Source organism: Peristeroidobacter agariperforans (assembly GCF_004138335.1).
Lineage (GTDB): Bacteria > Pseudomonadota > Gammaproteobacteria > Steroidobacterales > Steroidobacteraceae > Steroidobacter > Steroidobacter agariperforans.
This window is the reverse complement of the sequence record NZ_RYFW01000002.1, coordinates 1320933-1782305: the sequence shown is the minus strand read 5'-3', so window position 1 is coordinate 1782305 and position 461373 is coordinate 1320933. Positions and strand designations below refer to the sequence as shown.

Sequence of the window (461373 nt, the reverse complement as noted above, 5' to 3'; positions counted from 1 at the left end):
GGACCGTGCCACTGGCGAGCCCATCCTGCCGATCGAAGAAAGGCCGGTTCCACAGTCCGACTCTCAGAAGACATCGCCCACTCAACCATTTCCGGTTGGTGGTGAGAGCATCCTAATGAGTTGTGATGACTGGAAGAAGGAGCCTATTCCAAGAGGCTTCTCGCTGGGTTGCATGTTTACTCCGCCGTCGTCCCCTCCGCCGTCCCCGGATCCGCAAAATGTTCTCGTCCCCTTTCCCACTGCCAAGGGCAGTCTCATGGCTTTCAGCCCCATGACCGGCTATTTCTACGCACAGGCGGTCTCTGCATTACATTGGCCGCGCAGATCGCAAGACCCCTACTTCCTGAACTGGGTAGGAGTCGTGCCAGGCCTGCGTTCTTTTGCTGAGCTAGCGGCTATCGACAGCCGAACCGGCAAGATCGCCTGGCACAAACGCACGCCAAACCTCTCCCCTGGTACCGGCCCACTAACTACGGCTGGTAACTTGTTGTTTCATAGTGCCGGAGATGGCCATCTCAACGCGTACGATGCAAAGACGGGCGAGTTGCTATGGCAGTTTCACCTGGAAACGGTGGCTGGCCCCGCTGCTACGTATGAAATAGACGGTGAACAGCACGTTGCAGCCGCGGCGGGATCGGCCGTGTGGGCATTCCGGCTCGGCGGCACCATGCGACCAACTCCGCCCGCGACGGTCGTAGCCACGCGGGATGACTTTCCTGGCCCATTGGTGGACACCGAAGAAATAGAAACAACGACTTTGCATCGCTCGCTCATCGAGCCCGGCGCGCGCTACTTCATCGATGAATTTACCTTCAATCCCAGCCGGGCTCGGGTGAAAACCGGCGCTGCCGTGCTGTTCGTCAACAACGGCACCATGCGTCACGAGATAGTTGCTGTTGATGGCTCGTGGAGCACTGGCCCCCTTCATCCTGCACAAGAGTCCTGGCTAAGGCTCGACAGGCCGGGATCTCACACATACTTCTGCAAAGATCATCCATGGAGCTACGGCCAAATCGTCATCGATGCCACCAAAACGACCGACACGACTTCTTCCTCTCGAATAACTAGCCCGTCAGCAGTGATTCCCGGTACAGAAGGTCAACGAATGCGCGGCCGCGAACATTTCAACAGGCATTGCAGCGCCTGCCATGGAGAAGACCTAAACGGTCGTGCCTCTGCGCCAGCGCTAGCCGGCTCGGCCTTCAGGCTTAGATGGGCCTCCGCAAGCGTACGCGACCTATATGACAACGTCCGCACCACCATGCCACAAGCCAATCCGGGAAGTCTCAAGAGGCAGGCATACCTGGATATAGTCGCGTACTTGTTGGACGTAAACAATGCCGCCGTGCCGGAAGATGCACTTCGAGACGATCCAGGCGTACTCAGCAGCATGAAGATTCAGCGCGCTCAATGATGCAGCTCGAACCCGAAGGCTCAAACACGTTGCTGGGCGCTTCACTTCAAGTGTCATCGTTACCTCATGGCCGCTGGCGAACGATATCCCGTTCCAGGGTTCGAATCCCTGTCTCCGCTAAAACATAAAATCCTTGCGGCGCTTTTCGTTTTTCGCATCCGTCCCGAAATTCATTGCGCCTTTTGATTTGTAGAGCCTTTGCGTTCTTCGGATGTCCGCGATAGCCCGTCCAGTACGTCGCGCACTTTTGCTGCGAGATCCGCAAAACTGAAGGGCTTTGTAATCAGCTGGACACCCTTGTCCAGACGACCGTGATGAAAGATGGCATTGCGCGCGTAGCCTGTCGTAAACAGAACTTTGATCGTCGGGCGGAGCGCTTGCACCTGCGCCGCCAATTGCGCACCCGTCAGACCTCCAGGCAACACCACGTCGGTAAATAGTAAGTCGATGGACCCGGCGTTCTCCAACAGCCGCAAAGCCGACGGGCCATCTGCTGCTTCCAGAACTCGATAGCCGAGGTCACGCAGCGCATCGACCGAGTAGGCTCTCACGGCCGCTTCATCCTCGACGACGAGCACGGTTTCCTGCGATGAGCCTTCTGGAATTGGCATCGCCGGCGCGGGCTCGCTCTCTGCGCCCGCAGCTTCGAATCGGGGCAGATAGATCTTCACGGTGGTCCCCTGCCCGATTTCGGAATAGATCTTGACGTGTCCGCCTGACTGCTTCACGAAGCCGTAGACCTGACTCAATCCGAGTCCCGTGCCCTGCCCGACGGGTTTCGTCGTAAAGAACGGCTCGAAGGCTCGCTCGAGGACTTCGGAGTCCATGCCCATGCCCGTATCGGACACGCAGATCAGCACGTATTGGCCCGGAGTGACTTCGGCGTGCGAAATCGCGTACCCCTCATCGATGTACGCGTTCACAGTTTCGATGGTGAGCCGGCCGCCGTCCGGCATGGCATCTCGTGCGTTGACTGCGAGATTCAAAATCGCGGATTCGAGCGCGTTCGGATCGACTTCGATCTTCCAAAGTCCCGCGCCGCGGACCGTTTCGACAGCAACCATCTCGCCCAGCGAGCGATTCAGCAGGTCCGCCATGCCGCCTACCAGCGAGTTCACATCCACGGGTTTCGGGTCGAGCGGCTGGCGACGCGAGAAGGCAAGCAGCCGCTGAGTGAGCGACGCCGCTTGGTGCGCACCGTTTAGCGCCTGCTCGACGGAACGCTGCAGGCGACCTGCGCCTGCAGGCACGAGGCGACGTATAACGTCCAGGTTGCCAACGATCACCTGCAAGATATTGTTGAAGTCATGGGCGACCCCGCCTGTGAGCTGTCCAACAGCCTCCATCTTCTGCGCTTGTCGGGCCATCTCTTCCGTAGCTCGCAATTGCTCCGTGCGCTCGGCGATTTCCAGCTCGAGGTTCGCATTCAGATCGCGCAGCGCCTCCTCAGCCCGCGTCCGTTCGGCGATCTCTGCTTGAGCGGCATGCGCCAAAGAAACATTGTCGATGGCCACTGCGGCTTCGGCAGCGAGGCCGGCCAGTCCACGCTCGGATCGTTCCGTAAAGACGCCAACGGCAGCGTGTCCGAAGAACAGTCCGCCGAGCACCCTGCCATCGCGGCCGATGACGGGAACAGCCAGGTAGCTACGCACCGGCAAGTGTCCTTCAGGCATCCCCTTGCCAGGTGCATTTTTGCCGTAACGCGGATCCTGCGTAATATCCGCGGAGCGGACGATGCCTTCACCATTGAAGGTAGGCGCAAAAACAGGTGTATTTCGCGGCATGGGAAACCGGGCAAACGCCTCCGCAGGCGCCCCGGAAAGGGTATAGAGCATGTAGCTCTCGCCACGGTCATTGAGCACGTTATAGAAGAACGCGCCAAACTGAGCGCCGCTGAGTTCGACTCCCGCATCGGTCACCAGTTGCACGAGACGGTGCAGATCGGTTTCGCGGCCGAGCGAAACGCCGGCCCGATTCAGTATCTCGAGCGCACGACGATCTTCGCGAACCTGCTCCTCTGCCGCACGCTGCTGCGTACGGTCGCGCAGGATTTTGACAAATCCGACGATCGAGCTGCGCTCTCGTATTGGCCTGAGCTCACCCGCTGCCCAAAACTGACTGCCATCCTTGCGGACGCGCCAACTCTCTTCTCCTCCGCCGCAGCCCTGTTCGGTGGCATCCGCAATTTCGCGTTTGAGTTGGGACGCACCCGAGGGAAAGATGCGTTCGAGCGTCTGACCCAGCATCTCCGGCTGCGTCCAGCCAAGAATACGAGTCGCGCCCGCATTCCAGCTGGTGACCCGCCCGTCGCGGTCGATGCTGATGATCGCCGTATCAAGAGCGCTATCGACGATCTGTCGCCACTGCGATGCTGAAATGGCATTGCCATTGGCGTTGTCGTCGTGAATATCTTGCATGGTTTCCAGTTACCGTAGCCGCCACGGTGGCCCTTCAGGCCCACAGGTTACGTGACGAGATTCGGGACGACCAGCCACGCTGGCCTTGCGGGCGTGTTCATGCGTGCGTGCCACAGCCAGCTGCGCGCGATTGTGGATTTCTCCCCCTCGCTAGTCTTCTAATACTAGGGGGGGACCATGCATGGCGTATAACAAGCGAGCCGGCCGCGAGCTCACCGCGGTGTCCGCGGCATTCTTAGAGAACACATTGAATTTGAAGCGATTCCTGACTCGCTATGTGTCCAGCCAGCGAGACATCGAAGATGTGGCTGATCGAACCAAATGTCGCTGCTCTCGCGGCAGTACGCCGGACCAGGGAGCAATTGGCACAGATGAAGCGAGCGCGGCACACAGACGATTTGCCGGACCGAAGCGACGCGGCCACGCCTCTGATTGCGTTTCGCCGCGCGCTATTCCGATCGACCAACAACAAGTTTCTAGAGGCCCTGGGTTACACCATCACGTAGCTCAGTTCTCGGCGGGCGACCAAAGTGGCCCGGTGATCCAATCGTTCAACAGCGTGATGATCCCCCGGGTCGGATCGTCCGCCGGGCCACTGGGCATATTCACGAACACAACATAAGCGACCTGATCGTCAGGGAAGATTCTCAAGTTGGCCGTGAAGCCCTGCGTCGTGCCGCCATTGGCGCTCCACACGGTGTGACCGTTGCGGTTGCCCAAGAGCAACCCCATGCCACTGGCGACCGGCAGCGGTTCTCCATTGTCGAATTTCGCCGGTGCGATCATAGCCCTCAGCCCGGAGCGGGACAGAAGGCGACCGTTCACGAGCGCGTCCGACCAACGCAGCATGTCCCCGACAGTTGAGCGGATCCCGCCCGCGCCGCCAGATACGCGGAGGTAGGAAGGTTCTGGATTGATGAAGGCAGCAGTATTTCCCGGCGTTGAGCGGGCATACCCGGAGACGCGGTGAGGCACGACCTCCGTTGCATCGTCAAGCGCGCTCGAGCACATGTCGGCGCGGTCGAAGCTATTTTGTTTCATGAACTCAGCCAGCGGGATGCCCGAGACCTGCTCGATGATGGCGCCGAGCAGCCAGTAGCCAGAGTTGGAGTAACGAGTAGCGGTGCCTGGTTGGAAGTCATAGAGATTCGGCTGATCTCGGATGTATGTAACGACATCCGCAGTGGTCTTCATGGCGATGGCTTCCGCGGGCGGCGGCCCTTCTCCGGGTTGCATGATCGAATGGATGCCCGAGGTGTGATACAGCAGGTGCCGAAGCGTGACTTCGTCGCCGCGCGGGAAATCCGGGAAATACCTGGACAGCCTGTCATCGAACTGCAGCTTGCCCTGCTCGACGAGTTGTACGATCGACGCCGCGGTGAGTGGCTTCGTCACCGAGCCGATCTGGAACACCGACTCTGCCGTAGTGGGCGTCGCGGTCTCGAGATTGATTTGACCGAAGCCCTTGGCATAGATGATCTGCCCGCGACTCATGACGCCAACGGCGATGCCGGGCGTGAGGCGCGCATCGACCATGCGTCGAGCCTCCGATTCCAGCTGCTGGCGCTCTCGAGCGTTCAGTTTGAATTCATGAGCCGAGGCGTCCGTCGCCAACGCCAGCGCGAGACAAGTCGCGCCAATCCTCAGTGCACAGCTCTTCATCCAGCACCCTCCTGTGAAAACATTTGCAGGATGCCGTAGACCGATAAACGGTCGCACCGAGAGGATTAAGAATTGAGTCCGGGGTGCACAGTGCCCGTCCCGAATACATGCTCTCGTTCGCTGTCACAAACCCCGCCCCGTCAGAAGTTTCCGCCTCTACTGTAAGAGCAACGATGTTGCAAATCGAGTTTCCATGTCTGATATGGAATCGAAATATTGACCTGTGCGAGATTCGGCTTAGCATCTGAATTGCCGCCGCGACGCGCGCCCTTCGAGAGAAGCGAACCCAGTTCAGAACCCAAGGGTTCTTTCCTGAGCTGGTTTGGAGACAAGGGCGAACATGCGACACATCGTGGAACTCGTGAAGGAAATGCTGTTGAGGGCACCGCTGGCACGTGTCCTTATGTTTGTTGCGTGCACACCTGTGTTGAGTGGCATCGCGCTTGGGCGCGCCGACCTCCTTGCTTTGCTCGGCGTTAGCGCTGGCTTGGTGTGCATCGGCATGCTCAGCGACTGGTTGGAAAAGTACCTCACGCCCATCACCGAAAAGCGCCGCGCGGACCGAGCCACGGCGCTCCGCGTTCGGGTCGGCAATCGCTCCAAGCAACGCCCGCCGCGAAAGGGACTTAGGCAAGGTCGCCGCTAATCTCCGTGCGGGCTGTTTTAATTTGTCGTGCCCAACGCATTTCGCGAGGATGGTCAGCTCTTCTCAATGAGCGTCAACACCCTCATCGATGAGGTGCCTCATCGCTCGACTCGCGCCATCCGCGTCGGGCCTCGCGATTGCCTCATATACTGCCGCGTGATCGGCGATGGAAGCAGTTCGGCCTGCAATTCGGTTGGTGAAACGGATCGATGTTCGTAACGCTGTTGTAACTCGCGCCCATGTCGATCGCATATCGATCAGCCATCTCGGCGTTGCCCGGCACCTGATTGAACGCAGCGGTGACCTTGTGCATCGCCGGCCATAGAAAGTTGGCGCGAAGACGCAGCAGCAGCTCGAAGAGCTTCGCATACGTCTGCGGACCGATGTCGCCAGTTGGATCGTTCTTTGCCGCCCACGGGCGCAGCGACCAGTCCTCGTCGTTGATGAAGATGCCGCGATAGCGCACCGACGGCGAGCCCTGCACGATCGTCTCGGCACCAAGACTCAGCTGCGAACGCCGCGTGGGCGCAGCATCGGCCCACCAAACCCAAGCAGACACGCCGATCCGTTCCGACAGCCGAAAGATTCCATACGCCCTCCCACGACGATCCGCGCCGGCCACTACGAGCGCACGAGCAATGCCGCGCGACGGATTCTTGACGAGTGCAATCGTATACGCCTCGGCCTGCCCGGCGATCTTATCGACGATGATGCGCTGGTCGGCGATCAGTCGATCGATCAATGGCGAGCTGCCGATCGTGCCCGCGAGGATGGCAAGCCGACCTTCCGGTGCTGCCTGCGAAACCTTGGGTCGCACACCCGAGACGCGCTCGACGTCGCCAGCAAAGGCATGCGCGGCGATCTCCACCACCGCAGCGTCACCCGCGCTCGTGAAGATCGTCGGCGCGACACCGTTGGCGACAAGCTCGAAAGTTGCAGCAGACACCGGAACGGAAATGGCAAATGCGACGCACAGCGCAGCCAGAATGCGGACGAGTGCCATCCTGCTTCCTTCTCAGAGAATGTTTCTTGTGAGCGCGAGCGCTACTTCAGATACGGCCCGTTCTTGTTCCAACCGATCTCGGTGGCGGCGAGCGTCCAGGTCACACCGTCGTTACTGACCGCAACGCCAACCTGCTGCGGCTCGTTGTTGTAGCCGCCGGCATAGAACATATAGAGCTTGCCGTCGCGGCGAATGCGTTTCGCCGGCGCGCGCACTCAGCGACGCATCATGTCCTTCAACGACAGGCCCATTACGTTGTCGCGATAATCGTCACGTAACCAGAACGCCTTGAAGCCATTGCGAGCGCCGTTGAACTCACCATAGTTGTCGCCGTTCACGTCGCCCGGCTTCTCGTCATCGCCATAGGTGTACACAGGCCGATCGCGATACGCCCACACCGCCATCGAGCCAGCTTGACCCGCTCTGGCGCGGTTGCCCGTGTTCGGATCGATATCGATGACGGTCCACAAGGCGCTGTCCGCCCTCGCCCCCGGCCGAGCTTTCACGTACGGGAACGTCTGCTGACACACCTGCGGATCGAAGTTTCCGCAGATCGCAAGCCGGTACTGCTGAGGCGAATCCAGGTGGTCGCACGACTGCTGGTCGAGCGCATCGTCATTGCAGTGATAGAGATAAATCGTCTTGCCGCTGGCATCCGCGAGCACCTGGCCGATGCGCGAGTCCTGAATGGTGAATTCGGACGGCGGCAAATAGGCTCGTTGTGTGAAGACGTTGTGCCATCCCGGAAGGTCGCTGCCGGTCATGCTGCGGGTTCGTTTCTCGTGTCGATAGGTGTACAGCGGCTTGCCACGAAAAGCCCACTGCCGTGCGCCGGGAGCTCGCTCGACGACGCGCCATTCGCCATGAGATTTGGCGACCTGCGGGGCCGCGACGGGCGCCCAGTCTTTGAGGCACTCGCTATCGCAATTGGATTTGTTCGGAGCGTCGGCGTCGGAGCTGTAGACCGAGTATCCCTTGCTCGTGATCAGCAGGTGACCGGTCCGAAACGGCGCGACATCCAGCTCGGGCGGCACATCGGGCGGCGGGCCGACCGGGAAGCGCGCCGCGCCTTGTTCGCCCACGATAATGGCGCTGGTGCCGCCGAACACGTCGCCCGGCTTGCGATCGCGATCCGAGCTGTAGACCGGCAAACCGTCGTACGCCCATTGTGCGCGGCCATCCTTGCGCTTGATGACGGTCCAGTTGCCGATGGGCTTGGCGTCCGCGGGAGCCAGCTTCGGTTTCCATAACTGTTCGCAGCTACGACGCTTGTCGAGATCCGGCAGTAGGAAGCCCGGTGGGTAGGGGCTCATGAGGCCCGACGTTTCGTTATAAATAGTGTCCCCACAAGTAGAGACTCCGCTGTTGCGGCGATCGCCGAGGTTGCCATTGCGCAACTGCTGCTGCGGCCAGACATAGAGCGTCATGCCCTTTTCATCCGCAAAGACGGGCCCTTCCAGTTCGGTCGGCATTACCTTGATATCGGGGGGCAGTTGCACCGAGACGAACGGTTCACGTTGTTGATTCTCTCGTGATTGCCAGAACGGCTCGGTCGGCAGCGCTGCCCGGCTCAGCTCGACCACCACCAGCAAGACGGCTCCAACCGCCGCCTTCGCGTGCACGCTGCGCTCTGACTTGTGTTGACTGGGCATGTGGGTTTTTTAATCTGCCAACGATGGCTCAGTTGACCATACGACTCGCCGTTCAATGCAAGTTTGATCCAATTTGATAAGTCGATGCACGTCCGCCTGATCGCGTGAATAAATTTCGCACCTGTCGCAACCTGTTGCAGGCCGTGCGTAGCGTATCGGCTCAGCTCACCGGCTCCGCGACCACGATGTAATCGTGCCCGTGACGGATTCCGCCCTCGCGGCTGATGAACGCCATCGCGCGATCTCGCAGGGCGGCCACATGCGACTCGAAGGCAACGGCAAGCGTGCGATCGTTCAGCCGGCGTAGCGCCTGATCGCACATGTGGAGCTGCGTCTGGACGAAGCGCTCGCCATAGCGGATCGGAATCTTCTGCGCATCGATCACCCGGAACTTCGCCAGCGCCAGATGGCGCAGCACCCAGTGCAGCGGATATTCCCGGTACGGTCGATCGCCACTCAGTAACAGGCAGGCATCGCGCAGCCGACCGATCTCATTGACCAACCGACCGTCGGGGTCGGCAGGCGCCAGCGGAACATAGGGCTCCAGCCCGATGACATAGAGCCGCTGCCCGACATGAGGTCGCAGGCGCGCGAACAACTGATCCTGCCAGTAAGGCGAGAAGCCATCGACCGCACCGAGCAAATAGTCGGCGAGCACAACGTCGAACACCTCATTCGCGAGCAACTCCGGCTCGAGCCAGTTGCCGACGATCAAGCGATCCTCGCGGCGGATTCGATCGCCGATCTCCTTGCGAACGACATCGCGCATGCGAGGCGAGCCGGTGACGGCGGTCCAACGCCGAGTCGCAAGCGACAACAACCAACGCATCGATGCCGGCCCGGTGCCTGCGTCGAGCAACGAGCCCCACGGCAAAGTGCCGTGGAGCTCGCTGACTCGCTGATAGAGCGAGAGGTTCACGACTAGAACGAAACGCGGAGTCCAGCCGTTACCCCGCGACCAGGCAGAGGCACGACGCGCGCCAGGTACGACGCATGATTCCACACCACTTCGTCGAGCAAGTTCGTACCGCGAACGTACATCACCGGGCCGTTCTCGCCGAGAACATCGAAGCTCAATGTCAGGTTCAGCATGTCATAGCCGGGGGTGACTGCTTCGAGGTCCGCGATATCGTCCTGCTCGTTCACCCGGTAATACTCGAGCTCGCCGGCAATCGCCAGCAGCTTCGCATTCAGGCGAGTGCCATAACGGGCTGCTGGAATGCGCGGCAAATTACCGCCGTCCTTCAACTCGGCACGGACATAGTCGCCGAACACCGTTGCGGAGAGGCTCTCGCTGACGCGATACGTGGCCTCGGCCTCCAGGCCGGTGAACTCGGCGTCGTCCTGGGTGTATTTGATAAGACGGAAATCCTCGAACTGATCGAGCGTGCGCGCATAGATGTAGTCGTCGATGTCGTTGCGGAAGACGCCGACCGCGAACGTCATGTCGCCGACGTTTTTCTTCAGCGTCAGCTCGATGTTGTTCGAGGTTTCGGTCTGCAGCTCGGCATTGTTCTCGGCCCCGCCGCAGGTGAGTGGATGTGGCACGAGTCCGCACTCATAGGTATTGGTCGCGAGGTGGATGCCTCGCGCATACAGCTCCTGTGCGTGCGGCAAGCGCTCCGAGCGGGTCAGCGCAAGCGTAAAAGAGTAATCGGGCACGAATTCCCAGATCGCCGCGGCAGACAGCGAAGTCGCCGAGTCATCGAACTCCGGCCGTCCGCGCGTATCGTTGATCGGCGAATGTTTCTGCCATTCCTGTCGGCCCCCCAGTTCCAGGTGCCAACGTTCGCTCAGCTCCACGTGCTCCACGGCAAACAGGCCGATCGACCGGCTCTGCACTTCTGGCATGAATGCTTCGGCGCCAAGTGCACTGAAATCCGTATCGGTGTACTGCACACCGACAACGCCGCGCACGGCGCCGATTTCTCGATGTTGAAGCTCGACGCGCGCTTCGTAGCCTTCGTTGAGGAAGGTCGTGGCGATCTCTCGCTGTTCCAGCTCGTAGTGGCGATAGTCGGTGTGGCTGGCTCGCAGCCGGATGCGTTCGATGCCCGCAAACGGCTCGGTGAGCTCGCCGCGCAGGTCGACTCGTTTACTGAGCAGCGAAATTTCCGGAACAGCTTCGTGCTCGTGCTCATGATCGTGGTCGTGATCATCTTCACCGCCCGCGTCGTGGCTACCACAATGCAACGCGCTGCCATGCGGATGACAGCCCTCGTACTCGTGACTGTGGCCCGGAATGCCATAGCCGTCGTCGCGATAGGAGTAAGCGAGCCCGATGAAGCCGCGATCGCCGACCCACGACATGCCTAGGCTGGCGTTCTCCGATTCCGAGAATGTTCCGTGCACTCGGGACTCGTCCAGTCCTCGCGCACGATAGTCATCGGCTTCGCGCATCATGGCTTCTGCGTGCAGGACGAGATGGTCAGTGGCCTGTGCGGTGATTTCGAAGGCGCCGGCTTTCTCTTTCGCGACACTCGATCCGCGCAGGCCCAAGGAGCCGTCCAACCGGTCGTCGGGCAGCGAGTCAGGAATCTTCTTGTCGAGCACGTTGACCACGCCGCCGATCGCGCCGCTGCCGTACAACAACGTCGCCGGGCCTCGCAGCACTTCGATGCGCTCGATCAACAACGGCTCCGCGGTAACGGCATGATCGGGCGAGATGTCAGATGCGTCGAGGAGAACCGCGCTATCGGAGAGAACTGCAACACGCGGCGCCGTTTGACCGCGGATCACAGGACGACTCGCGCCGCCACCAAACGTATCCGAATTCACACCGGGCAGAGAATTCAACGTGTCGCCGAGCGTCGACTGCGAGCGCTCGAACAGCGACTGCCCTTGCAGAATGCCGTAAGACGCGGCGAGATCGGTTGGGTCTTCGTCCACGGCGCTGGCGGACACCCGCACGGTTTCCAGGACGCGGTTTTGCGTCGAATCCTGCGCTTGCGCCGCCAACGTCGCTGTGGCCAGAGAGCTCGCCAGGATCAGCCGGATGCTGACGGCGAGAGTTTTTTCGATTTGCATGAGGGTCTCCGAAATACGAACCAGAAAGTCTCGGGGACCGGGCAGCAACGAGCCTCGCTGCACGCAACGAACGGGCTCGTCGAGATGTATGGATCTACCCGGCCGGCGCGCGAATCACGCGCAGGTGAGCCGACGCAAGCGCATGGCCCTCGCGTCGACGTACAAGGACGGACTGACGGGTGTTAGGCCGGAGGGCCCTGGCTGAAATAAAAGGCGGGAACGTCGCGGACGACCCATTCCGAATCGCGTTCGACCGCCGCTTCAATCGCGAGCGGAACGAGCTTGGAAACGGTGCTCTGCGCGATCGGAGGCGCGCCGACCGGCAGCGACAAGCAGAAGCTGCACGCCGATGACGGACCGTGCGATGGCAGTTCATCGGCGCTGTGGATGTGCGTAGCGAACGCGAACAACCACAAACACACCGCCAACCCGAGCAACACAACGCGGGGGCGTTGTGTTGCAGGCGTTCCACGCAATCGTGAAATCAGGGCGGAGTTCATGGCGCGAGTGTCGCAGCGGCGCGAACGACTTTCAAGGAGTTCCTCGCGGCGCGCGCACTTCCGTTGCGCTTGCCCGGGAACCTGCAGGCGAGACAATCCGTTTAATTTTGTTACAGCGTTGGTGAGCGAGCTGGGCGTTTACTGGATATGGGAAAGAGAATAGATGAACCGCTGTCCCCTGCCTCTGGGCCAGCACCGGCTGAGGGCGCCGCCCTGGACGACAGTGCCCGGCAGTTCGCCCGGCTGATCGATGGCATTCGCGACTGCGCCATCTACATGATCGATCGCTCTGGCAACGTCGTCTCCTGGAACCCCGGCGCCCAGCGCATCAAGGGGTACACGGCCGAGGAGATCATGGGCCGCAATTTCAGCGAGTTCTATACGCCCGAAGACCGGCACGAGGGGGTTCCGAAACGCGCCCTCAGCACCGCCGAGCGCACCGGCAAATTCGAGGGCGAAGGCTGGCGCGTGAGAAAGGACGGCACCAAATTCTGGGCGAGCGTGTTGATCGACGCCCTGCGCTCTCCCGAGGGGGATCTGATCGGATTTGCCAAAATCACTCGCGACATGACCGAACGTCGCTTGATGCAGGAACAGTTGCACCAGTCGCAAAAGATGGAAGCGATCGGGCAACTGACCGGCGGCGTCGCGCACGATTTCAACAACCTGCTCACGGTGATACTGGGTAATCTGGACAGCCTGTCCCAGGAGCTGCCGTCGGAACAGGTGCTCTGGCGCCGCCGAGTCGATCACTCGTTACGTGCGGCGGAGCGCGCTGCCGGCCTCACTCAGCAGTTGCTCGCGTTTGCACGCCGCCAGCCGCTGCGACCCAAAGCAGTCGAGATCAATGTTTTGCTGGCTCGCTGGACAGAGATGGTCCGCCGTACGTTGCCGGAGAATATCAACGTCCGCCGCATCGAGGATGAGTTCGCGGGCGTCGCCGAGGTCGATGCGAATCAGCTCGAGAATGCACTGCTCAATCTGATCGTCAATGCACGGGATGCCATGCCGGGCGGCGGTACGCTGACTATCGAAACGGCGACCGCCAGACTCACCGAGCACGACGCGCGGCTGATACCGGATCTGACCCCGGGCAACTACGTCCTGATCTGCGTCACCGATACCGGCACTGGCATGACGCAGGAGGTGCTCGAGCGCGTCTTCGACCCATTCTTCACGACCAAGCCCATGGGACAAGGGACCGGTTTGGGATTGAGCCAGGTGTTCGGCTTCGTCAAACAGTCGGGGGGCCACATAAAGATCTATAGCCGCGCCGGGCACGGCACCACGGTGAAGATCTACCTGCCACAGATCGTCGCCGCGCAAGACCAGGGCGCGGAAACAACGAGTGGAGCGGCAACGTGCGCCCGTCGAGAGACCATTCTGGTGGTCGAGGACAACGATGCCGTGAGGAGCTTTACGACCGACACGTTACGTGACTTCGGCTTCAACGTGATCGAGGCGGTCGACGCTTCCGAGGCCTTGAAGATCCTGGATCGCAATCGCCGGGTGGAGCTGTTGTTTACCGATATCGGTTTGCCTGGCTTGAACGGTCGAGAGCTGGCGGCAACCGTGCAGCGCCGATACCCCAAGGTACGGCTTCTGTTCACCAGCGGTTACGCGCAAATGCCCTCGCCCACGACCTCGAGTTCGTTGATGGAGATCCCGCTGCTGTCGAAACCGTTCACTCGCGCGCAGTTATATGAGCGGATCGTTCAAGTGCTGGAAAAATGAGGCTGCTGCGTTGGCTACGCCAATTGGTCCGACGGTGATGTGATGAGCAGGCACATACAGCCCGTCTGACTCCAGACGCGCTGGTCCGACGTGCCGCGCTCGGCGCGGCTGTAGTCGCCGGGAGAGAGCTTCCTGTCGTCGATCCACAGCTCCCCTTCCAACAGGTACAACTCCTCGACCGAGCTGTGCTGATGCGGAGGATAAGAAGCGTCGGGCTCGAGTCGCACCAGCATCGTGACCCGATCCTCTTCAGGGTCGCTGGACAACAGCTTGCACGCGATGCCGGGTGCGACATTCCTCCACTCTGGATCTGGCCAGGCCGCTTGTGCGGCAGGCACGGGCGCAGTCGAGAGCACATTGCCCGGATGATCTTGTTTACCAATGCGCGCCAGCAGTCGATCCCACAGCGCCACCGGGGTCGGCAAGCTTTGAGTGCGCCAGGCTCTCAACGCGTCCGTCACCGGCGCGATCGCCTCGAATTCGCGCTGACACTCGGCGCATCCAGGCAAATGCAGCTGCATTGCGCGAGCTTCACCACGATCCAATGTCGAGAGTGCATACGGCGCTACGAGTTCGGCGCGTGCGCAACGGACCTTTTCGTCGAACGAGCTCATGCCTGGTCACCTCGCGCTCGCAGCGACTGCTGCAGCTTCGAGAGTCCCGAGCGGATCTGCTTCTTGACGCTGCCGACACTCTGTCCAGACTGCAGGGCCACCTGCTCGTAGGAGAGCCCGTTCAATAGAGCAGCCTCGATGGCCGCGCGTTCCGATTCATTGAGGCGCGTCAACGCCATGGCCACCAGGTCCGAAGCATCGAGCGACGGTTCGTGCGACGCGGCCAAGTCGGATTCGACGCCGCCTTGAATCGACGGGGCGTCGGTAGGCCGGGCGAGAGCCCGAGCGCGGGCCTGCCTCATGATCCATCCGAGCACCGGCCCCTCGGCGCCATCAAACACTGGAGCTTCGCACCAAACGTTCTGAAATACTTCGAGAATCACTTCCTCGCTGGTACGCCGGTCGCCCGTCAGCCGCATGAGGAACGTAAACATCACCGCATACGACTTATCGAGCAACGTGCGCAGCGCCCCCTCATTACCTGCCGCGATCGCGCGCACGAGCCCGAACCATTCCTTCTCGGAGACACAGGCGATCGCCGGGTCGGCATAAAGCAACTCACCGAGGGTCAGCGTACTGGCTCTCATATTCTGATTGACTGCGACTGCGCTCACCGCGCGATCGTGCCGGCAAATCTGGCACGGTGCAAGAGCTGGGCCCGGAGCCTCCGGCTCCCATGGAATGCGCGTCCGGCGCTCAGCGCGGATCTTCGACTCCATATCCGGCAGCCCGCAAGCTGGCTACCACGCCCTTGCCTCGCGAGACGATGTGGATCGGCAGCACCACCAGCGTCGTTTCATTGCGATTCAACGCTCGTTCGAGCGCGCTGAGCAGTTTGTTTTCAGCTTCCAGCTGTAGTTGGGTCGCCTGCTCCTGACCGAGGAACGGCCAGCTGTAGGCCAGCGACTGAGCATACGATGCATCGGCTTCGATCAATGTCTCCAGCACTGCCATGTCGCCTGTCGCCCAGGCATTCGCGCGCGCACGCGCCTGAGTCATGTCGGTTTCGAGCCGATCCATCGTTTCGACCAGATATTTGATGCTGTTCTCGCGCGAGCGCCGCGAGCTGTTCTTGTCCGGCGTCACCGGCCCCATCTCATATTGCAGGGCCCGAATCGCAACGGCGTGCGCGCCCGCGACTTCATAAATCCGGCGCCACACGTCGTCGGCGTAGCTGAGGCCGATACGCTCGAACGCTCGTGACCTCAACAGCAAAGCCGCCGCGGTGGGCAACAGCTTCTCCGTTTCCGGATCATCGCCGATGTATTTGTCTCGCAGCGACCGCCACCGCGCATGCACTTTGCGCGGCAGAACGTCTTTCAGCTTGCCTCGCTGCGACTGATAAGGCTTCGCGCCCTTCACTCGCAAGGACGCTGAATACGGGCCGAGCACTTCGTCCGACGCCGCGATCACCGCTTCCACCTGCTTCGAACGCCACACCATGCCCCGAGGCGTCGGCACATATGTTCCTAGAATCCATAACGTATGCGAGCCCTTCGAAACTTTCCAAAGCCCCGGCCCGGGCTGCTCGCCCAGCACCAGCACTTCTTCCGGCACGCCCACGGGCGTGCTCGAGTCGTCCGTGCCAGATGCATGTGCATCGAACAGCGCCGCCTGCAGCAGCCAGGCGAGCACGATCGAATAAACGCTCACGGTCCTTCTCTTGATGCGCATTCAGAAACCATCCAACCGTCCTTGCGTGGATGATAGACGACCTGTGATTCGCGCCACACTTCCGCGGCTTGACCTCTAACTCCACATATGTAGACTTATCGCCATGCCACGCACCCGCCGCGCCTCCGGTCAAACGCTCGATCTTTTGCGCTGTCTCCTCGAAGAGCCGCGCACCTGGCGGCACGGCTATGAGCTTTCAAAGGCGACGGAGCTCATGTCCGGCACGCTCTACCCCATCTTGATGCGACTCTCCGAGCGAGGCTTGCTCGAACATAAATGGGTTCCGCCGGAAGACGGTGGGCGACTGCCGCGTCACATCTATCGTTTGACCGCCAAAGGCCTCGCGCACGCCAAGGAACAAATCGAGCTGTGCGAATCGACCAGGGTCGCCTTGGGACGCCCGCGCCACGCATGAACGATCTCGTTTCATTGTCCATGCGTTTAGCAGCCGCATTGCTCGGCAAGCACGGCAACGAGTGGCTGCAAGCCATGCAAGCGGAACTGGATCATGTGCCCGCCGACGAACGGCTGATGTGGTCGCTGGGTTGTTTGTTAGCTGCGCTGAAAAGGAGATTTCAGGTCATGCGTATCGGCAATTTTCAGATCCCCCGCGGGTTGCTGCTCCTGGAACTGCTGGTTTGTTTCGCGCCTATCACGCTGGGTTGGTGGGACGCGGTGTTTGGCCCCTCGGGTGTATTGGGATTGAATCAAAGCGTCATACAGCAACATTTCTCGGCGACGCCGCTTGCTCGCACCGTGCTCGGCATGATGATCGGCGCCGCCGTCATCGGGTTGGTCGGGCCGATCGGATTGTTTCTAGCGTCACGCGCGGCTGTCACAGGCGCGGGCCTGCGAAGCCGCGCGCTGGGCATCGCGATGATTGCGGGCGTGATGCTGTACATCGGGGCATCCATCCTCCTGCGAATGTTCTCTGGCCCCGGCGCTTACGCCGCGACGTTGAGCTTCATCGTGCTCATCGGCGCGTTGCCGGCACTCGGCACCGCCCATCTCATGTACCTCTCGCGGCCCGAACCGCAGCCGGCCTAGCTCGCCGGCAAGCGAGCAATCAGCGGTCGCAGCTCCGCCGGCGGCTTCTGCTCGATGCGGCGATACTCGCTGCCATCCTGCGTGCGCTGAACCAGACGCCAGCCGATCAGCGCACGTCGCAACAGCGCGTGATCGCCGAACACGTGCCAGCCCTTGATCAGCTCGCTGATCTGTTTCTCGGTAAAGGTCTTGCGGCTCGCAAGCCGCGACCACAGCACCCACAAACAAAGATCCTGAAGCGCGGACGCCGTCGGCCAACGCACAAGCCGGCCGTGCTCATCGAACAGCCGCGCAGCTCTTTCCACCAGCGAATAATCGACCGGCGCCGCCGCCGCAGCTGGCAGGTGCAGGCGTTGCTGGGCCTCCATCACACCCTTGCAATGCTGATAGTTCCTGAAGCCGGCCGAACGGCACAGCAGGTTGAGCATTTCAACATGACTGGGCGGCTCGGGGAGCTTGCCGAGCTGTTCACGGACGGATTTAGCGAACCCCGACAGGTCGGGGATCTGTAAGGCCAAGGCGACTCTGGACATGACTCATCCTTTTCGCGCCGTTCTCTAACGTCGATGGTCGCCGGCTTTCGACAACGGCACGGGATAAGTGCGTGTCTATTGGAAATTGGGCAGGTTTAGCTCCCCTGGATGGGGCGGCGACGCCTCGGTGAACTGCAGACCGTGCCGCCATGATAGCGGCATCGCCGCGCGAAGGCGACAGTCAGTTGTTGGTCGTACCGTCGCTGTTCATGCGATCGTGATCCTGGATCGGGCCGCGCATTCTCGACAGATAGTCGGCCACCGCGGTCGCCTCGTCGGTATCCAGGCTGTCGAGATACCGCACCAGATCGGCATCGACGTTCAGCCGATGCCATGAAGCGATCGTGCGCATCTGGCGCACCAGGTAGGAGTAGTGCTGGTCGCGCACCGACGGAATGAAACCGTCATCGTCGCCACGACCATCGTCCTGGTGACACGAGGCGCATTGCTCCTGAAAGATGGCCTCGCCCAGCTCCAGGTCCCGACCGTCACCGGTCTGAGGAAAGCTGGCGCGCGGCAGGGAGTTTAGAAATCCCGCTAGATCTGCCCACGCCTGCTCATTCCCGAGCTCTGGTTTGGCTACAACGGAGTGCATCTCCCGACTTGCACGCTCCAATTCGCTGAAATCCGTGAGTTGCTTGACCAGATACGCACGGCGCTGGCCCGCCAGCGCTGGTATCACCCGGCTGGCGCTGCCGAGCGCTCGCGGTCCGTGACACTCGGCGCAGTGTTTCGCATACAACGTCGCGCCGCGCTCCGTGTTCTGATCGAGCTGCAAGGCATTGCGAACCTTCTCATCGACGCTCTCCGGCGACGCGACGGCCGTGCCGCCGGCCAGCACAGCTATCAAGGCCGAAGCGACCACAAGTCGTAGAACGGGCATGCGGGAGTGGGTGGCCACGGAAGCTGCGCTCCTTCAATCGTTGCAGCCGTAGGACCAGTACAGTGTCAAGCGCTCGCGCCTCACCCACCATGCGCGAAACGCCGTAACCGTTACGTGATCCCACCGAGTGACCCGGCTCGGCGGTAAAGTAACTTGTGGTCGCGTCCCAAGCGGGGTGTAAATGAATGACACCACTGACGCCGGCCCACGCGCCCTCGACTCGTTGAGCAGCGCCGAGGCGGCACGACGGTTGAGTGCGGACGGTCCGAATGAGTTGCCCGGCCAAGGTCCGCGCAGCCTGGGCGGCATCGTGCGCGAGGTGCTCACCGAGCCGATGTTTCTGCTGCTGATCGCAGCCGCCTCGGTCTACATCGTGCTGGGCGATGTTCGCGAGGCCATCATTCTTGCGGCATCGATCGTCGTGGTCGTCGGCATCACCGTCCTGCAGGAGCGCCGCACCGAGCGCGCCCTATCCAAACTTCGCGATCTATCGAGTCCCCGCGCGCTGGTCATTCGAGATGGCGTCGAGCAACGCATCGCCGGCCGCGACGTCGTCGCCGGGGATCTCGTGTTGTTGCGTGAAGGCGATCGCGTCCCCGCCGACGGTGTGATTCTCGAAGCCACTGCGCTCAGCGTCGACGAATCCATCCTCACGGGCGAATCGCTGCCGGTCGAGAAAACCACATCTGACACCGTCGATCATGGCCACGTGTACTCCGGCAGTCTGGTCGTTCAGGGCTTTGGCACGGCTCGCGTCACGGCGACCGGCGCTCGCTCCGAGATAGGAAAGATCGGTGGCGTACTGAAGACCTTGCAGCCCGAGACGACCGCGCTGTTTGGCGAAGTGCATCGACTCGTGCGATGGATCGCCACTGCGGCGCTGATGCTGTGTGCTGCGATCGCAGTGATCTACGCCCTCACCCGCAGCGACTGGCTGGGCGGAGTGCTCGCGGGCATCACCGTCGCGATGAGCGTGCTGCCCGAAGAGTTTCCGCTCGTGCTCACCGTGTTCCTGGCGATGGGCGCCTGGCGCATCTCACGGGTCGGGGTGCTGACCCGCCGCATGCCGGCGCTCGAATCCATCGGTGCGGCCACGATTCTCGCCGTCGACAAGACCGGCACCCTCACCGAAAACCGGATGCAAGTGATGGCGATCGAAACCCCCACCGATCGCGCTGAGTTGTCGGCTGGCGCCGCTCTCACAGACGCCGCGCAGCAGGTGCTGGGAATCGCCCTCGCCGCCAGCGAGCGCTCGCCTTTCGATCCGATGGAACGAGCCATTCACACGGCCGCGCAAGCCTTCGCATCGACGGCGGTGGAACAACTCCGCGCCATGGAACTGATCCGCGAGTACGATCTCACTCCCGAGTTGCTCGCGGTCACTCACGTCTGGTGCGCCCCAGGCGCTGATCAAGCGTTCATCGCCGTCAAGGGCGCGCCGGAAACGGTGATGGAGCTGTGTCGTCTGGAATCTTCTCAGCGCTCCGAGCTCATGAAGCGCGTCAATGCCAATGCACAACGAGGGCTGCGCATCCTCGGCGTTGCCCAAGGAACAACTTCCAACGACTCATTCCCCGAGACGCCGAGAAGCTTCGAGCTGCACTTCCTGGGTTTCGTTTGCCTCGCCGATCCTCTGCGCACGGATGTGCCGTCCGCGCTTGCCGAGTGCAAGCAAGCGGGCATCCGCGTCGTAATGATTACGGGCGATCATCCGGGCACGGCGGTCGCGATCGCCACCCAGGCAGGCTTCGATGTCGACGCCGGTGTGCTGACGGGCGCCGAAGTCGCCGCCATGGACGATGAAACGTTGCGCGAGCGCGCTCGCAAAGTGAACATTTATGCGCGCTCCAAGCCCGAGCACAAACTCCGACTGGTGCAGGCCTTCAAAGCCGACCGCAACGAAGTGGTGATGACCGGCGACGGTGTGAACGATGCGCCGGCACTGAAGGCCGCCCACGTCGGCGTCGCGATGGGCGGTCGCGGCACGGATGTAGCCCGTGAGGCGGCCTCGCTCGTGCTGGTCAATGACGATTTCAAATCGCTGGTCGCCGCCGTGCGCCTGGGCCGCCGCATCTATACGAACATCCGCCATGCGATGAGTTACATCGTCTCGGTGCACATTCCCATTGCGGGTATGGGCCTGCTGCCGGTGCTGTTCGGCTGGCCGCTGTTGTTATTTCCGGTGCACGTGCTGTTCCTGGAGTTCGTCATCGATCCGGCCTGCGCCTTCGTATTCGAAGCCGACCCGGAAGCCGACGATGTCATGCGGCGTCCACCCCGCCCGCGCGACGAGCCGCTGTTTTCCTACGACATGCTGAAGCGAAGCATCGGCCTGGGCGCGTGCGTGATGGTCTGGGCCGTTAGCGTGTACGGCATCGCCCTGCAGTGGCTCGATGACCCGAGCGCGCGGGCCCTCGCGTTCGTCAGCCTGGTGTTTGCCAATGTGGCGCTGATTTTTGTGAGCCGCTCCCGCAGCGGCGACGTGCGTACGATTGCAAGACGCCACAACAACCTGTTCTGGGTCATGGCGGCAGTCGCATGCGTCGCGCTCGCGCTCGTCGTCTACATGCCGGGGGCCGCGGCGGTCTTTCGATTCACGCCGCCGGAGTGGGAATGGATCGTGACGGTGGCCATCGCCACCGTCGTGTTGGTGCTTGCGGCAGGTCGGTGGCTACGCTTCAGCCCGAAGCGTACGAGACGACCGGCTGGTGCTGAGTGAGATCGAGGAACGCCGCGTGCCCGGGGTGCCGGGAGCGCGCCTGTCGCGGCGGGAAGCGAGTCAACGCCTCCGTCACGCGACGGGGCGTGCCGAGGTCGCTCCAGCCACAGGGCGGCACGGTGAGCACTCGTAGCAATTCTGGCGCACGCTGCAGAATTTCACGCGAGAAATCCAGGCTCGGAGCGCGATCGTACAAGTCGGCGAGGTGAGCCTGCTGCGACCGGGACTTCGGCGCGCTGACGATTTCCCACATTTCCGCCACTAGCTCGGGACAACGCTGCTCGAATGCACGCAGCAGGGTCCGGCCCTGGGCCGCGAAGATAAATGAGTTCCAGACTCCGCCGCGAGCGATCAGCGCATGCGCCATGGCGGCAGTGGGTTTCTCTACGAACTCGCTGACCGACCGCAATTCGCTCACGTCGCCGCAGTCCGAGACGATGTAGCCGAGCTCTGGATCGGCTTCCTCGGGCGAGATGCCCAGCATCACGATCTGCTCGGGCTGATACTGGACCTGATCCATCGCGCTTCGCAGGCTCAGGCCAAGCAGCGGCTCATCACGCACGAAGTGGTCCGAGGGCAGCACCAGCAAGCTCGCATCCGGATCGCGGTAAAGAATCTGCAGTAAGGGCAACAGGATTCCGATCGCTGTGCCTCGGTTGTGCGGCTGACGAATCACGTTCGCACTGGGGATGCGCAGATCCATGGCTTGCCACCACAACCGGTGATGCTCCGTCACCACGGCGCAGGTGTGGGCCGGCGTGGTCACGCTTTGCGCCCGGCGCAGGGCATCGTGCAACAACGACGCTTCACCGCCGAACGAACAGAACTGTTTCGGTATCGCTATGCCGGACGCCGTCGTCGTGAGCGACTGCAACCGGCTGCCCTCTCCACCCGCAAGGATCAGGGCCCAACGATGGCCCGTCTCCAATGAGATTTTCGTACGCTGCTGTTCGCGAGGCATGACCCGATTTCCTCCGACCGCTGTATTGTGCTGGACGGCTAGCCTCTCATTCTCATATTACGGAAACAGCTGTGACTCACACCGCACATCTACGTAGTTAGACGGAGACAGCGGAGGTCAAAGTCATTCTGATGATTGCTCATCGATTCGCCCGGAGATTGGCGATCGTGTTTACACCGCGGCGAACAACATTTGTTAGATCGAATCGAAACGGCGGGCGCCGCACCGATGCGTTGGTAGAGTCAGTCCAAGCTGGCGGATGCCTTTCAGAACTGGCAGAGCCATGCGACGACTGATACCGCCCGGACGAAGTGAGCGATAACACATGCCGCTGCACGAGGAGTTGCAGGTCGCGTGGGGAGAATGCTCACGGAGCCACCTGTCCTCCTCAACCCAGCAGCGCGATGTTTACGGGCGCACCGGTCTTCGCGATGACTTCGTCCGCGCTCACGCCGGGTGCGAGCTCGATGAGCGTCAATGCGCCGCTGCCCTTCTTGTCGCAGCGAAGGACCCCGAGGTCGGAGATGATCAGATCGACGCAACGTACGCCGGTCAACGGCAGCGTACAGCGTTCGAGAATCTTGGGCTGGCCGGACTTCGACGTGTGCTCCATCAATACGACGATGCATCTGACGTTGGCCGCAAGGTCCATCGCCCCGCCCATGCCCTTGACCATCTTGCCCGGGATGGTCCAGTTCGCCAGGTCGCCGTTCGAAGCCACTTCCATGGCGCCGAGCACCGCCAGATCGATGTGACCGCCGCGGATCATCGCGAAACTTTCGGCGCTGGAGAAAAAGCTCGACGTGGGCAACTGCGTGATGGTTTGTTTGCCCGCGTTGACCAGGTCGGGGTCTTCGTCACCCTCGAACGGAAAAGGCCCCATGCCGAGCATGCCGTTCTCGCTCTGGAGCGTCACATCCACCCCGTCTGGAATGTAGTTCGCAACCAGCGTAGGGATTCCGATGCCCAGGTTCACATAGAAACCATCGCGCAACTCCGCCGCCGCGCGTTGCGCCATCTGTTCGCGCGACCAGCTCATGTGCTCACTCCTTCTGCACGCGGCCGAGTCGTTCGTTTCTCGATGCGTTTCTCATAGTTGACGCCTTGATAGATGCGATCGACGTAGATGCCCGGCGTGTGTATGGCATCGGCATCGATCTCACCCGGCTGCACCAGGTGTTCGACCTCGGCGACGGTAACGGCCGCGGCAGTCGCCATCACGGCGTTGAAGTTCCGAGCGGTCTTGCGAAACACCAGATTCCCGGCAGTGTCGCCCTGCCACGCTTTTACGATCGCGAGATCGGCACGCAGCCCCCGCTCCATCACATACATCTCGCCATCGAACTCCTGCACAGGCTTACCTTCGGCGACGACCGTGCCGACCCCGGTGCGCGTGAAGAACGCCGCGATGCCGGCGCCGCCAGCGCGAATGCGTTCGGCGAGCGTGCCTTGAGGATTCAGTTCCAGCTGCAGCTTGCCTGTGAGATACAGCTGCTCGAACAGCCGGTTCTCGCCCACGTACGAGCTGATCATCTTCGCGATCTGACCGTTGTTCAGCAGCGTCCACAGCCCGAAGCCGTCAGCGCCGCAGTTGTTCGAGATCACTGTGAGATTCTTCACTGGCGCTCGCGCCAGCGCCGCGATGGAATTCTCTGGATTACCGGACAACCCGAAGCCGCCGGACATGATGCTCATGCCATCGAACAACACTCCATCGAGTGCCGCGGTGGCGTCTGAATAGACCTTTCTGCTCATACGGAAGTACTACGCACGAGCACACGTTGCGTAGACAAAATTGGCTCTACGTCCCAGTGTGAATGTCGAAGCTATCCCCGCGATAACGCTGCCGCGAGCGGCGCAAGAGCCTTCAGCTCAAGCTGCAACGGCGCGACGCGCTTTCAGCAAACGATCCTGGCACAGCTCCTGAGCCCCGCTCATGTCGCGTTCCACGGTCTTGGTGCTGATGCCGAGCTGACGTGCTATGGCGCGATAGCTCATTTCCTCGTCCACATGCAGCGAGAACACCTGGCGGTATCGCTGGGGCAACGATGAGAGCGCACTGGAGATCACTTCCAGCGCGATACAACGGTCGACGAGCTCCTCGGGCTGCTGCTCGTCGCCGACCAGATCCAGCGAGTCATGCGGCAAATGCATTCCGTGGCACCGAGTGCGGCGACGGCGCAGTTCATCGCGTGCCAGGTTGGTCGCGATCTTGAACAGGAACGCGCGCACTTCGCGCTCGCCACGCCACAAATCACGAACACGCATCAGGCGCACACATGTTTCCTGCACGACGTCCTCCGCATCCTCGGCGCAGTTGAGAATGCGATTCACATATTTGAGGAGCGCTCCACGGTGCATGTCGACCAGCTGCACCAGCCGCAGCGACTGGGTTCGCTCCTCGACCGCCACGCGCACCGGCTCGAAGAATGAGTTGTTCACCTGGCAATCCCCCGTGCGGCCGTGCTCATTTTGTTGTTCTAGTTTATGATGCAATTGACCTCTGATTATTCGCGTTCCACGAATACAGCCTTGGCGCCGGAGACGGGCAATGGATAAGTTCGAATGTATTCAGGCGTTCGTGCGCGTGGCCGAAACCCACAGTTTCGTGGAGGCTGCGCGACAGTTGAATGTGACGCCCTCGGTTATCACCAGCCGCGTGAAGAAGCTGGAGTCCTACATCCAGTCCCCGCTGTTTCATCGCTCGACCCGGGCGGTCACGCTCTCCGAGGCCGGCGCGAACTTCTTCGAGGAATGCGCCGACCTGGTCTCGCACGTCGATTCCGCGTTGGAACGAATGCGCGTCATGAAGACCACGCCGACCGGCGTATTGCGGCTGCAGGTGCTGCCCGGCTTTGCGCTCGGACACCTGGGCTCGGCGCTCAAGGACTTCAGCAGCAAATATCCACAGATCGAGCTCGACATCACGGTGAGCGACGTGCCGGTCAATCCGGTCGACAAGGGCTATGACGTGGCCCTGCAAGTCTTCAAGCCCGCCGCCGAGACGCTGATCGAACGATCGTTGTTTCCTGTGCAGCGCGTGTTCTGTGCTTCGCCGGTGTATTTGCAGCGAGCGGGCGTGCCATTGGCGCCGCCCGACCTGCTGCGCTTCCGGCTCGGCTTGTATTCGGCCTATCCGACGCGGGACCGCTGGACGTTCAAGGGTCCGGAGCAAGTGTCATTGGTCCTGCCCGCGGCGATTCGGACCAACTCCGTGCACATGCTCCGTGACTTCGCATTGAGCGGCGGCGGCATCACTTGCCTGCCGACGCTCGTGTGCGGCGAAGATCTTCTGCGAGGCAACCTGGTGCGAGTGCTGGACGAATATCACATCCCGCCGCTCGATCTGCTTGCCATCTACCCGGCCACCCACCGCCGGGCGCTGAAGGTTCGCCTGTTCGTCGAATTCATCACCGAACGTTTCTCGGGCGAGCCCGTGTGGGACAAGGCGCTGCGGGATCAGGCCCGCGCCGCTGCAAAGCCGTCAAAGCGTGCCGGTGCCGGCGAACGCAATAAAGCGACCCGCCGTGATCACGCCGACCCACAGAAGTAACGACGCCATCGAAATCTTCTTCGCCAGCGGCGAGGCATCCTCGCCCGCACCCCACTCCTCCACCTTCGGCAGCACGCTGATCCAGAACCAGATCGCATTCAAGCCCGCGAGGATGATCAGCAGCATCTTGAAGCGAAACGCGGGCACGACCCAGTAAGACATCGGATCGGAGGCGATGAAGCCGATGCCGGTGATCACATTCAACGCAAAGCCGCCGAACGCCAGCGGCAGCAGCCGATGCAGCGGACCGATGGGCAGCCCCTTCGCGAGGCCCAGCACGCGCAGGTCGATCAAGGCGATCGAGCCGAACAGCAGCGCCATCCCGACGAAGTGCAAGCCTTCGAAGGTCGGGAACAACCAAGGCACGTCGCGCATGACCTGCCCATACCACGACGCTTCCAACCAACGCAGCAAGTCGACGATCATGGTGCCGGCCTCTTATTCGTATGCCATGTAGCGACCGAAGCCGATCGCCGAGATCCACATCAATATTGAAACGGCCGCGAGCGCCTTGGCCTTCACCGGGACCTTGCCCTGCTCTGCATCGAGCCTCGGCGCGTCGTTCAACACCGAGCTCTTGATGATGACGGCGAGCACGATGCCGATGACGATGCTCGCGAACTTGAAGCGAAAGGCGGTGCTATTGAAGAACTTCACGCCATCGGCGACGAACAGCGCCACCCCCGAACCGAGATTGATCGCGAACGCGCCCCAGATCAGCGCCATCAGGCGGTTGAACGGCATGAACGGCAGCATGCGAGGCACGCCGAGCACGCGCAGGTCGATGATGATCAGCAATCCCACCAGTAATGCGAGACCGAGGGAATGCAAGGTCAGCAGAATGGGATAGCCCCACACCGACACCAGCACCCATTGCGAGAACTCGGAGTTCTGTAATGTTTCGAGCAAGCTGATCATTGGGCTCCTGACGCAGCGGTGGGTTTCGTCTTTCGATACGCTGCTATCAACGGGGCGATGTGGTCATTGCGGACAAAAAATAGTTTGGTGTCGATCGTTTGGAAGAGCGCGGTTGATGCGTCGGTGGCTCGGGATCGCGCGCTAAGAGTGCGGTTGATGCGTCGGTGGCTCGGCAGCGCCCCCTCTTCTCCGACTCTTAAGGCGCCGCGGGCTGCGGCAAATATTTCTTATGACACCCCTCGCACGCCTCGTAGATCGTGTTCCCCGCCTCCGACACGCCATCAATGTCTTTGGCCTGCGCAGCCTCATACGCCTGACCCGCCGTATCAATCAGCATCTGTGAGAAACGCAACCACTCACCCTGATCAACAGCGCGACCTGGAATGAGCAACAGATTCCCCGACTCGGCGAGCGTCAGAGCCGCCCGTTCCACACTCACCCACTGCTCATCGGTCGTCGGCGGCTCGGCGGCAGCGTTGAACACCGTCTCCGACGCCGGAATGGTGATGGCGAGCATGATCTGACGACTAGGCCCAACCACCTTGAACGAATGCGAAGACGCGGGCGCCGCCGGCGCCGGCTCAGACTTCGCCGGTGCGGGTTCGGAACAGCCAGCCGCGAGCGCGCCAACAGCCAACACCAGTACCACCGCCCATTGCCATCGCCTGAGCATCGCAACTCACCTCACGTCGCAGGAGTGTTTTCCGGCGTGACCTTGCGCTCGACATCGTGATACAGGATCTGACCCGACTCGGTCTTCGCATATTTCAACGAGGCGCCCCTGCTGCCATCGAGCTTGGGATTGCCGACCACGGTGATCTTGTCGCCTGGTTTGAACGTCGTGCGGGTCCAGCCCTGGCGCGCGCCGATGTTCGGGCCGGAGCTTTCGAAGTCCCATGTGCCCCCGAGTTTCGGATTCGTCTTGCTTTCCGGTACCTGGACGATGATGTGTACGTGAGGCTGGCGCCAGCTGTACTCGACCACCGTGCCCTCCCAGGTCCACACCTGCTTCTGATCGAACATCGCAAACGAATGATGAGCCAGCGTCGCCGATGCGGCGAGCAGTGCGCCCATGCCCAGGAACAGTCGAAGTTTCATGAATGACACTCCAATACAGATTCTCATGCCGTCAACGTCCAGCCCAAGGGGCGTAGATGCTCCAGGCTGCGTCCGGCCTCGCGCGTAAGGTCCACGCCGGGGCCGCCTTCGCACTCCACGTTGAAGATGGGTCGGTCGATGCGCGCAGCGGCGCGGTAGATGCCGACAAAATCGATCTGACCGTCGCCCACGGTCGCCGCCTTGCCCGCCCTGGTCCAATCCTTCAAGTGAAAGCTCACGATGCGAGCGGCATGCTTCTCGATCAATGCCACCGGATCCGCGCCACCGGCGGCGACCCACGCAACGTCCAGCTCGTATCGAATCGTCGAGTCGGTGTTGGCGAGCATGAACTCGAAGACGTTCTGCCCTTCCAGCGACCGATAGTCGGGGCCGTGACCGTGATACGACAGCCCGATGCCCGCCTTGCGCGCAATCTCGTTGGCCGCATTGAGTGCGTCACACATGCGGCGAACGTTGTCCAACGACAGCATGTTCGTTGGACCCGAAGCCGCGACGACAGCCCATTCGCAACCGAGATCCCGAGCCAGCGGCACGTTGACCCGCGTGAGTTGAACGATACCTCTGGGCGTATAGACGGCGTCCTGCGCTTCGCTGATCGGACCTCCTGGCACGCGAAACGCGCGCACCTGGTCGTTGCCGATGTGCAGCGTCCGCAGCGCTAAGCCCAACTCCGCCGCACGCTTTCGGATCAGCTCGGGCGAGTGTCCCATCAAGCCGGCGAACTGAATCGCCTCGTAGCCCAGCCCGCGCGCAATGCCCATCGCTTCGGAAAACTTCTCCCAGCCCTGTGTCGCCAGCGAGTTGAACGTGAAGAACTGAATGCCGAGCTCATAGCGACGCGTATCGGACTTCGTGACGCTCGAATACGTCAACATCGCGGCGCCCAGGCCGCCGATCGCCGTCGCGGCCGCGCTCGCTCCGCCGACTGCGGCAGCGCCGGCGCAGCGTAGAAAGTCGCGTCGCTGCATATTCATTCTTTGCTCTGGATCTGCGGCGGCTCTTCCGCCGTCTTCGCCCGCTCCGGATCGCTGGAATCGCAGAAGTATTCCAACGCATACGTCTCCGGCGCCGCCTTGTAGTACGTGAACGAGTACGTGTGCGGCTTCACGAAGATCTTTGGATCTGTCCAGGTGAACGTGACTTTCAGGCGCTCGCCGCCATCGATGAGCTCGTAGCGCTCGAGGAGATGCGAGCTTTCACCACGCACGCCGCCCCCCGGGACCATCGGGTTGCCGCGATCGTTGAAGCCGACGGTGTCCACGACCAGCACGTCGCCCTCCCAACGCCCGATGGAATGACCGTTGGTCGTCGGATCGAAAGCATCCCTATCGGGATGCGGACGGCCATCGAGATAGATGTGACGCGCCGAGGACTGCACTTCCGCAGTGATCGCCAGCTCCTTTTTGGACTGAATCAGATCCAACGGCGCGGAGTCGCCCATGATGAACGGCGTGCCGAGCGGATGACACCAGCGCGACGCATACGTCATGATCATGCCGTCCTCGACCTTGGGACGGTTTGCCTCAGCCAGGCGCTTGCCTTCGGCCGTCACCTCGGCCGGAGTCACCTTCTTGCTGTCATGCTTCAGTTCCCAGAAGCCCGACAAGTCCGGCGTCGCGGCGCCAGCAATGCCGACCGTGCCCAGCGCGATCAATCCCAACGCGAGGGAGCAGGACATGGCTTTGTTTCTGATCGTCATGATGTCCTCGATTACTGCGGCAACCGGCCAGAGAGCTTGATATCGCGCGACGACGAACCGACCACGACGCCCCGCGCACCTTCGGCCCTGCGCCAGCCGCGATCCGCCTCCGACCAGTACGATTGCTGTCGTGGCGTCACGTGCACGGTCACCGATTTCTGTTCCGCGGGAGCCAGTGCGACTCGCTCGAATCCAACCAGGGTCTTCGGCGCCATCGGCAGCGGTGCCTTTGCGGGACGCTCGAGATAGACCTGCGGCACATCGGCGCCGGCGACCTGACCCGTGTTTCGAACAGTGAAGCTCACATCGAAGCCGTCACCGCGCGGCGTGACATTCAAGTTCGAGTAGACAAACGTGGTGTACGAAAGACCGAAGCCGAAAGGGTGCAACGGCGCGATCTTGTGCTCATCGAAATGACGGTAGCCCGTAAAGACGCCTTCCGAGTACACCACCTGCTTGTTCACGCCGGTGTAGCGCTCCGGATGTTTCGGATCGAACGCTGCGACATCGGAGTACTTCTTGGGAAAGCTCATCGCGAGCTTGCCGCCGGGATTGCTCTTCCCCAACAGCACATCCGCCGTTGCCCAACCCCCTTCCTGACCCGGATACCACATGTACAGAATGCCCTTGACCCGATCGCGCCAGGGCATGTCGTGCGGACTGCCGCTGTTGAACACGACGATGGTTCGCGGATTCACGCGCGCGACAGCGGTGATCAGCTCGTCCTGATCGTTGGGCAATTGCAGCGCCTGATCCGGATCGTCGAACTCACCGCTGCGTGCCCACGCGAATATCACCGCACTGCGTGCTTCCTTCGCAGCCGCCACCGCCGCAGCAATGTTCTGTTTGCGCATGGCAGGCGTAACCCAAGCCAACCGCACCTGCAGCTTCGACTCGGGCTCGGCCTGGCCCTCGACCTCGATGGCATACGACTTACCCGCGACGAGATCGACGCTGTACTGCGCGTTGTCCAAACCATCTTTGGTCGGCACGACGCTCGAATACTTGCGAGGGACGCCATGCCCAAAACGCACCGCCGCCGAGAACGCGCGAGGCTGGCCATCGACCTTGAGCACACCCGTGCCGCCCCAGCTGTGAACTTGCAGTGCGTACGTGCCGCTCTCGTTGACCTTGAGCGTGCCGCGCCAGGAATAGCCGCGCCCTACCGGCAAAGCTTTATCGCCAGTGAAGTTCACACTCGCATCCACGCCCATTGGCGTCGAGTCCGACGCCCGACGCAACAGCCCAGAACCTTGTCCGCCCTCCGGCGTCAGGAACTCGGCCGGAATCGCCGTGCCCGTCAGTTCATCGCCAACGACGTGCTTCAGCGGCGTGTTCGAGCCCAGCGAGCGCTCCAGAGCTTCGCGAGGCGAAATGAAGCGCGACTCGAACCCGGAAATACCCGGGCCGATGGCCAGCTGCTCCGCCGTCGGACCGATCAGCAGCAATTCACCCGCCGCCTCTGCGCTAAACGGCAGAATGTTTCCCCGATTCTTCAGCAGCACAGCACCCTCGCCCGCCAGTTTGCGAGCAAAGGCCGCGTGGCCTTCAACATCGATCTCGGTCGGACCCGGCACGCGCGTGCCGTTCAGGAAGCCAAACCTCTCCATCTGTGTGAGCACACGCGCGACCGCACGATCCAACGCCTCGGTGCCGACTTGTTTGCTCTCCATCGCTGCCTTCAATCGCGGGCCCCACTTCGCGCCTTCGCGGCCGGTCGGATACTGCGGACCCACGCCGGGCATCTCCATGTCCAGACCGGCGATGATCGACGGCGTGCTCCGGTTGGCGTGCCAGTCGGAGACGACGAAGCCATCCCACTTCAACTCGTCGCGCAACAAGCCGATGAGATTTCCCTGGTTCTCGGCGTTCCAGGAACCATTCGTCTTGTTGTACGAGGCCATGACCGAGGCCACGCCCGCCTGCAGCGACGCCTCGAAGCCCGGCAGGTAGATTTCGTGCAGCGTGCGCTGATCGACGATGAAGTCGAACCCGTCGGCGCCATTGATGCCGCCGCCCTGATTGAGCGATTGATTGTTGGCGAGGAAATGTTTGGCGTTCGCCATCGTGCCGGTGGATTGAATGCCGCCGATCTCCGCCGCTGCGAGCTGGCCGATGACGAAGGGGTCCTCGCCAAAACTCGTGACATTGCGCCCCCAATTCGGCAGACGCGACAGATTGACCATCGGTCCGAGCAGCACATCGTTGCGAGTGGCGCGCGACTCGCGCCCGAGGATCTCACCGTACTGTTTCGCGTAGTCTCGACTGAAGGTTGCCGCGAGCGTGATGGGCTGAGGCAGCGCCGTCGTTTCATATCTCACATAGACGTTCGCTGGACCATCCGCCATCCGTAGCGGCGGAATGCCCAGACGCGGCACGCCGGCAATATAACCCGCGCCGCCGTTGTATGCGGGATCGCGAGACCCCTGCACCATCGTCAACTTCTCGTCGAGTGTCATCTGGGAGACGAGCGTTTGCACAGCCGGTGAGAAACCGCCCGTTGCATCGGGCGTGCTCGCCTGCGCCGTCGCCGCCACTGACAGCGTTGCCAAAACAAGTCGCAGCACGTCCGATCGCATCGACACTCCAACCGTGACCGAGCAAGAAAGAGCGAGTCAGGCCGGGCACTCGCGTACCCGGCGCCAACCCGCAGGGGGACCAATTACTCGAAGCGGAAGCCGAACGTCAGGCCCCACTCGCGCGGCCGACCGAGCGTGCCGTTGTCCATCTGATCCGTCGGAATGTAGAAACCGTTGATGCGGTAGTACTCATTCGTCAGGTTCGAGCCGAACAACGATACGTCCCACTTGCCATTCGGCGAGGCATACATGATGCGAGCGCTGAGCAGTCCGTAGTCCGGGATCACCGACTTCTGGATGTCGGCTGCCGTGTCCACTTCATCCTGCCAGCCGTAGTCGGCGCGGAAGGTCAGACCGCCCGATGCGAGATCCAGATCGTATTGACCGCCGATGCTGTACGACTTCTCCGGCGCATACGGGAAGCGCGCGCCGAGCGGAATCGCAGTCGATGTACCGAGGTCGGTGTATTCCGAGTCGATCCAGCCCGCGCCGTAGTTGATCGAGAAGTTGTCGCTGACCAGGAAGACGCCTTCGATTTCCACGCCCTTCACTTCCGCCTCGCCGGCGTTGGTGGTGGTCGGGAAGCGTGGAATGATCTCTTCGCTGACCTGGATGTCCTGATACTGGCCGTAGAACACCGACGCATTGAAGCGCAGCCGGCGCTCGAACAGATCCGAACGCAGACCGACCTCATAGTTCTTCAACGTTTCCGGATCGAAGCCGATCGCCAGGCCGTTGACGTTGTTGACGCCGCCTTGGTTGAAGCCTTCCGAGTACGTCAGATAGGTCATGATGTCGTCGGTCCATTGGTACTGGAACGACAGACGCGGCGCGATGTTGGTCCACTTATCGCCGAGCTCCGTGCCTGCACGTGCCGGACCGCCATTGGTTTCAACACTCAGCACCGGCGAGCAACAGGCGACGGGCACCGGCGTGCGGGGCGTGTACTGCGCGTTGGTGACTTCGTCCTCGTTGTAGCGTGCACCGGCCGTGATCGAGAACTTGTCGGTCACGTCGTAGGTCCACTCGGCGAACACCGCCCAACCTTCGGTCTTGGTGTAAGACAGCTGGTCGATCACCGGCGCGAAGAAGAAGCCGCCGACGTACGCGGAGGCCAGCGCATTGCGAGCCGGATTCACTTCGCGCTTCAGATCGTTGGCGAGCCAATTGATGCGACGACCGTAGGTTTCGTTGCTGTAGTAGTACAGGCCATTGGTGCCGTGGAAACGCTCACCGCTGAACAGGAACTGCAACTCGGCGCTGGTCTCCTCGGGCTCGCTGTAGTTCGCACCGTCGAAGATGTGATATGGCGTACCGTCGAAGTCCGCGTAGGCAGTCGTTCGGATCTCACGGCGGCTGCCGATGCCCTTCAACGCCCAGGTATCGTTCAGCTCGTAGTTGATCTCCGTGGAGAACGACTTGACCTTGGTGTAGAGGTCGGGCCCGTTGTAGTCGCTCGCCGTCTTGCGCTCCTCGCGGGCGCCATAGACGTACTCCTGATCGATCGGCAAACCCGCCGCTTCATAGATGCAGGGGAAGTTCGGCGCGCCACCCGGGAAGTTCGCCGGCGGATTCGGATCGCCAGGGCACACCGGGTTCAACGCCCACACCGTCGACGGATTGCCGTTGGTGCGCATATCGTCGTAGCCCGCGGCGAAGCGCCAGTTGAACGAATCCGACGGCTGCCACAACAAATCCAATCGGCCCGTCGTATCGTTCTGGCTGCCGAAGCGCTTGTCGATGGTCGTGCTCGGCACGAAACCGTCGCGCGAGAGTTTCGCGGCGGTGATCTTCGTAAGGAAGGTCTCGCTCAACGGCAGATCGACGTTGGCGGAGACATCGAAGCGATCGTACGAGCCGATCGTCGACTTCACACGCGCACCGAAGGTGTCCTGCGGCCGCTTGGTGATGTATTGAATCGCGCCGCCGATGACGTTCTTGCCGAACAGCGTGCCTTGCGGACCGCGCAGCACTTCGACGCGATCCACTTCCACGATGTTCATCAGTGTGCCGGCGCTGCTGTTCGACGCGATGCCGTCGACATAGATGCCGACGTTCGGCAAGCCACGCATGCGGAAGCTGCCGCCCTGCCGACCGAAGAAGTTGGTGCTGGCGATCACGACGTTGGGCACCATGCGATTCAGGCCTTCGGTCGAGTCGATGCCGCGCATCTCCAGATCTTCCGTGCCCATCGCGGTGATGGCGATCGGCACTTCCTGCAAGCTCTCTTCACGGCGACGCGCCATCACCATGACTTCCTCGAGACTGCCGCCGGATTCGGCCGTGTCGGTGACTGGAGCGGCCGTATCCTGCGGCGCTGCAGCCAAGCCCGACGATGCGGTCAGCAGCGCCAGACCACACAGGCTCAGCGATTTTCTTGGCATGCGAAGCATTGCGTTTCCCCCATGATCGACAGATGTTATCGGAGCTACTAGAAACAAACGTATGGTTCGCTCCGGCACCGACATTCTGGTCGGCGCTGTTTCAAGCTTCGGCCAACGCCGCCTCGATCTTGCGAGGTGCGGTCTCGCGTAGAAACAAACTGACCACGACGCCGGCGCACAGGCCGATCAACGCCATCGTGAGCACGTGCTGGATGCCATAGGTCTGCGCGACGTTGCCGGCGATCGCGGGCGCGATGCCGCCGCCGAATATTTCACCGGTACCGATGATGATGCCGGCCGTGGACGAGATCAGGCCGCGCGGCGCCGCTTCGGCCGCGATCGGCCCGGTGATCAATCCCAGCAATCCGAAACAGAAGAAGCAGCAAACGAACAGCAGCGCAAACAACAGCGCCGGATTCGGGCCGACTTGCATGAAGGCATACAGGAATGCAGCTCCCAGGACGAAGCCCGCGACCGCAACCAGCTTTCTTCCCAGCAGATCCGACGCACCGGGCAACACGACCTGACCGAGGAAACCGCCGAAGCCGATGGCCGAAGTCACAAAGCCCATCTGCACCGTCGTAAGCTTCAGGTAGTCGACCAGATAGTTCGGCACCATGGCGCTCAACACGAAGATGCCGCTCATTGCGCACATCAGCGCGATCATGCCGAGCTTCACGTTCGGGTGTTTCAGCAGATCGCCGAGCGGCGCGCGCTCTGCTTTGGCATTCGCACCAACCGTTGCCGGCTCGCGAATCGTGCGCCACATCAACAGGCCAAGAATCAAACCCGGAATCGCAACCAGCACGAACACCCAGCGCCAATTCACGACCTGCAGCAGCTGCGTGGCGATGATGGGTCCGAGCGCCAGACCCAGCAGCGGAAACGCGCTCTGCTGTACACCGAGATTGAAGCCACGACGCGTCGGCAACGAAGCGTCGGCGGTCGCGGCGAAGCTGGTGGGACAGAACGATCCTTCCGTGATGCCCATCAGCGCGCGAATGAAGATCAAGCTGGTCAGGCCCTGCGCGAAGCCGCTCATGCCGGACAGCAACGAGAAGCCGATGATCGCCGGCACCAGGATCTTGCGCCGACCGAGCCGGTCGGAGAGCCCGCCGGCCACGATTGCAAACACGCCCCACGCGAGGCCCAGCGCGCCGATCAGGTTGCCGAGCGCCTGATAGTCCAGGCCGAGGTCCTGCATCATCGATGGAAACAATGGCGCGATGATCCACCGGTCCAGTCCCACCAGGCCGAACGCCAGCGTCAGCAGCGTGACAGCCTTCCATTCATACGACGTATCCCACTGCCCTTGCGAATTGGTCATCGCGCATCCCCCGAAAGCTGTTGGTATGGAGGCGGCATGACCTGCGCCGCCCTTGTGTCATTGGTTGCCGGCGCCCATCTGCGATGAGCGTTATTCGAACGTGCCGCCCCACTTCCAACCGTCGGCGGGCCGCTCGATCTGGTTCAGACGGATCTTGTGATCGGTTTCCTGCCGGCCAGGTGCGCCGGTGATGATCACGACATCGCCCGGCTTCAGCGACTCGCGCGTGGCCTGGCCATCTTTGGCCAGCGCACCGGCCGCGGCCCATTCGACGGCGTAGCGCACGTCCTTGCCGTCCGGCCCGGGCGCCAGGACGATGATCATCGAGTGCGGATTGCGGAACATGAACTGCACCACCTTGCCCTTGATGGTGACGGACTTGTCGATGTAGTACGTCGCCGGGAAGGAGTGATGCGCCAGCGAAGGCACGGCGGCCGAGAGCAAGGCGGCGGCGACACAGCCGCTCACAATGCGAGACAACGAAACCATGGTGTTTCCTCTTCGAAGCGATCTGCTTCCCGTTAAACGAAACACCTTGAGGGCTGTCGACAATTCTTGTCCGGTGGCGAGCCGCTGCAACGTATTAACTCCAGGCAATCACGCCCCTACCCGGAGATCCCGATGAAATATTTGTTCGCAGGCGCGGCGGGCCTGCTGCTGGCCGCCAGCGTCGGCCTGGCCGGCAGCGCCAACGACCTGCCCGCCAACAAGGCGCTGGTGGAACAGTTCTTCCGTGCCGTCGAGTCGCGCGACAAGCAGACCGTGACCAAGATCGTGCGCGAGGACTACATCCAGCACATGCCGAATATTCCGTCCGGGCGGGCGGCGATTCTCAGTTACATCGACATGATGACGCCCAAGGGCAAGGGGGTGATGCCGAAGTTCGCGCGGGTCGTCGCCGAGGGCGATCTGGTCGTCGTGCACTTCCGTCGGGAGGACCCCAACGGCCCGGTGGCGACCATGGAAATCTTCCGCATCCAGGACGGCCAGATCGCCGAGCACTGGGCGGTGACGGAATCGATTCCGCCGGGAGAGAAATCTCGCAACAAGAACGGAATGATCTGAGGCTGCATCACGGGGCAGCGTTGGCTGCCCCGTGACCTGCCGATCAATAGCGATTGCTGACGATGGGACAACCCGGGAAGTAGTTGCCCTTCGCAAGCTCGGCCGCGCAACGCTCGCGGGCCCGCTGCACACCGCCCTTCACCATCTCGATCACCTCCGCAGGCTTCATGATGCCCATGTGAACGGTCGAGAGTACGTCCACATCGAGCTTGTAGTGCTCGACGTTGTCCATGTAGTTGTCGCCCCAGAACTGATAATCCTTGGCGGCCGTAGCCATATCGCCTTCAACGAACACCTTGGAAGCCGGCACATACGCAAACACCGCGTCGGCCATGTGCGTGTTCGCTCGCGCCCAGTACAAATCGACGGTGGCCTTCGAATCCGACATGCGCAGGTGATCGTCGAAGCCGCGGAACTTGAAGGGCTTGCGGTTCTTTTCCAGCGCGTCCGGATAATCCGGCGCACGTCGTTCAGCCATCTCACGGAAGATGCCTTCGTTGCCAAAGCGGGAAACGACAGTGAGGCCCTCAGCCACGCCGACGCGAAATCCCGCCGTGTGATCGAAGTGGTGATGCGAAGGAATATATTCGGTGAGCGGCTTGCCTGGCACCAGCGTACGCGCCTTGTCGATCGCCGCCTTGGCCGCGGCATGACTGCCGCCGAGCTCGTAGATCGCCAGGTGATCGGCGAACTCGAACACGGTATTGCCGTACGGGGTCAGACGCCACACGCCCGGCGCGACCTGCGTTGCTTCGGATGTGACAGCGGGATCGGCATCCGAGCCGGAGCGCACCGACTCGGGCGCGGCGAGATCGGCGATCTGAGTGTCGACGACATAGTCATCGACATACATCTTGAAATAATCGACGTTGCGCCAGTCGATGCGAGTGACGTAACCCAGCGGCATCTTCAGACCGCCATACGGCGCGTAGCCGCTGAAGTGCGTCGTCAGCGTCACCTGGCCCAGGTTGCTGTGCGGGTTCTTCCAGCGCACCCAGGTCGGCAGCTTGGAACGACCGTCGATGGCGAAACTCAGCTTGTCTCCCTGCTTCAGGGTGAGATCGAGCACCGTGAGATCGCCTTCCTTACGGGGCGCGCCGAGTTGGTTGGCCGGGTCCAGGGCCGCACGCACCAACGCCACGGGATTGTTCAACATCCACATGCGGCGCATGTGCACGCCATCGACGTGTAACGGGCTTTCGATCCACTGGCGCGAGCGGACGAACTGGCCATCGCGCCCGGTCTCATAACCGATGTCGCCGTCGAGCACCAGGTTCGCCTGTGCAAACGCATGGCCGAAGATCGCCGCGAATGGGAACAGGAAATTGCGCCGTTCCAGCTGCTGAAAGCGGCCGTGCTCCAGGTCGTAGACGCGCTTGAGATCGTTCGCTGCCTGATACTTCTGCGGCGCCTCGGGCGAGCCGCTGATGTTGCCGCCGCCAAACATGTAGGCGTACTGGCCATAGCCGGACAGCGTAATGTTTTTGACGGAGCGCACTCTTTCGAGTCCGCCCAGCGCTTCGGCTGCGGCCGTCACGATGGCCTTGTCGTCACTCGACGCCTGCGCCTGCATCGCCCCGAGTGTCAGCGCGCCCGAGAGCAGCGTCGCGAGCACATGAACCAATCGACTTTTCATTGTTCCCCCGAATGTCATGCGTCCAATGTCATGCTGGTTTCGTAGTCGACCACGCGGCGCTCGACGCGCAGCGGCCCGATCAAACGTTTGAGCTGCTCGTGCAGCGGATGGGTTTCGTACGCCTGCAGCGCCGCCCAGCTGTCGAACTCGCAGTACAGAACCAGGTCGGCCGAGTCGGAGACCTGCGACTGATCGCGCCCCAGCTCGACCCGCTGCAGGCCGTGAATACCGTTGCGCATGGCTTCGATGGCCCGCGCGATCGACGCTAATTGCTCGGCGCGCTCGCCATTCTCGGCGGCTCGCAAGCGCCACATCACCAGGTGCTTTACCATCGCGGAACTCTGTTCGTACTTTGTCTTCATAGGCTCGACCCGCGAACCGTCCGCTGTCGGCTGTTGCCGCCATCCTTCAGTCGTGCAACGAGCTGCCTCACCATGGCTTCGCCGAGTTCTTGGGGCTCGGTAACAGTAAACGCATTGGCATAGTAGGAGCCGACATCGTGGCCGATGCCGATCGCCAGCAGCTCGAAGGCGCTGTCGGCTTCGAGCGCTTCGATGACCGAGCGCAGGTGCCGGTCCAGGTAACCGAAATCGTTTGCTGACAGCGTTGCACCGTCGAGCGGCGCGCCGTCGGAAATGACCATCAGGATTTTTCTGCGCTCGGGCCGGCGACGCAGCCGCTGGTAGGCCCAGAGCAGCGCCTCCCCGTCGACGTTCTCCTTGAGCAAGGATTCATCGAGCATCGCGATGAGGTTGCGGCGAGCGTGCCGCCACGGAACGTCGGCGGACTTATAGATGATGTGATTCAGGTCGGTGAGACGGCCCGGGTTCGGTGGCCGGCGCTCTGCGATCCAGCGTTCGCGGCTGCGCCCGCCACGCCAGCGTTGGGTCGTGAAGCCGAGAATTTCTGTCGTGACTCCGCAGCGCTCGAGCACGGCGCCCAGCTGCTCGGCGCAGACAGATGCGATCACGATGGGCGCGCCTCGCATCGAGCCGGAGTTGTCGATCAGGAGGGTGACGGCGGTTTCGGGCCAGTCGGTGTCGGTTTCCTGCTTGAACAACAACGGCAGTGAAGGATCGCAGACGACGCGGGCGAGACGGCCGGAGTCGAGCAGCCCCTCTTCACAATCGAAGGTCCAGGCTCGACGCTGGCGTGAGAGGAGATAACGCTGCAGGCGATGTGCCCAGCGGCTGACGTGTCTGCGCGATGTCGTCGATATGTCATCGAACTGGCGCAACAGGTCTCGTCGCATCGCGTCGTCGATCAAGGAGGATGCGTCGACGACGGCGTCGAACTGTTGGGTGAAGGCGCGATAGCCGGGCTCGCCTGCTTGACGAGGCGTTCGTCTTGGCACGACGCGGCCGCGAGGTTCATTGCTGATTCGACGCAGGATGTCTACCTGTGCGCGCTCCGCTTGCACCTCAGTGAAATTCCGCTGCTGCGTTTCTACAGCACCATCAGGCCGGTCGCTCGGCTCCTCCGGCTCTTCGGTGTCGTTTCGCTCGCCGCGCGCGATCGCGGCTGCAAGCCTGGCGGCTTCTGTGCCGAACGCCCGTTGATCGAAGATCAGTGGTGCCAGCCCGATCATGGCATCGTCGAGCTTCGCTCGACGCTCGACATCCACCGGACAAGCACCATGGAACGCACGCAGGTTGACGCGAGCACCTGGAAAGAGTCTTACACCGAGCGCCTCGACTCGACATTGCTCGAGCGCATCAAACAATGGCGCCGCCGCGCCGGCAGGACGCAACTCGGCGTGCAGTGCCGGATCGTTGAATCTCAATCTCAACGCGTGCGCATCCACTCGACCTCGCCAGATGGCGAGCGCATCGGAGTCGCCCGGCAGTTGTCGTATCGCTTCGATGAGCGCAGCCGCTCCCGGCGGATCGGCGACATGACTGATCGCCTTCAGTGTCGTCAACGACGCATGCTTCAGCCGCCCCAGCCGTACTTCAGTGCCGGGAGCGCCAGGCATCAGGCACCCCCAAAGCAGCGCTGATGCAGTTCCATGACCGCCGCCCGCTCGGACTCGTCGCACTTGTTCAAAAAGCTGAGCTCGAACGCGCGCCTCAGATCACCGAAGATCACCGCATTCTCCGCCCACGAGATGACCGCCCGCGGCGACATCACCGTCGAAATATCTCCGGCCACGAATGCCTGTCGGATCAATCCAGCGAGCATCACCATGAACTCGATCGCCTCCGGCCATCGATCCGCAAACGCCGGCACCCGAGCGCGCACGATGGCCATTTCCACCACCGGCTTCAGATAGTTCAGCACCGCAACGATATGCCACCGATCCAGGTGCCCCTGGTTGATGAGCTGCGTGCCGTGATACAGCCCGCTCGCATCCCCCAACCCGATCGTGTTCGACGTTGCGAACAGCCTGAAGCACGCATGCGGCGCAATAACCCGGTTCTGATCGAGCAACGTCAGCGAGCCCTCCGCTTCGAGCACCCGCTGCAAAACAAACATCACATCCGGCCGCCCTGCGTCGTACTCATCGAAAATCAACGCAACGTTCCGGCGCAACGCCCAAGGCAGGATGCCTTCCTGAAACTCCGTCACCTGCCGGTGCTCGCGAATGACAATGGCGTCTCGGCCGATCAAATCGATCCGGCTGACATGCCCATCGAGATTGATTCGAACGCACGGCCAATTGAGCCGCGCCGCCACCTGCTCGATATGCGTCGACTTGCCCGTGCCGTGATATCCCTGCACCAGGACGCGCCGGTTGTGAGCAAAGCCGGCAAGAATGGCGAGCGTCGTTTCAGGATCGAAGCGATAGGAAGCATCCACCGGCGGCACATGATCGTTGCGCCGACTGAAGGCCGGCACGACGCCCTCGCGATCGATGCCAAAGGCCATTCGCAACGACACGGTCGTGTCCGGCAGCGCGAACAGTTCGGCATCGTCGCTCATCGATCACCCGCCACGCCGATCCGCACGACACCGTCGACGACGGTCACAGGCACCGCCTCGAGGCTGCGATCTTTCGCCGGCCCATCGACGCACAGGCCATCGTGAAATCGAAACAACGCGCAGTGATACGCGCACATGAGATGCCGATCCGCCGTCACGAGGAACTCGCCCGGACGAGAGTTCAACGGCAGCGAGAAATGCGGACAAACATTCACGTAGGCCCACGCCTCGTCGCCGCTGCGCAGGACAATCAGTCGCAGCGCCTGCCCGTCAACACCGAAGCCGACTTCGACGCACCCGCCATCCGGCACCGCATCGAGCGAACACACTTCGGTGTCCGCTGCCGGGGCGTACGGATGCGATTTCCAACTCACGCTCAGCGCGGGTAATGAGGAGGAATCTGTGCGTCCACGTTGACCCACACCGACTTTGCTTCGGTGTAGTCGTGCATGGCTTCGAAGCCCATCTCGCGTCCGTAGCCGGAGCTGCCGACGCCGCCGAACGGCGAGCCGGGGTTGACGCGCTTGTAACTATTGATCCACACCATGCCCGCCCGCATCGTGCCCGCCATGCGATGCGCACGCTGCAGGTTCGTCGTCCACAAGCCGCCGCCGAGGCCATACTCGGTCGAGTTGGCAATCGCGACGGCTTCGGCCTCGTCTTTGAACGTAGTGACCGAAACGAACGGCCCGAACACCTCTTCCTGGCATACGCGATCCTTCGGCTGCGCTTTGACGATCGTGGGCTCGACGAAGAAGCCTTTCGACAATGCTGCCGCTTCCGGCTTGCGTCCGCCGGTAATGACTTCAGCGCCCTGCTGTTTCGCCACCTCGCAGTAGGTGAGCACGCTCTGCTGTTGTTTCTGCGACGTGAGCGGCCCCATCTCGGTCGTCGGATCCAATGGATCGCCCAACTTGATGGACCTGGCCAGCTTGAGGAAACCTTCGAGGAACGGCGCCGCGATGTCTTCTTGCAGCAGCAATCGCGAGCCCGCGATACACGCCTGCCCTTGATTGTGGAAGATCGCGAAGGCGCTGCCATTGATAGCCGCCGGCAGATTTGCATCGGCGAACACGATGTTCGCGCCCTTGCCGCCCAATTCCAGCTGCACGCGCTTCAGATTGCCCGCCGACGCCTGCACGATGCGCCGACCGACGGCCGTCGAGCCGGTGAACGCGATCTTCTGCACGCCGGGGTGCTCGGCCAGATGCTGACCGGCCGTGTGACCGAAGCCAGGGATGATGTTGACCACGCCGGGCGGGAAACCGACTTCCGCCATCAGCTGCGCAATCTTCAATGTCGACAGCGGCGTGATCTCCGCCGGCTTCAACACGACCGTATTGCCGGCCGCGAGCGCCGGACCCATCTTCCAGCTGGTGAACATCAACGGGAAATTCCAGGGAACGATCTGCCCGACGACTCCGACCGGCTCCCGCTGCACGTAATTCAGGAAACCTGCTTCGACCGGCACCACGCTGCCCTGGTGCTTATCGGCCATGCCGGCGAAGTAACGAAACGTCACCGCCGTGCGAGGTACGTCGAGACCCTTGGTGTCGCGAATCGGATGGCCGGTGTCGATCGATTCGAGCTCCGCGAGCTCCTCCGCGTGCGCTTCGATCGCATCGGCCAGTTTGCCTAGCAAACGACCGCGTTGCATGGCCGGCATCGCGCGCCAGGCTGGAAACGCCTTGGTTGCCGCTGCCACCGCCCTATCGACGTCAGCGGCCTTGGCCTCCGCGACGCTGGCGATCACCGAGCCGTCGAATGGATTGATGACGTCCAGCGTCGCGCCGTCGAGCGCGTCGACGAATTCGCCGCCGATGTACAGTTTGGTCTGCAGTGTCATGGTCAACTCGCGGGCAATAGTGCCCCGTTGCCGTTGCCACCATCGGCAACGGTGTGTTGTGCTTCGATTGGGAAAACAACCGGAGTCGGAGGTCTAGAATTCCACCGGATACGGCTTCAGCTTGCCGCTCTCGTACAGCTGCGGCAGCTCGGGCGTGGCGTTCTCCCACACCAGCAGCATGGAGCGCTTCTTGGAGAAGCCTTGATGGCGAATGTCCGCCGGCATGGCCGCGACGTCGCCGGCCTTCATGATCACCTTGGCGCGCGGCGCACCGGTGTTCTTGTCCTCGATCTGCCATTCCAGCTCATCGCTCAGCTGGATGAACCATTCGACGCGATCGTTGCCGTGCTTGATCGGCAGGATGTATTCCTCGGTCGTCGGGCAGCACAGGCTGCGCTCGAGCACGGAGGACACCGAGGGATTCCACGTCACGTCCGAGCGCGACAGATAAGCGAACAGGCTGAACGCGTGCAGCTCGTCCTCGAAGCCGGGCTCGGCATGAATCTCCGGTTCGTCTTGAGAAACATCGGCGAATGCGCGATTTACCGGATAACCGTTCGCATCGGTGCGCAGCTCCGCATCGCCCGGCAATCCCGGCATGCGCTTGCACGCCTGACGCTCACGCTCGATGGCGCCGCGATTGTTGCCACGTTTCTTGCCCAGCCAGCTCTTGCTCGTCTCATCCGGCGCGGCGAATGGATCGAAGCCCTCGTTGGTCCAGTCATCCAGCATGGCCTTGAAGGTCGCCATGATCTGGCGCGAATCGAACGTCTCCGTGTGATCGAGGCCGCGCTCTTTGTACGCCGGGTTGTAAGTGCCGGCGTAGAACTCCACTTTGCCGTAGAGATTGCGCGTGCCGATCATCGCGTCGAAATTCACCCAGCCGTAGAAGAAGCCCCAGGCGACATCACGCATGACGGCTCGCAGGAACGCATCAGCCGACATCTTGTGGGAGAGCTGCTGGCCGTTCGCCTCCCAGCCGACGCGCACGAAATATTCGTCGCGGCTGAACGAGAAGCTGCCGAGCTGGAAACTGCGATAGCCGGTTTCGTTGCTCGCGGGTGACGCCACCACGTCCAATGCACTCATTGTTCTCGCCCTCAGGTGTAACAAATCTCTCGCCACTTCTGCTTCGACAGCTCGCCTTCGATGGTCTGCAACAGAATCACGCCCGGGCGCGCCGCCTTGAAGCGGTAAGCCGCGCCCTGCGGCAGCAACACCTGGTGGCCACGCTTGCACTTGACGTGTCCCATCCTTCGTCCGACCGGAGCGCCGGACAGCTGGACCGTGCCCCTCTTCGATGCCGGCGCCGCTGGAGCCTCGAGCTTCACCAGTTCCACCTCCACCTCGCCGTCCATCACGATCGCGAACTCGTCGTGCGAGGCCGCAAACCAGGGCGACGTGCCTTCGGCCCGCAGCGTCTCGAGCACGTAGCCCAGGTTGATCGCCACCACCACCTTCTCATACGCAGCGGAGCGCGAAGCAACGTCAAAGACATTCGAGAACGCGTAGTTCTTCGGGCTGTCGTTGATGATCTCGAGCTCGCCCTTGGCATAGTCCTGCAGCGAGCCGAACACGGTTTGAAATCCGGCCGTTTGAAATTCCGCAGTCATCGTCTGGCATCCCCTGTTTGGTTGCTCTCCGGCGCGGCCTGCAGCAGCAGCGTGTCGCCCTGATCGATCAGCTTCAGGCCCAGCGACTCCTGCAGGAGGAAGCGCAACGAGCTCATATCGCCGATCTGCAACACCCCGCTCACGGGACGGCTGCCGACGCTCGCCGAGCTCACCTGCACCTTCCGAGGCGAGTAGCGGTTGAACTCGGCGATGGCATCGGCCAACGGCACCTGGTCGAACACCAGCTTGCCTTCGCGCCAAGCGGTGATGCGCCTCACGTCGGCCGCTTGCACCGCGCCGATCCCGCCGCCGCCCCCATAGCTCACCGCCATGTTGGCGGTCAGGTGCGGCACGCCGGCCACGGAATCGGACTCTTTGGGCAGCACCACGACCGCGCCTTCGAGCACCGACACCGTCACACCATCCCGTTTCATCTCGACACCGAACTCGGTCCCCACGGCGCGCACCAATCCACCCGCCGCTATCACTTCAAACGGACGCGAGGTGTCATGTGCGACAGAAAAGAATGCTTCGCCCCGCTGCATCTCGATCCGACGCGATTCGTCGGAGAGCTTCACTGTCAGCACGGTGTCGGTGTTCAACGTGACCGTCGAGTGATCGGCCAGCACCACGCGCCGCTGCTCGCCGACCTGCGTTTGATAAATCTGCGTCTCGACGTGGTGCGTGAAGAAATACGCGCCGGTCGCGACCATCAGGAGCACCGTCGCCGCGGCGCTCAACCAGATCGAGCGCTTTTCCCGGAAACGACGTGAGCGTTCTTGAGCGGCCGCCTCTCGGGCGGCAATCGCCGCAACGAAATCAATATCCGCCTGCAGCTCGGCCTCGGTGGCCAGGCCACGCCCCATCGCCGTCACCAGCTCGCACCGCATGTAACACTCGCGATGCTCGGCGGCCTGGTCGAGCCAGGCATCGAATTCAGCTTCGGTCTCGCGGCTGACCGGATGATCGTGCAGCCGGACGAACCAACGGGCCGCAGCGGCTTCCACCGCGCGGATGTCTGTTGAGCTACTGCTCTTGAGGTCTCGGTCGCTCATCGCTCCGCCGTCCTCAATCGGCTCTGACACAATTCCAAGACCATGGCGATATCGCGCTCCACTGTTTTTGTGCTGACCCCCAGATGACGACTGATCGTCCGATAACTCATATTTTGTGTGACGTGCAGCAGGAACACTTGCCGGTGCCGCGGCGGTAGATCCAGCAGCACCTGCTTCACGACCAGCATGCCGTGATCCCAATCGATGATCTCGTCGGGCGATTCCTGCTCGCCGACCAGATCCACCAGCTCGTAGGGAATGTGCGCCGCGTACGAGCGCGACTTGCGCTGGCGAAAGCGGTCTCGCGCCAGGTTGGTGGCAATCTTGAACAGAAACCTGCGCACCTGATCGTCGAGGTGATCCAGATGCTCGACTCGCAACAGCCGGACGTAGGTTTCCTGCAGCACCTCCTCCGCGTCATCGCTGTTGGACAACAGCCGCGTGAGGTATTGAAGCAAGGCCGTGCGGTGATGGCTGAAAAGCCGTTCAACCAGCGCGGCCCGCTCGGCATCCATCATCGCCGCCGCCTCGGCATCGGCCCCGGGTCCCGCGATGGGCGCCCCGCTCGGCTCGTTCGCCTGGGGCTTGATGGCGCGCACCAGCTGCAGCTTGACCTTGGCAAAACTCATTGGACGGTACGGTTACAACCTTGACTCGACCCGCTATTTCGACGCGGACACAGGTACATACGTAGCAGGCGGTCAGGTGCAGACATTTTTCCGGATCTATGCCTCGCGCAGGCCGGCATCGGCCGACAGGCGTACCAGATCGATGCTTGCCAGGCAGTCCGCGCGGCTCCGGTAACCCCGCCCTGAGTTAGCGATCTTGCGCCGCTGGGCATCCAGCAGGAACCAGCGCCAGCGCTGACCGCCATCCTCGTACACGAAGTAAGTCGGTTGGCCGGTCGGGCCGCCGGCCGGCATCGGTTCGAAGACGTCCTGATCGTGCGACATGCGGCTACCCGGCCAGCACGAAATCATGTGCGAGCAGCCAGTCCACCGCCAGCGAACGGTCGGTGTTGCGCTGGTAGTCGATGAGCAGCGAATTCTTGACTCCGAACACCGCGTCCGAATCGATGTACTCGTCGCCGCGAGTGAACAGCTGCGTCGTGACCGATCGATAGCCTGCAGCGCTGACGATGAAATGAATGTGCGCCGGACGCATCGGATGCCGCCCCGCCTTGCCCAACAGCTGACCGACGGGCCCATCCACCGGCACCGGATAAGCAATCGGCTTGATCGTCCGGAACGCAAAAGCGCCGTCAGCGGCCGTTCGCAGCTTGCCGCGGAAGTTCATCTCCGGCTGGCTCTGGTCTTGAACTGCGTACAGCTGATTGGGTGAGGTGTGCCAGATGTCCAGCTCGGCGCCCGCGATGGGCTTGCCGTCGGTATCGAGCACCCGGCCGCGAATCAAAACCGTCTCACCCTCGCCCGCCAGCGCAATGCTGCCGCCGTTTTCGATGTATGGCGAATGTGGCGCATAGAACGGACCGGTCACAGCGGATTCGGTCGCGCCTGCTGAGGAGGCGTTGTTGAGGTTGTCGACGGCCGAGCTCAACCCGAGCGCATCCGACAACAGAATGAACTCCTGACGCGGGCCGATGCACGATTGACCGGTGCGCGTCAGAAAATCGATCGCCGTCCACCACTCCTCCGGACGCACCTCGACCTCGTTCGCGAAGCCGTGCAGGTGACGCAACAGACTCTCGATCACTGTGTTCCAGCGTTCGTTGTCCGTCCGGCTGTAGGCGGCGATGACCTGCTCTAGCAGCAGCTGATTCGAATTGAGTTGAGTCATGGGCTGGGCACGACTCCGTGGTAAGCGTCCTCGAGCAACTGCCGGATGGCATCGCGCGTTACCGGACGCGGGTTGAAATAAGGCGTGCGCGTCGCGATCTCGGCGGCACGATCCAGATCGTCAGGACTCAGTCCCAACTCACGCAGCGAACGCGGCGCGCCCACTGCGGCACCCAACGCATGAAGAGTGCTGGCAATCGCCTCCGTGCCCAATGCGACCGTCAAGCGATGACGGGCATCCGTCGCGGCCGGCATATTGAAAGCGGTTGCATAAGGAAGCACGACGGCGTGCGTCTCGGCGTGAGGCGTGTTGAACGTTCCGCCCAGCGTGTGACACAGCTTGTGATGCAGCGACATGCCCGTCGAGCCGAGCAGAATGCCCGCAAGGCAAGCCCCATAGAGCATCTCTTCCTGCGCATCCAGATCGCCTGGGTTCGCGCAGACGCTGGGCAAGGCCCGCGCGATGGCGCGAACGCCTTCCTGCGCGAGCGTCGACATCATTGGATTGGCGTTCTGCGCGTACAAGCCTTCGACGAGATGGGCCAGCGCATTCATTCCGCTCGGCCCGGCAATCTTCGCCGGCAAGGTCGCGGTCAACTCGGCGTCATAGACGACGGAGCGCGGTAGAACTCTTTCATCCTTGCCCGTGCGCTTCACGCCGTCCATCGTGATGCCCCACACAGCTGTCATCTCCGAACCGGAATACGTGGTCGGCACGGCGATGATGGGCAAACCCGTTTCCAGTGCAATGGCTTTCGCCAAGCCGATCGCCGATCCGCCGCCGATCGCGATACAACCGTCCGCTTCGACGCTGCGTGCGTGAGCAACGCCGGCGGCGGCCACGGCGGCGGGCACGTGCTGAACGACCTTGTCGTAGATGCCAACGCAGCGATCACCCAGCGTTGCGGCAACCTGCGCGGCGGTCTCTGCATGACTGGGGCTGACGATGATGAGTTGTCGCCGGCGATCGAGCACGGTGACCTCTTCGCCGAGGCGAGCTCGACTGCCCCTGCCCGAGACCACCCTCAGGCGCGCGATTTCAAATACAAAGGGTGGCACTCGACCCTCCAGCTGACGCTCCACCGAAGCTAATACTTTGCAGGGGGGCGAGCGTCGACAATTCAGTTGGTGGCATAACGCACCGAGAGCCCCCACTCGCGCGGCCGTCCTGGCGTGCCGGTGTCGATTTGATCGGCGGGCAGGAAGAAGCCGTTGATGCGATAGAACTCGTTGAACAGATTGCTGCCGAACAGCGACACTTCCCAGCGATTGCGCGCATCCCGATAGGACAGTCGAGCATTGCCGACGCCGTAGGCGCGCTGCTGGGAGCGCGTGTTGATATCCGACTGAGTGAACACGCGATCCTGCCAGCCGTAGTCGAAGCGCGCGCTCAATGCATTGCCGGCCGGTAAGCTCCAGTCATACTGTGCGCCGATCGAATACGCGAACTCGGGCGAGTATGCGAACTCGGACCCGAGCTCCAGATTCTTGGCACGGCCCACTTCGGTAAATTCGGTGTGCAACCAACTCGCGCCATACTGCAACGTGAGCTGCTTGGTGACATTCCACGCTCCTTCCAGCTCCAGACCTCGGATGCGACCTTCGCCGGCATTGGTGGTGACCGGAAATCCCGGCGCCTCCTGCAGTTCCTCCGTGATCTGCACGTCATCGTATTCGCCATCGAACAATGTGGCGTTGAGTCGCAGGCGACGATCGAGCAGATCGGCGCGAACGCCGATCTCGTTGGAGATCAACGTTTCCGGTCCGAAGGGCAGGAAACCGCCATTCGGCAGAAACGGCACGTTGCCGCCGCTGAAGCCGCCTGCGCTGAAACCGGACGAGCGAGTGAAGTACGTCATCACATCCGGCGACCACCGGTACTGAATCGAGATACGCGGCGACACTTCGTCAAAGGTCGCGCTTCCGGAATTGTTCTCGAGCTTCGGACCGTCCGGACTCACCGAGCGCGTCGGCATGCAACACTGCTCCGCCAACGGATGACGCGGGCGATAATAGTTCTGCGTGATGTCGTCCTGCGTGTAGCGAGCACCCACGCTGACGGACAGTTTGCCCGTGAGCCTCGCGGTCCATTCGGCGAACACGGCCCAGCCTTCGCTGCGCGCCTCCGTCAATGAATCGATGATCATCGGATCGTACGCCGCGTACTGGCCGCCCAGCGCCTGACGCGCACTGAGATAGGGATCGAAGCGCAGCTCGTTCGCGACCCAGTTCTGCCGGCTCGACCAGTTTCGGTCCGTGTAGTAGTAGATGCCGCTCGTGCCGGTGAGCCGCTCGCCGTTGTAGAGCAGCTGCAATTCTTCGCTCAGCTCCTGGCGGTCCGCAGCCGAGAAGGCTTGATACAAGTGATACGGCGTGCCATCGAAGTCATGGCCCACGTAGAGATCGGTCTCGCGATAGCCGCTGATCGACTTCGCGTGCAGCCGCTCGCTCACGTCCCAGTTCAATTCGAGCGTGGCGCCGCTGGACACGAAACTATTCTGACGAATGGGCCGATTGGCCGCAGACTTCCATTGTTCGGACGCGCCATAGGTCCAGTCAGGATCGATGGGCATGCCGACGGCCTCGTAGATGCACGCACTGTTCGGCACCGATCCAACGAAGTTGCTTGGCACTTGATCATCCGGGCACACCGGGTTGAGCTGCCAGGTGACGCCGGGCGTACCGTTGCTCTTCTGAACTGCGTACTCGCCGATCAGCAAGGCGTCGAAACGTTCGTTCGGCCGCCACAGCAAATCCGCGCGCAGCAATCGATCCCGCTGGTCGCCGAAAGAGAAGTCGCCATCGATGCTGTCGACGTAGCCGTCACGATTCAGCGTGGCCGCGGTGAACTTGCTGAGCAGCGTCTCGCTGAGCGGCAGGTCCATGTCGATGAGCAGATCCGTTCGATTCGCCGAGCCCGTCGTCGCCTTGATTCTCAGTCCCTGCTCTTCGCGCGGCTTGCGGGTGACGTATTGAATGGCGCCGCCGATGGCGTTCTTGCCGAACGTCGTTCCTTGCGGACCGCGCAGCACTTCGAGGCGCTCGATCTCCACCACATTCATCAGCAATCCGGCGGAGCCGCTGCGAACGACGCCGTCCACATACACGGCGACTCCCGGCACACCGCGTACTCGAAATGCCCCGTTGGCTCGACCGAAGAAGTTGCCGCCATTCACCGCGACGCCAGGGGCGCGAGCGTTCAGGTCTTCGGTGTTCTGGATGCCGCGTGCTTCGATCTCATCGGCATCGATGGATGTGACCGCCAACGGCACCTGCTGCAGACTCTCCTCACGCCGGCGAGCCGTAACGATTACTTCCGCAATCGAGACGCTGCGCCAGATGTCATCGACGGCGGCATTGTCAGCCGTTGCGGATACCAGCGTCGGCGGCTGCTCTGCTTTCACCGCTCGGGTGCGCCGGCGAATCGCGACGCTGCCATGACCGTCGACGACGAATTCCAGATCGGTCTGATCGAGCAGTTGGGCAAGCCCTTCTTCGACGGTGTAGTAGCCGCGCAGGCCGCGTCGCAGATCGGCGCCAATCACGTCCGACGGATACAACAAGTGGTGTTTGGCCTGGCGCGAGAATTCGCGCAAGGCGTCGTCGAGACTTTGCGATGGAATATCGAAACGCAGCTTGCCGGCGCTGTCAGAAAGCCCAACAGGACTCACAGCCAGCAACATCACGGCTGCCAGCGCGCGCACGCTCCCTGCGCCGCCGGCCGTCCCGTGACGTGACCGATCGCCTCGACGCAACGTATCCCCCGACGTTAGGGCCGGCGTCTGCGTTGCTTATGCAAAGTCGCGTGCAATCGTCAGCGGCGGCTCGAACCACAACATACACTCATTAATCGAGCAACAGAACCCTCCAAGCCATGCTTGTTGATGGACGCTCAAGTCTCGCCGCAGGCGGTCGGCCGCCACTTCGAGCCGTCCGGCTCCTTGCGGAACTGCGTGCTCCAGATCAGCGGTTCGCGCAGGTACTGTGGGTCGTCGATCTGTGTCGTGACCACGATCCACGGCGTGCCGTTGAGCTCGAAGCGATCGAAGAACTCGGTCATCACCGCCTGCTCGCTATACGGCATGCCGTTCTTCTGCAGGTAGCCGGGCTTCATTTGCTTCGTAATCACGCGCAGCGCAGGTCGGCCCGTCTTCGCGGGCGCTGCGAACTGTCGAAGGTGCACCGTCTCGTTCCAGCTGCCGACGGACTGGCCCTGCCACGTCAACTCCGCGCCGGGGGCGGCCGGCTTGAACGGAATCGTCCGCGTCTGCGTGCCCGCCGAGAAATCGATCTGCAGCGTATCGTCGTTCTGCCAAGTGATGTGCAAGCGGCCTGGCGAACGGATGTTGGCAGCAGCGCCATGCGGCCGACATTCCTGCCCGGCTGCTTTGTCGGCCGCGAGATCGAAGGAAGCCGCAGCCTTACGAGCCGCATCGTTGACCGGCAAACTGCCGATGAAGTTCTTCGGCGGCATGGTCATGCGCTCCAGCCAATCCTCGGTCACCACGGAAACCCAGTAACCGGTGAGATCGAACGGCGCCGCCTCGCGTGCTGACCTGGGCGGCGCCGGCTGACCCGGAGCACCTGCCGGAGCGGACCCGCGATTTCGATTCTGCGCAAACGCATCGCCCCCCGGCATCGCCAGCGCCAGCGACAGCACGCTCATGACCATCCAACCAGTGCCGCGAATCGGCATCGAGCTCATAGCAATCTCCGTAGTCATGTCAGGGCGACGCCGTCGCGTGGTCGGGGCTGGACTTGTCCACCGTCGCACTCAGCTCGCGATACGCGGCTTCGACGAACTGATTAGTGGTCCAACCGCGCGGCGCAGTGCCATAGATGCCGTCGTAATCGAGCGTGGGCCGCGCGGCCTTCACCTGATCGAGCGTCATGCCGCGTTTGACGAGATCGGCGATGCGGTCGCGGATGATCGTGAGCATGTCGCGATAGATGACCACGCTGTACTCATCAGCGATCGGTCCGTAGGCGGGCACGACCAGCGTGCCGCCTTGCGCATTCATCACAGGCACGGCGAGATCGATGATGCGATTCAACGCGTCGATCGTCCCTTGCAGGCTCCCGCCCCGCTGCTCCGGCTCGATGACGGGATAGCTGTCGGGCGTGAAGATCTCGCCCGCAACGATCACATCGGAACCGCGGAAGAACACGACGCTGTCGCCGTCAGTCGCTGCCGCGGGGTGATGAATCAAAATGACCGGCTCGCCGTTCATGTGCAGGTCCATGGTGCCGGTGTAATAAACATCGGTCGGCCAAGCTGCTTCAGGTCGGGTCGCGGTGCCGATGACACCGCTCATGCGATTGAGCACGCCTTCGTGTCCCTTGATGGATGCGACATTGATCTCGCCGCGATCGCCGATGAACTTGCCGACCTTCGTGACCGGCAGATTGCCGCCGGTGTGATCCGGCAGAGCGCTCGTGTTCAAGATGATCCGGATCGGCTTCGGCGTCACCTCACGAATCGCCTCGACCAGCTTCGCGCTGGTCGCGGGCGTTTGCGTATCGACGACGACTACGCCGTCGGGCCCGATCTGAAACACCGAGTGCGCGCCGCCACCCGCTGCACCGATCAGATACACGTTGCCTTTCACGTGCATCACGTCGAGCTCGCCGGCGAACTCCGCGGGCTGAGCAGTCTTCGCGTTCTTCGCCGTGCGCGCCTTCTGCGCGTGTGCCGGCGATCCAAGCAAGCCAACCGACAACATCGCCGTCGCGGCCAGGCGGCACAGTCCGACCGCCGATGCGGGCTTAGTGTTACAACTCACAATGCGCTCCGTGATCTAGTCGCGGTCAGAAGGGGTTCGGCGGCTCGCCCCACTGGGGCAGCTGCGCCGGCAACAGTTTCTTCAGCTCCAGCTGATATTCCGGGTACAGCTGATTCGCGCCGCCGTTGGTGACCTGCGTCGGGAAGCCGGTCTTGTCGCTGAACTCCTTGAGCATGGGGTTCATGCCGGGCGGCAGCCAGTGCGCAACGAAGCCCTGCGGACGTTCCACCTCCACACGCGCGTCACATGTGTATGGATTGATCCACAAGCCCGGCGCGAGCACCCAGTTCCAACTGCGCACGTAAGGCTCGGTGAGATACACAGGATCTTCGACGGCGCTGACCCACGTCAGCACGTTGTCGTGACGAATCAGAAACTCGGTGAGCTTTCCGTTCGCGCTGCGTGGAATACCGTTGCGGCGAATCCAGCCTTCCTTCAAGTGCGTCGTCTTCACGATGAGCGTATCGCCATCCCACACACCGGTGGAGAAACCCTCCCAGGTGTGCGGCGCGTTCGGCGAGGGATGCGCACGGCCATCGAGCCAGATCGTGCGCACCGGGTTCATCCATCCGAGCATGATGTGATAAGCGACGACCTTGAATGAATTCGGATCGGTCGTGGTCCAGATGCGGATGTGAGCCGGGCCGTGCGGACCGTAGTCCGCCGGATGGGGCGCGCATTGATGCTCGGGCACCGACCATTTGTTCGCATCCCAGGTCTGGGCGCGCAACAACGCCGCGTCGTTGATTGGCAAGCCGGTGAAGTCGCCGATATCGGGGCCGCCGCCGCGGTCGAGCCGGTCCTCGTGCATCTTCTGACCCCAGGCTCCGGTGAGGTCGAGCTCCGCCGACGCCGGCCCGGCGATCAACGCCAGCGCCAGCAGTCCCCCCGCGATTCTTCTCTGCATAGGATGAGCATCCCAGTGTCGTCGTGTCTTGCGGTTGAAACGCAGGGCACGGCGCACTGTCGACATTTAATGTCTGTGCCGGACTCGCGGAACGTTAGATGCGTAGGAGAACGACAAACTCGCCCGCATGAATGAGTCCGAAGACATCCAGCAGCTGGCCGAGCGCTTTCGCGCCAGCGGCCTTCTTGGCAAGCCCGGCACGCTCAGCCGGCTGTTCGATTACTTACTGGAGCGTTCCATCGCCGGCGCGCCGCCCAAAGAAATCGAGATCGCCATCGATGTGTTCGGCAAGGACGAATCGTTCGCCGTCGCCCAGGATTCGACCGTGCGTGTGTATGTCCACAAGCTACGGCGCAAGCTCGAGGAGTTTCATACGCTGGGCGGACGCGACGATGCGGCGCACCTGGTGCTGCCCAAAGGTGAATATCGAATCGGCATTGAAGGTAACGATGCGCCGGCCGCCGAGATCACGACGCAATCACCTCCTCCCCACGTTGAGCAGCGCAGCCGGTTGAACCTGCGCAACGCGCTGGCCGCCGCGGCGGGCTGCTTCTTGCTGTTGTGTGCCGGCCTGCTCGGCTTCAACTTGCACTCGGGCGACCCTGCCAGCGAGCTGGACACCGTTCGTCACAATCCAGTGTGGGCCAGAGTGCTGGATGACGATCGGCCCGTCGTGATAGTGGTCGGCGACTACTACATCTTCGGCGAGACCGATCCCCGGTCCGGCGCCGTGAAGCGCATGGTGCGGGAGTTCTCGATCAACTCGGCCCGCGAGCTGGAAGAACAACTGCAATCCGATCCGCAGCTGAGCAGCCGCTACGAAGATCTGGACCTCGCTTATCTGCCCACCTCGACGGCATTCGCAATGCGCGACGTGCTCACGACGCTCGCCGCTCCCGGGCAGCCGCAACAGCGTGTGCAGATCGTGCTCGCGTCCAGCCTCACGACCGACATGCTGCGGACGTCCCACGTCATCTATATCGGTTACATCAGCGGCATGCGTCAGCTGCAGGAGCTGGCGTTTCAGCACTCCCGTCTGAGCGTGGGCTCCTCCTTCGACGAGCTCGTCGACAAACGCACCGGCGAGCGCTACGTGAGCCAGGCCGGACAGTTGCCCGAAGCGGGCACGATGTATCGTGACTATGGCTTCTTCTCCAGCTTTCCCGGCCCGACTGGCAATCGTTTCGTAGTCATCGCCGGAACGCGAGATGTCGCCGTGATGGAAACGGCGCAAGCACTGACGCGCGCGTGGCCGCTCGCCGAGCTCGCCCGCTCGACGCAGAGCGACTCCTTCGAAGCGCTGTATGAAGTCGCCGGACTGAACCGCTCCAATCTGAGCGGCCGGCTGCTGTTCAGCGCCGCGCTCGGCGGCACCCAGAACAGCCCCTCGAACGATCCGGCTGCGGGCGACAACAACTTCTTCCTGGCGGATCTCAACGATTCGCACGGTCGCTGAGGAAACGCTCTTGTCGTCATTGACGGATTTCTGCGCCTGGCTCGCCGACACACCGCTCAGCCATTTGTTTCAGGAAGTGCTGTGGATCGTGCCCGCCGCGCAGAGCATTCACATCCTGGCGATTGCCGTCGCCATGTCGGCGCTGCTCATGATCCACCTGCGATCCGTCGGCGTGCTGGCTCGCGATCAGACTCGTGTCGAAATAGCCGATCGGTTTATGCCAGCACTGTGGCTCGCCCTGCCCGTGCTGCTCGCCACCGGCGCCGTGCTCATCATCGCTGAGCCAGCGCGCTCGCTGCGTAATCCGGCGTTCTATTGGAAGATGGGGCTGCTGCTCACTGGCATCGTCATCACATTCGCTTACGCCCGTCCGCTTCGACGCGATCCGTCGTGGTGGGACGACATCGCTCGACGTCGCCAGCTCTCCACGAGCATCGCCGTCGCTTCACTCATCATCTGGGTCGCCATCGTGTTCTGCGGTCGATGGATCGCGTACGTCGAGCCCTTCTGACCGGAGCGCACTCATGCTCGAAGACACGCTCATGATGATCGAAAACACGCGGCTCGCGACGGCGATCCGCGAGGAAGGGCTGCTGTTTCCCTGGATCGAATCGATTCACGTGCTGGCGCTGGTGCTGGTCGTTGGCTTCATCCTGATCGTCGATCTGCGATTGGTCGGCCTCGCCTCGAAGAAGCGCGGCGTGGCCGAACTTGCCAGCAATGCCCTGCCGATGACCTGGGGCGCGTTCATCGTGGCGCTGTTATCAGGCGCGCTGCTGTTCATCTCGAACGCGATCTCTTACTGGGACAATGTGTTCTTCCAGATCAAGCTGGTGCTGATCCTGCTCGCCGGCGTGAACATGTTCGCATTCCACCATCTCGTCGCCCATGACCTGGCCGAATGGCGAACGCCTGACACCACACCCGCACTCGCCAAGGCCGCCGGCGGCGTGTCGATGCTGTTGTGGATCGGCGTCGTGATCTGCGGCCGCTGGATCGGCTTCGTCTAGCCCGTCAGCCTCTATAATTCTTCCCTCCGGGCCTTCATAAGTAGAAGCGTTACCCGGCATACGCGATTTTTATCCCGTGAAACAACGAGTTGATGGCGGAGTTTCATCTGCCAAATTGTTGACAATTTCATCAGCACTTCCTAGTCTGCCAGGCACACCACAAACAGCCCGGCTCGAGCCGGGCATGACTCGGACGGCAAGGGGGGATCCATGCGACGACGTCCAGCTTTATTCGGCGCCTGTGCACTGGTGGCGGTAACGACCGCAGCGGCTCAGGAGGCGGACACCGAACAGGTCGTGGAGCAAGTGGTCGTGACGGGCACGAGTATTCGCGGCGTGGCGAGTGCCGGCGCACCGGTGATCGCGATGGACCGCGAAGAGCTCGTGGCCACAGGCCTTGCGACCAGCAGCGATCTCGCCCGCGCCCTGCCCCAGGTGCTGAATCTCGGCGCCGACGAAAGCCGACTCGGTGGCGCGCAAGACGGCGCTGCCAACGCCACGCGCGTCTCGGGCATCAATCTTCGCGGCATCGGCAACGAAGCGACGTTGCTCCTCATCAATGGCCGGCGTCTCGCGCCTGCCGGCGTCATCAAGTCGCTCTACGATCCCAACGTCATCGCATCGGCCGCGATCGAGCGCCTGGAAGTCGTGGTCGACGGCGCATCCGCCATTTATGGCTCGGACGCCGTCGCCGGCGTCGTCAACATCATCACGCGCAATGACTTCGAAGGCGCCGAAACGGTGGCCCGCTACGGCGTCGCCGATGGCACCAGCCAGAAGATCATCAGCCAGAACTTCGGCTTCACCTGGGACACGGGCAGCGTGTTCGCGGCATACGAGCACAACGAGCGTGACAGCCTTTCCGGCGCCGACCGCGACTTCGCCACGAACGATCGTCGCGCACGCGGCGGCTCGGATGCACGGCCAGGGCTCGCGTCACCGGGCAACATCGTGGCGGGCACGACGCGTTATCCCCTGCCTGCCGGCCGCGGCACGGGTCTCAGCCCTGCGCAGCTGACCGCAGGAGCCCCCAATCGATTCGACGAGGGCTCCTTCGCCGACCTGCTGCCGAATCAGGAACGCGACAGCTTCTTCGTGGATGCGCGTCAGGAATTCGGCAGGTTGGATATCTGGTATCAAGGCTGGCTCTCCGAGCGCGAATTCGATGAACGTGTCGCGCCGGCATCGGGACAGCTGCGCGTTCCGAACACGAATGCATTTTTCGTCGCTCCGGCCGCGCTCGGCTCGCCGGCGTTCGTCAACGTCGAATATCGCTTTCTCGCCGAGGACTCGGATCCTCGCTTGTCCGGTTACGAGAACGCTCAACAGAACGCAATCGGTGCGGGCTACGATCTGGGCGGCGACTGGCGCATCGAAGGCTACGCCAATCTGAGCAAGAACCGCGGCTTCCAGCGTCGCGGCGCGATCACCAACGGCGCCGCGTTGACCGCGGCGTTGGCGAGCAACAACCCGGCAACCGCGTTCAATCCCTTCGGTGACGGCTCGTTCAACGTCACCAACAATCCGGCCCTGGTCGATCTGATCATTGCCAATCGCGACACTCACGCGACCAGCGAAGCACGCGACCTGGCGTTGAAGGCCGATGGCCCGTTGTTCTCGCTGCCGGGCGGCGATGTGCGAGTGGCCGTGGGCCTGGAGCGGCACGACAACGAGTTCAGTCAGCGGCTGGACGCCAACAACGTGCTGGCCTCCGGCGCAGTCACGACCAAGAACATCCTGAATCGTCGTCACAACGCCTCGTTCTTCGGCGAAGTGTTCGTGCCCGTCGTGAGCGAGGAGCAGTCGATTCCGGGCATTCACAGCTTGAGCGTGTCGGTCGCGGGGCGCCGCGAGGAATATTCCGACTTCGGCTCGACGACGGATCCGAAGGTCGGCGTGGTCTGGCGGCCCATTTCGTCGCTGACGGCACGCGCCACTTACGGCACGAGCTTCCGCGCACCGTCGCTCGTCGACACCAGCGAGCAGATCCACAACATCTTCATTCAGAACCTGACCGATCCCGCCGGCGTCGGCGGTGTCACTCGCGGCATCTATCACAATGGCGGTCGCGCTTCGCTGCAGCCCGAAGAAGCGACGACATGGTCGGTCGGCCTGGACTGGGCGCCCATGGGCGCATTGCAGGGCCTGACAGCGTCACTCACCTACTACGATGTCGACTATACCGACCGCATCGACGTGGTGCTGAACACGGCGCTCACGAATGCCTCGGTTTACGGTCCCTATGTCATTCGTCGCCCGCCCGCGAGCGATGCAACGGCGACCGCGGCCTTCAATGCGCTGGTACAGTCCTTCCTGAGCAATCCGGACCTGCAGAGCCCGGCCGAACCTGTTACGAACATCAACGCCATCATCGACGGTCGGCGTGCGAATCTCGGCAGCATGAAGCAGCAAGGCATCGATCTGAACCTCGGCTACGGCTTCGACACATCGTTCGGCGATTGGCGCGTGGGCTTCGATGCTGCGAAAATTCTCGACCTGACTCGCTCCATCGCCCCTGGCCTGCCTTACGTCGATGTGCTCGACACGTACAGCAATCCCGTCGACCTGCGAGCGCGTGCATCGGTGGGCTGGCGATTGAATGGCTGGTCGGCGAACGCGTATCTCAACTACGTCGACAGCTATCGCAACACGGCGATCAATCCCAATGTCGAGGTGGACAGCTACAAGACGGTCGATGCCTCCATCGTCTATGACTTCGGCGAGGAGCGTGGCGCGCTCAGCGGCGTGAGCTTGTCGGTCAACGGCCAGAACCTGCTCGATGAGGATCCGCCGGTGGTGCTGAACGGCCTGGTGTCCTGGGACAACCAGAACGTCTCGCCGCTCGGACGGTTTGTTTCCTTCGTGCTCACGAAGCGCTGGTGATCATGCGAGCGACCCAGTCAACGTTTCGAGTCACCTGGGCGGCAGGCGTATTGCTGCTGCCCTTTCATCTGGTTCACGCGAGCGAGCCAAAGGAGTCGCGGCCGGGTGTTTATCGCGGCTACTCGGAAGCGCGCTTCAGCGAGTGGCAAAAGACGTCTCAGTACGTCGCGATGTCGGATGGCGTGAAGCTCGCTGTCGACATCTATCGTCCGGCCGTGAATGGCCGCGCGGTCGATGAGAAGTTACCGGTCGTCTGGATTCACACGCCGTATCGACGCGCCTACACCGACCCCAAAGGAAATCTCGTCAATCCCCTCGAACGGCTGAACTTGATGCCGTTGCTCAACCACGGCTATGTGCTCGCAGCTGTGGATACCCGCGGACGCGGCGCGTCCTTCGGCGCCCGTCGCGGATTCCAGGATCGCACCGAAGCTCGCGATGCTTATGAGATGACCGAATGGTTCGCCTCCCAGCCGTGGAGCACGGGCGCGATCGGCGTCGCGGGATGTTCCTATCTGGGCGGCACCACCTGGCACGCTGCCACGATGATGGCCCCGCACCTGAAAGCCATCGCACCGGGCTGCACCGATTTCGACAAGTATGGATTCGTCAGCCGGGGCGGCATCACGGCGCAATTCAACACTCGCCCCGAAAATCCGGGCCAGGACTTCGGACAAGGCGTGGCGCCGGTGCAATCCGATGCCGACGGCAAGCAAGCGCAAGCCGCAATCGCCGAACACGCGAAAGGCACGCCGATGGCGGAGCTGTGGGCGGGCATGCGCTATCGCGACGATGTTTCGCCGCTGCTCAAGGTGCCGTTCTGGCGCGAATCCAGCGTTGCCACCTATGCCAAAGAAATCGAGCGCTCCGGCGTCGGTATTTTCATCTGGGGCAATTGGCTGGATGAAGGCAGCTTCGAGGCGACGCTGGCCTATAACAACCTCGACAACCCGCGCAAACTGTGGATGGGCGAATGGGGTCACTGCGAGGTCGGCGACTTTCCCATGGCGACCGAATTCCTGCGCTTCTTCGATCATTTCCTGAAGAAGGTCGACAACGGCTGGCAACGCGAGGCGCCCATCTACTACCGCACCGTCAACGCACCCGCCGGCAACGAATGGAGCAGCACGGATAAGTGGCCACTGGCGAACGCGCGTAACCAAACATTGCACATCGGCGGCACGGCATCCCCCGGCGTGCCCGGCCAACTGACCAACAAGGCCGACAACACGGCGACCGCCGACAAGTTCGTCGTCAACTACGATCCCAAGTGCAGCGGGAAAGTCGATCTCTACTTCCTGATGTGGCCCTGTGGCGTCGACCAGCACGGCTTGGGCTACACGACTCCGCCACTTACGGCCGATGCGCACATCGCCGGCCATCCCGTCGTCGACCTGTGGATCTCATCCACCACCCATGACGCGGACGTTTTCGTCTATCTGGAAGATGTGGCGCCAGACGGTACGGTGTCCATCGTGACGCATGGACGCCTGCGAGCCTCACACCGTGGCGAGCAGCCCGCGCCCTATCGAAACTATATGGGCCTGCCCTATCACCGTGGCGAACGAGCCGATGCCCAGCCGCTGGTACCTGGCAAGCCCGCGCGATTGCGACTGGATTTGTTGCCGACCTCCACGATCGTCAAAGCTGGCCATCGTGTGCGCCTGATCGTTGCGGGTGCGGATCCGCGTCAGCGCTCGCGCAATGTGCAATTCGATCCGGCGCCGACTCTCACTATCCACCACGATCGCGAGCATGCGTCACAGCTGACGCTCCCCGTCGTTGGCGCATTCACCGCCGAGGTGCGGGGCGAGTGAGGCTACTTGAGGTCCAGGTCCATCGCGGACAGCGTTTCCAGACCCTCGGCAATATGCTCGCGCATCAGCCGCTCGGCATCCTTGGCGCGGCCATGGGCAATGGCGTCGGTGATCTTGCGATGACCGGCGTTGGCGCTGTCGATGCGGCGAGCGCTGTAGAAAGTCGTGATCAACAGCCGATAGATGGGAATGCGCAGCCGCTCCAGAAACATGCGGATGAACTCGTTGCCCGAGCCTTCGATGATCAGCTGGTGCCACTCGTCGTTGAGGCGCGCGAAGCGCTCGTGATCGATGGTGTGCTCGATGTCGTTGAGCTCGGACTGGACCTTCTGCAACTTCCGCTTCAGCTCCGGTTTGTCCGCAGCCGCAAAGTCCGCTGCCGCCATGCCCTCGAGCGCCATGCGCGCCCGATACATCTGACGCAGGTCGTCGTGCGTGAAGCGCTTCACTGACGCGCCCCGGAATTCTTCGATGGTCACCAGCCCTTCGCTCGACAACCGCTGCAACGCTTCTCGGACGCGAGTCCGCGTCGCAGTCGGTTGCTCGCGCATGATGTCCGCTTCGACCAGGCGCTGGCCCGGCACGAAGGTGCCTCGGCGAATCCGTTCGCGAATCCACTCCACGATGTCACCCACGCTCAGCGGCTCGGTCCGTGCAGCGGTGCGTGCTTTGGTTACAGTGCGATGGTCAGTCTTGGCTGGCATGCGAGCTCATGGCCGCGAAGGCGGCCCTGGCGACAATATGATCGATGTTTTGGTCAACAATCAACCGGGACTGATCGCGTCATGGAGCTGATCTTCACGGGCGATCTGATCCTCGACGAGCCGCAGCCCGAACACTGGCTGGGAGCCATTGCGCCAGCGCTTCGCAGCGCAGATCTGACGATCGGTCACCTGGAGGTCCCACATACAACTCACATCGCGGGCAGTCCCGACGATGTGCCCGCACCGGGCGCCGATCCTTCTCATCTGCCGGCGCTGGCGGGTGCCGGAGTCGGGATCGTGACTCTGGCCGGTAATCACATCGCAGACCTGGGTGAAATCGGCATCGCTGACACGATTCGCGGTCTCGCTCACGCGGGCATTGCATACACCGGCGCTGGAGCGAACCTCAGTGAGGCGCGCAAGCCAGCAATCGTTGATCGCTGCGGCAAACGCATTGCCGTACTGAGTTACAACTGTGTCGGCCCGCAGAGCGCGTGGGCCGGACCATCGCATGCCGGCTGCTCATACATTCGGGTCGAGCCCGCCGACGGCGGTCCAATTCGCCCGGCAGCTGCGCTCGAGCGTATCGATCCCGCATCGTTAGCCGCCCTCGCCGCAGACATCAAGGCCGCCAAGGCGCTGGCAGATTTCGTCGTCGTCGCCTTTCACAAAGGCATTGTGCACACACGCGCCAGGCTGGCCCCCTACGAACGTCCCCTCGCCCACGCGGCCGTCGACGCAGGTTGCGATGTGGTCATCGGTCATCACGCTCACATCGTCCGAGGGATCGAATTTCATCGCGGCGTGCCCATCTTCCACGGCCTCGGCAACGGCTGCGTCGTGACTCGAGCACTGAGCCCCGATCAAACTTCGCCCGAGCGTGCTGCCTGGGCTCGCAAACGCAAGGAACTGTTTGGCTTCGAACCCGATCCGGCGTATGTGCTCGCGCCGTTTCATCCGGAAGCAGTGAATGCTCTGTTGGGTCGGATGCACATCGATGCAGCTGGCAAGATCCGCGTCGGGTTCATTCCCGTGCACGTCGATCCTCCGGGCCGTCCGCGCCTTGCGCCGGACGCCGCTCAGCGCATCGCCGATTACATACGGACCATCGGCATCGAAGCTGGTCTGCCGCCGCTGACAATGCAAATCACAAGTGAGGGCGTGTGGCTGAATTGATAGAACGTGACAGCAGCGGCCAGACACGCGGACCATTGTTCTACATCGGCGCCGGCGGCCTGGTGCTCGCGATGGCGGTCGAAGCGCTTGCGGTACTCGGCCGTCACGCCGGCATTCCCTTACTCGGCGCGCTGGAAATCATCCAGGCGTGCATTCTGCTGATGGCTTCGGCGGCGATGCTGTCCGCCACGCTGAACAAAGGACATGCGACTGTCACGTTGCTCACAGCGCGCGTCGGCGATCGCACACGCAGCTATTTGCACGCCTTCGCCCATCTGTTGTCGGCGTTGTTCTTCGTCGGGCTGGCGTCGGGCGCGCTGTGGCTCGCGGCCGAATCGTGGAACGACTTCGAGCAGAGCGAACTGCTGCACATTCCCTTTCGCCCGCTTCGCATCGTATCGCTGGTGGCGGCTCTGGCCATTGCGCTGGTGTTCCTGCGTGACATGTGGCGCTCACTCCGGGGGCGTGCATGAACGGCGTCCTTGGCGTCATTGCCCTGCTCGTCCTGCTGACGTTGGGCGTGCCTATCGGCGTCTCGATGGGCGTGGTCGGCATGGTCGGTCTGATGCTGTTGCTGGGCCCTGAGCCTGCCATCATCAAGTCGGGCGTCGTGTTGTTCGAAACCATCACCCGCTATGAATTGGGAGTGTTGCCGCTGTTCCTGTTCATGGCGCACCTTTGCTTTGCCGCGGGCGCCAGTCGTGACTTCTTCGAAGCGGCCGCACGAATGGTCGGACACCGTCGCGGAGGCCTCGCCATTGCTTCGGTCGCGGGCTGCGCCGGCTTCGGTGCAATCAGCGGTTCGAGCCTCGCAACCGCAGCCACCATTGGACTGATCGGTCTGCCGGAAATGCGCAAACGCGGCTACTCCGATGCGCTCGCGACCGGCTCGATCGCCGCGGGCGGTACGCTGGGCTCGATCATTCCTCCGTCGGGCGCCTTGATCGTGTTCGGCATTCTTGCCGAGCAGTCGATCGGCAAGCTGTTCACGGCCGCCATCATTCCCGGCCTGTCGCAGGCGCTGTTTTACATCATTACGATCGTATTGCTGTGTCGGTGGCGTCCGTCGATCGGGCCTGCCACCGCCCGCGCTCCGTGGTCCGAGCGGCGTGCAGCGCTGTTACGCATCCTCGATCTCGGCGCGTTGATTCTGGTTGTGCTCGGCGGCATCGCCTTTGGCTGGTTCACGCCGACCGAAGCGGCTTCGGTTGGCGCGACGGGTGCGTTGGCTCTTTGCGCTTGGCGTCGCAGGTTGAATCGCGATTCGTTGCGAGAGGCGCTGGCACAGACGCTGCGCACGACGGGCATGATCTACGTCGTCATCATCGGCGCGCTGATTTTCGCGGTGTTCATGAGCTACACCGGCCTCGCCGAGCAGGTCGCCGATTTCATGGAAGGACTGCCGGGCGGCACGCTGATGGCCATCATCATCATGACCATCCTGCTGTTGCTGCTCGGCTCGGTGCTCGACGGTCTCGCGCTGATGCTGCTGACGACGCCGATCCTGCTGCCCATCGTGACCGACCTGGGCCTGTCACCCATCTGGTTTGGCATCTACCTGGTGCGCACGATGGAGATCGGTTTCGTCCATCCGCCCATCGGCATCAACCTGTATGTGATTCAAGGCATCGCCAAGGATGTGCCGCTGATCCGCATTTTCAAGGGCGTCGTGCCGTTTCTGGCGGCCGACTTGTTACACCTGTCGCTATTGATCGCCCTGCCGGGAATGGCGTTGGCGCTGCCGGGGTGGTTGAACCAATGAGCTTGCTGTCTTTGTTGAATCGCACTTTGGACGATCCGTTGCAAGCGGCACGGTCGCGACGCGCGATCGGTTACTTGGGTTGGGATGTTCCGGTCGAGCTGATTCTCGCTGCCGGCGCGGCGCCCGTGCAGTTGAGTGCGCTTCCGCATTCGGGCGATACGACGCTCGCTGATCGATTTCTCGAGAGCAGCTTTTCCGCGCAGAGCCGAGTCGTGGCAGATCGGTGGCTTGCGGGAGATCTCGATTGTCTGGACGCCGTGATCTTCTCCCGCAGCGATGATAATGCGCAGAGGTTGTACTACTACCTCTGCGAGTTGCAGCGCATGGGTGAGTGCAAGGGGCCACGGCCTGTGCTGTACGATCTGGCCCGAATACACCGTGGATCGAGTGTGGCGCACACGATTGAGTCGACGCAGGCGCTGGCGTCTGCTGTTGGTGTGGACGAGTCGCGGCTGGCTGCGGGGATCGAGCGCGTTGTTGCTCGACAGGCGCTACAGAATGAGCTTGCGAGGCTTCGAATCGCAGACGAGGTGCCGCTGGGATCTGTGGGGTATCGGATCGTGCGCGGTGGGCGTACAGACTGGTCGGATGAGTTTGACCGCTCGATGCGGGAGTGGCTCGCCAGTCCTGCGACTGTCGAACCGCGCAAGCGAATGTTGCTGGTGGGCAGCGTGCCGTTCGACGATCACGTTCATGCGGCGATTGAAGTGGATGGAACCGTCGTCGTGGGCGAGATCAATGAAGCCTGCTCGGCAGCGTCCATTCCGGCGGCGGTCACGCGGGCCTATCAAAGCAATGATGACGCCGGCAGCTTGGACTCTGGTATCGGCTCGCCCTCGCCCGTGGAACTCATTGCCCGGCGCTGCTACGAGCAAACAAGAGCGATCAGTACGCTGCTGCAATCCCCGGTCGACATCGTCAAGGCCGCGCGAGCCTTGCGAGCTGATGGCGTCGTCGTTTGGATGCTTGCGACCGACACTGGCCTGGCCTGGGAGGCGCCTCGAATTGAACGCTCGCTGCACGAAGCGTCGCTACCGACGCTGATGCTGACCTCGCAGCCTCAGACGCTCACCGCTGAAGCGCTCACTCAGATCGCCCAGTTCCGCCGCGCGCTGGAGGCTCGATGAGACCGCTGAATGGCATGTCAGTGCTCGCGCTCGGCGGCGCCGCAGACGGCGCACTCGCTCGATTGCTCACTAGCTTTGGCGCGCAGGTCACGCCCGTTCAGCTCCCCCTGGCGAACGAGCTGCCGCGCGCCGATTTTCTTATCGAGGACATGGGCCTGGCCGCGTTGCGACGCGCCGGACTAACGCGCGAGCAGATCGAGCAAATCAACCCCCGCTTGATCCACGTTTCCGTCACCACCTTCGGCAGCGAAGGCCCACGCGCCGAATGGCGCGGCGGTGAATTGATTGCATCCGCCATGGGCGGCACCCTCCGAGTGACAGGCGACGTCGATCGCTCGCCCGTGAAAGAAGCTTTGGATGCCTGTTGGTTCCACGCAGACATGGTCGGCGCAGCCGGCGCAATGGCGGCGCTCGTGGAGCTGGCAAACACAGGGCGTGGCCAACACGTTGACGTATCTGTGCAGGAAGTGGCCTTCTCTCGCAACGTCAATGGCGTCCTCGTCTGGCAATTCGATCGTCGCAAGTTACATCGGGTCGGCGGCGCGCTGAACTACGGTCGCGCGACCGTCCGCTGCATCTGGCCACTCGCCGATGGTTTCTGCTTCCATACCTTGATGACGGGCCGCTTCGGCGCGCCCGCCAATCAAGCACTCAGCGATTGGATCGATGAAGCCGGCTTGCCGAACCCGCTCCGAGGCGTCGACTGGACGCGCTACAACCGCTCCACGCTTGATCCGCAAACGCGGCGCGAATGGGAACGAGCCATCGAAGCCTTCTTCTCCACACGCTCACGACACGAGATCTCGACGGATGGCCGTCGCCGCGGCATCAATGCAACCGTCGTCGCAGAGCCCAGTGACGTGCTAGCCGATCCGCACTTGGAAGCCCGCAACTTCTGGGCCAGCGACGCAAATGGCAAGCGCAAGCCCGCGCGCTTCGTTGCCATGAAGGAAGGCTCACAGCTCGCGCCGCCCGCTCGAAGCAACACTCGCGTCAGCGAACGGCTCGGTCCGCTGAAAGGCCTGCGAGTGCTGGATTTCTCCTGGGCCCTGGTCGGTTCGATCACGACCAAGGTCCTCGGCGATCTTGGCTGCGACATCATCAAAGTCGAAACACGTGGCCGGCCTTGCCTGTCTCGCATCGACGTGCAAGTGAACGCATCGCGTGCCGACAGCTTCGATGACAAGCCTTGGTTCGCTCACCTGAACACCTCCAAGCGCAGCCTCGCACTCGACCTCAAGCTGCCACAGAGTCGCGACGTGCTCGACCCATTGCTCGACTGGGCCGACATCGTGGTCGAAAACTTCTCGCCCGGCACGATGGCGAAGCTCGGCCTCGACTATGCATCGCTCCAGAAACGAAACCCCGGTGTAATCATGGTTTCCGGCAGCGTGTTCGGACAAACCGGCCCGCTCGCCGAATCGTGGGGCGTGGATGGCACCGGCGCGGCCCTCTCGGGCCGCACGTTCCTGACGGGCTGGCCCGATAGAAATCCGGTGATTCCAGGCGCCGTCCCCTATGGCGACGTCATTGTTCCTTACGTGATGGCAGCCGCGACGGCTGCCGCTGTCGATCATCGCCGTCGCACGGGCAAGGGCTGTCACATCGACGCCGCGATGTACGAAATCTGCGTCCAGCAGATGCACGATGCCATCACCGCCGCCGAACACGGCAAACGACCGACGCGCAACGGCAACGACGATCCAAAGGTATTCCATCAAGGCGTCTACGCCACCACCGGCGACGACCAATGGATTGCGATCACGGTCCCATCGCAATCGGATTGGGACCGACTCTGCGCAATAGCGAAGCTCAGCGCAACGCCGCGTGACGCCGAGCCCGCTCTGAAGGCATGGTGCCTCGAGCGTGAAGCGCACGCCCTGATGGAACAGCTGCAAACTGCCGGCATCGCCGCGGGCGTCGTGCAGGACATCGAAGATCTCATCGAGCACGATCCGCAGATCGCGACCCGACACGCCCTGATGAATCTGGAGCATCCGCTGCTGGGAGCTTTCGGTCACGTGCGAACGCCCATCACCTTCTCGGCAGCGGTCACTTCCCCCTATCGCGCACCGTCGATCGGCGAGCACAGCATCGCCATCGCCAGCGACCTGTGCGGACTGAGCGCGTCCCGCATCGAAGAGCTGGAGCGGCTCGGAGTATTTCGATGAGCACCATTACCCACAGCAGCGGCCAACGCAGTCGCAAAGACCTGGAATGCACCGCCGCCGCGACCGCGTATCAACGCGAGTTCGTCACAGAGCTGAAGAAGCGCGTCATCGACGCGGGCGAGCCGTTCGCCATCGCGCAGGCCGACACGCCGCACGAAATCTTCCATGTGATGGATATTCCACTGGTCACCAATCAATGGTGGTCGGCGTATATCTCCGCCAAGCAACTGTCGAACCACTACGATCAGGTGCTCGGCAAGCTAGGCTATCCTGCGAATCGGTGCCGCTACTGTTCCCTGGGGCTCGCCTGCACCCTCGATAACAATCCTCGCGTCGCGCCCTGGGGCGGGTTGCCGAAGCCGACGGTGCTCGTGGCTCGTCTCACCTGCGAGTGCATCGAGCACGTCTTCAGCCAGTGGGCGACGGCGCTCGGCAGCGAGTTCTTCCCGTTGGAAGCGCCGGGCTGGCAGCACAAAGATCCGCAGTGGTTCCGCAACTCCAATGAGCGCTGGGATGAAGTGTTCGAACAGCGCCGCATCGAACTGCTGGTTCGCGAGATGCGCGAGCTGATTTCCTTGCTCGAAGCGCGCACCGGCCGCAAGTTCGATGAGGACAAGTTCCTGCAGCTCATGCTCGCAATCAACGAGCAGGAAGGCTACATCGCCGAAGCCGCCGAAATGATCGGCGCCGCACGCCCCTGCCCGGTCTCGATCGCAGAGCAGATGCCGAACACGATGATTCCGCAGTGGCATCGCGGCTCGCCGTGGGCGGTGGCGCACGCACGCCGCTTCCGCGACGAAGTGAAACAACGCATTGCCGATGGCGTCGGAGTCGGCAATCGTGAGCGCCTACGATTGATGTGGATCGGCGCGGGACTGTGGCACGACCCTGGCTTCTACAGCGCACTCGAAGATCGATACGGCGCCGTGTTCGTGTGGTCGATGTACATGCCCTTTGCCGGGCCGCAGTACATTCGCGAGCTGCGTGACCGGCCGATGCACGCACTCGCAAGCCGCATCTGCTCGATGAATGAAGTGCTGCACCTCCCGCCGTGGATGAATGAATGGATGGTGAGTGAAGCGCAGCGCTGTGACATCGACGCGGCCGTGATGCTCGTGCCGCCGGACAATCGCCTGTCGCAGTCGGGCACGAAGATCACCGAGCATGCGCTGGCCCGCGCCGGCATCCCGACATTGGCGTTGTCGGCCGACATGGTCAGCGCCAAGGATTGGAGCCACGAGCGCATGGTGGAGCACGTCGCCGGCTTCCTACGGCAGGAAGGGCTTCTATGAGGGTGCTGCTAGCCCTTCTTATTATTATATGTATGGCCGGCTGCACCCAGCCGACGCCTGGCGTGACGGTATTGACCTATGCCAGCCCATTCAGCCCGGGGCACCCCTTCAGTCGCGCCGATATCGCCTGGATGAAATGGGTCGAACAGCAATCCGCCGGCGGTATCGAGATTCAGCCGTACTGGTCGGGGTCGCTGCTCTCCTCCGAGCATTCCATGCACGAGCTGCGGCATGGCGTTGCGGACATCGGTTTGATCACACCGATCTACGCGCGGGGCGGCGCTCATCTCATTCGAGCTCAGGCAGGGTTCTACGGCGGACTCAGCACCTTCGAGCAACAAACCGCACTCTGGCGCTGCATGGCCGCTGCCGATCCTCAGTTCGGACGCGAGTTGCACGGCTTGAAAGTTCTGGCGGTCCAGGGCGGCAATCTTCCAGGCATCGTCACGCGGGATCGAGCCATACGCACGCTCGATGACCTGCGTGGGCTGCGACTGCGCGCGCCGTCGGAGTTACTGGCGGTGCTCAAAGACCTGGGCGCCGATCCCATCGACATGCCCATGGGCGAAGTGTATTCGGCGCTCGCCAAGGGCGTGCTCGATGGCGTGGTCGCGCCGCCGGACACGCTCAAGTCGCTGCATTTCGCCGAGGTCGCGAAGTACTTCAACACGATCAGGATTCCTCGCGGCGCTTACGCGGCTCGCGCGATCGGTGAGCGTCGCTGGCGCAGCCTGACGGCCGGGCAACGTGCCCTGCTCGAACGCAGCACCGAAGTCTGGGAAAAAGCGCTGGCGGCGGAGCTGCTGGTCGCGAACGACGTTGGACTCACCGCGGGCCGCGAGCATCACGTCGAATTTCACGACATGCCGGCGGATGAGCAGGCGAGGTTCGACTCGATTTACGAACGCGACGGCGAAGCGCGAGCGCGCGCCCTCGCCCGCTTTGGCATCGATGGCCTACCCACTTACAGGCTGGCGCGCTCGGTCGCCGCGCAAGTCACGGACGACAACGGCATCCGCTGCAGCAGAGATCAAACATGAGCTTACCGCTAGAAGGAATTCGCGTCGCAGACTTCAGCCATGTGATGGCGGGACCCTTCGCCACTCATCTGCTACGAATGCTCGGCGCGGAAGTCATCAAGATCGAAGCCCCCGGCCGCGGCGACGCTATGCGTAACTACGGGCCCGATCGACGCTACGACGGCATGGCCCCTGCCTTCATCGGTGTGAATGCGGGCAAGAAGTCCCTGGTCCTGGATCTCAAGCAACCGTTGGCGCAGGAAGCGGCCCGCCGCTTGATCGCAACGTCGGACGTGCTGATCGAAAACTTTCGACCCGGCGTGATGGCGAAGTTCGGCTTGGACTACGCATCGGTGCGCTCGTTGCGCCCCGAGCTGATCTATTGCTCCATTTCCGGCTATGGACAAAACGGCCCCCGTCGCGACTGGCCGGCGATCGATAACATCGTCCAAGCCACGACAGGAATGATGACACTGGGCGGCGCCGCCGGTGACGCCCCCGCGAAAGTCGGTTTTCCCGTGGTCGACACGCTCACCGGACAGACGGCAGCCTTCGCGATACTCGCGGCGCTGCTACGACGGCAGCGCGAACGTCGCGGTGAGTACATCGATGTCGCCATGTTCGATGCCAGCATGGCATTCATGACTTCGGCCATCGTGCCGTACCTCGTCACCGGCAATCCGCCCGAGCGCACTGGAAACATCGGCTACAGCGGACAACCCACCTCCGCTGTATTCAACGCCAGCGACGGCCGGCAGATATCGTTGGGCGTGGTGCAACAGGCGCAGTTCGAGGCGCTGGCTCGCGAAGTCGGTCGCAAACGATGGCTGGAAGATCCTCGGTTCCTCACGCCGGATCTGCGACGCAAACATTCCGCCGAGATGCGCGATGAACTCGAAAGGGTGTTTGGTGAAGCGCCCGCCGCGCACTGGGAGACCCGGCTGAGCGCTGCCGGCATTCCTTGCGGCATGATTCGCGATGTTGCCGAAGCGGTCTCACTGCCCGCGCTGGAAGCACGCCGACTGAAGCTCGGCTTGAATGTTCCGGGCCTGCCCGAGCGCCAACAGGTCGAGATCGTGAACGCGGGTTTTCTGTTCAGCGAGGATCAACCCGGCGTGGCCGCGCCGCCGCCACAACTCGGTCAGCACAGCAACGAGATTCTGAAGTCGCTCGGATTTTCGGCCGACGAGACTGGAGCCCTTCAGGTCGAGGACTGATCGACGGGCTCGGTTTGCATGAAACGGCGATAAATTGCGGATGGAGGTCGCAGACAGCCTCATGCCCTGGCTATTGCCAATTTTCAACGAGGGCATAACATCCAGGTTCATGTCTGCGCCGTTGGTCCCATCTCTCCAGGCATCCAAACAGTGAGCTCCAAGAGAATCACGAGCGACAAGTTCGCGCCGAAAATGGATCGCCGTTGGGAGCGCACCCGGGCGGCGCTGATGAGCGCCGGCCGCACTTTGTTCGCGTCGCGCGATGTCGAGGGCGTTACGATCGATCAGATCGTCGCGACCGCGGAAGTCGCCAAGGGCAGCTTCTACAATCACTTCGTCGACAAGGACGTGTTCGCTCGCGAGATCGCAAGCTCCGTCCGACGGCAGGCCGAGCAAGCGGTCAACGAAGCGAACGCCAACGTAACTGACCCGGCCGCGCATCTGGCTCGCGCGCTCTGCGTGTTCATGCGCTTTGCCATCGAACACCGCGAAAGCGCGCAGGTGCTATGGCGCCTGAATTCCGGCGCCACCATGGTCGACGCGCCGATCAATCGAAACCTGCGTAACAACGTGCAGGAAGCCATCGACCAACAGCGCTTCAAACACGTCGACATCGAAGTCGCCGCGCTGCTGGTGATGGGAACCATCGTCATCTCGTTGCGTCACGCCCTGGAAGATAGACTCGTGACGCCGCACATCGACATTGCCAAGGGCATGGCGGCCGGCTTGTTACGCTCACTCGGCGTGCCGGCTGCTCAAGCCGATCGCCTCGCCTGCGAGGCGGCCAACGATATTCTGGCGCCTCAGAAATCCACGCTCGCCGAGACGAAGTAGTTCCTCGGACGCGAGTAGATGACTTCCGCGTAGCCTGCGGAAGTGCTGAACGATGAATTGCCGGCGACCCGATATTGCTCGTCCGTCGCGTTGTTCACGCCTGCGCGGAACCGCCACGCGCCCAGCTCCAAGGTCAGCGAGGCATTTACTAGCGTGACATCGTCGAGCTGCGCCACCTCCATGGAATTCGCCGCGTCGAAGAACTGCTCCGAGGTGTAGCTCAGGTTGACGCGTGGGGTCAGCGTCGCATTGCCGACTTCGAAGTCGTAGCCCACACCGAGGTTGGCTTGCCACTCAGGAGCGAACGGCAGTGTGTTGTTTGGACCGACGGTTTGCGTCGTGCCCGGCACGACGGCGATTTCATCGAACTGGTTGTCCAGGTAGCCGGCGCTGGCTTCAACCAGCAATTCTCCTGGCGCGTAGGTCAGCTCCAGCTCCGCGCCTTCGATGGACGACTTGCCGGCATTGAACAGCAGCGGCACGATGCCGAGTCGGTAGGTCAACTGCATGTTCTCGTAATCGGTGCTGAAGACCGCGGCATTCAAACGCAGGTTGGCGCCCAGCTCTGATTTGAAGCCGAGCTCGAACGTCTCCGCCGTCTCCTCATCGAACGCCACCGGCAGATTGCCCGGCGGCGCGAGGTTGTAACGTTGGTTGAACCCGCCGCTCTTGAAGCCTTGCGACCAGCTCAGGTACGTCATCACCGACTCGTTCCAGCGATACTGAATGCTCGCGGATCCGGTCGTGGACTCGTACTTGTTCTCGAACTGACGCGGGATGATGTTGAGGCCGGGACCTGCCACCAATGGCGTATTCATCGTGGTCGGGATGCGTACCGGGGCCGTCAACGGCGTCACCGTGAATGAAACGATCTGGATGCCCTTCGTCTCCTCGGTGTAGCGGACACCCGCCGTCAGGCTCAATGCTTCGCTCGCGTTGTAGGTCCACTGCGTGAACAAGGCGAAGTTGTCGTTGTCGATGAGCGCTCGCTGATAATCGAGCGAGCCCGGAATTGCACCGCTGGCAACCAGCGGCGGCGGAGCCGCGAACGGTACTAGCAGGAAGTCGTCGATGGCCTCTTCGAAATAGAAAGCACCGACCTCGCCGCGCAGACGCTCGGTCTCGACCAGCGCCTGCAGCTCCTGGCTGAACTGATCGCCCGCGCTCGAATAATCCGTGTGCAGCACCAGCAGCTCGGTATTGTCCGCGTCACGACTGCCGCTCCAATCCAACTCACGATAGGCGGTGATCGACTTCAGCGCGAAGGTCTCGGTCAGCTCCCATTGCAGCGTCGCGGACGTTCCCCAGTTTTCCAGGGTACTCTCGGCAGGCGCGTTGCCGCCGTTGCGGTACTTGCCGAGGTTCCACGTAGCATCGTTCGCACAGCGCTCGTCGACGATGTTTTGTGGAACGGACGGCGGTGGGAACGTCGCACCTGGACACCCATTGCCTCGGCTGATCGCCGCAGGGAACACTTGCGATTCGTTGATTGCCGCGAAGACGAACGGCGAGCCGTTTTCGTCTTCCTTGGTGTAGTCACCTCGCAGTGTGAGCGTGAGGCTGTCGCTCGGCAGCCATTGGAGCGATGACTGCACGGTGTACGTGTCTTCATTGCCAAGGTCGACGCCATCGAAGGCACGCGTGACATAGCCGTCGCGCTGGCGCGCGCCGACCGAGAACCGGGCAGCGAGGGAATCGGCGATCGGCACATCGACGGCGGCGAAGCCTTCGTAGAGATTATCGTCGCCAAAGCCGACGCGCGCCGTGCCCCCGAATTCCTTGCCCGGTAGCGTGGTCGTCAACAGTACTGCGCCACCAATGGTATTCCGGCCGAACAATGTTCCCTGGGGGCCACGCAGGATCTGAACGTTCGAGATATCCCGGAAGTCGAGCACGCCGCCGACCGAGCGACCCATATAGACATCGTCTATATATAAACCCACGCCGGGATCGACGCCGGATGAGCCATCACTTTGGCCGATGCCGCGGATATAGACCTGTGCGGCGGAATTGTTGCCGGTGAGCGGGCCGTAGCTGGCGAACTGCAAGTTCGGCGCGACTTGATCGAGATCTTCGGTGCTGGTGATCTGCTGCCGTTCCAGTGCCGCGGCCGAGAAGGCCGAGATAGCGATGGGCGTGTCTTGCAGGGATTCCTCGCGTTTGCGGGCGGTGACAACCACCTCTTCCAACGCGCCCGCCTGCCGGCCCTCGTCAGCCGCGTTCGCCACCATGCTCGGCGCCGTAAGGCCCATGATGAACGGAACCTGCCATGCAGTCGCCCACACGCGCGCGCCAGTGAACCTTCCTTTCACAGCCATAGGCCGCCCCCTGCGACGTTATATTTTGAACCATTACGTCACTATTGGACGACTTCGTCAATAGTGGCTCGGGGCTGCCCAGCACCGATCCATTCATGCAGCTTATAGCCGTGAGACACAGAAGGTGTTACCTCACGGGGCCGCTTCTGCCCTAGTGTTCCGCCCTCAGGCCAGATGACCCATTGAACCGCACCGAACATGTCCACCGATCCGTCGTTGCTCAACGAGTACGATCCCACGCTCCCCGAAACGTTTGACGGCGTGCATGCGACTTTTGCCGATCTGCGCTCCCGCTGCCCGGTCGCGCACAGCACGCAATTCGATGGCTTCTGGTCGCTGGCGCGCTATGAAGACATCGTCAATGTCCTGCGCGATTCGGACATGTACATCACATCGGTGCGCAACGTGGTGCCCGGCTCGTCGACAACAGGTCGTCGGCCACCCCTGCACTTGAATCCGCCCGAGCACACGCCGTATAGACGCGCGATCGACCGTGCACTCAGCCCGAGCCGCGTTGCTTCGTTGCTGCCCGCGACACGGCGCATCGCCCTCGAACTGGCGGCAGACCTCGTGGCGCGCGGCGAAGCGGACCTCGTCGAGCACTTCTCCGCCGTTCTCCCCGTGCGGCTGTTCGGTGAGTGGCTCGGCCTGGATGAGAAGCAGACGGAACATCTCGCCACGAACTCACGCGCCTACATCAAAGCCTGGGAGGCCTTCGACAAGCCTGGTGTGGTCGTGGCAGGCGAAGGCCTCGCGACACTGGCTCGGGAACTGATCGAACAGCGTCGCGTGCAGCCGCTCGATCCCACCATCGACCCGACCAGCTCGCTGCTCTCGGAGCGAGATGCCGATGGCAATCCGTTCCCGGATGTGCTGCTGGCGGGCTGTGTGCGTCAGGTGCTGGTGGTCGGCTTGGTCGCGCCGCCCATATTATTGGGAAGCATCGCCGTCCATTTATCTCGAGATCAGGAACTGCAACAGCAGCTGCGCGCCGATCGCTCGCTGATCCCGGATGCCGTCGAAGAGTTCGTTCGTTTGTACACGCCCTATCGCGGGTTCGCCCGAACCGCCCGTGAGGACGTCACGATTCGTGGCCGTACGATCCCCAAGGACGAACCCATTGCACTGTTGTATGCCTCGGCGAATCGGGACGAAGCAGTGTTTCCCGAGCCAGACAAGTTCATCCTGCGTCGGCCCAATATCAATCAACACATCGCGTATGGCCGCGGCCCGCACATGTGCGCCGGCGTTCCTCTGGCTCGCCAGCTATTGCGCGTCTCGCTGGACGCGCTGCTACAGAAAACGACGCACTTTGAACTGAGCGGCGAAGTGCGCATGAGCGGAATGCCCGAAGTCGGGCCACTCTACGTGCCGCTGCGGATGACGCCCGCCAAAACCTAGCGCGAGACGACGACCTGCACTCGGCGTACTGCGGCGTCCTCGACGCCCTTTGCGCGCTTCGTTTCGTCCTGCCACTTCACCTCATACTGCAGCGCCGTCAGGCCAGCGCCACGTAACAAGTCGGCGACCTGCTCGGCGCGACGGCGGCCAATCTCCTTATCCTCCTGCATCAACTGACCATTCGATAGCAACGACGCCGCTCTATAGCCGGTGATCTGGACCTTCGTCGCGTTGCTCTGCCTGGCATGCTCGAAGATCTGTTGCAACGGCTGCGCGTGACGAAACATTACGAGCGAGTCGAACTCGTAGCGCAGCTCGAATGACCTGGAGGCCGCCACCTCCTCGGCTCTAGGCTTCGTCACCGGATCGCCGAAGGCGAGTCGACCCTTGCTCGGCCCCGGCGGCCGTGGCGGCTCGAACGCAAGGTTGTACCGTTCCTCCGCGGGCAGCATGGTGTTGCAGGAACCGTCCAGCTCCTGCATCACCGATAGCGCCACCGGCTTGAGCACGATGCCCCCGCAGATGCGCGGCTCGTCGCTGACCGTGCCTTCAACGAGCACTCTGTGTCCGAGCCACGGAGGATTCACAGGCGCGCTCACGTCCGTCTGGATCGTGAGAAAGTAAGTCTCCCCTTCGTACTCGGCAAGCCAGCATGGCACGGTGTTCGTGTCGCGCACGATCGGGCATGCGACGAAGTTACGATGATTTGCGGGCGGCTCGGCTGCCATGGCAGCCCCGGCCCAGCTCAGCATCGCTAGCAAAACAACCTGCCTCTTCATAGCGCGCTCAGGAAATTGATCAGGTCCTCGCGCTCCTGATCGGTGTAGCCAATGTTGAAGCGGCGGTCGTAGAAATCCACCAGCTCGCGCAACGAGCCCGCCGAGCCATTCGCAAAGTACGGCGCGCGTGCCGCCAAGCCTCGGAACTGTTGCATCACTATCGCGCCGACGTCATTGCACTTGCCGGAGATCAGTCCTCGACCCGGGTCCTGCGTATAGAACACCCGCCCCAGGAACGGATGCGGCGGCACATTCGCCTTGCACGTGATCTTGAACAGCGGCATCTGCGGCTTGCGTTCGTTCCAGGGATTGAGCGGCTCTTCGCGGGCCCAGGGCAAATTGGTCGTGCCCAGATCCATCCAGCCATTCACGATGTCCATGCCCATCATGTGCATGCCGTGACACGTCGAGCAGGTGCGCTTGGTCGGATTGCCCAGACCCACGGTGTTCAAGTGCATGGCATCCTTGATCCAGAACGTCCGGAACATGAACACGTCGTGACCTCTAGCAATGGAGGCACGCATGTCGTTTCGACGCGTGATTTCCGGATCCGGCGACGGCGCGGGTTTCCGCCACGCCTCGCTCATCGGAAACACGAAGTTCGTCACGTTGTTGCCGAGCAGTCCTTCCCGACCCTTGGCCAGGTTGTAGATGCCCAGCCCCGGCGGCGTCTCCGTTTCGATCAGGCTGCCGGCACCGACGTGCATGGCTTGCGCCGTGTAGACCTGGCTCTCGAAGCTGACGATCTTCGCCAGACGCTCCTCGTCGAGCTTGCCGTTGAACTGCAAATGCGTGACGGCCGCCTCCACGGCTTGAGTCTTCAGCGTGGGCTGACGCGCATCGGACAGGATATTCATGCCCGAAGGCAGGCCCGTCTCCGGATCGCGCGTGGCCGGCAAGCCGTTCTTGCCGATGAACGAAAACACGCCGAAGCCCTGATGCGTGAAATATTTGGTGTTCGCTGCCACGCGAGGCCGGCGGTAGACCGACACCATCGGGTTCGCGCTCTTCAACCCGTACGTCGCGTGCATGTTGCAGCCGGTCGGATCCCGCACCACTTCAATCGTGAACTCGGGATCGATGTTCGAGCCGTCGGCGGCCTTGGGCGGCCACGGCAGGAAGATGCGAAACAGGCCCCGCTCCAGCAACAGCGAATGTGACTTCGGGTCGCCGGGCGGCAGGTCCGGGCAGTTCATGCCGTCGATGGGCGCGAAGATGGGATCCTTGCCCTGAGTCTCGTGCCAGCGCTGCTGAACCATCTCGACCGACAGCGACATCGCATTCGCCGGCTGATGACAGCTCACGCAGGCTCGGCCGTTCTCCCCGATGGGCTCGAAGAACGGGTGGCCCTTGGTGTCGATGACGCCGGCATTGTTCAACACACCGACCTGGCCGAACGAATTGGGATAGGCGATCACCGGCGGCAGCGGTGTGCCCTCCCCCGGCGTCCACCAGCGATTTGCCGGCGGCGATTGGCTGTCGCTCACCGGCGCTTGTTGAGCCTGCCGATTTTGATTGGGCACGTGGCCCGCGACCGGCTGATCGGCGAACACGGCGCCGGCCAACAGGCCAGCGCCGATCCCGATCGCAATCTTAACTTTGGCTTTCAACAATGAGACGCAACTCAGAAGTCGAACTTGGCGCGCACACCATACTGTCTCGGCGCTCCATAGATCATACCGCCCCGCGCGCTGCTCGCATCCTGCAGTTGTGCCGAGATGTACTCCTTGTCGAACAAGTTCGTGGCAAACGCCTCGAGACGCAGGTTTTCCATGGGCACGAGCGTCACGCGCAGATCCGTGATGGTACGCGACGGCACCGTCGTCGCCTCATAGCGGAACGGCGTCGCGAGCTGCTCATCGATGTAGGACACCTGCACGCGCGGCGTCAGCGTCATGTTCCCGATCAGGAACTCGTACTGGAGGCCGGCGTTCGCCGTCACCTCGGGCGCGAACGGCACGATCGAGCCTTCGGGCACCAGGCGATTGGCGCTGGTCTGCGAGTCGGTGAGCATCGCATCCTCGGTGAACTCGCTCTGCAAGGCGCTCAAGCCCACGTTGAACCCCAGGCCGCCGAACTGCCCGGTGAGCTCGAGCTCGGCGCCGTAGATTTCAGCCGGCGCCGCATTCAACGTGTTCGGGATGAACGTCGTGCCCAGCGGCACCAGTGCCGACAGCTGAATGCCGTCGTACTTCGAGTAGAACACCGCGCCGTTGATGCGCAGGCGCCCGTCAGCGACCGTCGATTTCACGCCCAGCTCGGCCACTTCGTTGGTTTCGGGATCGTAGTTCGGCAAGCGCGGGTCGAGGTTGATGCCGCCGGCTTTGTAACCGCGGGAGACCGTGCCGTACATCATCACGTCGTCGTTGGCGAAGTACTTCAAGCCGACGCGGCCCGTGGTCTCATCGGACTCCACGTCCGTGGTGCACGGGAAGCAGCCCGGAGGCGGCGGTCCCGGGATCACGAAGCGCGTGTATTCCTGCTTGTCCTTGGACTGACGCAGACCCACGTCGACCGCCCAGTGGTCGTTGAAGCGATAGTCGACCTGGCCGAAGGCCGAAATCGATTCGTTGGTGAGCTCGGTATCGATCGTCGAGTTCGACTGCGTATAGGTGACGGTGCTGCGATTGTCGCGATACACCTGCACGGGGCTGGTTTCATCCATGTAGAAGCCGCCGACCACCCACTGCAACGCACCCTCTCCCCGCGACAGGAAGTTCACTTCGGTCACGAATGTTTCCAATTCCTGGTGCGTGAAGCCGATGCGGCCCGGATAGATCGCCGTATTCGCGCCGCTGGTCGGCAAGTTCGCCGGAACCGCGGGCGCGGTGGCCGTGCGATCGCCGTCGGCCTGATCGGTCGTCTCCGCATCGAAGTACGAGGTGAGCACACGCAGCTGCGTGTCGGCAGGCAGATCGAAGCGGCCTTCCAGCGAGGCGCGATAGCCATCCTGATCCAGGAACGACAGTGCATCCTCTTCGATGGTGAACGGATCGCGCGTCACCAGGTCGCCACGATTCTTGACTGCGTTGTTGTCAGTCTCGCGCTTGAAATATTCATAGCGCAGATCGAACGTCGCGCCCTCCACCGGCTGATAACGCACGGCTGCACGCACCGCCTGGTCGGTCCCACTGCCTGGCTCGGCGGAGCTCGGGCCGATGTTGTCGGTGAAGCCGCCGCGATCGTCGTAGACACCCGAGATGCGGACGGCCAGCGTGTCCGTGATGGGCGCATTCAACGCTGCGACTGTGCGATACCAGTCATAGTCACCGATGGTTTGATCGATGTAACCGGAGAACTCATCGAAATCCGGCGTCGGCGTGCGCACGTAGATCGCACCACCGGTGGAGTTCTGGCCGGTCAACGTTCCCTGCGGACCACGCAGCACCTCGATCGACTCGAAGTCGAAGAACGATTGCGCGATGAACTGCTCGTGCGGAATGAATACGCCGTCGATGTAATACGCCACGCCCGGATTGGACGTCGGCGCAGACTGGCTGATACCCACGCCGCGAATGTTGATGAACGTCGAGCGATTGTAGGTGTTGATTGCGACGCTCGGCGCCACCTGCTGAATCTCGGAGACGTTGTCGATGCCCTGAGCGGCGAGCGCATCGGCAGTCAGCACGGTTGCCGACGCGGGCGTGTCCTGCAAGCTGACTTCGCGACGCTCGGCGGTGACCAGCACTTCTTCGAGCACCGATGTGCTGGGCGGTGCCTGTTGTGCCTGTGCTGCGTTGCTCAGGACCGCGGCCACGACGAATGTCAGCGTTGTTGAACGACGGAGCATCGCGTGCGCCGTCTTGCTTCTGCCTACCATAATTCCCCCCGGGGTGTGATCCGATCGGCCGCCCCATACCGAAACGGGCGCGCGCCCGCAGAGCGATTCTAAAAAGGCGTGTCCCCGCAGGAGTAACACCGAATTTGACTGATGGCATAAGCCACGCCGATGTCTCGGCGCTGGCTAATGTGCAGTGGGCTGTTCAATTCTGTGAGACTCGTCCATGCGCACGTCGGCCGCAATCTCCCGCAGCACGTCATAAACGAACTGCGCAGGTCGCGACAATGCCGGGGTGCGTCGATGCGCCAGAAACATCGGACGCATCGGCGAGACATTGCCGAGCGGCCTGCATTTCACCGTGCCGGCGTCCAGATCGGCTTTCACTGCGTCGGACACCATCGCCGCGACACCCAGCCCACGGCGCACCGTCTCGATCACGTTCTGCAGCGAATCGAGCTCGACCACGACATAGGGCGACAGACTGGCCGCCGCGAACACGCCATCCACGACGGCGCGAATGGAATGCGGACGTCGCGGCACGATCCAGGGCAGCGCGGCCAGGTCTTCCAGCGGCGCATCGTTGGCGATGCTCCAGCTCGCCGGATACATCAACATCAGCGGATCGCTCAGCAATTCTTCGCCGACGATCACATCGTTGTCCGGGCGCGTCGGCGAGATGGACAACTCGATGCGGCCATTGATCAGCAGCTCATTCAACACCGCGCTGCCTTCTTCACGGATCTGCAGGTGCATCTCGGGATGCTGGCTGCACACCTTTTCGATCAGCGGCAAGGCAAAACGCGTCACCATGGTCGGCGACATGCCGAGATTCACCGCGCCGGAGAGCGGCTGCATTTCGCGATGAACGGCCTGCCGCATGTCCTCGACCTGGCGAAGAATGGTCTGCGCGTGCGCATACAGGATCTTGCCGGCCGGCGTCGGCGTGACGCCGGACACCGAGCGGTCGAGCAACTTCACTTTGAGCTCGTTCTCGAGCACCGCGAGTTGCTGGCTCAACGCCGGCTGCGCAATGCCGGTGACGGCGGCCGCGCGAGTGATGCTGCCGCTATCGACGATCTGCACGAAATACTTCAGGCGTCGGCTATCCACTGATCGCCCTCCTCTCACTGAATCGCAACGACGCGAGCAGCAGCGTGCCCACGCCCATGACGGCGGCGACAAACCAAATCGGCGCCGAGAACGAGCCGCTTTGCTGGAGAATGATTCCGATCACGTACGGCCCGGCGAGACTGCCGATATTGCCGACGAGATTGATGAGCGTGATGCCCGCGGCAGCGGCCGATCGATGCAAGAAGGCCGTAGGAATGGACCAGAACACGCCTTGAGCGCCGCCCAGTCCCACGCCGCCGATGAACAGCAGCAACAATGACCATGGACTCGGCGGCAGTGCAGACGCGATCAACAGCGCGATCATGCCCATCGCCAACGCAATCCCAAGGTGACGATATCGCTCCTGCGTCTTATCCGAGTGCCACGAGTTGAGCACCATGCCGAGTGCAACGCCCACCCAAGGCAACGCAGCCAGCGCGCCAACGGCCAGCGGACTCAGCGACGACATCGCTTTGATCACCTGGGGTAACCAGAACATCATGCCGTTCGCGCCGATCAGCGTCGTGCACCACACGCCTGCTGCCAACCACGCTCGCGGATCGATAAGCGCCGTCTTGATGGAAGATTGAACCGGCGCCTTCGCCTCGTTCTGTTCTTCGGCAAGTGCGTTCGCGATCCAATCTTTCTCCGCATCGCGCAACCAGCGCGCATCGCTCGGCTTGTCGACGAACACGAAGTACGCGACCAACGCCATCGCGACGGTCACGAGTCCCTCGATCAGCAGCATCCAACGCCAGCCGGTCATGTCGAGCGGATTGCTCACGCCCATCAACCAGCCACACAGCGGTCCGCCGATGATCACGGATGCAGGAATGGCGAGCATGGTCACGGCGATGGAGTTGGCGCGATACCGCTTCGGCATCCAGCCGCTGCAGTAGTAAACGATGCCGGGCGCGAAGCCGGCTTCGGCACAGCCCAACAGGAATCGCAGCACGAACAGCTCTTCGACGTTGCGAACGAAGGCCATCACGGCGGCCACCGTGCCCCAGATGCCGACACAACCCGCGATCCAGCGCCGTGCGCCCACTCGTGTGAGCACCCAGGTGCTCGGAAACTGAAACAGCAGATAGCCTACGAAGAACATGCCGACCGCGAGCCCGTACGCGTGCGGATCGATGCCCAGATCCGCGTTCATCTGCAGGGCCGCGAAACTGATGTTCACGCGGTCCAGCGAGCTCAAGACGATCAGCAATACGATGGGCCCGAGCACACGCCACTGAAACTTACTGCGCGCCGACTGCTCGGCCGCGCGACTCACCCCCAGACCTCACGCGCTGTCTCGACGATCAATCGCAGCTTGGCGATCTGATCGTCGATGGTCAGCTCGTTTCCCTCCTCCGTTGACGAGAATCCGCACTGTGGGCTCAGACACAGCTGTTCCAAGGGAATGAAGCGTGCGGCCTGTTCGATCCTGCGCTTCAAGTCATCTTTGTGTTCAAGCTCGGGGCGCTTGGTGGTCACGAGCCCGAGCACCACGAACTTGCCCTTGGGCACGAAACGCAGCGGCTCGAAGCCCCCGGAGCGCTCATCGTCGTACTCCAGGAAGAAGCCATCGACGTTCAACTCATTGAACAACGCATCGGCGACGTGATCGTAGCCGCCCGACGCTGCCCAGCCCGAACGGAAGTTACCGCGACACAGATGCGTGCACACGCGCATGGCGCTCGGCTTCTTGGACAAGGCTCGATTGATATTCTTGATGTAAACGCGGTGCTGAGCGTCCGGATCGCCGCCGATGCTCTTCACGTAGTCTCGCTGCGTCGGATCATTCAGATAGGCGAGGCTGGTATCGTCGAGCTGCAGGTACGTGCAGCCTCGTTTGCCCAACTCGGCGAGCTCATCTGCATACGCGGCGCCGAGGTCGGTCCAGAACGCTTCCATGTCCGGATATGCCTTGGTATCGACGGCGGCGCGCCCGCCGCGATAGTGAATCATGCTCGGCGACGGAATCGTCAGCTTCGGTGTGCCGCGCGTGACACTGCGCAGATATTCGAAGTGATCGCCAAAGATGCACTTGTCCAACCGAATCCTGTCGACCACGCGCAAGCCCGACGGCGTGAAGTCGACGTCGCCCTTGTCGGAATGGAAATGGACGGTGATGTTGCTGTCGACCTTCTGCACACCGCCCAGCTGGTACAGGAAATCCATGTGCCAGGAAGAGCGACGAAACTCGCCGTCAGTGATGCCCTGCAGACCAATGTCCTCCTGCATCTTCGCCACGGTCTTGATCGCGGCATCTTCGACACGCTTCAACGCTGCGGCATCGATCTCGCCGCGCTTGAACTGCAGCCGAGCTTCACGCAGCTCTTTGGGACGCAGCAGGCTGCCGACATGGTCAGCCCGAAATGGTGGTTGAGTGTTCATCGATCCCCCTCGCTCTTCGATCTCATCATTCGATCCGCACTATCTGCGGCGGTGGCTCGGCTGCATACAACGCATCGACGCACGACGCGCGATGCTTCAGCACGGCGCGCTGATTGATAGATCCCTTATCCGTGATTTCTCCCTTGTCGAGCGACGGCGGCGTCGGCAGCACGAGAGCTCGACACACGCAGCGGGTGCTGGCCCGATTCTGCCTGGCGTGCGCGCTCAGCCGCTGCTCAATCGCCGCCAACAGCTCTCGATTCGCAACGACCGCGTCATAGGCAGGCGTCTCGTTCGAGGCTAACACCTGCCCACAGCCGCGCAGGTCTGGAACGATCAAGATCGCGAGATACTCGGCATTCAGGCCCGCGATCACCACGTCTTGCGCAATTGGCGACAGCGCCGCGATCAACTCCGCACGCAACGGACCGACACTGACCCAGGTGCCGTTGGACAGCTTGAAGTCTTCGCCGATGCGACCGTCGAACGCCAAACCCCGCGTGGGATCGTTATCGTCGAGCAACCGAACCGCGTCGCCGAGACGATAGAACTTCTCTTCATCAAAGGCCGCGGCGGTCAGTTCGGGCTGGCGCCAATACCCCGGCGTGACATTCGGGCCCCGCACGCGCAACTCGAGCTTCTCGGCCACCGGTGCGAGCTTTACGACATTGCCTTTGGCAGGCAGACCGATGAGCCCGGCCCGTCCGGCGGCTGGAGTGGTGAACGTAACGGAGGGACCGGTCTCGGTTGCACCCAATCCCGCGAGCATCGGAATGCGCACGCCAACTTCCTTCAATGCCGCCTCGTCGAGCGCATCCCAAGTGTGCTGAGCCAAGGCCGCGCCGCCAAAGAAGTAGGCGCGCAGCCGGCTGTAGAAGTTGCGGCGAAGCTGCGCATCCGCGTTCAAGTGATGCGCCAGCATTTCAAAGCCCTTCGGCACGTTGAAATACACGGTCGGAGCGATCTCGCGCAGATTGCGCAATGTTTCCTGGATGCCCGACGGCGTCGGCTTGCCATCGTCGATGTACAGCGAACCGCCGTTGCTGAGCACCAACCCGACGTTGTGACTGCCGCCGAACGTGTGATTCCAGGGCAGCCAGTCGACCAGCACCGGCGGCTCGTCGACCAGGAACGGCATCGGCTGCCGCAGCATGTGCGCGTTACTGCACAGCATGCGATTGGTGGTGATCACCGCTTTGGGCTGTCCGGTCGAGCCCGAGGTCAAAAGGAACTTCGCAATGGTGTCTGCGTGCGTGCGTACGTGCGCAGCCTCGACTGCGGCGGTCGACTCGGCTTCCAAGGCATCGAGCGATATTACTTTGCGACCGTCGACCTCGGCATCACCCACGACTTCGAGGGAACTCGGTACGAGCTGCAGCGCCCGAGCAAAGGCAGGCGTGTCGAACGCTGCGAGGAGACCCGGCGTGAGCAGGTCCAGCACATAACGCAGCTTCTGCAGATCCGTGGAGACTTGCGAATACGATGGCGACACCGGGCAATAGGGAATCCCCGCCCACATCGCCGCGAACGCCAGGGTTAGATGCTCGACGCTGTTACCGGACAGGATCGCAATGGGACGCTCGGCGGAAAGCTCCCGCGTCAGCAAGCCGGCGGCGATCCGTCGCACGCGAGTGAGCATTTGCTGATATGTGACGGTTCTCCACTCACCGCCCGCCACTCTGCGAGCAACGAGCACGCGCTGTGGCGCCACCGTCGCCCAGTGCTCGAGCGAATCCATCAGCCTTTCGGGAAATGCCGACAGCGCCTCGGTCGGCCGTAGATACAACGTGCCATCGGCACGACGCTCCACTTCCGTGTGGAACGGATCCGCGGTCCACGACAGTTGCCTCGGCAAGGGTTCGGCTTGCATGGCCACTTGCGACAGTCCCGCTACGCCAGCTTCAGAGCGCGGATGGCGTTCTGCTTCAGGATCAGATCGTGCACCTCGGGCTTGAAGCCCGCTTCCTTGAAGTCCTTGATCCAGCGGTCCGGGCTGATCAACGGATAGTCCGAGCCGAACAGCATCTTGGTCTTCAGCTGCGAGTTCGCGTACTGGATCAGCTGCGGCGGGAAATATTTCGGCGACCAGCCCGACAAATCGATATAGACATTGGGTTTGTGCAGGCACACCGAAAGCGCCTCGTCCTGCCACGGCCAGGACGGATGCGCGATGATGACGGTCATGTCCGGAAAGTCCGCCGCCACATCGTCGAGGTGGATGGGATTGGAATATTTCAGCCGCAGCCCGCCGCCGCCCGGCATACCGGTGCCCATGCCCGAGTGACCGCTATGGAAGATCGCCGGTAGCTTGTACTCGGCGATCACCTCGTACAGCTGATACGCCAGCCGATCGTTCGGGAAGAAACCCTGCAGCGTCGGATGGAACTTGAAGCCCTTGATGACGCCGTCTTTGATCAGCGCGCGCGCTTCGCGCACGCCCATCTTGCCCTTGTGCGGATCGATGCTGGCGAATGCCATCATGATGTCGCTGTTCTCACGCGCCGCATCCGCCACTTCCTCGTTGGGGATGCGCTTGGCGCCGATCTGGAACTCCGAATCGACGGTGAACATCACCAGGCCGATCTTGCGCTCGCGGTAGTAGGCGATGGTCTCGTGGATGTTGGGTCGCTTGCCGGCCTTGAAGTACTTGGCCGATGCTTCTTCGAACGGCTTCCAGGCTTCGTCCGGCTCCTGCCGGCACGAGACTTCGGCGTGCGTGTGCACGTCGATGGCAATCAGGTCGTTGATATTCATCGCGCGGCCCCTCGCTGCTGAGCTTCCCACTGGGCGATGGTAAGCCCTCGCTCCACCAATTCCACCAGCAACGGCGCCGGCTGCCAGTGCATGGGACCGAAAATGTCCTGATACTTGCGCATGCCCGCGAGCAGCACGTTGAGGCCGATGGTCTCGGCGTAGAACATCGGGCCGCCACGATAGCGCGGGAAGCCATAGCCCGCCGCCCAAACCACATCGATATCCGATGCGCGCAACGCCACGCCTTCACCCAGAATGCGCAGCCCCTCGTTCAGCAGCGGATACAGGCAACGCTCGACGATTTCCTGCTTCGTGTGCTGCCGCTGCGGCACCTTCAGCTGCTGGGCGCGCTCGGCGATGATTTTGATCGCTTCCGGATCGTCGAAACGCGAACGATTGCCCGGCTCGTACCGGTAATAGCCTTTACCGTTCTTCTGTCCCAGACGACCGGCGTCGTGCAAGGCGAAGTCGGCTTGGTAATACGCCGGATCGGGCGGGAACTGCGAGGCGTTCGCCTTGTGCACGTTCACGCCGACATCGATGCCCGCCATGTCGAACACGGCGAGGATGCCCATCGCCATGCCCCACTCTTCCAGCGCCGCATCGACCTGTCGCGGCGTCGCGCCTTCGAGCACCATGCGCTCGGCCTCGCGAGCGTAGCCTTCCATCATGCGATTGCCGATGAAGCCGTAGCAGACCTTCGCCAGCACCGGCGTCTTACGCAACGGCTTCGCGAGGTCCATCACGGTGCGAATCGTCTCGTCCGATGTCTTGGTCGTGCGCACGACTTCGAGCAGCGGCATGACGTTCGCCGGCGAGAAGAAGTGCATGCCAATGACATCCTGCGGACGCTTCGTGACGGCAGCAATCTGCTCGATATCCAAGGTCGAGGTGTTGGTCGCGAGCACTGCGCCGGGCTTGGCCACGCGATCCAGCTCGGTAAAGATCCTGCGCTTCAGATCCATGCTCTCGAACACGGCTTCGATGATCACATCCGCATTCTTGAGCGCGTCGTAGGACAGCGAGGTGCCAATCAGCGCCGTGCGCTTGGCTTTGTCCTCGGCGCTCAAGCGACCGCGATCCACCATGGATTGATAGGTTTTGTCGACGTTGGCCAGACCTTTGGTCAGGCCCTGTTCGTTCGCATCGAGCAGGATGACCGGAATGCCCGCGTTGGCGAAGCAGATCGCGATGCCGCCGCCCATCGTCCCCGCGCCGATGACACCGGCGCTCTTGATCGGACGCGCCTTGAGGCTGTCGGGCAAACCGGGGATGCGACGCGTCTCGCGCTCGGCAAAGAACACGTGCACCGCGCCTTTCGACTCGACGCTGTCCTTGCACTCGTTGACGCGCTTGGTTTCGTACTCCAACCCTTGCTGGAATGGCATCTGCGTCGCGGCCTGCACGACGTCGACCGCCACCTGAGCAGCATTGCGATTTGGATAAAGTTTGCGCGCCTGCTGACGCTGACGCTCGAACACCTCGGCCGTCGCGCTCGTCGCCGGGATGGTCATCTCACCCGTGCGGCGTGGACCTTTGCCGGCTGCAATCAACGAGCGCAGATAAGCGATCGCACCGGCGCGCAGGTCCCCGTCGACGATCTGGTCGATAAAGCCCAGCTCGAGCCCTTTACCGGCATCCACCGGGCGCGCGGTCACGATCATTTCGAGTGCCTGGTCGGCGCCAATCAGTCGAGGCATGCGCTGCGTGCCGCCTGCGCCGGGGATGATGCCCAATGTCACTTCAGGCATGCCAAAACGTGTGCCGACGGCAGCGACTCGGTAATGACACGCGAGCGCGATCTCCAATCCCCCGCCCATCACGGTGCCGTGCATGGCCGCGACCACCGGGACGCTCAGCGCCTCGTAGTCGTTGAACAGGCGGCGGTACTCCTCTTCCTTCGGCGGACCGCTGAACTCGCCAATGTCGGCGCCAGAGAAGAACGTGCTGCCCTCACACAGCAACAAGACGCCGCGCACGTCCTTGCTAGTCTGGAGCTGCTCGAGGGCCTGTCGCAGGCCGCTGCGGACGTCTGCGGTGATGGTGTTGACGGGCGGGTTGTGGACGATGACTGACGCAAGCTCGCCGTCGCGCTCGACGCGCACGACGCTGGACGATGACACGATGGAACCCCCTGGATTCGGTCGCAAATGGCAGTTGTGACAGGGATTTCGCCTGCACCGCGGTCATTTGGAAAGACCGGTAACAGGTATATAAGATATAAGCACCATGGATATCGCCGATGCCGACCTGAACCTGCTCGTGGTGTTCGACGCCCTGCTCCGCAACCGCAGCGTGAGCGGCGCCGCCCGCGCCCTGAAAATGAGCCAGCCGGCCACCAGCTTCGCGTTGAATCGGCTCAGAAAAATGTTCGGCGAGCCGCTGTTCGTGCGCACCTCGCGCGGCATCCACCCCACGCCCTATGCCGAGAGCCTGACAGCGCCGCTGGAAGCGATCCTGGACCGGATCCGCTCCGACCTGCTGCAACAGCCGACTTTCGATCCCGCAACCGAGCGCCGCTCGGTCACTTTCAACATGCAGGACATCGGTGAGCTGGTGTTCCTGCCGCGCATCCTCGGCCGCTTGAACAAGATCGCGCCGGGGCTGCAGTTGCGCACGGTCAACCTGCCGGCGCCGCTGCTGGAGCCGGCGTTGCGCTCGGGGGAAGTGGATATCGCGCTTGGACATTTCCCAGACCTGGCCGGCGCGGCGCTGTTCCAGCAGCGGCTGTTCTCGCATTCGTTCGTCTGCATCGTGCGAGCCGATCATCCGACCATCAAGGACGAGATGACGCGTCGTCAGTTCCTCGACGGACTGCACGCGGTCGTGCACCCGGCCGGTCATATGAACGATTCGCTGGAAGCGGAATTACAGGCGCAAGGGCTGACCCGGAAGGTGTCGGTGCGCATCGAGCACTTCCTTGCCGTGCCGACCATCCTCAGCCAATCCAATCTGATTTTTACGGTGCCCTACGCGATCGGCGAGGGGCTGGCGAAGCTCGCGGACATCAAGCTGGTCAAGCCGCCGTTCAAGGCCAAGCCGCGCATCATCAGGCAGCACTGGCACTCTCGCTTCCAGCACGATGGCGCGAATCGATGGCTCCGCTCGGTGGTGGCGGAGCTGTTCATGGACAAGACTACAGCGGCAGGCCGACGTAGTTCTCGGCCAGCGTCCGCTGCGCGGCGTCCGAGTTGAACAAATACTCCAGCTCGCTGCCCCGAATGCGCCCGAAGAACGGATCTTCATTGGGGAATCGATGCAGCAGCGACGTCATCCACCAGGAGAAGCGCACGGCTTGCCATACCCGGCGCAGCGCACGTCCCGAGTACTGATCCAGCGCCGCGCGTGACTCGTTCTTGTAGTAGCCGGTCAGCGCCTCGTATAGATAAAACACGTCGCTGGCGGCGAGGTTTAGCCCCTTCGCACCGGTCGGCGGCACGATGTGAGCGGCATCGCCGGCCAGGAACAATTGGCCGTATCGCATGGGCTCCGCGACGAAGCTGCGCAGCGGCGCAATGCTTTTTTCGATGGATGGCCCGGTGGTCATGCGCGCGGCGACATCGTCGCCCACCCGCCGCTTGAACTCGGCCCAGAATTGCTCGTCGCTCCAGTTCTCGACTTTGTCATCGAGCGAACACTGCACGTAGCAACGCACCCGCGTCTGCGAACGCATGCTCGCCAGCGCGAAGCCGCGCTCGGAATCGGCATAGATCAGCTCGTCCCACGCAGGTGGAACATCGGCCAGGACGCCGAGCCAACCGAAGGGATAGGTGCGCTCGAAAACTGACAGCGCCTCGCCCGGAATGGAGCGTCGGCTGACGCCGTGATAACCGTCGCAGCCGGCGATGAAATCGCAATCCAGCCGTTGCTTCACGCCCTGGTGCACGAACGTCACCCAGGGTCGTGCGGCCGTGATGTCGTGGAGCTCGACCGATTCGGCTTCGTAGATGGATGGCGCGCCACAGGCGGCGCGCGCATCCATCAGATCACGCGTAACTTCGGTTTGGCCGTAAACCGTAACAACTTTACCGACGAGCTCCTTGAAGGGAATGCGCCGTCGCTGACCGCTCGCGCCGATCTCGACGCCGTCGTGGGTCATGGCCTGCGCATGCAACCGCTCGCCGACGCCCGCCAGATCGAGAATATCGACCGTGCCCTGCTCGAGCACGCCGGCCCGGATGCGGCCCAATACATATTCCGGCGTGCGCTGTTCGAGAATGACGGCGTCGATACCCGCCTTGTACAACAGCTGACCTAGCAACAAGCCCGCCGGTCCCGCACCAATGATCGCAACTTGTGCCCGCAACGTCCGTCCCCCTCAACACACGGACAAGATGCCGCGCCGGGCGGTCGCGTGACGATGGAGAAAAAACACAACTTCTTGGACTTTTCCCAACCCGCCGACCGCGCCTCGCGGTAGGATGATCGCAGGCACGGTTTCGGAGCGCAGTGTGGCGCGGCGTGGAATTCCCCAATATTTCCTGTACGGCGAGGCGACTCACGACGTCGACGAGCGTTTTCTGCACGTCGAATCCATCGCCGAGCGCAGCCGCCTGCACGATTGGAAAATTCGTCCGCACGCTCATCAGGATCTGCACCACTTCCTGCTCGTCACGCGCGGCGGCGGCGTTTTTTATGCCGAGGGCGAGCTGAATCCGTTCAATCACAACGCTCTGATCTCGGTGCCGCTGGCGTGCGTGCACGGCTTCGATTTCAAGCCCGGCACGGACGGCTGGATCCTCACCGCCTCGGGCGCGCTGATGGAGCGCATCGCTCACGAGAATGCCGAACTTCGTCCCGTGCTGACAGATGCGAATGCGATGCCGCTGCCGGCGGATGTCACCGCGGCCATGGTGACGAAGTTCGAATCGCTGATGCTGGAGTTTCGCAGCAACTTGCCCGGTCGCCGGACTGCGGCGGAAGCTTTGCTGATCGGAATTCTGGTGACGGCTCTGCGGCGCAAGCTGCAGCTGCTGCCGAACCGGCAGGGCAAGACAGGGGCGGACTCCGTGCTTGCTTCGAAGTATCGCGGACTGATCGAAGAAAACTTCCGTACGACGTTGAAGGTTGCCGACTATGCCAAGCGCCTGTGCGTCAGCTCGGAACGGCTGCGGCAAGCGTGCGTGCGAAGTACCGCGAGCTCGCCGCTCGCCTTGCTCAATGCACGTCGGTTGTTGGAGGCCAAGCGATCGCTGCTCTATACGGGCATGAGCGTTGGATTGATCGCTGAGGCGTGCGGCTTTCCCGATCCGGCGTACTTCTCCCGCTTCTTCACGCAGCGAACCGGCGTGTCGCCGATGGCCTATCGGATGAAGCAGCAGCGGGCGTACGCGCGGGATAATTAGCTTCGTTAGCCCGTGTTCGGTGCCTCTTCCGTATCGATCTCCGCCAGTGTTTCGGGCGGATAACGCGCCCCGCTCACCGTGTCCGCATTGATCAGCTTTTCCAGCGTCGCCAGCGTGTCTGCGGATACGCGCACATTCGATGCGGCGACGTCCTCTTCCAGGTGCGCAATCGACGTCGTACCGACGATCGGCAACACAAACGGGGCCTTCTGTAACAACCATGCCAACGCCAGCTGCGCCGTCGTGCAGCCTGCTTCCCATGCAACGCGATTGAACTGATCGAGAAGCTTGCGATTGCGCCCGAAGTGCGGCGGATTGAAGCGCGGCATCCCCCGACGAATGTCCTTTTCAACGAAGTCGCGAGGATCGGGAACGCCGTTCGCGAGGAACCCTCGCGCCAGCGGCGAGAACGCAACGAGCGCAATGCCCAGCTCGCGGCAGACTGTGAGCAGCCCCAGCTCGGGGTTTCGGGTCCACAGCGAATATTCACTCTGCACGGCTGCGATCGGGTGCACGGCGTGAGCTTTGCGAAGTGTCTGGGCCGAGACTTCGGATAGCCCGACGGCGCGAATGTGACCATCGCGCACCAGATCAGCAAGCGCCCCGACGCTGTCTTCCACCGGCACCTTCTTGTCCCAGCGATGCAGGTAGTACAAATCGATGACGTCCGTACGCAGGCGACGCAAGGCTTCCTTACAGGTCTGCTTCAACGTTTCAGGCCGACCGTCAATGACACGCTTTGCGTTGACGCCGGTCATCCCGCATTTGCTGGCCAGGAAGAAGCGCTGACGAAACGGCTGCAGGGTTTCGCCAACCAACTCTTCGTTGCGCCCGAAGCCGTACAACGCGGCCGTATCGATGTGATCGATGCCGAGATCGAGTGCAGCGTGAAGCAACGCCTTGGCCGCGGCCGCATCGGGCGGAGTGCCGTAAGCGTGGCTGAGATTCATGGCGCCAAGACCAATCTCGCCGACGGATTGGTTGGCGAGTTTGCGCTGCTTCACAGCCTACCCTTGCGCCTTCAACTGCTGCTCCAGCTCGTGCAACGTCCGATAACACGGCAGCACCTGGTGCACGCTCGAATTCGGCTCGCGCTTCTCGCGGATGGCCGCGAAGAACTCCCGATCCTGCAGCTCGATGCCGTTCATCGACACGTCCACCTTGGACACATCGATCTTCTCTTCCTTGCCGTTGACCAGGTCATCGTACCGCGCAATATAAGTTCCGTTGTCGCAGATGTACCGGAAGAACGTCCCCAGCGGACCATCGTTGTTGAACGACAGCGACAGCGTACAAATCGCCCCGCCCTTCGTCTTCAACTGGATCGACATATCCATCGCGATGCCCAGCTGCGGATGCTTCGGGCCTTGGATGGCGTGCGCAATGACGACCTCTTCTCCCGTCTGATAGCGGAACAGATCCACCGTATGCGCCGCGTGGTGCCACAGCAGGTGATCCGTCCACGACCTCGGCTGACCCAACGCGTTCGTGTTGGTACGACGGAAGAAATACGTCTGCACATCCATCTGCTGAATCTTCACCTCGCCGGCTCGCAGTCGCTTGTTCAACCACTGGTGCGAGGGGTTGAACCGCCTCGTGTGACCCACCATGCACACCACGCCCGTCTGCTTCTGCAGGTTGGCCACCGCCTGCGCATCTTCCCAGCTATCCGCCAGCGGAATCTCAACCTGCACATGCTTGCCTGCTTTCATACAGGCGAGCGCCTGCGACGCATGCATCTGCGTCGGCGTGCAAAGAATCACGGCATCGACGTCCGGCCTCGCCAGGCTCTCCGACAACTCCGTCGTGACGTGGCTAATCGAAAACTTCTTCGCAACCTCTTGCGTCTTGTCCAGCTCGCGTCCGACCAGCGAGGTGACCTGCACGCCCTGAATCTTCTGGATGCCCTCGAGGTGTTTGACGCCGAACGCGCCGGCGCCGGCGAGCGCGACTTTGATGGTGCTCATTGCGAATTCTCCAGAATCAGATGACCAACGGCCGTGTTGCTGGCCGGCACGTGGTAGAAGCGCCGTGCCACTCGCGGCGGCTGGTCGCTCATCGCGCCTCGCGCGATCAGCCACATCACCAGCTCGATGCCTTCGGAGCCCGCCTCCTGAACGTACTCGAGATGCGGCACATCGGCGAGCTTGTCCGGCTCCGCGATCAGACGATCGAGGAACCGCTTGTCCCACTCGCGATTGATCAACCCGGCTCGCGGCCCTTGCAGCTGGTGACTCATGCCGCCCGTGCCCCAGATCTGCACTTTCAACGGCTCGTCATAAAGCGATACGGCCTTACGTATCGCACGGCCGAGATTGAAGCAACGGCGCCCCGACGGCACCGGGTACTGCACGACATTCACCGCGAACGGAATGACCGGACAGGGCCACTGCGCGACCTGACCGCAGATCAGAGACAGCGGCACCGTGAGGCCATGATCCACATCCATGCGATTGACGATGGTGAGATCGAAATCGTCCTGAATCACCGACTGCGCGATATGCGACGCCAGCTCCGAATGGCCTTTGACCACCGGCACCGGCCGCGGCCCCCACCCTTCATCCGCCGGCTTGTATTCGGCGGCACAGCCGATCGCGAACGTCGGAATCATGTCCAGGCTGAAGGCCGTCGCATGATCGTTGTAAACCAGGAAAATCACATCCGGCGTGTTGTCCTTGAACCAGGCTTTGGACGGCTCATAGCCCGCGAACAAAGGCTTCCAGTAATCCTCGCCGCTCTTGCCGAGGTCCAGCGCCGCGCCGATCGCCGGGACATGGGAGGTGTAAACACTGGCAGTGATCCTGGCCATTATTGCTTCTCCCGGGGATCGCGCACGGGACTACCGGGCGCGCGGCCACCTTGCAACATCATCTTCGCGTATTCCTCCTGTGTCATGCCGGTCATGCTGGCCGCCATGAACTGGAAACTCCTGCCGTCGGTGGCGCCGATCTTGGCGAGGAAATAAATATTGCCGCCGAGCTCGATGCAGCGATTGAGGTCGCGGGCCAGCACCGCCTGCTTCTGCTCCTCACTCATCGGCCACTCGTCCAGATACGCGCGCTCGTTCGCTTTGAAGCGCTCGCGGTTCTCCGCCTTCATCAGCGACATGCAGAACTGATTGAGGTGATAGCCCTTGCGAGCTTGCTCGGCGTCGAAGATGGTCGTGCCGGGCACGCCTTTGTACGGTTTATCCAGAGCCATATCAGCGACTCCAGTACAGGGCCAATGGGTTGTCGACCAGCAGCTTACGCTGCAATTCGGCGGTCGGCGCGATGCGTGGAATGAAATCTACCAGCTTGCCGTCGTCGGGCATGTGCGATTTCATGTTCGGATGCGGCCAATCGGTGCCCCACAACACTCGATCCGGAAAGGTCTCGACGATTCGCCGGGCGAACGGAACAACGTCGTCATAGGCATCCGGCCCGGTCTTCGACAGCCGCTCCGGACAGCTCACCTTGGACCAGAAATTGGTGTTCTCGCGCAGCAACCGGACGAACAGCTCGAACTCCGGACCGTCGACGGGCTTGGTCACATCGGGCCGCCCCATGTGATCGACCACCACGGTGGTCGGCAATGACGTGAAGAAGTCGTAGAGCTCGTGCAGCTCCTGCGCCTCAAAGTAAATGACGATATGCCAGCCGAGCGGCTTGATGCGCTCGGCGATCGAATGCAACACCTCGCGCGGCGTCGTATCGACCAGCCGCTTGACGAAGTTGAAGCGTACGCCACGCACGCCGGCCGCATCGAGTGCTCGTAGTTCGGCGTCAGTTACGTCTTGCTTCACGGTGGCAACGCCCCGCGCTCGGCCGTTGGATGCCTTTAGCGCATCAACGAGCGCCCGATTGTCCGCGCCGTGACAGGTCGCCTGCACGATGACGTTGCGGTCGAAGCCGAGGTAATCCCGCAGCTCCCACAACTTTTCCTTCGGCGCGTCGCACGGTGTGTACTTGCGCTCGGGGGCATACGGAAACACATCGCCCGGCCCGAACACATGGCAATGCGCATCCACTGCCCCCGCCGGCGGCCGGAAGCTCGGCTTGCTCGGCGACGGGTGAAACACCAGCCAATCGCGGTCCATCTGAAACGCTGCCATGGTTGTCTCTTACAGTCCGCGTGACTTCAAAATCGCGTTCAGGCGCGGGAACACCCGACGGGCATTGCCTTCGAAGATGCGGCGCTTGTCCGCCTCCGAAATGCTCAGTGCGTCGATGTAACGCTTGGTGTCGTCATAGTAGTTGCCCGTCTCCGGATCGATACCGCGCACCGCGCCCACCATTTCGGAGCCGAACAGAATATTGTCGAGGTCGATCACCTTGACCAGCAGGTCGATGCCGGGCTGGTGGTACACGCAGGTATCGAAGAACACGTTCTTCATCACGTGCTGAGCCAGCGGCGGACGTTTCAGCATGTCCGCGAGGCCGCGATAGCGGCCCCAGTGATACGGCACAGCTCCGCCGCCATGAGGAATGATGAAGCGCAGCGTCGGGAAATCCTTGAACAGGTTGCCTTCGATGAACTGCATGAACGCCGTCGTGTCGGCATTGATGTAATGCGCGCCGGTAGCGTGGAAGTTCGGGTTGCACGAAGCCGAGACGTGAATCATCGCCGGAACGTCGAGCTCGACCATCTTCTCGTAGAACGGATACCAGTGCTTGTCGGTCAGCGGCGGTGCGGTCCAGTGGCCGCCCGACGGATCGGGATTCAAGTTGCAGCCGATGAAACCCAGCTCCTTCACGCATCGCTCGAGCTCTGTCGCCGAATGCGAGATCGGCACGCCAGGCGACTGCGGCAGCTGACACACACCGACGAAATTCTCCGGATACAAATCGACCACCCGCTTGATCAGATCGTTGCAGGCGCGCGTCCACTGCTTCGACACCGCCTCATCGCCGACGTGATGCGCCATCGCCGAAGCCCGCGGCGAGAAAATGGTGATGTCCGCGCCCCGCTCTTTCTGCAGCTTCAGCTGATTCTTTTCGATGGTCTCGCGAATCTCGTCGTCGCTGATATTGGCCGGCGTCGGCGTGGGCGCGAGCGGATCCTTCAACTTCACGAGTTGCTGATCGCGAAACTTCTGATGGGCATCCGGCGCGGTCGTGTAGTGACCGTGGCAATCGATAATCAGCATGAGGGTTTCTCCGCCTGGGCGCGGCTCAGCACCGCGTCGAGCATCGCTTCCAACTCTTCGATCGAGGCAGCTTCACGGAACCTGGCGGCCCAGTCCTGACGCTGCGCGCAGGCCGCGCTCATGTGAGGCTGCAGCCCTGCTTCACTCACCGTCTGCGCGACTTCGCGCATTTCCTCGGCACGACGCCGCCCATGAATGAGCGAGCGCGAGATCATGTAGCGCGCCAGCATCGACCAGTCCGCTGCTGGAAATAAATTGCGCAGCGAATCGATCACGGTCGACTCGACACCGTAGTGACGCGCCGACAGCAACGATTCCGTCAGCAACGCTTCCATACCCTTGATCATGACGCTGCGACACATCTTGGCGGCAGACGCCCGACCGATCTGGTCCGAGAACACTTCGGCCCCGCTGAATCCCAACCGTTGCGCCAACGGCAGAAATGCGGCCGCATGCTTGCCGCCGAACAGCATGGGCGAGCCGACACGCTTCGGGTTGATTGGCGACATGATGGCAGCCTCGACATAGCGGGCGCCGCTGGCGTCGAGCAACGCGGCCGACTGCGCCTTCACGCCCGGGGACACCGAGTTCACATCGAGGAAATAGGCGCCGGGCTTCAACGCCCCAACGACAGAACGCGCGGCGGCCACGTCTTGCGCGGCCGTCACCGCGCTCACGACCAGATCTGCCCCTGCCACCGCGTCAGCGGCGCTACTCGTGACCCGTACATTCGCCCCAACGGCTGCACGCGTGCAGGCGCTCTCGGGATCCGTGAACAGCAGGTCAAAAGCCGCGAGCTGCGTGACACCGGCCGCGTGAAAATCGGCCGCCAGTGTCTGCCCTACTTCGCCGAAGCCGAGCAAACAAATATGCTCGATCGCGCTCACGACCCGCTCCACACGCGACCAGGCACGAACACTTCGCCGCGCATGAGCTTGCGGGCCGTTCGCAGCAACGCGGAGCGACGCACATCGACTTTGCCGTCCGTCACCGCCACTTCGATGTCGACCGTAAAAAATCCCGTCGGATGCTCGACTTCGAGCCGCTGCGCCGAACCCTTGCCGGAAAGCTTCGCTACCTGCGCGGCGACGGAACCGGGGGTCACGCAAGCCGTGGCCACGCTCACCGCCCCGAGCACGCCGATGGACTCGTGCACACGGTGCGGAATGAATGTGCGAGTGGAAATCGCACCGCCTTGCTTTGGCGGCGACACCAGGCACATTTTTGGCACGGTCTTTTTCGTCACGTCGCCGAGATTCATGCGCGGACCGACCGCGAGCCGGATGGCCTCGACCCGCTGCTTCAATGTCTGATTGCTCTCGAGCTGTTCGGGTGTTTCATCGCCCGAAATGCCGAAGTCCTCGGCACGCAAGATTACAACGGGCATGCCGTTATCGATGCAGGTGACGGCAACGCCGTCGATCTCGTCGACCGCCGAACCCGTCGGTAGCAACGAACCGCAACTCGACCCCGCAACATCGAGGAACTCGAGCGGAATCGCAGCGGCAGTTCCTGGAACGCCGTCGATGCGCGCCTCGCCTTCGTATTCCACTGCGCCATTCGGTGTCGGCACGTAAGCGACCGCGATGCTCGCGGTGTTCAGCATATGAATGCGAACGGGCGTGACCTCACCCGCAATCGGCACCAATCCATTCTCGATGGCCCAGGGACCGACACCCGCGAGAATGTTGCCGCAGTTCTGGCTATCGCTGACCTCGGCCTTGTCGACGACGACTTGCAGAAACAAATAATCGACATCGGCGTGCGAAGCGCTGGAGCGACGGATCACAGCCACCTTGCTGGTGAGCGGATGCGCGCCGCCGACGCCATCGATCTGTCGCACATCGGGCGAACCCATGGCCGCCAGTAGCACCCGATCGCGCAGCTCGCGCTCGGCGGGAAGATCCGACTCGTGGAAGTACAGACCCTTCGAGGTGCCACCGCGCATCAAGGTACAAGGAATGGACTTAAGCATGGCGCAAGACTCCGCGGCCGCGGGTCATTCCAAAGAATCGACGTACTTCAGGCCCTTTTCCGCCAGGCGCTGACGCATGCTGTAGATATCGAGCCCCAGTTCGCCTGCCTTCAGCCGAGATCGCACGCCCGCTTCCTTCTTCTCACGGGCAGTTGACTGCTCCAGCACGGTCGCGGCCTTCTCGCGCGGCACGACGCAAACGCCGTCATCGTCCGCAACGATCACGTCACCGGGCTTGATCGCAGCGCCCGCGCAGACGACGGGAACGTTGACGCTGCCCAACGTTTCTTTCACCGTGCCTTGAGCGGAGACGTAGCGCGACCACACGGGGAAACCGATAGCCGTCAGATCTTTCACGTCGCGCACCCCGGCTTCGATGATCAGGCCGCGAACGCCGCGCGACATCAACGAGCACGCCAGCAGCTCGCCGAAATACCCTGCATCACAGGCAGAGGTTGGAGAAACGACCAGGATGTCGCCTTCCTGACATTGCTCCACCGCGACGTGGATCATCCAGTTATCGCCCGGCGGGATGCTCACCGTGACGGCCGATCCGGCGATGCGCGCGCCGGCATAAATCGGACGCATGTAAGGCGCCAGCAACCCGGTGCGGCCTTGCGCCTCGTGCACGGTCGCGACCCCGGATTCGGCCAGGCCGTCGATCACCCGACGCTCGGCCCGCTGAATGTTTCTGACGACCACTGACATTTCGGAATTCCTCCAACGCGTCATGCAGTGTGACGCTCGACGCCGCGCCCGGCCAATTCAATTTCGCGCGGGGCTATTAGGCGGCGCTATAGACAAAACCCGTCACCGCTCACTCTTGCGGCCGACGGCAAAAACTCAGGGCAAACACCGCCGCGCCCGCCACTGCGGCCACCGGCACCATGTATTGAACGACGCCGCTCGCACTGGTCCCGCCGCCCAACAGCACACCGGCCAATAGCGGGCCAATGATCGAACCGATGCGACCGACCGCGACGCTCGCGCCCGATCCGGTGCCGCGAACGGCCAGTGGGTAATAAGTGGCCGCGACCCCATAGAGCGCATAGTTCGCGCCGAGTAGGAAAAAACCAGCGGCGCCGCTGAGCGCCACGGTCATCGTCAATCCGGTCGAACGACTCAATGCGACCAGTGCGACGATCAAGCCAAGGTACGCGAACGTCATCGGCCAGCGTGTATCCATGCGATCCACCAGGTGGCCGAAGACGAGCGCACCGGCCACGCTCGCAAAGTTGAATGCCAGCGACGCTTGCGGGGCGACCGCGCGATCCAGGCCATTCGCAACGACCAGCGTCGGCAGCCAGTTCAGGATGAGATAGAGGATCAACAGCGTCGGCAGGAAGGCGAGCCATAGCAGCAATGTCGCCGGCAGGCGGCCATTTGCAAACAAGGCCGAACGGATATCGGTTCGCGGCGCTCCCGCGGCACTCTTCTGCAGCGTCTCCGGCATCAGAAAATAAATGGTCGGCGCGAGCAGCAACGGCAGGATGCCGCCAATTTCGAACAGGATGCGCCAGTCGAAGCCCGAAGGGAGCAACTGAGTCAGCAGCGCCGAAGTGCCACCGCCCAGCGGCATGCCCGCGAACATCAGGGCAGCGGTCGAGGCTCGCTTCTCCGGCGCACTGACCTCGGCGGCCAGCGCCATCATGTTTGGCAACGCGGCGCCGAAGCCGAGGCCGGCGCAAAAGCGCACGACGAACAACGCTTCGAACGTTCCGACCAGCGATGTGAGCAAAGTGAACAGGCCAAAGGCGAGCACGGCGCCGATGAACACCGGCTTGCGACCCACGCGATCGGCGAGCCGGCCGCCCAGGCCGGCGCCGATGACCAGGCCGATGTTGCTGATCGAGAAGATCCAGCCCATTTGCTTCGGATCGAAGCCGAACTGCGGCGCAAGCTTGGGCGCGGCCACCCCCATGGCCTGGATGTCGAAGCCTTCGACCACGGCGACCAGAAAGCACAGCGCCACGGTGATCGCCACATTGGGCGTCTCAACCAGCGCGGTCCGCTCTTGAACCATGCCATCCCCCAAGCTGAGTCGTTACTACGATTCTGGGACTGCGATCGTCCCGCCGGCCAATTCAAATTGGCGCCCCAGTATTAGAGATTGCTATAGCCAACCCCACCGGCGCGTGCCACGATGCAGTCATGACGGTGCCCAATCTACGCCATCTGCAGGCCTTTCATGAAGTCATGACGAGCGGCAGCATCAGCGCAGCGTCGCTCCGGATGCATTTAACGCAATCCGCGCTCACTCAGGCGATCGCAGCGATCGAACGTTACTTCGATGCGCCCCTGTTCACACGCAGCCCGTATGGCATGCGTCCCACGCCAGCGGGAGTCGCTTGTGCCGAGCGCGTCGAGCGAGCGCTGAGACAATTGCGGGATGGCATTCAGGAACTGGCCGGCGCGGACATGAATGCCGCCCGGCGTGAGCAATTGTTCCGACGGATCAGCGCCCCGCAGCTGAGCTCGTTGATCAAGCTGGTGGAGTTTCGGAATTTCACTCATGCCGCGCGCGCCACGGGCGTTTCACAGCCGACCATGCATCGCGCGGCGCGCACTTTGGAGCGGCTGCTCGATGCGCAGCTGTTCGAAAAAACCAGCTACGGCGTTGTTCCCACCCGCGAAGCGGAAAAGCTGTCTCGCCGCGCGCATCTCGCGTTCGTGGAGATCGCTCAGGCACGCGCCGATATCGACGCGCTGCATGGACGTGAAACAGGCCGCACGGTCATCGGCTCCATGCCGCTGTCTCGCAGCTTTCTCGTTCCCAACGCACTCATTCGCTTTACACGCGAACATACCGAGCACGCCGTCTCCATCATGGAGGGCACTTACGAACATTTGCTCGGCGCGCTGCAGTCGGGTCAGGCTGATTTCCTGATCGGCGCCCTGCGTGACATCCGCGTGAGCGGCGGCATCGTGCAGGAACATTTGTTCGACGATCCGTTGTCGATCGTCGTCGGCGCCGGGCATCCACTGGCGAAGAAGCGCAAGCTGACCGCGACCGACCTGGCGAGTCATCCCTGGATCGCGCCGCGCGCCACCTCGCCGCTCAGAGCGCACTTCGAAGCCTTGTTTAAAGACATGGGCATCGAGCCGCCGCAGCGCTTTATCGAGTGCAACTCACTCGGGGCGGCGCGCGCCTTCCTGATGGGCGGCGACCACATGATGCTGTCATCGACCAATCAGGTTCACTATGAGCTGCAGGCGGGCATGCTGGTGTGCCTGCCGCACCCGGGCGGCAAGGTGCTGCGACGGATCGGACTGACGGTGCGGGAGGATTGGCGCCCGACGCAGGCGCAGGCGCGCTTGCTGACAATCGTGCGTGAAACGGCAAATCAGCTCAGTCGATAGATGGCGGAGCGGCCGGACGCCGCCCCGCCATCGCACCTGGTCAGAACCTGTAACCCACACCCAGCTCGTAATTGCGAGGCGCGGCGTAAAAACCGACCTGATACAAACTGGTGATGTACTTCTCGTCCGTGATGTTGCGAACGTTGGCGCGCACGTGCAGCTTGTCGGTGACATTCCAGCTCGCAAACGCATTCAACGTCGCATAGCTGTCCTGCCGGATGATCACGTTGGTGTATTCATCCAGCTTGGCGATATCGCTCTGCCATCGGCCGTTGATACCGAATGAAACCGCGGTGAAGCTCGGCAACTGCGCGCTCAGCGAGAGGTTGGCGGTCCGACGCGGCACCCACTCGTAGATGTCCTCGCCTTGTGCGCCTTCGAGCTGCAATGACGTGTAGCCGAAGACCAGATCGACGTGCTCGCTCAGACGACCGACCACTTCCAGCTCGATGCCCTTCGAGCTCACATCGACGCCTTCGTAGTAGTACTGGCCGCCGTCGCTCATACCGGCGAACGTCGCCAGGTCTTCCTGCTCGGCCTTGAACAACGCCACCGTCGCCAGCACCCGCTTCTCCAGCAACTCGGCCTTCACGCCAACTTCGTAGTTCAGGCCCTTCGATGCGACCAGATACTGGCCGGTGATGTCGTATTGATCCTGCGGCTGATAGATGTCGGAGTAGCTGCCGTAGAGCATCAGCTGATCGAGCACCTGATACGTGAGGCCGGCGTAGGGACTGATCTCGCTTTCGGTTTGATCGAACGCCACGCCGCCGCTCAAAGTGCCGTCGCGATGATATTCGGCGTAGTTGAAGCCGACGATGGCCTTCAGCTTGTCGGTGACGCTGAGGCGCGTGGCGCCAAAGCCGCGCTTGAGCGTTTGATCGGCGAAGCTATCCAGCTGCACCGGTCCCCAGACCGGCTCGTCAAAAGCATCGCCCGCATAAGGAAACGGCGGCAGCGCGCCCCAGCTCGGATCGTCCGGATCGGCGGTGTAGCTGACCTGCTGAGTGTGCTCGCTGTTGCCATAGCTCAGGCCCAGCATCGCTTCGTGCTCGCGACCGAACAGCTCGAACCGGCCGTTCACGGACGCTTCGACCAGGTGCGCTTCGTCCGCGGTCGGCCAGTGGCCGGGATTGCCCATCAGCCCCAGGCCCGTGTCGCGATCGATGCCCGTCTGGGTCCACGCGAAGAACAGACTGCTCACGTCTTCGTACTTGCGATAGTTGTAAGTCAGCTTGAAATCCCACGCTTCAGCCAGCTTGAAGGTATATTCGGCGAAGGCAGTCGTGTTCTCCGTATTCCAATACGTCCAGTCGAGCGCGGTCGTAGCGTTGCGAGGGAATTCGGCCTGCGTGCCGTCACTGTAGGCCAGCACCAGCGCGCCCCACATGTTGCCGTCGGTGTTGGCCTCCTGATAGGAGGCGCCGAGCGTCAGCGTGGAACGCTCGCCCAGCTGGCCGTCGATGACGCCGTAAACAAACGTTCGCTCGTTGCTGAGCAAGCGCAGGTACGAATCCTGCTCTTCGGCGGCGACCACGACCCGGCCGGCCCATTTGCCGTCGGCGGTGAACGGCGTCGAATAGTCGGCTTCGATGCGCCGCTGGTCCCAGGATCCAGCGCTGACATCGATACTGCCCTGAGCGACGTTCGTCGGACGTTTGCGAACGTAGTTGATCGTGCCGGCCGAGTTGCCGACGCCGGTGAGCAAGCCGTTCGCGCCGCGGATGACTTCCAACTTCTCATAACCGAACGAGTCCATCGCGCCGGTGACGATGCCCCAGTCATTCGGCAGGCCCACGCCGTCGACCTGCGTGTTCTTGATCTCGAAGCCGCGCGCCATGTAGTTGGTGCGGTTGGTTTCCCATTCTTCGACGTTGATGCCGGTGGCGAGGCGCAGGGCGTCGTTGATGTTGTCGGCGCCGAATTTGTCCATCTGCTCGCTGGTGACGACGCTGATGGACTGCGGCGTATCGGCAATGTCCAGGTCGAGGCCGACGGCACCCTTGCTGACGCGGTCGTCGCGCTTGGCGGTGATCAGCACCGTCTCGAGCGTTTGCCCCGAAAAGTCCTGCGCGTGTACGACGCCACTTGCAACAGCTATCGACAGCGCTACCGCCTTCCTCACTCGCATGTCACTCTCCCAGCTTTTGGAATTCTTTGGCTGGCTGGGTTCGAGTGAACCGCTTGCTGGCTCGGATCGGCTTAGTTTATCGCATCAGCGGCGCGCGACGAAGAATGCTCTCAACAGGGCGGCGCACTCGTCCGCCCGCACCCCGGATTCACATTCGAGACGATGGTTCAGCGCCGTGTGCTGCGTGATATTGAAGATGGACCCGGACGCACCGGCCCGCGGGTCGGTCGCGGCGTACACCAAACGCTTCACGCGAGCATGAACCATCGCGCCCGCACACATCGCGCAGGGCTCGAGCGTAACGTACAGCGTCGTATCCAACAGTCGATAGGTAGAAAGGCGCTGAGCCGCCGCCCGCATGGCGACGATCTCGGCGTGCGCCGTCGGATCGTTGGTGCTGATGGGACGATTCCAGCCTTCGCCGACGATCACGCCGTCTTTGACGACGACCGCCCCGACCGGCACTTCACCGGCCCGTTCAGCTTCACGCGCGAGCTCGATCGCTCGCGCCATGAACGAAGCATCGGCATCAGACGCCATCGAAGAATTCGACCACGCCCGTTTCGAGGGAATATTCGGCGCCGACCACCATCAGGCCTTCGTGCCGGATCAGATTTTCCAGCAGCGCCGAGCCGTGGCGTAAATGATCGACCGACGCCCGTACGTTCGAGCGCACGGCGTGGCCGACCAGCGTCTGCAGATCGTTCTTGAGCTCGGTGCGCATCAGGCCTTCGACGGAAGGACGCACGCGATCGACGATCGACCGCAGATTGAGGGACTGGTTTTCCGCGGGGCGTTGCAGCTCCTCGATGGTCGCAAGCACGGCGCCACATCGGGAATGACCGAGCACCACGACCAGACGTGTGTTGAAGCGCGAAGCGGCGAACTCGACGCTGCCGACCTGCGAGGGTGCAACGACGTTGCCGGCGACCCGAATCACGAACAGATCGCCGAGGCCCTGATCGAACACGATCTCGGCAGGCACACGTGCATCCGAGCAGCCCAGGATGATGGCAAACGGCGATTGTTCCTGCGTCAGCTCCACGCCGCGTGCGAGGTGTAGCTGCGTTTCACCGCTGCCGAGACTGGCCACGAAGCGACGGTTACCGTCGCGCAGGCGCTGCAGGGATTCTTGAGCCGAGATCATTCGTTGACGCCCTCCGGGGCAGCCGGTCCCCCGAGGGATTTCCCCGGCCGCGCTCCTTCAGTCACGCAGCCTTCGGGTAGGTCACCGGCTGAATTCGTTATTGGGTCGGCGATTGTAGCGCGTGCGCGCCGGGACTTCTTAGCTCAATCCGCGCTCGGTCATGCGAGGAAACAGCTTCTGCAGCACGTCGCGATAAATGCCTTCTAACAGCGTCGGCGAGGCAATTTGCTCGGTGACGCTGCGAAACGCGCTACCCTCCGACAGCACGGTCACGAACTCGACGCGCGCGGCCGCCTCTTCCTCGGAAAGCTCTGGATAATTGCCGCGGACCAGCTCTACCGCCTGCCCACGAAGGCGTCGGTCGGCTGCGCGCACGATTTCGGCGACGGCCGGATTGCGAGTCGCCTCCGCTGTGATTTCCAGCAGCAGGATGCGCTCGCACCGTTCCTCGTCGGAGGCATCCACATGACGGCGATTGGCAAAGCGGGCCGCGAAATCGATCTGTTTCTCGTCATCCACCATCCATTCCAGCCGCCGGGCGACGATGCCCTCGACGATGGCGTGGACGATGGCTTCCTTGCTGGGGAAGTAGCGATAGATTTGCCCGACACTCATCTGAGCCTCGGCCGCGATCTGCCCCATGCTGGCGCCGTGGAAGCCATGGCGGACCACGCAGACACGCGCCGCGGAAACAATTTGGTCGCGCCGGAGTTGGTCCCGCAACTCTTTGACCGGACGCTTCTTTTCCTTCGGCACAGACATGTTCACATTGTTTTCACAATTGCACCCTGGGCGTTTGCCTCCGGGCTCGGCATAATGGTTGAGAATGAACGTTCACACTCAAGTTCGATCGCAGATTAGTCCAATGTCTTTTAGCGTGTCCAGTCCGACGACTCCCTCCGCCGCCAAGCTTCGAGCTGGCCTTGCAATTTCCGTCGCGGCGCTCGCCCTGGCGCTCACCGGCTGTTCGCAAGACCCCGCTGCCGGGGCCGATCGCCCCGCCACCGAGGTCGGCTTCATCACCGTTCAGCCTCAGCCGCTGGTGCTGCAGTCGGAGCTCGCGGGCCGCACCACTCCTTATCTGGTGTCAGACGTGCGACCGCAGGTCTCCGGCATCGTCAAATTCCGGCGCTTCGAAGAAGGCACGCAGGTCAAGGCCGGCCAGGTGTTGTACGAAATCGATCCGGCGCCGTACGAAGCCACGGCCGCCGAAGCGAAGGCCGGACTCGCGAACGCCAAAGCCTCGGTCGAAGCCACTCGCTTGAAGGCGCAGCGCTACGACGAGCTGCTCGCCATCGAAGGCGTTTCACAACAGGAAGCCGACGATGCACGCATGGCATATCAGCAGGCGCTCGCCTCGGTCGCTCAGATGGAGGCGTCGCTCGCGAGTGCGCAGATCAATCTCGATTACACCAAGGTGCGCGCGCCGATCTCTGGCCGCATCGGCAAGTCGACTGTAACGCCCGGCGCGCTCGTGACCGCCAATCAGGAAACGGCGCTTGCCACGATTCGCACGCTCGATCCCATCTACGTGGACATGACTCAGTCGAGCGCCGAGCTGCTGAAGCTGCGCCGCCTGATCGGCGAGTCCGGCATGAAGTCCGGTCAGGCCAAGGTGCGCCTGAGGCTCGAAGACGGCTCGCAATACAAGCAGGCGGGCACGATCAAGTTCCAGGAAGTGGCGGTCGATGAATCCACCGGCTCGGTGACATTGCGCGCTCAGTTTCCGAATCCGGACGGGATGCTGCTGCCGGGCATGTATGTACGCGCGGTGCTCGATCAAGCGGTCAGCACCACTGCGATCCTCGCGCCTCAGCAAGGCATTACTCGCGATGTGAAAGGGAATGCGACCGCGCTGGTGCTCACCGCAGATAACAAAGTCGAGCAGCGCACGCTGGTCGCGGAACGCGCGATCGGCGATCGCTGGCTGATCAGCAACGGCCTGGCCGAGGGCGACCGCTTGATCGTCGAAGGCACCAGCAAGGTTCGCGTCGGCGACACCGTGAATCCCGTGAATGTGGGCTCGGGTACCAAAGCAGCGTCTGCCGAAGCCGCCTCCCCCACGTCCGGAGGCTGATCATGCTCGCCAAATTTTTCGTCGGGCGCCCCATCTTCGCGTGGGTGATCGCCATCGTCATCATGTTGGCGGGCACGGCGGCGATCACCACGTTGCCGGTCGCTCAGTATCCGGACGTCGCGCCGCCGACCGTCGCGATCAACGCGAGCTATATCGGCGCGGACGCGCAAACCGTCGAAAACAGCGTCACGCAGATCATCGAGCAACAACTCACCGGCATCGACGGCCTGTTGTATTTCTCCTCCTCGAGCAGCTCGAACGGCCAGTCCAGCATTCAAGTCACGTTCGAGCAAGGCACGAACCCCGACACGGCGCAGGTGCAGGTTCAGAACAAGGTGCAACAGGCGCTGCCGCGTCTGCCCTCCTCGGTACAGCAACAAGGCGTCAACGTCATCAAGTCGCAGAATGACTTTCTGATGATCGTGGCCGTCTCGGACCTGACCGATACCGCGCATGCCAGCGATCTCGCCGACTTCCTCGTCAGCAACATGCAGGATCCGATCGCTCGCGTGCACGGCGTCGGCGGCGTGCAGGTGTTCGGTGCGCAGTATGCGATGCGCATCTGGCTCGATCCGAAGAAGCTGCTTTCATACAACCTCATGCCCAGCGATGTGCGCGCGGCCATCGAATCGCAGAACGCGCAGGTGTCGGCGGGCAAGATCGGCGGCATGCCATCGGCGCCAGAGCAGCAGCTCAACGCGACGGTGACAGCGCAGTCGAAGCTGCAAACGCCCGATCAATTCCGCGCCATCATCGTGAAGCACGATCCGAGCGGCGCGACCGTGCGGCTCGGCGATGTCGCCCGCGTCGAGCTCGGCAGCGAAAGCTACGACGCCGTGCCTCGCGCGAACGGCCATCCAGCGTCCGGTCTCGCAGTAAAACTCGCCCCCGGCGCAAACGCGCTCACCACTGCAGAGGGTGTCCGCAAGGTCGTCGATGAATTGAAGTCTGCCTTGCCGCAGGGCTACGCAGTTTCGTTCCCTCGCGACAGCACGGCGTTCATCAAGATCTCCATCGAGGAAGTGGTGAAGACGCTGGTGGAAGCCATCGTCCTGGTGGTCATCGTGATGTTCGTGTTCTTGCAGAACTGGCGCGCGACGTTGATTCCCGCAATCGCCGTGCCGGTCGTGCTCCTCGGCACGTTCGGCGTGCTGCAGATGTTCGGTTATTCGATCAACACCCTGACGATGTTCGCGATGGTGCTCTCCATCGGTCTGTTGGTGGACGACGCCATCGTGGTGGTGGAAAACGTCGAGCGCATCATGCGCGAGGAAGGCCTCGGGCCGCGCGAGGCCACGCTGAAATCCATGGGCGAAATCACGCCGGCGTTGATCGGCATCGCCACCGTGCTGTCGGCGGTATTCCTGCCGATGGCGTTCTTCAGCGGCTCGACCGGCGTCATCTATCGGCAGTTCTCGATCACGATCGTGTCGTCGATGCTGCTCTCCGTCGTCGTTGCCCTGATCCTCACTCCGGCGCTGTGCGCGCAGATCCTCAAGCCGCATCACGGTGAGCCGCAGCATCGTGGCTTCTTCGGCTGGTTCAACCGCACCTTCGATCGCGCGGTCAATCGCTACGAGCACAGCGTCGTCACAGTGCTCAAGCGTCCGCTGCAAGGCATGCTGGTCTTCGGCGCGATCACACTGGTGATGGCGCTGCTGTTGCTGCGCCTGCCGACCGGCTTCCTGCCTACCGAAGACCAGGGCCAGGTGATGGTGCAGTTCACGTTGCCCGCCGGCGCCTCGGTCAGCCGCACGCTCGAAGTGGCCAAGCGGATCGAGAAACATTTCCTCGAGACCGAGAAAGACAACGTCAACACGATGTTCACGGTGTCGGGCTTCAACTTCAGCGGCAGCGGCCAGAACGCCGGCATGGCGTTCGTGAACCTGAAGAACTGGAAGGAGCGCAAGGGAGTGAAGAACCGTGCGGACATGATCGCGCAGCGCGCGACCATGGCGCTCTCTTCGGTGCGCGATGCCCAGATCTTCTCGCTCAATCCTCCGTCGATAGCCGGCCTCGGCCAGTCGGGCGGCTTCGAGTTCCAGTTGCAGGCCAACGCGGGCGTCAGTCGCGAAACGCTGAGGCAGATGCGCGATCAGCTCATGGGTCTCGCGCACGCGGACGCAACGCTGAGCGCGGTTCGCCTCGGCAGCTTGCCGGACACGCCGCAGTTGCATATCGATGTCGATCAAGCGAAGGCCAGCTCGCTTGGCTTGTCGCTCGCCGACATCAATACATCGCTGAGCGCCGCCTGGGCCGGTGTGTATGTGAATGACTTCATCGATCGTGCTCGCGTCAAGCGCGTTTATATGCAAGCCGATGCGCCATTCCGCTCGTCGCCGGAAGATCTGGCGCAGTGGTACGTGCGCAGCGAAACCGGCACGATGACGCCCTTCTCCGCGTTCGCGACCACCAACTGGACCTACGGTCCCGAGAATCTGGCCCGCTACAACGGCCTGGCTTCCTATTCGATCCAGGGCCAGGCCGCCCAGGGCGTCAGCTCGGGCACCGCGATGGACAAGATGGAAGAACTGGTGGGCCGGCTGCCGCCCGGCGCGGGCTTCGACTGGAGCGGCTTGTCGTATCAGGAACGTCTGGCCGGCGGCCAGAAGGTTCTGCTGTACAGCATCTCCATCCTGGTCGTGTTCCTGTGTCTCGCGGCGTTGTATGAAAGCTGGTCGGTGCCGCTGTCGGTGATGCTCGTGATCCCGCTCGGCGTCATCGGCGCCGTGCTCGGCGCGACCCTGCGTGGCTTGGAGAACGATGTGTATTTCCAGGTCGCGCTGCTGACGACCATCGGCTTGTCCGCGAAGAACGCGATTCTGATCGTGGAGTTTGCCGAAGCGGCGTACTTGCGAGGCGCGGACCTGATGGATGCGGCCATCGAAGCTGCGCGCTTGCGCCTGCGCCCGATCATCATGACTTCGCTGGCGTTCGTCGCGGGCGTGATGCCGCTCGCCGTCTCGACCGGCGCAGGCGCGAACAGCCGCATTTCGATCGGCACCGGCGTAGTCGGCGGCACGTTGACCGCGACGGTACTCGCCATCTTCCTGGTGCCCTTGTTCTTCGTTCTGGTCCGCAAGCTGTTCAAGGATCGCCCGGTCACCGCACCGGCGCCCGAAGGCGGCGTGCAGAGCGAAGGAGCTCAACATGCGTAAGCACGCTCTCACTCTCGCTGCCACAATCTCGCTTGTGTTGACTGGCTGCACGATGGCGCCGCGCTACGAGCGCCCGGTCGCTCCTGTGCCGGATGCCTGGCCCAGCGGCGCTGCCTACGATCCCGCGCAGGCCGGCGAGAAGACGGCGGCGGATCTGCCGTGGCGCGAGTTCATTCGAGATCAGAAGTTACAGAAAGTCATCGAGCAGGCGCTCGCGAACAACCGCGACCTGCGCAGCGCCCTGGCAAATATCCAGTCAGCCCGTGCGCAGTATCGGATTCAGCGCTCCGATCTGTTGCCGAAATTCGATGGCGAGCTCAGTGCGACTCGACAGAAGAGCTTGAATACATTCGGTGGCATCGGCGGCGCGAACGGCGGCCGTGCCATCGAAAACGAGTTCTATACTGCCAGCGTCGGCTTGAGCGCGTTCGAGATCGATTTGTTCGGTCGCGTGCGCAGCTTGTCCAACGCCGCTCTGCAATCCTATCTCGCCACCGCCGAAGCGGGCCGCGCGACGCGCATCAGCTTGATCGCGGAAACGACGAGCGCTTACCTCACGTTGGCAGCCGATAACAGCCGGTACGAACTGGCTCGCCGGACTGTCGAAAGCGCACAACGCACGATGGAAGTGACGCGCAAGCGCCTCGAAGCCGGTGTGTCGTCGCGGCTCGACGTGCGACAGGCAGAGACGGTGTATCAACAGGCCCGCGTGGATCTGGCTAGCACGACGGCTCTCATCGCACAGGATCGAAATGCGCTGGAGTTACTTACCGGCGGTCGCATTCCCGATGAGCTGCTGCCGGCCGAGCTGCCTGAGAATCATGACTGGTTGTCGGAGGTGCCCGCGGGCTTATCGTCGTCGGTGCTGCTGGCGCGGCCCGACGTTTTACAAGCGGAGCATCAACTGCAGTCTGCCAATGCAAACATCGGTGCGGCTCGCGCGGCGTTCTTCCCCCGCTTGTCGCTGACAGCAAGCAAGGGTCTTGCGAGCCCGGAGCTGTCGGATCTGTTCAGCGACGGCACGTCGGTCTGGTCGGTCGCGCCGAATCTGGTGCTGCCCATTTTCCAAGGCGGCGCGAACGTCGCGAATCTGTCGTACGCGAAGGCGCAGCGAGACTTGTATGTATCGCAGTATGAGCTCGCGATTCAGACGGCTTTCAAGGAAGTGGCCGACGCCCTCGCCATTCGTGGCACGATCCAGGATCAGCTAAGTGCCCAACGCGCATTGGTCGATGCGGCGGCTGATAGTTATCAGCTGGCGGAAGCGCGTTACAGCAAGGGCGTGGATACGTTCCTCAATGCTCTGGATGCTCAGCGGACGTTGTACAACGCGGAGAAGTCGCTGGTATCGGCTCGCCTTACTGCCAGCGACAACGTCGTGACGCTATATCGCGTGCTGGGTGGAGGGCTCGCGGGCGAGGAGTAAGCCTGCGCTCACTCCTCTTCCGGTTGCGGCGGCAGCCCCAGCATTTTCCAGCTGATCTTGCAAAGCTTCTGGTCCTCCGGCTTTCCGCTCTGCCCGGGCAGCGCGTCGCAGCCGGTCACTTTCAGGATGCCGCCCTTTTGAATGCGCTTGGTTTGCGCCTTGCAGTCCTTGCAGGGAATGATCGCTGACCCGGTGATGTCCGCCATTGGAGAGCTCCGTCAGGGTGTGGACATGTTCGCTTCGAGTCGGGAGCACACGTACTCTTCGTGGATCTCCAACAGCCGCTCGCGAGTGGAATTGCCACCGAGCTTACCGTCCTGCATGGCACCGCCGGGGTCAGCAGTCAGTAGCGCTGCGTAGCGCGCATCCTGCTTGCGCTTGCTGTCGGATCTGGCCTGCGCGTCCGTGAGCTTATCGGCTTCGGCATCAGCCGCGACCAACGCAGCAAGCGCCGAAGCATTCGCTTCCGCAGCGTCGCCCTCGACGACACTCATGAGCAGACCGAGACGCGCAGCATCCTCCCAGATTGGCTTGCGATCAGCCTGGCGCACGCCGCTGTAGCAAGTCAGAGCGGATCGTGTCATCTCCGTCTGCCGCGCAACGGAGCGATTGAAGTCGCCGAAGAGATCGGCTGCCGATGCATTCCCGCAGCTCAGCGATTCCTGGCCATTCTTTGCGGCTCTCGCCAACTCGACCGCCGCGACGCCGGCGGCAAACGATTGGCAGATGCCTAAGCGCGTCCCATCGTTCGGCGCCACCTGCGCGCTCGTATCGAGAGCGGCCAGCAACTGCGGATACACGTAATGCCCGTCTGTGCCTTTGTGCAATTCGGGCAGGACGGACAGCTCCTTTCTTCGGAAACCCAGCAAAAAGCCGTTCGGAACCCCGCTGGGCGAGAACCCTACCTTCAAGCCGGTGGTCGTAGATGTGCCAAAGAAGGCGACCGCTCTGCGCTTTCTATTGGCTTTTGAGGCAAGGTCTGCAGGGGCCGGCGTTGGCTGCCCCACAACGTCGCGACTTTCGGTCGTGAAGAGTGCGGGTTGGACCTTCTGGCGAGACTCGCCGCTTTTTCCATCCCCCTCCTCTTGCCCCTCAATTTTCCCCGCAGTGATCATCTGTGCCGCATCACCCGTCGCATAGATCTGCCGCACCTTGGTGTTCAGCAAACCACCATCTGTCTCGATCCGAGCGACGACCGGCGGCAACGTGCCATCATCATTCAATGGCGCGAAGAATCCCTCGACGCGGTCGTACGCGATCGACGCTCCGGCGGGCGCTGAGTCGACATCGACGATGGAGAGCGAGGTCTTAGTAACGAAGTAGGCCGAGGTCGAACAGCCCGACATGATCGCGCCACAGACGCACAGGCACATCCTCGGGGATAGATGAAACATACTGAGTTCCTTGCTCCGTGTTCGAAACAGTCCCGTCGGCGCTCAGGCAGGCAGCGGCAGCTATCCTCGGCGCTTCGCTGACGACCGTGAAACCTTCGCGGTTGTATCCAAGTGCAAGCGACGAACCGAGCGGCGTGCGAAACAGCGATACGCCGATCGCGCTGCTGGAGATCGTTCTGGCGCCGTCCGCCGACGTGCCCGCCGGCAGCGTCACCTTGTTCAATCCGATCATCACGACCGAGCCATCCGGCTTCACATACGTGTAGACGCACGCGCTCAGCAGGGGCAGCAGTGCAATGGCAAGACAGGCGCGCACAGCAGCCCCAACTGCGCGACCGGCACAAACGTGTTTGCGACCAGCTACCAAGCGAGCGCTGCCTTGCGGCTGACGTTCTGATACTTCACGCCGCCGCCTTCAGGAAAGCTTGCCAGCATGATCATGCGGCGATCCTTGCTCGCATCGAAGGAAACGTGCACCCAGATCGACTGCTTGCCGCCTTCGTAGATGAGCTGATCGAACGGCAGCTTCAGCTCGATTACGCGCTTGAATAATTTCTTGGCTGACATGTTGAAACACACGAGGTCGGCGGCGCGCCCCTCCATGTGCTGACTCGTTTCGGACCCACCGATGGCGCGATTCAACCGCGGCGAGCGATAACCGGAACTGACAGTCAGAGGGTGACCGACGGCGCTGCGCAGGGGCTGGAGAATATTGCTGCACAGTTCGCGCAGAGCGGCGATTTCCTGTGGACCAGGGCGGTTGTTGATTCCGTCGCGCGCGGCAGTCTGAGAGAACGTCAGTTCTTCGAGCGAAAAATGCTCCGAAATCTTCGTAGGCATCCGAGCACCTCGTTTGTTCTTATGCGCGCCCTGCAGATCCGGACCCGGCAGCGTCCCGCCCGCGAGCAATCCTGCATGCGGCGTGCACCGAGTGCAAGTGTTACAAACATTGATCCAGCGACGGACGTGTTATGCGGAGAACTGTAAAGAAACTCGTCACCCCGAGTAACGTTTGTTTCTTCAGCGCGGGTGTCAGCTCACCTCACCGCGAGCGATAACGTCGTGACGGGGTATCTCGCGTTGCCCGGTGGGCTCCCCGGCGAGGAGCCCGCCACCAGGCCTGCGACCGGCGTCTCCTTGTAGTTGCCAACCGGCGCACGCGATGCCATCGCAACGGGGACTGACATTTGATTCGGGCTCCAGGCGTAGATCGCCCCGCCGGGCGTGCTGTAGAACGCCCGATAGCAACGGATGTGACGATTGTTGTACGCCCCCCGCACGTCCTCTTTGGACAGCCCCGGCGAACCGCCATGGGGATGGGTGTGCCACTCGCCGAGCACCTTGGCCGGTCTCGGCATCGAGCGGAGCGCCTCAGCGCTGTCCACCACGCATTTCGCAGCGTGGCACGGCCGACTGCGAGTCACGGCGCTGGCGAGGACACCGTCGTGCAGGTAGACGAAGCCGAAGTATTCAAGATTCGCCGACTTCGGTCCGTAGATGGCGAATTGCTCCAGCACGTGGGCCTCGACCTCTTTGCGCAAGCATTCGGACTCATCGCTCTGCGCACCGCTGCGTGGCGCGACCGCGATCAGCACAACTGCGAGGAACACACGATAGGCGACGTTCATGGCGCCCTTGTGCCGCGCGAGGCGCCCGTGAATCCTCAGCCGTGCCTAAGGAATTCCTGAGGATTGGCACAAGGATTTCTCAGGGCTTTATTGAGGGATCCCTGAGGACGAAACGGCAGCCGTATACTCAGCACATGGCAGCTGAACGGCTTTCATCGGTGGTTAACGACGCATCCTTTCGAGTTGGCGCGTGGCGGGTCGAGCCGGCGCTGGATCAGATTTCGCGTGACGGGGAAGTCGTCCGACTCGAGCCCCGCACCATGCGGTTGCTGGTGCGCCTGGCCGAGACCCCTGGGCAGGTGGTGAGTTCGCGAGAATTGCTCGACACGGTCTGGGCAGGCGTGGTCGTCGGTTCCGCCTCCGTCTACCAGGCGATCTCGCAGTTGCGAAAGTTGCTCGGCGACACGGATCCCGAACCGACGTTCATCGCGACCGTTCCTCGAAAAGGCTATCGGCTGATCGCTCCGGTCGAACGCGTCGCCAGCGTTGCAGCCGAGCCACAAGCCCCCTCGGTCCAGCCGATCTCCGATCTGAAAGACCGTCGGCCCACCTATCTGCGCTGGGCGATTGCCGTCCTGCTGGTCGTTATGCTCGGCAGCGGCGCCATGCTGGTGTTTCGCGATTCCAGACCGCCGCAGTCGGTCGGAATATCCACCCCCGCGGCCGCGCTCGATAACCGTGCGATTGTCGTGGCGCCTTTTGCGCCGGCGACGCAGGACTCCGCGACCCAGGCGCTCGCGCCCATCGTCACGGACCTGCTGCGCACCCGGCTGTCGGCGCTACAAAACCTGGTGGTCATCGCGAGCGGCTCGGTAGTGAACGCGATGCAGTCAGAACAAAACCTCGATGCCGTCGCTCGCAGGGTGCATGCGCGCTATTTGCTCCGAGGCGAGGTGTCGCGCGCGCCGGACCAGGTACGGATGAACGTCACGCTCTTGGATGTCGAATCCGGCTCGCGGATGTGGTCGAGAACCTTCGAGCAGCCGGTCGAGCAACTCGCTGCAGTCAATGAGGCGGTCGTCGAACAGACGGCGAAGTCACTGCAGATTGCGTTCGGCAAGGCCCGCAGCACTGCCATGGATGTTCCGACGGACCTGTCGACGTATGAGCTGTACCTGCGCGGGCAACAGCTCATGTCGACGTTTCGAGCTGCTGATGCCGACCAGGCAGCCGTCATCTTCTCGCGCGTCACCACACTGGACCCGTCCTTTGCTCGTGGCTACTTCGCATATGGCCAGGCGCTGCTGCTCGCTGCGGATCTCGGCGCAAGGAGAATGACGGAGCAGCTTACCCAGCAGGCGGGCCAGGCGTTCGACCGCGCGATCGAGCTGAACCCTGCGCTCGGTCCCGTTTGGGCACAGCGCGCGCGACTCACGCCAGATCCGATCCGAGCGGAGGAAATGTATCGACGCGCCGTTCAGCTCGCGCCGAGCTACGACGAAAACTACATTCGTTACTCGGATTTTTTGTTCAGCCAGGGCCGACGCGGCGAGGCCCTCGAACTCATCGATCGCGCCCGGCGTATCGATCCACTTTCGGCGACGTTGTGTTGGCGCAAGGCGCAACTGGTGCTCGCGACTCGAAGCGATGTCCCAGCGATGGAGCAACTGCTGCACGAGGCCCTGGAGATCCAACCTGATTTTCCGACCGCGCTGCGCGATCTGGCGAATGCCGAATATATCTGGCACGGCGATTTTGCGGACGCCATCCGACTGATGGAGCGAGCCAAGACAGTCGATGCAGACTCACATTGGGCCGATGCGCTCATCGCGGAGCTGTATCTGGAAGTGGGCGACCTCGCGGCCGCGTCGGCATTGATGCGCGAAGCCCGCCCGCCCACGAAGCTGGGTGCGAAAGATACGTGGCTTTCCATACCGATATATCAGCGCGACAGGGAACGCGCGGCGGAAATGGCTCGCAGCGTCGTGCGTGAGTGGTTACCGCCAGCATCTGCCTCCAGCCTTCTCAACGACGAGTTACGGGTGCACGCGGTCCATCAGGAATTGGTGGGTTGGTATTGGCCCACTGCCAACGCGCTTCGGGACGAGGCGATTCAGACGCGCAACTTCGCCCCTGCCCTCGATCTCATCGAGCGCATGACCCTGCAGTTTTCAGGTTCTTCGCTGATGCGCAATCGCGGCCTGGTGCTCACCTATGCCCATGTTCTGATATTGGCCGGCGAGACGCGTCGCGGGCGTGACATTCTGACGTCGCTGCTCGAACATCTGGACGCGGAGCAGATCGGACGCCCCCCGCACATGTTCGCGTGGGAACGTGCCGCAGCCTTCGCGATGCTCGGCGAGAATGAACGAGCTCTAACCGAGCTCGCCGCCAGTCAGAAGATGGGCCGATATGCCGGCTGGTGGTACACCGCCGAGCTCGACCCCATCTATTCTGAAATCCGCACCGACCCGCGCTTCCAAGCACTCGCTGCGCAGGCCCGCGCACATCGCGACCAGCAGCGCGCGCTGCTCGATAAGATGCGAAGTAGCGGCGAAGTGCCGAAACGAAGCTGAGTCGCATAGGCCACGAACCAAAGTGAGCCTGCGGGTTCGCCGAAGGACAGGCCCTATAGCAGAAGCTGCTCGGCACACTGGACGCCCTTGGTACCTCCCAGGAGCTCCGGATGACGATCGCGGACGAACATTCAAACACACTCGTGAAATGTTTCATCCACCTTGGTTTGATGTTTGGCTGCATCGTCTCCTCTTCGCATACTGCTGTCGCAGCGCCGGCGAAGGCGCCACCCGGGGACGAGCGTCCTGGGTCCGAACAGCGGCTGTGCACTCGTGTTCTCGAAAGTCAGATGTTCGCTCGCACTGAGCTGCTGTTCGGCTTGTCCCGAACCGGGGCGCCGGATGTCACCGAGCTGGAGTTCAAGCAGTTCATCGATAGCAAGGTGACGCCGCGATTCCCAGAGGGTCTGACGCTGCTTAGTGGCAATGGCCAGTTCAAGGATGCCGCCGGCAACATCGTCAAAGAAGGCTCCAAGCTACTCATCCTGCTCTATCCCTTCAGCATCCCCAGCAGCAAGCTGGTGGATGAGATCCGTCATGACTACAAAGAGCGGTTCCGGCAGGAATCCGTCTTGCGCATCGACGATGTGTCGTGCGTGTCCTTTTAGGGAAAAAGTCGAAGAAGCGCTGTCGACCGCGGACTGTCTCTAGTTTCGTCGATACCGCAACCTCACTTCTTCTTCCCCGCCTTCTTCTTTCCCGCCTTCTTCTTTCGCGACCCCGTTTTCTTTTGGGACGTCGCCTTGTTCCGCGCCGCCCTCTTCTTCCCCGACTTCGGCCACCCCTTCTGCATCTGATCGTACGACTCTTTGCTCACCGACGAGCGCGACTTCGGCCGGCTCTTCCCCGCGCGCTTGCGGCGATTGATGTTTGCCACCAGCGAATTCTTGCGCTTGCTTGTCATGGAACCCTCCGACGCCGTGAGCACGCCTCGGTAACGGCCGCGAACTTGAGTTGGTTCGCCTGTCGGTACAAATCGCGTATCCCTCATCCGCGGGTGCGCCGGCGTCGTGCGGTGGTGTAACCTGCGAGTCCAAATTGACGTCCGCGAGTGCTTCCATGAGCGAGTCCAATCTGCAGCTTCGATCCCTGATCACCGCCGGCGGCGAGTTGCAGCTGTCGTTGCGTCAGGCGAAGATTCCCGAGCCGGCAGCGGACGAAGTCGTCATTCGCGTGTTGGCGTCGCCGATCAATCCTTCCGATCTCGGCCTGCTGCTCGGCCCGGCTGACATGTCCACGGCCAAAGCCGGCGGCACCACTGACAGCCCAACGCTGACAGCGAAGATTGCACCCGAACTCATGACCGGCGTGGCGCCTCGCATCGATCAATCCATGGTCGTTGGCAATGAAGGCGCCGGTGTCGTCGTCAAAGCTGGCGCCGATGCTCAGAAGCTCGTTGGCAAAACCGTCGCCGCGCTCGGTGGCGGCATGTACGCGCAGTATCGGGTCGTGAAAGCTGCGGCGTGTCTCCCACTACCCGAAGGAACGACGCCCGCCGAAGGCGCATCCTGCTTCGTCAATCCGCTCACCGCGCTCAGCATGGTCGAAACCATGCGCCGGGAAAATCACACTGCGCTCGTTCACACCGCCGCCGCATCCAATCTCGGGCAGATGCTCAACAAGATCTGCCTGAAGGACGGCGTCCCGCTCGTCAATATCGTGCGCAGCGCCGAGCAGGCCGAAACACTCCGCAAGCTCGGCGCGAAGTACATTTGTGACAGCACCTCGCCGAAGTTCATGGAAGAACTCACGGACGCCGTCGCAGCGACCGGAGCCACGCTCGCGTTCGACGCCATCAGTGGCGGCAAGCTCGCCAATCAGATTCTGATTGCCATGGAAGCCGCCATCAATCGCAAGATCACGACCTACAACCGTTACGGCTCGCCCGTGCACAAGCAGGTGTACACCTATGGCGTGCTCGACACTCGCCCGATCGAAATCGATCGCAGCAACGTCGGCATGGCGTGGGGTGTTGGCGGCTGGCTGCTCACCTTCTTCTTGGAGAAGATCGGTCCGCAGGCCACGCAGAAGCTGCGCGAGCGCATCGTGGCCGAGCTGAAGACCACGTTCGCGAGTCATTACACCGCGGAGATCTCATTGATCGAGGCTCTGCAACCCGAAGTGATCCAGGCTTACAACCGGCGGGCGACCGGTGAGAAGTACCTGATCAATCCGCACAAAGGTTCCTGATAGTCCACCGATGAATTCTGGTTTCCGCCCCTCGGCGCACGCCGAAAGCGCCTGCGTGCGCTTCGAAGAAATTCCCACGCAACATGGACCTCGCCTGGGCTTCGCCCAGCTCAACGCCGAGAAGGCGTTGAATGCGCTGGCGCACGACATGATCAGGCTGCTCGATGCTCAGCTGCGACGCTGGGCCGCGGATCCGGACATCGCGTGCGTGATCCTGCACGGCGCCGGCGAGAAAGCGTTCTGCGCTGGCGGCGACATTCGCAGCCTCTACCAACTGCTGAAGGAACACCCGAACACAGCGCCCAACCCCGTGGCGCTGACCTACTTCGCCGACGAATATCGGTTGGATTATTCGATCTACCGCTTTCCGAAACCGTTGCTCGTCTGGGGCAGCGGCATCGTGCTCGGCGGCGGGCTCGGCTTGATGGCCGGCGCGAGTCATCGCGTCGTCACCGAAACCTCTCGCATCGGCATGCCGGAGGTGACGATCGGATTGTTCCCCGATGTGGGCGCGAGCTGGTTTCTACAGCGCATGCCCATTCGCACCGGACTGTTCATGGCGCTCACCGGCGTGCAGATCAACGGTCGCGACGCAGTTGTGGGCGGCCTCGCCGATTATTTCTTGCGATCCACCGACAGGGACACCTTGTTCGCGCGCATGCCGAGGGCGATGTGGACGACCGATCCGAGCGAAAATCGGGAGGTGCTCTCTGCCCTGCTCCGCGAGTTTGCGAGTCAGGCGACGGGAGTCATGCCGGCGTCCAACTTCAAAGCCTATGAGCAAGAGATCCAAGCATTCTGCCGCGGCGAGTCCGTCGAGGAGATGGTGTCTCGGATCGTTCGATATGACGGCGATGAGGATTGGCTGAGACGCGCGGCGGCCACACTGGCCGCAGGATCGCCGACCTCAGCCGCGTTGGGTTTCGAACTGCAGCGACGCACGCGCGGACTAGACCTCGCCGACGCATTCCGGCTCGAGCTCATCGTTACACTTCAATGCTGTGCTCGGCCAGACCTCGCGGAAGGCATACGCGCGCTGCTGATCGACAAGGACCGTAAGCCGAAGTGGCAACCGCGCACGATGGAAGAGATCACGCCGCAATGGATCGACGGGCACTTCGCTGCGCCCGTCTGGCCCTACGGCCGGCATCCACTCGCCGATCTCTAGCGGCGTTACTTCTTCGGCGTTGGCGGAATATTCAAACCGGTCTCGACCGCTGGCCGCGACAGGAATGCGTGCAGCACCCGCTGCACGTTGAGGAAGGTCTTGAAGCCCACCAGCTCGCCCGCCTCGTAATAGCCGACCAGGTTGCGCACCCATGGGAAGATCGCGATGTCGGCGATGCTGTATTGATCGCCCATCATCCAACTCTTGCCTTCCAGGTTCTTGTCGAGCACGCCGAGCAGGCGTTTGGATTCGTTGATGTAACGATCGCGCGGCCGCTTGTCTTCGATCTCCTTGCCGGCGAATTTATGGAAGAAGCCGACCTGGCCGAACATCGGCCCGATACCGCCCATCTGGAACATCAGCCACTGGATGGTCTGGTAGCGCAGGATCGGATCCTGCGGGATCAGCTTGCCAGTCTTGTCGGCCAGATAGATCAGAATGGCGCCCGACTCGAACAATGCCAGCGGCTTGCCGCCCGGGCCGTTCGGATCGATGATCGCCGGGATCTTGTTGTTCGGGTTCAGCGACAGGAATTCCGGGGTCAGCTGATCGTTGGTGTCGAAGCTGACCCGATGCACCTCATACGGCAGCCCGATTTCTTCCAGCGCGATGGAAATCTTCACGCCGTTCGGCGTCGGCAACGAATATAGCTGCAGCCGGTCGGGATGTCGGGGCGGCCACTTCCTGGTGACGGGGAACGCTGAAAAATCTGGCATGACGGTGTCCTCTCTAGTGCCGTCATTGTCGCACTATCCGGGCGCTGCGCGAGACCGCGACGCCGGAATAAGTGTCATGTCAGATTTTCCGTGGTGATCGGGAACCGATCTGCAAGCGACCGTCTGGACGGATTGTGGCGTCCAAGGCGTTGTAATCCACGTAGGTGGGATGAGGAGTGTCCATGGGGTGCTGATGTGTAGCGGTGATTACCACCACCGGCGCTCCCGCTGCTTCTCCGGCACGAATTCCGGCAGCTGCATCTTCGAACACCACGCAATCATCGGCGGTCCCCCCGAGCTGTCGCGCGGCGAGTTGATAGCACGCCGGATCTGGCTTGCCTCTGGGAATATCCTCCGCGGTGATGAAGACGGAGGGCGGCTTCAATCCCGCCGCTGCGAGCCGCCGAACCGCGAGCGCTCGTGGCGCTGAGGTAACGATGGCCCAGCGATTTTCAGGCAACTTCGAGACGAACTCGCGCGCGCCTGGAATCGCGCGCACGCCTTCGACATCCTCGATCTCCGCGAGCGTAATTGCATTCGCCTCGGCGACGGGATCGATACCGGGAATATTCAGCTGACGCACCGAGTCGACGGCGCGTTGGCCGTGAATGCCGTGCAGGAACGTGCGGGCGTCGATGCCGAATTGCGCGGCCCAGCGGGTCCAGACTCTTTCCGCCGCCTCAATGGAGCTGAGCAGCGTGCCATCCATGTCGAACAAGATCGCCGCAAACGAGCGGCCATCGAACAAAGCATCGAATTGAGTCATTCCAGCGCGGGTCTCCAGCATCACGGTGTACGTTAGCACACCGTGTCGGCTGGACGCCCGGGCTTGCCCGGTCACGGGCAAGTCCGTTGTGTCAGACTATCCGTCCAAATCTGCTCGGGCGAACCCATGATCATCCACCTCGTCGACGGCACCTACGAGCTGTTCCGCCATTTCTATGGCCTGCGCCGCTTCAACAAGGGGCAGGACAAGCCGCTCGGCGCGGCCAACGGCGTGTTGCACACGGTGCTGGAGCTGATCGAACAAGGCGCGACTCACATCGGCGTCGCGACCGATCACGTCATCGAGTCGTTTCGCAACCAACTGTGGGCGGGCTACAAAACCGGCGAAGGCATCGAGCCGGCGCTGTGGGCCCAATTTCATCCGCTCGAGCGCGCGCTCGTAGCTATGGGTGTCGCGACCTGGCCAATGGTCGAGCTGGAAGCGGATGATGCCTTGGCTTCCGCCGCCCACCTCGCCGCCCTGGATCCTCGCGTCGAGAAGATTTGTATCTGGACGCCGGACAAGGATCTCGCCCAATGCGTGCAAGAAGATCGCATCGTGCAGATGGATCGCAAAGGCAAGGCGATCCGCAACGCCAAGGACGTGCAGGACAAGTTCGGTGTGCCGCCCGCGTTGATCCCGGATTTTCTGGCGCTGGTGGGCGATACCGCCGACGGTTATCCCGGACTCGAAGGCATCGGCAAAGTGGGCGCCGCGCGTCTCGTGAACAAATATGGGCCAATCGAGAAATTCCCCGCTGACGTGCTCGGCGCGGGGCGCTGGGAAGAAGCATTATTGTTCAAGCGTCTCGCAACGCTGCGAACGGACGCACCGCTGTTCGACAACGTCGACGCGATCAAGTGGCGCGGCCCAAAGGAAGAGTTCGTTGCCTATGCCGAACAATCCGGCGATGCGCGATTACTCGAACGCTGCCGGAAAGCGGCAGCAAAGATCATCGCTTGAAACTATCGCTTGGTGACGTACTGCCGGGCGTCCTTGACCGCCGTTCGCGGCGAATCCGGCGCCGCGAGCTCAAGCAGCTGTGAGTAGAACGCACGCGCCCTTGCGGTATCGCCGCTGGCGCGCGCCGCCGTGGCCGCGCCAAGCAGACTGTTGAAACGTCGCGGGTACAACTGCAGCGATTTTTGATAGGCCGCGAGTGCTTCGGTCGGTTTCTTTTGTTCGCTGTACAGGTCACCCAGCAGTTCGTACGCAGGCACGGTCGGCCCGGGCGTCACGGCATGTTTCGGGGTCGCGACTTCCAGCTCGGCCGCCTGCCGCATGATCTCGATGCTCTTCGCCTCCTGTCCTCGAGCATGCGCCGACCACGCAGCCAGTTCGAGCTGGAGCACGTTGATATTACGAGCGAACAAATCCTCACCGGCCTTGCGTGCGACGCCTTCCAGCTCATCGAGCCGCGTCAGTGCGAGTTGCACCTCTTCGTTCTTGCCGAGATGAGCCGCACCGAGACCCCGGCCGAATCTCGCCGTCGCTTCGGCCCACATGAAACGATCCCAATCGAGATACGTCGGCATGCGTGGCTCGATCTGCAACGCTGCAGTCCAATCGCGCCGTTCCAGCGCGTAGCGAGTTTGTGTGGAAGCGAGATGAAATGCCGTCTTGAATGTCGGCTCCATTCGCGGCGTGCTCTGCAATCGGTGCAGCTGCGTTGCTGCTTCGCTGTCCGCGCCCTGCTGCAGATACGCGTAGACCATATACTCGATGGCGTGAGCGAACTCGTCCCAAACCAGCTCGCCCTGTTCGCCCGCTGGATGTGACAACGCGGCATCGGCGGCACGCAGGTTGCCTTTGATCACGCCGTCCCAATCGCCCAGGCGCGTATAGATGTGCGTCGGCATGTGCAGCGCATGTGGATTGTCGGGCGCGATCGAATCGTACTTTCTGGTGATTTCCAAGAGCTCCCGCTCTCGCCCGGGCACATCGTTGGCGTGCACGAGATAGTGCATCACCCCCGGATGGTCCGGCTGCTTCCGATACACCTCGAGCAGAATCGCCGCCGACTCGTCGGCATGTTCTCGAAGGTTGCCGCCGGCGGGCGTCGTCGCCAGATGGGACAACGCGTAGAAGGCTGCCGCTTCGTCGTCGCCGGGCAATGTTTCGTAGGCCTGGCGCGAAGCTTGTTCCCAACGGCGTATTCGCGCCCAGTAATCAGTCGATTCGGGTTGTGTGTAGAACGCTTCCGCTGCGTTGATGAATTGCAGCTCACGCGGGCTCGATTGCAGCGCCTTGGCCTTCTGCACCTCGTCCCATCCCCGAGACAGCGCGGCGGCGTTCGGACGCGTCGGCCACAATGGCTGAAACAACGTCATCGCCACGCCCCAGTGAGCCATGGCGCAGCCCGGCTCGGCCTGGGTGATTTGTTCGAAGGCCTGGCGCGCCTGCGGGTAAGTCATGTGATGGAGCAGCGTAATGGCGCCATTGAACTGCTGCTGCGCCGGCGCCGAGCAGGACACCGGGAAGTTGACCTTGCCCAACGAGGCATGATCATGCTCGGCGGCGCTCGCCACGGCTGCCAGCCACGCCATCGGTAACAACGCTTTTCGCATGTCCGGCCGCATCGCCATGCTCGCCCCCGTCGTTGTATTTGGGGGCTAGCCTGGGCGCTCCGCGCGCCGGATGCAATGGTCAAATGGGTCGGCGAGCCTCAGAAACCCACTTGGTAGAGCACGCGAAAGGTGCGGCCGATTCCCTTGAAATAGCGCACGTCGAGCGGACTGGTCTGCGAGTAGTAGGTGAAATAGTCCTCATTCGTCAGATTCTGGACCGCCGCGGTAAAGGTGCCGCCGAGGGCCGCAAGATCTGCGCTCAGGTCGACGGTCGTATAGCCGTCGAACTCATTGATCGTGACCCCGGCGCGATTCTCAAAGTCACGGTCCAACAGATGATTCACCTGCAACCGCGACGTGATGGACGGCGTCAAGGCGCGATCCCAGCTCACGTTCACGCGATCGGGCGCGATGTTGGCGCCGCCGAGATCCGAATCGACGCGGCCGTCGGCGTTGGAGTCATAGCGACCGTCGGTCTGCGCATAGCGCACACCGAACGTGTCGGCGTCCGTCGCACGCCACGAGGTGCGGAACTCGAAACCGTCGATCTCCGTCTTCTCGCGCTGGACCGTGTAGATGCCGTCGTTGCCCCGTTGCAGGCGCTGGCCCAGATCGGAGTTGGAGCGGAAGTATGCGACCTGTGCGTCCAATGCCGAGCTTTTGAATTCGAGGCCGACTTCGGCATTGCGGGTCAGCACCGGCTTCAGATCGAGAAAGCTCTCGACACTCTGATTGGGAATATTGATGCCTCGAAGCACGCGGCCCACATCAGGCATGGAGAACGCTTCAGCGCGATTGGCAAACACACGCCATGCATCGGTCAATCGATAGGTGGCGCCGATGTTGTACAGGGTCTCCGAGAAATCCGGCTCGCCGCCACGGACGAAACGACTGCCTGCAGAGGCCAGGGTCGTGAAGTCATCGACCTCGAGCTTCGCTTTCTCATAACGCACGCCGCCGGTCACCGTGAGTCGATCGATGCCCGTGTAATCGACTTGCAGGAATGGCGCGTAATTCTCGTAGCGCGACTTCGGCACCCAGCTGCGACCGGTCAGGATCAGCTCCTGCCAGGTCTCATCGATCAGCACGTCGAAGCCGTACACCAGCGTGATCGGCACTCCTGCAACATCTCGCTTCGACAAGGTCACCTTGAGGCCCTGCTTCTCCGAGTTGTTCTGCGACTGATCGATCAGGTTCGGACCGTAAGCGGGATCCTGGAACGTTTCGAGCGGCGTGGCCTCGGCTCCGTAGGTTGCTTCCAGGTCCTGGCTGAACAGCTGGGCTTTGAGGTTCTGGCCGAGGAACACCTCGTTGGTGTAAGTCAGCGCGAGATTCGTCACCCTGTTACGAGCGCCCTCGCCCTCGATGTAACCTTTTACTGCCGTGCTCGGCACCCCGTTCGACACACTGCCCGGCACCGAAATCCAGTCGTTGTTGCCCTCGATGTCGTAGCGATTGAACATCAGCTCGACGCGCTGATCGTCCCAGTCGAATCCCGTCTTGAGGAACGCGTTGAGGGTGCGCGAGTCCATCGTGTCGCCCTGCGTGTTGTCGGAGCCGATCACATCGCCATTGGCGTCGTAGGAGATGCCGGATTCGCGATAGCTCAAGCTCGCCAGCACGTCGGCATTGCCGAAGCGATTCGAGAGACTGTAGGTGACGCCGTAATCCGCGCTCTCGCCCACATCCTCGGTTTGGAAGGTGCTGTCGACCCGAACGTTCTGCTCGAACTTCTCCGAGGGCCGCTTGGTGATCAGGTTGATGATGCCGCCCGAGGCGCCCAGACCGTGGATGGCATTCGCACCGTGGAGCACTTCGACCCGCGACAGCACGGCGGAGTCGATGATGTGTCCGTCGCGCCCGCCCTCGCGCAGGGGGCTCGACTGCGGGATGCCATCGATCATGTAGAGCGGCTTGCGACCGCGCAGGCTCTCGCCGGCGTTGGTCATCTTTTGACGGCTCGGCGAAAAGCTCGGGATCAGATTGCCCAGCACGGTCGAGATGTCGTTGTGGATGGCCAGCTGCTGCCCGAGCTCGACCGGGCTGATGACTGTCACGGTGTTGGGAATGGTGCTCAGCGGCCGATCGATGCGGCTCGAGGTCACCATCACCTCTTCCAGCTCCGCGCCGCCGGCGTCCGCCGCGAGCACATTGCCACTGAATGCCGTCACGACCAGTGCGGACACGGCAACGTATTCTTTCCCGACCACAATCGATCTCCCGACAGGTTTGCGCACGAACGGAGGTCGCGACATGCCGGCGGGTGGTCGCTCAGAGGGGTGCGGCGCGAAGCATACGCTCGAGTCGCATCAAATGCGAGCCGTTCGCATTTGATTGACTACTGACTGACCGCCAGTCATTATTTACCCATGACACAGCACGATGTGAGTCAGTGGCCGCTGGTCGTTTCCATCATCGATAGCAATACCTTGCAGGACGACCTGCGCGAAGTCGCCGAGCGCTGGCGCGACTGGCTGAGCTGGAACGAGCCATTCGCGGCCCTGCAGATCTTCAGTGCCTGCGACGAAGGGCTGCTGACGGAACGCGACCGTGTATTGAGCTGGTGGCTCGATGCACAGCGCCGCCAGATCCGACGCAATGTCGTCGCCCTCGCCTCCGTCATCCCCTGCGCTCATTATGAAAAGATGCCGCACATGGGGACGCACGAGTTCTTCGGCATCCCCACGGCGACGTTCGCATCGATCAGCACCGCACTGTGCTGGCTCGAGGCGCGGGCGTTCCGCCCCCACGATCTGGCGTTCAATCGAGCCGCCGTCGAAGCCACGCTTGCCGGTGTCGCGTAGTGACGGCAGCACCGGTTCGAGCGCGGGGCCGCCCCCGAACCAAGCCTGCCGAGCTGCGTCGTGAAGAACTGCTCGACGCCGCTCAACAGCTCTTTCTGGACAAAGGCATCGGTGCGACCAGCATCGATGACATCGCGAGCGCCGCGCACGTCGCCAAGGGCACCTTCTATCTATACTTCCCTTCCAAGGAAGCGCTGCTCCATGCGCTCCAGGAAAGGTTCGTCGCCGGCTTCCTGGAGCGTCTCGAACTCGCCATGGAGAGTTGCGGCCCGGAGCGTTGGCGCCCGAAGCTGCAAGCTTGGGTGAGAACCCTCATCGAGGGCTACCTCGACAATGTCCGGCTGCACGACGTGATCTTCCACGAGACCCAGCCGTACGATCGGCACGCGATGAGCAGCAATTCGGTGATCGATCAGTTGACGACGCTGCTGGACAACGGCGCCCGCGCCGGCGCCTGGCTCGCCGAGGAGCCTCGTTCCACTGCGGTCATGTTCTTTCACGCCCTGCACGGCGGTGTCGATGCTGCCATCGCCGACAGCAAGAAGATCAATCGGGCAAAACTGGTTCATAACATCACAACGTTCATCGAGCGCGCGCTGAGCGCGACTTGAAGGCCATTACCTATGAAACATTCGAGAGTCTGGTGGTTGGCTGTGCTCGGCTGCCTGATCGCGCCGATCACGTTTGCGCAGCAGTTCAGTGTCGCAGTATTCAGCAAGACCGCGGGCTGGCATCACGAGGCCATCAATGAAGGCGTGACCGCGATCCGGCAGCTCGGCAAGCTGCACCACTTCGACGTGTTCTGGACCGAAGATCCGAATCGTCTGTTCAAGGACGAGGAGCTGTCCAAGCACGCCGCCGTCGTGTTCCTGCTCACGACCGGCGACGCATTGAACGATCAGCAGCAAGCCACGTTCGAGCGCTACATCCGCCAGGGTCGTGGCTTCGTCGGCGTGCACAGCGCCGCGGACACCGAATATCAATGGCCCTGGTACACCAAGATGGTCGGGCACATGTTCCGTCGCCATCCCGCCATTCAAACCGCGATGGTGAACGTGGAGAGCCGCGACTTTCCCGGCATGGAGCGCTTCGCACAGCGCTTCCTCGCGACCGAGGAATGGTATGAGTTCGACGCGTCTCGCTCGCCGGCGCTGAAGTATCTGTTGTCGGTGGATGAGTCCACGTATGAGCCGTCCGCGCAACGCAGAACCGAGGCCAAATCGGCGCCGCTGCACCCGATCAGCTGGTATCAACCGTACGACGGTGGACGCGCCTTCTACACAGCGCTAGGACATCTGCCGGCCACCTACTCAGACCCGTTCTTCACGCATCATCTGTACGGCGGCATCTATTGGGCCGCGACCGGCAAAGGCCTCACGAAGCCGCAGCTTTGAGACGAAGGCGCAAGCCCAGCAGCACGAGCGCACCGCTGATCATCACGACGAGCGCGACGTAACTCGCGTGCTGCGACTGTGCGTAAGTGATGCTCGAATAGAGCAGATAGGCGCAGGTCGCGATGAAGAGCAGCGGAAGCACTGGATACAGCGGCACGCGAAACGGTCGAGGGCGCTCCGGATCTCGCCGACGCAGCACCAGCAACGCGATGCCGCTGAGCATGAAGAAGAACCAGAATACCGGCGCGGTGAATTCAACCATCGTGGAGAAACCATCCTTCTCCAGCGCGCCGAACACGATCAGCGCCAGCGCGACCGCGGCCTGAACGATGAAGCCCACGACGGGTGCATGACGCTCGCCCTGCCACTGCCCCATGAAGCGCAGCGCCGACCAGTCCTGCGCCACCGAATAGTTGCTGCGCGCACCGACGATCATGGTCGAATTCATCGAAGTCAACGCCGCGATGGCGACGATCACGCCGAGCAGCTGACCGCCCAACGGCCCCAACGCTCGCTCGATCACATCGATGCCGACGGCTTGACTGGACTTGAGCTGCTCGAAGCCCAGGCCCTGCAGGACGCTGGCGACGAAGATCAGATAGGCGAGCGTGATGATGCCGATCGCAATGACCAGGGCCCGTACAATCGCACGCGGCCCGCCACGAACCTCGGCAGAGACATACGCCGCTTCATTCCAGCCACCGAACGTCAGTAACACGAAGACCATTGCAAGGCCGAACGCGCCCGCTCCCTCCGACGACGCCGCGGCCGCGACAGGCGCCGACGATTCGAGCGTCATCCCCGCCACGGCGACCAACAGCACGCCCGTGATCTCGATCAACGTCAGTGCATTTTGCATTCGCGAGGAGCCGCGCAGCCCGATGAGGTTGATGATCGTCAACAGCACCACCGCCAGCGCCGCGTACATCGCTGAGGAATATTCGCCGAGGCTGAACAGGCGTGTGAGATAGTCCCCGAGAATGAAGCCGAGCAAGGCAATCGAGCCGGTGCAGATCACGGCGCTGCGCGCCCAGGCAAATAGAAAACTCACATTCTTGCCATAGGCGCGCGTGAGAAAGGTGTAGTCGCCGCCGGCGCTCGGATAGGTCGCGGCCAGCTCCGCATACGTGAGCGCACCGATCAATGACAGCACGCCGCCCAGAACCCACGCCCACAACATCAGCGCCGGTGAGCCCGCGATGCCGGCGACCAGAGACGGCGTCTGGAAAATCCCGGCGCCGATCACGATGCCGACCGTGATCATGGTCGCATCGAAGACGCTCAGTGTCGGGGTCGGAACGCCCCGGGCGGTCAGCGGCGCTGCAAATCCCTCTGATGCTCGATCGCCTTCGAGGGACATGCTCATGCGCTAGCTACGCGTACCGACGTAGGTGGCGGTCGCGTCGTTGCGGGTGACCTGCGCCTCGATGCGATTGCCTTTCAGCTCCCCTTTCAGGCGCGTGTGGACATCGCCCTCCGAAAACATCATCTCAACCTGGTTGCCGCGCACCTCGGCATTGGTGATGTCGTCGCTGCCCTTGCCCACCTTGCCGGACAGCTTCTGGAATGTTTGCACCAGATTTACGTCGAAGCTGTCATTGCCGCGCTGCTGCTTGAACGTCCACTTGCCCGAAACATCGGCAGGAACGATCCACAGATAAGCCGAGCCGTCGCTGGACACGGAGCTTTCATCCGGGCGCCAGTCGTCCATGAGGAACGAATGCGACACGACGCGCGTGCCCGGTTTCATTTTCAGTATCGTGGGCCGCAGTTTCAGGTTCAGTTCCGGCAGCAGGTACAGCGTGACCACGTTGGCGGCGCTGAAGTCCGTCTCGAAGATGTCGCCCTGGATGACTTTGACCTTGTCGTCGACCCCTTCGGCGCGGACCAGGCACTGCGCCATTTCGGGGTTGTATTCCACGCCCACGGCTCGAGCGCCGAACTGTTTCGCGGCCGCGATGGCGATTTTGCCGTCGCCGGCGCCCAGGTCGTACACCAGATCGCCCTTACCGACCTGCGCCATCTCGAGCATGCGCGTGACCAGCGGATCGTTGGTCGGCACCCAGACCACGTCCTTGCCGGGCTGGCCGGTGGAAGGCTTGTATGATTTTTCGCAGTCCTCGCGTGAGGTCCCGGCGCCGAGCGCCTGAGCGGCGACGCCGCCGACCAGCAGCAGCCCGAGACTCCAGGCACATTGCAAACGATGACGAGTCGACATCGGCATGTTTGATCCTCCCTCGGACGATCTGAGTCAACGCGGTGCGGCCCAGGAAAGTTCACCGACAAGAGCGTCATCGATTGACTGTCGTGGCGCTCAGGTTGCGCATCGTAGGCTCAGTACTTCGCGCACGCCACGGCAAAACCAGGAACCAGCCTGCGACACGGTCCGTCCTTGTGCCGGCCTCGCCAGCTTTGGCGTCGTCACGGAGTCTGTATGCCCGCGCTCACCGTCAATGGCAAATCCCATTCCCTCGATGTGCCGCCCGACATGCCCCTGCTATGGGCGCTGCGCGACGTCATCGGACTGACGGGGACCAAGTTTGGCTGCGGGATCGCCGCTTGCGGCGCCTGTATGGTGCACGTCGACGGCCAACCCACTCCTTCCTGCGTCACACCGGTTGCGGCCGTCGTCGGCAAAAAGATTGTCACCATCGAGGCGATGGACCAGGATCCGGTCGGTCGCAGAGTGCAGACCGCGTGGCGTGAGGCTGACGTCGTCCAGTGCGGTTATTGCCAGTCCGGGCAAATCATGGCGGCCGCCGCCCTGCTCGCCGCCAAGCCGCGGCCGTCGGACGCCGACATCGATGCGGCGATGGCTGGGAATATTTGCCGATGCGGCACGTACGGACGCATTCGCACCGCCATCAAACGTGCGGCGGAGTCGACATGAACGCAGTCGTCCGCGCGCTCGGCGAACAGAGCACCTCTCGACGACGGTTTCTGCAAGGTGGCGGCGGCCTGCTGCTCGGATTTGCATTGCCCGGCTTCGGTGCGGAACAGTCTCGCAACGAGAAGCCGCCGGAGGCGGCTGTCGGCCACGCCACCCGCGCGATGACACAAGAGTCGTCGGGCCTGGAGCCCAATGCGTTCATTCGCATCGATCGCGCCAGCGCGGTGACTTTGATCATCCACAAAGTGGAAATGGGCCAGGGAACGTTCACCTCCCTGCCCATGCTGCTTGCCGAGGAACTGGAAGTCGATCTGCAGCAGGTGAAGCTGGAACAGGCGCCGGCGGACAACGAACGCTTTGGCGATCCATTGCTGGGCGGTCAGGTCACCGGCGGCAGCACATCGATTCGCGCTAGTTGGAACCCCCTGCGCCAGGCGGGCGCCACCGCGCGAACCATGCTCGTCTCCGCAGCGGCCCAGCGGTGGAAGGTCGACCCCAGCACCTGCACCGCGCGCAATGGTGTGGTGACACACCAAGGCAGCAATCGATCACTGAAGTACGGCGAACTGGTCGACGCGGCGGCCAAACTTCCCGTGCCCAAGGACGTCGCGTTGAAGCAGCCGAAAGATTTCACACTCATCGGCAAGGCGCACCATCGACTCGACTCGCCCGACAAAATCGACGGCAAGGCGCAGTTCGGCATCGATGTGAGATTGCCGAACATGAGTGTCGCGGCCATCGCAATCTCGCCGGTGCCCGGTGGCAAGTTGCAGGCGGTCGAGGACAAGAAAGCGATGGCCGTCAAGGGCGTTCGTCAGGTGATCAAGCTCGACCGCGCGCTCGCTGTGCTCGGAGATCACATGTGGGCCGCCAAGCAAGGACTCGCCGCGCTCTCGCCGAAGTGGAACGAAGGCCCGAACGCCACGCTCACGACGGCAAGCCTGGTGGCTGGCTTGCGTGCCGCTTCAGAGAAACAAGGCGCCGTCGCGCGTAACGACGGCAATACGGAGAAGGCCATTGGCGCGGCGCCTCGCAAGATCGAAGCGATCTACGAAATGCCCTATCTCGCGCACGCCACGATGGAGCCCATGAACTGCACCGTCGATTTGCGCAATGGGCTGTGCGAACTGTGGGTTGGCACCCAAGTGCCCGCGCTTGCTCAAGGCACTGCCGCCAAGTTGACCGGCCTGCCCTTGGATAAAGTGCGCGTCCACAATCATTATCTCGGCGGCGGCTTCGGTCGGCGGCTCGAGACCGACTTCATTGCGCTGGCGGTGGAGATCGCCAAGCAGGCGCGTGGACCGGTGAAGGTCGTTTATTCGCGCGAGGACGACATCCAGCACGATATGTATCGTCCTTACTATCTCGATCGCATGTCCGCGGGCCTCGACGACAAGTACCTGCCCGTGGGCTGGTTTCACCGCATTGTTGGCTCTTCCATCATGGCGCGCTTCGCACCCGCAGCCGTTCAGAATGGCATCGACGCCGACGCCGTCGAGGGCGCGAAAGATCAGCCCTATGCCATTCCCAATGTGCGTGTCGAGTATGTCAGGCACGAGTCGCCGGTACCGACCGCTTTCTGGCGCGGTGTGGGCGCGACGCATAACATCTGGGTCGTCGAAAGTTTCATCGACGAACTGGCCGCGGCCGCCAAGCAGGATCCACTCGCCTACCGGCAGGGCTTGTTGAAAGATCAGCCTCGCATGCGCACCGTGCTCGATCTCGCCGCCAACAAAGCGGGATGGTCCAAACCCCTGCGCGCGATTGAAGGGCGGCGCGTGGGACGCGGCATCTCAGTGCAGTTCGCGTTCGGCAGCTACATGAGTCAGGTCGCTGAGATTTCTGTCGGCGCCGATGGCGAGGTGCAGGTCCATCGCGTGGTGTGCGCGGTCGACTGTGGGCAGATCGTCAACCCCGACACGGTCATTGCGCAGATCGAAAGCGGCGTCGTCTTCGGTCTCGGCGCCGCGCTCTGGAATGAAGTCACCTTCGACAAAGGCCGCGTGCAGCAGAACAACTTCACCGATTATCGCGTGATGCGAATCAACGAAGCGCCCGCCATCGAGGTCTACATGGTCAAGAGCAACGATGCGCCCGGCGGCATTGGCGAGCCCGGCACGTCGGCGATCGCGCCGGCTTTGACCAATGCGATCTTTGCTGCCACTGGGCAGCGGCTACGCAAATTGCCCGTCACGGCGACATCATTGAAAGCGTAGCTTCAGAGGCCCACCACGAGCCCTACCGGGCGCGGCCGCTTGGCGGCGTGCTGCCATTCGGCGATGACCACGCCGTTGGAAACAGGCGACGGGCGTTGCCGCTGTAGATCTTGTCGATCACGTCGCGCGGTAAGGCCAGGCCACGGAAAGACGCCGCAAACTCCGTCGAGCGCAGCGTGTCTGCGCCCGTGAGAAAGCGCCAGTCGTCATGCCACGCCTCGTCCGCCTGAGCTACGCAGGCGCTGTCTTCCTGCGGACCCTGGCATGCGATGTCGGTGGCGTACAGGATGCGATCTTGAAACTGCAGGAAGAAGCGTCGCACCTTGTCGCGATCCACGCTCGCTTGCAGTTGCAGATGTGACAGGCGAGCCGCGAGATCCACCGAGGCGTTGGGATAACGATTCAAGAACTCCGTGACTCGATCAACGCTCCATTCGAGCGAGGCCAGGTGGACGCCAACGAAGCGCAGCTTCGGATGACGCTCGAGCAGTCGATCGCGCGCGGCGATCTGTTGCTCATAGGTGGGCCACTCCGCGTGCACGGCCATGTGGTACTGAGGATGTTCCTTGAAGTACTGGCGATCGCCATTGATCGTCATTTCCGATAACGGCAACCAGGCATTGCGTGGCTCCCCCAGGTGACCGAGCACCACGGCGCCCCGCTCCTCGAGCATGCGGAAGATCGGAGTGAAGCGCGGGTCGTCGATCATCACCGCGCGACCGTTGGCGTCACGCTGCTGCATGCCGATGTCCTTCCATACTTTCACAGCGACTGCTCCGGCATCGAGCGCATCCGTCAGCTGGCGCTTTACGCCCTGCCCCCACCCCGGCTGCTCGCTGCCGCGCGCGTCGAAGGTCGTCGCAAACGCCACGCGATCAGGATGAGCGGCTCGCAGCGCCAAAGCATCGCGGTGCTGTTCAGCGAGCGGCGGGAAATCGCTGTAGTTGACGTTGATGGTCAGCAGGCGGACGTTACTCGTCGCGGCGAACGACATGAACGTGGGCAGCGTTCCGTGCAAATGGACGTGCGCATCGATTTTCTCGACATTGGTGAAGTCGCTGGCCTGATAGGGCGGCTGCTCTGCACGTGGGGCCGACGCCGCGAGCAAAATCGCCAGCCACCCGCAGCCGGTGGCTACGCGCACTGCTGCCTCAATGTTTGTTTCGCTGATTCATCGAGCGGCCGCGAGGCGAGCTGGGCAGCATACAGCGCAGCGCCGATATCCGGTGCGTAGACCGGGGTGCGGTATTGGAAGCCCTGGCCTGCCCCGTCCAGTGCCGAGCGGAAGGCGTCGCGCAAGAAGGTCGTCCCGTTGAACACGCCGCCACTGTGCGAGACCGGGATGACTGCTTCTTCCGGCACCGCAAGCGCGCGACGCACGGCGATCACGCACTCGACCAGCTCCTTCGTGCCGCGATCGAAGATCGCCAATGCCTGACCATCTCCCGCCTGCGCGGCTTCATGCACCAGCGTTGCAAACTGAGCGAACACCCTGCGCACGCTGCCCGACTCGCCATAGATGCGAGAACACAGGTCCAAGTCGATGGTCAATCCAAAGCGCGCACGCACGAGCTCGTAGAGCGGGCCTCGCGGGGCCCGTCCGTCACTCATGCGAGAGAACAGGTTCAAACCTTCCCGAGCAATCCAGTAGGCCGAGCCCTCATCGCCGATCAACTCGCCCCACCCGCCCGCACGCGCATTGCGCGCGCCGTACTCGCCGTAAGCGATGGAGCCCGTGCCCGCGATGACGCTGACGCCATCCTCGCAGGCCAAAGATCCCGCCCAGCTGCAGACTGTGTCGTTGCCACAGCGATAGCGGTTCGCGTCGAGCAGCGCCGCAGGCATCGCGTCCATCGTTGAAGTTGTCGCGCTGTCTTCCCCATAGGCGGGCAAGCCAACGAACGCAAATGTGAGGTTGGCAGGCGCGCTGGCCGCCTTCTCCAAGGTTGCCGCGATCCCCCCGATCAGCAACTCCGTGGCGCGCGCGAAGCCTTCGGCCAGATGGCTGACGCTCGGACCGATATGCCGGGCGCGAAGGCGACCGCTCGCGTCGATCAGCGCATACGCCGTCTTGGTGCCGCCGCCATCAACGCCGAGAAACATGCTCTCGTTGCTCCGACCAAGGATGAATGATCACTCCCTGAACCACCCGATTCACGACGCCCGCCGCATTGGGACGATCCGGCGTCAGGCCGAGCGCCAGCGATTGCAGCAGCGCGAAGCTCTGAGCCACCAGAATGTGCGCGAACGCCATCTCGAAATCGGCGTGCTCGCGCAGGTCGTCGTAGACCACGTTATCTCCCTCGGGCAAGTCATCGTTCCGGGCACTGAGCGCAAGGATAGCGCCGGCGCGCTTGTCCCGCCGCAATTCGGCGAGCAGATCCAGATCGTAAGCGCGCGTGTACGCGTCGTTCGAGACCATGACGACGACCAGCGTTTTGCCGTCGATCACCGTCTTCGGACCATGGCGGAAACCGAGCGTCGAATCGGCCAACGCAACGACCTTGCCATCGGTCAGCTCCAGCAGCTTGAGCGCCGCCTCCGACGCCAACCCTCGCAGCTCATTGCTGCCAAGATACACGACCCGCTGAAACTCGCGAGCGACCAGGCGCAGCGCCACCGGCGACGCCCGTTGTAACACCTTGGCCGCCGCGTTCGCTACAGACGAGACGGCTTCCGAGCGCACGACGCCGAAAGCCAATGCGGCCGTCAGCAGCATCGACGTAAAGCTCGACGTCATTGCAAAGCTTCGATCGTTGGTGGCCTCCGGCAGTACGATCAAGTGGGCACTGCGCAGCCGGTGCACGCGTTTCGCCAGCTCGCCTTCAGCATTGCAGGTGATGATCAGGTGGTGCACGTCGGTCACGGCGCGCTCGGCAAGATCGACGGCAGCGACACTCTCCGGGCTGTTGCCAGAACGCGCAAAAGACACGAGCAGCGTCGGCACATCGCCCTGCAGGCGCAGATGCGGACCGCTGACGAGGTCGGTGGTCGCAATCGACTCGACGCGACGTTGCAACCGGACGGACAACATCGGCACCAGACACTCGCCGATGAACGACGACGTGCCCGCGCCGCTCATCACCACGCGCAACGAAGACTTGGTCAGCAGCGGCTGCAGAAATCGATCCAGCTCGGCACGCTGTCCAGACACGAGCCGCTCGACCTGCGGCCAAACATAAGGCTGCTGCGCAATCTCGCGAGCAGTCCATTCGGCGCCGCGGGCTTGCAGCTCTGCCTGCCCCACGCCGGGAAAATCAGTCGCCATTGACCATTACTCCTGAGACACCGCAGGCGCGCATGTATGGACGCAGCGCCAGCGCGATGCCTTCGTTGAGTAGCGCGTCGACCTCGGCCTGCACTCGGCCGGCGCGCACTGCCTCGTATTGATGGGGTAAGAATTGACTCAGCAACGTGAGCGGCAAAGACACGCCCCGCAGCCGAGCCAGCAGAGATTCGTAGGCCTGTTTCACTCGGGGATGCGGCCAGTAGTAACGAATGCGGTCGCTGAGACTGAACTGCAGATCGAGCGTCTCGCGCTCGGAGTCGTGGTAGTAGCTGCGCCAATACTTCGGATCGCTGCGCATGACCTCGATTGCTGTCGCGCGCAGATCTTCCTGATCCGCGCCCCCGGGCAACTCGTGCGCGATGGCCGCCAGGCCCCACAAGGTTTCGCGAAGCGCGTACGTCGCGCCCGGACCGACCTTGAGGATGGCGAAGTGATCGCGCACCAGCGCCTGGAGATTCGGCGCCGTTTGATAGTCGGTCGAATGCGCTTCGAAAATGAACTGGCGATCGTCGGCGATGAAGGCGCTCAAGGCCTGTGCTTTGTTGGGTCGGTAGTCGATCACCTTGTGATGATCGAACTCGACGCCGGGTTGGACCACCAATGCGATGACCCGCGACCACGCCGTATCGAGACCGATATCGGCGAACGCCGCCTGATGGGCCTGGATGGTCGCGCGCGCGGCGTCGGGGCTGGTAACCGCCAACTCCCCGAGAGATTCCGTTGCGCCCCCCGGCACCGGCACTTCGGTGCCAATGACATAGACCGGTGGCTCACCGCCCACCTCGCGCCAGGTGTTTTCGGCGACGGCACAAAGCCGCGCCGCGCGTCGGGCGATGATGGATTCCGGCAATGGCTCCGGATCGCCGCCACACGCCATGGAACAATCGAGATGAATCTTGCGGAAGCCGGCCCCGACATATTGCCGAATCATTTCGGCGGACTTCGCCAATGCCACGTCCGCAGGCTCATGGCGCCAGGCGTTCGGGCCGAGATGATCCCCGCCCAGCCACAACATCTGCTCGCGCAAGCCGACTTGCTGCGCGATGTCGAGCACGAAGCGGCGGAAGTCGACTGGCGTCATCCCCGTGTACCCGCCGAACTGATTCACTTGATTCGACGTAGCCTCGACGAGCAGTGGCGCATTGCTGGCGCTCGCCTCTCGCATCGCGCTTTCAATAACCCGAGGATGCGCCGAGCACAAGGAATAAACACCGGCCTGCTCGCCTCGCTTGTGCCGCGCCACGATGTCGAGCAACGTATTCATCGCTGCGCCGGCTCCTCGGGCTGCACCGCCAACAGCAACGCCGCCGTAAGTGCCAGCACGATTCCTGCGATCTTGTATGAGGTCGGCATCGCCCCCGCCAGCAAGAGTGACAGTAGCGCGGTCAACAACGGCGCGCCGGCATTCACCAACGGAGACACAATGATTGCCTTGCCGTAACGGAAAGCGAACACGAGCGTGAGCGCACCCACGGCGTTCAACAACTGAATCGCAGCGGCGAGGCCCGGGCCATCCAGGGAATAATTGATAGGCTGCGAGAAATCCGTCATCGCCAGCGCCACGGGAGTCAGCAGCAAACCACTGAGCATCATGTAGAAGAAGATGCTCGCCGCATCCATGCTCGCGTTCGCCAGCTTGATCACATACGCCTGCACGCCCCAGGCGGCGAGCACCGCAAGCGCCATCGCGAACCAACTGCCATAACCGGCGGGTTCGCCCTCGGCGCGATAGTCGAACAACGGCAGCGACAGCAGTGCGAGCACGATGCCCACCAGCCCAAGCAGGCCCGTGCGCTCGCGCAGGAGCGCAAATGAGAGCGCGATCGTGAGTGCCGGCGACAACGAGATGATTGGAAAAATGAGATAGGGCGGACCGATCCGGACCGCATGAAACAACAGCAGCTGCCCACCCGCGCCGAGCAGTCCGATGGCCAATCCCAACGTGACGGAGCGGCGATCACGCTGTAACGGTTGGCCGCTGCGGCTCAACACCAGCAGCGCCGGCGGAATCATCGTCAGCGACCACACGACGTAATTCAGCGTCTCCGGCAAACCGTTGGCGCTCGGCAGCCCGGCGAACGCGCCCCACACTCCCCACAGGAGCAGCGTGGTCAACGCATAGAGCAGCCAAGGCTTCATCGAGCCGACTCTTGCTCGGCAGCGTCGCTCACGGAACGGCCGTTCGCACTGGTCGCCAGCTGACGAATGCGGAACACGCGCGCTTCATGACTCTGCACTTCGGTCGTGAAAGGAATGTCGTACGTGCCGAGATCGCGATGTTTCCACAGATCGCGGATGCTGTAGCGATCCATCGGTGCTTGCAGATCCGCGCGCGGGCTGAAGGTCATCGTCGCCGTCGCGGCGCCTCGATTGAGCAGCAATACGGCGTGACTGCCATCGGCCAGCTCCTTGGCGAACACTTCCAGATCGCCGTCGTCGCGCACCTTGTGAGCGACGTTGCCGGCCGGATCCTGATTGAGAGCAACGATTTCTTTGTTCGTTAGCGTCTGCAACGAGTACGGATCGAGCTTGCGCACATCCGCACCCACGAGCATGGGCGAAGACACCATGGCCCACAGGCTGAAGTGAGTTCGGTATTCGGTGTTCGAGGCGCCAGTGCCGACCAGTTGCTTGCTCTTACCATCGAGACCGACGATGAGCATGTCGTAATCGTTCCAGTGGCCCGGGCCGGCGTACTTCTCCAGGCCAACGCCGCGATCCAGCTGATCGAGCACGTCGAAGTAATATTGCTCGCGATTGCCCGGATAGTTGAAGTCATCGGAGATGTCTTGCCCGATGCGCCAGTGATTGACGCCGAGCCCGGCCGCCCATTCCCAGATGTCGCCCCAGCCGCAATGGCAGGCGTGCAGCACGATGCCGCGCTTCTGCGCCATCAGCGCGTTCGACATGGTCCGGAAGATCTTTTGCAGCTCTTCCTTGGGCGCTTCACGGTGCGAGCAGCAGCTGTCGTATTTGAGATGATCGACGCCCCAACTGGCGAACATCCTGGCGTCTTCGGCTTCGTGCCCTTCGCTGCCGGTATAGCCCGCGCAGGTCGTCTGTCCGGGCCCGGAGTAGATGCCGAGCTTCATGCCCCGCTGATGGGCATAGTCGGCGAGATAGCTGATGCCGCGTGGGAATTTCTTCGGATCGACCTCGAGCGGATGATCCCGACGCGCGCCTTTGTAGCGCTGCCAACCGTCATCCAGGTTGACGAACACGTAACCGGCGTCACGCATTCCGTTCGCGATCATGGCATCGATGGTCTCGATGACGATCTGCTCGTTGATGTCGTCGCCAAAGTTGTTCCAGCTGCTCCAGCCCACCGGCGGTGTTTGCGCCAGGCCGTTGCTGCGAGGCGCCGGCTGCGACGCTGGCGACGCACTGGCAACCGCCAGCGACAGGATCGCGAGCATCCAGGCGAAACGCGCCGATTGTTGTTTTCGATTGATCACAAACAGCCCTCGTCAGAACTTCGCGCTGGCGCCCAACAGGTACGAACGTCCCCAGGTCTCGAAACCGGCCAGCATGTCGTTGCGACCGAGATACGCGACGTAGTACTCGTCGAGCAGGTTGCGCCCTTCCAGCGAAACCATCAGCCCTTCGGTGATCTTGTAAGCGACCGAAGCGGTTACCCAGGTGATGGGCTCGACCTGTTGCGAGCGGTCGGCGATCGAATCGCTCACTTCGGTGTACTCACCGCTGTAGTCGGCGGCGAGCTGCACGTCCCAGCGATCGTTCTCGAACATCAGCGCGACCGAATACGCCGACTCGGAAACATTCTCGAGCGGGCCGACGTGCACGCCGCCGACATAAGCTTTTGTATCGGTGTATGTGTAATTGGCGCGCACGCCGAAGCCATTGTCGAAGAAGTGCTGGAGCCCGAGCTCCGCGCCCAGCACCTTGGCTTTGTCGCCGTTGATGGGACGAGTCACGTCGTACAGCACCGGCGCCTCACCCGCCCCGCCGATGTCGCCGACGACGCCGATATCGACGTTCTCCTGCAACTCGGTCGTAATGAAGTTCGTGATGTTCTTCCAGAACACGGCGCCGCTCAGCACCGACTTGTCGGCGAAGTACCATTCCGCCGACAGGTCCGCTTGATCCGCTTCGACCGGCTGCAGGTCCGCGTTGCCGTCGTAGACCACGAGGTAGCTGCGATCGAGGGTGTTATCGATACGCGTGGGCGCGAGCTGATTGAGCGACGGCCGCGCCATCACCTTGGCCGTTGCAAAGCGCAGCAACAGGTCCTCACGCAGCCAATAACCGACGTTGAGCGCGGGCAGGAATTTGTCGTAGCTGCCCTTCTGAGTCAGCGGCTCGGCCGGGCTGTATGTGACATCGGGGCTGGAGGTGGGAATCCCGGGCGTCGGATCGTCGACGAACTCGATGCTGTCGACCGCCGTCTTGGCCGTCGTATCGGTGGAGATCCAACGCACGCCGGCGCTCGCGAACCACGCGTTGCCGCGGAAGTTCGCATTCAAATACAGCGCCGTGGTCTCTTCGTCCACATCGTAGGACTGCACCGGATTGAACTCGGGCGCCGTCAAGGAAGAGTCGAAGACATTGCCCGTGGGATCGCCGTTCTCATCTAAGATGGGTTGGCCATCGAGCGCGCGCAACGCATTCAGATATTCGCTCGCCCGGATCGATACGAAACGCCGCGGATAGCTGCCGCCGGCATTGCGCATGAAGTTCGGTAGCGAGACCGGCCGGACCACGTGCGCCCCGAGACTTTCGAAGGTCGTGTCGTACATGTTGCAGTACTGGCACGAGCCGCCGTTGGTGTCGTTCTCGAGGGTGTTGCGGACCTTGTTGCGATCGGTGCTGGACACACCGAACTGCACGGTTTCGAGCGTACCGAACTCGAGCTTCAGCTCGCCGCCGATGGACAGGCCGGTGACTTCGTCCGTCACATCGGTGCCGGACAGGCCGATGAAATGCAGTCCGTAATCGGCATCGCCCAGCGCCCCACTCTGCAGTGCCGTCGCAAGGTCGCGGCCGTCTTCGAGCGTCACTGCGATGTTCGGCACGCCGCCGCTGCGCATGTCGACACGCCCGGTGTGATGACCGCCGATGCCTGACACCATCCAGGTGTCCTTGCCGCCGGAGTCGCGCTCGGCCTTGGAGCGATAGGCATCGAATGTGAGCTTGAGCTGGTCGGTCGCCTGCCAGGCCGCATTCCAGCCGAACTGCGTGGTGTCGACGACCCGATCTTCGGTGATCGTGGAAACCTCCGGCACCAGCTGATCGATATCCATGCCCGTGACCCAGTGGTCGCGAATACTCACATTGCTCCAGCGGTGCAGGCCGGTGTCCTCATCGAGGATGGAGTCTTCGACATAGTACGACTGGTGATAGCCGACGGTCGGCGCATCCAGGCGCGTAAACATGCCGTCCACGGTCATTTGAAAGGCATCGTTGACTTGCCACTGCCAGATGCCCGTGAGACCGGTGCGCTTCTTCTCCTGGATGCGCGTGCCGAAGCTGGTACAGCACAATCCGAGCAGCTCGCTCTCGGCATCGGAGATTTCGCCATCGCCGTTGGCGTCGAACTCGCCCGGCGAATCCGGCGTGATGAAGAATTCGTGCACGGCGTCCGAGCGGACCTCGGTATCTTGATACACCGCGGTGAGCAGCACGCCCATACGATCCTCGGCAAAGGTATCGCTGAGCACGCCGCTGACTTTGTAGCCCGTGTTCTCGGACAGGTCGTTGTAATCGCCTTCGACTGATAACGACGTACGCAGCCCAGGCCGATCGAGCGGCCGCGCCGAAGTGAGATTGATCGCCCCGCCGATGCTGCCCTCGAGATTGACGGCGTTGGCGGACTTGAACACGTCCGCCCCGGCGATGATTTCGGAGGGCAACACATCGAACGCGAATTCGCGGCCGTCGCCATCGGTCGCGAGGATGCGATTGTTCAACGTGACGATGCTGAATTCGGGGCCCAGGCCCCGCACATTGACGTACTGCCCTTCACCGCCCCGGGTACGTTGCAAGGTGATGCCAGTGATATGAGACAGCGAGTCGGCGACGTTGTCGTCCGGAAATCGTCCGAGGTCTTCGGCGACGATCGAGTCCTGCACGATCGGCGCCTCGCGCTTCTTATCGAGGGACTCGGCAAGCGCGGCACGCGTGCCGGATACGACGATTTCTTCGAGCGGATCCGAGGAGGACGTTTCTTCGCCCAGCGCTGCCGCGCCGAGCGTGACGCCGATCAGGGCGAGGGAGACGGCTTTATATATGTGTGACATGGGTTCACCGCATGTTCTTTGGCCAGGCGCTGTCATCCTATGCGACGAAAATCGAAAGCACAAGAAACTTTCGTTTACTTTCGTTTTCAGCTTGACCGCAAGAATTAAGGAGCTATTCTTTCGCTCGTGACACAAACGAAAGCTACTCACCTACCGAACGCAACCATGGCCAAGCCCAAGAAAAGCGCCCGCGCCGGCCACGGCGCCCTGTCGATGGAAGAGCGTCGGCGCCACATTCGCTCGCTCATCGAGACCAACACTCAAGGCACGGTCGCCGAGCTCGCCGAGAGCTTTGGCGTCTCCGCCGTCACCATCCGCACGGATTTGACGGCGCTCGAGCACATGGGGGTCGTGGTTCGCACGCATGGCGGGGCCCTGCCGCGCGGCGACAGCGATGAGCTGCCGATCAACGTCAAACAAACATTGCACCGAGCCGAGAAGGTGCGCATCGCCGCGGCAGCGGCCGAAATGATTCGCGATGGCGAAACCGTCATCCTCGACTCCGGCACGACCACGGCCGAGATCGCGAAACAGATTCGAACGTTGAAGCTCGGCTCCATCAACGTGATCACGAACGCGCTGAACATCGCGGTGCTGCTCGCGAACTCTTCGCACGTCAATGTGATCATTCCGGGCGGCGTGCTGCGTCAGAAATCGTTTTCTTTATCCGGCCCGCAGGCCGAGCAGGCGCTGAGCACGCTGCACGCCGATGTACTGTTTCTCGGCGTCGACAGCCTGGATCCGCAGATCGGACTGATGACGCCGTACGTGCTGGAGGCTCAGTTGAATGCGCAGATGATCCGCATCTCGCAACGCGTCGTCGCGGTCACGGACTCATCGAAGCTGCTGCGGCGGAATCTTTCGGTGATCGCACCGGTGGATCAGATGGACGTCTTGATCACGGACAGCGGCGCAGATGCGGCCTGCGTCGAAGCGATCCGCGCCCAAGGCGTCGACGTTCAGCTGGTGTGAGATTCAGAACAGCTGCACGATGCCATAGATGACCAGCACCGGAATCGCGATCAGCAGCAGCACCATCAAGGTCAGCAAGAGAAAGAAGCCCGCGACGAACCAGCGACTGCCCCGCCGGCTGCCGACGGGGTCCAGCTGATATCGGGCGAGCAACGCCAGATTCCGCATGTTGGCCTTGTAGGCGGCATCGAACACGTCGCCGGCGAACGGGATCGCGCCCACGACGGTCTCGATCATTACATTGCTCATCATCCGGTACAGAACGCTGCGCGGCGCGCCCATCTGGCGGGCTTCATTGATGATGTACGCCGAGATCACCGCGCCAACGGCATCGCCGATGCCGGGCACCAGGCCGATGATGGCGTCGAGGCCGATCCGGAAGCCGCCCGGCAGCGGGATCGAGTTGTCCATCAACCAGGCCAGCGTACGCAGCCGCTTGGTGCGCTCGGCGCTGTCGACCTCTCGGGCCGTGATCAATGTACCGGTGACTGTCTTCATGTCTGTTGGAACGCGCACCGGATATGCTGGTTCCGGTCCACGCCGATGCCGAGCTTACACCGGCGACATGAAGCAATTAAGCGGCCGCGGCGTCGTCCTTCTTGTCGGGCTCGCTCGGGGCCAGAGATAACGTTTCGGCGGTCTGCGGGCGGCCGTTGAGCTTGATGTTCAGGCGCAGCTCGTTCGCCGAATCCGCGTTGCGGATCGCCTCGTCGAACGAAATCACGCCCTCGTTGTACAGCTCGAACAGGGATGCATCGAAGGTGCGCATGCCCAGTTCCTGCGACTTGCTCATGATGGCCTTGATCTCGTGGAACTCGCCCTTGAGCAGCTTGTCCGCAATGATCGGTGTATTCAGCAGGATCTCGACGGCAGCGCGCCGGCCCTTGCCGTCCGCGGTCCGCACCAGTCGCTGCGAAATGATGGCGCGCAGATTGCTGGAAAGATCCATCAGCAGCTGCTTGCGACGATCCTCGGAAAAGAAATTGATGATGCGATCCAGGGTCTGATTGGCGCTGTTCGAGTGCAGCGTGCCCAGACACAGGTGGCCGGTTTCGGCGAACGTGATGGCGTGCTCCATCGTTTCGGTGTCGCGGATCTCGCCGATCAGGATCACGTCCGGCGCTTGTCGCAGCGTGTTCTTCAGCGCGTTGTGCCACGAGTGGGTGTCGATGCCCACTTCGCGATGAGTGATCAGCGACTGCTTCGATTGATGCACGAACTCCACCGGATCTTCCACGGTTACGATGTGCCCGGGCGAAGTGCGATTGCGATGATCGATCATCGCCGCCAGCGAGGTCGATTTACCCGAGCCGGTCGCGCCCACGACCAGCACCAGACCCCGCTTGGTCATGATGATGTCCTTGAGCGTTTCGGGCAGCCCGAGCTTGGCCAGATCCGGAATGTCGTTGGCGATGGTTCGAATCACCATGCCGACGTTCTGCTGCTGCACGAATACGTTCACTCGGAAACGCGAGACCCCCGGCACGGAGATCGCGAAATTGCACTCCAGGTCCCGGGTGAACTCTTCGCGCTGCCGCTCGTTCATGAGCGAATTCGCCAGCGCACGCGTCACCTCGCCGGTGAGCTTCTGGTTGGTCATGGGCTTCATCGCGCCCTGCAGCTTCATCGACGGCGGAAAATCTTTCGAGACGAAAAGATCCGAACCGCCCGCCTGGCTCATGGCCGTCAAGAGCTTGACGATATACGACTTGGCCTGTTCTTCCGTCAGCGTGCCCATTGCCCACCCGCGTCGAAGCTGTCGCAAAGTCCAGGATGCTAGCCAAGGCGCAACCTTTTGCCTGCGACGCTCGTCGCAAGCCCTGTGCCTCACACGGGAGAAGGACGAATGACTATTGGCAGCGCCGGCCGGATCTTGGCCGTAACGACGGCTCTTTGCGTGCTGAGCAGTACCGTTGCGCAGGGCGCCGAGCTACGCATCGATAACGTCACCATCGTCTCGCCGGAGCAATCCGCGCCTCGACGCAATGCCACCGTTCACATCAAGCACGAGCGCATCGTCTCGATCACCGATGGCAAGGCCGCCAAAGCAGCATCGACCACCACGGTCATCGATGGCGCTGGTTTGTATCTGTCACCCGGGTTGATCGACAGTCATGTGCACCTGACCGGAGTGCCAGGCATGTTTCCCGAACACGTGCAGGCACATCCGCAGATTGCGGCAACCGCCGAGAAACAAATTCCGCGCAGCTTTCTCTATTTTGGTTTCACTGGCCTGCTCGATCTGCTCTCCACCCCAGAGGAGATGCGCCACTGGCAGAAGCACGAGCTGCGACCGGATACCTACTTCTGCGGCTCGACTCCAGTCCAAGACGGCTATCCCATGACCTGGACGCCAAAGCCACAACGTTATGAGCATCAACCGTACATGATCATCCAGCGTGGCGACGAGGCCGCCGCGCCATCGGGATTCGATCCCGCCAAACATACGCCCACTGCAGTAGTCGCACGGATCAAAGCCGACGGCGCATCGTGTGTGAAAACCTTCTTCGAGCCCGGCTTCGGTTTGCAGAAGAATCTTCTGCCCACGCCGCGCCCCGACACCTTGCAGGAGCTGATCAGCGCCGCGCACGCTGCAGGCTTGCCGGTGTTCATGCACGCGAATTCACTGGTGGCGCAGGAAGCGGCGGTCAACGCCGGCGTCGACGTAATCGCTCACGGCCTTTGGCACGCAGACGACGGTGCGGATCCCAACCCGGTCCTGGACCGCATCGTCAAAGCCAACATCGGCTGGCAACCGACCATACAGGTGCTGTACGGCGAGCTCGATGTTTTCGATCCGGGCTATCTCGCAGACTCCAGGCTGTCGCGCGTGCTGCCCAAGAGCCTGATCGACTGGTATCGCACCACGGAGGGCCAAGCGTACCGAGATCACATCGCGGCGGCGCAGTTCTCTGGCGAAAAAGATCCCGAAGCCGCATTGAATAAAGCTCGCGCCTTCTACGCTTCTTATCTCGCACGGAATCGGAACGCGACGGGCTATCTGGCCGCACGCAACGCCCGCTTCCTGTTTGGCACTGATACGCCGAGCTCGCCGACTTACGCAAACCCGCCAGGACTCAATGGCTGGATCGAAATGCAGCGGCAGGTCGAGGCCGGGCTCACGCCCGCACAGATTTTCAAAGCTGCGACGCTGTCGAATGCGGCGGCGTTGGGATTGGAACGCGAGGTGGGCAGCGTGCAGGCCGGCCGGATCGCCAACCTGCTGCTGTTGAGAAAGAATCCGGCGGAGACCGTCGACGCTTACGATGAAATCGTGACGGTCATCCTGCGCGGCCGTGTCATCGACCGCGCAGAGCTCGCGGCAAATCGATGATTACGACGGCTCGTTGGCAGCGGCAGCGGCGCGCGTGCGCGTCAGATGACCGAGCAGACCCCAGTTCTGCAACGACTGCAGGTGGAAATGCAGCAGCGGCAGCCAACCTCTCTTGTGCAGCTCGAGCACCTGAGCGTCTTCCAGAGTGCGCAGACGATCCGGGTTCAGCAGCTTGAAGCCACGCAGCGTGAACGTCTGACCGCCGCCGAGATCGGCGCGCGCCATGCGGTCCTCGAGCATGTTGTTCTTATCCAGCCACTCGCCGAAGCGGCGCGTGTCCATGTAATGCTGCTGGAAAGTCTCGTTGAATTGAAGAGCGCGCTGCAGGGCTTCGGACGGCTTGCCGTCCGTGAACAGCGGCTGGGCCGAGTTGGTCTCGAAATTGGCCGCGCTTTCGTCGATGCACAACACCAGGCGCTGCGACTCGGGAACTTCCGAGAAAATGAAGGGATAGCGGCGCACGTACGCCGGGATGTAGCTGTCGTCCCGCCATGCGCCCTGAGCGTTGACGAACAGATTTTCACCGTCGCGCAGCCCCACGACCGCGAACGGCACGATCGGGGCATTCACCGAAAACACGATCGGATAGGTGCGCGCCGCGTGCGGCATCTCGGATGCCGTCAAGGGAACGGCGTTGGTATTGGCGGCAAAACTGAATTCGACCTCCGGCTTCAGCCCGGCTTGTGCGTGGCGCGCGGGCTCCAACGGCACAGGGTTCTTGTAGAACATCGGCAAAGGCGCGGCGGGCGCGGCAGCGGCGTCAGTCATGAGCGTTCCGTATCCATAAAAGGCGGCGCATTCTGAACCCCCGGCCAGCGCGCGGCAACGCTAAATTGACGACGGCGGCGTCGTCTTTCCGCCACGATCACGAACTGTGCCGCACGTCATGGACCGCAACAAAAGCCGAGACTTGCGATCCTCGAGCGGCTTATTGTCGGACATGATTCGGAGCCGCCATGACCATCGCTCGCCAACGATGTAGCAATAGGTGTTGCAAACCGGCGCGGACTGGCTCATCTTATGGGGCAATAATGATAGCGGTATCACCAGGGGATACACGTGTCGTACAGGGTGGAACGACAAATCGAGCGCCGCCGATTGACAGCGATGTCAGAGCCACAAAGTGCCTCTGGTCGCTCCGCCTCCTATGCCCCGGCCTGCAGCCGTGATCCTATTTTGATGTTGGCTGACTCGTGCAGCCAGCATCTAACCACCCGTCGCGCCACACTTTTTCTTCAACGCAGCCAGTGAAGCAAGAGCCATGGGCGCACGGCGAGACAGTGGCGATGGTAGCGGTATCCGCTCCCTCGCCCACACTTGTTTGAGCCACTTTCAATAGTGACTGGGTTCGACGTTCGTTAATCAGGGGGACTCGAGATGATGAGAAATAACAGGCTCGCGATAGCCATCGCCGCGGCGCTGGCTTCGGTTGCGCCTTTGCACGGCGCGAGCGCCCAGGAGGCCGCCGCAGCAAGCGCCTCTACGCCCGGCCAGACCGAGCTGGAAGAAGTGGTCGTGACTGGCATGAGAGCCAGCCTGGAAACCTCGATGGACATGAAGCGCGACGCGATCGGCGTCGTCGATGCCATCAGCGCCGAAGACATCGGCAAGTTTCCGGACAGCAACCTTTCCGAATCGCTGCAGCGTATCACCGGCATCTCCATCGACCGTCGCAACGGCGAAGGCGCATTGGTGACGGCACGCGGCTTCGGCGCTCAATACAACATGGTGACGTTGAATGGCCGCACCATGCCTGCGGCCGACGCGTTCGCCGGCGGCAACTCGGGTGACGGCGGCGTCGCCGGCCAGTCGCGCGCTTTCAACTTCGCGAACCTCGCCAGCGAAAGCATCAGCGCGATCGAGGTCTACAAGACCGGCCGCGCCGACCAGGCCACCGGCGGTATCGGCGCCACCCTGAACGTCCGTACCGCACGGCCGTTCGACAGCGACGAGCCGGTGATGAACGTGGGCGTCAAGGCAGTGACCGACACCACCAATCGCGTCGGCGACGACATCACCCCGGAAGTGTCCGGCATCTTCAGCTTTGCCAATGACGACAAGACCTGGGGCGTCGGCCTGTCCGCGAGCTATCAGAAGCGCGACAGCGGCTCCTCCAGCTCCACCGTCAACGACTGGAACATCCGCAACTGGACGCCGGGCAACCAGACGACGAAGTTCTCGCCGGACGCCGTCGTCGTCAATGCACCGGCCGTCGGCGCGCTGTATGCCATTCCGAACGATATCCGCTATCACTTCTCCGATCGCGAGCGTGAGCGCACGAATGCACAGTTGACCGTGCAGTTCGCGCCGACCGATACCCTCACCCTCACCGCCGACTACACGTACGCGGAGACCGATCTGACGGAAGATCGCGGCGACCAGACGTTGTGGATGAACGCGAACCGCTACAGCTACGTCGAATTCGACACCGGCCACGCGGTCGCAACGCCGATGGTCCTGCAGGAAGACGAAGGCACGGCCAAGGACTTCGGCTTCGAGCAACAGCACCGGCAGCAGAAGAACGAGCTTAACTCGATCGGCTTCAACGCCGAGTGGCACGTGACCGACAACTTCTCGCTGGCGTTGGACGTGCACGACTCGAAGGCGGAGAGCTTGCCGAACGATCCGGTCACCGGTGGCGGCGAAACGCTGTTCAGCTTTGCCGCACGCGTGCCGAGCACTTGCGATACCGTCAACACGAGTCTCTGCACCAACCGCTTCCAGCAAACGTTCCGCTTCAACGACGGCCTGCCGCTCGCGATGCGCACGCTGTTCAGAGATCCGACCACGGGCATTCCGGGCAGCGGCGGCGACCCGAACTATGCATTCACGATCAACGACCTGGGCAGTCAGTACCTGCGTATCAACTATCAGGAACAGACCAGCGACATCACGCAAGCGCGTATCGATGGCAACCTGAAGTTCGAGAACGACAGCCGCGTGCAGTTCGGTGTCGAAACGCGTGCGATGGAATCGCGTCAACGTGCTTCCGGCGCGCAAATGACCTTGGGCGACTGGGGCGTTGCAAGTCCGGGCGAATTGCCTGCCAACCTGTTGCAGCCGTTCAGCCTGGTCGGCGAGTTCAATGACTTCTCGACTGCGGGCGTGCCGCGCTCCGGCTGGAAAGGCAATGCAAACGCACTCGCGCAGTGGGCCGTCGACACCTATGGCGTGTGGCGCGATCCGACCAATACCACTGGCGTGCTGGGCTACAACCCCGCGTTCGATCAGAACCACACTGTTTCCGAGGACACGGTCTCCGCGTACGTTCAGTACGGCATGAACTTCGATCTGTTCTCGCGCAATGCCAACCTGTTGGTGGGCGTGCGGTATGAGAAGACCGACCTGGAAGCGGTCTCCAATCAGATCGTGCCGCTCGGCCTGATCTGGCAAGACAACAACGACTTCTCCGAGTTGCAAGGCTCGACCATGTCGCAGGTTAAGGAGGAGAACGACTACGATTATCTCCTGCCGAATCTGGACTTCGACATCGAAGTCATCGACAACGTCAAGGCGCGCTTCTCTTACAGCAAGACCATTGCTCGCGCGCAATACAACCAGCTGCGTGCAGCCGTGGACGTAGGCGGCTCGCAAGGTTCCTCGCTCAACGGATTCAATCCGACGGCGAACGCGGCGAACCCGCAACTGGAGCCGCTGGAATCCGACAACATCGATCTGTCGATGGAGTGGTACTTCGGCGACGCGAGCTACCTGTCCGCGGGCTTCTTCCACAAGAAGGTGGCGAACTTCATCGGCAACGAAGTAGTCACGGAAGGCCTGTTCGGCATCACCGATCAAACTTCGGGCCCGCGCGCGCAGGCGGCGGTTGCAGCGCTGCAGGCTCGCAGCCTCAGCACGGACGACACCAATCTGTTCGTGATGATGGCCATGATGGAGCACCCGGACGGATTCACCGACAAGAACGGTGTCCGTTGGGATGGCGGCGCCGCAGCCTTCAACGGCACCGAAGCGCAGCATCTGGCGTGGGCCACCCAGTACGATCTGCTGCCGAATGCCGACGATCCGGAATACCAGTTCGATGTGACCCGTCCGACCAACAACAAGGACGCCAAGATCCACGGCTGGGAGCTGGGCGGTCAGCACTTCTTCGGTCAGAGCGGCTTCGGCATCCAGGCGAACTACACCATCGTCAAGGGTGACGTGAGCTTCAACGATGCCGGCGCTCAGAGCCTCAATCAGTTTGCCCTGCTCGGCCTGAGCGACTCGGCCAACCTGATCCTGATGTACGAGAACTACGGCTTCCAGGTGCGTCTGGCCTACAACTGGCGCGACGAATTCCTGCAAAACACCAACCGTGGCAACGACCACAATCCGGAGTACGTCGAGGAGTACTACCAGGTCGACTTGAGCGTCGGCTACGAGGTCAACGAGAACCTCTCGCTGTCGCTGGAAGGCCTGAACCTCACCGAGGAGGACATCCGCTGGCACGGCCGTTCCATCAACCAGCCCTGGTACGTGGAAGATCAGGGAGCGCGCTACGCACTGGGCGCGCGGTATAAGTTCTAAAGTCGATCAGGCGGCCGGGTACTCGAGGGTATCCGGCCCGCCCCTTCGGTCGTGGCAGGGCTCGACGGTGTCTTACAGCGAAGCGGAGCTTCGCTCCGTCGAGCGGGTGGACAAGGATGTGCACCCAGGGCTTATGCGGAGCAGGATGGCGCAGCATAATGCCCGGGCGACCTGAAGTTGATCTGGGGGAAGTCTTGGCCAGGCATGTGATGCTCAATAACGTCGCCCACAAGGATTTGCGGGTGATCGCTCGCCACGGCGCCGAATTCGGCGACAATCTCGGAACGGTACTCACCTTCCCCACCGAATACGGGGATGTGCAGCGGGAGTACCCGATATTCTTTCGCAAGGATCCGCAGAGCGGCGAGTTTCAATCGATCGCCCTGCTCGGCTTTCAGCAGGACGAAAATCTTTTCCTCGACCAGCACGGTTGGAACGCCGCCTATATTCCCGGGATCATCGCTCGCGGGCCGTTTCTGATCGGCTTCCAGAATCAGGAGGTGGACGGCGAGATGCGCAGGGAGCCCGTGATCCACGTCGATCTGGACAGTCCCCGCATCAGCACCACCGAGGGCGAGCCGGTGTTCCTGCCTCAAGGCGGCAACACGCGCTATCTCGAGCGCATCACGGCCGTTCTGCACGGCATCCATCAAGGGCTCGCCGTCAGCAAGGCCATGTTCGAAGCCTTCTCGGCGCACCAGCTGATCGAACCGGTGAATGTCGAGATCAAGTTCAATGCCGAAGAGCAGTTCAACCTGCGTGGGCTGTACACGATCAGCGAAGAAAAGCTGCGTGGCTTGAGCGGCGACGCCTTGTTTCAATTGAACAGCGCCGGCTTCCTGCAGGGCGCATTCCTGGTGATCGCCTCGCTCAACAACATGAAGAAGCTCATCGACATGAAACATCGGCGCCGGCAGCAGGCGGGGGTGGCCGCGGCATCATGACCGGCGAACTGAAGCGCACTCGCGAGCTGCACGGCTACACGGCCGATACGATTCCCTTGCAAGAACTGTTGGCCGGCGACGAGCCGGTCGTGCTGAAAGGCCTCGTCGCGCAGTGGCCGCTGGTACAAGCCGGCCTGCGCTCGCATCACGAGGCGATGAGTTATCTGCGCTCCTTCTACAACGGCAAGACGGTCGGCGCCTCACGCGGCGATCCGCAGATCAAGGGCCGGTTGTTCTACAACGACGACTACACTCAACTGAATTTCCTCAGCCAGCGTGCGCCGCTCGATCACGTGCTGATGGACATCGAGAAACATCTCGAGGACGAGCGCCCGCCGACCAACTACATCGCCTCGACGACCATCGACGCCTGCCTCCCCGGCTTCCGGCGCGACAACGATGTACCGTTCGCCGCGCAAGGCTACGAGCCGCTGGCGAGCATCTGGATCGGCAACCGCACGATCGCATCCTGCCACTACGATGCGCCCAACAATCTCGCGTGCTGCGCCGTCGGGCGCCGGCGCTTCACGATGTTTCCTCCCGAGCAGATCTTCAACTTGTATCCCGGCCCGCTCGAGCCGACGCCCGGCGGCCAGGCCGTCAGCCTGGTGGATTTCTCGAACCCCGACTTCGAGCGCTTCCCGCGCTTCCGTGAAGCATTGGAAGCCGGGCAGTCCGTGGAAGTCGAGCCCGGCGATGCGGTGTTCATTCCGAGCCTGTGGTGGCATCACGTCGAAGCGCTGAGCCCGTTCAATACGCTGATCAACTATTGGTGGAGCACGTCGCCGAAGTTCATGCCGTCGCCGATGAATGCGCTCTATCACGCCATCTGGGCGTTGCGCGATCGGCCGGAGCGCGAGAAGCGCGCATGGAAGAGTATTTTCGACTACTACGTCTTCGGCCCGGCCGAGCAAGCTGGCGAGCACTTGCCCGAGCAGGCCCGTGGCGCGCTCGGGCCGATGGATGACAGCAGCGCGCGTCGCATTCGGGCGATGCTGCTCAACAATTTGAATCGCTGATGGAGCGACCATGACGCCAATCAAACGAGTGGTCATCGCTGGCGGCGGCACCGCCGGCTGGGTCACTGCCGCTGCGCTGTCGCACCAGCTCGGTCAGATCCTCGACATCACCCTGGTCGAATCCGACGACATCGGCACCATCGGCGTCGGCGAATCGACGGTGCCGCCGATCCGCGTCTTTCATCAGCTGCTCGGCATCGACGAGCAGGAATTCATGCGCAGCGTGTCGGCGACCTTCAAGCTCGGCATCTGGTTCGAGAACTGGGGTCAGATTGGCGATCGTTACATCCATCCGTTCGGCCGGCACGGCAAGCCCACCTGGCTCGCCGAGTTTCACCACTTCTGGCTGCACGGCCTGCGCTCCGGCATGAACTCGGAGCTCGGCGAGTATTGCGTCGAGTGGCTCGCGGCCAAGCAAGGCCGTTTCGGCACCTCGCCGCAATCCGACATCAACTACGCATATCACATCGATGCAACCGCTTACGCGAGGTTCCTGCGGCGCTTCGCCGAGAACCGCGGCGTCAAGCGCGTCGAGGGCAAGATCAAATCTGTCCAGCAGCACGCGACGACCGGCTTCGTCGAATCGCTCACGCTGGCCTCGGATCGCGTCGTCCCGGGCGATCTGTTCATCGACTGCACCGGCTTCCGCGCCCTGCTGATCGAACAAACATTGCACACGGGCTTCGAGGATTGGTCGCACTGGCTGCCGTGCGACAGTGCGGCAGCGGTGCAGACGGAGATCACCGGTCCGCCGAATCCATATACCTGCGCGTTCGCGCACGAAGCTGGCTGGCGCTGGATGATTCCGTTGCAGCACCGCATGGGCAACGGCTTCGTGTATTGCAGCCGCTATATCTCCGATGATGACGCCAAACAAAAGCTGATGCAGGCAGTCAGCGGCGCACCGGTGCGACCGCCGTTCACTCTGAAGTTCCAGCCGGGCCGCCGCCGCAAGACCTGGAACAAGAATGTCGTCGCGATCGGACTGTCCAGCGGCTTCGTCGAGCCGCTCGAGTCCACCAGCATCCACGTCATCATTACGGCGGCGACGCGCTTGATGCAGATGTTTCCTTTCGACGGCGTCAGCCAGCCGCTGGTCGATCAATTCAACGAGGAGTCGCGCGTCGAGCTCGAGAAGATCCGCGACTTCATCATCCTGCACTACAAGACCACCGACCGGGACGACTCGGCGTTCTGGCGCTATTGCAGGAACATGGAGATCCCCGAAGCGCTCGCCCATCGCGTCGAGATGTTCAAGGAGGGCGCGCACGCCTATCAGGACGCCGGCGAGCTATTTCGCGTGGACTCCTGGATCCAGGTGCTGCTGGGTCAGGGCATCGTGCCCAAGCACTATCACCCTTTACCGCGCGGCATGCAGGAACAGGAGCTGGCGCGGGTATTGAGCAGCCTCCGGGCCGGCGTCGCCCAGGCCGTCGCCAAGCTGCCGAAGCATCAGGACTTCATCAACAGCTACTGCCGGACGACGGCTTAACAACATCCGGCAGGCTTGGTGCAAAATAGCGGCTTTCTACGAAAGCCGAACGCCGCCCCATGCCCGCCAAGTCCAAGTCCGCCGCCAAGCGCCACCCTGCTCCGCTCGCTGCCAAGCCGGCAGCCGCTCCCGCCAAGGTCGTCAAGATCGGCAAGCGCCTGGAGTCGGTCGCCCGGGAGATCAAGGACGCCGACGACTTCGTCGAGCACGTCGCCGGCCTGGCCAAGCGCTTTCGGCGCGAACAGGCCCTGCGGGTCGGCGATGCCCAGGCGGAATTGCGGCAGTCGCTGCGCACGTTCCACAAACACGCCAGCGCGCTCGCCGAGTGGCTGGAGCAAGCGAACAATGGCAAGGCGACGGCGATCGAACGTAAAGCCTTCGATGCCTTCGGCACGAAGCTCTACGGTTCGCCCGTGCTAGCCCGGCCGCCGAGCACGCAAGCGCTCGATTGGCTGACCCGCGCGAGCGCAGCCGCTGACGCCACCGCGATCGAAATGAAGCAAGGCGGCGGCGACGACGCCCTGCGAATCGCGGCCGAAGGACTTCGCGCCACGTTCGAACATCACAAACTGAAGCTCGCCGCCGGCACGGACAAGAAGCCGGGCGACGCCGTGCGACTTTTATGCGCCATCGCTCGCGAAGCTGGCGAGACCATCGAACCCGCGACCGCCAAGGCTGCGCTGAAAGACACCCATCGTCCGGCAGCGGCTGCGTAGTGAACTAAGTGGCATCGTGAAAGATGACGCCGAGCGTGTGCCTGTGACCTGATCGCAGGCGACTCACGCCGTGCCGCATGTTCACTCGATAGATGCCGCGCGTTCCCTGCACCGGTCGATGATGAACCGCGAACACCACCGCATCGCCCTGCTCTAGCGGCACCACCTCCGCCCGCGACTGCATGCGTGGCCGCTGCTCGGTGAGCACGAACTCGCCGCCGGTGAAATCCCGTCCCGGTTGCGACAACAACACGGCCACCTGCAGTGGAAACACGTGCTCTCCATACAAGTCTTGATGGAGACAGTTGTAGTCATCCGCCTGGTACTGAAGCAGCAACGGCGTGGGTCGCGACTGCCCCGCCTCATGACATCGAACGATGAATTCGTCGTGCCTGCTGGGGTATCGCACGTCGATGCGCAGCAACTCGTTCCAGCGATTTGCGATCGGCGCCAAGTGCGGATACAGGAAACGTCGCAGCGAACCGACCAGCTCAGGCAGCGGGTACTTGAAATACTGATACTCGCCCCGCCCGAAACCATGGCGACTCATGACCACGCGACTGCGAAACAGATCCGCCGACCCGTACACATCGGCAAGCGCCGAGCACTGCTGCGGCTGCAGTAGACTGGGAATAATCGCATGCCCCTGCTCGCCTAACTCATCGGAGAGACGCTGCCAATCGAGTGCACCGATCCGATCCGACAAATCGCGACCCGTGCCCCTGGAGACATTGTTTGCAACCGTAGCGACCATCATCGAACCCTGCTGAATCAACTGCACTCAGACTAAGCCTAAGCAGACATCGTCACACTCCGAGTCTTGCGGCGATGGGTCAAAGCACGCGCCCGTCCTGCCAGGAACCCGCTCTTTCTCGAACGCGTTGGTTACCGCTTGATTAATCCGATGGCGGCGCAGCGGCGCAAAAGTTTAAATCTGGCGAACCGGCCTGCGCACAGTCGCGGCGAACATTAAGGCGGGTCCATGAGTGGGTTCGGACGGTTGATGCGGACCTTGGGTCGAATCTCGCGAACGCGCTATCCGGGATTCGTTTTCGGCTTGCCGCTCTCGCGCCGGGAAATTCCCGTATTCATCTACCACGATGTCGAAGCGGCCACGTTCGCGCGCGACCTCGAGTTCCTGCGGCGGAACAGCTACCGGACATTGGGACTGGAGGAGTACCTTGCCGCACGCGAAGGTCGAGTTCGGCCCGGGCGCTCCGTGCTGCTGACGTTCGATGACGCCCGCAAGAGCTTCGGGTCAGTCGCACTGCCGTTGCTACGCCAGTTCGATGCCCGGGCAGTGCTCTTCGCACCGACCTATTGGATGCAGAGTCCGCAGTGTGCCGCGGACGATCTGTTCATGTCCTGGAAGCAGCTGCGTGCCTGCGTCGAATCAGGTCATGTGGACGTGCAGTCGCACGCTCATCGCCATGCACTCGTGGCCACTTCGCCGCAGGTGGTCGATTTCGCGAATCCGTCGGCGCTCGCGCGCTTCGACATCTATGACTGGCCCATACGCTTCATCGACTCCAAGGACGAGTTGGGCAAGCCGGCATTGGGCACGCCCGTCTATCGAGCCGCGCCACTGCTGTCGGCGCAGCGGCGCTATCTGGAGAATGGCGACGTGACTCGCGCGTGTCGCGAATTCGTCGACGGCCACGGTGGGCCCGATTTCTTTGCTCAGCCGGACTGGCGCATGCAGCTCGATCGCATTGTTGAGGAGCGTGCGCGACGCGCTCCCGGGCGATACATGGACGCGAACGCATTCGAAAGCCTGGTCGCCTCCGAATTCGAGCTGTGCCGTGACGAGTTCAAGCGTCATCTCGGCTATGCGCCTCATTGCATCGCCTACCCCTGGCACCTCGGCTCGACACCCTCGATGCAGCAGGCCCGGCGCACGGGCTATCAGGTCGCCTTTGGCGTCGCGATGGACTATCGCGCCGAGCGGCACCGCTGCCGATTGCCGATCCCGGCCTACGGCCGGCTGAAGTCCGATTGGCTGCAGTTTTTGCCTGGAAAACAACGCGCCAGCATCCTGGGCGCACTACGACGCAAGGTCGCGGGATTTGGGACGGTTCAACATCTGGCACATTGAGCTGACGATAATGTCGAAGCGGAAGATGACGTCGAAGCGAACCATCGCAGTAATGGCTCGACTGGTGGATCAAAAGGACGGCATAGGCATCTATGGACAGTATCTGTTGCGCGAACTGCTGCTGGCCGACCCCGAAACACGCTACGTCATCCTGCTCGAGACGCCGACCTGCGAGCAGATGTTTCGGGATTACAGCAACGCCCACGTGGTGGTGATGCCCGCCCGAAGCAAGCTCTACTGGGATCAGGTGCGCGTGCCGCGAGCGGCGCGCGAGTTCAATGCGGACTTGATCTTCAACCCGAAGTTCTCATTGCCGTTCTTCACGCGCCGGCCGTGTGTGTTCGTGCAGCAGGGATCGGACTGGTACGTCAACCCGCAGAATTATCCATGGTGGGACAATTTATACATCCGCCTGATGCTGCCGCTGTACAGCTGGAAGGCGAGCCGTACCCTCGCGATCTCGCAACAGACTCTCGACGATCTCGCCAACTACACCTCGATCGACGTGCGGGATTCTGTGGTGAGCTATGCAGGCATCGGTGCGAACTTCACTGTGGAGCGCGACCCACGCGCGCTGGAACAATTCCGCGCGGAACATCGCTTGCCGGAGCGTTTCATCCTGACCGTCGCCCGCGTCTTGCACGGCGGGCAGAAGCAGGTGCGCGAATATCCGGGCGGCAACAACGAAAGGTTGATTCGCGCCTATCGGCGCTATCGGCGGGACGGCGGCGATCTGCCGCTGGTCGTGGTTGGCCGTCACGTAGAGGAATATTTGCGCGCCCGATCCTTCTCCGATGCGGATCTTGAGGACGTGCAGTTCTTGGGTTTCGTGCCGAACCAGCGGCTGCACCTCGCCTATCAGCTGGCGGATTGTTTCGTGCTGGCCACCCTGTGCGAAAGCTTTGGCATTCCAATCGTGGAGGCCTTCGCATGCGGCTGCCCTGCCATCGTGCCGAATACCTGCGCCGCTCCGGAGATCGCAGGCGGCGCGGCGTTCCTGATCAATCCGCGCGATGAAGTAGATATCGCACGCGCCTTTACCGAAGTCACGGAGTCGGAACAGCTGCGGGGTCGCCTGCGCGAGCTGGGAATCCAGCGAGCGCGGACGTTGACCTGGAAGGAAACGGCCCGGCGTACGCTGGCGGTATTCAACGAGCTCGTCCCACTTCAAACCTCGATGCAGCTAGCGCCTGCCCCTTCGGCACACGAAATAAAGATAGACAGATAGGTGCTTCGGCAGCGCGGCGACACGCTCGGCCCAGCGCCACGCGCTCAGCGGCATCAGTCGCAGCAGCGCTTTGTCGTAGGAGCCGATGCCATACCACTCGACCACCTCGAGTCCATGGCGTGCGGCCAGCTCGATGCACTCACTCACCGACATGGAGGCGAACTGCTCGCGCGTTAAGCCCGCCTTCGCGGCTACGAGCATGCGAGTGCTGTAGCGATTTCCATGGACGTTGAACAGCAATCGCGATTGCTCGTTCTTCAACGCAGATGCAATGAAGCCCATCGCTTCCTCACGCAGCGAAGGTTGGGCGTTGAGGAAGAACCGGAAGGCAGTGATGAAATCGAATTGTTGGCCGCCGAGCACCATCGGATCTCTGGTCGCGTCGCCCTCGACCAGTGCCGTGGTGCGGACGCGCTGTTTCGCGACGGCCAGCATCGTCTCCGAGATGTCGAGGCCCACCGCCTGCCGAAAATGAGGCTCGACATGCGCGAGCACTCGCCCGGTGCCGCATGCGAAATCCAGATAGCTGTCGCGGCCAGGGACATGCTGTTGCAAGATACGATCCAGCAGCTGCTGCTCTCGCTGCCACAGGAGCGCGTCGAACGAGCCCGGCGAGAACAGCTTGGCGTCATAGTCCTTGGCCCAGGACTCTGGCCCGAGGTGAGATCTTCTGTAGTCTCGCCCGTGCTTCACGGCTCTGGTGCTAGATCGTCGGTTCGGAACAGTCGGCTGCGCCGTAGATACCTAGCGCTGAACGTTTTTCCGAGATAAGTGTTCCGCAGCAGCTCGTTCATGTGACGTTCGAGCATGCGCCGGTCGTACTCGGCGGGTGCATCTCGGAAATAGCCGGACATGAACCTGCGCGCGAGCTCTGGCAGCTGCGGCCTGAATGCAAGATAGAGCAGTTGCGGTGGATACTTGGCCCGCACGAAGATGACGAACGTGGCGATGTCTCGATACGGATTCTGCTGGTTGTAACGGCGGATGGCGTTGTACGCGGGAGGTGTGAAATCCACGAATGCGACGCGCTCTTCGCCTCGCTTCACCAGGATGTTGTCGAAATCGAAGTCGCCGTGAATTCGATGCGTGCGCCGATGGAGCTCTTCCAACGCAGCGCCGACCATCCAGAACGTGCGAGTCAGCTCCCCCTCGGTCAGACCGGCGAAAGCGCGATCGCGCAGCACCGTGTGCAACGGATGCCAGCCGTCGAGGAACTCATAGTCGATGCGCAGCTCGCGATCGTCCGCGCGCAGCACCTGTGGGACCCGCAGCCAGGACGAGCGCTGCGAGGCCACCCATGCGCGCAGCGAATTCCGCAGAGTCGCACGAAACAACCATTCCTCGGTGAAGCGCTTACTGAAACAGGCAGGCTCGGCCACATGCTCCTCCGACGCTATGCCGATGCGCCCTTGGGCAGCGGGCGCCCGCTCGTCGCCAGTACAATCGCGCCGGGCAGCAACGAAATCAAGAACATCACGACCATGGTCATCAGCAGGACCAGCGCCGTTGAATAGTCGTAGCCGAGCGCCACGAGCAACGCGGCCGCACTTCCTTCGCGCAGCCCCAACCCGCCGTAGGTCAGCGGCAAACGCTGAATGATCACCGCCACGGGGGCAACGGCGAGACACACCAGCCAGGGCAAATGCATGCCGATCGCGTGAGAGCCGACCCACATCGTAAACACCGACACCGTCTGCTCGATCATCGACAGGCCGAGGTTGATGGCAAGGGTGAGAGGCCGCCGGGAATACGCGCGTGCCGCCACCACGTACTTGGCGAAGCGCCCGCTCTCGACGGCCACAGGCCATTTGACGAGTTTGCAGAGGCTCCGAGCCAGCGCTGGATAGAAGATCAAGGTCGCGCCGATGATCCCCGCAACGCCAGCACCGGCGGCCGAGGCGAGTGCAAAATTTCGTAAGGTCGGCTGTGGCGCCAGCTGCGCAAGCACGACACTTCCGGCCACGATGAGCGCCAACGTCGCAATCACGCCGTTCAGGCGCTCCATCACCATGGAGGACAGCGTCACGGATGGATCGATGCCGCGAGCCTTCAGCCGCAGGAAACGCACGATATCCGGGCCCAGGCCGCCGAGCGGCAAGGCGAAGCCGATGAACGTGCTCTCGTAATAGACGCCAATCGCACTCCAGCGCGACAGCCGATCGTCGAGCACACGCAGCAGCTGATGCCACTTCAAAGCCATCAAGACCCGGTCTGCGACGTGGATCATCACGATCGCTGCCAGCAGCAACGGATTGGCGCCGGCGATCAGTGTCCGGCTTTGCTGCCAGTCCAGCCGGGAGAGCAGATACGCAAGCAATCCCACGCTTGCGCCAAGCTGCAAAGCCACCCGAATCCTCGGTCCGATCCGCAGCTTCATAACGATCCTCGATGCGCGGATCCATCGTACCGTGACGGAACAGATTCTGGAATGCCTGCATTCATCACACGTGAAACGGCAAGCCGAGCAACGATTCCACAAGAATCTCTACTACACGCTGCAATCGCTGCGTGGCCGGCACGTCGGTCCCTTCGTTCGCCGCTTGCAGTCTTGGGAGCAGCTCGATCGGGCATCGTTCGAGCACCTTACACGGATGCTACTACGCGACGCTTTGAGTTATGCGCGCTCGCGGGTTCCTCTCTACTCCTCCGGCGCATGGCAAGCGTCGCTGTCGCACGCTCGCACCGACGAGTTGAGCGCCTGGCCCGTGCTCGAAAGAAAAATGTTGATCACACATCGCACGCAGCTGCAGGCACGTCGCTTCGCTCTCGGCGTTTTCCCGCGACACAGCTCCGGCTCGACGGGCGAGATCGTTACGGTTCGATACAACCCTCACGCCGGCGGATGGAGCTGGGCCCAGGAATATCGCTCCATGCACTGGTTCGGCATTCCCACCGGCAGTCGCACTCTGCTGTTGTGGGGCGGCGGCCACCCGATGCTCGACTGGGTACGCAACTGTCGAGTGTTCTCGACCAAGAACCTGACGTTCGAACAGCTGGAGCGCGCGACCAACTATCTACTGGAGCAACGTCCGATGCTTTGCATGGGCCTGCCCTCGGCGATTGCGCAGCTCGCCCGGCACGTGCGTGCACACCGGCCGGCAGCGCCCGCGCAACTCGTGCCGTTCGTCAAGCTTGGCGGCGAACAGGTTTATCCCTTCCAACGCGACGAGATCGCACAACACTTCGGCGCCCGCGTGTTCGAGTCGTACGGCTCGACCGAGATGGGGCCGATTGCCCACGAATGTCCGGCCGGATCGCGTCACATCATGGCGGACCACGTGCACCTGGAAATATTCAATGGCGATGAGCCCGCACGGCCGGGCGAGTTCGGTGATCTGGTGCTCACGTCATTGTTCAATCGCGCCATGCCACTCGTGCGCTGTCGGATCGGCGACCGCGGCCGGCTGTCGCCCGATCCTTGCCCGTGCGGACTGCCGCATCCGGTGTTATCCGAGCTCGTGGGACGCGCAGCGGATATGTTCGTAACGGCTGATGGCAAGCTGGTACACGGCTCGGAGATCGGGCGCCGCCTGCAATTGTTTCTTTCGCAGGCGCCGCTCGGCTCGGTCGGCCAGGTGCTGTTTCAACAAACGAATTCGTCGCACTGGAACGTGCTGGTCGAAAGCGCGGCCGGCTTCAACGATGAACTCGCGGCACAGCTGCGCCAGATCGTGCAGTCGACGTTCGGCGAGAGTTGCCGGGTCGATATCGAGCGCGTTGCGCTGGTACCTCGCGAAAAATCCGGCAAGTACCGCTATTACCGCCGGCTTCCTGAGTCGGTGCACTGAGCCGAGGTCAGGCCGAGTGCACCAGTCTCAATTGCGGATGCGTCCGCGTGATCCGGCTCAGCGACTCCACCGATTCCGGCATGGCGATATAAATACCCTGCGCATACTCGACGCCGATCTCTGCGAGACACTTGAGCACTTCGGCGCTCTCGACGCGTTCGGCGACTGTTTTCAAGCCCATGGCCCGGCCGATCTGGGTGATCGCCTCCACCATGCTGCGATCGACATGATCGGTGGTGACGTTCTGGATGAACGAGCCGTCGATCTTCAGGAAGTCCACCGGCAGGTTCTTCAAATACATGAACGAGGACAAGCCGCTGCCGAAGTCGTCCAGCGAGAACAAGCAGCCACGCGCGCGGAACTCGCGCATGAAGTGCACGACGTTGGCGAGATTGGAAATCGCCGCGGTCTCGGTGATCTCGAAGCACACCGCCCCGGGACTGAGATCGTAGGCCTGCAACTCGTTGATCAAGAACTCCAGGAAACGATCGTCGTTCAGCGATGTGCCCGACAGGTTGATGGATAACGTATAGCCGTGACGCGGATCGCCGTCGGCGCGGTAATGCGCAAGCGCCCCGAGCGCCTGGCTCACCACCCAACGATCGATCATCGGCATCACGTTGTATCGTTCCGCCGCCGGGATGAACTCCGCCGGCTGCACCAGTTCGCCGTGCTCGCCGCGCATGCGCAGCAGCAGCTCGTAATGACCTCGCGTGTCGCGAGTCGCGCCGATCGGCACGATGGGCTGGTAGTAAAGCTCGAGCCGGTTCTCTTCGCAGGCGCGCGTCAGGCGCGACACCCACTGCATCTCGCGATGCCGCTCCGGCGCCGAGCCATACTGATACATGTGGACGCGATTGCGCCCCGAGTCCTTGGCCGCGTAGCACGCCACGTCGGCCGCGGCCATGACGCTTGCGATGCTCTCGCTGGCACTGTTGATTTCGACGATGCCGATGCTGACGCCGACGTTCATCGCGCCGTCCTGCCATTCAAAGCGATACTCACGAATCGCCTGTCGCAGGTTGTCAGCGATCTTCGCCGCTCGATCGGCGGTGCAGTCCTGCAGCAGCACGCCGAACTCATCGCCGCCCAAGCGCGCAATCGTGTCGCTGGTGCGAATCCGCGTTTGCAGCAGTCCGGTGATCTGCTTGAGCAGGCGATCGCCGGCCTGGTGGCCGCACGTATCGTTCACCAGCTTGAATTGATCGAGGTCGAGGTACATCAACGCGTGCGTCGTGCCCTCGTCCGAGCGCGCCGTCAGCAATGCTTCGTTGAGGCGGTTCTCGAACTCACGACGATTGATCAAACCGGTCAGGGCATCGTGGCTCGCCTGGTACGCCAGCGCGCGACGCAGCCGACGTTCCTTGCTCACATCGTGGAACACCATCACCGCGCCGATGATCTTGCCGCTGCGATCCCGGATCGGCGCGGCAGAGTCCTGGATCGCGATTTCCTGGCCCCGCCGGTTCACGAGCACCGTGTGGTCCGCGACCGCGATGACCTGCCCTTCGCGAATCGCGCGAGTGACGGGATCTTCCAACGGCTCGCGAGTTGCTTCGTTCAGGATGTTGAAGACTTCCTGCAGCTTCTTGCCTTTCGCCTCGGTCGCTTCACAGCCCGTGAGATTTTCGGCGACGGGATTCAGCGTCTCGATGCAGCCGTTGGCATCGGTCGTGATGACACCGTCACCGATCGACTGCAGCGTGACCTGCGCCTTTTCCTTCTCCTCGAACACCGCGGTCTCAGCCCGCTTGCGCTCGCTGATGTCGGAGATCGTGCCTTCGTAGCCGATCAGCTGCCCGTTCTTATCACGGACGGCTCGAGCGCTTTCGATCACGGTCAGCACCGTGCCGTCCAGGCGCTGCAACTGGAACTCGGCGTTGCGAACTTCACCGTCGCGTTGAATGGCAGCGATGATGGCTGCACGCTCGGCAGGATCGCGATACATGCTTGCAGGCGGCAGCGCGAGCAGCTCGCCCGGCGAGGAATAACCGATCATGCGGGCCAAGGCCGGGTTCACCGACACGAAACGGCCATCGCTGGTCGAGCTGTACACGCCTTCCATGACGTTGTCGAACAAGCGTCGATAGCGCGCCTCGCTGTCACGCAGCGCGTTTTCAGCAAAGCGTCGCTCGATGGCGATGCCGGCCAGCTGCGTCATGCGCGACATCAATTCGAAATCACGGCGCAACGGGCTCTTTGGCGTGCGGAAGTACAGCGCCAGAGTGCCGAGGATGCGGCCGTCGGATGAATGAATCAGCGTGGACCAGCAGCTGCGCAACCCGGCGGCGAGCACAGAGTCGCGAGTGTTCTCCCACAGCGCATCGCGGGCGATGTCCGCGACGATAACTTGTCGTTGCAGATAAACGGCAGCCGCGCATGAGCCGTTGCGAGCCGCAATCGCGATGCCTTCCATCGCCTGCGCGTACACCGCCGGCAAGCGCGGCCCCGAGCAAAGATTCAGATGCTTGCCGGTATCGTCGAGCATGCGAATCGCACACACGCAATCCGGCGCAACGCGCTCGACGACGTCGGTGATGGCTTGCAGCGTGATACGCAAATCGACGTTAGCGGCCAGACGCTCGAACACGCGACGCTCGCCGGCAGCGAGCAATTCAGCGCGCTTGCGTTCGGTGATATCGGTGATGCTGCCGCGAACCAGGCGCTGCCCGTGCGATTGCAGCCGCACCCATCGCACTTCACAAGGAATGTCGTTGCCGAAGCTGTCGCGGAACATCCATTCGAGCACCGGCGCCTCGCCCGCCAACGTGCGATCGAACTGCGCCCGATTGGCGTGCGACGACAGCGCACCGTCCGGTTGGTGCGGCGGGCATATCGTATCGGGGCTGCTCTTGAGCAGCGCCTCGCGATCCATCTTGAAGAAGCGCACCGCGTTTTCGTTCACATCGACCAGTCGGTTCTGATCTAGATCGACGACGACGATGATTTCGGGTGCGTGCTCGACGAGCGTGCGATAACGAGCCTCGCTGTCACGCAGCGCCGCTTCGGCCATCTTGCGATCGCTGGTATCGCGCAAACAGACGACGAACACTTCGCGACGGTTCATTTTCGTCTTGCTCACCGCGATCTCGGCGGAGAACTGTGTGCCGTCGCTGCGCTGGCCGAGCGTCTCGTGGGGCGCAAGGTCGACTTGTGTATCGTCGAGCCGCGCGGCGAGTTGTTCCAACTCGGCAGCGACGGATTGCTTTGCGGTGACTTGCGGCAGCAGGAAACTGAGTGGCCGGCCGATGGCGTCGGATTCGGCGTGACCGAACACGCGCTGGCCGGTGGCGTTGATGGAAGCGATGTGGCCGGCAGCGTCGACGGTCATGATCACGTCCTTCACGTGATCGAGCACTGCCTGCAATTGGCTCGCGGTGCTCTCCCGCAGCTCGCGAGTCAGCGCGGTGGCCTCATCGGACATGAGCTGCATGGAACGCACGATGCCCCGGCGTTCCTCATCGGTCTTGCTATAGGCAGCACCGATCGCGGCAAGCAGCTTACCGAGATCCAGCTCTCCATCCGACGTAGCGTCCCTGACTTGCTGTTCGAGCAGTCGATGCATTTGTCCTTCCGACGTTGTACGACGCTGGCGCGCGTCGTCTCGTCCCCGCATTGTTAGTGTGAACCACTACCGTTGCGAGGCATCGTAAGGCGTTGACGATTAAGGAGGTGTGAAACAGCTCCCGGTTTTATGTGAAAGCAAGGCAAAGCACCGAGGGGGCAGCGAGGGTTATGTCTGATGTGGCAGACCGGGAGGCGCCGGCGGCAAAAACGCCCGGCGCCCCAGGGGGATTACTCGTCCGCGTCCTCTGAGGAGGACTTGTACCCCGCCCGCTTGCGGTCGTTTTCCTTCAGCAGGCGTTTGCGGACCCGAATGTTGTTGGGCGTCACTTCGACCAGTTCGTCGTCGGCGATGAATTCCATCGCCTGCTCCAGCGAGTAGCGGATCGGCGGCACGAGGATTAGATTCTCGTCGCGGCCCGCGGCGCGCATGTTGGTGAGCTTCTTGGCCTTGAGCGGATTCACGACCAGGTCGTTGTCGCGGCTGTGAATGCCGATGATCTGGCCTTCGTACACTTCGTCGCCGTGCGAGGCCATGAGCTTGCCGCGTTCCTGCAAGCTGAACAGCGCGTAGGCGAGCGCCTTGCCCTGGCCGTTGGAGATCAGCACGCCGTTCTGGCGCTGACCCACTTCCTTGTCGAGCACCGGACCGAAGTGATCGAAGATGTGGTGCATCAGGCCGAGACCCGAGGTCATGGTGCGGAAGTCGGTCTGGAAACCGATCAAGCCGCGCGAGGGAATCTTGTAATCCAAACGCACGCGACCCTTGCCATCCGGGACCATGTTCGTGAGCTGGCCACCGCGCTCGCCGAGCGCCTGCATGACATAGCCTTGTGAGCCTTCGTCGATATCGACCGCAAGCGTCTCCCATGGCTCGCACATCACGCCGTCGACTTCCTTCTGCACGACGCGAGGACGCGAAACGGCGAGCTCATAACCTTCGCGACGCATGTTTTCGAGCAACACGCCAAGGTGCAACTCACCGCGTCCGTAGACCTGGAATTTATCCGGATCGCCAGTGTCCTCCACGCGCAGCGCCACGTTATGGCGCACTTCACGCTCCAGACGCTCACGAATCTGGCGGCTGGTAACGAACTTACCCTCCTTGCCGCAGAACGGTGAGGTATTCACCTCGAACGTCATGCTGATGGTCGGTTCGTCGACGACCAGCGCCGGCAGCCCCTCGGGCTTTGCCGGGTCGCAGATGGTATCGGAGATCTGCGGGTGCTCGATGCCCGCGAACGCGACGATGTCGCCGGCTTCCGCCTCGTCCACTTCGACGCGATCCAGGCCGAGGAAACCGAGCACCTGGATGATTCGCTCGCTGCGCACCTTGCCGTCCTTGTCGACCACGGCCACGGGGCTGTTGCGGCGGATCTTGCCGCGCTTGATGCGGCCGATGCCGATGGCGCCGACATAGTTGGAATAATCGAGCTGACTGACCTGCAATTGCAGCGGGCCGTCCGCGTTCACGTCCGGCGGCGGGCAGTGCTTCACGATCGCTTCATACAACGCGGTCATGTCGGTGCCCATCTGGTCCGGCGCATTGCCGGCGATGCCCCTGAGCGCCGAGGCGTACACGACCGGGAAGTCGAGCTGCGATTCGGACGCACCGAGCTTGTCGAACAGATCGAAGGTCTGATCCAGCACCCAGCTCGGACGAGCCTCGGGGCGGTCGATCTTGTTGATCACGACGATCGGGTGCAGGCCGTGCGAGAACGCCTTCTGCGTCACGAAGCGGGTCTGCGGCATCGGGCCGTCGACGGCGTCGACCAGCAGCAGCACCGAATCGACCATCGACAGCACGCGCTCGACCTCGCCGCCGAAGTCGGCGTGACCCGGGGTGTCGACGATGTTGATGCGGTAGTCGCGCCAGCGAATGGCGGTGTTCTTCGCCAGGATGGTGATGCCGCGTTCCTTTTCGAGCGCGTTCGAGTCCATGACGCGTTCGGGCACAGCCTTGCGGGCATCGAGCGTGCCCGACTGTGTCAGAAGCTTATCGACCAGGGTGGTCTTGCCATGATCGACGTGGGCGATGATGGCGATATTACGGAGCTGAGAGGTTGACACGCAGGGATTGGGAACCGGTGGGAGGGCAAAAAGGCGCGCATTGTAGAGGCACGGCGGGGGTTCCGGCCACCTCCGCCGCATTATTTAGCTAAATACTCAAGGCTGATGCCCGGATAGGCCCTCCCCGGAGGGGGCTTCCCTACGCCGGGGCGGCCGCTCCCTACCCGTTCAGGCGCCCGAGCGCTCGGCTGCCGCAGGAGTTGTCGCCGGGGCATGGGCCTCGTTCAAGGCCCGGGCGCAGTCGTCGCAACAGACATCGACCGTCTCGCCCCCCACCGTCACTTTGATCGAATCGCCCTCGATCCTGCAGTCACAAGCGGCACAGGTTTTGTGAGTCATGATCTCGCCCTCCACGCACTAACCTGGGGCGCATTCTTTTCCGGCGCGACCGGGCCGCGCTGTCACAATCTTTAGCTACGATTTTTGGTCGTCAGCGCAAATTGGCGGACCGTTGAAATTGCGCCGGGGTCCGCCCATACGCTTGCCGAAACGCTGCAGTGAAATGACTGTGACTGGAGAAGCCGAGCTCCAAGCCCAGCGCTGACAGGTCGTCGTAACTGCCGAGCAGATCCAAGGCGCGCGCCAGGCGCAGGCGCAATTGATATCGATACAACGGCACGCCTTCGACTTGTGCGAATGCCTGGGTCAGATAGACAGGCGACACACCCACCTCCGCCGCGATCTCGGCGAGTGTCCAACGACGCGACAGCTCCGTAGAAAGCACCAGCTTCGCGCGATCGACGAGCTTCTGCCGGCCATAGGTGGTACGCGTGGCTCGAGAAGCTCGTTCGCCGAGGGCGCGTCGAATCAGCGTCAACGTCAATGTTTCCGCTTCCAGCATCTCGATCGAATTGTTCAGCAAGCTATGACGCAGCAGTGCGACCAGTACCTGCGCTCGCGGATCTATTTGCCAGCGCTGCTTACGAAACATCACTGCAGTGTTGTCATGCAGATGTTCTTTCGGCGCCAGCTCTCGCAACAGCTCCTCTCGCACAGAGATCGAAAGACAGGCATCGCCGCCCTGCACCGGATGGCTGATGCGATAGCCTTCCGCCTGGTTGAAAAACAGCACCTGGTTCGCTTCGGCGACAGCATCCTCGCTGCCTAAGTGCCGCAGGTACACGCCGCGATACGGGAACACCAGATAGGTCGAGCTGGGACACTCCTCCGCACTCTTGTGACGGCACTTGCCGTCGCAAACGATGTCGCGAATCGCGACGGTCTGCGTGTCCAGCAAGTCCTGTATGGCGAGCTCCGTCATGGAAAGCCGAAGGTGAGACTGGAGAAGGTCGTGTCGAAGTCTACATCGGACGGTCCGGTCACAGGCTTCGTCCAGACCACATTTAGCAACCAGGCACCGGTGGGAGTCAGCCGAAAACTGGCGCGGCCAGACGGATCCGTCCGACGCGCCTCGACCGGCACCTCGTCATGTTCGAGCCGCGTCAGTTTCACAAGGGCTCCCGCCAACGGCTGCCCCTCGAAGAACACACGGACTGGCAGGTCGCTGCGGGCCTCGGCGTAGGGATTCTGCTCGAGGACGATTTCCAGCGGCAGTCCCAACGGTGACGTAATGTGAGATCCGCAGGGCGTACCTAGCTTGCCCACCTGAACGATCGACTTCGTCACACGGCGATAGCTCTCGGCGGCATCCATTGCCATCTTGCTCGTGCGCTGGCGGTAATCGAGCGCTGCCGTCAAACCCTCCTCCTGTACGTACTTATTGAACCGCTCCGCAGGCAACGCACTTCGACCGCGATTATCTGTTTCCAGCACGACGACATGGGTGCCTGAAGTCTCGAAGTGCAAATGACCGTCGTCGCTTGCGCCACGCAGATGCAAGTTTTCACGCAGATCACGCACCGTCCCATCTGGAGCAAACACGACGATCCGAGCAATGCGACTCGATCGAATCTGCGATCGTTGCCGCTGCATGCCGTGCCCGACTTGTAGCGTGATTGGAATCGAGGCGTTGACTTCCGACCAGTAAGCTTGCGGCTGGATCCAGAAGTCATGCGCGTGCACCGCGGGTGCGAGGACGAGCCCGGCCAGCAGCGTAGCTGTGACAATGCCAGGACCGCTCATGGCGCCGCCAGGAAAGGAAAGTCACTGATCGAGTGTTCGCGGTCGTCGCGATCGACGCCGTCATCGATGCCCTGCGCCTGCCCCATCGACAACACCGAGCGATACACGTCGATGGCGTCGTCGTTCGGTGTGCGGCCTCCGCAATAGATCACTTTCGCATCGTCACCGCCCAGCGCGGTGAACTCGACCGAGAAGAACTCACCGCAGATGCTGGATTCACTGTTGATCCACAGCCGATCGTCCGCGAGCACCGTGGCCAACGCACGATATCGCGCGGGCGAGGCCGCTTTGGGGTCGGCGAGCAGCTGATTGCCGCACTTCCCATCGAAGCCATCGTAGATGCCCAACGTTCTTTCCATTTCGGGAATGAATTCCGCGCCCGTGGCAGGAGTCGCGCTGTTGTAACGCTCCTTGAGTCGATCGCTCGTCTCCTCCTCGGCGAACGAACCCAGGAGCGCATTGCCGGTGAGCGGACGGCCCATACGGTCGATCTGTTTGCTTGCTAGCACCGTCGTCGCCCAAACGCCGAGCATCGTTCCGCCGCGATTGATGACATTCAGATCCACCGAGACCACCAGCGACGCCGGCGTCCAACCGGCCAGAAAATTCTTCGCCGGCCCACCGCCGGTGTGCCGCCACGTTTCCAGGATCAATTTGGACGTCGTCTCGCTGAACATGGGACAGCCGGCCGCATCGCTCTTTGCGCTGCCCATCATCGCGTCCGCGGCCACGGCATATGCCTCTCGAGTGCCCTTCACGTTGTTGTAAAACGGATCGTCCCGCAACCCGGCAAACACACGCGCGACAGCGGTATTGCCCACCTTGCAAAGGACGTTGCCGGCGCTGGCAATCCGACACACGATATCGGTCGTGGCAGTCGTTTCGCCAAACCGTTTGCCGCTATCGATGTGAAACACGTACTGCAGCTGGTCGGAGAACGTGTGCCCGACGATCGTCATCGCCAGGTTGAGCTGACGGCCGTCGTAAGAGGTCCATGCATACAGATCGCCGATGTCGGCCCGTGGGTCTGCGATTACGCTGGGCGTGTCGAGATGATCCGCTGCGAACAACGGGCTGGCGGCGAGCATCGCCGTCAGAGTCAAGGCGCGATTCCGAATTCGTTGCGTCATACGTTCCATCCATCGCAAAAGATGGACGAGACGGTAGGCGCGGCGCGCTGGCGGGGCTGTCGAAATCTTTAGCTAGTTGATTTCAACAGATTGGAACGGACGCGGCCGCGCCGCGTCCGTTTGCAGAGCAGAGATTACCGCTTCGGCTCGGAGCTTTCTTCGGCCGGCATCGACTTGATGGACTCGCCCTTGTCGTCCTTGGGCGGCGTCGGCTTCTGCTGAGCGGCGACGTTACCGACGACGAATGGAATCGAGAAGGTGCGGTTCAACGCGGAGCCGGCGATCTGGGTGTTCACCGAGGCGGTGATGTAGAACACGCCGGTGCGATCCGGCAGCACCGATATCTTGTGATGGTAGGGCTTGCCGGCTTCCACCGGCGCAAAGTTCGCGATCAGCGTGCCCGCGAGTGTGATGCCTTCCATGCCGCCCAGCTTGGCATCCATCGAATCGACGCCGGCACTGGGGATGAACACCACATCGAGCTCGGTCGGCACACCGAGGGTGGGCTTGCTGCTGAATTCGTAGCGGATGTTCACCGCCGCGCCGGGCTTGCCGTCGCCCACGGCTCTGGCGAAGTTTGCCGTCTCATCCTTCGGCGCCGCCGCTACGGCCGGCTTGGCCTGCTCCGGCGCCGCGGGCGCAGTCGCCTGCGGCTCGGGCTCGGAACCGCACGCTCCCAGCATTACGAGGGTGGCCATTGGCAAACAAGCCCGCAACTGCCGCGATGAAAGCTTCATTCTGATCATGCCTCTATTATGACGCGCCCGAAGGTCAACGCTCGCCATTCTTTGTTATCAGTTGCCGGTGATGCTGACGGTCATGCAACGCGGCGGCTGGTTGGTGCCCGCGGTGTCGAAGTCGGACACGTCGATGATGTAAGTGCCCGCAGCCAGTTCTCCGGAGACCGTTTCCACGCTGGTGCCGGTACTCGTACCCGCCAACGCCAGCTCCCCCTGCCGGAACACGTAGATGTCCGGATCGGTTGCCGGCACGGTAGGAGCGAGCGGAGTCGGTGTAGGCGCCGCCGCCCCCTGCGCTCTGATGGTCACCAAGCGAGTCGTGTTGTTGACGAAGCGGAAGAAACGATGATTGCCCAGCTTGTTCGGATTGGCCTCGGGCTCCTCGATCGGGTCCTTGCTGCCCGCAAACGAGACGCTGCAGACGCCGCTCTGCAGCTGATTCAGCACGAGCTCGCCGTAAACCGGCAGCGCCCGTGGATCGATATCGCCGCCGTTATTCGTCTCACCCGTGCCAAAGGCGTCGGGCGTGCTCTCGATGTCCTCATTGTTGAGCAGGTTGGCGATCGCGCCCGCCGAGCCCGAGTTCTGCGAGCGCAGCGCCGTGGCGAACGAATAGATGCTCGTCAATGCATCGGTGTCGACCTGATCGGTCGTCATCACGGTGTAGATCGGCGTAAAGCCGAGCGCAACGTTATCGCCGCCATCCGCCGTCGAATCGAACACGTCCCACAGGAACTCGCCCACTGAGGTTTCCGAGAACCAACCTTCAGCGGCGCCCTGGTCGCTTTCGAGATTGAATCCGAAGTCCTGGCTGACACCGCGCGAAGAATCGCGGTACTGCGGATCGTTCAACGACATCGCGCCGAACGCATTGCCCCAGCCTTCGCCGAACGCGACGCGCAGGTCGAGACGATCGCCGATCTGGTGCTGGCCGCCGATGGAATCGGAGCGGCTGAAACGGTCTTCGAAATAGTGACCGAATTCGTGCGCGATCACGTGCGCGTCGTATTCATCCGTGTCGCCGAGGGCGTCCTCTGCAAAGTAACCGAGGATATAAATGCCGTCCGGAAGCGGCGGACGCTGCGCGCCGGCACACCCATCCGTCGTCTCGCGTGACGGATCGCGGAAATAGAACGACGTGCCGATATCGCCGGTGTCGGGACAAAACGTATCGGTGCCCTTGTTGTCCTCGCTCCAGAATAGATCCAGCTCCGGAAACTGTGCGTTAGGGTTCGCGCTCAGGACGAGCTGTTTGGCCTGATACACGGTGTCGAGAATGGCAAAGGGCGCCGCTCGACGGCCCGCGTTATAGCCATTGCCATTCCAGTCCGATGGCGCGCGCAGATTGCGAGTCACATTGGCCGTGCCGCTGTTGAAGCTCGAGCCGTCCAGCACATAGACCGCATCGGCGCTGGTGTTGTCACGAACTGCGAACGCCCACGTCGGCGCGCTGCCCGTTTTGGTCATCTCGGCGCGCGCACGAATGAAGATGTTTGTATTCGCCGGCACCGAGAAAGTGTAATCGCCATTGGCGTCGGTGGTCGTCGTGGCCACGGTCGCGCTGCCGGATACCGCCTGCACGATAATCTGACGCGCCGGCGACTCGACGGGAGCGTTGGGGTTCAGGCCCGCGTCGGGCGTGGTCGAGAACACCAGGCGGTCGAAAGTGATCTTGCCGCTCACCGTGACGCTGCCGCCGCTCGGAGGAGGATTCCCATCGTCGTCGCCCGGACCGCTGCCGCCGCCACCGCATGCGGCGAGCACCGTGAAACCGGCCAGCGTGGTGATCAGGCGAGCGAGACGGGAGAATTCCTGCGGCATTTGTTCGGTACTCGAGCGCCCCTGCCGGGCGATGTTTACGATGCTCAAAAGATATCCGTAACGGCTATTCGTTTCTTGCCCGTCTCAGCACACGAGCTGCCGACTTGGCGCGGGACGCTATCACAGCGTCGGAACTGCAAAAAGTCGATGCGTTCGCATTCCCGATTGACGCGACGGTGCAGCCGTGGAGCGGGATGACGTTATTCAGCATGCGTTCAGCGCAAGTCGAGCGGCCCTTCGGCAATCGCGCCCAACTGCTCGCGCAGCGACAGCACCTGGTTCTCCCAATAGCGCGGCTCGACGAACCAGGGAAAGGCCGCGGGAAATGCCGGGTCGGACCAGCGCCGCGCCAGCCACGCCGAATAGTGAATCATCCGCAACGTACGCAAGCTCTCCACCAGCACCAGCTCGCGATAGTCGAAGTCCGCGAACTGCGAATAGCCCTCGAGCAGTTGTGACAACTGCTCGCCCATGTCATTGCGATTTCCAGACAGCAGCATCCATAGATCCTGGATCGCCGGCCCCATCGCGCAGTCATCCAGATCCACGAAGTGCGGCCCGTCGTCGGTCCACAGCACATTGCCGCGATGACAATCGCCGTGCAGCCGCAGCTCGGCCACGCCGTGCGCGTTGTCGAATGTTTCACTCACCGCCTCGAGCAGATCGCGCGTCAGCGACTCGTAAGCAGCTTCCAGGTGCGACGGAATCCAGCCGTTGGTCAGCAGGAACTCGCGTGACTGTTCGCCCATGCGCTCGATGTCGATGCGCTCGCGATGACGAAAGCGCTGCCGGCGTCCGATCATATGAATGCGCCCGAGGAAACGCCCCATCCATTCGCGCTCGGTGGCCGAGCCCAGCTCCGGCCAGCGACCGCCGCGGCGCTCGAACAGCGCGAAACGAAAACCTTCGTACTCGAACAGCGTGCGGCCATCGCGCACCAACGGCGGCACCACCGGTACTTCGGCCGCGGCCAGCTCCAGCGCGAAGCCATGTTCTTCATGAATCGCCGCGTCGGACCAGCGGCCCGGCCGATAAAACTTCACGATCAGCGGCGCGCTCTGCTCCATGCCCACCTGATAGACACGATTCTCGTAACTATTCAGTGCCAGGATGCGACGGTCGGAATCGCGGCCAAGCGATTCCACGGCGGCAATGATCACGTCGGGCGTCAGTCGGTCGTAGGGGTGCGGGTCGGGTCTGGGCATGAAGTTCGACAAGGCAATGCTCTGGCAGCGCCCATGGTGACCGGCGGCAGCGACTGAAGTCCATTGCAGATTGACGGGCTGTCTGATTCGAGCGACGCGTGCGCCATGAATGGACTACCGATGAGCTACTGACGCAGAGCAACTGCTAGAATCGGCACAACGTTCCCTATCAACACTGGATCGACATCGACTATGACCATCCTCGTCACCGGCGGCGCCGGCTACATCGGCAGTCACGTGGTTCGGCAGCTCGGTGAGCGCCAGGAAAAAGTAGTGGTGCTGGACAACCTGTCCACCGGCTTCCGCTCCGCGGTGTTGCACGGTGAGCTGGTGGTGGGCGACACCGGCGATCGCGAGCTGGTCGGCCGCATCCTGCGCGAGCATCGCATCGAAACCATCATGCACTTCGCCGCCAACACCATCGTTCCCGAGTCGGTGTCGAATCCGCTGAAGTTCTACGGCAATAACACTTGCTCGACTCGCAACCTGCTGCAATGTGCTCAGGAAGCCGGCGTCAAACATTTCGTGTTCTCCTCCACCGCTGCGGTGTATGGCATTCCCGAGAGCGGCGTCGCCGCCGAGGACAGCCCGACGCAGCCGATCAATCCCTACGGCACATCGAAGCTGATGAGCGAATGGATGCTGCGTGACCTGGCCGCCGCCTCGCCGCTGCGCTACGTGGTGCTGCGCTACTTCAATGTGGCCGGATGCGATCCGCAACAGCGCATCGGCCAATCGACCCTCAAGGCGACGCTGCTCACGAAGGTGGCAGCCGAAACCGCCGTGGGCAAACGGCCGCACGTTTCGATTTTCGGCACTGACTATCCGACCGCCGACGGCACCGGCGTGCGCGACTACATCCATGTCGAAGACCTGGCCAGCGCACACTTGAAGGCGCTCGATTACCTGCGCGCCAATGGCGCATCGGTGACGCTCAATTGCGGGTACGGGCACGGTTACAGCGTCCGCGAGGTGATCTCGACCATGAACCGCCTGACCGGCCAGCCGCTGAAAACGGTCGAGGAGCCCCGCCGGGCGGGCGACCCGCCCTCGCTCGTTGCCAAGGCCAAGCGCGTCCGTGAAGTGCTGGGCTGGGTGCCGCAGCACGATGACCTCGAGGCCATCATCCGCTCGCAGCTGGCCTGGGAGCGCCGCCTGCAACAGGAACCGGGCTTGCAGAAGAACTAACGACCGGACGGCACGCCCCTGAGGCGGCTGCTGAAGCCGGTATGAGACCGGCCCTGCAGTCGCCCCTGAGATCGGCCTGGAAATGACATGGATGCCACCTCCCTCCTACGCAGTTTCCGCGCATCGCGGTACTTCGAGCGCTAGAATCCGCCACCATGCGTTTGCCTCGCCCGAGCTCACTGAACAGCCTGATGCTGACCGGTTTCGCGCTGGTTTCCATCCCGCTGCTGCTCGGGGTGGTCATTGCCGCGACCAAAGTGCGGAACCTGTCCGAGGAGAGCGCGACGCTGGTCCGCAGCGGCGTGCAGACCACGCACTACACCCAGCAGCTGTTCCAGCAGATCGCGCCGATCGAGCGTAGCGCCAAGCTGTACCAGGTGCTGAACGACCCGGGGCTGCTCGACGTGTATGGCGACAGCCGCGAACGATTGCTCGCGACCCTGGCCAGCATCGAGACGACCGCGGCCGATCAGGAGCACGCGGTCCAGTTGCAGGCCATCCGCAACTCGCTTCGGCGCATCGACGCCGCCCTGCTATCGCCGACGCCGGCCTCGCCGGAAGTGATCCGCGACGCCGTCGACGCCGTCCAGCCGATGTGGCAGGCGGCGTTTGCGCTAACGGCGGCGACCGGCGAGCAGGTCGAAACCGGTTTGTCACGGCTGCAGCAGTCGACGTCCGATACGCAGAAGTATCTGTTCTGGCAGTCGGCGGTGCTGATACTGCTGACCGCGATGCTGGTGGGCGTGTTCACGTTCCTGCTGATGCGCCCGATTCGTCAGATCGACCTGGCGATCAGCCAGCTCGGCAAGGGCACCTTCTCGAAGTCGATCGCAGTGCGCGGCCCGGTCGACCTGGTGAACCTCGGCCGGCAGCTGGAATGGCTACGCGTGCGTTTGCTGGAATTGGCGCAGGAGCGTAATCGATTCCTGCGACATATGTCGCATGAGTTGAAGACGCCCCTTGCCAGTATTCGCGAAGGCACGGAGTTGCTGATGGATGGTGCGGTCGGTGAGCTGGACAGCGCGCAGCGGGAGGTCACCACCATCCTGCGCGACAACGGCATCAAGCTGCAGCAGCTGATCGAGAATCTGCTGGAGTTCAGCGCCTGGCAGGCACGGCACGCGGGATTGGAGATATCGGAGTTCCGGCTGCGGCCCCTGATCAAGTCGGCCTTGGAAACGCATCAGCTGACGTTGCTCGCGCAGCGGGTGCACCTGGATCTGAAAGTACAAGACATCGAGCTGCACGCGGATCGCGCCAAGCTCAAGCTGATCTTGGATAACTTGCTGTCGAACGCGCTCAAATACAGCCCCCGGGGCGGGACCATTTTCATTCATGCCAAAGCGGACAAGGATCAACTGGTGCTCGATGTCGCGGATACCGGCCCCGGCATTTCCAAGGATGAGCGCTCCGCGATTTTCGACGCCTTCTATTCGGGACGCGCGCCGGTCTCCGGCCATCTCAAAGGCACCGGCATCGGCCTGTCGGTGGTCTCGGAATTCGTGCAGGCGCACGGCGGCTCGATCGAGATTCTCGACGGAATGTTTCCTGGCGCCCATTTCCGCGTCCGGCTGCCCCTGGCGCCCGCGCTCGAAGGCGAGCCGGCATAGCGGCGCATGATGAAGCTCAAACACACCATCGGGCTGCTATGCGCGTGCGCCGCCACCCTGTTGTTACAGGGTTGCGAGGTCATGGATCAATTCCGCCAGCAATCGGAAGCAAACTCCGCGGCGAGCGCGCCCCCCTCACCCGCGCCGATGAGCGGCAATACGCCCGCTTATCTGGACATCATGAATGGTTTGAGCACGCCGGATCCGGCCCGCCAGGCCGATTTGTTTTACGAAGTCGAGCGCGAATACACACGCGCGCCGACGACGGCGAGCACGCTGAGATATGCCGTTGCACTGGTCACGCCTGGCCATCCCGCAAGTAGTCCCTCGGAGGGCAAACGTTTGCTGGAAACACTGCTGGCCACACCAGAACGGCTCACGCAGGATGAGCGGACGCTCGCCTCTGTGTTGCTGCACGAAACCGATGTTAGATTGAAGCTCGAGGCCGAAAATCGTCGTTTGCTTGCGACACTCGACGACCGTCACCGGTCGCAGGCAAACTCGGATAAGCGCATTCAGGCGCAGATCGAAGAGAACGCACGTTTGCGCCGTGCCCTCGCCGAAGCCCAGCAGAAGCTGGACGCGATCAAAGAAATCGAGAGGTCTATCATTGAACGCAGTCCCACGCCCCCTGGCAATCGCGATGCCGCCCCAAGTGAAACGCAAAGCCCGCCTGCTGGTCGTTGACGACGATCCGGGGTTGCTCCGGCTGCTCACGATTCGTCTGCGCGCCGAGAACTACGAAGTCGACGCGGTGGAAAGCGCCGCCGCGGCTTTGGCTGCTCTCGCCCGGGTCCGTCCCGATCTGGTGATCACCGATCTGCGCATGGATCAGATGGACGGCATCGGCCTGCTCAAGGAAATCCAGAGCCGGGCTCCCGGCCTGCGAGTCATCATCCTCACCGCCCACGGCACGATTCCGGATGCGGTGCAGGCGACCCAGAGCGGCGCGTTCGCGTTCCTCACCAAGCCGGTCGACAAGCAGGAACTGCTCGATCAGGTGCAGAAGGCGCTGAAGGTTTCCGGCTTCGCCGATACCACCGAAGACTGGCGCAGCGAAATCATCACTCGCAGCGCCGTGATGGAAGAACGCATGGCGCAGGCCCACATGGTGGCCGGCACCGACGCGCGCGTCATGATCACCGGCGAGAGCGGCACTGGCAAAGAGCTGCTGGCTCGGGCCATCCACAAGGCCAGCCCGCGCCGTAACCGTCCGTTCGTTGCCATCAATTGCAGCGCCATGGCCGAAAACCTGCTCGAAAGCGAGCTGTTCGGCCACGTGAAAGGCGCCTTCACCGGCGCCATCCGCGAGCATCGCGGCCTGTTCCAGGCGGCCGACGGCGGCACGCTGCTGCTCGATGAAATCGGCGACATGCCGATGCGGCTGCAGGTGAAGCTGCTGCGCGTCCTGCAGGAAAACCAGGTCCGTCCGGTGGGCAGCACCGAAGCGACCACGGTCAACGTTCGCATCATCTCGGCGACGCACCGCGATCTGAAACAACTGATCATGGGCGGTCACTTCCGCGAGGACCTGTACTACCGCTTGAACGTCGTGCACATCGAAATGCCATCGCTCGCGAAGCGTCGCGAAGACGTGCCGCTGCTGGTGTCGCACTTCCTCGAGAAGGTCGCGCAGGAGACCAGCGAGCAGCGTCACATCTACGCGCCGGAAGCGGTCGAGCTGCTGGTCAGCGCCGATTGGCCGGGTAATGTGCGTCAGCTGGAAAACGTGGTTCGGCAGAACGTCGCGCTCGCCACCAGCCCGATCATCAGCGCGGAGCTGGTGCAGGCCGCGTTGGGCGGCGGTCCGACCCGCCTGCCCTCCTTCGACGAGGCCCGTGACGAGTTCACCCGCAACTATCTGTCTCAGATCCTGCAGATCACCGGCGGCAACGTGAGTCAGGCGGCTCGCCTGGCGAAGCGCAATCGCACGGACTTCTACAAGCTGCTCGCGCGTCACCAGCTGACGCCGGAAGACTTCAAGCAGCGTTGAGCCCTCACGCCCGCGCGCTCGCGCGGGCATCGATCTCGACCGGTACAGGTATGGGTGCGCGCGAAGCCGTAATGGCGATTTTCGGCGCACCCAGCAACTGGTCGAAATATTCCACCGTTCGCGACAGACCATCCTTCAGCGACACCTTCGGCGTCCAGCCGAGCAGCTGCTGAGCCTTTTCTATATCGGGACGCCGCTGCCGCGGATCGTCGACCGGTAGCGGCTGGCGCACGATCTTCGATTTCGAGCCGGTGATATCGAGCACCGCCTGCGCCAGCTCCAGCATCGTGAACTCGCAGGGATTACCGATGTTGATTGGGCCGGTGACGTGATCGACACTGTCCATCAGCGCCAGCAACGCCGCGACCATGTCGTCCACGTAACAGAACGAGCGCGTCTGGCTGCCGTCGCCATAGATGGTGATGGGCTCGCTGCGCAGCGCCTGCACGATGAAGTTCGACACCACGCGACCGTCGTTGGGGTGCATGCGCGGTCCATACGTGTTGAAGATGCGAGCGACCTTGATCTGCAGCTTGTGCTGGCGGTGATAATCGAAGAACAGCGTCTCCGCACAGCGCTTGCCTTCGTCGTAACACGAGCGCAGCCCCACGGGATTGACGTTGCCCCAGTACTCCTCCACCTGCGGATGCACCGAAGGATCGCCATAAACTTCCGAGGTCGATGCCTGCAGGATTCTGGCGTGCACGCGCTTGGCGAGCCCCAGCATGTTGATGGCGCCGTGCACGCTGGTCTTGGTGGTCTGCACCGGATCGTGCTGGTAGTGAATCGGCGATGCCGGACACGCCATGTTGTAGATCTCGTCCACCTCCACGTACAGCGGAAAAGTGACATCGTGGCGCATCAACTCGAAGCCCGGCCGTTCGGCAACCCGAGCGAGGTTGCTCTTGGAGCCCGTGAAAAAATTATCCACGCACAGCACGTCGTGGCCGTCCGCCACCAGCCGTTCGCATAGGTGAGAGCCCAAGAAGCCGGCGCCGCCGGTGACCAGAATGCGCTTGGTATCGAGCTGTTTCATGGCGGACCCTGCTGCAGGAGGCGACGAGTTGCCGCCGCTCGCAAGCACAATCTGCCGCCAACAAAACGGTTCCTCGATGCAGCGAGAGCGCTAGGTCCTTGCCAACTCAGCCTTCCTGCGCAGGCGCCCGTCGGTGCTCTACTTACGCCGCCCGGCGGTCGAGCTGTGGGTCAAAATAAAAGAGCCCCGGAACATCGTTCCGGGGCTCTTATCGCTCACCCTCTTGGAGGAGCGCGCTCGCTGTTAGCCGTTCGTACGGCGACGAGCAGCAAAGCCCATGCCGAGCAGGCTGAGCCCCAGCAGGCCGAGCGTCGCGGGCTCCGGCACTTCAGCCGTAGCGCGATCGCCCCAAGCCTCGAGGCGCGAAATGCCGAACAGGAAGTCACCCTTGTTCGCGGTGATCTTCACTTCCAGGATGCCATCCGCGCTGAGCAGGCTGGTCACCACGAAGTCGAACACGCTGAGCAGGTCGACCGAGGGATTCTTCACTGTCTGCCATGCGCCGTCGAAACGAAAACCCGCCGTTTCCTTTTCGTCGCCAAGCAGCCACTTCGGCAGATCGCCACCCAGAGCGTCGTCGCCCAGCACGATGGTCAGCGCCGCGTAAGACAGTGTGTCGACACCTGGACGGTAACCGAAAGGACCATCGGTGATGTCGTGCGTGTAGGTGTAGCTGTTGCCCGTGCTCACCTTGTCGAAATCAATCTGCCAATCGCTCCAGTACTGCGGGACAGCCTGTGCAGTACCCACAGCACCCATCATGAGTGCAGTAAGAACCGCAAGCTTCTTACCCAAAGATTTAACCAACATTTTTTTTGCTCCCGGCGGAGGTGGAATTCGTTTGTTGCATGCCCGCCTCGCATGCCGTCTGGTTCCAAGTATTGCAAGGGGTGGACCAACTGGGATTTTATCTTTGTTTATCAGTACGTTATAGCTCACGCACACTTCGCCGCATCGCCCCCGCGCGCCGCGGTTGTCAGGCGAGTCGACACTCAAATCTCAACTGATGAGGGCCACGCGACGTGCACCTGTTTTACTAAATCCCGCTTCCGGATCGTCAAAAAAAAAGTTGCCGGTGATGCCGAAGACCCGCGACTGGAACGCCAGCATGCCGAGTCCATCGCTTTGCTCGTTCCGATCTTTCTTTCGAGCGTGATCTGCGCTGGCCTGATCCAATGACGTTACCTCCGTCGGCACTCATGACCAATAGACTTCGCATCGAAAAGTGTCGGAGGATTTTCCAATGTTCCTTTTACCGTTGACAGCAAACCGTGACTCGCTAAGTAGTTTCGAAATCCTGGCTTGATTCGTGCAGTTTAGTTCGTGTTATACGGCTCCGGCCGTTCAATGAGCGTACGGGAGAGGTTTCATGCATTGTTTGAAGGCGATCCGAGTTCTCGCTTCGATCGCATTACTCGCCCTTTTCCTGCCGGCTCTTTCGTGGTCTCAGTCATGGACAGGAATCGACGTCGGTGCCGTTGGCGCCGCGGGCTCCACGGCCACCGGCAGCGGCACGGTCACGATCAACGCATCCGGAGTCGACATTGGCGGCACTGCCGATGAGATGCACTTTGCCTATATCGAAGTCTCGGGCGACGTCGAGATCATCGGCCGCCTGCCCGAGATGACCCGCACTCATTCGACCCAGACCAAGGCAGGTCTGATGATTCGCGGCTCGCTGGCCGCCAATGCTCCGCACGCCTATTCGTTCATTCGCTCGGGAGGCTACTCAGGGCTGATCTTCCGTGGTGCGCAGGGCGGTGCTTCCACCACGGTCGCCGGGCCGGCTGCTGTAAGGCCGGGCTGGATGCGGCTGACCCGTGCTGGCAATACATTCACCGCGTACACGGGCGCCGATGGCACGACGTGGACGCAGGTTGGCCAGACGACGCTCTCACTGCCCACCTCCGTGTTCGTCGGCCTGGCGGTTACCAGCCGAGTCGACGGGACACTCGCTACCGCCGTGTTCGACAACATCACGGTGAGCGGCTCCTCGGCCATCCCCGATACTGCCGCACCCTCTGTTCCGCAGAATCTGCGCACGACCGCGGTGTTTTCCAACAGCGTGGGCCTCGAGTGGGATGCGTCGAACGATACTGGCGGCGCCGGTCTGGCCGAGTACCACGTATTCCGTAACGGCGGAATGAATCCGATCGGTACGACCAGCACGCCCCAATACAACGACACGACCGTCTCTCCGAACACCACGTATTCGTACGGCGTGAGCGCAGTTGACCTGGCGAATCCGCCGAATCAGTCCGCACAGAGCAATTCGTTGTCCGTGACGACGCCCTCGGCTTCCGTCACCGTGCCGAACGTGCTTGGCCAGACGCAGGCTGCGGCAGAACTCGCTATCAACAATGCTGGCTTGTCGTTGGGCACCGTCTCCACCCAGAGCAGTGCTTCGGTGCCTGCCGGTTCCGTCATCAGTCAGAACCCCGCGGCCGGTGCATCCGTCGCTTCAGGCTCATCGATCAATCTCGTCGTCTCGTCGGGTTCAGGCGGCACACCGCCGGCAGAGCCACAGCCTTTGGTGCTCAACACCAGCACTGATGTCGGTGCGGTCGGCGCCGCAGGTTCGATGATACAGGCCAACGGTGTGATCACGATCGTTGGTTCGGGCGCCGACATTGGCGGCACCGCGGACGAAATGCACTTCGGCTACGTCCAGCTTTCCGGAAACGTCGACGTCGCCGCTCGCCTGCCGGGCCTGACTGCCGCGCACTCTTCGCTCACCAAAGCCGGCATCATGATGCGCGAATCGCTGACCGCGAATTCGCGCCACGCCTACTCGTACATTCGCAGCGCCGGCTACCCCGGCATGATTTCTCGAGCAAACACCGGCGGCGCTTCGGCGACCGTGGAAGCTGCATCCCGCGTCACCCGGCCCGGCTGGATACGCCTGACCCGCGCCAATAACACCTTCACCGTATTCGCGGGTCAGGATGGCACCAACTGGACCCAGATCGGCCAGGCGACGATAACCATGCCTGCCACGATCTACGTAGGCCTCGCGGTCACGAGCCGTCTGGACGGATCCGTATCGACTGCTGAGTTCGACAACGTCCGGGTCAGCGGTTCGGGTGCTGCCACCGTCCTCACACCGAATGTCGTCGGCCAGACGCAGAGCACCGCCCAGTCGAATATCACAGCCGCAGGCCTGGTCGTCGGAACCATCACCTCACAGAGCAGTGCTTCAGTGCCCAGCGGGTCGGTGATCAGTCAGACTCCGATCGCAGGCGCTAGCGTTGCGACCGGCACGACGGTGAATCTCACGGTGTCGACCGGCCCCGCGGCCGATGTGACCGCGCCGACGACACCTCAAAATCTCTCGGTCACTGGCACCACTTCCTCCTCGATTTCGCTCGGCTGGTCGGCCTCAACGGATACGGGTGGATCTGGGCTGGCTGGCTATCGCATCTTCCGCGACAGCGGAGTTGCCCCCATCGGCTCGACCGGCAGCACCAACTTCACGGACTCCGGCCGCGCACAGAACACATCGCACAGCTATACCGTCGTGGCGTTCGACAACGCCTCGCCGGCGAACGAGTCCGCGCCTGCCGGCCCGGTTACTGGGACAACCACCTCGGCTCCGGTGGATACAATTGCACCGAGCGTGCCTCAAAACCTCCAGGTCACGAGCACCACCGCGAGCACCGTATCCCTGTCGTGGCAGGCGTCGACGGATACCGGCGGCTCTGGGCTTGCCGGCTATCGCGTGTTCCGCGATGGCGTACAGGTCGGCACTTCGCCAACGGCAACGTTCGTCGACTCAGGTCGGGCGCCGAGCACGACGTACAGCTACCGAGTCTCCGCGCGTGACAACGCCGTCCCCGCCAATGAGTCCGCGCAATCTGCCGCTGTGAACGCTACAACGCTTAGCGCGGGCGGCGTCTGCACCGTGTCGATCACCGGTGGTGCTGCGGTCATGAACGTTGGACAGCGCGCTGTCTACACCGCGAATGTCACTGGCGGCGGCACCCCGATCGCCTATCAGTGGACGGTATCGGGTGACATCATTCGCGACTATCAGGAAAGCACGGCGCAGCCGTGGTCGGCCACGGCAATGACGCCGGCGAACTTCCAGACGCAGCAGCTCGACTTCTACTGGAAGCCGCTGGCGAGCCAGCGTCACCCCCAGAACAGCGGGCCTGCCGACCGTACGGTGTCCGTAAACGTTCAGGCCGGCGGTGCGAGCTGCTCGGCTCAGATCATCGTCAGTGTCGAACGCAACTCGACGAACATCGGAAGACAAGCGGAAGACTTCTACACCAGCAATCACCCGGGTGCTGGTAATAGAGGCCGCGTACGCAACGATCACAGCGCATGGCACCGCGACTGGATGCCAGGTGTGCCGAACTACGGCAGCACGCTGTTCGACTTCCATCGCGAGTTCGTGGATCGCTTCAACAACTGGCGTCAGGAGTTCGGTTATCCGCTGGTCGTCCCCTGGGATCCAGGTACCCCGCTGCCCACCGGCGCCGACGTGAACCACGCCAATCGTCTCGGCACGTATGTTCTGACACCGCGACCGAGCTACTTCACGCTGGCCGGTGGTGCAACAGCGCGCCCGAGCAATGGCACAGCGTGCGAAACCGGGGGCGGCCAGAATGATCTGCTCGACTTCCCGGACCGCGATGCTTTGGGTTGCGCGGTGAACCTGCCGATGCACAGCAACGTGCACAACCGTATCGGCGGCGACATGGCGACGACCGCCGGCGCACCGGTCGATCCTGTCTTCTGGCGCTGGCACGAATACATGGATCTGATTTCTCAGGATTGGCTCGCCGGCGGTGGCGGTGGCAGCGCGATGCGCGCCATCCCGACACAGGAGACTCGCCTCGTTGCAAATGAAGCGGCAACGCGAGAAATCGTGGCAGCGAACCAGCCGGCAGAGCATCAGCATCTCACCGCTCAGGCCTTGCCCGCAGAGATCGCCGACGATACGGAAACCTCTGAACAGCACGTGCACGGGCATCAGCACCACGCTCCTGCCGCTGCTACGGCGGGTCCGAACGTCACCTTGCTCACCGAAGAGCAACCAGACTCAGTAGTCGCGCCTCAGCGCGGACGCGCAGCGCGCGGTCCTCGTGTCATTTACGAAGCACCGTTCCGCACCCGCCCGTTCGTAACGGAGCTGCCTGCTGTAACGGTGACGTTCAGCGTGCCGGTCTTCGGGATGACAGCCGATGCGCTGACCGTCAACGGTTCGCCCGCAACGGAAGTCAAAGGCAGTGGCGCCGGCCCGTACGTGTTCAGCGGCTTCCAGGCTAGCGACGAGCGCGTGCTCCAGGTGCGGTTCAACGGCCGAAAAGTGCGCGACGCCGAAGGCAATCGTGGCGGCAAGCGCGCATGGCGCTACTGGGTCGTCAAGGCGGGCGAAGACAAGGACAAAGACGGCCTCGACGACGCCGCAGAAGTTCTCGATCACATGACGAACCCGCGTCTGCGCGACACGGACAATGACGGCATGCCCGACAAGTTCGAAGTCTTCAGCACTTGCTTGAACCCATGGGAAGACGAGCGCAGCCCGCACGACATGTCAGGCGGCTCGCTGCCCGGCAACGAAGACCAGGACAACGACGGACTGACGGATCTGGAGGAGTACTACTACGGCAGCGATCCTTGTAAGCCGTAGCCAGCTTCGATGCACAACGAGAAGGGCCATGACTGTGTCATGGCCCTTCTTTATTTGGCGTTCCGCGAGGTGCGCACGGCGAGCTGCGTGCCGTCAGCGCGCACCCTGACGCTTCATGGCGTCGTTCAGTCTGAACCCCGCCTGCAACAACGGCGCTCTTACAACATGCAGCGTGGCAGTCCTGCGGACTGCGTCCGCAATACGCGCCTTGAAGTCGTGCTGCTTGCCCCCGCCAACCAGCAGATCCAGGCATTCGATTCCTTCGCGAAACGCCTGCTCGATCAGATACCCCGTGTGAACCAGGCCTAGCGAGACGCTCGGCACTGCCTGCTCATCGAAGCCACCCTGGAGGTTGTACTCGCGCGTCCCGACGCGGACATTGTAGGCCGCTGAGACATCCATGCCATTCAGCGTCATCACGGAAAGATGCGCGCTGGCTCCCGGCGGCAGCCCGGCAAGCAGAGCCGCGTGGAATCGACGAATGCGCCCGACGAAGAAATCCTTGCCCCACCTGCAGCGATGAAGTCGATCGAGTCGCGCGGCGAACCCTTCGAAATCCTGCGGCGGCAGTGTTTCGAGCACAACCGCCCCCTGCTTTTCGAGCTTGCGCCGCTGCACGAACAGCTTTCGTCGCCGACTCGCGCTCAGTCGACTCACGTATTCATCGAAGACTCCCGACGTGTCGATACCGTAACCGGTGTAGCTATCTGCGACTCGCAAATAGCAATGCTGCATGACCTGGCTGCTTTCGACGGCCTTGCGTGTCGCGCACTCCAGCGGCAGATCGGTGAGCACCAAGTCATCCCACGAGCGATCGGCAATGAGGCTGTTGCAAAGTACGCGCGCCACTTCGGCCGCGGACGCAGTGTCGAGAACGAACTCCAGATATTCCGTGCGCATGGTAGCCGCACCACGCCAGATGTTGCCGATGAACTGCATGCGTCGCGACGCAAAGTTACGTTGGGTCGCGCGGTGCAGGTATAGCGGCGCCACGCCGACCAGTCGTCCCGACCGCTCCCGAACCGCAAGAATCCGCAGCTCCAGCCCATGTGCCCCGCCGAAGGTTTGCCACCATGTGTGCAGCCATTCCCAGCTGAGGAACAATCGATCTGCCGTCGAGCGGTTGAGCAGATCAGTCCACTCGTTCCTTGCACGGGCAAACATCGATTCATCCCACCGCTCGACGCGAAACTCATCGGCACTGCGCCCTGCTTCCAGCATGTCGCCGTCCGAATCGCCGCCCATGAGGAACCACTCACCACCGTCGCTGCGCGCGTGCGGATCGTAGTAGTTGAAAGCCGCAGCCCGATTCCGCCAGTTCACGAAGCCGTACTTGGCGAGGGAATGTTGTAGTTCGCTATCCGTGGTAGAGCATTCCAGCAAAGGTGCGGATCGACATTCCTTCAGAAAGCGAAGCACGATTGCCTGCTTCTCTGCAGCGCCCGCCCGCGGTCCGATGTAGTCGACCAGCACAGCACGACGACTGGACATCCAGAAGATTCCCATCGCGCGCAGCCGATGCTCGGCATCGCGCACGCAGATCGCCCTGTAGTCGGCCATCGGGTGCTCTGCGTATCTCCAATTAACATACGTCCAGTCGCGCACCACGACGTTTTCGTAGCCCGTGCGAACAGCCTCCCAGAGCTGCTCGACCTCCTCTCCTAGCGTGCGAATGCTGGTAACGGACGCAGTAAAGCGCTGCCGGGCGGATCCGCTGGGGCGCGCTCGCAGCCAAAAGGACTGCAGATGCTGCAAACCGACCTTGATCGCAGAGCGCAGACTGCGCATGTCGTTCAGACGCGTGAAGCTCCCGACGCTCGGGCCACGCTTCCAGCCCATGCTGGCGTGCACGCGATCGGCAGTGGAGCTCAGGCCGAGGGCCATCACGGAATCAGCGCGCGTCAATAGATCCTGCTTCAGCATGTGGCCGATACCCTTGCCGCGACTGGCGGCCGAGACGATGAAGTCACAGCTCCATAGCGCACTGCTGGATGAGCCGTTCAGCTTGACCGAAATGGGAAGGGAGCCGTTGAAGCCGACGACCTGGCCGTCGTCGTCGTACGCGACGATGAGAATCCGTCGACGCTCGCCCACCTGACGATGGAATTGCCAGTCCCAGAGAGTGGATTTGAAGTCGCCCGTTCCAAGAAGCTCGATGATCGCGTGCTTCTCTGCCGGACTCACGCGCTCCACGCATTCGATGCGCATTCCAGCTCGACTAGCCTGCTGAGGCAACGCGCGGCGCGTCTGCAAACTCCGACGCGTCTGACTCCTGCGTACGTTGCCAGGCCTGGAACATCAGGACTCCCCAAAGGTGGAACGACCAGTCCATGTCGCCTCTGAGATGCTCCCGCCAGCGCTTTTCTATGATCGATGGATCGAAGTAGCCTCCGGCGGCGATTGCCTTCGTATCCAGCAGATCCTCGGCCCAGTCTCGCAGGTCGGTACGCAACCACTGAGGAATCGGCACGGCGAAACCGCGCTTCGGTCGATCGAACAGAGCCTCCGGCACATGGCGCGCCAGCAGCTGCCGCAGAACCCATTTGCCACGGCCATCACGCCTGTGGATCGCTGTGGGAATGCGCCACGCGGTCTCGACGACTTTCGGATCGAGTAATGGCACTCGCGTTTCCAGGCTCACAGCCATTGCCGCCCGGTCGACTTTCACGAGAATGTCATCCGGCAGATAACGGCACATGTCGGTAAACATCATGCGCTGCATGTCGTCGAGCCCGGCCGGGGTAACCACCCGCTGCGGCCAATCGGCGGCAATGCCGTTCACCGGCGGCGAGCTCCAATAGGAAATCAGCTCTTCAAAAATGTCGTCGACACTTCTGGCGCGCCAGAACCGGGCATTCGTCCGCAATCTGCTCGGAAGTGCCCGCTTTTTCCGCCACGACGGCACCACGGTCGCCAGCCCTTGCAGGATAGCGTCGAGCGACTCCTCGGACAGGCTGTCGATCGCGCCGGCAGCCGCGGCCCTCACGCTGCGAGGCATCGCTTGCACGGACTTCCAGCGTGCGAGTGCATGACTGAATCTGTCGTAACCGGCGAACAGCTCGTCGCCGCCGTCACCCGACAACGAAACGGTCACGGATTGCCGTGCGAGCTGGGACACCAGGAACGTTGGTAGCTGAGATGAATCTGCGAATGGCTCGTCATAGATCTCGGTGATCCGCGGCACGGTCTGCAGAATGTCTCGGGGCGTCAGTATCAGTTCTGTGTGTTGTGTGCCCAGATGAGTGGCGATCTCCCGCGCGAAGGGAGCCTCGTTGAACTGTTCTTCCTCGAAGCCGATCGTGAAGGTGCGGGTGGGCAGCGCGCTGCACTTCTGCATGTTCGCCACGATGAGCGAGGAATCGATCCCTCCGGACAAGAACGCTCCGACGGGCACGTCGGCAACCAGTTGCTTCTCCACAGCGAGACGGATCGCCCGCTCTGTTTCGTCGATCGCTTCTTCGGCGGTGAGCAGGCGATGGCTCACCGCCTCGGCGACTGCGGACTTCGCGTCCCAATAGAACGATTCGTGCAGAGAGAGCCGCTCGCCACTCAAGGTCACCTTGAGCATGCAACCGGGAGCAAGCTTCCGGGCTGTGTCGTAGATCGTGTGCGGCGCCGGGATGTAATTGTGCTTAAGCAGTAGCGCCAGCCCACGCCGATCGATCTGTCCACGCCATGCGGGATGAGCACGCAACGCCTTCAACTCCGAACCGAACAGCAAGACGTTACCGCAGACTGCGTAGTACACAGGCTTTTCGCCCAGCCGATCGCGAGCCAGCGTCAGCGCGCGCTCCTTACGATCCCACAGCGCGATGGCAAACATCCCTGTCGCGCGCCTGATGGCCGATTCCGGCCCCCAGGCGTCGATGGCGCCGAGCATCACCTCGGTATCCGAATGGCCCTTGAAGCTCTGGCCAAGCGCGATCAGCTCCGCACGCAGCTCGCCGAAGTTGTATATCTCGCCGTTGTAACTGATGACATAGCGGCCCGACGCCGACACCATGGGCTGATGGCCGAGCGCCGACAGGTCGAGAATCGACAGGCGGCGATGAGCGAGGCCGATGCCGGCGTCCGGATCGGTCCAAACACCTGCGTCGTCCGGTCCCCGGTGCGCGATACGGGCGGCCATCTGCCGCAGAGCGGCCAGCTCCGCCTCATTACGAAATCCGCTGGCTCTGAGAACACCCGCAATACCGCACATAGGCCTTCAATCGTACTGGGTTGGAGGAGCTCTGGGACATCCGCCCAATGGGCTGGCTGCCCAGTTTCCCGTAAGCTAGGAGTGTAGCAATGCTGGGCCCTCAGGGTCGCGGGTGCTTCACACTTTAAACCCCCGGAGTGTGACATCCCCCCTTAGATCCAGACCCGGCTCCCCATAATATGCGCCGCCACGGCCTGAGAACATCATCCCCCCAATGACCTCCGCCAATCACCCCGAAGCGCCTCGCAGCCCCCGTGTCAGCGTCATCACCCCGACGTACAACCGCGAGAAGTTTCTCGGTCTGGCGATCCAGACTGTGCTCGGTCAGAGCTATGCCGACCTCGAACACATCGTCATCGACGATGGCTCGACGGATAACACGAGCTCTGTCATCGACCGGTTCAAAGCCGATTCACGACTGTGCTTCGCGCAGCAAAAAAACAGCGGCCAAGCGGTTGCACGCAACGTCGGACTGCGCATGGCGCGCGGCGAGTTCATCTGCTTCCTCGACAGCGATAACCTGTGGAAACTGGACAAGCTGGCGCGGCAAATCCAGCTGATGGATGCCAACCCGAACGTCGATATCGTGTACGGCGATCTCGACACGATCGATGAAGACGGCAATGTCGACCCGAACGCGCCGCAGATGAAACGCCATTCGGGCCGCATCACCAAACAGCTGCTGCTCGACAATTTCGTCTCATTCAACACCGCCATGGTTCGCCGACGTTGCTTCGACGAAATGGGTGGACTCAACGAAGCGGTGCGGGCCGGTGACGACTACGATTTGTGGCTGCGCTTTTCGGCGCGCTACGAGTTCCTGTACGTGCCCGAGATCTTCGCCCAGTACCGCGTCATGCGCGATCAGATCTCCTCCGACAAGGAAAAGCGTTTCGCATCGAACAAGGCGACCATCGAGCGCTTCTTCGCGGCGAATCCGGGGCTGATCTCCGCGGATCAGCAGCGCTACGTGTGGTCCCGCTTCTACGTACGTCGCGGTCGTCAGCGCGCCAGCGTCGGTCGACGCAAGGAAGGCCTGGCCGACATTCTCACAGCGATCAAACTCAAACCGGGTTCACGCGTGTCGTGGCGCGCCCTGGTCCGCGTCGGATTGCTAGGCGGCTGATCTACGTATGGACCCGGGTCCAGCGCAGGCCTAGCGCGCAATAACGGTCCTCGATCGCAGCAGTCTTGAAGCCCAGCGATTCATTCATGCGAATGGAAGCCACGCGATCGCTGCGAATCTGATTTGCAACGCACTTGAACCCCTGCTCGTGCATCTGCTGCATGGAGTAGTGCTTCAGCGCCCCCGCGATCCCTTTGCCCCGCGCTTCGGGCACGAGGAACGTCGAGACAGATTCATAACCTCGTACGCCGCTCAGCCCCGGAATCTTCCGGATCGAGCTGCGCGCCAGGTCCAGACACCACGAGGCGCCGAGAATGGCGCCGTTCGAATCCTGAGCCAGGTACGCAGGAATGCGCGATCGAAAGCGCTGGTGGATGAGTTGACTCACCTGTGCATCTGTCATGGCCCAGCGCAGTTCTTCTGGATAGGCCGCAACCACCTGGGCAAGATCTTCTTGCGCGAGCAGCCTGAGTGTCACGCCTTGCGCGACTCCCGGCGCGATCGCCTTGGCCATGTATGCGTCAAGATCCAGGGTCATGACTATCCACGTTTGCCGAGAGTAGATGCGCCATGCCAGCCGACTTCCAACGAAGCGAGTGCGACGGGCCAATGGGCTCACAGACACAGGAACTACCGCGCCGGCGTCTTGCTGCCCCGAAAGGCTCGGAAAACTCCCATGAGTTTCACCCGATCCGATTCAGTCAGTGCGAAGACGTAGAAGGCGACGACGAACACCAGCCCCCCGAGCACGGCTCTCTCGATCAGGCCTATCCATTTCTCGTGCAGCTCGGCGTGCTGGGCCAGATAAATTGCTAACGTCATCGCCCCGACCGCCAGCAGCGTAGGCTGCAGTACCTCGCGCAGGTATCTGATGCGAGAAACCCCCAGATTCTTGAACACGGCAGCCCAGATCACAGGCGCTGTCAGCGCGGTGGCGATGACCGAGCCGAGCGCGACACCCACCACCCCCATGAAGTGCACGAGCACGAGACTAGTCGTGATGTTGAGGATCGCACGCACGATCGTGATCCTTGCCAGGATGCCATGCCGATTGATTGCCGTGAGATAGCGGCTCTCGAGCGGGATCAGATAGCTGAGCGAGACGTACGCCACCAGACACCACAATACGACCTGGCCACGCTCGGCGTATTCCGGCCCCATCCACAAACGAATGAACTCTCCGCCGAGCAACACGACTCCGCCGCCGAGCAAGCCGAGCACGCCGACGATCAGTCGCGAGGAAATCATGAAGACATCCACCATGCGATCTTTTTTCCCAGCCGAGTGCAACTCGGCAAAGGCCGGCATCATGACGTGACTCAAGACCTGCACCAGTTCGCGAATCCGGCTCGAGAGCGCCTGGGGAATGGAATAAAACACGACAGCTTGCGGACCGATGATAGCGCCGATCACGAGCACGTCGGCTTTGGTCTCGATACGAGATGCGATGCCCTGGACAAAGGATTTGAAACCGAATCGATACATCTCCTTGGCCAGATCCCAGCTGAAACGCGCGGGCGACAGACGATTACTGCCGTAAGTCGGCGTGGCCAGAACCCAGAGGAAAATTATCAGCTTCGACACCGCCTGCACCACGTTCGCCCAGCACAACAGCACTAGCGGATCGTAGTGCGGCAGCATGTAGTACAGCGCGACCGCGGACGCGATCGTGTGAAAGATGATCACGTTGTTCTTGAGGCTGTACTGTAACTGCCCTTCGAAGGTGCTCTCCATCGAGTAACGTGGACACGCCAGCAGCACCTGCAGCGCGAACAGTTGCAACACCACCGCGTATCTTGCGGGTGATCCTCCTTCCGGCGCGAGCCTCTCGGGTGCGATGAACGACCAGCCGAGCAGGATCGCAGCGATTACCACGCCGACCATGCTCATCAATACGAAGGACGTGGTGAACAATGCCTCCGACTTCTGCGGCTCCTTGCCGCCACGGAAGAATGCCGTGAAGCGCGAGATCGTCGGGCGCAATCCCATGTCGATGAGACCGAAGTAGCCCACCAGCGAAAGAATCATCTCCGAGATGCCGTAGTCGTAATTGCCCAACTCACGGACATACACCGGCGTCATCACAAAGGTGATGATGACGCCCACGGCAAACTTGAACAGATTGGACGCCGTGCTCGAAAAGAGGTTCTTCAACAAGACTGTCTACCGGACCGCGCGTCCGCTCCTGATACCGGATTCGCCGCCGACGGCGCTCTTGAGAACCGCAGTCATCTTCAACGCAAGCCTCGTGACCTTGGACATGTGCCACGCCAGGGCCGGCCATGGATCGTCGCTGGCCCACAATGCACCCACGTGACGGCGGCGCACGTTCGTACGCAGCCCCTTACTCCAGGCAAACCGCCGGCTCAGCCAGCCGAGCAGTTCCATCGACAGATCGCGCCACAGCGCCGGCCGCATGCGCATGGGAACCACCAGAGTGCCGAGTCCCGCAGCCTGCAGATACCCGATCAGAAGTACATTGACTCCCGATGCTTCCGTCACGGCAATGATGTTTTCGGGCCGGAAATTGACCTCGATATAGTACAGCTCGCCGGAAAGGGCGTGACGTTTGAACTCGACTCCGAGCACCCCTTCGACGCCCAATGCCTCGAACGCGGCCGTTGCAAGGCCGCGCAATTCGGCATTCTCGAACGCCTCACCGCGACACATGAGCCCGGCCGGATATTGGCAAAGCTTTCGTCCAGTAACGATGGACGTGACCTTCCCTGCCGCGTTGCAGGTTCCGAGCGCGAACAGCAACGAATCATCCGGCCCCGGGATGAACTCCTGCGCCAGGACCCACGACTTGCCTTCGGACGCAAGGCCGTGCAATCGCGACCGCATCTCCTCCGGCGTCTGAGCAATGATGATCTTGTCCGCAAATCCGCCGCGCGAAGCGATTTCGACGGGGCGGCAGATCACCGGAAAGGTCAGCGTAGTACAAAGATGTTCGAGATCCTGGAGGTTTCTGATGCCGCCACCTCGAGGAACGCGGATGCCCGCCGCCTCGACGCGCGCGCACTGTTCGGTTTTCGCATTCAGCACTTCAGCCCGATGCGGATCGCTAACCGGCGTGACGCAATCGGCGATCGAGCTCCAGATCCTCGCGGTCAAGGTGATATCGAGATCACCGCCATAGAACAGGATCGGTCGTGAGCCCGACGCCTGCGCAATCTCGCGGATCGCACGGACCACATCTCGGTCGCCGCCTCGCCTCAGATCGAAAACGCCAGTCGCGTATTTCGACACCTTCGCAATGAATGCAGGCTCGCCGCGCACGACGATGCAATACACGGGAATACCGGAACGGCCCAGCGCGCGAAGCTGCGCCAGCATATTGGGATTCGGTCGGCCCAGTACGATCGCCGGACGCAACGGCCCAGCAACGACGCTTGCCAGCGGCACCCGAGGCAATACTCGACCCCGACTTTCGGTGCCGAGAATGCGAAAGCCTGCTTCCAGGAAAGTCTTCGTAATGCTCGAGCTTGCGCTCAATGACACGACAACTGCGTCGGCACCCCGTTGAGCTAGGGGCGCGCAGATCTTTCGCCGAACATCCGCGGCGTCCAAGGGATTCGAGCCACTAGTGGCGAGCTGCGCAATGGTGAAAGCCTGCGCTGCGTCTGCGATGTCCGGAAGTCCACGCTCCGCGGAACGCGGTATTGCGCGCCAAAAGAGCGCACCGGCAGGGTCGCAGTGCGAAGGCGCCAATGACGTTGCGGAATCATCCTGGTCGGAGCGCACGACCCATTCCACGCTGTTGGGCACCGCCGCCAGAAAATCCGGGCGCGATTTGGATTGACAAGGATCGTCCGCTGTCTGCGAACTGCGATCCGTCAGATACGCGAGCACGACACGGACGTCAGACAAGGCGCCACCAATGGGCCCCAAGCCCGCCATGCTGATTCCAGACCCCAGGGTGACGACGACGCATACGAACGCGCTGCAGCTCTTGATGGCACCAGCCTAGAGCGGCCGCCCGCCACGATCGGCTATAGAGCTCGATACGGGACACGAACCAGTCCAGCGGCCGATTCTCGATGTGCAGACGGCGCACGACCCGAGTCGGCGACGTTCCCCATTCGTTCGCGCCTCGCAACGTGGAGTGCTGCACCTGGAAACCCAACTCCCGGGCAGCCTTCTGCATTGCCCCGGTGAACTCGCCTCGCGGCCAACACAACTGATCCGCTACTACACCAAGCTCCGACTGCAGCCTGTCTCGCGAGCGCAAAAGGTCGCTCGCCACGGAATCCAGGGATCCTCTCGATGCGCTTACTCCGGCCCACCATCCGCCGTGCGAATGAGAGTGCGACTGCAGCTCGACCAAACCGGTGTCCTGGGCCGCGCGCAACTCGCTCCAGCGCATGACGACATCGTCACGCTGGCTCTCGCTAGCCGACCTCTTCATGCATTCGGCATGGCCGAAGCCAGGCCAGTTGTCAGGATTGAGGTCCAGGCGGGGCTGACCTGCTCCCGGCCAGGAGGTCACCACAAAAAAAACGGCTGGCGCAGCAAACTCCCGCAAGACCGGCAGCGCGTAAACCCAGTTGTCGAGCCAACCATCGTCGAACGTCAACACGACTGCGCGACCGGCAGGCCGCCACTCGCCCGTGCAGAAGCGCCTGAACTGGGTGCCGGTCAGGATCTGAATCTGCTCCTTGCGCAACCACGCCAGCTGCTCCCGAAGACGGTCCGGATGCACACAGTGCCCGCCATCGAGCGGCGACACGTGGTGGTACATCAGGGTGGGAACCGTGGGGGTCGACATAGGAGATCGAGAGCTCCGGAACAGTCCGGCATTTTGCCCGAATTGCTCAGCGTCAGCCCGAGAGAAAAGTCACAGTGGCTTCCCTTAAACCCCCTGGGAATCGCTACCGTAATCCTTGCGGATGGTTTCCACTGCCGAACGCATACAGGGGTGCATCATCGGATCCCAACGGAAATTCGCCTCGACCACCATTGGTCCTTCGGGCGTGATGGCCACATCCCACCCCAGGGTCCGCAGCGGCAGGAATTTGCGTGCCCCTCGCGTCAGCAGAGCACGGACGGCATCCCACTCAGGGACCTGAAAATCCTTGATCGCCGGCCCGAGTTTGGGGTGATCCTCGGGCCTGATCCAGCACATCACCCTGCCCCCGTGCGCAAACGTCATCGCGTCCATCGGACGGCCGCTGTCCGGATGCAGCTGAAGAGCGAAATTGCCTGTCCGTCCCCAATCGATGTTATCGATGATTGCGGCTCCCGAGATCAGGCGGATGGAAGCCGCGATGAAGTGCACTTCGCCGTGGCGATCGACATAAGTGACCACGCGCGAACTCTGCAGCGCCTCTGAGCCCGTCAAGGCGCGCAGCACAGGGTGACTGGTGACGCGATCCTGTACCACGAACGCGTTGAACTGAGCGTCCGCCAGGACCGCTGTCGCCAGCTCCTGGCCGTTGCGCCAGTTCTTGCCGCTGGAGCTGGAGAATGAACCATCTCCATTACGATTGATCGCCCAGACCGACTGTCCGTGCACGCCACGCGTTGGTTTGATGATGACGCGCTCGGGCACCTGCGTTTCCAGAAACTTGCCGATGTCCGCAGTGCTCAAGAGCGCGGTGCCATCCTTCGCCCAGCTTTGCCGTCCACGAAACAGAATCGCGTGGACCGTGGGTACGCGAATGTCCGCTTCTTCGCAAAAGCGATAGAAGATCCCTTTGTCTTCGGTGGTGTAGTACCAATGACGAGGATTCACTTCCTCCTGCAACTTGATGAGCTCACGCTTGCTGACGAACTTGCGCGCCTCACCGAGAGGCAGCTTGGGATCGAGAACGCCGTTGACGAGCGCTTCGCCCGGATCAAACCGGCCCTCATTGAAGGCCCAGAGCACGCGGCGCAGGGCATTGGGAAACGAAATTCCGTAGCTCGAAGCTACCGAGCTGGCGACGCTCAGAAACGATCCTGCTTTGGTTGCTCGCTTGAGCTGGGCAGTGATGATCCGGGACATGGTCTTTGGTAATTATGTAAGGCCGCAATCCTAAACTGCGTCAGCCGGGAATACCATTATTAACCAAGCAGCCCTGGTTATCACTCAGCGGCTCATCTAACTGCGGACCACCTCTTGGAAATCGCGGCCCCGCGGCCACCGCTCACCTCTGCGCCACGGTCCTCGTAATAGGGCCGCTGCGACTGCTCATGTGTGTTTAGAATGCCCACCCTTCTGACCCGGGCATCCTGGAATATCGGTGCGTGTACTCCATCTGATTGATAGCGGCGGGATGTATGGAGCGGAAAATGTCCTGCTGAACCTGCTCGTCGGACTGAAGAAGGCGGGACATACGCCTCTTCTAGGAAGCATTCGCCTGCCTGGTGAGCCCAAGAAACAGATAGAGGTCGCGGTGGAATCGCTGGGCATCGAGGTATGGCCCGTTACGGCTCGAAGAGGCTTTGACCGAAGTGCGGCAAGGTTGCTTGCGAAACGTGCCCGCACGGAGCAGGTGTCGGTCATCCATTGCCATGGCTACAAGGCCAACATTCTCACTGCCCTTTTTGCTCGATCCGTGTTCCGGGGCGCGATCGTCACCACGCTGCACGGCTGGACTGCGACCCGCATCTCACAGCCCCGATGGTGGTACGGACTACTGGACAGACAGCTGCTGCGCTTTTTTGACGCAATCGCAGCGGTCCAGCCCGGCATGCTGCTGGACACTCGGATCCCTCTCGGTGTCCGGCGCAGGCTGGTGCAGATCGACAACGGAATAGATACCTCTCCCAACGAGCCATCAGCACCGCCAGCAGACCTGCTGACCTTCTGCCAGCAAGGCGAAACCATCGGCGTCGTCGGCCGGCTGTCTGCCGAAAAAGGGGTCGACGTGCTGCTGGACGCGTTCGCGCTGCTGGCCACGAACCGCACTGCCCCCAGAGTCGCCATCATCGGAGACGGCCCTCTGCGGAGCGCTCTCGAAAGTAAAGCCGACGCTCTAGGCATCAGAAGTCGCGTCTGCTTCGCTGGATTCGTGAGTGCAGCAACCGCTGTTCTTCCTGCCCTCAAGTGCCTGGCGATTCCTTCTCATACGGAAGGATTGCCCATGGTTCTCCTGGAGGCCATGAGAGCTCAGGTTCCCATCGTTGCGACCCGGGTGGGAGGCATTCCGACGGCCTTGCAGGATGGCGCGTGCGGCTATCTCGTTGCACCCAACGATCCCCGGCAACTCTCCGAGGCGTTGCTCAGCGCACTGGACAATGATTCCGAAACGTCCAGCCGAGTCGTGGCCGCATTCAAGCGACTGCACGAGCGCTATAGCGCACAGGCGATGGTGGATCGATACCTGAATCTATACTCGACCGCGAGAAAGCAGCGCGAGCAGCGCTAGATTTGCACGCCTCGGCGAAAGACCCGCCTCTTGATCACCTTCCACAGCGGTGGACGATGCGAGTCGATATGTTTGATGAGACGCATCGTCTGCGGAAGCGGCTTTCGACGCTCGCGGAACGCCCGGCCCAATCCGCCGATCCCGTGCAGGCAGCCTTTGAACCAGTACCGCAGGTAACCATCGCGCACCGCATAAACAAACAACGCGCCATTCTCGCGGACCAAGCGCCGCAGACCGTAGAACAGCGGAAAATTGCGCGCTACGAGCCAGAAGACATTCCTCGTGTCATAGTAGTATCTGCGCCAGCTCACGCGGGCCTCGGTGGCGGGTTCATGGAACACCACGACCGCGGGGTCATACTCGACGCGGAAGGACTGATTGAGCAGCCTGAAGGCCATGTCAGGCCCTTCATGACTGATGAAGAAGCTCTCGGGATAGAAGCCGGTCTGCTCCAGCGCTCTGCGGGAAAACGCAACCGCACCCTCGGAAATCTCGTTGGTCACGAAACTACGTTGCCAGCAGCTGTCGACATCGTAGTGATGGCACCAGTTCATCGGCTTCTGACTGATAGGATCGGCGACACGAAAATTGACGGCTCCAAGACTCGGGTCGCGGAATCTCTCGAGCAGATGATCGAGAGTGCCATCCGTCAGTCCAAAGACATCGTCGTCCAGGCAAATGATGATCTCGCCGCTAGCAATTTCGAATGCCCTGTTGCGCGCAACCGCTCCCAGATTCTCCTGCGTTCGGATGAAGCGCAGCCGGCCGTCCGCCACGTCGCAAGCTTCGGCAGCTGGAACGTTGGAGCAGTTGTCGACGACGAGAATCTCTCCCACCAGCGGACCGAGAGCACAGACCTCGCGCACACGCTGCCTGATGTGGTCGGGCCGATTGAATGTGAGCAATACGATCGTCACCGGCGCGTGCCGATTGGGTGCTTCTGTGTGATTTGAACCAGCGCCCGACTGAGGCATCATTTCTCCACATTCTCATTGGTCATTAGATGGATACCCAATTGTCTTCCGCGAGACGCACGCTATTGCTAGTGGTCCGATGGCCGGTCGGCGGCATTCGAACCTACTTGAAATATACATACAAATACCTGGACCCTGCCGAGATCGCACTCACGATCGTAGCCCCGGACCTGGCCGAGACCGACCAGCTTGCGAAAGATCTGGCGCAGTATCAACCCAAAGTGGTCCGCACCAGTTCGAATCCAAGCGCCCGGGAACTGTCTGCCGCGGTCCTGGCGGCGACCAAAGCCTGTGCATTCACAGTCATCCACTCGCACGGGCTGACTGCTGGGCTGGCCGCCGTACCGGCCAGCAAACTGCGGCGAATAACGCACGTCTGCACTCTGCACGACGTTTTTCGCGACGACCAGTTCCGGGGGCGCAAAGGCGCATTGAAGCGGCTCGCCATACGATGGGGCCTGCAGCGAATCGACGTACTGCACGCCGTGGGACGTGATGCGGGTCACAATCTGCTCGAGTTCGCACCCGCGCTACGCGCCAAGCCGGCAAAAACGAAAGTCATTGCCAACGGCATCGATCTCGAACAAATCGATCGCTTTCCACACGCCCGAGATGTCCGGGCAGAGATTCAATGCGGGCCCGACACCGTGCTGATCGGGTTCTTCGGACGATTCATGTTCCAGAAAGGATTTCGCTACCTGGTTCAGGCCGTAGGCAAGCTGGCCGCCGATAGTACAACTCGCAAGCAGTTGATGATCGTGGCAGTCGGGTCTGGAGGCTTCATTCGCGAGGAACAGGAATGGCTTCGGCAAATGTCATTCGATCGCTTCGTCCGCTTCCTGCCATTCGAACCCAGTATCGTGCCAACGATGCGAGGGGTGGACGTGATTGCGATTCCATCTGTCTGGGAAGCTGCGCCGCTACTGCCGATGGAGGCTCTGGTCGTAGGCAAGCCGATCATCGGTACGAGTTGCATCGGCTTGAAGGAAGTGCTCGAAGGCACGCCATCGCTCGTTGCACCACCGATGGATGCAGCAGCGTTCGCGACGCGCATTGTCGACTTCCTTGACAATTCCGTCTCTCTAGCTGAACACGCGGAGCGATATGTGCCTCAGGCACGCGCTCGATTCGACGTCAGCACGGCGGCAAGGGAAATGCGAGCGATGCTGTTCGACGGCAAGTAGTTCTGCTGCTGACATTGCCCCCGCTCCATATCGGATGGTGTTGCATTGACCGCGCGATTCCACCAGTATCTTTCAGCACTGTGACCCGTTGAATTGAGACTCGAGGATTGCCATGGATCGCGCAAAACATTACGCCATTCGGCTCGCTACGCTGGCGCTTCTCGCCGGCTCGTTTCAACCCGCCAACGCGCTACTCGTTACTGTCGACCCCGACGACTTTGCGTCCGGCACGGACATGTCTCACGTTTCGCCTCATGTATCCATAACAACGACAGCTGGCGCCTCGGTTTTCTCATCCGCACTTGCAGGTGACACACAATCGCTGCCGCCTGGAGTTGTTTCGTCGGGCCCCTTCGGCAAGAACGTGTTCTCTCGGCAACCTGACCAGAACTCCGAATGGTCTGCGTGGCCGGACATCAACGACGCCAACGTCGACACTTTTGATCCAGCAGAATGGGCCAAGGAAACGTCCGGACTGTTGCTTTCGTTTGCACAGCCTGCAACCTACGTCAGCCTGCTTGGGCTGGAACTCTTCGATGACGCTGGCTGGGGGAGCGGCGACGATCCGCTTCGCTGGTGGCTATACGACAGTACCGGCGCCTTGATCCATACCGGCTACGAGGACACCTTCCCGGCTGATGGTTCGGTCGGCACCCATCCGGATCTTGGGTTCGACTATTCGTATTGGCTACTCGAGTACTCCCATCCCGATATTGCGTACGTGGTGATCGGCGGGGAAAGCGAACCTACCACCTTGGATCGCCTGGCATTCAAGACCGACATTCCTGAACCCGGTACGTTGGGACTCGCCTTGCTCGGACTTGTCGGGTTGGGCGTCAGTACGCGCCGGCGTAGAACTTGACCGCAATCCAGATAAGAAAAAGGGGGGCTTGGCCCCCCTTCTTCGTTTCCGATCGATTTATCCGCAGTTGATTACTCGACTCGCACGTTTGTCGGCGGCGAGGGCAAAGTGACCTTGGAATTCAGCGGAATGCCCTGTGAGTTCATGCGACCTTCGGCGTCCGTCACGTAGACATACCACGTGCTCGCGCTGCCGACGCCTGCCTGCGGCACCTTCGCAACGATCTTGCCATCAGACCAGGAGGTCACCGGCAGAATCGAGATTGTCTTCGCCTGTGCGTAGGTCGCCGCATCTGCAACCTCAACGCGCGCTACAGCACCTTTGCCCGTAGCAATATAGATATCGTCATGGACGGGTTTGATGCGGGAATCGGTAATTCCAGTACGGATCCAGCCCGGAATGTTGATCACGCTGAACTTGCTGGAGATACCGCCGCCCTGGAAAATCTTCTCGACACCGAATTCTTTGGTGTCCAGGCCCTTCTCCTGGCTGACAGTCTGGAAGAACCCCGTGCTGGAGCTGCTGGTCGGAAGGCTCGAGCCGCCTCGAACCCACACAGACACGCGCATCCACGAGTTCCACGACCACCAATCATTTCCAAGAGACAGGAAATTGTAGTCATTGCCCGCAACCTGGAAACTTCCGCGCCCAGTGTGTGTAGGGAAACACATGTCGAAACCGTCGCTGTTGTAAGCGTCCGAGCCGTCCATCAGCCAGGTGAACTTCCAGGAGCTGTCGCTCGAGAACATCTTCGGTCCGGTCACGTCCCGGCCCGGGAAAAAACCGCCGTCCGGAATGCGTACCCAGAACGAATAGAACACCTCAGTCTGGTCGCCGCCCAGGCTCGCAGTCATCTTTCGCATCGAACCGGACGAACCGTTGTAGACGAGCGCGCCCGACCTTCCTGTCCGGGCGTCCGAGGTGTAGATGACGCTACCCGGATCGCTCCACGAACCCACGGGAGCGGAGCTGCTCAGTGACTGTCCTGCAGTGCCTCGCTCGAAGTCATCAAACAATACGATCTTGGGTCCGGTACTGCCGAAGCCACTGCCATTGACCGTTATTTCCGAACCGCCAGACAACGCCCCTTGCGTCGAACTGATAGCCGGAGCCGCAAGTGCCGCGTGTCCAGCACCTGCCATAACTACCGCTGCAACAAACCGTGGAAATACCTGGGTCATCTAATTCGCTCCAATCGCTATCGAGAAGGCGTCACACGAGGCAGAGGCCCGGTACACCCGCACAATGTTATTCCCGGCAAAAAAAACAGTGGGTTTGCCCCCTGACCGGAGAGTGAGGTGCGCTCCACCTGACGAAGCAGAAGCTACCAGCCAACGTGACGCCCCTCCAACCAGCCACTATCGCAACCTAACCTAAGACTGAACCGTAAGGTCTATCGACAGTGCGGACGGGAGCGTACAGATGCCTATATCCGAGAACAATTGTAGGCGGCTCGCGACACCTGGCGAGTCTGCAAATGCAGACTACGTCACACTTTACTTACTTTCCCGGCGCCAGTCCGCTGGAGCCGCAACGTTACGTCAACGAAACCGTGCAGCGACCTTGCGCGCGGGAACATTGGAAGGTCTCGCGGGCGACGTGTTTGCTGCCGCCGCTGCCGTGCACTGCGCGGCGACGCGTGCGGCGGCCACGCAAATTCCGCCCATCAAGTACCAGTGCCACTCTCGAACGCCGTAGTACGCAAGGCTGATGAACAGGCACATCAGAGCCCAGACCTGTACTGCATCGGAAAGAGCAACCAGATAGTCACGCTGCGAGGGATCCACTCCTGTTGCTTCCGCAACGCCGACTCTCAGTTGACGCACTGATCTGAGCGCGGCGGAAATGAAGCCCAAATAGAGCAACAGTCCTGGTATGCCGGTTTCTATGATTAATTCGGTGTAGAGATTGTGTGCGACCTGATATCCGCCTGAGCGATGAAACTTCGCCTCACCCGATGTCCCCAGGCCATGACCGAACAGCGGGTGCTTCATTGCCAATCCAAGCTCGCCGACGACTCCATCGACTCGCCCCTGCGCAGTAGCGCCGCCGCGGGTATCGCTCGACCAGAGGGATCGATAGCGATCTCTCTGCAGGTCCGTCATGTTCGCGACAGCCACGACGCTGACGATACCGATGATCGCCAGTAGCAGGGCCTTTCGCTGCGACTTCAACAGGATCAAACCTACCGTGACGATCAGCGCCAGAAAGCCGCTCCGAGAGGCGCTGAGAAGCAGCGCGTACAACGAGGCGAGCAGGACGCCGAGCGCCAGCAACTTGCTGATGAGACCCGCCTTGCGATTACCCAGCCACAGGTAATAGACGAAGGGAACCGTGCAGACGATGATGAACCCCAGTCCGTTGGGATTGACTACGTCATGAGGGCCGCCCCCCAGTCGATCCATGAACTCGCCCGAGCCAATGTACGTCTCTGACCCCCAGTAACCGGTCGTGACGTGCAGAAACAGCGGTTCGAGCACACGGAAGATCTGAGTGCCTACGAACACGGCCACGAACAGCTTCAGTCGATCGAATGAATCGACGATCAAGGCCGTGAAGAAGAAAAACACGACAACGCGAATCCATTCCTCGAAATTCTCCCTCAGCACGCTTCCCGGCCAGACCACGAACGGCAAGGTGATTACCACCCACGCAGCGAAGTGCAACAACTTGCGCGTCGCATCCATGGAGAGCCGGCCGGCCAACTCGTCCTTCTTCATGAGCAGCGCTATGGTCAGTCCGGCAACCAGAACCAACGTCGGACGGAGCGCGCCGATTCCCGGCACACGGTTCGACAAGCGCAGGAAATGCGTAATGACGAAGAACAGGTAGAAATAGAACAGGGCGTTGGTCGCCAGGGGAACGACCGCCAACGGGACTGCGGTAGAAACTGCAGACCGCTTTTGCGCACTGTGAAGGGCCATGGCTTTACCGTCGATTGCGCCGCGTCCCGGCACTCGATTTCATCAACGCCACCGGGACGCAGGCCGCTCGATGAAGCGACTGGATGCAGCAGCCAGCATCAACACGATGACCGTCGAAACGGCCCACAGCGTCGCTGGCCCGGACGCTACCTTCTTCGCTGCGCCAATAGCGAGGCTATGATAGAGGAAGACGCCGTACGAGATGCCCGCGAGCCAACCGATGACCTTGTTTTCCAGAACTCGCAGTGGACCGAAGCGAGCCGCCACTATTATTGCGAAGATGGCGACCATGGCCAGCAATGCCTCGACCGTATATCCGACAGAATAGTGCCAAGGCTTCCAATCGTTGGACACCTTGATCAGTGCGATTGCAGCGGTTGCGACCAGGATTGCGGCCCAAGGCAACTTTCTGAGCAGTTCCAGGCGCAATTGCAGGCGGAACACCGCAAAAGCCGCCAGCGCGCCCACCAATATCGAATCCAAGCGGCAGTCGAGCGCGTTATAGACCCAGCTCGGGGTTCGGTCGAACACGACGTAGTAAGCGAACGAACGCCACAGAATCACGACGCCGATGATCGCGAGCAGATAGCGTTCCGGATGTTTTCTCAGCACCAGCCAAGCGCAGATGGGCGGCCAGATCAGATAGAACTGTTCGAGTACCGCCAAGGTCCACACATGGGCGATGAGCAGATCCGGGTGGCCGTGAATCGCGTTGTAGTAGTTGACGGTGTACGTGGCGGCAAAATAGATGAGCCCGTCAGGCCAGGGATTGCCGAAGAACCAATCAGCGCTGAAAGCAAGTATCAGAAACGCAAGATACTGGGGCGCGATGCGGAAGAATCTGCGTCGATAGAACTTCCGAACGTCGATGGTATTGGTTCGCTCGTGCTCGCGCAGCAGAAGTATCGTCACCAGAAAGCCCGAGAGCGCCATGAGGATGGGCACTCCGAAGCCTGCTACGTGCTTGTATCCAAGATGGCTGAGCACGATCAGGTAGACCGCTGCGAACCGCAGCGCGTCCAAACCAGGCAAATGGTCGAATGCAAAGACTCGAACATCCCCGACGCCCTGCTCCGCTACTTTCGAAGCGGCCAAATCCACCGCAGTTGAAGACATCAATCTTGCCCGTGTGTGATCAAGCGTGGCCTCGCGCCAATAATTCCACCCCGTGAACTGCCTGCAGGAATTTTCTCCGCCATGCCCCGACCGGATAACGGCGCAGTTCGTGCAGATCATCCGTCACGCGCTTGTCGAAAAACGCCACCGGCGCGCCGCAGAAACCCGCCGCTCGCACGGTCGCCTTTACCTGCTCATTGATGTCGTCAGGCGTACCGTTCGGGTAGCAGAAAGTCGAGATCGGATGACCAAGTTCCTGTTCGATGCGTCGCTTGCTGCCGGCAATCTCCTCTTCCAGCCGCTCGGGCGGAATCCGGCTTAGCGCGGGATGGGTGCGCGTGTGTGCGCCGATTTCGATGCCTGCACTGTCCACCTCGCGGATCTGCTGCCATGAGAGCGGTTTGTATTCATCCGTCGGGCTCGCCGGCAACACGACGCCGCACTGCCTGAGCACATCTGCGTGCAACTCACGCATGCGCGCATCCGGCAGCGACAGCGATGTGGAAACCAGCCGTGACCAGCCGGCCTTTTTCGAATCCGCATTGCTGAGGTCGATCTCCACCGTCTGACCTTGCACCTGAATGCTCACGTGCTTCTTAGCGCAGTGATCAAGCGCGTACTCGAGCACGTCGGGCCATAACCATAGGCTACCGTCGACGAAATCGGTGGTGACGAACACTGTTGCGGGAACACCGTGCTTGCGCAGCACAGGAAAGGCGTAGCGGTGAAAATCCTCGTAACCGTCGTCTACGGTGATAACCACGGACTTCGGACCCGGCCCCTGCGGGGAATTGAGCTCCTTGACGAGCTGACTCAGCGTGACCGGGCGAAAGTGCCGCGCGATCTCGCGCACCTGGTACTCGAACTCGTCGACGGCCAGTCCCTTACCCGATCCGTCCGGCGAAAAGCGGTGATACATGAGAATGCGCGGAGAACGCTGTGTCAGCTGTCGAGCGATCGCGTAACCGCCGAGATGACCGATCGCGCCTGCCAACTTACTCTTGGCCTTCCAGAGTACGGTCGCGCTCATGGTGTGCTGTGTCCCTGCTTCGGAAGACTGGAAGGCACTGATGGCAGCCCCATCGCCAACGCGCTGCGGTCGAGCAGGTGCGTGTACAGGGCCTCGTGCGCCCTGACCATTCGGGAAGGATCGAACCGGAACGAGGCTTCCGAGCGTGCCAGCTCCCCCATTTGCCGCAACCGTACTCGGTCAGCGAACAGCTCCGCCAGACGACGCGCAAGGTGCACATCGTCACCGACTTCAAAGAAGTAACCGGTTCGGCCTTCTTCGATCAATTCGCTGTTGCCACCGACGGGTGTACACAGCACCGGCTTGCCTGCGAGCATGTATTCGATCACCGAGTTCGACAGCCCTTCGGTTTCGGAACACAGCGCCGCCACATCGCAGGCAGCCAGCAGGGGCATCGGATCGTCCACTGGCCCCACGAAATGCACTCGCTGCGCCACGCCCAGCGCCATCGCGAGCTCTTCGATCTCGGCCTGGTGAGAACTGCCGCTGACGCCCGCGCGATCCGCACCGGCGATAACGAGATGGGGCGCCGGGCTCAGCCGGGCAAGATGAGCGATGGCTTTGACCGCCGTTTCGATACGCTTGAGCGGCCTTAGATTGGCGACGATGCCGACCAGCGGCGCCGCCTCCTCAATCCCGAACTTCGATCGCACGTCACTCGGCGCCGTGACTTCCGTCGAGCGCGTGACCCCATTGTGGATGACTGTCGTACGTGCGGCAGGTATGCGCTCCTGCTCGATCGTCGTGCTGCGCACTGCTTCGGCGTTGCAGACGACCGCAGCGACGAAACGACCGCTGAATCGCAACAGCTTCAGCAGCGACGGCGTATACCAGAAGCCGAGATCGCGCCGAGCAACAGCCACCCGGATTCCGGACAAGGACAATGGAAACGGAAACAACGCCGCAGCGTCATTGAAAAATATCTGAGCGACGCCGACTCCCTTGCGCCGGTAACTCAACGCACACCGCAGAGCTTTCCACCACGATCCAGGGGCCTTGAGCTGCTGCACATCCAACACTTCTACCGGCACGCCGCTGAGGCAACTGCTGATGCGATCCGGCCCACGCAGCAACACGACGTGAGGCTCAAACTTTGTGCGATCGAGGGAATTCAACAACAGGACGATCTGCGATTCCGTGCCGGCGTTGGCGCCGGAAAAGGAATCAAGAATGAAGAGGACGGGCGTGCGCATGCGCTCAGCCCGTCCTCGGCTTCCACAACACTTGCTTCTCGCCCTTCAGGAATCGCCAGAAGGCAAGGCCGCTGGCCATATTGACCAGAACGAAATAGCTCGGCAACGCACCGATGCGCTGGAGAAACTGACTATTCGGTACCAGTACGCCCAATATCACGGTGCCGTACGCGAGCACCTGCCCGATCACCGCGAGCTTGTAGATATCGCCGTACGACCACAGCAGGATGCTGGTCACGGCAACGAGGAGCATGGGCAGAAAGATCAGATAGCGCAGGACCTTGTGCGACCAGAGCTGGAATGCGAACAGCGCGTACGGCGCCGGCAGCAGCAGCTTGCGCGAATCCCATAGGGCCCAGAAACTGCGCAAAGCCACGCGAACGCGCATGCGGAACTCGTCCGTGGCTCGATTCAGCGTGTTCTCTTTCAGCAATGCCCCCGGCTCGTACACTACGCGCGCCCCGCTGGCGATGACACGCAACGGCAGGACGAAGTCGGGAAGCTGATCCGCTCGCATCGGCTGATACAACGACCGGCGAACTGCATCCACGCCGCCGTCGACGCCTACGACGCTGCCCACCTTCGTCTCCAGCGACCGCAACGTGTTCTCATATCGCATGTAAGCGCTGCAACCGTCGCCGACCACCGAGCCGTCGGGATCGGTGTAGATCATCTTGCCTGTGACGTACCCGACCTCCGGGTCGGCAAAGTTCGCGACGATCCTGCGAAGCGCCGCCTTGTCGTACATGGAGTTCGCGTCGGAGAACGCCACGATGTCTCCCGTGGCTTGCGCAAGCGCGAGATTCAGCCCCGCGGTCTTGCCCTGCCGCGGCTCCTGGCGGATGAGCTTCACGCCCTGCGAAGCGAAACCCTTCACCAGATCATCCGTACCGTCTGTGGATCCGTCCGACACCACGATGATATCGAGCAGCTCTCTCGGATAGTCGAGATCGAGCTTGTTCTGAATGGTCTGGGCAATGTGCGCCGCCTCGTTGAACGCAGCGATCACGATCGTGACTCTCGGCGTGTGCTCGGCGCTGCGCACGGGGCGACGATAGATGGTGCTGATGAGCGCCAACGCGATCGGGTATCCGACGTAGACGTACAGGATCCAGGCAAACGCGCACCAGAAAATGATCATTGCGGCCGTCATGTGCGATGCCTACGAGTGAGGAGACGAAACAGCTTCTTGACGAGTCAGCACACCGACCGCCCGCGGCGGGTCCAGCAGACCTGCGAGGCTCATGTGCCAAAAGAATTTCAACCAGGCGCCCCGCTCCTTCGCCAACTGGCCCAGCCTGAAGTGCAGCACGGCTTTGCGCTTGCGAATGACATGGGCGGGATACGGGTAGCGGCGCCGCGCCTTTTCCAGAATGTAGAAACCGATACGCCAGCGCTTTTCGCCGCTGCGCTTGCTGACGGATGCCGAATGGCGGCGATAAGCCCAGAGCACGCGGTCCACGTATGCCAGGCGTGCAACCTCAGCTACGCGAACCGCCATATCGTGGTCCTGTGCGGTCCGCAGCGTCTCATCGAACCCACCGGCTTTGTCGAACGCTTCGCGCCGCGCGATGGAATTGCTCGGCAGCGCGAAATAACAGTTCATCAGCACAGCTGCAGGATCGCTGGCTTCCACGTGATTGCTGCCATACATGACGCCCTTCGAATTGCCATCCTCATCGATCCAGTGGCCGTTCGAGTAGACCAGTCCGACGTCGGGATGCGCCTCGAGGTACTCGATGAGGATGCTCAGCTTTTCTGGCATCCACAGGTCGTCGCTGTCCAGAACCGCAACGTAGCGCCCGCGCACATGCTTGAGTCCCAGATTGATCGCCGCCGACTGGCCGCGATTCTCGCCATTGGGATGTTGCAGAACCGTGATGCGGTCGCCGAACGACTTTAGGACCGCGAGCGAATCGTCCGTGCTGCCGTCATCGACGGCCAGGACCTCGAAATCGGTGTACGTCTGGCGCAGCACCGAGTTGATCGTTTCGCCAACGAACTTGCCGCGGTTATAGACCGGAATGACGACCGAGACTGTTGGACTCTTGTGACTCATGTGGCATGAAAATAGAGCAAGCGATCATGCCAGCGCGGGCGTATTCATGGCTTGCGGCGGCTGGGCTCTGCCGTAGAGCCCCATCTGCGCAAGCGAATCCTTCATGGTTCCGAAGCGGAACTCGGATACGAGCTTCTCGAGGCGCGGCAACGTCCGGCTGAGATTGGTGTAGTGCCGCAGCCGGGAGCGCCAGCCGGCGTTGATCATCGGCTGTTCCGGATCGACTTCCCAAGGGTGCAGATAGAACACGAACGGAATACCGCTCTGCGTGTTGATCTGGTTCAAGCCCGCACGCGTCAGGGCGTACGGAAAGATTCGGAAATATCCGCCGCCTGCAACGGGCAAACGTATGCCGAACATCGAGGCCGTGGACAGCGGGAATTCGACGAGCGAATGACCCGACGGCGTACGTATGACGCCGGGCGCAGTCGACGCATCGGGAATCCCATAGTTGTCGTGACGGATCGGAAACACACTCGAGTCGTACTCGAAGCCCGCTTCGGCAAGAATGTCGAGCGCCCAGAGCGATTTCTGGGTGATCGAATAAGTCGCCGCGCGGTAGCCGCTGACCTTGACGCCGGTGATGTCTTCGAGCAGCGCCTTCGAAGCGAAAGTTTCCTGCCGGAACACCTCCGGAGTCTGTTCGTACACCAGGCGATGACTCAGACCATGGCAGGCGATTTCGTGGCCGGCAGACTGAATCTCCCGGATCAGGCTCGGTGATTTCTGCGCCACCCAGCCAAGCACGAAGAACGTGGCCTTGATCGAGTGCTTGTCGAAGAAGCTCAGGAAGGCGTGCGTGTTGGCCTCGGCCCGATACTCCATGGAGTTCCACTTCGACCGGTCGATTGCATGCGCGAACGCCTGGACATGGAAGTAGTCCTCCACATCGATAGTCATCGCGTTAAGAATGGGCCCTCGATTCGACATCAGAACTGCTCGCCGCGCGGAAAGTAGGAAATCGTCAGCAGTCCCCGAGTCTCGCTGAACTCGGATTCCGGATCGTTGCTGCTGCGGTCGAAGTAGTTCATCTGCAGCCCCAGGTACGTGCGCGCACCCAGCCGCCACGAGATCGCACCAGTCAATCGCAAATCGTTGGAATCAAAATCGACATTGTCGAACTCGTTCTCATACCAACGAGCCGAAATCGAAGCGCGCAACGTCCGGCTCAGCCGCCGGCCGAGCTCGACCCGATAGTCGACATACTCGCGGTCGCGATCGGTCTCTTCGATGTAGCGCTCCTGATTGAGGCCCGCCGCCAGAGAAATGCTGGTCCGGTTCTTCTGAAAGCTCCAGCCCAGAGTCGCGTAACGATACTCGAATGCGTCGCTCGTCGACTCGGTGGGAGATGCCTGCGGATCCAGGGCGGCTCGCCGCCGCAGGACACGAAACACATCGCTCGCATCGGAATAACGTTGCCCGGCCGACGCAGTCAGTCGTGTGGCTGCGGATAGCTCGCGAGAGAAATTCAGGCCGAATAAGGTGCCGTCGCTCTTGCTGCCGTCCTGCTCCAGTTCCGTATAGCCCGCATCGACGCTCAGCAAGGTACGCGCTGTGTCGACAGCGTATCGCAAGAACGCACTGCGCACGTCGTACTCGGTTTGGGCAACATCGTCGTATTCGATGCGATCGGCCTGTCCGTTCAGCGCTACCAGACTGCTGGAGGTCAACTGACGTCGCAGCGCGAGCGTGCCGCCGAGGCGTTCGTTATCCAGCTCCGAATCTTCGTAGCGGGCATCGGAGAATCGTGCGCCGATGTCGACGAAATTGCGGGAGCCGCCGATCGGCAGCGAGAAATCCGGCCCCGTCGACAGGAAATTGACGTTCTCGCGATTGCCGGGAGTTACCGGACGAAACTGGTTGATCTGCGATTGACCGAACGTGTCTTCCACGGTCCAGGTGAATCGGTCGGGTACGAAGGAATACGTGAGCGTGCCATCGAATCCGCCCACCACCTCGGACTCAAAAGTGTCGTCCAGATAGTCCACGTAGGCGAGGTCACCCAGCGCCGAATAGCTCAGCCTGCCCTGTTGCGCGGCATTGAGCTGTAATCCCGCGGTGGCGAAGGATTCATCGATCTCGTCTTCAGGGACGCGCGTGATGTTGTCTGAATGACCCAAGCCAGCAGACAGCCCGAACGCAGCCCCGGAAGTCTGGGCATGAACGGTCGCCGCGGCGCCCACACACAGCGCACCGATTGCCGCCCGGAGCAGTAAACCTCGCCTAACGCGCATGATACGTTCCGATTATTAGTGTGGCTCTCGACCGCAGACAGCAAGCCGCTAGTTAGCCGTACCGCTTCCGCTTGGGGCGTAGCCGTAGTAGTAGCCGGTCTTCGTCTCCATCTCACATTGATTTAGCACGAGGCCGATCGAGCGTCCCTCGCCCAAATAGCTGATTGCCTCCTGCACCATCTGTTGCGTGGTCGACCCTGCGCGAACCACCAGGATGATCTGACCGACCAGCCCCGCAAGCACGCGCGACTCGCTGGTCAGCAACAGCGGAGGCGAATCGAACAAGACGATCCGATTGGGGTCCTGGGTTCCAAGCTGCAAGGCAATCTGTTCCATGCGTGCGCTGGCCAGCAGTTCCTCTGCCGTCTCCGACTGCTTGCCGACCGGCAAAATGCTCAAGCCGTCAACGTCGGTGCGCACGACCAGATCCTCGACGCGCATGTTCTCATCGCGCAGCACATCGAGCAGTCCTGGCTCGTTCTCCAGGGCGAACGTGCGCGTAATGTGCGGCTTGGGGATATCTGCGTCGACGAGCAACACGCTGATGTCCTTCTCCAGCGAGAGAGACATCGCAAGGTTGATCGACGAGAAGGTCTTGCCCTCGCCCGCCATCGCACTCGCGACCATCACAAGATGGCCTCTGGCTACCTTGTCGGGTCCGCGCCCGATCGCGTGGGCGATGATCGGCCGTTTGATCTGACGGTATTCGTCGGCAAGGCGGCGCTGGTGATTCTCTGGAGCCAACAGTCCGTTGGCGCGCAGGCTCGCACGGTCGATCTGGACGATCTTAGACGAGCCCGTGCTCGAGGCTGTCGTGCCTTCCACTGCGGGCAGCAGGCGGGCCAGGCTCTGCGGCGGCTCCACGTACTGAGGCCGCTGGGGCGCAGGCGACGCCGATAGATCGGCTGGGCCGCGGCCCGACTCGCGCATCTTGGTCAGCGCCCGTTCGACTAGGCTCATAGCTTAAGGTCCTGTCATCCAATCAAACGTTGAATGAAGCGCGTGCCCGGCTGTTGCAGCAACAGCACCATCAGGAATGCTATCCCGAGCAACGCACCGGCCGTCGAGAACCGGATCAGGCTCATGCGCTTCTGCAGCTGAAGTTGCTCGAGTGCTGTGACGCTGACTGCACCAAGCACCGGCAAGCCTGTGAATTCGGCGAGCGACTTCGAAGTATTGAACACCGGTCGCAGCATGTTCATTACGTACGCGAGACCAGCCCCGGCGCCCAAGGCCGCCGCCAATACTCCCAGCAGCAGCATTGTGCGCTTCGGAGACACGGGCTCAAACGGCGCCGCGGGCGGATCGATGATCTCGAAACGCACCGAGCCCGTCTCTTCGGCCTGTTCGGAAATGCGTGCCTTCTCCAAGCGGTCGACCAGTCGGTTGTACGCCTGCTTGGTCACGTCGTAATCGCGATTCAAGCGGGCGAATTCGGCTTCGACCTCAGGCACGGTATCGACGAGCTTGCGCAGTTCGGCGATGCGGTTGTCGCTGTCAGCACTCTGGCGCTGCAGAGCGGCGATCTCCACGTCGGTTTGATTGATCTGCAATTGGATCTGCTGGTAGACGGGGCTGGCGCCGACACCGCTAGCCAGCGCTGCCCGAAGGTCGCCCCGCTGGAGCGCCGCAATTTCGTTCTTCTGCCGCTCTTCGAGTTGCGCGATGGTTTCACGCAAAGCGATTACGTCTGGATGCTTGTCGGTGAAGCGCAGCAGCAATTCGTCCAAGCGGGCCCGAGCCTCTTGCAGTCGCCCACCCGTATCGCCGCCCGCCGCATCGCGGCTGGACTGTGCAGCGGATGCTGCAAGCACAGCGCTCTCACCGCGCAGCTGCGTTGCCAGCTCCGCACGCCGCGAAGTCGCAATGCTCAATTGCTCTTTCAGCTTGCGCAAGTTGTCGACTTCAGCTTGCAGGCGCGCGAAATAGTCGCCCTGATCGCCTGGCACCAATCCCACGTTTTTCCGCTTGAAATCAGCCAGGCGTGTTTCCGCTTCCGCGAGTCGCGCTTCATATTCGGAAATCTGCGCCTCCAGGAATCGCTGCGCCTCGACCGATCCTTCGCGTTTGCCGCCGAGCGTATCCTCGACAAAAGTGTTCAGCAGCCGATCGACAACTTCCAGGCTCTTCGCCCGGCTGTGGTCCGTGTATGCGATCGTGTAGATGCTGTCGGTCGCGTTGCGTCGCGTGGGGCCGGTTTCAATGTTGATCCGCTTACGCAACGTTTCGACTAGTGCCTCGCGCTCTCGCGCGGTCGTCACACCGCGATCCAGTTGCGTCTCGCGGGCGACTCGCTCCAAAGCGGGACGACCCAGCAGATTCTGACGGACGAAGTTGAGCTGCGCCTCGATGTTCTGCTCGAAGGCCAGGCCTTCGACCGTCTGTGTCAGCGCGGTGCGCGTATCGACGTAGATGCGGGCCTTTGCCTGATAAACGTCTGGCATCGTGAGCACTACGAGCCAACCGACCACGCAGACGATCCAAGCGATGCCGATCGCGTACCAGCGAAAGCGCCAGGCATCGCGCACCTGATCCAGGACTTGTTCGACGACAGGTAGCATTGGAGCGATCCGTTAGAAAATGGATTCGGGCACGACCAGCACATCGCCCGGACGCAGCGCGAGGTTCTGCCTCACATCGCCCTTGTTGACCAGATCATCCAGTTTGATCTTGATCTCCTTGGGCTTGCCGTTTTCATTCCGAATGATCTTTGCGCGGTTGCCAGCAGCAAATTCCGCAAGGCCCCCGACTGCCAGCACGGCGTCGAGCACGGTCATCCCTTCGCGATACGGCACTGCCTGAGGTGTCGTCACCTGGCCGATGATCTTCACCTGACTGAAGGTACTGACCGGATTGCTCACAATCACGTTCACTTGCGGAGAACGGATGTAGTCGGCCAGCACCTTCTCTATATCACGTGCAAGCTGGGTAGGCGTCTTGCCCACCGCCACGACGTCTTCGGCGAGCGGCGTCGAGATCCTGCCGTCCGGTCGCACCGGCACGGTGGTCGATAGCTCCGGATTACGCCACACGAACACCTGGAGCGAATCTCCCGGACCGATCAGATATTCGTTGTCGCTCTGCTTAGCCGCGGGGGGCGGAGCTGTAGCGGCGGCCGGTTTGGTCGGCTCGGCCACGGCGCCCTCTGCACTCAGCGCTGTCGCGCTCTGACACAGCCATGCCAGAGCCACTGCAAGCATTGGAAACGGGATCATGCGCATGGGGTCTACCGAAACGTAAATAAATCCGACGCTTGCACTACCCGCCGGCGATCAAGGTTAACAAATCGGCGCGCGACGAGCGTAATCAGGATCTCGAACTGTGAAGCAAGACCGGCCCGAATGCACGAGCATTGCCCTCCTGTACAGGTCCTACCGACCGCCTGATGGAGCGCCCTCCGATCCAGACGCTGGCCGGGCCAGCTCCCGCAGCAGACGCTCGGCGTCGGCCTGGGACGCGAAAGACTTCGGCCCGCCGACAATGGCGGTAAGAGTCTCGCGTGCCTGGTCCCGATCTCCCGATTTCGCCAGGGCGGCGGCGTAGTGGTATCGGATTTCGGGTTCGTCTGAACTCTTCGCGGCCGCCGCCAATATTTCCACTGCGCGGGGCACGTCACCCCGGTGCAAGAGTATCCAGCCGTACGTATCCGCGATCGCTGGATTGTTCGGAGCTAGTTGATACGCAGCCGCCCCGGTCTGAGCGGCGCGGGCATCTCCTGCTTCGTACTGCAGCCACGCCAGGTTGTTCAGCGACATCACATCGCCGGGAGCCTGAGCCGCCAGGAACTCGTATTCGAGCATTGCTTTCTCGCGGCGCCCGGTCTGCTGATATGCGTTAGCGAGCAGCCGTCGGACCGCCAAATCGCCGGGATAACGCTCCAGCCACGATTCCAGGGGCTGCAGCGAGTTCGGCAGCTTCGCGAGCTGCCTGGCCTGGTACAGCTTCACTGCCAGCCTCGAGCTCGCACGGCCCGCCGCCGCTTGCTCGAGAACCGCAGCCGCTCGTTCATAGCGTTTCAGAGTGAGAAGCACCTCGCCTTCCAGTGCCAGTACTGCGGGATCGGATGGCCTGAGCTTCTTGAGCGCCTCGATGCGCCCCAGCGCCGCATCCGGGCGTTGAGCCTGCACGTCCAGAAGCGCATTCAGGGCCACTGCCGGAATGTGGGAAGGTTGGGCCAACAGTGCCCGTCCAGCAGTCGAGCGTGCGGCTTCGGTCTGGCCCAGCGCGGTCTCCGCCTGAGCCTGACTGACGAGATACGCAGCATTCGATGGATCGGCTGCTACTGCGGCTCGGAATGCGGCCAGCGCCGCGTCCATACGCCCGAACTGCATGTAGAGACTGCCGGCTGCGTTGTGAACCGCCCCCTTGTCTGGCGCTACCTCGAGTGCAGCGGCGACCTGCTTCGCGGCGAGCTCCGGCTTCTTGTCGATGAGGTGCACGCGCGCCAGCGCCAGCCTCGCTTCGATCGACTTGGGATCGCGCTTCGCGAGTTGCTCGAGCCCGGCAAGAGCTTCGCGAGTCTTGCCTTGCTGCATAGCTAATGCGGCGAGCTCGAGATGGGCCGGAGCATTGGCGGGATCGGCTTCGATAATCTGTTTCAGAATTCCCTCTGCAGCGGCCACTCTACCGGCAGCAATCTCGAGGCGCGCCAAATTGGTCAACGTCACTCGGTTCTTCGGCTCGAGACTGGAGGCACGCGCAAGCACATCGCGCGCGCTCTGCAGTTCTCCGCTACGAATGAAGAATGCACTGGCTAGATTGAGAATCGCGACATTCCGAGGATGCGCGCGCAACAGACTCTGCACTTCCTGCTGAGCGGCGCTCATGCCCTTCGACTCGGCGAGCGCGGCAACCAGTAGTGCTTCCTTCTCGACAGTGTTCTCCGCTGCGTCAACTTGCTTGAGCAGCTCGACTGCCTTCGCACTGTAACCTGTGCGCAGATACGCGCTCGCGAGCTGCAGTTTCAGTTCGCGATTGGCGGGGCTGGCTGCGACAGAACGCTCCAGCAGCGCCACCGCTGCCGACTCATCCCCCATGCGCAGCTGGACGTTGCTCGCGAGCACGTTGAGCCCGGCATCGGTCGCTTCGTCATCGAGTGCGGGTACCAGGGTATCCATGGCTTCCGCGGGCCTGTTCATGCGCAAGCGCACCTGCGCCAGCAACTTGCGTGCCTCGATATTCTCTGGGGCCTGACGCACGGCTTCCGACAACTGGCGTTCGGCCTGTTCAAAACTTCCCTGCGAAAACAGCGAAGCGCCGAGCAAGGCGCGCGCAGCGACGAACTGCGGAGCTTGTGTCACGACGCGTTGCAGCTCAGCCGTGGCGGCTGGGTATTCCTGTTTCGAGAGCAATATACGAGCCGCGAGCAGCCTCGAAACGAAGCTGTCTGGAGCCAGTTCCGTCAGCGCCCCGTGGGCTCGTTCGGCGCCCGGCACATCGCCTTTCGCAAGTTGGATCTCGACCAGTGCTGCGGCCGCCATGGTTCGCTGGGGGAAAGTGAGAGTCGCGTTCCCGTACTGCAAGGCCGCGGTGTAGGACTTCTCTGCCGCATCGAGCTCATTCATTTGCGCCAGCAGCGACCCTTGGCTCAACAGCGCACGCGCATTCCGCGGATGTTTTGCGAGCAGTCTCTCCAAGAGATCGAGAGCCGAGTCCCGCTCACCCGTTGCCGCGAGCACTTCCGCAAGCGCTCTCATCAGTTCGGCAGAATCAGGCTCGCGCGCAAGCGCATCGTTCAGCGTCTTCTTTGCGCCTTCCGCATCGCCTTGCCCGACCTTCGCGCGCGCGATGAGCACACTGCGCAACTCGTCATCCGCGACGATGGAACCCGATTCAAGGCGCTGCTCCAGCTCCTTGAACTGGTGCGCCCAGATCATGAGCATTCCCTCGATCTCCGCCAGGTCCTCGCGCGGCGCTCCGGCATCGATGGCACGCTGCAATTCGGTCTTGGCGCCCTGCACATCCTCGAGCTGATACATCGCCGTCGCGAGCAAGGTGAGCGCTCGGGCATTCGCCGGCTCATCGTCGATGACATTCTTGAGTTCGATGACGGCTTCGCGCTGTGCGCCGGATGTAATCAGCTGTTCGGCGCGCTCGATTCTTGTCTCGTTGGAAACGAAAGCGTCGCAGCCCGACAGCGCTAGCAGGGCGGCGATACAGCAAGCCATTCTGATCGTCATGGCGGTTACTCCGCGGCTGGTGCCGCTCTTATTGCGCGATGGCATGCACAACGCCCGAGGACAACAGGAATTCGTCGGCAACCAGGCGCGCCGCGTCGCAGCTTTCCGCCTGGCACTTGACCCGCACCCCGAGGGCCGCTGACCTCTGATCCCGCCACAGTGCAGTCAGCCCGTACCAGAGCTGCCCGACACTCGCGGCATAGAAATTCCGCTCGCCCACGACATACGTATCACGCAGGATCCACCGCGTCCCCTGATCGTCGATGACGATGCGCTCGCCAATGCCTCCGCTCAACGCGCGGCGGGGTAATCGACTCTCCAGTCCTTCGCCGAGAGACGAATTGCCGAGGCTACCGAATTCCTTGCCCTGGTGCTGTTCCCGATAGGCAGCAACGAAAACATCGACACTCTGGCCATTTGCGGAGTAGCTGCCCAACAGCAACTGGTCGGCGCTCGGAAACTTTGGGCGCCACTCCCCCACGGCGTTGTCAGGACCATTCCATCCGGTCAGTGTCGGCAGGACCGATGCGGGTTCTCGCGCCCCCGCCGAGACTCGACTCGCTTGCCACGGCCCCAGCGCCACAGCCACTGCTGTGCAGGCAGCGATGAGCCAGGCTCGCCGCGAAACTGGCTGCGGCTGCGAGGTTCGCTCGATCATCGGGTCCGCTGCCCGGCCCTGCGGCATTCTCGAAGCCAGATACAGGAACAATCCGATCGCGACGGCGAACACCACCCAGCCGAAGTAGTAATGATCGACACGGATGAGAAAGTGCTGCATGTTCGTGAGGTGGCCCGCGACGATGATGGTGAACACACGCACCCAGTTCGCCAGCACAGCCAGCACTGCTGCCATCAGCACGAAGATCGCTCGGGTCTTCAGTGAGTCGCGGTGGACTTCGCCGTATAAAGTGGCGATGGCCGTACCAACGATGAAGAAATGAAGGCCGCTGCACCCTCCGGCGATCTCGAAGACACCGGCCGGTATATAGACTGTGTTGCCCGAGAAGTACGTTGGTACGCCGAACAGAGGCAGCAACGCCTTCATCGCCGCCGTCGTCGCGTGCTGCAACGTCGAATTCGCGAGGCTCCATATCGGGACTGCGAAGTAAAGAAAACCGAAAGCGAACAGGCTGGTGCGCGCCACTCCCCATCCGCAGATGGTCCATACCGCCACCCACATGGCCAGCGGCAGCAGCGCCTGATAGACCACCAGCAGTCCCGCTCGATAAGTGATCAACCACGCGACTGACAGCACCAGGCTGATCGGAATGAGCGCTGCGACAGGCGCACTGTTCTCTCGGGCTAGCGAATCACGAGAGCGCCACAGCGCCCACACCGATATCGCCAGAATCAGATACCCGTGCGTGTACGTCAGATCGTCAGTGTCGCTCCATTCGCGGAGCAGCGTGGCGGTGGTGCGCCACATGATCAGTGCGACCGCCAAAGCGATCAGCACAATCCAGCCCACCCTCAGCAAAGCCCGGGCAGGCGGATAAACGCCTTCCGCGGATACCGCCTCGCCTGGTGTCGCTGGACTCTCGACACTCATCGAGAGTCTCGAATCGAATACTTGTCCATCAGATCGTAGAGGGTCGGCCGGCTGATCCCCAACAGATCCGCGGCGCGTGAGAGATTGCCGTCCACGATGCTGATTGCCTGCAACACCGCCTGGCGCTCGACCCGAGCGCGCAGTGATTTCAGATTGAACAGCGACTCCAGCTCGTCAGCCTGGCGCAGGCCGAGATCGTCCGGCGTGATCATGGCAGCATCCGCAAGGATGGCTGCGGACTTCACCTTGTTTTCCAGCTCCCGCACATTGCCCGGCCACTCGTAGGCCTCGATGGCGGCAATCGCCTCCGCCGAGAATCCACGCTTGGGCCGACTTTGCACGCCGCTGTACTTGCGCAGGAACGAATGCGCAAGCACCGACGCCGCACCCCGGCGATCCCGCAACGGTGGTACCGAAACGATCACCTCGCCGATGCGATAGTAGAGATCCTGCCGGAACCGTTGCTCGCCGATCATGGCCTGCAGATCTTTGTTGGTTGCGCAAACCACCCGCACACTGACGGGAATCTCCTGACGGCCGCCGACGCGCTCGATAACGCGGTTCTGCAGGAAGCGCAGCAGCTTCGCCTGCAGCGCCAGCGGCATGTCACCGATCTCGTCCAGGAATAACGTGCCGCCGTCGGCGAGCTCAACCTTGCCGATGGTCTGCTTCACAGCACCGGTGAAGGCTCCCTTTTCGTGACCGAACAGCTCACTCTCGAGCAGCTGCTCGGGAATCGCGGCGCAATTGATTGCTACGAAACGGCCGCCCTTGCGGCTGCTCTGGGAATGGACCGCGCGCGCCAGCAGCTCTTTGCCCGTACCGCTTTCGCCGAGAATGAGCACCGACACATCGGTCGGCGCAACCCGCTCGACCATGCGACACACTTTCTGCATTGCCTCGTCGGTTGCGATCAACCCTTCGAACGGCGATTTGTACTGCGCATCGCGCAGCTGCCGATTCTGCTCCTCGAGTGCGTAGATATTGAACGCGCGGCTGACGATCAGGCGCAGGACATCTGTGTCGACCGGCTTCTGGTAGAAATCGTAGGCACCCAACGACACCGCGCGCACCGCGTTGTCGCGATCGTGATTGCCGGTGACGACGATTACCTTCACTTGAGGCGCCACGCTCAGGATCTCTTTGAGCGTTGCCATGCCCTCGCTGACCCCTTCCGGGTCAGGCGGCAGTCCGAGGTCCTGCAGCACGACGGCGGGTTCGAAGCGCCGCAGCTGCGCCATGGCCTCGGCACGCGTCCCCGCAATTAGCACTTCATGCTCGTCGAAACACCATTTGAGCTGCTTCTGCAGCCCCAGGTCGTCCTCGACGATGAGCAGCCTTGGTTTGTCGTCTGTCACGATGCTTCGCCCTTCGATATCTGGTGCATGGGGCTGGGTGAGTCCGCCGTCGCTTGATCCGGCCGGTTACGAGAGCTGTTGGCGCCGTTCAGCGTGGCCGCTGCCGCATCCTGGCTTCGCGAAAGCGGAAGGCTAACCGCAAAACGGGTTCCCTGTCCGGGACTGCTCTGCACTTCCACGTCCCCGCCCAGCAAACGGATGTATTCCCGTACCTGATAAGCCCCGATGCCCATGCCCTTGGCGCCCTTGGTGCTGTCGAACGGACGGAACAAACGGTTGCGGATGAAGTCCGGATCCATGCCTACCCCGGTATCTTCCACCAACAGCTCGGCCTCGCGACCGTCTTGGCGGATGCTCACTGTTACCGATCCCGTCGCGCTGGTTGCGTCTTGCGCGTTGCGAAGGATGTGCTCGATCACGACCGAGAGTCGCTCCGCATTGGCCATGACCATCGCGGGCGGCCCGGGTTGCAATTGCGGCGTGGGCGCACGATAGCTGCACCGAGATACCGCCTGTTGGGTCAGCTCGCGCAAATCGGCGACGACATGGCGATCGGCCGAGGTCGAACCGCGCAACTGCTCGATCAGCTTGGTCATGCGATCGGACGCATTGGCGATGGTTTCCATCGCGTCCTCGATGAACTCCGGCTTGTGTTTGTGTCGCGGCGCGTTGGCGACGATGAGATTGAGTTGCGCCACCGAGTTCTTCAGGTCGTGCATCATGAAAGCGGTCAGCCGGTTGTACGCCTCGAACTGACGGCTCTCGGCCAGGCGGCGGTCCGCATCCTGTTGTGCGATGTGGGTGGCTACGTGACGACCCAGCGTCTTCAGCAAGTCGCGATCTTCGTACGTCAATTCGAACGGGGGTGGCGGATCGTACAACACCACGAAGCCCACCAGCCGATCCAGCTGCAACATGGGCGACACGATCCGCAGGAACTCGTGCTCGAGCAGCCACGGCGGTATCGCGATATTGCCGTACATATCCGGCGTGCGACGGAATTCTTCGGTGTCGATGATCCATTGCTTGCGGGCGAGAAACTGCGGCAAGTCGTCGTCGGCGGGGATGCTCGCAGGCAACTGCAGCGAGTCGATACTCATAGGCCAAGCGGCGTATGGCAGGAATTTCTTCCCGGTCTCATCGCTCAGGAACAAGAAGCCACCCGGGCTGCCAAAGATCTGCGCCATGGCGTGCACGGCGGTGCGACCTACGTCCGCCTCCTCGTTCGAGGACAGCGTGCCGATGAAGCGCAGCCACTCGATGCGATAGTCGTACTTGTTTCGATAAAAGTGCTTGCTGATGAAGACGCGCGTGTGGCGCCTCAATGGCGCCGACGTCACCAGGCTGGCGAGCACGACGACTGCGCCCGCGAAGAATACGATCTGACCGATATTGCCCCACGCCCCACCAATCTCGCGGACGTACAGACCGCCGAGCGCCATCACCGTCAGGTACGAGCCAATGACCAGAATGGTCGTCGAATAGAAAACAATCTGGCGGGACACGAACACATCCAGCGACCACTCCGGATTGCGACGCGCCGCGATGGCAATCAAGGGCATCGCGGCCGCGTTGAGAATGCCGCGCGAGACCCATGCATCGATAGATACGGCACGCAGCAGCTCGGTCTGCGAATACAGAAACAGATCGTAGGCGAACAACGTGCCCACGCCGATGATGAAATACTTCAGCGAGCGGCGGGCCAACTGAGATGAGTTGCGATAGATCTGTTCGAGCAGAATCAACGCGAGCAACGACAGCGCCAGCCCGGCGCGAGACAGCAGCAGCGTGGGATTGATGACGGCAACACCGAGCTGCTCGAGCAGCGGCAAGACCACTGCCGCGCCTAGCAACAACACGCAGAGCACGCGTGCCGCCCTAGCCAAGGCTGGGGGCGCGGCAACCCCGGCAACCGCGACCAGCGCCAGCAGCCAGGCGCCGCCACGAATAGCCTCGGCAATATAGATGACCAGGACCGGAATCTGGCCAGTGTAGCTCTGCACGGCCAGCAACGCGGCCCAGAGGGCGGTCGCCACGCTCGCAACGATCAAGTGCGCGCCCTGTTGCCTGCCGCGCCAGGCAGTGATCAACAGGACGGTCAGCACCAGAAAGCTCAGCGCCGCTATGCCATAGCTGGCAATGCCGAACGCAGTCATTGACCGGATCTCAACGCGCGCCTTTTCTCCACAAGATCACCTCGACCGTCTGTACCAGGATGGCCAGGTAGAACAGCAGGCTGTGATTCTTGACGTAGAACAGATCGTATTGCAGTTTTTCGATCGCGTCTTGCTCGGAGGAGCCATAGGGATAACAAAGCTGCGCCCATCCGGTGATGCCTGGCTTGATGGTGTGGCGCTCGCGATAGTACGGGATCCGCTCTTCAAGTTGGCCAACGAACTCCGGCCGCTCCGGGCGCGGACCGACGAAGCTCATCTCGCCGCGCAGCACATTGAGAATCTGCGGCAACTCATCGATGCGCGTGAGCCGGGTGAATGCACCGATCGGCGTGACTCGGGAATCGTTTTTCTGCGCCCACTGCGCGCCGTCCTTTTCCGCGTCTTCGCGCATGCTCCGGAACTTCAGCAGCCGGAACGGGCGGCCGTGTTGCCCCACTCGCACCTGACGATAGAAGATCGAGGCCTTCGGACCTTCCACGATTTTGATGGCGAGCGCCGTCACCACCATGAGGGGCGCCGCGACCGCCAGCAATAGCAGGCTGGCGAGAATGTCGAACCCGCGCTCCAACGTGTCGTGGATCCGGCCGCGGCCGAAGCCTTCGGAAAAAATCATCCAGCTTGGATTGAGCAGATCCAGCCGCACCTTGCCGGTCTCGCGCTCCAGGAACGTCACCAGCTCCAGGATGTCGACGCCTTCCAGCCGGCACTCGAGCAACTGATCCATGGGGAAGCGACGGCGGCGATCGTCCATGGCCACCACGATCTCATCGACCCGGAGCTTTTCGCACAAGGTGAGCAGATCGACCGTGGTCGGCAGCTTCTCGTCCTCCGGCACCTCCGAGCCCTCGTCGCCTTCGGCGGGCACATAACCCACGACGACGAAACCACGACGGTCGGAACGACGGCGCAGGCGGGCGATGCTCGCGCCGCGACGGCCGGAGCCATAGACCAGTACGCGACGCTTGAACAAGTCCTCATCGACCAGCGTGTCGAACACGATGCGGGCGATCACCGAGCCGCTGAACGCGATCGCCAGGCTGATCAACAGCGCACCGCGGCCAATGTGCAGGGCCGGGAACAGATAGAAAAGGATGGCGATGAACATGGCGCCGCCGAACACGCTGGCGGCGACGCGCGCGATCAGGCCGGCCAGACGCGAGCGCTGGCGCGAATTGTACAAGCCCATGGCGGCCATGCTGATGAACAGCACTGCCGCGAACAGCACCCCTCGCGGCAACATCGGGCCGAGCATTTCCTCGGCCAACGGCTGCGAATTGAAGCGCAGATAGGCCGCGGCATAGGGCGCAAAAAAGAAAATCACACCTTCGATGACCGCGAGCACGGCCAGGTGCAGGTGCCAGTAATGTTGGAAGATTCGGATCGCCACGCGTTACTTCGAGCCTTTTCGCTTCTGATCAGTGCCAGGTCCGGCCGGCTATTGAGCGCGAGTTCCCCGCGGCGCACCAGCGGCCGTAAGTCTAGTCATCTCACCCTCACGAGCGCGTGAAGGCAGTCACACGCGCTACTGTCAAATCGACGAACCCGTCCCACCCCGGGAGAAAGGCTCGTCGATATCGGCTTCGGGGAAAGCCCGATATAGTGTAGGGCCACTCATCAATTGACAATCATTCGCATTTGTATTTACATGACGGCCAATCGTCGCGACTCCAGCCAGTCGCCGGGATCGAGAGCCAACCATGTACATTTGCGTGTGCAATGCCATCAGCGACCGCCAGATCCGCGAGACCGTCGATCAGGGCGCGTGCTCGCTGTTCGAAGTCCAGATGCGCCTGCCCGTCGCCGCCTGCTGCGGCCGATGCGAAGATTCTGCGCGAGAAGTGATTGAGTCTCATATCGAATCTGCGAATCGTCCCGCCGCCGCCTAGCCAAGGCCGCGTATTCTCGCGGTAATTCGTCGAGCCGTCTCCCCCCTTTCGATGCTGCGCTGACGCGCAGTTGCCTCGTTCCGCGCCGCTCCCCCAAGATTCGCGGCTGTCTTGTCATTTATCGAGTCCGGAAGGAGAGCACATGCAGGGTCACGCAACGGTATTGCGTCATCTCAATAATGTTTTGAAAAACGAGCTGACGGCCATCAACCAGTATTTCTTGCACGCCCGCATGTTCGAGCACTGGGGTCTGAAGAAACTGGGCGAATATACCTATAAAGAATCCATCGACGAGATGAAGCACGCCGACAAGCTCATCAAGCGCATCCTGTTCCTGGACGGGCTGCCGAACCTGCAGGATTTGGGCAAGCTGCTGATCGGCGAGAACGTCGAAGAAGCGCTGAACTGCGATCTGAAGCTGGAAATGCAGGCCCACCCCGACCTGCGCCAGGCCATCGCCGATTGCGAGCAAGTTTCCGATTACGTCTCGCGCGAACTGTTCGAAGACATCCTCGAGTCCGAGGAAGAGCACATCGACTGGCTGGAGACGCAGCTCGATCTGATCAAGCGCGTCGGCATTCAGAACTACTGCCAGTCGCAGATGGAGACCGACGAGGATTGAAATAAAAACGGGCGGTCCCGCTCCCAGCACATCCTGGGGTCGAGACCGCCCGTTGCATCGGGCAGCGGTCAGCTGATCGTCTTGCTCGCGGTGTTCGACAACCCGCTGGTCACACCAGTGGCATTCACCGCCACCACCGCGAAGTACCAGGTGCCGGAGCTCAGGTTCTCGACCATATACCGGTCCAGCGACGGGTTATCCAAATTCACCGTCTGATCCAGGTTGCCGGCGGTGCGTCCGTACATCACTCGATATCCAGCAAGGTTGCCCAGCGAGCTGCCATCCGAATTCTGAGTCGGGGGCGTCCACGACAGGGTCGCACTGCCGGTGGCATTGGCAACGTCGCTCACCGTGATCGTGAACGGCCCGACGGTCGCGCTGGCTGTGCCATCCGAAACCGTGACCTTGATGTTGGCGTAGGCGCCCACTTGTGCCGCCGTCGGCGTGCCGGAGATCCGACCCGTCTGCGCGTTGAAGGTGGCCCAGCCCGGCAGGTTGGCGACCGCGTAGGTAAGCTTGTCTCCATTCGCATCGGCCGCCGCCGGTTGGAAGCTATAAGCCTGGCCGACCACGGCGGTGGAGCCCGGCGTCCCGCTCATCGTCGGAGCAGCATTGGTGCCGCTGGCCGGAGGTGGACTGGCATTAGTAGAAGAGTCACCGCCGCCTCCGCCCCCGCCGCCGCAACCGGTCAGCAATACAGAGCTCAGGATCAGGCAGCCGGAAAAAAAACCCGGAAAGTAAGTACGTCGCATGGTTCTCCACTGTCGCGGCAGCCGCGTGGTTTATTGATGTTCACCACACGTTTCCGCTATAAGTCTTTGATATCTATTCGATATCCGGGAGCTGAGTCTCGCCGCCCTGAGGGGCCTGCGAGGGCACAGGGAGAGTAATAACAAGAGCTGTGCCAGCTGCTGAAAGGGTCTTTCAGATCAGCAAGTTGGGTGGAAACTACAATTTTTCAGCAGGTGGGAACTTGGGCTGTTCGTCGCCAAAAAGTGACAGTTTTTGCCCTTAAGACTTCAAGGCAAACTGCTAAGACCCTGATTCTGAACGAATCAGGGTCTTGTAGGCAGTTAGCGACAGTGTGACGCGATGCGCGCTGAGATTGGCCCTTAAGTTCGAGCCCCGTCAGCTTGGGACTGCCTTGCGTACGAGCAATTCGTCGCCTCGGCACAACTCGATTCACGCCAAGAGTCTCTCGACCGACACTCCCGCGTCGTGGCGACAAAAGCTCTGCTATTCAAGCAGTTCTTCCCTCCTCCGGCGCTCTCGCGCCAGGGCCGTTGAGCGCACGACGCAGCCAGTCCAATTAGGCAGGACTCTTCCTTCGGCGCCACGCAACGGACGCAATCGAACCAGGAGCGATTCCATGTACCGACAGATTTCCGAGTGTCGCATTTGCAAGAACACGCAACTCGTCGAAGTCCTCGATCTCGGCGAACAGACACTCACCGGCGTGTTCCCAAGAACACGAACACAGCAGGTCACCGCCGGTCCGTTGAAGCTCGTGAAGTGCATCGGCGATGACGCAGTCTGCGGATTGTTACAACTTCAGCACACCTACGATCTCGGCGAGCTGTATGGCGACAACTATGGCTACCGCTCGGGCCTGAACTCGAGCATGGTCGCGCACCTGCACGCCAAGGTGCGACGCATTCTCGATCGTGTGACGCTGCCTGGCGACGCGTTGATCCTCGATATCGGCGCCAACGACAGCACCACGCTCCAGGCATATCCTTCGCAGGGCTACACGCTGGTCGGCATCGACCCCACCGGTGCGAAGTTTCGGAAGTACTATCCGTCGCACATTCGACTGATCCCGGAGTTCTTCTCCGCGGCCACCGTCCGCGAGCACTTCGGCGAACGCAAGGCCGCCGTCGTCACCTCGTTCTCCATGCTCTACGATCTGGAACAGCCCATGACGTTCATGCAGGAGATCGCCGAGGTGCTCGACGACGACGGCGTCTGGGTGCTCGAGCAGAGCTACATGCCGACCATGCTGCAGCGGAACTCATACGACACCGTTTGCCACGAGCATCTCGAGTACTACGCGCTGAAGCAGATCAAGTGGATGACCGACCGGCTCGGCTTGAAGATCGTCGACATCGAATTCAACGACATCAACGGCGGCAGCTTCTCGCTCATGGTGGCGAAACAGGATTCACGGCACGCCGAATCTCCCCAGGTGGACGCCATCCTCGACGAGGAAGCGCGCGCCGGACTGCATACGCTCGACCCGTTCCATAACTTTGCCCGGAACGTTGCCGCCAGCCGCACCACCCTGCGCGCCTTCCTCGATGAAGCGAAGCGCTTCGGCAAGACAGTCTGCGCGCTGGGCGCGTCCACCAAGGGCAACGTCCTTCTGCAGTACTGCAAGATCACGGAAGCCGACATCGCTCGAGTAGGCGAAGTGAACCCGGACAAGTACGAAGCGTTCACGCCCGGCAGCCTGCTGCCCATCGCCTCCGAGGAGGAGGTGCTGGCCATGCACTCGGACTATCTATTGGTGCTGCCCTGGCACTTCCGGAGCTTCTTCGTCGATCATCCACGCTACATCGGACACAACCTGATCTTCCCCTTGCCGCAACTGGAGCTGGTTCGCACCACGGAGGCGGCAGCGACGGAGCGAACAAAAACTGCGCGCGCCAGCACCGAAGCAGTACGCGTGTAAGCCGGCTCTATCCCGCAACAGCCGCCTGCTGAGCAACGATGTCCGCATCGACCATCGTTCTCACGAGTCGTTCGAACGACATGGACGGCTGCCAGCCGAGCTTGAGCCTCGCCTTGCCGGCGTCGCCGACGAAGGGCATCGCTTCCGGTGCTCTTCGAGCTCCCGGATCTGCTTGCACATACGCTCGGTAATCAAGCCCGACGTGCCCGAATGCCAGATCGCAAAATTCCCTAACCGAATGGCTGACGCCAGTAGCCACGACATAGTCATCTGCCACCTCCGCCTGCAACATCTGCCACATGGCGCGAACGTAGTCCCCGGCAAAGCCCCAGTCGCGCGTAACGTCCAGATCCCCCAGAGGCAGCGAGCGCGTCAGCCCAGCGCGGATACGCGCGACGCCCATCGTGATCTTGCGGGTCACAAACTCCGGACCCCGGCGCGGACTCTCGTGGTTGAACAGGATGGCCGCGCAGCCGAACAGCCCGAAATTCTCGCGATACGTGCCGACCATCCCATGAGCGAACAGTTTCGCGACGCCGTAAGGATTCCTGGGCCGGAACGGCGTCAGCTCGTTCTGGGGCGACTGAGTCGCCGCGCCGAACATTTCGCTGCTGGAGGCCTGACAGAACCGAATACTGGGATCGACCGCCCGGATCGCCTCCAGCAGCCGGACCACGGCAAGCCCGTTGTACTCGGCCGTCAGCGTTGGATCCGTCAACAGCTGACTGCTCGATGCCCGGGCCGCGCAGTTGTAGATCTCGTTGGGTCGACGCTCTGCGAGCAGCCGGCGTAGCAGCGCATCGTCGAGCAGACTACCCGCGACAATCTCGAGCCGGTTGCGGATGTGTTGAATGCGCCCCAGGCGATCTCCCGCATCCTCGCGTACCAGTCCGAGGACCTCGTACCCGCGTTCGAGCAGCAACTCCGCGAGATAGGAGCCGTCCTGACCGTTGATGCCGGTGACCAGTGCTCGCCGCATGCGCCACGACGTCAGGAAGCGATGCGCGATCCGAACACGGCGGGAAATCCGTGCGGCTTCAGCAACTCCTCACACTGCGCTTCCTTCAGATCCTCCTTGACCATCTCCTCGACCAGCTCGGCAAAGCTCGTTCTTGGAATCCATCCCAACTTCGCCCGCGCCTTCGCGGAGTCGCCAAGCAGCGTCTCCACTTCGGTCGGACGAAAATATCGCGGATCGACCGCCACGATACACTTGCCGTTGCGGTCGTAGCCCTTCTCATCGACCCCTTCACCCGACCAGCGAATCTTTATTCCCAGATGCTCTGCGGCGGATTCGACGAACTCGCGCACGCTTCGCTGCTCGCCGGTGGCAACGACGTAATCTTCCGGACACCCCTGCTGCAACATCAACCACGCCGCCTCCATGTAGTCGCGAGCGTGTCCCCAATCTCTCAGCGCGTTCAGATTGCCGAGATAAAGACAGTCCTGCAGCCCGCATTTGATGTGAGCCAGAGCGCGGGTGATCTTTCGAGTAACAAACGTCTCGCCCCGGCTCGGCGATTCGTGGTTGAACAGCACGCCATTGCACGCGTACATGCCATAGGCTTCGCGATAGTTGATGGTGATCCAGTACGCATACAGCTTCGCCGCAGCATAGGGTGAGCGCGGATAAAAAGGTGTCGTCTCCTTCTGTGGAATCTCCCGCACGAGCCCGAACAGCTCGGACGTTGACGCTTGATAGAAGCGCACGCGCTTCTCCATCCCCAGAATTCTCACGGCCTCGAGGATACGCAGCGTTCCGAGCGCGTCGGAGTTGGCAGTGTACTCAGGCTCTTCGAACGAGACCGCGACATGACTCTGCGCGGCCAGGTTATAAATCTCGTCGGGACAGGTCTTCTGGATGACACGCATCAAGCTGCTGCTGTCCGTCATATCCCCATAGTGCAGATGTAACCGGGCATTCGGCTCGTGCGCGTCCATGTACAAATGATCGATGCGATGAGTGTTGAACAAGGACGTCCGGCGCCGAATGCCGTGAACGATATAACCCTTCTTCAAGAGAAACTCGGCCAGATACGCACCGTCCTGACCGGTAATCCCTGTGATCAAGGCCGTCTTCTGTTTCATGCGGGCATCCACTGTGTTCCGTGTGATATCCCTGGATTCTGCCCGGAGCCGCGTGACTCAGTTCGCCCGCTGGCAGCGTCGCGCCGGGGCGCCCGGTCTCGGCGATCGTAAAACGTGGTCAACGCAGGCTGCTGCAATCCTGCCGCCGCCGGCTCATGCGTTCGTATCGATCATTGGAGTTTTGTATGCCGCTCACTTCCCGGTGGGCATGGCGAGATCGATTACCTTCGACGCTTCGTCGGCGGGCGTCTCCGACTCGGAGGGCTCGGCGTGCGTCTCTCTCAACAGCTGCTCGAGATTCACCAGTTCCAGGATCTCGCGGATGTGCTCCGGAGACTCCTTCAACCAGTGGATGTAATCGAGCTTCTCCTGCTCGGTCATCTCGCCGGCGCGAATCAGAACGAGCCAGTCCGCAGCTGCCTCGCTGATCGACCTCGGCTCTTCATTCTGGGGACGGTCAGACATCCGTCTTCCTCGCCAACGCGTCAAGGTGCGACGGAGTTTTAGGTATTCCGCCCGCGGCCGCTGGGAAATCCGCTGCCTCGGATCCCCTCCACCCCCGCAAGCTAGACCGGGCCATGATTGTGCATGGCCCTTGACGTGGATTGCCCGGTAAGGTTATCCGGCCTTCCTGCGCACGGGCTGAACTGCATCGAGATCGGGCGAGCCCAGATCCGAGCGTAATTCAGCATACGCACGAGCGATATCTCTTCGCACGACACGCGGCGTCAACTTGAGCTTGGCGGCGATCTGTTTATACGTCAGATCCTCTCTGATGTGGAGTAGCAGAACTTGGCGCTGCCGCGGCGGCAGCCTGCTTACCGCTCGTCGTACGTGGACGTTGACGAGATCGTGCTCGACTGAGCTCTCCGGCTCGGCTTCCGGCTCGATCTGCAGATCCGAGAGCCAGACGTCGTCGTGCGGCAGGCTATTGCGTGCCCGCTCCCGCCATTCGTTGACGACGTTGGTCGCGATCCGGAACAGATAGCTCTGCGGATACTCGACGACTGCGTCGTCGCTGTATCGGAGCAGACGCAGAAAGACCTCTTGTGCGACATCGTCGAGGTCTGCCGACTGCATGGATGAGCGGCTGGACAACCAGCGCTTCATCGCGCCCCGCCACGACTCGAACCATCTGGTCAAGCGCTCGTTGCGGCTCTTGGTATCGATCGAAATAACTTCCGTGACCGGACCCGGTGGCGTGCTCTGCTCCGTCGGGCAACGCTCGGGACCGGCGCTCACGTGAGCCACACAGCAGTGTGTGAATCGCGCATTCGTCGATCTATCAACGCACGTGAAATTGCCAGCATGGCCAGTTCCCCCTAGGACATTCACTTAGTTATCTGCAGGGCTGTGTTGCCCTCGACGGGTAGTCCCAATAGATACGGGGTCCGTCTATTTGTTCTTGTCGGTTCTTGCAGCAAGAAGTCGGTAGCAGTTCTGTCACATTTTTGCCAAGCCCACGTGATGCTAGGGATGTCGATGCGCAGTGCTGCACTGCTTAGTTGTTGTCTGCTCGACGAAAGCGTCGTTGAGTCTCATCCGTCGGACAGTGATGCAGAATGACCACCGCAGCCTCCGAGCCCGCGCCCTTCACCTTCGATGCCTCGTCATTCAGGAACTATGACAAACAGCTGCACCGTTACCTGGCGCGTCGCTTGACGCAGCGTCAGGACGCCGAGGATCTGGCTCAAGAAGTTTATTTGCGCTTGTTGCGAATAGATGCGACGAAGCGAGTGCAGAAACCCGTCGCCTACATCTTTGGAATCGCCTCGCACGTGGTTGCTGATTTCAGGAGCGAGTCCTGGCAGGAGCATGAGCGCCAGCTCGATCGTGACGATGAATCCGATGATCGCGCCAGCTCGCCGGACGAGCTGGCCGACCGATTGAACCTGCAACAGCAGCTCGAGCGCGCCTTCGCCCGGTTACCCCAAACCCATGCGATGGTGCTGATCGCGCACAAGCATCGCGGCCTCTCTTATGAAGAGGTGGCCGCAGAACTCGGGCTCAGCATTCACACTGTCGAGAAATACGTCACCCAGGCCAAAGCCTTGATCAGAACCATGACCTGGGAGCGCTAGGCCTCAGTACATCGCATCGTGCTCGGCGCCGCTCGCGTGCGCGGCGGATTGCCCCATGTCCAGGAAGTCCTCGCTCGAAACGGCGTGACCGCCCAGGCCGATTGGCATCATGTGCGACAACGCATCCAGCTTGAACAAGTCCGGCTGGCGCTTGCGATACGAGGTGATCGTCTTGGAAAGCGTCGACGACACGCGCCCGAGATAGCGCGAGATCTCCGCCAGAGTGGCAATGCCTCGCACCGTCGTATGCCAGGCGATCACAGCGCGAGCGAGCGCCAGTCTGCGCAATCGCGACTTCGACAGCACATCCTCGCGTGTCACGTCCAGCATCCGGCAAACGTCGTGGATGATCTGATCCGGCGTCATTCGCGTGGATCGCTTGGGCCGATGGCCCGCCGCTTCGGCCAGCTCCGGCCCGCCGAGAATGCCGGGGGCTTTCGGCATGCCTCGCTCGACCAGCTTCGCCGTCTCCGGTGTCGGCGCCTCGGCCATTAGCACCTGATAAGCCTGAGCCTGATCGTCACGCTTGCCGAGCATGCGTCGCGCGGTACCACAATGCAGCCATGGCACTTCGCGCGCATTCGTGTATGCGTGATGGCTCGAGTAGGCGAAATCCTCGGGACGATCTGTCAGCCCCTTGAGCACCGGCACGTAATGAATGTAGTGAATCAAGCTGGTCAGATACATTTTCGGATCGATGATCACCGAGTCATAACGAACTTGAAACAAATGACCCCGCTCGCCGAGCTTGCGTTGAATGCCGCGCGCATAGCGGCTCTTCACCCATTGCATGAAATGCCCCAGCGAGATCTCATCGATCTGCACGGCCAGATATATGGCCTCGGTGGTCCAGCAGTATGCGTGCAGCCGCGCACCGGTACTGCGCAACGCCGCCTGAAGCACCGACTCGAATAACTCGTAGTCCTCCGCGTGAGAGAAAATCGGTCGCTGTTTGGTGCCGCGCTGGACGACATGATAAGTGCCTCCAGGAATGTGGATCCGTCGGCGATATGACATTGTTTAATCTCCGTTCATGAGCAAGAAACCTACCCTGGTACGCACCCTGTTGCAGTTGACTTGCCCCAGACACTTAGCCACTGCCTTCTTATGAGAATCGAGCGCGGAGCTTCCATCGCCGCTGTTGCTATTGATATGACATCGGCCGAGACCCACCAACGGCGGGCGATGTCTCGAAGTCTCACAGCACGGTTATTTGCTTTTTATGTAGCTGCTGCGTGACTGCCCGATACTGAGCGATGGCCAACGACACGCGACGTGCGCCGATGCCGCGTGAACTAGCGATCGATGCGCAAGCAAACAATCGAACGTCTGGGAATGAGAGTATCGGTCAGCGACACGACACGCGGGGATTGCGTGTCGTTAGTAACTCGCGTTGTATCATGAAGCTTGCGCGATGCGCGCCGTCTGACACGGAGCGTCAGAGTTTTGGATCCAACAGGTGCTGTACGTGTTCGAGGTTGGTATTCAGCTGCTCCAGGCGATCGCCGTCGCACATGAGCACGAATATTTGATCGAGCAGGTGTTGGAGCGCCGACTGATAGAGCAGCGGCTGGACGTGGGATCGCTCGTCGTGCGCCGACACCAGCAAGGTAGCATCGGCATGCGCGCGCAGCGGATTGGATGTGTGCCGCGTGACCGAGACGATCTTGCCTTGCCGCTCGCGAAACTGACGACATAGTTGGTTGAGCGCTGCGTGCTGTCCTTGCTCGGAAAACACTACCAGCACATCGCCGCGCTCCGCACTGGAGATGGTCGCGGTCATCGGCACTGCATCAGCATGGTGCAAGGCTAAAGTACCGAGCAATGCCAGACGCTGCGCGAATGCCTGGGCAGCAAGACCATCGTCGCCGAACCCTATGCAAAACACTCTGCCGGCCCGACTCAGCAAGGTAGCGATCTCGCTGAGCGTCCCGGCATCGTTGATCAGCCGAGTCTCTTCCTCTGCCCGAGACTTGCTTTGCCACAGCGTTTCGGCCAACGACTCCCGAACCGTAGCGCGAGCAGACTTGGCAGCCGTCTTGACGGGCACATCACTGCCCCGCGCCACCGCCTCCCCGATCGAGTACTTCAGATCGGGGTACCCCTTGAAACCCAGCTTCTGACTGAACTTCACCACGCTCGACTGACTTATCTGCAGCGCATCGGCGAGCTGCTGCGACGAGTAGTCGCGCAGCAGATGCGCGTTCTCGAGCATGAAATCGGCGATGCGGCGTTCGATCGCCGACATCTGGTCCCGTTCCGCCCGGATCTTGAGGAGTGAGGACATTCGTGCTCAGAGCCTCTGCAGTCCTCGGATTTCGCGGATGCCCAGGCCTGGCGCATCGGTGATCGAGATCTCCGACTCGTTGAAGATCACGCCGCCGTCGACCGGATTGAAGGCGCACAATGAGGGACCGTCGAGGTCCACTTTAGTGATCACATTCGCCTTCGCCACGGCAACATGCACCGCCGCCGCCACACTGATGCTGGTCTCGAGCATGCAGCCGATCATGCATTCGATGCCGTGCAGCGCCGCGATGTCGGCGATGTGAATCGCGCTCGAGATGCCGCCGGTCTTCATGAGTTTGATGTTGATGATGTCGGCAGCCCGCATGCGGATCAGCTCGATCACCTGCGTCGGGCCAAAGACGCTCTCGTCCGCCATGATCGGCGTGTGCACGCGCTCGGTGACGTATCGCAGACCATCCAGATCCTGAGCTTTGACCGGCTGCTCGACCAGCTCGAGTTTGACGCCGGCGTCCTCCAGCGTCTGCAATGCATAGACCGCCTGCTTCGCCGTCCAGCCTTGATTGGCGTCGAGCCGCAGCAGCGCTCTATCTTCCACGGCGGCATAGATCGCTTTGATGCGCTCGATATCTACGCCGATGTCCTTGCCCACTTTGATCTTCAGCGCCTCGAAGCCCCGCTCCACGGCCTGGATGGAGTCGGCCACCATCTTATCGATGTAATCCACGCTGATCGTGATGTCCGTGGTCACGACCGGATCGCCGCCGCCCAGCATCTTGTATAACGGTGCGTTGTAGAGCTGCCCGAACAAATCGTAAACCGCGATCTCCACCGCGGCCTTGGCGCTGGAGTTCTTCTCCAGCGACGTTTGTATCAGCTGCGTGATGCGATTCAGATTGGCGATGTCCTGCCCGATCAGGCGCGGCGCAATGAACTTGGCGATGGCCTCGATGATGGAGCCGTGCGTGTCGCCGGTGATGACGGCCGTCGCGGGCGCTTCGCCGTAGCCGATGTTGCCGGTGTCGGTGTGAATTTCGACAACGATGTCCTCGACCATATCCACGGTGCGCAACGCCGTTTTGAACGCTGTCTTCAGCGGCACGCGCAACATGCCATAGCGAATCTCAGTAATCTTCATGGTGCTCCCGACGCTGGTCCACCAGCGATGCGGATTCTCTGGATGCTGTACACGCGATCGATCATGGGGCGGCCGTCGCTCAGCAGCAGCGGCAGCAACGGTGTGACCGAGACACCGTTCAACCTGGCACGCTCGATATCGCCGCCGCGGCCGCGAAAGCTGATGCCGGTCGTGTCGTGAATGATGTAAGGCTCGCCGTTCTCATGACCGATCACCATCATGACGTGGCCTGGGATATAAATGAGATCGCCGACCTGCGCCTCGCGCAGCAGCTTGACTCGCGCCTCATGATCGTCGGCGTCGGTGAGCTCGATGCGATTGAGCGCCGGGCTCACGCCCTGATCGCGAGTATTGCGCGGCAGCTGGACGCCGAAGCTTCGATAGACTTCGGAAACGAAGCCGCTGCAGTCACGCGCATCGTATGAGTGCCCCCAGCCATAGCGCTCCCCGAGGAACTTGAATCCCTGGCGCAAGATGTTTGCGCCGGTCAGCGGCAAGTAGTCGTTATCGACTTCTTGACTCTTCGGCAGCAGGGCCGGTGAGAACTGCAGTGACCCGTCGGCTGCGCGGTACGGAAGCTCGATGACATGAGCCGTGTATGGATGCTGACCGTTGACGGGAGTTTCGATCGGCCAATCTGGCAGCAGCGGCACCCGTGCGCCCATCTCTAGTTGCAGGCCGGAGACCTCAGGGCGCTCCGGCGTGTAGACCGTGTGCGCCTTCGCACCGGTGACCACGACATACGGTGCCTTATGCGAGTAAGCGAAGATTCGGCTGCGGTCGCCCTCGGCTACCGCACTCTTCTCTATCCACGCGCTGTAGAGCGCAGCGACCACGAACAGCCATTCTCCGTCGTGGCTCGTATGCGCGATGACTACCGGCGTTCCCGGAAACAGCGCGTTCTCCTGAAAGCGATCGATGTCTGTGTCTTCGACGTTCGAGAACACCCGAGCCCGAGTCGGAAACGTGCGAAGGTCGGCTCGGCGCACGACCATGCCGTATCGAGTCGATTGCGAGGGCGCCACAGCATCGAGATTCAACGACGCCATCCAGTCATCGAGCTGCCGAGCACTCACCTCCCGACCTAGTTCGTCATAAAGCGTACGTGTGGGCCGAGAGGACATGGCTTCGATCCATGCGCGCACGTCCGCCGCCGATAGCGTCGTCGGCAGTCGTTCGAGATTCCGCACGGATTTATCGCTCTGTTGCAATCGTTCGTTTTGCCGAGCGATTGCTGAGGTGTCGAGCAGAACGGCATTGGCGCGTGGCGCGCGCCGGGCCCAGTACTCCGCCGTGAGATGCGTGGGCTCCACACCGATGACTCCGAGCGGTCCACCGACTCCCGCCTGCTCGCTAGGTACGCTAGCACAGCCGGCGATCAGCACGAGCCACAAGAATATCCAATACCTGCGCATCAACCCGCTCCCACCGGCGCCAGCGAGGACAGCACACTCGCCATGAACAACCCCATGCCGGTCCCGACGATGAGGCCCAACATCGCGAGCAACACAGCGATGGGAACGAGCACCGGAGAATATGTCGCCGCCAGCACCGGGGCCGAGGCCACGCCGCCGATCTGTGCGAGGGATGAAATGCCGCACAAGTACAGATCGAAACGAAACACTCGCGCCAGCAGCGCAAGAATCCCGATGTGCAGCAGCATCGTGATGAATCCGCATAGAATGAAGAGCGGCGCCGAAGCGAGCCCGTGAAAGTTGCTCTGTGAAGCGAGCACAGCCACGAGCAATGCCAGCAGCGCAGAGCCCGTCGGTGCAGGGCCCGGAATGCGTGCCAGCGGCGTACGCGCGATGACCAGGCCGGCCACGGTTGCAAACAACACCGTCCACGACGTCTGAGTCAGCATCGTCGACGTCGGCATCGAGGTTGCGAGCCGGGCCGCACCCAAACCGACGATCATCGCCAGGCCGAGCCACAGCAGAATGTTCCCCAGGCTCGCGGCACCGGTCGATGAGACCGCAGCCAACCGCGGATATTCACGACCGCTTCGATCCGCGCCGGTCCATCGATTGAAGGCCGGTGCGAAAGCGCCCGTCGAAAACAGCACGAGCACCCAGACCGAATAACAGAGTGCGTCGGCCAACAGCACGGAGGGCAAAGCACTTTCGGACAACCCGATGACTTGCTTGACCGCCACGAGGTTCGCGGAGCCGCCGGTCCAGGTCGCGCTCAGCGCCGCGAGCATCTTCCAACCTTCCATGGGCAGCACGGACCGGAACAACACGAAAACCAGCGTCACCGCCAGCAGAATGCTCAGCATCGCGCACGCGAAAACCGCCAGCACTCGCGGCCCGACGGCGAGGATCGCCCGCAAGTCGCAGGTCACCATCAGCAGGAACAGCAGCGCAGGAAGCAGCTGCGAAGTCAGAGTTCGTTGCGCACCCTGAATCTCGGGCGTCGCAGTCCACAGCCCACCCACCGCCAACGCCGTAACAAAAAGATAAGTCCAGACGATCGGCGGCAGCACGGAAAACACCCGCCACTGGAAGCGGTTCTCCAATGACGGGAACACTCCGGCGGCCAGCGGCATGAGTGCGAGATAGGGCCAGACGGTCTGGATCATCGCAACTCGCAGCCGAGCTTGAGGCGGAGGGTTCGCATGGGCTCAGAATATTCGCTTCTTCTTTGGTTTGAAGCAAGAATAAATTATTGACCACCGCTTCGCGGCCGTGTTACACCATGACTACACCGCGCCCGACTCAACTGCCGCCGACGTGGACACCTGCAAAGTGACTGCTCGACTGTCTCTGCCATGCAAACGGGAAGCCAGCATCCCTCGCGCGGCGCTCGCCGCATTGGTGGCATCGGTCATCGTGATTGTCTGCCCCGCCAACGCGCGTGCAGCCGACCAGGTCGCGCCATCTTCGGACGTGGTTCGGCTCGTCGATGCCGGCAACTTCGCCGGCGCTGAAAAGTCCATCGAGCAAGCGCTCCGCTCCTCCTCGCTTGCTCCCGAAGAACGCCGGTCGTACGAATTCGAGCGCGAGCGCATGCGGCGCATCCTGCTCGATTTTACTCTGACGCCGAGCGATGCACAGGCGCGCGTTCGCAAACAGATTCCGGATCTCACCGACGCCGAGTTCGCCAGATGGGACGCAGCTGGCCTGCTCGAATTCCGCGTGATCGACGGCCAGAAGAAGTACTTCAATCGAGCGCCCTCCAATCTGTTTCGCCTGAGCGCGGAAGCTCGCGATCGTCGAGCGAACCCGGCTCCTTTCAATGACAGCCCGCTCGAGCGACCTCATCTCCACCACAAGGAAGTGCTCGAGCAGGCCAAGGCGACGGGCAAAAGCTCAGTCGCGCCTCGTCGCGTGCGGATCACGCAATCCATCACGGTGGATGCCGATGCGGTACCCGCCGGCGAAACGATTCGTGCCTGGATCCCGTATCCGCGAGCGATTCGAGGCCAGCAGGAGAATATTCGATTCGTCAGCAGCGCCCCCGACAAACATCAGCTAGCGCCGGAGTCTGCCCTTCAGCGCACGGTGTACTTCGAGCAGGCTGCTGCGGCATCGAAGCCGACGACCTTCTCGGTCACATACGAGCTGACGATCTTCGGCCAGCACACTCAAATCGATCCCAACAAAGTCGTGCCGGCCGCACCTTCGGCAGACCTGGCTCCGTACATGGGCGAACGCCCGCCGCACATCGTATTCACCGAGGACATGCGCAAGTTCTCGCGAGAAGTCGTCGGCGATGAAAAGAATCCTTATCGAATCGCACAGCAGCTGTTCGCGGCCGTGGACCGCATTCCCTGGGCCGGCGCCCTCGAATACTCCACGATTACAAACATCAGCGACTACGCGCTGCACGCCGGCCACGCGGATTGCGGGCAGCAGACGCTGCTGCTCATGACCCTGCTCCGCCTGAATGGCATTCCGGCCCGCTGGCAATCGGGCTGGATCTTCTCCGATGTCGCCTACAACAACATGCACGACTGGGGATGGTTGTATCTGGCGCCGTATGGCTGGGTGCCGATGGATGTGACCTTCGGCCGCCTCGACTCCGGAGACGCAGCGCTCGACGCCTTCTATCTCGGCTCCTTCGACGCCTACCGCGTCGCCTTCAATGACGATTACAGCCAGCCGTTCGTGCCAGCCAAACAGCATTTCCGCTCCGAAACCGTCGACCTGCAACGCGGCGAGGTCGAGTGGCGCGGCGGCAATCTTTACTTCGATCGTTGGGACTACGACTTCAAGGCAACGCTGCTCCAGAACCCACGAACGGATTGATTCAAACGATAAACCTGGCCGGGAGGGTGTATGAAAAAAAACCTATCGCTCAGATCAGCGCTCAAAGTGGCGCTGCAAATGGGAGTGAGCGCTGCAGCCATCGCGACGATGCCGCTGCAAATGACCTATGCCGCGAGCAACGACGGCTCGCTGGTGGGCAAGATCACTTCGAGCGATCAGAAGTCGCTGGAAGGCATCGAGATCACGGTGCGCAATCCGGAAACGGGCTTCACGCGCACTGTTAAAGCAGAGTCGGACGGCTCGTATCGCTTCCCGTTCCTGCCTGTCGGCAGGTACATCGTTGAGGGCACGCGCAACGGTGCGACGCTCGGCAAGCTCACCGAAGTCACCGTCGGCCTGGGCGCCACGACAACCGCTGACGTAACAGTAAACGTGAGCAACGTCGAAGAAATCTTCGTCGTCGGTACGCGCGTTGTGCGGGCAGTCGATGTGAGGTCGACCGAGTCATCGACCAACCTGACACGTGAGGATCTCGAGCGCCTGCCCGTGGATCGTGACATTCAATCCGTCGCGCTGCTCGCCCCCGGTCTCTCTAAAGGTGACGACGGGCTCTGCCAGGGCGGCAACTGCGGCATCTCCTTCGGCGGCTCCTCCATCGCCGAGAACACCATCTACATCAACGGTCTGAACGTCACGGACTTCTACAACCGCGTCGGCTCATCCAATGTGCCGTACGCGTTTTACAAGGAGTTCCAGGTGAAGACCGGTGGCTATTCGGTCGAATTCGGTCGCACTACCGGCGGCGTCATCAATGCCGTAACGCGCTCGGGCACGAACGAATTCGAGTACGGAACCGAAGTTGCGTGGCGGCCGCACTCGCTTCAGAGCAGCAAGACCAATCGCTTCAATCCCGACGGCACGCCGCGCAAGATCGGCTCTTTCGATGAAACCGACAGCACCAGCGCAACCTTCTACGCCTCCGGTCCCATCGTCAAAGACAAGCTGTTCTTCTTCGCGTTATACGAAGCTCGCGACTATCAGCCGAGCTACACGACTGACGACGCCGAAACTTTCTACGAGGCGAAGGAAGACAGTGGCTTCTGGGGCGCCAAGATCGACTGGCAGATCAACGACAAGAACCTGCTCGAGTTGCTGGCGTTCTCCGACGAGAACGAAGAAATCCGCGATGCTTACGGCTTCGACTTCGGCGCCGGCGCCAGGGGCTCCTACCAGCAGACGCGCTACACCGACAACGGAGGCCTGAACTGGTCCGCGACCTACACGGCCTATCTAACCGACAACTTCTCGGCGAAGGCTCTATACGGCGTAAACAACCGGGAGTTCTCGCGCTTCAGCCAGAACGACCTGGAATGCTCACGCGTGCGGGACCTGCGCGGCGCCAGCGCCAGCGATATCGGCTGCACCAGCTCGTCCAACGTCACCGCACGTGAGGACACGCGTGAAGCTGCTCGCCTGGATTTCGAATGGGTGCTGGGTGCGCATCAATTGCGCTTCGGCCTCGATCGCGAGGCCAACACCTCCGAGCACGAGCAGTACTATCCTGGCCCGGATCGGTTGTTGTATGAAATCTCGATCACCGACGAGCCGACCACGTTGTTCGGAACGTTCCTTCCCAACGACACCACGTATGTGCGGACCCGACAGAACGAGGTGAATGGCGAGTTCGAGACCATCAATTCGGCGTATTACCTCGAGGATAACTGGCAGGTCACGCCCAGTCTGCTCCTGAATGCGGGCTTGCGCGTCGAAGCGTTCGACAACAAGAACTCCGACGGCGACACGTACATCAAGATGGACGACATGGTGGCGCCGCGCTTCGGCTTCTCGTGGGACGTGAAAGGCGACAACCGCAGCAAGATCTTCGGCAACGCCGGCCGTTACTTCCTGCCGGTGGCCAACGTCATCAACATCAAACAAGCGGGCGGCTTCCTCGATCGCCGCACCTACTATTATTTGGACCGCTTAGAGCCGTTCGAGTACAACGGTGAGACCAAGTATCGACCGGTTCTCGGCGCGCAGTTCGCCCTCGATGACTCTCAAGGCGATGGCACGGTCGGGGATCTGCGGGGCGAAGTCGATGCCGACATGGATCCGGTGTACCAGGATGAGCTGATTCTGGGCTTCCAGTCCATGATCGACGACAAGTGGTCGTGGGGCGTGCGAGGGGTGTATCGCAAGCTCAACAACGCCATCGACGACATGGAGATCACATCGACGGGCGTCATCTGCAACGGCGAGCCAGTCGAGGCAGGATACGTGATGGCCAACCCAGGCCGCGCGGTCACGATCTACTCGGATACGAATTGCGACGGCGAAAGTGACGGCTTTGTGACCATCGACACCAGCCGTGCTGGCTGGGCTCTATATGACGAGGACGGCAATTACGTCGGTGAGACCGGCTATTCCAAACCGCGACGCAACTACAAGGCGATCGAGCTGATGATCGATCGGGCGTGGGATGATCTGTGGTCGTTCAACGCCGTATACACATTGTCCTACGCCAAAGGCAACGCCGAAGGCCCGATCAACTCGGATACCGACTTCGGCGATACGGGACGCACCGAGGCATTCGACGATCCGTGGGTGAACTTCGGCTCGTATGGTTATTTGCCGAACGATCACCGACATCAGCTCAAGGTGCGCGGCTCCTATGGTCTCGGCGAGCATTGGGAGCTCGGCGGCACACTCACCGTGCAGTCGGGCAGGCCGATCAACGCGATGGGCGAATGCAACCCGTACGACGACACCTGTTATTGGAGCTTCTTCGTCTTGAACGAAACCAGTGGCGAATATGAGCTGCGCCCGCGCGGCTCAGGCGGCCGGACGCCATGGATCTTCGACCTCGGCGCGAATGTTACTTACAGACATTCGTTCTCGGCGGCGGATCTCAAAGTTACGCTCGCGGTGTACAACCTGCTCAACCAGCAGCGCGTCGTCGAGGTCGACGACTACCTGGGATCGGTGCCGGATGGCAACGAGTTCTACGGAGTAGGCACGGGCTATCAGTCGCCGCGCTACGGTCTGCTGACGCTGAAGCTCGACTTCTGACCCGGCGTCGCGGCATTCTTGCCATGGTTGGCGGCCCGCTAAACAGCGGGCCGCCTTTTTCTGTTTCATAGAACTCCGACGTCATGGCCATGCCCCGCCCGTTCGCCGCCCTTTTGATGCTTGCAGTCGCACTGATCTCGCTCGGCGCATGCTCATCTCAGCCAAGCGTACAGACGCCCGTGGCCGAGCAAGACTTGCCCGCGGCTGTCGACCGAATCTTCGACGAGATGATGGCTCGCTATCACCTGCCCGGCATGGCGATGGGCGTGATCGTCGACGGCAAAGTCGTGCACACACGCACCGCCGGCGAGCTCGTCGCGGGAAAGAATCAAAAGATCGATGACGACTCGCTGTTCAAGATCGCATCCAACAGCAAGGCAATGACCACTGCCCTGCTCGCCCGCCTGGTCGAAGCCGGCAAGCTGCGATGGGAAGACCCCGTCACTCGGTATCTGCCGGATTTCAAAATGAACGATCCGTGGGTCACCCAGCACATCCAGGTGCGTGACCTGCTGATTCACAACACCGGTCTGCGCGAAGGCGCCGGCGACTTGATGCTTTGGCCGACGCCGAACAACTTCACGCGCGCCGACATTCTCGCCGGACTCGCCCACCTCAAGCCGCAACAGAGTTTCCGTTCCCAGTATGCCTACGACAATTTGATGTACGTCGTGGCCGGAGAAGTTGCCGCAGCCGCAGGCGGCGCGAGCTACGAAGAACTGATGCGTCGGGAGATCTTCGAGCCGCTCGGCATGACTCGATGTCAGGTCGGCGCCTGGGATCGCGACGCCGTCGGCAACGTTGCGCAACCACACATGCGCCAGGGCAACGGCAATGTTCCCATTCGAACCGACGACAAGCACATTCCCGTCGATACCGCCGCGGCCGCCGGCGGCATTCGCTGCAGCCTCAACGATATGCTCATCTGGATGCGCGTGTGGCTCGGCGATGATCTGAAGACGACCACGGGCGCGACGTGGCTATCGTCAGGTCAGCGCAGAATTCTGTGGAGCGCACACACGCCCATGCCGCTTTCCCAGCGACAACGCCTGTGGGATGGCAGCCACATCAATGCTTATGGCTATGGCTGGCGCTTGTCCGACGTCGATGGTTCATGGCGAGTTGCTCACACCGGCACGCTGGCCGGCATGTATTCCGCCGTGAACTTGTTCCCGGACCAGAAAGCCGGCTTTGTTTTCATGATCAACGGCGACGGCTCCAAAGCGCGCACCGTGCTCAACACCGCGCTGGCCAAGCTCATCGCGGCCCCCGACAAGCTCCGCTCCATCAACTGGTATGCTAGCGAGCTCGAGAGCAACGACGGAGCTGCGACGAGCAAGCCGCCCGATACCTCGTCTCGCACTCCCGAGACACCGCAGAGCATGGCGCCCTGGCTGGGCATCTATCGCGATCCCTGGTTTGGCGAGGTATCGATCTGCGATCGTCACGAGCGGATCGTCTTTGCCTCGGCCAAGTCTCCGCAACTCACCGGCGAGCTCATGCGTGTCGCGGGCGCCGGAGCGCTGGTCGATTGGGATCAGGACGACATCGACACCGAGGCGTGGTTGAATTTTACGACTGCCAACCTTCACGAGGGTCCGCCGGTCGCGCAGCTGTTCATGCGCAAGGTGGATCCCAATGCGGATTTCAGCTATGACTTCGAGGACCTGGAGTTCACGCGCGTCGGCAGCTGTCCGGAGATCAATGTGCAAGTTCAAATCGACCAACTGATGAGCCGCTACGACGGCCCCGGGCCGGGCGCCTCGCTCTTGATCGTGCGCGATGGCAAGCCGTTCGTGCGTCGTTCCTATGGCTTCGCCAATCTGGAGGATCGAACCCCGGCCGCACCGGACACCAACTACCGCCTCGCCTCGGTCAGCAAGCAATTCACTGCCGCGGCCATTTTGCTGCTCGCCGAAGAAGGCAAGCTCAGCCTCGACGACTCGCTGCGCAAGTGGTTCCCGAGCTTGCCCGATGCGGCCACGGCAATGACGATTCGACAGGTGCTGTCCCACATGTCGGGGCTCATCGATTACGAAGATGTGATCCCGCCGGACCTGACTCAGCAGCTGCACGATGCGGATGTACTCGAGATCCTCGAAACCCAGAATCGCAGCTACTTCCCGCCCGGCAAGGGCTATCGATACAGCAACAGCGGCTACGCGCTGCTGGCGCTGATCGTGGGCAAGGCGTCAGGCAAGGACTTCGCGACCTTCCTCAAGGATCGCATCTTCACCCCGCTCGGCATGACGAACACAGTCGCGTACGAGGAAAGCATCTCTACGGTGAAGAATCGAGCGTTCGGTTATAGCGAGGAGCAGGCTCGGTGGGCGCGGACCGACCAAAGCCAGACCAGCGCCGTGCTGGGCGACGGCGGCATTTATTCTTCGATCGACGATCTCGCGAAGTGGGATGCCGCGCTGTACGACGACCGACTGCTGAGCGCCGAGTCACGCGCACTCGCCTTCACGCCGGTCACCGACACCGACGATCCGACCGTTCGCTACGGCATGGGCTGGCGCATCACCCAAGAGCCGATCGGCGGCACAACGCTCTGGCACTCGGGCGAGACCATCGGCTTCCGCAACGTGATCGTTCGTTATCCGGAGCAGCGCTTCACCATCGTGCTCCTGACCAATCGCAACGATCCGGAGCCGTATCAAACAGCGCGAGCCATCGGCAGTCTGCTCTTGAAGTGACACCTTTGAAGAGGCGCACAACCGCCGAAGCGCCGCCTGACGATACGTGTCGATTTGATCGGCCGCGCATGGCTATTATTCGACCATGCGACTACTTCGCGCCACTGACTATCGACGCATGCCCTGGAAGAACGGCGGCGGCGAGACTCGCGAAATCCTGGTCTCGCCGCCCGGCGCAGGCCTGGACGCACTCGATTGGCGAATCAGCCTGGCAAGCATTGCCAGCGACGGCCCGTTCTCGGCATTCCAGGGGATCGAGCGGACGTTGTGTGTCATCCGTGGTGCGGGCATTCGACTGCAAGTGGCGAACGCAGCGCCGGAGCTGTTGCTCGAGAACTCTGCACCCTACACGTTCGCCGGCGAATCCCCTGCTAGCTCAACCCTAGTGGCCGGCGCGACGGTCGATCTCAACGTGATGAGTCGCCGCGAGCGCTTTCGCCATGCGGTGACCCGCCTTTCAATTACAAATCCGCTGCAACTGCGGCCGACCGCGAGTTCGACCATCGTGTTCTGCCAGCACGGCAGCCTGCAATGCGAAGCGGACGGGACCGTCGCCGCGCTGGAATCGGAAGATTGCGTTGTTCTTGATAATGAGAAGGCGCCGGTCAGCCTGACCGCGGCCGGGACAGCGGTGATCGTCCTGATCGAGCTTTTCGAGGAGCCTGCGGCCACGAGGCCATCGCATGTAGTGCTAGAGTGAGCCAATGGAACCGACCCTCGGTCTTCCGAAATTCCTGCCGCGCTGGCTGTGCTTCGGGGTGTTCTGGATTCTGCTGAGCGTGCTGTTCGCCTCCCAGGCGTATTGGTCCGGCTATGCGCCCTGGCCCGCCGTGCTCTGGATGGAAGCAGCTCATTGGTTATCGTGGGGCATCGTTGCCCCGCTGGTCTTCTGGCTGTGCCGACGGCTGTACCGCGGCGAGCGCACCTGGACGCGCTACACAGCCGGTCTGCTACTTGGCGCGATTGTCATCTCCTTGCTGCAACCCGCGCTCACTCAGCTCTTCGTGTTCATGAGTGACTGGCTGCAATGGTTGCTATCGGTTACCGAAGCTCCTCCCCCGAGTTCCTTCCTGGCCGATCTGTACGTGGCGGCGATCAAGGTCGCCGGATTCAACCTGCCCATCTACGCCGGCTTGATTCTCGGCTGGCACGCGATGACTTACTACACCCAGCTGCGTGACCGGCAAGTGGAAGCCATGGAATTGGAATCGCTGCTGCACCAGGCCCAGCTGCAAACGTTGCGCAGTCAGCTGAACCCGCATTTTCTTTTCAATACGCTGCATTCGATTGCCGAGTTGGTGCACCGGAATCCGACGCTTGCCGAGCAATTGATCCTGCGTCTGGGCGAGTTGTTGCGGCAGGCATTGCGCTCCTCCACCGAGCAGGAAGTTGCGCTCGCGGAGGAGTTGGACTTCATCAGGGGCTATGTGGAAATAGAGCAAATGCGCCTGGGCGACGAGCGCTTGCAGGTGACATGGGAGATTGCACCCGAGGCGCTTGCCGCCAAAGTGCCCAGCCTGATCCTGCAACCGTTGATCGAGAATGCCATTCGTCATGGCGTCACGGCCACGACCCGACCTGGCGTCCTCGCGATCCGGGCGGGCTGCGACGATCGATACCTGCACTTGCAAGTGCGCGATACCGGGCCGGGCCTGCCGCAACCAGGCAAAGCTCAGGCCGGCATCGGCTTATCGAACACTCAGGCTCGTTTGCGTCGGCTCTATGGGGCCGCGCAGCGATTTGCGTTGCTCAATGACAATGGCCTGGTTGTGAATATTCAAATTCCTTTGGCCACGCGCGCGGGGCAAACCGTCTCATGAATATTCGCACGCTCATCGTGGACGATGAGCCGCTGGCGCGTCAGCGTCTGAAGCGGTTCTTGGAACCGGCCTCGGACATCGAGTTGCTGACCGAGTGCGATGACGGCCAAGCCGCCGTCGTCGCGATCCAGGAATACAAGCCGGACCTGGTATTTCTGGACGTGCAGATGCCGCACTTGAACGGCTTCGAAGTGCTGAGCGCGGTCGGCGCGGAGCGGATGCCGGTCGTGATCTTCGTGACCGCATTCGATGCCTTCGCGCTGCAGGCGTTCGAGGCCCAGGCGCTGGATTATTTGCTGAAACCTTTCGGGCAGGATCGCGTGCAGAAGGCCATCGAGCGCGCCCGAACGTTTCTCGAAGGAAATGCAAAGCAGTCGTTTCAAGATCATTTGGCGGGGCTGCTGCGTGCGGCCGAAGCGAGCCGCCAGGCTGCGCGCCTGCTGGTCAAGAACGGCGACCGTATGCTCGTCTTGGGGCCTGCAGAAATCGATTGGGTCGAAGCCTACGGCGACTACGTGCGGCTGCACGTGGGCCGGCAAGCGCACCTGCTGCGTTCGACGCTCACCGATATGGAGCAGCGGCTGAAGCCAGAGGGCTTTGCGAGAATTCATCGGTCGCGGCTGGTCAACCTGGAGCGCATCAAGGAATTCATCACGGTCTCACCGACGGAGTTGCTGGTGGTGCTCAAGAACGACGTCCAGCTGAACGCCAGCACGACTTACCTGAAGGATCTGCAACGCCGCTTGAGCGCGACGTCTTGACGTCCGCCGCGGAAATTTCCTGAAGCCGGCTCATCCCAGCCGGCGTCATCGCACGAAATGGGGGACTCATCGCTCCCCTGCCCGGATTCGTCGCAGATCGATTTCACGGGCGCGCAAGGAATGGCGTAATTCGTTGCAGGTGAACTCCTGGAGAGCCTCGCATGGAACGGCAACGAGTTGTTCGCAGGTCTACAAACGACTGGCGTGTTACGGCTTGCAGAGCAATATGTGTCATCGCGGCCGTGCTTCTCGGGCACGCTGCATCAAGCGACGGGCCGCCGGCGGCTACAGCCCCAACCACAGATCGAGTGGGCTTCCCAAAAGACTATCGCACCCGCTTCAAAGTACTCGGCGTCATCGTCAAAGAGCAGGCGCTGAGGGTGAGCACCGTCTATGGCAACGAGCTAGCCGCCACCGTGACCAGCCGGGACAAGCTGCCTTATCCAGAAGGTTCGATCATCCTGGTGGAGTTCACTGACGCGCTCAGGGATGCGAACAATCAGCCGGTGCGCGATGCCAACGGCACGCTGCAAAGAGGGGCGGTGGACCACATTGACGTCATGAAACGCGGCAAAGACTTCGGGGAAGCCTACGGCGCGAACCGCACGGGAGAGTGGGAATATGCGGGCTATCGCTTGGACGGCAGCTACACGACACCGCCCGAAAAATCAGGCCAATGCGCCGCGTGTCATCGCACAGCGGGACCGGAGAACGATTTTGTGTTTCGCATGAAAGCTGCGCCGGCTCGCATGTAGGCGTGGCCCGATCAAACCTGGGCCGATTGCAGCAGTGCCGTCACGGTCAGCCGCCACTCGCTGCGATCTTTGGGAGGATGGAATGGGTTGTCGATCCTGGCCGCATGGAGAACGCGGGCCGGATAGACGATCGCACCGTTGAACTTCAATTCGTTCGAATAAACCGTCTCGAACAACACGCTATCTCCATTGATATACTCTTTCTCCGGAGCTCCGTGCACGCGCAGGTCGCCATTGAGCGCGAGCTGATAGTTGCTCACATTCTGCTCCGTTATTTCTTCATACCCTGTCCGTCGATGCCGGTAGAACGCCGTTCCGGAAAATCTCGGCCCGCATAAATAAATCACCGCCGCGAACAAGCTCGGGTCGGTTGAGTCGTAGTGAGGGATACGCTGGATGGGCCGCAGGTCTTTGCCCGCAGTGGTCACGACAGAAAAGAAACTCGCATCGCCAGAGATGACTTGATTGCCCTCCAACATGCCATTGCGCTGGAGAGTCGGCGTAAGCCAGTCGCGCAACGCCGTTGAAAAAGCCTCGGGCACTTTAGCTCGCAAGCCGGGATAGAGATTGCCGCGGTCCTCGGCATAAGACTGGGCGAAGCCCAGGGCCGCAAGGCCTTCAGGATCGCGCAGAACATTGTCGATCACGCTCACTTTGATGGCGCCCCGGCCGATACGCACCAAGTCGACTTCAGCATTGTAATTGAACGCGAAGAGAGTCGTATCGTGCGGCCCGCCACTCATCGATAGTCCCAACGGCCGGTCAGCTTGCGTTGCCTTGCCAGGCGCGACTGAGGGCAATACGCTGGTTCTTGAGCCGAATGAGTTTGAAGATCTGTCCGCTGGCGATCATCACGGCGTAGATCAGATCGAGATACCCACTCTGCCACAGGCTAGCGATTTGTGCCGCGTCCAGCTGCCTGAATCTTTCTTCGTCGAGACCGTAAAGCCCCTGCAGCTGCAGCGGCGTAGCATCTTCCAACACGATATCGAGCATGATGGGCGCCAGCAGATCGAGGGACAGCAGGGCCGCGATGAATTGCTCGGTCGCGGTTCTTCCCGCGACCAGTTCACCGAGGATCGCCAATATCTCCTTGAGATATGCAGAGTCGCTGCCGTCGGCATTCACGATCGTTCTGGTGCCGGACGGGTCCAGGCAGGGATGGTCGAGATCGATGCACAGCACGTTTGCAGCTGACGCATCCGGCGCATCGTCCATGCGCACGTAGAATGGCTGTCGCCGTACATTCAATGGCACGTAAGCCACGTCCAGCTCCGTTCCAGACCAGAACAGGTTCTCGGCGACGCCCAACCCGCTCAGGACGTAGGGGGCGAAACGCCCCGTTTCAGGATGCTTCGCAAACACGATGGGATATTGAGTCGCGGCCTTACGGAATTCGCCCACGACGATCGGTATCAGGTGTTGATGGGCCGCGGAGGCTTCGACGCGATCCCCGCGGATCCGCAATTCACGGTGCTCGCTGCGCGATAACTCGACCAAGCGCATCCTTCATCCGTCCCCGTTCGATTCAGATCTTCTGCAGCCCCAGCGTTTTGATCTTATCGATCAAGTCGCGATTCTTCGGCAGTGTTTTCGTCCATCTCGCCTTGAGTGTTTCGTTCTGCGCGAACGCGCGCTTGGCGCCGCCGATGTCGCTGTCGAACGCCTGATGGCGCGTATCGGTTCTAAAGCCCATGCCATACAGTACATATTGATAGCTCGCGGCCGGAAACATCTCGCAGTTACTGGTGAAATCCTGATCGCCCGGGGTCCGATAGCGCCACAGTTCCAACTGCTCCTGCAAGCTGTCCGGAATGCTCTTCGGCTCGCGATTGTCGATCCAGAATGCCGAGTCGGTGCGTCGGCTCAGAATGTAGTGCAGCTTCAGAAAATCGATGATCCGGTCCCAGCGATACTGCGTGATCTTGTTATAGCGCTCGGCGACGATCGGCATCGCCTCGCGCGTTGCCGGCAGCATCGTGCTGATCATGTCGGCCGACAGCTCGATCAGCACCAGCGCCGAAGCCTCGAGCGGCTCCAGGAATCCTCCTGCGAGACCCACCGCGACACAATTTCCCTTCCAGAAGACCTGCCGATGCCCGCAAGCGATTCGGATCTCCCTGGGCTGCAAATCGCGATGCTTGTCGCCGACATATGCACGCAGCTCCGCGAGAGCCGCCTCGGCGGTAGTGTGATTGCTCGAGTAGACGTACCCCACGCCGCGCCGGCTTTGCAGCCCGATGTCCCAGATCCAGCCGTGCTTCTGCGCGGTCGATACGGTGTACGGGACGATGTCGCTTTGTTCATGGTCATGGGGCACTTGCACGGCCAGCGCCCGATCGATAAAGAGAACATCGCTGCGATCTACGAACGGCACGCCCATCGTCTCGCCGAGCAACAAGGACCGGAATCCTGACGCATCGATGAACAGATCGGCTCCGAGGCGACCGGACTTGCGGGTTTGCACAGAATCGATGGCGCCCGTGTCGCTGCTGATGACTTCGGTCACGTCATCGACGACGTGACGTATGCCGAGCTTCCTGACGCAATGCTCGCGAATGAAGCCCGCGAATCGGCCGGCATCCAGATGATACGCGTAGTTGGCGACGCCGGCATATTCGGGCGTGGTGATCAACTTGGGCGCGAGCCCCAGCTCGCACACCGCCTCCTGAAAACAAACGGCGTTGGAAAACGAAGGGGCATCTCGCTGCGCTTCGGAATATTTCATCCAGTAGGGCGCGAGATCCAAGCTCGGAAAGCCCTCCGGCAACATCAGCGGATGATAGTAGAAGTCGGAGGCTTGCCCCGTCACCCACCGCGCGAACTTCGCGCCGTGCTTGAACGAGGCGTTGCACTCCCGAAAAAAGTCCGTCTCCGAAATGCCCACCTTCTTCAAGGTCGAGCGCATCGTCGGCCAGGTGCCCTCGCCTACGCCGATGATGCCGATGCTCTCGCTTTCAACCAGGGTGATCTCGAGACCGCAGCCCGATCTTGACGCGTGGCGTGCCGCGATGATGGCGGCGGTCAGCCATCCGGCCGTTCCGCCGCCGACGATGCAAATCGACCGGATCGGACGTTCCATGACCTATCTCGAGCCATCGAGCATCGCGTGTTCCTCGCTCAGAACTGGGCCCGCATACCGATCTTATATCGGCGCCCACTGTCCTCCGCATAGAGAAACTGGTTCTCGTAGTAAGCGTACTTCAAAATGGGCCGGTTGGTCAGATTGACGCCTTCCACGAACACCGCAAAGCTCTCGTTGATATGGTAGGTCGCACTGGCATCGAACTGATAACGACCACGCACCTGGGTGACTGCCTGACCGGCGCCGTTCAACGGCGGCGGAGAAAGATACTGCAGGAAGTCTTCACGCCAGTTGAGCGCCATGCGCGCCTCGAAGTTACTCCTATTGTCGTAGAACAACACGCCGTTGGCCGAGTTGGACAGGCCGGTCAGCGCGAATTTGTTGGTCAGGTCCTGCGGATCCAGATCCTTGTCGCTGTGGGCCAGCGTACCGTTCAGCTGAATGCCAAATCCGCTATTGCCGAACGATTGCTGAATCCCCGCCTCCAACCCGCACACCTGCGCGCTTTCCCCGTTCGTGGGCGCCGTGATGGTGAACTGCGCCGGCAATCCGGTCGCGGGATCGAGTAGCGGCGTGCCGGACGAATTGTTCACCACGCCGGTCGTTTGATTCAGCACGATGAAGTTGCTCACGTCCTTGTAATACGCACCGACCGAAACGAAGTTGCCGCGGCCGTAATAGTACTCGAACGAAAGATCGAGGTTGTCGGATCGGAACGGCTCCAGATCGGGCGTGCCACTGGCGGCCGCGAAATTGCCGGGCCGCAATGTCACCAGCGTCGTGACCGGCGAGAGCTGCTCGAGCGTCGGGCGCGTCATCGTCTGGCTTGCGGCAAAGCGCGCGGTTATTTCATCCGTCAGTTCCCATTTGAACGACAGGTTGGGCAGCACGTCGGTGTAGTGATTCGACTTGGATACGGTCGCCGTGCCAGCCGTCTGCACACCATACTGAGTAGCATCGTTGGCAAGCCTCTGCAACGCTACGAAGTTCGTCGCAAGCCCGCTGATATCCGCATGCGTATTCTCGACACGCACGCCCACGACGCTGCTGAAGGCTCGACCGCCCAGGGTGCCTGCAAACACGGCTTGCAGATAGCCACCGTAAACTTGCTCCTCTACCAACGAATCGTTCACCTTGGGCGGCGCGAAGGTGAAACCGGGCGTGACGGCCTGTTGCTCCTGGGTGATCGCATCAAACAACGACCGTCCGTCGAAGGTGAGCCATTGAGTGGTCAGGCGATCTGCGCCGCTGATACCTGACAGGAAGCCGCCGCCAGCATTGAACACGCCGATCGGAACACTCGCGGGAGCCGGATTGTTATAGCCGCACGTCGTACACCCCGTGCCGCCGTCGTTCGAATAGAGCGCAGTATCCTTCTTGTCGCGAGAGAACAAGCCGCCTAAACGCAAGCTGGTCAGTCCCTCATTCGAATCTTCGCCTGCCACGTTCAGATCGGCTCGCAGCTGCGTCACTTCATCATCGACGCCATAGCCGCGATAGAGCATCACGTGCTGGAACATCGGCTGCGTGCCGCCGGCGACACCGGCATTCGCGCCGCTCGTCGGTCTCACGAAGCCCGTAGTGACCGGCAGGATCGACCCATCGGATTGATAGCGGATCGTTTGTCCGGTGTAGCCGAGCAAGGCGAGCTCGCTTTCCGCGCCGCCGTTCGGATCTTCCTTGGCACGCGAGACACTGCCGTCCAGATTGAGTGTCATGCGGTCCGAGAGCTTCCATTCGACATTGAGACCCGTCGCGCTCAGACGAGTCTTCTTGTCGAACGCCTTGTCGTGGAAGTCAGAAGCCATACCGACGCCTTGGGTCAGGTCGATTGCCGTGCCATTGGCGTCAGTGACGACGTTGGTGAGGTTGGATGGCGTGAACCAGTGGCCGAACGAACGCGCGTCGGTGGTATTGGTGAACCGCGAGTAAAGTGTGTCCGCGGTAATCGTCAGATCGTCATTGGCCTTATATTGCAGCACCAACGTGCCGCCCACGCGCTTGCGATCCTCGAACGTCACCTTGGTATCGAAATTTTGCGGGACGAACAGATTGGCCTGCGGATTGGACGCGGTGGCCTGAACCCCGGAGCCGCCATTGATCTGCGCAGCCGGTGTTCCACCATTGACGATCCAACCGTCGGTCTGCGCCTGGTTTAACCGATCCTTGCGGCGCTGATAGCTGCCCGACGCCAGCAGCCCCAGGCGCCCGTCGAAAAAGCTATCGGTGATCAGAAAGGCCGCATCGGGCGAGGCCTCAGCCGAATTGTCCTCGTAATTGATGTCTCCCGAAGCGGAGAATTTGAATCCGCCATAGTCGAATGGCCGCGCCGTCTTGATGTTGATGGCCGAACCCACGCCACCGGACTGCAGGTGCGCCACCGAAGACTTGAACACCTCGACGCCCGCTATGAGCTCGGAGGCGAGCGTGTCGAACGAAAAGGCGCGCCCGCTCGCCTGTGAGGGGTCCGTCGGCGTGGCAATCTGTCGCCCGTTGAGCAGTACAGTATTGAATTCCGGGCCGAAGCCGCGAACCGTGACGAACGCACCTTCACCGCCGGAGCGATCGATCGACACGCCGGTAATTCGCTGCAACGACTCGGCCAGATTGGTGTCCGGGAGCTTGCCGATATCCTCGGGCGCAATAGCATCGACGATCCCCAAGGAGTCGCGCTTGATCGTCATGGAAGTTTCCAGCGACTGGCGCAGACCCGTCACCACAACTTCCTGGATGGTCGCGTTTCCCGCCGCCGGCTCCTGCGGCTCGCTGGTTTGAGCCTGAGCCAGCCGGATATAGCGCGACTGCCTGCTGGGCGCCGTAGATGAAGTTGGAGTCGGGGCGACGCCGGACGTGTCGCTGCTCGCGGTGTCGATCCGCTTTTTCTCCGTGGAGATCGGCCGAATGGTCGCGGTATTCTCGCCGCTATAGATGGCTATCAAACCCGTCCCTCGCAACATCTGCTCCAGGGCCGCGTGCTTCTCAAACTGCCCGGTCACCGGGGTTGCAGTCGCATTGCGGACCGCATCGTAGCGATAGAGAAGTTGCATCTTCGCTTGTGCCGCGAAGTTCTTCAGGGCATCGGGCAGCGGCTGCGGGCCGATATCGAACTGAGCTGGATCAGCGTTCGCACGTCCCGGTGTCGTCAGCAGCAGTCCCGATGCGCAGGCCAATGCCTGCAGAATCGCCAACCTGACGGCTCGATTGGTTGCTCTCATGCCCCCTCCTTGGATTCTCGCCTCTTCTCGTTCTCACAACCTGTCTGTTATGACGACCCGCGAGAAGTTGAAAACCCCCACTCGATTTCACGGAAGGGTGGCCAGACCGCACTATTCAACCGGCGCTTCGATATAGACATGGTCCGCGCCGGGCCGCCGGACCTGCGCCCCAAATCCATCCTCCAGCATCTTCAGCAGCGCTTCTGCTCCTTCCGGGCTGGTCTGAAAGGTGCCACCGACGGGTAACTGACGCAGCGACTCGTCGACCACTTCGATCTTCAGACGCGTATATCGCATCAGTTCGTTGACGACGTTGCCGAGCGGCTCATCGTGGAAATACAAACTCTTGTTGCGCCAGGCCAGCGAGCGGTTGAGCTCTGCTGCATTCAGGGCGCGAATCACATCTGCGTTGCCTTGCGCGTCAGCCTGCTCACCTGCAGTCACAGCGGCTGCAGATTTCGCATACGAAGCGCCCGAAGGTGGCGACTTGCCGCCGGTGGCATCGACCACTTTGACCGTGCCTTCGCTGACCGTGACCTGCACACCGGCTGGTCGCACGTAGACGTTGAACGCGGTGCCGACGGCGCGCACCCAGCGATTGCCGGCTTGCACCCAAAACGGCCGCTGCGCATCGTGAGCCACGTTGAAGTACGCTTCGCCGCGTTCCAGACGAATGACCCGGCTATGCTGGCTGTAGTCGACATCGACCTGACTGTTGGTGTTGAGATTGAGCGAAGAACCATCAGGCAACATGACGGCGACCTGCTCCCCGATCGCCGTTTGAAAGCGGGTGTCCGCTTGTTGTTTGTAATAGCTCCAGCTCACGCTGAGCACTATCGCTGCAACGGTCGCGGCCAGGGCGCCAGACAGCCAGCGTGACGCGCGCGCCGGTCTCGCTGACGCGGCATTCATCACTTGACCGAAGTAGACCGCGCGAACGAGCGGGCCGGATCTGACCAGCTCCTCCCAAGTAGCCTCCAACTCGGCGTATGCCTTCACATTGCACGGATGCGCAGCGAGCCAAGCCTCGAAACGCGCGTGATCGTCGGCCGTCACGTCATCCGCATTGATTCGGGCAAACCAATCGCTGGCCTCGCGCTCGGTGACCTCCGGATCCGGCAGGCGATGAACCTCACCCATGGCGCCGCCTCGTGGCCCTGTATTGGATTTTCAGATAGCGATTCGTTTCGCGCATACCGTGCGAGATATGCTTTTCAACGGTCTTCACCGAAATTCCCAGGCGGTCCGCGACCTCTCGATACGAGCACTCATGAAATACTCGCAGCGTGAACGCCGCACGACATTGCGGAGGTAACCGATCGATGGCCTGCTCCAGGAGCCGGTTCCGCTCATCGCGCAGCAGCCCGGACTCCAGGGACTCGTACTCCGCGTCGACCCGCGACTCATCGGAGCTCTCCGCCAGGTCGCGCTCCACCGTGCGTCGATGACGAATCTCGTTGGCCGCCAGATTGCGCGCCGTGGAAAAAAGAAAGGCCCGGAGCGTAATGATCGACTCACGCTCCCGGTAGGTACGAAGGAATGCTTCCTGAACGATCTCTTTCGCCGTTTCACTCGAGCGCACGAAGCGCCGGATGTATTGAAGCAGTGCGTGACGACTCTCGGCGAAGAGCTTGATGAAAGTCTCGGTGGGGGAGTCTGAGGTTGGCGTCATTGCCGCGCTGTCTGTCCGTCCGTTCGACCGTACCCTGCCCTGGGCTCCGGTGGCAACTATTGCAACTCACATGGGGGATTTCGGTCCCTCAAGTGTCGAACGCACTTCGTAGAAACAGTCGGACGCGACGCCAGCTCAGAAACCGCCAAAGCTTGCCGTCACGTGCGGATCCCGAGGATCTTCGACAATCTTGATGGCGCGGCCGCTCGCCCCACCATGCTTCGTCAGCTCTGCCGTTCCCTGCCTGTTGCCGTGGACGACGACCTGAACATTGCCAGCGGGCTCCACCACCGCGAACATCGCCGTGATGCTTACGGCCTTCAATTCCTTCTTGAACGGCGTACTCAATTCGATCAGTTCCAGTTGACCGTCATACCCGATAGCACCGCGCACCGTTCGTTCGGCGCCAGGCACGAGGCTGGTTACTTCGATCACGAAACGCTGCGGGGAGTGGTCCTGCTGCGCCAGGAGCAGCGGAGTGAATGCGGAGGTGATCAGCAGTGCGATCGCAATTGGATAGCGCATCGAAGCTCTCCTACTAATCGTGCGACAGGATTCAATACTAAGGCCGAGCAAGGAGGCCATAAAGTCGAGCCCGTTTGCCATGTCCCTGACACGTAGCCTGAATATATTCATCGATGTACCTATCGACCCACTGTAGCATCGGTGCCGCCACTGCGAATGGATTGCAGAGCTTCTGGCAGACAATCAAGTCGATCAGACGGAACTGGAAGGGTGTATCCCATGTACCCAAAGGCAACGCTGCCTTGCGACGATGCGGACGAGGACTTCCGTTCGGCTGCGAGGTGGATGCTGCAGCTTCAGCAGCCAGACGTAGACGCGACGACCTTACGCGGCTTTGCGAACTGGCTGGAAGAATCCCCCGATCATCGCCGGTCGTACGCGCGCTGCGAAGCTCTCTGGGAAATCGTGCGCCAGGCGACCTGACCACCATCAACAGTTTCGGCGCGGCGAACACTTACGCTTCCCTAAGCGCCTCTGAAGTGAATCGCGGGCTGGCCTTGCCCCATACCTGCCGAGCTACTCGCAGGTTGTTGTGCCCCAAAACTCCCTGCACCTGGCCGTCCGAGTATCCTCGCTTGAGCAAGCCCTCGGCAATCGCCGGGAATCGCTCGGGCTCGACCATGGCAAGACCGGTGCGATAGCCCTTCTCGGGCGGAAAGAGATCCGGGCGTGCCCGAACGTAATCATCGAGCTCCGCGCCATCGAAAACGTAATCGAGCCCCAGACCGACGTGCTCAGGGCCGATGAGCTGGACCACATGATCGATGTGGCCGATCAGCGTCTGTGTCGTGTTGTCGTTGTCGCCCAGAAAAATGCCGATGCCGTTCAGGTTCACGACCCCTCCTGTGCGGGCACAGGCCTGCATCAGATCGTCGGGAATGTTGCGCTCATGATCCTTGAGCGCCCGGGCATTCGAGTGCGAGAAGATGACCGGATTGCTGGAATACTCGATGGCCTCCTTCGCCGTGCGATAACCGGTGTGTGAGCAGCACAGCACCATCCCTACACGCTCCATCTCATCGATGATCCGGCGCCCGTACTCGGTGAGGCCGCAATCCTCGTCCTGGCACCCCCCGCCGAGCCGATTGTTCTTGTTGTACGCGAGCAGCATCCACCGGACTCCCAATCCGTAGAAGATTTCCACCAGGCCGGGGTGAGCCTCGACAGCCTGCCCACCTTCGATATCGAAGGCCACCGCGAGCCTGCCTTCCTGCTTGGCGGCTTCGATATCCTCGACTGTTCGTGCAAGGACGTAGTGCTCCGAGTGCCTGGCGATCCAGCTGCGCATCGAGGCGAGCATCGCGAAGGCTGTTTCGGGCGGAGAGCCGTCGTAGCAAACGTTGAGCACCACCAGCGTCACGCCGGCGGCGCGATGCCGGGCAAGCTGCGGGAGGAACGATTCATCGGCGGGCCGCAACGGCATGCACGCGTGGTTGTCCCACACCACGGTACGGCCCAAGAGACTCCGCGCTCGCGTCCCGACTGCCAAAGACATCTTCTCTCCCTATTTTATAAACCCGCTTCACGCATATAGTGATGACCTGATCCACTACAAACATCAACCCGCCACCCCGCGGACGTGCAGTGTCGAACCGAGGACCATGTTACTTAAGCTGGTCAGGTTGTGCGAAGCAGCGAGATTACGCCTTTGGCGGTGCAAAGTTACTGGTGGACGCGTGTACACTCTCCGACAAAGTGTGAGCAGGGTTGAACCTGCCGTAGCACGGGAGACGAATTTGGAAGGTGCGCACTACTGGCCGCCACAGGTGCACGAGGCTGACGCACTCACGGCACCCGGTAGGAACCCAAGCACCGATCAGCTGGTTTTACCGCCAGCCCTGCACTGTCTGCCGCGAATCGGTTACTCGATAGATCGCGAGATTCGTGCAGAGCTCCGCCGAGCGAGACAAGTCCTTGATAGATAAATCTGCACGTTCGGAAGGCTGTACCGATCAAGACTCGGCCGATCGCGCCGAGCTCATCGGCAGGCTGTTTCGCGAGCACAACCGTGCCCTGATCAAGTTCCTCATGAACCGACTTCGCTCGAGCGAGGAGGCAGCCGACGTGGCGCAGGAGGCGTACGCACGCATGCTGCAGCTGCATTCGCCTGGGACGGTCAGTTTCCTGCGGGCATTTCTTTTCAAGACCGCTGCCAACATCGCGATCGACCGACTCAGATCGAGAAGTGCCGAACTGCGCCGCTCGGAAAACCAATTTTTGGGCGACCTGGCCGCGACCTTGTCGACCGAGCAGTACGTCTGCGATGCCGAAGAGCTGCGGCTGACGGCCGCCTATATCCAGGAGTTGCCACCTCAGTATCGCGAGGCGCTGCTGCTCAGTCGTTTCGAACCCCTGAGCACCGCCGAGATCGCCAAACGAATGGGGATCTCGGAGCGCACCGTGCAGCACTACATCGTCGAATCACTCATCAACATTCGTGCCCGGCTGGAACGCGGCGCACGTCCAAAACCCTCGCGAGCCAAGGAGTGATGGCGATGCAGTTTCCGAAGCACACTCGAGAAGGGATGGACGACGACCCGCTACGTCGCGAGGCCGCTGAATGGTTCGTTCGGCTCAATACGCAGGAGCCCGACACCGATGAAGTCGGCGACTGGCAGCGCTGGCTGCTGAAGAGCGAGGCACATCGCCAGGCGTTCGCCGAGTTCGAAGACTTGTGGCAAACGATCGGGCAAACCGAGCCGCACCTCGCTTCGTCAGTCAATCAAGCGACGGCCGAGCGAAACCACAGCAAACGCTGGCGCTGGGTCGCATTGGCTGCGACGTTTCTGTTCGGCGCCGTGGGCGCCCTTTTATTCACTGCCGACATGGGGACATCCCGCGACCTGCCCTCCTCGGCACTCGTCCAAACGCGCAAAGCCGAGGACCGGACCTATGTCCTGCCGGACGGCTCACGCATCGATGTCGGCGCCAGCACTCGTGTCGTCGTGGACTTCGGTACTGCCGCTCGCAACGTATTCATCGACTCGGGCGAAGCCTATTTCCAGGTGGCGCACGACACTGCAAGGCCATTCGTCGTTCACGCAGGCGCGGGAACGATCACTGCCGTCGGAACCGCATTCAACGTCCACACCGCCTTGGGGCGCGTATCGGTTGCGGTTGTCGAGGGAACTGTGAAGGTACAGAACTCCGACTACAACACAGCAGCGCCCGCGAAAGACGATAGCGTCAAACCGCAAGCCGCTGCGCCTCTGCTCGTTCACGCAGGGGAAGGCGTGGCGTACGATCGGTCCCTACAGCCTGTTGAATCGGTCGATGCGCGCGTGGCCACATCCTGGCGCAATGGTCATCTGAAGTTTCTCCGGGAGCCGCTCGCCTACGTCGTATCCGATATCGAACGCTACGCAGACCTGCAGATCTCGATCGCCGATCCTTCCCTCGGCGCGCTGCTCTACACGGGCACCGTCGTTCCAGAGAACGTGGACGACTGGCTCGCGCTGCTGTCGCATGCATTTCCCATCGAAGTACAACACATCAACAAGCGCGCCATTCTCCTGAAGCGACGCGATGCTCCCATGGAGCCTCCCACCGACGCCGGCTAGCCCGGCTCGCGCAAGCCGCTGACATTTCTTTGCGGCTCGCGCGCCCTGCTCCGTCTAAGCAGGCAGTATCGATCTCAACAGATACCCGCTAGGCATCTGCAATCATCGGCCATTCGACTAACTCTGCGAGCAGGTGGACCGGATGCCGCTTTCAAGCGATATGGATGAGCCGTTCCGAGCTGCCGTCCTCTGGATGGTGCGCCTACGATCGGATCAAGAGGACGCCGCGACACTGCGCGCGTTCTCTCGCTGGATCGAGCGCAGCACTGAACACCGCAGGGCGTACGCGCGCTGTGAAGCATTGTGGCTAATGATACAAATCGCGCTGCCCCCGGTGATCGGTCGCGTCGAATGAATGCCGCGACCTGAACGACTCATCCAGCCGCTCTACTCAAGGCGAATACTAAGTAAGACCGCCTATTGATCCGACCTCAGCCCCTAATTTTTTTTTGCGCCCTGGTGACGTAGCTCCGTCTTAGGTCACACAACAAGCGGGACAACCCGAACGAATAGACGAGGTACGACACATGAGAAACGAGCAACCAACCTCGAAAGTCACAAATGCTCTTGTCACTTGCGCCGCTGCCTTGTGCATAACCTGCACGGCGCAGGCGGAAGAAACTGTCGAGCTCAAAATTCCACCGCAGTCGCTGGAGACGGCGCTACTGGAATTCGCGGAGCAAAGCGGCGCCCAGGTCGTGATGGCCAGCACCAACGTCGCCGACATCAGGACAAGGGGAGTAGCAGGCAGGCTCACGCCACGAGTAGCGCTCGCACAGCTGATCGAAGGCACCGACCTCGAGATTCACGCGGTGGGAGAGCGCGGCTTCAGTCTGACCGCTCGCGCTGACGAGCCGAAGGCAACGCAGCCGAAGACCGTCGCACCGGCCTCTGCTGCGAAGGCCGAGGATCCCAAAAAAAAAGCCCTGAGCAGTAACCTCGTCACGCCGGACGGGGATAGACGGATAGAGACGGTCATCGTGACTGCACAGAAGCGCGAAGAGCGGCTCATGGAAGTGCCGCAGTCGGTGACGGCACTGTCCACTGCTGAGCTCACGCGTAGTGGCGCCCTCCAATTCCGCGACTACGCCGATTCGGTTCCGGGACTGGCCTACAACACCAATGGCGCCGGCTACACTCAGGTGGTGTTGCGCGGTGTAACCACCGGTTACGAGTCCAGCGCGCCAGTGGCTATCTATGTCGATGAAGTGCCCTATGGCGGCAGCGGCGTGATGGTCAACACGACCCGACAAGCGCTCGACGCCGGTTTGTTCGACCTCGATCGCATCGAAGTGCTGCGCGGTCCCCAAGGCACGTTGTACGGCGCCGGCGCCGTCGGCGGCCTGCTGAAATACGTCAGCAAACGTCCGTCGAGCGACAAGTTCGAGGGACAAGCTCAAATCGGCCTTTCCTCCACCGAACAGGGCGGCCTGAGCCACAGCGTCGCAGGCGCCGCCAACCTGCCGATCTCCGAAGGCAAAGCCGGCGTTCGCTTGAGCGGTTTCTATAACCACGACGGCGGTTACATCGATAACCTATCGCGCGGCAAGGACGACGTGAACCAGGCGGATATCTACGGTGGCCGCGCCGATCTATTGCTGACGCCGACGGAGCAGTTCAGCGTACGCGTCGCTGTGTTCGCGCAGAATATTTCCCGCGACGGCGAGAGCTCGGCCGACTTTTCCTTTGCGGGTTCGCCGGTGGACAGCGACATGAAGCAGCGGCGCCCGGCAGCTGAGCCGTTCGACCAGAGCTTCCGCCTGGCCAGCGTGACGTTGAATTACAACTTCGATTGGGCGGCGCTCACTTCGATTTCCAGCTATCAGCAGGACCACACCGAGAACGTCATCGACATTACCCAGCTTTACCAGCCTTTCACGGCGCTTCTCGGCCACTCCTACAGCTCCATTGGCTCAGTCGGCGAAACCAAGACGGACAAGTTCGTCCAGGAGGTCCGGCTGGCCAGCGCAGGCGGCGAGAGGTTCGATTGGATCGTGGGTGGCTTCTACACCGATGAGAACATGGACAACCACGGCCGCTATGTGCTGGAGGATGCGGCAGGACAGCCCGCACCGAATGTCCTGAATGACGGTTTGACTGAAATCCAATTCGAGGAGTACGCAGGCTTCGGAACGCTCACCTGGCACCTGACCGACAAGTTGGATGTGTCTGGCGGCATTCGCTATTCGAAAGTCCATCAGTCGTTCACATCGAACTTTGTCGGAGAGATCGCAGTACCCTCGCAACCCAAAACGACCGGCACTACCGATGCCACGACCTATCTGGCCAATGCGCGCTATCTCATCAACGACCAGTCGATGTTCTACGCGCGCTACGCAACCGGGTATCGCCCGGGTGGTCCGAACAACAGTTATCTCGATCTGGTTACCCTCCAGCAGGTGCCAGTCGCGCCGTTCGACTCGGACACCCTGAGCAGCTACGAGCTGGGCTTCCGGCACGAGACCGCCGACCGCCGCTTCTCCATGGATCTGGCCGCGTACTACATCGACTGGAAAGACATCATCATCCGGGTGTACGACGCCGGCACAGGCGCCAGCTACTATGACAATGCCGCGGGCATGCGTGTCCGCGGTGGCGAACTTGCATTAACTGCTCGCCCCGTCAGCTCGCTCACGCTTGCAGCGAACATGGCGTATACGGATGCGTACATGGCTGAGGACAACAGCCAACTCGGGGCGGCCAAAGGCGAGCGCATGCCGACGGTTCCGCGTTTCAGCGGCAGCCTGACGGCCGAATATGACTTCTCAGACATTCGCTGGCAGCCAACCTTAGGCGCCGCAGTCCGCTACACCGGCGACCGCACGGCGAGCTTCGATCTGAATGGCGGCTTCCCGCAATACGACATGGGCTCCTACACCGCCGTCGATCTGCGTGCCGGACTGAGTTTCGCTCCTTACGACGTGCAGCTGTACGTGCGAAATCTTTTGGATGAGCGAGGCCAGGTGTCGGCGTACACCTGGCAAGGCAATCCGCTGGTGTCGCGAGTGGCGATGCTGCAGCCACGAACCATCGGCCTCACAGTAACAACCCGTTTCTGATGCAACGACCACGTGTGAGATACGCGAGCCCTGCGAATGCCGCAGGGCTCGCCCCGAGCAAGCGTCTTCCCCAGACCACTGCCAGCCCGTCGAACACCGCCTCGGCGATGGACGCCATCGCAGGATCCCCCCTTCTCGCTATCGGCGAGATCCGCATCGAGCGGTGGCAATGAACAAGCTGACGTACAAGCACTACCTCCTCGGCGTTCTGTTGGTGGTCCTGGCCTCCAACACCGTCGAGCGCTACGCCCTGGCGCTGGTGCTCCAGGACATCAAAGCCGATCTCGCGCTGAGCGACACGCAGCTGGGATTGCTGACCGGTATTGCCTTCGCGTTTTTCTACGCGACCATGGGAGTTCCCATCGCGCGTTGGGCCGATCGCGGCAACCGCGTCACGATCATTGCGATTACTACGGCTCTGTGGAGCGCGGCGTTGGCATTGTGCTCACTGGTCGGGAGTTTTTTTCAGCTGCTGTTGATCCGCATCGGCGTGGCGGTCGGAGAAGCAGGATGCACGCCGCCGGCACATTCTCTGATCGCGGATAATTTCACCCGAGCCGAGCGGCCCCGCGCCGTAGCGATCTACATGCTGGGCACCCCGTTGAGCGGACTGATCGGCTTCTTCATGGCCGGGTGGCTCAATGAGATGTATGGTTGGCGAGTGATGTTTCTGCTCCTGGGTCTGCCCGGGCTGGCGCTCGCGCTACTGGTCCGGCTCACGCTGAGAGAGCCTCGCCTTGCGAAGCCAACGACAACGGTCGCAAGCGAGATCGGTACTGCTCCACTCCAGGCTCGCGAGTCCATTGCCACGCAACCGGCGCAGCTTCCTCTCAACGAAGTGGTCCGCACTCTGTGGGCGAACGCCTCTTTCCGTCACCTGTTGTTTTGCTTTTCGGTGTTGTCTCTCTTCGGCACGGGCCTGTGGCAATGGCAGCCGACGTTTTTCGTCCGCACCTACGGGATGCAAACCGGGGAGCTGGGCACGTGGCTTGCACCGATTCAGGGATTGGGCAGCATCATCGGGCTGCTCGGCGGCGGCGAACTGGCTTCCCGCTTTGCTGCGAACAACGAACGCCTGCAGCTCAAACTGATCGGGGTCGGATATGTCATTTTTGCAGCCACGTCGGCACTCATCTATCTTGCCCCGAATCGCTATTGGGCCTTCGGATTCATTGCCATCAGCATGATAGGCCACGGTCTCGCCACCGCTCCGCTCTATGCCGTTATACAAACGCTCGTGCCACAGCGCATGCGCGCCACGGCGATTGCCCTCCTCTATCTATTTGCCAATCTGATTGGCCTGGGGTTCGGGCCGTTGATGGTCGGCGCGCTGAGCGATGCCCTGCACCCGACATTCGGTGAGGAGTCGCTGCGTTACGCATTGCTCGCCATGTGTCCTGGATATGTCTGGGGTGCGATACACCTGTGGTTCGCAAGCAAGAGCGTCACCCGCGACCTCCGAGCGGTGCAACTTCAGGAGGAGCGTAAGGGCGCCCCGCAAGGCGAGCTCTACCTGAAGCAGCCGGTTGTCGGGCCGCTGCCGCGTGCGCTTCGGCGCAGCGCCATGAGCTGAGCGATACCGCACCTACAGTCCTGCTACAGGCAGACAGGGAATGTTTGTAGAGCATCTCTCGGAGTAACACTATGAATGCGCAGGAACTGAATAGTTCGAGCGGGCGCGTGACGGTTCAGCCTGCCGTTGCTGAGATTCTGGCGTCGTCCGACGTCTGGGACATGACGCTGCCCTGGCTGGACGAATACCAGGACATCAGCATCCTCGCCCGCTTCAGGCAGGCGGGGTACACCTTCGTATCTGCAACGACGGAAGACTTCCCGCCGACGTTCGAAGGCGTACAGCAGTGCATACAGCGCTTCCGAGACGCCGCGAAGCCGCATGCAGAATGGCTCACTTTCGGCAGCTCGCTCGCCGAAATCGATCAGGGTCGCCAACAGGGCAAGCTGGTCATTGGCCTCAACATTCAGGACACCGTTCAGCTGGGCACGGATCTGTCTCGGGTCGAGGCGCTTTACGCGCTCGGTGTGCGTCACATGCTGCTGGCCTACAACGTGCGGAACTTTGTCGCGGATGGCTGTGCCGAACCGGCCGACGCCGGGTTGAGTATTTTCGGCCGCCAGGTGGTTCGCGAAATGGACCGCGTCGGCATGGTGCTCGACCTCTCCCACACCGGCCGACGCTCTACGCTCGATGCGATGGAAATCTGCGAGCGTCCGCCGATCTTTTCGCACTCAGGCGCTCACGCGGTCTGTGCGCATATTCGGAACATTCGTGATGAGCAAATCCGCGCATGCGCTGCTCGCGGCGGCGTCATCGGCGTCGTGGGCATCGGCGCTTTCATCGGCGACGCCGAAGCGCGCTCCGCAACCGTGTTTCGACACATCGATCACATTGCTTCGCTGGTTGGACCCCAGCACGTCGGCCTCGGCGCCGATTACGTGCAGAACATGGCAGGCGTCTGGGATGCGATTCGCGCCGCCAAGGATTCGTCATGGCCGGATCCGTCGGGAACACAGCTGTACGAGGGCGGTTGTTTTCAGCCAGAGCAACTTGCCGAGCTCGTGGAGATCATGCTGGCGCACGGCTACCCGGTCGACGTGGTCAAAGGCATCCTCGGCGCAAATTTCCGGCGTGTGTACGCAATGGCAGAAGGCCCGGCTGCGCGCGCGTGAGATCGAGACGTGAGCCCGAACAAGAATAACGAAGCGAACCGCGGTGTGCCGCAGCGCCTCGCGGACGTTGCGCCAGATCTCAAGCTGATCCTCGAGAGCGAACCTCACACGCCCGCCCGCTGTGTCGCATCGGCGATTCGCAGGGAAACGATTTTCGTCACCATGCGCGATGGCATACGCCTGGCGACGGATCTGTACCTGCCACCGGATCTGCCAGCCCCCGCCATTGCCGTGCGAACCCCTTACGGCCGCACCAACCTCGCGGACACCGTCCTCCCACTGGCTCAACGCGGCTACGTGGTAGTGACGCAAGACGTCCGCGGTACTGGCGATAGCGAGCCAGACACTTGGGAAATGTATATCTACGAGCGTGAAGACGGTATCGACTTCGTTGAGTGGATCACGCAGCAGCCATGGTTCGACGGATTCGTGGGTTCTTTCGGTGGATCTTATGGCGGCAGTACGCAGTGGGGCATGTCGATGCACCCGCGCATGTCGGCCATTGCCCCGGAGGTTGCTGGTATCGGCATCAGTCGCGACGACACGCCGAACTTCTACATGTTCGTCAATGCCTTCTCGCGCGCAGTCGGCAAGGGTATCGACAAGGAGCCCATCCCCCTGTGGGAGATGGAGCGTCGGATCCTGCCGGAGACGCTGGCGGATGGCTATTTCAACGAACCCTTGCACACACCGTTGAGTGCTGCGCTACTCGAACACTATCCAAACCTGCAAGCGCTGTCGCCGACCGAACGCAAGCGCTGGCTCTGGGACCACTACAGGCCGCTCCCTCCTGCGCAGCGCGCCGAGCTGATCAAGCGGGTCACGGGGCAACCCAGCGTCACATACGACAACGCTCTCTCCGAGATTTTCGGCCGCGAGATTCCCTACGGGTTGTTTACGTTTCCGAGCGCAGGGAAGGTTGAGCTGGCTCGGTCGCTGCACGCACCGGCCCTGATCATCACCGGCTGGTACGACTGGGGGAACGGCGACACGCTCGCAACATGGTCACTGCTCACGCGCGAGGGATCTGAGTCCGCGAGATCACGCAGCCGCCTCTTGATCGCGCCCTGTGCCCATAACATGCCGGGCTATCGTGAAGGTCGCGAGAACCACCCCGAGCTCGACCTGATCTATCGCAGCACCCATAGTGGCAGTGCCTATATCAGTGGCAACCATCGCACGGCGAACGTGCGTGACCTGTTACTACGCTGGTACGCCGCCGTGCGCGAAAACACCCTCGACTCATGGCCTGTCGTTACGTACTACCTGATGGGCGCCAACGAGTGGTACACGGCATCGGCATGGCCTCCCCCTGCAGCACGGATATGCGCTCTGTATCTCGGTTCCAGCGGCACGCTGAATTCAGAGCCTCCGCAGCAGGCTTCGAACCCCGACACTTACATTTACGACCCGGAAGATCCGACGCCGACGGTAGGCGGCAGCATTCTCTCCTACGTCTACGCTCCCGGCAGCGCCGACGTGAGCGAGGTCCAGCGCCGCGCAGACGTGCTCTCCTATACGACTTCCGTGTTTGCAAGCGATCTGGATGTTGTCGGACCGTTGCGATTGATCCTCTACGCGAGCTCGAGCGCAGTGGATACAGATTTCTCTGCGCGTCTCACCGATGTGTTTCCCGATGGTCGCGCGATCCACCTGCAGAACTGCACGCTGCGCGTGCGTCATCGCAATACCGAAGGTGAGCCTGAGCTGCTGGAGCCAGGCCGCATCTATCGGTTCGAGATTGACCTGTGGGCCACCGCCAACCGCTTCAAGGCCGGTCATCGTTTGCGGCTCGATATCTGCTCGGCGGACTTTCCCAAATTCGACCGCAACGCCAACCGCGGCGGTGAACCGGGCGCCCCGATCCGCGCCGTACAGAGCCTCTATCACGATCCCGAACATCCCTCGCACCTGCTCGTATCGATCATGGGCAGCGCACCGTAAATCTCTCACACAGCGACGCAGATCCCAGACCGCCCATGTTTTTTTGCGGCCCCGCGGCCTCGATCCGTCTAAAGCTCACGACAAACGGCAGAAACTCAACAACAGCAGCAGAACGAGACCATGAGCACTGAGACTGCAAACTCGAGCAAGCGAATGGATTCTCGAGGGCCACTGATCGTTCTGAATCCGACGATCATCGACGGTGTCGCGGAAACACCGATCGAGGGCAAGTCGATCTGGATCGAAGCCGGCCGCATCAAGCTCATCTGCAGGCGCGATGAGCTCAGCATTCCGCCGGGAGCCGCCGTGATCGACGCGCGCGGAAAATATGTCATTCCCGGGCTGATGAATGCCAATGTCCATCTTCTATGCGATGTCCGCCTGGAAAACCTCGTGCGACACATGGATCGTTTCGAGGACCTGATCATCGAAGCCGCGCAGGTGGCGCTGAAGAATGGGCTCACTACTGTGTTCGACACCTGGGGTCCACGCCGTGCTTTGATGAACTCGCGCGATGCAATCAATGCCGGCCAGGTGCCGGGCAGCCGCATCTTCTGCGCGGGCAACATCATTGGGCTCGATGGCCCTTGTTCTGCGGACTTCTTCCCCAAGGCTGCGGAGGTCGCCAGCGGCGCACTGGCCAAGCGAATCAACGCGATCTGGGTCGAGAATGTCGGGCGCCACCTGATGTGGCTGACGCCGGAGCAGGTTGCGCAGGAAGTGCGCGCCTATATCGGCAAGGGCATCGACTTCATCAAATACGCCTCAAATGACCATACCGGTCAGGGTGCATTCATACAATTCTCGCCGCGGGTGCAGGAAGCGATGGTGGAGGAAGCGCATCGAGCCAGTATCACCGCCCAGGCGCACTGTTCGAGTGTGGAAGGATTGCGGATCGCCGTCGAGGCAGGCTGCGATCTGATCACGCATGCGAACATCACGGGGCCGACCCCGATCCCCGAATCCACGATCGAGTTGTTCGTCAAGCGGAACACGGGTGCCGTTCTTTTCCCCTTCACGCAGCGGCGGCTGGACTGGTTCTTCGGGATGACCAGCCACGGGGCGGACCTGGGCCATACGCTGATGCGAGCCGCCGATACCAATGTACGGAACTTCATCCGCTCCGATGCCACGCTGTTGCTGGCAAATGACGCATCGCTGTTTGCGCCAGAAGTGGAAAGCGACCCCACGTGGAGCGCATGGATGGGGCTGGATGTCGATTGCTACATGGATCTTCGCCAAGGCCATTTCTTCTGGTTCAAGGCCATGGAGGAGAAAGGCTGCTCACCGATGCGAATGTTACAGGCTGCGACCAGAAACATCGCCGAGGCTTACGGCAAGGATCGGGACCTTGGCACCCTCGAGCCGGGCAAGATTGCGGATATGCTGATCCTCGACAAGAACCCGCTGCTCGCGTCCGAGAACTACCGCACTATCCACACGATCCTCAAGGACGGCGTCGTCGTCGACCGCGAGGCGCTGCCTGTCAATCCGATCCTGACCCGGCCCATGGCATCTCCCGCCGACGAAGAGGCGTCGTATGTGAATTTCGCAAACGCCGGCAAATTCCCGATGTGTCCGACGTGCATGTCCCATTGAGCGGCAGGTAACGCGCGTACTTAGTGCGCTTCCTCTGCCTGATCACGAAGCACGGCAGCGCCCATGATCGCGCCCGCAAATGCGACCGCCGCGCTCAGTGCGAATGCCAGGCGGTAGCCATTACTTAGAGCGGTCGTCCCATCGACACCCGCGGCGATCAGATCGGCCGTTCGCCCTGCGGCGATGCTGCCGAGCGCCGATAATCCCAATGCTCCTCCCAGCATGTAGGACGTATTGATGAGACCGGAGGCCGCGCCAACGCGTTCGGGCTCTGCCAGGCGTAAGGCGGCGTGTACGAGCGGCGAATACGACAGGCCACTGCCGAGACCGACCAGCAACATGCCCGGTAGAATGTCATAAAGAAAAAGCGCATCGCTCGGTATTTGCCAAAGGAGCATCAGTCCAGCGGCTGTGCAGAGCAGACCCGTGACGGCGGTGAGCCGCACACCAAAGTGTGCGACGAGCCGCGGAGCAAGAGAAAACGCCGCGCCCGCACTGACCAGAACGTCGGGCAGGAACAGCAGGCCGACCTGCATCGCCGTAAACCCAAGCACGCGTTGGAGATATACGCTGCACGCGAAGCCCCACGTGAGCAGCGCAATCGCCATCAATGCAGCGACCACATTCACCCCGACGACGCGGCCCATGCGAGCCCTGCCCTGGCGAGCCATCGTCGATTGCGCGCCCGGTCTGCTCCACCACAACCACGTCACGAGCAGCACTGCTGCGGCGATGCCAGCAGCCAGCGGCCACGTGATTCTCCCGGTCATCAGGCTTTCGTTCCCGAGCGTGCCCGCCACCGCAACCAGCAGGACGATGGCGAGCACGGCCCCACGTGTGTCCAATCTCTTTCGGCTCACCCGATGGGTGGCCGGCAGCAGTGCCAGACCTAGTGCACAGCTCACGCCGATCGGGACGTTCACGAAGAAGACCCAGCGCCAGTCCAAAGCGCTGACGAGCGCCCCTCCGATCACCACGCCGGCGCTCGCACCGACGGCGCTTATCAGCGAACAAAGTCCCAATGCCTTGGTACGATGCGCTTGCTGCACGAACAGATTCTCCGCAAGGCATAGCGCGAGCACACATACGATCGCTCCGCCGATCCCTTGCGCGGATCGCCAGGCAAGGAGCATTCCCGCCGAGGCCGCCACACCGCATCCCAGCGAGGCGATTGCAAACAAGCCGACCCCGAGCGCAAACATGCGTTGGTGTCCGAATGCGTCACCGAGGCGCCCTGCCATCAGCATCGCTCCGCCAAACGTGGCCACGTACGCGCTCGTGATCTGTGTCAGGTGCGCATCGGACATGTGAAGGTCCGATCCGATCGATGGCAGCGCCAGGTTGACCATGTTGCCGCTGAACCCGGCCATCATCAGGCCGAGACACACGGCAGTGAGCACCCACGGGCGTTGACTCTCCGTTTCCTGTCCGGAGCCGACGGCCTCGCCTGTCACTCTCGCTCTCCTTCGACACACCACGAAACTCTGCTGCCCATGACGAAGGCTCAGCAGATCGGAATGTCTTTGATACGAGTGTGCGGCCGGGTCGCCAGGATCTGCAGGAAGCAGACAAAGTTTCGTGCAAAGCGGTCCATCGATTCCTCGGAGAACCCGGCACGCGGATACCAGAACATCCCCTCCGCTTCTGTCTTCATATCGTGGAGAAGCACGCCGGGCTCCCGATCGATGTCCATCGTCTCGAACAGCGGGTGCTCGAAAGCGACTGGGCAGTACTTGAGGGACCGATCGTGCGTGTCATCCGCCGGCGTCGCAAAGGCCGCCCCGTGCGTGACCCAATTGAAGTCGCAGGTCTGCGTGAAGTCTTCGCGAAACCGGTAGGCGTCATGGTAGGAGAAACTGGCGTGGTCCTGCGCCATTGAGTACTCCGCCGCGGACCGACTGATGAGTTCGGACAGGCTGGGGTTGTCCGAGACCGTCATGCCCATCGACACCGAGAACGTGAAGCAGCCAACCGTGTTCGCCAGCCGCGGGCTGATACGGCCATCGGAAATGAACCGGATCACGATGTCGTCCGAGGAATTGCACCAGCGTGTCAGCAGCGCTACGTACGCAGCAAAGACGCTCATCACCACCGTCGTGTGCTGGCGACGCGCCTGCGCCGTCAGCGCTGCCATCAAGTCCCGATCAATTCGCAACTTTGTAGTTCCATAGCCTCGACGCTCTGAGGACTCGGACCTCGGCATGCGCACCCGACGGTATCCAGCCAGCCGCCTTTCCCAGTATTCCGCCCGCTTCTCGATCCAGGATTGCTCATGCTGCCACAGCGCGTAGTCAGCGAACTGCAGCGGTATCACCGGCAGTGAGACGGGCAGGCCTTTGGAAACCTGACCGTACGCGGTCATCACTTCACGCACGATGATGCTCATGGATGCGCCATCCGTGATGAGGTGTTGCATCGCTATGAGCAGCAGATGCTGCTCGTCGCCTTCTCTCAACACGCGGATGCTGAACAATGGATCCTTTGTTACATCGATCAGCTCGGCCACATGTTGCACGATCCATTGCTCCGCCTCGCGCTGCCGGGAGCCGTTGGCAGGTGCGGTCAGCTCATCGACCTCGAGCACGAAATCATGCTCCGCAACGATTCGCTGCTGCGGCGTGCCCTCGATGACTTCGATTCGGGTCCGAAACGCCTCCTGTCTCTGAATGACCGCCGCGATGCTCTCTCGCAATGCGTCGAGGTTGAGCACCCCGTGCAGCCTCGTGGCGGAAACAACCTGGCGCATGAATGGCTGCGTCGCCAGTTTCAATTGATTCCAGTAGGACATCTGTGTGTGCGACAGCGGGATGTGCTCGCGGCTCGAGCGAGGCGCCAGGTCCCGTTCGTAGGCGCCCGCGCCAATGGCCATCTCCAGGCGCCCGACGAGCTCGGTCCGATGCGCTCTCAGGGATTGCACGTCGTCGTCGTTCAGCACGCCTTTGGGCGCTTTGAGGCGCAGCTCTCCGTTGTCCAACCAGAGCACGATGCCTTTCTTGCGGACGCGCGCGAGAATCACCTCGGCAGTGTCCAGCAAGCGCAGGCCGTCAGAACTCGAGTGCGTCATAGCGCTCGCTCCTCAAACTCCACATCGCCCGAATCGAATTCCAGCGGCCGAGCCGGCCGCATCGCTTCAACGTACTGCGCGTATGCGGCTACGGTCGGATGACGGAAGATCGAGCCCACCGAAACATTGGTTGCCATCTGGTCGACGACGGAGGCGACGACGGTGATCGCCAGCACTGAGTGGCCACCGAGATCGAAGAAGTTGTCGTGTCGTCCGACCCGCTCGACTTTCAGCAGGTCTTGCCAGAGCCGGGCCACGAACTCCTCCACCTCACCCTGCGGCGGCTCGTAGTCGCCGAGCACGTACGAATCGCTCTGGGGCTTTGGCAGCGCCTGTCGATCCAGCTTGCCATTCGGCGTCAGCGGCAACCGATCGAGTAGAACGAACGCGCTCGGCACCATGTATTCAGGCAAGCTCGATGTCAGATGCGTGTGCAACTCGTCGATGCCCGGCGGGAAGCCAGCCTCGCGCGGCACGATATACGCCACCAGCCGCTTTTGACCCGGCTCCTCCTCGCGCGCCACCACGGCGACCTCGCCAACCTCCGGATGCTCTGCCAGCTGCGCTTCGATCTCACCCAGCTCGATGCGAAAGCCCCGGATCTTCACCTGAGAATCGTTACGTCCGTGAAATTCGAGGTTGCCATCGGCTCGCCACCGCCCCAAATCGCCGGTCCTGTACATCCTCGCGCTCGCGTCCCCGCTGAAGGGATCACGCACGAAGCGTTCGGCCGTCATCTGTGGCTGATTCAGATATCCGCGCGCGACACCAGGCCCGCCGATGTAGATCTCCCCGATGACTCCGACCGGCACCGGCGCCTGGTTCGCGTCCAGAACATACACGCAGGTGTTCGCCAGCGGCCGCCCGATCGGCAGTGAGTCCGAGCTGCTCGGCGGCGCCTCCATCACGAACATGGTCGCGTAAGTAGTCGCTTCAGTCGGCCCATAGGCATTGATCAGCTGTCCCGGTCGCTTCTGTCTTGCGAGCATGCGCGCAGCAATTGCCGGATTGACCACGTCACCGCCAGTGATCAGACAGCGCAGACCGCCGAACGCTTGCTCCAGGGCGTCGATGTACTCATGGAACAATCCGACGGTGAGGAACATCGTCGTTACGGCCTGATCGACCAGCGTTTTGTTGAAGGCAGCAGGGTCCAACAGCACGCTTTGCGGAATCACGATGATGCTCGCACCGTTGAGCAGCGGCGCCCAGATTTCCCACGTTGTCGCATCGAAGACCGGGCTTGCGCCGTGAGGCACACGATCGCCGGAATCGATCTGCGCGTAGGCGGGATTGATCGCGAGGCGCAATACGCTGCGATGCTCGATCATCACGCCCTTCGGAACGCCAGTGGATCCGGAGGTATAAATGACGCACGCCAGGTTGCTGGAAGTCAGGCCTTGAACGCTCGGCGCGCTCTCCGGGTAAGACAACGTATCGCTCAAGGGTAGCGTTGGCACGCCTAGACGAGTGGCCTGCTCGATCAGCTCGGGCGCTGCCAGCAAAGCGACCGGCGAACTGTCGGTGACCATGAACGACAACCGCTCGGGCGGATAGTTTGGATCGAGCGGCAGGTAGGCGCCGCCGCTCTTGAGAATTGCGAGCATGCCGACGATCGACTCCGCACTGCGCTCGGCGTACAGCCCGACCCGATCATCTGGCCGCACTCCGCGTGCTATCAAAGCACGAGCAACCTTATTCGCCCGGCGCTCGAGCTCGGCATAGCTGAGCTGCCGATCCCCATCCTTGATCGCCACAGCGTTTGGGGCGCGCAGCGCATGCGCACCGAAGATCTCGTGAATCAAGCCATCGGCTGGATACGGTCGCGCCGTATCGTTGAACTGGCGGAGAGCCTGCTCGATCTGCGCATCACTCATGAGCGGCGCGGAGTTCGCGGTCGCCTCAATCAATCCATTCATACATTGCTTCTCCAGAGAATGGGAGTCGATCATCCAATCAGCGCACGACTTTCCTCTTGCTGGGCGTCAGTCCTCGCAGGCATCACCGCAAGATCCAACGCCAATGTCTTTTGCGGCTCGCTCTCCAAGGCTTCGATGAGCGATCGCAGGGCCGTATTCATACAATCGACGATTCTGTGAGCATCGATGCGCCGATCGGCATCGACGCTCAAGCCGAACTCGTTCCCGAAATCGTCCACCGAGCACGACAACGGATAGTTCGTCCACGACTCGATGCGGAGGATTTCCACTCCCGGCACCTGTTGGTGAAAGGTCGCGATGTTCACCTCGCTATGCCGGTAGTTGAAAATCGCCGTGAACAGCGGGGCCGAGCCGCTCAGGCCACTACAGCGCTGCACCTGGGCCAGGGACGCTTGCTCATGCCTGAGCATGCCAGCCAGCTCGCGCTGTGCTGTCTCGACCAATTGCTTTGCGGTCTTCCCCCCGATCGTGATCCGTAGCGGCAACGTATTCATGAACAGGCCCAGGATTCGCTGCGCACCTGCCCGGCTGTGCATGCGCCCCAGCAGCACGGTTCCGAACACCACGTCGTCACGACCTGTCGTGGCTGCGACGACCAGGGCCCATGCACCGTGGAACAGCGCAGCTGGGCTCACGGCCAACCGTCGCGCCTGAACGCGGAGCCGCTCAGCCAACGACAACTCGATACTGGCTTCCAGCCGTTCGATCGGCGCAGCCTCGGGCTCGACTTCGAGAACACCGAAGGGTGCGGTCGACTCGGTCACATCGCCCAGCTTCTTCTGGAAATATCGCTGCGTTTCCGTATGCGTGTATGTCATCACCTGAGCGACGTGGTTGCGAAAGGGCGCCGCCTTGGGCCAGATCTCCGCCGGGCGAGCCATATGGTCGATCACTTCCATCAACATCAGATCGAGCGCTTGGTGATCGGCCACGATGTGGTGCAGATAAAGGATCGCGTACCACTGTTCGCTGTTCGGGTCGGCTGCCGCCTCCAGCATCATCATCGGCGCGCGCTGCAGATCGAGACGTTTCTGTCGCAGCTTCGCGCGCCTGCGCATCTGCTCGAGGGCATCGCTGCCACGACTCAGCGTGATCGTGTCCACGGGCAGCGTCGCACTTCGGTAGACAACTTGTACCGGCCGCGGCAAATGATTCCACAGCACTGCCGTGCGTAGCATGTCGTGACGATCCATCACCTCATGCAGCGCTCGCAGGTAGCCGTCCAACTTGTCCCGGGTATCGAAGGACAACAGGATCGGCACCAGGTAGGTGTCGCCACCGTGCTCGTCCATGAGGTGGTGGAACAGCATGCCTCCCTGCAACGGCGCCAACGGGTAGATGTCCTGGACGTTGGCTGCCCCGCCGGGCACCGTGCCTACGATGTAGTCGATATGCTTGGGCTCGAGAGCCACCAGCGTCAGCATCTGCGGAGTGATCTGCGTGCAGCCCTCCGGAATCAGGTTGGGTGGAACCTCGAACTCTTTCATTGTCTCGGCAACGACCGCACGCGCGAGGTCCGCGAGCGTCGCGCTCTGGTAGATGGTTCGCACGTTGACAGGCAAGCTGACTTTGCGCAGCCGCTCCATCATCTGCACGATCAGCAATGAGTGCCCGCCGAGCTCGAAGAAATTGTCGTGCCGACCCACCCGCTCGTTCTTCAGCAGTTCCTGCCAGATCGCTACCAGGATCTCCTCGACCTCACCTTGCGGAGCTTCGTACTCGCGCGCCACATAGGCATTGGCCTCGGGCGCCGGCAGCGCACGGCGATCCAGCTTCCCGCTCGGTGTCACCGGCAGTTGTTCCAGCAACACGAACGCACTTGGCACCATGTGCTCCGGTAACAGCGCCTTCATGTGAGCACGAAGCGTTTCTACGGTCGGATGAGTCGCCGAATTGCGCGCTACCACGTACGCAACAAGCCGCTTTTGGCCCGGCGCATCCTCGCGCGCCACCACGGCGACCTCGCGCACTTCGGGATGCGCCGCCAGCTGAGCTTCGACCTCGCCCAGCTCGATGCGGAAGCCGCGAATCTTTACCTGATCGTCGTTGCGCCCCAGGTACTCGATCGTCCCGTCCGCGTGCCAACGACCCAGGTCGCCCGTCTTGTACATCCGCGCTTGCGGCTCCGCACTGAACGGATCTCGCACGAACCGCTCCGCCGTGAGCGCCGCCCGGTGCAGGTAGCCGCACGCCACGTTCGCTCCGCCGATGTAAACCTCGCCCGGCACACCAATCGGCACTGGCTGGCGACGTGCGTCGAGCACGTAGATCTGCGTGTTCGTGATCGGCTTGCCGATCGCGGGCAAGGTCGGCCACTGCTGCGGATCTCCGCTCAAAGTCAACGCCGTCACCACGTGCGTCTCGGTCGGCCCGTAGTGGTTGTGCAGCCGGCATCCTTTCACGTGCTGGAACAGCCCGATGATCTCCGGGCTGATTCGCAGTTGCTCGCCCGCCGTGATCACGTCCCGCAGATATGTCGGCGTCTCACCCTCCGACAGGTACGACTCCGCCACGCTCTGTAACATCAACGGCGGCACGAACAGCCGCTCGATGCGCATGGAGTTCAGGTACTCGCCCAATTCACGCGCATCGCGCCGCTGCCACTCATCGATCAGCACCAGCGTGCCGCCCAAGCACAACGTCGAGAAGATTTCCTGGAAGGCCACGTCGAAGCTCAACGCCGCGAACTGCAACACCCGCGTCCCGGCGGTCTTCGGAAACTCCTGCCGATGCCACTCGATCAGGTTCACCATCGAGCGATGAGACATTGCCGTCCCCTTCGGCCGTCCGGTCGATCCTGACGTGTAGATCACATACAGCAGATGATCCGAGCGGAGTCCGACCTCCGAGGCCCACAAGTTCGTGTCTGCCTCATTTTCGATCACCTCCTGCGCCGCCTCGAGCGCCACGACTTCCGCTGCGCTCTGCGGCACCCTCGCTCGCACCGCCTCCTGCGTCAGTACTACAGTCGGTGATGCGTCCTCCACCATCTGCTGCAGCCGTTCCGCCGGGTAGTTCGGATCCAGCGGCAGGTACGCCCCGCCTGCCTTCAGCACACCGAGCAGACCGACCAACATCTGCGGTCCGCGTTCGAAACACACAGCGACTGGACGGTCCGCTCGCACGCCTTTGCCCCGCAGGTAGCGCGCCAGTCGATTCGCCTGGAGATTCAACTCCGCGTACTTCAGCGACACTCCCGCATGCTCCACCGCGACCGCATCCGGCGTACGCGCCGCCTGCTCCTCGAACAACTGATGGATCAGTTTTTCCCGCGGGTACGCCGCCTGCCTGCCGTTGAACGTGCGGAGCACAGCCTGTCGCTCGGCTGCTGGCATCACCGCAAGATCCAGCGCCGGCGCTTGCGATGCCTGCTCCAGCGCCTCGACCAGCGAGCGAACGGCTGTGTGCATGTAAGCGATGGTTCTATGACCATCGATACGACGATCCGCATCGATGCTCAAGGCGAACGCCGTCCCGTAATCGTCCACCGACAACATCAATGGATAGTTGGTCCATCCCTCGATGGTCAGCAGATCGACGCCCTGCACTTCCTTGAACGAGGATGGAACATCCACCGCGTTGTGCCGATAGTTCAGGATCGCCGTGAACAGCGGCGCCGACCCGCTCACGCCGCTGCAACGCTGAGCTTCGGCCAAGGAGGCCTGCTCATGCGTGAGCAGTTCCGCCAGCGCTCTTTGTGTCGTCTCGACCAGTTGCCTGGCCGTCTTCGCCTCGATCGTGATTCGCAGCGGCAACGTATTGATGAACATGCCCAATACGTGCTGCGCACCCGCGCGGCCCTGCATGCGTCCGAGCAGTACGCTGCCGAATACGACGTCATCGCGGCCCGTCGTCGCGGCGAGCACCAACCCCCATGCCGCATGAAACAGCGGCGCCGGACTCATCGACAACCGCTTCGCCTGAACGCGGACGCGTTCTGCCAACGCCGGGTCGACTGCGTCATGAATCTGTTCGATCGACGTACCATCGCCGTCGATCTCGAGGATACCGAACGGCGCGGTCGACTCGGTCACGCTGCCCAGATTCTTCTGGAAGAACTGTTCGGCCCCCTCGGCATGCGTACGCGCCAGTGCTTGCGCCACATGATTCCGATACGGGATGGGCTTGGGCCAGCCGGCAACCTCGTTCGGCCGGGCCATGTGAGTCAAGACTTCCGCGAGCATGAGATCGAGCGACTCGTGATCACACACAACGTGGTGCAAATACAGAATGGCGTACCAGCGCTCGCTCTTCGGATCGGCCGCGGCCTGCAGCATCATCATCGGCGCACGCTGCAGGTCGATACGCTGCTGTAGCAGCTTCACACGCTGCATCATCTGCTCGAGCGCATCGACATCGCTACGTAGCGTGATCGTGTCCACAGGCAATGTCGCGTGTCGTTGCACCACCTGTACTGCCCGGGGCAGATCCTTCCACAGCATTGCGGTACGCAGCACGTCGTGGCGATCGATCACCTGCTGCAATGCTCGCTGATAGCCCTCCAGCTTCTCTCGTGTGTCGAACGACAGCAGGATCGGTAGCAAATAGAGATCACCGCCGTGGGTATCGAGCAGGTGATGAAACAGCATGCCCTCCTGCAGCGGCGCCAACGGGTAGATATCCTGGATGTTGGCCGCGCCACCCGGCACCGAGCTCACGATGTGCTCGATGTGCTCGGGCTCGAGCGCCACGAGTGGCAGCATGGGCGGAGTGATCTGTGTACAGCCTTCTGGAATCAGGTTCGGTGGGACCTCGAACTCTTCGACCGTCTCGCCTGCAATCGCGCGCGCCAGGTCGGCAAGCGTCGTGCTCTGGTAGATGGTGCGCACGTTGACGGACAAGCTCAGCTTTCGCAGCCGCTCCATCATCTGCACAATCAGCAGTGAATGACCTCCGAGCTCGAAGAAGTTGTCGTTGCGACCGACCCGCTCGACCTTCAGCAACTCCTGCCAGACGCTCGCGAGACTCTCCTCGACCGCGCCTCGCGGCGGCTCGTACTCGCGGCTCACATATGCACCAGCCTCCGGCGCCGGCAGCGCACGGCGATCCAGCTTGCCGCTCGGAGTCAGTGGCAATCGTTCGAGCAGCACGAACGCGCTCGGCACCATGTGCTCGGGCAGTAACGCCTTCATGTGAGCACGAAGATCCTCCACGGCTGGGGGAGCCGCCAGATCCCGCGCAACGACATAAGCAACGAGTCGCTTGGGCCCTCCTGACTCTTCTCGCGCCACGACAGCCACGTCCTTGGCTTCTTCATGCCGCGCCAGCTGCGCTTCGATCTCGCCCAGCTCGACCCTGAAACCACGAATCTTCACCTGGTCGTCGTTGCGGCCCAGGTAATCGAGCGTCCCATCCGCTCTCCAGCGCGCCACGTCGCCGGTCTTGTACAGCCGTGCCTGCGGGTCGTCGCTGAACGGGTCTCGAATGAATCGTTCTGCCGTCAACTCGTGCCGGTGCAGATAGCCTCGCGCCACGTTTGCACCGCCGATATACAGCTCTCCGGCCACGTCGAGCGGCACGGGCTGGCGTTGCCCATCGAGCACATAGAGCTTGGTATTCGCGATCGGCTTGCCGATCGCGGGCAGCGTTGGCCAGTCCTTCGGGTCGCCACTGAGCGTCAGCGTCGTGACGACGTGCGTCTCCGTCGGCCCATAGTGGTTGTGCAACCGGCAGCCGTCGAGCTGCTGAAACAGACGGGCGATCTCCGGGCTGATTCGCAATTGCTCGCCTGCCGTGATCACATCCCGCAGGTACTTCGGCGTCTCGCCGGCTGAGAGATACGACTCCGCTACGCTCTGTAACATCAGCGGCGGCACGAACAATCGTTCGATCCGCTGAGCGTTGAGGTACTCACCCAGCGCTCGCGCATCGCGCCGGATCCACTCATCGATCAATACCAGCGTGCCACCGGTGCACAACGTCGAGAAGATTTCCTGGAATGCGACGTCGAAGCTGAATGCCGCGAACTGGAGCACCCGCGTGCCAGCGCTCTCCGGAAATTCCTGCCGATGCCACTCGATCAGATTCGCCATCGAGCGATGGGGCATCGCCGTTCCCTTCGGCCGTCCGGTCGATCCGGACGTGTAGATCACGTACAGCAGATGATCCGGGCGCAATCCAATACTCGCCGGCGCGAGGTCCGTCGCCCGCTCGCGATCTATCTCATCGCGCTGCGCGTCCAGCACGATCACCTCGGCCGCGCTTGCCGGCAGCTTCGACGCCAGCGCCTGCTGGGTGAGCACTACCGGAGGCGTCGCATCTTCCACCATCTGCTGCAATCGTTCCGCCGGATAATTCGGATCGAGCGGCAAATAGGCACCGCCCGCCTTCAAGGCGCCGAGCAGCGCGACCACCATGTCGAGTCCTCGCTCGAAGCAGACTGCGACCGGCCGGTCCGGCCCGACGCCCCGGGCGCGCAGGAATTGCGCCAACTGGTTCGCCCGTTGATTCAACTCGCTGTAGCTCAACGAGCGGCCTTCGTGTTCCACCGCCGTGGCCTGCGCAGTCCGCGCAACCTGCTCTTCGAACAACCGGTGGATCAGCTTCGTCGGCGGGAACTCGATGGCCGTCGCATTGAACGACTTCAGCACCTGCTCCCGCTCCGCTTCGCGAACGATGTCGAGCGCGGTAATTTGCGTCTGCGGCGCGCGCTCCAGCGCATCCACGAGAGACTCGAGCGCCGTGCAGAAGTACGTCATCAAACGTTGCGGGTCGATGGCCCTGTCGGTTTCGATGCCGAGGTTGAACTGTTCGCCCTTGTCCAGCACGTGGAGCGATATTGGATAGCTCGTGCGACTATTCAGGCCAAGCAGCCCCACGTCACCGGCTGCGAACTCGTCCTCGACATCGACAGAGCTCCAGCGATAGTTCAACAGTGTAGTAAACAGCGGTGAGTTGCCTTGCGTACCGCTGCAACGTTGCGCAATGGCGAGAGATGCCTGCTCATGGTTCACGAGCTCGCGAAGCTCTCGCTGGGTCTGCTCGACCAGCCCCATTGCTGTTGCGCCCGCAAGTCGCAACCGCAGCGGCAGCGTGTTGATGAACATGCCGAGGGCCTGCTGGGCGCCAGCATCGCTTTGCAGCCGCCCGAGCAGCACGGTACCGAACACCAGATCGTCCCGCGTCGTGGTCTTTGCGAGCACCAGCGCCCACCCCGAGTGAAACAGAGTCGCGACGCTCATGCCGAGTCGACGCGCCTGCAGACGAAGTCGCATCGACAGCGTCGGCTCCAGCACCTGCTGCGCTTCGACGATCCGGCTGCCATCGCCGTGCACGTCGACTACCCCGTAGGGCGCCGTTGTTTCGACGACGTCACCGAGCTTGGCCCTGAAGAAGGTTTCGACATCATCCTTGGGGGCATGAGCCAGCGCCTGCGCAACGTGATTGCGATAGGAAGTCGGCACAGCAAGCTCGACGGCAGGCTCCCGCAGCAGTGCGATCGTTTCATTGATGACTGCGTGCAACGACTCGTGATCGATCACGATATGGTGCAGCCGGAGAATGACATACCAGCTCTCGCCGCGCGGGTCCGCCGCGACCTGCAGCCGTAGCAACGGCGCTTGACGCAGATCGAGCCAGTCTGGCTCGGATTCCATGCGGGCCTGCAACTGTTGAATGGCATCGATGTTTCGATCGAGACTGATCTCCTGCACCGGCACCGCCGCGCGTCGATGCACGACCTGCACCGGCTTGGGCACGTGCTCCCAGTGGATCGACGAGCGTAGAATTCCGTGACGCTCGACGACCTTCTGCAGCGCGTTGACGAAGCCATCGAGTGCCCGACGTGATGACAGCTGCAGCAGCATCGCGACAACGTAGGTATCGATGTGCTCGTCCGCGAGGAGGTGGTGGAAAAGGATGCCCTCCTGCAGCGGGGCCAACGGATAGATGTCTTCCACATTTCTCGCGCCACCAGGTACGGCCTGCACGAGGCGCTCGATGTGCTCGGCTTCGAGTTGCACGAGTGGCAGCATCTGCGGCGTGATGTGCTCGCAGTCAGGCGGAATCGGATTCGGCGGAACGGTGAATTCCTGCACCGCCTCGCCGACGATTGCTCGCGCCAGATCGGCCAGCGTCGTGCTCTGATAGACGCTGCGCACACTGGTAGCCAGCCCTGCCTGACGCAGGCGCTCCATCATCTGCACGATCAGCAGCGAATGCCCGCCCAACCCGAAGAAGTTGTCGTTGCGTCCGACGCGCTCGACCTTGAGCACCTCCTGCCAGATCTTTGCAAGGCTCGCCTCAACCTCACCCTGGGGCGCTTCATATTCCTGCCGCACATATGCATCGGCGGCCGGCGCCGGCAACGAGCGGCGGTCCAGCTTCCCGCTCGGCGTGAGCGGCAGTTGCTCCAGCAACACGAACGCACTCGGCACCATGTGATCGGGCAAGAGACTTTTCAGATGCCCGCGCAGCTCTTCCACACTCGGGCCCGCAGCACTGTCGCGCGCAACGACATACGCGACCAGCCGCCTCAGTCCTGGCGTCTCTTCGTGGGTGATCACCGCGGCTTCCTTGACCGCCTCGTGCCGCGCAAGCTGCGCCTCGATCTCGCCCAACTCGATCCGGAACCCTCGCACCTTCACCTGATCGTCATTGCGCCCCAGGTACTCGATCGTTCCGTCCGCTCGCCAACGGGCCAGATCGCCTGTCTTGTACAGCCGCGCCTGCGGCCGATCGCTGAACGGATCGCGCACGAACCGAGTCGATGTCAGCTCGTCCCGATACAGATAGCCGCGCGCCACGTTCGCACCGCCGATGTACAGCTCGCCCGCAACACCGATCGGCACCGGCTGGCGTCGCGCATCGAGCACATAGATCTGCGTATTTGCGATCGGCTTGCCGATCGACGGCAGCGTCGGCCACTGCTGGGGATCGCCACTCAACGTGAGTGCCGTGACCACGTGCGTCTCGGTCGGGCCGTAATGATTGTGCAGCCGGCACCCGGGCAGCTTGCCGAAGAAGCCCCGGATCTCCGCGCTCACCCGCAGTTGCTCACCGGCCGTGATCACATCTTTGAGGTGTCCCGGCACCTGACCGATCGCCTGACAGGACTCGGCCACGCTCTGTAACATCAGCGGCGGCGCAAACAGCCGATCGATGCGCTGGTCATTGATGAAATCGCTCAGCGCGTGGGCATCGCGGCGGATCCACTCATCCAGCAGCACCAGCGTGCCGCCATCACACAACGTCGAGAACATTTCCTGGAACGCGACATCGAAGCTGAACGCCGCGAACTGCAACACCCGCTTGCCGGCGGCGGGCAACTCCCGCCGGTGCCACGCCAGCAGATTCGCCATCGCTCGATGCGGCATCGCCGTGCCTTTCGGGCGCCCCGTCGAGCCGGAGGTATAGATCACATACAGCAGATGATCGGGGCGCAGGCCGGTCTGCGCCGAGGTGAGATTCGTGTCCGACTGCCCCGCGAGCTGCGCTCGAACCGTATCGAGCACGATCAGCTCGGCGGCGCTGCTCGGCAGTTTGGATCTCAGCACCTCCTGCGTGAGCACCACCGGCGGCGCCGCATCCGCCACCATCTGCTGCAGTCGTTCCGCCGGATAGTTTGGATCCAGCGGCAGATAGGCGCCGCCTGCTTTCAGCGTGCCGAGCAGCCCGACCAGCATGTCGAGCCCTCGCTCGAAGCACACGGCCACCGGACGATCCGGCCCGACGCCGCGACTCATCAGATATCGCGCCAGCTGATTCGCCTGCTGATTCAACGCCTGATACGTCAGCGCGTCGCCCTCATGCTCCACTGCTGTCGCATCCGGCGTCCGCGCAACCTGCTCCTCGAACAACTCGTGAATCAGCTTCGGTGACCCGGACTCCATCGCGGTTGCGTTGAACGATCGGATCACCTGTTCGCGCTCCGCTTCGGGAAGTAGCGGCAGATCAGCGACCCTGTCGACGACACCGTCGACGAGGCCTCGAAGCAACGTCGCGAAACAAGCGACCCATCGTTGAATGGTCGAACGATCGAACAGGTCCTCCGCGTAGTTGAGGGTGCCGCTGATAACGTCACCACTCTCGTACAGGGAAACGAGCAGGTCGAACATTGCCGACTCGTCGATCACGTCCTCCAGAGTCATCTGCAAGTCCGACAGCGCCAGCTCGCTCATCGGCGCGTTCTGTAGCGCAAACATCACCTGAAACAGCGGATTGCGACTCAGGCTGCGCTCCGGCTGCAATGCCTCGACGACCTGCTCGAAGGGTACGTCTTGGTGCTCGTAGGCCTGCAACGTCGTCCTTCGTATCCGCTGCAGCAGCTCGGCGATAGTGAGCTCGGCGTCGAGCCCCAGGCGCAGCACCAGCGTATTGACGAAGAATCCGATCAGCGGCTCGAGCTCCGCCCGGCGACGGTTCGCGACGGGCGTGCCGATCACGACATCATCCAGGCCGCCGAGCCGTGCGAGCAACACTGCCCAACCGGCATACAGGACCATGAACAAACTCATGTCGTGACGTTTCGCGAACGCTCGGAGCTTCTTCGTCAGCGCGGCGTCGAGAGCGATTGGAACGTTCCCTCCGCGGTAACTCTGTACGGCCGGCCGCGGTCGGTCCGTTGGCAGTTCGATCTGCGGTGGCGCTCCCATCAAATGTTGAGTCCAGTACGAGAGCTGATCTTCCAGCACCGCAGGCCGCAGCCATTCCCGTTGCCACGACGCATAGTCGCCGTACTGAACCGATAAGACCGGCAGTTCGTGCGCACGCCCGGTGTGAAATGCGTGATAGAGCTGCTTCAACTCTTCCACCAGGACACCCAGTGACCAGCCGTCCGCCGCGATGTGATGAATCGTGATGAGCAGCACGTGCTGCTGCGCGCCGAGGCGCAGCAAGCGACCGCGAATCAACGGACCCGATGACAGACTGAACGGCTGATGAAGCTCACGCTGACGCTCGGCGAGCACCGCGGCCTCCGCAGACTCGGATGACTTTGCAGCGCCCGCGAGGTCGATCTTCACCAGGGAGAATCGGCCTTCCGGACTGATCTCCTGCGTCGGGCCGTTCGGGCCTGCCACAAACACCGTCCGCAACATCTCATGCCGTTGCACGATCTCATCGAGCGCTTTCTGCAGAGCCCCTTCGTCCAACGCGCCCTTGAGCCGCAGCGGGAAGGCCATGTTGTAGGCGGTGGAACCGCCCTCCAGCTCATCGATGAACCACAGACGCTGCTGGGCCCAGGAAGTGGGCATTCGAGGCCGACCGAAACTCTCATCGCGCGGGTAGGGGCGAATCTCCTCCATTCTGCGAACTTTTGCTTCGAGAAGAAGTTTGACCAGCTCGGCACGATCCGCGGTCAGATTCCCGAGCCGTTCCTTGCTGATCTTCGATGTCTGAGTCATAGCCGTCCTCCGGCGCGCAGTTGTCCCATCAAGTCGTCAATTTCGTGCTCCGACATCGATGCAACTTGCGCTAGCAGCGCATCGACGTCCGCACCACCCGCATCCAGCCGCTGCAGCATCAGCTCTTCGCGCTGCGTCGCCACTCGCGCTGCAAGGCTGTTGAGCACGGGGTTATCGAACAGTTCGCGAATCGCAATCTCGAGCGTAAGCAACGAGCGGATTCGGACCATGACTTGCATCGCCAGCAGCGAATGGCCGCCCAGCTCGAAGAAGTTGTCGTTGCGTCCGACGCGCTCGACCTTGAGCACCTCCTGCCAGATCTTTGCAAGGCTCGCCTCAACCTCACCCTGGGGCGCTTCATATTCCTGCCGCACATATGCATCGGCGGCCGGCGCCGGCAACGAGCGGCGGTCCAGCTTCCCGCTCGGCGTGAGCGGCAGTTGCTCCAGCAACACGAACGCACTCGGCACCATGTGATCGGGCAAGAGACTTTTCAGATGCCCGCGCAGCTCTTCCACACTCGGGCCCGCAGCACTGTCGCGCGCAACGACATACGCGACCAGCCGCCTCAGTCCTGGCGTCTCTTCGTGGGTGATCACCGCGGCTTCCTTGACCGCCTCGTGCCGCGCAAGCTGCGCCTCGATCTCGCCCAACTCGATCCGGAACCCTCGCACCTTCACCTGATCGTCATTGCGCCCCAGGTACTCGATCGTTCCGTCCGCTCGCCAACGGGCCAGATCGCCTGTCTTGTACAGCCGCGCCTGCGGCCGATCGCTGAACGGATCGCGCACGAACCGAGTCGATGTCAGCTCGTCCCGATACAGATAGCCGCGCGCCACGTTCGCACCGCCGATGTACAGCTCGCCCGCAACACCGATCGGCACCGGCTGGCGTCGCGCATCGAGCACATAGATCTGCGTATTTGCGATCGGCTTGCCGATCGACGGCAGCGTCGGCCACTGCTGGGGATCGCCACTCAACGTGAGTGCCGTGACCACGTGCGTCTCGGTCGGGCCGTAATGATTGTGCAGCCGGCACCCGGGCAGCTTGCCGAAGAAGCCCCGGATCTCCGCGCTCACCCGCAGTTGCTCACCGGCCGTGATCACATCTTTGAGGTGTCCCGGCACCTGACCGATCGCCTGACAGGACTCGGCCACGCTCTGTAACATCAGCGGCGGCGCAAACAGCCGATCGATGCGCTGGTCATTGATGAAATCGCTCAGCGCGTGGGCATCGCGGCGGATCCACTCATCCAGCAGCACCAGCGTGCCGCCATCACACAACGTCGAGAACATTTCCTGGAACGCGACATCGAAGCTGAACGCCGCGAACTGCAACACCCGCTTGCCGGCGGCGGGCAACTCCCGCCGGTGCCACGCCAGCAGATTCGCCATCGCTCGATGCGGCATCGCCGTGCCTTTCGGGCGCCCCGTCGAGCCGGAGGTATAGATCACATACAGCAGATGATCGGGGCGCAGGCCGGTCTGCGCCGAGGTGAGATTCGTGTCCGACTGCCCCGCGAGCTGCGCTCGAACCGTATCGAGCACGATCAGCTCGGCGGCGCTGCTCGGCAGTTTGGATCTCAGCACCTCCTGCGTGAGCACCACCGGCGGCGCCGCATCCGCCACCATCTGCTGCAGTCGTTCCGCCGGATAGTTTGGATCCAGCGGCAGATAGGCGCCGCCTGCTTTCAGCGTGCCGAGCAGCCCGACCAGCATGTCGAGCCCTCGCTCGAAGCACACGGCCACCGGACGATCCGGCCCGACGCCGCGACTCATCAGATATCGCGCCAGCTGATTCGCCTGCTGATTCAACGCCTGATACGTCAGCGCGTCGCCCTCATGCTCCACTGCTGTCGCATCCGGCGTCCGCGCAACCTGCTCCTCGAACAACTCGTGAATCAGCTTCGCCGACCCGGACTCCATCACGGTGGCGTTGAACGATCGGATCACCTGTTCGCGCTCCGCTTCGGGAAGCAGAGGTAGCTGCAGCGCCTGCATATCTGGAGCGGACTCGAGAGCGCAAACCAACGACTCCATCGCGGTAAGCAGATATGTGGCAATTCGACGCGGATCGACCTCGCGATCGGTCTGGGCGATCACGAGAAAGCGATCTAACTTGTCCTCCACCGACACCAGAATAGGAAAATTGGTCCACTGCCGCCGCTCCAGCAGCCGGACCCCCTCCCCCATGCGGCCATCGTCGGCGTCGAAGCTGAGGGTGTTGTGCAGATAGTTCAGCAACGCAGTGAAGAGCGGCGCACTGCCACTCACGGCGCTGCACCGCTGCGCGACCGACAGCGAAACCTGCTCGTGCGGCAGCAGTTCGACCAGCTCACGCTGAGTCACCTCCACCAGCTGCCGTACCGAAAGATCTTTCAATGCGACGCGCATGGGCAACGTATTGATGAACATTCCCAGCGCCCTATCGGTGGACGCCAAGGCCTGCATCCGACCCAGCAGCACCGTGCCGAAGACCACATCGTCCCGGCTGCTCGTCTGCGCGACCACGAGGGCCCACGCAGCATGGAACAATGGCGCCGGGCTCATGCCGAGGCGCCGCGCCTCTACGCGAACACGCGCTCCCAACGACAAGTCAACGGTCGCCTGAAATTCATCGACACTGCTGCCGTCACCTTGTGTGTCCAGCAGTCCGAACGGCGCCGTGGTCTCGTCGACATCGCCGAGCTTGCCGCGAAAGAACGTCTCGGGTTCCCCTGACTGCGCAAGCGCCCGCGTCCGCACCACATGGTTCCGGTAAGGCAGTGGCTCGGCCAGTGACGCAGACCGTCCCTGCAAGCACGTCATCGCTTCTCGCAGCAGAGTCGCCATCGACTGCTCATCACTGCCGATGTGATGCACCTGAATGATTACGTACCACTGTTCGCTCCATGGATCCGCCGCAATCTTCATGCGCACCAGCGGCGCCTGTCTGATATCCATGCTCTGGCGCTCGACGGTCAGCCATTCGTCGAGTTGCTCGCGCACGTCACGAGAATCGTCGAAGGCAATGCGCTCGACCGGTAGTGGCGCGCTGCGATAGACGACCTGGACCGGAGTCGGCAGGTCCTCCCACAGGATCGCCGTCCGCAGCACGTCATGCCGGTCAATCACTCCTTGGAATGCCCGTATCACATCGTTGAGGCGCTCCAGGGACGCGACGGACAACAAGGTCGGAAGTACATACGGATCAGAGCCGCCCGCCCGCAGTTGGTGGTGAAACAGCATCCCTTCCTGCAGCGGCGCGAGCGGATAGATGTCCTGAATGTTGGATGCTCCGCCCGGCACCACGGATACGATGCGCGCGATGTGATCGGCGTCGAGCTCGATCAGCGGCAACATCTCTGGGGAGATCGAATCGCATCCCAGCGGGATCCGGTTTGGGGGTATCTGCGGCGCCGAGGAACCAGTACCGGTCACCGCGGCCGCGAACCCAGCCAAGGTAGGCTCTCGATAGATGTTGAAGACGTCCGCCGACAACCCTTCACTTCGCAGCCGCTCCGCCAGTTGAACGAGCAGCAGCGAATGGCCGCCGAGCTCGAAGAAGTTGTCGTCGCGTCCGATCCGGTCCGTGTTCAGCAGCGACCGCCAGATGTTCGCAAGGCTTTCTTCCATTCGGCCGCGAGGTGCTGCGTACTCACGCTTGGCGAAATCCTCGGCGCTCGGCGACGGTAGTGCGCGTCGATCCAACTTCCCGCTCTGTGTCAGCGGCAGGCGCTCCAACACTACGAACGCTGCCGGAATCATGTAATCGGGCAGTGTATTGGTCAGGTGGGTGCGAAGGCTGTGCGGATCAGGCCGGCGCTTGTCCGCAGCCGTGATGTATGCGACGAGCCTTTGGTTGCCGGGCGTGAATTCCCGCGCGATTACCGCGGCTTCCCGGACGAGCTCGTGCTCACTCAGCCTCGAGCCTATCTCCCCGAGCTCGATGCGGAAACCGCGGATCTTCACTTGATCGTCGTTGCGACCCAAGTGCTCGATGGTCCCATCCGCCCGCCAACGTCCGAGGTCTCCCGTGCGATACATCCGTGCCGTAGCATCCGCAGTGAACGGATCTCGCACGAACCGCTCCGCCGTCAGCTCCGCTCGATTCAGATACCCGCGTGCGACTGCGCGGCCACCAATGTAGAGCTCGCCGGTCACTCCGATCGGCACCGGCTGGCCGCACGCATCCAGAATATATATATGTGTGTTGTTCAGCGGGCGGCCGATGGAGGGTTCGCCGTCCGGATCCAGGCGACAAGCCGTCACATCGACCGTGCACTCCGTCGGACCATAGACGTTGAAGAACTGCTTCCCGGTGCAATGCGCGAGCCTGCGCCACAGCTCCGCATCGATCGGCTCGCCCCCCACCAGCACCATGTGTGGGTACGTCCTCTCCAGCATTCCAGCATCGACCCATAACTTCAGCTGCGAGGGCGTGCAGTCGATGGCGTCGATCCGGTGCGCCTCGATGAAGTCCAGCAGCTCATGAGCAGCGAGCCGGTACTCCTGCGGAACGATGCTCAGCCTCCGCCCGGACAGCAATTGCACCAGCTGCTGGACCGAGGCATCGAAGTTGAGCGATGCATTCAGCGCAACGTGCTTGCAAGGAGCCGACTGACGGTACAGGCGCTCGAGACTTCCCCACAGGTTGATGACACTGCCGTGCTCGACGAGCACGCCTTTCGGCTGGCCCGTCGAACCTGACGTATAGATGACGTAAGCAAGATTGCCGGAGTGCAGACCCATCTTCCGCGACTCGACATCGGCCGTCGGCCGCGCGGCAATCTTCTGCCAGTCCGCATCCACAGCAATCACTTCCGCCGTCGTTTCCGGCAGTCGGCTCGTCAACCTATCCAACGTCAGCAGCACTTTCGGCGACGCATCTTTCAACATGTACTCCAGTCGCTCGCGGGGGTAGCTCGGATCCAGCGGCACATACGCACCGCCCGCCTTCAGGATCGCCAACAGCCCCACTGCCATCTCGAGGCTTCTCTCGACGCAGATCCCGACGAGTTCATCCGGACCTACGCCCCGCTCACGCAGGTAGCCCGCCAGCTGATTGGCTCGCGCATCGAGCTGCTCATACGTCAGCTGTTCGTCTTTGTATGCCACCGCAATCGCCTGCGGCGTCTTCCTCACTTGCGCCTCGAACAACTCGTGAATCAGCTTGCCGCGCGGATAGTCGGCCGCGGTCGCGTTGTTCTCGTAGATCACCCGATCGCGCTGTGCGCCGCTGAGCAATCCCAACTGGCCCACCGGTCTGCGCGTATGCTTTACGATCCCGTGAAGCAAGGTGTAGCAGCTGTCCGCCATACGGCTGACCGTGTCGCGATCGAAGAGATCTGTGCGGTATTGGAAAACGCCCGTCCAGATCCCGTCGACTTCTTCCACCACGAACGCGAGCTCGACCGGCGATGACTCGAGCTGCGCGGCCTCCCCCGCAAGCTGCCTGACCGTCCGCGTGCGATCATCGTCGAGTGCGATCAGCGCACGCAGCAATGTATCTTTATCGTCGCTCCGCTGAATCGCAGAGCAAACATCGCTCATCGAGACGCCTGAATGCGCCACTGTCTGAGTCAACACGCTATCCGCGCGCTTGAGAAACTCGTTGACCGGCGTGTGTTCATCGACGGCAAGGCGCAGGGGCACAGGACCATCGAGACCTTCGACGCGCAACTCGCCGTTCTGCAAGCGTCGCGTCCAGCGGGCGCCGACGACCACGTCCTCTTGGCAGCACCAGCGAGCGAGCAACAGCGCCCAACTTCCGAACAGCACCGCGAACGGCGACACGTGCTGCTCCCGGGCCAGGTTTTCCAACCGCTTCTTCAGTGCCGTTGGCAATCTCTGTCGTATTTGGTCGATCGAAGGGGTGCTCCACTCGCTCGATGGGGTCAGCCGAGCAACGGGGAGTTGTAGGGGGCTCGCCCCTGCGAACGTTCGCGTCCAGTACGAAAGATCCGGGCCTCGGCGGTCATCAACATCTGCATCCCAATCAGGACTCGCATTTGTCCATCGACGCATTCCCTTCGAGACCGACCGCTGAGTGGGCGATTCGGTTCTGTCGTCCATGTCTGTTCCTCATTCGATGTTGAATCAAATGCATCGCTGCACTCACTGCGGCGTATGCCAGCAACGACCCTTGCAGCGACTCACAACTGTCGCGTCAGAGCGCCCGAACTGCGAGCTGCGATGACCGGCGCTCCTGCCGCCGTGGCAATTGCGAGCGCGGAATCTGCAAGCGGACTGGTATTTGAGTCAACGCCAATGCGGTTACATTTCTTATACAGACATGCCGACGCGACCGATGCGGACCGCGCGTCGGAAAACGACTTGTGACCACCGCCGCTCCACGGCACGGGCGTGGACGGATGCCTGGCGCGAAATCTCAGCTGCTGTTCGCGCCAGCATTCCTGATCGAACACGTAGCCCGACAGTCGCCGATGCGTGAAGTATCGAGAGGTGTGTGGTGCCAGAGCACTCGCCTAGCGCATTGATGGTGCAGCCTACGAAGAATGCAGCGAGCCACGGCCGCGACTTTGGCGATTGCCCGATGAGATCGACCGGCCCCATCCCGGATCTCTCGTTGAGCACGGCAGGCAACGGCACGGTCCTGGAATATGTTTGACCGTGGTGCCCGGCTGTTGCTGTCCGAGAATGATGCACCCGCGCTGTCGCGGCGTACTCATCAAGCCACGCAAGGCGACCCGCCCAGAACGGTGTCAGGCCCCGGATTCTTGGCAAACCCGGCGCCCGTTCCACGACAGACGAGCGCTACCGAAGGGTTGCGTCGTCAGAGCGGTCCTTCCAGCACTGCAGAGCTCTCCTCTTCGCATACGAAAATAATCGCACAACCTGAACCAACGCTTCATGGCGGCATTTTCGCCCGCCGGGCGTTGTACGCGTCGAGATAGTCTGCGTATACTCGTGCCTATATTTTCGTATCGGAAATATCGTGACCGCGAAGACCGTCCCCGCGCGCGCCAAGTTGGCGCGCGACTATGCGCATAAGTCAGAACAATTCTGCGCAGGCGCGCGAGCGTTGCGAAGACGCGCTGGCCTGACGTTGCAGGAGCTGGCTGATCGCTCGGGACTGGCGACATCGACGTTGTCGAAGATCGAAAACGGTCAGCTCTCGCCGACCTTCGAGACGCTGCTGCGCCTGGCGGACGGTCTCGGCATCGATACTGCCGAACTGTTCAACACGGAAACGCCCAGGGACGCCGCCAGCGCGCGCCGTAGCATTACTCGGCGAGGCGAAGGACGTCTGCACGTGACGCAGCAGTATCGGTACGAAATGTACTGCACGGATCTGTTTCGCAAAGAATTCACTCCCCTCGTCACCACGATAACCGCGCGTAGCATCGAGGAGTTTCAGCCGCTGTCGCGCCATCAAGGCGAGGAGTTCGTCTACGTGCTTTCGGGCGAAATCGAGCTGCACACCGAGCACTACGAGCCGACGCGACTGCGGGTCGGTGACGGTTGCTACTTCGACAGCTCGATGGGCCACGCCTGCATCTCCGTCAGCAAGAAAGATGCAGAGATTCTCTGGGTGACCTCACGCGCCAATGAGCTCTCGCGGGCCGCGCAGTCAACCGGCCGCCGGCTCGAGCCGAAGCCGGGCCGCTGAAGGAAACACGTGCTGCGCGAAGAATCACAAATCGTCATTGCTGGGGGCGGAGTGATTGGACTGTGCGCGGCCCTGCGATTGCGCAGCGAAGGCCGCGACGTGCTGCTCATCGACCGCAACGAACCTGGCTCCGGAACCTCGAGCGGCAATGCAGGCGTGCTGGCAACCTACGAATGCGTGCCGCTCGGCACTCCCAGCGTACTGAAATCGTTGCCCCGATTGCTGTTCGATCCGAACAGCCCGCTGTCCATATCGCTCAGTGCTCTACCAAAATTAACGCCGTGGCTGGCTCGCTTTGCGCGCGCGAGCTTCGAGAGTCGCGCCCGACGTAGCGCCATCACACTCGCGAAGCTGCTCAGCAATAGCCTGCAAGCATACGAGCCTCTGCTCGCACGAGCTGACGCTCGATCACTGCTGCGTCCGAACGGCGCGATGCATGCGTTTCGTAACTCCGCCGATCTCGATGCCGCCTCGTGGGAAAGGCAGCTGCGGCACGAACTCGGCATGCGCCAGGTGCTGCTCGATCGCCGCGACATGGAATCGCTGGAGCCTGGCTTCCCGGGCGAATACAACCGGGGCATCCTGTTTCCAGACGCCGTGCACCTCACCGATCCCTTCGATCTCATGCGGCGGCTTGCCCGCGCGTTTTCCGAACAGGGCGGCAAGATCCTGAGTGGCGATATCACCAAGGTGCAGCACACGAAGCATGGCGTCAGGTTGATCGGGAACGAGATCGAAGTGCGCGCCGGCACCGCTATCATTGCGCTCGGCGCGTGGTCGGCCGAGTTTGCCCGTCAGCTGGGCGATCGAATCCCTCTGGAAACAGAGCGTGGTTATCACGTGGAATTTCCGACCGAGTCACCCGTCCTGTCACGTTCGGTTTGCCCGGTTGAGTACGGGTTCTATCTCACGCCGATGGCAGGAAGGCTGCGAGCAGCCGGCACGGTCGAACTGTCGAGCCTGCGGCGACCGCCCAATGCCCGCCGTCTGCAGCTGATCGAGAACGCTACGCGCCGCCTGTTCCCCAATCTTGGCCCCGCACAGTCACGATGGATCGGCTTCCGCCCTTCGCTGCCCGACTCACTCCCTGTGATCGGACGCTCGCCCCGCGCTCACAACGTGATCTATGCGTTCGGGCACGGTCATCTAGGTGTCACGCTGGGCGGCGAGACCGCGCGGATCGTCACCAAGCTCATCGTTGGCGAGCGCGAGGCCACCGAGTTGCACGCGCTCTCGCCCGCCCGCTTCAGTTGATTCAACATTGAGGAGCTTTGGCATGACACCTCTCAGTTCCGAAGAAACGGCCGCACTACTGCCATACCCCGAACTCGTCGCCGCGATCGCGCACGCTGCACAGGAACTTGCCAGCGGCGCGGTGAACGCTCCCGAGCGACTCGCGGTGCCCATGGGCGCCGCGAACACCTTGCTCTGCATGCCCGCGGTCGCTCCGGACCTGACCGCGATCAAAATCGTTACGGTCCACACGAACAATGCCGCCCATTCGCTGCCAGCGATCCAAGGCGAGGTGATCGTTCTGGACACCGCAACCGGTCGTCGTCTCATGCTGCTGGATGGCCCGACCGTCACGGCGCGTCGCACCGCTGCCGTTACACTGCTGGCCATCAAGACGCTCTCACCGCGCGAGCCGCGCTCTGCTCTCATCATCGGCACAGGTGCACAGGCCGCTACGCACGCCGATGCGCTGATCAACTATTTCGGGATGCGCTCCTTATGGATCGCAGGCGAGGAACTGCCGCTGGCGCAGACATTCTGCGACAAGCTACGTAGTGCGCACGCGGGCATCGATGCTGTGCCGGTCAAAGCATCCACGCTTGCACCGACCGGAGCGGACACCGACGTTGTGATTGCACTGACGACGGCGAAAGCCCCGGTCATTCCTCCGCAACTGCCAGATGCGACGCTCGCAATCGGCGTGGGAGCGTTCCGCCCGGACATGGCGGAGTTGCCGGCCGCACTGCTGGGTAAGCGACGCATCGTCGTCGACTACCTCAAGGGTGCGCGCCACGAAGCGGGCGACCTGCTCCAGGCCGGCGTCGACTGGACCACAGTCACCGAACTCTCGGCACATCTCGGCCCGGATGTTTCCTCGCGTGACCACACCCCTACCGCATTCAAGTCAGTGGGACACGCAAGCTGGGACTTGGCCGCTGCCAGGGTGGCGCTGCAACGATGCGGACGTCGATAGCGGTCGTGATGTGACAAATGACGCGAGGTCGCCGTGAGCGGGAATCGCTCATGGCCGGATCATTACTTTGATCGATTTGCGATCGTTCATTTCACGGTATCCCCCGGCACGCCGTCCAGATCCACGATGCGGTCGAATACCTTCGCCGGCTGGATGCGGCCTTCGAGAATGTCCGGCGGAAGCTCTTCAATATAGGCACGCACGGGCGCCGGGCCGCCGCCGATGGTGATATTCCGATAGAACGCCGGTTGCGAGGCCGGCATCGTTTCGTCCTGAGGCACACCCACTCTGCCTACGGCGCCACCGGCCCGTGTAATTTCAATCGCCGTGGCCATGGACTGCGACGCCGTTCGCCATTGCGACCCGCCAGGCTTGGTGTACGATTCAGGCGCGGGTAAACGGATAGGCCATCACAGGAAGAAGAACGATGAAGAAGCTGTTCGCCATCGCCGGTCTGTTCATGCTGGCGACGTCGTCCTGGGGCCAGAATGTCGAAGAGGTCGTCGTCACCGGTGCGCGCACCGAGGAAGGCGCGACGATGCCTGGTACGTTCCTGCGAAAGACCGGAGACTACCTGCTCCTGCAGGTGAATGTGACGAACGACACGCGCGAGGCGCCCGCACGCAAGGACGAAATCTACGCGACGCTGCGCACGGCGCTGGCCGCGGCAAACAAGGATGGCAGCATAGAGATCAGCGTGATCGATGAGAACGATCTCGTCATCGCGCTCAAGGTGGATTCGGCGACCGTCGTGCTGCGTAATGGGGATCGCCCGGACACGAGCGCAACCCGTATAAGCGTCAAGACCAAGATTCCACAGCAAGGCGCCAATGGTCAGGCGTTGATCAGCAAGTTGAAAGACTTCGTATCGGGCATAAAAGTGACCGGACGCACCAAGCTCGATCCGGATGGCGACGTCGACATCAGCATCGTCGCCCCGCACCGGTATCGCACCGAGATCATTGGCCTGTTCGCACAGGACGCGAAGAGCATTACCGCCGCGCTCGGCGAGGACTACAAAATCGTAGCGACCGGCATCGACCGCCCCGTGCGCTGGGTACGAATGGGATTGCTCGAGCTTGCGCTGTTCGTGCCATACAAGTTCGAAGTGCTGCCCTCGACCGTGAACACGTTCGTCGCCGTGCCGGCGCAATAGTTGAAGTCGTGCACAGATCCGTCGCAGCGCTCAGCGCAGCCGGTATCGGTATCGCTCCGCCTCCTCGCTCAGCTGAACGTTCTCTGCTGCCGTCCGATCCTGCTTGGGACTCGGAACCCCGCGTCCAGCGCAATCATTCCACGCTCATGAACCTGCAGATGAGCTACACGATATTACGCACGGCGAACCTCGCGGCCGCCGAACGCTGGTACACGAAGTTGCTGGGCCGTGGTCCTGACAACCGTCCGATGAAGACACTGGTGCAGTGGGATCTCTCTGCCCAACACGGCATCGGCCTTTCCTCCGATGAGTTGATCTACGGCCAGGGCAGCGCGCTGTTTCTTATCGTCGACGATCTAGCTGCCGAGCGCCGCCGGCTTCAGGATCTCGGGATCGGTCTCGGCGAGGACATGACCGGCGAATACTCAACGCTGGCGCAGGTGCGCGATCCAGACAGCAACCTGCTGACGCTGGCGACCCCACCTTCACCACCTTATCCACCGGCGTGATCGCGAGCAAAAATCCCCCCGGAGCTCGACGGTCGCCATTGATGCCCAGGCTCGAAGATCTTTTCTCGAGACGCGTACATGCTTGCTCTGATCGTCGTCGCCAATCCCAGCCCGAATAGCCTGAGTCACGCCATGGCGTCCGCCGCGAAGCGGGTGCTCGTCGCTCGAGGCTACGAGATCGCACATCACGATCTGTATGCCGAGCACTTCGACCCTGTTCAACCCACCGGCGAAGTCGGCAATGTGGGTTCGTCGAATGCACTTGTGGAGCGGCACTGCTCCGAGTTGGCTCGTGCCGAGTTGATCATCATTTGCCATCCGAACTGGTGGGGTCAGCCTCCAGCTATTTTGAAGGGATGGATAGATCGGGTGTTTCGGCTGAACACCGCGTACACCTATCCGCCTGGGGTGGGATTTGAAGGGATTCCTGTGGGTCTCCTACAAGCCCGGCACGCAATAGTCGTCAATACATCCAACACGCCCATCGAGCGCGAGGCCGCGGTGTTCGGCGATCCCCTCGAAACGCTCTGGAAGAACTGTGTGTTCGGACTGTGCGGCGTCAGCAGCGTCATAAGGCGCATGTATGCACCTGTGTCGAGCAGCACCGCTGAGCAGCGCGCCACATGGCTTTCGGAGGTCGCGGCGCTCGTCGAAAACGCGGCCTGACTCGTTAACGAGCACACACAATGGTCGGCAGCGGTCGGGTGCAGGAGCACCTGGCTGGTGCTCGCGGGACGCATGGCCTACTCGCGTCCGAGGGGCTTGCCCTCGTTTTGCTTACCGTTCAGGTGGCTGGAAGCCACCACCGACGCCCTGAAAGTTGGCGTCCCCACTTGGGATTTCTTCGAATCAGATTCTTGAGACGCTTCAGGAATGGAACGTGCTTCTGACACGGATCCCTGATGTGCAGATATTGCTCAGATCTGGCCCGAATTGTTGTCCGCGCCGGAGAGCGCGGCCAACGACTCCGAGTTCGTGATGCCTGCATCGATCTAGACGTGTCGTGCAATAGGTGCCGAGCCCGGCTCAGTGCGAAGCTACGGAGACAGCGCTCAGGGAATGCCTCGTGAAAGCAAATGGTGGTGCATGCTATCTCTCCCCTTCGGTACCTGGCCCTCACCCATCGCGGCGGCGGATCTCGCACGTTTCTCCGTCACAATCACTTACGTTCGCTCGCTGAATGGCGTGCCGTACTGGCTCGAAAGCCGGCCCAACGAGCAAGGTCGTTACGTCATCGTGACCCCTGACGCCGATGGAGGATTCTGCGAGCTCACGCCGACCGGCTTCAACGCCCGAACGCGCGTTCATGAATACGGGGGTGTGCCCTACACGCTGCAACGTGGGGCAATCTACTTCAGCAACTTCGCGGACCAGCGGCTCTATGCCCAGCGAGCAGGTGCGGAACCTGCTGCGTTGACGCCCGAAGGCTATCGTTACGCAGATTGCCAGCTCGACGCGTCCGGTACCCTGCTCTTCTGCGTGCGGGAGGATCACACCGCAGCCGGTGAGCCGAAGAATGCCATCGTCGCGGTGCCCACGGCCGGGGGCAGCGCCGGCACCGTGCTTTTCGGCGAAAGCGACTTCGTTGCCTATCCCCGCGTGAGCGCAGACGGCAAGCGCCTTGTCTGGCTCGCATGGAATCATCCCGACATGCCGTGGGACGGCCCCCGGCGACATGTGTTATGCGTTCGAGGCGGCCGTTCACGAGGTCCGCAACGTAAAGGCGCGATGCCCCTAACGAGTCTGTACTCGAACCAGCGTGGGACACGGACGGCACGCTCTACTTTATTTCAGACCGCTCGGACTGGTGGAACCTCTATCGATGGACCGGCAAGCAGATCGAGCCCGTGCTCACGCTCGAAGCAGAAATCGCCGGTCTCTGGAATCAGGAACGCTGGTCGATCACATCCGCGCCCGTCGTGCAAAAGGCGCAAGCCCGATGACCGTCTCCAACGATCTGACGTGGATCGGCGCGGTCCTTCGCGCCGCGAAGAGCGTCAAGGGACTCCTGTCCACCCCGAAGTCGTCGACGAGGCTCGGATCGCTTGTCGCGAGCTGCGCCTAGTTGGCAAGAGCCAACGACGATTCAAGCTCACAGCAGAAACCTGGGCGATTATTGAGCGTCAGCCTAGGACTTGCGAATACATCTTCCCCTACGATCCCAGAAGCGTTTCTGCGGCGTTTACGCGAGCCTGTCACGTCCTCGGCATCGAGGACCTACGCTTCCATGATCTGAGGCACGAGGCGACAAGCCGTCTGTTCGAGCGGGGACATCAGATTCACGAAGTCGCTCAGTTCACGCTTCACGAGTCATGGAATGAGTGAAGCGATACACAAATCTTCGTCCCGAGAAGGTGCGTGAAATCCCGCAAGCTGCTTCGAATGCGGATTAGCTTGGCGAAGTAGTCCGACTGCCTCTTTCGCCGATTAATCCGCGAAATTAGACCCTGCCCTTTGTAATTGGGTGAGTAACGATCGTATCTGTGACATCACGTCTGTAACTCATGCCAAGGACAGCGCAGAGATTCACCAGATGAATAGCACATACTTCGGTCTTCTCGCCGAGTTCGGCGAAGCAAACATTCCGCTCGCCAAAGTTGCACCCCAAGTACTTTGGGCTGAGTTACGAGGAAGCGCGTCGTCGAGCGCGATTTTGTTGATCAAACTAACTGACGGCGCAATGCACAGCCGGCTTGTGACGGCGCCACCACCCTGCAGCAACTGGCTTCTCCGCCCCTTGGTGGTCGCCCTTATGATGTTAGTGCGCCACGTAGGGACGAAAACGGACCGATCTCAGGACGGCTCGGGCTGTTCCAATGCCTGCTGCGCCTTAGTGGCTGGTTTTAAGTTGTTGTCCTTACGGGAGGCCTACGGAACTGCCCCACTCAAGCCATCCAAGGCTTGAATGGGGCCGCCGGCGAGTTACGTATGATCAGCGTTTAAAGATTCCAAGATCGCCAAGATCAATTTCATAGCCGTCCTGGACTTTCTCGAATTCGCCTTCGAAGTATTCATCCAGGTATGAATGTCCAAGAATGAATCTGTCCGGTTTCATGGCGCCGTAGTAGCCGCCATTGGCATTGCTCTGACTGTCGAACAGTACATAGCTTCCCTGCCATCCTGAACCGGACACGCCCCAGCTGATGATGTGATCGATGTACGGGGCGAACTTGGTGAACAGCTTGTACATCAGCGCGTACTGATAACCGAGGGCGTCAGACTGCTTGACGTTGAGCACCGCCGGAGCGGTCGCCCCACCGCCGGGGGCGTTGGTCGGCACCTTGAGGTCCAATTCTGAGAAGGCAATACCGGAAAGAAGGCCTTGGTCAACGAGAGAGGCATAGAGAGCCATGGCATATTGGTTATTGCTGGCAAGGGTCTTTCCAACCGAATCGTGTCCCTGAATGCCGACGTCTTCGATAAGGGGTCTGCCGTCATACAGCGGATCGGAGAGCCATGCGGTGTTCAGCGCGCGAACCATGTTGTACACGGTCCTCGCCTTGCTGCGGGTAAAGATATCGTAGTCGTTGTAGGTCAGCTTCGGCGGATTCGCGACGACAAAGGCGTCAATGCTGCCGTCGGCGTCGTGTCCGTCGAGCTTCATGTACTCGGGAAGAGACGCGTAGTTCGCTTTGTAAGCAGCCGCCATCCGGGCATTGGGGGCCGCAATGTGCGCGTGTTTGAACAGCAAGTAAATGTAATGCTGGGTAATGTCGCCGCCGATGAGCTCATCCGACATTGCCACGAGCCAGTTGGTGTGCTTGAGGCTCGTTCTCCAGCTGTTCGGATCCGTCGGGATGAGCTCGCTGTGGCGGCTTTCGTGGATCTCTTCGTTGAGCACGTCCCATGAGTTGAAGGGGATGACTCCGCGCGACACGCTCGATCCATATTTCGTATCCGTGGTCAGGAAGTGCCGCATCACGTACATCGTGTGATTGAACTGCACTCTTCTGACCATTTCTTTGTCGACGCGCACCTGCGTTGTAACGCCGTTGCCCAATCCGTAGAAATTGGTGGTGCCGTTGTATCCGGAAGGAAGGTTCGCGGGGATGATCTGTCTCATCCATGCAGGGGCCTGGTTGTACCACGCCAAAACATGGCCGTGAGCCTTGTACTGTCCCGGAGCTCCGGAATCCCTGATCGCCAAATAAGAATTGGTTGGGAAATTGTATTCGCCGGTGCCAGGGGCGGTGGTTGCGCCGGTCAGGGCCGCGCCAGTAACACTTCTCAGCCAGTTCGGACCGCGCGGATGCGTGCCCTCGGCCTTCAGATTGTTGCCGTCGACGAAGATTTCATAGTGGCGCGCTCTGGTTCCGGTTACTGAGCCGGTCCCGATCGCGCCGACCATGAACAGGCCATTTTCCTTGTTGTAAACACTCTTCAAAGGCGCCACGACACTCTGGTTTTCCCTGTTGACTACGATGGGAAGCGGAATGCCGTTGGGATCGGGCGCGGTGATCTTGATGTTGGCGACCAGAAGCATCCCAGTTTCTGCGGGCCGACCCGTCTCGCCATGGAGCTCGAGAATGAAGTTCGAGGAAGTGCCGGTCGATGCGTTGATGCTGTGGTGAGCCCTCAACCAGGTTTCGCCGTTGTAGCTGCCAACCCAGTCGGGATTGAGGTTGTTGTACTCGTAACTTCTGAGGTAGCTATCGAGATCAGCGTTGGTATTTCTGACTCTCCACCTCATGAATCTGCCCTGCGCGCTCTTCGGATAGTAGACATCAAACTGGATGGTTGCGCCCGCGGGGACGTTCACGCTCGGGGACAACGGGGATTGCATCGTGATTCCGCCGAACGTGCTGATCCCGTTATGGATGTAATTGATCTGGAGCACATCGGCTTTGCCGTCGCGATCCGCGAAGGGATACGGAATCACCTGGAATGTGCCGCCCGCAAAGTCGGCGGGGACACGGCTGTCGAGCGGGGTTCTCGAGGTCCAGACATTGGTAGGCTCAGTCACTGTTACAGGCAACCTGCCCGGGCCCGGATCAAGGCGGAAATAAGGATCCGAACCGTCCGCTTTGATCCTGCCACTGAGATCCGCCATTGCGTCCTCGAGGCGGACCATGGCTTCGGCGGCCCAGACGACCGGTGCATTGCGCGCGAACTCAAGCGCGAGATCAATAGCTTTGACCTCATTGGCGTAGACCCAGGGGAAGGCTCTGTTCACATCGGATCCGTCGTCCGTATGGCTGATCTGGAGCGGGAATTCCTGGTTGCCGGCTCTCAAAGCCTCGGCTTGCGTGATGAGCTCGTTCAGTTCAACCATGATTTCGGGATACGGCACGCTCCCGAGAGGACGCAGAAGCGCCTCATCGATGAAAGCCATGTTGATGTTCTTGCTGGACGCTACCTCGTCAAGCAAGAACACAAAGCCACCGTCGCTGGTCCTTTGCTGACCAGATACGGGAGCAACCAGGTAATCCGTGTAGGCGCTGCCCGCTTTTGTGATTATCGTGAAGCTCGCAAATTTCCTGAATACTTTGGGATGGACTTTCAGAAAGCCTCTGTCCTTCTCTTTTGCGTCAAAAATGAAGTAGATGCCGGGAAAGGCATCGCTATTGGCATTAGATGTAATCTTGGCTCCGGAAGCGTTGACGCGAGTTGTGTTCGCATGACCTTCGACTTGCGTGGCGACACCTTTGTCGGCGTCGCCATTCCAGACAAGTCTCAGTTCGCCTCCGGCCGCCGCGGCCGGGACGGAGGCTAACGCGAATATGGAAAACAGCGTGATGACTGCGAGGAGGCGGACGTCGATTGAAAGTTTCATCTTGGCTTTGCCCCTTAAGGCAACTTCTAAAATCTCGTTTTAGAGTCACCCAATTCTGGTTCGGAAATTTTTAGACAAACGATTCAAACGGAACACACGTGACCGCAACTAAGCTCTGGTGGTGGCAAGAAGAACCCGGGTGGTCGAGTCGCTGCGAGCGTCCTCGGTGACCTTGATCCAAGGCCGGTCTGCTTCGATTGTGAAGTCAATCGGCCGTGTGCCTTCGGCAAACACTTCGACGTACGAGCGCCGGGAATTGAATGAGTCGAATGGCGGCAGTTCGGGCGGCAGAAGATGCCCTGACCAGGCGTTGACGTTGCCCTCGAGCGCCACGCCGTAGTCATCCGCGTCAACTGGCAAGATCGGTGAGCCTGGTCCATCAGATGATTCCATTTCCTGCCGCCAGCTCTTTGTTGTAGTAGTTGGCGGCCACGTTCTCCTTGGGCCACGCGTCCGGTACTGGCAGCCAGCGCTGTTACCGCTACCTCGTAATCGCGATAACCGCCGGAGAGCGTTTTCCGTTTGGACATCGTTCCCCCAACACCTAGTTATTCGAAGCCCCGCATCGCACTGTTGCGTTTTTGGCGGCTTTGGGCTCAGGCGCGTCCGAAATTGGTCTGACCAAATCTACCGTAATTTGTCAGACCATACATTGGCCAGTGGCCTTGCCGCAAGACTCATGTGAGCGATACCTATGCCGAATCTCGGTGCACCGGCCTTCTCTCGCGGCTGCCAAGAGTGAGCATGGTACGCACCCCACTGATGGGACAACGCAGCCGATATCTGCGACCGCAACAAGGGACCAGCGGATGGTGATCATACTGGTCTGACCAAACGCAGAACCGTCACAGGCAGAATCACATCGGCCCAGAACGAGCAGCGCCCTCGCTGGACGCGACGGTGCGCGCCCCTGCGCCTGGCGTCGAGGAACAAGCCTCACCCGCCTCGCGGTGCCGATCGGCTTGCCGAAACGGCCGAGCGGAATCATGCGACGCATTGCGTTGCCATGTCCTCGCTCCAGGTATCCAGAAGAATTCGGAAGGAATAAGCGTATTCGCCCGGCGGCGCAGGGGGCACTTGAATTTACAGTCCGCTCACACCGCGGCTCCACTTTGGAGGGAGAATCGCAAAAAAAAAAAAAGCATGCACGCCTGCGGACGTTGCCTCTTCATTCGGCAATCGTTTGTAGACTGTAATCCACTGTCGACGTGTGAGCAGCGCAATCGTGAGTGTGGCGAAACAAAACTCATCGCATGTAGGGAGGGCAGCGCGCGGGCCGGCGCCGCGTAACGTCGGAGTCGACGGCCCGAGAGCTGACTAAGATCGAGCTACGGCTGCAACTCGATCACTGTGACCGACTTTGCTGGCAGGATCACGTCGAGCGAATGATCGTTCACCCGAATACCTTTCAGTGCCACCGGCGCCACCCGCGCCGGGTGATCGAACTCTGACCGTGCGTCCATCGAATCGGCCGTCAGCACTCTTCCCGTTGCCCGCCGCCCTTTGACGCCCTGCACCTGCGTGACGACGCGAGCCGCCCGGTTAGGATCGAGGTTCACGATCGAGAGATGAATCACGCCTTTGCTGTCGCGAGAGGCCGAAGCACTGATCACCGGCAGCGTGACGTTCTCGAATGTGTAGTCCGGACTCGCCACCTCGGCTGACAACAGCGACCCGCCCTGGTGCACCTGGTACAGGTCGAACACGTGATAAGTAGGGGTTACGATCATTTTGTCGCCACGGGTGAGAATCATCGACTGCAGCACATTCACCATCTGCGCGATGTTGGCCATGCGCACTCGCTGGGCATGATTCTGGAAAATATTCAGCGTCAATCCCGCGATCACCGCGTCGCGCAGGGTGTTCTGCTGATACAGGTTCGAAGGCGTATCTTTTGGCGCCGTCCACCAAGTGCCCCATTCGTCAATCGACAAGCCAATGCGGCGCTCCGGATCGTACTTATCGATGATCGCCGAGTGCTTGGCGATGATCTCGTCCATCTTGTACGCGCGCTCCAGTGCGAGCGCCCAGTCCTTTTCTGGAAAACCGACGGGCGCACCCTTGTTCGTCCAATCGTTGCCGGCCAGGGTGTAGTAGTGAATCGACATCATGGCGATCTGCGGACTACGGTTGATGTACGCCAACGGAGTGGGAGTGGCATGGCGGAACAGCGCCTTCTGCAAGACCGTCTCGGTCCATGCGTAGTCGTCCGAGTTGGCATCGGCGACGACGAGCGTTCCGTATGGACGCAGCACCGCCAGGTACTGTCGATAGACATCCGAGTAGTACTCGGCTGTCATGTTGCCCCCGCATCCCCAGGTTTCATTGCCGATACCGATGAACGGGATCTGATACGGCTGCTTGCGGCCATGACTCGCGCGCAGCCTGCCTGCGGCCGAATCTTCCGGACCGGTAAGATACTGCAGCCACGCCTGCGCCTCGCCGGGCGAGCCGCTTGTCACGTTGATCGCCAGGAACGGCTTGGCGCCGATTTGCTCGACGAAATCCATGAACTCGTTGGTCCCGAACGCGTTCGTTTCAGGCTCGTCGTTCCAAGCTGCGTTGATTCCCTTCGGTCGCTGGTCGCGGGGGCCGACGCCATCGCGCCAGTGATACAGCTCCGCGAAACATCCGCCGGGCCAACGCACGAGAGGAACGCGGATCTTGCGTAGCGCCGCCACGACATCACTGCGAATACCGCGGACATTCGGGATCGCCGAGTTCTCGCCGACCCAAATCCCTTCGTACACACCGCGCCCCAGATGTTCGACGAACTGGCCATAGATGTTGGGATCGATGGTCGCCCCCGGCGCGTCCGCCCGAATCGAGATCTTCGCCTCTAAGGTCTGCGCAACCGCCGGCACAGGTACCCAGCACATCAGGATCGATAGCAACGGAATCAGTTTCAACGCACTCCCTCCGGGCAATTCCACTAGCGAGCGACGGCGGACATCGCCAGCGGACCAAAATAAGTCGGCGGCAGATCCCGATCGCTAATGACGACTTTCTCCACCACGATTCCGAGATCCACCATCGTGATCTTGAAGCGATGCGGGCCGGGGGCGCTCATTTCATGGGTGGAGCGCAAGTAGCGCACGTTATCCGACTCTCCCATTTGCCTCGCAGGTCGGTTGCATCGAATTTCGACGTCGCGGCCAACTCGTCGATCACCGCGCTCTTGCCGAGAGTGCCCACGATGACGGGCATTGGATCTGTTGGCCGTGAGACGGATGCGCGCGGCCGATGAGCGGTGACCCGCTCGACGTCATCGATGAGGTCGCCAATCGCCCGTACCACACCTTTGTGATCGTTCGGGTCGTACCAGATAGGCGCCGTGCGCTGTGAGGTGACGAGTGGAAAACTCGACGAGCCATCAGGCTTGTCCGAAATGAGTCGCTCTGGCAGGCCCGCGCACAGTAGTGCGGCTGGCAGAGAAGGTTTCGTCATTGATATGCAACAGCGCACGCGTCAACGCGCCTGAGAAAGATCGCGCCGGCGCTCATGCGCCGGCGCGAGACACACGGTCAACAGGGGGGCATTCCGTGTGTGTTCACAATGAGCTGCTAGCCGCTGCGGTAGCACAGCTCGTCCAATCTCAGTCAAAGCGCCCGCGCAGACCCACCATCACGGTGCGGCCGGACTCGTAATAGCTGTGCGTCGCATTGGCGAACTGCTGATAAGAGCGCCGTGCCTCATCACCGATATTGATCACGTCTACTGTCAGCTGCGGCACCAGCTTTGACCAACCGAACAGCTCTGCGAAGTCGAAGCTGGACGAGAAGTCGTACTGTGTGTAGTCGTCGCCAAACAACTCCGCACCGATCACGCCGGACTGATTGCTGTTCGGACCGCTGTTCTGCGAGCCCTGGGTGTGAGTGACCGACACGCGCGCGCTGATCCCATGCTTGTCGTAGTAAAGCGTAGCGTTATAGCTCTCGGGTGGCACGCCCACGGCAATCGCCGGCGCCGCACCCTGACCCTTCTGGTCGATGATGGTGTAGTTCGCCGCGAAGCCCATGCCCTCGACGCCAATCGGGCTGAGCAGGAAGTCCAGCGGCTGCACCCAGTTGAATTCCAGGCCGTTGATCGTCAGGCGCCCGCTTGCATTCACGAGTTGGCGGAGCTGGACCGTTGCAACGTTGGGACCACCGCGCAAGTCGATGCTTTGTTGCGCGTTTGCATTCAGCGACTCATACGTGATCCCGTACTGAACCAGCGAGGTAAACGGCACGGTCTGAATCTGAGTCTGCGTGAAGCCCTCGATGCCCTTGCGGAACGCGGCGAAACCGAAGTAGCCCTCTTGTCCCGTGTAATACTCGAAGCCCAGGTCGATGTTGTCAGAAAGGTAGGGATCGAGCTCGGGATTGCCCAGGTTGACTTGCGCAACGTCATTGTTCGGAATCGACACACCGCCCAGCATGTCGCTGGGGTTGGGCCGAGTCATCGTCTTGGATAGACCGGCGCGGATTACCGCCTGGTCAGTCAGATTCCATGACACGTTGGCCGACGGCAGGATGTTTTCGTAGCTCGACTCCGCGTCTTCGATCGAGATCAGATCCGGTAGCCTCTGACCGTCCGGCAACGAGGCGTTGGGGGATGTCACACGTGAGGTGATCAGCTGATCGGTTTCAACCCAGCGCACCCCTACGTTGTAACGCAAGCGGTGATCGGCGATATCAAGGTCGCCATTCACTTGCACAAACAGCGCCGTTACATCCTCATCGATGGAACCCCATTGCGCCGTCGAGGGTGTTGCCCCGCTTTCCGGCGCCGCTGCGCGCACAGCGTCGTAGTTGGAGTCGCGGCGCAGTTGGTCCCAGTTGACGGTTGCAACACCGTACCCTGTGGAACGAAGGTAGCCCGGAACCGCTGCATTGGTGATCAGCGAACCAGCGTACGGACCGGCATAGGCGGGATAAGGAGTCACGTTAGGGGCAATCTGCACTCCGACGAGGGGTGCAATCTGCGACGCGGTTTCGCCGCGGCACGCAGGTTGCGAGTTCGGGGCCAACTGAAAGTTTGCTGGACTGCCGCCACAGGCTACCGCCTGCCACTGCGCATCGGCACCGTACGGACGGATGTCGCGCGAAACTTCGTCGTAAGCAGCACCACCACTCACGCTGAAAGCGCTGTCGCCCCACGTGACTGCGAAGCGACCGCCGGCGGTTTCCGTTTGACGCTCTTCGACCGACAGGTTCACACGACCAACGTCTTGGCCGCCGCGATCCGAAACCAGCCACTGCCAGCTGTTGGGATCGTTCAGATCGACGCTCGAAGTGATGGTCGGCTTGTCGCCGCCATTGTTATTGAAGTTGACGGTGGTCGTATCGGAAATGAACAGCACCGTCGAGGCCTCGCGAGAGAACTCGCTCTTGGTCAGGTTGCCCTGCACATCGAGGCTCAATTTGTCGTTGATCTGCCAGGTCATGCCAGGATTGGTGCCCCAGAACTCGGACTCCTCGGTATAGGGCCGGAATTCCATCATGAACTGTGAGTTCGGAAATACGCCCGATGTAGCAACGCAGCCGGCGGCGCAGTCGTCGCGATCCACCTGCAGCTGAGTCGGAATGAGTCGGCCGCCCTGACTGCCTCCGCGGACGGCCCAAGCGGTGGCTTGGCGGGTGAATTCGCTCTCCTGCTTGCCGTACATGGAATCGACGAAGAAATGCATGTTCTCGCTGGGACGGAATTCCATGCTCACCACAGCGTTGTAGCGATCCCGGTCACCCTCTTCGAACATGTTGCGGCCCAATCGCGGAAGCACAGCATTGTCGATCTGCTGGATGGAGAGACCGGGATTGTTCGCGAGCAGGAAGGCTTGGTCGATCGTCGCACCAGGCGTGAGGCCCGCTCCGATCGTGGTCCCATTATTCGGAACCGCGCCGGGAACGACCCCTGTCAGGTTGCCGCCGGTGGTGTTGCAGGTGCCGGTACATTGCGTGGCGCTGAGGCCCGGGCTCGACCAGCCCACGGTTTCGAAACCCGTCGTCGCAACTTTGTTGCGTACGGCGGTCACACCCGCCAGTACACCGAATTTGTCCCAGGTGTTGCTCGCGATCAGCGAGGTGCGTCCACCTAAGTCATCCGCGTTGTTGTTGTCGGTGCCCTGGAGCGAGTACGTGAGATGAGCGCCTTCATTGTCGAACGGCCGCGCCATGCGCATGTTGATCGTGCCCGCCGCGCCACCCTCGACCATGCTCGCCGACGGGGTCTTGAACACTTCCAGCTTGGAGAACAGCTCCGGCGGGAACATATCGAGCGGGACTTCGCGATTGGCGCCCGATCCCTCTTGCGGCCCCTGGGCCACCGCGACGGGAGCGTTGTTCAACAGCACTCGCGTGAAATTCGTGTTCAAGCCGCGAATCGCGACCGTGGTGCCTTCGCCGCTGATTTCGCGAGTAATCTGAATGCCAGGGATGCGCTGGAAGGATTCAGCGATATTCGTGTCCGGGAATTTGCCAATGTCCTCGGCGAAGATGGCGTCGACGAAGCCGACCGATTCGCGCTTGGCCTCCGTAGAATCTTGAAGACTCTGGCGGAAGCCGGTGACGACCACCTCTTCCAGCTCCTGAGACTGCACTTCCTGCGCGCTCACCGAAGTAGCGACGGTCGCCGTCAGCAATGTTACCGCTACCGCGTCGGGACGACAAAAACCGAAGAGCGCTTTCCGCTTGGACATACCGTGTTCCCCCAAAGAATTAGCTACTGAAGCTTTAAAGCCCGGAATCCATTGCTGCCTTGATCGGCGCAGCTGGAGTCTTTATGCCCGGGCAATACGCAACTGGCCAGACCACTTTTCCCAGATGGCCTGACCATAAACCAATCACCCTCCTCGACGCAACTGGGGTCGCCTTATTCGCCCGACGGTGCTTGCCCTGGGCAGGTCATGCGTGGGGCAGCCCCTGGCACCTGCCTTCGTGATTCTCATGCATGCGAATTGGTCTGCACAGCTGCGGTATGTCAAACCGGAAGAGCCTGCTATCGTCAGGCGGCGCATGAGTCTGAGACGCTTGGGTTACTAGAAAACATTGGTCAGCCAGTCCGACCGACTGGCCCGACCACTTAGCAGATAAGAGCTTGGAGAATTCCTCCTATGCCTGAGTCACAGCGGCTGTATGAACGCATCGCGCAAGAGATCGCCGAAGCAATTGGGCGCGGGACATACGCGATTGGCCAACGACTGCCTTCTGAGCGCGACCTCGCGCAGAAATTTGGAGTGTCCCGGCCGACAGTTCGCGAGGCGATGATCGCGCTGGAACTGGATGGCCTGGTGGATGTGAGAACTGGCTCGGGCGTGTATGTGACACATAGTTCGCCACCTGCGGGTATCACCGGGGAAAGAGATATCGGTACCTTTGAACTGCTCGAAGCGCGCCGTGCCATCGAAGGTGAAGCCTGCGCGATGGCAGCGGCGCGAATCACCGCCGCGCAACTCGCGCAGCTGGGTGAGCTCGTGGCTGAGATGCGCAACGAGAACGACCACGATGTGCAACTGAGCGAGGCAGCAGATCGTCGTTTCCACGAATTGATCGCGCAAGCGAGCGAAAATACAGCGATGATCGCTGCCGTCGAGATGTTGTGGGACGCGCGCTTGCGCTCTCCTCAGCATCGATCCATGGATGCGAAGGTGCGCTCTCTCGGGATCAAGCCGCGCGTCGATGAGCACGCGACGATTCTGGAGGCGCTCGGGCGCCGAGATCCTGATGCCGCACGGGCGGCCATGCGCGCGCACCTGACGCAAGTACTCGCAGCCACGTTCCAGGCGACGGAAACTGAAAAGCTCGAGGAAGCCCGAGCTCAACTAACCGAACAACGTAAGCGCTACGCGCTAAGCGCCTAGTCTTTATCAAGACGATTAATGCCCGCGCGAGCGTAAGGTTCAGTGTCCCACCGCGCCCGACCTTTGGCTTAAGTTTGCAGGGACTCCGAATGCGAATTTTTTCGAAGCAACGAGTCGGGCCCCATTCGCAGGCGAACTACTTGAATCGCACTCGGCAGGGAGTCGCACATAGAGGGCATATCGCTTCACCCCGACCACATAAACCGGCTATTCCACTGAAGCCGTAACATGCCGCGGCAACGCTACGGCCGCGAGAATAGAGCGGCTCTCGTTGCGTGGACTATGACCCCTTGTTCCTCGCCCAATCGACGGCCGGCTTGCCGGCATCGAGGCGATTCAGGCATATGTCTTCCTTGATCTCAGTGCCTTTCGGCAGCCTCTTGAAGCGCACCAACGTTTCCCACGGCTGAGTGAATGTCTCAGGATCGTCGATCGTGATCCGATTCTCGAGCGTCGCCCCGTTGTCCAGTAGACGCAGCTTCTCGGTGATCTTCAACGACTCACTGTGCGGCAATCCTGCGCTATCGAGCCATGTGTTGTCGGCACGCAGATCGGTGCTGGTGATCACCAGTGTGTCGCCCTGCCATTTACCGTGGGACAAGCCAAGCGATAGCGGGTACGGCACTTCCTTTACCCTGTCGTTGAGGTACACGTGACGATTCCAGTAGTTCCATTCGAACAGATAGGTGAGCTTGTTGGGCCGTTGTATGATTTCGAACGGATACGGTAGATACAGCATGCGCGGCAGACCCGGCGAGACACATTTCGCGGTCGGATCGAAAGATAGGTCACCGGCCCGCAGCTTGCGCTTGTGCTCTTCGTAGAGTTTGGCGGCTTCCGGCCTCAACGGCGGAGCTTTGCCCTCCACCGTTTTGAGTTCCTGTACGCTCTGCGTCACCTGCCAGACGCCGTTCAAATCCACCGCCGCGAACGCGCTGGCGCTCGCGAACAAACCCGCCAACAGTCCGGCGCAGTACAACCGCGTCATCATCGCTTTCCCCTTTGACACGTCGATGAGTTCCTCAACAGCACCAGTTAGCGTGCTGGCGGAGGCGGAGGTTGCGGACCAGGCGCGCCCGCTGCGCCTGGGCCTGGCACAGCGACGATATCTTCAGCGGGGCCCCACAGCTTGCGGCCGTCCGGCAGCTGCACCCACTTCAGCGTCGCTCCAAGCGTGCCGTCGCGGAGCGGATTGATTTCCATCGTCAACTGGTCACCGGCCTTGATGTCGGAGGGCTTCCAGCCGTGGCGCGCGTTGATGTTCGGCGTTCCGCACTCCACGCTCCATTCCACCGAATTGCCCTGCGCGTCGGACACCATCAACTTGATGAACATGTGCGGATTGGTCCACCGAAACTCTTTCACCGTACCGTTCAACACCTTTGTGTTCTTGTAGTCGTACATCGCCGTCGAGTGATGCGCGATCGCCGGCGCCGCGCCGACCAGACTTACCAGCATCATCCACCGCATAAATCGTTGCCGAATCGTGCTCGTCATTGAACTCACCTGCGTTGTCACTCGATCATGCCTTCACGGAGATTGAACAAGCCGAGCGCACCTACGCTGACATTCGCAACAACCGCGCACACAATGTTCGAATTCACGAGGGCGCGATCTTCGATATGTCGATCGCGGGACGCTTGGGCCGGCTGATTACTCACCTATCGCTGCAGCGAGGCTCCTGGCTGGTGCTCGGCTCATTGATCACACTGTTCTCCGCAATCGCGTTCACGAATGTGAGCACCGCGGATACGACCGCCATCACCTGGCTGAGCCTGATTGGCATCGGTGTGCGCAAATCTGTACTACGTGCAGCGCTACGTTGCACGTCCGGTTGCGCAGCTGCGAGTTGCAGCGCTCAAACTGCTGAGTGGGGACACTCGAACGCGCATCACCAGCGACGCCGTGCAATGCGTGGACTCATTGGCACGAGGATTCGAGCAATTGCGCGTGAAGCTGTATGGTGTGCTCAACGATAATCTCGAGGCGGCAACGGGCGTCGGCGGGAGCGTCACGAGCATGGTTGCCGCGAGCGGCGACATCTCCAATCGCACCCTCGAACACGCTGCAAGCCTGGAAGAGACGGCAGCATCGATCGAGGAGCTCACCGCAACCGTTGCACGCAACACCGACGGCGCACAGCAGGCGGCGAAACTGGCGAGCTCGTCGTTCCATCACAGCCCGCGGTCGACAGATCGTTACCGAAATGCGTGGAACCATGGGCTCCATCCTCGACTCCTCGCGTCGCGTCGGCGATATCGTGGGAATCATCGATGGCGTCGCGTTTCAGACCAACCTGCTGGCGTTGAATGCCGCCGTAGAAGCCGCACGCGCCGGCGACCAAGGCAGGGGTTTCGCGGTGGTTGCACAGGAAGTGCGCAGCCTTGCGCAACGATCCGCCGCGGCTGCGAAAGAGATCAAGGACCTCATCGAATCCTCGAGCGAAACCGTTGCGCGCGGGGGCGAACTCGCCAGTGAGGCAGAAAACTCCATGCGCCAGGTGGTCGAGTCCGTTAAACGCGTGAGCGAAGTATTCAGGGCATCGAGGGCGCGAGCCGCGGGCAAGCGGCGGGCATCGAACAGATCAGCCAGGCCATCTCGCAGATGGACGCAGTCACGCAACGCGACGCACACGCCGCTCAAGCGCTGATGCAGACTGCGACGGAACTGAGAAATCAGTCAAACCATATGTTCGCGGCGATCTCAGCGTTTGCCATTTGTTCGACTAACGAGCATGCCACTGCAAACACTGCACGATCGCAACAGAGCACTAGCGATCGGCAGCGCCGGGCCGCGTAGTACCCGACTGCCTCAGTTGTTGACTGTACCGTCGCTGTTCATCCGGTCTCTGTCCTTCACTGGCCCCCGCATGCGCGACAGGTAGTCAGCGACCGCGGTGGCCTCCTCGGTATCCAGACTGTCCAGATATCTCACGAGGTCCGCCTCGACATTGAGCCGGTGCCAGGAGGCAATGCTCCGCATTTGGCGCACCAAGTAAGAATAGTGCTGGTCACGTAGCGACGGAATGAAACCGTCATCGTCGCCGCGGCCGTCTTCTCCATGACAAGACGCACACTGATCCTGAAAGATCGCTTCGCCAAGCTCCAGTCCGCGGCCGTCGCCAGTCTGTGGAAAGCTGGCGCGCGGCAGGGAGTTCAGGTAGCCAGAGAGATCCGCCCATGCCTGCTCGCTCGAGAGCGCCGGTTGGGACACGACCGCGTGCATTTCGCGGCTGGAGCGCTCCTCCTCGCTGAAATCAGCCAATTGCTTGACTAGATAGGCGCGCCGCTGCCCCGCCAGCGACGGAATCACTTTGCCCGCGCTGCCGAGTGCCTGCGGGCCATGACATTGAGCACAGTGGCCAGCGTACAGTTTTTTGCCCTTCTCGGCGTTCTGGTCCAGCTGGAGTGCGTTACGCACCTTCTCGTCGACCGCAAGAGGCGAACCAGCGAACGCGCTCGGTGCGATCGAACACAGTAAGACCGAAGCCAACAGCGATACTCGCATCTCAGAACCCGTCCAAATGATCTTTGTGGATGCGCAGTCTGCACCTGCAGGACAGCCGGTGTCACCGAGCTTACTCCCTTCCAAAGGTCGGCCTGCGCCGCTGAATCGTAACCCGATACACGTTCGGCGTCATGACCGGAACCCCGGCCCGTGGGATCAGTCGAGTCGCGAGCGATAAACCTCCGTCAACGAAATCTCGCCTGTCCTCGCCAGCGCAAGCGCCTGCTGCGTCAGCGGGACCATTCCTTCGCGAACGGCGATCATCTGCAACTCGTCCTCGGTCGCTCTGGTGCGCAGTGCCGCCCGAATCGCCGGACTCATGTGCAGGATTTCGTAGACCGCCACCCGGCCGTGATAGCCAAGACCGCCACATCTGGGGCAACCGGCGCCTTTAAAGAACGTTTCTTCGAGGCTGACGCCCAAGGCGGCTCTGATGTCGGCGTCGACGATCTCCGGCTCGCGGCAGTATTGGCAGTTGCGCTTCGCGAGCCGCTGCGCGAGAACACCGGCGAGCGTCGAGCTCACCAGATAGGATTCGACTCCCATCTCGAGTAGTCGTGTGATTGTCTGCACGGCACCGTTCGTATGCAGGGTCGAGAGCACCAGATGTCCGGTGAGCGCGCTTTCCACGGCGATGCCGGCTGTCTCACGATCGCGAATCTCTCCAATCAACACGACGTCCGGATCATGTCGCAGTATGTGGCGCAATGCCGTGGAGAAACCGTACTGGATTGCCGCGTGTGCTTGTGTTTGCACGATTCCGTCGAGCCGATACTCAACTGGATCCTCCACGGTCACGATATGATATTCGCCGGTGTTCAGCTCCTGTAAGGCCGCGTACAGGGTGGTCGTCTTGCCCGAACCGGTCGGGCCTGTGACCAGCACTAGACCCTGGTTGCGATCGATCAGCTCGCGGAAACGCTTTTCGTCCTCCGGCGTAAAACCAATGCTCGCTACTCGGCGCAGACTGGATGCTGGATCGAGGACGCGAATGACGCAGCTTTCGCCGCGTATCGACGGCATCATGGAAACGCGCAGATCGACGCGGTGCTCCGGGGTGTGCAGATGAATCGCACCGTCCTGAGGTAGTCGGTGTTCGCCCAGATCCATCGCTGCCAACACTTTCAACCGGGCGATGAGGCCCGGCAGCAGCGTCAGGCCAATGCTTCGAATGTGAAGCAGCGCGCCGTCGATGCGGTACAGGATCTCGATATTCTGCTCGCGTGGGCGGATGTGAATGTCCGACGCACGGCGATGGATCGCGTCGTGCAACATGTTGCTGACGAGACGAACGATAGGCCGTTCGTTCGCCAGCTTTTCAGCCGTATCCGCCGCGATGGGCGGCAGCTCTGGACCGGCCAGACGCTCTCCTTCGAGATTCAGCTCCGCATCGTCGAACGGCGGGTAGTGGGTTGCGATCGCAAGATCGATTTCACCCGGGCTGGCGAGCACCGGCTCGATCGTGGCTCGAGTCAGCACACTCAGTGCGCCGAGCACCTCGGAGCAGGTGGGATCGTTCATCGCGACCACCAGCCGACCCTGATGTCTCATCAGCGGCACCACGCGATAGCTGCGCGCGACATCCTGAGGAATTTCAGCCAGCGCCTGGGGATCCACATCGAATCCGGAGAGGCGCACGCACGGCACGCCCAACTTGAGGCTCAAAGCGCGATAAAGTTCGTCCTCGCTGATACGACCTTCGGCCAGCAGCAGTTCGCCGATCCGGCTATCCGGGTGCGTCCGTTGCTCGATCAAGGCCCGCTGGAGATGGGATTGCTCCAGGTGCCCCACGATCGAGAGCAACGCGCCCATCGGCTCCGGATGTGACGATTGCGGAGCCAGCAGAGCGGCGTGCAACTGGGTCTGCGTGCTGACGGGCTCGACAGGAGCAACCTGCTCTGGCGATGGAAGAAGGCTGGCGTCGTGAATCATTGGCGAAGGCTCGATGCTTGTCGGCAGACGTGATTGTCACTGCACCGCTCAATGCCCCGCTCCTGCTCACCTCACACACTGCGGTAAGCCGCATCCTTTAGGTACACGCCGAAACTGCTTACGCGAGATCGTAGGGTGTACTCGTCACGCGCCTTATGGCGCGCTCGACTCGATTGCGGCCCGCTTGTTTAGCCGCATACAGCGCCAGGTCCGCAGCAGCGATCAGCGCATCGGGCGTCGTGGCATGTACCGGATAGCTCGCGACGCCGAACGACGCGGTAATTTGCAAGGTAGTTCTCTCACGCAACCGTAGCGGCGTCGACGCGAGGGCGAAGGCAACGAGGTCCACGCCTCGGCGGCCCGAGCACCAGCCTCCTCGATGGACTAGAAAATGAGCCCGCCGACGATGTCCGCGTTTCGAAGGGATCGAACGTATTCACTGCCATCGATCAACACCACGAGCGGATGGGAGGCAAACAGCTGGGGAGACAAGGCGCGCACGTCCACGCCGATGACACGGCCCGATGTCAATTGCCCTACCGACAAGAGCCGACCGATCACAAGACTGTGTGCATCTCCTTGCACGTAGGCGCCCATGTTAGTTGCGGCTAGCACGTAATGGGTGCGTCCAACCTCAAATTTACGGGGCCGACAGTCCGCGGCAACATGCTCCAATGCAGATCAAGAGCTGGCACGCGATCCTTTTCCTCACGACGGTGAGCTTCGCACTGGTACTGGCGGAGATCCCGCGAGCCGACTGGTTCACGACCGCAGCTCTGAGTCTATCGGCTGGTGTCGCGGCATTTGCCCTGATGGGCGCGGCCGCGTTATTGGGCGGACGCTGGAGATTCATCGAGGCCATGTTCGGCGGACTCGATCGCGTGTATCTGGCGCACAAGTGGCTGGGCGTCTGGGCGCTGGGCTTCGCATCGTTTCATCTCGCGTTCAAAGCCGGCATGCAGGGATGGGACGCCGCATCCATCATGGCGCTGCCGCCGTTCTATGCGCGCTTGGTACGACAGCTGAGTTTCGTCGCACTGATGCTGATCGTCATGCTGGCGCTGAACAGAATGATTCCTTACAGCACCTGGCGCTGGTGGCACAAACTGTCCGGACCGCTGCTTCTGATCGTGATCCTGCATTGGCTGAGTATCAAATCAGCCATTGCACTGAACGATCCCGCGGGCATCTGGCTTGCAATCATGGCCGCGCTCGGCGTCACGGCTGCCGGGTACAAACTGCTGCTATTTCCATTCCTATCGAATCATGCTGAGTACCAGGTCGTCGGAGTTTCGCCAGGCGGCGCTGCAGTTCATCTGGAGTTTGCCCCTGTGAAGCGCGCCATACCGTTCACACCGGGCCAGTTTGCGTTCATATCGATGCAGCAGGACGGCCTGCGCGAGCCGCATCCCTTCACGATTGCGAGCGGCAACGATCCCGACGGGCATGTGCATTTCGTGATTCGCTCACTCGGGGACTACACGCAGAAGCTGATCAAGGAAACGAAAATCGGCATGCACGCCGAGATCTATGCGCCATGGGGGCGATTCAAGCGACCTGCAGCCGCGAAGCGGGAGATCTGGATTGGCGGCGGCGTGGGCATCTCGCCTTTCATCGCGTGGCTGGCCGATCGATCCGCGACCGGGTTCGAAAAGGTGACCCTATTCTATTTGTACTCGGCCGGTCGCGAATTCCCACCCGCTCACGTGCTGAGGGAACTGGCGCGCGAGCGCGGCGCAAAATTTGTCCCCATATCGACCGGAGCGGCGAGCCCTGAATTCACCGAGCGACTGAAGGACGTCGTTCGCACCACGGACGCGGAGTCGGTCGAGATCGCTTTTTGTGGACCCAAGGGCCTGCTCAAACTCGTTCGCGTTCGGATGAACGACCTTGGTATACCGATCTCCAATCTAACGCACGAGTATTTCGAGTTCAGATGAGCGCGGCCCCGCGCGATGGAGAGGCGCCGCTATCAGTCGAAGCGAATGTCGGCTGCATTCACGCTTCACAAATCTTCTGCGCGCATACCGACTGTCGCTTGACTAGGATCAATGCCTCCCCGGCTGCGAGGACGATACTGCCTTACGAACTTTGCAACACGAGGTAAGTACCATGCGCATCCGAATCGCAATCGCCGTCTCCGGGCTGCTCGCGCTGGTGTCAGCGCCTGTGACATCCCAGGCGGGTGCGGCCGACCGGGCGGTCGACGCCTGCGTGAGAGCCTTCGTCGACACCCATGTCCCGAAAGATCGAGTCGTGCACCTGGTCAAAGAGAAGTCGCCCAGGCCGACTACGCAGTCACGACACCCTAAGATTGTTCAACCGAAACCATTTCAATAAAGAACGCCCTCGCGCTCCCGCCGCGCGAGGGCCCGCGTTTTGCGACCATCTCACGACCGGCAAGCGCAGGAACACACGGCGAAGGCGTGACGGCATCCGTAGAGTCGCTGATAGTGGGCTCGTTCAGCATCGTCCTGGCGGGCCGCGCGGACGACGAGCGCTCATTTACAGGCTCCAATCGCCGACATGAAACATGCCCTTCGCCAACAGGACGATGGCGACCATGTGAACGAACACGCTGAGATGAATGATGCGCGAGCGACGCAACGACATCCGCCCCCGCACCATCCAGGTCATGGCCGTGCCGAAATGGCCAAGCACGCTGATTGCGAGCAAAATCTTCAGCGCGAGAAGCGTCCCAAACCCGCTGCGCCATGGATCGACAAGCACGGCACGATAGGTCCAAGCCATGCCTATGCCGGCGCCGTACAGAACGAGGAGAACCCAAGGCATGATGCGACGAGCCCGTCGGCCGATCGCCTGCTCGACCGCTCGCATGGCATCGCGTTCGACGTACTTGCGGACCTCTTCGAGCATCAACACTTCAAAGAACACCGTGCCAATGAACACGAGCGCACCGAACAGATGCAACGTCAGGAGGACCGGATAACTCATGTGCAAACGCTCCGACAGACCGTGATGTCGTCGAGCGCAAGCATGCTCTTCTTCGTTTCTTGCCTGCGTTGATCTGGATCAGGTGGAAAACGAGCATCGGTCTGCGGCGCGGGCTGCCCACGCCGAATGCTTGCGGCGTGGGAGCGGTCCTCGACGCGCGCGTGCGTCAGACAGTTTGGCGTTAGAGTCAGCGCAGTCGCTTCGATAATGCGCGCCACAACTACTCAGCCGGCGCGCGGCGGCGAGCATCATATGTTCCGCGAGCAGCAACCGTGAATGGGACAACATACGAGTGGGCGGGATTTGCTCGCGCAGGTGTGCGATTAGGGAAAGGCCTTCGGCAATTCCGCTCGCGTTGCGGACCAATCCCATGCGGCGCCACATGATTTCACGCAACTCTCGCGGTGCCGTCCAATCCGCTCGTTCATCCGCTATGGCTGGCAGCGGTGGCAACACGTCACTCAGTCTCTCAGGCCCGGGCGGCTGCCGATTCAAAGCCTGTGCCGCGCGCCGCCCAAAGACCACTGCCTCCAGCAAGGAGTTGCTCGCCAGCCGATTCGCTCCGTGCAGACCGGTGCATGCCGCCTCTCCGACCGCCCACAGTCGCGGCAGGCTGGCGCGGCCGTCGAGATTCACCGCGATACCCCCCATGTGATAGTGAGCCGCGGGCGTCACCGGGATAAGATCCCGATCGGCATCGATGCCATATGCACGACAGATCTTGTAAGCCGATGGAAATGCCTCCGCAACGCGCGTGCCGGTGAGGCGCGTGGCATCGAGCCAAACGCGTCCACCTGCGGCTTGGACCGCATAGATCGCACGCGCGACCACGTCACGCGGAGCCAATTCACCCAGTGGATGAACCTCGCGCATGAACTGGACACCTGCATCGTTCACAAGACGCGCGCCCGCGCCACGCAGCGCCTCGGTCATGAGCGGCAACGGTGCTGCATCCACGTCGAGCGCCGTCGGGTGGAACTGAACAAATTCAAGATCCTCGCAGCGTGCGCCGGCGCTCAGTGCCATCGCCGGACCGTCACCACACGCCGCGAGTGGATTGGTGCTGCGGCTGTAGAGACCGCCGATGCCGCCGGTCGCAATGACTACGTCTCGTGCGCGGATGGTGAGCAGTTGCCCATTGCCGGTCATGGCAGCCACGCCGCATACGCCACTGGTATCACGCAGCAAGGCTACTGCACGAGCATGCGAAAGCCGCTCAACGTGAGCAGCAGCGGCGACTTGGCGACGCAAGACCTGCATGATCGCCGCTCCCGTGGCATCCCCGTCCACGTGCAGCACTCGCGGGCGGGAGTGAGCAGCCTCGGTGTGCAGTGACCACTCGTCGGCCGCACGGGTAAAGCCCACACCGAGCGCGGCAAGATAGTTGATGGCGTCGGGGGCTTCCCGGCACACGCGCCAGGCAGCGGCGCTCCGATTGTGATGCGCGCCTGCCCGCAACGTGTCCCGCAAATGAAGTGTCGGTGAGTCATCGGCGCCGACCGCCGCGGCAATCCCGCCTTGCGCGATATCACTCGACGTATCCGTTGTCTCGAACGCAGCGGGTGCGAGCACACAGACGCGTCGGCTGCTGGCATTCAGCGCGGTGATGAGCCCCGCCCCCCCCGCGCCAACGATCAATACATCGGTATCCAGGGCGCTCATGCGCGTCGAGCTCCATCGAGCTCAAGCATGCTCTGCACGGTCCTGCGTGCGGCGATGTCGAACGTCCGCGGAATCTCGATCTCCGACGTCATCCGCTGCAAACAATCCCGAATGTTCTGAAGCGTGATTCGCTGCATATGCGGACACAGATTGCACGGTCGCACGAACTCGGTTTCAGGAAAGGCGCTACAGACGTTATCGCTCATCGAGCACTCCGTAATTAGCACCGCGCGCGCCGGTCGATGGCGGTGAAGGGCATCGATCATGCCCGAGGTGGACCCGACGTAGTCGGCGGCCTGTTGCACGTCCTCCGGACACTCTGGATGCGCGAGCACGAACGCCTTCGTGAGCTGCTGATAGTCCCGCACCTGATCCCCTGTGAAACGCTCGTGCACCTCACAGCGCCCCCGCCAGGCGTGGATACGCACGCGCGTACGCGCCGCCACGTACGCGGCAAGATACTGATCGGGCACAAAGATCACTTCGGGCGTGCCGAGACTTTCGACTACCTGAACCGCGTTCGCCGATGTGCAGGAGATGTCGCTCGCTGCTTTGACGGCCGCGCTGGTATTCACGTAACAAACAACCGGTGCCCCGGGGTGGCGCGCTCTCATGGCGAGCACATCCTCCGCAGTGATGGAATCGGCGAGCGAGCAACCCGCCTGCGCATCGGGAATCAACACCGTGCGATCGGGCGCGAGCAGCTTGACGGTCTCGGCCATGAAGTGCACGCCGCACATTACAACCACATCCGCCTCCGACTGCGCGGCCCAGCGCGCCAGCGCGAGCGAGTCGCCCTGCACATCGGCCACGCCATGGAAAATCTCCGGCCTTTGATAGTTGTGAGCCAGCACGACCGCATTACGTTTGCGCTTGAGCGCCTCAATCGAGGCGACGAGTTCGTAGTGCGCGTCCCATTCGGCGTGCGGCATCAGCCGCGCGACGCGGCTATAGCGATGCGCATGTTCCGCAACGCCGTAATCAGAGCCTGGCAACTTCAGCGACATCGCGCGCATTCAAAGATCACTCTTGCGATAATTCGAGCCGTCGAATGGGGCCTGAGTGAGTGTAGGTCGCACGATCGATGTGCCACTTGATCTAGATCAAGGCCGGTGGCGAGGTACGCTGTGTATAACGCTCGCACACCCTTGACGGATATCAAACGAAAATCGCCGTGAGCACCCTCCGACGACGACTACCGATGGATGGGCAGGCCGTGGGACCGATCGCCTGTGGCTCCTGTGATCTGAATGAGGTCTGTCGACTTTGCGGGTTGATCGCGTTCGAGACCGGCGCCGCCCGGCAATCGAGCGGCGCATTGCGCACCATCGAACCGGGGGCGTCGCTGTTCCGTGCCGGAACGCCTGTGCATAGTATCTATGCGATCCGGCAAGGCATGGTCAAAACCGTAAGGGTGACTGAGGAAGGCGACGAAGCCGTACTGGCGATTCACACACCGGGAGAAGTGCTCGGCCTCGAAAGCTTCGGCTCGGGCACCTACGCGTGCGACACGATCGCACTCAGCCGCGTTGTCTGTTGCGAGTTGCCGTTGCCGATGCTGGGCGAGCACAGTGCTCGGGTCCGCCAGCTCGGTTCGGCGCTGTTGCGGCTGCTCAGCCGTGCAGCGGTACCGCGCGACCATCCCGCACGCGGGCCGGTGCGCCAGCGAGTCACGACGTTCTTGCTCGACCTCGCACAGCGGCTGTCACAGCGAGGCCTGGACGGTCATCGGTTCTCGCTCGGCCTGAGCCGGCAAGAACTGGCGAATCTGCTCGACACGCGCGTCGAAACGGTCAGCCGTCTGATGCAGCGGCTGCATCGAGAGCGCGCGATCCATGTCGAAGGTAACCTGGTGACGGTCCTGGCACTCGCATCGAGCACCCCCACTCATTGAATTGACCTGAATCAAGGAACAGCCGCTGCCGGCGCGATAACGTGCGTGGGATGCAAGTCGAACCATCCTCACGCGTCGAGCTGGTCTGCCCGGCGGGTTCCCTCCCCGCGCTTCGTGCCGCTGTCGATCATGGCGCCGATGCGGTCTACATCGGCTTTCGCGGAGAAACCAATGCACGAAATTTCCCGGGCCTGAATTTCAGCATCGATGACGCCGCGACCGGCATCGAACATGCGCACCTCTCGGGTGCGCGCGTGTTCATTGCATTGAATGTCTATCCCATGCCGAAGTCCTGGGCGGCTGCGACCGCCGCTGTCGACGCTGCCGTCACGGTAGGCGCGGATGCCTTGATCCTGGCCGATCCGGGACTCATGAAATATGCACGTGAGCATCACCCGCGCCTGCGGCTGCATCTGAGCGTGCAAGGCTCGGCAACGAATTGGCGCGCCATCGAGTTCTATCGACGCCAGTTCGGCATCCAGCGCGCCGTGCTGCCGCGAGTCCTCTCCGCGACGCAGGTCGAACGCTTGATCGGGCGCACGCCGGTGGAGATCGAAATATTCGGCTTCGGGAGTTTGTGCGTCATGGTCGAGGGTCGCTGCGCACTTTCTTCCTATGCCACCGGTCACTCCCCCAACATGCAAGGCGTCTGCTCGCCGGCACAGGCCGTGCGCTGGGAAGAAACGCCCGAGGGACGCCAGTCGCGCCTGAACGGCGTGCTCATCGACCGCTATGCGCCGGGCGAGGCCGCCGGTTACCCAACATTGTGCAAGGGCCGCTTCCGTGTGAATGATGACGTGTTCCACGCGCTCGAGGAACCCACGGCACTCAACGCGTTGGACGTATTGCCCCGACTGATTGCGGCCGGCATTCGCGCAGTGAAGGTCGAGGGGCGACAGCGCTCACCGGCATACGTGGCACAGGTCACGAGAGTCATGCGGCGTGCCCTGGATCACTGCCTTGATGGAACGAGCGCCGCCGTGCCCCCCACCGTCACCGATGCACTCGACCATCTGGCCGAAGGCCGCACGCATACCCTCGGTGCCTACCACCGCCCCTGGCAATGAGACCGATGTTGAAACTCTCCGTGGGACCCATCCTGTATCTCTGGGAGCGAGGCGCGGTGCTGCGCTTCTACGAGTCGCTGTGCGAAGCGCCAGTGGACATCGTGTATCTCGGCGAAGTCGTTTGCAGCAAGCGCCGTCTACTTCAGAAAGAGGAATGGCAGAGCGTGGCTGGGATGCTGCGCTCCGCCGGGAAGCAAGTTGTGATCTCGACGCTTGCATTGATCGAGGCGGAATCGGAGCTCGCCACGCTGGCTCGCATCGCGGAGAGTGCAGACACACTTGTCGAAGCCAACGACTACGCGTGCGTGGAATACCTCGCAGGCCATCCTTTCGTGGCTGGCCCTCACCTGAATGTTTACAACGAGGCCACCCTGAACTTACTCGCGCGACACGGCGCGCAACGCTGGGTTGCGCCGGTCGAGCTGCCGCTTGCGATCGTCGCGGCACTCGCGGAGCTGCGCCCGCCGAACCTGCAGGTCGAAATGTTTGCTTACGGGCGCCTACCGCTCGCCTTTTCGGCGCGCTGTTTCACGGCGCGGTCCCAACGTCGCGCCAAGGATGATTGTGAGTTCATCTGTGCGGCGCACCCCGATGGCACGACCGTGTACACGCGCGACGGGCAGCCTTTTCTCACCTTGAACGGTATCCAGACACAATCGGCCGCGACACAGAACCTGCTGCCGCATTTACCCAAGCTGCGCAATGCGGGCGTCGATGTGTTGCGGCTGTCGCCGCAATCGCGCGACTTCCCAGAGATTGTGCAGGCGTTTCGCGCGGCCGTGCTCGGCGACAGCAGCGCTACGCTCCCCTCCTCCTTTCTTCCCGGCGGCTACTGCGATGGCTACCTGGACGGCGCAGCCGGGATAGCGCACGCAGCGAACGAGCGGCCGACATTGCCTGCATCGCGAGCGCTGCCAGCGGCCGCGGCAGCGTCGAGTTGACGTGTCCATCGAAATCGTATTCCCAGCCATCCAGCAGATTCTTGAGATGAAGACCGGTTTCCGTTTCTCCCCCCACCACCAGGCGGCGCTGAAAGAACAATGTGTCGGGATCCTCCTGACGCAGCGCCAGGGCCGCGAAGTCCGTCGTCGCCCCTCGCATCGTGACATGTGGTTCCGCCCGCGAAGCACACAGTCCGAGATTCGTGATCTCGAACGTCAAGGCGACCGGCACATCCTCGATCTCGAGGCGGAAGCGGCGCCCGGACAACTCGACCAGGCGATCTGCCATCGGCTGCCCTCGCAGCAAGTGATTCACCATCGTCGTTACGACGCGCGTGGTCAGCGGCTGAGGAACGATTCGCAGAATACGGCACGCGAGTCGGGCGGGATGCAGCATGCGTGTCTCCAGCAGTCGAAAGTCCCCTTCTGCCACATCGATGAGCGCAGTCTCTTGATCCGCGTCAAACGGATCTCGCAATGAGCTATCCGAGTCTGCGCGACTTCCTTGCGCATCTGGAGCAGCGCGGCGAACTCAAGCGCGTGCCGTTCACGGTCGACCCGCGCTTCGAAATGACCGTGCTTTGCCAGCGAAGCTTGCGTGCCAGCGGCCCTGCGCTCTGGTTCGAGCGACCGCAGGGTCATGACATGCCCGTGCTCGGCAATCTATTCGGCACGACCGCCCGGATCGCCGCCGCGCTCGGCTACGACGATGTGCGCCAACTGCGTGAGCTCGGTGAGGTGCTGAGCTTCTTGCGGGAGCCGCAGTGGCCGGACCGGCCGGCCATGCTGTTGGAAAAGTTGCCAGCCTTCTTGCCGCTGCTCAAAGCGACACCCCGCGTGACGTCGGGGCTCGACTGCGTCGATCGCGTGCTATCCGGTCCCGAGGTTGACCTCACGCGCCTGCCTGTCTGGACGTGCTGGCCCGAGGATGCCGGGCCGCTCATCACCTGGGGTCTCGTTATTACTTGCGGCACGCGCAAGCCTCGGCAAAACGTCGCGCTCTATCGGCAGCAAGTGATTGGCCGCAACCGCGTGATCATGCGATGGCTCACGCACCGAGCCGGCGCCCTGGATTTTCGTGACTGGCAGAAGACGCATCCGGACAAGCCATTTCCGGTGGTCGTTGCTCTTGGTGCGGATCCCGCGTTATTGATCGCTGCGACCGCGCCGATTCCGGACAGCGTGTCCGAGTTCCAATTCGCGGGCCTGCTCCGTCGTCGCCGTAGCGAAGTCTTCCGCACCCGTGTCGGACTGGATGCGCCTGCCACCGCAGAAATCGTTCTGGAAGGTCACATTGCACCCGGCGACACAGCGCTCGAAGGACCGTTCGGCGATCACACCGGCTACTACAACGACCAGGCACATTTTCCGGTGCTCACCGTCGAGCGCATGACGCTGCGGCGGGATGCGTTCTATCACGGCGGTTACATGGGCCGCTCGCCGCTGGATGAGCCCTCGATGCTCGCGATGTCGCTGAACGAAATGTTCGTGCCCATGCTCCAGCGCAGCTTTCCGGAGATCGCGGATTTCTATTTGCCGCCGGAGGCCTGCTCCTATCGACTCGCGGTCGTCAGCATCCGCAAGGCGTACGCGGGCCATGGTCGGCAGATCATGCAAGCCGTCTGGTCCTACTTGCGCCAGTTTCTATATATCAAGTTCGTGATCGTGACCGACGAGGACATCGACGTGCGCAACTGGCAGGAGGTGATCTGGGCCATGACCACTCGGGTCGATCCGGCGCGCGATTCACACCTCGTGCGACGCACGCCGATCGACTACCTGGATTTCGCAAGCCCGATTGCGGGGCTGGGCTCGAAGCTCGGCATCGACGCCACGAACAAGTGGCCTGCGGAAACACGGCGGCGCTGGGGCCGGCCGTTGGCGATGAGTCCCGAAGTGACGCAACGGGGCAATGCGCTTTGGCAGCAATTGCAGATGGAGACAAGCCCGCGTCGTTGACTAATCGGGGCTTGCCTTGATCTGAATCAAGACATCGATCCTACACGCGCGCTCTAATCAAGTCCTATGCAGCACCAACCCATCGCCCGCCGCGACATCGGCGCAGCCCTAGGCCAATCCTCATTCAATCGCGAGGAGCTCATCGCCTGCGGCGAAGGTGACTTGTTCGGTCCGAACACGCCCCGGCTGCCGATCGGGCCGATGCGGATGGTTGATCGCGTCACCCACATCGCGCAATCGGGCGGTGCTTACGGTCAGGGCGAAGTGCGCGCCGAGCTCGACATCGATCCGTCACTCTGGTTCTTCGACTGTCACTTTCGCGGCGATCCGGTGATGCCAGGCTGCCTGGGCCTCGATGCGATGTGGCAACTCATCGGATTTTATCTCGCCTGGGATGGACATCGCGGCTTGGGTCGCGCGCTCGGCGTGGATCAAGTGCGCTTCTTCGGACAGGTGCTGCCGCAGGTACGCCGGGTCACGTATCAGATCGATATCAAACGCGTCATCGCGCGCAAGCTCATCATGGTGACGGGCGATGGTTCGCTGAGCGCCGATGGCGAGAAGATCTACACCGCGCAGGGTCTGCGCGTTGGGTTATTCAAAGACGGCATCATCCGCGGCGGGGTCGCCTGATGCGTCGGGTTGTCGTCACTGGAATCGGCATCGTCTCCTGCCTGGGCAACGATCTCGACACTGTCAGCCGCGCCCTCGCCGAAGGCCAATCAGGCATCCGCGCGATGCCGGGGTATGCGCAGGTCGGCTTGCGCAGCCAGATCGCCGGCATTCCGCAGATCGATCTGGAGGCGCTGGTGGATCGGCGTGACCGGCGCTTCATGGGGGATGCGGCTGCGTTTGCCGCTGTGTCTCTCTCTCAAGCGATCGCCGATAGCGGGCTCAGTCCGGACGAGGTGAGTCATTGCCGAACGGGCCTCATCGCCGGCACCGGCGGCGGCTCCCCAGCGAACGTCGTCGACGCGGCAGATACATTGCGACAACGAGGTGTCCGAAAGGTCGGCGCCACCCGTGTGCCGCGAACGATGTGCAGCACCGTCGCGGCTTGCCTTGCCACCGCCTTTCACATCAAGGGCGTGAGCTACTCGATTACCTCGGCCTGCGCGACGAGCGCTCACTGCATCGGTGCGGCGGCCGAACAGATTCGCTTCGGTCTGCAAGACATCATGTTTTGCGGTGGCGGCGAAGAGGAACATTGGTCTCTCACGGGGCTGTTCGACGCAATGGGCGCGTTATCGGTGTCGCGCAATAACACCCCTGAACGCGCATCGCGTGCCTACGACGAGCTGCGGGACGGATTCGTGATTGCCAGCGGCGGCGGCATGCTCGTTCTGGAATCGCTGGAACACGCGCAGGCACGCGGGGCGCGCATCTATGCCGAGCTCGTGGGCTATGGCGTCACGGCCGACGGCCACGACATGGTTCAGCCGTCCGGCGAAGGCGCCGCGCGCTGCATGCGGCAAGCACTGGCACACGTGCGTCGCCCCGTCGAATATCTCAACACTCACGGCACTTCGACGCCGCTGGGTGATGTGCTCGAGCTGGAAGCCGTACGCTCGGTGTTCGGAGAGGGCGCTCCTCTCATTTCTTCGACCAAGTCGCTTTCGGGACATTCCCTTGGCGCCGCAGGCGTGCAGGAAGCCATTTATTGCCTGCTGATGATGCGAGACGGTTTCGTTGCAGGGTCCGCGAACATCGAGCAACTGGACGCCGCGTGCGCGCGCTTCCCTATATTGCAGGAAACGCGGCAGCTTCGGGTCGATACCGTGATGTCCAATAGCTTCGGCTTCGGGGGTACCAATGCCTCGCTCGTATTCCAGCGCCCTTAAAGCGCGCCGCACTCGATGGCAAAGGCCGCACGTGGCGACGGCTCTTTTTTTGGTTTCGCTCGTGATAATGATTTTTGTTTCGGTCCTCGACCGGACCCGCTGACTTGAGGAGGTGGCTGTCTCATGTTTAATGCATTCATGATCACGCTGCGTGAAGGTATCGAAGCCTTCCTGATCGTCGCGATCACACTCACGTACCTGCGCAAGACCGGTCGAGAAGCGCTCGGCCGGGCGGTTCACCTCGGTGTCGGCGTGGCCCTCCTCGCCAGTTACCTCGCCTCCTTGCTGTTCGCGCAAGCGGAGAATCAGCCGCTATGGGAAGGTGTCCTCGCCTTGTTCACGGCCGTGCTCGTGGCGACCTTCACCGTGCAAGTGCTTCGCACCTCGAAGTCCATGAAGCGTGATATCGAGGGGCGCATCGAGCAGGCAGCGCTACAAAAAGGCGCCTGGGCCTTCATGGGCGTGTTCGCCTTCACCGTGCTGATGATCGCCCGTGAAGGGATGGAGGCCGCGTTACTGCTGTCAGCCACCTACGTGCAGACATCGACGCGCCCGTTCTTCTTCGGCGGAATGCTGGGACTGGTGGCGGCCTCGGTGCTGGCGATGCTGTGGGTCAAGCTCGGTCATCGCATCAATCTCGTGCGATTCCTGCAAGTGACCACCGTCTTCCTGCTCGTGTTCGTTGTGCAGCTCCTGGTCTACGGCTTTCATGAGCTCACCGAATCCGGCCTGCTGCCCATCAACAACGGCTACTGGCACATGGTCACCGAGCCGTATGGACCGGAAGGTTTGTATGGACAGTGGCTGACCTACGCAATGATTCTGCTGCCACTGAGCTGGCTCGTGTGGACCTCGATGCAGCCAGCGCGGCACGCCCGCGGCTTGCAGCTGCCTTCTCACCAATAGCAAGAGTGCGCCCTCGCCGACCTGTCAGTTCTTTCGATGGAGGATGAAAGATGCATCAGCTGGTACAAGTCCCCGTCCAAGTCACTTTTCGGCACATGGAGCCGTCGGAAGCCGTGCGTGGTCGCGTGCTCGACCTCATGCAGCGTCTTCAACGATTCCACGGACGCATCACCCGGTGCCAGGTGGTCGTCGAGGCGCCCGCGAAGCATCAACGCCACGGGTCGCCCTTTGTTGTGAAGATCGACGCGCAGATCCCCGGCGACGCACTGCATGTGCATAGCGAACGACTCGCAAGAGAAACCCATGCCGACGTGTATGTGGCGCTGAGCGACGCGTTCGACACCCTGAAGCGAAAGCTATGCCAATGACTCCGGCCCTTCGTCGTTGCACCTGGAACCGAGCTGGGTTCTGCGCACCGGCGCCCTCGGAGAAGAGCCTCTGCCAGCTTGACTTTGGGCTGGCTGATGGGAGGCGAAGCTCATTGAGTTTCGGTCCGTTGCACAGCCCTGACCACCTGATCTGGATCAGTGCGCGCCGAACATTCGACATCTATGCTCCGATCATGCAGAGACGAAAGATTCGAGCGTCGGCAGCACAAGAGGGGCTGGAAATGACTAGAGCGACTGTAACGATTCTGCTTGCATGCGCGCTCTCAACCGCGAGCCTCGCGACATCCGCCTCCGACCAGCTGTCGACGTCCGCGACGACTCACGATGTGCATGAGGCTCACAGCTCTGGCCGCGACACTACAGTTGCGCGGCCTGACGGTGAGCGATGGCCGACGGACGAGCCCCTGCGTATCGGCATGTCGCGAATCCAAGCGGCTGTCGAGCAGCCCAGTACGTCATCACCTCTCTCGCGCGAGCGCTCCCTGGCGCTCGCCCGCACCATCGAGCAGAACGTCACGTACATCATCGAGCATTGCAAACTCCCGCCGAAGGCGGATGCAGCGCTGCACATGCTGATCGCCCGGGTACTGGCGGCTGCCCGTCAGTTGCAAGAGGATTCCTCCTCCGACGCCGCGCTCGCGCAAATCCTCAGCACTCTGCATGACTATCGTGACGCCTTCGATCACTCGCCGGCAGCCTCCTCGCATCGGCATTGACTGCGATCGCTTGCCTGCTCACGCATTCACTCTGCCGAGTCGGGGTCCGAGAGAGGCATCAGACGGAGATTATCGACAATGACCGCAGTGGTACTTGAAGACGGTGAATTCAGCGTTGATGCAGCGGAGATTGCCGAGGGCCTCCGTATCCATCCCACCCAGGTCCTGGCGGGCATGCGTCGGCGAAGAATCACGAGCTTATGTGAGCGCGGCGTCGATGAGGACGCAGGTCGCTACAGACTCACATTCTTCTACGCGCGACGCCGATTTCGCCTGGTCGTGGACGAGGCCGGGACCATCATCGATCGTATGGTCGAGGATCGACGTAACCGCAGCCGTTGACGGCTGAATGTATCGCGAAGTCGAGCAGGTGACCTGCTGGTCACGCTTGGTAGCTCTGCCTCCTCATGGTCTGACGGCTCCGCAGGTTTAAATCCTGTCACCCCGACCAAATTTTGAGTTTCGCCGATTTTTCGGTCGATACTCAGCGGATGCGAACTATCGAGCCTGGGGTGCGGATCCTTACACTGACATTGCGACTCCGCGAAGCTGTGCCACCGCGCGCATCGCCATCGCCCGGCCGAGCGGCTCATCGCTCATCGAGACTTCAAGTACGCTGCCACAGCTCGAAAGGCTGGGAGCGAAGTGGGATCGATCAACGGATTTTGCGCCTTCGGGAACGATGCGAAGCGCACCAGCACCATCTGCGCCGACGGATCTACGTAGATCGTCTGCCCATGCACGCCGCGGGCAGCGATGACGCCGTCCTGTCCGGGGTACACCCACCACATGCTGGTGTAGCTCCCACCCACGAGCGCCGGATACGCAGTGCCGAACTTCGCGGGATCGCCGCCTGCACGAATCTTCTGCACGACCTCGGCCGGAAACAGCCGCTCACCATTGATGACACCCTCATTCAGCATCAAGAGACCCAACCGCCCGAGATCTCGCAGCCCAGCGCTGAGACCACCTCCGGCGTAGGGCACGCCCTTGGCATCGACCGTCATATACGCGTCCTGTTCCGCACCCATCGGGCGCCATAACCGCTCGGAGGCGAGATCGGTCACGGCCTTGCCGCTGATGCGCGCGATGATCCAACCCAGCATGTCCGCGTTGACCGTCTTGTAGTGGAACGCTTCGCCATGCTTGCCCTCCGGCTGAACCTGCTGCAGATACTCCCAATAGCCATTGGGGCCTTTGTACCCCTTCGGCTTCGGCAGAGGGCTGGCGGCGGCCGAGTAGACCCAGATGTCGGCATTAGGGTCCGAATAATCCTCGGAGTAGCGAATGCCCGTTGTCATGTCCATCACCTGCCGCACCGTGGCAGAGGAAAACGCGCTTTTACCAACCTCAGGAACGATTGCGGAGACGAGGGCCTTGTCGTCGAGCTTCCCTTCCACGACCAGGATTTCGGCCAGGAGACCGGTCACCGATTTGGTCATCGACATGGCCGCATGTTTGCCGGCCTGGTCGAGACAACCGAAATAGCGTTCATAGACGACCCTGCCCTTGTGCAGGATCAGCATACCGTCCGTGTAGTTCGCATAGAGCGACTGTTCCCACGTCATCTCCCTCTCGCCGCCGATCGGCAAGAAGCGCAGTGCGTCGATCGCTTCCCGTTCGTGCGCCAGTGCCTGCGTCACGACATATTGAAGCGGAACAGCGGCATGCAGTCCTCGACTGACTTCCTCCGTCGGCAGGAGCTCACGTAAATGGCACACCGACCAGCGCAACTTTGGAAAGCTGAAATAGACGGAATCGGGCTGAGTGATGATCTTGTCTTCAGGAGGGGGAAAACCCTGCATCCACCCGAGCACCTTAGGATCGGATTCCTGCGCCGACAAGGCATGCGGCGCAGCAGATGGTCCTGTTGCCGACTGGGCGTTGCCCCCAGATGACGATACTAGTGTCACGGCGATACCCGTTGCCACACCAACGACGCGAGAGGCTGAAGACTGCATGGGCACACTCCTGCTTTGCGCGAAGCATTCCTGCCCACCCACTACCGCTCCGTGTACCCGGGGAAGAAACATCACACTTGGGGTAAGGAGCGTGTCTGGATTGAGGGCGTTGTACTCCAGAACGACACCGTGCACTAGAGTGTTCAATCACTCCACGTACCTTCCACCCTCCCCTGAGTGCGACGGCACGCAGTGAGCAGCTTCAGCGAGCCGCGCACCTTCCGCCGTGATGACCTCTACTGGACTGGAAGCATTGTCGTCAGCTTCACGATTGCTGCCGACGGATCAATCAAGGATGCGCAGGCGCGGGTCAACGAAGAAGTACCAGCCCGCTTCTATCGCTTTGGATACGCCATTCAACCTATCGAGAACGCCTTGCCCGCGGCTCGACAGCGGGCTGAGGAACGAGCGAAACAGGGCGCCCTCCAAACGGTCATTACCGCGCGCTATCCCAGCAGAGCTGCTGCGTGCCGGGGCGAGTTGAATCGTCGCGGCAATCACTAAGCCGATAGCAATCAGACGTCGTCTCGATTTCAACACCTCGTGCGCTCCTTCCGCTCGCCTGCAACACGCAGACCGCAGCGTGACCAGTTCTACTCACGCCAGAGCATGACCGTGCTGATACGCGCCTGGAACAAATGTTCACTGCATTCGGTGGTGTCCCGCCGAGATGCCCTTCGGTCAGATGAAGGCGGTAATTAGCAAAGGGCGAGCGGCGGCAAGCTCCTCGATGCGGGCAGACAACTCGTCGAGGTCGCTTTGAGCGCGCTCACATAAACGATCCCATGCCTTAGTCTCCCACTCACGCATCAGCCTGTTTCGCCAGGGCCGCCGCAATCCTGTCTAGCGCCGCGGGGACATCCGTGCCGAGCGGCTCGGCGCCGCTGGCGACGATCGCGTCGCGTTCTCGAATCGATGCCACACCACCGACAAAAACCGGCGCCTGCGCAGAATTCACCATCAACGGGAGTTCTCGCGTCAAGACCTCGCGCGACGGCGTCACCGTCGCTGACAGGACGATTGCCTCGCAGCGGCCCCGTTTCGCAGCCTCGGGCAGCTCCGACAGGGGTACGTTCGCCGCCAGCATGACGACCTGCATCCCGCGGTCGACGGCAAGCAGCGCGAACATCAGCAGGCCTAACTCGTGCTGCTCGCCCGGGAGGCATGCCACGAGCAAGCGGCAGCCCTGGCCCGTGCGACTGCGATGGTGAAAGCGCGCACCCAGCTTGTTGCGAAGATAGGCCGAAAAGAAATGCTCTTCCGCGATGCCGCCCTGACCGGTCTCCCAGCGACGGCCGAGCTCACATAACAGCGGCAGCAGCAGCCGGTCGGTGACCAGCGGCATTGGATGCAGCGCGAGCGCCGAATTGTAGACCTCCTCCACCTCGTCCTCGTCGAAGCGGCCGATCGCGCCCACGATGCGCTGCAGATACCCGTCCCACAAGGAACTGCGCGCACGTTTGTCAGCTTGCGCGGCGCCGGCAAGTGCGAGCGCAACCCGACCGATTGGGATCCCCTGGTCGAGCAGGCCGACGATGCGGTGGATCAGCTCGATCTCTTCGCGCCGGTACATGCGCTGCCCGCCGTCAGTGCGTACCGGCTTGACGAGTCCATAGCGCCGCTCCCAGGCACGCAGCGTGATGGCATTGACGCCGGTGAGATCCGCGACCGTGCGGATCGGGAACAGCTCGTCCCCCGCGGTTGCTCGGGTTTGCCTGCGGGTACTAGGCATCGCTTGGCTCCAAGGTAAAATTTCGATTCATAATCTATACCGAACCTATACATCCGACAACGCTTCGCGGTATTTGCCCTACTTAATCTAGTTTCAACCTTATACGGAACTTATCCAAACAGCGAGAGTTGAGTGCATGATCCATCACCGGAAACCTTCTATGAAAACACTCAATCTCATCACGCTCATCTTGATCATCGTCGGCGGGCTCAACTGGGGCCTGGTCGGCATCGCTAACTTCGACCTGGTCGCGGCGATCTTCGGCGCAGGCTCCGGGCTATCCCGCCTGGTGTATGCGCTAGTCGGATTGTCGGCGCTTTACCAGATCGGCCCGCTGCTCAAGGCTTTTCAGTTGGATGAGCCTCGCGCAGAAGCGGCGCGACGCTAGCGATCGGCGGTCCGCTGCAGCGTGCATGCATGCGGACTGCCAAGACCTGCGACTTAGCGAACTGTTGAAGCCACACCATTTGAACCCCCTAGGAGTCACTCCATGAACTCGATTACACGCATGTTCGCGGGCGCCGCCCTCGCGCTCGCCTCCTCAGCTGCTCTCGCCGCCGACCTGGTCGAGACCGCCGCCTCAGCCGGTCAATTCAAGACGCTGGTTGCCGCGCTCCAGAAGGCGGATCTGGTCGACACCCTCAAGGGCAAGGGCCCGTACACGGTGTTTGCACCGACCGACGCCGCCTTCGCCAAGCTGCCGCAAGGCGCATTGGAGGATTTGCTCAAGGACCAGGAGAAGCTCGCGGCTGTTCTTACGTATCACGTCGTCCCGGGCGAAGTAATGTCCGCCGACGTGAAGCCCGGGAAGGTCAAGACCGTGCAGGGTCAGCCGCTCACCGTCGCCATGAACAACGGCGGTGTGACGGTAAACGATGCGCGTGTCATCAAGACTGATATCACCGCATCGAACGGCGTGATCCATGTCATCGACTCGGTCGTTATGCCGGATTAACCAGAGGAGTTAGCGCTATGAAACGTTTGACACATGTCGCGCTCGCGACGATGGCTGTTGCCACGGGTTTCGCTAGCACCGCTTCGGCTGAGCACCCGCAGCCGCAGGGCGCCGTCAGGCCGGCATTCACGCAGGTGCAGCGGGTTGATGGAACGATCGTCGACGTAGCGGTAGGCAATCCAGCCTTCTCAACGCTGGTAACCGCGTTGCAGGCAGCCGATCTGGTGACGACCCTGCAAGGTCCCGGGCCATTCACGGTCTTCGCACCGACGAACGAGGCGTTTAAAAAGATCCCAGCCGGCGTCCTTAATTTCCTGCTCGCCGATCAGGACGCACTTACTGACGTGCTGCTGTACCACGTGGTGCCCGGCGTGAGGGACCTGCGGTACCAGTTTTCGCCACGCGATCTGCGGACCGTCCAGGAGCAAGACGTCTATGTCGACCGCGAGCGCGACATACTCCAGATCAACAACTCGCTGGTGTCGGGTCAGGTGATTCGAACGGACAACGGCATCATCTATGTCGTCGACAGCGTGTTGTTACCGCAGTATCGCTAGCAACCAGTGACGAGTTCCGTAGCGACTCGCCAGGACTCCCGCCGACTATAGGACGAGCTCGCTTCGGCGGGAGTCCCTCAGGGGCCGCTCCGTGCAGCCATGGCAGATGGCCGTGTGCAAGGGCGGCATCAAGCAGCAAGGGCTTACCTCCGGGGAGGTCTCAAGTATCAGTTCAATCTGCAATCGCTGGGGTGGGAACGGCAATCGCAGGCTGTGCAAGCCGCCGGCACTCGCATCGAGCAGGAGCTCCAGTCTCTTGTGCTGCCGCCCTCGACGCGCCCGCGCGGCTATGCGACGTTGTGAAGAATCATCACCAGTCGCCGCGGTAGTAACTGGTCCAACTTCAGACCGCCGTCGGAAGATGTCCGCAGGCATCTGGTCAGTCGATGCGGGGTCTGTGGCGACACGGGCCTTCGGACTGCCCCTTGTCTGCCGCAGCATTGCGCAGCTCCCGGCGCCCCGGCGATGTATCTGGCGGCGCGAACCATAAGCCGGAGCAAGCCACGTTAGTAGCCGCTTGTTAATCAGCTCCCTCGCGCAGGCAAGCTACTTAAACCGCACCCGCCAAGGGGTCGCAGATAGAGCACATATCGAGTCACACCGAGCATCTCTATCTGCGGTGGGCCGCACAAGGAAAACCGGTAAATACGTGTGTAAGACGTCCGACGTACCGGTGAGCGGCCCCGAGCGAACTTCACTTGCGCCGGAACGTGCCCGTGCAAATTACCCACACCGGGATGATCTCCAATCGTCCGAGAATCATCGGGCACACTATCTCTTCGTCACTCGCACGGTATACGCGCTGAAGCCACTCGCCGGGTAGACCGCCCTGATAGGGCGCGAGCTCGTACTCGGCGTCAGTTCTACGGAGGCGAGCAGTTCTTCCATCAGCACGCGCAATTCAAGCCTCGCGAGAGGCGCGCCCGGACAAACGTGCAGCCCCGCCCCATACAACAAGTTAAGCGCCGGATTCCGATCGAGCCTGAACTCGTCGGGATGCTCGAAGGTACTCTCGTCGCGATTGGCCGACGCCCACATGAGCGTCACGCGCTCACCGGCCTCGATCTCACAGCCGCCGATCCGCACGCGGTGCCTCGTACGCCGGCGTGAACTCACGAGCGGGCTGCCGATTCGCAGGATTTCCTCGATCGCCGCCGGCAGCAGCGACGGCTGCGCTCGCAGCAACCGCTGCATCGATGCATGCTCGGCCAAGAACGCGATCAGGATGCCGATGCAGGTGGAAATCGTCGCAAGCTCCCCGACCGTCCAGTTGCGCAGAATGCTCACGATTTCCTGATCGTTCAGCGTGCGATCGCCGAGCCGCTCGCGCAATAGCTCGCTGGCGACATCGCATCCCTCTGAACCCGTCGTCCGCCGCTCCTCCAGCACTGCGCGAATGTGTCGATCGAATTCGAAGGCGACGGCGGACATCGCGTCACGATCACGGCTACGTGTCGCTGCATGGTTCTTCCGCACCCAATCCCGCAATGGGCGGTGCAAGTCCGCCGGCCAGCCCAAGAAAGCACACTGGGACTGAAGCGCGAACTCAGGGGCGAACTCCGCCATCACATCTAACTCGCCGTTGATCGGCAGAGCCTGCACCGCCTGCCGAGCGATCTCCTGGCATCGCGGCTCGAGCGCCTCCATGCGATCGATCGAGAAGTAGCGATCGATGATGCGCCGATACTCAGTGTGCTGAGGCGGATCTATGCCATTCGGAACGGAAAGGTGCGCTGACACCATGTTGCTGAACATTGCGTCATCGGTAAGCGCGCTCACCACGTCTCGATGGCGAAATAAGGACCATCCAAGGGCGTCGCTGTAAGCGACTGGACAGCGGCGTCGCTGGTCGTCATATCCGGCGCTCTGGTTTGCCGAGGCGGCCGACGAATACGGATCCCAATCAGGCTGAGGCTGCGTCATGGCTGAAGCTAATGCTGATGCTGAAAAGACGGGGCCGCTCAAGGGGCCAGGGAATGAACTTCATTGTGAGGCGAACGCTCGTGCGAATGCCGGATGCACTCGTCTGCAGCGAGCACGGGATCGCGTTGTACATGTTCTAAGCGGGTCAGCTTGCGCGTACCAGCAAGGCTTCGCTCGCGCCGGTGGACTTGCGGAACACCATCGCGCACGCTGCGATGAGGGTCGAATCTCAAGCCTCTCGACGCTAGCCTCCGACGGTTACGCGGATATCCGCTTTCGAGAGGTAATTGTCGATCGGCGGGCTATCGAGAACAGTCACTTTGCCGCGACGGCTCGCAATACATCGCGCCTGTGCGAGTACGTCGCCACTGCGAACCTCGCGGGCCGTGAGCGCGATGGTGTATGTCTCTGGAGCGTACACGTAGTCGAACACGTCCACCGGATCCGAAGGCTTGATGACCTGCACGATACGATTTTTGGAGAGGTACGCCTCAACGAACGACTTGACGCACACATCCACGGCGGCACTCGACGGGTCCGCATGGGAAACCACGGGGGCCGCCAGGAATGCGAGCGCGGCAGCGACACGGAATGCTCCTCTGGTATGCACGGCTCGTCTCCTCGATGACTCTTGTCCTCGTCATCATTGTGACAAGCCCGATACAACATGCCTTGACCTGGATCAAGCAGACCTCCAACTTGGATCGGCAAGATGCCGGTCGTCCTGCCTTCCACTGCTCGTAGCGGGTGTGCGTAGCGGTCGCATCGGGATGACCGTCGCGGATTCGCCGCGATTGGCCCAGCTGGATTCGGCCACATAGGCAGCCTCATTGCCGATGCCGCTCGAACACTTACGGGGTTGGAACTTACCTGACACGAGGAATCCCGAATGGCCGTGCCGCGAGTACGCCTCGCACACTTTTACGCTATGCACATATCCATCCTTCTGCCTGAGACACATTCTTTTCGCGATCTGGAGCAAAGCGTGTTTGCGTTTACGAACAGGCTCAGCGGTTACTGCGGTTCGATCGAGTCCTGCGGGGTCGTGATCGAAAGTTCCACGGCCAGCGAGCGGCAGCAAGCGGCCTTCACCGTGAAAGCGGCGCTGAAGGTCTTCGGCGAGACCGTTGTAGTGACGGGTAAGGCGTCTGCCGAGCGGCGTGAAGATGCGATGGCAAAGGCGCTCGATGACGTCTTCGGTCAAGCCTCGCGACGGCTCGAAGCGATCGGCAATGCGCACGTCGGCTGTGGCTGTGGACGCGATTCGGCGTGTGGATGACTTAAGGCGAAGTGGCCTGATCTAGGTCAAGGCACTTCGCGCCGACTAACAGCAAGCTGGCGCCATGGAGCACCGATCCTGCCTTCCTGGCAAAGCGCCGGCGCGCTGATGCACACCACAGATTCTGCTTCCGTGACCTCATCCCGGCCGCGGGGCTTCGCCCTGTTCGCTTATGGCTTTCGTCCGTTTTATCTATTGGCTGGCATCTACGCACTCATTGCGGTCCCCGTTTGGTTGTGGGTGTATTCGCAAGGCATGGTTGCGTTGCCAGGTCTGCCACCGCAGTTGTGGCATGGTCACGAAATGCTCTACGGATTCGTCGGCGCGGCGATCGCGGGATTTCTGCTGACTGCCGTCCCGAGTTGGACCGGGTCACGCGGATTCGCCGGCTTGCCATTGATTCTGGTGGTTACGCTCTGGCTCGCGGGACGCTGTGCGATGGCCGCCGCCGCCTTCCTGCCGACGTGGTTGATGGGCGCCCTGGAGCTCGCGTTCCTTCCTGTGGTCGCCGTGTTGCTGGCTCCGCCGCTGCTACGTGCACGCAATCGCAATACACCCATGCTCGCGGTCATCGCCGTGCTCTGGCTCGCCGATCTGGCGTTCGTCATGGCGATGCGTTCCGAAGATGCGTTGATCGCTCAGCGCGCGTTGCACCTCGCCATCAACTTCGTCTTGATCCTGGTGACCGTGATCGGCGGTCGCATCGTTCCCTCCTTCACGGCGAATGCGCTGCGACGGCATGGCGAAACGACAGAGCTTGTGCTGCGTCCTTGGCTCGATCCGGTGGTCATCACCGTGATGATGACGATCACGCTGGTCGATGCAGTGTGGCCGAATTCATCACTAAGCGGCGTTCTGGCGGCGATCGCTGCCGCGGCACACGCGCTGCGGCTATCGGGGTGGCGTGGCGGGCGCACTTGGCGCGAGCCGATCGTATGGATCCTGCATGTCGGGTACGCCTGGTTGCCAATCGGCTTGGCCCTCAAGTCGATCTGGGTGTTCATGGGAGCGGCTTGGAGTGCGCAGTGGCTGCATGCGCTCAACCTCGGCGCGTTTGGCACCATGATTCTTGCGGTCATGACGCGTGCGTCGCTCGGCCACACGGGACGCCCGCTCGTTGTCACTCGCACCACTGCCCTCTCTTATCTCGTCCTCACCGCGGCGGTCGTGGTTCGAGTGTTCGGTCCTGCATTGGGTGTCGCTGACTATCGCCACATCCTGCTCGCCGCAGGTCTGCTCTGGAGCGCGGCATTCTTACTGTACCTCGTCGTTTATGCACCCATCTTTTTGCAGCCCCGGCTTGACGGCAAATCGGGCTAAGCGAGCAGTGTTACTTTCGCAATTGATCGGCGGTTGTTCCTTGAAAGCCGGTCGTCCACGCCGGAAAATCCGTCCGCATGTCCCATCGCATCAGCAGGTAATCCCAATGACAATCTCAAGAGCTCTCGCATCCACCGTTCTGCTCGGCGCGCTCAGCGTCTTCGCTCCGCTCACTCACGCCGCCAAGACTTGCGAGCTGGCCATCGAAGGCAACGACGCCATGCAGTTCAACAAGCAGTCGCTGGCCGTGGCCGCCGATTGCACCGAAGTGAAGCTGACTCTGAAGCATTCGGGCAAGCTGCCTGCCGCCGCGATGGGCCATAACTGGGTGTTGGCGGAAACGTCGGTGTTCCAGGCGGTCGCCACCGCCGGCATGTCGGCCGGTTTGCCGAACAACTATGTGCCGAAAGACGACAAACGCGTCCTCGCGCACACCAAGGTCATCGGCGGCGGTGAAAGCACCAGCATCACGTTTCCGACCTCGGGCTTGAAGAAAGGCGGCGATTACACGTTCTTCTGCTCGTTCCCCGGCCACTGGTCGGTGATGAAGGGCAAGCTGACCTTCGGTTGATAGCTTCGATTGCTGATTGAGAGGAAAGCTGGCGCGAGCGGCGTGGCTGCTCGCGCCTCACCTCAACCGGGACATCGCACACATTCGATACGACGAGCCAGAAACTCGAAGTATCGGTCGATGTAACTCACGCCGTTCTCCTCATCCAATAAGAACGGATTCATGATCGTATGCCTCAGCACCAACAGGCGCGCAGTCGCGTACTCCACTACCGGAACGGTGCGATGCAGCTGTTCCAACAGCTGCGGCACGACCTCGGGATCGAGCATATCCAGGCGCAGGCTGGTCGTGGACCCGAAGAACTCACGTATCTGCACCGGCGCGTGAGGATCGATCCTCATCTCCTCGTGCAGCCGGTGCACGAGCTCATTTGCGAGGTCGATTGACGAATTCCCGACGAGATTGAATGCCAGGCAGACCAGATTCGAGTCGGGCATGAACGGCAGGCAAACATGAGTGTGCCTGGCACACTCCTTTATGAAGCGCTGCGCACGTGAAACGAACGCTTCGATGGCGCGCAGGCTTTGCGCAGGCAGGCGCCCGTAATGTGCGTAGTCGAGCGGGAGCACTCGGTGAGTCACGTACACCGCAGCCGCCATGGCACCGGGTTTGGAGCCCTCCGGAACATACCGCCCGAGTTGCCGATAGCGGCTCAGATAGTCGCGCGGCGGATCATTCGCGAATACATAGTCGGCCTCGATGGCGAGCAACGACATGGGCCGGTGATCCCGGCAGATGAATGCCCCGGCGCCGTAGAGCATGTAGCCCAACTTGTGTGGATCGATCGTGATGGAGTCGGTCTGACTGAGCGCCGAGATCGCGGCATAGGTGCGCGAGGATGCGAACTGCTTGAACTCTGCCGCGACACTCTCGCGTGAGCGCAGAGTACCGTCGACGTGGCGAAATAGGGTTGCTAGATAGCCGCTTATCGGGAAAGATGCCGTGGAACCCCTGCACATTCGGCAGCTCGGTGATCTTGTCGCACTCCATCGTGTCGAGACGCACGCGCGCAATGCGGCCGTGGATCTTGTCGTTCACGAACAGGTACCGACCGTCATAAGTGCCGTCGGTGTAGGACGGATGCACGTGATGGGTATCGCCGGTCCAATACTTCAACGTGCCGTCCGGATGGGTCCCCATGATCTGCTTGGATTCATTGGTGATGCCCCAGCCGACCAAGCAGTCGACATTGAACACCGGAATGCGCTTCAGCAGTCGACCGGAAGGCAATGCATAGACGCGCACCTCGCCCGAGTGACCGTCGCTGGAGAACGCGAGTACTCATCGAGTTGGCCCGGGTGGACCTCATACTTGCTGTAATCGATCGCAGCGTCGGCATCGGCCGCCGGCGTGGCGCTGCCACGCTCACCCTCGGATTTGCAGCCCGCAATGCCGAGCGACATGCCCGCCGGGCCCGCAAACGTGGCGGTGTTCAAAAATTTCCTGCGCCCCAGGTCATCCAGAACGGGTGTCTGGGTCGGTTTGTTTGCTTGGTCACGTTGTGTTTTTTCCAGTGAAGGACGTTAAGTCCGAAAACTGGCGCATGGTAGAAAGATCGGAGGGGCACGTAGTTGATCTAGATCAGGTGAGCAGCGCGGCGGGCCGTCGTCGACATGGAATTTCACCAGAGCCTTCCGCGATAACGCTCATGGATGGATGATCGGCGGGCCTCCATCTCACCGAGCCAAAAAAATGGGCGACAGCAGCCACTGTCGCCCTTTCCGGGGGGACGGAGAAATCAGCGAGTAATCACGGCAGCGAAATCTGCCTTGGCAACATAGGAACCGGCGGGCGGACTGTCTATCACGATTACCTCACCGCGCCTGCTTGCAACACACCGCGCCTGCGCAATCTCCTTGCCGCTGCGCTTGCCAACCGCCGAGAGCGCAATCGTGTACGTGTCTTTTCTTCCCGCCTGCATCATGCCCAGTGGGCCCATTGTGGGCTGGTGCTTGTGGACGCGCACCACGCGATCTTTGGGAATATAGGTCTCGACGAACGATTTGACGCACGCGTCGAGTGCTTGATTCGAACCGGCATACGATGCGAGCGGTGTCGCCGCGAGCGCCAGCGTGCCGGCCATGGCAAGTATCATGCGAGCTTTCATGTTGGTCTCCTGTTGACGGTTCTCATGCTCAGTATCGGCTCGCGCGAACTGAGTAGTCATGATATAGATCAACTGAAGGCGTCAATTCACGCCGAAGGATGCCTCGAGCGCACCTTCCCTGGTTGCTCAGCAGGGCTGCTCGACCCTCGATCCATGACAGCTAGCCGATCACAGAAAAAAAACTTGCCGGTGATGGCTGTTGACGGCGCGTCGCTCGCACGTTAGCCGCGGATTACCATTCATCCAACGTTAGATCTCGATATGGATGGATCGTCGCAGCTTCCCGTAGGCGCCATTGAGATCTCGCAGCACGATGCGGGGTCTAACCGCGAGAGCGGCTGCAATCTCAGCCTGCGTCAACTCAGCGTCGATACGCATCCTGAGCACGCGTTGTTGACGGGGTGACAGGGCGGGGATCGCGCCTTCGATGACTCGCTCACTCTGGTCGCGATCGACATGACGTTCAGGCTCGAGGTGCGGCTCGATCGCCAAATTCTCCAGCCACTGCGGCTCATGCGCAGCCCTGGATCACCTGCGGCTCATGGCCATGCAACAGGCGCAACGAGCACGACGCGGATCGGCTCGTCTGTTGCATTGGCGAGATCGCCACTTGAGCGTTCTATCTACGAGGTGCTCGAGGCCATCGCAGCCGATATCGAGCTCGCCGAGCAATCCCCTGGGCTGAGCGCGAGCCTGATCCATTGGCGCGCCAAGGCACTGATCGCCCGACCGCGACTTCATGAGTTTCCGCCGCTCCGACAAGCGTTCGAGTCCTGGTTGCGCAGGTCGGCGCAGCTGGGCAGGCAGTCCACCTCTGTCGTACGCCGACGGACTCCCTGGCTCGCTCGACATCGATCGCGGGGCGGCTGCTACCCGCAAATTCAAAATATGAAACATATGCCGCTCGCCTTCTGCGCGATGAATGGATCGGCGAACTGCGCGAGCCACGTACAAACCGCCAGACCGCACGAGCATGCGGAGGATCCGTTCGGGCTGCAACGGCCGACGGATCGCGATGCGACCACGGCGGCGGAAGACTTCGCCGATGTCGTCTCCGAACTCGCCGAAGCGCGCCTCGTGGCGACCGCAGGCCGCCAGTCCGTGATTGAGGCTCGTCAGCAAGGAATTCTCACCTTCTGCCTCACGATCGATCGACACTCGGCGAGCTACTTGCCGGCGGTGCTTGGTAAGCATCACTTCGCCGTCCTGCACCGCCCCGAAATGCTCCTCAGCGCACTCATCGGGTGGCTGCGGCGGCTCGTGCACCGCTAGCTGCGCGGGCAAAAGCAGTACATCGGACGGCCCAGGCTCCGCTTAGGAAACGCCCGCGGTATTGCCGCCCGAGTTGACCTAGATCAGGGCGAAATCGGGACCCGCCGGCGTAAGTTGCGCCCATGAGGCACATTACCCTGACCTGTGACCCGGAGCTGCTGCGTCGCTACGACCAGCCAGGCCCACGCTACACCTCGTATCCGACCGCGCCCCAGTTCGGCCCGCACTTCCAAGAGGCCATGCTGCGCGAGTACATTCGTCGTAGCAATGAAGAGCTCATTCCGAGGCGGTTGTCGCTGTACGTGCATGTTCCCTACTGCACCAGTCCCTGCTTTTATTGCGGCTGCAATCGCATCATCACGCGCGACCGCACGGCGGGACGCCGCTACGTCGAGCGCTTGATCCGTGAGATCTCGTTGGCCGGACCACTGTTCGACCGCGACCGTGAAGTCATCCAGGTGCATTTTGGCGGCGGCACGCCGAATTTCCTGCGGCCCGACGAACTGCGTGACGTGATGAGCAGCCTCGGGCAGCAGTTCCAGCTCAGCAATGCGCCGGTCCGTGATTTCTCGATCGAAATCGACCCGCGCTTTGTCAACGCCGCGGACATTGCCGCATACGCCGACATGGGACTCAATCGCGCCAGCCTCGGCGTGCAGGACTTCGATCCGGTGGTCCAGGCCGCGGTGAATCGTGTTCAGACCGTCCAGCAGACGCTCGCCGCCATCCAAGCCTGTCGCCGCAATGGTTTTCGCTCCATCAATGTCGATCTGATCTATGGCCTGCCGCATCAGACGTTGGAAGGTTTCGGCCCGACCTTGGATACGGTGATCGGAATACGCCCGCATCGCCTGGCCGTATATGGCTATGCGCACATGCCTCATTTGTTCAAGCCGCAGCGTCGCATCGATGCGGCTCACCTGCCGAACGCCGAACAGCGAATTGCGCTGCTCTCATTGGCAATCGACAAGCTGACCAGTGCCGGCTACGTGTACATCGGCATGGACCATTTCGCCCTGCCCGAAGACGATTTGACCCACGCCTACGATGCCGGCACCTTGCATCGTAATTTCATGGGCTACACGACGCACGCGGACTGCGATCTGCTGGGTCTCGGCGTCAGCGCCATCAGCCACATCGGCGACAGCTTCAGTCAGAATCCACGCGATCTGGCGTCGTGGGAAATCGCGGTCGATTCCGGTCGGCTGCCCGTGTGGCGCGGCCGCCATCTGGATCAGGACGATCAGGTGCGGGCCGAGGTCATCCAGCAGCTCATGTGTGGCGGTTCCGTTGACATCTCGGCCGTGGAGCGACGCTATGACATCGATTTTCACCGCTACTTCGCCGACGCCCTGGCTCGCATGCAGCCTTTGGTGAGCGATGGCCTGGCGGTGATCGAGCGATCGCGCATTTCGGCAACGTCGCGCGGGCGCCTGCTCTTGCGTATCATTGCCATGTGCTTCGATCGATATCTAACTCCGAAACCTCCGGCTCAGGCGCAATACTCGAGCGCCGTCTAGGCCGCGCTTGCAGCCAGGCTATCCGCAGAGGTCAGCCCGGGTGAGCGACGCGACGAGCCGGCCCCGCCCGGTAGGCATCGCCGATGACGGCGACGCCTACCATTTTTGCAGCACCTGCGCCTTCTCGGCCGCGTGTCTGGATAGCGGGTACGACAAAAGCCAGCTCCGCGACTTGCATGTCCTCGTGGAGCACATCGGCCCGTTTCACGAAGGCGAGCATATCTTCCGCGAAGGCGATCCGTTCACCGCAATTGCAGCTGTGCGTTCGGGAACGGTGAAGACCTATGTCACGGATCACGAAGGCCGCGAGCACGTGCAGGGGTTCTTCCTGCCGGGCGAAGTCATCGGTCTGAACGCCATCTCCCAGGCGCGGTATCCGAGCAACGCCGTGGCGCTGGACTCGGTCATCCTGTGCCGATTCTCCTTTCCCAACATCTCTGCGCTGGCGATGCGCATGCCTGGATTGCAACAGCAACTCTTCAAGCTGCTGAGTCTCGACATTGGCAAGGCGGCGCTACTGTCCGGTAATTTTTCCGCCGACGAGCGCATGGCGGCCTTCTTGATCACGCTGTCGCGCCGCTATGCGGCTCGCGGCTTCTCGCCCAACCGGTTCATGTTGACCATGAGCCGCACGGATATCGCCAACTACTTGCGTCTCGCCCCCGAAACCATCAGCCGGGTGTTTCGCCGCTTTCAGGATGACAAATTGATCCACGTCGAGCGGCGTGAGATCGAGCTCACGGATCGCAAACAGCTGGAAGGGCTGGCCGACAACGTGCTCCGTGGCACTTAAACAACGATCCATCGCGCGCCTGATCTAGATCAAGGCGCAGCCCCTCGCCAGGCAAGAAGATCCCTCCACTTACAAGTGGGAGAGGATTTTCATGAACTCGAGTCGTAGGTTGTGGCTGGGACTAGGCGTCCTGCTGCTATTGTCCTTTGCAGTGCTGCTGTGGGTCGGCGGTGAAATCCACCGAGTGATGCCACCGATACCTTCGGCGGTCGTGACCGAGAATGGTCAGACGATCTACACCCGGGCCGACATTCAGAAAGGCCGGCAGGTGTGGCAGTCCATCGGCGGCCAACAGCTCGGATCCATCTGGGGACACGGCGGTTACGTCGCTCCGGACTGGACCGCGGACTGGCTCCATCGTGAGGCGGAGGCTTGGCTCGACATCGACGCCCGGCGAGAAACATCGCACGCCTACTCGGAACTGCCCGAAGAGACGCAAGCGGCATTCGCCGCACGGCTGCAGCCGCGCATTCGCAAGAACACCTACGATGCCGGCAGCGACACAATCACGATCTCAGCGGATCGTGCCCTGGCGATGGCGCAAGTCGCGGCTCACTACGAATCGCTGTTCAGCAATGATCCAGCAACGCTGGATCTGCGCAAAGCCTATGCAATGAAGGACAACACGGTGTTGTCCGCCGAGAATCGCGCCGCTATGACGGCATTCTTCTGGTGGACCGCGTGGTCCGCTGTTACGGAGCGTCCGGGCAAGGAAGTGACCTATACCAACAATTGGCCGCATGACGCCCTGGTTGGTAACGAGCCGCCGAGCCATCTCTTCATGTGGACAGTGTTCAGCGTGCTGTTCCTGATCGCAGGCATCGCCCTGCTCGGCTGGCATCATGCGCGACACAAGGAAGAAGCGCCTGCCGAACTGCCCGCAACGGATCCACTGGCGCTCATTCGCATCACGCCCTCGATGAAGGCGACCGCGAAATATTTCTGGTTGGTCGTGGCGTTGTTCCTGACGCAAATCCTGCTCGGCGCGATCACCGCGCACTATCAAGTCGAGGGCCAAGAAGCCTACGGCTTCGCGCTCGCCAACTATCTGCCCTACTCGCTCAGCCGCACCTGGCATACACAGCTTGCAGTCCTGTGGATCGCCACCGCGTGGCTCGGCATGGGGCTCTACATCGCACCGGCGATCTCCGGCCACGAGCCGAAGTATCAGCGGTTCGGCGTCAACTTCCTGTTCACGTGCTTGATCATCATCGTTGTCGGCGCATTCGCCGGGCAGTGGTTCGCGGTCATGCAGAAGCTCGGCCTGGACTACAACTTCTGGTTCGGCCATCAAGGATGGGAATACGTCGACCTCGGCCGCTTCTGGCAGATCTTCCTGTTCATCGGCCTGGGCCTGTGGCTGACGCTGGTGGGCCGCGCGCTGTGGCCAGCCTTGCGTAAGGGGGGTGAATCAAAATCCATTACGCTGCTGCTGTTTCTTTCTACGGTCTGCATCGGCCTGTTCTATGGCGCCGGCTTGATGTGGGGCGAGCACACGCACCTGTCGATGGTGGAGTACTGGCGTTGGTGGGTCGTGCACCTGTGGGTCGAAGGCTTCTTCGAAGTGTTCGCGACGGCGGTGATCGCCTTCCTGTTCACACGACTCGGACTGCTGCGGACGAGCACGGCGACCGCTGCGGTGCTGTTTGCAACCATCGTATTCATGAGCGGTGGCGTGCTCGGCACCCTGCATCATCTGTACTTCACTGGCACGCCGACGGCGGTGATCGCGCTCGGCGCGAGCTTCTCGGCGCTGGAAGTGGTGCCGCTCGCGTTCATCGGCTTCGAGGCTTATCAAACCTTCAAGCTCGGTTCCGCGACGCCTTGGATGCAGCGCTATCGTTGGCCGATTCTGTTCTTCACCGCGGTGGCCTTCTGGAATCTAGTGGGCGCCGGATTGTTCGGCTTCCTGATCAATCCTCCGCTGCCGCTGTACTACATGCAGGGCCTGAACCTCACTCCCCTGCACGGCCACACGGCGCTGTTCGGCGTGTATGGCTTCCTCGGCATCGGTCTGATGCTGTTCTGCCTGCGCGGCATCAAGCCGAACGTCGTTTGGGACGAGCGCGTGCTGAAGACCAGCTTCTGGGCATTCAACATCGGTTTGGCCGGCATGGCGCTGCTGACGTTGCTGCCCATCGGCGTGATCCAGCTCAACGCGGCGATCGAGCATGGGTACTGGTACGCACGCTCCGCCGAGCTGTTGCAGAAGCCGCTCATTCAGCTGTTGGTCTGGATGCGCGTGCCCGGCGACACCATCTTCAGCATCGGTGCCTTGTCGCTCGCCTACTTCGTGATCCGTCTGTGGATCGCGCCGAAGCAGACGAAGCTCGTGGTGCCTGAAGGTGCGCAAGTCGCAAAGCGTTGAGATAGGACCATGAGTACAGTCGCCCTGCCCGCCAGCACCTTGCGCATCATCGCGGCCGCCCCCCACCGCTTGATGTTCTTCATTGGCGCAACCAACGTGTTGCTGGCAATGCTCTGGTGGGCATGGTGGCTGATCAGTGCGCGCTGGCTCGGAGGAACCAGCGCGCAACCCCCGGTGCCGCCGGGATGGATGCACGCCGTCATCATGCAGTACCAAGTGCTGCCGGCCTTCATGTTCGGCTTCTTGTTGACCGTCTTTCCGCGGTGGATGTCGCTGCCGCCGCTGCAACGGTCGCACTACGTGCCGGTCGGTGTCGGCATGTTCGGAGGGCAGCTCGTGACCCTGGCCGCGGTCGCGGGCTTCGCGGACCCGACCCTCCTGTTGAAGATTGGCGCAGTACTGACAACCGCAGGCTGGTTCATGGGCACCCTGTGGCTGGTTCGCCTGCTCAATCAGGAAGGCGGGCGCACGTGGCATGCAGTGAGCTGCGCTTTCGCGCTCGGTTTCGGCTTGCTCGGTCTGGTGCTCTACTCGCTCTATCTCTATCACCCCGATGCGCGTGTGATGTTCGTTACGATCAAGCTCGGCACGTTGGCCGTGCTGCTACCGATCTATTTCACCGTCTGTCATCGCATGATTCCATTCTTCGCGAGCGCCGCTTTGCGCGGTTACCAGCTCGTCCGACCGATGTGGACGCTCGCCCTGTTCTGGGCGCTCGCATTGATACACCTCTGGCTCGAGCTACGACATGCCTACGCCTGGCTGTGGATGGTGGATGCGCCTCTGGTAGCCATGACGGCTTGGTTGACCTGGCTATGGTGGCCACGCCGGACCGCGATGCCCGCGTTGTTGCGAGTCCTCTTTCTCGGCTTCGCCTGGTTACCCATCTCCTTCGGGCTGTATGCGATCCAAAGCCTGAAGTTTGCGGCGAGCACCGAATTCATTCTCGGCCGCGCGCCGGCGCACGCATTGTTCATTGGATTCTTCGGCAGCCTGCTCGTCGCCATGGTGACGCGTGTCACTCAAGGACACTCGGGTCGGCCGCTGGTGCTCGGTAGAGTCGCGGCATTTGCTTTCATCGTGGTGCAGATCGTGGCAGTCACGCGCGTCATCGCCGAGCTCTTGCCCGACGCGCTCGCCGTGCAAGCGCTGGCAGCCATCGGCTGGCTCGTGGCTTTCGCGCCGTGGGTGTTGCGATCCAGCTGGATCTATCTCACGCCACGCGCCGACGGTGCCGCAGGATGATCGAGTTCTATCCGCAGATCAAATCCGTTCATATCGCGGCCGTGATGCTCAGCGGCCTGTTGTTCCTGATACGCGGGGCGGCCATGAGTGCCGGCATGACTTGGGCGATGGCGGCGCCGCTTCGCTACTTGAACTATTCGATCGATACGACGCTGCTGACAGCCGCATTGATGCTCGCCACCCTGCTGCATCAATACCCCTTTGTGCACCCCTGGCTGACAGTGAAGATCGCGCTGCTAGTCATATACATCGTGCTCGGAAGCTTCGCGCTGAAGCGCGGTTCGACCCGAAAAATACGCATTCTGTGCTGGCTTGCTGCCTTACTGGTGTATGCGTTCATCATCACCGTGGCCCGCGCTCACCATCCCGCGGGCTTGTTTGCGGCCATCCCTGATCTCCTGCGGACATCAACGTAAGCACGCGTTCCGTGTGACTTAGATCAGGTAAGCGACCGGTCTCGCGACCTATGCTGGCTACGAAGTCAAGCAAGGTATCCAAAGCGAGAACATCCATGAACCGCCTGTTGCCACTGCTCGCCAGCTCAGCCGCGTTGCTGCTCGGCGCCTGCACCAACGACGCTCCCATTCCAGCCAGTCATGCAGCTTCCCTGTCCGACACGGGAGGCTCGCGCAAGGGCGATTTCGGCCCGCCCCAGGGTGAGCCGATCAAAGCCGTCCTGACGAGCCCGCCAAACGTGCCACCCGCCACCAATCGCAACTATCCGGCGAAAGTGGTCGTCGAGTTGGAAGTGACGGAAGTAGACATGGAGATCGCCGAAGGCGTGACCTACACGTTCTGGACGTTCGGCGGCACTGTGCCAGGCAGCTTCATTCGAGTGCGCCAGGGCGACACCGTCGAGTTCCGCCTGAAGAATCATCCCTCCAGCAAGATGCCGCACAACATCGACCTGCACGGTGTCACCGGCCCCGGCGGCGGCGCGGCCTCGAGTTTCACAGCGCCCGGCCACCAGACGCAATTCACTTTCAAGGCGCTGAATCAGGGCTTGTATGTCTATCACTGCGCGACCGCTCCAGTGGGCATGCACGTCGCGAACGGAATGTACGGTTTGATTCTGGTCGAACCGCCGGAAGGTCTGCCGCCGGTCGATCACGAGTTCTATGTCATGCAGGGTGACTTCTACACCGTGGGCAAGTATCGCGAAAAAGGCCACCAGGCATTCGACATGCAGAAGGCCATCGACGAGAACGCCAGCTACGTGCTGTTCAATGGGTCCGAGACGGCGCTCACCGGTCCACGTGCGCTCAAGGCGAAGGTCAACCAAAGCGTTCGTATGTTCATCGGCAACGGCGGACCGAACCTGGTGTCGAGCTTCCACGTGATCGGCGAGATTTTCGACAAGGTGCAATACGAAGGCGGTACTCGCTTCCAGGAAAACGTGCAGACCACGCTCATTCCCGCAGGCGGCGCCGTCACCGTCGAGTTCCACACCGAGGTGCCCGGCAACTACGTGCTGGTCGACCACTCCATCTTCCGCGCGTTTAACAAAGGTGCGCTCGCCATTCTCGAAGTCAGCGGTGAGGAGCGGCAAGAGATCTACTCCGGCAAGCAACTGGATGAAATGTACATCGGCGACAAACTGGCCAGCCTCGCCCCCGTCGCCGAAGCCGCCAAAGCCAGCACCACCGGCACGCTGACGAAGGCACAGCAGATGCAGGCTGGCGCCGTGCTGTTCAAAGGCACCTGCTCCACCTGCCATCAGGACACCGGTCAGGGTTTGCCGAACGTCTTCCCGCCGCTCGCGAAGTCGGACTATCTGCTCAGCGACAAGAATCGCGCGATTGCCGTCGTGCTGAACGGCTTGAGCGGACCGGTCACCGTGAACGGCGCACAGTACAACTCCGTCATGCCGCCGATGAGTCAGCTCAACGACGATGAGGTCGCAAACATTCTTACTTACGCACTCAACAGCTGGGGTAACAGTGATGGCACCGTCACAGCTGACGAGGTTGCGAAGGTGCGAGCCACCACCAAGCGTGCGGAAGGCGCAGCGCATTGATCGCAGTGCTCCGTGGATGACTGCAATGAAGAAGCTCATGCGACATCGCCGATACCTGGCAGCCCTGGCACTGATGCTGGTGTCGCTGGGGCACGCAGAGTCGCCCGATACGCCGGCAGCTCCAGCGATACCCGGCGGCAGCTTCGAATCGGTGTTGCCGCCCGCCCCGAGTGTGAAGAACGTGCGTATCCAGCCCTTCCGGCTGGATCGTACGCCCGTCACCAACGAGCAATTCGCGACCTTTCTTCGAACTCATCCACAGTGGCGACGCGATCGTGTTGCGAAAGTCTTCGCGGACGAGCAGTACCTTTCACATTGGCAGGCCCCGCTCGATCCGGGCCAGGAAAATCTCCGCCGACCGGTCGTGCACGTGAGCTGGTTTGCAGCGACTGCCTACTGTGAAGCGCAAGGTGCGCGGCTTCCCCGGTGGCACGAGTGGGAATACGTCGCTGCGGCGAGCGACCGGCAACGAGATGCCAGAAACGATCCCGCCTGGCGGCAACAAATATTGAGTTGGTATTCGCGCTCGGGTCGCGGGCCTCTGCCGGCGGTCGGCGGCACAACCGCCAACGCGTTTGGCATTCAAGACTTGCACGGTGTGATCTGGGAATGGGTGGAGGATGCAGGCGGCATGCTGGTATCTTCGGACAACCGCGAACAGAGCAGTGCCGATGTCATGCGCTTCTGCGGCGAAGGCGCGCTCACCATGGAGCAGAAAGAGAACTACGCGACGCTGATGCGCATCGCGATGCTGTCGAGCATGAAGGCTCGCTATACCAGTGCAACCATGGGATTCCGTTGCGCGTCCGATGTGAGGACAGGGTCATGAAACGTTTGTTATTCGCTTTGCTGCTACTCGCGACAGTCGTGCGCGCAGATACGGCAGGATCCATCTATCAAGTCGCGGCGGCACTTGCTGATCAGAGCGGAGTCTTGCGCCGCATGGACGTTTATCAGGGCCATCCGGTGCTCGTCACCATGTTCTATGGCAGCTGCCCAATGGCCTGTCCACTGCTGATCGACACACTGCGAGCGACGGAGCGCGCCGCCCCGGCCAGCGAGCGCTCCCAGCTGCGCTTGCTGCTCATCTCCATCGATCCGGAGCGCGACACCGTCGCGAACCTGAAAGCGCTCGGCGAGAGTCGAAAACTCGATCCCACCCGTTGGACGCTTGCGCGCACAGATGCGGCGAGCGTGCGAAAGATCGCCGCGGTGCTCGGCATTCAGTATCGAAAGCTACCGGATGGCGGCTATAACCACTCGAGCATCGTGACATTGCTCGACGCCAACGGCGAGATCCAGTATCAAAGCTCGGTCCTCGGCAAGGCAGATCCAGAGTTGCTCACGGCGCTCGATCGCATTACTCAGCCAGCGCGCGCGCAGCGACAAGTTGCGGAGCCGTCTGTTCGATGACATCCCCTAACGTGCCCGATGAGCTGCGCTCGAGGCGACTGGAGAAGCTCTGGGCGAAGGCTTCGAAGCTGCGGCGAATGGAGCGAGATGCTCTTATCGAGCGCGAAGCAAAGAATGACTATGACCGCCGACTCCTGTTGGACCGTTCGGAGATCGAGGGCGCCGACGCGCCATGACCGTCTCCCCGTGAGATGACAAAGGCCACCGCGACCGGCGCTCGCAATTGAACGATTCACGCAACTCAGCTACAAGTATGCATCGAGGTAAAGAACATCGGCAGCATAGTAGTTCATGGATACCGAACGCGATTTCCATAAGCGCAGTGTCGAATTCCGTTCGCGTGGCGAGCCCTGCGCGGCTTCTTTTTATGTTCCCCTGAAAGCCCGCGCACCGCATCCCTGCGTCGTCATGGCGAATGGCTTTTCGGGTACGAAGGACTGGATACTTCCCGATTTCGCCGCGCACTTCGCCTCCAGAGGCATCGCGGTTCTGACTTTCGATTACCGCCGGCTCGGCGAAAGCGGGGGTACTCCGAGACAGGTCATAGACACGGATGAGCAGTTCGCCGACCTCGAGGCCGCGATACATTTTGCCAAGAACAAGTCGGATGTAGATCCACACGCGCTCGGGCTGTGGGGCACTTCGCTCGGCGGCAATTATGTGATTCGATATTTGGGCAACACCGATGTGATTGCCACGGCGGTGTTGAATGCCCCGGCTCTCGATGCCGTGAGGGGCGCCAATCTCAAGAAAAAATCCAAGGCGGCCGGCGCCGGCTTACTGGCTGTTCTCGGCGCAACCGCAAGATTATTCATTCTTGCAGTGTATGACCGCCTTCGCGCGACACTCGGCGCTTCTCCTTGCTACGTCAAAGTTTATGGCGACCCGGGCAGAGCTTTTTTCACCGACCCGGCCCTGCAGCCGCTGTTTGATCGCTTGGAACGCGAGAACACGCGATGGAAGAACCAGGTTGGCGCAAGATTCCTTCTCAAGCCTCCGCGCTATCAAGAAGGCACCATGCAGAGAATCAGAATTCCACTGCTTTTTTGCCTGGCCGAAAGAGATCTCGAGATCTCGAACGACTATGTGAAGGCCAAGGCAAGCCTCACTCCACAGGCAACGGTAAAAACCTATCCGGCCGCCCACTTCGACCTCTATCACCGGCCAACACTAGACAACGTCCTGGCCGATCAGTTCGAGTTCCTCTCGCGACATCTTGGCCGTTCCCCGGGATAGCAAGAGCCAGGGTTCGCCCTATAACGGCCCCTTGGATAATATAGTTGAGCAGGCAGCCCCTGGCCTTGCCCCTCCCGCAGCCAAGAATATGCGATGAAATCCCCGATCGAGATGGAAACGGCAGCTGGCGACACCATCGACTCCTCGATGCGTGTCATAGAGGTGCGTATAGCTGAGTTGCGACAGCTCTTTAATGCGATGGACCCCGCTCCGTTTCGCAGTCGTGATCTCGACCCGAATGCGGAAGAGTTCATCGTTGCGTGGGGGAAAGAGCTGCCGCGCGATAGCGCGCTCGCGCTGCTCGTGCATCTGGATCGCTCCCCGGGGCGTCCTGATGAGGCAGCGACGCTGCGTGATGCGATCCATGAATACTTCAATGGCCGACAACTCGCGGCCCGGCAGCAGTTGCGCGCTCTGTTTAGTCGCGGGCGAATCAGTCTGGCCATCGGCCTCGCCTTTTTGGCCGTGACCATCCTAGCCAGTCAGCTAATCGAGGCATCGTCCCACCCGCGCGGCGCCTTCCTGGGCGTCGTGCAGGAAAGCCTGTTGATTGGCGGGTGGGTCGCAATGTGGCGGCCGATCGAGATCTTTTTATATGACTGGTGGCCGATCCGGGCTGACGCCCGCCTGTTCTCGCGGCTCGCGGCAATGCCAGTACGCATCAAGTATGGAACTGAGCGTCCGTCGCAGGCCTGGCAGCAGGACTGGCCTGCCGTATCACACGCACTGCCCACCCGTCTCGAGTACGCAGCTCGCCCGTCCTCTGCGTCCGACGTACCGTGACAGGAACGACACCGAAAACGCGACGGCCACTCTGGCGATTGGGAACTCCGGGATATCGGGCGAGTTCGCCGCTATCAGACCTCTCCGATACGAGGCTGTTGCGCTCGGTCCTGCCGCGGGTACGCCTGCATCCGGGAAAGTCGGGCATCGTGGAGCTGCGCGATGGTCGCGATGCGTTCGCCGCCCGAGGGCTTCTCGCCGATGCTGCCGAACGGACGCTCGACATTCAATACTACATCTGGCGAAACGACATGTCGGGCACGCTGCTGCTCGATGCCCTGCGTCGCGCAGCTGATCGCGGTGTACGGGTACGTCTCTTGCTCGATGACAATAACACCGCAGGACTCGATCCGGTGCTCGCCGCTCTGAATGCACATCCGCAAATCGAAGTTCGCTTGTTCAATCCATTCACGTTGCGCCGCTATCGCGTTCTCAACTACCTGACGGACTTCTCGCGACTCAATCGGCGAATGCACAACAAGACGTTCACGGCCGATAATCAGGTCGCGATCGTTGGCGGGCGCAACGTCGGCGATGAGTATTTCGATGCGCATCAAGAGTTTGCCTTTGTCGATCTCGACGTACTCGCGATCGGACCTGTGGTAAATGATGTAGCGGCGGATTTCGAGCGTTACTGGCAGAGTGCATCGTCCTATCCAGTCGATTCGATTCTGCCTAGCCCCGATGGCGCAGCTATTCGCAAACTGGCCGCGGCGGCCGAAGCCGTCACTCGAAGCCGCGCTTCAGTGGCGTACGTGCGGGCACTGCAGACCTCGCGTTTCGTTCACGACTTGCTCGCCGGCACGCTCGGCTACCGTTGGGCGGTGACTCACATGGTGAGCGACGATCCCGCCAAGGGCCTGGGTCGGAAAGGGCCGCGCGGCGCGATTCTGGAAAGGCTCGAGCATGTTCTGGGAACTCCCCAGCATGAGCTCCAACTCATTTCGCCATACCTCGTGCCAACGCGCGAAGGGGTCAGAACGCTCGCAGACCTCGCGCGGCGAGGCATCAAGATTACGATTCTCACGAACTCGCTCGATGCGACGGACGTTACCGCGGTACACGCAGGATATGCAAAACGCCGGCGCGCATTGCTTGCAAGCGGCATCACGATCTACGAATTGATGCGAACGACTTCGCATCGCGTGCGCGGCGATCGAAAGCTCAGCGGGAGCTCCGGATCGAGCTTGCACGCAAAGACATTCTCGGTCGATCGCACACGCGTGTTCGTCGGGTCCTTCAATCTCGATCCGCGGTCGGCGGCTCTCAACACCGAAATGGGATTGATCATGGAGTGTCCGGAACTGGCTGCGAACATCGCCACAGGATTGGCGAGCCGGTTCCCGGAACATTGCTATCGCTTGAACATGCAAGCGGATGGCCGCCTCGAATGGGCCGAGCATCGTAACGGCGAAACGATCATTCACACCCGGGAGCCGAACGCTCCTTGGTGGCGTAGACTGATCGTGTCACTGCTAGCCCTCTTGCCGATCGAATGGCTGCTTTGACCTAGCCTTTGCACCCCGCATCCTTCATGCGCCGGCGCAACCAGGCGTCCTCACCGCGCTGTGACATGGTGAAGGATCCGCTCCGAGACGGTCGCCACCTCCAATCGCGCGACAAGCGAGGCGCTTGGTTTGGATTGCCCGTCTTCATGGAATAATTACTCGCCTCGTTCGAACTCGCCCAAATCGCTCCCAAACCTCCGACACGCGCCATACACCCAGCGGGCGGATTCAGCGCATGTCCGGTGTCGTTTAACAGACTCACATGAGACTTTGAAATATTTTCGTTGCTGCGCTCGCGGAAAACCACACTTTGGCTGCGCGTTCGCTGTGATAGTGTCCGTCGCACTGCGCAGCCGAACGCTGAAAAAGGACATATAGCGCCTCATGCATGGGGAATCATTTTTTATTCCGCTTCGCATCGTTAGTTTCGTCGTGCTGCTCGCGATGCTCGCTGCGATTGTCTACTCCGCCTGGATCTCGCTGACGCACTGGACTGGCATCGGCGTCTAAGCATCCCCGGTGATGATATGAACAAGCGTCAGGCACGACTGTTCGCGATCGCGTCGACTGGCCTCGCCACGGTCGCGTTTCTCGGTCTCACCTTACACAGCCACACGAAGTTCGACGAACTCACCAACGCTCAGAACAACACGCCGCAGGTGCAGAGCGGAAGGGATGTTTGGCATAAATATAACTGCGTCAACTGCCACACGTTGTTTGGCGAGGGCGCGTATTACGCCCCGGACCTGACCAAGATCACGCAGCTGCGTGGCGAACAATATTTAAAGGCATACATGCGCGATCCGTCGGCCTTCTATGACGAGCAGCGCCATCGCCGGCTGATGCCGAAACAGAACCTGAGCGAACGCGAGATTACCGATCTGATCGCATTTCTGGACTGGGTCAGCAAAGTGGACAACCAGGGTTGGCCGCCCCGCCCTATTCTCGTCACCGGCGCGTCTATTCCAGGTACGGACTTCGGACCTGCACAAGGGACGAGTTCCGGCACTGCGTCGACGCTGCCCCCCGGCGCACGACCGGTCACCGGGACCGAAAACCCAATCGCCCTGGGTGCTGCCGCATTCCGTTCGGTCGCACCGGCGTGCAATGCATGTCACTCGACGGCGCCAGGCGTGAACATGGCCGGTCCTTCGCTCGCCGGCGTGGCTGCGCGCGCGGAAGAATTGATTGGCTCGCCCGAGTACAAGGGGCAGGCAAAGGATGTGAAGAGCTATCTGATCGAATCCATTCGCACGCCGAGCGCTTACGTGGTTCCCGGCACGATGTACTCGGCGGACGGCACCTCGTTCATGCCGAACACCTATGAGCATGATCTGAGCGCGGAACAGATCGACCAGCTCGCGGAATATCTTTCCACCTTGAAGTAGGAAGCTCGTGATGCGCTATCGCTCGCAGGCCGTCGCATACTGGTACTTCGCGGTCGCGATGGTGCTGTTCGGGTTGCAGCTCGTCTTCGGATTGCTGTCGGCCGCGAAGTATCTCGGCCCCGATCCTCTTCTCAACATCCTGCCGTTCGACGTGACGAAGGTCATTCACACGAATCTGCTGATCGTGTGGGTGCTCACCGGTTTCATGGGCGCCACCTATTGGATGGTTCCGGACGAATCTCGCACCGAGCTTTACAGCACCAAGCTCGCTTACATCCAGCTCGGACTGTGGGTGGTGATGGGCGTGACCGCCGTGATCGGCTATCTGTTCCGCTACGGGACCGGCAACAAACTGCTCGAGCAGCCGCTGCCGCACAAGATCGTCATCGTGATCGTCATGCTCATGTTCCTCTACAACGTGATCATGACGATTCGGAGGTCGGGCCGGTTCACGACGACGGAAGGCGTGCTGTTGCTCGGGGTGGCGGGGGCCGCGGTCCTGTATCTGCCAGCGCTGCTGCACTATGAGAACTACACAGTTTCGATCATTTATCGCTGGTGGACGATTCATCTGTGGGTCGAAGGCGTGTGGGAGATGATCCAAGGCGGCTTTCTGGCTTACTTGCTGATCCGCCTCTCAGGCGCGGACCGCGAAGTGCTCGAGAAGTGGCTGTATGTCATCGTCGGTCTTGTATTCATCGCCGGCATCCTCGGCACCGCGCATCACTACTACTGGGTGGGCGTGCCCCAGTATTGGCTGCCGATCGGCGGGTTCTTCAGCGCGCTCGAGCCGGTGGCGCTCGTGGGCATGGCGATGTACGCGTACTCGGCGATCAGACGCTCGGGACTCGCGCACCCGAACACGCTCGCCTTGCATTGGACGATCGGTAGTGCCCTGTTCACTTTGTTTGGCGCCGGCCTGCTCGGCCTGGCGCACACCTGGCCCTCCGTGAACAAATGGACCCACGGCACGCTCGTCACAGCGATGCATGGACATGCTGCGTTCTATGGCGCGTACGCGATGATCGTGCTCGCCATGATCACCTTTGCGTTGCCGAGCATGACGCACGATCGACGTGAGCAAGGCAGCGCCGTGGGCTATTGGTCGTTCTGGCTGCAGTTGGCCGGGATGTTCGGAATGACGCTGTCCTTCGCAACCGCGGGCATCGGCCAGGTATATCTCGAACGTATCCTCGGGCTTGGCTATCTCGATACTCAACTCAAGATCCAGGTGCACTTTCTCATGCTCATCGCGACCGCAACGTTGTTCTCGATCGGCGTTGGCCTGTTCATCTGGGACTTCTTCCGCACACGTCCACGCTTCGAGATCGTCGCTGAAGGAGCACCGCCCGCCGCGCCTGCACGCGTCGCTGTCACGTGAACGCCCAAACGCTCCAACACGCCTCCGATGGGCCCTACTATCTTGCCAGTGGCGAGGAAGTGCGCATCTTCGAGCAGTGTCACGCGCAACAGCTCGCGATCATGCTCAAAGGCCCGACCGGCTGCGGCAAGACCAGGTTTGTGGAGTACATGGCCTGGCGCCTCGCCCGGCCACTAGTCACCATCTCGTGTCACGACGATCTCGCGGCGAGCGATCTCGTCGGCCGCTTTCTCATTCGCCACGACGGCACCTATTGGACCGACGGACCACTGACGCGCGCCGTGCGTAGCGGCGCGATCTGCTATCTCGATGAAGTGGTCGAAGCACGGCAAGACACGGTAGTCGTCATGCATTCGCTCACCGATCATCGGCGCGAGCTGAACATCGACAAGACGGGCGAGCGTCTGGTCGCGCCGCCGGAGTTTCAATTGGTGATTTCGTACAACCCCGGCTATCAGCGCATGCTCAAGGACCTCAAGCCGAGCACCCGTCAGCGCTTCGTCGCGCTCGAGTTCGATTTTCCCACGCTGGAGCATGAAGTAGCGATCGTCACACACGAGAGCGGACTCGACCGCGGTATGGCGCACGCCCTCGTGACGCTGGGACAGCGATTGCGTGGCTTGCGCGATCGCGGCCTTGCGGAGGTTCCAAGCACTCGTCTATTGATCGCAGCGGCGCGACTCGCCGCCGCCGGCGTTCCTATTCGCGAAGCATGCCATGCTGGATTGATCGCTCCCCTGACCGATGACGCATCGTTGCTCTCGGCCATGCGAGACCTGGTGAACGCGTCCTTCGTTTGATCCGTCGATTCGGGGGCCCGCGCGGCAACTTCATGCCAGAAGCCGAAGATGTCATCACCGACGCCGCACGACACGCCACTGTATTCGTGCAGGAGCTATGGCAACGTCATCGTCCACCATCGAGCGAGACCATCGATGTGCCGCTTCTGCATCGGCTGGATCTGTTGCTCGCCGGTTCATTCGTAGAGCGGTTCAGCCTGCGGATTGCACAACCGCCCGCTCCGATTCCACTCGTTCGGCGACTATTCTTGCGCGACGAGACGCCAGTCTCCCGCGAGGCCATTCCCGCCACGGATGGACGCTCGATATGGTTGCCAGTGAGTTCCGTCAGGGACATCGGGCAACTTCAGGCCATCGCCCTCCAACAAGCGTCGCGCGCGACACGCCGCGCCGTAGACTATCTACCCTCGGCGAGCGATTCGCTGCTGCGCTCGGTGTTCGAAGTACTCGAGGCGAACGCCGCAGACTCGACGCTCGTCTCCGACTTTCCGGGAATGGCAGCCCGTATCGAGACGCTGCGACAGGAATGCCTTCAACAGCGACCACGCCTCGAAGCGTTTTCACCGGTACGTCGAGTGCTGGAGCGCTGGGTCCGAACGATACTTGGGACTCCGGTTTGTGCCACTACGAGCCGCGCGTCCTCTCGCGCTTCCTTCGAACGCGCCCAGGAGATCGTTCAAGAACTGACGCGCGGCTGCGCCGATATACCAGCGAACATGGGATATCTGTTTCGGGATCGCTGGATAGGCGAATTGCGTGACGCGCCTGAAGAGGCGTGCGCTGTGGAGCAAGCTCCGCCGGCCGAGGATGCAACCAACCCCATCTCGCGCAGCGCGCGAATGACACGCCGACCGGAGGTACGTAGGCCTGATGAGCGCGACGAGAAAACACATCAAGGCGCGTGGATGGTACAAACTGCGCAGCCGCACGAGCACGCGGAGGACCCGTTCGGCATGCAACGGCCCACGGACCGGGACGAAAATCAGGCCGCCGAGGAATTTGCCGATTCTTTGTCCGAGCTTGCGGAGGCGCGGCTAGTCAGCGTTCCGGGTGCGCCAAAAGAAGTCTTGCTGTCGGATGACCCGCCCCCGACGACCTCGCGCATGGCAGCCTCTCAGAGCCAGCAGGTCATCGCAGCCGTGGTGCGGTATCCGGAATGGGATTTTCGCACGCGGACGTATCGCGTACCGGGCGCCGCCGTGCATCTGCTCGAGGCAGTCGCGGGTCCTCGCGAATGGATCGAGCGAACAATCGAGCAGCACCGCGCGCTTTTACATGCTGTCAGACGTCAGTTCGAATCGTTACGAGCTCAGCGAACACGTTTGCGCCAGCAAGTCGATGGAGACGAACTCGATCTGCAAGCATGCGTTGACGCGTTCGCGGACGCTCGTGCCGGCATGGCAGCCGATGGCGGACTTTATCAATGCACACGCGCCGCGAAGCGCGAGCTCGCCGTGGCGCTGCTGATTGACGTAAGCGGCTCGACGGACGGTTGGGTATCCCAGCATCGACGAGTGATCGATGTGGAGCGTGAAGCACTGCTGCTCGTCTGTCTCGCGCTCCAGAGTCTCGGTGAGCCGTACAGCGTGCTCGCGTTCTCCGGCGAAAGCCGCGAACGAGTCACGGTGAGATCCGTAAAGTCCTTTGCCGAGACGTTCGGGAACGATGTTGCTGCCCGAATCGCCGGACTACAGCCGGAGGCCTACACACGCGCGGGCGCCGCGATTCGTCACACCACATCATTGCTCATGCGCGAGCCGGCGCGACATCGATTGCTGCTGTTATTGTCGGACGGCAAGCCGAATGACGCGGATGAGTACGATGGTCGCTACGGCGTCGAAGACATGCGCCAATCGATCGTCGAAGCGCGGCTACAAGGAATTTTCTCGTTTTGCCTCACCATCGATCGACACACGGCGAGTTATCTGCCCGCAGTCTTCGGCGAGCGTCAATACGCCGTGCTGCATAGGCCGGAGTTGCTGGCAAGCGCGCTGCTGGGCTGGCTTCGCCGCCTCGTGCAGGGGTGATCCGAATCCACCCCTTTGCGTCCTCCGCTTCCACCCCTATGCTCCGCTCAAACAAGTAGGCGAAGCAACTAAGGCGGCCCCTCAGTGTCCCCTCCCGGGCCGGTAGGGGAGTCCCGTCGTTCATCGCCGCCTCACCAGGCCGATATCGACTGCATGGGTTCTCCGACTGGTGCATTCTTCTGGGCGGTGCTTCTGTGAGTATTCGCGCTCGGCTTCTTACTACAATGGCAGTAGCCGCACTCTGTCGATCGTCGCTGTTGTCGTGTCGCTCGCATTGGCAGACTCTCGCCGTAATGCTCATACGCGCCATCCTTTCGGGTCTTGGCACAGCGGTAAACGTGGCTGAAAAAAATCGCGAGCGGCGAGCTCGGTCGCGAGCTCGACGCGAATCGCGGCGACGAAATCGGAACACTCTTGAATGCACTCAAGCGCATGGACGGGATGCTCCACGGAATCGTCGGCGACGTACGTAGCGCATCGGATGCAGTGGGCGGTGCGGCTGCGCAGCTATCGCGCGGTAGCGACGACCTGTCGCAGCGGACCCAGGAACAGGCGTCAGCCCTGGAAGAGACCGCCCCGAGCATGGAAGAAATGAGGGCAACGGTAAAACAAAACGCCGACAACGCACGCCAGGCAAACCAGCTGGCGACCGGAGCGCGCTCACAGGCCGAGCGTGGCGGCGAAGTCGTCTCACGCGCAGTGAATGCGATGGCGGAGATCAAGGGCCGCGGCCTCGCGGTGGTTGCGAGCGAAGTGCGCGGCCTCGCCCAGCGAAGCGCCACAGCCGCCAAAGAGATCCAGGGTCTCATCAGCGACTCATTGGACAAAGTCCGCAGCGGCAGCGAGCTGGTCGATGAGTCGGGCAAGGTGCTTGCCGAGATCATGGCGAGCATCAGGAAGGTCAGCGACATCGTGGCCGAGATCGCCTCGGCCTCCGATGAACAGGCACAAGGCATCGACCAAGTGAACACCGCCGTAACACAGCTCGACGACACGACTCGGCAGAACGCCGCGCTGGTCGAAGAAGCCGCCTCGGCGGCGAAATCAATGGAGCAACAAGCCCAGACCCTGGTTGCCCAAATCTACTTCTTCCGCTTCAGCAAGGCTGCGACGAGCGCATTGAAAGCGGCGACTGTGACGAAGCCGACTGCAACGGTGAGGACATTCCCGCCCCCGGCCAAGCGACCGCTTGCCAGGCCCGCACATGCAGCCGCCACTGCCTCCGCTGGAGCAATGAACAAAGCGAGCGGCAACCAAACCATGTGGCGAGACTTCTAAAACTAAAAGTCCACACTCCCTCTGAAGCTTCGTCCCTGGCGCGCTGGCCGGCTGCGGCTTCGATCATCCACCGAAGAGCGTGCCGATGGCTGCGGTCGAGGCCATCGCCAGGGCGCCCCAGAATGTCACTCTCGTTGCGGCTGGCCGTACCGGCGCGCCGCCTGCTCTTGCAGCCACTGAACCAAGCACCGCGAGGCAGGCAAGCGAGACCAAAGGAGCCGCCCATAACAACCAGGCGATTGGAACGAGCAGCACCAGCAACAGAGGCAGGGCAGCTCCCGTTGCGAACGTCGCAGCGGACGCCAACGCTGCTTGCACCGGTCGCGCGGCCAATGCGTCGGAGATGCCCAACTCGTCTCGCGCGTGCGCTCCAAGGGCATCGTGGCCCATGAGTTCCGTGGCCACCTGCGAGGCTAGTTCGGCTCGCAGTCCGCGTTTGACGTAAATTGAGGTCAGTTCCGCATGCTCCTGCTCGGGGCTTGCAGCCAGTTCCTGCCGCTCCCTCGCGAGGTCGGCACGTTCGGTATCGGCCTGCGAGCTGACCGAAACATATTCGCCGGCCGCCATGGACATGGCGCCTCCGACCAGGCCTGCGATTCCGGAAATCAGAATGCCGGAGGAGCCCGTGCCAGCAGCGGCCACACCCACAATCAAGCTAGCGGTCGACACGATGCCATCGTTCGCCCCGAGCACCGCGGCTCGCAGCCAGCCCGTTCTCTGTGTTCGGTGCCTCTCGGAATGTCTCATGCCGACTCCTCTGACCTGGCGTAATGCGCTGAGCGCGTCCACCAACGTTGCAGTAAGTATAGCGACGTTCAGCGATCCATCGCATTGCACCGATCTCCATCATCTCTCACAATCACGCATCGAGATTTCTGACCAAGCACCCAGCGATCATGCAAAAGCCGTCCCCCGAGGTATCCGATCAACTCAACTCCCCGAGCTTCCTGCTCCCCGTAGAAGACACCAACTTCTTGCTACGCGACGAGATGCGAGCCGTGCGGTTCGCTCTGGAATACGCCAAAGCAGATCTGTTGCTGCGTGATTGGGGCGTGCGCTCTACCATCATCGTCTTCGGTAGTGCGCGAGTGCCATCGCCAGAGCGCGTGGAATCGTGGAAGCAGACAGCGACTCGACCCAACGATGCGGAGACACAAAAGATGGAGCGGCAGCTACGTTGGTACGAGGCCGCACGTGAGTTCGGGCGCATTGCCAGCGAACGCGGAGGCGCGAAAGCGCCGACGGATCGGTGGCGAGACAACGTGATCGCGACGGGTGGTGGCCCGGGCATCATGGAAGCAGCAAACCGCGGTGCCCATGAGGCCCAAGCGCCGACCATCGGATTCAACATCACCCTACCCCACGAGCAACTGCCGAATCGCTATACCACCCCGGAGTTGACCTTTCGCTTCCACTACTTCGCGATGCGCAAGATGCATCTGGCCATGCGCGCCAAGGCGCTGGTGGTGTTCCCAGGCGGCTTCGGTACCTTGGATGAGTTGTTCGAGGTCTTGACCTTGCGACAGACCGGCAAGGCGCCCAGCGTCCCCATCGTGATGTACGACCGCAGTTACTGGCAGCGTTTGTTGAATCTGGATGCGCTGCTGGAAGAGTCGATGATCAGCCCGGACGATCTGCAGCTGTTCGATTACGCCGACTCGGCTGAGGACATCTGGCGCATTCTCATCGAGCGCGGCCTGGAAACCTCATAGAGCCATTTGTGAACTTTCGAGCCCGCCTCTTGCGCTCGAGTTGTCCTTCCATCGATAAAACTCGAACAGCGGATCGTTATCGCTGCTCAAGTGCCGCACGGTCGGTGTCGGCGTGAAAGCGTCTAGATATTGTTTCCGATCTCGTTACCAAGAGCACGCAGTCGCAACAGCCGTCCTTCGGCGGTGACTATCGGGTCCGCACCGCGGTCAATACGCGCAGTTCTCTGGCCTCAACGTCGCAGCGGAATTCGCGCGAGTGGTCGTTTGGAACACCACGCCAAACTTGTCACGCCGAGCGTCATCGCCAGTTCGAAACAAATAAAATGTCCGTCAGTATCGATTCCAGCGTGCCTCAGGTTGTTCTCCGGCTTGCCCCGAATCCGAACCATCCGGCAACAGAATGGTGGACTGACTGTTGTGCCCGACAAATCCTCCTCGAGGATGGCGGCAACAAAATCCGCTCCTGGCACAACGATTCCGTGAGTCCAGTTCGGCGCGACGCATTCACCGCGTCGCCGTCGCGGCAGCAGTCCCCAACCTTGCGCGTGCAATCAGCTTCAAGTCTGCGCGGGATCATGAGGAATCCCTGATCCGAAGGCCGAGCCGCACACCCATTTCCGGAGCCGAGCGAAAGTTCGAGAATGTCCGATCACCGCTTCCGGTCATTTCGTGAGTCGATGTTGAAGAGAGTCGCACTCTGTCGCAGTTCGTAGTATGGCACCACCGCGAATTCCATCGTACAGTGCCGATGTTCCGGACGGCGTCACGCACGTTTGGTGAACTGCGGCGTGTCTCCAAAGTGTCACCAGCTCTTTTTCATCACTCGTAAGTGCGTGTTACGCCAGCACTAACGTCAACTACCGATCCCATCCATCATCGGTGCTACGGAAACGCGGCGATCTAAGTCTGTGAAGTAGATTTTTGGAGATGCGGCGACCCTGAAGCCGTCAGCGTGAAGCCGCTCAGAAATAGCCTGACCAATGCCCTGGCCGCCGCCGGTGACAAGCGCGACCTTCCCGTTTTCCGTATGCGCCATCTGCCGCCTCTGCTGTCACGTTACAAATGCTCTTACTGTTCACGATGCGATTACACAACCGCTGCTGTGATCAGCCCATCACCGAAACTGTTTCACGAACGTTCGCACACCTCTGTACGGTGGCGCACATGCGCCGACCTCGTACCGATGCCAACGTTGTGTAGGACGCTCGCTTGCGGGTACGTATAACAGGAGCGAGAGGCTCGCATCTCTGCCAGCACACCTATGCCGCGGCCCGCACCGTAAAGGTAGCGTCGATGCGCATTGCCCAGAATGCGTAACAGATGACCAGTAGTCCGACGATGACACCGTTGATTGCTGCACCCGGCAACTCGGCAGCGAATCCGAGCAGCCAAGGTGAAACAACCAACCATAGGCCCAAGCCGACGCCTATCGCGTCTGCCGAGAGTGAAGGCTTGTACATGGCAAAGGCAGCGAGCGCCACCATCCCAACTCCGACGCTCCACGAATTCCACGCGGCGAGGCCATCGGCTTGAGTGGACGTGAGTACGATAGGTGCAGCGATCACCCACAGGCCAAGCAGCACGTTCACCCATTCTATCCAACGTCGCGTGGTCATCACTGCTCCTGCGCTGCCATCCGGAGGACGATCCCCAAAAAAATTCGGGGGTATATGGGGAATCGACCGCGTATGCATAACGTTCCCGCCGCCCGGGTGCTCGACGAACGAAGGGTCGAGTTCGAGCGACCGTGCAATTGTTCAAATGACGACGTTGGAGCGTTCGCTGAGAAGCCAGCACCCTCTGATCAATCCCGGAAGGTAGACGTACCGTATGTGCGCGAGGAAGATGCTCAGGATGGAGATCACGGAACTCCATCACTGATCCAGGCTTATGGAATCAAGGACGCACGTAACTGGCTATCGAGTACCGCAAGTACCGGAAGGACAATCAGCCCTGATCAAGAAGGCCGGGGCGGTTTCGAGAGCTAGCCTTGAAGAGGTTGGCGGCACCATCTCACCCGAGACGGGTGTCTTAGCCGCTTGAATGTGGTCGCAAAAAGTGCCGGGCGTGGACGCCACCAGATTCATGGAGATTGCCAACAGGGCCAAAACGGGCTGCCCCGTATCCAGACCCCTGGAGGCGAACATCACCATGAACGCGAAGCTGCAGCCATGAGCTCCGCTTGCCGCATTCGTGGCGTCGAAACCGTTCGTTTCTCGCCTTGTAGTTGACCGCAGATCGATGCTGAGGAGGTCAGTTATGCGACTTCGAGGCTCAAGCACTGCTGCTCGCCGGAGCTCACCCGGCGGCTCGGCCCCACGCGCACGTCCGCGCAAGCCTAATAGCGCGAAACGATCGCCTTTTACTAGTCGACGACCGAAAGCTGAAAAGCGCGAAGGGTCTGCTGCAGGGCCGCAAATCCCCGCTTACATTCGAGCGGCGCAACGCGGGCTCGGGCCCGAGGATCGGGACCGCATCCGGCGCAAGCTCGGCATCAAACTCGGAAAGTTTGCAAACTCCATCGAGCGCGTCAGCGTTCGCATCGAGGACGTGAATGGACCGCGCGGCGGCGTCGATCAGTTGTGCCGGATCAAGGTCGTACTGCGCGGTCTGCCGAGCGTAGTCGTTGAGAGCCGAGATGCATCGCTCAACGCCGCCGTCGACGGTGCTCTGGGGAGCGTGGAGCGGACCGTGCGGCGGACATTGCAGCGTCGGCGCATGAAACCGCTCCGACGCGTCGCGTGAAAAGCTCAATCAGGTCGGAATATTGCGTGGCATGAGCTCATTCATCAGTACGCATCATCTATAAAATCTTAGGTTGAGGAACTTTCGTCGACATCCGCCCTTTGCGCTTGTCGCAAGTGATCGAGATCGGCAGATCGAGAGCGGGCGCTACAACTCGGCCGGCGAAGTCTGCAGCTGCTTGGAATCACGAGCGAAGGCCGCAGCGGTGCGCCAGGCGTCATTCGAGGCGAGAACAGCGGCCGAGCCGGACGACCTTGACATATAAGGATCAAAGCAAGAGCTCGGCAGCGGTCGAGCCGTTGAGCGGGGATTCCTTTAAGCCCACTCGACCGAACGTTAGGCTACAAGATAATTTGAGTGTGGCGACAAAATGGCGACGAGCATTTTTTAAGCTCGCTGTCAGTCGCATGAACCATGCAACTTTATTCTGCGCAGCTCCAATCCATCATCGGCGCTACACTCGCCTTCCGAGCCCTTGAACGACGGCGCGCATAAGCCGCGAGCAAAGGCGTATGGGGCGCGCCGACCGGCCTCCTTGGTAGCGGAGCTGCGAATCGCCGTCCGAGCACAGCTTGCCCACAACCGATGCGGAGTATCAGTGGCGCGCAACATCGAAATCAAAGCCCGTGCCGGCAACCTCGCGGACGTGCTGACCAAGGCCATGGATCTGGCCTCCTCGGCACCCATCGAGATCTTTCAAGACGACACGTTCTTCCGGTGTAGCAACGGACGCCTCAAACTTCGCACGTTCAACGCAAGCGAGGGACAGCTCATCTACTACCGTAGAGCGGACCAGGCCGGTCCCAAGGAATCGTTCTATCTCATTACGGCGACGAGCGAACCGCATTCATTGCGGGAGGTACTTGCTGCTGCGAATGGAGTGTTGGGGCGCGTGATCAAGCAGCGCACGCTGCTGATGGCAGGACGCACCAGAATTCACCTGGATCGCGTGCAGGATCTGGGAGAGTTCGTAGAACTCGAAGTCGTGCTGCGTGAAGGCGAAAGCGCGGACGACGGAATCGCGGAAGCTCATCGGCTGATGAAGCACCTCGGAGTGTCCGCCGCTCAATTGATCGAAGGCGCTTATCTGGACATGTTGAAGCGCCAATAGGCTTGGAGCCAAGCAAACGCGCGATGCACCATGGACGCCACCCATCGAGCGTGGAACGTTTCAGCACGAATGCAACACCACGTACCTCATCGCACTCGCGCCGTTCGATCGCACAAAGCCCGCAAGCGGCCGGACAGATCGCTGCGGTTTCAGCCGCGACCACGAGCCATCTCATTGCAAGATGACGGTTCGATTGTTGAACTCAAAGATGCAGTCCTCAGCGTGCTACTGGATGGCTCGATCAGCACCATGCGCTCGATCTCATTGCCCAGAATCGTAGCTGCTCCGGTTCCATGGCGTGGTCGATCCACACGATGAGAACAATGAGCTCACAGCTGCCGGATATCGAACCGTGCCACACCGCGCATGACGCGCGATGCTGGCATTCCTTCCTTGGCCAGTGATCGCGACAGCACCGCTCTTGTAAGCGGCGCACGGCATGCGATCACTCGGCTTACATGCCCGGAGTTACCCATGATCGACAAAAGTCATCACGCTCACCGATTCGCTGACTGGCGTCCTCACCCGCTATCGCCGTTACAGCACCCGATTGCCGGCGTTCCTGAAGACCTATAGCCCCAAGGAGGGCTATCGGGTCGAGATCAAACATACTGACCTGCTCTCGCTGCAGCAGGGACGATTGTCATTGCTTCGCGAGGCGGTCATTGCCGGTAAGAAGCCCAGTGAGATCGGCTTGCCGGGCATCGAGAACGATGTGAATGTGCTCGTTTGCACGGCGACGGTCGTCGACGCGCAAGGCTGCATCGTGCGTAGCGCCTCGGCCTCTGCGAAGATTCAGGGGTTCAAGGATTTTGAAGCGCTCGAAACCGCGGCCGATCAGCTTCTGCTCGCAGCGCTAGGCTTTGGTGGTGAGATCTTCAACGAGGATGAAGACCGCGAACTGCAGACGCTCGGACGAACCCTTGATGCCGGCGAGGGCGCCCGTGCGTCCCCCGCCGGCGATTCCACGCAAGCGCCCGTCGAGCAGGCAAGTTGAGCGATGTGTTGCTGCTCAGCCTCGCTCACCGGCGCATCGTCACCTTCAGCGCCCGCAAGGGCGGCGCATCCGTCTCCAGCGGCTCCGTACAGCCATTTCGCGGCGTAGCGGAACTTCTCTCGCCTGTACGCATTAGTGCATACCCGGAAACTTGGCGGCAACCGCACTTCCGGCGCATTACGAAAAATGCCGACTACAGGCAGTGCGAACGATCAGCGACATGAACCCTTCCTTAGAGCACTCGGTGCAGGAGCCTGCCCAGACCTCTCCCATTGGGTCGGGGGAGCCAAAAGCACGCATCCTTCTGGTTGACGACCAACCGGCACGGCTGCTGTCGTACGAAGCCGTGCTCTCGGATCTGAATGTCGACTGCGTACGCGCCCTTTCCGGCACCGAGGCGCTCAAGCAACTCCTGGCGAACGACTTCGCCGCCATCCTTCTCGATGTCAACATGCCCGAAATGGATGGATTCGAGACGGCCCGGATCATCCGCGAGCACCCGCGGATGGAACGGATTCCCATCATCTTCGTCACCGGGACGAACCTCTCCGATCTGGACCAACTGAAGGGTTACGAAGTCGGCGCGATAGATTACATCGCGATACCCGTCGTCCCGGCCATTCTTCGCACTAAAGTCAGCGTTCTCGTAGAGCTCTATCAACGACGCAGAGCGCTCCAGTCCCTGAACGATTCCATGGCCAAGGCGCGGGCAGAGATGCAGAGCCATCATGCGCGGGCGCTCGCCGAACAGGAGGCCCTGCTGCATGCAATGTTCGAGCACCCGACCGAACCCGTCACCGTCCTTGAGGCGGTACGCGACGCGCAAGGGTTGATTGTCAGTTGGCGCTATCGACGCGCGAACACGTTGACGCTGGAGATGCTGGGATTGACGCGCAGTGAGTTGATTGGCCGCGACCTCACGGACGTCCTGTCTCTCGATCGCGCACAAGCCATCGGCTCCATGTGCACGCGAGTTTCGGAAACGGGTCGGGCGCAACGCTACGAGGCGAACTTCCGTGGCACCGATCTGCTCGTCACCCTCTTTCCAGTCGGCCCCGACTGCGTCCTCAGCACCGCAACCGACATCACGGATCACAAGCGAACGGAATCGGCGCTCCGTCAAAGCGAGGCACGACACCGGGCGCTACTCGAAAATGCACCGGTGGCTGTCGCTCACAACGCCATGGATGGGCGCTTTGAATACGTAAACCGCGCCTTCTGCCGACTCGTCGGATACACGCCCGAGGAGTTGTATGAGAAGCGTTGGCAGGACATCACCCATCCTGACGATACCCTGAAAGACCAGGCGCTTGCGGATCAGGTCGTGACGCGTGCGCTGAACGATTACAGCATCGAGAAAAGATACATCCGCAAAGACGGTAGCGTCGTATGGGCCCACCTATTCGGCAACTTCGTCATGAACGACGCTGGGCAGGCAGTGCAAGGCGTGGCCGTCGCGATCGACATCACTGAACGGCGCGCTGCGACGACTGCCTTAGAGGACAGCCGTGAGCGACTCATGCTCGCCAAGGCAGCCGCCTTTCTCGGCATCCACGATTGGGACCTCCGCACAAACGCGATTACTTGGGATGAAAGGACCCGAGAAATTTGGGGCGCCACACGGGATGAGCCGATTAACTATGCAGTCTTCGTGGGCGGGCTACATCCCGACGACATCCCGCTTACACAAGCGGCAGTGGACAAGGCGCTCGATCCAGCGGGAGATAAGCAGTACCTCGCCACTTATCGCGTGATCAATCGCATCACCGGTGAAATCCACTGGGTCGAGGCGACTGGCCGCGTTTACTTTGAAAACGACGTGCCTGTGCGTCTCATCGGAACGGTTCAGGACATCACTGATCGCGCCACCGTAGAGGCATTGGTGCACGAGAGCGAAGCCCGCTTCCGGGAGCTCGCGAACAACATCGATCAATTCGCGTGGACCTGCGACTCGGACGGGCGGACGACGTGGCACAACACACGCTGGTACGACTATACCGGCGCCACACCCGCCACAAGTCAGGGTCGTGAGTGGATCGAGGTTGTCCATCCAGACCAGCGATCAGAGGTGGCCCGGCGCTTTGACGCGTGCCTCGAGGCTGGAACTGCCTGGGACGATACATTTCAGCTGCGGAGCAAGTCGGGCGAGTATCGCTGGTTCTTGTCACGCGCCGTGCCGATCCGCTCGGATCAAGGCACCATCCTGCGCTGGTTCGGGACGAACACCGACATCACCGATCTTCGCAATCTACAAACGGCACTGAACGACGCGAGCCAGCGCAAGGATGAGTTCCTGGCGATGCTCAGCCACGAGTTGCGAAATCCTGCCGCCGCGATCAGCAATGCAGCGCAGGCATTGACACGCCTCATGGATAGTCGAGGCCAGGAGCACGGCCTTCTTGGCGTGATCGATCGACAGATCCGGCACATGAGCAAATTGCTGGACGATCTGCTCGACGTGGCCCGAATCACCCAAGGGCACGTCGAAATACAACGTGAGCTTGTCACGATCCAGCACTGTATCGACCTCGCTTTGGAGACCGCCGAGCCCCTCATCCAATCCAAGCGACATCGGTTGACCACGACGCAATGGTTCGAGCCGCTGTGGATCTCCGGCGACGTCGTGCGCCTGGCCCAATGCATAACGAACCTGCTTACCAATGCCGCCAAGTACACGCCAGCCGGTGGACTCATCCGACTGGAGCTCGACGCAGACGACAGCACTGTGACGCTACAGGTGCAGGACAGCGGTCAGGGAATATCTCCCGAGCTGCTGCCTCACATCTTTGATCTGTTCGTACAGGGCGAGCGCACCCTCGATCGATCGCAAGGGGGCCTTGGCATTGGACTCGCGCTGTGTCGCAAGCTCATCGAAATGCAGGGCGGCTCGATCCAAGCGACGAGCGGGGGGGTCAATCTGGGCGCCACATTCACGGTCCGTTTGCCTCGAGCAAAAGCGCCGTCGATGTCGCAGCAAAGCCTGATACTCCCGGACAAATCAGCGCACCGAGTCCTCATCGTGGATGACAACCGCGATGCCGCGCAGTCCCTCGATCTGATTCTGCAACTCGAAGGACATGCCACGCTGGTAGCTTACTCCGGCGCCGAGGCGCTAAAGCGCGCGGCCGAATTTCGGCCGGAATTCGTACTTCTGGACATCGGACTGCCAGAGATGGACGGATACGAGATTGCGCAACGAATGAAATCGCTTGTTCCGCACGCTCGGCTCATCGCCGTGACAGGATACGGACTGCCAGATGACTACGTGAAGTCTCGTCAATGCGGCTTCACGGCTCATCTCGTGAAGCCTGTCAGTCTGGAAAGCATTCAGAAGGCCTTCGCAGCGGCCCATGCACTATAGGGAGCGCCGCTCTAAACAGGCGGCAAACGATTGCCAGCCATCATCTCGCTCCAGAATTCGCGCCACGATCTCAGCTGGCCACAAGCTCATATGACCACAACCGCCAAGCGCTTCACTGTAGTGACCCAGTGAAAACCTGCTCAGGTGTTAATCTATCTGGAGAGACACTTGAGCACATTGATGGACGACGAGATCAAACGCTGGACAGCGCGCCGAGGCAGCGCTCGAGCAAGCGTTGATCGCGCGGTTCGGCACGCTAGGACGCGTACCGGCGCCGTTCCTGCTTCGTTCGGACAACGGCCTGGTCTTACCAGTCGCAGCTACACGGCGTTGGTGCGGGGTTATGGGCTTCAACAGGAGTTCATCACGCCGCACTCGCCGGAGCAGAACGGCATGGTTGAGCGCGTCGTCCGCACACTGAAGGACCAATGCGTGCATCGGCATCGTTTCGAGACGCTACAGCACGCGAGTCGGGTTATCAGCGACTGGATCGGCTTCTACAACAACGGCAGACCTCATCAATCGCTGCGGATGAGAACGCCAGCTGAGGCTTTTAGATCAGCAGCATGACTTGAGCAGGAATCGCTGGGTCACTACAGGCGAGTTCAACTTACGCTCAATGGTGGGTAATAGGTGTACAGAATTGCTGGCGCCTGCGTCAGTGGGATTCGCTGAATTGGACGATGCTCTCTCCCTCGAGCCGGCCTGATTGTGTTTGTCGTGCGGCCACCTCACCGCTTCCGGCCCTGCCGACTTTCGTTTGGGCAGTGAGTCGAAGCACCTTTTTCAGCACGGGTTCGAAGATATCCGCCTGACGAACGAACCCGAGATCGCTGGCGTGCGAGGCATCGGTGGCGCCTTCGGCGTCAGTTCCGTAGAGCTTGTCGCCCGAAATGTAATACAGGTGCTTGACGCGCGCGCGTTGCAAACTTTCATAAGCTGTCTTCAAGGCAGCATGATTGGCGTCGTGATAGGCAGTCCTTGCGGGCGTTATCCATGAGTTGGTGAAGCGTCGATCCTCTATGAGCACGATGGGTGTTTCGCGATGTGCAGCTCGGATTTGCATGACGAGCGGGACGGCGCGATCGCGGAGCAGGTCAGCATTCATGTTGGGCGCGCAATCTATGACGATCACAGCCGCATCGGCACGACCGATCAGCTCTCCGACGCCGGCATCCATTTTTCCATTGCCGGAGAAGCCGAGATTGATGACGGGGCGATCGAGGCGGCGACCAAGGATGGCCACATGCGTCATGCCGGGACGGGAAGCCGCGGCCCCCTGCGTGATAGACGTGCCATAGAACAAGATTGGTTTGAGAGCGCGCGGAGCAAGCGGCTGAAACGTGGCGTTCGCGGGAATGCCGAAAGAGATCTTTTCGACACCATTGTAGAGCGGAAGGTAGGCGGCATACTCGCGCATGCCGGGGCGAAGTCCCGCGATCAAGCTCTGGCGCACTTTTTTAGCGACAGGCTTGGTGACACCGACCCATTTCCACTTGCCACCCGCTTGCTCATCACGAGCGTACAAATCCACACCGCTCACGCCCGTCGCAGGCATATGCGGCAGGGCGAGCTTATCGCCATCCATCAGCTCGTAGTCGACCCAGATCGTTGAAGCATCCGTCTTGAAGCGCAACACCATGCCGGCACTGTGACGGCTGAGATTCCACACCTTCCTGGGCACGCTCGCTTCGGCTGCCGCGGGAAACCGATCGAAAATACGCAGACGGGCTTCATCACCCCAGGCTCGACCTTCAGGCTCCCAGGATTTTTCACCGGCGGCATGCCAGACCAGGTCCGGCTCCTTGTCTGCGGGCGATTCTGCGGCTTGCTCCGTGCTGCTCGTTTGAGAGAACGAGGCAAGCGCGAGTAAGAACATGGCCGCGAGCGCCAGGCCCATGGTCGAGATCGGCGAAGTCAGGCCTGACATGGTAAATCAGTCTTGCTTCTGGCCATGCGAGTGAGGGATGAACAGCAGCACATGATTTGCCACCGGCCGTTCCTTGCCGACGACGCCGGTCTGAATGGGACGATTCAAGACTCTTGCCGCCCCCGCATCGTCCTCCACAACGAGCGTCGTCGAGCCGCCGCCATCGAGATTGATCGCATCCGCAGCCCCAAGGCTGGCAAACAAGGCTGCAAGATCGGGCAAGCTCATGCCCTTACTGCCCTCCTGGCGTCCATCGATGGTTACGATCCATGCACGCTCTCGACTCGCGGAAATGCCAAAGGCGGTGCGCGGATGGGGCGTGGTCGCGAATTCAGTCGTGAGCGGCGGCGTCTTGCCATCACTCAGAAGGCGCGGCCCGGCGGCGATGCCGTCCGTGAATCCCTCTGGGCACGTTTGTCCATCGACGATCTGCGCCTGCGATTGCTTGAAGCAAAGCATTGAGTTGATTCGTTCGGTCTTGATGGCTTCGACCGGCGACACCACCCTGCCCTCGGAGATCAACGCTCCGGACGCATTGACTGCATCGCCCTCGTGCGGATAGTAATCATCCTGCCCGGTGCTGCCGGCTTTCCAAGGCGAGAAGAAGCCGCCATTGATAGCCAGCTGAGCATGGCGCCTCGCAAGGTACGTGCTCGTTGTCCACGCCACTTGTTCCATGCCCTCACTGGTGTCGGCCGGCGTCACACCAAAACGGAGCCCGGCCTGACGCAGATCGATAGCCACGATGTGAGCTCGAGCGAGATGGGTGGCGGCGACCTCGCGCTGCTTGTATCGAATCCCGGGATACAGCGCGACGCCGGCTTCTGCTGCAACTGAATCATGGCCGGCGGCGCAGGCGGTAAGGAACAGTGTGACCGACACGCCGAGCGCGGTTTCGCGCAGACTCAATCGTCCCATCAAACCTCTCCGTAATTTTCGCAACGGCATCGTGGCCAATCAGAATTGTGCTTTGGTGCGCAGGAAGTACGTCCGCCCAACGATGTCGTAGATGCTTCCCTCGAGGTAGGTCTGCGCCGTGCCGGGCGGTTCGACATCGAATGCGTTGTTGATGCCGGCGCCGACCGTCCAAGTCTTGTCGAAGGCGAACCCAAAGTTCAGGTCGTTGTAGAGCACCGCCTTCGCATATGGACGGTCGTACATTTCCTCGGACCACGTCGTGGAGACCTTGCTCTTGGCGCGATAACGCGAATCCACGCCTGCGCTAAAGCTGCCCAAACGATAGTTGAGACTCAACCGTCCGACGAACTTCGGGTTCGAGAAGGTGTCCAGCGCGTCCACGATGCTGGTTGTTTGATTCGGAATGGACTGGGTTTCGAACTTGCGCAACCAGGTACCCACAAAGCTGTAGTTGAGCCGGCCATTGCCCAGCTCGTGCGAGTAGTTGAGGCCCACGTCCAAGCCGCGCGCCGTGCGCAAACCGGCGTTGATCTGCGATGCTTCAACGCTAATGACGTTCCCGTCCGCGCCGCGAGTGATCGCGCGACAATAAGGGTTATTGATATTGGGCAAGTCGACGCACAGATTGAGGACGGTGGCGTATCCCCAGGTGGCGATCACGTCATCCAGCTCGATGCTCCAGTAGTCCGCCGTCACAGTCAGACGCGGAATGGCCGTCGGTTCGAGGATGACGCCTGCGGTCCAGCTGCGTGACGTCTCGGGCTGCAGATTCGGGTTGCCACCGCTGTATGCCTCGATCGTTCGTCCCGTGGTGATTGGCAGCGGCTGGGTGATTCCCAACGCAGCGCAATTGGCGACACGCAAATCGCTCCTGGTAATGTAACGGGATTCGCAGGGATCGTTGTAGGACGGTTGAGTGAAAATGCGATCTGCGAACAGCTCGGCGAAATTTGGCGCACGCACGCTTTCGCTAACCACGCCGCGCAACGTCAAGCCTTTGACGGGAGCCCATCGACCACCGAACTTCCAGGTATCGGTATCGCCGAAGGTGTCGTAATCGGAAATGCGATACGCACCTTCCAGCTCGAGACGATAGGCAAACGGCACGTCGCTCAGCAGCGGCGTCACGATTTCGGCATAAACCTCGCTGACGCTTTGGCTGGCGTCCAGATTCGGATGTGGGCCGCCACCGGCCGCCGCATGGGAGACTTCGCCATTGAGACCGAGAGGATCATCGCGCGTCGTCAACGTCTCACGCCGGTACTCGGCGCCCATGGCAAAACGCGCATCGCCATAGGGCAGCGGGAAGAGCTTGCCACTCAGGCCGCCGCCATAGATCTCCTGCGTTTGCTCGCGATATTCATGGCGAGTATGCAGCAGCCACTCCTTCAGTTCCGGGCCGGCCGTGCCGCTGAAGATGTCGAAGGGGATGCAACCAATCGCCCGCGCCGCCTCGCTACGGCAAATGGGATTGCCGCTCGCGTCGGCGATGACATCGGTCGCGGCAACCATGCGCGATGCGATTGGCTTGTTATCGCCGTAAACGTGGTCGCTGAATTTTCCGTACTGATAGAAAACGTTCCAGCGAATATCCTCGCCGAGGCTGCCCTCGAGGTGTGGGCTCAAGCTCCAGGTCTTGCGATTGTGCTCCTCGGTCAGCAGGCCCAGCTCGCGGTAAGCCTTGTTGATCGCGAGTGTCGTCACGTTGTTGTCGATCATCAGCTGACGGACCGAATCGGGCACAAAGGGATTGGCCAACGTCACCCTCGGACCACCCGCGCCGTTCAACGAGGCGCTACGGTAGTCGCTGCGATAATAACTATTGGTGCCTTCGAACTTGTTCTCGGAGTAGTCCCAGTCGAGACCCGCCATCAGCTCGGGTGTGAAATCGAACTCCACATTGCCCATCGCAGCCGCTTGGCGCAGAGGGCCGCGCAGCAGTGTCACGTCGTTGAGATTACGACCATCGCCGCCGTTACCCCAGCTGAGCGGCGTCGGCGTGTAGAGCACGTCGTAGTTGGCCCGCCGGGCTGCGTCGTTGCCCGCTTCGTAGATGTAGTCCTGGTTGTTGATGACGAAATGCGGGTCGTAGCCGAAGTACAGCACCAGCATGTCGTCGAGAGTGACGTTGTCCACGATGCCGTCATTGGGCCCGGTGTTGGCCGGGTTCGCCGTGGCGATCTTCCGCCGCTTCGCGAAGTCGCGTTCGTAAGTGTAGAGCGGCTCAGTCTCACTGAATGTGCCGCCAGCACTGAACCGCCCTCGCCCATCCGCGAAGCCGAGCCCAGTGCTCAAAGACGCTGACCATCTTTCCCCGCCGCCGTGCTCCGGAAGGCCCGTAGATAAGGAGACGGCCGTGGTTTCGATGTTCTTCTTGGTAATGATGTTCACCGCGCCGGAAACGGCGTCGGCGCCGTACACCGCGGCCGCGCCGCCCGTCAGGATGTCAGTGCGCTCAATCATGCCCACCGGAATCGTGCTGACATCCACCGACGACGATTGACCGGAGCCGGACACCCGCCGCTTGCCGTTGAGCAAGGTGAGGCTGCGACCATATCCCATGTTTCGCAGATTGATGAACGATGCGCCGTTGTCCCAGGCGTGCGTCGTGGTCAGACCAAGTCCGGTGCTGACCGCTGGGTCGCGAGCGAGAGTCTCGCTCAGATCGAGCAGCGCGAAGTCCTCCATGCTTTGCGCGGTCACCGTACGCACAGGCATTGCCGACGCCACTTCCGGACGCGCGATGCGCGATCCAGTCACGACCACAGACTCGACGACTGCTGCAGTCGGTTCGCGATCCGCCGACGCTTCGGGGACTTTCGGCTCAGTCGTCGCTGCTCTAGATGCGATGACCAGCGATCCATTCGCGGCCCGGGTTGCGTGCAGACTGGTGCCTTTGAGCAGTTGATGAAGCGCGTCCTCGTAGCTGGTCGCGTCACGAATCTCCGGCGCCTTGATGCCAGAGACCAGTTCGGTGGGAGCGATGATGACGATGCCAGCCTGGCTCGCCAGCTCGTTCAGCGCCGCTCCTAGCGGCTGGCTTGCAATCCTGATCGGGCGGGATTGAGCTTGCACGTCGAGCGGTACCCAACCCGCCGCGCCAATGGCAAACGATACGATGCTCGCGGCAGCCAGCCGCCGCCCCAGTCTCATGGAACGCAACACCATCGAAACCACCCCTCTTCTGGTGTGCAACGAGCGCCGCCCGAGTTCGCGTCGACTGTTGCAGTTGTTAATAACCAGAAGATCCGCGACGCGGTTGCATCTTTCAGCAGTCGCGACACTTTCACAAAAGATTCACATGCGAACGCCGTTAGCGCCGCGCGCTGACCACGGTCTTGTCGAGAGTTTCCGAAACATTCACTGGATACGCCAACGGCAGGCCGGAAACGAATTGATCGATCTGAGCGGCGCCGAAGCTGGTCGTGATCTTCAAGTCCCTGACCCGCTCGCCGTCCAGTTCGATTTTCTTCAGGCGGTAACGATTGACGTCGTCGATGACATCGACCAGGCGAGCGCCATCGTAGACGAAGCGTCCCTTGATCCAGGCCAGCTCGGCCTCGATGTTCGCCTGACCTCGCGCCAGGATGGTTCCTCTGAGATCTGCCGTCGCTTGCTCGCCGGCGACCAACGCAACCGATTGGCTCGCGAAGTCCGCGGCGCCCGTTACGAGTACTTTGCCTTCGGTCACCGCGACTCGCACGTCGCGCGATCCATAGCGCACGCCGAAAGCCGTTCCCGTGACATGCACGTGCGTATCCGCCGCGGTCACCGTCATCGGCCAATCAGCCTTCGCCGCCACGTCGAAGAAAACACTTCCCTGGACCAGCTCGACGCTGCGCTTCTTATCCGTGAAAGCGACTTTGACTTCCGAGGAACCTGCCAGCGTCAACACCGTGCCATCGGCCAGTGGTACCGTCTTAGTCTCCGCGATCCCCGACGCGAAACGCTGTGGCTCCGCTGGTGGGGGACCAAACCTGAGCATCGAGAGAAACAGCGCGGCACTGGCGGCGACTGCGGCGCCGATCGCTATGCGCCGGGTCGTGAGCAGCGGCTGCCACCTGGAACTCCGAGCGTCCGGCGCCGCAGCCCTGGAGCCATCCACCTCGTTGACCCAGGTCTCGATCTGGTCCGAGTGCCCGATGAGCGACCAAACCGCGTGCGCTCGCTCGAACGCCGAACGATGCGCCGGCGAAGCCTGCAACCATTGTTCGAACTCCGCGCGGCTTGCAGCGGTGAGCTCGCTCGCCTGAATGCGCCCAAGCCATTCGCGCGCCTCCTGATGCGAAGGGTCCTGAGCGTCCAATTGCTGTGGTTCCAAAGTCATCAGTCCAATTCCTAGCCCGACTTGCCGCTGCGATCGACCGGGTCAATCGCGTCCGCCAGAATCTCGAGCGCGCGATTGAGCTGTCGGCAGATATCCGCTTCACTCCATCCGCAGGTCTGCGAGATGCGGGCATAGGTCTCGCCCTTGAGCCTGGTCCGAACCACGATTTCGCGTTGCTTCACCGTGAGTCGCGTCATGGCCTGATCGAGCGCGCCGAGTTGCTGCCTGCCTTGATAGATCCTTTCGGGATCGATCTCTTCCAGCTCCGCTTCGGGGTTGCCGAGGTGCTCGGAAATATATCTTCGGGCGTAACGGATGCGATGAATGCTCTTGAGGCCCATGTTGACGGCAATCTTCGCCAGGAAGGCCCGCGGGTTCTCGATGTGATCGATATTGTCCAGTTCGCTGAATTTCTGGAACGCCCCCTGCACCAGATCTTCGGGCTCCGGCGGCCCACTGCCGAACATCCGCCGCAGCAGCACGCACAGGTCGCGCCGATGGCTTCGGTACAGATCGTCGATGAATCGTTTGCGCCAGTCAGTCGCGGGATGGTCCGGCGCTCGATCGGGCCTCCGGCCGGCAATCGATCGCACGATCTTATTTATGTGTTGACGCTCCGACATCACCGTCAATCCTGGCGGGAAATCTGCCTCATCCACCCCAGCGACCATTATCCGCGTTTATAGCCGACATCCAAGCCATGAGTCGCCACCCTCTGCGAACCCGTGCAAAAAAAATTCGCAAAACCTGGAAGGAGAACGCGCTTCAGGGATCCTCATCTAGGGAGTCGCCGCCTTCACGATACATGACCAGCAAAGATGGTGAGTAATGATGATTCGATCCGTGCTGATGCCCTTGGGTCTGTGCCTGGCAGCGATTTCGGCGGGGTGTGCGACAGGTCACCGGCCATCGGCTCCATCTGAGCAGGCCGCGCAACCTGCAAAGCGCGCGCGCAATGTCATCGTGTTCATCGGCGATGGCATGGGGATCTCGACCATCACCGCAGCTCGCATCTTCGATGGGCAAAGCCGCGGAATGTCGGGCGAAGAGAATCTGCTTTCATTCGAGCGCTTTCCAAACGTCGCGCTGGTGAAAACGTACAACTCGAATCAGCAGGTGCCCGATTCGGCAGGCACCGCGACGGCGATCCACACCGGCGTGAAAACTCGAGCGGGCGTTGTCGGCATCGCTCCGGAAGCGCGGCGGCGCAACTGCACGGAAGCGCTCGCGCATCCCCTGCCCACTATTGGTGAGCGCGTCAAGGCGCAAGGCAAGGCATTGGGCTTCGTCACGACTACGCGAGTAACGCACGCAACACCGGCTTCGCTGTACGCGCATTCGGCGGAACGAGACTGGGAAAGCGATCGCTACATTCCGGACCAGGACCTCGAGGCAGGCTGCGTCGACATCGCACGCCAGTTGCTCGAGTTTCCCGGCGGCGTTGACATCGCATTGGGTGGCGGAACGCGTGAGTTCCAGGGGTCGTCGCTCGGCGGTCAACGCAAGGCGGTGCACGAGGATCTGATTCAACAATGGTTGCAGGCAGGAGCGAACCGTCGCGTCATTCAGTCGAGGAGCGAGCTGCGCTCGGTGCGTCCGGACGAGCAGATTCTGGGTCTGTTCGCGAAGTCGCATATGACATACGTCGCACAACGTCCCGAGGACACTCAGGAGCCGACACTGTCGGAGATGACCGCAGCCGCCATCGATCGGCTCAACGCCGATGCGGACGGCTACTACCTGTTGGTCGAAGGCGGACGCATCGATCACGGTCACCACGACGGCAAGCCCGGCTACGCTCTGAGCGAAACGCAGGCACTCGCGGCCGCGGTGAGCGTCGCGCTGGAGAAGGTGGATTTGAACGAGACGTTGATCCTGGTGACGGCCGACCACTCGCATACCTTCACCATCAGCGGCTACCCGAGGCGGGGCCATCCCATCCTGGAAAACGTCGTCGGCAACGATATTTCGGGAACCCCGAAGACGACCCCGACCCTGGCCGCCGATGGCCTGCCTTACAACACGTTGGGGTACATGAACGGACCCGGCGCGGTGGTCGGCGGCTCTCGCGGAACTCCCCAAACGGGCATTCACGCCACCGCGCAGGCACTGGTGCCTTTCTCGAAGCCCGAGATCGATGGAAAGCTCTCGGACGCCGCGGCCCATGGCGGGGAAGATGTCGCTGTCTACGCCACAGGACCCGGCGCGTCCCAGGTCCACGGCGTTCTCGAACAGAATCGCATCTTCGACATTGTCATGGCCGCCTTTGGCTGGAAGGCTGCTGAATGAGCAACTCGTTTGCAGAAGTCGTCTAACAGACTGGCGCAGCGAGGCTTGGTTCGTCGCCGGGGTCATGCGATAGCTTTGAACTCGCCACACCCCGGCAAGCCAACGGACTGAACCCATGACAACCATCGTACCGAGACAGACGTTCGCCGCCACTCTCGCTGCGCTGTGTGGATATGTGCTGACGCTAACCTTCCCATCATGGGTGGATGTGCCGCGGTCGAAACGCCAATTGCGACGCTCGATGATGGCGATCAAAGGCTCGGGGCTGCAGCTCTGTACGGCATTGCCCGGTACCCTCGCTGCAATCACCCGTGCCATCAAGCACATGGGGCTTGATGGCATCGTGGCCAAGGGTCAGCGATCGACCTATCGGTCGGACCGTCGCGGGCCAGAGCGGCAGAAGAAACGCTTTAACTCGCAGCAAGAGTTTGCGATCGGCGGCTATCGCCCGAACGGACAGGATCGCGTCGAGTCATTGATGGTCGGCGTGTACGAAGGCTCGGCCCTGAAGTTTGTTTGCAAAGTGCGGGCGGGACTCGACAAGACCAACCGCAGCCCGCTGCGCAAGGCGCTTCAGAGTTAGATCACAGGGCAGTAACACACCTTCAGACGCGAAGCACCGTCGGCAAGCGCAACTGTAGTTTGGCCTGAAACGACAGGCGGACGCGAAACGCGCCTATGTTGCTCGCCTGTTTGAGAAGTATCAGGTGCGGCTCCCTCTACCTCCGCCCGGCGCGCCGCCGGCTGAGGAGATTCGGGGGGCGCAGACACCCGAGCTCGGCTCGCACCGCGCCGGTCGCGATCGTCGTCTTCAGCGACTATCATTGTCCCTATTGCCGAGAACTGTCTCGGACCCTGGATGCTTTGAGATGAGCGACCGTGCGCAGTGCATCCGGCGCTCCTACCTCCTGGATGGAGGACCTGAACCGGAGAAATAAACGTACGGGCTCCGACTTTTGTGCGTATAGTGACTGCGCTCGTCATCTATCTCGTTTACTTCTTCTTGGCCACCCGCCATCCGGCGAACCCGGCCAAAATCAAACTAAATTGGATTGTTTTCGAACCTGGGGAAGAACCGCTTTTGGTTTTCTCCCGCGAAGCGCCGTATGGGCGAATCGAAATGGAGACAGCTGTTTGTTGAGCTGTCACGTCAATATGAGCGGCAGGCTGCACATAAGCCGCTGCGCCTTCAGTGAGTTATTAATTGTATGAGTAAGATTTACGTGGGCAATTTGCCCTTTTCCGCCGACGACGACGCCGTTCGCCAACTGTTCTCGCAACACGGCACAGTCGATTCAGTCGCCTTGATCATGGATCGCGAAACGGGTCGCCCGCGCGGTTTCGGCTTCGTTGAAATGCCGAAGGCTGACGCAGCACGCGCCATCCAGGCGCTCAGTGGCCACGACATGGGCGGTCGCGCGCTCAAGGTGAATGAGGCGCAGGACAAGCCACGAAGTGGCGGTGGCTATCGCGCCGCTGGTGGCGGCGCTCGCTGGTAAATCGCATCAACTCCTGCGTGGGCTTGAACAAGCCCACGCAGGAGTTGTTCGTGCAACGACGCCTGAGATTTCGTGAAAACACAACCCAGGTTTCCGACGGAAACGGTGCTCGAGTGGCCGTTCAAAGTCGATTCAGTGTCCAGAGCCGCTGCACCTTCGGGCGAAGTCGGCCTTTGGCACAGTTACATCATCTCGCAAGGCACGAATACGATCGCAGGTGTCCGCGCAGGAACACACTCCGAAGTGACGATGCTGCTCGAAGAGATGGTCGATCGACTGAACGATCGCCGCGCCGGCAGGACGCGTCCGCGCTCCAAAGCCTGAGTGTTTTGTAGCGTGCCTTCGCTCGCTCACCGACTCATCGGTGCATCCGGCAGCGAAGCTCGTTAAAGCTCATCATTTTGATTGGCCGCCTTAGCCAACGCGCTTTGCTGCGTTCCCCGCGGCCATTCATTCCAACCGTAGGAGAGCCCATGCCCAGACCGCCAAACTACAAACAAGAAAAGCAACGTCGCGAAGACGCGCAAAAGCGTCGTAACGCGCAAGAGCAGCAGCGCCAGGCTGAGCGCAAGAACAAAGACGCGCCCTTTCCGCAGTGATAAGTGGTAATTGGGGACGCGAACCTTTTTCATGCCCGCATGCACTGCAATCCCGCCTAGCCATTTCTTCTAGCCTGGACACCCACGCCACTGCCTCGACGCGTCGAGGAACGCATTCCCTGTGGAGATCGTGATGAATTGGACACTCGCTGAAAACAATTGGCTGCAATTCAAAGGCCGTATCCGCGCGCGCTGGATCAAGTTCGATGAGGACCAACTCGCCATCATCGGCGGCAAACGTCCCGAGCTTCTCAAGAGCATCCAGGCGATTTACGGCATCAGCCGTTCAGACGCAGAACGCGAGATTCGCGCGTTCGAAGCGCGGCACAAGGATTATCGGCCGAAGTAGACCAAACGTTCGGGACCGGATTGGACAGGCATCAAATGGCGGCTGCAGCAGGCTGGGTGTGAACGCTCACCAGGTACACGGCCCCTGTGAGTTTCGCCGCCTCTCGGGCAAAACCCAGGGCTTCGATATGCTGATACGATGATCCGCACCCTGCGCACACGATGCGATCGTCACGCCGGTGGGCAAACCGTCCCACCTCAGGTGTGCAAAGGCAGCCGACAGGACGGTCAATGGTCCGTCGTTCGCGTCAGCTGGGCGCAATCCCGCCCTACCCCGACCATCGCGACGAAGAAAAGCGCTTTATTGGCGAGCTTCAACGACAGCTGCGGTGATGCCCGTCGACCAGTGGTCCGCAATAACCTTGTCTAACTGATCTTGGCTGGTTCGATTCTTTTTCACTCGCGGAAAGGCGAGTACGTGGTGCAATCCACCGAGTATTGCTTTGGCATGAACCGAACGAAAATCGAGCCGACGCCGAGCTATGCCCTCGGACGCTTCGAGCTCCACGCAGAGGTAGCACGGTTCCTCCAGTCGCAACCCTCCTTCCCTCGCACCCGGCATTCGCCGCGCCAAGATCGAGGCAGAGTTTGAGCGACTGATCTCCGAGGCGAACCCCTGCGAGGGAGTTCGCAACGCTGTCGTGGCGATGTGCAGGGATGCCTGGGACCTGCAAGCCCGGAGTGTTGACGATCGCGTGACTCAACTACGGAAAAACTTGCACGCGATCACGACCCAGATCGATGAGCTGGTCCATCGGATCACCCAGACCGACGTGTCAGCGGTGGTAGCGGCTTACGAACGCCGAATTCGCGGACTGGAGGAAGAGAAGCTGCTGATTGAGGACCGATTACGGCCGCAGAAGGCGGAAAACCGCGGAGTTTCGACGAGGCACTTAGAACCGCTGTCGAATTCCTCGTAAACCCTTGCCGACTTTGGAGATCCGGAAGCATCCAGAATAAGCGTTTGGTCGCCAAGCTGGTGTTCGCGGGACGCGTGGCCTACTCGCGTTTCGAGGGTTTAGAACCCCTGATTTCTCTCTACCGTTCAAGTGGTTGGGATCAACCACCGACGCCTCGTTCAAGTTGGCGTCCCCACGGGGATTCGAACCCCGGTTACTACCGTGAAAGGGTAATGTCCTAGGCCTCTAGACGATGGGGACGCACATCGAAAACGTGGTGTTGGTGGAGCTAGCCGGGATCGAACCGGCGACCTCTTGCATGCCATGCAAGCGCTCTCCCAGCTGAGCTATAGCCCCACGCGAGAGGCGCGCAATGTAGGGAAGCAGCGCCGGACTGTCAAGGAGACTGCATCGAAATCATGTCTTTGCCCCGTATTTCGGGCAGTTTCGTGGAAACGCTCACCCCTGTCCGCGCGCATAGCCCAATGCCCGCTCCAGCCGCGCTAGGGTGACTTCGCGCCCTAGCACCTCGAGCGTGACATCAATGGGCGGCGACACCGTCCCGCCCGACACCGCAACACGAATCGGCTGTGCGACTTTGCCCATGCCGAGGCTCAGCTCGGTGGCAGTCTGATTGACCGCGTCGTGCAATGCCGGGGCCACCCAGTCGGTCAGCGCCGAGAGTTTCTGCAGCACCGTCGTCAGCGGCCCCACGGCCTCGGCGGTGAGATTCTTCTTCGCAGCCTTCTCGTCATAGCTCGCGACTTCCTCGAAGAAGAACCGACTGTTCTGCGCCATCTCCTTCAAAGTCTTCGCCCGCTCCTGCTGGGACTTCGCGACAGCGGCCAGCTTGCGATCGTCTGTGACATTCACGCCGAGCGCGGCGAGGTGCGGCTTCAGATACTTCGCCACGTGCTCCGGCGTCGAGCGCATGATGTGCTGTTGATTCAGCCACAGCAGCTTGTCGGGATTGAACGCGGACGCCGACTTGTTCACATCCTTGATGTCGAACAGCTGAGCCATCTCTTCCATCGAGAAGACTTCCTGATCGCCGTGCGACCAGCCGAGGCGCACCAGATAATTGAGCAGCGCCTCCGGCAGGAAGCCCTCCTCCCGATACTGCAGCACGCTGACCGCGCCGTGACGCTTCGACAGCTTCGCGCCGTCCTGACCGAGAATCATCGGCACGTGCGCATATACGGGAACGGCGGCGCCCAGCGCCTTGAGCATGTTGATCTGGCGCGGCGTGTTGTTGAGATGATCGTCGCCGCGAATCACGTGCGTGCACTTCATGTCGCTGTCGTCGACGACGACGCAGAAGTTATAAGTCGGCGTGCCATCGGAGCGCGCGATGATCAGATCGTCGAGTTCCATGTTGTCGAACACGACGTTGCCGTGAATCACGTCTTCGACGACGACACTACCTTCGATCGGGTTCTTGAACCGCACGACCGGGGACACGCCGGGCCGCGGCTCGGTGCGATTGCGGCACGTGCCGTCGTAGCGCGGCTTCTGTTTGGCTTCCTGCTGGCGAGCGCGCATCGCGTCCAACTCTTCTTTCGAGCAGTAGCAGTGATAGGCGTGACCTGCCTTCAGGAACTCGCCGATGACCTCGCGATAGCGATCCATCCGGCGCGTCTGATAGAACGGACCTTCGTCGGCGCTGAGCCCGAGCCATTCCATGCCATCCAGGATGACCTGGGTCGCCTCGTCGGTGGAGCGCTCGCGGTCGGTGTCCTCGATGCGCAGGATGAACGTGCCGCTGTGACGGCGGGCGTAGAGCCAAGAAAACAGCGCTGTTCGCACGCCGCCGATGTGCAGCATGCCAGTGGGGCTGGGAGCGAAACGAGTACGGATGGCCATGGCGCCTTAGCGGCCATGGCGCCGGGATTCCATCCGAATCGTTAGGATTGGTGGGCGGTACAGGGATTGAACCTGTGACCCCTGCCGTGTGAAAGCAGTGCTCTACCGCTGAGCTAACCGCCCGATGCCGGCCCCACGAACCGTCATATGGTTTGAAGGGGCGCGTAGTTTAGGGATGACGACCGGCGCGGTCAAATCATGTCACGTGGACCGGCGGCGGCCGGTTGAGCATCACCCAATACAGCCCCAGGCTGCTCACCGCCTCGACGAAGGCGCCGAATTCCACGGGCTTGCGGACATAGCTGTTGGCGCCCAGGTTGTAGCTGGCGATCACGTCGGCGTCCTGGCTGGAGGATGTGAGCACGACCACCGGCAGGTTGCGGGTCCGCTCGTCGGCACGCAGCCGCTTGAGCACGCCGAGGCCGTCGAGCTTGGGCAGCTTCAAGTCCAGCAGGATCACCGTGGGAGCATTCATCACATCGCGGCTGGCGTACTGCCCGGTGCCGAACAGGTACTCGATGGCCTCTACGCCGTCACGGACCACCACGATGTCGTGCGCCAGGTTGTTCTTGCGCAGGCTGAGCAGCGTCAACTCCTCGTCGTCCGGGTTGTCCTCGACCAGCAGGATGTAGCGCTCGCTCATTGCTGCCCCTTGGCAATGCTGAAGTAAATCGTCGCCCCGCGATCGACGGCCGCATCGGCCCAGATGCGGCCGCCGTGCCGCTGCACGATGCGTTGGACCGTGGCGAGGCCCACCCCCGTGCCGGGAAACTCCCCGGCCGCGTGTAAACGTTGGAACACCCCAAACAGGTTCGTCGCATATCGCGGATCGAACCCAACGCCATTGTCCTGCACGAAGAACGTCCTCTCGTTTTCGTCACCGGCAACGCCATCGAGCGCCAGGGCACCGAAGCGGATTTCCGCGACCGGCCGGCTGGCAGTGAACTTCCAGGCGTTGTCCAGCAGATTCTCCAGCGCAATCTCCAGCAGCCCGGCATCCCCGTCGACGACCAGCTGCGGCTCGACGACGATCGCGGCCGCCCGCTCCGGAGTCGACTCGCGCAACCGAGACAGGGTCGCGCGCGCACACTCCGACAAATCCACTTGCCGTCGCCTGAATTCCACCCGCGTGACCCGGCCCAGCTCCAGCAAGTCATCGATCAAGTTCGACATTCTTTGCGTACCAGCCAGTACGCGATCGATGCAGCGGCGACCGTCCGCGTCGATCGTCTCGTAATGCCGGTTGCGCAGCAAGCCGGTAAACCCCGCTATGGCGCGCAACGGTCCCCGGAGGTCGTGCGAGACCGAATAGCTGAAAGCCTCCAGTTCTTTATTGGACTCCTGTAGCTCCGCCGTCCGTTTTCGCACTCGCTCCTCGAGCTCGGCATACAGATGGGCGTTTTCCAGGCCGACCGCGGCCAGGTCGGCGAGCTGGCTCAGCACGCGCTCGTCGTTGGACGCGAACTCCCCGCTCTGCTTGTCAGCCACGCACAGCACGCCGATGCGCCGTCCGGAAGCCGCTGCGAGCGACACGGTGAGGCCCTGGCCTTCCTGTAACACAGAGTCCGGCGCCACCGACGTATATTTTTCGGAATGTGAAGTCTTGCAGCACTCCACCGTTCGGTCATCGGTGCTCTTCAACACACTCACTGCGACATGCGCCCCGACCAGATCGCGCGCGATATCTGTAATGACCTGCAGCAACTCATCCACGGTGAGCACCGAATTGACCTTGCGGGCCGCGACCGCGAGCGAAGCCAGTTGAGTGAGATAGCGTTGCCGTTCCCGATCGGCCTCGTTGCGCTCGGTGACATCCTGCATCGTGCCGATGATGTGAGTGGCGCGGCCCGAGTCGTCGCGAATCACGCGACGCTCGGCGTGCACGTAACGGGTCGATCCATCCGGATGCCGCACGCGGAATTGCAGCCCTCCCAATCCATCCCCGCGGTTTGCTTCGGTGTAGGCAGCAATCAGCGCCGGCCGGTCCGCCTCGAGCACGACGTCGAGAAACGATTCCAGGCTCACCGAGCGCTCGCCGGGAATGCCCAGGATCGCATTGGTCTCGCCATAAACGTTGAGCTTGTCGTTCGACAAATCGCGCTCCCAATAACCCAGCCGTGCAATGGCCTGCGCCAGCTCCACGCGCGTGAGGCTTTCTTTCAGCTGTGTCTGCGCATTCGAATGCGCGATGGCCAGCGCCACCAGGCTCACCGCCGCCTGCACCAGCACCAGCTCGCGATCCGTCGGCTCGTACGGGTGCGGGTAATAAACAGCTATGACAGCAATTAAACGTCCACGCGCCCCAAACACCGGCGTGAACCAGCAAGCTCGCAAGCCATGCTCAGCGCCGAGCGTGGCGAGCTCGCGCCAATCCGGATCTTTGCTGATGTCCGCACAAGTGGCGGTCTGACCACTGCGCAACGTGTTGGCGCATGCACCGTTCTGCATGCCCAGCAGTGCATCCTGGACGACTGACAGGAAGCGCGAAGGTAAGCTCGGGCTGAATGCGGTGCGGACGCGGCCGCCGGCTGCATCGAGAACCGTCACGGCGCATCTGGCGTCGGCATCGAATGCTTCCATGATGCTGCAGATCCGCCGCAGAACATCGCCGAGCGTCGAGCCCGCGACGATCATCTGCAAGACTTCGCGCTGCGACTCTCGCAGCCGCTCGGCTCGCTTGCGATTTGTGATATCTCTGGCGACTGAATACGTGGCGCCCGAGCCGCCGGCGCCGGCGAGCCAGGTCGAAGTCCAGCTCAACTCGACCAGCGCGCCATCCTTGCGAACATAACGATTCTCGAATTCGACGACTTGCGCTCCACGCAGCACGGTCTCGTGCGCGAGCAGCGTGGCTTGCAGATCGTTGGGATAAATCAGGTCGAGAAACTTGCGTCCCAGTAGCTCGTCGGGCTGGTAACCGAGGATCCGCGCGGACGACGCACTCACGCGCACGAAGCGCGCTTGCGCGTCGGTCACGCACATCAAATCTTGAGACAGATCGAAGACGCGCTGCAGGTCGAGCAGCTGTGCGTTCGTTATCGAATCATCGCTCGAAAAATGCGTTGCCACCGCCGATACTCCCTGGCGCGGCCCTGGCCGTTTGTTGGTGTTGTCACGTTCCTTGATGGAACGAGCCTACACCTGCTGTACGCGCCTCAAGAATGCTCGAAGTCGCACTTCCCCGGTTCATCCGGGGGGTGCGACTTTGGGGACTATCGACGACGGCGCCCGGGCTGGTCTATGGGACCCGGGCACCCGTGAAGGTGCGGTCGGCAGGTTCCGGTCAGTGCGCTTCCTCGCCGCCAATCATCTGCAGCAGCTCTGCAGTGCGAGACTTCATCAGCGCCTCGTTGCCGCGGCTCTCGACGTTCAAGCGGATCAACGGCTCGGTATTGGACGAACGCAGGTTGAAACGCCAGTCGTCGAACTCGATCGACAGGCCATCCGTGAAATCGATGGACTTCGCGCCGGTCTCGTACTTAGCCTGCACGCGCGCGATCGTGGCCTTGGCGTCGGCCACTTTGCGATTGATCTCGCCGCTGGCGGGAAACTTCGCGATGCGCTCGCCGACCAGCTGCGACAAGGTTTTGCCGGTTTCGCACAGCAGCTGCGCCACCAGCAGCCAGGGGATCTGGCCGGTGTCGCAATAGCCGAAGCGACGGAAATAATGGTGCGCGCTCATCTCGCCGCCGTAAATGGCGTCGGCCTGGCGCATCACATCCTTCATGAAGGCATGTCCGGACTTGGACATTACGGCTTTGCCGCCGAGCGAGGCGACCATGTCGGTGGTCGCCCAGGTCAAGCGCGGATCGTGCACGATGCGCGCGCCCTGCTCCTGCTTCAGGAACACCGAGGCCAGCAGGCCGACGATGTAATAGCCCTCGATGAAGCTGCCGTTCTCGTCGAACAGGAAACAACGGTCGTAGTCGCCGTCCCAGGCGACGCCGCAATCGGCCTTGTGCTGCTTGATCGCCTCGATCGTGGCGACCCGGTTCTGCTCCAGCATCGGGTTCGGCACGCCGTTCGGAAAGCTGCCGTCGGGCTGGTGGTTGATCTTGATGAACTTGAACGGCAGGTGCGGCTCGAGCTGATCGACGATCAGTCCAGCGCCGCCATTGCCGGCGTTGACCACGATCTTCAACGGCTTGAGCTTCGACTTGTCCAGGTACGACAGCAGGTGCTCGATATATTTCTTGCCGATATCGAGCGTGTGGCGCGTGCCCTGCTTCGCGGGCTGCGCATACTTGTTGGATTCGGCGATGCGCTGGATGTCTTTCAATCCCGTGTCGCCGCTGATGGGCCGCGACTGCTCGCGCACGAACTTCATGCCGTTGTAATCCGGCGGGTTGTGGCTCGCGGTCACCATGATGCCGCCGTCCATGCCCTCGCTGAAGGTACCGAAGTACACGACCTCCGTGCCGCACAGGCCGATGTCATAAACGTCCACGCCCGAATCGAGCAGGCCCTTGGTCAAAGCCGCGCACAGCTCTTCGCTGGACTTGCGAATGTCACGCCCGACGATGACCCGCTTGGGCTTCAGGAACTCCGCATACGCCCGCCCGATGCGATACGCCACCTCCGGGTTGAGCTCGGTCGGGATCCGGCCGCGATAATCGTAGGCCTTGAAGCCCACGATGGCGGAAGACGGGTTGGACATGCGCTGCGTTCCTTATCTCTGGCTCTAAACGATTCTGAATGTTTGCTCGTGTCGGGCGATTGGACGAGTGGGCTATTTCTCGCCTTCCCGCCCGTAACGATCCTCGAAGCGCACGATGTCGTCTTCGCCCAGGTAGCCGCCCGACTGCACCTCGATGATGTGCAGCGGGATCTTGCCCGGGTTCTCGATGCGGTGCTTGGTGCCCAGCGGGATGTAGGTCGACTGGTTTTCCTCCAGCAGGAATACCTCCTCGCCTCGCGTGATCCTCGCCGTGCCCGACACCACGATCCAGTGCTCGGCGCGGTGGTGATGCAACTGCAACGACATCGACGCGCCCGGTTTCACCGACAGGCGCTTCACCTGGAAGCGCTGGCCGTTATCGATGCTGTCGTAGCTGCCCCACGGCCGAAACACTTCGCGGTGCAAGGAAGTTTCGTAGCGGCCCTGTTTCTTCAACTGATTGACCAATTCCTTCACGTCCTGCACCCGGCTCTTGGGTGCGACCAGCACCGCGTCCTTGGTCTCGACCACGACGTGGTCCTGCAGGCCGACCGCCGCAACCAGGCGGCTGGTGGCGTGCAGATAATTGCCGTGCGAATCGGCAGTCAGCACGTCGCCGAGCACGACATTGCCGTCGCCGTCGGCCGGAATCGCTTCGTGCAGCGCCGACCACGAGCCGACGTCGCTCCAGCCCGCGTCCAGCGGCACGACCACGCCGAGCTTGGTCTTCTCCATCACCGCGTAGTCGAACGAATCGCTCGGACAGGCGCTGAATTCCTTGGTCGGCAGGCGGGTGAAATCCAGATCGCGCTTGGCGGCCGTGACGGACTGCGCGCACGCTTCATAAATTTTCGGCGCCAGCTCGCGCAGCTCGTTGAGTACGGCCGAGGCGCGGAACAGAAACATGCCGCTGTTCCAGAAATATTCCTTCGACTCGACGTAGGACTTCGCCGTGGCAAGGTCGGGCTTTTCGACGAAGCGGTCGATGCCATAAGCCGGGCCGGCGCCGTTCACTCGCTTGATATAGCCATAGCCGGTCTCCGGCTTGTTCGGCACGACGCCGAAGGTGACGAGCTTGCCTTCGGAGGCAGCCTTGCGGCCGATTTCCAGCGCGGCACGGAACGCTTTCACATCGCGAATCACATGATCGGCCGGCAGGATCAGCAGCAACGGATCGGAGTCACTGCCTCCCTTGGGCAGATCGGAGACGGCGGCCATCGCCGCGACAGCAACTGCGGGCGCGGTGTTGCGGCCGACCGGCTCGAGCACGATGGCCTGCGGCTTGATGCCCGCTTCGAGGATCTGCTCGGCGACCAGAAACCGATGACTCTCGTTGCACACCACGACCGGCGCGCCCAGCGCTTCGACTCCAGCGACCCGCGCCAGCGTCTCCTGCAACATGGTCCCCTTGCCGACCAGAGGCAGCAGCTGCTTGGGATACAGCTCGCGCGACAGCGGCCACAGGCGAGTGCCCGAGCCGCCGGAAAGGATCACGGGAATCAACATAGGCTGTCACCCCGCCCGATGGCGTAGTACTTCAATCCAAAACGCTTCACAAACGACGGGTCGTACAGATTACGGCCGTCGAAAATCACTTTCCTGCTCAGCTGCGAGGCGATCAGATCGAAATCGGGGCTGCGGAATTCCTGCCATTCAGTCGCAATCGCCAGCGCATCGGCGCCTTCCAGCGCCTCGACGGCCGACTTGGTGAGCGTGAGGTCCGGACGGTCGCCGTAGATGCGGTGGACTTCTTCGTGCGCCACCGGGTCGTAGGCCCGCACTTTCGCACCGGCGCCCCACAGCGCCTCCACCAGGGTGCGGCTGGGCGCCTCACGCATGTCATCGGTGTTGGGCTTGAACGCCAGGCCCCACAGAGCAATGGTTTTTCCAGCCAGATCGTCGTTGAACACCGCACGCATCTTGTCGAACAGCACCATCTTCTGGCGCTTGTTCACCGCCTCGACCGCGTTCAGCAGCTCCGCGTTGAACTTGTGATCGCCGGCGCTGCGCGACAGGGCCTGCACGTCCTTGGGAAAGCAGGAGCCGCCATAGCCCATGCCGGGATAGATGAAGTGATAACCCATGCGCGGATCCGAACCGATACCCTGACGCACCTTCTCGATATCGGCGCCCATGCGCTCGGCCAGGTTGGCAAGTTCGTTCATGAAGCTGATCTTGGTTGCAAGCATCGCATTGGCAGCGTACTTGGTCAGCTCCGACGAGCGCACATCCATGACGATCATGCGCTCGCGATTGCGCGTAAAGGGGTCGTACAGGGCCTTCAGCAGCTCGGCAGTGCGCGGATTGTCGGTGCCGACGACGATGCGGTCTGGCTTCATGAAATCGTTGATTGCCGCGCCCTCTTTGAGGAATTCGGGGTTGGACACCACGTCGAACTCGGCCTGCGCCCCGCGTGACTTCAGCGTCGCGTCGATCTTGGCTTTCACCTTGTCCGCCGTCCCCACTGGCACCGTGGACTTGGTAACCACGACGCGATACTCGCTGATGTTCTTGCCGATCGTTTCGGCAACCGCCAGCACGTACTTCAGATCGGCCGAACCGTCCTCATCGGGCGGCGTGCCGACCGCGATGAACTGAAACAAGCCGTGCTTCACGCCCTCGACGGCGTCTGTGGTGAATTTCAGGCGGCCCGCTTCCAGATTCCGGCGCAGCAGCTCGTCGAGCCCGGGCTCGTAGATCGGGGACTCGCCGCGCTTGAGCATTTCGACCTTGCGCTCGTCCACGTCGACGCACAGCACGTTGTTGCCGACTTCGGCCAGGCAGGCGCCGGTCACCAGGCCCACATAACCGGAGCCGAAAATGGTCAATCGCATGGGATAACTCGCTGGACTTAAAAGGAAAAATATTTCGGCAGCTTAGCGGACACGACGCAAGCGGTAAAGCAGTCGGCCCATACGGACAGGGGCGTCGGCATGTTCCATGACTTGAAAATATTTCCACCGCTTGCGAGGGCAGATGCTGCGCTTTGTCGCTTTAACTATTAGGAACAGCAGCTTTGTCACGGACGACAACAGCTGTCCAAAGGAAGCGCGGGTCGTGCAGGGAGCGCACGCAGCGGCCGGAACCCGACAGGAGGTCGGCAACCGGCTCGCAACTGCTACGGATTCAGCAGGCCCGCAACTCTTCCTGAAAGTCGCCATCGCGCTGCTCCCACGGCTCGAGAAACGACGCGCACAGGGAAAGTGATCGCAATAAGAACAGGACGAAGGACCGGGTGCACACGCCCCCCTCGCGCCAGGGAGGCCAGGCGAGCGTGTCACGCCACTCGACTCGGCCGCCGCGAGTCGCCGCCCACAGCGGCTCGCGGCGCCATTCGACTTCAAGACCAGCCCGAATTCCCGCAAGAAGACGCGGAGCACGTCCTGTGCTCCGCGGATTTTGGCGCGTCCGGCGGGTGGGGAGCACCGGACTGAGACATTCCTTGTCCCGGTGCGCATGATGCGGTTCTGGACAGCCCCAAATAGCCCGGTTGGTGAGGCTTTTCCCCAGATATGGATCGCTTTGGGGAACAGGCTGCATGCTAGCGACGATATGCGCCGCTCAGCACATCGCGCCACCAGGACTCGTGCGTCAGATACCAGTCGACCGTTTTCTCGATGCCGCTCTCGAATGTTTGCCGCGGCTCGAACCCCAGCTCGCGCTCGATCTTGCTGGCGTCGATGGCATAGCGCCAATCGTGGCCGAGCCGATCGGTAACAAAGGTGATCAAGCTGTCGACGCGCTTGCCCGAGGCCGCGGGACAATTGGGGAAGCGGCCGGCCAGCGTCGGATCGGTGGCGAAGCGTCGATCCAGGATGCCGCACAAGTGTCGGACGATATCGATGTTGCGCCACTCGTTGCGGCCGCCGACGTTGTAGGTCTCCCCCACTCTGCCGCGCTCGAGGATCGCTTCGATCGCGCGACAATGATCCTCTACATACAGCCAATCGCGGACGTTCTCGCCTTTGCCGTACACCGGCAGCGGCTTGCCTTCGAGCGCGTTGACCAGCATCAACGGGATCAGCTTTTCCGGAAAATGAAACGGCCCATAGTTGTTCGAGCAGTTGCTGCTCGTGACCGGCAGGCCATAAGTGTGATGATAGGCGCGCACCAGGTGATCGGACGCAGCTTTGCTGGCCGAATACGGCGAGTTCGGCGAATACGCCGTCGTCTCGGTGAAGCCAGCCTCGCCGGTGCGCAACGAGCCATAGACTTCATCGGTCGAAACGTGATGAAAGCGCACGTCACCGCGCCAGCTGCCATCGCGACACCACGCGGCCCGAGCAGCTTTCAGCAACTCGTGCGTGCCGATCACGTTGGTTCGAATGAATTCGTCCGGACCGGTGATCGAGCGATCGACGTGCGATTCCGCCGCGAAGTGCACGACGCAATCGATCTGCTCCTGCTGGAACAATTGCGCCAGCAGCGCAGCATCGGTGATGTCGCCGTGCACGAAACGAAACGCAGGATGCGAGCTGACGCTCGACAGATTGGCGCGATTCCCGGCGTAACTCAGCGCATCGATCACCACCAATCGCCCACTGCCGTGCCTTTGCAGCCAATAGTGAACGAAGTTGGCGCCGATGAAACCGGCGCCGCCCGTGACCAGCAGATGTTTCACGCTCGCAGCTCTCTCAATACTTGCCGAAGGTTGGTGCGCCAATGCACCGGCGTCAGCCCAAGCGCCGCCGTGGTCGCTGTCACATCGAGGACGCTGTAGCTCGGGCGTCGTGCGGGAGTCGGATAATCTTTGGTCTGAATCGGCTGGACTTCAACAGGCGCGTTGAGCAGACCGAGCTCGCTCGCCTCCTCGTAGATGGCCACCGCGAAGTCGTACCAACTGGCCACGCCAGCATCGGTGAAATGGGCAATGCCTCGCAGCCTGCCGGAGATGGCCGCACGCCACACACATTCGCTCAGCGAAAGCGCGCTCGTGGGCGTGCCGATTTGATCGGCGACGACGCGGACCACCGGGCGCTCTTTGAACAGCCGCAACATCGTCAGCACGAAGTTGCGCCCGGTGCTCGCGTACACCCACGCGGTGCGCACGACGGTCCAATCCAAGGCCCCGTGCGCCGCAATCTTTTGCTCGCCCGCGAGCTTGCTCGCACCATAGACGCCGAGCGGATGGGTAGCATCGTCCGGCCGATACGGTCGGCCGGAGCATCCATCGAACACGAAATCGGTAGATACGTGAACGAGCCGAATGCCCGACGCCGCACATACGGCAGCGAGGTTGCCAACTGCATCGGCATTGATCGCGTAGGCCTTCTGCGGCTCTGATTCCGCCAGGTCCACTGCGGTGTGCGCGGAGGCATTTATCACGACCTGCGGCGCGAACGAATGCACCGCCTGAGCAACTGCATCCTCTCGAGTGATATCCAGCTGCGTGCGATCCAATGCCAAGACATCGACGCTCGCAGGCGCCGTTTTCAGCAGGGCGCGCCCCAGCTGACCCGCGGCGCCGACGATCAACGTTTTCATGGCAGGGTCTCGATGCTCCGCCAGCCGATTCCGTTGCGATCCTTCTCGGAAATGATCGGATCCACACCCTGCGGCATCGGCCATTCGATGCCGATCTCCGGATCATTCCACAGCAGCGTACGCTCGCTGGAGGGGTCGTAGTAATCGGTGCACTTGTATAGAAAGTCCACGCGCTCGCTCAACACCACGAAGCCGTGCGCGAAGCCGGGCGGAATCCACAGCATGCGGCGATTGTCGGCACTCAAATATTCGCCAACCCACTGGCCGAATGTCGGCGAGGATTTGCGCACATCTACCGCGACGTCGAACACTTCACCCTCGACAACGCGCACCAGTTTGCCCTGCGTATGCCGCAGCTGATAGTGCAGGCCGCGCAGCACGCCGCGGCTGGAGCGGCTGTGATTGTCCTGTACGAAATTCACATCGATGCCGCCGTCGGCGAATTTTCGAGCCTCCCAGGTTTCCATGAAGAAGCCGCGCGAATCGCCAAACACTTTCGGTTCGATCAGCACGACCTCGGGCAGGCGGGTCGGTTTGAAAATCATTCGATGACTCGTTCTTCCAGCATGCTCAGCAGGTACTGGCCATACTGCGTATTCTTCAGCGGACGCGCCAGCTCGCGCACTTGCGCGGCGGTGATGAAGCCCTGTCGATAGGCAATCTCTTCGAGACACGCCACTTTCAATGCCTGTCGTGTCTCGATCGCTTCGATGAAGGTCGCCGCAGCGATCAGCGACTCGTGCGTGCCCGTGTCGAGCCAGGCATAACCGCGGCCCATGACCTGGACGTGCAAGTCGCCGCGCCGCAGGTACTCTTTGTTGAGATCGGTGATCTCCAGCTCGCCCCGCGCCGAGGGGACGAGTTGTTTGGCAAATTCGTAAGCACGCTCGTCGTAGAAGTAAAGTCCCGTCACGGCGTAGCTCGACCGGGGCGCGGCCGGCTTTTCCTCGATGCCGAGCGCGCGTCCTGCGGCATCGAACTCGACCACGCCGTACCGTTGCGGATCGTGCACGTGGTATGCGAAGACGCTCGCGCCACTGCTCTTGGCCGCCGCCGCACGCAACAGCTGCGTCATGCCATGACCATAGAAAATGTTGTCCCCGAGCACGAGAGCGAACGATTCGTTGCCATATCGCTGACCGGCGATCAGGATGGCTTCGGCAATGCCGCCCGGGCGCGCCTGCTCGGCGTACTCGAAGGTCATTCCCCACTGCTCGCCGGTGCCCAGCAACTGCCGGAAGCGTGGCAGGTCCTGCGGCGTGGAGATGATCAGGTGCTCGCGAATCCCGGTCAGCATCAGCACGCTGAGCGGGTAGTAGATCATCGGCTTGTCATAGATGGGCAGCAGCTGTTTGCTGGTGACCAACGTCAGGGGATACAGCCTGGTGCCAGCGCCACCGGCGAGAATGATGCCCTTGCGGTTCACGGCCCGCCTCAATAATTGCCGGGAGTCGAGCTACTGGGCGCAGCCGGCCCGAGCCTCGCCCGGCGAGTCTGTAGTGCGGTGACGTTGTTGGTCTCGGTATGAGTCAGCTGCGCTCGCTGATTCCACACCAGATCCTGAATGTCGCCGGTAGGCTTGTACTCCGCCACGGTTTGCATCAGCAGCTGGCGCGCGCGATCGCAATCGAAGCGCGACAACGCGAGCGACAGCTCATCGAGCACCTGCTGCACCTGATACCAAGGCAGCGAATGCTCCATCGCACGCATGATCATCGGATGCTCGGTGCCAGTGACGTTTGTGCCGATCAACAGCTCCTCGAACAACTTCTCGGCCGGGCGCAAACCGGTGTAGACGATCTCGATGTCCCCATCGGGATTGTCCTCGTCGCGCAGCGTCAGGCCCATCAGGCTGATCATGCGCTTGGCCAAATCGGCGATCCGCACGGGCTTGCCCATGTCGAGCACGAAGACATCGCCGCCCTTGCCCATCGAGCCCGCTTGCAACACCAGCTGCGCAGCCTCCGGAATGGTCATGAAGTAGCGAATGACATCCTTGTGGGTCACCGTGACCGGCCCGCCGGCGTGGATCTGCTCACGGAACAGCGGCACCACCGAGCCCGACGATTCCAGCACATTGCCGAAGCGGACCATGCAGAAACGGGTCGAGCCGCGCGACTGCAGACCTTGCAAGACGATTTCGGCAAAGCGCTTGGTCGCGCCCATCACGTTGGTCGGATTCACCGCCTTGTCCGTGGAAATCAGCACGAACGTTTCCACGCGGCACTCCAGCGCCGCCTCCGCCGCGTTCCAGGTGCTGTAGATATTGTTGTAAATGCCCTCGATGATGTTCTGCTCGACGATGGGCACATGTTTGTAAGCAGCCGCGTGATAGATAGTGTGCACACCGTAGATGTGCAGAATATCGCTCATGCGATGTTTGTGATGAGCGTCGCCGAGCAGCGCGACGAGTTCGACGCTCAGCTTCTCGGTACGGATCAGCAGCTTGATCTCCCGCTCGATGTTGTACAGCGCGAGCTCGGACATCTCGAACAACAACAAGCGGCTGGGCTGCAGACGCGCGATCTGACGACACAACTCGGAACCGATCGAGCCGCCCGCGCCGGTCACCATCACGACCTTGCCGTGAATACAGGCATCGAGCAGTCGGGCATTCGGCGGCACCGGGTCACGACCGAGCAGGTCTCCGGCGTCCACGTCCCGCACGTCTTCGACTCGCGCGTGGCCGGCCAGAATGTCGCCATAGTCCGGAACCGTTTGCACCAGCAACGACAACGGTTCGATGGCCTTCAGAATCTCCAGGCGGCGGCGGCGCGATTGGGAAGGCAGCGCCAACAGCACCGCGGTTACGCCTTCCTCGCGCACCAATCGGGGCAAGGCCTGCAGCGAGAACACCTCGAGACCGTTGATCGTGCTGCCCTGTAAGGAGGTGTTGTCGTCGATGAATGCGATCGGGTGATAGCGGCCGCTGCGCGTCAGCCCGGTGGCGAGCTGAACGCCCGCGCCGCCCGCGCCGTAGATCACGATGTGCTGAGCCCCGGTGGACCATTTGAAATTCAACAGTCCTCGCACCAGGAAGCGGCTGCCGCCCACATAGATCAATGCGAACGACCAGTAGATCGGCAGCGCAGTGATCGGGATGCTTCGTTCAATCCAGAAAAACGTCAGAGCGGTGAGCAGCACCACTGATGTTGTGACGCCGGTCGCGACCGCGAAGATGGCGCGCGGTCCGAGGTAGCGGATCACGGCGCGGTAAAGACCCATGCGGGTGAACACGGGCACGCTGGTCAACAGTGCGGCCGCGTAGATCCATTCAGCGCCGCTGGTGAAGTGATTGACAGTGCCCATTGCCAGGCTGATCGCCGCCCACAAGACAGCCGGGATCCCCACGACATCGGCCGTCAGCATCATCAGTCGCTTTTGCGATCGAGGCAGCTGGGCGAGCCGGTTGGCCGTCTGCTCCAACCGTCTCGGCATGGATTTGGTCACGCGCCGCTCCCAATGCGTGCCGGCGGGGCACTAACAACACGCCACATTATTGTATGTTCCTTCATGCGGTTCATGCGCTCCCAACCGATCGCGGATTACTTCTGAACCCACTGAATCGCCACGGATTCTGGCAGAACCCTGGCAGGATTACACTGACTCCAGCAACAGACAAGTAATGTCTACTTATCCCTGCAACAGGCCCCGCCGGAGAAAGTAAGAAGGCGTGCAGCTCCAGGCATGGCAGTAGCTGGTGGCGTGGATGTCTCCGTAGTTCGCGCTCAGGGGCTGGGCGGGGTCATAGAGTTCCCAGAATGTGTCGGCGCCTGCCGCCACCATTCCGCCCCAGTAGGACTCCAGCAGCTGTCGCGCCCGGGCGTTCAGGCCGGCGGCCAGCAACGCCTCGATCACATAGTGATAGAGGTACGGGGTGGTCGGTCTTACCGCCGTCGGTGAATCCAGCGCAGTCGTCAGCGCCCGTTCACTTTCGGTCGGCGACAGCACCCCACCGAGCGTCAGCCACACCTGAGACGCCCAGCTCACTTGACGTGATGCGCCGCTGACCGCGACGCCCTGTGCGTCGTCCCAATACGTCTGCCTGGCGGCTGCCGTCATGACATCGATGCGGGCCTGGTAGCCACTCACCTCGCCCTCCGTGCCGATGCGCCTCGCCAGGTCCAGCGTCTGCCGGTACGCGTAGATCAGCAACCCCTGGATCGCGGCGTTGCGATCGAGCGGATCTGACCAATCGATAAAGATCCACACATTGCCCGGATCGCGATACAGACCGTTCGCATCGATGCCCTGGGCGATGATCTCCAGCTGCCGCTTCGCGACCGGCCAGAGATCTCGCGCGGTCGCGGTATCGCCCGTCGCGACCAGGTAATCCAGCAGGGTGACGTTGAACAGCGCCGCGTAGTCGATGATGTGCGCTTCACCGTACCGCGGAACCGGCTTTTCATAAACGCAGGCGGCAACGAAACCGTCCTCGCGCGATAGCGAGGCAAACAAGTACAAACAGCGTTTGACCAGATCGTTCTGCCGGAAGGTCGCGTAGTTCGCCAGACCTTGCAAACGCAGATCGCCGAGCCACAGGCGGCGATCGCGGCGTGGTCCGTCCTCGAAGGTCGTCTGCATGCAGTCGCGCAGCGTCGCGACGGCCACTTCGTCGATCCGTCGCAGCATCTCTGCATCAGCAACCAGCGGCGCCACCGCCGTGGCCGCCGACGTGATTGCATGCGCTTTGACGTTCTCGAACCGCAAGCGGAACTCACCGGACGTATCGATGACTTCGACCTTCACGTAGCGGAAGGCATAGCGCCGCGGCAATCGCACTGCCTGCGGCAGGTCATCGACATTGATCACCTCATCTGGCAGCCAACCCTGGCTGAGACGTCCGTTGTAGGGGTACAACGGTTCAGCAACGTCGGTCGGCACTTCACCGAAGGTCAAGCGCAAGCGCGCCGGCGCGTCGGGCGCACGCCCCACTGTCTGCAGCTCGAATGACAGGAACCCCGCGCGATGACCGCCGAAGTCCAGAATGAAGGATTCGCCCTTGCCGAAAGTATAGGTGTTGAGCAGATCGGCCGTAGCTTCACGCTCCATGCGAAAACGCAGCGGCAGCGATGGATCTGCCACCGCGCGAACGATATCGATGGGGCGCTGCTCAGTCTCGATGAGGGTGGGTATCAGGGACTGGGCAGTCGCAGCCCATGCGGCGCGCGGGTCCCCCGGGTCGACGGGTGGCGGCGGCTCCGGCGCCTGCGTTGGGCTGCTGCCGCCACCGCCGCCGCAACCGGCGAGCGCGGTACAGCTACCACCCATCGCGAACAATACGTCCCGTCTATTCATCGACTCTCCCGACTGGATCTGACCGACGCTCAGTAGCGTTCGGTCACGATCTGCGTCGCTCCCGGCGGAGGCGCCGGCACCAGCGGTGCGACCCGGGCGGCGACCGCCAGAACTTCCGGCGGCGCGCCTCGTCGCTGCAGATCCCGCACCACGCCGCGCAGCGCGTTGTCGCGCGAGAACACGGCGATTGCGGTCAGATAGATCAGTTTCAGATCCAGCAACCAGGACGAGTGCTCGATGTAGAACAGCCCGAGCACCCCTTTGTAAGGACGAATCAGCTGGTTGTAGGCGATATCGGGATCGGCCTTGTCCCGCAGGATCTCGCCCTCGTCCGAGAACACGATCGAGGCGTAGTCGGTGATGCCCGGCCGCACGCCCAGCAGTTTCTTTTCCATCGGCGTGTACATGCGCGTCTCGCGCTCGACGTTGGGACGCGGCCCGACCAGGCTCATATCGCCCTTGAGCACGTTCCACAACTGCGTCAGCTCGTCGAGCTTGTAACGACGCACGAACTGTCCGACCGGCGTGATGCGTCGGTCGCTCGAGGAGGTGGAATCGACGCCGGACTTGTCGGCGTTGATGATCATCGAGCGCAGCTTCACCATCCGGAACGGCCGCTCGCCCATGCCGACGCGTGGCGCGACGTAGAACGGCGAATGTTTGTCCTGCCACCAGATCAGGAACATGACCGGCAGCAGCACTGGCGAGGCCAGGACCAGGCCGACCAGGGACAACAGGATATCCAGCAATCTCTTCATTACTGCACTCTATCGGGCGACGGCAAGAGTCTCTTGAACCGCTTCGATCACACGCTGACTGTCCGGGTAGTAGATCGCTTCGAGCGGCTTGCTGGTGGGCGCCGGGGCATCCGGCAAGGTCACGCGGATCGGTCGCGACTTGAACCGGCCGAGCGATTCGCTGACGCGCGCGATGACTTCGCCCGCCAGGCCGGCGGTCCGCCATCCGCCGTCCACCGCCACCAGGCGGCCGGTCTTGGCAACCGATTCGACGACCGACGTGGTGTCGAGCGGATTCAACACGCGCAGGTCGATGACTTCGGCATCGATGCCCTGCTTCTCCAGTTCGACGGCGGCCTGCTGACAGAGCAAGGTCGAATAGCTGGAACCGACCAGCGTCACGTCCTTGCCGGAGCGGAGCACGCGCGGCTTCTCGCTGCGCAGATCACGTTCGACGACATCAGGCAGATCTTCGGACAGGTCATACAGCCAGCGATCGTCGATATACATCACCGGATCGTCACACAGCACTGCAGAGATGAGCAGATCGCGAGCGTCCTGCACGGTAGCCGGCATCACCACGCGCAGTCCCGGAATGTGTGCAAACCAGGAATGCAGCGCCTGCGAATGCTGCGCACCCTGTTCGCCACCGCGATTGATGATGGCGCGGACGGTGACAGCGGGCGCCGCCTGGCCGCCCAGCATGTGCGACCACTTGGCCGCCTGGTTGATGATTGGATCGGCCGCGAGCACCATGAAATCCATACGCGGATGGATGACGATTGCGCGATAGCCGCACAACGACGCACCGACAGCTGCGCCCGTGCAGGCCAGCTCGGAGACCGGAGTGTCGATGACGCGATGACGACCGAACTTGTGATCCAGATCGGTCATCGAGTTGCCGACGTACCATGGGCTCCACAATCCCTGGCCGATGCAGAACACATTCGAATATCGTTCCATCAGATATTCGAAGCCGAGCCGTATGGCCTCTCCATACGTTGCACGCACTGTCATTTGCTCGCGCCCCCGATGTAAACGAGATCGAGCAGAGCGCGCTCTTCGGGATACGCCGCCGCTTCGGCACGCGTAGCCGCCTCGTCAATTTCTTTACGTACCGATTGCTCCAGCTGCGCAATCTCGCCCGCCGTCATGCGGTTGGCATCGCGCAGAGCGCTGATCAGGCGTGGAATGGGATCCACTCGTTTCCAGGCATCGATATCCGATTGACGACGACGCACGCCGACATCGATATCTTCCTTCGGACCGACGTGACCGCGATGACGGAAGGTCACCGCCTCGAGCAATCCCGGACCGCCGCCGTTGCGCGCATGCGTGACCAGTTCGTTCGCGGCCTTGGCGACCGCGACCGTGTCGTTCCCGTCCACGCTGCGCGTGTTGACGACGTGAGCGTCGCCATAACGGCCGATACGATCGCTCGGCTGACGAAGATTGATATCCAGATGACTGGAGAACAGATTGTTCTCACACACGAACAACACCGGCAGGCGCATCGCCGAGGCCAGATTCATCGACTCGTGGAACACGCCCTCCTCGGTCGCGCCGTCGCCGAAGTAGCAGACACCGACCGCGCCCTGTCCTTCCATCTGCGCGGCAATGCCGGCGCCGACGGCAAGCGGAATCGTGGCGCCCACCAGCGGCACGCTGCCGTAGAAGCCAAGCTCACGTCCGTACAAGTGCATCGATCCGCCCATGCCTCGCGAGGTGCCATCGAGCTTGCCCAGCACCTCGGCGAGCAGCTTGTAGACATCGCCGCCCAGCGCCAGGTAGTGCGAATGCGAGCGGTGCCCGCCGAACACGCGATCCCGGGCGTTCAAAGCCGCCGAGACACCCACGGCGACAGCTTCCTGCCCGATGCCGAGATGACACGGCGCCTTCGCCAGCCCACGCTCCACCAGCTCGCCGACTTTTTCCTCGGCGAAGCGAATGCGAAACAACAGCGTGAGAAAGTGGCGCAGCGTCGCATCGTCGTACGCGCCGACGTCGATGGGACTCAGCGGGCGCGCTGGATTGGCGAGTCCGCCGAGATCAGAAGCGCGTGTTACCGAAACATCGGTCATTTGCCGCGCCCGTAGAAAGCGCGGATCGCCTGGACCACGTAGGCCACATCGTCGTCGCTGATAGTAACGTTCATGGGTAACAGCAGCAGGCGAGTGTACATACGCTCTGTGAACGGCAGCTTGGTGCCGTCGAAACCCAGGCCCGCGAACTGGTGCACCGCCTTGCCACCGAACTGCACGATGGTGCGGATGCCCTTGCTTTCCAGGTGCGCCTTCAGCGCATCGCGACGCTCGGCCTCGATCTCGTAGTTTTGGAAGATGTCGTGGTGAGCATCATCGGCATTCGGAGGCGGCGGCAGCACGAGCTCGGCCACGTCACGCAGGCCGGCATCGTACTGGGCAGCTATCGCCCGCCGACGCTCCAGATCCTGCAGGAAGGTTTTCATCTTGAAGTTCAGCACCGCCGCCTGGACGTTATCCAGCCGGGAGTTGGTGCCCCACGCGACCACTTCGCCATCGGCGTTGCGACCATGATCTCGCAACAGCATCACCTTTTCGGCGACCGCATCGTCGTTGGTCACCAGGCCACCGCCGTCGCCGAAACAACCCAGCACCTTGGCCGGGTAGAAGCTGAAAGTTCCGGCTGCGCCGAAGGTTCCGGCAAAGCGTCCCTTGAACTTCGAGCCGAGCGCCTGGGCAGCGTCTTCGATCACGTGCAAGCCGCGCTCGCGCGCGAGTTCCATCACCCGATCCATGTTCGAGGTACGGCCGTTCAACTGCACCGGCATGATGGCCTTGGTCTTCGACGTGACCACGCGACGCGCCGAATCGACGTCGATCATGTGATCCGGACCGCATTCGCACAGCACCGGCTTGGCGCCGACGAAATGAATCGACGCGGCGCTGGCGATATAGGTGTGCGCCGGCACGATGACCTCATCGCCGGGGCCGACGCCGACCGCCAACAGCGCCAGCTTCAGCGCATTGGTGCCATCCGCCATGCCGATGGCATGCTTGACGTTGAGGAAGCTGCGCAAGCTCGCTTCGAAATCCAACAAATCTTTTTGCAGGATGTAGGCGCCGCGGCTCATCACATCGCGCAGCACGCCCATGAGCTCCTGTTCCTGGGAAGCGAACAGCGCCTGATAATTGAAGAACGGTATTTTACGTTCGGCCGACATGCGGGAAATTCCTGAACTTGATGTGGATGTCTTGGAGACGAGAGCGGCTTCAACCGCGCAGCGTCGCGCAGCAATAGATGACTTTATGAGAGACGTCCGGAGCGTTGCTCAACCTCACCGGCGTGACGATGGCATCGCTGCGCGTCGGCAACTCCGCAGGCATGGGCACGAGCTGCCCGAACACCAGCCGCTTGAGCAGCTTCTTGCCGGCCATGGTCTTCGGCACCAGATGGAGCGCCACCGCCATTCGTTTGATGGGACGCAAGAGCTTCTGACGCCAGGACACGGATCCTACCGGCAAGTAGCCAAAATTCTCGACGTTGAAGCCGTGGGAATCGAACAGCCGGGTCAGCTCGGCCACGCCATAGTATTGAAAGCTGAACGGGCTCGGATTGAAATCCGACAAATCTTTATTGGCAGTCGCCACCAGCACCTTGCCGTTGGGCCTCAACACGCGCCGGCATTCACTGACAAAGCGTGCGGCATCCGGCACGTAATAAATCGCCTCGAACAAGATGATCACGTCCTTGGAGGCGTCGGCGAACGGCAACGACTGGGCATCGAACTGGCTCAGGTTGACTCGCCCGGCGTAGTGGTCGCGGGCCAGTTGAAGAATTTCCGAAGAATAATCGCCTGCTTCGAGGCTGGCCGCGACGCGGCTCAAAATTCCGAGACCCGGGCCTGAACCGCAGGCCGCCTCGAGCACATCCTTGCCACTGCAGTACAACGCCGCCCAATGATACCGGTGAGACATTCGCTCCAATTGTTCTTCACTGATCTGAGTCCCGGCGAGCTCGGTTACCTCCTTGAACTTATTCGTCTCACTCAATGGGTTCGTCCATCCCGGCGGTTAAAACACACGCGGATATTACATCGTGTGTACGTGATCGCCTAGTGAGCCGCCCTGCGCGGGCTCGCGTACGGCCCCACCCTCACAGGGGCTTCTGAGCGGCAATCTGCTCGAGGTGGGCGGCCAGCGCCTTGTACACCGTCACCGACGAATAGCGCTCCTGGAAGGTGCGGGCGGCGTTGCTTGCCAGCTCGTCTCTGCCGGCCGGGGAATCGAGCAGCTGCCGGAGCTGCCGCGCCAACGATTCGGCCGAGCCGGGCTCGTAAAACACGCCACAGCGCGCCTGTTCGATCAGCCGCTGGGCCTCGCCGGGCAGCGACAGCACCACCGGCAAGCCATAAGCCATGTACTCGAAAATCTTGTTGGTCAAGCTCATCAGCGCGCCTTTCTTGTAGGCGCCCAGGCCGACCCAGGCACGCGAGGCGATCGCAGCCAGCTGCTGTTGATTCACCCAACTGGTGAACACGATGTTGTCGGCTCCCTGCGCCAGCGCACGCAGGCTTGCTTCCTGTTCTCCCGAACCTGCCAGCACGAATTGCAGATCGGTGCGATCCGCAAGCAGCTTCGCGGCGTTCACTACCGTCGCCAGATCGATGCTGCCGACGAACGTTCCGATGAAACAGGCGATGCGTTTGTCGGGATCGACACCGAGCTGCTGCAGGATCCGAACGTTCTCCCCGTCGGCGGCAGGGGGCGGCGGCGGTGGGTATGCATGGGTAAACACAGCGTCTGCGGGACTACGCTGGCGTTCGGCCCATCCCAGCCCCCACGCCAGATAGTGCTCGGAGATTGCGACCAGCCCCGAGGCGCCGCGCAGAGCCTCTCGAGTCTGGCGGTACATCGCCCCGAACACGACCCGTAGGAGTGGAATGAAGGGGCGCGGCACTCGCGCTTCGATCTCATCGGGCCACAGGTCGCGAATGTCCAGCAACACCGGCACTGAACGCTCGCGGCAGTAGCTCACCGCCTCGTAGCTCAACTCGATGGTCGGAAACGAACACAACACCAGATCCGGCGTCGGGCGCTCCCGCGCCAGGCCGCGAAACGCTTCGGCGATCTGCCGATGGTTACGGAAGCGCGCGAATGAGATGTTCTTGCGGTAGAGATCGCCGTGCAGGAATTGGAGCTCGAGATCGGGCGCGATCGGCAGCGACTCGTTCGACTGGGTGAAATACTCCTTGGTGAAATGATTCACCGTCGAAGTCCACCAGGTCACGCGATGGCCGCGGGCCGCCAGCGTCTGAGCCAGGATTCCGGTGCGCCACGGCCGCGCGCTCTGTCCCGGCAGCGGCAAGGGCTCGCCGACGGTGATCAGCCAAATATTCAGAGACATCTACCCTGCGATGAATGTTTGTTTCGGCGACCATGCCGAGTTACTTCTTGCTGTGCAGCTCGAACGTGAAGATCCAGGCCATCAGCCGGATGCCCCAAATGTGGGTGAGCACCTTGTCCAATGCGTTCAGTGCAGGCAAGGCGAAGCTCAGGTGCGCGCCCGCGATGCTGCTAATATGCCAGAAACGAATGTCCCGCACGTCAAAAAAACGCGCGGCGAACTGCAAGTCCCGCAAATCCAGGATGTGTGCCTTCTCCCACTCGGTGCGCATGTCCGGAGTGAGCTTGCGGTACAGCTTGATGAGCGGATTGTAGTCAAGGGCTTCGACCGCCAGGATCTTGCCGCCCGGCGCCAGGATGCGCCGAAGCTCCGGAAAGGCGAACGACAGATCCAGGTGGTGCAGCATGCCGCTGCAGATAATGGTGTCCACCGAGGAATCCGGCAGCTGCGTATTCTCCGCGTCGGCCTGCACGAACACTGTATTGGCCGACAAGCCCTGGCTGCGCGCATCCTCGGTTGCGTTCACTACGGAGACGCGACTGATATCGATGCCGATCGACAGCGACGCGCCGGCACGGGCCGCTTTCAGGGCGTTCTCACCGTTACCGCAGGCATAGTCCAGGAAAACCTTGCCGGGCGCATTGCTCGCGATCCACCCATCCACATGGGCCTTGGACAGTCCGGTCGCCTGATAGTACTTCCGGTTGCCGTAGAAGCGCTCGTAGGTGTCCTGGTCGAGCTGCGCGACCTGCTTGCGGTCACGGTCGCGATCATGGAATTCCAGTTCTTTCTTCTTCCGCTCCGACAGGCTGTCGAGCCACTGCCGATCCGGAATGCCCGCTATCTCGCCGAGCCTCGCGCGAAGAGCCTGAATCTCCACAGTCCCGCACCTCTTTGCTGCCTTACCTCGCTCGCGAGGTCCGGCCGTGCCGAGACCTACACGAGCTGCCTGTACTCTCCCTCGAGCAAATCCGTTGAGTGCTCCAGACCATACGTGGCGCACACGTGCGCCCGACCCGCTTCGCCCAAAGCGCGCGCCCTTTGCGGATCCTCCAGGAGGGTGCCGATGGCGCGCGCCAGCGCCACCTTGTCCCTGGGCGGCACGACCAATCCCGTCCGGCCCTCGCCGATGACCTCCGGCAAGCCGCCCACCCTGCTCACGATGACCGGCCGAGCGCAGGCTTGCGCCTCTATCACCGACACTCCGAAGCTTTCGCTGTCCTCCACCGACGGAAACACGGCGATATCCAGCTGCTGGTGAACCTCGTGAACCTTGGAATATTCGATGGAACCGGTGAATGTCACCGTGTCGCGCAGTCCGAGGCGGTCCACCAGGCTTTCATATTCAGCCCGTCGGGTCCCTCCTCCAGCGATCAGCAGCTGCGGATTCAGGCTGCCGAATTCTTGACGTACGATCGCGAACGCCTCGATCAAAACGTCGATCCCGTACTTAGGTTCCAGGGACTTTACCGTACCGATCACGACTGGCCTGCCCGGCTCGCGCGAGGTTGCTGGCGGCACGAAACGATTGATATCGATGCCGAACGGCACCACCCGCATGTCTCGCCGGCAGATCCGCAAGCCCTGCTCGCGCATCACCCAGCTGGTCGACAGCACGGTGTTGGCGGTGCGCAGCACACTGTGGATCGCCAGCCTGTGAACGACGCTTCGAAATGGCGTCGTATAAACATCCGAGCCCCAGATGGAAGCCACCCGCGGCCGCAGGCCCGCGAGCATGCCGACGATGCCGTAGCTGCTCACATAGTGCGTGTGACAGACATCGGGTGCGAATTTCTTGGCGAGGGCGCGGACCGTCGGCACCGCTCGCATGTATGCAATCTTGCCGAGCGAGCCATCGGTTGCATAGACGAGATCGCTAGGTAGATTTGCCGATTCCAGCCGCACGCCGGGAATGGAAGCGAACACGTCGCGATGCGGACGAATAAAACTAAACAGCAATATTTCGTGGCCGCGAGCCGCCAACGCACGCACCCAGCGCTCGGTGTGCGCAGTGTTGGCGTCCGACAGCCAGAACAGCTTGAGGCGGGAAGCAGAGCTCATGCAATGTCCATCAAATCATGACCCGACAGGCGCGACGCCTGGATTGCGCGCGATGCGAATGCCGCTCAGCCACCCGAGCAGCAAGGCGGCGATCATCACTTCCACCGGCGTGAGCAGATAAAAGAAGGAATGAAACCAGCCGAAGGCGAAGAAAGCGAGCATCAGCGCTGGCGCGCAGGCGAACCACGCACTGCTGAAGCGGCGCGCGTATCCCAGGAGAGAATAGGCGAGCACGGCAAGCACGAAACTATAAACCAGCATGCCCGCCAGGCCGAGATTCAAATACAGCGAACCGAACAAGGTGAAGACGTTTTCCCGCGTGCCTTCATCGGAAATGAGCACGGTAATCTTGATCGCTTCCTCGTTGCCAACGATCTGACCACCGAACATGGCCGCGGCGAGATTGTGGAATGGCAACAGGACGATGTCTTCCGAGCCGAAAAACTGCTGCGCACCGCCGCGCAGGATCTCGGAGAACGAAAGTATTCCCGACAGCAGATAGCCAACCAGATGGCGCAGCAAAGACACATAGATCTCAACGTTGCTCAAGGACTCCGGGTCCAGTGCTGCGAACCCGAGCATATACACCGCCATGAATCCCGCCACACCGGCCAGCGCCCACAGGCTCAGGTTGCGCAATGAAAGGTTGATGTTGCCGAGCTGGACGGCCAGGATGACGCCGGCGGCAACCGGGATGAAAACGGTGTACTTCACCTGATACAGAAGCGCGCCCAGCATGCCGAGCGAAATGAAGATCAGATCCAGCCGTTGCGCGCGGCGCCCTCGCGCAACCAGCACGGCTACCGCCGGGTATGCCAATGCTTGCACGTGGCCCGCAATGCCGCCGCCGAACTCGGCCTGAAACTCCTCGTCGGCGAGTTGCGCAATGGCTCCGAAATCACCCAGCAGGCTATAGAGCTTCACGCTTGCGACCGCCGCCGCGATCGTTGCAATGACGCGTGCCAATGGCGCAGCTGCATCCAGATGGCTGGCATCCAGATAGGTGAACGGCGCAGCGGCATCGATCGGCGCGAATTTGCGCACCAACAGGCTTGCCGCGACGAAGCTCGCCAGCCCCGCGCCCCACACCAGCAGGATGGCGGGATTCATCTCGACGAAGCCGAGCGGCGACGCGAATGGCACCGCAAGAGCCGACAAAATCCCGAACGGGATCGCCGCGACCCCAAATGGCGTCAATCGACAACGCCATCGGTTCGAATCCCAGCGCGCAACCAGCCACACCACGACCAGAAACGCGATGGCGAACACGAAACTGGCGATGTGATCGATCACGCGCCGCCTTCGGTACGCCCGTGCTCGGCGACCGTGAAGTCATGACGGGTGGCTTCGAAGAACGTCTCACGCGACACCGAGCGCAACCGGCTCGACTCGCGGTTCAATCTGGAGATGACATTGCGCACCGTGGCAGGCGAGCGAGTGTAACGGCGCACTAGCAAGGTCACGACATAGACGTTGTAAATGGCCCGCCACAGCAGCCACAGTGGATCGGGCAGATAGCGACGATAATGGACGAAGCGATTCAGATAATAGAGATACACCCGTCCCAGCAGCTTGGAGTTCAGCGCCGGACCCGCAAAGGTGCTGCTGACCCGATGCCACAGGATGGCGTCGAAACAGCACGCGGCCGTCTTGCGCAGACGTTTCAGACGCATGGAGAACTCCAAATCCTCCTCGCCGAAAAAGAAGTCTTCGCACAACATTCCGACGTTCACTACGGTCGAGCGTCGCAGCAACAGCGAGCAGCCGGTAACGAACGATACGCGCTGATAGCCCGTGCGCGGCAGACTCTCCCGTGCGGCATCGGTGAACAGATAGCGCCGCAAGCCGCCCGGTAACAAACGACCGCCGCAGTTCCAGACCTTGCCGCCGGAGCCATGCACCAGAATCACCGGCACCAGGCACTCGATCTTGCGCTCCGCGTGCATCAACCGCAGCTGATGCTCCAGGCAATGGCTGTCGACCTCGGTATCGTTGTTGAGTAGCCAGAGGAATTCGGCATTCAGCGTCAGGGCGAGGCGAACGCCTACATTGCAGCCGGCCGCGAACCCCAGATTCTGTTCGTTCTCGAGCAGGATGAAAGAATGCTCGTGGCCGAGCCGTTGCGCTTTGGGCCGCAAACCATCGCGCTCGGTCCACTCGTAATCGCTGGCGTCCCCGTCGCGACGCGGCGCGAGCGGCGGCGAAGAGCTACGCCACTCGCGCAATCGTGACAGCGAATCGTCCGTGGAATTGTTGTCGACCACGATGGGCAGGAAATTCCGATGCGTGGACGCGCGCAGCGACTCGAGACAGGCGATCGTGTCGGTCGCGTTGTTCCAATTGAGAATGATCACCGCAACCAGCGGCGCAGAACCATTGTCATTCATCGCAGCGCAGCCCCGCGACGCCAGGGAATCAGGCGCAAAATCATGGCTCGATCAGAGGTGCTCAGAAGATAAAACCACATGGCGCCGGCGGTCAGGGTCGTTCCAATCGCCAGCGCCGCGACTCGCGCCAGCGTGGCATCCAAGGAGATGCCGAGCCAGTAACAAGCCGCCGCCAGCACTGTAACGATGCCGATACGAGCGCCCGCTCGTGCGAGGTCGTGCGACAGCCAGCCCACGGCCACGAGCATGAGCACCAGGTCGGCGCCGACTCGTAGCGTCCATGCGGCGGCGGCCCCGACCACGCCATATGAACTGATCAATGCCCACGCGAGCGCGACAAAGAACGGCAACTCGAATACGTGAATCGCAGCGGTGACGTGCGCCTTGCCCGCCGCTTGCAACAATGTGAAGGGAATACGCGCGACCGAATTGAACAAGATGCCCAACATGATGATCTGCAGCGTGTGCGCACTCTCTCGAGCGAACGTCGCCCCCATCCACAGCTCGAAGAATTCGCCCGCCCACATGCCGACGACCAACGCGACCGGCACGATCGACATGAGCGACGCGGCGGCGGACTGTCGATAGCCGGCCAATGCCTGCTCGGAATAGCCACCGGCCTTGGCGAACACAGGAAACATCACGCCGGCGATCGCGGCCGCCGTGACCAGTAACCGCTGACCGAGCTCCACCGGCACGCTGTAATAGCCGAGCGCCGCGACCGAAGCGAGCGCGACCACCAGCCATCGATCCAGATAAGTGAGGATGGGACTGACGAAGTTCGTGACCGTCATCCATCCGCCCTGCACCAGCAGCCTGCGAGCGGCGCTCGACGTGAATGCTCGCAAGCCGATGCGCGGCAGATTCATACGCCTGGCCCGCCCCCAGAAGATGACCAGAATGGCCAGTCTCGCCACGACCAGCGCCATGACTATGCCTGGCACGCTCGGATCGAACGGCAGCATCGCCAACGGCGCCACGTAAGTAGCCGTGGTCAGCGGAATGCGCATGATGGCCAGATCGCGAAAGCGCTGCATGGCTTCAAGCACGCCTTGCACGATCGTGATCAGCAGCAGCAACGGCAACAGCGCCGAAGTGAGGATCAATGTCCAGATGATCTCGTTACGAGCCGCCGGTCCATCGGCGCCCATGACATTGGCAAGCAACGGCGACAGCGCACACAGCAGCAAGGCGCCCAGACAACCGAGTCCAAGCGCGATGCTGGTCGCGGTATGGGTCAGCGCTCTCGCATGTTGCGGATCGGTGGCGCCATCGGCCATCGACAGCTCGCGCGTCAACGCTCGCGCCACGCCGAAATCGAACATCGCAAAGTAACCGGTGATGGCCCACACCGCGGTGAGCAAGCCGAAACGGAACTCGTTGAGCTGACCGGCCAGCAACGGAAAGGCGATCAACCCGATGGGCAGCGGCAGCACGAAACCGATCAGATTCCATGCCACGCCATGGGCGAACACTCGAGAAAAACTCTTGTCCCCCGTTGGCGCGCCCTCGGTGCTCACGATAGCCGGTGAGCTTCCACTACTCATGTACTGCTGGCGGCGCCGCGTCCCGGGCGCTCGCGCACGAAGATGATGAGCAGTGCAAGCAGGCCACCAGCGACCAGGCCTGCGAGCAGCACCCAAGCGCGTCGCGGATAGACGCTATCGCGCGGATCGGATGCATGCGCCCTGTCCAATACCTGCAACGCAAACTCGTTGCGAGCCTGAGCAAACACCTTGCGCTTCATTTCGGCCTCGACCAGGCCGGCCACCGCCGCACGAATCGCCACTTCCTGATTCTTCGCCAACTCGTCCTTGAGCAGAGCAAGACTGCGCTCGGCATCCTGCTGAGCGCGGGCGCGCATCATGCTGTCGCCCATGTGAATGAAGTCGTTCACCCACTGTTCTGCCTGCACCGGATCCGTCCAGACCACCGAGACCGTGATCAGACCGGTTTGCTTGTCCCGGCGCACCGACAGGATCTTTTTGCGGAAATGTTTGACGGCGCGTTGAATGGAAAGGTTTTTCTTCGGCAGTCCCAACACGTCGGCAAGCATGGTGCGAGCATCGGCGGTAAGCGGTTCCAGCATGCCGTGCTGCTCGATGAAGTCCTGCGCCAGACTCCACGACTGCAACACCGCGACCGCTTGATCCGCCGTCGCCCCCTTGCCCAACGCCATCCCCGCCATCTGAGCCAATCCGCCGAACTGCCCGACGATTCCGGCCAGCGCCGATTCGGTCATATCTTCCTGGCGCACGCTGAGTACCGCTTCGCTGCGATAGCGAGGCTCGGCGAGCACTGCGAACGTCACAGCGACGACGCCGCCGACCAGCACGCAGGCGCCGACCAGGATCCAGTGCCGCAACAACAAGCGAACCAGCGCGAACACATCGAGCGTCCGCTCATGCACGGGTTGGGCGACTTCCGAAGGTTGCATGCTGCAATTCACTCCAGGCCAGATACGCCGCTCACGGCTTACGGAACACGAAGAAGAAATGCCCGCAGAACTGCAGCTTGACGCAGTTCGTGAAGCGTTCGTCCCAACGCTTCCAGCGAGCGATCCTGCCGATCAGACGATTACCGGGCGACTCGTGCGCCATCCAATTGCGTCCCGACGCCCGAAAGCGCCGCCACAGCAGCGCGCCGGCATCGATGCCAGGCGCGATCAGCATCGGCTCCAGCTGGAAACGACGGCCCAGCTGCACCATGCCGTAAGGCGTGAAATTCCAGTAGCTGTAGGAATGAAACGCTTCCAGGTGCGAGGTGGAGCCGACAAACAGGCCGCCCGGCTCCAGCACGCGATGAATCTCGCTCAAGGCGAGCTCGGGCTGCGGCACGTGCTCCAACACCTGGCGCGAGAAGACCAGCTGCGCGCTGTCGGAGCGAAACGGCAGACGCGAACCGTCATAGACGACGAAGCGCGACGGCAAGGGTTGCCCGCCCCGCTCGACTTCCGGCGATTGCGCTACATCCACGCCGACATACGTCGCCTGTGGAAACACCTCGGCCAGCTCGCGCTCGCCGGTGATGGCGCCGCAACCGAAATCCACCACGGTTCGCGGCGTCACATGTTGCCGCGTCAACTGCAGCAGCGAGGGCACCGTCATCTGACGGCTGCTCTCGCCGCTCACCGTTTCACGCAGCAGATCGTGAAGATGAAAACTCATATAGCCGTAAATACCATGCGAACCGCGCTCACCGGCGGTGCTCGCTTTAGAACGAGTTGACCGCCGCTGCCGCAATCGACAGGTTGTAAATGATCGTGGTGACAGCGATCCAGAACGGCAACGGTCGCATGCGCTCGGTGTCGAGAGGCGCGACGATGGTGTCACCGGTCTTGATGTCGACATCGCCGCCATTGAACCAGGCACTGCCGGAACGCGTCACCACGCTACCGTCGGCACGCACGACATAGATGTGATCGTCGTCGGCGCGCGGGGTCAGGCCACCGCTCATCGCGATGTAGTCGTCACGATCCAGATCTTTGCGGAACAGGTGCGACGTGGCGCTCTGCACTTCACCGATGACCGTCACTTCCTGCACGACTCTGGGCACCAGCAGCCGGTCGCCGCCCTTGAGCACGATGTCCTGCTCCGTGCCGGCCCGGGCGCGGCTGGCTCGATCCAGATCGATGACCAGCCGACCGACGGGCTTCGCATCGCGCAGGTTGGCGAGCAGTGACTTGCCCACGGCCAACGCCTGACTGGCGTCCTTGCCCGTTTCCTGCGCCGCCATCAGCGATGCCTGCGCCAGGTCGGATTCCATGCGTGTCGCGAGCGTCGCGAGCTGCTTGCGCTCGCGCTCCTTCAGCTCTTCACGAGTGAAGATCGCACCCTCGGGGAACGCCAGATCGGTCAGACCGCCGGCACGTTCCAGCACCGAGCGCATGGTCTCGCCACGATGAATGGGATAGCGGCCCGGGAAGCGCACTTCGCCGCGAACCTCGACCTCTTCCTGTTCGGCCCACAGCGGCACCTCCTTGATCACCAGGTAATCGAACGGCCGCAACGCCAGGTCGGCGCCCGGGTCGCCGTTCAACGCCTGACGCAGGTCGATCGGGATCAGTTCGGCCTGCCGTGCACCGTTGCTGGAGACTTCATAACGCGTCAGCTCAGCCTGGCCGCCGAAAGCCGCCTCGTCCAGGCTGCCACCGGCACGCAGCAGGTCGCTCACGCGCATGCCGGGCTCGAGCGGATATTTGCCGGGCACTTTCACCTTGCCGGCGACACTGACTTCCTGCGTCGGCTCGTCGATGCGCGACTGCATGCGCAACTCACGCATCAGCGGCTCGATGATGCGATCGCGGCCGGACTCACGATCGAACACGAAAATCTGATCGCGCGCCGCCAGCTCGAAATTCGCCGCGCTCTCCGGCCGCTGCAACGCCTTCTCCAGATCGGCGGAGAACACCCGCATGTGCCGGTCGCTCGGAATCTCACGGCGCACCAGGATGTAGCGCTGGTCGGCATTCGGCGCGAGCTCATCCAGGCTCGGGAAAATGTCGGTGAGCCGCATGCCGGGCTTGAATTGATATTCGCCCGGGCGATGCACGTGGCCGCTCACGGTGACCGAGTCTTCGAGAATCGGACGGATGGTGGGGACACGCAGAACGTCGCCGTCCAGCAGCTTCTGATTGCGCCCCGGGCCGGTAGCCAGATTCACGTCCACCGTGGTCCGCTGCCGCTGCTCATTGACGCGCTCCAGCGTGGCGAGCGCCGGATCCGCCTGCGGTAGCAAACCGCCGCCCAGGCTCACCAGCTCGCCGGCCGAGGTCTCGTTCTTCAGTTCATAGATCGCGGGTCGACGCACTTCGCCGCCCAGGCCGACGGTCGCGCCGACCGGCGGCACGAAAATCACATCGCCCGGCAGCAGCCTGGCATCGGCGCTGGTATCGCCCTTGAGCAGCAGGTCGTACAGGTCCAGCGTCGTTACCAGCCGGCCATTGCGCTTGAGCTGAATATTGCGCAGGGAGCCGATCGTCTTCACACCGCCGCTGACGAACAACGCATTGGTGATCGTCGATAGCCCACCCACGGTATACGAGCCGGGGGTTTCGGCCTCGCCCAGCACGAACACGCGAATCGAGCGCAGCTCGCCCATGCCGATGCTCACCTGCGTGCCGATGATCTGCTCGCGAACCCGCTGCTCGATCTCGTCACGGACCTCCTCGAAGCGCCGTCCTGCGACCGGAATCGGGCCGAGCTCTGGAAAGTTGATGCGTCCATCGCGCGTGACTACCAGCGCAAAGCGCCCCTTGGTGTTGCCGATGAGCTGGACCTGGAGCGTATCGCCAGGGCCCACCACGTATTCGGCCGGCACCGGCACATCGGTGGCGGGCGCGAACGTCGACGGCATGCCGGCGAACAAGTCATAGCCGAACGGCTTGAGCGCCTGCGCGCCCAGCGGCTTCAGCGGCAGTCGCGTGATCACAACGATGTAATCGGCCAGGCTCAGCTCCGCCGAGACACGCTGCGTGGCTTCATCGACAGTCAGGCCGCCGAGGGGAATGGGGCCGAGCTCGGGGACGTTCAGAATGCCCCACTTGTCGAGCTTGTATGGATTGCGGCGTAGCACGCGCTCGCGAAAATCCTCGAGGCGATCCAACTCCTCGACCGAACGCTCCAGCACTTCCTGGGCGCCCGTCTCCTGTGTTTGCTGACGCTGTTCGCCCGCTTGCGGCAGCGGCATCTGACCGGGGATGGCCGGCTGCCTCGACGGCTGTAATTGCTCGCGGCGCTCGCGTTCTTCGATTTCCGGCGCCTTGCGCTTGAGCTGGCGGATTTCCAGCATCAGCAACAGCGTGTCGTTCCCCTTGAAGCGCGGCTGACGCGGCATGCCGTCGAATGAAGTTTCCTGGCCCGTGTCCTCATCGCCGCTGCCACGTAGCGGAGGCCGCACAGTTTGCGGAAACGTGAGCTTGCGGTCGCTGCGGACACCGCCGAGGCCGCCGGCCGCAGACGCATTGCCGCCCCCCATGGATTCCAGAATCGCCTGCTGCTGCTCCGGCGACATGTTCTGGAAAATTTCGATCTGGTCGGCGGTGGGAGACTGCCCCTGGGCCGGCGCGGACAGGCCAAAGCTGAATGCGAGCAGAACGGCGAGAACGATCGAGCGCGCAAAGGGGCTGAAAATACTGAATCTAAGCATCAGAGTCGCTTTTGATAGATGAGGTCCCTGCGACGAGGGCGGGAAGTTTACACAGACAGTTCTGCGGAAGCGATTTTTATTGGGCCACAGCAAACCGAGGCCGCCGGAGCTTGTCTGTCCCCAGCGACTGGCCGCAATCCGGCAGAATTTTCGACTGCAGCGGCGGTCGGGCTAGCTGAGCGACGCCTGAACGACGCCGTCGCGCAAAGCGATGTTCGGTCGCCATCCCGCCGCTCGCAAGCGACTCACATCGAGCAGCTTGCGTTGCTGCCTGTGATTCCAAAAACAAGCACGTCTTTCACCGCAGCCTCTCATCGTCAACGCCGCGCTAGCCGCGCCAGCGGGCGACATGCTCCAACAAATTCCTTAGTGACGGCTCGGCCCCCGCCGCCGCCTCGGCCGGTTTTTCCAGCGCCGGCGTCAGCGAATCCGCCAGTTTCTTGCCCAGCTCCACGCCCCACTGATCGAAGGCGTTGATGCCCCAGATCACGCTCTGCGTGAACACCTTGTGCTCGTACAGCGAGATCAGCCGGCCAAGCGTCTTCGGCCCGAGGCGCGGGAACAGAATCACCGTGCTCGGCCGGTTGCCCGGGTGCAGCTTGTGCGGGATCAAACGCGCAATCTCACTTTCACTCGTGCCTTTCGCCGTCAGGTCCTGGCGCACCTGCGCTTCGGTCTGGCCGAACGCGAACGCCTGCGCCTGCGCGAAACAATTCGCCAGCGCCAGGTTCTGCTGTTGCTGGAACGAGCTCGAGGCGTTCACCGGCGCCAGAAAGTCCAACGCCACTTTGGCGGTGCCCTGGTGCAACAGCTGGAAGAACGAATGCTGGGCATTCGAGCCCGGCTCGCCCCACAACACGGCGCCGCTGTCGTACTGCAACGGCGTGCCGGCCAGGGTCACGCTCTTGCCGTTCGACTCCATCTCCAACTGCTGCAGATACGCGGGAAAGCGGTGCAGCCGCTGGTCATAGGGCAGCACCGCAAGCGAATCCAAGCCGAGGAAATTACGATTCCAGACCCCGAGCAAGCCCATCAGCACCGGCAGGTTGTCCTCGAACGGCGTGTTGCGGAAGTGCTCGTCCATCTCGTGGCCGCCTTCCAGCATGAGCTCGAATTGATCCATGCCGAGCGCCAGCGCCACGGACAGCCCCACCGCCGACCACACCGAATAGCGACCGCCCACCCAGTCCCACATCGTGAAGCGGTTTTGCGGCGGAATTAAGAAAGCATCCATCGCCTTGGCATTGGTCGAGACCGCGGCGAAATGTCGCGCCGGGGCGCCCTCGCCCAAGCGGTCGACGATCCACTGGCGCGCCAGCCTTGCGTTGGTGAGCGTCTCCAACGTCGAGAAGGTTTTCGAACAAACGACGAACAGCGTACGCGCGGCGTCCACTTTCTCCAGCACGTCGCCGAGCTGCACGCCATCAATGTTCGATACGCAGTGCAGACGCAGATTCCGATTGCGGTATCTGGCGAGCGCCTCGGTCGCCATCACGATGCCCAGATCGGAGCCGCCGATGCCGATGTTGACGATATCGGTGAAGGTCTTGCCGGTGTGGCCGTGAATGCGGCCGCCGTGAATGCCTTCGACGAAGCTGCGCATCTTCTGCAGGCTCGCACGCACTTCGGGCATGACATCCTGGCCGTCGACCAGCACCGGACGATCGGTGCGATTGCGCAGGGCCGTGTGCAACACTGCGCGATTCTCGGTGGTGTTGATTTTCTCGCCGCCGAACATCGCGTCGATGCGACCACGCAATCCGCGCGCGTTCGCCAAGGCCAGCAGCAGACGCATCGTTTCGGCATCGACGCGCTGTCTCGAAAAATCGAACAGCAGGTTGAGCTCGGAGGTCCGCGAGAAACTCACAGCACGCTGCGGATCGTTCGCGAACAAATCGCGCAGGTGCCGGCCCTGCATGCTCGCAGCGTGAGCTTCGAGCGCCTGCCACTCCGGCGTCGTGTTCGCTGGCGTCATGGATAATCTCCTGGATAGCTCGTCGGCACTGGAATGGTGCCGGAGGCTACCCTACCGACGGCGCAGCGTGAAGCTTTTGTGCCCCGGCGCGAGTACTACCGTGCGCGCTTACTTGCCGTAGTAGCCGACGTACCACTCGATGAAGCGACGCACGCCCTCTTCCACCGGCGTTGCGGGCTTGTAGCCCACGTCGCGCACCAGATCGTCCACGTCCGCGGACGTGTCCGGCACGTCGCCCGCCTGCAGCGGCAGCAGATTCTTCTGCGCCTTCTTGCCGAGGTTTTGTTCGATGCACTCGATGTACTTCATCAGCTCCACCGGCGAGTTGTTGCCGATGTTGTAGAGCCGGTACGGCGCCTTGCTGGTGGCCGGATCCGGCTCGTCGCTGTTCCAATCGGCGTTCGGCTGCGCTGGACGGTCCATGGCCCGCACCACACCCTGCGCAATATCGTCGACGTACGTGAAGTCGCGACGATGGTTGCCGTAGTTGAAAACGTCGATGGGCTTGCCCGCGAGGATGTTCTTCGTGAAAAGAAACAACGCCATGTCCGGCCGGCCCCACGGGCCGTACACGGTAAAGAAACGCAGGCCGGTCACCGGCAGCTGATACAAGTGCGCGTAGGTGTGCGCCATCAGCTCATTGGCCTTCTTGGTGGCCGCGTAGAACGACAGTGGATGATCGACGTTCTGGTGCACCGAGAACGGCATCTTCGTGTTCGCGCCGTACACCGAGCTGGTCGACGCATACACCAGGTGCTCGACGGCGTTGTGCCGGCAGCCTTCCAGAATATTCGCGAACCCGACCACGTTGCTGTCGATGTAAGCCAGCGGTTTCTGAATCGAGTAGCGCACCCCGGCCTGCGCGGCCAGATGAATCACGCGCTGAAACTTCTCGTGCTTGAACAGCGCCGCCATGCCCTCGCGATCCGCCACGTCCATCTTCACGAACCGGAAGTTCGGAAACTTCTTCAGCTGCGCGAGCCGCGCCTCTTTCAACGACACATCGTAGTAATCATTGAGGTTGTCGAGACCGACAACTTCATCGCCTCGCGCGAGGAGGATCTGCGAGGTGTGGAAACCGATGAAACCGGCGGCGCCGGTGAGGAGGAGTTTCATAAAAGCGGTTGGCGGTTGGCGGTTGGCGGTTAGCGGTTGGCGGTTGGTAAGAGGCAATGAATATCTCGGCGATTGCCTACTCTTTCGAGCACACGGCGCCGCGCAGGCCTGCAGAATTCGTCGGCATCATGGACAAGATCGTCAGTCACAAAGACCTGGTTGTGTGGCAGAAATCGATCGCTCTCGCGTGCAAAGTCTACGCTGGGACTCGACTACTGCCCAGGGATGAGCGCTTTGGCCTGATTACTCAGCTGAGGCGCGCTGCAGTGTCTATACCCAGCAACATTGCCGAAGGTTCCACCCGACGCAGCCGCGCCGAGTTCATTCAGTACCTGCACATCTCCAGGGGCTCGCTAGCCGAACTGGAGACCCAGTACATGATCGTGAGCAGACTGGCACTGCTAAGCGATGCCACAACGACCCTGCACGAGATCGCCGAAGTCGGTCGCCTCCTCAACGGTTTGATCCGCAGCTTGGCCGCATCGAGCCGTGCGGCGCACGCTAGGGCCTGCTCCCACCAACCGCCAACCGCTAACCGCTAACCGCCAACCGCTTCAGAGCCGGCCGTCCACCTCGTCCGCCTCGAACACATACTTGATGTCGTACAGCACGTGCGGCTTCTTCGCGAACGTGCGGATCTCGTCGATCCCCATGTCGCGGAACTGCTTGTGCGCCACCGCCATCACGAGGGCGTCGTACTTGCCCACCGCCGGCTTGCGAATCGGCTTGATGCCATACTCGTGCTCGCATTCCGCGGCGTCGATCCAAGGATCGAACACATCGACCTTGGCGCCGAACTTCTTCAGCTCGGACACCACGTCGGCGACCTTGGAATTACGCAGGTCCGGGCAGTTTTCCTTGAACGTCAAACCCATCACCAGGATGCGCGAGCCGTTCACATGGATGCGCTTCTTGATCATCAGCTGTGCGATGCGCTCGGCGACGTAGATCGCCATGTTGTCGTTGATGCGACGGCCGGCCAGGATCATCTCGGGGTGATAGCCGATCTCCTGCGCCTTGTGCGTCAGGTAATACGGATCGACGCCGATGCAATGGCCGCCGACCAGGCCCGGACGGAACGGCAGGAAGTTCCACTTGGTGCCGGCCGCTTCGAGCACTTCCTCGGTGTCGATGCCGAGGCGGTTGAAGATCAGCGCCAGCTCGTTGATCAGCGCGATGTTCACGTCGCGCTGCGTGTTCTCGATCACCTTGGCCGCTTCGGCGACGCGAATGCTCGACGCCTTGTGGGTGCCGGCTTTGATGATGCTGCCGTACAGGTCATCGACGAACTGCGCCACTTCGGGCGTCGAGCCGGAAGTGATTTTCTTGATCGTGGTCAGGCGGTGCTGCTTGTCACCGGGATTGATGCGCTCGGGGCTGTAGCCGGCGAAGAAATCCTTGTTGAAGGTCAAGCCCGAGAGGCGCTCCAGGATGGGCACTGCGACTTCTTCGGTGCAGCCCGGATACACGGTGGACTCGAACACCACGATGTCGCCCTTTTTCAGGACCTGACCGATCAGCTCGCTGGCGCGCTCGATCGGCGTCAGGTCCGGCCGCTTGTAGCTGTCGATCGGCGTCGGCACGGTGACGATGTAAACCTGGCACGGGCGCAGATCTTTCAAATTGGTCGTATAAGTGAGGCGCTTGGCAGCCTTGAGCTCCGCGGGCTCCACTTCGAGGGTGCTGTCCTTGCCCTTCTTCAGCTCGGCGACGCGAGGCGCCTTGATATCGAAGCCAACCGTGTGGAAGGACTTGCCGAACTCCACCGCCAGCGGCAATCCGACATAGCCGAGACCGATCACGCCGAGCTTGCATTCACGCAGACTGAATTGAGACATAACTGTCCGGGTTGATAGCCGAGGGTTATCGCAAAGGGCGCAAGGATGCCACAGAAGCGGCTTCGAAACAGAGACATAGCTCTAAAGGACAGCGCGCCCGGCCAGTGTCGGCTGGCTTGTCAAAGCAGGTAGAGGACGGCCCAGAGACCGCTCAACGTCAAGGTGATGGTGTATGGCAACGCCATCCAGACCATTCTTCCGTACGACAGGCGGATCAGCGGCGCAACCGCCGAGGTCAGCAGAAACAGCAGCGCCGCCTGGCCGTTCGGGGTGGCGATGCTGGGAATATTGGTGCCGGTGTTGATGGCGACGGCGAGCCGGCCGAACTCGGGGGCCGTGATCGCGCCTTCCAGCAGTGCGGCCTTCACTTCCGTGATGTAGATCGTGGCGACGAAAACGTTGTCGCTGACCGAGGACAGCAGGCCGCTCGCCAGATAGAAGATCGCCGCCCGCGCCGGCCCGCTCTCCTGCAAGGCCCAGCCGACCACTGGCTCGAACAGGTGCTGATCGTGGATCTGCGCCACGATGACGAAGAACACCACGATCAGCGCCGTAAACGGCAGCGCCGCCTCGAATGCTTTGCCGAGGCGGTGCTCTTCGGTGACGCCGGTGAACGCCGTCGCCAGCACGATCACCAGCAGACCGATCAAGCCCACTTCGGCGAGCTGCAACGCCAGTGCGAACACCAGAATCAAGGCGGTGATGGCCTGCACCACGATGATGGCGACATCGCGTTGCGTGCGCTGCGCCTGCTGCTGCCGATCGTAAGCTTCGAGGACGTTGCGGACCGCGTCCGGCAAGCACGCGCCGTAACCGAACCATTGCAAGCGCTCGACCACGAGGCACGTCACGATGCCGACGCCGAACACCGGCAGCGTCACCGGCGCGACCTGCCAAAAGAACTCCGCAAAACTCCAACCGGCCTGCTCGGCGATGAGCACGTTTTGCGGCTGTCCCACCGGAGTCATCACGCCGCCGATCACAGTGCCGGCGCCCGCGTGCATCAGCAAGCCACGCAGCACCGCGCGAAACGCATCGAGATCCGAACGGTGCAACTCGCCGACGTGCTCATCGACGGCGCTGTCGTGCGGATCGTGATGAGCTTTGCCCGACGCGACCTTGTGGTAAACCTCGTAGAAACCCATCGCGACAGTGATGATGACCGCCAGCACGGTAAGCGCATCGAGAAACGCCGCGAGCACCGCGGACACGCCGCAGAACAGGAACGCCAGAAACAGATTCGAGCGCACCTTTAGCAACAGCTTGGTAAAACAGAACACCAGCATTTCTTTCAAAAAGAAAATGCCGGCGACCATGAAGATCAGCAGCAGGAGAATGGGGAACGCGGTGACTGTGTGCTGATACACCGAGTCAGGATGAGTGAGCCCCAGCAGCACCGCTTCCAGGGCCAGCAGGCCGCCGGGCTGCAATGGATAGCACTTCAGCGCCATCGCCAGCGTGAAAATGAACTGCAGCACGATGCACCAGGCCGCGATCGTCGCGCCCTGCGTGCCGCCCAGGAGCAACACCAGCGGATTGATCGCCAGAAAAGCGAGGATGGTCAGCTTGTACCAGCGCGGCGCATGTCCGAGAAACAGATTGCGAAACGCGTGCAGCATGGACCCGCGGATCAGGCGAGTGCTGCTTGTGCCGCCATCGGCGCCGGCTCGGGAGTCATCGACGGCAGCACCAGTTGTTTGAATATCGTCTTGCCGCCGCTGCTCTTGTCGATCGCGGCCAGCATGCGCTCGTGGGCGACCAGTTCATCCTCGCTCGCCCGCAGAATCTTCAGCACGCCGCGCGGGCGCATGACGACAGCCACCGGTTCGAATGCGACGTCCTTGTTGGCGGCAGTGTCCTCGCCCAGGATCAGCGCCGTCTGGCCGCCGGTCATCGCCAGATAGACTTCGAGCAGAATCTGCGCGTCGAGCAACGCGCCGTGCAGCTCGCGATGCGAGTTGTCGATGTCGTAGCGTTTGCACAGCGCGTCCAGGCTGTTGCGCTGGCCCGGGTGCATCTGGCGCGCGAGCGGCAACGTGTCGATGACTTTGCAGATATTGCGCGTCTGCCGCAGCGGTCCCGGCAGGCGCTTCAGCTCAGCATCGAGGAAGGCCAGGTCGAACGCCGCGTTGTGGATGATCAGCTCGGCGCCGCTGATGAACTCGATCAGCTCCTCGACGACATCGGCGAAGCGCGGTTGCTGCGCCAGGAATTCGTTCGTAAGGCCGTGCACTTGGATGGCGCCGCGGTCCACTTCGCGATCCGGCCGCAGATAGCGATGGAAGGTGCGACCGGACTTGCGCCGGTTCACCATCTCGACGCAGCCGATCTCGATGATGCGATGGCCCTGTTCGGGCTCGAGGCCGGTGGTTTCGGTATCGAGGATGATTTGACGCATCGGTCGTCAGCCCAGCACCGATTCCTTGAGGGCAGCGACGACCTGAGCTTGTTGGGCTTCGGTCAGATACGGGTGCATGGGCAAGCTGATGACGCGGTTACCGACGGCTTCGGAGACCGGGAACGTTCCCACGCCTTGGCCGAGGTTCGCGAACACGGGCTGCAAGTGCAGCGGCACCGGATAATGCACGGCTGTCGGTACGCCGCGGGCCTTCATGCCCTGCTCCACCTTGGCGCGATCGGCCACTTCGACGGTGTACTGCGCATACACGCTCGTGCAGTCCGGAGCGATGTACGGCGTGACGGCCTTGCGAGCCGGATCGCTCTCTTTCGCGAACACTTCATTGATCAGCTGCGAGTAACGGGCGCCGATCTTGATACGAGCTTCGACCTCATCCGGGAAGATCTCCATCTTCGCCAGCAACACCGCGGCCTGCAGCGTATCCAGACGACCGTTGATGCCCAATCGCGGATGATGATAGCGGCGGTCCTGGCCGTGCACGCGAATCTCGCGCATCAGCTTGGCCAGATTGTCATCGTCAGTGAACAGCGCGCCGCCATCGCCATAGGCGCCCAGCGGCTTGGAAGGAAAGAACGAGGTCGAACCGACTTCGGACACGGCGCAGGAGCGCTTGCCCTTGTAGGTTGCGCCGAAGCTCTGCGCGGCATCTTCGATGACCGGAATGCCATGCTTGCGAGCGATCGCGTTGATCGCGTCCATGTCGGCGCACTGGCCATACAGCGACACCGGCATGATGGCCTTGGTGTTCGGCGTAATCGCTGCTTCGATCAGCTGCGGCTCGATGTTGTAAGTGCGCGCGTCGATGTCGACGTACACCGGCTTGGCGCCGGCCAGCGCGATCATCTCGCCGGTCGCGATGAACGTGAACGGCGATGTAATGACTTCATCGCCCGGCCCGATGCCGTACGCCATCAGCGCGATCAGCAACGTGTCCGTGCCGCTCGAGGCGCCGATGCAATGTTTCGCACCGACATATTCGGCGAGCTTGTTCTCCAGCTCGACGGTCTCCGCGCCGAGGATGTACTGGCCATGCTCCAGCACCGTGCGAATGCGCGCATTGACTGAGTCCTGCACGCGGCGGTACTGGGTTTTGAGATCGATGAAATCCATGGGAAAGCCCGGTGATGATCGCAAGCTGGCGCGCATGATAGCGCATGCCCGCGCGCTTGCTGACCTGGAGTGATGCGGGATCAGCCGACCGGCAGGCGCGCCTGCATTTCGTCGATCGCTTCGTTCGCCAGTTGATCGGCGCGCTCGTTGCCAGGCACGCCGGCGTGGCCCTTCACCCAATGCCATTCGATCTTGTGCCGCGCGATCTCGCGCTCCAGCGCCTGCCACAGATCCACATTCTTGACCGGCTTCTTGTCGGCTGTACGCCAGTCGCGCAGCTTCCATTGCGGCATCCATTCGAGGATGCCTTTGCGCACGTACTGCGAGTCGGTGTACAGCACCACATCGCAGCCGCGCTTCAACGCCGCGAGCGCCTGGATCGCCGCGGTCAGCTCCATGCGATTGTTGGTGGTGAGCGCCTCGGCGCCCTTGAGCTCTTTCTCATGCTCGCCCGAGCGCAGGATCGCGCCCCATCCGCCGGGCCCCGGATTGCCGCGGCAGGCACCGTCGGTGTAGATCTCGACTGCGGCCATTTATTGATTGGTAGTGAATCACATGCGATTCGCGTTGCGCGGCGTGCTCGGCTCGATGAGGCCGCCGACCACTTTGGGACGCAGGCGCCAGCGCGGACGAATCGGCGTCAAGGTGTACACGCGTTTGCGAGCCTTGATCAGATAGCCGCCGGCAAACATCGGCCAGAGATAATTGCCGCTGCGCTCGAAAAAGCGTTGCGACGAAGGCGAGCTCGCGCTGAACGGCAGACTGAAAAGGTAACGCCGCGAATCGACGACCTCGAAGCCGAGCAGCTTGAGCCAGTCACGCAGCCGACCTTCGCCGATCAGCCGCTCCGTGCCGGGCGGGAAGCCGCTCTTCGCGAACCAGTGCCGCAGGCCCCAACTGGAAAACGGCCGGAAGCCGAACACGATCAAATGACCTTCCGCAGACAGGATGCGCCCGACCTCGCGCACGATCTCGTGCGGCTCGGGCTCGTACTCCAGCGTGTGCGGCAACAAAACGGCATCGACCGAATCGGATTGGATCGCGAGCGCGTCAGTGCGAGAGCGAATGGCCGATGCGCCCGGCGAGCGTGCGCCATGCCACGCCAGCACCGATTTGCGCTGAGTGCGCGCCTCGGACATCAAACCGTCGTCGTCGCCCCACTGTCCGATCTGCAGCAGTTGCCAACCGAACACCTGCGCGAGCGCCTCGCCCGCGAGCTTGCGCTCGAGCGCATAGACGCGCTGACCAAGCGGTGAGCGCAGCCAGGCGTGCAAATCGAGGGCGGTGGGTTCGGGCATAACGCAAGGATAACGGATCGGAGTGGCTACGGGTTCGGCGCTCGAGCCGCCAGTTCGGCGCCGACAGGGAGTGCCGATGGAACCGATCCCGAATTGCGACGCTTTTACGCTTGATTAATGCTTGCCGCTCAGCGACATGGGATGTTAAATACCCCCAGGTTCGGTGCTTCTGGGGTCGGTCCACAACGATGCTACAAGTGACCCCGGTTCGGGCATTTGCTGACAATTACATCTGGCTGATTCACTCGCCACGCGACGCCGCGCGCGTCGTTGCCGTCGATCCGGGCGACGCCAAGCCGGTCGAACGCGCCCTCGCCTCCCGCAATCTCACGCTCGCAGGACTCTTGATCACGCACCACCACGGCGACCACGTCGGGGGTGTGGACGAGCTGCTGCAAAACCGCCGCGGCATTCCGATCTACGGACCGGCGAGCGAAACCATTCCAGGCAATCCGCAGCGATTGCGTGAAGGCGATCACGCCCTCTTCCCTGAGCTCGGACTGGCATTCGAAGTGCTAGACGTCCCTGGGCATACCGCAGGTCACATCGCGTACGTGGGTCACGGCGCCGTGTTCTGCGGCGACACCCTGTTCAGCGCTGGCTGCGGCCGGCTGTTCGAGGGCACGGCGGAACAAATGCACCATTCGCTGTCCAAGCTTGCGGCCCTGCCTGCCGAAACTTTGGTGTACTGCGCCCACGAGTACACGCTCAGCAACTTGAAATTCGGTCAGGCGGTGGAGCCGGACAACCAGACCGCGGCCAGCTACCTGGCGCGTTGCCGGGAATTACGGGCTCGGGATGAGGCGACGATTCCATCGGACATCAGGCAGGAGAGGAATGTGAACCCTTTTCTGCGATGTGACGATAAGACTGTGAAACAGGCCGCTGAAGCCTATGCCGGTCGCAGGTTACCTAGTCAACCTGAAGTATTCGCTGTCATCCGGCAGTGGAAGGACAGTTTTCGCTAGTGTCCCGGACTGGGCACGGCAGTTTTCTAGCAAGGTGCACGGGCACCGGAGTGTGATGGGAGTCGCCCGCCGGCTCGGCCTACGCCGAGTTTCAAGGGCCGACCATTTTTTGTTTTGCGCCTGCCTTCACGAATTCGATAAGGGCAAGGCAGGTGGAGGGATCAGATGTTTCAGTGGCGACCAGCAACCGCGCTGCCAGCAATTCTCGCGACGACCCTCGTGGTCCTGACGGCTGGCTGCAGCCACCTCGGCTCGAATGCCGACAACGAAGCAGACGACGAAGATGCCGTCGAATTCGTGGAGCTGGATCCCTCGATCACCAAGCTCGATGAAGCGGCCATCGGCGTCTCCGGCCCCGAGCAGATCGAGGAAGCCATCGAAGCGCTCGACCAGACCGGTCCGCGCCTGGTGCGCGAGCTGGGCCAGGACGGCGCGGGGCTGCCCGAAGGCGGCGACCTGTTCGAGCGCATCCGCAAGGGCTACACGCTCAGCGACATCGATCATCCGTCCGTCGAGCTGGAGCTGCGCTGGTTCGTCAAGCATCCCGATTACCTGGACCGCACCTTCAAGCGCGGCGAGCGCTACCTGCACTACATCGTCGGCGAGCTGGAAGCCCGCAACATGCCGCTCGAGCTGGCCTTGCTGCCGGTGGTCGAGAGCGCCTTCAATCCCGTTGCCTATTCGCGCGCTCGCGCTTCGGGTCTGTGGCAATTCATCGCCGAGACCGGCCGTCGCTACGGCCTGAAACAGAACTGGTACTACGACGGTCGCCGCGACGTGATCGCGTCCACCAACGCGGCACTGGACTACCTGCAGTTCCTGCACGACGAGTTCGAAGGCGACTGGCTGCTCGCCGTCGCTGCATACAACTGCGGTGAAGCGCGTGTCGCTCGCGAAGTGGCGAAGAATGCCCGCGCCGGCAAACCCACCGACTATTTCAGCCTGAAGCTGCCGCGCGAGACCCGGGCCTATGTGCCGAAGCTGCTCGCCATGCGCCGCATCGTTGGCGACCCGACCAGCCACGGCCTGGCGTTCGCGCCCATTGCAAACGCGCCGTACTTCGTCAAAGTCGACGTTGGCGGCCAGCTCGATCTGCACGTCGCCGCCGAGCTTGCCGATCTGTCGAAAGAAGAAATCCTGGCGCTGAACCCGGCGTTCAACCACTGGATCACCGATCCGGATGGCCCGCACCACATCCTGGTGCCCGTCGATCGTAACGATCGCTTCAAGGAAGGCATCGCTGCCCTGCCGCCGTCCGAGCGCGTGCGCGTCGTGTATCACCGCGTACGTCGCGGCGACACGCTTGGCGAGATCGCCGACAAGTACGGCATCTCGGTCGCGGCGATCAAGAACGCGAACAAGATTCGCGGCAGCATGATTCATCCGGGTCAGGAACTATTGATCGCGGCGGCGCCGAAGGGCGTGCAGTTGCCGAGCGAAGCTCAGCTCGCCGCGTACGAGGAAGAAACGCCGGCCCGCAGCCGGGCGCCTTCGGACAAGCACGTCGTGCGTCGTGGCGACACGCTGTGGAGCATCGCCAAGACTCACGGCGTGAGCATGAACCGCCTGGCCAACAGCAACGGTCTGGATAGCGACGACACATTGTCCATCGGTCAGGTGCTGTCGATTCCGGGCACCGCCCGGCTCGCCGCCACCGACAGCAGCACCGTCGCACGCTCGACCACTTACGTGGTCCGCCGCGGCGATACCATGTCGACCATCGCGACCAAGTTCCGCGTCCGACTCGCCGACCTGCTCGGCTGGAACAACCTGACGAAGCGCAGCGTGATCAAGCCCGGCCAACGCCTGGTGATGTACATCGACGACCGTCGCCGCGCCGGAATCTGAGAAGAAGCGGTTGGCGGTTGGCGGTTAGTTAAGAGGCTCGGCTCCTCGTCTTCACCAACCGCCAACCGCCAACCGCTATCCGTTAAACTGCGCTCCAGTTCGTTCACTGGAGCTCCAAATGGCATTTCTCGCAGGCAAGCGCGCCCTCATCATCGGACTGGCGACCGAGCGTTCCATCGCCTACGGCATCGCGCAGGCGATGAAGCGTGAAGGCGCGGAACTGGCGTTCAGCTATCAGGAGCGCTTCAAGGATCGCGTCGAAGGCATGGGCAAGGAGTTCGGCGCGGCGGCCGTGTTCGAAATGGACGTGGCCAGCGACGACAGCATCGCCGCCGGTTTCGAGACGCTCAAGAAGAGCTGGGACAAGCTCGACATCATCGTCCACGCCGTGGCGTTCGCGCCTTCCGATGCGATTCGCGGCGGCTTCGTCGAATCGACGACCCGCGAAAATTTCCGCATCGCGCACGACATCTCCAGCTACAGCCTGACCGCCGTCATCAAAGCCGCCGAGCCGATGCTCGAGGGCCGTGCGGGCTCCATCCTCACCCTCACCTACCTTGGCGCAGTGCGTTCGCTGCCGAGCTACAACGTGATGGGCCTGGCGAAGGCGAGCTTGGAAGCTGGCGTGCGTTTCCTCGCCGCGGACCTCGGCCCCAAGGGCATTCGCGTCAACGGCATTTCTGCGGGACCCATCAAGACGCTGGCGGCCGCCGGCATCGGCGGCTTCCGCAAGATGCTGAGCCATGTCGCGTCGATCGCGCCGCTGCGCCGTAACGTCACGGTTGAAGACGTCGGCAACACCGCTGCGTTCCTCGCGTCCGATCTCTCGGCCGGCATCACCGGCGAGATCATCTATGTCGACGGGGGCTTCAACACCGTCGGCATGTCGTTCCCCGAAGGCGATTGATCGATCCCAATGAAAAACGCCGCGGCTTCTGACGAAGACCGCGGCGTTTTTTTGCCCCTTGAAATAACGCGACTGGCGTTATTCGAAGACCTTGTCGTTGCGCACGATATCGGCGTTGCGCTGCGCTTCTTCGACGTACGCCGTCAGCTCCTCATTGCCACTACGCACCTCGGCCTGACGACGACGCGCAGTACGTTGCTGCTCAGGTTCGCTGCCCGCTTCGCCGCTGCGAATCTGCGTGACGGCCAGCACTGCGTAGTTGCCATCGTCCGTCGTTACGCCGGCCACGTACGGCTTCGCTTCGGAAATCTCGGACTTCGACGCCTGGAACGCCGAGCGCAACACCGCGGGCGGCGCGATCGAGTCGTCGCGAGTGACGAAGCGCCGGCCCACCGGCTTCATTCCCAAAGCGTTGAGCGACTCCCAGCTCTCGCCCTTCTGCAAACGAGCCACAGCATCCGCGCCCTTCGCCGCCGCGGCGTCGCGAGCAGCCTGCGCACGAAGTCGCGATTCGATCTGCCCTCGGACTTCCGCCAGCGGACGCGGTTCTGCCGGCGTGTGACCGGTGACGCGCAAGATCACCGCCTTGTCATCGCCAACGGCGACCAGCGGGCTGTTCTGCCGGCGCTCGAGCACATCTTCGCTGAACGCTGCATCGATCACGCCCTGGTCGGCGCCGAACTCACCGCCGCCTTCACGCGTGAAGCCCTTGACCTCGTGCACCTGCAGGTTCATCGACTTCGCCACCGTGTCGAGCTCGGTCAGCGCGGCGAACGCGGCGTCGGCCATCTTTTGCGATTCATCGTAGAAGCCCGTCTGCGCCTTGTCCTTGCGGTACTCGGCTTCGATGTCGGCGCGGGCCTCGTCGAACGTCTTCTGGTGGCCGGCTTGAATGTCCTCCAGCTTCAGCACGTGATAGCCGAACTGGGTCTTCACCGGACCGCGGATCTCGCCGGACTGCATGCTGAACAAGGCGTCTTCGAACGGGCCGACGAACATGCCCCGCTGCGCCCAGCCCAGATCGCCGCCCTGCACGGCCGAGCCCGGATCCTTGGAGTTTTCCTTGGCGAGCTGCGCGAAATCGGCGCCGGCCTTGGCTTTGTCCGTCAGCTCCTGCGCCTTCTTCTGGGCAGCCGCGTCATCCAGACCGTCGGTCGCAGTGATCAGAATGTGCCGGCCCTTGCGCTGCTCGGCAGAGGTGAAGCGCTCCTTCACCTGCTCGAAATAGTCTTTCAACGCCTGCTCGCTGACATCGACCTTGGCCTCCGCCTGCTCGCGGGTGAGCTGGATGTACTGCAGATCCACCGTCTCGGGCAGCAGGAAATCTTTGCTGTTGGCTTCGTAGTATTTCTGAATCTGCTCGTCGGTCACTGTCACCGAGGGCAGGAAGTCGTTCGCCGCGATCAGCACGTAGTCGACCTCGCGCTGCTGCTTCTCCAGCTCGAAACGGCGCTCCAGCTCATGAGGCAACGCGAACGCCGAGTCGACCACGCCCCGCTGCAACTGCTCGAGCAACAAGTCACCCTGCATCTGCGACTCGAAACGAGCTTCGGTGAGGCCGTTCTGCCGGAGCAGGCCGTTGTAGCGATCCGCCGAGAACTTGCCGTCGACCTGGAAGTCGGGAATTTCCATGATGCGCCGGGCCAGCTCCTCGTCGCTCACCTTGTAGCCAAGCTCGGTGGCGCGCTGAGTCAGCAGCGTCTGCTGGATGTACTGGTCGAGGATGGCCTGCTGCTGGGCCTTGGCCATTTCCGGCGGCAGCTCGTTTCGCAGCATCTGCTGCAATTGAGACTGGCGGCGCTGCCAGGCCTGGCGGACCGTCTCGACCGGGATACGCTCGCCATCCACCTTGGCCGCGAACGCGGCGGCCGAGGACTGGAAATCGATACCCCAGAACACGAACACCACGCCAATGGCGCCGAGGAACAGACCGGCGACCCAGCCGGTGATCTTGTCGCGGATGGTTTGCAGCATGTGACGGGCAGTAAATGTCCCTAAACGATTGATTCCGAACGACTTGCCGGCGCGCGATGCGGCCCGGGGGGCGCGATAGTAACACGTACCTATTTATAGGCGGGACTTGCGGCTCGGGCGCGTTTGCCGGTGGCGACCCGGGCACGACGCACCGGTGGCGGCGAATAGCGGATCTGACATCGCTCGCAATAGAAAGTGCGCCGGTCGGTCGTGCCCAGGTAGGCGCGCTGGAGCTTGATCTCACAGCGCGGACAGACGCCTTTGTTGTGGACCAGCCAGTGCTTTCTCAGCACGAACGCGCGTTTCCACTCCAGGAACTGAAAACTGTAGGTCCTCGCCTCCTCCACCAGCTGGCGCAGCTTGGCCGCCGGCAGCGCACCGACCTTCGAGCACGGGTGCACGCGGATCCGATAGAGCACTTCGTTCTTGATGATATTGCCGACACCGGCGAACACGTTCTGATCCAGCAGCGCGTCACAGACCAATGTGTCCGGCATGGCGCGCAGCTTCTTGCGAGCGGCCGCGGCGTTCCATGCATCGGACATCACATCGCCGCTCCAGTCGTAGGTGGCGTCGAGACTGCCTTCGAGATAGCGGACCGAGCACGCGTAGAAATTCAGCTCCTGACCGCGAGCGAAGCGCAGGCCGAAGCGAATGGGCTTGTCCGGCTTGCGCTCGTTGATGCAATAACGGCCGAACATCAATAGATGAATGCGGACCGTGAACTCGGGGAACTCGATCAGGAAATGTTTGCCCCAGGTGCGCAACGCCACGATGCGCTGGCCCACGACGCGCGACTTGTCGATTTTCGAGTTGCCTTCGGCGGCGAGCACTCGCTTGCCTGCGAATATCTGCGTCTGCTCGCGCAGGATGATCAGCGACGGACCTTCAGGCATGACCCCTGAATAATCGATCGAGCAGGCCAAGGTTCCGGACCGCTCATTGCGGACTGCCGCAACCAGCGCGTGTCGCTCTTAGTGCTCCACGCGGGCGTGCGGACCGACGGTCGCGCCGACGAAACCTCCCGCAACTTCGGTGCTCAGGATGGAGCCATCGTCGTTCTCCAGCAGCGGTTGCCAGCCGGCGGCGTCGTAGTAAAACGAATAGTCGCGGCCTTTACCCGAAATCTTCAACTTGATCTGGGCGTCGGCAGCCGGCTTCAGCGTGGCGGTCGCGACTTGTTTCACTGTCGCCCCGCTCTTCTTTTCCAGAAAGACCTGCACCGTCTCGCCCGAGCGACGCGCCCCGAAGAAGTACCAGTGCTGTCCGTTTTGAATTGCCGCGAGACCCGCCGCAACACCGGGTTCCTTCGGCAGCTGCAGCGAGGTGCTCGCATCAAAGGCGATATGTTGCTGGCGCCGCCCCAGATAGGCGGGATTGCTGGCGCCATCCAGACGTTCGGCGGTGGCCGTGATGCTGAGCCGACCAGGCGCGGCCGCGAGATCAAACCATTGCTGCTTCGGCGCACGGATCTGCAGCCATGCCGAATTCAGCTCACGCCGATTGAACTCATCGCGCCAGGTGAAGTTACCGGTAAGCGGCACGACATCGCGACTGTCATTGGACAACTTTGGCGCCGGCGCGACGTAAGGAATGGCTTTGCCGGCTTCCAGGATCACGGGCCAATCGTTCTTCCACGTCACGGGCAGCAAATAGGTTTCACGACCGGTGTGATAGTTCACCCCGTCGTAGGGCCGTGAGCCCAGAAAGGTCGCCCACCACGTTCCATCCGGTGCTTCCACCAGGTCGGCATGACCCGCATTTGTAATCGGATTCGCGCGATCCTTCGACAGCTCCCGCTGCGTCAGTATCGGATTGTTCTCGTAGGGCTGATAAGGCCCCCACACCGACTTCGAGCGCAGGATCACTTCGGAGTGATTGGGCCCAGTGCCGCCCTCCGCGCACAGCAGGTAATACCACCCGCCTCTCTTGAACACGTGCGGCCCCTCGATCCAGATGGGCTGCTTGGAAATATCGACGCCGCCGTTCAACAGCACCCGCCGCGGACCGACCAGTTTCATCCGCTGCAAGTCGAGCTCCTGCATCCAGATGGCGCGATGACCTTCGTATCTCGGCTTCTCATCGGGGGCGCCGTTGTTCAACACGTACGCTTTGCCATCTGCGTCGACGAACAACGAGGGATCGATGCCGTCGATTTCCGGCAACCACACCGGGTCCGACCAGGGGCCGGCCGGGTTCTTCGCGGTGCTGATGAAATTGCCGCCGCTGTCCACCAACGTGTTCAGGACATAGAACACGCCGTTGTGATGATGAATCGCGGGCGCAAACACGCCGCGCGAGATATCCAGGCCATCGAAGCGCAGCTGCGACGGTCGGTCGAGTACGTGCCCGAGCAGGCGCCAGTGCACCAGGTCGCTGCTTTCGAACACCGGAATGCCAGGGAAATAGGCGAACGTCGAGTTCACCAGATAGAACTTGTCGCCGGCGCGAGTGACGCTGGGATCGGGATAAAAGCCGGCCAGAATCGGGTTGCGATAGCTGCCTTTCGGCAGCGGCGCGTCGAATACCGCGTCCTTGCCCGTGTATTCGAACCAGTCGAATGAAACGATCGGCTCCGCCCGCGCGAGCAGCCAGGGAGCGAGCAACAGTGCCGCGACCTGATATGTCTTCCTGATCAGTTTGCTCATTTAAACAACAACGGGCGCCTGGCCGACCCAGGCGCCCGCTATTACATCACACCTTTTCTAGGCCTTCGCGCCAAATCTTACGGCGTTACGCGCCCGCGCCCGCTCAGCCTCGACTTCTCGATTCTTGGGCTCCGCGTTGGTCGTCATCGAATGGATCAAGGTACGCGCGGCGGCAGCCACCTCCTCCACTGCGCGCTCGAAGGCCGCTTCATTGGCCTTCGATGGGATCGTGAACCCGCTGAGCTTGCGAACGAACTGCAACGAGGCGTCGTGTATCTCGGTGTCCGTCGCCGGCGGCTCGAAATTGAACAACGTCTTGATGTTCCGACACATAACTCACTCCGTCAGCACGCCGCGGGCGCCGCTCACAAACTAAACAGCATCTCGAAACCGCCGAAAATCATGCGTTTTCCGTCGATGGGCATTTCGTTGAACAGCGCCTTCATGCGGGGATCTTCCATCACTTTCGCATTGATGGCGTCGCGCTGCTGGCGCGATTCGTAGGTGATCCAGGCGAAGATGACGATCTCATCGGGCTTGACCTGCACGGCGCGGGGGAACGACGTGAGCTCGCCATAGGGAACATCGTCAGCGACGCATTCGACGTAACTCAATGCGCCATGACTCTTCCATACCTCGCCGCAGAGGCGCGCCTTTTCCTTGTAGACCTGCAACTTATCCTTCGCCAACGGCACGACGAAACCATCCACATAAGCCATTGCGCTCTCCTGTTGCGTGAAACTCGTCACAAGGACGCGCCTGCCCGACCGATTCCGACAACGGCTTCGACAAATCGTTCTGCTGCACGCTTTTTTCGGCTAAAAGTCAACTGCCATGACGGGGCATAGACCACAACCAAGCCGCGTGCGAGCCTGCTGGAATCCTAACAGTGCGGGAAACTCCATGAAAAACGTGTGCGCGTTGCTGCTGCTCACCTGCGCCGGCACTTCACTGGCGGCCCAGGGCATCGAAGGCGAGAAGTGGAAGGTCACCAACACCATGCAGATGGGCGGCATGTCCATGCCGGGCCAGACCTCGGAGATCTGCAAGCAGCCCGAGGCGGGCGCCGAGCAGCCGCCGATCCGGACCGACGACAGCTGCCAGATCTACGACATGAAGCGCACCGGCAATGTCCAGAGCTTCAAAATGCGCTGCGACGGTGAGGACAAGATGGAAGGCTCGGCGCAGCTCACCTACGTCAGCCCCGACCACTACAAGGGCCGGATGGAGATGACCACGGGCGGCGAAACCATGGTCATGAACTACGAAGGCCAGAAGCTCGGCCAGTGCGATGGCACCGAAGCGAACTTCGTAGCCAAGAAGATCATGGCCGATGCCGAGCGCACGCAGAAGGAGATCGAGCGGCAGCAGATCCAACGCTGCCACGAAATGGCGGCCGAAGCGGAAGGCCCCTCGTTCCTGATGCAGTGTAAAGACCCGGCGGATAAGCGCACCTATTGCGAAGCCGTTCGCAAGCCCGAGAATTTCCGTCGTCTGGCCCAGGAGGAGCGCCGCAGAGCCCGCGTTTCGAGCATTCCCAACGACCCGAGCAACAAGCCGCTGGCCGAATCGGCACGCATCTGTGGTTTCTCGCTCGAGCAGGAACGCGACGCGATGTGCAAGCTTGCCGAGCAGAAGAACGATCTGAACTTTATCGCGACGGAATGCGGGGTGATGGCCGCTGGCATCGCCGCCCAGCAGTGCGCCGGCCGTCGCTACACCGCGATCAACCCGCGTTATCGCAGCTTCTGTTCCGAGTACGCCAGCAACCAGGACGAAGAACAACGCCGGCAGCGCGCAGGCGCAATGTCGGCGACCGATGGCAGCATCGGCCAGGATCAGCCGCAGGATCCACAGCAGGACCCCGCGCTGGAGCAGCCTCAGACCTCCGGCGAAAAGGCCAAGGGTCTGTTCAACAAAGGCAAGAAGGCGCTGGGTGGCTTGTTCTCGAACTAAACGTCACATCGCGCGCCGATCGTGGAGGCAGGCAACTGCCTCCATGGTCGGCGCGTTGCTGTTGGCGCTCACTTCGCCTCTGCACGCAGAGGCGCCGGATCTCTATCCTTCGGCGGCTCGCAGCTACATGGTCGTCCTCGACGATCAGCTGCTTTGGCAACGAGCACCGACGCTCCGTCTACAGCCTGCCTCGCTCGCCAAGTTACTTACAGCGCTCGTCGCCCTGGATTCCAACTGGAGTGCAGAGCGCTGGGTCACGGTCAGTGAATACGCCGCGAGCGTGCCCCCTTCTCGTCTCGGACTGAGAGCGGGCGAACAGATTACGGCTGGCGCGGCACTGGCCGCGATGCTGATCCGCTCCGCCAACGATGCGTGTCGCGCGCTCGTTGAAAGTGTCACTCCCAACCTCACCGAATTCAGAGCACGCATGAACGAGCGCGCCGTGCGGCTTGGTATGAGCGAATCGAATTTCGTGGATCCCTGTGGTTTCGATGCCGCCGGCCAGTACACCACTGCCACGGATTTGCTGAAGCTCGCCCGCGCCGCCCGAACGGCGCCACTGATCTCACACTTGGCCGCTCTCCCCGAAGCCCAGCTCACAACTCGCGCTGGGCGCACGATCAAGTTCACGAGCACCAATGCACTGCTCGGAAGGCTGGACGGCACGGAAGGATTGAAGACCGGCAACACCTCGCAGGCCGGCCAATGTTTGATCGCGTACGTGCGACGACAGAATCACGACGTCTGGCTCATCATGTTGGGTGGCACCGAACGCTGGTGGTTGGCGCACGGGATGATCGAAGATGCGTTCGGCTCCATCCTCGCAAACTGAAACTTCCGCGGCCGAAGTTTCTTGGCTGACAGCGTGGCTGCCGGCGCTGCCAGCCCTTGCCGTGATTGTGCTGTGGTGGCCCTCGATCTCCGGCAGCTTTCAATTCGACGATTGGAACGTGATCGTCAACGAGCCCCGCGTCCATTCGCTTGCCGCCTGGTGGCAATCGATGCCGGGCATTCGACCGCTGTTGAAACTCAGCTACGCGTTGAATTTCTCGCTCGATCCCCGCCCGGCGGGCTTTCGTGTTGTAAACATCCTGATTCATGCACTCAGCGCGACGCTGCTGGGGTCGCTGCTTCGAGGCCGCGGCCTTCGCGCCGGGCTATCCGAAGCGAACGCCTCCCAGGCAGCTTTGTTCGCTGCTCTCCTGTTCGCACTTCATCCGGTGCAAACTGAAGCTGTCACCTACATCTCCGGTCGCTCCAGCTCGCTGGCGGCGTGCTTCTGTTTGTTGAGCCTCTATTGTTGGGTTCGCAGCGAGGACAGAGAGCGAAGCTCCGCGTGGCTCCTGGCGTGCTGCGTTTGTTTCGGACTGGCGGTCGCGACCAAAGAAACGGCATTGATCCTGCCGCTCGCGCTGCTGCTCTACTCCTCTGACCGTCCTGTGTCGCAAACGTTGCAGCGTCTGACGCCGCTGTTCCTGCTCATGGCGGCGATGCTGGTGGTCGCGCTCAGCCTGCCGACCTACAGGCGCTTGCTCGCCGTGAGTCTCGACACTCGCACCATCGGCGAGAACCTGCTGACACAATCCCACGCAATCTTCTACCTGGCGGGCCAGCTGGTACGCATAACGAACGTCAATGCTGATCCGCAGCTACCGGTGGTCGATGCGTTGAACTGGAACGCGGCGCTATCCGTCTTCGCCTTGGCCACCACAGTCGTGTGGGCATTGCTCAACTGCCGACGCCGGCCGCTGGCCTCGTTTGCTGTGTTGTGGTTCATGCTGTGGCTGGCGCCGACGAATTCGCTCCTGCCACGCCTCGACGTGGCCAACGATCGTCAGTTGTATCAGGCATTGATCGGTCCCGCATGGTGGCTGGCCGTGCGCCTCTTCGCGTGGCAGCCCGATCGAGCCATGCTGCGCCCAGTTGCTGTTGCTTTGATTCTGGTGGCGCTGAGCTGGACCACCTATCAACGCAACCTCGTCTATGAGACCGAAATTGCTTTCTGGGAAGACACCGCCGCACGCAACCCCGCAAGCTCCCGGGCCGCGAACAATCTTGGCATGGCCTACGCGATCGAGTGCCGTTTCGGTGACGCTGAGAGCGCCTTCGAGCGCGCCGTCGCATTGAGCGGCGACGACTATTACTCACGCATCAACCTGATCCTCCTGCGCAAGGGCCTGCTGCCCGGCGTGGATTCGAAGCGCTGCCCGCACGCCGTCCTCAACTGATCGAGTCCTCGGAACATCCCGCCTCGTGCTGCGTCATTGCTCTGTCCACGAGCGCGCTGAGCAAGGTGTTGCAATGCCTCCGACCGTCGATCCCAACGAGATCGCAAACACCGAAACGAATCGGGGACGACTCGCCGGCCGGCCAGTAGACATCACCTGGCGCGGCTGGTGGGATGTGATCTGGCGGGTCCAGACTCAGCTCGATGCCGACAACGTGTCCATCGTTGCCGGCGGTCTCGCCTTGTTCGCGCTGCTCGCCGTGTTCCCGAGTCTCGCCGCCGCCGTTGCCATTTACGGCTTGGTGGCTTCGCCCGAAGCGATCGCCGCGCAGCTTCAGACCTTCAGCGAAATGCTGCCGGCCGCGACCCTGCAGATTCTGCAGAGCCAGTTGCAAAACCTGGTGAGCCAGAGAAACGAAACGCTCAGCATTGGCGTCGTGATCGGCATCCTGGTCGCTATGTGGAGCGCACGCAAAGGCATGGTCGCGCTGATCACTGCGGTGAACGTCGCGTACAACGAGCACGACCGCCGCTCGTTCCTGAGACGACTGCTGCTCTCGTTCACGTTTACGGTGTGCGGAGTGGTCGGCTTCGTGGTGATGGTGCTGATCGGTGTCGCTGTGCCCATCGTGCTCGCATTCATCCCACTGGGCACCGCCACGCAATGGGTGTTGCTCGTGATTCGCTGGGCGCTGCTCTGGGTCATGGCCGTCTTCGCACTCTCCGCGTTGTATCGCTTCGCGCCACATCGCACACGCCCGCGCTGGGAATGGGTGAATGCCGGCTCCGTCATCGCCGCGACGCTGTGGTTGCTCGGCGGCGTGCTGTTCGCGATCTATGTGCGCAACTTCAGTTCGTTCGGCGAAGCGTATGGGGCGATCGGCGGCGTGGTCGTGATGTTGATGTGGTTCTATGTGTCCGCCTACGTCGTGATCCTCGGCGCCGAGATCAATTCCGAGCTCGAGCGACAGACACTGAATGACACGACGATCGGACCGGTGAAGCCGCTCGGCGAGCGCGGCGCGTTCTCGGCGGACACCGTCGGCCCGCGAGGTTGGGCATGGCGCCGGACCGCTAAACACTGAGTCACAGCGGGATTCTTTGGATCACAGCCGCGGGCAAGCGCTAACCACCAGCGCTGGCAGGACCAGCAACACCAAGGCGATCAGCGCGATCCCGCCGCTGGCCAACGCCACGAAACCGATGAAGCGCGAATGCTCATCGACCGCTTCGTCTCGCTGCAAACGATAACCGCGACGAACGACCAGCACGGTGGCTGCGCCGGCGATCAGCGAAGCGAGCAGCGTCGTCAGCGTGACAATGGGCAAACCGAACCAGCTCACATCGGCAAAGCCTCGCGCACAGGCAACCGCCGCAAACACATAGACAAAGACGAAATCCGCGATCCACACGAGCAGCCCGCCCAGGATCAAAAACGTGGTGCTCGTGAATGAATGTCGCATGCTCATCAAAGGGCCAGCCGAGGCGAGTGCATCACCACCAGCGCGACAATGCCCTGCGCCGCGCAGTAATAGCTCATGATGCGGGTGTTATCGAAAACATTTCGACGCACAGAATCGATCATCCCGAGCGACAGTCGCGCCACGGTGAAGCCGATCATCAACGTCAGCAACACAGCGTGAAGTCCTTGCCAGGCAACCATCGTGTAAGCAGTCGATGCATAGCCGTGCAACTGCGGGCGAAGGTTCGTTCCCGTCAGCGCATGCAGGCTCGCTGCAAATGCCAGCCAGGTTCCCATCAGCGCAACCAGCAGCGCGATGCTCACGCCGCGGCACCGACTCCCACCCAGCGCCCGATTCGCCGCAAACAACGCCCCAGCGACGACAAGCCAAGCGACCACCGCCGCCACGGAGCTTCCCACCAGCGGCATATCGAGACTCTCCGGGGGAAAGCCGGACAACGTCACCGTCCATAAATAAAGGAATGAAAAGATCAAACAGGCGAAGATGCTGCCATCCACGAGCATCAGCACGACCATCGACCACCACGAATGCGAGCGGCTGCCGCTCATGTAATCCGGCAAGCTCAGCCCGCCGCCCACATCGAACAGCTGTCCCGACGGCGCAGGATCGCTGTCCCACAACCACATCAGAATGCTGCCCAGTGCGACCAGCGCTCCGGTAATCGCGACGATCATCCATTTGACGGTGAGCGCAAGAAAAAAGACCGCGGTGCCGACGCCAGCGAGCACCGGCAACCAACTCGATCCCGGCAGACGCAGCAGATACTCCGGTCGAGCATCGATCGCACTGGTGACGATGGTCTCTCGACCGCCCGTCATCGTGCCGGGCAGATAGTGCTGACCTTCGTCCACTTCCTTGCGAAGCGACGCTCGATCCCACAGCGGCTCCCGGCTGCCGACGAGAGGCACGCTGCGAATGGCATACTCATCCTGCGGCAGCCATTCGAGCGTGCCCGCGTTCCACGGATTCGTGTCCACTTTGCCGGCGGGCCTGAAGTGCAACATCAAATCCAACAGCACGATGCTTATACCTGCTGCAAACACGAATGCTCCAACTGTCGAGAGCAGGTTGTAAGGCTCCAGACCATAGCCATCCGCGTACGTCCAGACACGGCGTGGCATGCCGAGCAGCCCGGCGATGTGCATGGGAAAGAAAGTCAGGTTCACGCCGATGAACATGATGGCGCAGGCCCACTTCCCCATGCGCTCCGACAAACGGCGGCCACTGATCATCGGCGCCCAGTAATAGATTCCCGCGAACACAGGAAACAACATGCCGCCGATCAGCACGTAGTGCAGGTGAGCCACCACGAAGTACGTGTCATGCGCCTGCCAGTCGTAAGGCACGACCGCGAGCATGACGCCAGTCAATCCACCCAGCACGAACACACCGAAGAAACCGAGCAGAAAGTAAGTTGGCGTCGCGCGCTGCACGTCGCCTCGCCACAGCGTGGCGATCCACGAAAACACTTGCAGCCCGGCCGGAATCGCCACGGCCATGCTCGCCGCCGAAAAGAAACTCAGCGACAGGTGCGGCATGCCGGTCGCAAACATGTGGTGCACCCACAATGCAAAAGAAATGGTCCCCGTCGCCAGCATCGCGACAACGATCCAGCGATATCCAATCAACGGCACCTGCGCCATGGTCGCGACCATCATCGAAACCAGGCCCGCCGCCGGCAGGAAAATGATGTAAACATCCGGATGGCCGAACAGCCAGAACAAGTGCTGCCAGAGCAGCGGATCGCCGCCCCGCTCGGCCAGGAAGAACGGCCAGTGGAATGCGCGCTCCAGCTCGAGCAACGCCGTGGCTAGAATCACCGGCGGAAAGCCGAAGATGATCATTGCGCCGACGATGAGCATCGCCCACAGGTAGATGGGCATCTTGTCGAGCGTCATGCCCGGCGGCCGGGTTCTCAAGATACCCACCACGATCTCTATCGCACCGGCGATGGCCGAAATCTCGATGAACCCGATGCCGAGCAGCCAGAAGTCCGTGCGCAGCCCGGGCGAGAACTCGTAGCTGGTGAGTGGCGGATACATGAACCAGCCACCATCCGGCGCGAGGTCGAAGAAGATGGTGGTGAAGAACACCAGCCCGCCGACGAAATACGCCCAGAACGCATATGCCGACAGCCGGGGAAACGGCAGGTCGCGCGCCCCCTGCATCGCGGGCAACAACAGAATGCCGATTGCCTCGACCACCGGCACGGCGAACAGAAACATCATCACCGAGCCGTGCATCGTGAACAGCTGGTTGTACAGATCGGCATCGACCAGATTGTTCCCCGGCACCGCCAGCTGAGTGCGCATGATCAGCGCCAGAATGCCGCCGAGCACGAGAAACAACAGCGCGGCGCCGATGTACCAGAGGCCGATCGCCGTGTTGTTGACTTGCGTGAGTACGCGCCAGCCTTTGGGCCGCTCCCATACGGCGCGCAGTCGATCGAACTCCCCCGTGGGACGCGGCAGCGAATTCGGCAACTCAGGGGACGCGTCCAAACTCACTGGAGACTCCCCAACCACGCCGACAGGGCACGCAGCTCGACGCCCGAGTACGCGAGCGACGACGGCATCTTGTTGCCCGGTTTCACGTCCTGGGCGCCGGCGATCCAACCGGCCATGGTGCCGATGTGATTATTGAGCGTGCCTGCGGCGAGCGACTTGCGGCCGCCGACATGCGTCAGATCCGGACCGGCGACGCCATTCGCAGGCGTGCCTCTGACCGTGTGACAGCTGTGGCACTCGCCACGAAAGAAGGCGTCATAGCCAACTTTCAGAAAGGGATCGACGGGCTCGACAACAGATGTTTGTTGATGCGCCAGCCAGGCCTCGAAGTCATCCCCATGCTGGGTAACGACGAACAGCGCCATCAGCGCATGCTGCCCTCCGCAGTACTCGGCGCAGAGCGCACGAAATGTTCCTGCCTCGCTGGTCTGCAGACGCAAGCGCGTCGTGCGACCAGGAATCATGTCCACCTTGCCTGCCAGCGACGGCGCCCAGAAGCTGTGGATCACATCCGTCGTCGAAAGCACCAGTTCCACGGCCTGGTTCGTCGGCATGCGAAGCTCGTTCGCCAGCACGACCGCCCCGCCCTTCCCTGGCCGATCGTAACGAACTTCCCACCACCATTGCTTGCCGACCACGTGGATCTCGAGAACATCGTCCACCGGCGCCCGCGCCCGGGCGTCGCCGAGACCAAAACAATCGAGAAACAACTGCAGAGCGCCGCTCGATCCGATGGCATTCAACCCATTGCCGACGGCTAGCGAGTACATCAGCAGCACGGTCAGCGTGAACGCAGGAAACGCGAGGCCGCCACCAAGGATCCAGTAACGCGCGTTGACCGGCCTTCCCTTCGTAAGCACAGCACAGGTGACGAGCACCATCACCACCAGGAAGATCAGACCGCCGCCCACATACAACGCGGTGCCGAGCTGATCGATCAACTCGGCGCCGCTGCCCGATGCGGGATCCAAGGCCGACGCAGGATGAGGCGGCCGCATGATCAGTCGGACTCATATAAATAGGCGGCCATGTCACGAGCTTCCTGCTCCGACATCGAGATGGCGGGCATCGCGGTCTGTGGCGCCATCGCCGGAGCATCGACGATCCAGCGCACCAGCGTGTTCGGCTCGTTAGGAAACTTGCCCGCGACATACGAGCGACGTGAGTAATCACCCAGCGCCGGCCCGACCTTCCCAAGCGCGTCCGCCACACCCGGAATCATATGGCACACGCCGCACTCATAGCGCGCCAGCGCTTCGCGACCTCGATCCGCGTCGCCATCGACAACTTTCGGCACATAGTCTCGCTCGGGAGCACAAGCAAACAGCAGCGGTAGCAACAACAACAGAGAGAGTGGGCGACCGGTGCGCGTCATCTCACTATTCTTCCGTCATCAAATAGCGCGCCATCTGCCGGGCGTGCGGCTCGATCACATCGAGATCCGGCATCATGGTGTGCGGACTGAGATCCTGCGGGGCAACGATCCAACGCACCAGATTCTCGCGCGTGTTGGGCAGGATGCCTGCGATGTACTTGCGCTCTCGCCAGTTTACCAACGACGGTCCGATGTGCGTCTTCGGCCCAACCATGCCACCAATGATGTGACAGTTGTCGCATGCGTACTGTCGAAACATGATCTGCGTGCGCTCTCGCGTGTAAGCAGCAGCGGCGGTCGGCGCGGGACACGTTTCATCGGCACTCGCCTCATCCAACTCACGGTGCTGAGCGACAGTCATGAACGGCATGGCCTTCAAGTACGCCACCGTCGACCACAATCCTTCGCTCGATATTCGATACTCCCACGCCGGCATGCCCGACATGCGCACGCCCTGCTGCGTGACATAGAAAAGATGCGAGGCCGGCCAATCCCGAGCGGATTCCGACAAACTGCTCGGCGAAGGAAGTTGTCCACGTCCGAGCGGGTCGCGAGCGACGCCCGGGGCGCCGTGACACTGCACGCAATACTTGCGATAGCATGCATAACCTACATTCACATTGGCCACGCGCTGCAGATCGGGCACCACGATGTCTTCGGCGTTGCTGGCTACGGAATAGCGCAGACCCAGCTCCAGGACGCGATATGTAATACCGAAATGCTGCTTGGTGGCGGCGGTGCTGTAAGCCCCGGACAACAACAGCACCACGCCGGCGCCCGCACCCGCCAGGATCAGCGCAACGGCGCCAATGCCTATAAAGAAAGCCTTGTGACGATGCGCGATCTGGCCCTTCGGCACGGCAATTTTCCATGAACGGCGGTGGCAACCCTCTAATCTGCCGTCGGGCGTCTGAGTTCCCCGACACCCGTCCGCCGTGTACAACCTGTTATGCTTCCGCCGCTTCATAACGATGCAGAAGAAGGGAAAGCGGGTGAGTTCCTATCGTCGATTCGGCGTGGTGTCGCTGGGCGCCGCGCTGGCGCTGCTGGCCAACATCAGCGATGCCGGGGTCAACAGTTGGACTATCAAAGGCCCGCCCGGTGGCATGTTTCAGGGCGTACGGGCAAGCTCGACCGACTCGAGCGTGTTCTATGCCATTTACAGCCGCAGCGTGCATCGCTCCACCGATGGTGGCGTCACCTGGACGATCCTGAAAAACTTCGCGAGCCAGGTGAACGGCCTCGCGGTCGATCCCACCGACGGCAACCGCCTGTACGTCACCGCGTTGGATCACGGTCTGTTTCGTTCCGACGACCGCGGACAAAGTTTCATTCAAGTGGCGCCCGCCGGCGCTGGCGTGTGGGGCGTCGGCACGAATGGCGCGACGGTCTATTACGCGATGGGCAATCGAGTCTATCGCAGCGACGATCGCGGCCAATCCTGGTCGGCGCCCGGCATCGCGCCGCAGACGCTGACGCGAATCCTCGTCGATCCGCAAGATAGCGACGTCGTCTACTCCTTCAGCGGCGCCACAGTGATCCGCAGCACGGACGGCGGCATCACCTGGTCGGATCCGCGAGTCAATCCCGACCCCGAGAGCAAGTCATGGGTTTATGACATTGCGCAGCTGTCGGCCACTCGGCTCATCGTGGCGTGCAATGACGGTCTGTGGATCTCCAACGATCGCGGTGTCACCTGGCACCGGACGAGCAGCGGTTCGTTCGCTTCCATCGCGGTTGACCCGTCCACACCCGGCCGCGCCGTTGCCACCAACAGAGGCGTTGCTCCGCTCCAGGTGACGACCAACTACGGCGCCACCTGGTCGACGCTAGGTAATCTGCCGACGCTCAGGTACGAGGGCGCAAGCTTCGATGCCACCGTGCCGACGCGCATCGTCGTGTTGGGACAGCAAGGCGCACTCTATTCGAACAACGACGCGCAGACGTGGACCGAAGCAGCACTCTCCCCGGTCGCCTCCAGTCCGACGCAGTTCGCTACCACGCTGGCCGCCAATTCCAGGATCTACACATACACCGTCGGTGGCGGCGGCGGATTGTTCGCCACCAGCGGCGCTGCCGACTGGCAACGCTTGAACCTGGCCGCGGCGCAAGCGTTGCACCCAGGCTTCGAGTTCGGCCAGGCCAGCCTGGCCGTCAAGCCCGGCTCGCCGAGTTCGATTTTCTTTGGCGTGTTCAATCGTGGCGTGTTCCGCTCGATCGACGGCGGCCGGTCATGGCTCGCGCCCAACGCTGACCTCAACGGCTTTTCGCCGCAGGTGTTCGCGTTCGATCCGCAGGATGCGAACACGATGTATGTGAACGTGTACAAGGTGTCGACGACGCCGAGCGCGGGCATTTATCGGAGCAGCGACGGCGGTGTGACGTGGCTGCCCTACAGCACCCATCTGCCGACGGATCTGTTCGGCATGGACATGCAGGTCGATCCCGCCGATCCGTCGCGAATGTTTCTTGCGGCCTACCAGGGCTTCTTCCCCGACACGCCGGGAGGATTGTATCGCTCGCTAGATCGCGGCCTGACCTGGAGCCAGAGTTTCACCCGCCAGGACGTGTACAAGATCGCCATCGATCCGTCCAACAGCTCGCGCGTCTATGTCGCGACGGAGAACGGCTTGCAGGTCAGCGACGACGGCGGCGACTCGTTCATCGCAAACAACTCGTTCGCCGTCATTGCCAATGATGCAGCCAGCTCGATCGTCATCGATCCGGCGGTGCCGACGACGATTTACGCGGCGAGCCTCGATCCGGGTTATTCGTTCGGCATCCAGCGTTCTTCTTCGATCCTGCGTTCGGTGGACGCCGGTGCGACCTGGGAAGTGCTGCGCGCGGCAGCGGATGACGGCGGTCCGTGGTACGTCGGTCAGCTGGTGCTCGACCCGAATCGTCCATCGTTGATTCATGCCGGCACCGGCGTGCGCGGCGCGGCCGCATTCGAAGTGTCGCCAGACTTGCAGGTGGAGATCGGCGATCACGGCGGCACTCGTCCCAGAGGCTATGAATCGACGTTCAATGTGCGAGCCGTGAACAAAGGCCCGTATCACGCGACGGCTGTGAAGCTCTCAGCCGTGGTGCCTGCGGAACTGACGAACGTGAGCATCACGACTGACCTCGGCGCCTGTGCGGCGACGACGTGTACGATCCCGGTGCTGCGCGTCGGTGAAGAAGTGAATGCCGTCGTGAGATACACAACGCCCGCTTCCGCGCTCTTCATTCCGGTGACAGCGACCATCGCTGCGCATGAGAACGACTCGGCCGCAGGCAACAACTCCGCGCAGGCATCCGCCGTCACTGGCGATCCTGGCGATCTCGGCATCGCACTCACGCCCTCGACCACCAGCGTAACGCAGGGACGCAATGTCACTTACACGGTGACCGTGACGAATCGCGGAACTACTTCGGCGAGCGACGGCACCGTTGGATTCCAACTGGGCTCGAGCTTCACGCTCGGTTTTGTGCCTGGCGGTTGCAGCTCGGCCGCAGGCGGCGCCTCTTGCACCTTGGGCAGGCTTGCGCCGGGCGAGATCCAAGCATTTTCCTTCACTGCAGTGGCAACCAGTGCAGGCCCGGCCAAAGCCACCGCCAACGTGGCCTTCGGCCCGAGCATGGCCGACATCAATCCTGCCGACAACGAAGCGACCAGCTCCGTGACCGCAACGACTCCAGCCCCCTGGCGCGGCGGCGGCGGCGGTGGTGGCGCGATGGATATGCTGACGCTGCTGGGCGGACTGTTGCTGTTGATTACCAACCGTCGATCGAAGCGATCGATATAGCTCTCGCCGCCGTCGCACCGAGCTGCCAGAATTCCCGGTCATTTCGTTCCGGGAGTCACCCATGAGCTTGCACACCCGCCCGTTCGGCCGCACCGGCTGGAATATCGCTGACATTGGTTTTGGCGCGTGGGCAATCGGCGGCTCCTGGGGCGATGTCGATGAAGCGCAGGCGCGCGACGCGCTTCGTGCGGCGCTGGACGCCGGAACGAATTTCATCGACACCGCCGATGTGTACGGCGACGGCCGTTCCGAGCGCATCATTCGCGATGTGTTGAAAGACTGGCGCGGCCAGCGCCCCATCGTCGCGACCAAGGCCGGCCGGCGCCTCTCTCCCCATGTCGCCGATGGCTACAACCGCAAGAACCTCGAAGCGTTCATCGATCGCAGCCTGCAGAACCTCGGCGTCGAGACACTCGACCTGGTGCAGCTGCACTGTCCGCCCACCGAGGTGTATTACCGCCCCGAAGTGTTCGAAGCGCTCGATGCGCTGGTCGCGGCCGGCAAGATCGGACACTACGGCGTTTCGGTGGAGAAAGTCGAAGAAGCACTCAAGGCCATCGAGTATCCCGGCGTCGAATCGGTGCAGATCATTTACAACATCTTCCGCCAACGACCCGCCGAGTTGTTGTTTCGCGAAGCCAAGGCTCGCAAGGTAGCGGTCATCGCTCGAGTGCCGCTGGCAAGCGGGCTATTGACGGGCAAGTTGACGCGCGATTCGCAGTTCGCGCCTGACGATCATCGGAATTTCAACCGTCACGGCGAAGCGTTCGACGTCGGCGAAACATTCGCCGGCGTGCCCTATGACGTTGCACTGGACGCCGTGGAATCAATTCGTCCGTTGCTGCCGCAAGGCGTCTCGATGGCCGCTTTCGCCCTGCGCTGGATTCTCATGGAAGACGCCGTGTCGGTGGTGATTCCCGGTGCGAAGTCCCCACAACAGGCGCTGGCGAACGCGGCCGCAAGCGAGCTCGCGTCATTGTCCCCAGGAGCAATGCAGGCGATCCGCTCGATTTACCAGCAGAAGATCGCCCGCCACGTTCACCACCGATGGTGATATCAAGCCGCCGCCACTACTCCTTTCGCCTTCGCGGTGTGAGTCGCGATCAGATCCATCAGCGGGGGCGACAGGCAGTCATAAGGCGCCAGGCCCAACTCGCTCAGCCGCGCACGCACCGCACCCATGTTCTGTGGATTCGCGCCTGACTCGATGATGGACGACACGAACGCCGCGAACTCCGGCGCCGCCCAGCCCTGATCGCTCGACAGCTCGGTGTGCACGAAGTCGAAGCCATAGAACGGATGGTTCTTGTTTTCGATGCGTCCGTACATGTGCACGCCGCAGCCGGTGCACGCATAGCGTTGAATCGCGGCCGACTCGTCGACGATCTTGAGCTTCTGCGCGTTGGCCGTGACTTGCAGCTTGTCGCGTGGAATGACCGCGACCATCGAGAACAGCGAGCCCTCCGGCTTCCAGCACTTGGTGCAGCCGCAGACGTGATTGAAAGCGACGTCGCCCGCCAGCTGCACCGTCACCTGGTTGTCCTTGCACCGGCACGTCAGAGTGCCGCCCGAGAAGCCCGACCTGCCGGCCTTGACGCCGCCATCCACCGACGGATGAATTTTCAAAGCGCTCATGGTTCTTACCCTCAGTCGTTGTTGATCGATCTTCAGAAGATCGCGACGCTACGAATCGACTCGCCCTTGTGCATCAGATCGAACGCGTCGTTGATGCGCTCGATGGGCATCTGGTGCGTGATCAGCTCGTCGATCTTGATCTTGCCGTCCATGTACCAGTCGACGATCTTCGGCACGTCAGTGCGGCCCCGCGCGCCGCCGAACGCCGTGCCCTTCCACACCCGCCCGGTCACCAGCTGGAACGGACGCGTGCGAATCTCCTGGCCGGCCCCCGCGACGCCGATGATCACGGACACGCCCCAACCGCGATGGCAGCACTCCAGCGCCTGACGCATCAGATCGACATTGCCCACGCACTCGAAGCTGTAGTCAGCGCCGCCATCGGTGACATTCACCAGGTGTGCCACCAGGTCGCCGCCGACCTCTTTGGGATTCACAAAATGTGTCATGCCGAAGGCTTCGGCGAGTTTCACGCGCCCGGGATTGATATCGACGCCGACGATCTTGTTCGCACCGGCGAGCCGCGCGCCTTGAATCACATTCAAGCCGATGCCGCCCAGACCGAACACGACCACGTTCGCGCCCGGCTCGACCTTGGCGGTATTGATCACGGCGCCGATGCCGGTCGTGACACCGCAGCCGATATAACAAACCTTGTCGAATGGCGCGTCCTCGCGAATCTTGGCGAGCGCGATCTCGGGCAGCACGGTGAAGTTCGCGAACGTGGAACAGCCCATGTAGTGGTGCACCATCTCCTGGCCGATCGAGAACCGGCTGGTGCCGTCGGGCATCACGCCTTTGCCCTGCGTGGCGCGAATCGCCGTGCACAGATTGGTCTTGCGCGACAGGCACGATTTGCACTGACGGCATTCCGGCGTGTACAGCGGAATGACATGATCGCCCTTCTTCAAGGTCGTCACGTTCGGGCCGACGTCGACGACGACGCCGGCGCCCTCGTGGCCGAAAATGACAGGAAACAAACCTTCCGGATCCGCACCGGAGCGGGTGAACTCATCGGTGTGACAAATGCCGGTGGCTTTGATCTCGACCAGCACCTCGCCGGCGCGCGGCCCGGCGAGATCCACCGTAGTGACCTCGAGCGGCTTGCCTGCGGCGTATGCAACTGCAGCTTTGACTTTCATACATGCTCCCCGGGCGGCTTACTTGACCTTGCCGCTGTCATCGAGCAGCGGCACGCGATAACTCAACAGGATCTCGTCGATCCGGGCCTGGTGCGAGCCGATCCAGTTGTCGAGCACGCCCTGCCATTGTTTTTCGCCAAAGCGCACGCCCATGGCGATCTCGAAATCGAAGCGGATCTGCGGGTCGGGCAAAAAAGGCACGGCGCGCCACTGGGACGAAGCCCGGGGCGACGCCGTGTGTCGCTGCACCAGATAACCCGCCATGGGCCCCCACAGAATGGCGACGTCGATCTTTTTCTCGTTCAGATCCCGCTCGATGATGTGGGCGGGATTCTCGTGCACGTCGCCGCTCTGCGGCGCGTACACGACAGCTTGTTCGAGCAGCCCATGACGCAGCAACCAATCCGCGCCCGGCGAGCGCCCGAAGACGCCGATGCGCAGTGAAGATAGTTTGTCAGGCGGCAGCTTCAACAGATCGTCGGCGGTCTGCACCTCGCCCTGCTTGCCAGGATCTGCGATTAACAGCGCATACGTAGAGCGCATATACGGCCGCGTCGTGGCCGTGAGCTCGTAGCCTTTGGGCACGCCGATGATCACATCGCATTTGAACTTTTGCGTGGCCTCGTCTCGGTAACGCAACGTATTGCGAACGAAGCCCATGCGCTGGGGAAAGAAGGTGTATTCGACCTGACGGCCCAGATCGTGCGCCAGCGCTTCGGCGATCTTGTTCTCATAGCCCTCGCCGCGCTGATTGGACAACGGCAGGTTGTCCGGATCGGCGCAGACGCGGAGCGTCGTTTCGGACTGATCCGCCGCAGCGACGCCCGCTGCGGCGAATGACAGCAGAAGACAGGCCAGCCCGGTCGCGCCCACGCGCAATCTATTGCATCGGCTGCAGGCGGCCAGGCTGGATCTTGCCATCGGAGCGACCTTTCAAGTAGGCGTACAGGCCTTCCCAGTTCTCGTTCACCATCGCGCTGGTGTTGAACGGCGGCATGCCCTTCTCCGGGCGGCCATTCATGATCAGCGTGTGGAAGTCCTCTTTGCTCAGTTTCTTTAGCGACTCCACCAGCGACGGGCCCACCATTCCTTCCTGTTCGGCCCCGTGGCAGCGCTCGCAAGCGAGCGCCCGCCACGTCTTCCAGCCTTTCAATGTTTTCTCATCGACCTTGTTGCCATCCTGCACCTGGTAGAGAGCATCGGCCGCGGGTGCGTCGTTGGCACTGGTGCACACCGCGGCGACACTCAAAACCAGAAACCCGATCGACCACTTCGCTACCCGCATTTTCAGTGAGCCCATTTGCCGTGAGCTCATTTCAGTGCAGTCGTGGCCGTGCCAGTGCTGTCTGGCAACCCGAAGATGAACAGCGAGCCGCCGAGCGTCGTGTACTTCGCCAGATCCTTGTAACCGCCCACCGCGCCCAGGCCT

At 61.8% G+C, this 461373-nt stretch carries 377 protein-coding genes, 3 tRNA genes and 7 pseudogenes (2 of these 387 running past the window's edge); 146 read left to right on the top strand and 241 right to left on the bottom strand.

All coding sequences use genetic code 11. The features are described 5' to 3' along the window. On the top strand, positions 1-1414 hold the 3' portion of the coding sequence (locus EK373_RS21475; protein WP_129645728.1) for an outer membrane protein assembly factor BamB family protein. The gene continues 1223 nt to the left of window position 1, outside the view; only the last 1414 of its 2637 coding nucleotides appear in the window; its start codon lies off the left edge, out of view; the stop codon is at positions 1412-1414. 170 nt (positions 1415-1584) lie between these two features. On the opposite strand, the gene EK373_RS21470 is transcribed toward EK373_RS21475, so the two are convergent. Then, positions 1585-3831, bottom strand: a complete 2247-nt coding sequence (locus EK373_RS21470) for a PAS domain S-box protein (protein ID WP_129645727.1) — start codon at positions 3829-3831, stop codon at positions 1585-1587. Positions 3832-4106: 275 nt separating this feature from the next. Here EK373_RS21470 and EK373_RS34355 point away from each other — a divergent pair, with 275 nt between their 5' ends. After that, positions 4107-4337: an FCD domain-containing protein gene (locus EK373_RS34355; RefSeq protein WP_129645726.1), complete on the top strand. Its 231-nt coding sequence runs from the start codon at positions 4107-4109 to the stop codon at positions 4335-4337. A gap of 1 nt (position 4338) precedes the next feature. Here the strand turns inward: EK373_RS34355 and EK373_RS21460 are convergent, their stop codons facing one another. The 8 genes and pseudogenes from EK373_RS21460 to EK373_RS33115 all read right to left on the bottom strand — a co-directional run bounded on the left by EK373_RS21460 (position 4339) and on the right by EK373_RS33115 (position 12153). Beyond that, the gene (locus EK373_RS21460; RefSeq protein WP_129645725.1) at positions 4339-5493 is read right to left on the bottom strand and encodes a serine hydrolase domain-containing protein; all 1155 of its coding nucleotides are present in this window, start codon (positions 5491-5493) and stop codon (positions 4339-4341) included. Between the two features lie 709 nt (positions 5494-6202). Next, a pseudogene (locus EK373_RS34350) lies at positions 6203-6370 on the bottom strand (FCD domain-containing protein); the annotation flags it as partial. Between the two features lie 52 nt (positions 6371-6422). Beyond that, a pseudogene (locus EK373_RS21450) lies at positions 6423-7142 on the bottom strand (glycosyl hydrolase 115 family protein); the annotation flags it as partial. Positions 7143-7183: 41 nt separating this feature from the next. Further along, positions 7184-7357 (bottom strand): hypothetical protein, encoded by a 174-nt coding sequence (locus EK373_RS33120; RefSeq protein WP_157994474.1) that lies wholly within the window; start codon positions 7355-7357, stop codon positions 7184-7186. Then, positions 7358-8794 (bottom strand): COG4315 family predicted lipoprotein, encoded by a 1437-nt coding sequence (locus EK373_RS21445; RefSeq protein WP_129645723.1) that lies wholly within the window; start codon positions 8792-8794, stop codon positions 7358-7360. It lies immediately after the preceding gene. A gap of 160 nt (positions 8795-8954) precedes the next feature. Then, the gene (locus EK373_RS21440) at positions 8955-9713 is read right to left on the bottom strand and encodes a class I SAM-dependent methyltransferase (RefSeq protein WP_129645722.1); all 759 of its coding nucleotides are present in this window, start codon (positions 9711-9713) and stop codon (positions 8955-8957) included. Between the two features lie 2 nt (positions 9714-9715). Continuing rightward, positions 9716-11821, bottom strand: coding sequence for a TonB-dependent receptor domain-containing protein (locus tag EK373_RS21435; RefSeq protein ID WP_129645721.1), 2106 nt, complete (start codon positions 11819-11821; stop codon positions 9716-9718). Positions 11822-12003: 182 nt separating this feature from the next. Continuing rightward, entirely contained in the window at positions 12004-12153 is a 150-nt protein-coding gene (locus EK373_RS33115; RefSeq protein ID WP_157994473.1) for a hypothetical protein, read from the bottom strand. 315 nt (positions 12154-12468) lie between these two features. On the opposite strand from EK373_RS33115, the gene EK373_RS21430 reads away from it, so the two are divergent. Beyond that, on the top strand, positions 12469-14055 hold the full coding sequence (locus EK373_RS21430) for a PAS domain-containing sensor histidine kinase (protein ID WP_129645720.1): 1587 nt from the start codon (positions 12469-12471) through the stop codon (positions 14053-14055). A 14-nt stretch (positions 14056-14069) separates the two neighbouring features. Here EK373_RS21430 and EK373_RS21425 read toward each other — a convergent pair whose 3' ends face one another. The 3 genes from EK373_RS21425 to EK373_RS21415 form a co-directional block, all read right to left on the bottom strand. Continuing rightward, positions 14070-14669 carry a cupin domain-containing protein gene (locus EK373_RS21425; protein ID WP_129645719.1) on the bottom strand — a complete coding sequence of 200 codons (600 nt, stop codon included), beginning with the start codon at positions 14667-14669 and terminating at the stop codon, positions 14070-14072. After that, positions 14666-15256, bottom strand: a complete 591-nt coding sequence (locus EK373_RS21420) for an RNA polymerase sigma factor (protein ID WP_157994472.1) — start codon at positions 15254-15256, stop codon at positions 14666-14668. The genes EK373_RS21425 and EK373_RS21420 overlap by 4 nt, the downstream gene beginning before the upstream one ends. A 109-nt stretch (positions 15257-15365) precedes the next feature. After that, positions 15366-16322, bottom strand: a complete 957-nt coding sequence (locus tag EK373_RS21415) for a TraB/GumN family protein (protein WP_157994471.1) — start codon at positions 16320-16322, stop codon at positions 15366-15368. A 124-nt stretch (positions 16323-16446) separates the two neighbouring features. On the opposite strand from EK373_RS21415, the gene EK373_RS21410 reads away from it, so the two are divergent. Together EK373_RS21410 and EK373_RS21405 are read left to right on the top strand one after the other, a co-directional pair. Continuing rightward, a complete protein-coding gene (locus EK373_RS21410) occupies positions 16447-16758 on the top strand; it encodes a PadR family transcriptional regulator (protein ID WP_129645716.1) in 312 nt (103 codons plus the stop codon). Between the two features lie 20 nt (positions 16759-16778). Continuing rightward, a complete protein-coding gene (locus EK373_RS21405) occupies positions 16779-17390 on the top strand; it encodes a hypothetical protein (RefSeq protein WP_129645715.1) in 612 nt (203 codons plus the stop codon). On the opposite strand, the gene EK373_RS21400 is transcribed toward EK373_RS21405, so the two are convergent. Continuing rightward, positions 17387-17923 (bottom strand): DUF2087 domain-containing protein, encoded by a 537-nt coding sequence (locus EK373_RS21400; protein ID WP_129645714.1) that lies wholly within the window; start codon positions 17921-17923, stop codon positions 17387-17389. The genes EK373_RS21405 and EK373_RS21400 overlap by 4 nt on opposite strands. Positions 17924-18104: 181 nt before the next feature. Further along, positions 18105-18824, bottom strand: a complete 720-nt coding sequence (locus EK373_RS21395) for a c-type cytochrome (protein ID WP_129645713.1) — start codon at positions 18822-18824, stop codon at positions 18105-18107. A gap of 163 nt (positions 18825-18987) precedes the next feature. Here EK373_RS21395 and EK373_RS21390 point away from each other — a divergent pair, with 163 nt between their 5' ends. Beyond that, positions 18988-21525, top strand: a complete 2538-nt coding sequence (locus EK373_RS21390) for a cation-translocating P-type ATPase (RefSeq protein WP_129645712.1) — start codon at positions 18988-18990, stop codon at positions 21523-21525. Here the strand turns inward: EK373_RS21390 and EK373_RS21385 are convergent. The 4 genes from EK373_RS21385 to EK373_RS21370 all read right to left on the bottom strand — a co-directional run bounded on the left by EK373_RS21385 (position 21485) and on the right by EK373_RS21370 (position 24928). Next, positions 21485-22486, bottom strand: a complete 1002-nt coding sequence (locus tag EK373_RS21385) for a sugar phosphate nucleotidyltransferase (protein WP_129645711.1) — start codon at positions 22484-22486, stop codon at positions 21485-21487. The two genes, EK373_RS21390 and EK373_RS21385, sit on opposite strands and share 41 nt — an antisense overlap. A gap of 388 nt (positions 22487-22874) precedes the next feature. Beyond that, entirely contained in the window at positions 22875-23525 is a 651-nt protein-coding gene (locus tag EK373_RS21380) for a 3-oxoacid CoA-transferase subunit B (protein WP_129645710.1), read from the bottom strand. Continuing rightward, on the bottom strand, positions 23522-24241 hold the full coding sequence (locus EK373_RS21375) for a CoA transferase subunit A (RefSeq protein WP_129645709.1): 720 nt from the start codon (positions 24239-24241) through the stop codon (positions 23522-23524). The genes EK373_RS21380 and EK373_RS21375 overlap by 4 nt, the downstream gene beginning before the upstream one ends. 117 nt (positions 24242-24358) lie before the next feature. Continuing rightward, positions 24359-24928 carry an RNA polymerase sigma factor gene (locus tag EK373_RS21370; RefSeq protein ID WP_129645708.1) on the bottom strand — a complete coding sequence of 190 codons (570 nt, stop codon included), beginning with the start codon at positions 24926-24928 and terminating at the stop codon, positions 24359-24361. 109 nt (positions 24929-25037) lie between these two features. On the opposite strand from EK373_RS21370, the gene EK373_RS21365 reads away from it, so the two are divergent. Next, the gene (locus EK373_RS21365) at positions 25038-26039 is read left to right on the top strand and encodes a LysR family transcriptional regulator (RefSeq protein WP_129645707.1); all 1002 of its coding nucleotides are present in this window, start codon (positions 25038-25040) and stop codon (positions 26037-26039) included. On the opposite strand, the gene EK373_RS21360 is transcribed toward EK373_RS21365, so the two are convergent. The 10 genes from EK373_RS21360 to EK373_RS21315 form a co-directional block, all read right to left on the bottom strand. Further along, positions 25971-26465 (bottom strand): hypothetical protein, encoded by a 495-nt coding sequence (locus EK373_RS21360; RefSeq protein WP_129645706.1) that lies wholly within the window; start codon positions 26463-26465, stop codon positions 25971-25973. The genes EK373_RS21365 and EK373_RS21360 overlap by 69 nt on opposite strands. Before the next feature lie 12 nt (positions 26466-26477). Further along, complete coding sequence (locus EK373_RS21355) at positions 26478-26957, bottom strand: DUF6644 family protein (protein WP_129645705.1); 480 nt, start codon at positions 26955-26957, stop codon at positions 26478-26480. 196 nt (positions 26958-27153) lie between these two features. After that, positions 27154-27630, bottom strand: coding sequence for a hypothetical protein (locus EK373_RS21350; RefSeq protein ID WP_157994470.1), 477 nt, complete (start codon positions 27628-27630; stop codon positions 27154-27156). A gap of 11 nt (positions 27631-27641) precedes the next feature. After that, the gene (locus EK373_RS21345; RefSeq protein WP_129645703.1) at positions 27642-28055 is read right to left on the bottom strand and encodes a DUF6152 family protein; all 414 of its coding nucleotides are present in this window, start codon (positions 28053-28055) and stop codon (positions 27642-27644) included. 23 nt (positions 28056-28078) lie between these two features. Continuing rightward, a complete protein-coding gene (locus EK373_RS21340; protein ID WP_129645702.1) occupies positions 28079-29050 on the bottom strand; it encodes a sugar phosphate isomerase/epimerase family protein in 972 nt (323 codons plus the stop codon). After that, positions 29047-29775 carry a hypothetical protein gene (locus EK373_RS21335; RefSeq protein WP_129645701.1) on the bottom strand — a complete coding sequence of 243 codons (729 nt, stop codon included), beginning with the start codon at positions 29773-29775 and terminating at the stop codon, positions 29047-29049. Before EK373_RS21335 ends, EK373_RS21340 begins: the two co-directional genes overlap by 4 nt. An 11-nt stretch (positions 29776-29786) precedes the next feature. Continuing rightward, positions 29787-32354, bottom strand: coding sequence for a beta-glucosidase (locus tag EK373_RS21330; protein ID WP_129645700.1), 2568 nt, complete (start codon positions 32352-32354; stop codon positions 29787-29789). Positions 32355-32437: 83 nt separating this feature from the next. Then, a complete protein-coding gene (locus tag EK373_RS21325) occupies positions 32438-34738 on the bottom strand; it encodes a TonB-dependent receptor (protein WP_232831173.1) in 2301 nt (766 codons plus the stop codon). 100 nt (positions 34739-34838) lie between these two features. Then, the gene (locus EK373_RS21320) at positions 34839-36065 is read right to left on the bottom strand and encodes an MFS transporter (protein WP_129645698.1); all 1227 of its coding nucleotides are present in this window, start codon (positions 36063-36065) and stop codon (positions 34839-34841) included. Positions 36066-36155: 90 nt separating this feature from the next. Next, positions 36156-36554 (bottom strand): DUF6152 family protein, encoded by a 399-nt coding sequence (locus EK373_RS21315; RefSeq protein WP_129645697.1) that lies wholly within the window; start codon positions 36552-36554, stop codon positions 36156-36158. A 132-nt stretch (positions 36555-36686) separates the two neighbouring features. Here EK373_RS21315 and EK373_RS21310 point away from each other — a divergent pair, with 132 nt between their 5' ends. Then, entirely contained in the window at positions 36687-37130 is a 444-nt protein-coding gene (locus EK373_RS21310; protein ID WP_129645696.1) for a nuclear transport factor 2 family protein, read from the top strand. Positions 37131-37173: 43 nt separating this feature from the next. On the opposite strand, the gene EK373_RS21305 is transcribed toward EK373_RS21310, so the two are convergent. The 17 genes from EK373_RS21305 to EK373_RS21220 all read right to left on the bottom strand — a co-directional run bounded on the left by EK373_RS21305 (position 37174) and on the right by EK373_RS21220 (position 54688). Continuing rightward, positions 37174-38766, bottom strand: coding sequence for an MBL fold metallo-hydrolase (locus tag EK373_RS21305; protein WP_129645695.1), 1593 nt, complete (start codon positions 38764-38766; stop codon positions 37174-37176). A gap of 14 nt (positions 38767-38780) precedes the next feature. After that, positions 38781-39128: a Dabb family protein gene (locus EK373_RS21300; RefSeq protein WP_129645694.1), complete on the bottom strand. Its 348-nt coding sequence runs from the start codon at positions 39126-39128 to the stop codon at positions 38781-38783. Continuing rightward, positions 39125-40741, bottom strand: coding sequence for a cobaltochelatase CobT-related protein (locus tag EK373_RS21295; protein WP_198683492.1), 1617 nt, complete (start codon positions 40739-40741; stop codon positions 39125-39127). Before EK373_RS21295 ends, EK373_RS21300 begins: the two co-directional genes overlap by 4 nt. Continuing rightward, entirely contained in the window at positions 40741-41688 is a 948-nt protein-coding gene (locus EK373_RS21285) for an AAA family ATPase (RefSeq protein WP_129645693.1), read from the bottom strand. Before EK373_RS21285 ends, EK373_RS21295 begins: the two co-directional genes overlap by 1 nt. Next, a complete protein-coding gene (locus EK373_RS21280; RefSeq protein ID WP_198683491.1) occupies positions 41685-42062 on the bottom strand; it encodes a Rieske (2Fe-2S) protein in 378 nt (125 codons plus the stop codon). The genes EK373_RS21285 and EK373_RS21280 overlap by 4 nt, the downstream gene beginning before the upstream one ends. Before the next feature lie 2 nt (positions 42063-42064). Then, a complete protein-coding gene (locus EK373_RS21275) occupies positions 42065-43528 on the bottom strand; it encodes an aldehyde dehydrogenase family protein (protein WP_129646016.1) in 1464 nt (487 codons plus the stop codon). Between the two features lie 99 nt (positions 43529-43627). Beyond that, positions 43628-44623, bottom strand: a complete 996-nt coding sequence (locus EK373_RS21270; RefSeq protein ID WP_129645692.1) for a hydroxyquinol 1,2-dioxygenase — start codon at positions 44621-44623, stop codon at positions 43628-43630. 11 nt (positions 44624-44634) lie between these two features. After that, entirely contained in the window at positions 44635-45147 is a 513-nt protein-coding gene (locus EK373_RS21265) for a cupin domain-containing protein (protein ID WP_129645691.1), read from the bottom strand. After that, complete coding sequence (locus EK373_RS21260) at positions 45144-46202, bottom strand: FecR family protein (protein WP_129645690.1); 1059 nt, start codon at positions 46200-46202, stop codon at positions 45144-45146. The genes EK373_RS21265 and EK373_RS21260 overlap by 4 nt, the downstream gene beginning before the upstream one ends. Continuing rightward, positions 46199-46831 (bottom strand): RNA polymerase sigma factor, encoded by a 633-nt coding sequence (locus tag EK373_RS21255; protein WP_129645689.1) that lies wholly within the window; start codon positions 46829-46831, stop codon positions 46199-46201. The genes EK373_RS21260 and EK373_RS21255 overlap by 4 nt, the downstream gene beginning before the upstream one ends. Before the next feature lie 96 nt (positions 46832-46927). Next, entirely contained in the window at positions 46928-47155 is a 228-nt protein-coding gene (locus EK373_RS21250; protein ID WP_198683489.1) for a DUF1508 domain-containing protein, read from the bottom strand. A gap of 4 nt (positions 47156-47159) precedes the next feature. After that, positions 47160-47999 carry a dioxygenase family protein gene (locus tag EK373_RS21245; RefSeq protein ID WP_129645688.1) on the bottom strand — a complete coding sequence of 280 codons (840 nt, stop codon included), beginning with the start codon at positions 47997-47999 and terminating at the stop codon, positions 47160-47162. Then, a complete protein-coding gene (locus tag EK373_RS21240) occupies positions 47996-49057 on the bottom strand; it encodes a maleylacetate reductase (protein WP_129645687.1) in 1062 nt (353 codons plus the stop codon). Before EK373_RS21240 ends, EK373_RS21245 begins: the two co-directional genes overlap by 4 nt. Before the next feature lie 62 nt (positions 49058-49119). Continuing rightward, positions 49120-51702 carry a TonB-dependent receptor domain-containing protein gene (locus EK373_RS21235; protein ID WP_129645686.1) on the bottom strand — a complete coding sequence of 861 codons (2583 nt, stop codon included), beginning with the start codon at positions 51700-51702 and terminating at the stop codon, positions 49120-49122. 188 nt (positions 51703-51890) lie between these two features. Further along, positions 51891-52703 (bottom strand): hypothetical protein, encoded by an 813-nt coding sequence (locus EK373_RS21230; RefSeq protein ID WP_129645685.1) that lies wholly within the window; start codon positions 52701-52703, stop codon positions 51891-51893. A gap of 19 nt (positions 52704-52722) precedes the next feature. Then, complete coding sequence (locus EK373_RS21225; protein ID WP_129645684.1) at positions 52723-53781, bottom strand: MBL fold metallo-hydrolase; 1059 nt, start codon at positions 53779-53781, stop codon at positions 52723-52725. A 25-nt stretch (positions 53782-53806) separates the two neighbouring features. Then, positions 53807-54688, bottom strand: a complete 882-nt coding sequence (locus EK373_RS21220) for a hypothetical protein (RefSeq protein ID WP_129645683.1) — start codon at positions 54686-54688, stop codon at positions 53807-53809. A 127-nt stretch (positions 54689-54815) separates the two neighbouring features. Between EK373_RS21220 and EK373_RS21215 the strand changes: the two genes are divergently transcribed. The 5 genes from EK373_RS21215 (at position 54816) to EK373_RS21195 (ending at position 61854) form a co-directional block, all read left to right on the top strand. Beyond that, positions 54816-56144 carry a helix-turn-helix domain-containing protein gene (locus EK373_RS21215; protein ID WP_129645682.1) on the top strand — a complete coding sequence of 443 codons (1329 nt, stop codon included), beginning with the start codon at positions 54816-54818 and terminating at the stop codon, positions 56142-56144. A 10-nt stretch (positions 56145-56154) separates the two neighbouring features. After that, positions 56155-56655, top strand: a complete 501-nt coding sequence (locus tag EK373_RS21210; RefSeq protein ID WP_129645681.1) for a DUF6644 family protein — start codon at positions 56155-56157, stop codon at positions 56653-56655. A 13-nt stretch (positions 56656-56668) separates the two neighbouring features. Next, a complete protein-coding gene (locus EK373_RS21205; RefSeq protein ID WP_129645680.1) occupies positions 56669-57154 on the top strand; it encodes a DUF6644 family protein in 486 nt (161 codons plus the stop codon). 210 nt (positions 57155-57364) lie between these two features. Continuing rightward, positions 57365-60037 (top strand): TonB-dependent receptor plug domain-containing protein, encoded by a 2673-nt coding sequence (locus tag EK373_RS21200; protein ID WP_129645679.1) that lies wholly within the window; start codon positions 57365-57367, stop codon positions 60035-60037. A 2-nt stretch (positions 60038-60039) separates the two neighbouring features. Next, positions 60040-61854, top strand: coding sequence for a CocE/NonD family hydrolase (locus EK373_RS21195; protein WP_129645678.1), 1815 nt, complete (start codon positions 60040-60042; stop codon positions 61852-61854). A gap of 2 nt (positions 61855-61856) precedes the next feature. Here EK373_RS21195 and EK373_RS21190 read toward each other — a convergent pair whose 3' ends face one another. After that, positions 61857-62558, bottom strand: a complete 702-nt coding sequence (locus EK373_RS21190; RefSeq protein ID WP_129645677.1) for a GntR family transcriptional regulator — start codon at positions 62556-62558, stop codon at positions 61857-61859. Between the two features lie 81 nt (positions 62559-62639). Here EK373_RS21190 and EK373_RS21185 point away from each other — a divergent pair, with 81 nt between their 5' ends. From EK373_RS21185 to EK373_RS21145, 9 genes are all read left to right on the top strand, one after another. Beyond that, positions 62640-63734 carry a CapA family protein gene (locus tag EK373_RS21185; RefSeq protein WP_129645676.1) on the top strand — a complete coding sequence of 365 codons (1095 nt, stop codon included), beginning with the start codon at positions 62640-62642 and terminating at the stop codon, positions 63732-63734. Then, positions 63722-64207, top strand: coding sequence for a TRAP transporter small permease (locus EK373_RS21180; RefSeq protein WP_129645675.1), 486 nt, complete (start codon positions 63722-63724; stop codon positions 64205-64207). Before EK373_RS21185 ends, EK373_RS21180 begins: the two co-directional genes overlap by 13 nt. Next, positions 64204-65496, top strand: coding sequence for a TRAP transporter large permease (locus tag EK373_RS21175; RefSeq protein ID WP_129645674.1), 1293 nt, complete (start codon positions 64204-64206; stop codon positions 65494-65496). The genes EK373_RS21180 and EK373_RS21175 overlap by 4 nt, the downstream gene beginning before the upstream one ends. After that, a complete protein-coding gene (locus tag EK373_RS21170; protein WP_129645673.1) occupies positions 65493-66623 on the top strand; it encodes a 2-hydroxyacyl-CoA dehydratase in 1131 nt (376 codons plus the stop codon). Before EK373_RS21175 ends, EK373_RS21170 begins: the two co-directional genes overlap by 4 nt. Next, on the top strand, positions 66620-68794 hold the full coding sequence (locus EK373_RS21165) for a CaiB/BaiF CoA-transferase family protein (protein ID WP_129645672.1): 2175 nt from the start codon (positions 66620-66622) through the stop codon (positions 68792-68794). Before EK373_RS21170 ends, EK373_RS21165 begins: the two co-directional genes overlap by 4 nt. Next, positions 68791-70086, top strand: coding sequence for a 2-hydroxyacyl-CoA dehydratase subunit D (locus EK373_RS21160; protein ID WP_129645671.1), 1296 nt, complete (start codon positions 68791-68793; stop codon positions 70084-70086). The genes EK373_RS21165 and EK373_RS21160 overlap by 4 nt, the downstream gene beginning before the upstream one ends. 32 nt (positions 70087-70118) lie before the next feature. Further along, the gene (gene dctP / locus EK373_RS21155; protein ID WP_198683488.1) at positions 70119-71126 is read left to right on the top strand and encodes a TRAP transporter substrate-binding protein DctP; all 1008 of its coding nucleotides are present in this window, start codon (positions 70119-70121) and stop codon (positions 71124-71126) included. Continuing rightward, positions 71123-72322: a CaiB/BaiF CoA transferase family protein gene (locus EK373_RS21150; protein WP_129645669.1), complete on the top strand. Its 1200-nt coding sequence runs from the start codon at positions 71123-71125 to the stop codon at positions 72320-72322. The genes dctP and EK373_RS21150 overlap by 4 nt, the downstream gene beginning before the upstream one ends. A gap of 150 nt (positions 72323-72472) precedes the next feature. Next, on the top strand, positions 72473-73156 hold the full coding sequence (locus EK373_RS21145; RefSeq protein WP_129645668.1) for a TetR/AcrR family transcriptional regulator: 684 nt from the start codon (positions 72473-72475) through the stop codon (positions 73154-73156). Here the strand turns inward: EK373_RS21145 and EK373_RS21140 are convergent. Then, positions 73126-75474: a TonB-dependent receptor gene (locus EK373_RS21140; protein ID WP_129645667.1), complete on the bottom strand. Its 2349-nt coding sequence runs from the start codon at positions 75472-75474 to the stop codon at positions 73126-73128. The genes EK373_RS21145 and EK373_RS21140 overlap by 31 nt on opposite strands. A 198-nt stretch (positions 75475-75672) precedes the next feature. Here EK373_RS21140 and EK373_RS21135 point away from each other — a divergent pair, with 198 nt between their 5' ends. After that, positions 75673-76875: a cytochrome P450 gene (locus tag EK373_RS21135; RefSeq protein WP_129645666.1), complete on the top strand. Its 1203-nt coding sequence runs from the start codon at positions 75673-75675 to the stop codon at positions 76873-76875. On the opposite strand, the gene EK373_RS21130 is transcribed toward EK373_RS21135, so the two are convergent. From EK373_RS21130 to EK373_RS21090, 9 genes are all read right to left on the bottom strand, one after another. Further along, positions 76872-77654 carry an OmpA family protein gene (locus EK373_RS21130; protein WP_157994469.1) on the bottom strand — a complete coding sequence of 261 codons (783 nt, stop codon included), beginning with the start codon at positions 77652-77654 and terminating at the stop codon, positions 76872-76874. The two genes, EK373_RS21135 and EK373_RS21130, sit on opposite strands and share 4 nt — an antisense overlap. Further along, positions 77651-79264 (bottom strand): hypothetical protein, encoded by a 1614-nt coding sequence (locus EK373_RS21125; RefSeq protein WP_129645664.1) that lies wholly within the window; start codon positions 79262-79264, stop codon positions 77651-77653. The genes EK373_RS21130 and EK373_RS21125 overlap by 4 nt, the downstream gene beginning before the upstream one ends. Positions 79265-79278: 14 nt before the next feature. Next, positions 79279-81444: a TonB-dependent receptor gene (locus EK373_RS21120; protein ID WP_129645663.1), complete on the bottom strand. Its 2166-nt coding sequence runs from the start codon at positions 81442-81444 to the stop codon at positions 79279-79281. A gap of 174 nt (positions 81445-81618) precedes the next feature. After that, positions 81619-82545: a LysR substrate-binding domain-containing protein gene (locus EK373_RS21115; protein ID WP_198683487.1), complete on the bottom strand. Its 927-nt coding sequence runs from the start codon at positions 82543-82545 to the stop codon at positions 81619-81621. After that, the gene (locus EK373_RS21110) at positions 82538-83824 is read right to left on the bottom strand and encodes an MFS transporter (protein ID WP_157994468.1); all 1287 of its coding nucleotides are present in this window, start codon (positions 83822-83824) and stop codon (positions 82538-82540) included. Before EK373_RS21110 ends, EK373_RS21115 begins: the two co-directional genes overlap by 8 nt. Beyond that, positions 83821-84930 carry a 5-methyltetrahydropteroyltriglutamate--homocysteine S-methyltransferase gene (locus EK373_RS21105; RefSeq protein WP_129645660.1) on the bottom strand — a complete coding sequence of 370 codons (1110 nt, stop codon included), beginning with the start codon at positions 84928-84930 and terminating at the stop codon, positions 83821-83823. Before EK373_RS21105 ends, EK373_RS21110 begins: the two co-directional genes overlap by 4 nt. A 25-nt stretch (positions 84931-84955) precedes the next feature. Next, a complete protein-coding gene (locus EK373_RS21100; RefSeq protein ID WP_129645659.1) occupies positions 84956-86800 on the bottom strand; it encodes a feruloyl-CoA synthase in 1845 nt (614 codons plus the stop codon). Positions 86801-86820: 20 nt separating this feature from the next. Then, on the bottom strand, positions 86821-87684 hold the full coding sequence (locus EK373_RS21095; protein ID WP_129645658.1) for an amidohydrolase family protein: 864 nt from the start codon (positions 87682-87684) through the stop codon (positions 86821-86823). Continuing rightward, positions 87681-89807: a 3-hydroxyacyl-CoA dehydrogenase NAD-binding domain-containing protein gene (locus EK373_RS21090; protein ID WP_198683486.1), complete on the bottom strand. Its 2127-nt coding sequence runs from the start codon at positions 89805-89807 to the stop codon at positions 87681-87683. Before EK373_RS21090 ends, EK373_RS21095 begins: the two co-directional genes overlap by 4 nt. A 106-nt stretch (positions 89808-89913) precedes the next feature. On the opposite strand from EK373_RS21090, the gene EK373_RS21085 reads away from it, so the two are divergent. After that, positions 89914-90879: a LysR family transcriptional regulator gene (locus EK373_RS21085; protein WP_129645657.1), complete on the top strand. Its 966-nt coding sequence runs from the start codon at positions 89914-89916 to the stop codon at positions 90877-90879. Here EK373_RS21085 and pobA read toward each other — a convergent pair. Further along, complete coding sequence (pobA, locus tag EK373_RS21080; RefSeq protein WP_129645656.1) at positions 90821-91990, bottom strand: 4-hydroxybenzoate 3-monooxygenase; 1170 nt, start codon at positions 91988-91990, stop codon at positions 90821-90823. The genes EK373_RS21085 and pobA overlap by 59 nt on opposite strands. Positions 91991-92135: 145 nt before the next feature. Between pobA and EK373_RS21075 the strand changes: the two genes are divergently transcribed. Then, positions 92136-93029: a helix-turn-helix domain-containing protein gene (locus EK373_RS21075; protein ID WP_157994467.1), complete on the top strand. Its 894-nt coding sequence runs from the start codon at positions 92136-92138 to the stop codon at positions 93027-93029. A gap of 5 nt (positions 93030-93034) precedes the next feature. On the opposite strand, the gene EK373_RS21070 is transcribed toward EK373_RS21075, so the two are convergent. The 10 genes from EK373_RS21070 to mhpT all read right to left on the bottom strand — a co-directional run bounded on the left by EK373_RS21070 (position 93035) and on the right by mhpT (position 102155). Then, entirely contained in the window at positions 93035-94033 is a 999-nt protein-coding gene (locus EK373_RS21070; RefSeq protein WP_129645654.1) for an aldo/keto reductase, read from the bottom strand. 3 nt (positions 94034-94036) lie between these two features. Then, complete coding sequence (locus EK373_RS21065) at positions 94037-94996, bottom strand: Gfo/Idh/MocA family oxidoreductase (protein ID WP_129645653.1); 960 nt, start codon at positions 94994-94996, stop codon at positions 94037-94039. Beyond that, positions 94993-95838 (bottom strand): class III extradiol dioxygenase subunit beta, encoded by an 846-nt coding sequence (locus tag EK373_RS21060; RefSeq protein ID WP_129645652.1) that lies wholly within the window; start codon positions 95836-95838, stop codon positions 94993-94995. The genes EK373_RS21065 and EK373_RS21060 overlap by 4 nt, the downstream gene beginning before the upstream one ends. Beyond that, positions 95838-96230, bottom strand: coding sequence for a protocatechuate 4,5-dioxygenase subunit alpha (gene ligA, locus EK373_RS21055; RefSeq protein WP_129645651.1), 393 nt, complete (start codon positions 96228-96230; stop codon positions 95838-95840). The genes EK373_RS21060 and ligA overlap by 1 nt, the downstream gene beginning before the upstream one ends. 1 nt (position 96231) lies before the next feature. Beyond that, positions 96232-97122, bottom strand: a complete 891-nt coding sequence (locus EK373_RS21050; protein ID WP_129645650.1) for an amidohydrolase family protein — start codon at positions 97120-97122, stop codon at positions 96232-96234. Positions 97123-97131: 9 nt separating this feature from the next. Beyond that, entirely contained in the window at positions 97132-98154 is a 1023-nt protein-coding gene (locus EK373_RS21045) for an amidohydrolase family protein (protein ID WP_129646010.1), read from the bottom strand. Continuing rightward, positions 98151-99044, bottom strand: coding sequence for an NAD(P)-dependent oxidoreductase (locus tag EK373_RS21040; protein WP_129645649.1), 894 nt, complete (start codon positions 99042-99044; stop codon positions 98151-98153). The genes EK373_RS21045 and EK373_RS21040 overlap by 4 nt, the downstream gene beginning before the upstream one ends. Next, on the bottom strand, positions 99041-100132 hold the full coding sequence (locus EK373_RS21035; RefSeq protein WP_129645648.1) for a 4-oxalomesaconate tautomerase: 1092 nt from the start codon (positions 100130-100132) through the stop codon (positions 99041-99043). Before EK373_RS21035 ends, EK373_RS21040 begins: the two co-directional genes overlap by 4 nt. 24 nt (positions 100133-100156) lie before the next feature. Further along, complete coding sequence (locus tag EK373_RS21030; RefSeq protein ID WP_129645647.1) at positions 100157-100840, bottom strand: 4-carboxy-4-hydroxy-2-oxoadipate aldolase/oxaloacetate decarboxylase; 684 nt, start codon at positions 100838-100840, stop codon at positions 100157-100159. 109 nt (positions 100841-100949) lie between these two features. Continuing rightward, complete coding sequence (mhpT, locus tag EK373_RS21025; RefSeq protein ID WP_129645646.1) at positions 100950-102155, bottom strand: 3-(3-hydroxy-phenyl)propionate transporter MhpT; 1206 nt, start codon at positions 102153-102155, stop codon at positions 100950-100952. Between the two features lie 128 nt (positions 102156-102283). Here mhpT and EK373_RS21020 point away from each other — a divergent pair, with 128 nt between their 5' ends. Next, entirely contained in the window at positions 102284-103492 is a 1209-nt protein-coding gene (locus EK373_RS21020; RefSeq protein WP_129645645.1) for a LysR family transcriptional regulator, read from the top strand. A 40-nt stretch (positions 103493-103532) separates the two neighbouring features. On the opposite strand, the gene EK373_RS21015 is transcribed toward EK373_RS21020, so the two are convergent. The 4 genes from EK373_RS21015 to EK373_RS21000 all read right to left on the bottom strand — a co-directional run bounded on the left by EK373_RS21015 (position 103533) and on the right by EK373_RS21000 (position 107532). After that, positions 103533-105623 carry a TonB-dependent siderophore receptor gene (locus EK373_RS21015; protein WP_129645644.1) on the bottom strand — a complete coding sequence of 697 codons (2091 nt, stop codon included), beginning with the start codon at positions 105621-105623 and terminating at the stop codon, positions 103533-103535. 84 nt (positions 105624-105707) lie between these two features. Then, a complete protein-coding gene (gene tadA, locus EK373_RS21010; protein WP_129645643.1) occupies positions 105708-106163 on the bottom strand; it encodes a tRNA adenosine(34) deaminase TadA in 456 nt (151 codons plus the stop codon). Then, positions 106153-106770: a carbonic anhydrase gene (locus EK373_RS21005; RefSeq protein WP_129645642.1), complete on the bottom strand. Its 618-nt coding sequence runs from the start codon at positions 106768-106770 to the stop codon at positions 106153-106155. Before EK373_RS21005 ends, tadA begins: the two co-directional genes overlap by 11 nt. A gap of 138 nt (positions 106771-106908) precedes the next feature. Next, a complete protein-coding gene (locus EK373_RS21000; protein ID WP_129645641.1) occupies positions 106909-107532 on the bottom strand; it encodes a TetR/AcrR family transcriptional regulator in 624 nt (207 codons plus the stop codon). Between the two features lie 103 nt (positions 107533-107635). Between EK373_RS21000 and EK373_RS20995 the strand changes: the two genes are divergently transcribed. From EK373_RS20995 to EK373_RS20985, 3 genes are read left to right on the top strand one after another with little or no spacing between them, the layout of a single operon-like run. Further along, positions 107636-108847, top strand: coding sequence for an efflux RND transporter periplasmic adaptor subunit (locus tag EK373_RS20995; RefSeq protein ID WP_129645640.1), 1212 nt, complete (start codon positions 107636-107638; stop codon positions 108845-108847). Between the two features lie 2 nt (positions 108848-108849). Beyond that, a complete protein-coding gene (locus EK373_RS20990; RefSeq protein ID WP_129645639.1) occupies positions 108850-112005 on the top strand; it encodes an efflux RND transporter permease subunit in 3156 nt (1051 codons plus the stop codon). After that, on the top strand, positions 111998-113431 hold the full coding sequence (locus EK373_RS20985; RefSeq protein ID WP_129645638.1) for an efflux transporter outer membrane subunit: 1434 nt from the start codon (positions 111998-112000) through the stop codon (positions 113429-113431). The genes EK373_RS20990 and EK373_RS20985 overlap by 8 nt, the downstream gene beginning before the upstream one ends. A gap of 8 nt (positions 113432-113439) precedes the next feature. Here EK373_RS20985 and EK373_RS20980 read toward each other — a convergent pair whose 3' ends face one another. The 5 genes from EK373_RS20980 to EK373_RS33110 form a co-directional block, all read right to left on the bottom strand. After that, positions 113440-113637, bottom strand: coding sequence for a hypothetical protein (locus EK373_RS20980; protein WP_129645637.1), 198 nt, complete (start codon positions 113635-113637; stop codon positions 113440-113442). Positions 113638-113649: 12 nt separating this feature from the next. Then, a complete protein-coding gene (locus EK373_RS20975; protein ID WP_129645636.1) occupies positions 113650-114777 on the bottom strand; it encodes a hypothetical protein in 1128 nt (375 codons plus the stop codon). Next, a complete protein-coding gene (locus tag EK373_RS20970; RefSeq protein WP_129645635.1) occupies positions 114740-115141 on the bottom strand; it encodes a hypothetical protein in 402 nt (133 codons plus the stop codon). The genes EK373_RS20975 and EK373_RS20970 overlap by 38 nt, the downstream gene beginning before the upstream one ends. Positions 115142-115185: 44 nt before the next feature. Continuing rightward, a complete protein-coding gene (locus EK373_RS20965; protein ID WP_129645634.1) occupies positions 115186-115665 on the bottom strand; it encodes a D-Ala-D-Ala carboxypeptidase family metallohydrolase in 480 nt (159 codons plus the stop codon). A 197-nt stretch (positions 115666-115862) separates the two neighbouring features. Continuing rightward, the gene (locus EK373_RS33110; RefSeq protein ID WP_157994466.1) at positions 115863-116453 is read right to left on the bottom strand and encodes a hypothetical protein; all 591 of its coding nucleotides are present in this window, start codon (positions 116451-116453) and stop codon (positions 115863-115865) included. Between the two features lie 158 nt (positions 116454-116611). Here EK373_RS33110 and EK373_RS20960 point away from each other — a divergent pair, with 158 nt between their 5' ends. Further along, on the top strand, positions 116612-118969 hold the full coding sequence (locus EK373_RS20960) for a winged helix-turn-helix domain-containing protein (protein WP_157994465.1): 2358 nt from the start codon (positions 116612-116614) through the stop codon (positions 118967-118969). 290 nt (positions 118970-119259) lie between these two features. Beyond that, on the top strand, positions 119260-119577 hold the full coding sequence (locus tag EK373_RS20955) for a DUF3574 domain-containing protein (protein WP_198683485.1): 318 nt from the start codon (positions 119260-119262) through the stop codon (positions 119575-119577). Between the two features lie 62 nt (positions 119578-119639). On the opposite strand, the gene EK373_RS20950 is transcribed toward EK373_RS20955, so the two are convergent. Further along, a complete protein-coding gene (locus EK373_RS20950) occupies positions 119640-119873 on the bottom strand; it encodes a hypothetical protein (protein ID WP_129645632.1) in 234 nt (77 codons plus the stop codon). 155 nt (positions 119874-120028) lie between these two features. Here EK373_RS20950 and EK373_RS20945 point away from each other — a divergent pair, with 155 nt between their 5' ends. Then, on the top strand, positions 120029-121159 hold the full coding sequence (locus tag EK373_RS20945; protein WP_129645631.1) for a zinc-binding dehydrogenase: 1131 nt from the start codon (positions 120029-120031) through the stop codon (positions 121157-121159). Positions 121160-121169: 10 nt separating this feature from the next. Beyond that, positions 121170-122327 (top strand): enoyl-CoA hydratase/isomerase family protein, encoded by a 1158-nt coding sequence (locus EK373_RS20940; RefSeq protein ID WP_129645630.1) that lies wholly within the window; start codon positions 121170-121172, stop codon positions 122325-122327. 5 nt (positions 122328-122332) lie between these two features. On the opposite strand, the gene EK373_RS20935 is transcribed toward EK373_RS20940, so the two are convergent. Both EK373_RS20935 and EK373_RS20930 read right to left on the bottom strand, forming a co-directional pair. After that, positions 122333-123043: a glutathione S-transferase N-terminal domain-containing protein gene (locus EK373_RS20935; RefSeq protein ID WP_129645629.1), complete on the bottom strand. Its 711-nt coding sequence runs from the start codon at positions 123041-123043 to the stop codon at positions 122333-122335. A 79-nt stretch (positions 123044-123122) separates the two neighbouring features. Next, complete coding sequence (locus EK373_RS20930) at positions 123123-123809, bottom strand: HAD-IA family hydrolase (RefSeq protein ID WP_129645628.1); 687 nt, start codon at positions 123807-123809, stop codon at positions 123123-123125. Positions 123810-123935: 126 nt separating this feature from the next. Between EK373_RS20930 and EK373_RS20925 the strand changes: the two genes are divergently transcribed. After that, complete coding sequence (locus EK373_RS20925) at positions 123936-124772, top strand: 5'-3' exonuclease (protein ID WP_129645627.1); 837 nt, start codon at positions 123936-123938, stop codon at positions 124770-124772. A gap of 2 nt (positions 124773-124774) precedes the next feature. Here EK373_RS20925 and EK373_RS20920 read toward each other — a convergent pair whose 3' ends face one another. Both EK373_RS20920 and EK373_RS20915 read right to left on the bottom strand, forming a co-directional pair. Further along, on the bottom strand, positions 124775-126376 hold the full coding sequence (locus EK373_RS20920; protein WP_198683483.1) for a tetratricopeptide repeat protein: 1602 nt from the start codon (positions 126374-126376) through the stop codon (positions 124775-124777). Between the two features lie 98 nt (positions 126377-126474). Continuing rightward, a complete protein-coding gene (locus EK373_RS20915; RefSeq protein WP_198683482.1) occupies positions 126475-128562 on the bottom strand; it encodes a TonB-dependent receptor in 2088 nt (695 codons plus the stop codon). A gap of 183 nt (positions 128563-128745) precedes the next feature. Here EK373_RS20915 and EK373_RS20910 point away from each other — a divergent pair, with 183 nt between their 5' ends. Genes EK373_RS20910 through EK373_RS20900 form a run of 3 tightly spaced genes read left to right on the top strand, consistent with a single transcriptional unit; the run spans position 128746 to position 130574 of the window. After that, entirely contained in the window at positions 128746-129180 is a 435-nt protein-coding gene (locus EK373_RS20910; RefSeq protein ID WP_129645624.1) for a hypothetical protein, read from the top strand. Further along, positions 129180-129791 carry a TetR/AcrR family transcriptional regulator gene (locus EK373_RS20905; protein WP_129645623.1) on the top strand — a complete coding sequence of 204 codons (612 nt, stop codon included), beginning with the start codon at positions 129180-129182 and terminating at the stop codon, positions 129789-129791. Before EK373_RS20910 ends, EK373_RS20905 begins: the two co-directional genes overlap by 1 nt. A 12-nt stretch (positions 129792-129803) precedes the next feature. Beyond that, positions 129804-130574 (top strand): ThuA domain-containing protein, encoded by a 771-nt coding sequence (locus tag EK373_RS20900; protein ID WP_129645622.1) that lies wholly within the window; start codon positions 129804-129806, stop codon positions 130572-130574. Here EK373_RS20900 and EK373_RS20895 read toward each other — a convergent pair. Continuing rightward, positions 130555-131940: an APC family permease gene (locus EK373_RS20895; protein ID WP_198683481.1), complete on the bottom strand. Its 1386-nt coding sequence runs from the start codon at positions 131938-131940 to the stop codon at positions 130555-130557. The genes EK373_RS20900 and EK373_RS20895 overlap by 20 nt on opposite strands. 3 nt (positions 131941-131943) lie before the next feature. Continuing rightward, entirely contained in the window at positions 131944-132798 is an 855-nt protein-coding gene (locus EK373_RS20890) for a class I SAM-dependent methyltransferase (protein ID WP_198683480.1), read from the bottom strand. 210 nt (positions 132799-133008) lie between these two features. Here EK373_RS20890 and EK373_RS20885 point away from each other — a divergent pair, with 210 nt between their 5' ends. Together EK373_RS20885 and EK373_RS20880 are read left to right on the top strand one after the other, a co-directional pair. Continuing rightward, complete coding sequence (locus EK373_RS20885) at positions 133009-133464, top strand: (2Fe-2S)-binding protein (RefSeq protein WP_129645621.1); 456 nt, start codon at positions 133009-133011, stop codon at positions 133462-133464. Further along, positions 133461-135680 carry a xanthine dehydrogenase family protein molybdopterin-binding subunit gene (locus EK373_RS20880; protein ID WP_129645620.1) on the top strand — a complete coding sequence of 740 codons (2220 nt, stop codon included), beginning with the start codon at positions 133461-133463 and terminating at the stop codon, positions 135678-135680. The genes EK373_RS20885 and EK373_RS20880 overlap by 4 nt, the downstream gene beginning before the upstream one ends. A gap of 22 nt (positions 135681-135702) precedes the next feature. Here the strand turns inward: EK373_RS20880 and EK373_RS20875 are convergent, their stop codons facing one another. Genes EK373_RS20875 through EK373_RS20845 form a run of 7 tightly spaced genes read right to left on the bottom strand, consistent with a single transcriptional unit; the run spans position 135703 to position 145226 of the window. After that, a complete protein-coding gene (locus EK373_RS20875; RefSeq protein WP_129645619.1) occupies positions 135703-136824 on the bottom strand; it encodes an amidohydrolase family protein in 1122 nt (373 codons plus the stop codon). Beyond that, on the bottom strand, positions 136815-137783 hold the full coding sequence (locus EK373_RS20870; protein WP_129645618.1) for an N-acetylglucosamine kinase: 969 nt from the start codon (positions 137781-137783) through the stop codon (positions 136815-136817). The genes EK373_RS20875 and EK373_RS20870 overlap by 10 nt, the downstream gene beginning before the upstream one ends. After that, positions 137767-138948: an SIS domain-containing protein gene (locus tag EK373_RS20865; protein WP_129645617.1), complete on the bottom strand. Its 1182-nt coding sequence runs from the start codon at positions 138946-138948 to the stop codon at positions 137767-137769. The genes EK373_RS20870 and EK373_RS20865 overlap by 17 nt, the downstream gene beginning before the upstream one ends. Next, complete coding sequence (locus EK373_RS20860; RefSeq protein ID WP_129645616.1) at positions 138938-140233, bottom strand: D-tagatose-bisphosphate aldolase, class II, non-catalytic subunit; 1296 nt, start codon at positions 140231-140233, stop codon at positions 138938-138940. The genes EK373_RS20865 and EK373_RS20860 overlap by 11 nt, the downstream gene beginning before the upstream one ends. After that, the gene (locus EK373_RS20855; RefSeq protein WP_129645615.1) at positions 140230-141108 is read right to left on the bottom strand and encodes an EamA family transporter; all 879 of its coding nucleotides are present in this window, start codon (positions 141106-141108) and stop codon (positions 140230-140232) included. The genes EK373_RS20860 and EK373_RS20855 overlap by 4 nt, the downstream gene beginning before the upstream one ends. Then, positions 141105-142424: a glycoside hydrolase family 27 protein gene (locus tag EK373_RS20850; RefSeq protein ID WP_129645614.1), complete on the bottom strand. Its 1320-nt coding sequence runs from the start codon at positions 142422-142424 to the stop codon at positions 141105-141107. The genes EK373_RS20855 and EK373_RS20850 overlap by 4 nt, the downstream gene beginning before the upstream one ends. A 12-nt stretch (positions 142425-142436) precedes the next feature. After that, positions 142437-145226, bottom strand: a complete 2790-nt coding sequence (locus EK373_RS20845; RefSeq protein WP_157994464.1) for a TonB-dependent receptor — start codon at positions 145224-145226, stop codon at positions 142437-142439. Between the two features lie 165 nt (positions 145227-145391). On the opposite strand from EK373_RS20845, the gene EK373_RS20840 reads away from it, so the two are divergent. Beyond that, entirely contained in the window at positions 145392-146198 is an 807-nt protein-coding gene (locus tag EK373_RS20840) for a DeoR/GlpR family DNA-binding transcription regulator (protein WP_129645612.1), read from the top strand. Between the two features lie 3 nt (positions 146199-146201). Here the strand turns inward: EK373_RS20840 and EK373_RS20835 are convergent, their stop codons facing one another. Beyond that, positions 146202-146696, bottom strand: coding sequence for a DUF4112 domain-containing protein (locus EK373_RS20835; RefSeq protein ID WP_129645611.1), 495 nt, complete (start codon positions 146694-146696; stop codon positions 146202-146204). 76 nt (positions 146697-146772) lie between these two features. Further along, positions 146773-147879 carry a PilT/PilU family type 4a pilus ATPase gene (locus EK373_RS20830; RefSeq protein ID WP_407676209.1) on the bottom strand — a complete coding sequence of 369 codons (1107 nt, stop codon included), beginning with the start codon at positions 147877-147879 and terminating at the stop codon, positions 146773-146775. A 165-nt stretch (positions 147880-148044) separates the two neighbouring features. Here EK373_RS20830 and EK373_RS20825 point away from each other — a divergent pair, with 165 nt between their 5' ends. Beyond that, complete coding sequence (locus EK373_RS20825) at positions 148045-149532, top strand: amidohydrolase family protein (protein WP_129645609.1); 1488 nt, start codon at positions 148045-148047, stop codon at positions 149530-149532. Here EK373_RS20825 and EK373_RS20820 read toward each other — a convergent pair whose 3' ends face one another. Continuing rightward, the gene (locus tag EK373_RS20820; protein WP_129645608.1) at positions 149533-150300 is read right to left on the bottom strand and encodes a SapC family protein; all 768 of its coding nucleotides are present in this window, start codon (positions 150298-150300) and stop codon (positions 149533-149535) included. It lies immediately after the preceding gene. 609 nt (positions 150301-150909) lie between these two features. Here EK373_RS20820 and EK373_RS20815 point away from each other — a divergent pair. The 5 genes from EK373_RS20815 to EK373_RS20795 all read left to right on the top strand — a co-directional run bounded on the left by EK373_RS20815 (position 150910) and on the right by EK373_RS20795 (position 158230). Beyond that, positions 150910-154059, top strand: a complete 3150-nt coding sequence (locus tag EK373_RS20815; RefSeq protein ID WP_129645607.1) for a TonB-dependent receptor — start codon at positions 150910-150912, stop codon at positions 154057-154059. A 194-nt stretch (positions 154060-154253) separates the two neighbouring features. Further along, positions 154254-155003 (top strand): SapC family protein, encoded by a 750-nt coding sequence (locus EK373_RS20810; protein WP_129645606.1) that lies wholly within the window; start codon positions 154254-154256, stop codon positions 155001-155003. Continuing rightward, positions 155000-156022, top strand: a complete 1023-nt coding sequence (locus EK373_RS20805; protein ID WP_129645605.1) for a cupin-like domain-containing protein — start codon at positions 155000-155002, stop codon at positions 156020-156022. Before EK373_RS20810 ends, EK373_RS20805 begins: the two co-directional genes overlap by 4 nt. A 10-nt stretch (positions 156023-156032) precedes the next feature. Next, the gene (locus EK373_RS20800) at positions 156033-157514 is read left to right on the top strand and encodes a tryptophan halogenase family protein (protein WP_129645604.1); all 1482 of its coding nucleotides are present in this window, start codon (positions 156033-156035) and stop codon (positions 157512-157514) included. 59 nt (positions 157515-157573) lie between these two features. Continuing rightward, positions 157574-158230, top strand: a complete 657-nt coding sequence (locus EK373_RS20795; protein WP_129645603.1) for a hypothetical protein — start codon at positions 157574-157576, stop codon at positions 158228-158230. Between the two features lie 4 nt (positions 158231-158234). Here EK373_RS20795 and EK373_RS20790 read toward each other — a convergent pair whose 3' ends face one another. Beyond that, a complete protein-coding gene (locus tag EK373_RS20790; RefSeq protein ID WP_129646003.1) occupies positions 158235-158984 on the bottom strand; it encodes a 2OG-Fe(II) oxygenase in 750 nt (249 codons plus the stop codon). A 228-nt stretch (positions 158985-159212) separates the two neighbouring features. Here EK373_RS20790 and EK373_RS20785 point away from each other — a divergent pair, with 228 nt between their 5' ends. Further along, positions 159213-160325 (top strand): polysaccharide deacetylase family protein, encoded by a 1113-nt coding sequence (locus EK373_RS20785; RefSeq protein ID WP_129645602.1) that lies wholly within the window; start codon positions 159213-159215, stop codon positions 160323-160325. 25 nt (positions 160326-160350) lie between these two features. Continuing rightward, complete coding sequence (locus EK373_RS20780; RefSeq protein ID WP_157994463.1) at positions 160351-161553, top strand: glycosyltransferase family 4 protein; 1203 nt, start codon at positions 160351-160353, stop codon at positions 161551-161553. Here the strand turns inward: EK373_RS20780 and EK373_RS20775 are convergent. Genes EK373_RS20775 through EK373_RS20765 form a run of 3 tightly spaced genes read right to left on the bottom strand, consistent with a single transcriptional unit; the run spans position 161509 to position 163930 of the window. Continuing rightward, positions 161509-162246: a class I SAM-dependent DNA methyltransferase gene (locus tag EK373_RS20775; protein ID WP_129645600.1), complete on the bottom strand. Its 738-nt coding sequence runs from the start codon at positions 162244-162246 to the stop codon at positions 161509-161511. The genes EK373_RS20780 and EK373_RS20775 overlap by 45 nt on opposite strands. After that, on the bottom strand, positions 162243-162932 hold the full coding sequence (locus EK373_RS20770) for a lipopolysaccharide kinase InaA family protein (RefSeq protein WP_129645599.1): 690 nt from the start codon (positions 162930-162932) through the stop codon (positions 162243-162245). The genes EK373_RS20775 and EK373_RS20770 overlap by 4 nt, the downstream gene beginning before the upstream one ends. Positions 162933-162946: 14 nt before the next feature. Beyond that, positions 162947-163930 carry a lysylphosphatidylglycerol synthase transmembrane domain-containing protein gene (locus EK373_RS20765; RefSeq protein WP_129645598.1) on the bottom strand — a complete coding sequence of 328 codons (984 nt, stop codon included), beginning with the start codon at positions 163928-163930 and terminating at the stop codon, positions 162947-162949. A 70-nt stretch (positions 163931-164000) separates the two neighbouring features. On the opposite strand from EK373_RS20765, the gene EK373_RS20760 reads away from it, so the two are divergent. Continuing rightward, a complete protein-coding gene (locus tag EK373_RS20760; protein ID WP_129645597.1) occupies positions 164001-165341 on the top strand; it encodes a phenylacetate--CoA ligase family protein in 1341 nt (446 codons plus the stop codon). A 7-nt stretch (positions 165342-165348) separates the two neighbouring features. Here EK373_RS20760 and EK373_RS20755 read toward each other — a convergent pair whose 3' ends face one another. The 8 genes from EK373_RS20755 to EK373_RS20720 form a co-directional block, all read right to left on the bottom strand. Beyond that, positions 165349-168906: an EAL domain-containing protein gene (locus EK373_RS20755; RefSeq protein ID WP_198683477.1), complete on the bottom strand. Its 3558-nt coding sequence runs from the start codon at positions 168904-168906 to the stop codon at positions 165349-165351. A 230-nt stretch (positions 168907-169136) separates the two neighbouring features. Then, complete coding sequence (gene typA, locus EK373_RS20750; protein ID WP_232831171.1) at positions 169137-170975, bottom strand: translational GTPase TypA; 1839 nt, start codon at positions 170973-170975, stop codon at positions 169137-169139. Positions 170976-171405: 430 nt separating this feature from the next. Then, positions 171406-172236: a helix-turn-helix domain-containing protein gene (locus EK373_RS20745; RefSeq protein ID WP_129645594.1), complete on the bottom strand. Its 831-nt coding sequence runs from the start codon at positions 172234-172236 to the stop codon at positions 171406-171408. Then, positions 172233-173057 carry a DUF4198 domain-containing protein gene (locus tag EK373_RS20740; protein WP_129645593.1) on the bottom strand — a complete coding sequence of 275 codons (825 nt, stop codon included), beginning with the start codon at positions 173055-173057 and terminating at the stop codon, positions 172233-172235. Before EK373_RS20740 ends, EK373_RS20745 begins: the two co-directional genes overlap by 4 nt. Beyond that, positions 173054-174187, bottom strand: a complete 1134-nt coding sequence (locus EK373_RS20735) for a DUF4331 family protein (protein ID WP_157994462.1) — start codon at positions 174185-174187, stop codon at positions 173054-173056. Before EK373_RS20735 ends, EK373_RS20740 begins: the two co-directional genes overlap by 4 nt. 134 nt (positions 174188-174321) lie before the next feature. Further along, positions 174322-174885, bottom strand: coding sequence for a hypothetical protein (locus EK373_RS20730; RefSeq protein WP_129645591.1), 564 nt, complete (start codon positions 174883-174885; stop codon positions 174322-174324). A gap of 96 nt (positions 174886-174981) precedes the next feature. Further along, complete coding sequence (locus tag EK373_RS20725; RefSeq protein ID WP_129645590.1) at positions 174982-176796, bottom strand: hypothetical protein; 1815 nt, start codon at positions 176794-176796, stop codon at positions 174982-174984. 167 nt (positions 176797-176963) lie between these two features. After that, positions 176964-177953, bottom strand: a complete 990-nt coding sequence (locus EK373_RS20720; RefSeq protein ID WP_129645589.1) for a serine/threonine protein kinase — start codon at positions 177951-177953, stop codon at positions 176964-176966. A 192-nt stretch (positions 177954-178145) separates the two neighbouring features. Between EK373_RS20720 and galE the strand changes: the two genes are divergently transcribed. From galE to EK373_RS20700, 4 genes are all read left to right on the top strand, one after another. Next, entirely contained in the window at positions 178146-179141 is a 996-nt protein-coding gene (gene galE, locus EK373_RS20715; RefSeq protein WP_129645588.1) for a UDP-glucose 4-epimerase GalE, read from the top strand. A 155-nt stretch (positions 179142-179296) separates the two neighbouring features. Continuing rightward, positions 179297-180751, top strand: a complete 1455-nt coding sequence (locus tag EK373_RS20710; RefSeq protein WP_129645587.1) for a sensor histidine kinase — start codon at positions 179297-179299, stop codon at positions 180749-180751. Positions 180752-180757: 6 nt separating this feature from the next. Beyond that, entirely contained in the window at positions 180758-181438 is a 681-nt protein-coding gene (locus EK373_RS20705) for a hypothetical protein (RefSeq protein WP_129645586.1), read from the top strand. Beyond that, positions 181407-182744: a sigma 54-interacting transcriptional regulator gene (locus tag EK373_RS20700; protein WP_232831170.1), complete on the top strand. Its 1338-nt coding sequence runs from the start codon at positions 181407-181409 to the stop codon at positions 182742-182744. Before EK373_RS20705 ends, EK373_RS20700 begins: the two co-directional genes overlap by 32 nt. Before the next feature lie 4 nt (positions 182745-182748). Here EK373_RS20700 and EK373_RS20695 read toward each other — a convergent pair whose 3' ends face one another. The 3 genes from EK373_RS20695 to EK373_RS33105 all read right to left on the bottom strand — a co-directional run bounded on the left by EK373_RS20695 (position 182749) and on the right by EK373_RS33105 (position 184956). Further along, complete coding sequence (locus EK373_RS20695; protein WP_129645584.1) at positions 182749-183780, bottom strand: UDP-glucuronic acid decarboxylase family protein; 1032 nt, start codon at positions 183778-183780, stop codon at positions 182749-182751. A gap of 243 nt (positions 183781-184023) precedes the next feature. Continuing rightward, complete coding sequence (locus EK373_RS20690; protein WP_129645583.1) at positions 184024-184590, bottom strand: PEP-CTERM sorting domain-containing protein; 567 nt, start codon at positions 184588-184590, stop codon at positions 184024-184026. A 189-nt stretch (positions 184591-184779) separates the two neighbouring features. After that, positions 184780-184956 (bottom strand): hypothetical protein, encoded by a 177-nt coding sequence (locus EK373_RS33105; RefSeq protein WP_157994461.1) that lies wholly within the window; start codon positions 184954-184956, stop codon positions 184780-184782. 193 nt (positions 184957-185149) lie between these two features. Between EK373_RS33105 and EK373_RS20685 the strand changes: the two genes are divergently transcribed. Further along, a complete protein-coding gene (locus EK373_RS20685) occupies positions 185150-189418 on the top strand; it encodes a PASTA domain-containing protein (protein WP_129645582.1) in 4269 nt (1422 codons plus the stop codon). A gap of 93 nt (positions 189419-189511) precedes the next feature. Here EK373_RS20685 and EK373_RS20680 read toward each other — a convergent pair whose 3' ends face one another. Both EK373_RS20680 and asnB read right to left on the bottom strand, forming a co-directional pair. After that, a complete protein-coding gene (locus tag EK373_RS20680; RefSeq protein ID WP_129645581.1) occupies positions 189512-191626 on the bottom strand; it encodes a GNAT family N-acetyltransferase in 2115 nt (704 codons plus the stop codon). Positions 191627-191636: 10 nt separating this feature from the next. Beyond that, complete coding sequence (asnB, locus tag EK373_RS20675) at positions 191637-193619, bottom strand: asparagine synthase (glutamine-hydrolyzing) (RefSeq protein WP_129645580.1); 1983 nt, start codon at positions 193617-193619, stop codon at positions 191637-191639. Between the two features lie 214 nt (positions 193620-193833). On the opposite strand from asnB, the gene EK373_RS20670 reads away from it, so the two are divergent. Beyond that, positions 193834-194745: a glycosyltransferase gene (locus EK373_RS20670; protein ID WP_129645579.1), complete on the top strand. Its 912-nt coding sequence runs from the start codon at positions 193834-193836 to the stop codon at positions 194743-194745. Between the two features lies 1 nt (position 194746). Here the strand turns inward: EK373_RS20670 and EK373_RS20665 are convergent, their stop codons facing one another. The 5 genes from EK373_RS20665 to EK373_RS20645 form a co-directional block, all read right to left on the bottom strand. Then, entirely contained in the window at positions 194747-195283 is a 537-nt protein-coding gene (locus tag EK373_RS20665; protein WP_129645578.1) for a GNAT family N-acetyltransferase, read from the bottom strand. 92 nt (positions 195284-195375) lie between these two features. After that, positions 195376-196899: an oligosaccharide flippase family protein gene (locus EK373_RS20660; RefSeq protein WP_198683476.1), complete on the bottom strand. Its 1524-nt coding sequence runs from the start codon at positions 196897-196899 to the stop codon at positions 195376-195378. Positions 196900-196908: 9 nt separating this feature from the next. Further along, positions 196909-198246, bottom strand: a complete 1338-nt coding sequence (locus tag EK373_RS20655; RefSeq protein ID WP_129645576.1) for a hypothetical protein — start codon at positions 198244-198246, stop codon at positions 196909-196911. A gap of 361 nt (positions 198247-198607) precedes the next feature. Beyond that, complete coding sequence (locus EK373_RS20650) at positions 198608-199513, bottom strand: polysaccharide deacetylase family protein (RefSeq protein WP_129645575.1); 906 nt, start codon at positions 199511-199513, stop codon at positions 198608-198610. Positions 199514-199597: 84 nt separating this feature from the next. Further along, the gene (locus tag EK373_RS20645) at positions 199598-200731 is read right to left on the bottom strand and encodes a sugar-transfer associated ATP-grasp domain-containing protein (RefSeq protein ID WP_129645574.1); all 1134 of its coding nucleotides are present in this window, start codon (positions 200729-200731) and stop codon (positions 199598-199600) included. A gap of 238 nt (positions 200732-200969) precedes the next feature. Here EK373_RS20645 and EK373_RS20640 point away from each other — a divergent pair, with 238 nt between their 5' ends. Beyond that, positions 200970-202097: a glycosyltransferase gene (locus EK373_RS20640; RefSeq protein ID WP_129645573.1), complete on the top strand. Its 1128-nt coding sequence runs from the start codon at positions 200970-200972 to the stop codon at positions 202095-202097. On the opposite strand, the gene EK373_RS20635 is transcribed toward EK373_RS20640, so the two are convergent. Next, on the bottom strand, positions 202094-203014 hold the full coding sequence (locus tag EK373_RS20635; protein WP_157994460.1) for a glycosyltransferase family 2 protein: 921 nt from the start codon (positions 203012-203014) through the stop codon (positions 202094-202096). The genes EK373_RS20640 and EK373_RS20635 overlap by 4 nt on opposite strands. Positions 203015-203112: 98 nt before the next feature. Between EK373_RS20635 and EK373_RS20630 the strand changes: the two genes are divergently transcribed. Next, the gene (locus EK373_RS20630; RefSeq protein WP_198683475.1) at positions 203113-204255 is read left to right on the top strand and encodes a glycosyltransferase family 4 protein; all 1143 of its coding nucleotides are present in this window, start codon (positions 203113-203115) and stop codon (positions 204253-204255) included. Between the two features lie 112 nt (positions 204256-204367). Then, the gene (locus EK373_RS20625; RefSeq protein ID WP_129645570.1) at positions 204368-205117 is read left to right on the top strand and encodes a PEP-CTERM sorting domain-containing protein; all 750 of its coding nucleotides are present in this window, start codon (positions 204368-204370) and stop codon (positions 205115-205117) included. A gap of 71 nt (positions 205118-205188) precedes the next feature. Here the strand turns inward: EK373_RS20625 and EK373_RS20620 are convergent, their stop codons facing one another. The 17 genes from EK373_RS20620 to EK373_RS20540 all read right to left on the bottom strand — a co-directional run bounded on the left by EK373_RS20620 (position 205189) and on the right by EK373_RS20540 (position 228323). Then, positions 205189-205971 carry a hypothetical protein gene (locus EK373_RS20620; protein WP_129645569.1) on the bottom strand — a complete coding sequence of 261 codons (783 nt, stop codon included), beginning with the start codon at positions 205969-205971 and terminating at the stop codon, positions 205189-205191. A 687-nt stretch (positions 205972-206658) separates the two neighbouring features. Next, positions 206659-207990 (bottom strand): O-antigen ligase family protein, encoded by a 1332-nt coding sequence (locus EK373_RS20615; RefSeq protein WP_157994459.1) that lies wholly within the window; start codon positions 207988-207990, stop codon positions 206659-206661. Between the two features lie 93 nt (positions 207991-208083). Beyond that, positions 208084-209157, bottom strand: a complete 1074-nt coding sequence (locus EK373_RS20610) for an acyltransferase family protein (RefSeq protein WP_157994458.1) — start codon at positions 209155-209157, stop codon at positions 208084-208086. A 19-nt stretch (positions 209158-209176) separates the two neighbouring features. Next, on the bottom strand, positions 209177-210187 hold the full coding sequence (locus tag EK373_RS20605) for a polysaccharide deacetylase family protein (protein WP_129645566.1): 1011 nt from the start codon (positions 210185-210187) through the stop codon (positions 209177-209179). Then, on the bottom strand, positions 210184-211380 hold the full coding sequence (locus EK373_RS20600; RefSeq protein WP_129645565.1) for a glycosyltransferase family 4 protein: 1197 nt from the start codon (positions 211378-211380) through the stop codon (positions 210184-210186). Before EK373_RS20600 ends, EK373_RS20605 begins: the two co-directional genes overlap by 4 nt. A 4-nt stretch (positions 211381-211384) precedes the next feature. Beyond that, the gene (locus tag EK373_RS20595; protein ID WP_198683474.1) at positions 211385-212533 is read right to left on the bottom strand and encodes a glycosyltransferase family 2 protein; all 1149 of its coding nucleotides are present in this window, start codon (positions 212531-212533) and stop codon (positions 211385-211387) included. A gap of 9 nt (positions 212534-212542) precedes the next feature. Further along, positions 212543-213439, bottom strand: coding sequence for a glycosyltransferase (locus EK373_RS20590; RefSeq protein WP_129645564.1), 897 nt, complete (start codon positions 213437-213439; stop codon positions 212543-212545). A 24-nt stretch (positions 213440-213463) separates the two neighbouring features. Then, positions 213464-214369, bottom strand: coding sequence for an XrtA system polysaccharide deacetylase (locus EK373_RS20585; RefSeq protein WP_129645563.1), 906 nt, complete (start codon positions 214367-214369; stop codon positions 213464-213466). Further along, on the bottom strand, positions 214369-215673 hold the full coding sequence (locus EK373_RS20580) for a porin family protein (RefSeq protein ID WP_129645562.1): 1305 nt from the start codon (positions 215671-215673) through the stop codon (positions 214369-214371). The genes EK373_RS20585 and EK373_RS20580 overlap by 1 nt, the downstream gene beginning before the upstream one ends. A 48-nt stretch (positions 215674-215721) precedes the next feature. Further along, positions 215722-216537, bottom strand: coding sequence for an XrtA-associated tyrosine autokinase (locus EK373_RS20575; RefSeq protein WP_157994457.1), 816 nt, complete (start codon positions 216535-216537; stop codon positions 215722-215724). A gap of 110 nt (positions 216538-216647) precedes the next feature. Beyond that, positions 216648-218234: an XrtA system polysaccharide chain length determinant gene (locus EK373_RS20570; protein ID WP_129645560.1), complete on the bottom strand. Its 1587-nt coding sequence runs from the start codon at positions 218232-218234 to the stop codon at positions 216648-216650. Between the two features lie 12 nt (positions 218235-218246). After that, positions 218247-218894, bottom strand: coding sequence for an XrtA/PEP-CTERM system exopolysaccharide export protein (locus EK373_RS20565; protein ID WP_129645559.1), 648 nt, complete (start codon positions 218892-218894; stop codon positions 218247-218249). Positions 218895-219044: 150 nt separating this feature from the next. Continuing rightward, positions 219045-221852 (bottom strand): XrtA/PEP-CTERM system TPR-repeat protein PrsT, encoded by a 2808-nt coding sequence (gene prsT, locus EK373_RS20560; RefSeq protein ID WP_157994455.1) that lies wholly within the window; start codon positions 221850-221852, stop codon positions 219045-219047. Between the two features lie 28 nt (positions 221853-221880). Continuing rightward, complete coding sequence (gene xrtA / locus EK373_RS20555) at positions 221881-223401, bottom strand: exosortase A (protein ID WP_129645557.1); 1521 nt, start codon at positions 223399-223401, stop codon at positions 221881-221883. Then, positions 223398-224759: a PEP-CTERM-box response regulator transcription factor gene (prsR, locus tag EK373_RS20550; protein ID WP_129645556.1), complete on the bottom strand. Its 1362-nt coding sequence runs from the start codon at positions 224757-224759 to the stop codon at positions 223398-223400. The genes xrtA and prsR overlap by 4 nt, the downstream gene beginning before the upstream one ends. Continuing rightward, positions 224756-226915 carry an XrtA/PEP-CTERM system histidine kinase PrsK gene (gene prsK / locus EK373_RS20545; protein WP_129645555.1) on the bottom strand — a complete coding sequence of 720 codons (2160 nt, stop codon included), beginning with the start codon at positions 226913-226915 and terminating at the stop codon, positions 224756-224758. The genes prsR and prsK overlap by 4 nt, the downstream gene beginning before the upstream one ends. A 10-nt stretch (positions 226916-226925) precedes the next feature. Further along, positions 226926-228323 carry a TIGR03013 family XrtA/PEP-CTERM system glycosyltransferase gene (locus tag EK373_RS20540; protein ID WP_129645554.1) on the bottom strand — a complete coding sequence of 466 codons (1398 nt, stop codon included), beginning with the start codon at positions 228321-228323 and terminating at the stop codon, positions 226926-226928. 310 nt (positions 228324-228633) lie between these two features. Between EK373_RS20540 and EK373_RS20535 the strand changes: the two genes are divergently transcribed. Next, complete coding sequence (locus EK373_RS20535; protein ID WP_129645553.1) at positions 228634-228822, top strand: (2Fe-2S)-binding protein; 189 nt, start codon at positions 228634-228636, stop codon at positions 228820-228822. A 142-nt stretch (positions 228823-228964) separates the two neighbouring features. After that, a complete protein-coding gene (gene bfr / locus EK373_RS20530; RefSeq protein ID WP_129645552.1) occupies positions 228965-229444 on the top strand; it encodes a bacterioferritin in 480 nt (159 codons plus the stop codon). Positions 229445-229512: 68 nt separating this feature from the next. Here bfr and EK373_RS20525 read toward each other — a convergent pair whose 3' ends face one another. After that, entirely contained in the window at positions 229513-230196 is a 684-nt protein-coding gene (locus tag EK373_RS20525) for a putative Ig domain-containing protein (RefSeq protein ID WP_129645551.1), read from the bottom strand. A 617-nt stretch (positions 230197-230813) separates the two neighbouring features. On the opposite strand from EK373_RS20525, the gene EK373_RS20520 reads away from it, so the two are divergent. Beyond that, positions 230814-232115 carry a class I SAM-dependent methyltransferase gene (locus tag EK373_RS20520; protein ID WP_129645550.1) on the top strand — a complete coding sequence of 434 codons (1302 nt, stop codon included), beginning with the start codon at positions 230814-230816 and terminating at the stop codon, positions 232113-232115. A 7-nt stretch (positions 232116-232122) separates the two neighbouring features. Here the strand turns inward: EK373_RS20520 and EK373_RS20515 are convergent, their stop codons facing one another. The 4 genes from EK373_RS20515 to EK373_RS20500 all read right to left on the bottom strand — a co-directional run bounded on the left by EK373_RS20515 (position 232123) and on the right by EK373_RS20500 (position 235445). Continuing rightward, positions 232123-233094: a GDP-mannose 4,6-dehydratase gene (locus EK373_RS20515; RefSeq protein WP_129645549.1), complete on the bottom strand. Its 972-nt coding sequence runs from the start codon at positions 233092-233094 to the stop codon at positions 232123-232125. A gap of 11 nt (positions 233095-233105) precedes the next feature. Beyond that, positions 233106-234203 carry a GDP-mannose 4,6-dehydratase gene (gene gmd, locus EK373_RS20510; protein ID WP_129645548.1) on the bottom strand — a complete coding sequence of 366 codons (1098 nt, stop codon included), beginning with the start codon at positions 234201-234203 and terminating at the stop codon, positions 233106-233108. Positions 234204-234395: 192 nt separating this feature from the next. Next, on the bottom strand, positions 234396-234668 hold the full coding sequence (locus EK373_RS20505; protein WP_129645547.1) for a FecR/PupR family sigma factor regulator: 273 nt from the start codon (positions 234666-234668) through the stop codon (positions 234396-234398). Between the two features lie 153 nt (positions 234669-234821). Next, positions 234822-235445 (bottom strand): RNA polymerase sigma factor, encoded by a 624-nt coding sequence (locus tag EK373_RS20500; protein ID WP_129645546.1) that lies wholly within the window; start codon positions 235443-235445, stop codon positions 234822-234824. A 320-nt stretch (positions 235446-235765) separates the two neighbouring features. Here EK373_RS20500 and EK373_RS20495 point away from each other — a divergent pair, with 320 nt between their 5' ends. Then, entirely contained in the window at positions 235766-236284 is a 519-nt protein-coding gene (locus EK373_RS20495) for an RNA polymerase sigma factor (RefSeq protein ID WP_129645545.1), read from the top strand. Between the two features lie 3 nt (positions 236285-236287). Here the strand turns inward: EK373_RS20495 and EK373_RS20490 are convergent, their stop codons facing one another. From EK373_RS20490 to EK373_RS20470, 5 genes are all read right to left on the bottom strand, one after another. Further along, complete coding sequence (locus EK373_RS20490) at positions 236288-237301, bottom strand: helix-turn-helix domain-containing protein (protein ID WP_129645544.1); 1014 nt, start codon at positions 237299-237301, stop codon at positions 236288-236290. Positions 237302-237722: 421 nt separating this feature from the next. After that, entirely contained in the window at positions 237723-238571 is an 849-nt protein-coding gene (locus tag EK373_RS20485) for a MurR/RpiR family transcriptional regulator (protein WP_129645543.1), read from the bottom strand. A 6-nt stretch (positions 238572-238577) separates the two neighbouring features. After that, positions 238578-239669, bottom strand: coding sequence for a dipeptide epimerase (locus tag EK373_RS20480; protein ID WP_129645542.1), 1092 nt, complete (start codon positions 239667-239669; stop codon positions 238578-238580). After that, positions 239666-241084, bottom strand: coding sequence for a C40 family peptidase (locus EK373_RS20475; protein WP_129645541.1), 1419 nt, complete (start codon positions 241082-241084; stop codon positions 239666-239668). Before EK373_RS20475 ends, EK373_RS20480 begins: the two co-directional genes overlap by 4 nt. Beyond that, entirely contained in the window at positions 241084-242250 is a 1167-nt protein-coding gene (locus tag EK373_RS20470) for a DUF819 family protein (RefSeq protein WP_129645540.1), read from the bottom strand. Before EK373_RS20470 ends, EK373_RS20475 begins: the two co-directional genes overlap by 1 nt. Positions 242251-242428: 178 nt before the next feature. Here EK373_RS20470 and EK373_RS20465 point away from each other — a divergent pair, with 178 nt between their 5' ends. The 8 genes and pseudogenes from EK373_RS20465 (at position 242429) to EK373_RS20435 (ending at position 252984) form a co-directional block, all read left to right on the top strand. After that, positions 242429-243919, top strand: a complete 1491-nt coding sequence (locus tag EK373_RS20465; protein ID WP_129645999.1) for a transglutaminase-like domain-containing protein — start codon at positions 242429-242431, stop codon at positions 243917-243919. 30 nt (positions 243920-243949) lie between these two features. Continuing rightward, on the top strand, positions 243950-246949 hold the full coding sequence (locus EK373_RS20460) for a TonB-dependent receptor (protein ID WP_129645539.1): 3000 nt from the start codon (positions 243950-243952) through the stop codon (positions 246947-246949). Between the two features lie 83 nt (positions 246950-247032). Beyond that, a pseudogene (locus EK373_RS34345) lies at positions 247033-248190 on the top strand (serine hydrolase domain-containing protein); the annotation flags it as partial. 378 nt (positions 248191-248568) lie between these two features. Further along, positions 248569-249648 carry a serine hydrolase domain-containing protein gene (locus EK373_RS34340; RefSeq protein ID WP_407676208.1) on the top strand — a complete coding sequence of 360 codons (1080 nt, stop codon included), beginning with the start codon at positions 248569-248571 and terminating at the stop codon, positions 249646-249648. A 118-nt stretch (positions 249649-249766) separates the two neighbouring features. Beyond that, positions 249767-250348: a HutD/Ves family protein gene (locus EK373_RS20450; protein ID WP_157994454.1), complete on the top strand. Its 582-nt coding sequence runs from the start codon at positions 249767-249769 to the stop codon at positions 250346-250348. Between the two features lie 4 nt (positions 250349-250352). After that, positions 250353-251468: a sensor histidine kinase gene (locus EK373_RS20445; protein ID WP_129645537.1), complete on the top strand. Its 1116-nt coding sequence runs from the start codon at positions 250353-250355 to the stop codon at positions 251466-251468. Beyond that, positions 251465-252229: a LytR/AlgR family response regulator transcription factor gene (locus EK373_RS20440; RefSeq protein ID WP_129645536.1), complete on the top strand. Its 765-nt coding sequence runs from the start codon at positions 251465-251467 to the stop codon at positions 252227-252229. Before EK373_RS20445 ends, EK373_RS20440 begins: the two co-directional genes overlap by 4 nt. Positions 252230-252537: 308 nt before the next feature. Continuing rightward, positions 252538-252984, top strand: coding sequence for a cytochrome P460 family protein (locus EK373_RS20435; protein ID WP_157994453.1), 447 nt, complete (start codon positions 252538-252540; stop codon positions 252982-252984). Positions 252985-252995: 11 nt separating this feature from the next. On the opposite strand, the gene EK373_RS20430 is transcribed toward EK373_RS20435, so the two are convergent. The 7 genes from EK373_RS20430 to EK373_RS20400 all read right to left on the bottom strand — a co-directional run bounded on the left by EK373_RS20430 (position 252996) and on the right by EK373_RS20400 (position 261562). Continuing rightward, positions 252996-253727: a DUF6445 family protein gene (locus tag EK373_RS20430; RefSeq protein ID WP_269813700.1), complete on the bottom strand. Its 732-nt coding sequence runs from the start codon at positions 253725-253727 to the stop codon at positions 252996-252998. Between the two features lie 19 nt (positions 253728-253746). Then, positions 253747-254490: a SapC family protein gene (locus EK373_RS20425; RefSeq protein ID WP_129645533.1), complete on the bottom strand. Its 744-nt coding sequence runs from the start codon at positions 254488-254490 to the stop codon at positions 253747-253749. Between the two features lie 22 nt (positions 254491-254512). After that, a complete protein-coding gene (locus EK373_RS20420) occupies positions 254513-256066 on the bottom strand; it encodes a tryptophan halogenase family protein (protein WP_129645532.1) in 1554 nt (517 codons plus the stop codon). 38 nt (positions 256067-256104) lie between these two features. Further along, positions 256105-259284 carry a TonB-dependent receptor gene (locus EK373_RS20415; protein WP_198683471.1) on the bottom strand — a complete coding sequence of 1060 codons (3180 nt, stop codon included), beginning with the start codon at positions 259282-259284 and terminating at the stop codon, positions 256105-256107. 111 nt (positions 259285-259395) lie between these two features. Continuing rightward, positions 259396-260424: a FecR family protein gene (locus tag EK373_RS20410; RefSeq protein ID WP_129645531.1), complete on the bottom strand. Its 1029-nt coding sequence runs from the start codon at positions 260422-260424 to the stop codon at positions 259396-259398. Beyond that, a complete protein-coding gene (locus tag EK373_RS20405; protein ID WP_129645530.1) occupies positions 260417-260956 on the bottom strand; it encodes an RNA polymerase sigma factor in 540 nt (179 codons plus the stop codon). Before EK373_RS20405 ends, EK373_RS20410 begins: the two co-directional genes overlap by 8 nt. 135 nt (positions 260957-261091) lie before the next feature. After that, a complete protein-coding gene (locus tag EK373_RS20400) occupies positions 261092-261562 on the bottom strand; it encodes a hypothetical protein (RefSeq protein WP_129645529.1) in 471 nt (156 codons plus the stop codon). Positions 261563-261700: 138 nt separating this feature from the next. On the opposite strand from EK373_RS20400, the gene EK373_RS20395 reads away from it, so the two are divergent. Beyond that, positions 261701-261904: a FecR/PupR family sigma factor regulator gene (locus tag EK373_RS20395; RefSeq protein WP_157994452.1), complete on the top strand. Its 204-nt coding sequence runs from the start codon at positions 261701-261703 to the stop codon at positions 261902-261904. Positions 261905-261935: 31 nt separating this feature from the next. Here the strand turns inward: EK373_RS20395 and EK373_RS20390 are convergent, their stop codons facing one another. Next, positions 261936-262976: a dipeptidase gene (locus EK373_RS20390; protein ID WP_129645527.1), complete on the bottom strand. Its 1041-nt coding sequence runs from the start codon at positions 262974-262976 to the stop codon at positions 261936-261938. Between the two features lie 389 nt (positions 262977-263365). Here EK373_RS20390 and EK373_RS20385 point away from each other — a divergent pair, with 389 nt between their 5' ends. The 8 genes from EK373_RS20385 to EK373_RS20350 all read left to right on the top strand — a co-directional run bounded on the left by EK373_RS20385 (position 263366) and on the right by EK373_RS20350 (position 274331). After that, positions 263366-263971, top strand: a complete 606-nt coding sequence (locus EK373_RS20385; protein WP_157994451.1) for an RNA polymerase sigma factor — start codon at positions 263366-263368, stop codon at positions 263969-263971. A gap of 5 nt (positions 263972-263976) precedes the next feature. After that, positions 263977-265041, top strand: coding sequence for a FecR family protein (locus EK373_RS20380; RefSeq protein WP_198683470.1), 1065 nt, complete (start codon positions 263977-263979; stop codon positions 265039-265041). Between the two features lie 142 nt (positions 265042-265183). Next, complete coding sequence (locus EK373_RS34335; protein ID WP_129645524.1) at positions 265184-265396, top strand: FecR/PupR family sigma factor regulator; 213 nt, start codon at positions 265184-265186, stop codon at positions 265394-265396. Between the two features lie 172 nt (positions 265397-265568). After that, positions 265569-268100 (top strand): TonB-dependent receptor domain-containing protein, encoded by a 2532-nt coding sequence (locus EK373_RS20370; RefSeq protein ID WP_129645523.1) that lies wholly within the window; start codon positions 265569-265571, stop codon positions 268098-268100. Positions 268101-268269: 169 nt separating this feature from the next. After that, complete coding sequence (locus EK373_RS20365) at positions 268270-269673, top strand: spinster family MFS transporter (RefSeq protein WP_129645522.1); 1404 nt, start codon at positions 268270-268272, stop codon at positions 269671-269673. 71 nt (positions 269674-269744) lie between these two features. Beyond that, the gene (locus tag EK373_RS20360; protein WP_129645521.1) at positions 269745-270788 is read left to right on the top strand and encodes a dipeptidase; all 1044 of its coding nucleotides are present in this window, start codon (positions 269745-269747) and stop codon (positions 270786-270788) included. Between the two features lie 9 nt (positions 270789-270797). Continuing rightward, the gene (locus tag EK373_RS20355) at positions 270798-272732 is read left to right on the top strand and encodes a CocE/NonD family hydrolase (protein WP_129645520.1); all 1935 of its coding nucleotides are present in this window, start codon (positions 270798-270800) and stop codon (positions 272730-272732) included. Positions 272733-273038: 306 nt separating this feature from the next. After that, on the top strand, positions 273039-274331 hold the full coding sequence (locus EK373_RS20350) for an amidohydrolase family protein (RefSeq protein ID WP_157994450.1): 1293 nt from the start codon (positions 273039-273041) through the stop codon (positions 274329-274331). Between the two features lie 20 nt (positions 274332-274351). On the opposite strand, the gene EK373_RS20345 is transcribed toward EK373_RS20350, so the two are convergent. From EK373_RS20345 to EK373_RS20325, 5 genes are read right to left on the bottom strand one after another with little or no spacing between them, the layout of a single operon-like run. Next, a complete protein-coding gene (locus EK373_RS20345; RefSeq protein WP_129645518.1) occupies positions 274352-275785 on the bottom strand; it encodes an MFS transporter in 1434 nt (477 codons plus the stop codon). A 50-nt stretch (positions 275786-275835) separates the two neighbouring features. Continuing rightward, positions 275836-277395 (bottom strand): condensation domain-containing protein, encoded by a 1560-nt coding sequence (locus tag EK373_RS20340; RefSeq protein WP_129645517.1) that lies wholly within the window; start codon positions 277393-277395, stop codon positions 275836-275838. Further along, positions 277392-279314: a non-ribosomal peptide synthetase gene (locus EK373_RS20335; RefSeq protein ID WP_198683469.1), complete on the bottom strand. Its 1923-nt coding sequence runs from the start codon at positions 279312-279314 to the stop codon at positions 277392-277394. The genes EK373_RS20340 and EK373_RS20335 overlap by 4 nt, the downstream gene beginning before the upstream one ends. Before the next feature lie 29 nt (positions 279315-279343). Further along, the gene (locus EK373_RS20330) at positions 279344-290677 is read right to left on the bottom strand and encodes a non-ribosomal peptide synthetase (protein ID WP_129645515.1); all 11334 of its coding nucleotides are present in this window, start codon (positions 290675-290677) and stop codon (positions 279344-279346) included. Beyond that, complete coding sequence (locus tag EK373_RS20325) at positions 290674-296682, bottom strand: non-ribosomal peptide synthetase (RefSeq protein ID WP_232831191.1); 6009 nt, start codon at positions 296680-296682, stop codon at positions 290674-290676. Before EK373_RS20325 ends, EK373_RS20330 begins: the two co-directional genes overlap by 4 nt. 931 nt (positions 296683-297613) lie before the next feature. Between EK373_RS20325 and EK373_RS20320 the strand changes: the two genes are divergently transcribed. The 3 genes from EK373_RS20320 to EK373_RS20310 are packed head-to-tail and all read left to right on the top strand — an operon-like array spanning position 297614 to position 300494. After that, positions 297614-298288 carry a helix-turn-helix domain-containing protein gene (locus tag EK373_RS20320; protein WP_198683468.1) on the top strand — a complete coding sequence of 225 codons (675 nt, stop codon included), beginning with the start codon at positions 297614-297616 and terminating at the stop codon, positions 298286-298288. Positions 298289-298297: 9 nt separating this feature from the next. Continuing rightward, a complete protein-coding gene (locus EK373_RS20315) occupies positions 298298-299542 on the top strand; it encodes an NAD(P)/FAD-dependent oxidoreductase (RefSeq protein ID WP_129645513.1) in 1245 nt (414 codons plus the stop codon). Positions 299543-299564: 22 nt separating this feature from the next. Further along, positions 299565-300494: a delta(1)-pyrroline-2-carboxylate reductase family protein gene (locus tag EK373_RS20310; RefSeq protein ID WP_129645512.1), complete on the top strand. Its 930-nt coding sequence runs from the start codon at positions 299565-299567 to the stop codon at positions 300492-300494. A gap of 86 nt (positions 300495-300580) precedes the next feature. On the opposite strand, the gene EK373_RS33430 is transcribed toward EK373_RS20310, so the two are convergent. After that, the gene (locus tag EK373_RS33430) at positions 300581-300829 is read right to left on the bottom strand and encodes an MDR/zinc-dependent alcohol dehydrogenase-like family protein (RefSeq protein WP_232831169.1); all 249 of its coding nucleotides are present in this window, start codon (positions 300827-300829) and stop codon (positions 300581-300583) included. Between the two features lie 92 nt (positions 300830-300921). Between EK373_RS33430 and EK373_RS20300 the strand changes: the two genes are divergently transcribed. The 4 genes from EK373_RS20300 (at position 300922) to EK373_RS20285 (ending at position 304484) form a co-directional block, all read left to right on the top strand. Continuing rightward, positions 300922-301650: a hypothetical protein gene (locus EK373_RS20300; RefSeq protein ID WP_129645511.1), complete on the top strand. Its 729-nt coding sequence runs from the start codon at positions 300922-300924 to the stop codon at positions 301648-301650. A 146-nt stretch (positions 301651-301796) separates the two neighbouring features. Then, complete coding sequence (locus EK373_RS20295) at positions 301797-302159, top strand: VOC family protein (protein WP_129645510.1); 363 nt, start codon at positions 301797-301799, stop codon at positions 302157-302159. A 78-nt stretch (positions 302160-302237) separates the two neighbouring features. Continuing rightward, positions 302238-302825, top strand: a complete 588-nt coding sequence (locus EK373_RS20290) for an NAD(P)H-dependent oxidoreductase (RefSeq protein WP_129645509.1) — start codon at positions 302238-302240, stop codon at positions 302823-302825. 420 nt (positions 302826-303245) lie between these two features. Next, on the top strand, positions 303246-304484 hold the full coding sequence (locus EK373_RS20285) for a tyrosine-type recombinase/integrase (protein ID WP_157994449.1): 1239 nt from the start codon (positions 303246-303248) through the stop codon (positions 304482-304484). A 607-nt stretch (positions 304485-305091) separates the two neighbouring features. Here the strand turns inward: EK373_RS20285 and EK373_RS20280 are convergent. From EK373_RS20280 to EK373_RS20260, 5 genes are all read right to left on the bottom strand, one after another. Further along, positions 305092-307932 (bottom strand): endo-1,4-beta-xylanase, encoded by a 2841-nt coding sequence (locus EK373_RS20280; protein ID WP_129645507.1) that lies wholly within the window; start codon positions 307930-307932, stop codon positions 305092-305094. A gap of 108 nt (positions 307933-308040) precedes the next feature. Next, positions 308041-308292 (bottom strand): hypothetical protein, encoded by a 252-nt coding sequence (locus tag EK373_RS20275; RefSeq protein WP_129645506.1) that lies wholly within the window; start codon positions 308290-308292, stop codon positions 308041-308043. Positions 308293-309260: 968 nt separating this feature from the next. Next, the gene (locus tag EK373_RS20270) at positions 309261-310841 is read right to left on the bottom strand and encodes an alpha-N-arabinofuranosidase (protein ID WP_198683466.1); all 1581 of its coding nucleotides are present in this window, start codon (positions 310839-310841) and stop codon (positions 309261-309263) included. 23 nt (positions 310842-310864) lie between these two features. Then, on the bottom strand, positions 310865-311047 hold the full coding sequence (locus EK373_RS20265; protein WP_129645505.1) for a hypothetical protein: 183 nt from the start codon (positions 311045-311047) through the stop codon (positions 310865-310867). Positions 311048-311527: 480 nt separating this feature from the next. After that, positions 311528-314611, bottom strand: coding sequence for a TonB-dependent receptor (locus EK373_RS20260; RefSeq protein ID WP_129645504.1), 3084 nt, complete (start codon positions 314609-314611; stop codon positions 311528-311530). Between the two features lie 414 nt (positions 314612-315025). Between EK373_RS20260 and EK373_RS20255 the strand changes: the two genes are divergently transcribed. After that, complete coding sequence (locus tag EK373_RS20255) at positions 315026-315772, top strand: FadR/GntR family transcriptional regulator (RefSeq protein ID WP_129645503.1); 747 nt, start codon at positions 315026-315028, stop codon at positions 315770-315772. Positions 315773-316052: 280 nt separating this feature from the next. Here EK373_RS20255 and EK373_RS20250 read toward each other — a convergent pair whose 3' ends face one another. Then, complete coding sequence (locus EK373_RS20250; RefSeq protein ID WP_129645502.1) at positions 316053-316763, bottom strand: hypothetical protein; 711 nt, start codon at positions 316761-316763, stop codon at positions 316053-316055. Positions 316764-316807: 44 nt separating this feature from the next. Continuing rightward, complete coding sequence (locus EK373_RS20245; protein WP_198683465.1) at positions 316808-317233, bottom strand: DUF6152 family protein; 426 nt, start codon at positions 317231-317233, stop codon at positions 316808-316810. Between the two features lie 499 nt (positions 317234-317732). On the opposite strand from EK373_RS20245, the gene EK373_RS33425 reads away from it, so the two are divergent. Further along, positions 317733-318422, top strand: coding sequence for a methyl-accepting chemotaxis protein (locus EK373_RS33425; RefSeq protein ID WP_129645501.1), 690 nt, complete (start codon positions 317733-317735; stop codon positions 318420-318422). 161 nt (positions 318423-318583) lie between these two features. Here EK373_RS33425 and EK373_RS20235 read toward each other — a convergent pair whose 3' ends face one another. From EK373_RS20235 to EK373_RS33095, 4 genes are all read right to left on the bottom strand, one after another. After that, a complete protein-coding gene (locus tag EK373_RS20235; RefSeq protein WP_129645500.1) occupies positions 318584-319279 on the bottom strand; it encodes a c-type cytochrome in 696 nt (231 codons plus the stop codon). Between the two features lie 156 nt (positions 319280-319435). Continuing rightward, positions 319436-321211 carry a GspE/PulE family protein gene (locus EK373_RS20230; protein WP_129645499.1) on the bottom strand — a complete coding sequence of 592 codons (1776 nt, stop codon included), beginning with the start codon at positions 321209-321211 and terminating at the stop codon, positions 319436-319438. A 118-nt stretch (positions 321212-321329) separates the two neighbouring features. After that, positions 321330-321560 carry a diguanylate cyclase gene (locus EK373_RS20225; RefSeq protein ID WP_198683464.1) on the bottom strand — a complete coding sequence of 77 codons (231 nt, stop codon included), beginning with the start codon at positions 321558-321560 and terminating at the stop codon, positions 321330-321332. 35 nt (positions 321561-321595) lie between these two features. Then, a complete protein-coding gene (locus EK373_RS33095) occupies positions 321596-321808 on the bottom strand; it encodes a hypothetical protein (protein ID WP_157994447.1) in 213 nt (70 codons plus the stop codon). A gap of 83 nt (positions 321809-321891) precedes the next feature. Between EK373_RS33095 and EK373_RS20220 the strand changes: the two genes are divergently transcribed. Then, positions 321892-323151 (top strand): ferredoxin reductase family protein, encoded by a 1260-nt coding sequence (locus EK373_RS20220; RefSeq protein ID WP_129645989.1) that lies wholly within the window; start codon positions 321892-321894, stop codon positions 323149-323151. A gap of 565 nt (positions 323152-323716) precedes the next feature. Here the strand turns inward: EK373_RS20220 and EK373_RS20215 are convergent. From EK373_RS20215 to nadA, 3 genes are all read right to left on the bottom strand, one after another. Further along, positions 323717-324166 (bottom strand): CopD family copper resistance protein, encoded by a 450-nt coding sequence (locus tag EK373_RS20215; protein ID WP_129645497.1) that lies wholly within the window; start codon positions 324164-324166, stop codon positions 323717-323719. A gap of 78 nt (positions 324167-324244) precedes the next feature. Beyond that, positions 324245-325828 carry an L-aspartate oxidase gene (locus EK373_RS20210; protein WP_129645496.1) on the bottom strand — a complete coding sequence of 528 codons (1584 nt, stop codon included), beginning with the start codon at positions 325826-325828 and terminating at the stop codon, positions 324245-324247. Continuing rightward, entirely contained in the window at positions 325825-326835 is a 1011-nt protein-coding gene (gene nadA, locus EK373_RS20205) for a quinolinate synthase NadA (RefSeq protein WP_129645495.1), read from the bottom strand. Before nadA ends, EK373_RS20210 begins: the two co-directional genes overlap by 4 nt. A 167-nt stretch (positions 326836-327002) precedes the next feature. On the opposite strand from nadA, the gene EK373_RS20200 reads away from it, so the two are divergent. Genes EK373_RS20200 through ubiV form a run of 3 tightly spaced genes read left to right on the top strand, consistent with a single transcriptional unit; the run spans position 327003 to position 329730 of the window. Continuing rightward, a complete protein-coding gene (locus EK373_RS20200; protein ID WP_129645494.1) occupies positions 327003-327722 on the top strand; it encodes a Crp/Fnr family transcriptional regulator in 720 nt (239 codons plus the stop codon). A 50-nt stretch (positions 327723-327772) separates the two neighbouring features. Then, positions 327773-328789 carry a ubiquinone anaerobic biosynthesis protein UbiU gene (gene ubiU / locus EK373_RS20195; RefSeq protein ID WP_129645493.1) on the top strand — a complete coding sequence of 339 codons (1017 nt, stop codon included), beginning with the start codon at positions 327773-327775 and terminating at the stop codon, positions 328787-328789. Positions 328790-328794: 5 nt separating this feature from the next. Beyond that, positions 328795-329730, top strand: a complete 936-nt coding sequence (gene ubiV, locus EK373_RS20190) for a ubiquinone anaerobic biosynthesis protein UbiV (protein WP_198683461.1) — start codon at positions 328795-328797, stop codon at positions 329728-329730. Positions 329731-329803: 73 nt separating this feature from the next. Here ubiV and ubiT read toward each other — a convergent pair. Then, a pseudogene (ubiT, locus tag EK373_RS34330) lies at positions 329804-330049 on the bottom strand (ubiquinone anaerobic biosynthesis accessory factor UbiT); the annotation flags it as partial. Positions 330050-330207: 158 nt separating this feature from the next. Between ubiT and EK373_RS20180 the strand changes: the two are divergent. The 7 genes from EK373_RS20180 (at position 330208) to EK373_RS20150 (ending at position 335883) form a co-directional block, all read left to right on the top strand. Next, on the top strand, positions 330208-331689 hold the full coding sequence (locus EK373_RS20180) for a UbiD family decarboxylase (RefSeq protein WP_129645491.1): 1482 nt from the start codon (positions 330208-330210) through the stop codon (positions 331687-331689). Positions 331690-331755: 66 nt separating this feature from the next. Further along, entirely contained in the window at positions 331756-332322 is a 567-nt protein-coding gene (gene fabA / locus EK373_RS20175; RefSeq protein WP_129645490.1) for a bifunctional 3-hydroxydecanoyl-ACP dehydratase/trans-2-decenoyl-ACP isomerase, read from the top strand. Next, complete coding sequence (gene fabB, locus EK373_RS20170) at positions 332322-333530, top strand: beta-ketoacyl-ACP synthase I (RefSeq protein ID WP_129645489.1); 1209 nt, start codon at positions 332322-332324, stop codon at positions 333528-333530. Before fabA ends, fabB begins: the two co-directional genes overlap by 1 nt. Positions 333531-333653: 123 nt before the next feature. Further along, positions 333654-334436 carry an FTR1 family iron permease gene (locus EK373_RS20165; protein ID WP_129645488.1) on the top strand — a complete coding sequence of 261 codons (783 nt, stop codon included), beginning with the start codon at positions 333654-333656 and terminating at the stop codon, positions 334434-334436. A gap of 50 nt (positions 334437-334486) precedes the next feature. Next, positions 334487-334804 carry an HPF/RaiA family ribosome-associated protein gene (locus tag EK373_RS20160; protein WP_129645487.1) on the top strand — a complete coding sequence of 106 codons (318 nt, stop codon included), beginning with the start codon at positions 334487-334489 and terminating at the stop codon, positions 334802-334804. A 437-nt stretch (positions 334805-335241) separates the two neighbouring features. Then, the gene (locus EK373_RS20155; RefSeq protein WP_129645486.1) at positions 335242-335541 is read left to right on the top strand and encodes a hypothetical protein; all 300 of its coding nucleotides are present in this window, start codon (positions 335242-335244) and stop codon (positions 335539-335541) included. Positions 335542-335619: 78 nt separating this feature from the next. Continuing rightward, the gene (locus EK373_RS20150) at positions 335620-335883 is read left to right on the top strand and encodes a DUF6522 family protein (protein WP_129645485.1); all 264 of its coding nucleotides are present in this window, start codon (positions 335620-335622) and stop codon (positions 335881-335883) included. A 254-nt stretch (positions 335884-336137) separates the two neighbouring features. Here the strand turns inward: EK373_RS20150 and EK373_RS20145 are convergent, their stop codons facing one another. Next, entirely contained in the window at positions 336138-337502 is a 1365-nt protein-coding gene (locus EK373_RS20145) for a serine hydrolase domain-containing protein (RefSeq protein ID WP_129645484.1), read from the bottom strand. A 192-nt stretch (positions 337503-337694) separates the two neighbouring features. On the opposite strand from EK373_RS20145, the gene EK373_RS20140 reads away from it, so the two are divergent. After that, entirely contained in the window at positions 337695-338006 is a 312-nt protein-coding gene (locus EK373_RS20140) for a hypothetical protein (RefSeq protein WP_129645483.1), read from the top strand. Positions 338007-338304: 298 nt separating this feature from the next. Here EK373_RS20140 and EK373_RS20135 read toward each other — a convergent pair whose 3' ends face one another. Then, positions 338305-339234, bottom strand: coding sequence for a MerR family transcriptional regulator (locus tag EK373_RS20135; protein ID WP_129645482.1), 930 nt, complete (start codon positions 339232-339234; stop codon positions 338305-338307). A 160-nt stretch (positions 339235-339394) separates the two neighbouring features. Between EK373_RS20135 and EK373_RS20130 the strand changes: the two genes are divergently transcribed. From EK373_RS20130 to EK373_RS20120, 3 genes are all read left to right on the top strand, one after another. Beyond that, positions 339395-339622 carry a DUF378 domain-containing protein gene (locus tag EK373_RS20130; protein ID WP_129645481.1) on the top strand — a complete coding sequence of 76 codons (228 nt, stop codon included), beginning with the start codon at positions 339395-339397 and terminating at the stop codon, positions 339620-339622. Between the two features lie 102 nt (positions 339623-339724). Beyond that, complete coding sequence (locus EK373_RS20125; protein ID WP_129645480.1) at positions 339725-340189, top strand: fasciclin domain-containing protein; 465 nt, start codon at positions 339725-339727, stop codon at positions 340187-340189. 17 nt (positions 340190-340206) lie between these two features. After that, entirely contained in the window at positions 340207-340746 is a 540-nt protein-coding gene (locus EK373_RS20120; RefSeq protein WP_198683460.1) for a fasciclin domain-containing protein, read from the top strand. 771 nt (positions 340747-341517) lie between these two features. Here EK373_RS20120 and EK373_RS20115 read toward each other — a convergent pair. Beyond that, positions 341518-342669, bottom strand: coding sequence for a cytochrome P450 (locus tag EK373_RS20115; RefSeq protein WP_129645479.1), 1152 nt, complete (start codon positions 342667-342669; stop codon positions 341518-341520). A 244-nt stretch (positions 342670-342913) separates the two neighbouring features. Further along, positions 342914-343279 (bottom strand): hypothetical protein, encoded by a 366-nt coding sequence (locus tag EK373_RS20110; RefSeq protein WP_129645478.1) that lies wholly within the window; start codon positions 343277-343279, stop codon positions 342914-342916. Between the two features lie 375 nt (positions 343280-343654). Here EK373_RS20110 and EK373_RS20105 point away from each other — a divergent pair, with 375 nt between their 5' ends. The 3 genes from EK373_RS20105 to azu all read left to right on the top strand — a co-directional run bounded on the left by EK373_RS20105 (position 343655) and on the right by azu (position 345839). After that, positions 343655-343948, top strand: coding sequence for a hypothetical protein (locus EK373_RS20105; protein ID WP_129645477.1), 294 nt, complete (start codon positions 343655-343657; stop codon positions 343946-343948). Positions 343949-344080: 132 nt separating this feature from the next. Then, complete coding sequence (locus EK373_RS20100; RefSeq protein WP_198683458.1) at positions 344081-345268, top strand: NnrS family protein; 1188 nt, start codon at positions 344081-344083, stop codon at positions 345266-345268. A 106-nt stretch (positions 345269-345374) separates the two neighbouring features. Beyond that, the gene (azu, locus tag EK373_RS20095) at positions 345375-345839 is read left to right on the top strand and encodes an azurin (RefSeq protein ID WP_129645475.1); all 465 of its coding nucleotides are present in this window, start codon (positions 345375-345377) and stop codon (positions 345837-345839) included. A gap of 62 nt (positions 345840-345901) precedes the next feature. Here azu and EK373_RS20090 read toward each other — a convergent pair whose 3' ends face one another. The 4 genes and pseudogenes from EK373_RS20090 to EK373_RS34320 form a co-directional block, all read right to left on the bottom strand. After that, complete coding sequence (locus EK373_RS20090; protein ID WP_129645474.1) at positions 345902-346555, bottom strand: hypothetical protein; 654 nt, start codon at positions 346553-346555, stop codon at positions 345902-345904. 205 nt (positions 346556-346760) lie between these two features. After that, a pseudogene (locus EK373_RS34325) lies at positions 346761-347353 on the bottom strand (TAT-dependent nitrous-oxide reductase); the annotation flags it as partial. 224 nt (positions 347354-347577) lie between these two features. Beyond that, positions 347578-347922 (bottom strand): hypothetical protein, encoded by a 345-nt coding sequence (locus tag EK373_RS20080; protein ID WP_129645473.1) that lies wholly within the window; start codon positions 347920-347922, stop codon positions 347578-347580. A 273-nt stretch (positions 347923-348195) separates the two neighbouring features. Next, positions 348196-348438, bottom strand: a complete 243-nt coding sequence (locus EK373_RS34320) for an RNA polymerase sigma factor (RefSeq protein WP_157994446.1) — start codon at positions 348436-348438, stop codon at positions 348196-348198. Positions 348439-348834: 396 nt separating this feature from the next. Here EK373_RS34320 and EK373_RS33810 point away from each other — a divergent pair, with 396 nt between their 5' ends. From EK373_RS33810 to EK373_RS19985, 18 genes are all read left to right on the top strand, one after another. Continuing rightward, the gene (locus EK373_RS33810) at positions 348835-349218 is read left to right on the top strand and encodes a hypothetical protein (RefSeq protein ID WP_232831166.1); all 384 of its coding nucleotides are present in this window, start codon (positions 348835-348837) and stop codon (positions 349216-349218) included. A 122-nt stretch (positions 349219-349340) separates the two neighbouring features. Further along, positions 349341-350738: an oxygen-independent coproporphyrinogen III oxidase gene (gene hemN, locus EK373_RS20065; protein ID WP_129645471.1), complete on the top strand. Its 1398-nt coding sequence runs from the start codon at positions 349341-349343 to the stop codon at positions 350736-350738. Positions 350739-350745: 7 nt separating this feature from the next. Then, positions 350746-351531 (top strand): helix-turn-helix domain-containing protein, encoded by a 786-nt coding sequence (locus tag EK373_RS20060; protein ID WP_407676197.1) that lies wholly within the window; start codon positions 350746-350748, stop codon positions 351529-351531. Positions 351532-351622: 91 nt separating this feature from the next. After that, positions 351623-353899, top strand: coding sequence for a nitric-oxide reductase large subunit (locus EK373_RS20055; protein ID WP_129645469.1), 2277 nt, complete (start codon positions 351623-351625; stop codon positions 353897-353899). Between the two features lie 9 nt (positions 353900-353908). Next, on the top strand, positions 353909-355144 hold the full coding sequence (locus tag EK373_RS20050; protein ID WP_129645468.1) for an NnrS family protein: 1236 nt from the start codon (positions 353909-353911) through the stop codon (positions 355142-355144). Next, the gene (locus EK373_RS20045; protein ID WP_129645467.1) at positions 355141-355560 is read left to right on the top strand and encodes a SirB2 family protein; all 420 of its coding nucleotides are present in this window, start codon (positions 355141-355143) and stop codon (positions 355558-355560) included. Before EK373_RS20050 ends, EK373_RS20045 begins: the two co-directional genes overlap by 4 nt. Positions 355561-355655: 95 nt before the next feature. Next, positions 355656-357161, top strand: coding sequence for a copper-containing nitrite reductase (gene nirK, locus EK373_RS20040; protein WP_129645466.1), 1506 nt, complete (start codon positions 355656-355658; stop codon positions 357159-357161). A 25-nt stretch (positions 357162-357186) separates the two neighbouring features. Beyond that, the gene (locus EK373_RS20035) at positions 357187-357990 is read left to right on the top strand and encodes a formylglycine-generating enzyme family protein (protein WP_232831164.1); all 804 of its coding nucleotides are present in this window, start codon (positions 357187-357189) and stop codon (positions 357988-357990) included. After that, a complete protein-coding gene (locus EK373_RS20030; protein ID WP_129645465.1) occupies positions 357987-358574 on the top strand; it encodes an SCO family protein in 588 nt (195 codons plus the stop codon). Before EK373_RS20035 ends, EK373_RS20030 begins: the two co-directional genes overlap by 4 nt. Then, entirely contained in the window at positions 358571-358750 is a 180-nt protein-coding gene (locus EK373_RS20025; RefSeq protein ID WP_129645464.1) for a hypothetical protein, read from the top strand. The genes EK373_RS20030 and EK373_RS20025 overlap by 4 nt, the downstream gene beginning before the upstream one ends. A gap of 115 nt (positions 358751-358865) precedes the next feature. Then, the gene (locus EK373_RS20020) at positions 358866-359810 is read left to right on the top strand and encodes an alpha/beta hydrolase (RefSeq protein WP_129645463.1); all 945 of its coding nucleotides are present in this window, start codon (positions 358866-358868) and stop codon (positions 359808-359810) included. 93 nt (positions 359811-359903) lie between these two features. Next, positions 359904-360593 carry a hypothetical protein gene (locus EK373_RS20015; RefSeq protein ID WP_129645462.1) on the top strand — a complete coding sequence of 230 codons (690 nt, stop codon included), beginning with the start codon at positions 359904-359906 and terminating at the stop codon, positions 360591-360593. A gap of 98 nt (positions 360594-360691) precedes the next feature. Beyond that, a complete protein-coding gene (locus tag EK373_RS20010; RefSeq protein ID WP_232831163.1) occupies positions 360692-362101 on the top strand; it encodes a phospholipase D family protein in 1410 nt (469 codons plus the stop codon). A 527-nt stretch (positions 362102-362628) separates the two neighbouring features. Next, on the top strand, positions 362629-363489 hold the full coding sequence (locus tag EK373_RS20005; protein WP_129645460.1) for a c-type cytochrome: 861 nt from the start codon (positions 362629-362631) through the stop codon (positions 363487-363489). A gap of 10 nt (positions 363490-363499) precedes the next feature. After that, positions 363500-364870, top strand: a complete 1371-nt coding sequence (locus tag EK373_RS20000) for a cbb3-type cytochrome c oxidase subunit I (protein WP_129645459.1) — start codon at positions 363500-363502, stop codon at positions 364868-364870. Further along, entirely contained in the window at positions 364867-365670 is an 804-nt protein-coding gene (locus tag EK373_RS19995; protein ID WP_232831162.1) for a CbbQ/NirQ/NorQ/GpvN family protein, read from the top strand. The genes EK373_RS20000 and EK373_RS19995 overlap by 4 nt, the downstream gene beginning before the upstream one ends. Before the next feature lie 32 nt (positions 365671-365702). Next, complete coding sequence (locus tag EK373_RS19990) at positions 365703-367697, top strand: nitric oxide reductase activation protein NorD (protein WP_129645458.1); 1995 nt, start codon at positions 365703-365705, stop codon at positions 367695-367697. A gap of 414 nt (positions 367698-368111) precedes the next feature. Next, the gene (locus tag EK373_RS19985; protein WP_198683455.1) at positions 368112-368975 is read left to right on the top strand and encodes a methyl-accepting chemotaxis protein; all 864 of its coding nucleotides are present in this window, start codon (positions 368112-368114) and stop codon (positions 368973-368975) included. 63 nt (positions 368976-369038) lie between these two features. Here EK373_RS19985 and EK373_RS19980 read toward each other — a convergent pair whose 3' ends face one another. Continuing rightward, entirely contained in the window at positions 369039-369722 is a 684-nt protein-coding gene (locus EK373_RS19980) for a VIT1/CCC1 transporter family protein (protein ID WP_129645457.1), read from the bottom strand. 149 nt (positions 369723-369871) lie between these two features. Here EK373_RS19980 and EK373_RS19975 point away from each other — a divergent pair, with 149 nt between their 5' ends. Then, a complete protein-coding gene (locus tag EK373_RS19975; RefSeq protein WP_129645456.1) occupies positions 369872-370687 on the top strand; it encodes a TIGR00730 family Rossman fold protein in 816 nt (271 codons plus the stop codon). A 931-nt stretch (positions 370688-371618) separates the two neighbouring features. Here the strand turns inward: EK373_RS19975 and EK373_RS34315 are convergent. Both EK373_RS34315 and EK373_RS19965 read right to left on the bottom strand, forming a co-directional pair. Then, a pseudogene (locus EK373_RS34315) lies at positions 371619-371723 on the bottom strand (SDR family NAD(P)-dependent oxidoreductase); the annotation flags it as partial. Positions 371724-371946: 223 nt separating this feature from the next. Continuing rightward, a complete protein-coding gene (locus tag EK373_RS19965) occupies positions 371947-372303 on the bottom strand; it encodes an SPW repeat domain-containing protein (protein WP_198683453.1) in 357 nt (118 codons plus the stop codon). A 625-nt stretch (positions 372304-372928) separates the two neighbouring features. Between EK373_RS19965 and EK373_RS34310 the strand changes: the two genes are divergently transcribed. The 5 genes from EK373_RS34310 to EK373_RS19940 all read left to right on the top strand — a co-directional run bounded on the left by EK373_RS34310 (position 372929) and on the right by EK373_RS19940 (position 379471). Then, a complete protein-coding gene (locus tag EK373_RS34310; protein WP_129645454.1) occupies positions 372929-373432 on the top strand; it encodes an HPF/RaiA family ribosome-associated protein in 504 nt (167 codons plus the stop codon). A gap of 598 nt (positions 373433-374030) precedes the next feature. Then, positions 374031-374543, top strand: coding sequence for a class IV adenylate cyclase (locus tag EK373_RS19955; RefSeq protein WP_129645453.1), 513 nt, complete (start codon positions 374031-374033; stop codon positions 374541-374543). A 550-nt stretch (positions 374544-375093) separates the two neighbouring features. Continuing rightward, positions 375094-375540 carry a hypothetical protein gene (locus EK373_RS19950; RefSeq protein WP_129645452.1) on the top strand — a complete coding sequence of 149 codons (447 nt, stop codon included), beginning with the start codon at positions 375094-375096 and terminating at the stop codon, positions 375538-375540. A 202-nt stretch (positions 375541-375742) separates the two neighbouring features. Beyond that, on the top strand, positions 375743-378901 hold the full coding sequence (locus EK373_RS19945; RefSeq protein WP_129645451.1) for a PAS domain S-box protein: 3159 nt from the start codon (positions 375743-375745) through the stop codon (positions 378899-378901). Positions 378902-379081: 180 nt separating this feature from the next. Further along, the gene (locus tag EK373_RS19940; RefSeq protein WP_198683452.1) at positions 379082-379471 is read left to right on the top strand and encodes an integrase core domain-containing protein; all 390 of its coding nucleotides are present in this window, start codon (positions 379082-379084) and stop codon (positions 379469-379471) included. A gap of 88 nt (positions 379472-379559) precedes the next feature. Here the strand turns inward: EK373_RS19940 and EK373_RS19935 are convergent, their stop codons facing one another. The 5 genes from EK373_RS19935 to EK373_RS19915 all read right to left on the bottom strand — a co-directional run bounded on the left by EK373_RS19935 (position 379560) and on the right by EK373_RS19915 (position 386699). Continuing rightward, a complete protein-coding gene (locus tag EK373_RS19935; RefSeq protein ID WP_232831190.1) occupies positions 379560-380780 on the bottom strand; it encodes an SGNH/GDSL hydrolase family protein in 1221 nt (406 codons plus the stop codon). A 57-nt stretch (positions 380781-380837) separates the two neighbouring features. After that, positions 380838-381749, bottom strand: a complete 912-nt coding sequence (locus EK373_RS19930) for a phosphodiester glycosidase family protein (RefSeq protein WP_157994444.1) — start codon at positions 381747-381749, stop codon at positions 380838-380840. 39 nt (positions 381750-381788) lie between these two features. After that, on the bottom strand, positions 381789-384917 hold the full coding sequence (locus EK373_RS19925; RefSeq protein ID WP_129645448.1) for a TonB-dependent receptor: 3129 nt from the start codon (positions 384915-384917) through the stop codon (positions 381789-381791). A gap of 145 nt (positions 384918-385062) precedes the next feature. Continuing rightward, positions 385063-386076, bottom strand: a complete 1014-nt coding sequence (locus tag EK373_RS19920) for a FecR family protein (RefSeq protein ID WP_129645447.1) — start codon at positions 386074-386076, stop codon at positions 385063-385065. Between the two features lie 11 nt (positions 386077-386087). Next, entirely contained in the window at positions 386088-386699 is a 612-nt protein-coding gene (locus EK373_RS19915; RefSeq protein WP_157994443.1) for an RNA polymerase sigma factor, read from the bottom strand. Between the two features lie 205 nt (positions 386700-386904). On the opposite strand from EK373_RS19915, the gene EK373_RS19910 reads away from it, so the two are divergent. From EK373_RS19910 to EK373_RS19885, 6 genes are all read left to right on the top strand, one after another. After that, complete coding sequence (locus EK373_RS19910) at positions 386905-388365, top strand: alkaline phosphatase (protein WP_198683451.1); 1461 nt, start codon at positions 386905-386907, stop codon at positions 388363-388365. Positions 388366-388606: 241 nt separating this feature from the next. Then, complete coding sequence (locus tag EK373_RS19905) at positions 388607-388948, top strand: hypothetical protein (protein ID WP_129645445.1); 342 nt, start codon at positions 388607-388609, stop codon at positions 388946-388948. Positions 388949-389573: 625 nt separating this feature from the next. After that, the gene (locus EK373_RS19895; RefSeq protein ID WP_129645443.1) at positions 389574-389864 is read left to right on the top strand and encodes an RNA recognition motif domain-containing protein; all 291 of its coding nucleotides are present in this window, start codon (positions 389574-389576) and stop codon (positions 389862-389864) included. A gap of 72 nt (positions 389865-389936) precedes the next feature. Further along, positions 389937-390188, top strand: a complete 252-nt coding sequence (locus EK373_RS19890; protein ID WP_129645442.1) for a hypothetical protein — start codon at positions 389937-389939, stop codon at positions 390186-390188. A gap of 149 nt (positions 390189-390337) precedes the next feature. After that, positions 390338-390463, top strand: a complete 126-nt coding sequence (locus EK373_RS34050) for a hypothetical protein (protein ID WP_269813698.1) — start codon at positions 390338-390340, stop codon at positions 390461-390463. 133 nt (positions 390464-390596) lie between these two features. Further along, entirely contained in the window at positions 390597-390812 is a 216-nt protein-coding gene (locus EK373_RS19885) for a CsbD family protein (protein ID WP_129645441.1), read from the top strand. Between the two features lie 1083 nt (positions 390813-391895). Here EK373_RS19885 and EK373_RS19880 read toward each other — a convergent pair. From EK373_RS19880 to EK373_RS19730, 32 genes and pseudogenes are all read right to left on the bottom strand, one after another. Continuing rightward, positions 391896-391971 (bottom strand) — tRNA-Glu (locus EK373_RS19880). 20 nt (positions 391972-391991) lie between these two features. Next, positions 391992-392067, bottom strand: a tRNA-Ala gene (locus EK373_RS19875). A gap of 102 nt (positions 392068-392169) precedes the next feature. Continuing rightward, positions 392170-393573, bottom strand: a complete 1404-nt coding sequence (gltX, locus tag EK373_RS19870) for a glutamate--tRNA ligase (protein WP_129645440.1) — start codon at positions 393571-393573, stop codon at positions 392170-392172. Between the two features lie 48 nt (positions 393574-393621). Continuing rightward, positions 393622-393696 (bottom strand) — tRNA-Val (locus EK373_RS19865). A gap of 73 nt (positions 393697-393769) precedes the next feature. Beyond that, on the bottom strand, positions 393770-394216 hold the full coding sequence (locus tag EK373_RS19860; protein WP_129645439.1) for a response regulator: 447 nt from the start codon (positions 394214-394216) through the stop codon (positions 393770-393772). Then, complete coding sequence (locus tag EK373_RS19855; protein WP_129645438.1) at positions 394213-396642, bottom strand: PAS domain S-box protein; 2430 nt, start codon at positions 396640-396642, stop codon at positions 394213-394215. The genes EK373_RS19860 and EK373_RS19855 overlap by 4 nt, the downstream gene beginning before the upstream one ends. A 214-nt stretch (positions 396643-396856) precedes the next feature. Continuing rightward, the gene (locus tag EK373_RS19850) at positions 396857-398230 is read right to left on the bottom strand and encodes a phosphohexomutase domain-containing protein (RefSeq protein WP_129645437.1); all 1374 of its coding nucleotides are present in this window, start codon (positions 398228-398230) and stop codon (positions 396857-396859) included. A gap of 72 nt (positions 398231-398302) precedes the next feature. Continuing rightward, entirely contained in the window at positions 398303-399736 is a 1434-nt protein-coding gene (locus EK373_RS19845) for a mannose-1-phosphate guanylyltransferase/mannose-6-phosphate isomerase (RefSeq protein WP_129645436.1), read from the bottom strand. Then, the gene (locus EK373_RS19840; protein WP_129645435.1) at positions 399730-401064 is read right to left on the bottom strand and encodes a UDP-glucose dehydrogenase family protein; all 1335 of its coding nucleotides are present in this window, start codon (positions 401062-401064) and stop codon (positions 399730-399732) included. The genes EK373_RS19845 and EK373_RS19840 overlap by 7 nt, the downstream gene beginning before the upstream one ends. Positions 401065-401771: 707 nt before the next feature. Continuing rightward, on the bottom strand, positions 401772-402851 hold the full coding sequence (gene rfbB / locus EK373_RS19835; RefSeq protein ID WP_129645434.1) for a dTDP-glucose 4,6-dehydratase: 1080 nt from the start codon (positions 402849-402851) through the stop codon (positions 401772-401774). After that, complete coding sequence (gene rfbD, locus EK373_RS19830; protein ID WP_129645433.1) at positions 402848-403714, bottom strand: dTDP-4-dehydrorhamnose reductase; 867 nt, start codon at positions 403712-403714, stop codon at positions 402848-402850. The genes rfbB and rfbD overlap by 4 nt, the downstream gene beginning before the upstream one ends. After that, complete coding sequence (gene rfbC, locus EK373_RS19825; protein ID WP_129645432.1) at positions 403711-404259, bottom strand: dTDP-4-dehydrorhamnose 3,5-epimerase; 549 nt, start codon at positions 404257-404259, stop codon at positions 403711-403713. Before rfbC ends, rfbD begins: the two co-directional genes overlap by 4 nt. Further along, the gene (gene rfbA, locus EK373_RS19820) at positions 404256-405140 is read right to left on the bottom strand and encodes a glucose-1-phosphate thymidylyltransferase RfbA (RefSeq protein WP_129645431.1); all 885 of its coding nucleotides are present in this window, start codon (positions 405138-405140) and stop codon (positions 404256-404258) included. The genes rfbC and rfbA overlap by 4 nt, the downstream gene beginning before the upstream one ends. An 8-nt stretch (positions 405141-405148) precedes the next feature. Continuing rightward, positions 405149-407164 (bottom strand): polysaccharide biosynthesis protein, encoded by a 2016-nt coding sequence (locus tag EK373_RS19815; protein ID WP_198683450.1) that lies wholly within the window; start codon positions 407162-407164, stop codon positions 405149-405151. A 183-nt stretch (positions 407165-407347) separates the two neighbouring features. Next, complete coding sequence (locus EK373_RS19810) at positions 407348-409012, bottom strand: alpha-L-rhamnosidase-related protein (RefSeq protein ID WP_129645430.1); 1665 nt, start codon at positions 409010-409012, stop codon at positions 407348-407350. Between the two features lie 29 nt (positions 409013-409041). Then, positions 409042-409770 carry a sugar transferase gene (locus EK373_RS19805; protein ID WP_129645429.1) on the bottom strand — a complete coding sequence of 243 codons (729 nt, stop codon included), beginning with the start codon at positions 409768-409770 and terminating at the stop codon, positions 409042-409044. Positions 409771-409779: 9 nt separating this feature from the next. Then, a complete protein-coding gene (locus EK373_RS19800; protein ID WP_129645428.1) occupies positions 409780-410766 on the bottom strand; it encodes an alpha-ketoacid dehydrogenase subunit beta in 987 nt (328 codons plus the stop codon). Next, positions 410763-411830, bottom strand: coding sequence for a thiamine pyrophosphate-dependent dehydrogenase E1 component subunit alpha (locus EK373_RS19795; protein WP_129645427.1), 1068 nt, complete (start codon positions 411828-411830; stop codon positions 410763-410765). Before EK373_RS19795 ends, EK373_RS19800 begins: the two co-directional genes overlap by 4 nt. Continuing rightward, a complete protein-coding gene (locus EK373_RS19790) occupies positions 411827-412951 on the bottom strand; it encodes a DegT/DnrJ/EryC1/StrS family aminotransferase (protein WP_129645426.1) in 1125 nt (374 codons plus the stop codon). The genes EK373_RS19795 and EK373_RS19790 overlap by 4 nt, the downstream gene beginning before the upstream one ends. Positions 412952-413000: 49 nt before the next feature. Beyond that, on the bottom strand, positions 413001-413780 hold the full coding sequence (locus tag EK373_RS19785) for a class I SAM-dependent methyltransferase (RefSeq protein WP_129645425.1): 780 nt from the start codon (positions 413778-413780) through the stop codon (positions 413001-413003). A 103-nt stretch (positions 413781-413883) separates the two neighbouring features. Further along, positions 413884-415134, bottom strand: coding sequence for a glycosyltransferase family 4 protein (locus EK373_RS19780; RefSeq protein ID WP_129645424.1), 1251 nt, complete (start codon positions 415132-415134; stop codon positions 413884-413886). Between the two features lie 40 nt (positions 415135-415174). Continuing rightward, the gene (locus EK373_RS19775; protein WP_157994442.1) at positions 415175-416014 is read right to left on the bottom strand and encodes a class I SAM-dependent methyltransferase; all 840 of its coding nucleotides are present in this window, start codon (positions 416012-416014) and stop codon (positions 415175-415177) included. A 56-nt stretch (positions 416015-416070) separates the two neighbouring features. Further along, complete coding sequence (locus tag EK373_RS19770; RefSeq protein ID WP_129645422.1) at positions 416071-417195, bottom strand: glycosyltransferase; 1125 nt, start codon at positions 417193-417195, stop codon at positions 416071-416073. 15 nt (positions 417196-417210) lie between these two features. Continuing rightward, positions 417211-418488 carry a DUF6337 family protein gene (locus EK373_RS19765; RefSeq protein ID WP_129645421.1) on the bottom strand — a complete coding sequence of 426 codons (1278 nt, stop codon included), beginning with the start codon at positions 418486-418488 and terminating at the stop codon, positions 417211-417213. After that, entirely contained in the window at positions 418485-419582 is a 1098-nt protein-coding gene (locus tag EK373_RS19760; RefSeq protein WP_129645420.1) for a glycosyltransferase family 2 protein, read from the bottom strand. Before EK373_RS19760 ends, EK373_RS19765 begins: the two co-directional genes overlap by 4 nt. Next, on the bottom strand, positions 419579-421129 hold the full coding sequence (locus EK373_RS19755; RefSeq protein ID WP_129645419.1) for a flippase: 1551 nt from the start codon (positions 421127-421129) through the stop codon (positions 419579-419581). The genes EK373_RS19760 and EK373_RS19755 overlap by 4 nt, the downstream gene beginning before the upstream one ends. Beyond that, entirely contained in the window at positions 421126-422019 is an 894-nt protein-coding gene (locus EK373_RS19750) for a Wzz/FepE/Etk N-terminal domain-containing protein (protein WP_129645418.1), read from the bottom strand. The genes EK373_RS19755 and EK373_RS19750 overlap by 4 nt, the downstream gene beginning before the upstream one ends. A 31-nt stretch (positions 422020-422050) precedes the next feature. Next, positions 422051-422749, bottom strand: coding sequence for a class I SAM-dependent methyltransferase (locus EK373_RS19745; RefSeq protein ID WP_157994441.1), 699 nt, complete (start codon positions 422747-422749; stop codon positions 422051-422053). Positions 422750-422795: 46 nt separating this feature from the next. Beyond that, complete coding sequence (locus tag EK373_RS19740; RefSeq protein ID WP_129645416.1) at positions 422796-425729, bottom strand: SLBB domain-containing protein; 2934 nt, start codon at positions 425727-425729, stop codon at positions 422796-422798. Positions 425730-425900: 171 nt separating this feature from the next. Continuing rightward, a pseudogene (locus EK373_RS34305) lies at positions 425901-425993 on the bottom strand (hypothetical protein); the annotation flags it as partial. Between the two features lie 64 nt (positions 425994-426057). Then, complete coding sequence (gene pgi / locus EK373_RS19735; protein ID WP_129645415.1) at positions 426058-427704, bottom strand: glucose-6-phosphate isomerase; 1647 nt, start codon at positions 427702-427704, stop codon at positions 426058-426060. A 108-nt stretch (positions 427705-427812) separates the two neighbouring features. Continuing rightward, positions 427813-428820 carry an NAD-dependent epimerase gene (locus EK373_RS19730; RefSeq protein ID WP_129645414.1) on the bottom strand — a complete coding sequence of 336 codons (1008 nt, stop codon included), beginning with the start codon at positions 428818-428820 and terminating at the stop codon, positions 427813-427815. A 56-nt stretch (positions 428821-428876) separates the two neighbouring features. On the opposite strand from EK373_RS19730, the gene EK373_RS19725 reads away from it, so the two are divergent. Then, on the top strand, positions 428877-429362 hold the full coding sequence (locus EK373_RS19725) for a four helix bundle protein (RefSeq protein WP_232831161.1): 486 nt from the start codon (positions 428877-428879) through the stop codon (positions 429360-429362). Positions 429363-429374: 12 nt separating this feature from the next. Here EK373_RS19725 and tviB read toward each other — a convergent pair whose 3' ends face one another. The 6 genes from tviB to EK373_RS19695 form a co-directional block, all read right to left on the bottom strand. Next, the gene (gene tviB / locus EK373_RS19720) at positions 429375-430658 is read right to left on the bottom strand and encodes a Vi polysaccharide biosynthesis UDP-N-acetylglucosamine C-6 dehydrogenase TviB (protein ID WP_129645413.1); all 1284 of its coding nucleotides are present in this window, start codon (positions 430656-430658) and stop codon (positions 429375-429377) included. Between the two features lie 119 nt (positions 430659-430777). Next, positions 430778-432277 carry a sodium/proton antiporter NhaB gene (nhaB, locus tag EK373_RS19715; RefSeq protein ID WP_129645412.1) on the bottom strand — a complete coding sequence of 500 codons (1500 nt, stop codon included), beginning with the start codon at positions 432275-432277 and terminating at the stop codon, positions 430778-430780. An 11-nt stretch (positions 432278-432288) separates the two neighbouring features. After that, complete coding sequence (gene dnaQ / locus EK373_RS19710; RefSeq protein ID WP_129645411.1) at positions 432289-433056, bottom strand: DNA polymerase III subunit epsilon; 768 nt, start codon at positions 433054-433056, stop codon at positions 432289-432291. 6 nt (positions 433057-433062) lie between these two features. Continuing rightward, a complete protein-coding gene (locus EK373_RS19705) occupies positions 433063-434187 on the bottom strand; it encodes a DegT/DnrJ/EryC1/StrS family aminotransferase (RefSeq protein WP_129645410.1) in 1125 nt (374 codons plus the stop codon). Positions 434188-434267: 80 nt separating this feature from the next. Continuing rightward, a complete protein-coding gene (rnhA, locus tag EK373_RS19700; RefSeq protein ID WP_129645409.1) occupies positions 434268-434720 on the bottom strand; it encodes a ribonuclease HI in 453 nt (150 codons plus the stop codon). A gap of 18 nt (positions 434721-434738) precedes the next feature. Continuing rightward, the gene (locus tag EK373_RS19695) at positions 434739-435485 is read right to left on the bottom strand and encodes a class I SAM-dependent methyltransferase (protein WP_129645408.1); all 747 of its coding nucleotides are present in this window, start codon (positions 435483-435485) and stop codon (positions 434739-434741) included. A 188-nt stretch (positions 435486-435673) separates the two neighbouring features. Between EK373_RS19695 and gloB the strand changes: the two genes are divergently transcribed. The 3 genes from gloB to EK373_RS19680 all read left to right on the top strand — a co-directional run bounded on the left by gloB (position 435674) and on the right by EK373_RS19680 (position 439208). Then, positions 435674-436453, top strand: a complete 780-nt coding sequence (gloB, locus tag EK373_RS19690; protein WP_129645407.1) for a hydroxyacylglutathione hydrolase — start codon at positions 435674-435676, stop codon at positions 436451-436453. A 165-nt stretch (positions 436454-436618) separates the two neighbouring features. Next, positions 436619-438301: a LysM peptidoglycan-binding domain-containing protein gene (locus EK373_RS19685; RefSeq protein WP_129645406.1), complete on the top strand. Its 1683-nt coding sequence runs from the start codon at positions 436619-436621 to the stop codon at positions 438299-438301. Positions 438302-438419: 118 nt separating this feature from the next. Next, complete coding sequence (locus EK373_RS19680; protein ID WP_129645405.1) at positions 438420-439208, top strand: enoyl-ACP reductase FabI; 789 nt, start codon at positions 438420-438422, stop codon at positions 439206-439208. Positions 439209-439286: 78 nt separating this feature from the next. Here EK373_RS19680 and EK373_RS19675 read toward each other — a convergent pair whose 3' ends face one another. The 5 genes from EK373_RS19675 to EK373_RS19655 all read right to left on the bottom strand — a co-directional run bounded on the left by EK373_RS19675 (position 439287) and on the right by EK373_RS19655 (position 444549). Then, positions 439287-441182: a SurA N-terminal domain-containing protein gene (locus tag EK373_RS19675; RefSeq protein ID WP_129645404.1), complete on the bottom strand. Its 1896-nt coding sequence runs from the start codon at positions 441180-441182 to the stop codon at positions 439287-439289. An 89-nt stretch (positions 441183-441271) separates the two neighbouring features. Next, entirely contained in the window at positions 441272-442078 is an 807-nt protein-coding gene (locus EK373_RS19670; protein WP_129645403.1) for a DNA-formamidopyrimidine glycosylase family protein, read from the bottom strand. A 78-nt stretch (positions 442079-442156) separates the two neighbouring features. Next, a complete protein-coding gene (locus EK373_RS19665; RefSeq protein ID WP_129645402.1) occupies positions 442157-443830 on the bottom strand; it encodes a glycoside hydrolase family 43 protein in 1674 nt (557 codons plus the stop codon). 57 nt (positions 443831-443887) lie between these two features. Further along, positions 443888-444163: a DUF2277 domain-containing protein gene (locus tag EK373_RS19660; RefSeq protein WP_129645401.1), complete on the bottom strand. Its 276-nt coding sequence runs from the start codon at positions 444161-444163 to the stop codon at positions 443888-443890. 32 nt (positions 444164-444195) lie between these two features. Then, the gene (locus EK373_RS19655; protein WP_129645400.1) at positions 444196-444549 is read right to left on the bottom strand and encodes a DUF1428 domain-containing protein; all 354 of its coding nucleotides are present in this window, start codon (positions 444547-444549) and stop codon (positions 444196-444198) included. 184 nt (positions 444550-444733) lie between these two features. Here EK373_RS19655 and EK373_RS19650 point away from each other — a divergent pair, with 184 nt between their 5' ends. The 4 genes from EK373_RS19650 to EK373_RS19635 all read left to right on the top strand — a co-directional run bounded on the left by EK373_RS19650 (position 444734) and on the right by EK373_RS19635 (position 449098). Beyond that, positions 444734-445786 carry a DUF3617 domain-containing protein gene (locus EK373_RS19650; RefSeq protein ID WP_157994440.1) on the top strand — a complete coding sequence of 351 codons (1053 nt, stop codon included), beginning with the start codon at positions 444734-444736 and terminating at the stop codon, positions 445784-445786. A gap of 43 nt (positions 445787-445829) precedes the next feature. Then, positions 445830-446618: a D-alanyl-D-alanine carboxypeptidase family protein gene (locus EK373_RS19645; RefSeq protein WP_157994439.1), complete on the top strand. Its 789-nt coding sequence runs from the start codon at positions 445830-445832 to the stop codon at positions 446616-446618. Next, on the top strand, positions 446590-448014 hold the full coding sequence (locus EK373_RS19640) for a glycosyltransferase family 39 protein (protein WP_129645397.1): 1425 nt from the start codon (positions 446590-446592) through the stop codon (positions 448012-448014). Before EK373_RS19645 ends, EK373_RS19640 begins: the two co-directional genes overlap by 29 nt. Before the next feature lie 73 nt (positions 448015-448087). Then, positions 448088-449098 (top strand): YihY/virulence factor BrkB family protein, encoded by a 1011-nt coding sequence (locus EK373_RS19635; protein ID WP_129645396.1) that lies wholly within the window; start codon positions 448088-448090, stop codon positions 449096-449098. Between the two features lie 21 nt (positions 449099-449119). Here the strand turns inward: EK373_RS19635 and EK373_RS19630 are convergent, their stop codons facing one another. The 5 genes from EK373_RS19630 to EK373_RS19610 are packed head-to-tail and all read right to left on the bottom strand — an operon-like array spanning position 449120 to position 454238. Then, positions 449120-449482, bottom strand: coding sequence for a hypothetical protein (locus EK373_RS19630; protein WP_129645395.1), 363 nt, complete (start codon positions 449480-449482; stop codon positions 449120-449122). Continuing rightward, a complete protein-coding gene (ctaD, locus tag EK373_RS19625) occupies positions 449482-452004 on the bottom strand; it encodes a cytochrome c oxidase subunit I (protein WP_129645394.1) in 2523 nt (840 codons plus the stop codon). Before ctaD ends, EK373_RS19630 begins: the two co-directional genes overlap by 1 nt. Then, positions 452001-453002 carry a cytochrome c oxidase subunit II gene (locus tag EK373_RS19620; protein WP_129645393.1) on the bottom strand — a complete coding sequence of 334 codons (1002 nt, stop codon included), beginning with the start codon at positions 453000-453002 and terminating at the stop codon, positions 452001-452003. The genes ctaD and EK373_RS19620 overlap by 4 nt, the downstream gene beginning before the upstream one ends. 2 nt (positions 453003-453004) lie before the next feature. Continuing rightward, positions 453005-453379 carry a c-type cytochrome gene (locus tag EK373_RS19615; protein ID WP_129645392.1) on the bottom strand — a complete coding sequence of 125 codons (375 nt, stop codon included), beginning with the start codon at positions 453377-453379 and terminating at the stop codon, positions 453005-453007. 4 nt (positions 453380-453383) lie between these two features. Next, positions 453384-454238 (bottom strand): c-type cytochrome, encoded by an 855-nt coding sequence (locus tag EK373_RS19610; protein ID WP_157994438.1) that lies wholly within the window; start codon positions 454236-454238, stop codon positions 453384-453386. A 133-nt stretch (positions 454239-454371) separates the two neighbouring features. On the opposite strand from EK373_RS19610, the gene EK373_RS19605 reads away from it, so the two are divergent. Then, on the top strand, positions 454372-457167 hold the full coding sequence (locus tag EK373_RS19605) for a CARDB domain-containing protein (RefSeq protein WP_157994437.1): 2796 nt from the start codon (positions 454372-454374) through the stop codon (positions 457165-457167). Positions 457168-457228: 61 nt separating this feature from the next. Further along, a complete protein-coding gene (locus EK373_RS19600) occupies positions 457229-458221 on the top strand; it encodes an aldo/keto reductase (RefSeq protein ID WP_129645389.1) in 993 nt (330 codons plus the stop codon). A 2-nt stretch (positions 458222-458223) separates the two neighbouring features. Here EK373_RS19600 and gfa read toward each other — a convergent pair whose 3' ends face one another. The 5 genes in view from gfa to EK373_RS19575 are tightly spaced (at most 32 nt apart) and all read right to left on the bottom strand, a layout consistent with a single transcriptional unit that may run on beyond the window. Next, on the bottom strand, positions 458224-458802 hold the full coding sequence (gfa, locus tag EK373_RS19595) for an S-(hydroxymethyl)glutathione synthase (RefSeq protein WP_129645388.1): 579 nt from the start codon (positions 458800-458802) through the stop codon (positions 458224-458226). Positions 458803-458834: 32 nt separating this feature from the next. After that, entirely contained in the window at positions 458835-459944 is a 1110-nt protein-coding gene (locus EK373_RS19590; RefSeq protein ID WP_129645387.1) for an S-(hydroxymethyl)glutathione dehydrogenase/class III alcohol dehydrogenase, read from the bottom strand. An 18-nt stretch (positions 459945-459962) separates the two neighbouring features. Beyond that, the gene (locus EK373_RS19585) at positions 459963-460817 is read right to left on the bottom strand and encodes a quinoprotein dehydrogenase-associated putative ABC transporter substrate-binding protein (RefSeq protein ID WP_198683449.1); all 855 of its coding nucleotides are present in this window, start codon (positions 460815-460817) and stop codon (positions 459963-459965) included. 7 nt (positions 460818-460824) lie between these two features. Next, complete coding sequence (locus EK373_RS19580; RefSeq protein WP_198683448.1) at positions 460825-461244, bottom strand: c-type cytochrome; 420 nt, start codon at positions 461242-461244, stop codon at positions 460825-460827. A gap of 11 nt (positions 461245-461255) precedes the next feature. After that, on the bottom strand, positions 461256-461373 hold the 3' portion of the coding sequence (locus EK373_RS19575) for a methanol/ethanol family PQQ-dependent dehydrogenase (protein WP_129645385.1). It continues 1709 nt past the right edge of the window; 118 of the gene's 1827 nt are visible here — the last part of the coding sequence; the start codon falls outside the window, past its right edge — the gene reads right to left on this strand; it ends in the stop codon at positions 461256-461258.

Coding starts and splice junctions, on each gene's coding strand:
- EK373_RS20900 (WP_129645622.1), top strand. CDS start 129,804: ATGAAACATTCGAGAGTCTGGTGGTTGGCTGTGCTCGGCTGCCTGATC.
- EK373_RS19695 (WP_129645408.1), bottom strand. CDS start 435,485: ATGCCCGAACCCACCGCCCTCGATTTGCACGCCTGGCTGCGCTCACCG.
- EK373_RS20215 (WP_129645497.1), bottom strand. CDS start 324,166: ATGAGTTATCCGGTCCTCCTGACGTTGCATCTGTTCGGTGCGCTCGTG.
- EK373_RS20625 (WP_129645570.1), top strand. CDS start 204,368: ATGGATCGCGCAAAACATTACGCCATTCGGCTCGCTACGCTGGCGCTT.
- EK373_RS20310 (WP_129645512.1), top strand. CDS start 299,565: ATGACACCTCTCAGTTCCGAAGAAACGGCCGCACTACTGCCATACCCC.
- EK373_RS20565 (WP_129645559.1), bottom strand. CDS start 218,894: ATGCGCATGATCCCGTTTCCAATGCTTGCAGTGGCTCTGGCATGGCTG.
- EK373_RS20790 (WP_129646003.1), bottom strand. CDS start 158,984: ATGGTCGCTACGGTTGCAAACAATGTCTCCAGGGGCACGGGTCGCGAT.
- EK373_RS20400 (WP_129645529.1), bottom strand. CDS start 261,562: ATGGCAAACGGGCTCGACTTTATGGCCTCCTTGCTCGGCCTTAGTATT.
- EK373_RS21315 (WP_129645697.1), bottom strand. CDS start 36,554: ATGGTTTCGTTGTCTCGCATTGTGAGCGGCTGTGTCGCCGCCGCCTTG.
- EK373_RS21285 (WP_129645693.1), bottom strand. CDS start 41,688: ATGAGCGACGATGCCGAACTGTTCGCGCTGCCGGACACGACCGTGTCG.
- EK373_RS20525 (WP_129645551.1), bottom strand. CDS start 230,196: ATGCGACGTACTTACTTTCCGGGTTTTTTTTCCGGCTGCCTGATCCTG.
- EK373_RS19675 (WP_129645404.1), bottom strand. CDS start 441,182: ATGCTGCAAACCATCCGCGACAAGATCACCGGCTGGGTCGCCGGTCTG.
- tadA (WP_129645643.1), bottom strand. CDS start 106,163: ATGGCGTCTGATGCCGATGCTTCGTTCATGGCGCGAGCGATCGAGCTC.
- EK373_RS20235 (WP_129645500.1), bottom strand. CDS start 319,279: ATGCGAGTATCGCTGTTGGCTTCGGTCTTACTGTGTTCGATCGCACCG.
- EK373_RS20130 (WP_129645481.1), top strand. CDS start 339,395: ATGAAAACACTCAATCTCATCACGCTCATCTTGATCATCGTCGGCGGG.
- EK373_RS20920 (WP_198683483.1), bottom strand. CDS start 126,376: ATGCGAAAAGCGTTGTTACCGATGGCGTGGCTGGCAGCCGTGGCGAGC.
- EK373_RS21350 (WP_157994470.1), bottom strand. CDS start 27,630: ATGCTCAGGCGATGGCAATGGGCGGTGGTACTGGTGTTGGCTGTTGGC.
- EK373_RS19670 (WP_129645403.1), bottom strand. CDS start 442,078: ATGCCTGAAGGTCCGTCGCTGATCATCCTGCGCGAGCAGACGCAGATA.
- EK373_RS20045 (WP_129645467.1), top strand. CDS start 355,141: ATGATCGAGTTCTATCCGCAGATCAAATCCGTTCATATCGCGGCCGTG.
- EK373_RS21460 (WP_129645725.1), bottom strand. CDS start 5,493: ATGAAGAGCTGTGCACTGAGGATTGGCGCGACTTGTCTCGCGCTGGCG.
- EK373_RS19685 (WP_129645406.1), top strand. CDS start 436,619: ATGTTTCAGTGGCGACCAGCAACCGCGCTGCCAGCAATTCTCGCGACG.
- EK373_RS20520 (WP_129645550.1), top strand. CDS start 230,814: ATGTACCGACAGATTTCCGAGTGTCGCATTTGCAAGAACACGCAACTC.
- EK373_RS21340 (WP_129645702.1), bottom strand. CDS start 29,050: ATGAATATGCAGCGACGCGACTTTCTACGCTGCGCCGGCGCTGCCGCA.
- gloB (WP_129645407.1), top strand. CDS start 435,674: ATGCTACAAGTGACCCCGGTTCGGGCATTTGCTGACAATTACATCTGG.
- EK373_RS20610 (WP_157994458.1), bottom strand. CDS start 209,157: ATGTCTTCAACTGCGGTGGATTTGGCCGCTTCGAAAGTAGCGGAGCAG.
- EK373_RS20245 (WP_198683465.1), bottom strand. CDS start 317,233: ATGATGCTGGTAAGTCTGGTCGGCGCGGCGCCGGCGATCGCGCATCAC.
- EK373_RS20165 (WP_129645488.1), top strand. CDS start 333,654: ATGTTTAATGCATTCATGATCACGCTGCGTGAAGGTATCGAAGCCTTC.
- EK373_RS21150 (WP_129645669.1), top strand. CDS start 71,123: ATGAGCTTACCGCTAGAAGGAATTCGCGTCGCAGACTTCAGCCATGTG.
- EK373_RS20395 (WP_157994452.1), top strand. CDS start 261,701: ATGTACCCAAAGGCAACGCTGCCTTGCGACGATGCGGACGAGGACTTC.
- EK373_RS21325 (WP_232831173.1), bottom strand. CDS start 34,738: ATGCCAAGAAAATCGCTGAGCCTGTGTGGTCTGGCGCTGCTGACCGCA.
- EK373_RS20895 (WP_198683481.1), bottom strand. CDS start 131,940: ATGAGCATGTCCCTCGAAGGCGATCGAGCATCAGAGGGATTTGCAGCG.
- EK373_RS20365 (WP_129645522.1), top strand. CDS start 268,270: ATGAACAAGCTGACGTACAAGCACTACCTCCTCGGCGTTCTGTTGGTG.
- EK373_RS20180 (WP_129645491.1), top strand. CDS start 330,208: ATGAGCTATCCGAGTCTGCGCGACTTCCTTGCGCATCTGGAGCAGCGC.
- hemN (WP_129645471.1), top strand. CDS start 349,341: ATGAGGCACATTACCCTGACCTGTGACCCGGAGCTGCTGCGTCGCTAC.
- EK373_RS20490 (WP_129645544.1), bottom strand. CDS start 237,301: ATGTCATATCGCCGACGGATCCACATTCCTGGAGGCACTTATCATGTC.
- EK373_RS19680 (WP_129645405.1), top strand. CDS start 438,420: ATGGCATTTCTCGCAGGCAAGCGCGCCCTCATCATCGGACTGGCGACC.
- EK373_RS21095 (WP_129645658.1), bottom strand. CDS start 87,684: ATGAATATCAACGACCTGATTGCCATCGACGTGCACACGCACGCCGAA.
- EK373_RS21270 (WP_129645692.1), bottom strand. CDS start 44,623: ATGAGTGCATTGGACGTGGTGGCGTCACCCGCGAGCAACGAAACCGGC.
- EK373_RS19615 (WP_129645392.1), bottom strand. CDS start 453,379: ATGACGCGCACCGGTCGCCCACTCTCTCTGTTGTTGTTGCTACCGCTG.
- EK373_RS20055 (WP_129645469.1), top strand. CDS start 351,623: ATGAACTCGAGTCGTAGGTTGTGGCTGGGACTAGGCGTCCTGCTGCTA.
- EK373_RS19975 (WP_129645456.1), top strand. CDS start 369,872: ATGCAAAAGCCGTCCCCCGAGGTATCCGATCAACTCAACTCCCCGAGC.
- EK373_RS21345 (WP_129645703.1), bottom strand. CDS start 28,055: ATGAAACTTCGACTGTTCCTGGGCATGGGCGCACTGCTCGCCGCATCG.
- EK373_RS19755 (WP_129645419.1), bottom strand. CDS start 421,129: ATGAGTAGTGGAAGCTCACCGGCTATCGTGAGCACCGAGGGCGCGCCA.
- EK373_RS19620 (WP_129645393.1), bottom strand. CDS start 453,002: ATGCGGCCGCCTCATCCTGCGTCGGCCTTGGATCCCGCATCGGGCAGC.
- mhpT (WP_129645646.1), bottom strand. CDS start 102,155: ATGGTTCAAGAGCGGACCGCGCTGGTTGAGACGCCCAATGTGGCGATC.
- EK373_RS19750 (WP_129645418.1), bottom strand. CDS start 422,019: ATGCAACCTTCGGAAGTCGCCCAACCCGTGCATGAGCGGACGCTCGAT.
- EK373_RS20440 (WP_129645536.1), top strand. CDS start 251,465: ATGAATATTCGCACGCTCATCGTGGACGATGAGCCGCTGGCGCGTCAG.
- EK373_RS20335 (WP_198683469.1), bottom strand. CDS start 279,314: ATGAATGGATTGATTGAGGCGACCGCGAACTCCGCGCCGCTCATGAGT.
- EK373_RS21065 (WP_129645653.1), bottom strand. CDS start 94,996: ATGAGCACCATCAAAGTCGCGCTCGCCGGCGCCGGCGCGTTCGGCGTC.
- EK373_RS20860 (WP_129645616.1), bottom strand. CDS start 140,233: ATGAATACGTTGCTCGACATCGTGGCGCGGCACAAGCGAGGCGAGCAG.
- EK373_RS19655 (WP_129645400.1), bottom strand. CDS start 444,549: ATGGCTTATGTGGATGGTTTCGTCGTGCCGTTGGCGAAGGATAAGTTG.
- EK373_RS21260 (WP_129645690.1), bottom strand. CDS start 46,202: ATGAGCGACCGAGACCTCAAGAGCAGTAGCTCAACAGACATCCGCGCG.
- EK373_RS20650 (WP_129645575.1), bottom strand. CDS start 199,513: ATGTCGACCCCCACGGTTCCCACCCTGATGTACCACCACGTGTCGCCG.
- EK373_RS21360 (WP_129645706.1), bottom strand. CDS start 26,465: ATGATCGTCGACTTGCTGCGTTGGTTGGAAGCGTCGTGGTATGGGCAG.
- EK373_RS19910 (WP_198683451.1), top strand. CDS start 386,905: ATGATGATTCGATCCGTGCTGATGCCCTTGGGTCTGTGCCTGGCAGCG.
- EK373_RS20005 (WP_129645460.1), top strand. CDS start 362,629: ATGAACAAGCGTCAGGCACGACTGTTCGCGATCGCGTCGACTGGCCTC.
- EK373_RS20030 (WP_129645465.1), top strand. CDS start 357,987: ATGAAACGTTTGTTATTCGCTTTGCTGCTACTCGCGACAGTCGTGCGC.
- EK373_RS19740 (WP_129645416.1), bottom strand. CDS start 425,729: ATGCTTAGATTCAGTATTTTCAGCCCCTTTGCGCGCTCGATCGTTCTC.
- ligA (WP_129645651.1), bottom strand. CDS start 96,230: ATGGCTCTGGATAAACCGTACAAAGGCGTGCCCGGCACGACCATCTTC.
- EK373_RS20000 (WP_129645459.1), top strand. CDS start 363,500: ATGCGCTATCGCTCGCAGGCCGTCGCATACTGGTACTTCGCGGTCGCG.
- rfbD (WP_129645433.1), bottom strand. CDS start 403,714: ATGAAAACGTTGATCGTCGGCGCCGCGGGTCAGCTGGGGCGCGCCCTG.
- EK373_RS21005 (WP_129645642.1), bottom strand. CDS start 106,770: ATGATCTCGGCTCAAGAATCCCTGCAGCGCCTGCGCGACGGTAACCGT.
- EK373_RS21320 (WP_129645698.1), bottom strand. CDS start 36,065: ATGACCAATTCGCAAGGGCAGTGGGATACGTCGTATGAATGGAAGGCT.
- rnhA (WP_129645409.1), bottom strand. CDS start 434,720: ATGGCCGCAGTCGAGATCTACACCGACGGTGCCTGCCGCGGCAATCCG.
- EK373_RS21030 (WP_129645647.1), bottom strand. CDS start 100,840: ATGTCAGTGGTCGTCAGAAACATTCAGCGGGCCGAGCGTCGGGTGATC.
- EK373_RS20535 (WP_129645553.1), top strand. CDS start 228,634: ATGTACATTTGCGTGTGCAATGCCATCAGCGACCGCCAGATCCGCGAG.
- EK373_RS20755 (WP_198683477.1), bottom strand. CDS start 168,906: ATGCATCGACTGCTCGAACAGCAAGTCAGGGACGCTACGTCGGATGGA.
- EK373_RS19635 (WP_129645396.1), top strand. CDS start 448,088: ATGCCTCCGACCGTCGATCCCAACGAGATCGCAAACACCGAAACGAAT.
- EK373_RS21130 (WP_157994469.1), bottom strand. CDS start 77,654: ATGAAGAGGCAGGTTGTTTTGCTAGCGATGCTGAGCTGGGCCGGGGCT.
- EK373_RS21200 (WP_129645679.1), top strand. CDS start 57,365: ATGCGACGACGTCCAGCTTTATTCGGCGCCTGTGCACTGGTGGCGGTA.
- EK373_RS20955 (WP_198683485.1), top strand. CDS start 119,260: ATGTTCGCTCGCACTGAGCTGCTGTTCGGCTTGTCCCGAACCGGGGCG.
- EK373_RS20670 (WP_129645579.1), top strand. CDS start 193,834: ATGACCTCCGCCAATCACCCCGAAGCGCCTCGCAGCCCCCGTGTCAGC.
- EK373_RS20410 (WP_129645531.1), bottom strand. CDS start 260,424: ATGGGTGAGGTTCATCGCCTGCCGGATCCGGAGGTCACCGAGCGCGAG.
- EK373_RS20665 (WP_129645578.1), bottom strand. CDS start 195,283: ATGACCCTGGATCTTGACGCATACATGGCCAAGGCGATCGCGCCGGGA.
- EK373_RS19770 (WP_129645422.1), bottom strand. CDS start 417,195: ATGAGCTCTGCTTCCCGCCTCAAGCTGTTCTGGCTGTCGGACGCCAAC.
- EK373_RS20990 (WP_129645639.1), top strand. CDS start 108,850: ATGCTCGCCAAATTTTTCGTCGGGCGCCCCATCTTCGCGTGGGTGATC.
- EK373_RS19845 (WP_129645436.1), bottom strand. CDS start 399,736: ATGTTGATTCCCGTGATCCTTTCCGGCGGCTCGGGCACTCGCCTGTGG.
- EK373_RS21015 (WP_129645644.1), bottom strand. CDS start 105,623: ATGCGAGTGAGGAAGGCGGTAGCGCTGTCGATAGCTGTTGCAAGTGGC.
- EK373_RS21085 (WP_129645657.1), top strand. CDS start 89,914: ATGGATATCGCCGATGCCGACCTGAACCTGCTCGTGGTGTTCGACGCC.
- EK373_RS20050 (WP_129645468.1), top strand. CDS start 353,909: ATGAGTACAGTCGCCCTGCCCGCCAGCACCTTGCGCATCATCGCGGCC.
- EK373_RS20115 (WP_129645479.1), bottom strand. CDS start 342,669: ATGACGCAGCCTCAGCCTGATTGGGATCCGTATTCGTCGGCCGCCTCG.
- EK373_RS21215 (WP_129645682.1), top strand. CDS start 54,816: ATGAATGAGTCCGAAGACATCCAGCAGCTGGCCGAGCGCTTTCGCGCC.
- EK373_RS20460 (WP_129645539.1), top strand. CDS start 243,950: ATGAAAAAAAACCTATCGCTCAGATCAGCGCTCAAAGTGGCGCTGCAA.
- EK373_RS19705 (WP_129645410.1), bottom strand. CDS start 434,187: ATGGATTTCATCGATCTCAAAACCCAGTACCGCCGCGTGCAGGACTCA.
- prsK (WP_129645555.1), bottom strand. CDS start 226,915: ATGACTGCGTTCGGCATTGCCAGCTATGGCATAGCGGCGCTGAGCTTT.
- EK373_RS20885 (WP_129645621.1), top strand. CDS start 133,009: ATGCCCGCGCTCACCGTCAATGGCAAATCCCATTCCCTCGATGTGCCG.
- EK373_RS19730 (WP_129645414.1), bottom strand. CDS start 428,820: ATGAAACTCCTCCTCACCGGCGCCGCCGGTTTCATCGGTTTCCACACC.
- EK373_RS21160 (WP_129645671.1), top strand. CDS start 68,791: ATGAGCACCATTACCCACAGCAGCGGCCAACGCAGTCGCAAAGACCTG.
- EK373_RS20505 (WP_129645547.1), bottom strand. CDS start 234,668: ATGTCTGACCGTCCCCAGAATGAAGAGCCGAGGTCGATCAGCGAGGCA.
- EK373_RS21410 (WP_129645716.1), top strand. CDS start 16,447: ATGCCACGCACCCGCCGCGCCTCCGGTCAAACGCTCGATCTTTTGCGC.
- EK373_RS19940 (WP_198683452.1), top strand. CDS start 379,082: ATGGACGACGAGATCAAACGCTGGACAGCGCGCCGAGGCAGCGCTCGA.
- EK373_RS20515 (WP_129645549.1), bottom strand. CDS start 233,094: ATGCGGCGAGCACTGGTCACCGGCATCAACGGTCAGGACGGCTCCTAT.
- EK373_RS20295 (WP_129645510.1), top strand. CDS start 301,797: ATGAACCTGCAGATGAGCTACACGATATTACGCACGGCGAACCTCGCG.
- EK373_RS20735 (WP_157994462.1), bottom strand. CDS start 174,187: ATGACGCAACGAATTCGGAATCGCGCCTTGACTCTGACGGCGATGCTC.
- EK373_RS20255 (WP_129645503.1), top strand. CDS start 315,026: ATGCCTGAGTCACAGCGGCTGTATGAACGCATCGCGCAAGAGATCGCC.
- EK373_RS21420 (WP_157994472.1), bottom strand. CDS start 15,256: ATGAGAGCCAGTACGCTGACCCTCGGTGAGTTGCTTTATGCCGACCCG.
- EK373_RS19745 (WP_157994441.1), bottom strand. CDS start 422,749: ATGAGTTTTCATCTTCACGATCTGCTGCGTGAAACGGTGAGCGGCGAG.
- EK373_RS21305 (WP_129645695.1), bottom strand. CDS start 38,766: ATGAAAAGTCGATTGGTTCATGTGCTCGCGACGCTGCTCTCGGGCGCG.
- EK373_RS20590 (WP_129645564.1), bottom strand. CDS start 213,439: ATGAGTCACAAGAGTCCAACAGTCTCGGTCGTCATTCCGGTCTATAAC.
- EK373_RS19805 (WP_129645429.1), bottom strand. CDS start 409,770: ATGAAGAGATTGCTGGATATCCTGTTGTCCCTGGTCGGCCTGGTCCTG.
- EK373_RS19790 (WP_129645426.1), bottom strand. CDS start 412,951: ATGTCGGCCGAACGTAAAATACCGTTCTTCAATTATCAGGCGCTGTTC.
- EK373_RS20880 (WP_129645620.1), top strand. CDS start 133,461: ATGAACGCAGTCGTCCGCGCGCTCGGCGAACAGAGCACCTCTCGACGA.
- galE (WP_129645588.1), top strand. CDS start 178,146: ATGACCATCCTCGTCACCGGCGGCGCCGGCTACATCGGCAGTCACGTG.
- EK373_RS20370 (WP_129645523.1), top strand. CDS start 265,569: ATGAGAAACGAGCAACCAACCTCGAAAGTCACAAATGCTCTTGTCACT.
- EK373_RS20480 (WP_129645542.1), bottom strand. CDS start 239,669: ATGAAGATTACTGAGATTCGCTATGGCATGTTGCGCGTGCCGCTGAAG.
- EK373_RS19840 (WP_129645435.1), bottom strand. CDS start 401,064: ATGCGATTGACCATTTTCGGCTCCGGTTATGTGGGCCTGGTGACCGGC.
- EK373_RS20965 (WP_129645634.1), bottom strand. CDS start 115,665: ATGCCTACGAAGATTTCGGAGCATTTTTCGCTCGAAGAACTGACGTTC.
- EK373_RS21265 (WP_129645691.1), bottom strand. CDS start 45,147: ATGACTGCGGAATTTCAAACGGCCGGATTTCAAACCGTGTTCGGCTCG.
- EK373_RS20645 (WP_129645574.1), bottom strand. CDS start 200,731: ATGTCCCGGATCATCACTGCCCAGCTCAAGCGAGCAACCAAAGCAGGA.
- EK373_RS20985 (WP_129645638.1), top strand. CDS start 111,998: ATGCGTAAGCACGCTCTCACTCTCGCTGCCACAATCTCGCTTGTGTTG.
- rfbC (WP_129645432.1), bottom strand. CDS start 404,259: ATGATTTTCAAACCGACCCGCCTGCCCGAGGTCGTGCTGATCGAACCG.
- EK373_RS21195 (WP_129645678.1), top strand. CDS start 60,040: ATGCGAGCGACCCAGTCAACGTTTCGAGTCACCTGGGCGGCAGGCGTA.
- EK373_RS19980 (WP_129645457.1), bottom strand. CDS start 369,722: ATGAGACATTCCGAGAGGCACCGAACACAGAGAACGGGCTGGCTGCGA.
- EK373_RS19645 (WP_157994439.1), top strand. CDS start 445,830: ATGGTCGGCGCGTTGCTGTTGGCGCTCACTTCGCCTCTGCACGCAGAG.
- EK373_RS19925 (WP_129645448.1), bottom strand. CDS start 384,917: ATGGTGTTGCGTTCCATGAGACTGGGGCGGCGGCTGGCTGCCGCGAGC.
- ubiU (WP_129645493.1), top strand. CDS start 327,773: ATGCAAGTCGAACCATCCTCACGCGTCGAGCTGGTCTGCCCGGCGGGT.
- EK373_RS20120 (WP_198683460.1), top strand. CDS start 340,207: ATGAAACGTTTGACACATGTCGCGCTCGCGACGATGGCTGTTGCCACG.
- EK373_RS20380 (WP_198683470.1), top strand. CDS start 263,977: ATGCAGTTTCCGAAGCACACTCGAGAAGGGATGGACGACGACCCGCTA.
- EK373_RS19915 (WP_157994443.1), bottom strand. CDS start 386,699: ATGTCGGAGCGTCAACACATAAATAAGATCGTGCGATCGATTGCCGGC.
- EK373_RS20015 (WP_129645462.1), top strand. CDS start 359,904: ATGAAATCCCCGATCGAGATGGAAACGGCAGCTGGCGACACCATCGAC.
- EK373_RS20445 (WP_129645537.1), top strand. CDS start 250,353: ATGGAACCGACCCTCGGTCTTCCGAAATTCCTGCCGCGCTGGCTGTGC.
- EK373_RS20705 (WP_129645586.1), top strand. CDS start 180,758: ATGATGAAGCTCAAACACACCATCGGGCTGCTATGCGCGTGCGCCGCC.
- EK373_RS20730 (WP_129645591.1), bottom strand. CDS start 174,885: ATGGCCACCCTCGTAATGCTGGGAGCGTGCGGTTCCGAGCCCGAGCCG.
- EK373_RS20685 (WP_129645582.1), top strand. CDS start 185,150: ATGCATTGTTTGAAGGCGATCCGAGTTCTCGCTTCGATCGCATTACTC.
- EK373_RS21220 (WP_129645683.1), bottom strand. CDS start 54,688: ATGCAGAGAAGAATCGCGGGGGGACTGCTGGCGCTGGCGTTGATCGCC.
- EK373_RS20475 (WP_129645541.1), bottom strand. CDS start 241,084: ATGCGCAGGTATTGGATATTCTTGTGGCTCGTGCTGATCGCCGGCTGT.
- EK373_RS20600 (WP_129645565.1), bottom strand. CDS start 211,380: ATGCGCACGCCCGTCCTCTTCATTCTTGATTCCTTTTCCGGCGCCAAC.
- EK373_RS21105 (WP_129645660.1), bottom strand. CDS start 84,930: ATGAACACTCAACCACCATTTCGGGCTGACCATGTCGGCAGCCTGCTG.
- EK373_RS20210 (WP_129645496.1), bottom strand. CDS start 325,828: ATGAGCGCCCTGGATACCGATGTATTGATCGTTGGCGCGGGGGGGGCG.
- EK373_RS20340 (WP_129645517.1), bottom strand. CDS start 277,395: ATGACGCACTCGAGTTCTGACGGCCTGCGCTTGCTGGACACTGCCGAG.
- EK373_RS21250 (WP_198683489.1), bottom strand. CDS start 47,155: ATGTCGCACGATCAGGACGTCTTCGAACCGATGCCGGCCGGCGGCCCG.
- EK373_RS20300 (WP_129645511.1), top strand. CDS start 300,922: ATGAAGAAGCTGTTCGCCATCGCCGGTCTGTTCATGCTGGCGACGTCG.
- EK373_RS20290 (WP_129645509.1), top strand. CDS start 302,238: ATGCTTGCTCTGATCGTCGTCGCCAATCCCAGCCCGAATAGCCTGAGT.
- EK373_RS21255 (WP_129645689.1), bottom strand. CDS start 46,831: ATGAGTTTTGCCAAGGTCAAGCTGCAGCTGGTGCGCGCCATCAAGCCC.
- EK373_RS21050 (WP_129645650.1), bottom strand. CDS start 97,122: ATGGCAGCGTTTCAGATGGACCGCGATTGGCTGGTGTTTCACCCGTCG.
- nhaB (WP_129645412.1), bottom strand. CDS start 432,277: ATGCTGCACGCGTTTCGCAATCTGTTTCTCGGACATGCGCCGCGCTGG.
- EK373_RS19810 (WP_129645430.1), bottom strand. CDS start 409,012: ATGAATAGACGGGACGTATTGTTCGCGATGGGTGGTAGCTGTACCGCG.
- EK373_RS19990 (WP_129645458.1), top strand. CDS start 365,703: ATGCCAGAAGCCGAAGATGTCATCACCGACGCCGCACGACACGCCACT.
- EK373_RS20975 (WP_129645636.1), bottom strand. CDS start 114,777: ATGTCGGGCTGTTCGACCTCGGCCTACTTCGTTACTAAGACCTCGCTC.
- EK373_RS19580 (WP_198683448.1), bottom strand. CDS start 461,244: ATGGGCTCACTGAAAATGCGGGTAGCGAAGTGGTCGATCGGGTTTCTG.
- EK373_RS19590 (WP_129645387.1), bottom strand. CDS start 459,944: ATGAAAGTCAAAGCTGCAGTTGCATACGCCGCAGGCAAGCCGCTCGAG.
- EK373_RS20160 (WP_129645487.1), top strand. CDS start 334,487: ATGCATCAGCTGGTACAAGTCCCCGTCCAAGTCACTTTTCGGCACATG.
- EK373_RS21120 (WP_129645663.1), bottom strand. CDS start 81,444: ATGCTCCGTCGTTCAACAACGCTGACATTCGTCGTGGCCGCGGTCCTG.
- EK373_RS21385 (WP_129645711.1), bottom strand. CDS start 22,486: ATGCCTCGCGAACAGCAGCGTACGAAAATCTCATTGGAGACGGGCCAT.
- EK373_RS20495 (WP_129645545.1), top strand. CDS start 235,766: ATGACCACCGCAGCCTCCGAGCCCGCGCCCTTCACCTTCGATGCCTCG.
- EK373_RS19630 (WP_129645395.1), bottom strand. CDS start 449,482: ATGAGCATGCGACATTCATTCACGAGCACCACGTTTTTGATCCTGGGC.
- EK373_RS20025 (WP_129645464.1), top strand. CDS start 358,571: ATGACATCCCCTAACGTGCCCGATGAGCTGCGCTCGAGGCGACTGGAG.
- EK373_RS20420 (WP_129645532.1), bottom strand. CDS start 256,066: ATGGAACGTCCGATCCGGTCGATTTGCATCGTCGGCGGCGGAACGGCC.
- EK373_RS33430 (WP_232831169.1), bottom strand. CDS start 300,829: ATGGCCACGGCGATTGAAATTACACGGGCCGGTGGCGCCGTAGGCAGA.
- EK373_RS20250 (WP_129645502.1), bottom strand. CDS start 316,763: ATGATGACGCGGTTGTACTGCGCCGGACTGTTGGCGGGTTTGTTCGCG.
- EK373_RS20795 (WP_129645603.1), top strand. CDS start 157,574: ATGCCCGCCAAGTCCAAGTCCGCCGCCAAGCGCCACCCTGCTCCGCTC.
- EK373_RS20285 (WP_157994449.1), top strand. CDS start 303,246: ATGCTATCTCTCCCCTTCGGTACCTGGCCCTCACCCATCGCGGCGGCG.
- nirK (WP_129645466.1), top strand. CDS start 355,656: ATGAACCGCCTGTTGCCACTGCTCGCCAGCTCAGCCGCGTTGCTGCTC.
- dnaQ (WP_129645411.1), bottom strand. CDS start 433,056: ATGCGTCAAATCATCCTCGATACCGAAACCACCGGCCTCGAGCCCGAA.
- EK373_RS21140 (WP_129645667.1), bottom strand. CDS start 75,474: ATGGCTGTGAAAGGAAGGTTCACTGGCGCGCGCGTGTGGGCGACTGCA.
- EK373_RS19650 (WP_157994440.1), top strand. CDS start 444,734: ATGAAAAACGTGTGCGCGTTGCTGCTGCTCACCTGCGCCGGCACTTCA.
- EK373_RS20020 (WP_129645463.1), top strand. CDS start 358,866: ATGGATACCGAACGCGATTTCCATAAGCGCAGTGTCGAATTCCGTTCG.
- asnB (WP_129645580.1), bottom strand. CDS start 193,619: ATGTGCGGTATTGCGGGTGTTCTCAGAGCCAGCGGATTTCGTAATGAG.
- EK373_RS20870 (WP_129645618.1), bottom strand. CDS start 137,783: ATGTTTCTCGGCGTTGATGGCGGCGGCACCAAGACGGCGTATGCGCTG.
- EK373_RS20710 (WP_129645587.1), top strand. CDS start 179,297: ATGCGTTTGCCTCGCCCGAGCTCACTGAACAGCCTGATGCTGACCGGT.
- EK373_RS20265 (WP_129645505.1), bottom strand. CDS start 311,047: ATGGGAGAGTCGGATAACGTGCGCTACTTGCGCTCCACCCATGAAATG.
- EK373_RS20090 (WP_129645474.1), bottom strand. CDS start 346,555: ATGTCGTTGCTCGCCATCGAGGCCGACTATGTATTCGCGAATGATCCG.
- EK373_RS20855 (WP_129645615.1), bottom strand. CDS start 141,108: ATGAAGCCTTGGCTGCTCTATGCGTTGACCACGCTGCTCCTGTGGGGA.
- EK373_RS20995 (WP_129645640.1), top strand. CDS start 107,636: ATGTCTTTTAGCGTGTCCAGTCCGACGACTCCCTCCGCCGCCAAGCTT.
- EK373_RS19930 (WP_157994444.1), bottom strand. CDS start 381,749: ATGGGACGATTGAGTCTGCGCGAAACCGCGCTCGGCGTGTCGGTCACA.
- EK373_RS20805 (WP_129645605.1), top strand. CDS start 155,000: ATGACCGGCGAACTGAAGCGCACTCGCGAGCTGCACGGCTACACGGCC.
- EK373_RS20425 (WP_129645533.1), bottom strand. CDS start 254,490: ATGCGCTTGGTCGAGTTATCGCGCAGCGAGCACCGTGAATTGCGGATC.
- EK373_RS20800 (WP_129645604.1), top strand. CDS start 156,033: ATGACGCCAATCAAACGAGTGGTCATCGCTGGCGGCGGCACCGCCGGC.
- EK373_RS19780 (WP_129645424.1), bottom strand. CDS start 415,134: ATGTCTCTGAATATTTGGCTGATCACCGTCGGCGAGCCCTTGCCGCTG.
- prsT (WP_157994455.1), bottom strand. CDS start 221,852: ATGACGATCAGAATGGCTTGCTGTATCGCCGCCCTGCTAGCGCTGTCG.
- ubiV (WP_198683461.1), top strand. CDS start 328,795: ATGTTGAAACTCTCCGTGGGACCCATCCTGTATCTCTGGGAGCGAGGC.
- EK373_RS21310 (WP_129645696.1), top strand. CDS start 36,687: ATGAAATATTTGTTCGCAGGCGCGGCGGGCCTGCTGCTGGCCGCCAGC.
- EK373_RS21170 (WP_129645673.1), top strand. CDS start 65,493: ATGAGCTTGCTGTCTTTGTTGAATCGCACTTTGGACGATCCGTTGCAA.
- EK373_RS20390 (WP_129645527.1), bottom strand. CDS start 262,976: ATGTCTTTGGCAGTCGGGACGCGAGCGCGGAGTCTCTTGGGCCGTACC.
- EK373_RS20585 (WP_129645563.1), bottom strand. CDS start 214,369: ATGTCGAATCGAGGGCCCATTCTTAACGCGATGACTATCGATGTGGAG.
- EK373_RS21245 (WP_129645688.1), bottom strand. CDS start 47,999: ATGACTCAACTCAATTCGAATCAGCTGCTGCTAGAGCAGGTCATCGCC.
- EK373_RS20930 (WP_129645628.1), bottom strand. CDS start 123,809: ATGACTCAATTCGATGCTTTGTTCGATGGCCGCTCGTTTGCGGCGATC.
- EK373_RS21300 (WP_129645694.1), bottom strand. CDS start 39,128: ATGAAGACAAAGTACGAACAGAGTTCCGCGATGGTAAAGCACCTGGTG.
- EK373_RS21020 (WP_129645645.1), top strand. CDS start 102,284: ATGACGGTGCCCAATCTACGCCATCTGCAGGCCTTTCATGAAGTCATG.
- EK373_RS20785 (WP_129645602.1), top strand. CDS start 159,213: ATGAGTGGGTTCGGACGGTTGATGCGGACCTTGGGTCGAATCTCGCGA.
- EK373_RS20470 (WP_129645540.1), bottom strand. CDS start 242,250: ATGATCCAGACCGTCTGGCCCTATCTCGCACTCATGCCGCTGGCCGCC.
- EK373_RS19920 (WP_129645447.1), bottom strand. CDS start 386,076: ATGACTTTGGAACCACAGCAATTGGACGCTCAGGACCCTTCGCATCAG.
- EK373_RS34335 (WP_129645524.1), top strand. CDS start 265,184: ATGCCGCTTTCAAGCGATATGGATGAGCCGTTCCGAGCTGCCGTCCTC.
- nadA (WP_129645495.1), bottom strand. CDS start 326,835: ATGTCGCTGAAGTTGCCAGGCTCTGATTACGGCGTTGCGGAACATGCG.
- EK373_RS21185 (WP_129645676.1), top strand. CDS start 62,640: ATGGAGCTGATCTTCACGGGCGATCTGATCCTCGACGAGCCGCAGCCC.
- EK373_RS21205 (WP_129645680.1), top strand. CDS start 56,669: ATGCTCGAAGACACGCTCATGATGATCGAAAACACGCGGCTCGCGACG.
- EK373_RS20260 (WP_129645504.1), bottom strand. CDS start 314,611: ATGTCCAAGCGGAAAGCGCTCTTCGGTTTTTGTCGTCCCGACGCGGTA.
- EK373_RS20135 (WP_129645482.1), bottom strand. CDS start 339,234: ATGCCTAGTACCCGCAGGCAAACCCGAGCAACCGCGGGGGACGAGCTG.
- EK373_RS20080 (WP_129645473.1), bottom strand. CDS start 347,922: ATGGCCGGCACGCTGGCGCTCGCGGCGACACCGCTCGCATCGTATGCC.
- EK373_RS19660 (WP_129645401.1), bottom strand. CDS start 444,163: ATGTGTCGGAACATCAAGACGTTGTTCAATTTCGAGCCGCCGGCGACG.
- EK373_RS21375 (WP_129645709.1), bottom strand. CDS start 24,241: ATGAGCAGAAAGGTCTATTCAGACGCCACCGCGGCACTCGATGGAGTG.
- EK373_RS34050 (WP_269813698.1), top strand. CDS start 390,338: ATGCCCAGACCGCCAAACTACAAACAAGAAAAGCAACGTCGCGAAGAC.
- EK373_RS20840 (WP_129645612.1), top strand. CDS start 145,392: ATGGCCAAGCCCAAGAAAAGCGCCCGCGCCGGCCACGGCGCCCTGTCG.
- EK373_RS19800 (WP_129645428.1), bottom strand. CDS start 410,766: ATGACAGTGCGTGCAACGTATGGAGAGGCCATACGGCTCGGCTTCGAA.
- EK373_RS20415 (WP_198683471.1), bottom strand. CDS start 259,284: ATGAGAGCAACCAATCGAGCCGTCAGGTTGGCGATTCTGCAGGCATTG.
- EK373_RS20980 (WP_129645637.1), bottom strand. CDS start 113,637: ATGGCGGACATCACCGGGTCAGCGATCATTCCCTGCAAGGACTGCAAG.
- EK373_RS20595 (WP_198683474.1), bottom strand. CDS start 212,533: ATGACGGCCGCAATGATCATTTTCTGGTGCGCGTTTGCCTGGATCCTG.
- EK373_RS34340 (WP_407676208.1), top strand. CDS start 248,569: ATGCGCAAGGTGGATCCCAATGCGGATTTCAGCTATGACTTCGAGGAC.
- EK373_RS20155 (WP_129645486.1), top strand. CDS start 335,242: ATGTCGCGAATCCAAGCGGCTGTCGAGCAGCCCAGTACGTCATCACCT.
- EK373_RS20690 (WP_129645583.1), bottom strand. CDS start 184,590: ATGTTGGTTAAATCTTTGGGTAAGAAGCTTGCGGTTCTTACTGCACTC.
- gfa (WP_129645388.1), bottom strand. CDS start 458,802: ATGAGCGCTTTGAAAATTCATCCGTCGGTGGATGGCGGCGTCAAGGCC.
- EK373_RS33425 (WP_129645501.1), top strand. CDS start 317,733: ATGGTGTGCTCAACGATAATCTCGAGGCGGCAACGGGCGTCGGCGGGA.
- EK373_RS21100 (WP_129645659.1), bottom strand. CDS start 86,800: ATGCAAGCCGAACCCTTGCCGAGGCAACTGTCGTGGACCGCGGATCCG.
- EK373_RS21035 (WP_129645648.1), bottom strand. CDS start 100,132: ATGCTTAAGTCCATTCCTTGTACCTTGATGCGCGGTGGCACCTCGAAG.
- EK373_RS19725 (WP_232831161.1), top strand. CDS start 428,877: ATGAATATCTCGGCGATTGCCTACTCTTTCGAGCACACGGCGCCGCGC.
- EK373_RS20935 (WP_129645629.1), bottom strand. CDS start 123,043: ATGCCAGATTTTTCAGCGTTCCCCGTCACCAGGAAGTGGCCGCCCCGA.
- EK373_RS20450 (WP_157994454.1), top strand. CDS start 249,767: ATGCCCTGGAAGAACGGCGGCGGCGAGACTCGCGAAATCCTGGTCTCG.
- EK373_RS20820 (WP_129645608.1), bottom strand. CDS start 150,300: ATGACTGACGCCGCTGCCGCGCCCGCCGCGCCTTTGCCGATGTTCTAC.
- EK373_RS20570 (WP_129645560.1), bottom strand. CDS start 218,234: ATGCTACCTGTCGTCGAACAAGTCCTGGATCAGGTGCGCGATGCCTGG.
- EK373_RS20765 (WP_129645598.1), bottom strand. CDS start 163,930: ATGAAGCTGCGGATCGGACCGAGGATTCGGGTGGCTTTGCAGCTTGGC.
- EK373_RS34355 (WP_129645726.1), top strand. CDS start 4,107: ATGTGTCCAGCCAGCGAGACATCGAAGATGTGGCTGATCGAACCAAAT.
- EK373_RS20695 (WP_129645584.1), bottom strand. CDS start 183,780: ATGAAACAGCTCGATACCAAGCGCATTCTGGTCACCGGCGGCGCCGGC.
- EK373_RS21435 (WP_129645721.1), bottom strand. CDS start 11,821: ATGCAAATCGAAAAAACTCTCGCCGTCAGCATCCGGCTGATCCTGGCG.
- EK373_RS20740 (WP_129645593.1), bottom strand. CDS start 173,057: ATGAGCGGTCCTGGCATTGTCACAGCTACGCTGCTGGCCGGGCTCGTC.
- EK373_RS21335 (WP_129645701.1), bottom strand. CDS start 29,775: ATGACGATCAGAAACAAAGCCATGTCCTGCTCCCTCGCGTTGGGATTG.
- EK373_RS20360 (WP_129645521.1), top strand. CDS start 269,745: ATGAATGCGCAGGAACTGAATAGTTCGAGCGGGCGCGTGACGGTTCAG.
- EK373_RS20145 (WP_129645484.1), bottom strand. CDS start 337,502: ATGCAGTCTTCAGCCTCTCGCGTCGTTGGTGTGGCAACGGGTATCGCC.
- EK373_RS21380 (WP_129645710.1), bottom strand. CDS start 23,525: ATGAGCTGGTCGCGCGAACAGATGGCGCAACGCGCGGCGGCGGAGTTG.
- EK373_RS21390 (WP_129645712.1), top strand. CDS start 18,988: ATGAATGACACCACTGACGCCGGCCCACGCGCCCTCGACTCGTTGAGC.
- EK373_RS21445 (WP_129645723.1), bottom strand. CDS start 8,794: ATGCCCAGTCAACACAAGTCAGAGCGCAGCGTGCACGCGAAGGCGGCG.
- EK373_RS20815 (WP_129645607.1), top strand. CDS start 150,910: ATGATGAGAAATAACAGGCTCGCGATAGCCATCGCCGCGGCGCTGGCT.
- EK373_RS21365 (WP_129645707.1), top strand. CDS start 25,038: ATGGATAAGTTCGAATGTATTCAGGCGTTCGTGCGCGTGGCCGAAACC.
- EK373_RS21190 (WP_129645677.1), bottom strand. CDS start 62,558: ATGCCAGCCAAGACTGACCATCGCACTGTAACCAAAGCACGCACCGCT.
- EK373_RS20405 (WP_129645530.1), bottom strand. CDS start 260,956: ATGACGCCAACCTCAGACTCCCCCACCGAGACTTTCATCAAGCTCTTC.
- EK373_RS20485 (WP_129645543.1), bottom strand. CDS start 238,571: ATGTCCTCACTCCTCAAGATCCGGGCGGAACGGGACCAGATGTCGGCG.
- EK373_RS19905 (WP_129645445.1), top strand. CDS start 388,607: ATGATGGCGATCAAAGGCTCGGGGCTGCAGCTCTGTACGGCATTGCCC.
- EK373_RS19640 (WP_129645397.1), top strand. CDS start 446,590: ATGCGTTCGGCTCCATCCTCGCAAACTGAAACTTCCGCGGCCGAAGTT.
- gmd (WP_129645548.1), bottom strand. CDS start 234,203: ATGAAACAGAAGACGGCCTTGATCACAGGGATTACCGGTCAGGACGGT.
- EK373_RS19600 (WP_129645389.1), top strand. CDS start 457,229: ATGAGCTTGCACACCCGCCCGTTCGGCCGCACCGGCTGGAATATCGCT.
- EK373_RS20835 (WP_129645611.1), bottom strand. CDS start 146,696: ATGAAGACAGTCACCGGTACATTGATCACGGCCCGAGAGGTCGACAGC.
- EK373_RS21425 (WP_129645719.1), bottom strand. CDS start 14,669: ATGAGCTCGTTCGACGAAAAGGTCCGTTGCGCACGCGCCGAACTCGTA.
- EK373_RS19665 (WP_129645402.1), bottom strand. CDS start 443,830: ATGAGCAAACTGATCAGGAAGACATATCAGGTCGCGGCACTGTTGCTC.
- tviB (WP_129645413.1), bottom strand. CDS start 430,658: ATGTCTCAATTCAGTCTGCGTGAATGCAAGCTCGGCGTGATCGGTCTC.
- xrtA (WP_129645557.1), bottom strand. CDS start 223,401: ATGAGTGTCGAGAGTCCAGCGACACCAGGCGAGGCGGTATCCGCGGAA.
- EK373_RS21400 (WP_129645714.1), bottom strand. CDS start 17,923: ATGTCCAGAGTCGCCTTGGCCTTACAGATCCCCGACCTGTCGGGGTTC.
- EK373_RS20950 (WP_129645632.1), bottom strand. CDS start 119,873: ATGACAAGCAAGCGCAAGAATTCGCTGGTGGCAAACATCAATCGCCGC.
- EK373_RS20605 (WP_129645566.1), bottom strand. CDS start 210,187: ATGAGCGCGACCGTACTCTGGAAGGCCAAGAGTAAGTTGGCAGGCGCG.
- EK373_RS20890 (WP_198683480.1), bottom strand. CDS start 132,798: ATGCCGATGTCGACTCGTCATCGTTTGCAATGTGCCTGGAGTCTCGGG.
- EK373_RS19795 (WP_129645427.1), bottom strand. CDS start 411,830: ATGACCGATGTTTCGGTAACACGCGCTTCTGATCTCGGCGGACTCGCC.
- fabA (WP_129645490.1), top strand. CDS start 331,756: ATGCAGCACCAACCCATCGCCCGCCGCGACATCGGCGCAGCCCTAGGC.
- EK373_RS19860 (WP_129645439.1), bottom strand. CDS start 394,216: ATGAGCGAGCGCTACATCCTGCTGGTCGAGGACAACCCGGACGACGAG.
- EK373_RS19895 (WP_129645443.1), top strand. CDS start 389,574: ATGAGTAAGATTTACGTGGGCAATTTGCCCTTTTCCGCCGACGACGAC.
- EK373_RS20780 (WP_157994463.1), top strand. CDS start 160,351: ATGACGTCGAAGCGAACCATCGCAGTAATGGCTCGACTGGTGGATCAA.
- EK373_RS19965 (WP_198683453.1), bottom strand. CDS start 372,303: ATGACCACGCGACGTTGGATAGAATGGGTGAACGTGCTGCTTGGCCTG.
- EK373_RS33110 (WP_157994466.1), bottom strand. CDS start 116,453: ATGAACGTCGCCTATCGTGTGTTCCTCGCAGTTGTGCTGATCGCGGTC.
- pgi (WP_129645415.1), bottom strand. CDS start 427,704: ATGACGCCAGCGAACACGACGCCGGAGTGGCAGGCGCTCGAAGCTCAC.
- fabB (WP_129645489.1), top strand. CDS start 332,322: ATGCGTCGGGTTGTCGTCACTGGAATCGGCATCGTCTCCTGCCTGGGC.
- EK373_RS20910 (WP_129645624.1), top strand. CDS start 128,746: ATGACACAGCACGATGTGAGTCAGTGGCCGCTGGTCGTTTCCATCATC.
- EK373_RS19885 (WP_129645441.1), top strand. CDS start 390,597: ATGAATTGGACACTCGCTGAAAACAATTGGCTGCAATTCAAAGGCCGT.
- EK373_RS21165 (WP_129645672.1), top strand. CDS start 66,620: ATGAGACCGCTGAATGGCATGTCAGTGCTCGCGCTCGGCGGCGCCGCA.
- EK373_RS21060 (WP_129645652.1), bottom strand. CDS start 95,838: ATGGCCAGGATCACTGCCAGTGTTTACACCTCCCATGTCCCGGCGATC.
- EK373_RS20280 (WP_129645507.1), bottom strand. CDS start 307,932: ATGAAACTTTCAATCGACGTCCGCCTCCTCGCAGTCATCACGCTGTTT.
- EK373_RS20430 (WP_269813700.1), bottom strand. CDS start 253,727: ATGAGTGGCGGGCCGCACGATACGACTCTCTTCGCGTTCAATTACAAT.
- bfr (WP_129645552.1), top strand. CDS start 228,965: ATGCAGGGTCACGCAACGGTATTGCGTCATCTCAATAATGTTTTGAAA.
- EK373_RS20925 (WP_129645627.1), top strand. CDS start 123,936: ATGATCATCCACCTCGTCGACGGCACCTACGAGCTGTTCCGCCATTTC.
- EK373_RS20150 (WP_129645485.1), top strand. CDS start 335,620: ATGACCGCAGTGGTACTTGAAGACGGTGAATTCAGCGTTGATGCAGCG.
- EK373_RS21470 (WP_129645727.1), bottom strand. CDS start 3,831: ATGCAAGATATTCACGACGACAACGCCAATGGCAATGCCATTTCAGCA.
- EK373_RS21175 (WP_129645674.1), top strand. CDS start 64,204: ATGAACGGCGTCCTTGGCGTCATTGCCCTGCTCGTCCTGCTGACGTTG.
- EK373_RS20720 (WP_129645589.1), bottom strand. CDS start 177,953: ATGCCCAGACCCGACCCGCACCCCTACGACCGACTGACGCCCGACGTG.
- EK373_RS20945 (WP_129645631.1), top strand. CDS start 120,029: ATGAGCGAGTCCAATCTGCAGCTTCGATCCCTGATCACCGCCGGCGGC.
- gltX (WP_129645440.1), bottom strand. CDS start 393,573: ATGGCCATCCGTACTCGTTTCGCTCCCAGCCCCACTGGCATGCTGCAC.
- dctP (WP_198683488.1), top strand. CDS start 70,119: ATGGCCGGCTGCACCCAGCCGACGCCTGGCGTGACGGTATTGACCTAT.
- EK373_RS34310 (WP_129645454.1), top strand. CDS start 372,929: ATGCTGAGGAGGTCAGTTATGCGACTTCGAGGCTCAAGCACTGCTGCT.
- EK373_RS20830 (WP_407676209.1), bottom strand. CDS start 147,879: ATGAGCCAGGCGGGCGGTTCGGATCTTTTCGTCTCGAAAGATTTTCCG.
- EK373_RS20620 (WP_129645569.1), bottom strand. CDS start 205,971: ATGACTGCGAGCCTGGGCGGCGACCAGACTGAGGTGTTCTATTCGTTC.
- EK373_RS19850 (WP_129645437.1), bottom strand. CDS start 398,230: ATGTCCAACCCGTCTTCCGCCATCGTGGGCTTCAAGGCCTACGATTAT.
- EK373_RS20680 (WP_129645581.1), bottom strand. CDS start 191,626: ATGCGCATCGAATGCGTGGAGCGCGTGAGTCCGGCAGAGAAGCACGCG.
- EK373_RS21000 (WP_129645641.1), bottom strand. CDS start 107,532: ATGTCTGTGCCGAAGGAAAAGAAGCGTCCGGTCAAAGAGTTGCGGGAC.
- EK373_RS21295 (WP_198683492.1), bottom strand. CDS start 40,741: ATGCCTGGCGCTCCCGGCACTGAAGTACGGCTGGGGCGGCTGAAGCAT.
- EK373_RS21330 (WP_129645700.1), bottom strand. CDS start 32,354: ATGCGATCGGACGTGCTGCGACTTGTTTTGGCAACGCTGTCAGTGGCG.
- EK373_RS19760 (WP_129645420.1), bottom strand. CDS start 419,582: ATGAATGACAATGGTTCTGCGCCGCTGGTTGCGGTGATCATTCTCAAT.
- EK373_RS20035 (WP_232831164.1), top strand. CDS start 357,187: ATGAAGAAGCTCATGCGACATCGCCGATACCTGGCAGCCCTGGCACTG.
- EK373_RS20745 (WP_129645594.1), bottom strand. CDS start 172,236: ATGACGGAGCTCGCCATACAGGACTTGCTGGACACGCAGACCGTCGCG.
- EK373_RS21355 (WP_129645705.1), bottom strand. CDS start 26,957: ATGATCAGCTTGCTCGAAACATTACAGAACTCCGAGTTCTCGCAATGG.
- EK373_RS33095 (WP_157994447.1), bottom strand. CDS start 321,808: ATGGGCGCCTACGTGCAAGGAGATGCACACAGTCTTGTGATCGGTCGG.
- azu (WP_129645475.1), top strand. CDS start 345,375: ATGACAATCTCAAGAGCTCTCGCATCCACCGTTCTGCTCGGCGCGCTC.
- EK373_RS20940 (WP_129645630.1), top strand. CDS start 121,170: ATGAATTCTGGTTTCCGCCCCTCGGCGCACGCCGAAAGCGCCTGCGTG.
- EK373_RS20845 (WP_157994464.1), bottom strand. CDS start 145,226: ATGTCACACATATATAAAGCCGTCTCCCTCGCCCTGATCGGCGTCACG.
- EK373_RS21135 (WP_129645666.1), top strand. CDS start 75,673: ATGTCCACCGATCCGTCGTTGCTCAACGAGTACGATCCCACGCTCCCC.
- EK373_RS20230 (WP_129645499.1), bottom strand. CDS start 321,211: ATGATTCACGACGCCAGCCTTCTTCCATCGCCAGAGCAGGTTGCTCCT.
- EK373_RS20865 (WP_129645617.1), bottom strand. CDS start 138,948: ATGGCGACTGATTTTCCCGGCGTGGGGCAGGCAGAGCTGCAAGCCCGC.
- EK373_RS21405 (WP_129645715.1), top strand. CDS start 16,779: ATGCGTTTAGCAGCCGCATTGCTCGGCAAGCACGGCAACGAGTGGCTG.
- EK373_RS19935 (WP_232831190.1), bottom strand. CDS start 380,780: ATGTTCTTACTCGCGCTTGCCTCGTTCTCTCAAACGAGCAGCACGGAG.
- EK373_RS33810 (WP_232831166.1), top strand. CDS start 348,835: ATGAAACATATGCCGCTCGCCTTCTGCGCGATGAATGGATCGGCGAAC.
- EK373_RS20125 (WP_129645480.1), top strand. CDS start 339,725: ATGAACTCGATTACACGCATGTTCGCGGGCGCCGCCCTCGCGCTCGCC.
- EK373_RS20325 (WP_232831191.1), bottom strand. CDS start 296,682: ATGCGTCGATGGACAAATGCGAGTCCTGATTGGGATGCAGATGTTGAT.
- EK373_RS21430 (WP_129645720.1), top strand. CDS start 12,469: ATGGGAAAGAGAATAGATGAACCGCTGTCCCCTGCCTCTGGGCCAGCA.
- EK373_RS21230 (WP_129645685.1), bottom strand. CDS start 52,703: ATGAGCTCGATGCCGATTCGCGGCACTGGTTGGATGGTCATGAGCGTG.
- EK373_RS20825 (WP_129645609.1), top strand. CDS start 148,045: ATGACTATTGGCAGCGCCGGCCGGATCTTGGCCGTAACGACGGCTCTT.
- EK373_RS20330 (WP_129645515.1), bottom strand. CDS start 290,677: ATGACTCAGACATCGAAGATCAGCAAGGAACGGCTCGGGAATCTGACC.
- EK373_RS20580 (WP_129645562.1), bottom strand. CDS start 215,673: ATGCGCGTTAGGCGAGGTTTACTGCTCCGGGCGGCAATCGGTGCGCTG.